Source organism: Streptomyces sp. NPDC028298, assembly GCF_055565895.1.
Genome location: NZ_JBVHTL010000004.1, coordinates 56,270 through 514,819, shown reverse-complemented (window position 1 = coordinate 514,819; position 458,550 = coordinate 56,270). Strand labels below are relative to the sequence as shown.

General features: G+C 71.2%; 404 protein-coding genes, 4 tRNA genes, 3 pseudogenes and 2 riboswitches (2 of these 413 only partly in view). Of the genes and pseudogenes, 139 read left to right on the top strand and 272 right to left on the bottom strand.

Annotation, left to right across the window (positions count from 1 at the left end; genetic code table 11):
- Positions 1–908: the 3' portion of a hypothetical protein gene (locus tag ACZ4TO_RS21280; protein ID WP_385045620.1), read on the top strand. Its footprint begins 313 nt before the window's first position; only the last 908 of its 1,221 coding nucleotides appear in the window; the start codon falls outside the window, past its left edge; it ends in the stop codon at positions 906–908.
- Between the two features lie 14 nt (positions 909–922).
- Here the strand turns inward: ACZ4TO_RS21280 and ACZ4TO_RS21275 are convergent, their stop codons facing one another.
- Together ACZ4TO_RS21275 and ACZ4TO_RS21270 are read right to left on the bottom strand one after the other, a co-directional pair.
- On the bottom strand, positions 923–1,585 hold the full coding sequence (locus ACZ4TO_RS21275) for a PH domain-containing protein (RefSeq protein WP_382793431.1): 663 nt from the start codon (positions 1,583–1,585) through the stop codon (positions 923–925).
- Between the two features lie 52 nt (positions 1,586–1,637).
- Entirely contained in the window at positions 1,638–2,075 is a 438-nt protein-coding gene (locus ACZ4TO_RS21270) for a helix-turn-helix domain-containing protein (protein ID WP_382793428.1), read from the bottom strand.
- Between the two features lie 73 nt (positions 2,076–2,148).
- On the opposite strand from ACZ4TO_RS21270, the gene ACZ4TO_RS21265 reads away from it, so the two are divergent.
- The 4 genes from ACZ4TO_RS21265 (at position 2,149) to ACZ4TO_RS21250 (ending at position 6,973) form a co-directional block, all read left to right on the top strand.
- The gene (locus ACZ4TO_RS21265) at positions 2,149–3,093 is read left to right on the top strand and encodes a class I SAM-dependent methyltransferase (RefSeq protein WP_468024970.1); all 945 of its coding nucleotides are present in this window, start codon (positions 2,149–2,151) and stop codon (positions 3,091–3,093) included.
- Positions 3,094–3,649: 556 nt separating this feature from the next.
- Complete coding sequence (gene deoC, locus ACZ4TO_RS21260) at positions 3,650–4,603, top strand: deoxyribose-phosphate aldolase (protein WP_382793536.1); 954 nt, start codon at positions 3,650–3,652, stop codon at positions 4,601–4,603.
- 6 nt (positions 4,604–4,609) lie between these two features.
- Entirely contained in the window at positions 4,610–6,067 is a 1,458-nt protein-coding gene (locus ACZ4TO_RS21255) for an aldehyde dehydrogenase family protein (protein ID WP_382793423.1), read from the top strand.
- On the top strand, positions 6,068–6,973 hold the full coding sequence (locus ACZ4TO_RS21250) for an aldehyde dehydrogenase family protein (RefSeq protein WP_385049712.1): 906 nt from the start codon (positions 6,068–6,070) through the stop codon (positions 6,971–6,973).
- Positions 6,974–7,123: 150 nt separating this feature from the next.
- Here ACZ4TO_RS21250 and ACZ4TO_RS21245 read toward each other — a convergent pair whose 3' ends face one another.
- Complete coding sequence (locus ACZ4TO_RS21245; RefSeq protein ID WP_382793417.1) at positions 7,124–7,531, bottom strand: hypothetical protein; 408 nt, start codon at positions 7,529–7,531, stop codon at positions 7,124–7,126.
- A 263-nt stretch (positions 7,532–7,794) separates the two neighbouring features.
- Here ACZ4TO_RS21245 and ACZ4TO_RS21240 point away from each other — a divergent pair, with 263 nt between their 5' ends.
- On the top strand, positions 7,795–8,442 hold the full coding sequence (locus tag ACZ4TO_RS21240) for a uridine kinase family protein (RefSeq protein WP_385049715.1): 648 nt from the start codon (positions 7,795–7,797) through the stop codon (positions 8,440–8,442).
- 197 nt (positions 8,443–8,639) lie between these two features.
- Here the strand turns inward: ACZ4TO_RS21240 and ACZ4TO_RS21235 are convergent, their stop codons facing one another.
- Positions 8,640–9,434, bottom strand: a complete 795-nt coding sequence (locus ACZ4TO_RS21235) for a SigE family RNA polymerase sigma factor (RefSeq protein WP_468024969.1) — start codon at positions 9,432–9,434, stop codon at positions 8,640–8,642.
- 296 nt (positions 9,435–9,730) lie between these two features.
- Here ACZ4TO_RS21235 and afsQ1 point away from each other — a divergent pair, with 296 nt between their 5' ends.
- From afsQ1 to ACZ4TO_RS21210, 5 genes are all read left to right on the top strand, one after another.
- On the top strand, positions 9,731–10,408 hold the full coding sequence (gene afsQ1 / locus ACZ4TO_RS21230) for a two-component system response regulator AfsQ1 (RefSeq protein WP_037625670.1): 678 nt from the start codon (positions 9,731–9,733) through the stop codon (positions 10,406–10,408).
- On the top strand, positions 10,405–11,988 hold the full coding sequence (locus tag ACZ4TO_RS21225; protein WP_382793407.1) for an ATP-binding protein: 1,584 nt from the start codon (positions 10,405–10,407) through the stop codon (positions 11,986–11,988). The genes afsQ1 and ACZ4TO_RS21225 overlap by 4 nt, the downstream gene beginning before the upstream one ends.
- Complete coding sequence (locus ACZ4TO_RS21220) at positions 11,985–12,635, top strand: hypothetical protein (RefSeq protein WP_385049722.1); 651 nt, start codon at positions 11,985–11,987, stop codon at positions 12,633–12,635. Before ACZ4TO_RS21225 ends, ACZ4TO_RS21220 begins: the two co-directional genes overlap by 4 nt.
- Before the next feature lie 63 nt (positions 12,636–12,698).
- Complete coding sequence (locus ACZ4TO_RS21215) at positions 12,699–13,280, top strand: VanZ family protein (protein WP_382793401.1); 582 nt, start codon at positions 12,699–12,701, stop codon at positions 13,278–13,280.
- Positions 13,281–13,364: 84 nt separating this feature from the next.
- Positions 13,365–13,568 (top strand): PspC domain-containing protein, encoded by a 204-nt coding sequence (locus ACZ4TO_RS21210; RefSeq protein WP_355773406.1) that lies wholly within the window; start codon positions 13,365–13,367, stop codon positions 13,566–13,568.
- A 212-nt stretch (positions 13,569–13,780) separates the two neighbouring features.
- Here the strand turns inward: ACZ4TO_RS21210 and ACZ4TO_RS21205 are convergent, their stop codons facing one another.
- Both ACZ4TO_RS21205 and ACZ4TO_RS21200 read right to left on the bottom strand, forming a co-directional pair.
- Positions 13,781–14,134 (bottom strand): ATP-binding protein, encoded by a 354-nt coding sequence (locus ACZ4TO_RS21205; RefSeq protein WP_382793398.1) that lies wholly within the window; start codon positions 14,132–14,134, stop codon positions 13,781–13,783.
- A gap of 142 nt (positions 14,135–14,276) precedes the next feature.
- On the bottom strand, positions 14,277–15,431 hold the full coding sequence (locus ACZ4TO_RS21200) for an adenosine deaminase (protein ID WP_382793396.1): 1,155 nt from the start codon (positions 15,429–15,431) through the stop codon (positions 14,277–14,279).
- Between the two features lie 113 nt (positions 15,432–15,544).
- Here ACZ4TO_RS21200 and ACZ4TO_RS21195 point away from each other — a divergent pair, with 113 nt between their 5' ends.
- Positions 15,545–16,306 carry an alpha/beta fold hydrolase gene (locus tag ACZ4TO_RS21195; protein WP_468024968.1) on the top strand — a complete coding sequence of 254 codons (762 nt, stop codon included), beginning with the start codon at positions 15,545–15,547 and terminating at the stop codon, positions 16,304–16,306.
- A gap of 267 nt (positions 16,307–16,573) precedes the next feature.
- Here ACZ4TO_RS21195 and ACZ4TO_RS21190 read toward each other — a convergent pair whose 3' ends face one another.
- Positions 16,574–17,536 (bottom strand): LysR family transcriptional regulator, encoded by a 963-nt coding sequence (locus tag ACZ4TO_RS21190; protein ID WP_382793390.1) that lies wholly within the window; start codon positions 17,534–17,536, stop codon positions 16,574–16,576.
- A 62-nt stretch (positions 17,537–17,598) separates the two neighbouring features.
- Between ACZ4TO_RS21190 and ACZ4TO_RS21185 the strand changes: the two genes are divergently transcribed.
- Positions 17,599–18,897: an MFS transporter gene (locus tag ACZ4TO_RS21185; RefSeq protein ID WP_382793387.1), complete on the top strand. Its 1,299-nt coding sequence runs from the start codon at positions 17,599–17,601 to the stop codon at positions 18,895–18,897.
- A 278-nt stretch (positions 18,898–19,175) separates the two neighbouring features.
- On the top strand, positions 19,176–20,243 hold the full coding sequence (locus ACZ4TO_RS21180; RefSeq protein WP_468024967.1) for a sigma-70 family RNA polymerase sigma factor: 1,068 nt from the start codon (positions 19,176–19,178) through the stop codon (positions 20,241–20,243).
- Between the two features lie 39 nt (positions 20,244–20,282).
- On the opposite strand, the pseudogene ACZ4TO_RS21175 reads toward ACZ4TO_RS21180, so the two are convergent.
- A pseudogene (locus ACZ4TO_RS21175) lies at positions 20,283–20,522 on the bottom strand (STAS domain-containing protein); the annotation flags it as partial.
- Positions 20,523–20,656: 134 nt separating this feature from the next.
- Between ACZ4TO_RS21175 and ACZ4TO_RS21170 the strand changes: the two are divergent.
- A complete protein-coding gene (locus ACZ4TO_RS21170; RefSeq protein ID WP_468024966.1) occupies positions 20,657–21,577 on the top strand; it encodes an AEC family transporter in 921 nt (306 codons plus the stop codon).
- Positions 21,578–21,634: 57 nt separating this feature from the next.
- On the opposite strand, the gene ACZ4TO_RS21165 is transcribed toward ACZ4TO_RS21170, so the two are convergent.
- The 19 genes from ACZ4TO_RS21165 to ACZ4TO_RS21075 form a co-directional block, all read right to left on the bottom strand.
- A complete protein-coding gene (locus ACZ4TO_RS21165) occupies positions 21,635–22,918 on the bottom strand; it encodes a thymidine phosphorylase (protein ID WP_468024965.1) in 1,284 nt (427 codons plus the stop codon).
- Between the two features lie 65 nt (positions 22,919–22,983).
- Entirely contained in the window at positions 22,984–23,397 is a 414-nt protein-coding gene (locus tag ACZ4TO_RS21160; RefSeq protein WP_382793376.1) for a cytidine deaminase, read from the bottom strand.
- Entirely contained in the window at positions 23,394–24,659 is a 1,266-nt protein-coding gene (locus tag ACZ4TO_RS21155) for an ABC transporter permease (protein ID WP_382793373.1), read from the bottom strand. The genes ACZ4TO_RS21160 and ACZ4TO_RS21155 overlap by 4 nt, the downstream gene beginning before the upstream one ends.
- Positions 24,656–25,780 (bottom strand): ABC transporter permease, encoded by a 1,125-nt coding sequence (locus ACZ4TO_RS21150; protein WP_382793371.1) that lies wholly within the window; start codon positions 25,778–25,780, stop codon positions 24,656–24,658. Before ACZ4TO_RS21150 ends, ACZ4TO_RS21155 begins: the two co-directional genes overlap by 4 nt.
- A complete protein-coding gene (locus tag ACZ4TO_RS21145; RefSeq protein WP_382793368.1) occupies positions 25,780–27,426 on the bottom strand; it encodes an ABC transporter ATP-binding protein in 1,647 nt (548 codons plus the stop codon). The genes ACZ4TO_RS21150 and ACZ4TO_RS21145 overlap by 1 nt, the downstream gene beginning before the upstream one ends.
- Positions 27,427–27,714: 288 nt before the next feature.
- Positions 27,715–28,767, bottom strand: a complete 1,053-nt coding sequence (locus tag ACZ4TO_RS21140) for a BMP family lipoprotein (protein WP_382793365.1) — start codon at positions 28,765–28,767, stop codon at positions 27,715–27,717.
- A 315-nt stretch (positions 28,768–29,082) separates the two neighbouring features.
- Positions 29,083–30,141: a BMP family lipoprotein gene (locus ACZ4TO_RS21135; protein ID WP_382793363.1), complete on the bottom strand. Its 1,059-nt coding sequence runs from the start codon at positions 30,139–30,141 to the stop codon at positions 29,083–29,085.
- Between the two features lie 418 nt (positions 30,142–30,559).
- Complete coding sequence (locus tag ACZ4TO_RS21130) at positions 30,560–31,777, bottom strand: M20 family metallopeptidase (RefSeq protein ID WP_385047554.1); 1,218 nt, start codon at positions 31,775–31,777, stop codon at positions 30,560–30,562.
- 1,079 nt (positions 31,778–32,856) lie between these two features.
- Positions 32,857–33,681, bottom strand: coding sequence for a phosphate ABC transporter ATP-binding protein PstB (pstB, locus tag ACZ4TO_RS21125; protein WP_382793533.1), 825 nt, complete (start codon positions 33,679–33,681; stop codon positions 32,857–32,859).
- A gap of 297 nt (positions 33,682–33,978) precedes the next feature.
- Entirely contained in the window at positions 33,979–34,887 is a 909-nt protein-coding gene (locus ACZ4TO_RS21120) for a sortase (RefSeq protein WP_468024964.1), read from the bottom strand.
- Between the two features lie 119 nt (positions 34,888–35,006).
- Positions 35,007–37,001, bottom strand: coding sequence for an Ig-like domain repeat protein (locus tag ACZ4TO_RS21115; protein WP_385047548.1), 1,995 nt, complete (start codon positions 36,999–37,001; stop codon positions 35,007–35,009).
- A 136-nt stretch (positions 37,002–37,137) separates the two neighbouring features.
- Positions 37,138–40,002, bottom strand: coding sequence for a hypothetical protein (locus ACZ4TO_RS21110; RefSeq protein ID WP_468024963.1), 2,865 nt, complete (start codon positions 40,000–40,002; stop codon positions 37,138–37,140).
- Positions 39,999–41,774 carry a substrate-binding domain-containing protein gene (locus tag ACZ4TO_RS21105; RefSeq protein ID WP_382793347.1) on the bottom strand — a complete coding sequence of 592 codons (1,776 nt, stop codon included), beginning with the start codon at positions 41,772–41,774 and terminating at the stop codon, positions 39,999–40,001. Before ACZ4TO_RS21105 ends, ACZ4TO_RS21110 begins: the two co-directional genes overlap by 4 nt.
- The gene (gene pstA / locus ACZ4TO_RS21100; RefSeq protein ID WP_382793345.1) at positions 41,774–43,057 is read right to left on the bottom strand and encodes a phosphate ABC transporter permease PstA; all 1,284 of its coding nucleotides are present in this window, start codon (positions 43,055–43,057) and stop codon (positions 41,774–41,776) included. The genes ACZ4TO_RS21105 and pstA overlap by 1 nt, the downstream gene beginning before the upstream one ends.
- Before the next feature lies 1 nt (position 43,058).
- Positions 43,059–44,036 (bottom strand): phosphate ABC transporter permease subunit PstC, encoded by a 978-nt coding sequence (gene pstC, locus ACZ4TO_RS21095; protein WP_385047541.1) that lies wholly within the window; start codon positions 44,034–44,036, stop codon positions 43,059–43,061.
- Positions 44,037–44,543: 507 nt separating this feature from the next.
- Positions 44,544–45,623: a hypothetical protein gene (locus ACZ4TO_RS21090; protein WP_382793339.1), complete on the bottom strand. Its 1,080-nt coding sequence runs from the start codon at positions 45,621–45,623 to the stop codon at positions 44,544–44,546.
- Between the two features lie 38 nt (positions 45,624–45,661).
- On the bottom strand, positions 45,662–46,600 hold the full coding sequence (locus ACZ4TO_RS21085; protein WP_382793335.1) for an N-acetylneuraminate synthase family protein: 939 nt from the start codon (positions 46,598–46,600) through the stop codon (positions 45,662–45,664).
- 14 nt (positions 46,601–46,614) lie between these two features.
- Positions 46,615–47,922 (bottom strand): cytidylyltransferase domain-containing protein, encoded by a 1,308-nt coding sequence (locus ACZ4TO_RS21080; RefSeq protein ID WP_468024962.1) that lies wholly within the window; start codon positions 47,920–47,922, stop codon positions 46,615–46,617.
- Positions 47,923–47,998: 76 nt separating this feature from the next.
- The gene (locus ACZ4TO_RS21075; protein ID WP_385047536.1) at positions 47,999–49,336 is read right to left on the bottom strand and encodes a DUF6716 putative glycosyltransferase; all 1,338 of its coding nucleotides are present in this window, start codon (positions 49,334–49,336) and stop codon (positions 47,999–48,001) included.
- 198 nt (positions 49,337–49,534) lie between these two features.
- Here ACZ4TO_RS21075 and ACZ4TO_RS21070 point away from each other — a divergent pair, with 198 nt between their 5' ends.
- From ACZ4TO_RS21070 to ACZ4TO_RS21055, 4 genes are all read left to right on the top strand, one after another.
- On the top strand, positions 49,535–50,515 hold the full coding sequence (locus tag ACZ4TO_RS21070) for a glycosyltransferase family 2 protein (RefSeq protein ID WP_382793326.1): 981 nt from the start codon (positions 49,535–49,537) through the stop codon (positions 50,513–50,515).
- The gene (locus ACZ4TO_RS21065; protein WP_468024961.1) at positions 50,512–51,846 is read left to right on the top strand and encodes an alpha-2,8-polysialyltransferase family protein; all 1,335 of its coding nucleotides are present in this window, start codon (positions 50,512–50,514) and stop codon (positions 51,844–51,846) included. The genes ACZ4TO_RS21070 and ACZ4TO_RS21065 overlap by 4 nt, the downstream gene beginning before the upstream one ends.
- A 407-nt stretch (positions 51,847–52,253) precedes the next feature.
- Positions 52,254–53,417 carry an acyltransferase family protein gene (locus ACZ4TO_RS21060; RefSeq protein ID WP_382793320.1) on the top strand — a complete coding sequence of 388 codons (1,164 nt, stop codon included), beginning with the start codon at positions 52,254–52,256 and terminating at the stop codon, positions 53,415–53,417.
- A 156-nt stretch (positions 53,418–53,573) separates the two neighbouring features.
- Complete coding sequence (locus tag ACZ4TO_RS21055; protein WP_468024960.1) at positions 53,574–54,503, top strand: class I SAM-dependent methyltransferase; 930 nt, start codon at positions 53,574–53,576, stop codon at positions 54,501–54,503.
- A 16-nt stretch (positions 54,504–54,519) separates the two neighbouring features.
- On the opposite strand, the gene ACZ4TO_RS21050 is transcribed toward ACZ4TO_RS21055, so the two are convergent.
- Complete coding sequence (locus ACZ4TO_RS21050; protein WP_468024959.1) at positions 54,520–55,179, bottom strand: TetR/AcrR family transcriptional regulator C-terminal domain-containing protein; 660 nt, start codon at positions 55,177–55,179, stop codon at positions 54,520–54,522.
- Between the two features lie 68 nt (positions 55,180–55,247).
- On the opposite strand from ACZ4TO_RS21050, the gene ACZ4TO_RS21045 reads away from it, so the two are divergent.
- Positions 55,248–56,723 carry an FAD-dependent monooxygenase gene (locus tag ACZ4TO_RS21045; protein WP_468024958.1) on the top strand — a complete coding sequence of 492 codons (1,476 nt, stop codon included), beginning with the start codon at positions 55,248–55,250 and terminating at the stop codon, positions 56,721–56,723.
- A gap of 3 nt (positions 56,724–56,726) precedes the next feature.
- On the opposite strand, the gene leuE is transcribed toward ACZ4TO_RS21045, so the two are convergent.
- The gene (gene leuE / locus ACZ4TO_RS21040; protein WP_468024957.1) at positions 56,727–57,377 is read right to left on the bottom strand and encodes a leucine efflux protein LeuE; all 651 of its coding nucleotides are present in this window, start codon (positions 57,375–57,377) and stop codon (positions 56,727–56,729) included.
- 103 nt (positions 57,378–57,480) lie between these two features.
- The gene (locus ACZ4TO_RS21035; protein ID WP_382793310.1) at positions 57,481–59,061 is read right to left on the bottom strand and encodes an acyl-CoA mutase large subunit family protein; all 1,581 of its coding nucleotides are present in this window, start codon (positions 59,059–59,061) and stop codon (positions 57,481–57,483) included.
- Between the two features lie 187 nt (positions 59,062–59,248).
- Here ACZ4TO_RS21035 and ACZ4TO_RS21030 point away from each other — a divergent pair, with 187 nt between their 5' ends.
- Positions 59,249–60,118 (top strand): L,D-transpeptidase family protein, encoded by an 870-nt coding sequence (locus ACZ4TO_RS21030; protein ID WP_382793307.1) that lies wholly within the window; start codon positions 59,249–59,251, stop codon positions 60,116–60,118.
- Positions 60,119–60,358: 240 nt separating this feature from the next.
- Here the strand turns inward: ACZ4TO_RS21030 and ACZ4TO_RS21025 are convergent, their stop codons facing one another.
- From ACZ4TO_RS21025 to ACZ4TO_RS20990, 8 genes are all read right to left on the bottom strand, one after another.
- The gene (locus tag ACZ4TO_RS21025; protein ID WP_385047524.1) at positions 60,359–61,453 is read right to left on the bottom strand and encodes a hypothetical protein; all 1,095 of its coding nucleotides are present in this window, start codon (positions 61,451–61,453) and stop codon (positions 60,359–60,361) included.
- Positions 61,453–62,115 (bottom strand): RNA polymerase sigma factor, encoded by a 663-nt coding sequence (locus ACZ4TO_RS21020; RefSeq protein ID WP_382793301.1) that lies wholly within the window; start codon positions 62,113–62,115, stop codon positions 61,453–61,455. Before ACZ4TO_RS21020 ends, ACZ4TO_RS21025 begins: the two co-directional genes overlap by 1 nt.
- A 711-nt stretch (positions 62,116–62,826) precedes the next feature.
- On the bottom strand, positions 62,827–63,603 hold the full coding sequence (locus ACZ4TO_RS21015) for a hypothetical protein (RefSeq protein WP_468024956.1): 777 nt from the start codon (positions 63,601–63,603) through the stop codon (positions 62,827–62,829).
- 330 nt (positions 63,604–63,933) lie between these two features.
- Complete coding sequence (locus ACZ4TO_RS21010; RefSeq protein ID WP_468024955.1) at positions 63,934–64,551, bottom strand: RNA polymerase sigma factor; 618 nt, start codon at positions 64,549–64,551, stop codon at positions 63,934–63,936.
- 219 nt (positions 64,552–64,770) lie between these two features.
- On the bottom strand, positions 64,771–65,151 hold the full coding sequence (locus tag ACZ4TO_RS21005; protein ID WP_382793292.1) for a hypothetical protein: 381 nt from the start codon (positions 65,149–65,151) through the stop codon (positions 64,771–64,773).
- Between the two features lie 179 nt (positions 65,152–65,330).
- Positions 65,331–65,903 (bottom strand): hypothetical protein, encoded by a 573-nt coding sequence (locus tag ACZ4TO_RS21000; protein WP_382793289.1) that lies wholly within the window; start codon positions 65,901–65,903, stop codon positions 65,331–65,333.
- A 179-nt stretch (positions 65,904–66,082) separates the two neighbouring features.
- Positions 66,083–66,829, bottom strand: a complete 747-nt coding sequence (locus tag ACZ4TO_RS20995) for a DUF4328 domain-containing protein (RefSeq protein ID WP_468024954.1) — start codon at positions 66,827–66,829, stop codon at positions 66,083–66,085.
- A 144-nt stretch (positions 66,830–66,973) separates the two neighbouring features.
- The gene (locus ACZ4TO_RS20990) at positions 66,974–68,608 is read right to left on the bottom strand and encodes a beta-N-acetylhexosaminidase (protein ID WP_468024953.1); all 1,635 of its coding nucleotides are present in this window, start codon (positions 68,606–68,608) and stop codon (positions 66,974–66,976) included.
- Between the two features lie 389 nt (positions 68,609–68,997).
- Between ACZ4TO_RS20990 and ACZ4TO_RS20985 the strand changes: the two genes are divergently transcribed.
- The 5 genes from ACZ4TO_RS20985 to ACZ4TO_RS20965 all read left to right on the top strand — a co-directional run bounded on the left by ACZ4TO_RS20985 (position 68,998) and on the right by ACZ4TO_RS20965 (position 73,169).
- Complete coding sequence (locus ACZ4TO_RS20985) at positions 68,998–69,567, top strand: 2-oxo-4-hydroxy-4-carboxy-5-ureidoimidazoline decarboxylase (RefSeq protein ID WP_468025058.1); 570 nt, start codon at positions 68,998–69,000, stop codon at positions 69,565–69,567.
- A 167-nt stretch (positions 69,568–69,734) separates the two neighbouring features.
- Positions 69,735–70,115, top strand: a complete 381-nt coding sequence (gene sdhC, locus ACZ4TO_RS20980) for a succinate dehydrogenase, cytochrome b556 subunit (protein WP_382793280.1) — start codon at positions 69,735–69,737, stop codon at positions 70,113–70,115.
- A gap of 5 nt (positions 70,116–70,120) precedes the next feature.
- On the top strand, positions 70,121–70,612 hold the full coding sequence (locus tag ACZ4TO_RS20975) for a succinate dehydrogenase hydrophobic membrane anchor subunit (protein ID WP_382793277.1): 492 nt from the start codon (positions 70,121–70,123) through the stop codon (positions 70,610–70,612).
- 23 nt (positions 70,613–70,635) lie between these two features.
- A complete protein-coding gene (gene sdhA, locus ACZ4TO_RS20970; RefSeq protein WP_382793274.1) occupies positions 70,636–72,390 on the top strand; it encodes a succinate dehydrogenase flavoprotein subunit in 1,755 nt (584 codons plus the stop codon).
- The gene (locus ACZ4TO_RS20965; protein ID WP_382793271.1) at positions 72,390–73,169 is read left to right on the top strand and encodes a succinate dehydrogenase iron-sulfur subunit; all 780 of its coding nucleotides are present in this window, start codon (positions 72,390–72,392) and stop codon (positions 73,167–73,169) included. Before sdhA ends, ACZ4TO_RS20965 begins: the two co-directional genes overlap by 1 nt.
- Before the next feature lie 89 nt (positions 73,170–73,258).
- On the opposite strand, the gene ACZ4TO_RS20960 is transcribed toward ACZ4TO_RS20965, so the two are convergent.
- Together ACZ4TO_RS20960 and ACZ4TO_RS20955 are read right to left on the bottom strand one after the other, a co-directional pair.
- A complete protein-coding gene (locus ACZ4TO_RS20960) occupies positions 73,259–75,724 on the bottom strand; it encodes a DUF4132 domain-containing protein (RefSeq protein ID WP_468024952.1) in 2,466 nt (821 codons plus the stop codon).
- The gene (locus tag ACZ4TO_RS20955; RefSeq protein WP_382793264.1) at positions 75,721–76,113 is read right to left on the bottom strand and encodes a hypothetical protein; all 393 of its coding nucleotides are present in this window, start codon (positions 76,111–76,113) and stop codon (positions 75,721–75,723) included. Before ACZ4TO_RS20955 ends, ACZ4TO_RS20960 begins: the two co-directional genes overlap by 4 nt.
- Positions 76,114–76,203: 90 nt before the next feature.
- Here ACZ4TO_RS20955 and ACZ4TO_RS20950 point away from each other — a divergent pair, with 90 nt between their 5' ends.
- The 4 genes from ACZ4TO_RS20950 to ACZ4TO_RS20935 all read left to right on the top strand — a co-directional run bounded on the left by ACZ4TO_RS20950 (position 76,204) and on the right by ACZ4TO_RS20935 (position 78,584).
- The gene (locus ACZ4TO_RS20950; protein ID WP_382793261.1) at positions 76,204–76,629 is read left to right on the top strand and encodes a VOC family protein; all 426 of its coding nucleotides are present in this window, start codon (positions 76,204–76,206) and stop codon (positions 76,627–76,629) included.
- Positions 76,630–76,788: 159 nt separating this feature from the next.
- Positions 76,789–77,196 carry a hypothetical protein gene (locus tag ACZ4TO_RS20945; protein ID WP_382793258.1) on the top strand — a complete coding sequence of 136 codons (408 nt, stop codon included), beginning with the start codon at positions 76,789–76,791 and terminating at the stop codon, positions 77,194–77,196.
- Between the two features lie 5 nt (positions 77,197–77,201).
- On the top strand, positions 77,202–77,717 hold the full coding sequence (locus ACZ4TO_RS20940; protein WP_468024951.1) for a thiol-disulfide oxidoreductase DCC family protein: 516 nt from the start codon (positions 77,202–77,204) through the stop codon (positions 77,715–77,717).
- A 150-nt stretch (positions 77,718–77,867) separates the two neighbouring features.
- Complete coding sequence (locus tag ACZ4TO_RS20935; RefSeq protein ID WP_468025057.1) at positions 77,868–78,584, top strand: TetR/AcrR family transcriptional regulator; 717 nt, start codon at positions 77,868–77,870, stop codon at positions 78,582–78,584.
- A 137-nt stretch (positions 78,585–78,721) separates the two neighbouring features.
- Here the strand turns inward: ACZ4TO_RS20935 and ACZ4TO_RS20930 are convergent, their stop codons facing one another.
- Complete coding sequence (locus tag ACZ4TO_RS20930) at positions 78,722–81,136, bottom strand: MMPL family transporter (RefSeq protein WP_468025056.1); 2,415 nt, start codon at positions 81,134–81,136, stop codon at positions 78,722–78,724.
- 160 nt (positions 81,137–81,296) lie between these two features.
- On the opposite strand from ACZ4TO_RS20930, the gene ACZ4TO_RS20925 reads away from it, so the two are divergent.
- From ACZ4TO_RS20925 to ACZ4TO_RS20915, 3 genes are all read left to right on the top strand, one after another.
- Positions 81,297–81,986, top strand: a complete 690-nt coding sequence (locus ACZ4TO_RS20925; RefSeq protein WP_382793252.1) for a response regulator transcription factor — start codon at positions 81,297–81,299, stop codon at positions 81,984–81,986.
- Entirely contained in the window at positions 81,983–83,443 is a 1,461-nt protein-coding gene (locus tag ACZ4TO_RS20920; RefSeq protein WP_382793249.1) for a sensor histidine kinase, read from the top strand. Before ACZ4TO_RS20925 ends, ACZ4TO_RS20920 begins: the two co-directional genes overlap by 4 nt.
- 400 nt (positions 83,444–83,843) lie before the next feature.
- Entirely contained in the window at positions 83,844–85,916 is a 2,073-nt protein-coding gene (locus tag ACZ4TO_RS20915; RefSeq protein WP_468025055.1) for a sulfatase-like hydrolase/transferase, read from the top strand.
- Between the two features lie 48 nt (positions 85,917–85,964).
- On the opposite strand, the gene ACZ4TO_RS20910 is transcribed toward ACZ4TO_RS20915, so the two are convergent.
- The 3 genes from ACZ4TO_RS20910 to ACZ4TO_RS20900 form a co-directional block, all read right to left on the bottom strand.
- Positions 85,965–87,521, bottom strand: a complete 1,557-nt coding sequence (locus ACZ4TO_RS20910) for an ABC transporter substrate-binding protein (RefSeq protein WP_382793244.1) — start codon at positions 87,519–87,521, stop codon at positions 85,965–85,967.
- Between the two features lie 145 nt (positions 87,522–87,666).
- Positions 87,667–88,986, bottom strand: coding sequence for a metallophosphoesterase (locus ACZ4TO_RS20905; protein ID WP_468024950.1), 1,320 nt, complete (start codon positions 88,984–88,986; stop codon positions 87,667–87,669).
- Positions 88,987–89,002: 16 nt separating this feature from the next.
- Complete coding sequence (locus ACZ4TO_RS20900) at positions 89,003–89,245, bottom strand: SCO4848 family membrane protein (RefSeq protein ID WP_361676383.1); 243 nt, start codon at positions 89,243–89,245, stop codon at positions 89,003–89,005.
- A 112-nt stretch (positions 89,246–89,357) separates the two neighbouring features.
- On the opposite strand from ACZ4TO_RS20900, the gene ACZ4TO_RS20895 reads away from it, so the two are divergent.
- The gene (locus tag ACZ4TO_RS20895) at positions 89,358–90,689 is read left to right on the top strand and encodes a D-alanyl-D-alanine carboxypeptidase family protein (RefSeq protein WP_468024949.1); all 1,332 of its coding nucleotides are present in this window, start codon (positions 89,358–89,360) and stop codon (positions 90,687–90,689) included.
- On the opposite strand, the gene ACZ4TO_RS20890 is transcribed toward ACZ4TO_RS20895, so the two are convergent.
- From ACZ4TO_RS20890 to ACZ4TO_RS20875, 4 genes are read right to left on the bottom strand one after another with little or no spacing between them, the layout of a single operon-like run.
- Complete coding sequence (locus ACZ4TO_RS20890; protein ID WP_468024948.1) at positions 90,643–91,695, bottom strand: YihY/virulence factor BrkB family protein; 1,053 nt, start codon at positions 91,693–91,695, stop codon at positions 90,643–90,645. The two genes, ACZ4TO_RS20895 and ACZ4TO_RS20890, sit on opposite strands and share 47 nt — an antisense overlap.
- Positions 91,683–92,135 (bottom strand): GtrA family protein, encoded by a 453-nt coding sequence (locus ACZ4TO_RS20885; RefSeq protein WP_382793518.1) that lies wholly within the window; start codon positions 92,133–92,135, stop codon positions 91,683–91,685. Before ACZ4TO_RS20885 ends, ACZ4TO_RS20890 begins: the two co-directional genes overlap by 13 nt.
- A gap of 59 nt (positions 92,136–92,194) precedes the next feature.
- Complete coding sequence (locus tag ACZ4TO_RS20880) at positions 92,195–93,139, bottom strand: decaprenyl-phosphate phosphoribosyltransferase (RefSeq protein WP_385047483.1); 945 nt, start codon at positions 93,137–93,139, stop codon at positions 92,195–92,197.
- Entirely contained in the window at positions 93,132–93,662 is a 531-nt protein-coding gene (locus tag ACZ4TO_RS20875) for a phosphatase PAP2 family protein (RefSeq protein WP_382793515.1), read from the bottom strand. Before ACZ4TO_RS20875 ends, ACZ4TO_RS20880 begins: the two co-directional genes overlap by 8 nt.
- A 169-nt stretch (positions 93,663–93,831) precedes the next feature.
- Here ACZ4TO_RS20875 and ACZ4TO_RS20870 point away from each other — a divergent pair, with 169 nt between their 5' ends.
- Both ACZ4TO_RS20870 and ACZ4TO_RS20865 read left to right on the top strand, forming a co-directional pair.
- Entirely contained in the window at positions 93,832–95,181 is a 1,350-nt protein-coding gene (locus ACZ4TO_RS20870) for an FAD-binding protein (RefSeq protein ID WP_468024947.1), read from the top strand.
- A 34-nt stretch (positions 95,182–95,215) separates the two neighbouring features.
- Positions 95,216–95,971 carry a decaprenylphospho-beta-D-erythro-pentofuranosid-2-ulose 2-reductase gene (locus ACZ4TO_RS20865; protein WP_468024946.1) on the top strand — a complete coding sequence of 252 codons (756 nt, stop codon included), beginning with the start codon at positions 95,216–95,218 and terminating at the stop codon, positions 95,969–95,971.
- A gap of 28 nt (positions 95,972–95,999) precedes the next feature.
- Here ACZ4TO_RS20865 and ACZ4TO_RS20860 read toward each other — a convergent pair whose 3' ends face one another.
- Positions 96,000–96,581, bottom strand: a complete 582-nt coding sequence (locus ACZ4TO_RS20860) for a 2'-5' RNA ligase family protein (RefSeq protein ID WP_382793227.1) — start codon at positions 96,579–96,581, stop codon at positions 96,000–96,002.
- Between the two features lie 226 nt (positions 96,582–96,807).
- Positions 96,808–97,821: a tryptophan--tRNA ligase gene (gene trpS, locus ACZ4TO_RS20855; RefSeq protein WP_382793225.1), complete on the bottom strand. Its 1,014-nt coding sequence runs from the start codon at positions 97,819–97,821 to the stop codon at positions 96,808–96,810.
- A gap of 389 nt (positions 97,822–98,210) precedes the next feature.
- Between trpS and ACZ4TO_RS20850 the strand changes: the two genes are divergently transcribed.
- Entirely contained in the window at positions 98,211–98,957 is a 747-nt protein-coding gene (locus ACZ4TO_RS20850; RefSeq protein ID WP_468024945.1) for a hypothetical protein, read from the top strand.
- 56 nt (positions 98,958–99,013) lie between these two features.
- Here ACZ4TO_RS20850 and ACZ4TO_RS20845 read toward each other — a convergent pair whose 3' ends face one another.
- A complete protein-coding gene (locus ACZ4TO_RS20845; protein ID WP_468024944.1) occupies positions 99,014–100,459 on the bottom strand; it encodes a glycine hydroxymethyltransferase in 1,446 nt (481 codons plus the stop codon).
- 320 nt (positions 100,460–100,779) lie between these two features.
- On the opposite strand from ACZ4TO_RS20845, the gene rocD reads away from it, so the two are divergent.
- On the top strand, positions 100,780–101,994 hold the full coding sequence (gene rocD / locus ACZ4TO_RS20840; RefSeq protein ID WP_382793512.1) for an ornithine--oxo-acid transaminase: 1,215 nt from the start codon (positions 100,780–100,782) through the stop codon (positions 101,992–101,994).
- A gap of 54 nt (positions 101,995–102,048) precedes the next feature.
- On the opposite strand, the gene ACZ4TO_RS20835 is transcribed toward rocD, so the two are convergent.
- Together ACZ4TO_RS20835 and ACZ4TO_RS20830 are read right to left on the bottom strand one after the other, a co-directional pair.
- Complete coding sequence (locus tag ACZ4TO_RS20835) at positions 102,049–103,233, bottom strand: glutathionylspermidine synthase family protein (protein WP_382793216.1); 1,185 nt, start codon at positions 103,231–103,233, stop codon at positions 102,049–102,051.
- Positions 103,234–103,305: 72 nt separating this feature from the next.
- Positions 103,306–103,647 carry a hypothetical protein gene (locus ACZ4TO_RS20830; protein ID WP_382793214.1) on the bottom strand — a complete coding sequence of 114 codons (342 nt, stop codon included), beginning with the start codon at positions 103,645–103,647 and terminating at the stop codon, positions 103,306–103,308.
- Positions 103,648–103,780: 133 nt separating this feature from the next.
- On the opposite strand from ACZ4TO_RS20830, the gene ACZ4TO_RS20825 reads away from it, so the two are divergent.
- A complete protein-coding gene (locus tag ACZ4TO_RS20825) occupies positions 103,781–104,647 on the top strand; it encodes a DMT family protein (RefSeq protein ID WP_468025054.1) in 867 nt (288 codons plus the stop codon).
- 199 nt (positions 104,648–104,846) lie between these two features.
- Here the strand turns inward: ACZ4TO_RS20825 and pdxR are convergent, their stop codons facing one another.
- On the bottom strand, positions 104,847–106,238 hold the full coding sequence (gene pdxR / locus ACZ4TO_RS20820; RefSeq protein ID WP_468024943.1) for a MocR-like pyridoxine biosynthesis transcription factor PdxR: 1,392 nt from the start codon (positions 106,236–106,238) through the stop codon (positions 104,847–104,849).
- Between the two features lie 47 nt (positions 106,239–106,285).
- Between pdxR and ACZ4TO_RS20815 the strand changes: the two genes are divergently transcribed.
- Positions 106,286–106,852, top strand: coding sequence for a carboxymuconolactone decarboxylase family protein (locus tag ACZ4TO_RS20815; RefSeq protein ID WP_382793208.1), 567 nt, complete (start codon positions 106,286–106,288; stop codon positions 106,850–106,852).
- On the top strand, positions 106,849–107,613 hold the full coding sequence (locus ACZ4TO_RS20810) for an isocitrate lyase/PEP mutase family protein (RefSeq protein ID WP_468024942.1): 765 nt from the start codon (positions 106,849–106,851) through the stop codon (positions 107,611–107,613). Before ACZ4TO_RS20815 ends, ACZ4TO_RS20810 begins: the two co-directional genes overlap by 4 nt.
- A gap of 200 nt (positions 107,614–107,813) precedes the next feature.
- Here ACZ4TO_RS20810 and ACZ4TO_RS20805 read toward each other — a convergent pair whose 3' ends face one another.
- From ACZ4TO_RS20805 to ACZ4TO_RS20785, 5 genes are all read right to left on the bottom strand, one after another.
- A complete protein-coding gene (locus ACZ4TO_RS20805) occupies positions 107,814–108,773 on the bottom strand; it encodes an ABC transporter substrate-binding protein (protein ID WP_468024941.1) in 960 nt (319 codons plus the stop codon).
- A 1-nt stretch (position 108,774) separates the two neighbouring features.
- Entirely contained in the window at positions 108,775–110,724 is a 1,950-nt protein-coding gene (locus ACZ4TO_RS20800; RefSeq protein ID WP_468024940.1) for an ABC transporter permease, read from the bottom strand.
- Positions 110,724–112,028: a quaternary amine ABC transporter ATP-binding protein gene (locus ACZ4TO_RS20795; protein WP_468024939.1), complete on the bottom strand. Its 1,305-nt coding sequence runs from the start codon at positions 112,026–112,028 to the stop codon at positions 110,724–110,726. The genes ACZ4TO_RS20800 and ACZ4TO_RS20795 overlap by 1 nt, the downstream gene beginning before the upstream one ends.
- Positions 112,025–113,557 carry a GMC family oxidoreductase gene (locus ACZ4TO_RS20790; RefSeq protein WP_468024938.1) on the bottom strand — a complete coding sequence of 511 codons (1,533 nt, stop codon included), beginning with the start codon at positions 113,555–113,557 and terminating at the stop codon, positions 112,025–112,027. Before ACZ4TO_RS20790 ends, ACZ4TO_RS20795 begins: the two co-directional genes overlap by 4 nt.
- 207 nt (positions 113,558–113,764) lie before the next feature.
- Positions 113,765–115,276 (bottom strand): aldehyde dehydrogenase family protein, encoded by a 1,512-nt coding sequence (locus ACZ4TO_RS20785; RefSeq protein WP_468024937.1) that lies wholly within the window; start codon positions 115,274–115,276, stop codon positions 113,765–113,767.
- A 382-nt stretch (positions 115,277–115,658) separates the two neighbouring features.
- Here ACZ4TO_RS20785 and ACZ4TO_RS20780 point away from each other — a divergent pair, with 382 nt between their 5' ends.
- Positions 115,659–116,627 (top strand): bifunctional helix-turn-helix transcriptional regulator/GNAT family N-acetyltransferase, encoded by a 969-nt coding sequence (locus ACZ4TO_RS20780; RefSeq protein WP_468024936.1) that lies wholly within the window; start codon positions 115,659–115,661, stop codon positions 116,625–116,627.
- Positions 116,628–116,641: 14 nt separating this feature from the next.
- Here ACZ4TO_RS20780 and ACZ4TO_RS20775 read toward each other — a convergent pair whose 3' ends face one another.
- From ACZ4TO_RS20775 to ACZ4TO_RS20760, 4 genes are all read right to left on the bottom strand, one after another.
- Positions 116,642–117,658 carry a hypothetical protein gene (locus ACZ4TO_RS20775; RefSeq protein WP_382793188.1) on the bottom strand — a complete coding sequence of 339 codons (1,017 nt, stop codon included), beginning with the start codon at positions 117,656–117,658 and terminating at the stop codon, positions 116,642–116,644.
- A gap of 259 nt (positions 117,659–117,917) precedes the next feature.
- Positions 117,918–118,907: a malate dehydrogenase gene (locus ACZ4TO_RS20770; RefSeq protein ID WP_385047448.1), complete on the bottom strand. Its 990-nt coding sequence runs from the start codon at positions 118,905–118,907 to the stop codon at positions 117,918–117,920.
- 928 nt (positions 118,908–119,835) lie between these two features.
- Positions 119,836–120,273, bottom strand: a complete 438-nt coding sequence (locus ACZ4TO_RS20765) for a DUF3017 domain-containing protein (RefSeq protein WP_382793183.1) — start codon at positions 120,271–120,273, stop codon at positions 119,836–119,838.
- 286 nt (positions 120,274–120,559) lie between these two features.
- A complete protein-coding gene (locus ACZ4TO_RS20760) occupies positions 120,560–121,414 on the bottom strand; it encodes a bifunctional methylenetetrahydrofolate dehydrogenase/methenyltetrahydrofolate cyclohydrolase (RefSeq protein WP_037626775.1) in 855 nt (284 codons plus the stop codon).
- A gap of 346 nt (positions 121,415–121,760) precedes the next feature.
- On the opposite strand from ACZ4TO_RS20760, the gene ACZ4TO_RS20755 reads away from it, so the two are divergent.
- On the top strand, positions 121,761–122,396 hold the full coding sequence (locus ACZ4TO_RS20755) for a hypothetical protein (RefSeq protein WP_382793180.1): 636 nt from the start codon (positions 121,761–121,763) through the stop codon (positions 122,394–122,396).
- Between the two features lie 126 nt (positions 122,397–122,522).
- On the opposite strand, the gene purH is transcribed toward ACZ4TO_RS20755, so the two are convergent.
- Complete coding sequence (purH, locus tag ACZ4TO_RS20750) at positions 122,523–124,112, bottom strand: bifunctional phosphoribosylaminoimidazolecarboxamide formyltransferase/IMP cyclohydrolase (RefSeq protein ID WP_382793177.1); 1,590 nt, start codon at positions 124,110–124,112, stop codon at positions 122,523–122,525.
- Positions 124,109–124,729, bottom strand: a complete 621-nt coding sequence (gene purN, locus ACZ4TO_RS20745) for a phosphoribosylglycinamide formyltransferase (RefSeq protein ID WP_382793174.1) — start codon at positions 124,727–124,729, stop codon at positions 124,109–124,111. The genes purH and purN overlap by 4 nt, the downstream gene beginning before the upstream one ends.
- Before the next feature lie 470 nt (positions 124,730–125,199).
- On the opposite strand from purN, the gene ACZ4TO_RS20740 reads away from it, so the two are divergent.
- On the top strand, positions 125,200–126,063 hold the full coding sequence (locus ACZ4TO_RS20740) for a hypothetical protein (protein ID WP_468024935.1): 864 nt from the start codon (positions 125,200–125,202) through the stop codon (positions 126,061–126,063).
- Positions 126,064–126,112: 49 nt separating this feature from the next.
- Here ACZ4TO_RS20740 and ACZ4TO_RS20735 read toward each other — a convergent pair whose 3' ends face one another.
- On the bottom strand, positions 126,113–127,984 hold the full coding sequence (locus ACZ4TO_RS20735) for a cell division protein PerM (RefSeq protein WP_468024934.1): 1,872 nt from the start codon (positions 127,982–127,984) through the stop codon (positions 126,113–126,115).
- Positions 127,985–128,092: 108 nt separating this feature from the next.
- On the opposite strand from ACZ4TO_RS20735, the gene ACZ4TO_RS20730 reads away from it, so the two are divergent.
- On the top strand, positions 128,093–129,313 hold the full coding sequence (locus ACZ4TO_RS20730) for a helix-turn-helix domain-containing protein (RefSeq protein ID WP_468024933.1): 1,221 nt from the start codon (positions 128,093–128,095) through the stop codon (positions 129,311–129,313).
- Positions 129,314–129,397: 84 nt separating this feature from the next.
- Here ACZ4TO_RS20730 and sucD read toward each other — a convergent pair whose 3' ends face one another.
- The 5 genes from sucD to ACZ4TO_RS20705 all read right to left on the bottom strand — a co-directional run bounded on the left by sucD (position 129,398) and on the right by ACZ4TO_RS20705 (position 136,885).
- Positions 129,398–130,282 (bottom strand): succinate--CoA ligase subunit alpha, encoded by an 885-nt coding sequence (gene sucD, locus ACZ4TO_RS20725; RefSeq protein ID WP_382793164.1) that lies wholly within the window; start codon positions 130,280–130,282, stop codon positions 129,398–129,400.
- A gap of 21 nt (positions 130,283–130,303) precedes the next feature.
- Positions 130,304–131,482, bottom strand: a complete 1,179-nt coding sequence (sucC, locus tag ACZ4TO_RS20720; protein ID WP_339131016.1) for an ADP-forming succinate--CoA ligase subunit beta — start codon at positions 131,480–131,482, stop codon at positions 130,304–130,306.
- Positions 131,483–131,889: 407 nt separating this feature from the next.
- Positions 131,890–133,053: a VWA domain-containing protein gene (locus ACZ4TO_RS20715; RefSeq protein ID WP_382793161.1), complete on the bottom strand. Its 1,164-nt coding sequence runs from the start codon at positions 133,051–133,053 to the stop codon at positions 131,890–131,892.
- On the bottom strand, positions 133,050–135,743 hold the full coding sequence (locus tag ACZ4TO_RS20710; RefSeq protein WP_468024932.1) for a DUF5682 family protein: 2,694 nt from the start codon (positions 135,741–135,743) through the stop codon (positions 133,050–133,052). The genes ACZ4TO_RS20715 and ACZ4TO_RS20710 overlap by 4 nt, the downstream gene beginning before the upstream one ends.
- The gene (locus ACZ4TO_RS20705; protein WP_382793157.1) at positions 135,740–136,885 is read right to left on the bottom strand and encodes an ATP-binding protein; all 1,146 of its coding nucleotides are present in this window, start codon (positions 136,883–136,885) and stop codon (positions 135,740–135,742) included. The genes ACZ4TO_RS20710 and ACZ4TO_RS20705 overlap by 4 nt, the downstream gene beginning before the upstream one ends.
- 133 nt (positions 136,886–137,018) lie before the next feature.
- Between ACZ4TO_RS20705 and ACZ4TO_RS20700 the strand changes: the two genes are divergently transcribed.
- The gene (locus ACZ4TO_RS20700; RefSeq protein WP_382793154.1) at positions 137,019–138,374 is read left to right on the top strand and encodes an SWIM zinc finger family protein; all 1,356 of its coding nucleotides are present in this window, start codon (positions 137,019–137,021) and stop codon (positions 138,372–138,374) included.
- Between the two features lie 22 nt (positions 138,375–138,396).
- Positions 138,397–140,013: a DUF5691 domain-containing protein gene (locus ACZ4TO_RS20695; RefSeq protein ID WP_468024931.1), complete on the top strand. Its 1,617-nt coding sequence runs from the start codon at positions 138,397–138,399 to the stop codon at positions 140,011–140,013.
- Positions 140,014–140,360: 347 nt separating this feature from the next.
- On the opposite strand, the gene ACZ4TO_RS20690 is transcribed toward ACZ4TO_RS20695, so the two are convergent.
- Entirely contained in the window at positions 140,361–140,777 is a 417-nt protein-coding gene (locus ACZ4TO_RS20690) for a cobalamin B12-binding domain-containing protein (RefSeq protein WP_037626795.1), read from the bottom strand.
- 819 nt (positions 140,778–141,596) lie between these two features.
- Between ACZ4TO_RS20690 and ACZ4TO_RS20685 the strand changes: the two genes are divergently transcribed.
- Together ACZ4TO_RS20685 and ACZ4TO_RS20680 are read left to right on the top strand one after the other, a co-directional pair.
- Complete coding sequence (locus tag ACZ4TO_RS20685; RefSeq protein WP_468024930.1) at positions 141,597–142,460, top strand: esterase/lipase family protein; 864 nt, start codon at positions 141,597–141,599, stop codon at positions 142,458–142,460.
- A 334-nt stretch (positions 142,461–142,794) separates the two neighbouring features.
- The gene (locus tag ACZ4TO_RS20680; protein WP_468024929.1) at positions 142,795–144,450 is read left to right on the top strand and encodes a M23 family metallopeptidase; all 1,656 of its coding nucleotides are present in this window, start codon (positions 142,795–142,797) and stop codon (positions 144,448–144,450) included.
- A gap of 132 nt (positions 144,451–144,582) precedes the next feature.
- Here ACZ4TO_RS20680 and pcrA read toward each other — a convergent pair whose 3' ends face one another.
- The gene (gene pcrA / locus ACZ4TO_RS20675; RefSeq protein ID WP_382793143.1) at positions 144,583–147,069 is read right to left on the bottom strand and encodes a DNA helicase PcrA; all 2,487 of its coding nucleotides are present in this window, start codon (positions 147,067–147,069) and stop codon (positions 144,583–144,585) included.
- 392 nt (positions 147,070–147,461) lie between these two features.
- A riboswitch (cyclic di-AMP (ydaO/yuaA leader) is annotated at positions 147,462–147,630 on the top strand.
- 8 nt (positions 147,631–147,638) lie between these two features.
- Between pcrA and ACZ4TO_RS20670 the strand changes: the two genes are divergently transcribed.
- Both ACZ4TO_RS20670 and ACZ4TO_RS20665 read left to right on the top strand, forming a co-directional pair.
- Positions 147,639–148,820, top strand: coding sequence for a C40 family peptidase (locus ACZ4TO_RS20670; RefSeq protein ID WP_468024928.1), 1,182 nt, complete (start codon positions 147,639–147,641; stop codon positions 148,818–148,820).
- Positions 148,821–148,953: 133 nt separating this feature from the next.
- Positions 148,954–149,946, top strand: coding sequence for a tellurite resistance/C4-dicarboxylate transporter family protein (locus ACZ4TO_RS20665; RefSeq protein WP_468024927.1), 993 nt, complete (start codon positions 148,954–148,956; stop codon positions 149,944–149,946).
- On the opposite strand, the gene ACZ4TO_RS20660 is transcribed toward ACZ4TO_RS20665, so the two are convergent.
- A complete protein-coding gene (locus ACZ4TO_RS20660; protein WP_382793136.1) occupies positions 149,924–150,277 on the bottom strand; it encodes a hypothetical protein in 354 nt (117 codons plus the stop codon). The genes ACZ4TO_RS20665 and ACZ4TO_RS20660 overlap by 23 nt on opposite strands.
- 443 nt (positions 150,278–150,720) lie before the next feature.
- Here ACZ4TO_RS20660 and ACZ4TO_RS20655 point away from each other — a divergent pair, with 443 nt between their 5' ends.
- On the top strand, positions 150,721–151,821 hold the full coding sequence (locus tag ACZ4TO_RS20655) for a C40 family peptidase (protein ID WP_468024926.1): 1,101 nt from the start codon (positions 150,721–150,723) through the stop codon (positions 151,819–151,821).
- A gap of 9 nt (positions 151,822–151,830) precedes the next feature.
- Here the strand turns inward: ACZ4TO_RS20655 and ACZ4TO_RS20650 are convergent, their stop codons facing one another.
- Both ACZ4TO_RS20650 and ACZ4TO_RS20645 read right to left on the bottom strand, forming a co-directional pair.
- Entirely contained in the window at positions 151,831–152,583 is a 753-nt protein-coding gene (locus ACZ4TO_RS20650; RefSeq protein WP_382793131.1) for a LuxR C-terminal-related transcriptional regulator, read from the bottom strand.
- A complete protein-coding gene (locus ACZ4TO_RS20645; protein ID WP_355766706.1) occupies positions 152,580–153,869 on the bottom strand; it encodes an ATP-binding protein in 1,290 nt (429 codons plus the stop codon). The genes ACZ4TO_RS20650 and ACZ4TO_RS20645 overlap by 4 nt, the downstream gene beginning before the upstream one ends.
- A 176-nt stretch (positions 153,870–154,045) precedes the next feature.
- Here ACZ4TO_RS20645 and ACZ4TO_RS20640 point away from each other — a divergent pair, with 176 nt between their 5' ends.
- Together ACZ4TO_RS20640 and ACZ4TO_RS20635 are read left to right on the top strand one after the other, a co-directional pair.
- The gene (locus tag ACZ4TO_RS20640; RefSeq protein WP_468024925.1) at positions 154,046–155,428 is read left to right on the top strand and encodes a PspC domain-containing protein; all 1,383 of its coding nucleotides are present in this window, start codon (positions 154,046–154,048) and stop codon (positions 155,426–155,428) included.
- Positions 155,415–155,627 (top strand): hypothetical protein, encoded by a 213-nt coding sequence (locus ACZ4TO_RS20635; protein ID WP_382793125.1) that lies wholly within the window; start codon positions 155,415–155,417, stop codon positions 155,625–155,627. The genes ACZ4TO_RS20640 and ACZ4TO_RS20635 overlap by 14 nt, the downstream gene beginning before the upstream one ends.
- A 55-nt stretch (positions 155,628–155,682) precedes the next feature.
- Here the strand turns inward: ACZ4TO_RS20635 and ACZ4TO_RS20630 are convergent, their stop codons facing one another.
- The 3 genes from ACZ4TO_RS20630 to ACZ4TO_RS20620 all read right to left on the bottom strand — a co-directional run bounded on the left by ACZ4TO_RS20630 (position 155,683) and on the right by ACZ4TO_RS20620 (position 159,192).
- On the bottom strand, positions 155,683–156,207 hold the full coding sequence (locus ACZ4TO_RS20630) for a DoxX family protein (protein WP_382793123.1): 525 nt from the start codon (positions 156,205–156,207) through the stop codon (positions 155,683–155,685).
- Between the two features lie 518 nt (positions 156,208–156,725).
- Positions 156,726–158,111 (bottom strand): hypothetical protein, encoded by a 1,386-nt coding sequence (locus ACZ4TO_RS20625; RefSeq protein ID WP_385048669.1) that lies wholly within the window; start codon positions 158,109–158,111, stop codon positions 156,726–156,728.
- Positions 158,112–158,397: 286 nt separating this feature from the next.
- Positions 158,398–159,192: a class II aldolase/adducin family protein gene (locus tag ACZ4TO_RS20620; RefSeq protein WP_382793117.1), complete on the bottom strand. Its 795-nt coding sequence runs from the start codon at positions 159,190–159,192 to the stop codon at positions 158,398–158,400.
- A 154-nt stretch (positions 159,193–159,346) separates the two neighbouring features.
- Between ACZ4TO_RS20620 and ACZ4TO_RS20615 the strand changes: the two genes are divergently transcribed.
- Complete coding sequence (locus ACZ4TO_RS20615) at positions 159,347–159,817, top strand: pyridoxamine 5'-phosphate oxidase family protein (protein ID WP_468024924.1); 471 nt, start codon at positions 159,347–159,349, stop codon at positions 159,815–159,817.
- 30 nt (positions 159,818–159,847) lie between these two features.
- On the opposite strand, the gene guaA is transcribed toward ACZ4TO_RS20615, so the two are convergent.
- Complete coding sequence (guaA, locus tag ACZ4TO_RS20610) at positions 159,848–161,428, bottom strand: glutamine-hydrolyzing GMP synthase (RefSeq protein ID WP_382793110.1); 1,581 nt, start codon at positions 161,426–161,428, stop codon at positions 159,848–159,850.
- 329 nt (positions 161,429–161,757) lie between these two features.
- On the opposite strand from guaA, the gene ACZ4TO_RS20605 reads away from it, so the two are divergent.
- On the top strand, positions 161,758–162,042 hold the full coding sequence (locus tag ACZ4TO_RS20605; protein ID WP_329301276.1) for a chorismate mutase: 285 nt from the start codon (positions 161,758–161,760) through the stop codon (positions 162,040–162,042).
- Positions 162,043–162,327: 285 nt separating this feature from the next.
- Here the strand turns inward: ACZ4TO_RS20605 and ACZ4TO_RS20600 are convergent, their stop codons facing one another.
- Entirely contained in the window at positions 162,328–163,530 is a 1,203-nt protein-coding gene (locus ACZ4TO_RS20600; protein ID WP_468024923.1) for a hypothetical protein, read from the bottom strand.
- Positions 163,531–163,643: 113 nt separating this feature from the next.
- Complete coding sequence (locus ACZ4TO_RS20595) at positions 163,644–164,099, bottom strand: hypothetical protein (protein WP_451074888.1); 456 nt, start codon at positions 164,097–164,099, stop codon at positions 163,644–163,646.
- Here ACZ4TO_RS20595 and ACZ4TO_RS20590 point away from each other — a divergent pair.
- Positions 164,092–164,730, top strand: coding sequence for an LAETG motif-containing sortase-dependent surface protein (locus tag ACZ4TO_RS20590; protein ID WP_451074889.1), 639 nt, complete (start codon positions 164,092–164,094; stop codon positions 164,728–164,730). The genes ACZ4TO_RS20595 and ACZ4TO_RS20590 overlap by 8 nt on opposite strands.
- A 94-nt stretch (positions 164,731–164,824) precedes the next feature.
- Here the strand turns inward: ACZ4TO_RS20590 and ACZ4TO_RS20585 are convergent, their stop codons facing one another.
- From ACZ4TO_RS20585 to ACZ4TO_RS20555, 7 genes are all read right to left on the bottom strand, one after another.
- Entirely contained in the window at positions 164,825–166,630 is a 1,806-nt protein-coding gene (locus tag ACZ4TO_RS20585) for a GMC family oxidoreductase N-terminal domain-containing protein (RefSeq protein ID WP_382793103.1), read from the bottom strand.
- Positions 166,631–166,717: 87 nt separating this feature from the next.
- A complete protein-coding gene (locus ACZ4TO_RS20580; RefSeq protein ID WP_468024922.1) occupies positions 166,718–168,637 on the bottom strand; it encodes a succinic semialdehyde dehydrogenase in 1,920 nt (639 codons plus the stop codon).
- Positions 168,638–168,782: 145 nt separating this feature from the next.
- Entirely contained in the window at positions 168,783–170,687 is a 1,905-nt protein-coding gene (locus ACZ4TO_RS20575) for a serine/threonine-protein kinase (protein WP_468024921.1), read from the bottom strand.
- A gap of 177 nt (positions 170,688–170,864) precedes the next feature.
- Entirely contained in the window at positions 170,865–172,520 is a 1,656-nt protein-coding gene (locus ACZ4TO_RS20570; RefSeq protein ID WP_468024920.1) for a serine/threonine-protein kinase, read from the bottom strand.
- A 107-nt stretch (positions 172,521–172,627) separates the two neighbouring features.
- The gene (locus ACZ4TO_RS20565) at positions 172,628–174,265 is read right to left on the bottom strand and encodes a serine/threonine-protein kinase (protein ID WP_468025053.1); all 1,638 of its coding nucleotides are present in this window, start codon (positions 174,263–174,265) and stop codon (positions 172,628–172,630) included.
- Positions 174,266–174,453: 188 nt separating this feature from the next.
- Positions 174,454–177,483: a protein kinase gene (locus ACZ4TO_RS20560; protein WP_468024919.1), complete on the bottom strand. Its 3,030-nt coding sequence runs from the start codon at positions 177,481–177,483 to the stop codon at positions 174,454–174,456.
- A 167-nt stretch (positions 177,484–177,650) separates the two neighbouring features.
- A complete protein-coding gene (locus tag ACZ4TO_RS20555; RefSeq protein ID WP_468025052.1) occupies positions 177,651–179,795 on the bottom strand; it encodes a serine/threonine-protein kinase in 2,145 nt (714 codons plus the stop codon).
- A 274-nt stretch (positions 179,796–180,069) separates the two neighbouring features.
- Between ACZ4TO_RS20555 and ACZ4TO_RS20550 the strand changes: the two genes are divergently transcribed.
- Positions 180,070–181,146, top strand: coding sequence for a serine hydrolase domain-containing protein (locus ACZ4TO_RS20550; protein WP_468024918.1), 1,077 nt, complete (start codon positions 180,070–180,072; stop codon positions 181,144–181,146).
- Between the two features lie 69 nt (positions 181,147–181,215).
- Here ACZ4TO_RS20550 and ACZ4TO_RS20545 read toward each other — a convergent pair whose 3' ends face one another.
- Positions 181,216–182,922, bottom strand: a complete 1,707-nt coding sequence (locus tag ACZ4TO_RS20545; protein ID WP_382793088.1) for a glycerol-3-phosphate dehydrogenase/oxidase — start codon at positions 182,920–182,922, stop codon at positions 181,216–181,218.
- Positions 182,923–183,193: 271 nt separating this feature from the next.
- On the opposite strand from ACZ4TO_RS20545, the gene ACZ4TO_RS20540 reads away from it, so the two are divergent.
- On the top strand, positions 183,194–184,402 hold the full coding sequence (locus ACZ4TO_RS20540) for a nucleotide sugar dehydrogenase (protein WP_382793086.1): 1,209 nt from the start codon (positions 183,194–183,196) through the stop codon (positions 184,400–184,402).
- Between the two features lie 149 nt (positions 184,403–184,551).
- Positions 184,552–185,133 (top strand): hypothetical protein, encoded by a 582-nt coding sequence (locus tag ACZ4TO_RS20535; RefSeq protein WP_385048702.1) that lies wholly within the window; start codon positions 184,552–184,554, stop codon positions 185,131–185,133.
- Positions 185,134–185,225: 92 nt separating this feature from the next.
- Here the strand turns inward: ACZ4TO_RS20535 and ACZ4TO_RS20530 are convergent, their stop codons facing one another.
- The 4 genes from ACZ4TO_RS20530 to ACZ4TO_RS20515 all read right to left on the bottom strand — a co-directional run bounded on the left by ACZ4TO_RS20530 (position 185,226) and on the right by ACZ4TO_RS20515 (position 190,284).
- Positions 185,226–186,350, bottom strand: coding sequence for a GuaB3 family IMP dehydrogenase-related protein (locus tag ACZ4TO_RS20530; RefSeq protein ID WP_339130981.1), 1,125 nt, complete (start codon positions 186,348–186,350; stop codon positions 185,226–185,228).
- A 138-nt stretch (positions 186,351–186,488) separates the two neighbouring features.
- Complete coding sequence (guaB, locus tag ACZ4TO_RS20525; protein ID WP_382793079.1) at positions 186,489–187,997, bottom strand: IMP dehydrogenase; 1,509 nt, start codon at positions 187,995–187,997, stop codon at positions 186,489–186,491.
- A 667-nt stretch (positions 187,998–188,664) separates the two neighbouring features.
- The gene (locus tag ACZ4TO_RS20520) at positions 188,665–189,240 is read right to left on the bottom strand and encodes a sigma-70 family RNA polymerase sigma factor (RefSeq protein ID WP_037626847.1); all 576 of its coding nucleotides are present in this window, start codon (positions 189,238–189,240) and stop codon (positions 188,665–188,667) included.
- A 432-nt stretch (positions 189,241–189,672) separates the two neighbouring features.
- On the bottom strand, positions 189,673–190,284 hold the full coding sequence (locus ACZ4TO_RS20515) for a response regulator transcription factor (protein WP_003948568.1): 612 nt from the start codon (positions 190,282–190,284) through the stop codon (positions 189,673–189,675).
- A gap of 389 nt (positions 190,285–190,673) precedes the next feature.
- On the opposite strand from ACZ4TO_RS20515, the gene ACZ4TO_RS20510 reads away from it, so the two are divergent.
- Positions 190,674–191,003: a WhiB family transcriptional regulator gene (locus tag ACZ4TO_RS20510; protein ID WP_328670972.1), complete on the top strand. Its 330-nt coding sequence runs from the start codon at positions 190,674–190,676 to the stop codon at positions 191,001–191,003.
- 208 nt (positions 191,004–191,211) lie between these two features.
- Here the strand turns inward: ACZ4TO_RS20510 and ACZ4TO_RS20505 are convergent, their stop codons facing one another.
- Positions 191,212–192,123 carry a LysR family transcriptional regulator gene (locus tag ACZ4TO_RS20505; protein ID WP_385048707.1) on the bottom strand — a complete coding sequence of 304 codons (912 nt, stop codon included), beginning with the start codon at positions 192,121–192,123 and terminating at the stop codon, positions 191,212–191,214.
- A gap of 79 nt (positions 192,124–192,202) precedes the next feature.
- On the opposite strand from ACZ4TO_RS20505, the gene ACZ4TO_RS20500 reads away from it, so the two are divergent.
- The 3 genes and pseudogenes from ACZ4TO_RS20500 to ACZ4TO_RS20490 form a co-directional block, all read left to right on the top strand.
- The gene (locus ACZ4TO_RS20500) at positions 192,203–192,871 is read left to right on the top strand and encodes an MOSC domain-containing protein (protein ID WP_385048710.1); all 669 of its coding nucleotides are present in this window, start codon (positions 192,203–192,205) and stop codon (positions 192,869–192,871) included.
- A 208-nt stretch (positions 192,872–193,079) separates the two neighbouring features.
- On the top strand, positions 193,080–193,853 hold the full coding sequence (locus tag ACZ4TO_RS20495; RefSeq protein WP_385048713.1) for an SDR family NAD(P)-dependent oxidoreductase: 774 nt from the start codon (positions 193,080–193,082) through the stop codon (positions 193,851–193,853).
- Between the two features lie 114 nt (positions 193,854–193,967).
- Positions 193,968–194,261, top strand: a pseudogene (locus tag ACZ4TO_RS20490) (ester cyclase); the annotation flags it as partial.
- 119 nt (positions 194,262–194,380) lie between these two features.
- Here the strand turns inward: ACZ4TO_RS20490 and groL are convergent.
- From groL to ACZ4TO_RS20470, 4 genes are all read right to left on the bottom strand, one after another.
- Positions 194,381–196,006: a chaperonin GroEL gene (gene groL, locus ACZ4TO_RS20485; RefSeq protein ID WP_382793066.1), complete on the bottom strand. Its 1,626-nt coding sequence runs from the start codon at positions 196,004–196,006 to the stop codon at positions 194,381–194,383.
- Positions 196,007–196,155: 149 nt separating this feature from the next.
- Positions 196,156–196,464 (bottom strand): co-chaperone GroES, encoded by a 309-nt coding sequence (gene groES / locus ACZ4TO_RS20480; protein ID WP_037626893.1) that lies wholly within the window; start codon positions 196,462–196,464, stop codon positions 196,156–196,158.
- Between the two features lie 194 nt (positions 196,465–196,658).
- Entirely contained in the window at positions 196,659–197,411 is a 753-nt protein-coding gene (locus ACZ4TO_RS20475) for a polysaccharide deacetylase family protein (protein WP_468024917.1), read from the bottom strand.
- Positions 197,408–198,391, bottom strand: coding sequence for a polysaccharide deacetylase family protein (locus ACZ4TO_RS20470; RefSeq protein WP_382793060.1), 984 nt, complete (start codon positions 198,389–198,391; stop codon positions 197,408–197,410). Before ACZ4TO_RS20470 ends, ACZ4TO_RS20475 begins: the two co-directional genes overlap by 4 nt.
- Before the next feature lie 91 nt (positions 198,392–198,482).
- Between ACZ4TO_RS20470 and ACZ4TO_RS20465 the strand changes: the two genes are divergently transcribed.
- Positions 198,483–199,676, top strand: coding sequence for a THUMP-like domain-containing protein (locus ACZ4TO_RS20465; RefSeq protein ID WP_468024916.1), 1,194 nt, complete (start codon positions 198,483–198,485; stop codon positions 199,674–199,676).
- 94 nt (positions 199,677–199,770) lie between these two features.
- Here ACZ4TO_RS20465 and ACZ4TO_RS20460 read toward each other — a convergent pair whose 3' ends face one another.
- The 5 genes from ACZ4TO_RS20460 to ACZ4TO_RS20440 form a co-directional block, all read right to left on the bottom strand.
- Positions 199,771–201,054 carry an RNA polymerase sigma factor gene (locus ACZ4TO_RS20460; protein ID WP_468024915.1) on the bottom strand — a complete coding sequence of 428 codons (1,284 nt, stop codon included), beginning with the start codon at positions 201,052–201,054 and terminating at the stop codon, positions 199,771–199,773.
- Positions 201,055–201,098: 44 nt separating this feature from the next.
- Positions 201,099–201,455: a YciI family protein gene (locus ACZ4TO_RS20455; protein ID WP_037626905.1), complete on the bottom strand. Its 357-nt coding sequence runs from the start codon at positions 201,453–201,455 to the stop codon at positions 201,099–201,101.
- Positions 201,456–201,652: 197 nt separating this feature from the next.
- Complete coding sequence (locus ACZ4TO_RS20450; protein ID WP_468024914.1) at positions 201,653–202,714, bottom strand: LCP family protein; 1,062 nt, start codon at positions 202,712–202,714, stop codon at positions 201,653–201,655.
- A 110-nt stretch (positions 202,715–202,824) separates the two neighbouring features.
- Complete coding sequence (locus ACZ4TO_RS20445) at positions 202,825–204,219, bottom strand: glycoside hydrolase family 10 protein (protein WP_468024913.1); 1,395 nt, start codon at positions 204,217–204,219, stop codon at positions 202,825–202,827.
- Positions 204,220–204,627: 408 nt separating this feature from the next.
- Positions 204,628–205,656, bottom strand: coding sequence for a LacI family DNA-binding transcriptional regulator (locus tag ACZ4TO_RS20440; RefSeq protein ID WP_355765732.1), 1,029 nt, complete (start codon positions 205,654–205,656; stop codon positions 204,628–204,630).
- Positions 205,657–205,794: 138 nt separating this feature from the next.
- Between ACZ4TO_RS20440 and ACZ4TO_RS20435 the strand changes: the two genes are divergently transcribed.
- The 4 genes from ACZ4TO_RS20435 to ACZ4TO_RS20420 are packed head-to-tail and all read left to right on the top strand — an operon-like array spanning position 205,795 to position 211,274.
- Complete coding sequence (locus tag ACZ4TO_RS20435) at positions 205,795–207,102, top strand: ABC transporter substrate-binding protein (protein WP_382793044.1); 1,308 nt, start codon at positions 205,795–205,797, stop codon at positions 207,100–207,102.
- Positions 207,099–208,013: a carbohydrate ABC transporter permease gene (locus ACZ4TO_RS20430; RefSeq protein ID WP_382793041.1), complete on the top strand. Its 915-nt coding sequence runs from the start codon at positions 207,099–207,101 to the stop codon at positions 208,011–208,013. The genes ACZ4TO_RS20435 and ACZ4TO_RS20430 overlap by 4 nt, the downstream gene beginning before the upstream one ends.
- 4 nt (positions 208,014–208,017) lie before the next feature.
- The gene (locus ACZ4TO_RS20425) at positions 208,018–208,917 is read left to right on the top strand and encodes a carbohydrate ABC transporter permease (protein WP_468024912.1); all 900 of its coding nucleotides are present in this window, start codon (positions 208,018–208,020) and stop codon (positions 208,915–208,917) included.
- A 50-nt stretch (positions 208,918–208,967) separates the two neighbouring features.
- Complete coding sequence (locus tag ACZ4TO_RS20420; RefSeq protein WP_468024911.1) at positions 208,968–211,274, top strand: beta-xylosidase/alpha-l-arabinosidase; 2,307 nt, start codon at positions 208,968–208,970, stop codon at positions 211,272–211,274.
- 61 nt (positions 211,275–211,335) lie between these two features.
- Here ACZ4TO_RS20420 and ACZ4TO_RS20415 read toward each other — a convergent pair whose 3' ends face one another.
- From ACZ4TO_RS20415 to tsaB, 4 genes are read right to left on the bottom strand one after another with little or no spacing between them, the layout of a single operon-like run.
- The gene (locus ACZ4TO_RS20415) at positions 211,336–211,587 is read right to left on the bottom strand and encodes a hypothetical protein (protein WP_468024910.1); all 252 of its coding nucleotides are present in this window, start codon (positions 211,585–211,587) and stop codon (positions 211,336–211,338) included.
- Positions 211,584–212,687, bottom strand: coding sequence for a tRNA (adenosine(37)-N6)-threonylcarbamoyltransferase complex transferase subunit TsaD (gene tsaD / locus ACZ4TO_RS20410; protein WP_382793030.1), 1,104 nt, complete (start codon positions 212,685–212,687; stop codon positions 211,584–211,586). The genes ACZ4TO_RS20415 and tsaD overlap by 4 nt, the downstream gene beginning before the upstream one ends.
- Positions 212,680–213,153, bottom strand: coding sequence for a ribosomal protein S18-alanine N-acetyltransferase (rimI, locus tag ACZ4TO_RS20405; RefSeq protein ID WP_382793503.1), 474 nt, complete (start codon positions 213,151–213,153; stop codon positions 212,680–212,682). Before rimI ends, tsaD begins: the two co-directional genes overlap by 8 nt.
- A gap of 17 nt (positions 213,154–213,170) precedes the next feature.
- Complete coding sequence (gene tsaB, locus ACZ4TO_RS20400) at positions 213,171–213,824, bottom strand: tRNA (adenosine(37)-N6)-threonylcarbamoyltransferase complex dimerization subunit type 1 TsaB (RefSeq protein ID WP_385049848.1); 654 nt, start codon at positions 213,822–213,824, stop codon at positions 213,171–213,173.
- Between the two features lie 110 nt (positions 213,825–213,934).
- Here tsaB and ACZ4TO_RS20395 point away from each other — a divergent pair, with 110 nt between their 5' ends.
- Complete coding sequence (locus tag ACZ4TO_RS20395; RefSeq protein WP_385049851.1) at positions 213,935–214,492, top strand: hypothetical protein; 558 nt, start codon at positions 213,935–213,937, stop codon at positions 214,490–214,492.
- A gap of 581 nt (positions 214,493–215,073) precedes the next feature.
- Here the strand turns inward: ACZ4TO_RS20395 and tsaE are convergent.
- From tsaE to glmS, 7 genes are all read right to left on the bottom strand, one after another.
- Positions 215,074–215,607, bottom strand: coding sequence for a tRNA (adenosine(37)-N6)-threonylcarbamoyltransferase complex ATPase subunit type 1 TsaE (gene tsaE / locus ACZ4TO_RS20390; RefSeq protein ID WP_355765753.1), 534 nt, complete (start codon positions 215,605–215,607; stop codon positions 215,074–215,076).
- Positions 215,573–216,808: an alpha/beta fold hydrolase gene (locus tag ACZ4TO_RS20385; protein WP_382793020.1), complete on the bottom strand. Its 1,236-nt coding sequence runs from the start codon at positions 216,806–216,808 to the stop codon at positions 215,573–215,575. The genes tsaE and ACZ4TO_RS20385 overlap by 35 nt, the downstream gene beginning before the upstream one ends.
- Positions 216,809–216,958: 150 nt before the next feature.
- Positions 216,959–218,131 (bottom strand): alanine racemase, encoded by a 1,173-nt coding sequence (gene alr, locus ACZ4TO_RS20380; protein WP_382793017.1) that lies wholly within the window; start codon positions 218,129–218,131, stop codon positions 216,959–216,961.
- 113 nt (positions 218,132–218,244) lie between these two features.
- Positions 218,245–219,297 (bottom strand): L,D-transpeptidase family protein, encoded by a 1,053-nt coding sequence (locus ACZ4TO_RS20375; RefSeq protein WP_468024909.1) that lies wholly within the window; start codon positions 219,295–219,297, stop codon positions 218,245–218,247.
- Between the two features lie 127 nt (positions 219,298–219,424).
- Positions 219,425–220,855, bottom strand: a complete 1,431-nt coding sequence (locus tag ACZ4TO_RS20370; protein WP_468024908.1) for an NAD(P)H-hydrate dehydratase — start codon at positions 220,853–220,855, stop codon at positions 219,425–219,427.
- Between the two features lie 115 nt (positions 220,856–220,970).
- A complete protein-coding gene (locus tag ACZ4TO_RS20365) occupies positions 220,971–221,342 on the bottom strand; it encodes a holo-ACP synthase (RefSeq protein ID WP_385049864.1) in 372 nt (123 codons plus the stop codon).
- Between the two features lie 35 nt (positions 221,343–221,377).
- Positions 221,378–223,225 (bottom strand): glutamine--fructose-6-phosphate transaminase (isomerizing), encoded by a 1,848-nt coding sequence (gene glmS / locus ACZ4TO_RS20360; protein WP_382793006.1) that lies wholly within the window; start codon positions 223,223–223,225, stop codon positions 221,378–221,380.
- Between the two features lie 222 nt (positions 223,226–223,447).
- Here glmS and coaA point away from each other — a divergent pair, with 222 nt between their 5' ends.
- Positions 223,448–224,437 carry a type I pantothenate kinase gene (gene coaA, locus ACZ4TO_RS20355; protein WP_382793004.1) on the top strand — a complete coding sequence of 330 codons (990 nt, stop codon included), beginning with the start codon at positions 223,448–223,450 and terminating at the stop codon, positions 224,435–224,437.
- Positions 224,438–224,497: 60 nt separating this feature from the next.
- Entirely contained in the window at positions 224,498–225,433 is a 936-nt protein-coding gene (locus ACZ4TO_RS20350) for a DUF389 domain-containing protein (protein WP_468024907.1), read from the top strand.
- An 88-nt stretch (positions 225,434–225,521) separates the two neighbouring features.
- Here the strand turns inward: ACZ4TO_RS20350 and glmM are convergent, their stop codons facing one another.
- The 4 genes from glmM to ACZ4TO_RS20330 form a co-directional block, all read right to left on the bottom strand.
- On the bottom strand, positions 225,522–226,880 hold the full coding sequence (gene glmM / locus ACZ4TO_RS20345) for a phosphoglucosamine mutase (protein WP_382792998.1): 1,359 nt from the start codon (positions 226,878–226,880) through the stop codon (positions 225,522–225,524).
- A 195-nt stretch (positions 226,881–227,075) separates the two neighbouring features.
- Positions 227,076–227,597: a 30S ribosomal protein S9 gene (rpsI, locus tag ACZ4TO_RS20340; protein WP_037626952.1), complete on the bottom strand. Its 522-nt coding sequence runs from the start codon at positions 227,595–227,597 to the stop codon at positions 227,076–227,078.
- Between the two features lie 42 nt (positions 227,598–227,639).
- Positions 227,640–228,083, bottom strand: a complete 444-nt coding sequence (rplM, locus tag ACZ4TO_RS20335) for a 50S ribosomal protein L13 (protein WP_037626954.1) — start codon at positions 228,081–228,083, stop codon at positions 227,640–227,642.
- A gap of 223 nt (positions 228,084–228,306) precedes the next feature.
- Positions 228,307–229,503: a glycosyltransferase family 87 protein gene (locus ACZ4TO_RS20330; protein WP_385047715.1), complete on the bottom strand. Its 1,197-nt coding sequence runs from the start codon at positions 229,501–229,503 to the stop codon at positions 228,307–228,309.
- Positions 229,504–229,577: 74 nt separating this feature from the next.
- On the opposite strand from ACZ4TO_RS20330, the gene ACZ4TO_RS20325 reads away from it, so the two are divergent.
- A complete protein-coding gene (locus ACZ4TO_RS20325) occupies positions 229,578–230,465 on the top strand; it encodes a hypothetical protein (RefSeq protein WP_382792992.1) in 888 nt (295 codons plus the stop codon).
- A 126-nt stretch (positions 230,466–230,591) separates the two neighbouring features.
- On the opposite strand, the gene truA is transcribed toward ACZ4TO_RS20325, so the two are convergent.
- From truA to ACZ4TO_RS20160, 33 genes are all read right to left on the bottom strand, one after another.
- Complete coding sequence (truA, locus tag ACZ4TO_RS20320) at positions 230,592–231,458, bottom strand: tRNA pseudouridine(38-40) synthase TruA (RefSeq protein WP_382792989.1); 867 nt, start codon at positions 231,456–231,458, stop codon at positions 230,592–230,594.
- A gap of 92 nt (positions 231,459–231,550) precedes the next feature.
- Positions 231,551–232,048, bottom strand: a complete 498-nt coding sequence (gene rplQ / locus ACZ4TO_RS20315; RefSeq protein WP_361676678.1) for a 50S ribosomal protein L17 — start codon at positions 232,046–232,048, stop codon at positions 231,551–231,553.
- Between the two features lie 240 nt (positions 232,049–232,288).
- The gene (locus ACZ4TO_RS20310) at positions 232,289–233,311 is read right to left on the bottom strand and encodes a DNA-directed RNA polymerase subunit alpha (protein ID WP_003966937.1); all 1,023 of its coding nucleotides are present in this window, start codon (positions 233,309–233,311) and stop codon (positions 232,289–232,291) included.
- 178 nt (positions 233,312–233,489) lie between these two features.
- Entirely contained in the window at positions 233,490–233,894 is a 405-nt protein-coding gene (gene rpsK, locus ACZ4TO_RS20305; protein ID WP_003956432.1) for a 30S ribosomal protein S11, read from the bottom strand.
- A gap of 69 nt (positions 233,895–233,963) precedes the next feature.
- The gene (gene rpsM / locus ACZ4TO_RS20300) at positions 233,964–234,344 is read right to left on the bottom strand and encodes a 30S ribosomal protein S13 (RefSeq protein WP_060901485.1); all 381 of its coding nucleotides are present in this window, start codon (positions 234,342–234,344) and stop codon (positions 233,964–233,966) included.
- A gap of 217 nt (positions 234,345–234,561) precedes the next feature.
- Complete coding sequence (gene rpmJ, locus ACZ4TO_RS20295; RefSeq protein WP_003998809.1) at positions 234,562–234,675, bottom strand: 50S ribosomal protein L36; 114 nt, start codon at positions 234,673–234,675, stop codon at positions 234,562–234,564.
- A gap of 68 nt (positions 234,676–234,743) precedes the next feature.
- Positions 234,744–234,965: a translation initiation factor IF-1 gene (gene infA, locus ACZ4TO_RS20290; RefSeq protein WP_003948620.1), complete on the bottom strand. Its 222-nt coding sequence runs from the start codon at positions 234,963–234,965 to the stop codon at positions 234,744–234,746.
- Between the two features lie 225 nt (positions 234,966–235,190).
- Positions 235,191–236,030, bottom strand: coding sequence for a type I methionyl aminopeptidase (gene map / locus ACZ4TO_RS20285; protein ID WP_388771997.1), 840 nt, complete (start codon positions 236,028–236,030; stop codon positions 235,191–235,193).
- Positions 236,031–236,247: 217 nt separating this feature from the next.
- Entirely contained in the window at positions 236,248–236,904 is a 657-nt protein-coding gene (locus ACZ4TO_RS20280; RefSeq protein ID WP_382792982.1) for an adenylate kinase, read from the bottom strand.
- Positions 236,904–238,217, bottom strand: a complete 1,314-nt coding sequence (gene secY / locus ACZ4TO_RS20275) for a preprotein translocase subunit SecY (RefSeq protein ID WP_468024906.1) — start codon at positions 238,215–238,217, stop codon at positions 236,904–236,906. Before secY ends, ACZ4TO_RS20280 begins: the two co-directional genes overlap by 1 nt.
- A 244-nt stretch (positions 238,218–238,461) precedes the next feature.
- Positions 238,462–238,917, bottom strand: coding sequence for a 50S ribosomal protein L15 (rplO, locus tag ACZ4TO_RS20270; RefSeq protein WP_003974249.1), 456 nt, complete (start codon positions 238,915–238,917; stop codon positions 238,462–238,464).
- Positions 238,918–238,920: 3 nt separating this feature from the next.
- Complete coding sequence (gene rpmD / locus ACZ4TO_RS20265; protein WP_055553514.1) at positions 238,921–239,103, bottom strand: 50S ribosomal protein L30; 183 nt, start codon at positions 239,101–239,103, stop codon at positions 238,921–238,923.
- Positions 239,103–239,708: a 30S ribosomal protein S5 gene (gene rpsE / locus ACZ4TO_RS20260; RefSeq protein ID WP_006376045.1), complete on the bottom strand. Its 606-nt coding sequence runs from the start codon at positions 239,706–239,708 to the stop codon at positions 239,103–239,105. Before rpsE ends, rpmD begins: the two co-directional genes overlap by 1 nt.
- A 38-nt stretch (positions 239,709–239,746) precedes the next feature.
- Positions 239,747–240,130 (bottom strand): 50S ribosomal protein L18, encoded by a 384-nt coding sequence (rplR, locus tag ACZ4TO_RS20255; protein ID WP_037626978.1) that lies wholly within the window; start codon positions 240,128–240,130, stop codon positions 239,747–239,749.
- 3 nt (positions 240,131–240,133) lie between these two features.
- Positions 240,134–240,673, bottom strand: coding sequence for a 50S ribosomal protein L6 (rplF, locus tag ACZ4TO_RS20250; RefSeq protein ID WP_361676696.1), 540 nt, complete (start codon positions 240,671–240,673; stop codon positions 240,134–240,136).
- A 24-nt stretch (positions 240,674–240,697) separates the two neighbouring features.
- Entirely contained in the window at positions 240,698–241,096 is a 399-nt protein-coding gene (gene rpsH, locus ACZ4TO_RS20245) for a 30S ribosomal protein S8 (protein WP_010986352.1), read from the bottom strand.
- Between the two features lie 211 nt (positions 241,097–241,307).
- Positions 241,308–241,493 carry a type Z 30S ribosomal protein S14 gene (locus tag ACZ4TO_RS20240; protein WP_003948630.1) on the bottom strand — a complete coding sequence of 62 codons (186 nt, stop codon included), beginning with the start codon at positions 241,491–241,493 and terminating at the stop codon, positions 241,308–241,310.
- 5 nt (positions 241,494–241,498) lie between these two features.
- Positions 241,499–242,056 (bottom strand): 50S ribosomal protein L5, encoded by a 558-nt coding sequence (gene rplE / locus ACZ4TO_RS20235; protein WP_037626984.1) that lies wholly within the window; start codon positions 242,054–242,056, stop codon positions 241,499–241,501.
- Complete coding sequence (gene rplX / locus ACZ4TO_RS20230) at positions 242,056–242,379, bottom strand: 50S ribosomal protein L24 (protein WP_328449240.1); 324 nt, start codon at positions 242,377–242,379, stop codon at positions 242,056–242,058. Before rplX ends, rplE begins: the two co-directional genes overlap by 1 nt.
- A gap of 2 nt (positions 242,380–242,381) precedes the next feature.
- On the bottom strand, positions 242,382–242,750 hold the full coding sequence (rplN, locus tag ACZ4TO_RS20225; RefSeq protein WP_003998823.1) for a 50S ribosomal protein L14: 369 nt from the start codon (positions 242,748–242,750) through the stop codon (positions 242,382–242,384).
- 100 nt (positions 242,751–242,850) lie between these two features.
- Positions 242,851–243,135 (bottom strand): 30S ribosomal protein S17, encoded by a 285-nt coding sequence (gene rpsQ, locus ACZ4TO_RS20220; RefSeq protein WP_037626988.1) that lies wholly within the window; start codon positions 243,133–243,135, stop codon positions 242,851–242,853.
- Positions 243,135–243,359 carry a 50S ribosomal protein L29 gene (gene rpmC / locus ACZ4TO_RS20215; RefSeq protein WP_003998824.1) on the bottom strand — a complete coding sequence of 75 codons (225 nt, stop codon included), beginning with the start codon at positions 243,357–243,359 and terminating at the stop codon, positions 243,135–243,137. Before rpmC ends, rpsQ begins: the two co-directional genes overlap by 1 nt.
- Positions 243,359–243,778, bottom strand: coding sequence for a 50S ribosomal protein L16 (rplP, locus tag ACZ4TO_RS20210; RefSeq protein ID WP_004927269.1), 420 nt, complete (start codon positions 243,776–243,778; stop codon positions 243,359–243,361). The genes rpmC and rplP overlap by 1 nt, the downstream gene beginning before the upstream one ends.
- Positions 243,779–243,783: 5 nt before the next feature.
- Complete coding sequence (gene rpsC / locus ACZ4TO_RS20205) at positions 243,784–244,614, bottom strand: 30S ribosomal protein S3 (RefSeq protein WP_037747976.1); 831 nt, start codon at positions 244,612–244,614, stop codon at positions 243,784–243,786.
- On the bottom strand, positions 244,614–244,961 hold the full coding sequence (gene rplV / locus ACZ4TO_RS20200) for a 50S ribosomal protein L22 (RefSeq protein WP_019329637.1): 348 nt from the start codon (positions 244,959–244,961) through the stop codon (positions 244,614–244,616). Before rplV ends, rpsC begins: the two co-directional genes overlap by 1 nt.
- Before the next feature lie 42 nt (positions 244,962–245,003).
- On the bottom strand, positions 245,004–245,285 hold the full coding sequence (rpsS, locus tag ACZ4TO_RS20195; RefSeq protein WP_015035577.1) for a 30S ribosomal protein S19: 282 nt from the start codon (positions 245,283–245,285) through the stop codon (positions 245,004–245,006).
- 12 nt (positions 245,286–245,297) lie between these two features.
- Entirely contained in the window at positions 245,298–246,134 is an 837-nt protein-coding gene (rplB, locus tag ACZ4TO_RS20190; RefSeq protein WP_020132633.1) for a 50S ribosomal protein L2, read from the bottom strand.
- A 39-nt stretch (positions 246,135–246,173) separates the two neighbouring features.
- Positions 246,174–246,590 carry a 50S ribosomal protein L23 gene (rplW, locus tag ACZ4TO_RS20185; RefSeq protein WP_103549184.1) on the bottom strand — a complete coding sequence of 139 codons (417 nt, stop codon included), beginning with the start codon at positions 246,588–246,590 and terminating at the stop codon, positions 246,174–246,176.
- Positions 246,590–247,246, bottom strand: coding sequence for a 50S ribosomal protein L4 (rplD, locus tag ACZ4TO_RS20180; RefSeq protein ID WP_103549183.1), 657 nt, complete (start codon positions 247,244–247,246; stop codon positions 246,590–246,592). The genes rplW and rplD overlap by 1 nt, the downstream gene beginning before the upstream one ends.
- Positions 247,247–247,251: 5 nt before the next feature.
- Positions 247,252–247,896, bottom strand: coding sequence for a 50S ribosomal protein L3 (gene rplC / locus ACZ4TO_RS20175; RefSeq protein ID WP_020135811.1), 645 nt, complete (start codon positions 247,894–247,896; stop codon positions 247,252–247,254).
- A gap of 18 nt (positions 247,897–247,914) precedes the next feature.
- A complete protein-coding gene (rpsJ, locus tag ACZ4TO_RS20170; RefSeq protein WP_003948644.1) occupies positions 247,915–248,223 on the bottom strand; it encodes a 30S ribosomal protein S10 in 309 nt (102 codons plus the stop codon).
- Positions 248,224–248,727: 504 nt separating this feature from the next.
- Positions 248,728–249,168 carry a hypothetical protein gene (locus ACZ4TO_RS20165; RefSeq protein WP_382792970.1) on the bottom strand — a complete coding sequence of 147 codons (441 nt, stop codon included), beginning with the start codon at positions 249,166–249,168 and terminating at the stop codon, positions 248,728–248,730.
- A gap of 107 nt (positions 249,169–249,275) precedes the next feature.
- The gene (locus tag ACZ4TO_RS20160) at positions 249,276–253,775 is read right to left on the bottom strand and encodes a DUF6531 domain-containing protein (RefSeq protein ID WP_468024905.1); all 4,500 of its coding nucleotides are present in this window, start codon (positions 253,773–253,775) and stop codon (positions 249,276–249,278) included.
- 141 nt (positions 253,776–253,916) lie between these two features.
- Between ACZ4TO_RS20160 and ACZ4TO_RS20155 the strand changes: the two genes are divergently transcribed.
- A complete protein-coding gene (locus ACZ4TO_RS20155; protein WP_468024904.1) occupies positions 253,917–254,933 on the top strand; it encodes a hypothetical protein in 1,017 nt (338 codons plus the stop codon).
- Between the two features lie 18 nt (positions 254,934–254,951).
- On the opposite strand, the gene ACZ4TO_RS20150 is transcribed toward ACZ4TO_RS20155, so the two are convergent.
- From ACZ4TO_RS20150 to ACZ4TO_RS20140, 3 genes are read right to left on the bottom strand one after another with little or no spacing between them, the layout of a single operon-like run.
- Positions 254,952–255,602, bottom strand: coding sequence for a hypothetical protein (locus tag ACZ4TO_RS20150; protein WP_468024903.1), 651 nt, complete (start codon positions 255,600–255,602; stop codon positions 254,952–254,954).
- Positions 255,599–255,808, bottom strand: coding sequence for a DUF397 domain-containing protein (locus ACZ4TO_RS20145; RefSeq protein ID WP_468024902.1), 210 nt, complete (start codon positions 255,806–255,808; stop codon positions 255,599–255,601). Before ACZ4TO_RS20145 ends, ACZ4TO_RS20150 begins: the two co-directional genes overlap by 4 nt.
- A complete protein-coding gene (locus ACZ4TO_RS20140) occupies positions 255,805–256,653 on the bottom strand; it encodes a helix-turn-helix domain-containing protein (RefSeq protein WP_468024901.1) in 849 nt (282 codons plus the stop codon). The genes ACZ4TO_RS20145 and ACZ4TO_RS20140 overlap by 4 nt, the downstream gene beginning before the upstream one ends.
- Before the next feature lie 139 nt (positions 256,654–256,792).
- Here ACZ4TO_RS20140 and ACZ4TO_RS20135 point away from each other — a divergent pair, with 139 nt between their 5' ends.
- Positions 256,793–257,293, top strand: coding sequence for an ATP-binding protein (locus ACZ4TO_RS20135; RefSeq protein ID WP_468024900.1), 501 nt, complete (start codon positions 256,793–256,795; stop codon positions 257,291–257,293).
- Between the two features lie 82 nt (positions 257,294–257,375).
- On the opposite strand, the gene gdhA is transcribed toward ACZ4TO_RS20135, so the two are convergent.
- The 5 genes from gdhA to rpsL form a co-directional block, all read right to left on the bottom strand.
- Entirely contained in the window at positions 257,376–258,731 is a 1,356-nt protein-coding gene (gdhA, locus tag ACZ4TO_RS20130) for an NADP-specific glutamate dehydrogenase (protein WP_468024899.1), read from the bottom strand.
- Positions 258,732–259,084: 353 nt separating this feature from the next.
- Entirely contained in the window at positions 259,085–260,278 is a 1,194-nt protein-coding gene (gene tuf / locus ACZ4TO_RS20125; protein ID WP_382792945.1) for an elongation factor Tu, read from the bottom strand.
- 143 nt (positions 260,279–260,421) lie between these two features.
- A complete protein-coding gene (fusA, locus tag ACZ4TO_RS20120; protein WP_382792943.1) occupies positions 260,422–262,548 on the bottom strand; it encodes an elongation factor G in 2,127 nt (708 codons plus the stop codon).
- A 39-nt stretch (positions 262,549–262,587) separates the two neighbouring features.
- Entirely contained in the window at positions 262,588–263,058 is a 471-nt protein-coding gene (rpsG, locus tag ACZ4TO_RS20115) for a 30S ribosomal protein S7 (protein ID WP_003992340.1), read from the bottom strand.
- Between the two features lie 2 nt (positions 263,059–263,060).
- Positions 263,061–263,432, bottom strand: coding sequence for a 30S ribosomal protein S12 (gene rpsL, locus ACZ4TO_RS20110; RefSeq protein WP_003948652.1), 372 nt, complete (start codon positions 263,430–263,432; stop codon positions 263,061–263,063).
- Between the two features lie 430 nt (positions 263,433–263,862).
- Between rpsL and ACZ4TO_RS20105 the strand changes: the two genes are divergently transcribed.
- From ACZ4TO_RS20105 to ACZ4TO_RS20085, 5 genes are all read left to right on the top strand, one after another.
- Positions 263,863–264,564 carry a Crp/Fnr family transcriptional regulator gene (locus tag ACZ4TO_RS20105; RefSeq protein ID WP_382792941.1) on the top strand — a complete coding sequence of 234 codons (702 nt, stop codon included), beginning with the start codon at positions 263,863–263,865 and terminating at the stop codon, positions 264,562–264,564.
- A 202-nt stretch (positions 264,565–264,766) separates the two neighbouring features.
- Positions 264,767–265,759 carry a hypothetical protein gene (locus ACZ4TO_RS20100; RefSeq protein ID WP_468024898.1) on the top strand — a complete coding sequence of 331 codons (993 nt, stop codon included), beginning with the start codon at positions 264,767–264,769 and terminating at the stop codon, positions 265,757–265,759.
- On the top strand, positions 265,756–267,942 hold the full coding sequence (locus ACZ4TO_RS20095) for a hypothetical protein (protein WP_468024897.1): 2,187 nt from the start codon (positions 265,756–265,758) through the stop codon (positions 267,940–267,942). The genes ACZ4TO_RS20100 and ACZ4TO_RS20095 overlap by 4 nt, the downstream gene beginning before the upstream one ends.
- A 3-nt stretch (positions 267,943–267,945) precedes the next feature.
- Positions 267,946–269,421 (top strand): PE-PGRS family protein, encoded by a 1,476-nt coding sequence (locus ACZ4TO_RS20090; RefSeq protein ID WP_468024896.1) that lies wholly within the window; start codon positions 267,946–267,948, stop codon positions 269,419–269,421.
- 514 nt (positions 269,422–269,935) lie between these two features.
- Entirely contained in the window at positions 269,936–270,913 is a 978-nt protein-coding gene (locus ACZ4TO_RS20085) for a M48 family metalloprotease (RefSeq protein ID WP_385047763.1), read from the top strand.
- Between the two features lie 81 nt (positions 270,914–270,994).
- On the opposite strand, the gene ACZ4TO_RS20080 is transcribed toward ACZ4TO_RS20085, so the two are convergent.
- The 11 genes from ACZ4TO_RS20080 to ACZ4TO_RS20030 form a co-directional block, all read right to left on the bottom strand.
- Positions 270,995–274,894: a DNA-directed RNA polymerase subunit beta' gene (locus tag ACZ4TO_RS20080; RefSeq protein ID WP_339130928.1), complete on the bottom strand. Its 3,900-nt coding sequence runs from the start codon at positions 274,892–274,894 to the stop codon at positions 270,995–270,997.
- A gap of 114 nt (positions 274,895–275,008) precedes the next feature.
- A complete protein-coding gene (gene rpoB, locus ACZ4TO_RS20075; protein WP_361676747.1) occupies positions 275,009–278,494 on the bottom strand; it encodes a DNA-directed RNA polymerase subunit beta in 3,486 nt (1,161 codons plus the stop codon).
- 634 nt (positions 278,495–279,128) lie between these two features.
- Positions 279,129–279,512 carry a 50S ribosomal protein L7/L12 gene (rplL, locus tag ACZ4TO_RS20070; RefSeq protein WP_361676750.1) on the bottom strand — a complete coding sequence of 128 codons (384 nt, stop codon included), beginning with the start codon at positions 279,510–279,512 and terminating at the stop codon, positions 279,129–279,131.
- 109 nt (positions 279,513–279,621) lie between these two features.
- The gene (gene rplJ, locus ACZ4TO_RS20065) at positions 279,622–280,152 is read right to left on the bottom strand and encodes a 50S ribosomal protein L10 (protein ID WP_037627039.1); all 531 of its coding nucleotides are present in this window, start codon (positions 280,150–280,152) and stop codon (positions 279,622–279,624) included.
- Between the two features lie 290 nt (positions 280,153–280,442).
- A complete protein-coding gene (locus tag ACZ4TO_RS20060) occupies positions 280,443–281,303 on the bottom strand; it encodes an SCO4651 family lipoprotein (protein WP_385047768.1) in 861 nt (286 codons plus the stop codon).
- A gap of 173 nt (positions 281,304–281,476) precedes the next feature.
- Positions 281,477–282,424, bottom strand: coding sequence for an SCO4651 family lipoprotein (locus tag ACZ4TO_RS20055; RefSeq protein WP_468024895.1), 948 nt, complete (start codon positions 282,422–282,424; stop codon positions 281,477–281,479).
- A gap of 202 nt (positions 282,425–282,626) precedes the next feature.
- Positions 282,627–283,352, bottom strand: a complete 726-nt coding sequence (gene rplA / locus ACZ4TO_RS20050; protein ID WP_328449291.1) for a 50S ribosomal protein L1 — start codon at positions 283,350–283,352, stop codon at positions 282,627–282,629.
- A 94-nt stretch (positions 283,353–283,446) separates the two neighbouring features.
- Positions 283,447–283,881: a 50S ribosomal protein L11 gene (rplK, locus tag ACZ4TO_RS20045; protein WP_037627044.1), complete on the bottom strand. Its 435-nt coding sequence runs from the start codon at positions 283,879–283,881 to the stop codon at positions 283,447–283,449.
- 193 nt (positions 283,882–284,074) lie between these two features.
- Positions 284,075–284,941: a transcription termination/antitermination protein NusG gene (gene nusG, locus ACZ4TO_RS20040; protein WP_382792919.1), complete on the bottom strand. Its 867-nt coding sequence runs from the start codon at positions 284,939–284,941 to the stop codon at positions 284,075–284,077.
- A gap of 77 nt (positions 284,942–285,018) precedes the next feature.
- Positions 285,019–285,300, bottom strand: coding sequence for a preprotein translocase subunit SecE (gene secE / locus ACZ4TO_RS20035; protein ID WP_153289137.1), 282 nt, complete (start codon positions 285,298–285,300; stop codon positions 285,019–285,021).
- A gap of 107 nt (positions 285,301–285,407) precedes the next feature.
- Positions 285,408–285,480 (bottom strand) — tRNA-Trp (locus ACZ4TO_RS20030).
- Between the two features lie 247 nt (positions 285,481–285,727).
- Between ACZ4TO_RS20030 and ACZ4TO_RS20025 the strand changes: the two genes are divergently transcribed.
- Both ACZ4TO_RS20025 and ACZ4TO_RS20020 read left to right on the top strand, forming a co-directional pair.
- Positions 285,728–286,954, top strand: coding sequence for a pyridoxal phosphate-dependent aminotransferase (locus ACZ4TO_RS20025; RefSeq protein ID WP_382792916.1), 1,227 nt, complete (start codon positions 285,728–285,730; stop codon positions 286,952–286,954).
- 173 nt (positions 286,955–287,127) lie between these two features.
- A complete protein-coding gene (locus ACZ4TO_RS20020) occupies positions 287,128–288,159 on the top strand; it encodes an adenosine deaminase (RefSeq protein WP_382792914.1) in 1,032 nt (343 codons plus the stop codon).
- 10 nt (positions 288,160–288,169) lie between these two features.
- Here ACZ4TO_RS20020 and ACZ4TO_RS20015 read toward each other — a convergent pair whose 3' ends face one another.
- Positions 288,170–288,826 carry a TetR/AcrR family transcriptional regulator gene (locus ACZ4TO_RS20015; protein WP_382792911.1) on the bottom strand — a complete coding sequence of 219 codons (657 nt, stop codon included), beginning with the start codon at positions 288,824–288,826 and terminating at the stop codon, positions 288,170–288,172.
- Positions 288,827–288,953: 127 nt separating this feature from the next.
- Between ACZ4TO_RS20015 and ACZ4TO_RS20010 the strand changes: the two genes are divergently transcribed.
- Positions 288,954–289,586: an NAD(P)-dependent oxidoreductase gene (locus tag ACZ4TO_RS20010; protein ID WP_468024894.1), complete on the top strand. Its 633-nt coding sequence runs from the start codon at positions 288,954–288,956 to the stop codon at positions 289,584–289,586.
- Between the two features lie 16 nt (positions 289,587–289,602).
- Here the strand turns inward: ACZ4TO_RS20010 and ACZ4TO_RS20005 are convergent, their stop codons facing one another.
- The 8 genes from ACZ4TO_RS20005 to ACZ4TO_RS19970 form a co-directional block, all read right to left on the bottom strand.
- A complete protein-coding gene (locus tag ACZ4TO_RS20005) occupies positions 289,603–290,658 on the bottom strand; it encodes a UDP-N-acetylmuramate dehydrogenase (protein ID WP_468024893.1) in 1,056 nt (351 codons plus the stop codon).
- Positions 290,659–290,810: 152 nt separating this feature from the next.
- A complete protein-coding gene (locus ACZ4TO_RS20000) occupies positions 290,811–292,307 on the bottom strand; it encodes a DHA2 family efflux MFS transporter permease subunit (RefSeq protein ID WP_468024892.1) in 1,497 nt (498 codons plus the stop codon).
- A gap of 100 nt (positions 292,308–292,407) precedes the next feature.
- A complete protein-coding gene (locus ACZ4TO_RS19995) occupies positions 292,408–292,977 on the bottom strand; it encodes a TetR/AcrR family transcriptional regulator (protein WP_387298199.1) in 570 nt (189 codons plus the stop codon).
- 282 nt (positions 292,978–293,259) lie between these two features.
- Positions 293,260–293,688 (bottom strand): MaoC family dehydratase, encoded by a 429-nt coding sequence (locus ACZ4TO_RS19990; protein ID WP_382794027.1) that lies wholly within the window; start codon positions 293,686–293,688, stop codon positions 293,260–293,262.
- Between the two features lies 1 nt (position 293,689).
- On the bottom strand, positions 293,690–294,142 hold the full coding sequence (locus ACZ4TO_RS19985; protein WP_261705289.1) for a MaoC family dehydratase N-terminal domain-containing protein: 453 nt from the start codon (positions 294,140–294,142) through the stop codon (positions 293,690–293,692).
- A gap of 383 nt (positions 294,143–294,525) precedes the next feature.
- Positions 294,526–294,690 carry a 50S ribosomal protein L33 gene (gene rpmG, locus ACZ4TO_RS19980; RefSeq protein WP_003948671.1) on the bottom strand — a complete coding sequence of 55 codons (165 nt, stop codon included), beginning with the start codon at positions 294,688–294,690 and terminating at the stop codon, positions 294,526–294,528.
- Positions 294,691–294,777: 87 nt separating this feature from the next.
- Positions 294,778–294,850 (bottom strand) — tRNA-Met (locus ACZ4TO_RS19975).
- A gap of 46 nt (positions 294,851–294,896) precedes the next feature.
- Positions 294,897–294,969 (bottom strand) — tRNA-Thr (locus ACZ4TO_RS19970).
- A gap of 820 nt (positions 294,970–295,789) precedes the next feature.
- On the opposite strand from ACZ4TO_RS19970, the gene ACZ4TO_RS19965 reads away from it, so the two are divergent.
- Positions 295,790–297,052: an amidohydrolase family protein gene (locus ACZ4TO_RS19965; RefSeq protein WP_468024891.1), complete on the top strand. Its 1,263-nt coding sequence runs from the start codon at positions 295,790–295,792 to the stop codon at positions 297,050–297,052.
- Between the two features lie 111 nt (positions 297,053–297,163).
- On the opposite strand, the gene ACZ4TO_RS19960 is transcribed toward ACZ4TO_RS19965, so the two are convergent.
- On the bottom strand, positions 297,164–298,237 hold the full coding sequence (locus tag ACZ4TO_RS19960; protein ID WP_468024890.1) for a hypothetical protein: 1,074 nt from the start codon (positions 298,235–298,237) through the stop codon (positions 297,164–297,166).
- A gap of 145 nt (positions 298,238–298,382) precedes the next feature.
- Between ACZ4TO_RS19960 and ACZ4TO_RS19955 the strand changes: the two genes are divergently transcribed.
- Positions 298,383–299,039, top strand: a complete 657-nt coding sequence (locus ACZ4TO_RS19955) for an SDR family oxidoreductase (protein WP_382794019.1) — start codon at positions 298,383–298,385, stop codon at positions 299,037–299,039.
- 39 nt (positions 299,040–299,078) lie between these two features.
- Here ACZ4TO_RS19955 and ACZ4TO_RS19950 read toward each other — a convergent pair whose 3' ends face one another.
- The 3 genes from ACZ4TO_RS19950 to ACZ4TO_RS19940 all read right to left on the bottom strand — a co-directional run bounded on the left by ACZ4TO_RS19950 (position 299,079) and on the right by ACZ4TO_RS19940 (position 300,466).
- Positions 299,079–299,291, bottom strand: a complete 213-nt coding sequence (locus ACZ4TO_RS19950; RefSeq protein WP_468024889.1) for a hypothetical protein — start codon at positions 299,289–299,291, stop codon at positions 299,079–299,081.
- A 358-nt stretch (positions 299,292–299,649) separates the two neighbouring features.
- Entirely contained in the window at positions 299,650–299,916 is a 267-nt protein-coding gene (locus ACZ4TO_RS19945; protein WP_468024888.1) for a hypothetical protein, read from the bottom strand.
- A 468-nt stretch (positions 299,917–300,384) separates the two neighbouring features.
- Positions 300,385–300,466, bottom strand: a tRNA-Tyr gene (locus tag ACZ4TO_RS19940).
- A 201-nt stretch (positions 300,467–300,667) separates the two neighbouring features.
- Here ACZ4TO_RS19940 and ACZ4TO_RS19935 point away from each other — a divergent pair.
- Positions 300,668–301,156 (top strand): YajQ family cyclic di-GMP-binding protein, encoded by a 489-nt coding sequence (locus tag ACZ4TO_RS19935; protein WP_037627493.1) that lies wholly within the window; start codon positions 300,668–300,670, stop codon positions 301,154–301,156.
- 116 nt (positions 301,157–301,272) lie between these two features.
- On the opposite strand, the gene ACZ4TO_RS19930 is transcribed toward ACZ4TO_RS19935, so the two are convergent.
- Complete coding sequence (locus ACZ4TO_RS19930) at positions 301,273–301,539, bottom strand: GlsB/YeaQ/YmgE family stress response membrane protein (RefSeq protein ID WP_103554853.1); 267 nt, start codon at positions 301,537–301,539, stop codon at positions 301,273–301,275.
- Between the two features lie 190 nt (positions 301,540–301,729).
- Here ACZ4TO_RS19930 and ACZ4TO_RS19925 point away from each other — a divergent pair, with 190 nt between their 5' ends.
- Positions 301,730–302,974, top strand: a complete 1,245-nt coding sequence (locus ACZ4TO_RS19925; RefSeq protein WP_468024887.1) for an APC family permease — start codon at positions 301,730–301,732, stop codon at positions 302,972–302,974.
- Between the two features lie 166 nt (positions 302,975–303,140).
- On the opposite strand, the gene ACZ4TO_RS19920 is transcribed toward ACZ4TO_RS19925, so the two are convergent.
- The 13 genes from ACZ4TO_RS19920 to ACZ4TO_RS19860 form a co-directional block, all read right to left on the bottom strand.
- The gene (locus ACZ4TO_RS19920; protein ID WP_468024886.1) at positions 303,141–303,707 is read right to left on the bottom strand and encodes an SMI1/KNR4 family protein; all 567 of its coding nucleotides are present in this window, start codon (positions 303,705–303,707) and stop codon (positions 303,141–303,143) included.
- Positions 303,708–303,819: 112 nt separating this feature from the next.
- Positions 303,820–304,212 carry a YccF domain-containing protein gene (locus ACZ4TO_RS19915; RefSeq protein WP_355760773.1) on the bottom strand — a complete coding sequence of 131 codons (393 nt, stop codon included), beginning with the start codon at positions 304,210–304,212 and terminating at the stop codon, positions 303,820–303,822.
- Entirely contained in the window at positions 304,209–305,072 is an 864-nt protein-coding gene (gene htpX, locus ACZ4TO_RS19910; protein WP_103548377.1) for a zinc metalloprotease HtpX, read from the bottom strand. The genes ACZ4TO_RS19915 and htpX overlap by 4 nt, the downstream gene beginning before the upstream one ends.
- A gap of 222 nt (positions 305,073–305,294) precedes the next feature.
- Entirely contained in the window at positions 305,295–306,794 is a 1,500-nt protein-coding gene (locus ACZ4TO_RS19905; protein ID WP_468024885.1) for an NADH-quinone oxidoreductase subunit N, read from the bottom strand.
- On the bottom strand, positions 306,791–308,365 hold the full coding sequence (locus tag ACZ4TO_RS19900) for a complex I subunit 4 family protein (RefSeq protein ID WP_468024884.1): 1,575 nt from the start codon (positions 308,363–308,365) through the stop codon (positions 306,791–306,793). The genes ACZ4TO_RS19905 and ACZ4TO_RS19900 overlap by 4 nt, the downstream gene beginning before the upstream one ends.
- Positions 308,366–308,371: 6 nt before the next feature.
- Positions 308,372–310,363, bottom strand: coding sequence for an NADH-quinone oxidoreductase subunit 5 family protein (locus ACZ4TO_RS19895; protein ID WP_385049304.1), 1,992 nt, complete (start codon positions 310,361–310,363; stop codon positions 308,372–308,374).
- Positions 310,360–310,734 carry an NADH-quinone oxidoreductase subunit NuoK gene (nuoK, locus tag ACZ4TO_RS19890; protein WP_266761664.1) on the bottom strand — a complete coding sequence of 125 codons (375 nt, stop codon included), beginning with the start codon at positions 310,732–310,734 and terminating at the stop codon, positions 310,360–310,362. The genes ACZ4TO_RS19895 and nuoK (ACZ4TO_RS19890) overlap by 4 nt, the downstream gene beginning before the upstream one ends.
- Positions 310,734–311,399 carry an NADH-quinone oxidoreductase subunit J family protein gene (locus ACZ4TO_RS19885; protein WP_382793994.1) on the bottom strand — a complete coding sequence of 222 codons (666 nt, stop codon included), beginning with the start codon at positions 311,397–311,399 and terminating at the stop codon, positions 310,734–310,736. The genes nuoK (ACZ4TO_RS19890) and ACZ4TO_RS19885 overlap by 1 nt, the downstream gene beginning before the upstream one ends.
- Positions 311,396–311,965 carry a NuoI/complex I 23 kDa subunit family protein gene (locus ACZ4TO_RS19880; protein WP_382793991.1) on the bottom strand — a complete coding sequence of 190 codons (570 nt, stop codon included), beginning with the start codon at positions 311,963–311,965 and terminating at the stop codon, positions 311,396–311,398. Before ACZ4TO_RS19880 ends, ACZ4TO_RS19885 begins: the two co-directional genes overlap by 4 nt.
- Before the next feature lie 2 nt (positions 311,966–311,967).
- Positions 311,968–312,936: a complex I subunit 1/NuoH family protein gene (locus ACZ4TO_RS19875; RefSeq protein ID WP_382793988.1), complete on the bottom strand. Its 969-nt coding sequence runs from the start codon at positions 312,934–312,936 to the stop codon at positions 311,968–311,970.
- On the bottom strand, positions 312,933–314,357 hold the full coding sequence (locus tag ACZ4TO_RS19870) for an NADH-quinone oxidoreductase subunit C (RefSeq protein WP_468024883.1): 1,425 nt from the start codon (positions 314,355–314,357) through the stop codon (positions 312,933–312,935). Before ACZ4TO_RS19870 ends, ACZ4TO_RS19875 begins: the two co-directional genes overlap by 4 nt.
- A complete protein-coding gene (locus tag ACZ4TO_RS19865; RefSeq protein WP_468024882.1) occupies positions 314,354–315,007 on the bottom strand; it encodes an NADH-quinone oxidoreductase subunit B in 654 nt (217 codons plus the stop codon). Before ACZ4TO_RS19865 ends, ACZ4TO_RS19870 begins: the two co-directional genes overlap by 4 nt.
- Positions 314,998–315,411, bottom strand: a complete 414-nt coding sequence (locus tag ACZ4TO_RS19860; RefSeq protein ID WP_095936005.1) for an NADH-quinone oxidoreductase subunit A — start codon at positions 315,409–315,411, stop codon at positions 314,998–315,000. The genes ACZ4TO_RS19865 and ACZ4TO_RS19860 overlap by 10 nt, the downstream gene beginning before the upstream one ends.
- Before the next feature lie 273 nt (positions 315,412–315,684).
- On the opposite strand from ACZ4TO_RS19860, the gene ACZ4TO_RS19855 reads away from it, so the two are divergent.
- From ACZ4TO_RS19855 to ACZ4TO_RS19835, 5 genes are all read left to right on the top strand, one after another.
- A complete protein-coding gene (locus tag ACZ4TO_RS19855) occupies positions 315,685–316,884 on the top strand; it encodes a sensor histidine kinase (RefSeq protein WP_468024881.1) in 1,200 nt (399 codons plus the stop codon).
- Positions 316,885–317,108: 224 nt separating this feature from the next.
- A complete protein-coding gene (locus tag ACZ4TO_RS19850; RefSeq protein ID WP_468024880.1) occupies positions 317,109–318,464 on the top strand; it encodes a sensor histidine kinase in 1,356 nt (451 codons plus the stop codon).
- Between the two features lie 405 nt (positions 318,465–318,869).
- Positions 318,870–319,529, top strand: a complete 660-nt coding sequence (locus tag ACZ4TO_RS19845) for a response regulator transcription factor (protein ID WP_351863173.1) — start codon at positions 318,870–318,872, stop codon at positions 319,527–319,529.
- 236 nt (positions 319,530–319,765) lie between these two features.
- Positions 319,766–321,709 (top strand): 2-oxoacid:acceptor oxidoreductase subunit alpha, encoded by a 1,944-nt coding sequence (locus tag ACZ4TO_RS19840; RefSeq protein WP_468024879.1) that lies wholly within the window; start codon positions 319,766–319,768, stop codon positions 321,707–321,709.
- Positions 321,702–322,781 carry a 2-oxoacid:ferredoxin oxidoreductase subunit beta gene (locus ACZ4TO_RS19835; RefSeq protein WP_382793968.1) on the top strand — a complete coding sequence of 360 codons (1,080 nt, stop codon included), beginning with the start codon at positions 321,702–321,704 and terminating at the stop codon, positions 322,779–322,781. Before ACZ4TO_RS19840 ends, ACZ4TO_RS19835 begins: the two co-directional genes overlap by 8 nt.
- An 18-nt stretch (positions 322,782–322,799) precedes the next feature.
- Here ACZ4TO_RS19835 and ACZ4TO_RS19830 read toward each other — a convergent pair whose 3' ends face one another.
- Positions 322,800–323,216 (bottom strand): winged helix-turn-helix transcriptional regulator, encoded by a 417-nt coding sequence (locus tag ACZ4TO_RS19830; protein ID WP_382793965.1) that lies wholly within the window; start codon positions 323,214–323,216, stop codon positions 322,800–322,802.
- A gap of 129 nt (positions 323,217–323,345) precedes the next feature.
- Here ACZ4TO_RS19830 and ACZ4TO_RS19825 point away from each other — a divergent pair, with 129 nt between their 5' ends.
- From ACZ4TO_RS19825 to ACZ4TO_RS19815, 3 genes are all read left to right on the top strand, one after another.
- On the top strand, positions 323,346–324,200 hold the full coding sequence (locus tag ACZ4TO_RS19825) for an SDR family oxidoreductase (protein WP_468024878.1): 855 nt from the start codon (positions 323,346–323,348) through the stop codon (positions 324,198–324,200).
- Between the two features lie 208 nt (positions 324,201–324,408).
- Entirely contained in the window at positions 324,409–325,500 is a 1,092-nt protein-coding gene (gene rarD / locus ACZ4TO_RS19820) for an EamA family transporter RarD (protein ID WP_468024877.1), read from the top strand.
- A 165-nt stretch (positions 325,501–325,665) separates the two neighbouring features.
- The gene (locus tag ACZ4TO_RS19815; protein WP_385049335.1) at positions 325,666–326,142 is read left to right on the top strand and encodes a VOC family protein; all 477 of its coding nucleotides are present in this window, start codon (positions 325,666–325,668) and stop codon (positions 326,140–326,142) included.
- A 137-nt stretch (positions 326,143–326,279) separates the two neighbouring features.
- On the opposite strand, the gene ACZ4TO_RS19810 is transcribed toward ACZ4TO_RS19815, so the two are convergent.
- Genes ACZ4TO_RS19810 through ACZ4TO_RS19800 form a run of 3 tightly spaced genes read right to left on the bottom strand, consistent with a single transcriptional unit; the run spans position 326,280 to position 330,456 of the window.
- Complete coding sequence (locus ACZ4TO_RS19810) at positions 326,280–328,640, bottom strand: DNA polymerase III subunit gamma/tau domain-containing protein (protein ID WP_468024876.1); 2,361 nt, start codon at positions 328,638–328,640, stop codon at positions 326,280–326,282.
- 8 nt (positions 328,641–328,648) lie between these two features.
- Positions 328,649–329,407: a hypothetical protein gene (locus tag ACZ4TO_RS19805; protein ID WP_385049341.1), complete on the bottom strand. Its 759-nt coding sequence runs from the start codon at positions 329,405–329,407 to the stop codon at positions 328,649–328,651.
- Positions 329,408–329,421: 14 nt separating this feature from the next.
- Positions 329,422–330,456, bottom strand: coding sequence for a peptidoglycan DD-metalloendopeptidase family protein (locus ACZ4TO_RS19800; protein WP_468024875.1), 1,035 nt, complete (start codon positions 330,454–330,456; stop codon positions 329,422–329,424).
- 173 nt (positions 330,457–330,629) lie between these two features.
- Between ACZ4TO_RS19800 and ACZ4TO_RS19795 the strand changes: the two genes are divergently transcribed.
- From ACZ4TO_RS19795 to ACZ4TO_RS19745, 11 genes are all read left to right on the top strand, one after another.
- Entirely contained in the window at positions 330,630–331,259 is a 630-nt protein-coding gene (locus ACZ4TO_RS19795) for a DUF6668 family protein (RefSeq protein ID WP_468024874.1), read from the top strand.
- Positions 331,256–331,513 (top strand): hypothetical protein, encoded by a 258-nt coding sequence (locus ACZ4TO_RS19790; RefSeq protein WP_467849245.1) that lies wholly within the window; start codon positions 331,256–331,258, stop codon positions 331,511–331,513. The genes ACZ4TO_RS19795 and ACZ4TO_RS19790 overlap by 4 nt, the downstream gene beginning before the upstream one ends.
- 482 nt (positions 331,514–331,995) lie before the next feature.
- Entirely contained in the window at positions 331,996–332,295 is a 300-nt protein-coding gene (locus ACZ4TO_RS19785) for a hypothetical protein (protein WP_386592954.1), read from the top strand.
- A 39-nt stretch (positions 332,296–332,334) separates the two neighbouring features.
- The gene (locus ACZ4TO_RS19780) at positions 332,335–333,105 is read left to right on the top strand and encodes a DUF8175 domain-containg protein (protein WP_385049352.1); all 771 of its coding nucleotides are present in this window, start codon (positions 332,335–332,337) and stop codon (positions 333,103–333,105) included.
- A 1-nt stretch (position 333,106) separates the two neighbouring features.
- Entirely contained in the window at positions 333,107–334,249 is a 1,143-nt protein-coding gene (locus ACZ4TO_RS19775) for a hypothetical protein (RefSeq protein WP_382793932.1), read from the top strand.
- A 154-nt stretch (positions 334,250–334,403) separates the two neighbouring features.
- The gene (locus tag ACZ4TO_RS19770; protein ID WP_385049355.1) at positions 334,404–335,897 is read left to right on the top strand and encodes an SCO6880 family protein; all 1,494 of its coding nucleotides are present in this window, start codon (positions 334,404–334,406) and stop codon (positions 335,895–335,897) included.
- Positions 335,894–337,408 carry an ATP/GTP-binding protein gene (locus ACZ4TO_RS19765; RefSeq protein WP_468024873.1) on the top strand — a complete coding sequence of 505 codons (1,515 nt, stop codon included), beginning with the start codon at positions 335,894–335,896 and terminating at the stop codon, positions 337,406–337,408. The genes ACZ4TO_RS19770 and ACZ4TO_RS19765 overlap by 4 nt, the downstream gene beginning before the upstream one ends.
- Positions 337,409–337,544: 136 nt before the next feature.
- Positions 337,545–339,302, top strand: a complete 1,758-nt coding sequence (locus tag ACZ4TO_RS19760) for a type IV secretory system conjugative DNA transfer family protein (protein WP_385049361.1) — start codon at positions 337,545–337,547, stop codon at positions 339,300–339,302.
- Between the two features lie 112 nt (positions 339,303–339,414).
- On the top strand, positions 339,415–339,867 hold the full coding sequence (locus tag ACZ4TO_RS19755) for a DUF4913 domain-containing protein (protein ID WP_468024872.1): 453 nt from the start codon (positions 339,415–339,417) through the stop codon (positions 339,865–339,867).
- A gap of 18 nt (positions 339,868–339,885) precedes the next feature.
- Positions 339,886–340,197: a hypothetical protein gene (locus ACZ4TO_RS19750; protein ID WP_382793917.1), complete on the top strand. Its 312-nt coding sequence runs from the start codon at positions 339,886–339,888 to the stop codon at positions 340,195–340,197.
- A complete protein-coding gene (locus ACZ4TO_RS19745) occupies positions 340,194–341,450 on the top strand; it encodes a zeta toxin family protein (protein ID WP_468024871.1) in 1,257 nt (418 codons plus the stop codon). Before ACZ4TO_RS19750 ends, ACZ4TO_RS19745 begins: the two co-directional genes overlap by 4 nt.
- Before the next feature lie 23 nt (positions 341,451–341,473).
- Here the strand turns inward: ACZ4TO_RS19745 and ACZ4TO_RS19740 are convergent, their stop codons facing one another.
- Entirely contained in the window at positions 341,474–342,031 is a 558-nt protein-coding gene (locus tag ACZ4TO_RS19740; RefSeq protein WP_468024870.1) for a hypothetical protein, read from the bottom strand.
- A 46-nt stretch (positions 342,032–342,077) separates the two neighbouring features.
- Here ACZ4TO_RS19740 and ACZ4TO_RS19735 point away from each other — a divergent pair, with 46 nt between their 5' ends.
- The gene (locus ACZ4TO_RS19735) at positions 342,078–344,744 is read left to right on the top strand and encodes a hypothetical protein (RefSeq protein WP_468024869.1); all 2,667 of its coding nucleotides are present in this window, start codon (positions 342,078–342,080) and stop codon (positions 344,742–344,744) included.
- A 429-nt stretch (positions 344,745–345,173) separates the two neighbouring features.
- The gene (locus tag ACZ4TO_RS19730; RefSeq protein ID WP_385046076.1) at positions 345,174–345,758 is read left to right on the top strand and encodes a flavodoxin family protein; all 585 of its coding nucleotides are present in this window, start codon (positions 345,174–345,176) and stop codon (positions 345,756–345,758) included.
- Positions 345,759–345,767: 9 nt separating this feature from the next.
- On the opposite strand, the gene ACZ4TO_RS19725 is transcribed toward ACZ4TO_RS19730, so the two are convergent.
- The 4 genes from ACZ4TO_RS19725 to ACZ4TO_RS19710 all read right to left on the bottom strand — a co-directional run bounded on the left by ACZ4TO_RS19725 (position 345,768) and on the right by ACZ4TO_RS19710 (position 350,406).
- Positions 345,768–346,811, bottom strand: a complete 1,044-nt coding sequence (locus ACZ4TO_RS19725) for an ABC transporter permease (protein WP_468024868.1) — start codon at positions 346,809–346,811, stop codon at positions 345,768–345,770.
- The gene (locus ACZ4TO_RS19720; RefSeq protein WP_468024867.1) at positions 346,798–347,787 is read right to left on the bottom strand and encodes an ABC transporter ATP-binding protein; all 990 of its coding nucleotides are present in this window, start codon (positions 347,785–347,787) and stop codon (positions 346,798–346,800) included. The genes ACZ4TO_RS19725 and ACZ4TO_RS19720 overlap by 14 nt, the downstream gene beginning before the upstream one ends.
- 31 nt (positions 347,788–347,818) lie before the next feature.
- Complete coding sequence (locus ACZ4TO_RS19715; RefSeq protein ID WP_382793896.1) at positions 347,819–349,078, bottom strand: LolA family protein; 1,260 nt, start codon at positions 349,076–349,078, stop codon at positions 347,819–347,821.
- A 290-nt stretch (positions 349,079–349,368) separates the two neighbouring features.
- Positions 349,369–350,406: a CHRD domain-containing protein gene (locus tag ACZ4TO_RS19710; RefSeq protein ID WP_468024866.1), complete on the bottom strand. Its 1,038-nt coding sequence runs from the start codon at positions 350,404–350,406 to the stop codon at positions 349,369–349,371.
- 251 nt (positions 350,407–350,657) lie between these two features.
- Here ACZ4TO_RS19710 and ACZ4TO_RS19705 point away from each other — a divergent pair, with 251 nt between their 5' ends.
- The gene (locus ACZ4TO_RS19705) at positions 350,658–351,233 is read left to right on the top strand and encodes a hypothetical protein (protein ID WP_468024865.1); all 576 of its coding nucleotides are present in this window, start codon (positions 350,658–350,660) and stop codon (positions 351,231–351,233) included.
- 109 nt (positions 351,234–351,342) lie between these two features.
- On the opposite strand, the gene ACZ4TO_RS19700 is transcribed toward ACZ4TO_RS19705, so the two are convergent.
- Positions 351,343–352,353 carry a polyprenyl synthetase family protein gene (locus tag ACZ4TO_RS19700; RefSeq protein WP_355761912.1) on the bottom strand — a complete coding sequence of 337 codons (1,011 nt, stop codon included), beginning with the start codon at positions 352,351–352,353 and terminating at the stop codon, positions 351,343–351,345.
- Positions 352,354–352,785: 432 nt separating this feature from the next.
- Between ACZ4TO_RS19700 and ACZ4TO_RS19695 the strand changes: the two genes are divergently transcribed.
- Together ACZ4TO_RS19695 and ACZ4TO_RS19690 are read left to right on the top strand one after the other, a co-directional pair.
- Positions 352,786–354,783, top strand: coding sequence for a CocE/NonD family hydrolase (locus tag ACZ4TO_RS19695; protein WP_468024864.1), 1,998 nt, complete (start codon positions 352,786–352,788; stop codon positions 354,781–354,783).
- A gap of 514 nt (positions 354,784–355,297) precedes the next feature.
- A riboswitch (cyclic di-AMP (ydaO/yuaA leader) is annotated at positions 355,298–355,459 on the top strand.
- A gap of 4 nt (positions 355,460–355,463) precedes the next feature.
- Entirely contained in the window at positions 355,464–356,234 is a 771-nt protein-coding gene (locus ACZ4TO_RS19690) for a transglycosylase SLT domain-containing protein (RefSeq protein WP_382793884.1), read from the top strand.
- Between the two features lie 75 nt (positions 356,235–356,309).
- On the opposite strand, the gene ACZ4TO_RS19685 is transcribed toward ACZ4TO_RS19690, so the two are convergent.
- Positions 356,310–357,119: an HAD family hydrolase gene (locus ACZ4TO_RS19685; protein ID WP_385046057.1), complete on the bottom strand. Its 810-nt coding sequence runs from the start codon at positions 357,117–357,119 to the stop codon at positions 356,310–356,312.
- A gap of 804 nt (positions 357,120–357,923) precedes the next feature.
- On the opposite strand from ACZ4TO_RS19685, the gene fahA reads away from it, so the two are divergent.
- Positions 357,924–359,153 carry a fumarylacetoacetase gene (fahA, locus tag ACZ4TO_RS19680; protein ID WP_468024863.1) on the top strand — a complete coding sequence of 410 codons (1,230 nt, stop codon included), beginning with the start codon at positions 357,924–357,926 and terminating at the stop codon, positions 359,151–359,153.
- A 493-nt stretch (positions 359,154–359,646) separates the two neighbouring features.
- On the opposite strand, the gene recQ is transcribed toward fahA, so the two are convergent.
- A complete protein-coding gene (gene recQ / locus ACZ4TO_RS19675) occupies positions 359,647–361,671 on the bottom strand; it encodes a DNA helicase RecQ (protein WP_468025051.1) in 2,025 nt (674 codons plus the stop codon).
- A 290-nt stretch (positions 361,672–361,961) separates the two neighbouring features.
- On the opposite strand from recQ, the gene ACZ4TO_RS19670 reads away from it, so the two are divergent.
- Positions 361,962–362,744: a hypothetical protein gene (locus tag ACZ4TO_RS19670; protein ID WP_468024862.1), complete on the top strand. Its 783-nt coding sequence runs from the start codon at positions 361,962–361,964 to the stop codon at positions 362,742–362,744.
- A 59-nt stretch (positions 362,745–362,803) separates the two neighbouring features.
- On the opposite strand, the gene nuoN is transcribed toward ACZ4TO_RS19670, so the two are convergent.
- Genes nuoN through ACZ4TO_RS19600 form a run of 14 tightly spaced genes read right to left on the bottom strand, consistent with a single transcriptional unit; the run spans position 362,804 to position 378,755 of the window.
- Complete coding sequence (nuoN, locus tag ACZ4TO_RS19665) at positions 362,804–364,462, bottom strand: NADH-quinone oxidoreductase subunit NuoN (RefSeq protein ID WP_382793873.1); 1,659 nt, start codon at positions 364,460–364,462, stop codon at positions 362,804–362,806.
- Positions 364,459–366,030 carry an NADH-quinone oxidoreductase subunit M gene (locus ACZ4TO_RS19660; protein ID WP_382793870.1) on the bottom strand — a complete coding sequence of 524 codons (1,572 nt, stop codon included), beginning with the start codon at positions 366,028–366,030 and terminating at the stop codon, positions 364,459–364,461. Before ACZ4TO_RS19660 ends, nuoN begins: the two co-directional genes overlap by 4 nt.
- 5 nt (positions 366,031–366,035) lie before the next feature.
- The gene (gene nuoL / locus ACZ4TO_RS19655; protein ID WP_382793867.1) at positions 366,036–367,949 is read right to left on the bottom strand and encodes an NADH-quinone oxidoreductase subunit L; all 1,914 of its coding nucleotides are present in this window, start codon (positions 367,947–367,949) and stop codon (positions 366,036–366,038) included.
- Positions 367,950–367,963: 14 nt separating this feature from the next.
- Entirely contained in the window at positions 367,964–368,263 is a 300-nt protein-coding gene (nuoK, locus tag ACZ4TO_RS19650; protein ID WP_103548331.1) for an NADH-quinone oxidoreductase subunit NuoK, read from the bottom strand.
- Entirely contained in the window at positions 368,260–369,078 is an 819-nt protein-coding gene (locus tag ACZ4TO_RS19645; protein ID WP_382793864.1) for an NADH-quinone oxidoreductase subunit J, read from the bottom strand. Before ACZ4TO_RS19645 ends, nuoK (ACZ4TO_RS19650) begins: the two co-directional genes overlap by 4 nt.
- Positions 369,075–369,704 (bottom strand): NADH-quinone oxidoreductase subunit NuoI, encoded by a 630-nt coding sequence (gene nuoI, locus ACZ4TO_RS19640; protein WP_468024861.1) that lies wholly within the window; start codon positions 369,702–369,704, stop codon positions 369,075–369,077. The genes ACZ4TO_RS19645 and nuoI overlap by 4 nt, the downstream gene beginning before the upstream one ends.
- Positions 369,697–371,067 carry an NADH-quinone oxidoreductase subunit NuoH gene (nuoH, locus tag ACZ4TO_RS19635; protein WP_385046040.1) on the bottom strand — a complete coding sequence of 457 codons (1,371 nt, stop codon included), beginning with the start codon at positions 371,065–371,067 and terminating at the stop codon, positions 369,697–369,699. Before nuoH ends, nuoI begins: the two co-directional genes overlap by 8 nt.
- On the bottom strand, positions 371,064–373,568 hold the full coding sequence (locus tag ACZ4TO_RS19630; protein WP_468024860.1) for an NADH-quinone oxidoreductase subunit G: 2,505 nt from the start codon (positions 373,566–373,568) through the stop codon (positions 371,064–371,066). The genes nuoH and ACZ4TO_RS19630 overlap by 4 nt, the downstream gene beginning before the upstream one ends.
- Positions 373,565–374,917: an NADH-quinone oxidoreductase subunit NuoF gene (gene nuoF, locus ACZ4TO_RS19625; protein WP_365493855.1), complete on the bottom strand. Its 1,353-nt coding sequence runs from the start codon at positions 374,915–374,917 to the stop codon at positions 373,565–373,567. Before nuoF ends, ACZ4TO_RS19630 begins: the two co-directional genes overlap by 4 nt.
- Entirely contained in the window at positions 374,914–375,756 is an 843-nt protein-coding gene (gene nuoE / locus ACZ4TO_RS19620) for an NADH-quinone oxidoreductase subunit NuoE (protein ID WP_382793854.1), read from the bottom strand. Before nuoE ends, nuoF begins: the two co-directional genes overlap by 4 nt.
- Positions 375,753–377,093: an NADH-quinone oxidoreductase subunit D gene (locus ACZ4TO_RS19615; RefSeq protein WP_382793851.1), complete on the bottom strand. Its 1,341-nt coding sequence runs from the start codon at positions 377,091–377,093 to the stop codon at positions 375,753–375,755. Before ACZ4TO_RS19615 ends, nuoE begins: the two co-directional genes overlap by 4 nt.
- Positions 377,090–377,830 carry an NADH-quinone oxidoreductase subunit C gene (locus ACZ4TO_RS19610; RefSeq protein WP_468024859.1) on the bottom strand — a complete coding sequence of 247 codons (741 nt, stop codon included), beginning with the start codon at positions 377,828–377,830 and terminating at the stop codon, positions 377,090–377,092. Before ACZ4TO_RS19610 ends, ACZ4TO_RS19615 begins: the two co-directional genes overlap by 4 nt.
- Positions 377,827–378,381 (bottom strand): NuoB/complex I 20 kDa subunit family protein, encoded by a 555-nt coding sequence (locus tag ACZ4TO_RS19605; protein ID WP_007383964.1) that lies wholly within the window; start codon positions 378,379–378,381, stop codon positions 377,827–377,829. Before ACZ4TO_RS19605 ends, ACZ4TO_RS19610 begins: the two co-directional genes overlap by 4 nt.
- Positions 378,382–378,395: 14 nt before the next feature.
- Positions 378,396–378,755 carry an NADH-quinone oxidoreductase subunit A gene (locus tag ACZ4TO_RS19600; protein WP_037627175.1) on the bottom strand — a complete coding sequence of 120 codons (360 nt, stop codon included), beginning with the start codon at positions 378,753–378,755 and terminating at the stop codon, positions 378,396–378,398.
- A gap of 725 nt (positions 378,756–379,480) precedes the next feature.
- Here ACZ4TO_RS19600 and ACZ4TO_RS19595 point away from each other — a divergent pair.
- Entirely contained in the window at positions 379,481–380,314 is an 834-nt protein-coding gene (locus ACZ4TO_RS19595) for a C40 family peptidase (protein ID WP_385046029.1), read from the top strand.
- Positions 380,315–380,442: 128 nt separating this feature from the next.
- On the opposite strand, the gene ACZ4TO_RS19590 is transcribed toward ACZ4TO_RS19595, so the two are convergent.
- Positions 380,443–381,795: a geranylgeranyl reductase family protein gene (locus tag ACZ4TO_RS19590; RefSeq protein ID WP_382793842.1), complete on the bottom strand. Its 1,353-nt coding sequence runs from the start codon at positions 381,793–381,795 to the stop codon at positions 380,443–380,445.
- Positions 381,796–381,842: 47 nt separating this feature from the next.
- On the opposite strand from ACZ4TO_RS19590, the gene ACZ4TO_RS19585 reads away from it, so the two are divergent.
- Both ACZ4TO_RS19585 and ACZ4TO_RS19580 read left to right on the top strand, forming a co-directional pair.
- A complete protein-coding gene (locus ACZ4TO_RS19585; RefSeq protein WP_382793839.1) occupies positions 381,843–382,349 on the top strand; it encodes a GNAT family N-acetyltransferase in 507 nt (168 codons plus the stop codon).
- A gap of 204 nt (positions 382,350–382,553) precedes the next feature.
- Positions 382,554–382,886 carry a PASTA domain-containing protein gene (locus ACZ4TO_RS19580; RefSeq protein ID WP_361676983.1) on the top strand — a complete coding sequence of 111 codons (333 nt, stop codon included), beginning with the start codon at positions 382,554–382,556 and terminating at the stop codon, positions 382,884–382,886.
- 34 nt (positions 382,887–382,920) lie between these two features.
- Here the strand turns inward: ACZ4TO_RS19580 and ACZ4TO_RS19575 are convergent, their stop codons facing one another.
- The 5 genes from ACZ4TO_RS19575 to ACZ4TO_RS19555 all read right to left on the bottom strand — a co-directional run bounded on the left by ACZ4TO_RS19575 (position 382,921) and on the right by ACZ4TO_RS19555 (position 389,637).
- On the bottom strand, positions 382,921–383,616 hold the full coding sequence (locus tag ACZ4TO_RS19575) for a demethylmenaquinone methyltransferase (RefSeq protein WP_382793835.1): 696 nt from the start codon (positions 383,614–383,616) through the stop codon (positions 382,921–382,923).
- Between the two features lie 227 nt (positions 383,617–383,843).
- Complete coding sequence (locus tag ACZ4TO_RS19570; RefSeq protein ID WP_382793833.1) at positions 383,844–385,367, bottom strand: M12 family metallo-peptidase; 1,524 nt, start codon at positions 385,365–385,367, stop codon at positions 383,844–383,846.
- Positions 385,368–385,483: 116 nt separating this feature from the next.
- Positions 385,484–386,896: an acyltransferase family protein gene (locus tag ACZ4TO_RS19565; RefSeq protein WP_468024858.1), complete on the bottom strand. Its 1,413-nt coding sequence runs from the start codon at positions 386,894–386,896 to the stop codon at positions 385,484–385,486.
- Complete coding sequence (locus ACZ4TO_RS19560; protein ID WP_468024857.1) at positions 386,897–389,248, bottom strand: bifunctional polysaccharide deacetylase/glycosyltransferase family 2 protein; 2,352 nt, start codon at positions 389,246–389,248, stop codon at positions 386,897–386,899.
- Positions 389,249–389,265: 17 nt separating this feature from the next.
- A complete protein-coding gene (locus ACZ4TO_RS19555; RefSeq protein ID WP_468024856.1) occupies positions 389,266–389,637 on the bottom strand; it encodes a hypothetical protein in 372 nt (123 codons plus the stop codon).
- Positions 389,638–390,001: 364 nt separating this feature from the next.
- Between ACZ4TO_RS19555 and ACZ4TO_RS19550 the strand changes: the two genes are divergently transcribed.
- The gene (locus ACZ4TO_RS19550) at positions 390,002–391,045 is read left to right on the top strand and encodes a chitinase (RefSeq protein WP_385046015.1); all 1,044 of its coding nucleotides are present in this window, start codon (positions 390,002–390,004) and stop codon (positions 391,043–391,045) included.
- A gap of 270 nt (positions 391,046–391,315) precedes the next feature.
- On the opposite strand, the gene ACZ4TO_RS19545 is transcribed toward ACZ4TO_RS19550, so the two are convergent.
- From ACZ4TO_RS19545 to ACZ4TO_RS19530, 4 genes are all read right to left on the bottom strand, one after another.
- Entirely contained in the window at positions 391,316–391,915 is a 600-nt protein-coding gene (locus ACZ4TO_RS19545; protein WP_468024855.1) for a hypothetical protein, read from the bottom strand.
- Positions 391,916–391,922: 7 nt separating this feature from the next.
- Positions 391,923–393,122 (bottom strand): cyclic dehypoxanthinyl futalosine synthase, encoded by a 1,200-nt coding sequence (mqnC, locus tag ACZ4TO_RS19540; RefSeq protein ID WP_351863092.1) that lies wholly within the window; start codon positions 393,120–393,122, stop codon positions 391,923–391,925.
- Between the two features lie 235 nt (positions 393,123–393,357).
- On the bottom strand, positions 393,358–394,095 hold the full coding sequence (locus ACZ4TO_RS19535) for a prepilin peptidase (RefSeq protein WP_468024854.1): 738 nt from the start codon (positions 394,093–394,095) through the stop codon (positions 393,358–393,360).
- 413 nt (positions 394,096–394,508) lie between these two features.
- A complete protein-coding gene (locus ACZ4TO_RS19530) occupies positions 394,509–397,535 on the bottom strand; it encodes a BTAD domain-containing putative transcriptional regulator (protein WP_468024853.1) in 3,027 nt (1,008 codons plus the stop codon).
- Between the two features lie 365 nt (positions 397,536–397,900).
- Here ACZ4TO_RS19530 and ACZ4TO_RS19525 point away from each other — a divergent pair, with 365 nt between their 5' ends.
- From ACZ4TO_RS19525 to ACZ4TO_RS19505, 5 genes and pseudogenes are all read left to right on the top strand, one after another.
- Complete coding sequence (locus tag ACZ4TO_RS19525; protein ID WP_468024852.1) at positions 397,901–398,752, top strand: helix-turn-helix domain-containing protein; 852 nt, start codon at positions 397,901–397,903, stop codon at positions 398,750–398,752.
- Positions 398,753–398,755: 3 nt separating this feature from the next.
- A complete protein-coding gene (locus ACZ4TO_RS19520) occupies positions 398,756–398,965 on the top strand; it encodes a DUF397 domain-containing protein (protein WP_382793806.1) in 210 nt (69 codons plus the stop codon).
- Between the two features lie 52 nt (positions 398,966–399,017).
- Positions 399,018–399,239, top strand: a pseudogene (locus ACZ4TO_RS19515) (hypothetical protein); the annotation flags it as partial.
- Positions 399,240–399,273: 34 nt separating this feature from the next.
- Positions 399,274–399,603 (top strand): hypothetical protein, encoded by a 330-nt coding sequence (locus ACZ4TO_RS19510; RefSeq protein WP_382793804.1) that lies wholly within the window; start codon positions 399,274–399,276, stop codon positions 399,601–399,603.
- A gap of 119 nt (positions 399,604–399,722) precedes the next feature.
- Positions 399,723–400,031, top strand: coding sequence for a hypothetical protein (locus ACZ4TO_RS19505; RefSeq protein ID WP_468024851.1), 309 nt, complete (start codon positions 399,723–399,725; stop codon positions 400,029–400,031).
- Positions 400,032–400,110: 79 nt separating this feature from the next.
- Here ACZ4TO_RS19505 and ACZ4TO_RS19500 read toward each other — a convergent pair whose 3' ends face one another.
- The 13 genes from ACZ4TO_RS19500 to ACZ4TO_RS19440 form a co-directional block, all read right to left on the bottom strand.
- A complete protein-coding gene (locus ACZ4TO_RS19500; protein ID WP_468024850.1) occupies positions 400,111–400,674 on the bottom strand; it encodes a Tad domain-containing protein in 564 nt (187 codons plus the stop codon).
- Positions 400,671–401,117 carry a TadE/TadG family type IV pilus assembly protein gene (locus tag ACZ4TO_RS19495; protein WP_382793797.1) on the bottom strand — a complete coding sequence of 149 codons (447 nt, stop codon included), beginning with the start codon at positions 401,115–401,117 and terminating at the stop codon, positions 400,671–400,673. Before ACZ4TO_RS19495 ends, ACZ4TO_RS19500 begins: the two co-directional genes overlap by 4 nt.
- Positions 401,114–401,575, bottom strand: coding sequence for a TadE family protein (locus tag ACZ4TO_RS19490; RefSeq protein WP_382793795.1), 462 nt, complete (start codon positions 401,573–401,575; stop codon positions 401,114–401,116). Before ACZ4TO_RS19490 ends, ACZ4TO_RS19495 begins: the two co-directional genes overlap by 4 nt.
- A gap of 9 nt (positions 401,576–401,584) precedes the next feature.
- On the bottom strand, positions 401,585–401,836 hold the full coding sequence (locus ACZ4TO_RS19485; protein ID WP_028805786.1) for a hypothetical protein: 252 nt from the start codon (positions 401,834–401,836) through the stop codon (positions 401,585–401,587).
- A gap of 63 nt (positions 401,837–401,899) precedes the next feature.
- Positions 401,900–402,823 carry a type II secretion system F family protein gene (locus tag ACZ4TO_RS19480; protein WP_382793792.1) on the bottom strand — a complete coding sequence of 308 codons (924 nt, stop codon included), beginning with the start codon at positions 402,821–402,823 and terminating at the stop codon, positions 401,900–401,902.
- Entirely contained in the window at positions 402,820–403,749 is a 930-nt protein-coding gene (locus ACZ4TO_RS19475; RefSeq protein WP_382794043.1) for a type II secretion system F family protein, read from the bottom strand. Before ACZ4TO_RS19475 ends, ACZ4TO_RS19480 begins: the two co-directional genes overlap by 4 nt.
- Before the next feature lie 155 nt (positions 403,750–403,904).
- Entirely contained in the window at positions 403,905–405,215 is a 1,311-nt protein-coding gene (locus tag ACZ4TO_RS19470; RefSeq protein WP_382793789.1) for a CpaF family protein, read from the bottom strand.
- Positions 405,212–406,072: a hypothetical protein gene (locus ACZ4TO_RS19465; RefSeq protein ID WP_385045986.1), complete on the bottom strand. Its 861-nt coding sequence runs from the start codon at positions 406,070–406,072 to the stop codon at positions 405,212–405,214. The genes ACZ4TO_RS19470 and ACZ4TO_RS19465 overlap by 4 nt, the downstream gene beginning before the upstream one ends.
- Before the next feature lie 20 nt (positions 406,073–406,092).
- Entirely contained in the window at positions 406,093–406,824 is a 732-nt protein-coding gene (locus tag ACZ4TO_RS19460; RefSeq protein WP_468024849.1) for an RcpC/CpaB family pilus assembly protein, read from the bottom strand.
- Between the two features lie 372 nt (positions 406,825–407,196).
- A complete protein-coding gene (locus ACZ4TO_RS19455; protein ID WP_468024848.1) occupies positions 407,197–407,823 on the bottom strand; it encodes a hypothetical protein in 627 nt (208 codons plus the stop codon).
- A gap of 45 nt (positions 407,824–407,868) precedes the next feature.
- Positions 407,869–408,453, bottom strand: a complete 585-nt coding sequence (locus ACZ4TO_RS19450; RefSeq protein WP_382793778.1) for a hypothetical protein — start codon at positions 408,451–408,453, stop codon at positions 407,869–407,871.
- Between the two features lie 11 nt (positions 408,454–408,464).
- Positions 408,465–413,045 carry a DUF6531 domain-containing protein gene (locus tag ACZ4TO_RS19445; protein ID WP_468024847.1) on the bottom strand — a complete coding sequence of 1,527 codons (4,581 nt, stop codon included), beginning with the start codon at positions 413,043–413,045 and terminating at the stop codon, positions 408,465–408,467.
- Between the two features lie 126 nt (positions 413,046–413,171).
- Positions 413,172–413,822: a hypothetical protein gene (locus ACZ4TO_RS19440; RefSeq protein ID WP_382793772.1), complete on the bottom strand. Its 651-nt coding sequence runs from the start codon at positions 413,820–413,822 to the stop codon at positions 413,172–413,174.
- Between the two features lie 424 nt (positions 413,823–414,246).
- Here ACZ4TO_RS19440 and ACZ4TO_RS19435 point away from each other — a divergent pair, with 424 nt between their 5' ends.
- The 3 genes from ACZ4TO_RS19435 (at position 414,247) to ACZ4TO_RS19425 (ending at position 416,639) form a co-directional block, all read left to right on the top strand.
- Positions 414,247–414,861, top strand: coding sequence for a hypothetical protein (locus tag ACZ4TO_RS19435; protein ID WP_468024846.1), 615 nt, complete (start codon positions 414,247–414,249; stop codon positions 414,859–414,861).
- A gap of 273 nt (positions 414,862–415,134) precedes the next feature.
- Positions 415,135–415,788, top strand: coding sequence for a hypothetical protein (locus ACZ4TO_RS19430; protein WP_468024845.1), 654 nt, complete (start codon positions 415,135–415,137; stop codon positions 415,786–415,788).
- 197 nt (positions 415,789–415,985) lie between these two features.
- Complete coding sequence (locus tag ACZ4TO_RS19425) at positions 415,986–416,639, top strand: hypothetical protein (protein WP_468024844.1); 654 nt, start codon at positions 415,986–415,988, stop codon at positions 416,637–416,639.
- A gap of 106 nt (positions 416,640–416,745) precedes the next feature.
- Here ACZ4TO_RS19425 and ACZ4TO_RS19420 read toward each other — a convergent pair whose 3' ends face one another.
- The 6 genes from ACZ4TO_RS19420 to ACZ4TO_RS19395 form a co-directional block, all read right to left on the bottom strand.
- Positions 416,746–417,291, bottom strand: coding sequence for a hypothetical protein (locus tag ACZ4TO_RS19420; protein ID WP_468024843.1), 546 nt, complete (start codon positions 417,289–417,291; stop codon positions 416,746–416,748).
- A complete protein-coding gene (locus tag ACZ4TO_RS19415; RefSeq protein ID WP_468024842.1) occupies positions 417,288–417,989 on the bottom strand; it encodes a hypothetical protein in 702 nt (233 codons plus the stop codon). Before ACZ4TO_RS19415 ends, ACZ4TO_RS19420 begins: the two co-directional genes overlap by 4 nt.
- Positions 417,986–418,558, bottom strand: coding sequence for a hypothetical protein (locus ACZ4TO_RS19410; protein WP_468024841.1), 573 nt, complete (start codon positions 418,556–418,558; stop codon positions 417,986–417,988). The genes ACZ4TO_RS19415 and ACZ4TO_RS19410 overlap by 4 nt, the downstream gene beginning before the upstream one ends.
- Before the next feature lie 11 nt (positions 418,559–418,569).
- Complete coding sequence (locus ACZ4TO_RS19405) at positions 418,570–419,823, bottom strand: putative T7SS-secreted protein (RefSeq protein ID WP_468024840.1); 1,254 nt, start codon at positions 419,821–419,823, stop codon at positions 418,570–418,572.
- 26 nt (positions 419,824–419,849) lie between these two features.
- Positions 419,850–420,164 carry a hypothetical protein gene (locus ACZ4TO_RS19400; protein WP_468024839.1) on the bottom strand — a complete coding sequence of 105 codons (315 nt, stop codon included), beginning with the start codon at positions 420,162–420,164 and terminating at the stop codon, positions 419,850–419,852.
- Positions 420,165–420,285: 121 nt separating this feature from the next.
- Positions 420,286–420,591, bottom strand: a complete 306-nt coding sequence (locus ACZ4TO_RS19395; RefSeq protein WP_078943692.1) for a WXG100 family type VII secretion target — start codon at positions 420,589–420,591, stop codon at positions 420,286–420,288.
- A 277-nt stretch (positions 420,592–420,868) separates the two neighbouring features.
- Here ACZ4TO_RS19395 and ACZ4TO_RS19390 point away from each other — a divergent pair, with 277 nt between their 5' ends.
- Positions 420,869–425,434 carry an FtsK/SpoIIIE domain-containing protein gene (locus tag ACZ4TO_RS19390; protein WP_468024838.1) on the top strand — a complete coding sequence of 1,522 codons (4,566 nt, stop codon included), beginning with the start codon at positions 420,869–420,871 and terminating at the stop codon, positions 425,432–425,434.
- Positions 425,435–425,484: 50 nt separating this feature from the next.
- A complete protein-coding gene (locus ACZ4TO_RS19385) occupies positions 425,485–426,087 on the top strand; it encodes a hypothetical protein (RefSeq protein ID WP_385045953.1) in 603 nt (200 codons plus the stop codon).
- Between the two features lie 12 nt (positions 426,088–426,099).
- On the opposite strand, the gene ACZ4TO_RS19380 is transcribed toward ACZ4TO_RS19385, so the two are convergent.
- Positions 426,100–428,031, bottom strand: a complete 1,932-nt coding sequence (locus ACZ4TO_RS19380; protein ID WP_468025050.1) for a serine/threonine-protein kinase — start codon at positions 428,029–428,031, stop codon at positions 426,100–426,102.
- A gap of 99 nt (positions 428,032–428,130) precedes the next feature.
- On the bottom strand, positions 428,131–428,979 hold the full coding sequence (locus ACZ4TO_RS19375) for a menaquinone biosynthetic enzyme MqnA/MqnD family protein (RefSeq protein ID WP_382793747.1): 849 nt from the start codon (positions 428,977–428,979) through the stop codon (positions 428,131–428,133).
- Between the two features lie 344 nt (positions 428,980–429,323).
- On the opposite strand from ACZ4TO_RS19375, the gene ACZ4TO_RS19370 reads away from it, so the two are divergent.
- The gene (locus tag ACZ4TO_RS19370) at positions 429,324–429,527 is read left to right on the top strand and encodes a cold-shock protein (protein WP_010986243.1); all 204 of its coding nucleotides are present in this window, start codon (positions 429,324–429,326) and stop codon (positions 429,525–429,527) included.
- A gap of 179 nt (positions 429,528–429,706) precedes the next feature.
- Here the strand turns inward: ACZ4TO_RS19370 and ACZ4TO_RS19365 are convergent, their stop codons facing one another.
- A complete protein-coding gene (locus ACZ4TO_RS19365; RefSeq protein ID WP_382793744.1) occupies positions 429,707–431,611 on the bottom strand; it encodes an AMP-dependent synthetase/ligase in 1,905 nt (634 codons plus the stop codon).
- Between the two features lie 594 nt (positions 431,612–432,205).
- On the opposite strand from ACZ4TO_RS19365, the gene ACZ4TO_RS19360 reads away from it, so the two are divergent.
- Entirely contained in the window at positions 432,206–433,138 is a 933-nt protein-coding gene (locus ACZ4TO_RS19360) for a MaoC family dehydratase (RefSeq protein WP_468024837.1), read from the top strand.
- Positions 433,139–433,342: 204 nt separating this feature from the next.
- Positions 433,343–434,635, top strand: a complete 1,293-nt coding sequence (locus ACZ4TO_RS19355; protein ID WP_468024836.1) for a DUF6716 putative glycosyltransferase — start codon at positions 433,343–433,345, stop codon at positions 434,633–434,635.
- A 79-nt stretch (positions 434,636–434,714) separates the two neighbouring features.
- Here the strand turns inward: ACZ4TO_RS19355 and ACZ4TO_RS19350 are convergent, their stop codons facing one another.
- The 8 genes from ACZ4TO_RS19350 to ACZ4TO_RS19315 all read right to left on the bottom strand — a co-directional run bounded on the left by ACZ4TO_RS19350 (position 434,715) and on the right by ACZ4TO_RS19315 (position 441,276).
- Complete coding sequence (locus ACZ4TO_RS19350; RefSeq protein ID WP_385045943.1) at positions 434,715–435,389, bottom strand: TetR/AcrR family transcriptional regulator; 675 nt, start codon at positions 435,387–435,389, stop codon at positions 434,715–434,717.
- A gap of 47 nt (positions 435,390–435,436) precedes the next feature.
- Positions 435,437–435,742 carry a DUF4229 domain-containing protein gene (locus tag ACZ4TO_RS19345; RefSeq protein ID WP_382793733.1) on the bottom strand — a complete coding sequence of 102 codons (306 nt, stop codon included), beginning with the start codon at positions 435,740–435,742 and terminating at the stop codon, positions 435,437–435,439.
- 121 nt (positions 435,743–435,863) lie between these two features.
- The gene (locus tag ACZ4TO_RS19340; protein ID WP_382793730.1) at positions 435,864–436,394 is read right to left on the bottom strand and encodes a GNAT family N-acetyltransferase; all 531 of its coding nucleotides are present in this window, start codon (positions 436,392–436,394) and stop codon (positions 435,864–435,866) included.
- Between the two features lies 1 nt (position 436,395).
- Positions 436,396–437,559, bottom strand: a complete 1,164-nt coding sequence (mqnE, locus tag ACZ4TO_RS19335; protein ID WP_382793727.1) for an aminofutalosine synthase MqnE — start codon at positions 437,557–437,559, stop codon at positions 436,396–436,398.
- Positions 437,560–437,686: 127 nt separating this feature from the next.
- On the bottom strand, positions 437,687–438,142 hold the full coding sequence (locus tag ACZ4TO_RS19330) for an Lrp/AsnC family transcriptional regulator (RefSeq protein WP_385045937.1): 456 nt from the start codon (positions 438,140–438,142) through the stop codon (positions 437,687–437,689).
- 62 nt (positions 438,143–438,204) lie between these two features.
- A complete protein-coding gene (locus tag ACZ4TO_RS19325; RefSeq protein ID WP_385045934.1) occupies positions 438,205–438,894 on the bottom strand; it encodes a UbiX family flavin prenyltransferase in 690 nt (229 codons plus the stop codon).
- Between the two features lie 31 nt (positions 438,895–438,925).
- Entirely contained in the window at positions 438,926–439,828 is a 903-nt protein-coding gene (gene mqnP / locus ACZ4TO_RS19320; RefSeq protein ID WP_382793719.1) for a menaquinone biosynthesis prenyltransferase MqnP, read from the bottom strand.
- The gene (locus ACZ4TO_RS19315; RefSeq protein WP_382793717.1) at positions 439,825–441,276 is read right to left on the bottom strand and encodes a menaquinone biosynthesis decarboxylase; all 1,452 of its coding nucleotides are present in this window, start codon (positions 441,274–441,276) and stop codon (positions 439,825–439,827) included. The genes mqnP and ACZ4TO_RS19315 overlap by 4 nt, the downstream gene beginning before the upstream one ends.
- Positions 441,277–441,365: 89 nt before the next feature.
- Between ACZ4TO_RS19315 and ACZ4TO_RS19310 the strand changes: the two genes are divergently transcribed.
- Together ACZ4TO_RS19310 and ACZ4TO_RS19305 are read left to right on the top strand one after the other, a co-directional pair.
- Positions 441,366–441,764, top strand: coding sequence for a PLD nuclease N-terminal domain-containing protein (locus ACZ4TO_RS19310; RefSeq protein WP_382793714.1), 399 nt, complete (start codon positions 441,366–441,368; stop codon positions 441,762–441,764).
- 1 nt (position 441,765) lies between these two features.
- Positions 441,766–442,671, top strand: coding sequence for a LysR family transcriptional regulator (locus ACZ4TO_RS19305; protein ID WP_382793711.1), 906 nt, complete (start codon positions 441,766–441,768; stop codon positions 442,669–442,671).
- Here the strand turns inward: ACZ4TO_RS19305 and ACZ4TO_RS19300 are convergent.
- Together ACZ4TO_RS19300 and ACZ4TO_RS19295 are read right to left on the bottom strand one after the other, a co-directional pair.
- Positions 442,556–443,650 carry a DMT family transporter gene (locus ACZ4TO_RS19300; protein ID WP_468024835.1) on the bottom strand — a complete coding sequence of 365 codons (1,095 nt, stop codon included), beginning with the start codon at positions 443,648–443,650 and terminating at the stop codon, positions 442,556–442,558. The genes ACZ4TO_RS19305 and ACZ4TO_RS19300 overlap by 116 nt on opposite strands.
- Before the next feature lie 100 nt (positions 443,651–443,750).
- The gene (locus ACZ4TO_RS19295; RefSeq protein WP_382794037.1) at positions 443,751–444,398 is read right to left on the bottom strand and encodes a TetR/AcrR family transcriptional regulator; all 648 of its coding nucleotides are present in this window, start codon (positions 444,396–444,398) and stop codon (positions 443,751–443,753) included.
- 179 nt (positions 444,399–444,577) lie between these two features.
- On the opposite strand from ACZ4TO_RS19295, the gene ACZ4TO_RS19290 reads away from it, so the two are divergent.
- The gene (locus tag ACZ4TO_RS19290; RefSeq protein WP_385045929.1) at positions 444,578–446,035 is read left to right on the top strand and encodes an MFS transporter; all 1,458 of its coding nucleotides are present in this window, start codon (positions 444,578–444,580) and stop codon (positions 446,033–446,035) included.
- Positions 446,036–446,098: 63 nt separating this feature from the next.
- Here the strand turns inward: ACZ4TO_RS19290 and ACZ4TO_RS19285 are convergent, their stop codons facing one another.
- The gene (locus ACZ4TO_RS19285) at positions 446,099–446,434 is read right to left on the bottom strand and encodes an ArsR/SmtB family transcription factor (protein WP_382793703.1); all 336 of its coding nucleotides are present in this window, start codon (positions 446,432–446,434) and stop codon (positions 446,099–446,101) included.
- Between the two features lie 109 nt (positions 446,435–446,543).
- Here ACZ4TO_RS19285 and ACZ4TO_RS19280 point away from each other — a divergent pair, with 109 nt between their 5' ends.
- From ACZ4TO_RS19280 to ACZ4TO_RS19255, 6 genes are all read left to right on the top strand, one after another.
- Positions 446,544–447,527 (top strand): quinone oxidoreductase family protein, encoded by a 984-nt coding sequence (locus ACZ4TO_RS19280; RefSeq protein ID WP_468024834.1) that lies wholly within the window; start codon positions 446,544–446,546, stop codon positions 447,525–447,527.
- A 40-nt stretch (positions 447,528–447,567) separates the two neighbouring features.
- Positions 447,568–448,236, top strand: a complete 669-nt coding sequence (locus tag ACZ4TO_RS19275) for a class I SAM-dependent DNA methyltransferase (RefSeq protein ID WP_468024833.1) — start codon at positions 447,568–447,570, stop codon at positions 448,234–448,236.
- A gap of 65 nt (positions 448,237–448,301) precedes the next feature.
- Positions 448,302–448,760, top strand: coding sequence for a nucleoside deaminase (locus ACZ4TO_RS19270; protein WP_468024832.1), 459 nt, complete (start codon positions 448,302–448,304; stop codon positions 448,758–448,760).
- Positions 448,753–449,739, top strand: coding sequence for an isopenicillin N synthase family dioxygenase (locus ACZ4TO_RS19265; protein ID WP_468024831.1), 987 nt, complete (start codon positions 448,753–448,755; stop codon positions 449,737–449,739). Before ACZ4TO_RS19270 ends, ACZ4TO_RS19265 begins: the two co-directional genes overlap by 8 nt.
- A 136-nt stretch (positions 449,740–449,875) precedes the next feature.
- The gene (locus tag ACZ4TO_RS19260; protein WP_468024830.1) at positions 449,876–451,996 is read left to right on the top strand and encodes a hypothetical protein; all 2,121 of its coding nucleotides are present in this window, start codon (positions 449,876–449,878) and stop codon (positions 451,994–451,996) included.
- Entirely contained in the window at positions 451,996–453,540 is a 1,545-nt protein-coding gene (locus ACZ4TO_RS19255; RefSeq protein WP_468024829.1) for an ABC transporter substrate-binding protein, read from the top strand. The genes ACZ4TO_RS19260 and ACZ4TO_RS19255 overlap by 1 nt, the downstream gene beginning before the upstream one ends.
- Before the next feature lie 20 nt (positions 453,541–453,560).
- Here ACZ4TO_RS19255 and ccsB read toward each other — a convergent pair whose 3' ends face one another.
- The 5 genes from ccsB to ACZ4TO_RS19230 all read right to left on the bottom strand — a co-directional run.
- Positions 453,561–454,682, bottom strand: a complete 1,122-nt coding sequence (gene ccsB, locus ACZ4TO_RS19250) for a c-type cytochrome biogenesis protein CcsB (protein WP_382793684.1) — start codon at positions 454,680–454,682, stop codon at positions 453,561–453,563.
- Positions 454,679–456,505 carry a cytochrome c biogenesis protein ResB gene (resB, locus tag ACZ4TO_RS19245; protein WP_382793681.1) on the bottom strand — a complete coding sequence of 609 codons (1,827 nt, stop codon included), beginning with the start codon at positions 456,503–456,505 and terminating at the stop codon, positions 454,679–454,681. Before resB ends, ccsB begins: the two co-directional genes overlap by 4 nt.
- Before the next feature lie 3 nt (positions 456,506–456,508).
- Positions 456,509–457,246 (bottom strand): cytochrome c biogenesis CcdA family protein, encoded by a 738-nt coding sequence (locus ACZ4TO_RS19240; RefSeq protein ID WP_382794035.1) that lies wholly within the window; start codon positions 457,244–457,246, stop codon positions 456,509–456,511.
- A gap of 50 nt (positions 457,247–457,296) precedes the next feature.
- Positions 457,297–457,914 (bottom strand): TlpA family protein disulfide reductase, encoded by a 618-nt coding sequence (locus ACZ4TO_RS19235; protein WP_382793678.1) that lies wholly within the window; start codon positions 457,912–457,914, stop codon positions 457,297–457,299.
- Positions 457,915–457,980: 66 nt separating this feature from the next.
- A protein-coding gene (locus ACZ4TO_RS19230) for a polysaccharide deacetylase family protein (protein ID WP_382793676.1) crosses the window boundary here: on the bottom strand, positions 457,981–458,550 show its 3' end. It continues 693 nt past the right edge of the window; the window shows 570 of its 1,263 coding nt (coding positions 694–1,263); its start codon lies off the right edge, out of view; it ends in the stop codon at positions 457,981–457,983.

The window sequence follows — 458,550 nt, the reverse complement described above, 5'->3', positions numbered from 1 at the left end:
TCGACGCGAACAACCTGGCGTTCTTCCCGCTCTATCCGGTCCTGGTCAAGGCCGTCGCGGCGGTGACCCCCGGTTCGCGCGCCTCGACCGGGCTCGCGATCGCGGTCGTGGGCTCCTTCGTCGCCGCGTGGGGCGTCCACGCGGTCGGCAGCCGTCTCCACGGCCGCCGCGTGGGGGTGCTGCTGACCGTGCTGTGGGCGGCCCTGCCGGTGGGGCTCGTCCAGTGGATGGGCTACACGGAGTCGCTGTTCACCGCCTTCGCCGCGTGGGCGCTCTACGCGGTCCTCAGCGGCCGGCTGCTGTGGGCCGCCTCGCTGGCGGCGCTCGCGGGGCTGACCCGGCCCACCGGTGTCGCGGTGGCCGCCGCCGTGGCCGTGGCCGCGCTGCTGTCGCTGCGCCGCGGCTTCTCGCTCCGGGCGCTCGGCGCGGTCGTCCTGGCCCCGGCCGGCTGGCTCGCGTACGTCGGCTGGGTGGGGCACAGGCTGGGCCGCTGGGACGGCTACTTCGCCGTGCAGCGGCTGTGGCACAACGAGTGGGACGGCGGCGCGGAGACCGCGCGCCGGCTGCGGGAGGTCCTCGCGCGGAACTCCTCGCCGGAGCTGTTCCTGGTGATGGTGACGGTGACCCTGCTGGCGGCCGTGGCGCTGTACGCGCTGTCGGTGGGCGACCGCCAGCCGCTCCCGCTCCTCGTCTACACCGGGATCCTGCTGCTGATCGTCCTCGGCAGCGGCGGTGTCTACTTCCCGCGGGCCCGCTTCCTGCTCCCCGGCTTCCCGCTGCTGCTGCCCCTGGCCCTGTACCTGGCCCGCGCCTCACGCCGCCTCAGGACGGGGTTCCTCACGGCCGCGGTCCTCGGTTCGGCGTACTGCGGCGCGTACATGGTCCTGGTGTGGCCGAGCGCGCCCTGAGGGTCCGGCGGACGTCAGCCCATGAGGAGCAGGATGACCAGGACCACGAGGCCGGCCAGCGCGGGGCCCATCACCTCGTACGCCCAGCGCACCGTGACCTCACCCTGCGCGCCCTCCGCGGCCGCCCGGTGCTCCGCCAGCTCGCGCAGATCGTCCATGATCCGGTCGGTCTCGGGGCGGACCGGCGTGTCGGTGGCGGCGGACCGGCCGAAGGCGGACGCGCGGGCCGGCGAGCCCCCGCGGCCGGGCGCGCCCTGAGCCGTCTGCCGGGCCGCCTTCTTGCGGGCCCGCAGCGACACCGGCACCGCCCAGAGCTGGTACTTCGTGCCCGAGGTGTCGATCACCTCGTTCGAGTAGTGCGACCGCAGCGAGGCGACCTTGCTCCAGGGGAGCACGATCACGCGCAGCGGGTTGCGGACGCGCAGGCGGTCCTCGTTGGCGTAGACGGCGGGGCGCAGGGTGAACGCGGTCACGACGGGGACGATCAGGATCAGTCCGGCGAGCGCCAGCCAAGGGGTGCGGCCGTGGCCGGAGACCAGCGCGTCGAAGCCGAGCCAGCCCACGATGAGGAGCAGGAGGACGCCGCCCGCGATACCGGCGGGGGACCGGTAGATCCGGTCCCTGGCCTCGGGTCGCGAGGCGTCCGGAAGGGGTGACTGGTGGTCGGGGGTCGTCATGGTCCCGATTGTGCCCGACGTGCGCCGCGTGCTTGAGCTCGGTCGGGTCTCGCTATGGTCGCGAAGGGCTCCGTGCCGCCCGTCTCCCCGGGACCACCGTGCCGGCCACGACCGCCCCGATGATCCGGCGGAAGGTCGGGCATTCCATGTGGCTGGGCGCGGGACAGGCGGCGGTGTGCCGCAGGGAGTCGCGCAGGACCTCCAGCTCGCGGATCGTCCGGTCCAGTTCGTCGGCCTTGTCGAGCAGGGTCCGGGGGTCGATGCGCGGGGGCCCTTCCGGCGTGAACATCCGGGCGATCTCGTCCAGCGAGAATCCGGCGGACCGGCCCATCGCGATCAGTGCCAGCCGTTCCAGGACTGCGGGGTCGTACTGGCGGCGCAGGCCGCGTCTGCCCGTCGGGGCGATGAGCCCCTTCTCCTCGTAGTACCGCAGGGTCGAAGCGGGTACTCCGGCGCGGCGTGCCACTTCGGCGATATCCAGATCCGGCATCGTCTTGACCTCAAGTCGGCTTGAAGTAGGACGGTGTCATCTCCAGGCCGTGAGGGCAACCACAGGAGGCGTGATGGGATCCGGTCGCGAGGCGGGTGACACGGTGGGGGACGCGGGCGGTGACGCCGTGGGTGACGAGCAGGCCGCTCGTTGGAACGGGCCGTCCGGGAATGCCTGGGTCGAGGCCCAGGACATGGTGGACGCGATGTTCGCGCCGCTGGAGAGGCTGCTCGTCGAGACGTTTCCGGCCGGGCAGGGGGGTCGGGTCCTCGACGTGGGCTGCGGTACGGGCGGCACGACGGTGGCGATCGCGCGGCGGCTCGGGGCCGGGGGGTCGTGTGTCGGGGTCGACATCTCGGAGCCGATGGTGGGGGCGGCTCGGGCTCGGGCGGAGCGGGTGGGTGCGGACCGGGCGGGTTCGGAGCGGGTCGGTTCGGAGGCGGTGGGTGCGGGCGTCGGAGCCGTCTCGTTCGTCCGCGCCGACGCGCAGGATCACGTCTTCGAGCCGCCCGCGGAGTTCGACGCGGTCGTCTCCCGCTTCGGGGTCATGTTCTTCTCCGATCCGGTGCGGGCCTTCGCGAATCTGCGGCGGGCCGCGAAGGACGGTGCCGTGCTGAGGTTCGTCGTCTGGCGGGACGTCGCGGAGAACCCGTTCATGACGACGGCCGAGCGGGCGGCGGCGCCGCTCATGCCGGATCTGCCCGCGCGGGATCCCGATGCGCCGGGGCAGTTCGCGCTGGCGGACGCGGACAAGGTGCGGCGGCTGCTGGAGGGGGCCGGGTGGACCGGGGTCGGTCTCCGGGCCGTCGACGTGGAGTGCGTCATGCCCGAGAAGGAGCTGGTCCCGTACTTCAGCCGGTTCGGGCCGGTCGGGATCGCGCTGCGCGACGCGGACGAGACGACGAGGTCGCGGGTCGTCTCGGCGGTCCGGCCCGCGTTCGATCCGTACGTCCACGAGGGGGAGGTCCGCTTCACGGCGGCGTGCTGGCAGATCGACGCGCGGGCGGGCCGGGGCTGACGTCGGCGGTGTCGCTCCGGTGGGCGGGTCGGGGCTGACGTCGACGGTGTCGCTCCGGTGGGCGGGCCGGGGCTGACGTCGGCGGTGTCGCTCCGGTGGGCGGGCCGGGGCTGACGTCGGCGGTGTCGCTCCGGTGGGTGGGTCGGGGCCGTGCCGGTGCATCAGCCCGTCGCCGTCGGGCGGAGATGTGGGCGTCGGTGGCGACGGCCATTGATGTACCGGCACGGCCCCTCACGCCGGATCCCGGCTGCGGGCGCGTGATCCAGACGGTTCCAGCAGGATTCCGCCCCGGCCGGCCAAAGTTTCAGCCCCTCCGGCGTTTGAGGAGCGGGGTCTGGGGCGGAGCCCCAGGTATGGGACGGGTAGGGGCGGAGGGGGCGAAGAAACGCTGGTCGCGGGCCGGGGCGGGGAGCGTATCCGGGGGCATCCCGCCCGGAGGGGCAGAGGCGCCTCTCGGCCGGCGGGCAAGGCGGCACACCGGGCGGTGGAAAAAATCCGCCCGGGACCCCGGGGCTGTACAAGCCGCTACGCGCGTAGATATGCTCGTCTGGTGACCATGCCCACCTCTGCACCAGCACACGCCCTCGGCGACGTGACGGCGTCCGACAGCACGCTGCGCCGCTTCCTCCACGGGCTGCCCGGCGTCGACACGGTCGGCCTGGAGGCGCGCGCCGCCTCGCTCGGCACCCGTTCCATCAAGACCACCGCGAAGGCGTACGCCATCGACCTCGCCATCTCGATGGTCGACCTGACGACGCTGGAAGGCGCGGACACCCCGGGCAAGGTCCGGGCGCTCGGCGCCAAGGCGGTCCTCCCGGACCCGACCGACCGGACGACGCCCACCACGGCCGCGGTCTGCGTCTATCCCGACATGGTGGCCGTCGCGAAGGAGGCCGTCGCCGGCTCCGGGGTGAAGGTCGCCTCGGTCGCGACCGCGTTCCCGGCCGGCCGCGCCGCGCTCCCCGTGAAGCTGGCCGACGTGCGTGACGCCGTTGCCGCGGGCGCCGACGAGATCGACATGGTCATCGACCGCGGGGCGTTCCTCGCGGGCAGATACTTGAAGGTGTACGACGAGATCGTCGCCGTGAAGGAGGCCTCGGGCGCCGCCCGCCTGAAGGTCATCTTCGAGACCGGCGAACTGTCGACGTACGACAACATCCGGCGCGCGAGCTGGCTCGGCATGCTGGCCGGTGCCGACTTCATCAAGACGTCCACCGGCAAGGTGGCCGTGAACGCGACGCCCGCGAACACGCTGCTGATGCTGGAGGCCGTCCGCGACTTCCGCGCCCAGACCGGCGTGCAGGTCGGCGTGAAGCCGGCCGGCGGCATCCGCACCACGAAGGACGCCGTCAAGTTCCTGGTCCTGGTGAACGAGACCGCGGGCGAGGACTGGCTGGACAACCACTGGTTCCGCTTCGGCGCGTCCTCGCTCCTGAACGACCTGCTGATGCAGCGTCAGAAGCTGGCCACCGGCCGCTACTCCGGCCCCGACTACGTGACGGTGGACTGATCCATCATGGCTTCCGCATTCGAATACGCACCGGCGCCCGAGTCCCGCTCCGTCGTCGACATCGCCCCCTCCTACGGCCTGTTCATCGACGGTGAGTTCACCGAGGCCGCCGAGGGCAAGGTCTTCAAGACCGTCTCCCCCTCCACCGAGGAGGTCCTCTCCGAGATCGCCCAGGCGGGCGAGGCGGACGTCGACCGCGCGGTGAAGGCGGCCCGCAAGGCCTTCGTGAAGTGGTCCGCGCTGCCCGGCTCCGAGCGCGCCAAGTACCTGTTCCGCATCGCGCGGATCATCCAGGAGCGCAGCCGTGAGCTCGCCGTCCTGGAGACGCTGGACAACGGCAAGCCGATCAAGGAGACCCGCGACGCCGACCTCCCCCTGGTCGCCGCGCACTTCTTCTACTACGCGGGCTGGGCCGACAAGCTCGACCACGCCGGTTTCGGCGCGAACCCGCGTCCGCTGGGCGTCGCGGGCCAGGTCATCCCCTGGAACTTCCCGCTGCTGATGCTGGCGTGGAAGATCGCGCCGGCCCTCGCGACCGGTAACACGGTCGTCCTCAAGCCCGCGGAGACCACGCCCCTGACGGCGCTGTTCTTCGCGGACATCTGCCGCCAGGCCGGCCTGCCCAAGGGTGTCGTCAACATCCTTCCCGGGTACGGCGACGCGGGCGCGGCGCTCGTCGAGCACCCGGACGTGGACAAGGTCGCCTTCACCGGCTCGACCGCCGTCGGCAAGGCGATCGCCCGCCAGATCGCGGGCACGCACAAGAAGGTCACGCTCGAACTGGGCGGCAAGGGCGCGAACATCGTCTTCGACGACGCCCCGATCGACCAGGCCGTCGAGGGCATCGTCAGCGGCATCTTCTTCAACCAGGGCCAGGTCTGCTGCGCGGGTTCCCGGCTGCTGGTCCAGGAGTCGATCCACGACGAGCTGCTCGACTCGCTCAAGCGCCGTCTGTCGACGCTGCGCCTCGGCGACCCGCTGGACAAGAACACGGACATCGGCGCGATCAACTCCGCCGAGCAGCTCTCCCGTATCACCACGCTCGTCGAGCAGGGTGAGGCGGAGGGCGCCGAGCGCTGGTCGCCGGCCTGTGAACTCCCGTCCTCCGGCTACTGGTTCGCCCCGACGCTGTTCACGAACGTCACCCAGGCGCACACCATCGCCCGCGACGAGATCTTCGGTCCGGTGCTGTCCGTCCTGACGTTCCGCACCCCGGACGAGGCGGTCGCCAAGGCCAACAACTCCGCGTACGGCCTCTCGGCGGGCATCTGGACCGAGAAGGGTTCCCGGATCCTCGCCGTGGCGAACAAGCTCCGCGCGGGCGTCGTCTGGTCCAACACGTTCAACAAGTTCGACCCGACCTCGCCGTTCGGCGGGTACAAGGAGTCGGGCTTCGGCCGCGAGGGCGGCCGGCACGGTCTGGAGGCGTACCTCGCCCCGTCTAGCCCGGAGGGCGAGCGATAAATGAGTGCAGCCGAGAAGTCCGAGCAGCAGCGCCTGAGCGTCTTCAAGACCTACAAGCTGTACGTGGGCGGCAAGTTCCCGCGTTCCGAGAGCGGCCGGGTGTACGAGGTGAGCGACTCCAAGGGCAAGTGGCTGGCGAACGCTCCGCAGTCGAGCCGCAAGGACGCCCGTGACGCGGTCGTCGCGGCGCGCAAGGCGTTCGGCGGCTGGGCCGGGGCGACGGCGTACAACCGCGGCCAGGTCCTGTACCGCGTCGCCGAGATGCTGGAGGGCCGCAAGGAGCAGTTCGTCCGCGAGGTGGCCGACGCGGAGGGTCTGTCGAAGGCGAAGGCGGCGGCCGTCGTCGACGCGGCGATCGACCGCTGGGTCTGGTACGCGGGCTGGACCGACAAGATCGCCCAGGTCGTGGGCGGCGGCAACCCGGTCGCGGGCCCGTACTTCAACCTCTCCTCCCCCGAGCCGACGGGCGTGGTGACGGTCCTGGCACCGCAGGAGTCGTCCTTCCTGGGCCTGGTGTCCGTCCTCGCCCCGGTGATCGCCACCGGCAACACGGCGATCGTGATCGCCAGCGAGAAGTCCCCGCTCCCGGCGCTGTCGCTGGGCGAGGTGCTGGCCACCTCCGACGTGCCCGGCGGTGTCGTGAACATCCTGTCCGGCCGGACCGCGGAGATCGCGGCCCCGCTGGCCTCGCACCAGGACGTCAACGCGATCGACCTGGCCGGCGCCGACGAGGTGCTGGCGAAGGAGCTGGAGATCGCGGCCGCGGACAACCTGAAGCGCGTCCTTCGTCCACAGCCTGTGGATTACGCGCGCACCCCCGGCACCGAGCGCCTGACGGCCTTCCTGGAGACGAAGACCGTCTGGCACCCGACGGGCTCCCTGGGCGCCTCGGGCTCGTCCTACTGAGTCCGGCCCGCCCCGCGGGCCGGCGCTGAGACGCCGGGGCCCCGATCCGTGTCCCCGGGGCCCCGCGACACGAGAGAGCCGCGCTTCCCCTCCGTCCAGGGGGAGCGCGGCTCTCTCATGCCCGGGGGCCGTCGGCCCGTGTGGGAGTGGTCAGTGGAGGAGTCCGGTCACCTGGCCGAGCACCGGGATGCCGCCGATCGACCGCGCCTGCGCCACCGGCCCGGTGAGCGCCTTGGAGGTCAGCGGCTTGAAGTCCGCGAGCTGGGTGCCCACGCCGTTGTCGAGCGGGTCGACGCCGGTGCCGGCCAGCGGGTTGGGCTTGAGGCCCTCGATCGGGCCCAGGACATAGCCCGTGGTCCCGTTCAGCGCCGCCAGTCCCGCCAGCGGGTCGAGGTTGCCGAGCGAGCCGGACCGGTGGTGCGGGGCGTCCACGGCGGGGGCCGCGGCCGCGAAGGCCGGGGTGACCGCGGCCGCGCCGGCGGCGGCCACGCCGGCCACCGCGGTGATCCGCGCCGTCGTACGGGCCAGGGTGTTCCGCTGGGCTGCGTGTCGCGCCATCAGGTGTTCCTCTTCGGCTAGCGGGGGTTCAGGGGTGACGGGTCGGAAGCTGAATGCGATTGATGCGATACGCAGAGTAGTTGACGGGATCGGGCGTCGAGCGGCCCGCGCGGCGGATTCGCTCCTGCGGGGCAACAGGCATATCAGCGCCACTCGTCACATCCGTCCGACATCCGTCCGCACATTCGGCAAAGCCGGGGATAATGGCGGGGAGCCGCGCCGACGCGCGGCGCCGCCGGACCTGTCACAGAAGGTACAGACCATTGGGTTCCCCTCTCCCGATACCCGCCCGCGTGGTGCTGCTGTGCGGCCCCTCCGGCTCCGGGAAGTCCCTTCTCTCCGCCGCTTCCGGGCTCCCCGTGCTGCGCCTCGACGACTTCTACAAAGAGGCCACGGATCCGACGCTGCCCCAGGTCGAGGGCAGCGAGGACATCGACTGGGACCACCCGCAGTCGTGGGACGCGGACACCGCCGTCGCCGCGATCGAGGAACTGTGCCGTACGGGACGTACGACCATCCCCGTCTACGACATCTCGCTGAGCGCCCGCACCGGGACCGAGGCCCTGGGCATCGACGGGGCGCCGCTGTTCATCGCGGAGGGCATCTTCGCCGCCGAGATCGTCGGGCGCTGCCGTGAACTCGGCGTCCTCGCCGACGCGTTGTGCCTGTCCCGGGGCGCGGTCACCACGTTCCGGCGCCGGTTCCTGCGGGATCTGAAGGAGGGCCGCAAGTCGGTGCCCTTCCTGCTGCGGCGCGGCTGGCGGCTGATGCGCACCGAGCGTTCCATCGTGGCCCGCCAGGCCGCCCTGGGCGCCCACCCCTGCGACCGGGACGAGGCACTCGGCCGACTGAAGGCCGCGTCGGCCTCCCCGGCCGCGCCGCGCGCGATCGCCCCCACGGCGACCGCGTAACGGCCCGCTTCCCGAAAACACGAAAGAAGGTCCAAGCGGACCCCCGACCGCCTGGACCTTCTTCCGTTTCCCCCGTGGTCCCCCGTGACACGGTCGATTCCCCGTGACCCGTTTCCCCGTGACCCCGTTCGGTGTCGGCTCCCCCCGGAACCGACTCCCCCGTCACCGGCTCCCCCCGGAGCCGGCCTCCGTGCCCCTCAGGCGACAAGCTCCCCGAAGGACTCCTCCTCGTCACGGCCGAAGCTGAGGACCTCGTCCTCGCGCATCCGGCGCAGCGAGCGCCAGATGCTGGACTTCACCGTGCCGACACTGATGCCGAGGATCTCCGCGATCTCCGGGTCGGTGCGGCCCTCGTAGTACCGCAGGACCAGCATCGTCCGCTGGAGTTCGGGCAGCCGGGCCAGCGCCTGCCACAGGACCGCGCGCAGCTCGGTGCCGCGCATCGCGTCCGTGTCGCCGGGCGTCTCCGGCAGCTCCTCGGTCGGGTACTCGTTCAGCTTGCGGCGGCGCCACGCGCTGATGTGCAGATTCGTCATGGTGCGGCGGAGGTAGCCCCCGACCGCGGCCTTGTCGCTGATCCGGTCCCAGGCCCGGTACGTCGAGAACAGCGCGCTCTGCAGCAGGTCCTCGGCCTCGAAGCGGTCACCGGTCAGGTGGTAGGCGGTTGCGTACAGGGAGGCGCGGCGCTCCTGGACGTAGGCGGTGAAGGCCGCTTCGGCCTCCACGCTCCCCGCCCCGGAACGACGCTCCCCCGAGCCCTCCCCGTACACGGCTCCCCCGTGAGCCTTCCCCCCCGTCGTGCCCACGGCGGCCTGCGCCGTGGTGTTCTCCCCCGTGTAACCGTCAACCACCGTCATGTACGCGGTGTGCTGACGCCCGGCACCGCGAGCGCACCCCCGTCCGCTCACGACCCCGGACTTCTCCGTGGCCCGGGTGACGTCGTGGAGCCGCGTGACAACTGCGCTAGTGCTGGTGCTGTGCAGCGTGTTCATCTCGCGCCCCCCGTCGTGGAGTCCCGGACCTTCGGTTCGTTCCGTCGTGCGTCCTGCCTTGTGTCGAAAAGCTTGCCGGGCCCACTTCATGGCCGTGTCCGCCGACTGTCACAGACCTGTCACAGGGCCCGCCCCGGGGCGCGGCACAGCGCGATCACAGAGAAGAGCGGTACGACTACACAGACGACCACTCGGGCCCCGGCGGCAGGCGACGGGACCCCTCGTTGGGTGCGGGAGTCGAGTGGGAGCGCTCCAACAGTCGATACACACGCATGACATGGGCCAGAATGACGTTCGTGCCTTCCCTGTTGCTGATCGAGGACGACGACGCCATCCGGACGGCCCTGGAGCTCTCACTGACGCGCCAGGGACACCGCGTGGCCACCGCTGCCACCGGCGAGGACGGTCTGAAGTTGCTGCGCGAGCAGCGACCGGATCTGATCGTGCTGGATGTGATGCTGCCCGGCATCGACGGATTCGAGGTGTGCCGGCGCATCCGGCGCACCGACCAGTTGCCGATCATCCTGCTGACCGCGCGCAGTGACGACATCGACGTCGTGGTCGGACTGGAGTCCGGCGCCGACGACTACGTCGTCAAGCCGGTGCAGGGCCGGGTGCTCGACGCCCGGATCCGTGCCGTGCTGCGCCGCGGCGAGCGGGAGGCGAACGACTCGGCCTCTTTCGGCTCGCTGGTCATCGACCGTGCCGCGATGACGGTCACGAAGAACGGTGAGGATCTGCAACTGACGCCCACCGAGCTGCGGTTGCTCCTGGAGCTGAGCCGCAGGCCCGGACAGGCCCTGTCCCGGCAGCAGTTGCTGCGTCTCGTATGGGAGCACGACTACCTGGGTGACTCGCGTCTGGTCGACGCCTGTGTGCAGCGGCTGCGCGCGAAGGTGGAGGACGTGCCGTCCTCGCCCACTCTGATCCGTACCGTGCGCGGCGTCGGCTATCGGCTGGACAACCCTCAGTGACCAAACCGCAGGACAAGCTCCGCGGCTGGGCCGCGGCGCGCAAGGCGTTGCTGTCCGGTCTGCGCTTCACCAGTCTTCGGCTGCGGCTGGTCGTGGTGTTCGGACTCGTCGCGCTCACCGCGGCGGTGTCCGCTTCGGGCATCGCGTACTGGCTCAACCGCGAGGCCGTGCTGACGCGCACCCAGGACGCGGTGCTGCGCGACTTCCAGCAGGAGATGCGCAACCACGCGAGCATGCTGCCCGTACACCCGGCGCAGGACGAACTCCAGCGCACGGCCGGGCAGATGGCGAACAGCAGCCAGCGTTTCAGTGTGCTGCTGACGGCCGAGGCCGCCGACGGCAAGATGATCACCGGCAACTCCGAGCTGGACACCTTCACGCTGGAGGACGTACCGAAGTCCCTCCAGAAGGCGGTGAACAAGCAGCAGCCGCTGACCTCGACCAACACGTCCGCGTACCACCTGTACTGGCAGCGGATCACCGAACACGACAAGTCGTACCTCGTGGGCGGTGCCCGGGTGATCGACGGCAGCACGACCGGTTACATGCTCAAGTCCCTGGAGCCGGAGGCCAAGGACCTCAACTCCCTGGCCTGGTCGCTGGGTATCGCGACGGGGCTCGCGCTGATCGGCTCGGCGCTGCTCGCCCAGGCCGCCGCGACCACGGTCCTCAAGCCGGTGCACCGGCTGGGCATCGCGGCGCGCCGGCTCGGCGAGGGCAAGCTGGACACCCGGCTGCGGGTCTCCGGCACGGACGAACTCGCGGATCTGTCACGGACGTTCAACCGCACGGCGGAGTCGCTGGAGAAACGGGTCGCGGACATGAGCGCGCGGGACGAGGCGTCCCGCCGGTTCGTCGCCGACATGTCGCACGAACTGCGCACGCCGCTCACCGCGATCACCGCCGTCACCGAGATCCTCGAAGAGGAGCTGGACGCGGAGACCGGCAGCGTCGACCCGATGATCGAGCCGGCCGTACGGCTGGTCGTCAGCGAGACCCGGCGCCTGGGCGACCTCGTCGAGAACCTGATGGAGGTGACCCGCTTCGACGCGGGCACCGCCCGGCTCATCCTCGACGACGTGGACATCGCCGACCAGATCACCGCCTGCATCGACGCGCGCGCCTGGCTGGACGCCGTCGAGCTGGACGCCGAGCGCGGCAAGATGGCGCGGCTCGACCCGCGCCGCCTCGACGTGATCCTGGCGAACCTGATCGGCAACGCGCTCAAGCACGGCGGCTCGCCGGTACGGGTGTCGGTGCGGATGGAGGGCGAGGAACTGGTCATCGAGGTGCAGGACCACGGTCCCGGCATTCCCGAGGACGTCCTGCCGCACGTCTTCGACCGGTTCTACAAGGCCAGCGCGTCCCGTCCGCGCTCCGAGGGCAGCGGTCTCGGCCTCTCCATCGCCCTGGAGAACGCGCACATCCACGGCGGCGAGATCACCGCGGCGAACGCGCCCGAGGGCGGGGCGGTCTTCACGTTGCGCCTCCCCCGGGACCCGTCGGAACTGCTCGCCGACCACCCGCGGGGCCGGGACGCCTCCGCGCACGGGAACGGCACGGAAGGCACCACCGGATGACCCCCGCACACCCCACCGGCCCACGGGCGCACACCACCTCCCGAAGGAGGGTGCTGCCCTGGCTGGCCGTTCCGTTGCTCGGCGTGCTGCTCACCGGATGCGGTATCCGTCCCACCCAGGTGCCCACCGACTTCGGTCCGGCGCCCTCGCGGGTTCCCTGCGCCCTCTCCGGCCCGGACATCACCACCCAGTCCTCGCACGGGGTGCCGGTCCAGGTCTTCCTGCTCTGCTCGGAACAACTGGTCACGGTCGACCGGTCGGTGCGCATCCCGGACGGTACGGCGGAGTCGGCACGCCGGGTCCTGGTGGCCCAGGCGCTGCTGGACGAGCTCGCCGAGGCGCCCTCGACGCCCGAGGAGCAGGCCGGGTACACGACGGACGTACGCGGCGGCATGACGGTCGGCGGGCCCCACGACGGGGATCCCGAGGACACGCTGCGGCTGAGCACCCCGCCGCAGAACCTCACGCGCACGGCCCTCGCCCAGATCGTGTGCACCTTCTCGGACTCGGCGGCCGCGCGGGACGACGGCAGTGTCGTCCTGGGCGGTCCCGCCCCCTCCGGCCTGCGCAGCTACGAGTGCACCCCGGAGATGCGCGCCGCGCCGGGCGACACGGCCCCGGCGTCGACGACTGTCCGGGGTTCGTAACGCCACGGGGCCGAAACGCTTCGCAGCGGAACCGATCGTGCCGGACCCCGCGTCTTGGGGGGCGTGCAGCGTCATGGTTCAGAGGACGGCAGCGCCGTCACCCGCGTCCGTGTGGCAGGAGGTGTCCTCCTCGTCGCACACCTGGCGCTCGTCGCCTGGATCACGCTGCGGCCGCTGGACGTCCCCTGGGTGAGCGCCGCCAACCTGCGGCCCTTCGCGGGTATCAGAGCCGACCTCGCACTGGGCCCGGCGGTGGCCGCCCGGCGCATCGCCGCGGGCCTCGGCCTGCTCGCCCCGCTGGGTGTGCTGCTCCCGATGGCGGGAGGCAGGCTCGCCGTCTCCCCGCTCGGGTCGCTCCTGCGGACCACCGCCGCCGGCGTGCTGCTGTCGCTGGGCATAGAACTGCTCCAGACCGGGGTGCCGGGCCAGGTCGTGGACATCGACTCGATCCTGCTGAACACCCTCGGCGTGGCGCTCGCGCATCTCGCGGTCGTACCCGCCCTCAGGGCCCGGTTCCGCCGCAGGGCCGAGAGGCGGCGCCGCGCGACCGTCCTCCCGGAGGACCAGGCTCAGGGTCGGACCCCGACGATTGCCAGGGTCGGGATCGCCCCCTGGAGCGAGGTGTCGCGCACGTCGTCCTCGTAGCGTTGAGGACATCGGTGAAGGCACCGATGAGAACGACGAAGCCGGCCCCGCCGGCACTCGACGACGGTTCGCGAAGGAGCCACCATGACCGCCCTTGCCCGCCCCACGAACGGCCGCATGATCGGCGGAGTCTGTGCTGCGCTGGCACGGCGCTTCGGCACCTCGGCGACGACGATGCGTGTCGTCTTCGTCCTGTCCTGCCTGCTCCCCGGCCCGCAGTTCCTGCTCTACATAGCGCTGTGGATCCTCTTCCCGTCCGAGGACAAGGTCTCGCGCACCGCCTGGTGAACCGGGCGGACGGTCCCCGGTGCCCCTGGCGGGCACCCGGTGGCGGCCCGCGGACCGACGGCGAACGCCGGTGGGGCACACCCGAACAGGGTGTGCCCCACCGGCGTTCGTGCGGCCGGGATCGGCACGGCCGCGACGCGTACGGCGCGTCCGCGTACGGACGCGAGGCCCCGGGCTCGGACAGGCGGGGGGCCTGCGTCCGGCCTCGGACGTCAGCCCAGCGGAATGCCGTTGACCGGCAGGCCGTGCGTGGGCAGCCCCTGCAGCGGCAGCCCTCCGAGCAGTCCGGCCACGGGCGCGGTCGGCCCGTCGGCGAGCAGACGCGAGGCGGCGGGCTGCGCGGCGGCCACACCCGTGCCGAGGGCGCTCTGGCCCTGGGCGAGCACCTGACCGGCACCCGGCAGCGCCGAGGCGACGTTCTCGGCGGGCAGCGTCTTGGTGACGGTGTCCAGCGCCGAGGAGGCCTCCGGCAGGGCCGGGGCGGCGTTCGCGGCGCCCGCGCCGACAGCGGCGAAAGCGGCGCCGAGAGCGGCGACGCCGAGGGTCTTGGCAGCAGACTGCTTCATCGTGAATGCGTCCTTGGGGTGGGTGAGACGGTGTGTGAGCGGTCCAGAACCGTAAACACGCCATCCCTCCCTCCGCAAACATCGAAAAGCGGCCGAGTCATGGAGAACAAGTGAAGACCCGGCCGCTTTCCCTTCGCCTCGATCAGGCTTGTTCTCCCGAAGAACCGCTGGTGGAAGCCGTCTGCTGGAACAGCCATTCGGACTTCAATTCTGCATATCCGGGCTTGATCACGTCATTGATCATGGCCAGTCGTTCATCGAAAGGAATGAACGCCGACTTCATAGCATTGACAGAAAACCATTGCATGTCGTCGAGCGAATAACCGAACGCCTCGACAAGGTGCTCGAATTCCCGGCTCATGCTCGTACCCGACATGAGACGGTTGTCGGTGTTGACCGTGGCGCGGAAGTGCAGCCGCCTCAGCAGGCCGATGGGGTGGGCCGCGTACGAGTCGGCGGCGCCGGTCTGGAGGTTGGAGCTGGGGCACAGCTCCAGCGGGATGCGCTTGTCCCGGACGTACGAGGCGAGCCGGCCGAGCTCCACCGAGCCGTCCTCGCGCACCTGGATGTCGTCGATGATGCGGACGCCGTGGCCGAGCCGGTCGGCGCCGCACCACTGGAGCGCCTGCCAGATGGACGGCAGGCCGAACGCCTCGCCGGCGTGGATCGTGAAGTGGTTGTTCTCGCGCTTGAGGTACTCGAAGGCGTCGAGGTGCCGGGTGGGCGGGAACCCGGCCTCGGCGCCCGCGATGTCGAAGCCGACGACGCCCGAGTCGCGGTAGCGGTTGGCGAGTTCGGCGATCTCCAGGGCGCGGGCCGCGTGCCGCATCGCGGTCAGCAGGGCGCCGACCCGGATGCGGTGGCCGTTCTCCCGAGCCAGCCGTTCCCCTTCCCGGAAGCCCTCGTTGACCGCCTCGACGACCTCTTCGAGGCTGAGCCCGCCCTCCAGGTGCTGCTCGGGCGCGTACCGCACCTCGGCGTAGACGACACCGTCCTCGGCGAGGTCCTCGGCGCACTCGGCGGCGACCCGCACCAGGGCCTCACGGGTCTGCATGACGGCGCAGGTGTGGGCGAAGGTCTCCAGGTAGCGCTCCAGCGAGCCGGAGTCGGCGGCCTCGCGGAACCAGATCCCGAGCTTGCCGGGATCGGTCTCGGGGAGGCCCGAGTAGCCGGTGTCGCGGGCGAGTTCGACGATCGTGCCGGGGCGCAGGCCCCCGTCGAGGTGATCGTGCAGCAGGACCTTGGGCGCCCGGCGGATCTGCTCCGAGCTCGGGGTGTTCCGGATCTGGCTCGTCATTTTCGCACTCTAGCCCCTACGCGCGTAGATCTCCTGTTGTACGAATCCGTCGATACGTAACGGTGACCGTGCGGACGGGTGGCGTACACCCTTGCTTCTGACACTGTTCTGTCATGGCACAGCAAGCGACGCCGGTTCGCAGGGCCCGGCTGGGGAGGGCGCTCGGCCCCGAGCCGACGGCGGTCAGCGGAGTTGTTCTGCTGCTGCCGGGCGGCGAGGAGACCTCGTCCCGAAGACCCTCCCCCATGATGGCGACCGCCTCCGTACGCGCGCTCGGGCGCCGACTGGCCCGCGCCGGACGCGAGGAAGGCCTGGTCGGCCATGTGGTGCACTACCGCGTCCGCGGCTGGAACGGCAGCGAGGCCCATCTCGCGGCCGACGCGTCCTGGGCCGCCGACGAGGTCGTCCGCCGCTACGGAGACGTGCCCGTGTGCCTGGCCGGCATCGACATGGGCGGCCGGGCGGCACTGCGCGCGGGCGGGCACCCGGCCGTCAACTCCGTGCTGGCGCTGGCACCCTGGCTGCCCGAGGACGACGTCGCGGCACCACCCGAACCGGTGAAACAGCTCGCGGGGCGGCGCGTGCTGATCGTGCACGGCACCAACGACGCCCGTACCGACCCGGAGTTGTCCTTCCGGCTCGCCGCGCGCGCGAAGAAGGCCAACCGCGGCATCTGCCGCTTCGAGGTCCACTCCGACGGGCACGCCCTGCACCAGCACCGGCACGAAGTCCTGGCCCTCGCCGAGGACTTCGTGATGGGCTCGCTGTTCGGCCGCTCCTACTCCCGCCCGGTCGAGGACGCCTTCGCCGCGCCGCCGCCGCTGGGCCTGCGGATGCCGCTGGCGGCGGGGTTCGGGCAGTCGTTGCGCCGCTAGGGCGTGTTGCGAAAGTCCCGTCGTTCGCCCGAAGGGCGGGCCGCGCGGCGCCAGGTGCGTGCTCTCGGCGTGCCGGGCGGAAGTCCTCGTACTGGATGTACTTGGGCTTTCGCCCGGTGCGGCGAGAGTGCGTACATGGCGTCGCGTGGCAGGCGGGACTTTCGCAACACGCCCTAGGGCGGCCACGCTCCAGGGCGTTCCGGCGATTCCCGCCCGGCGACGCGTTGCGCGCCTCCGGCCGCACCGGGCCGAGGGCCGCCCGGTGGCTCAGTCGGGCAGCAGGTGGCCGCGGCGGGAGAGCAGGAACTTCTTGAAGGCGGCCACCGGCGGGGTGTCGGGGTGGCCGTCCAGCCAGGCGACGCCGATCTCGCGCACCGCGCGCGGGGCGGTGACGGTCAGTTCGACGACTCCCGGACGGGGGACGGCCGGTGGCGGCAGCAGGGCGACGCCGAGGCCGGCGGCGACGAGGCCGCGGAGCGTCTCCGCCTCCTCCCCCTCGAAGGCGATGCGCGGCCGGAACCCCGCCTCCTGGCACAGGTCGTCGGCGATGCGGCGCATCCCGTAGCCGGGTTCCAGGGTCACGAACGTCTCGTCGGCCGCCTCGGCGAGCCGGATGCGCTTGCGCGAGGCGAGCGGGTGGTCGGCCGGCACGACCAGGCGGAGCTTCTGCTCGTCGAGCCGGCGGCCCACCAGATCGGGCGCGTCCGGCACGGGCGAGGTCAGACACAGGTCCAGTTCGCCCGACCGCAGCCGCTCCAGCATGGCCTCCCCGTAGTTCTGCACGAGGCTGAAGCGGACGCCCGGATGATCGGCGCGGAAGGCGCGGATCAGCCCCGGTACGGTCTCCGAGCCCATCGTGTGCAGAAAGCCGAAGGCGACCTTGCCGGTGGCCGGGTCGGCGTCCGCGCGCACCTCCTCGGCGGCGCGCCCGACCTCGGCGAGAGCCCGTTCCACGGAGGAGAGGAAGGTGCGGCCGGCCGGGGTCAGCGACACCGTGCGGCCGTGGCGGGCGAACAGGTCGACGCCCAGGTCCTGTTCGAGCCTGACCATCGCCCGGGACAGCGTCGACTGCGGGACCCGCATCTGTTCCGCGGCCCGGGTCACGTGCTCGGTGCGGGCCACACCGGCGAAGTACGCCAGGCGCGGGGCGAGCAGTCTCGCGAAGTGCGCACTGTCTTCTGTGTCACTGAACGGTGACAGGTGAGCCTGTGACCTCTGCTGATGCACCATGGGAACGATTATGGCGATTCCATGCATTGGACGGATGAAGAAGGGCTCCTTAGGTTCGGGGTATGCCTTCCGCCAGTACCGGGGCGCCCGTCACCACGGGCGCCGCCGCCTCCGCTCCCACCGCACCCTCCCTCCCCGCCGCCACCGACTCCCGCATGGCCCCCGGCGGGCCCGGCTACCGCCGGATGAGCTTCGCCCTCTTCCTCGCGGGCGTCGCGACCTTCGCGCTCCTCTACTCCACCCAGGCCCTGCTGCCGCTCGTCTCCTCGGACTTCGGGGTCAGCGCGAGCGAGGCGAGCTGGACGGTGTCGGCCGCGACGGGCGGGCTCGCGCTGTTCGTCCTGCCGATGAGCGCGCTCTCGGAGCGCTTCGGACGGCGTACGTTGATGACGGCGTCCCTGGCGGTGGCGGTCGCCGTGGGCCTCCTGGTCCCCTTCGCGCCGTCGATCGGCGCGCTGGTGGCCCTGCGGGCGGTCCAGGGCGCGGCCCTGGCGGGACTCCCGGCGTCGGCGACGGCGTATCTGGCGGAGGAGGTCCGCCCCAAGGCGCTGATCACCGCGATCGGTCTGTTCGTCGCGGGCAACAGCGTCGGCGGGATGAGCGGCCGGGTCATCACCGGCTGGGTGGCGCAGGAATGGGGCTGGCGGGTGGCCGTCGGCACGATCGGGCTGATCGCCGTGGTCTGCGCGGTGGCCTTCCGGCTGCTGCTTCCGGCGCCGCGGCACTTCACACGGGGTTCGCTGCGGCCCCGGGTGCTGGCCCGCACGGTGCGCGAGCACCTCGCGAACCCGCTGCTGTGCCGGCTGTACGCGATCGGCGCGCTGTTCATGATGGTGTTCGGCGGGGTCTACACGGTCATCGGCTACCGCCTCGGCGAGGCACCGTTCTCGCTCCCGCAGGGCATCGTCGGCTCGGTCTTCCTGGTCTACCTCGTCGGTACGGTGTCGGCGTCGACGGCGGGCCGGCTGGCCGGCCGCCTGGGCCGCCGCGGCTCCCTGTACGTGGCGGGCGCCACCACGACCGCGGGGCTGCTGCTGTCGCTGGCCGGCTCCCTGGTCATGGTGCTGCTCGGCCTGGTCCTGATCACCGCGGGCTTCTTCGTGGGCCACGCGGTGGCCTCGTCGTCGGTGAGCCACACCGCGAAGACGGGGCGGGCGCAGGCGTCGGCCCTCTACCAGTCCGCGTACTACATCGGCTCCAGCGCGGGCAGCACCCTGGGCGCGGTCGCCTTCCACGCGGGGGGCTGGTCGGGCACGGTGACCATGGGCCTGTTCGCGGTGCTGGGAGTCGTCACGATCACCCTGTTCGGCTCCCGCGCGGCGCGTACAGCCGCGCGCGGCGTGCCCGCTCCGGCCCACTGAGGCCCGGGGCCCGGAAGCCGGCGGGTCCCGCCCCGGACCCGCCCGCCCCGGGCCCGTCTTCCCCGGGCCCGCCCGCCGGGTCCCGGGGAACGCCGGGTCCCGCAGACTTCCGCCCGGGGCCCGCAGACTTCCGCCGGGCCCGGGTCCGCTCTCCGGAACACCCCCTGTGACCTGCCGTTCTCCCCACTCCGCACGCCATTGTCAGTGGGCTGCGGTAGCTTCCGAAGTGCCGGCGCGATGACGCGCGAAACGGAAGCAGCCACAGGGGTGGGTTGGCGATGAGCGAGGGTACGGCGACGACGGCGGACCTGGACGTCCGGCTGGAGCGGCACCGGGTCGAGCTGACCGGATACTGCTACCGCATGCTCGGTTCCTCCTTCGAGGCCGAGGACGCGGTGCAGGACACGATGGTCCGGGCCTGGCGCGGCTACGCCTCGTTCGAGGGCCGCTCCTCGATGCGGTCCTGGCTGTACCGGATCGCGACGAACGTGTGCCTGGACATGCTCAACGCGGGCAACAGGAGAGCCCGCCCGATGGATCTCACGGGCCCCTCGCCGCTGGCGCAGGCCGCGCTCACCCCCCGCCCGGACAACACCTGGCTGGAGCCGATGCCCGACGGCCGCGTGCTGCCGACGACCAGCGATCCGGCGGAGGCCGCGGTGGCCAAGGAATCCGTGCGGCTGGCCTTCATGGCGGCCCTCCAGCAGCTTCCGCCCAAGCAGCGCGCGGTGCTCATCCTGCGCGAGGTCCTGGCGTGGCGGGCGAGCGAGGTCGCCGAACTGCTCGGCACGACCGTCGCCTCGGTCAACAGCGCCCTCCAGCGGGCCCGCGCCACCCTCGCGGAGAGGGACGGGGCGGGCGCGGACGCCGCGACCTCCGACCCGCTGGACGAGGAGCAGCAAAAGCTCCTGGAGCGCTACGTGGCGGCCTTCGAGGGGTACGACATGACGGCGCTGACGGCCCTCCTGCACGAGGACGCGGTCATGACGATGCCGCCGTTCGACCTGTGGCTGCGGGGCACGGACGACATCACCGGCTTCATGACGACCCTGGGTGCCGCGTGCGCCGACTCGCGTCTGATCCCGGTGGAGGTCAACGGCCTGCCGGGGTTCGCCCAGTACAAGCCGGACGAGGAGGCGGGCGGCCACACCCCCTGGTCGGTGCAGGTGCTGGAGATCTCAAAGGGCCGCATCTCCGGGTTCCACTTCTTCCTGGACACGGCCCGCTGGTTCCCGCTCTTCGGACTGCCCCTCCACCTCGACGGTCCCGAGGCTCCCGGGCCCCGGGGCGAGGGCGGACCCGCGGCCGTCGGAGATCTCGAAACGGAGGCCGACGAGGTCGAGTAGGGCGCGCAGCGCCGGGTCCGCGCCGCGCAGGCGTATCCGGCCGCCCGCCCGGCGGGCCGCCAGTTCCATGCGGGCCAGCGCGTCGACGGTGGCGAGGCCGGGCGGTCCGAGGCCGGCGACGTCGCAGACCACGACCCCGCTGCCGCCCGCCGTGAGCAGCGCCCGGACAGCCTCGCAGAGCCCGGGTACCTCGTCCCGGGTGACGAGTCCTGGCAGCACGAGCACGGCCGGTTTCGCGGAGTCCACGGTCAGTAGACCGCCGGGGGGCCGCGAACTCATCGCGGGCGGCGCGGAAGATCACATTGACCCGCGTCGGCTCCGCCCCCTTGGGTTGAGTGCATGCCCCATGAATCGGTTCCGCCCGCGATACGTGACGGCCTGCCGGCCTGCTCCCCGCCCGCCGAGGAGGCCTCGTGCGCGGAGTGCTGACGGGCTTCGCGGTCATCGCCGTCGTCATCGGCGTCGGGTACGTCATCGGGCGGCGGGGCCACCTCGGGGACGACGGACGGGACGTGCTGACGAGGCTCGCCTTCCATGTGGCCTCGCCCGCGCTGCTGTTCACGACGCTCGCGGGGGCGGATCTGTCGGTCGTCTTCTCCAGCCGGCTCCTGGTCACGGCGATGAGCACGGCCGCGGCGGCCGGGGTGTTCGTCGCGGCGGGGGCCGTACGGCGCTGGGGCCCGGGCAGGACGACGATCGGCGCGCTCTGCTCCAGTTACGTCAACTCCGGCAACCTCGGCATCCCGATCGCCGTGTACGTACTGGGTGACGCCTCGCTGGTGGCGCCCGTCCTGCTGTTCCAGCAGATCATGGTCACGCCGATCGCCCTGACCGTTCTCGATCTGTCCGCGGCGGGCGAGAAGGGCCCCCTGTGGCGTCGTCTGCTCACACCGCTGCGCAATCCCATCGCGGTCGGTTCCCTGAGCGGGGTGGCGGTGTCGGCGGCGGGCCTGACCGTGCCGGGTCCGGTCCTGGAACCGCTGCGGCTGATCGGCGGCATGTCGGTGCCGGCGGTGCTGCTGGCCTTCGGGATCTCACTGTGCGGCAGCGCCCTGCCGGGCCGGGGCTCGGACCGGGGCCCGGTGCTGCTGTCGGTCGCGCTGAAGGCGGTGGGCCAGCCGCTGGCCGCCTGGGCGCTGGCCACCGGTGTGTTCGGCCTGCGCGGCGCGCCGCTGCTCGACGTGGTGGTGACCTCGGCCCTGCCGGCCGCGCAGAACCTCTTCACGTACGCCTCGCGCTACCGGGTCGGCGAGTCCCTGGCCCGTGAGTCGATCCTGCTCTCGACGATCCTGGCCGTACCGGTGCTCGTGGTGGTCGCGGCCCTGCTCGGCTGAGGGGCGAAAGCGCGGGGACCGGCGCGACGGCACCGGTCCCCGCCCTGGACGTGACGATCAGGCGATGCGGTCCAGCACGATCGGGGTGGCCTTGAAGTCCGTCCCGGCCGCGGCGACGTCGTAGGAGCCCTCGATGGACTGGAGCGCGTACTCGAAGCGGTCCGGGGTGTCCGTGTGGAGGGTCATGAGGGGCTGGCCCGCCGTGACGGTGTCGCCCGGCTTGGCGTGCAGCTCGACGCCGGCGCCGGCCTGCACCGGGTCCTCCTTGCGGGCGCGTCCGGCACCCAGGCGCCAGGCGGCGATCCCGATGTCGTACGCGTCGAGGCGGGTCAGCACGCCGGAGGCCGACGCCTTCACCACGTGCTGCTCGCGGGCGACGGGCAGCGCGGCGTCCGGGTCGCCGCCCTGCGCGGCGATCATGCGGCGCCACACGTCCATCGCGGAGCCGTCGGCGAGGGCCTTCGCCGGGTCGGCGTCCTTGATCCCGGCCGCGTCGAGCATCTCGCGCGCCAGGGCGACGGTGAGCTCGAAGACGTCGGCGGGGCCGCCGCCGGCGAGGACCTCGACGGACTCGCGGACCTCCAGGGCGTTGCCCGCGGTCAGACCGAGCGGCGTGGACATGTCGGTGAGGAGCGCGACCGTCTTCACACCGTGGTCGGTGCCGAGGCCCACCATCGTGGAGGCCAGCTCGCGGGCGTCCTCGATGGTCTTCATGAAGGCGCCGGTGCCGACCTTCACGTCGAGGACCAGCGAGCCGGTGCCCTCGGCGATCTTCTTGGACATGATGGAGGACGCGATGAGCGGGATGGCCTCGACGGTGCCGGTGACGTCGCGGAGCGCGTAGAGCTTCTTGTCGGCGGGGGCGAGTCCGTCGCCGGCCGCGCAGATGACCGCGCCCGTGGTGTCGAGGACGTGCAGCATCTCCTCGTTGGACAGCAGCGCGCGCCAGCCCGGGATCGACTCCAGCTTGTCGAGGGTGCCGCCGGTGTGGCCGAGGCCGCGCCCGGAGAGCTGGGGCACCGCGGCACCGCAGGCGGCGACGAGCGGGGCCAGCGGAAGGGTGATCTTGTCGCCGACACCGCCCGTGGAGTGCTTGTCGGCGGTCGGGCGGGACAGGGAGGAGAACTCCATGCGCTCGCCCGAGGCGATCATCGCGGCCGTCCAGCGGGCGATCTCACGGCGGTTCATGCCGTTGAGCAGGATCGCCATGTTGAGGGCGGCCATCTGGTAGTCGGCGACCTCGCCGCGGGTGTACGCGTCGATGACCCAGTCGATCTGCGCGTCGCTCAGCTCGGCACGGTCCCGCTTGGTGCGGATGACGGAGACGGCGTCCATGGCCATGGCGTTCCTTCCGAAAGATGAGCGGCCCCTCCCCGGCGTCAGCCGGTCGGAGGGGCCGCGGGGCATTACTTGGTGAGATGGCCCGGCCCGAAGGCCTGCGGGAGCATCTCGGAGAGGGGCACGAGCCCGCGCGGTGTCTCCAGGATCAGTTCCTCGCCGCCGAACTCGAACAGGAGCTGCCGGCAGCGTCCGCACGGGACGAGGATCTCGCCCCGCCCGTCGACACACGTGAAGTGCGTCAGCCGGCCGCCTCCGGTGGCCCGCAGTTCGGAGACCAGACCGCACTCGGCGCACAGGCCAAGGCCGTAGGAGGCGTTCTCGACGTTGCAGCCGGAGACGATCCGGCCGTCGTCGACGCGGGCGGCGGCGCCGACCGGGAAGTCCGAGTAGGGCGCGTACGCACGGGTCATCGCCGTACGGGCCACCTCCCGCAGCTCTTCCCAGTCGACGTCCGCGGAGTCCGCGCCGGCGGCCGTCACTTCCCCTGTCCCTTCCGGTACGGCAGGCCGTCCGCCTTCGGCATGCGCAGGCGCTGCGCCGACAGGGACAGGACGAGGAGGGTGATGACGTAGGGCGTGGCGGAGACGATCTGAGTGGGCACCTCGTTGGTCAGGGCGTACCAGAGGAAGACGAGGACGCCGATGACCAGGGTGATGACGGCGGAGACGTACTTCTTCTTGACCGCGAGCCAGATCGCGCCGATGGCGAGCAGGATGGCGCCGAGCAGCAGCAGGGCGTGGACGTTCTCGGAGCCGCCGCGCAGGTTGAGGCTGTCGGTGTAGCCGAACAGGCCGGCGCCGAGCGCGAGGCCGCCGGGCATCCAGTTGCCGAAGATCATCGCCGCGAGACCGATGTAGCCGCGGCCGGCGGTCTGGCCCTCCAGGTAGAAGGGGTTGGCGACGAGGGAGAGGAAGACTCCGCCGAGGCCGGCCAGTCCGCCGGAGATGATCACGGCGATGTACTTGTACTTGTAGACGTTCACGCCGAGCGACTCGGACGCGATCGGGTTCTCGCCGCAGGAGCGCAGACGCAGACCGAACGAGGTGCGCCACAGGACCCACCAGGTGCCGGGGATCAGCGCGACGGCGATCAGGGTGAGCCAGGAGACGTCGGTGACCAGACCGCCGAGCAGACCCGCGATGTCCGAGATGAAGAACCAGCCCTTGGAGTTCAGGGTGGTGAGCCAGTCGGAGAGCCCTGGCACGGTGAACTGGCCGAGCGAGTCGACCGGCGGGGACTGCTTGGCCGAGCCGCCCTGGTGGCCGACGAAGGCGATCGGGGAGAGATAGCGGGTGATGCCGAGCGCGAGGATGTTGATGGCCACACCGGAGACGATGTGGTTGACGTTGAAGGTGACCGTGATGATCGCGTGCAGCAGGCCGCCGAGGGCGCCGCCGATGATGCCGATCATGACACCGGTCCACGGGCCCCACTGGTAGCCGGCCCAGGCGCCGAACCAGGTGCCGAGGATCATCATGCCTTCGAGGCCGATGTTGACGACGCCCGAGCGCTCGGCCCAGAGACCGCCGAGACCCGCCAGGCCGATCGGGACGGCCAGTTCGAGCGCGGTCGACATCTGGCTGACGTTGGTGATGCCGTCGGCGCCGGTGATGATGCGGACGATCGAGGTCAGCGCCAGGGCGCCCGCGATCACCAGCAGGAGGACGGGGAGCGACATCCGGCGGCTCTTGGGAGCCGCGGGCTCCAGCGTGGGCTGGTTGACGTCGGTTGCGGTGGTCATCGGCCAGCCACCTCCTTCTCGGTGTTGTTCGGGCCGCCGAGGACGTTGCCCGCGGCGAGTTCGGCGCCGACGCGGCGCTGCTGGCGGCGCAGACCCCACTCGCGCACGGCCTCGTAGGAGACGACGACAGAGATCACGATCAGGCCCTGCATGATGACCGCGATCTCCTTGTCGTACCCGTGGAAGTCGAGCTCGGGCGAGGCCTTCTCCAGCCAGGCCCACAGCAGGGACGCGAAGGCGATGCCGACGGGGCTGTTGCGGCCGAGCAGCGCGATACCGATACCGAGGAAGCCGATGCCGGTCGGGAAGTTCAGGCTGTACGTGTGGGTGTCGCCGAGCAGGATCGGCAGACCCGCGAGGCCGGCGATGCCGCCGGAGAGGAGCATCGCGGTGAGCACCATGCGCTTGGGGTCGACACCGCTGGCCGCGGCGGCGGACTCGGAGGCGCCGGAGGCGCGCAGGTCGAAGCCGAAGCGGGTGCGGTTGAGGACGATCCAGTAGCCGATGCCGAGGACCACGGCGAGGATGACCAGGCCGTAGATCTCGCCCGCGTCACCCATGCTGAAGCCGGGGATCCAGCCGGACTTGTGCATCTCGCCGGTGGTGTTGTTGTTGCCGAGCTTGACGCCGAAGACGTCGGGCAGCCACAGGTAGGCGATGACGGAGGTCGCGATCGCGTTCAGCATGATCGTCGCGACGACCTCACTGACCCCGCGGGTGACCTTGAGGACACCGGCGATGCCGGCCCAGAACGCGCCGGTGCAGATCGCGGTCAGCATCAGCAGCGGGACCTGGAGCACGGCCGGCAGCGCGACGTGCGCGCCGACGATCGCGGCCATCATGGCGGCGAGCTGGTACTGGCCGTCGACACCGATGTTGAACAGGTTCATCCGGAAGCCGATGGCCACCGCCAGCGCCGCGATGTAGTACAGCGAGGCCTGGTTGATGATCAGGACCTGGATGTCGGAGTACGTCGCCTGCTGGAACATGATCGAGTACGGCTCGATCGGGCTCTTGCCCGAGGCGAGCAGCACGATCGACGTCAGTGCCACGGCGACGACGAGCGCGATGACCGGCCCGGCCACCCCGAGGAGGATGCGCTCCTTGTCGAACTTCTTCATCAGCGGGCCTCGTCTTCCGGGGCGTCCGCCGGGTTCTCGGCGGGCTCTTCGAGCTCGGCCGCTTCGGCGAGCTCCTCGTTCTCCAGGTGTCCGGAGGCGGCACCGGTCATGGCCGAGCCGAGTTCCTCCGGGGTGATGGTGGCCGGGTCCGCGTCCGCGACCAGCTTGCCGTTGTAGATCACCCGGAGCGTGTCGGACAGGCCGATGAGCTCGTCCAGGTCCGCGGAGATCAGCAGGACGGCGAGTCCTTCGCGGCGGGCCGCGCGGATCTGGTCCCAGATCTGGGCCTGCGCGCCGACGTCCACACCACGGGTGGGGTGGGCGGCGATCAGGAACTTCGGCTTGTGGCTCATCTCGCGGCCGACGATCAGCTTCTGTTGGTTGCCGCCGGACAGGGAGGCGGCCGTGACGTCGATGCCGGGGGTGCGCACGTCGTATTCCTCGACGATGCGGCGGGTGTCCTGCTGGGCGCCCTTGATGTCGATCCAGACACCCTTGGCGTTGGGCTTCTCGGTGACGTGGCCGAGGATGCGGTTCTCCCAGAGGGGGGCTTCCAGGAGGAGGCCGTGACGGTGCCGGTCCTCGGGGATGTAGCCGATGCCGTTCTCGCGGCGCTTGCGCGTGGACATCGCGGTGATGTCCTCGCCCGCGAAGCGGATGACACCGGAGTCGGCGCCCTTCAGGCCGATCAGCGCGTCGATGAGCTCGGTCTGGCCGTTGCCCTCGACACCCGCGATGCCCATGACCTCACCGGCGTGGATGGTGAAGGAGACGTGGTCGAGCACGAGGCGTACGGCGCCGCGCTCCACCTCGTCCATGAGCAGGGCGGCGGAGCCCTTGCCCATCGACACCGAGCCCTTGGCGAAGACGACCAGGTCGTCGACCTCGATCACGGCCTGGTCGGTGACGGTCGACTCGGAGGTCTCCGGAGTGGGCAGTTCGCTGCCGACCATCAGCTCGGCGAGCTGACGGGGGGTCGTCTCGGACGGCACGGCGGTGCCGACCGTCGTACCGCGCCGGATGACCGTGATGTCGTCGGCGACCGAGAGGACCTCGCCGAGCTTGTGCGAGATGAAGATGACCGACAGGCCCTCGGCCTTGAGTTCGCGCAGGTTGTCGAAGAGTGCGTCGACCTCCTGCGGCACGAGGACGGCGGTCGGCTCGTCGAGGATCAGGATGCGGGCGCCGCGGTAGAGGACCTTGAGGATCTCCACGCGCTGCCGTTCGGCGACGCCGAGCTCCTCGACCAGGACGTCGGGGCGGACCCCGAGGCCGTAGCGGTCGGAGATCTCCACGATCTTGCGGCGAGCCTTGGCGCCGATCCCGTACAGCTTCTCGCTGCCGAGGGTGACGTTCTCCAGGACGGTGAGGTTGTCGGCCAGCATGAAGTGCTGGTGGACCATGCCGATGCCGCGGGCGATGGCGTCGCCCGGCGACGAGAAGGTGACCTGTTCGCCGTCGACGGCGATGGTGCCCTCGTCCGGCTTCTGCATGCCGTAGAGGATCTTCATCAGCGTCGACTTGCCGGCGCCGTTCTCGCCGACGAGGGCGTGCACGGTGCCCTTGCGGACGCTGAGGTGGATGTCGTGGTTGGCCACGACGCCGGGGAATCGCTTCGTGATCCCGGCGAGTTCGACGGCGGTCACCTGACCGTTGACCGCGTCGGCCGGAGGGCTGCTGGACGCGTTGATGGCGCACTCTCCTGAGGGAAAGGGGGTCGTCTACGCGCGTAGCGCCCCTACGGCAACGAAAGGGGCCACAGGCCGCGAGAACGGGATACGTGGAGCAAGACTCCTCGTATCCCGTTGAGCGGACGTAACCCCGCGGTTACCAAGCGGCTCCGGGGCAGAACGGGCGCCTCCCCGTGCCGGCCGGCACGACGACTTGCCCGAACTTCCCCGGGACCGCATTGGCTGCTCCTGAGGTACTTCTCGTCAGCTGGTCTTGACCTTGATCGCACCGCTGATGATCTTCTCCTGGGCGGCCTTGACGGCGTCCTGGATCGCGGTGTTGTTCTTGAAGGCCGGGTTGGAGTCGGCCAGGCCGACCTCACCGGACTTCAGATCGCCCCGAACGATACCGCTCTCGGGCTTGCCATCCTCGACCGACTTCGCCAGGTTGAAGACCGCCTTGGAGACATCCTTGGTCGCGGAGGTCAGGATCGAGTCCTTGTACTGGGCCAGCGCCTCCTGGAGGTACTGGTCCGAGTCGACACCGATCGCCAGGACCTTCTTGGCGGAGGCGGCCTCGATGACACCCTGACCGGACAGACCGGCCGCGGCGTAGACGACGTCGGCCTTCTTCTCGATCTGGCCCTCGGCGGCCGTCTTGCCCTTGTCGGGGCTGGAGAAGCCACCCTCCTGGGCGGTCTGGGTCAGGTACTGCGAGAGGACCTTGACGCCCGGCTTGGTGTCCTTGACGCCCTGCTCGAAGCCCGCCTCGAACTTGTGGATCAGCGGAACGTCCACGCCGCCCACGAAGCCGACGGTGTTCGTCTTGGTCGCCTTGGCGGCGGCGACGCCGGCCAGGTAGGAGGCCTCCTGCTCGGAGAAGACCAGGTCCGCGACGTTCTTCGCCGTGACGGTGGAGTCGTCGACGATGCCGAACGTGGTGTTCGGGAACTTCTCCGCGGCGGCCTTGACGGCCGGGCCGTAGGCGTAACCGATGCCGATGACCGGGTTGAAGCCCTGCTTGGCCAGGGAGACCAGACGCTGGGTCTTGTCCGCGTCCGTCTCACCGTCGGTGGGCTCGACGTCGGCGGTCTCGTACTTGAACTCGCCCTTCGCCTTCTTCAGACCCTCGAACGCGGCGTCGTTGAAGGACTGGTCGCCCTTGCCGCCGACGTCGTACGCGATGGCGAGGCCCTTGTTGCCGCCCTTGGAGTCCGAGGAGTCCGAGGAGGTCGAGGTGCCGCCACAGGCGGACAGAGCGAGGGCGAGAGAGGCGGTCGCAGTGCCTGCGAGCGCGATGCGGGTAACCCGGCGCATTACATGTGCTCCTGTCGTTCAGCGCCTGACGGTTCAGCTTCGGCGCTGGCTTCGCCGCAGATTAACGCGCGTAGACCAACTAGAAAACCCCTTCTGTCCACCTTGTTATCCGGCTGTGCTCGACGCCACGTGTCCAGGGGCCCCGCACATGCCGATCGCAAAGGAAAAAGGACGCAGGGTGATCTTGAGGGCGGACAGCGGAACGGGGGGGGACCCGGGGTGCCCGCCCGTTCCGCGGTACTTCGATCGTGTTCGCCCGCCCGGTGGGGGCGGAGGCGGGCCGGAGCCCGTCGCGGTCACCCGCCGTTCACGCGACTACGAGGTCTTGACCTTGATGTCGCCGGCGATGATGGCGGCCTTCGCCTTGGCCACGGCGTCGTTCAGGCCGGCGATCTCGCCCATCTTCGGGTTGCTGTCGGCGAGGCCGACACCGTTGACCTTGAGGTCGAAGGTCTGCGTGCCCGTCAGCGGCTTGCCGTCGTGGACCGACTTCGACAGCGTGTAGACCGCGCCGCCGACGTCCTTGAGCGCGGAGGTCAGGATCTTGTCCTTGTACGCCGCCAGCGCTTCCTGCTTGTACTGGTCGGAGTCGACGCCGATCGCCCACACGCCCGCCTTGGAGGCGGCCTCGATGACACCCTGACCGGAGAGACCGGCGGCGGCGTACAGGACGTCGGCGCCCTTCTCGATCTGGCCCTCGGCGGCGGCCTTGCCCTTGTCGGGGCTGGAGAAGCCACCCTCGGCGGCGGTCTGCGTCAGGTACTGCGAGAGGACCTTCACGCCGGGCTTGGTGTCCTTGACGCCCTGCGTGTAGCCGGCCTCGAACTTGTGGATCAGCGGAACGTCCACACCGCCGATGAAGCCGACCGTGTTGCTCTTGGTGGCCTTGGCGGCGGCGACACCGGCGAGGTAGGAGGACTCCTGCTCGGCGAAGACCAGGGAGGCGACGTTCTTGCCGTTGACGACCGAGTCGACGATGCCGAAGGTCGTCTTCGGGAACTTCGCGGCGGCCTTCTCCAGCGCGGGGCCGTAGGCGAAGCCGATGCCGATGACCGGGTTGTAGCCCTGCTTGGCGAGGGACTCCAGGCGCTGCTGCTTGTCGGCGTCGGTCTCGTTGTCGGTGGGCTCGACGTCGGCCGTCTGGTAGCCGAACTCCTTCTTCGCCTTCTCCAGACCCGCGAACGCGGCGTCGTTGAACGACTGGTCGCCCTTGCCGCCGACGTCGTACGCGATGGCGAGGCCCTTGCCGCCACCGCTCTCGCTGCTGTTGCTGCTGCTGTTGCTGTCGCTGCTGGTACCGCCGCAGGCGGTGGCGGCGAGTGCGAGCGACGCGACCCCCACCGCGATGCGGGTCAGGCTGGCAATCCGACGCATCTGAAGCTCCCCATTCTCCAAAGCCCCGCAGTGGGTGCTGAGTTCGGCGCACATTAACGCGCGTAGACCGTCCAGGGAACGGGGTTCCGCCTGGCCGTTATCCATTCGTGCCGATGGCCGGTTACGTCCTTGTGAACCATGCGGCCGAAAGGTGTGTTCGGGGACGCAGTGACCATCACGGACCTCACGCGGCGAATCCGGGGAACGGGCCCCGCGTGACGGAGGGGGTGGTCGCTGCTCCACAAAGTGACTGTTGTCGTAGAACTGCGACCACGCTACTGCGGGGGCGTGGGGGGCGCGACCGGAGTTCACCCGGCCGTGTCCGTCGCCTGTTCGGGGCCCCGTGAGGGGTGCTCCGGCGGGCCCCGGGAGGGAGTTGGCCCGGGGCCCCGGGAGGGGCTGGGCCAGTGCGGTGGACCTAGGAAGCGTCCAGGAGGGCCGCGGCGGTGAACATCTCGACGCCGACCGTGATCGCGTGCTCGTCGGCGTCGAAGTCGCCCCGGTGCAGATCGCGGGTGGTGCGGTCGCCGGGGCGGCGCACCCCGAGCCGGGCCATCGCGCCGGGCACGTGCTCCAGGTACCAGGAGAAGTCCTCGCCGCCGAGGCTCTGCTCGGTGTCCTCGATGGACTGGGCGCCGCGCCGGGCGGTCATGGCCTCGCGGAGCAGTTCGGTGACGCCCGGGTCGTTGACGACCGGCGGGACGCCACGGATGTAGTTGATCTCGGACTTGGCGCGGTAGAGGTTCGCGATCTCGTCGATGGCCGCGTGGACGAGGTCGGGCGCGGCCCGCCAGGCGTCGAGGTCCAGGCAGCGGATCGTCCCCGACAGTTCGGCGTGCTGGGGGATCACGTTGCAGGCGTGACCCGACTCGATGCGTCCCCAGGTCACCGCGAGCCCGCTGCGGGCGTCCACGCGCCGGGCGACGAGGGCCGGCACGTCGGTGACGACCCGCGCGGCGGCCGTGACGAGGTCGGTGGTGAGGTGGGGGCGGGCGGTGTGGCCGCCCGCGCCGTCGAGCGCGACTTCGAGCCGGTCGCACGCCGAGGTGATGGCGCCGTGCCGCAGTCCGATGCGCCCCGCGTCGACCCTCGGGTCGCAGTGCACGCCGACGATCCGCCCGACGCCTTCGAGCACGCCCGACTCGATCGCGTCCGGGGCGCCGCCGGGCAGGACCTCCTCGGCGGGCTGGAAGATCAGCCGGACACGCCGGGGCAGCAGGCCCTTCGCGTGCAGGTCGGCGAGGACGAGACCGGCGCCGAGCACGACCGTGGTGTGGACGTCGTGGCCGCAGGCGTGGGCGCGGTCCGGCACCGTCGAGCGGTACGCGCAGTCACTCTTCGTGTCCGGGATCGGCAGCGCGTCGATGTCGGCGCGCAGGGCCAGCATGGGGCGTACGTCGTCGGCGTCCCCGATGTCACAGATGAGGCCGGTCCCGATGGACAGGACCCGCGGCTCGAGGCCCGCCTGCTCCAGGCGTGCCTTGATCGCCGCGGTGGTGCGGAACTCCTGGTTGCCGAGCTCCGGGTGCATGTGCAAGTCGCGGCGGAACGCGACGAGTTCGGCGCGCAGTGCCTCGGGCAGCGCGCCCGGGAGCAGCGGCTCCCCGGGGAGATCGGCCTCGGACTCTCGGGACATCAGTTGGTTCACCCTTTGAAGGGTAGGACGATCGGGCGGCCAACTAACCCACGATCAACAAAAGTTCAGCCCGTTAGGGGAAGAAAATCTGGCCGCGCGGCGCATGGTCGGCTACGAGGATGGGTAAACTCGCCCGGCTCTTCGGGCGTTTGGATCTTGAACGGGTGCGGTGACCGGCTGTGATCCGACTCGTCGGCGGCGTCCGCCGATGTGCACCGGAGAAGGCCCGGGGTTCCCGGGCTCGTTCCCCTTCATCGTCTCCACGGTCTCACACCGAAGCCCCCGGATCCCGGCGAGGCCACCGTCTCCGGCCCTTTTCGCGTCACGTTCCGTCATGAGGGTGCGCTCGGGGCGGGGGCGGGGGTGGGTGGGGGCCCGTTCGGCGCCGGGTGCTGCCCCGCGTCTGCGGGGGTGGGACCGACCCGCTCGGCGGACGTGGGCCGACCCGTCTCGGCGCGGGTGGTGCGACGCGGGCGCATGGGGGCGTGCGGGCCCGCACGGGTCCGGGCGGGGCGGGCGCGCACGCCAAGGCGCGGGCGGGGCAGGCGGACCGCCTGGTCCGGCGTGGCGCGGGAGGGGTCGGCGCGCAGAGCCCGGCGCGGCGCGGGCGACACCGGCACGGCGCCGGTCGGTCCGGGCGCCGCGATCTGGCCCGGGGTCGGTGCGGGCAACCCGGCCCGGCGCGGTGCAGGCGGGGTCGGTGCGGGCCGTCCGGCTCGGTGGCTCGGACGGCTCCGCACGGCACGGTCGGTGCTCGGTCCAGGGGGCCTGACGACGCAGGCGCGGCCAGCCTGGCGTGGCGCCGCGCGGTGCGGGCGCTCTGACCGGGCCCGCGGGCGGTGCGGGCGACACCGGCACGGCCCGGTGCGGCCCGGCCCGGTGCGGGCACGGCCAGCTCGGACGGCTCGGCACGGACGGCACGGGGCAGGCGACCCGACCCGACCCGGCCTGACGGTGCGGGGCGGACGCCCGGCGCGGACGGCGCCACGCTGACAGCTCGGGCAGCTCGGAGACCGGCGGCCCGGTGTGGCGTGGGGGCGGTGTGGGGGGCTCGGCGGCGGGGCGTGGGTGTCGGGGGCTCAGCCGAAGCGGCCCGCTACGTAGTCCGCCGTGCGCTGGTCCTTCGGGGTGCCGAAGATGTCGGTGGTGGGGCCGTGCTCGACGATGGCGCCCGGGGTGCCCTGCTCGGCGAGGAAGAACGCGCACTGGTGCGAGACGCGCGCCGCCTGCTGCATGTTGTGGGTGACGATGACGACGGTCACCTGTCCGGCGAGTTCGTGGATGGTCTCCTCGACACGCCGGGTCGAGGTCGGGTCGAGCGCCGAGCACGGCTCGTCCATGAGCAGGACCCGGGGCCGTACGGCCAGAGCGCGGGCGATGCACAGGCGCTGCTGCTGGCCTCCGGAGAGCGCGCCGCCGGGCTGCCGCAGCCGGTCCCGGACCTCCTTCCACAGGCCCGCCCGGGTCAGGCTCTCCTCGACCAGCTCGTCCTTCTCGCGGCGCCCCGCGCGGGTGCCGGTCAGGCGCAGGCCGGCGACCACGTTGTCGTAGATCGACATGGCCGGGAACGGGTTCGGCTTCTGGAAGACCATGCCGATCCGGCGCCGGGCCTCGGTCAGCCGCCGCTCGGGGGCGTAGATGTCCTCGCCGTCGAAGAGCACCTCGCCGGCCATCGCGGCGGAGGGGATCAGCTCGTGCATCCGGTTGAGGGTGCGCAGGAAGGTCGACTTGCCGCAGCCGGACGGGCCGATCAGGGCGGTGACCTGTCCGGCGGGCATGGTCAGGGAGACCCGCTCCAGCACCAGGTGGCTGCCGAACCAGGCCGACACCTCGCGCGCGTCGAGTTCGGCGGGGGCCGCGCCATGGCGGGTCCGGAGGGTCCCGTCCGACGGGACAGGCGGCAGGGCGACGGTGTCGACCACGGTGCCCGGGTCGATGACGGCGGTGGCGGCGGGCGCGGCACGGCCGGTACCGGCGGTGGCCGCCGGGACGCTGTCGGTCGGGGCGGTCTCGTTCGCGGCGCTGTCACGCGCGGCGGTCGCATCGGTCACGTCGGGCACCTCATGGCGAATTCGGGCCGGGCTCGGCTCGGCGGGGTGGGTCGGGGCCGGGGTGACCCGGTCGGGCGAGTCGGGCTCGGCCGGTCGGGCGGGTTCCGGTGGTCGGGGCGTCGGGGCGTGGGGCGTCGGGGCTGTGGACGGTCAGGTCAGGTTGGGGAGGAGTTCCGTGACCCGGGTCGCCACCTGGAGGCCGAGGACGGCGACGACCGGGGCGAACACGATCCAGGTCTGGTGTCGGCCCCAGCGGTGCCAGGCCCACACGGCGGCGACGGCCGCGAGGACCAGCGCCTGGAGCCACATCACCAGCGGCCACGGCACTCCCCCGGGCCGGGCCAGCGGCTGTTCGGCCTCGGGCAGCGTGCCGGAGCGGATGACGGCGGCCGGGGTCTGCGCCGGCGCGGAGACCAGCTCGGCGTCGACCCGCAGCACCCCGCCGGGCATGAAGTCCGCTCCGGTGGCCGTGAGGAGGACCATGCGGCCCTTGCCGGCGTCGAGCGGAGCGGGCGCGGGATCGCCGGCGCGCCGGACGCCGAAGACCCGGTACGTGGCCTTGCCCTGGCCGGTGGTCACGGTGAACGTGTCGCCGGCGGCGAGGTCGCCGAGGCGTCCGAAGGGACCCCCGTACGCGGCGGCGCGGCCCATCAGCACGCTGGTGCCGGCCTGCCCCGGCATCGGGGTGTCCCGGCGGTGGCCGGGTCCGTCCTTCATGACGCCGGAGTCGGTGCCCTCCAGGACCACCTGGCGCACGTGCAGGGCGGGGATGTCGACGATCGCGACCGGGGTGCCCGGGGCGAGCAGGGCGCCCTCCTGGTCGGTCTGGGCCACCGGGGCGGTCCCCAGGGCCAGTTGGGCGCGCAGCGAGTCGTACGCGGCGTGCTGCGCGGCGCGTTCCTGGAAGCCGCTGAGGAACAGCACCTGGGCGGTGAGGCCGAGCAGCAGGGCCGCGAGGGTGAGCAGACCGCCGCGGGCGAGATGCCGGACGGCGGTGACGCCTCGAACGCCCGGCCGCGGCAGGGGCGTTGCGAGCGTGGTCTGTACGGCGACCGTCACGGCGGCGCGTCTCCTTCACTCAACTCAGGGAACGGGTGGGGCGGGTGGGACGGGAGAGGCCCCGCCGGGAGCGTCCTGCTGGGCGCCCCCGGCGGGCGGGTGGTGCTACAGGCCGCGGATCAGGTGGACTTGATCCGGAAGTCGGCGCCGTTCTTCGAGTTCACCGTGGTGGAACCCACGTACCAGGCGTGCATGGTGTGGGTGCCGCGGGACAGCTTGGGCAGCTTGACGGTCACGGTGCCGCCGCTCAGGGTGCCGGTGGCGATGACGTGCGAGCCCTCGTAGATCCGGACCGTGCCGGTCGGCGTGGTGCCGGTCGCGGTGACCTTGATGGTGACCTTGGCCTGCGAGAGGTGGCTGATGGAGGCCGGAGCGGTGGTGGTGACGCTCGGGGCCGCCTTCGAGACGGTCAGCGAGGCGGTCCCGTTGGACGTCAGCAGCTTGCTGTTGCCGCCGTAGGACACCGTGAGGCTGTGCGTGGCGACCTTCAGGTGGCTGGACAGGCTGACGGAGACCTTGCCGGTGCTGTCCAGGGTGCCGGTGCCGAGGGTGGTGGTGCCCTCCTTGACGGTGACCGTGCCGGTCGGGACCACGCCGTGCGTGCCGGTGACCGTGACGGCGACCTTCGGGGTCTTGCCGTACGCGGTCGTCGCGGTGGTCGCCTTCAGGGTGGTCGTGTACTTGATGTCGCCGGTCCAGGAGGCGGCGGCGCCGCTGCCGTTGAGGTTGGCGGCGGAGACCGTGGCCGTGTAGTGACCGAGGGCCAGACCGCTGAAGGTGTACGACCTGGTGGTGGCCGGGACGTCCTTGACGGCCACGACGGCGCCGTCCGAACCGGTCAGGGTCACGCGGTAGTCGGTGACGGGGAGACCGGTGGCGGCCGGGGCGGTCCAGTTCAGCTTGACGCTGCCGTCGCCACGGGTGCCACTCACGGTCGGCGCGGCCGGCGTGGCGGCGTCGACGCCGGACTCCTCCAGGCCGCCGAGCTTGGCGTGCTTGGCGAGGTTGACCGAGCCGTTGTAGGACTCGTTCACGAAGCCGAACTTGGCGATGACGCCCTCGGCGGCATCGGAGGCGAGGCCCGCCTCGTGCGAGCCGCTGGTGACGAAGACGTCGTAGAGGTCCTTGTCGAAGAAGATGCTGGTCGGGTCGATGGCCCGGCTCGGCACGACGTTGTAGACGTCACGGCCGAAGGTGGCGTTCTCGTAGTAGGCGCCGACCGGGGCGAGCTTGCCGTTCACGGTGGCGATCGGGGTGGTGGCGCCGGTGTCGCCGGGAAGCTGCACGGCCGCCAGGTGGGCGCCGGCGGCGGCCGCGGTGGTGCTGAAGTCCGGCGAGATGCCGTTGTTCTGGGCGATCCAGCTGCCCACCGAGAACGGGACGAGCGCGCCGTCCGCGTCGAGGGCGCCGTTGGCCTGGTTCTCCTGGACGGTCGCGACGGTCGGGGAGAGCGTGGCGTCGGTGAGGCCGATGGCGCCGAGGAAGAACTTGCGGGTGCCGGAGCCGCTCTGCGGGATCTTCGGGTGCACGGTCTGGCCGTTGACCTCGGTCAGCGTGCCCGAGTAGATGTCGTGGAGCTGGTCGACGGTCAGCGTGTTGAGGGCCGAGCCGCGCACCGCGACGCCCACGGCGTCCCGCGCGAACGGGATGTAGGTGAAGGCGGTGCCGGAGGTGCTCGGGCCGCTGGAGGAGCGGGCGAAGTCGACCTGGCCCTTGATGGAGACGCCCGAGCTGTCGGGGAACTTGTCGCCGGTCAGCGACATGCTGAGGGCGAGGCGGCCCTTGCCGGAGCCGTTCGGGCGCTGGAAGGTCGGGCCGCCCGTGCGGGTCTGGATGTTCGAGGTGGTCGAGCCGGTGCCGGGCTCGATCGCGTCGTACGAGGCGATGCCCGCGCCGGTGGCCGACTTCACGGCGGTGGCCGTGTAGGAGTTGCCGTTGACGGTGTCGCCGGCCAGGGCGTTGAGCACGTCCTGGGTGGTGTCCGAGCCCACGCCGACCAGGGTGCGGAAGGTTCCGGCGGGAGTGGGGTCGGCGGACGCCGGGCTCGCCAGAGCCAGCGTGCCGGACACCACGGCGGCGGCGACCATGGCCGCCGAGAGGCGCGTCGTGCGCATTGAGAGTCTCCAGAGGGTGTGCGACGTGACGTCGGTCGGATCTGGCAGGGTGGTACGGGCCGTCCGCCCCGACTGCCTTTCGGGGCGGGCGGCCGTCTGTGGGGAGCGGGGCCCGGCGGGCCCGCGCTCCGGTGGTTCAGCTCCGGCCCGGGGGCAGCCGTCGGCGCAGCCACTCGGGCAGGGAGACCGCGGGGACGGTCACCGCCCGGCCGCCGGGCAGCGGGATGCGCAGCGGCAGGGTGAGCCTGCGGCCGCCGGCGAACGGCGCGCCGATGCCGGCGACGGCGCCGAGCGCGGCTCCGACCGGGACGGCGTACCGCAGGGAGTTGGCCGGGTCGTCGGGCGTGGTGCCCAGCGCGGTGGTCTGTACGGCCTTGCCGCCGTCGTAGGACGGTGCGGCGCTCGGCTTCGTACTCGCGCCGGCGCTCGGTGTGGCGCCGTTGCCGCCGCTGTCGCCGCCCGCGGCGCCGCCCGTGGAGCCGCCCGTGCCGGTGTCGTCGGTGCCGCCGCCGGCGCCGCCGGCCGCCGCGGAGTCGCTGCCGCCCGTGGAGCCGCCGCTCGAGCCGCCGGTGGAACCGGAGCCGCCGGAGTCGCCGGACGGTGTCGGGGAGGGGCCCTTGTAGTCGACGAGCGCGTCGGCGGCCGTGGTCGCCTTGGTGCGCAGGGCGGCGGAGAGCGGGGCGTAGCCGGCCGGGAGCAGGCCCGGGTCGGCGCCGCTGGTCTGTCCGTCACCGACCGCGTACCGCAGCAGGCGCGCGTAGTCCTTGCGGGCGGCCGCGTCGATCCCGGCCGGCCTGACCGCCGCGTAGACGAGCTGGGCGAGCGGGTAGGCGCCCTCGGCGTCGGCCGTGGCCGGGGTGATCTCGGGAGCTCCGGTGCCGGTCAGGCCGGCGGCCGCCGCGGTCAGGGACGAGGCCGAGGCGCCGACGAACGCGCCGGAGGTGTTGCGCAGCCGGGCAGTCTGGAGGCCGTAGCGGGCGGCGGAGGCCGCGTCGGTGACGGTGATGACGAACCGGGAGCCGACGGTCTGGGGGCCGGGACTCTTGAAGGCCGGCGGGTTGGCGAGCGCGTCCCAGCTCGACTTCCAGAGGGTGTCGGCGCGCCGGGTGTGCAGCGCGCCGGAGTGCATGTCCTCGACGTAGGGGTGGAAGTCGGTCATGCACTGCTTGACGGTGGCGTCGGTGCCCGGCGGGATCGTGCACCAGGGGTCGCTCTTGGGGTAGTCGTCCGCGCTCGCCGGGTCGAAGGCGACTCCGGTCGGGTTACGGGACGCGGTGGTGCTGTAGTACGGGTTGACCTTGGTGCCCCAGGAGTCGACGTCACCGGCCAGGAAGCCGCGGGCGTCCTTGTCGGCGAGGATCCACTGCCACAGGGCGCGGGCGGAGTCGCTGTGTCCGAGCGAGGTGATCAGGTCGGTGTCGGTGGACGGGGTCTCGGAGACCGACAGGTCCGCGAACTCGGGGTTCAGGGAGATGAACTCGGGGTCGCTCGCGAGGCCCGCGGGATTGTCCTTGGCCCAGTCGTAGCCGGTGGCCGACGCGTCGCCGAGGACGGCTCCCCAGGGCGAGTTGCGGTACGACTCGGTGAGCAGTTTGGCGACCAGCCGCGCGTTGAGGTCGATGGACTCGACCTTGGTTCCCGCGAGCTTGCGGACGGAGTCCGGCGCGCCCGCCTTGGGTCTGCGTTCGACGGTGAAGCCGATGACGGTTCCGGAGAGCGCGACGGGCGCGTACACGGTCGGGTCGGAGGGTGCCGTGGTCCCCGTGTCGGCTCCGAGGGCGCGGGTGGTGAAGGCGAGTCCGGAGGCGCCGTCGGCGGTGAGGCGGGCGCGGGTGTCCGGCTCGCCGAGCTCCGTGTAGCCGTAGACCGTGCCCGTCGGGCACAGCGCCGCCTGCCAGCTCGTCATGGCGTCGGCCGCGAGTTCGCTGCCGGTGGTGGCGCGCTCGTCGGCGCCGAGCGCGCAGTTGGTGCCGACGGAGTTGAAGCCGAGCGGGATCGCCACGCGGTTCCTCCAGTTGGTGGAGGAGACCGGGGAGCCGGCGTTGACCTGGCTGTGGTCGGCGTAGGGGCTGCCGTCCAGGTCGAGGTGGCCCTGCGGGACGATGACCAGCCAGCAGGAGCGGGGCCTGGTACCCCCGTTGACGGTGACCGGCACACCGCAGCCCAGGTGCGGGGCCTCGTTGGCGGTCTGGACCTCGAAGTACTCCTTGCCGGTGCCGTCGGCGCCGGTGCGGGCGAAGTCGACCTCGTTGGTGGTGTTGCGGTTGAAGAAGGCGTTGTTCTGGGTGCCGGAGGTGATCACCGTGCCGTCGACGGACTTGAAGGGCACCTCGCCCGGCGCGTTGGGGTTGGCGGCCCCGTACCGGTCGTCCTGGCCGTAGTTGGCGGGGTCGGCGCTGTAGAAGACCTTGCGGGTGTCGTCGTAGTCGTTGCCGGGCCAGCTCCCGCGGTCGGTTGTCGGCGAGGCGCCGTACTGGCACTGGGTGCGCGAGGGGCCGGGGTTGGACGGCACCGTGCCGTCGTCGTCGCCCCAGCACTGCATGATCTGCACGAAGTCGGTGTTGAACAACGTGCCGGCGAACGTGGTCGGGGTGCCGCCGGACCAGGAGACCGTGACCGCCTGACTGGTCAGGTGGGTGGTCTGGTCGACGGTGAACCTCATGTCCTTGAACTCGCCGCGGCCGGAGACCGTGACGGCCGAGGCGCCGGTCGCGGTGCCCGCCGCGGAAGCGGGTGCCGCGGCCTGGGCCACGCCGAGTCCGGCCAGGGCGCCGGCGGCCGCGCCCGCGACGACGCGCAGGAGCAGCCGGCGCACGCGGAGCATCGCGCTCCCGCGCGTCCGCGGGCCCGTGCCCGCCGCCCGCGCGCCGCCGGGCCCGGTGCCGTCCGCTCCGGGGGTACGCGAGTCGGTGGTCCGCGCTCCGGTGGTACGGGAGTCGGTGACGCGTGCTCCGGTGGTACGGGAGCCGGTGATGCGGGAGCCGGTGATGCGGCGTCTCATCGCTTCTGCTCCTCTCCGGAGTCCTTGCCGGCGCCGCGCGCGGCGATCGCCCGGGACACCACGGAGGGCAGCAGGACGAGGCCGAGGACGAGGAAGGCGGCGATCAGCATGAGCGTCTGGGTGCTGGACCAGCCCTGGCTGCCGGACACGGAGACCGGCTGGGCGAGCGCGATGGTGTCGGCCGCCGCTCCGTTCCCGCCACTGCCGCCCGAGGAGCCGTTCCCCGAACCGCCGCCCGAGCCGGGCGAGAGCGTCTGACCGGTGTCCGGGTCGACGACCGGTTCGGCGCTGCCGCCGGTCCCGCCTCCCGCGGCCGACCCGCCGCCGCCCGAACCCCCGTCGGCGCTGCCGCCGCCGGTGCTCCCCGCGGTGGAACCGCCCGAGCCGGAACCGCCCGAGGCCGAACCGCCGCTCGCGCTGCCGCCCGTGGAGCCCGAACCGCCCGAACCGCCGCCCGACTTGGCGCCACCGCTGCCGGTGGTGCAGGGCGCGGCGCCCTTCTTGTCGCAGGCGGCCGGGTAGGGGGCGGTGTCGGCGAGCTTGTTGTGCCCGTCGCTGGAGAAGGTCGGGTTGTTGCAGCCCTTGATGTTGATGCTCTGGGCCTGCACGCCCGGGATGCGGCGGATCTGGTCGAAGCCCGCCTTGACCAGGTTGATCGGCAGCGGCGAGTAGCCGAGCGAGGGCGCCTGTTGCTGGCCCTGGCACATGAAGTAGTACGAGAACGCGCCGAGCGTCTTGCCCTTGGCCTTGGTGAAGGTGCCCTGCACCTTCAGCGGCAGGATCATGTACGAGTAGCTGGACAGCGGGTAGTTGCGCCGGTCGGAGTCGTTGTAGACGCCTTCGAGCTTCTGGGTCAGGTAGTCCGCGGAGTTCCGGTCGGTGTTGATCTTCGCCTTGAGCAGCGAGACCGCGACGTTCTGCGGGGTCGGCTCGGTGTAGTAGCCGGAGTGGTTGAGGACCTTGGCGACCGGATAGTGCGCGTTCAGGGCGTACGAGTAGTTGACGTACCCGATCGCGCCCTCGCCGTAGTTCTGGGCGACGTAGCCCGCGACGCCGAGGTCGCCGGACTGGGCGATCATCCCGGAGACGGTCGGGTAGTACGAGGTCTGCCCGCAGGCCCCGGAGCGGCCGACCCTGCGGCAGTAGGCCTGCCACAGCGACTTGTGCTGGTTGGCCATCCACATCGTGAACTGGGCGGTGGAGCCCGAGCCGTCGGAGCGTACGACGGGGACGATGGTGCGGTGCGGGAGCTGGATCCCCGGGTTGTCGGCCTTGATGACCGGGTCGTCCCAGGTCTTGACCGCGCCGGTGAAGATCTTGGTGACCACGTCGCCGGACAGGCGCAGGTTGGTGACCCGCTTGCCGTTGACGGTCAGGTGGTACATGAAGACGGTGCCGCCGGCCACGATCGGCATGTAGGCGTACGACCCGGACGCGGGCCGCTCGGCGGCCGAACCGTCGGTCGGGTGCGTCTGGAACGGGATGTCCGAGACGGCGAAGTCGACGGTGCCGCTGAGGAACTGACGGCGGCCGTCGGAGGATCCGGTGCCGGCGTAGCTGATCCGCATGCCGTACTGGTTGACGGCGCGTCGCCATTCGTCGACGGCGTTCTCGGCCCAGGTGGAACCGGCGCCGGATATGGGCGTGTAGCTCTCCGCCGCGGCGGGGGCCGCCAGCGGACCGGCCAGCAGCGCGGCGATCACGCCGAGCAGCGCGCCGAGCGTCCCGAGTGCCCGAAGGCGCCCGAGGGCGGTGTGGAGGTGGCTGCGCATCAGTCGGTCTCTCCGGTGGCGGGTGCGGACGGGGCGGTGGCGGGGTGCGGTTCCCCGGGGGTCTCGAACAGGGACAGGCCGGGCGCGTGCAGGTCCTCGAACCGCTCGACGTCCTTGCGCGAGGCGCGTGCGGTGCGGCGGGCCTGCCGCTTGGTCTGGTGGCCGGGGCCGCGTCCGCCGATGACCCGGGCGATGACGAACAGCACCAGGACGAGGGCCATGAGGACGGCGGCGGCGCCGAAGCCGCGGGCGATGTAGGCGGGCTCGGGCGACTTGACGAAGTTGAAGACCGCGAGCGGGAGCGAGACCATCGGCCCGCTCGTCGCGTCCGCGTTGAGCGCGGTCGTGAAGCCGGCGGTGAGCAGGACAGGCGAGGTCTCGCCGATCCCTCGGGCGGTGCCGAGGATGACGGCGGTGGCGAGGCCGGAGCGGGCGGTGGGCAGTACGACGTGCCACACCGTGCGCCAGCGCGGCGCGCCGAGCGCCTCCGCGGCCTCGGTGAGGTTGCCGGGCACCAGGCGCAGCACCACGTCGGAGGCTCGGATCACGATCGGCAGCATCATCACGCTGATCGCGAAGCCGGCCGCGAGTCCCGACTTCTGCATGCCGAGGCCGAGGATCCAGGTGGCGTACACCATCAGGCCGGCGACGATCGAGGGCAGCGCGGTCATCGCCTCGACGATGGTGCGGACGAACCGGGAGAACCGGCCCGGGATCTGGTTCAGATAGACGGCGCAGGCGAGGCCCAGCGGCACGGTGATCACCAGCGCGATGGCGATCATGGTGAGGGTGCCGAGCATCGCGTGGGCGATGCCGCCGTGGGTGAGCGGGTCGAGGGGGCCCGCCGCCTGCATGTCCTGGGTGAAGAAGTTGGCGTGCGGCAGGGCCTCGCGGCCGCGCCAGGCGGTGAAGCCGACGACCATGAACAGGCCGGAGAAGAGCAGCGTGGCCGCCGTCCACAGCACGACCGTCATGACCCGGTCGCGTACGGCCTGGCCGTCCTCGTCGAGCCCGGTGAGCACCGCGTAGATCGCCAGGAAGACGAGGTAGGCGGTGACGGCGAAGCCGAGCGCGCCCGAGAACGGGGCGAGTTGGCCGAACAGCAGCACGGTGACGCAGAGTCCGGAGGCGGCGGCGCCGCACAGGGACAGCACTCCGGTGCGGGTGACGCCGCCGATGCGCCGCGGCCGCGGCGGCTGCGGCTCGTGCTCGACCACGGGGTCGGGGTCCGCGGGAACCGTGGCCCGCACGGGGGTCGGGGTGGTCTCTTGGATGACGGTCATCTCATGCCTCGCTCTGCGCGCCGGAGCGGCTGCGGGCCACCACGGTGGAGGCGGTGAAGTTGACCGCCAGGGTGAGCAGGAACAGCGCCAGGCCAGCCGCCATCAGCGCCGACATGCCGAAGTCGGAGGCGTCGCCGTAGTGCAGGGCGATCAGCGAGGACACCGAGTTGGAGCCGGTCTGCAGGATGTGCGGCTGGATGACGAAGACCGGCGAGATGATCAGGTAGACCGCGATGGTCTCGCCGAGCGCCCGGCCGAGCCCGAGCATGGTGCCGCCGATCATGCCGCCCTTGCCGTACGGCAGGACGACCGAGCGGATCATGCCCCAGCGGGTCGCGCCGAGCGCGTAGGCGCCCTCGCGTTCGCCGGCCGGGGCCTGCGAGAAGACCTCGCGCATCACGGAGCACTGGATGGGGGCGACCATCAGGGCGACGACGATCCCGGCGACGAAGGTGGACGCGGTGAACACGCTCTCGGTGGCGAGCGGTTCGCCCGGCTGGGTGCCGTCCACCTTGAACAGGGGGATCCAGCCCAGCCATTCGGACAGCCAGCGCGACAGGCCGATGACGTGCTGCTGGAGGAAGAACAGTCCCCACAGTCCGTAGACCACCGAGGGGACGGCCGCCATCAGGTCGACCATGGTCACCAGGGTGCGGCGCAGCTTGCGCGGGGCGATGTCGGAGATGAACAGCGCGGTCCCGACGGCCAGCGGTACGGAGATCACCACCGCGACGAGCGCGATGAGGACGGTGCCGGTGAGGACGGCCGCGATGCCGAAGTTGTGGACGTCCGGCTGCCATGCGGCGGTGGTGAGGAAGGCGAAACCCCGGGCGCGCAGCGCCTGACCGGCCCTCAGCAGGAGGAAGAGTCCGACCCCCGCCATGATGGCCAGGACGGCGATGCCGGTGGCGGTGAGCTGGTGGCGGAAGACGCGGTCACCGAGCCCGCGGGCCGCGTTGAGCCGCCGCGGAACGAGCACACGGCTCTCCGCCTCGGACCATGGTCCCCCCGACCTCGTTCCGCCCGACCCCGTTCCGGCCGCTTCCGGCCCGGCCGGCTTCTCGAACGACTCGGCTCCGAACGCAGCCGGTCCAGCCGGCTCCGGTCTGTCCGGCTCCGGTCTGTCGGACGTCGGTTCCTCGGACGTCGAGTCCTCGGACTCGGATCCCCCGGGCTCTGCTCTTCCGGACTCCGGTCTGTCGGACTCCTCTTGCGCGGACGCCACCTGCTGCCCCCCACTCCGGAAACGGAACCCCCGCGCGACCGACGGCCGGTACCGCGCGCTGCGATTCAATGGCCGGATCGTGTCGCCCCAACGCGCGCGTTGTGGAGGACTGGTGAACACCACACGACTGTTCGGTGCGTTCGCCGTGGAGGATGGACGGAGCGCGGTCCTGATGATCCGCGTAGATCGCGGTATGGACCAACGGAAGAGCCCGGCGCGGTACGCCGGGCTCTGGACGCCTGAAGTTGCTTGTGGCTTGAACTAGATGGTGGACACCGCCGAGAGACGGTGCACGTCCCGGGCGGTCCCGGTGACCCCGGACAGGAAGCCCTGGGCCCGTGGCGAGGCGTTCTCCGTCAGCCAGGCCGGGTCGATGTCGCAGACCGCGACCCGCACCTCGGTGCCGGCCAGGGCGAGCGGCAGCGTGTGGACGACCGTGGACGGGAAGCTCAGGATCGTGCGGCCTATGGGGCCGCGCCGGGCGATCAGTTCGAGCGGCAGGTCGGGACGGACGATCTCCAGGCCCGTCTCGACGGCCAGCCGGTGCAGTTTGTCCGCGCTTTCGCGGCGGTGCGCGAAGTAGCGGGTCGCGCCGTGCGCCTTGGCGAGCGAGCGGACCGCGTCCAGGTAGCGGTCCGGGTCGACCACGCCCGTCTCGACGAGCGAGGTGCCGACCAGGTCCGCGCCCTTGGTCAGGCGCGGCGGCCCGAACCGGGAGCGGGTCCAGGAGAAGTCGTTGGCGGTGATGGTGACACCGTCCGGTGCCGATTCGATCGGCATCGAGGAGAAGACCTCGACCGTACGGCGTTCGCTGGGCGTCAGCCGGCGGCGGGCCGAGGCGGACACGGGGGCGAAGAGCACGTCCCGCGGGCCGGGGCGGCCGCCGCGCCGGTGCCAGCGCACCAGGCGTTCACCGCGGGCGAGCTGGGCGACGAACTCCATCGTCGCCGTGCCGTCGTCGACCACGACCAGGTCACGCGCCCTGGTGATGGTCAGCAGAAGCTGCACGTAGCGGGAGAACGGGTCCCCCATGACGATCCGCCGGGCCCGGCGCAGCAGCGGCGCCAGTCCCCCGATGGTGTGGAAGGGGGCCGTGGTGCCGCCACGCGCCTCCTCCCAGCGGACCGCGTGACCCTCGTCGCGGGCCAGTTCCGCCATCCGGCGGAGCTGGCCGCGTGTCATCGGGTCGTTGGGAGACAGGACGACGAGGGTGAGCCCCGCGCCGGGCGCCGCGCCGTTGTGGGCATGCGCGTGCGCCCATTCCAGCACGTTCAGGAGCTGTACCGGACTCTCGACGAAGGCGAGAGTGGAGGAGCCGGCGGAACCGGCGCGGGGGCTCATCGACGTACGACCGTCCCGTCGTAAGGGATTCAGGGCGTTCAGACCGAGACGGGCTCGCCCGCGGCCGCGGCGATCTCGGCCTCGGCGACGACGCCCGTGACGCGGCGCAGCTTCTTCATCGGGCCGAGCTCGGAGTCGTAGACCTTCTTGACACCGTCGCCGAGGGAGGCCTCGATGGTGCGGATGTCGCGGACGAGGCGGGTCAGGCCCTGCGGCTCGACGGAGGCGGCCTGGTCGGAGCCCCACATCGCGCGGTCGAGGGTGATGTGACGCTCGACGAAGGTGGCGCCGAGGGCGACCGCGGCGAGCGTGGTCTGCAGGCCCGTCTCGTGACCGGAGTAGCCGATCGGCACGTTCGGGTACTCGGCCTGGAGGGTGTTGATGACGCGGAGGTTGAGCTCCTCGGCCTGCGCCGGGTAGGTCGACGTGGCGTGGCACATCAGGATGTTGTCGCTGCCGAGGACCTCGACCGCGTGACGGATCTGCTTCGGCGTCGACATGCCGGTGGAGAGGATGACCGTGCGGCCGGTGGCGCGCAGGGCGCGCAGCAACTCGTCGTCGGTCAGCGAGGCGGAGGCCACCTTGTGGGCCGGGACGTCGAACTTCTCCAGGAAGGCGACGGCCTCGGTGTCCCACGGGGAGGCGAACCAGTCGATGTTCTTGCTCTTGGCGTACTCGTCGATCTGGCGGTACTCGTCCTCACCGAACTCCACGCGGTGGCGGTAGTCGATGTAGGTCATGCGGCCCCAGGGGGTGTCGCGCTCGATGTCCCACTGGTCGCGCGGGGTGCAGATCTCCGGGGTGCGCTTCTGGAACTTGACGGCGTCGCAGCCGGCCTCGGCGGCCGCGTCGATGAGCTTGAAGGCGTTCTCCAGCTCACCGTTGTGGTTGATGCCGATCTCGCCGACGACGTAGACGGGGTGGCCGGGGCCGGCGGTCTTCGAACCGAACTGGCGCAGACGGGAGTTGGTGCTCATGGCGGGGAAGTTCCTTACTTGTCGAGGGAGTCGAGAGAAGGGCCGAGGATCCAGCTGGCGATCTCTCGGATCGCGCCGTCGCCACCGGGGACGGTGGTGACCGCGCGTGCGGCGCCGCGCACGACGTCGTGGGCGCTCGCGACCGCCACCGGCCAGCCCACGAGGGCGAAGCAGGGGAGGTCGTTGACGTCGTTGCCGACGTAGAGCACGCGCTCTGGCGCGATGCCCTGCTCCTCGCACCACTGCTTCAGTGCGAGGTCTTTCCGGTCGATGCCGTGGAGGACCGGGATCTTGAGCTTCCGGGCCCGGGCGGCGACGACCGGGTTCTGTTCCGTGGACAGGATCAGCATCGTCAGCCCGCTCTTGCGGAGGGCGGCGATACCGAGGCCGTCCCCGCGGTGCACGGAGACGAACTCCCGTCCGTCGGAGTCGATCAGCACCCTGTCGTCGGTCTGGGTGCCGTCGAAGTCGAGGACGACCGCGTCGATGTCGTCGGCGGTCGGCAGCGAACCGGGGCGGTTCGCGTCGAAGAGGGGGGCCAGCGCGCGGGCGCGGGCGAGGTCGTGCGGGTCGTCGATCTCCAGCACGCGGGCCGGGTCGGTGCGCACGAGTTCGGTGCGGCCGAAGAAGCGGTGCTTCGCCTCGCGGAAGCCGGTGGCCTCCATGGCGTAGACGGCTCCGGTCTCCAGGAGGTCCTGGGGGCGGTCCTGGCGGCGCGGCCGGAACGACTTGTCGTGGTTGACGCCGTAGCCGCCGCTGGTGGCGGTGTCGGCGACCAGGACGCCGGTGCGGCCGTCGACCGCCGCGTGCCCGGTCTCGGCGGCCACCGCGGCGGTGGGCTCGTCGTCGCCGTCGCGCCACACGAAGCCGTGGAAGGGGGCCACGGTCAGTGCCGTGTCCACGCCGTTGGTGACGATCGCGTCCACGACGCCGTCGACGTCCTCGCGGATGATGAACGGGCTGGTGCACTGCACGAGCAGCACCACGTCGACCGGGGAGCCGTGCAGCGCCTCGTGCGTGTCCATGGCGTGCAGGACGGCCGCCTCGGAGGTGGCGGTGTCCCCGGCGATGGCGGCGGGGCGCAGCACGACCTCGGCGCCGGCCTGACGGGCGGCCGCCGCGATGGCCTGGTCGTCGGTGGAGACGACGACGTCCGTCACGAGGCGGGCGGCGCGGCATTCGCGCACCGCGCGGGCCACCAGCGGCACACCGCCCACGGGCAGGAGGTTCTTCGCGGGGACGCCCTTGGAGCCGCCGCGCGCCGGGATCACCGCGAGTACGCGGCGCGCCGGGGCGGCCTTGCCCGCTTCCGAGTTGGTCATGCGCTGTTCTCCTTGACGAGGGAGGTGAGGGAGGCGTGGGGGGCGAGGGGCGGCGGGCCGCCCGCTGTCGGGGTACTCACAGTTCGCCCATCCGCCGGATCACCGGTGCCACGCGCTGGACGCCGTGGCGGTAGGCACCGCGGGCGGCCTTGCGCACGAACTGCCGTACGGGGCTGGGTTCCCGGTCCGCCGCCGGGGCGCCGGGCAGCGGGCTGCCGTCCGGGCCGAGGTGGTGGCGGGCGAGGATGCCGGGCAGGTAGCCGGGCGCGGTGACGGGGGTGTAGTAGGGAGCGAGCGGCGGCAGCTTGTCCGCCGCGAGCAGGTCGGTGATGCGCTGCCGTGCCGCGTCGAAGGCCGTCTCGTACGACCCGTCGGCGGCGACGCCCTGCCGGGCCACCCACTCCGGGTCCGGCACCGGCCGGTGTCCCGCGTCGAGCTGGTCCCAGGAGGCGAGGCAGCCGGAGCCCACGAAGTGGTGGTTGCCGAGCGCCTCGCGCACCCCGAGGTCGCTGAGGACGACGGTGGGGACGCGCCGGTGCAGGGATTCCAGGGCGGCGGTGGAGCTGATGGTGACGAGCAGGTCGGTGCGGTCGAGGACCTCACCCATGTGCCCGTACACGAGGCGGAAGTTGGCCGGCGGGTCGGCCTTCTGCACGAGTTTCTGGTACGGCAGTTCCTCGATGTGCGTGGTGTGCTCGCCCGGCTTGGAGCGCAGCTTGAGCAGGACCTCGCGGTCCGGGTGGAGCCGCGCGTGGCCGATGAGCCGGTCCAGCAGGTACGTACGGTCCTTGCGGCTCTCCGGTACGGAGGGCTGGGCGGCGAAGACGACCGTGTAGGGCCGGGACCCTTCCTTCGCGGACGGGTCGTTCTCGGTGTACGCGGCGCCGCCGAGGAAGGGCAGCGCGACCTCGGTCACCGATCCGGCGTCCGCGCCGACTCCTTCGTACACGGCCCGGAAGCGGTCCGCGTCCTGGCGGGAGTTGGCGAGGACGAGGTCCGCGCCGTGGCGCAGGAGCAGTCCGTCGGCGAGCTTCTCGTAGACGACGCCGACGTAGCCGGTGACGACCAGGGGCCGCTTCGCGCGTCCTTCCCAGGCGCGGGACAGGCCGTGCAGGACCGCCTGGACGGCGCCGCCGACCAGGGCGAGGACGACGACGTCGTAGACGTCGTCCTCCTTGCCGAGCTCGCGCAGGAACTCGAGGGCGGTGACCTCGCGGAGGGAGTCCGCTCGGACACCCACCTCTTCGAGCTGGCGGGCGGTCGGGGTGGCACGGCCGCGCAGGAGGAATCCGTCGAGGCGGATGTCCGATTCTGCCGGGGAGATGCGGTTCGCGGTGAGCGATCCCCATTTCCACCGGGTGTCGGAATCCGCGAGGACGGCCACCCGCAGCGACTTCGAGGTACTTGCTGGCACGTCCTAGACGCTAGGAAGCCATTTCGAGGAGCGGCCCAACCTGAATACAACAAACGGTTAACAGCGCGTCGACGAATGGGGGATCAGCCCAGGATCGACTGAGAAAACGACGCGGTTCACGGTACCGCCACGCGTCGTTCACCTTGCATCTCACCAACGGTAAAGACGAATGCCGGGCCGCCCCCTAACGTCACAGGGGTGGTCAAGCTCTCCGTCATCGTGCCGTTCTACAACGTGCAGCAATATGCGCCCGACACCCTGAAGAGCCTGCGTGCGAACGCACGGCAGGATTTCGAATTCATTCTCGTCGACGACTGCTCGCGCGACGAGACACCGGACATCCTCGCGCGCGCGGAGCGCGAGCTCCCGGGTGCGGTGTATGTCAGACACGAGAAGAACGGAGGACTGGCCACCGCCCGCAACACCGGGATCGACAAAGCGCGTGGCGAGTACCTCACGTTCCTCGACGGGGACGACTGGCTCGCCCCCGGATACTACGAACAACTCGTGTCCTCCATCGAGGATCTGGGCTGCGACTTCGTCCGTACGGACCATGTCCAGTGCACCGCGCGGTCCCGCTCCGTCCACCGTGTCCCGCACGGCCGGCGCGGGGTCGTCATGAATCCCCGTGACGCCATCCTCCCCTCCGACCGGTCCACCTCCGTCGACTACGCCTACGCCTGGGCGGGCATCTACCACCGCCGGCTGGTCGACCGGGGGCTGCTCCACTTCACCGACGGGCTGCGCACGGCCGAGGACCGGCCGTGGATCTGGAAGCTGCACCGGGAGGCCGAATCCTTCGCCACGGTGGGGCTGCTCGGTGTGTTCTACCGGCGTGGCGTCGCCTCCTCCCTCACCCAGATCGGGGACGTGCGCCAACTCGATTTCATTCGCGCGTTCGACCAGGTCGTGGCGGAAACCGCCGAGGACCGGGACGCCGAGAAACTCCTGCCCAAAGCCGTGCGCACGTATTGCGCGATTATTTCCCATCACCTGGGATCCATCGAAAGGTTCGAGCCAGCGGTGGCACGGAAACTGAAGTCCATGAGTGCCGTGGCACTGCGCCGAATGCCGCAGGGCGTGCTCGACGAGGCACTCGACTCCATGGACGTCCAGCGCGCGACCCGGCTGCGCCGGCTGCGCCGACGGCCCGCGCCCGCCGCGGGGGTGGCCGCGTGACCACCCAGATCTTCATGGCGTCCACGCTGTACGGCACGGCCACGCTCGCCGCGGCCCTCGACACCGACAGCTTCGGGCCCGCCGACCGGCGCATCCTGCTCGTCTCCAACAACGCGGCGACGCCGGAGACGACACCCGCCGTGGACGCGATGCCCGGCTTCGAGCGGCTGCGCGGCCGCTTCGACGACGTCATCTCGTGGAACGAGACCATCTCCCCGTTCCACCCGGGCGGCTGGGCCCCGCGCCCGGACGACGTCCCCCTGTGGGAGCGGCATCTGCGGCTCGCCTGGAACCTCGGCGACGACGACGTCGAACTGGCCGTGGAGTCGATCCAGGTCAACCCGGCGCTCGGCGTCTCCCAGATCTTCATGGGCGCGCCCGTCACGGTGTACGCCGACGGCCTGATGAGCTACGGCCCCACCCGCAACAAGATCGACCCGCTGGTGGGCACCCGGGTGACCCGGCTGCTCCATCTGGACCTGGTCCCCGGCCTGAAGCCGCTGCTGCTCACCGAGTTCGACGTCGAGCCGCAGATCGTGCCCACGGACGCGTTCGTGAAGGTGCTCGCGGAGCTCGTCGACACCGGCGACGAACTGCCGTCGGTCGACGAGCCGGCGCTGCTGCTCGGCCAGTACCTCTCGGCACTGGAGATCCTCACCGCCGAGGAGGAGGAGCAGCTCCACGTACGGATGCTGAAGGGAGCCCTCGCGCTCGGCCACACCCGCGTGGTGTTCAAGCCGCACCCCTCCGCCCCGGCCCGCTGGTCGCGGATGCTGGAGAAGGAGGCCGAGCGGCTGGGCGCGGACCTCACCGTCCTCGACACCCCGGTGCTCGCCGAGGTGCTCTACCAGCGGATGCGGCCCGCGCTGGTCGTCGGCTGCTTCTCCACGGCGCTGCTCACGGCCTCCGCGCTGTACGGCCTGCCGGTGGCCCGCGTCGGGACCGGCCCGCTGCTGGACCGGCTCACCCCGTACGAGAACAGCAACCGCGTCCCGGTGACCATCGTGGACGCGCTGCTGCCCGACCTGGCGGACGGCACCGCGGTCACCGAGCGGCGCCCCGGCATGGACGTGGCGGACCTGACGCGGCTCCTGAGAGCCGTCGGCTTCGCGATGCAGCCGAAGATCTACCCGGACCTGCGTCCGGCGGCCGAGAGCTATCTGACGCACCAGCTCACCGAGGACACCTGGCGCTACTTCAAGCGCAAGCGCCTGACCTCGCTGGCGCTGCCGGGTGCCGTGCCGGCCCAGCTCGCGTTCATCCCGCGCAACGCCACCGTGCGCCGGGTCGCCCGCAGGGCGCGCTCGCTGAAGCGTGCGGTGGGCCGCTGAGGCGGCGGGCGCGTCCGCGGGACACCAGGGGCGGGGGGGGGGGGGGGGGGGAAAGAACACCCCCCCCCCCCCCCCCCCCCCCCCCCCCCCCCCATCCCCCCCCAAGCGTGAAAGAAACGGGGGGGGGGAGAAGGGGGGGGGGGGGGGGGGGGGGGTGGGGGGGGGGGGGGGGTGGGGGGGGAGGGGGGGGGGGGGGGGGGGACAAACCCCCCCCCCCCCCCGCCCCTTTTGACACCCCAAAAGCCCGTGGGCGATTTGTCACGATTCGGAAGAGTTCTCAACGCGGGGGCATCACACAGATGAACTCCCGTGGGCGAGACGACGAACCGGCCTCGCGAGGCCGTAAGCATCCCCGACTATCGGACTAACGTGCTGTGGGCCAGCTGAGTCCCATTGAGGGGAACCTTGTGATCGACACGCCCGAGGAGGCCCGCGGGACGTCGACCGGCACCGTGGTCCGTACCGTCCTGCCACCTGCCGAGACGTCCGCCGCGCCCAAACCCGCGGCGCCCCGGGAGAACCGGCTGCGCGCCCTCGACGGGCTGCGGCTCGTCGCGGCCCTGATGGTGGCCTGTTACCACTACGGCGGCCGTGACGGCGAGGTGGTCCAGGCCTGGGGCACCTCGCCCAAGCACCAGTTCCCCACCCTGCACCATCTGTTCGCCTACGGCTGCCTGGGCGTGCAGGTCTTCTTCGTCATCAGCGGCTTCGTCATCTGCATGAGCGGCTGGGGCCGGCCGCTGCGCTCCTTCTTCGCCTCCCGCGCCTCCCGGCTCCTGCCCGCGTACTGGGCCGCGATCATCCTCGTGACGGCCGTGTTCGCGCTGCCCTTCGTCGCGTACAAGACGGTCTCCCCGAGCGACGTGCTGGTGAACCTCACCATGCTCCAGCAGCCGCTGGGCGTGGACCGGGTGCTCGGCGTGTGCTGGACCCTGTGGGCCGAGGTCCGCTTCTACGCCCTCTTCGCGCTGTGCATCGTGCTGCCGGGGGCGAACCGGCAGCGCGTGATCCTGTTCTGCGCCGCCTGGACCCTGGCCGCGGCCATCGCGCAGGGCGTGAACGAGCCCCTGCTCAACACGGTCCTGATGCCGGAGTACGCCCCGTACTTCATCGGCGGCGTCGGCCTCTACCTCGTCCACCGCGACCGCCGCGACGCCTACGCCTGGGGCATCGTCGGCGTGAGCTGGCTGATCGGCCAGCACTACGCGGTCCAGCGCCTGTGGCACGCGCCGAACCCGGAGTTCTTCTCCAACCGCTCGTCCTACGCCATCATCCTCGTCGTCACCTTCGGCTACGTCGCCGTCGCCGCGATCGCGCTGGGCTGGCTGCGCTGGGCGAACTGGCGCTGGCTGACGGTCGCGGGGGCCCTGACGTACCCGTTCTACCTCGTTCACGAGCACCTGGGCTGGGTCGTCATCAAGGCCTACCACCGGACCCTGCACCTCCCGTCGTACGGCGCGTTCCTCGCCACGGTCGCCACGATGCTGCTGCTCGCCTGGCTGCTCAACCGGTTCGTGGAGAACCGGCTCACCCCGAGGCTGCGCACGGCCCTGTCGAAGCCGCGCGCGTAGCGGGCCGGGGAATTGGCCTTCCCTTAACCTGCCCGCCCGATGGGGCGCGCGTCGCCGGGCAGACGCGGAGGAGTTCCGTAACGGCTCGTCCCCACACGAGCTCCTCCGCGCGGGCCCCTCCCGGGAGTCCGCGCCGACCCAGGGAGTGCTCCCCGCATGACGCTCGCACCCGGCACGCACCGACCGCCCCACCGGCTCGACGACGTCCCCGGCTGGTTCCCCGTTCTCGACCAGACGCTCTTCGAGTGGTTCCTGGACCGCCAGGAGTCGTCGGGCGTACGGGGTGATCTGCTGGAGGTCGGCGTCTACATGGGAAAGAGCGCGATCTTCCTCGGACGCCACCTCCAGGACACCGAGCGGTACACGGTGTGCGACCTGTTCGAGGGGTCCGCTCCCGACGACGCCAACAGGGCGGAGTCCACGAAGTCCTACGGGGCGCTCACCCGGCGGGCCTTCGAGGAGAACTACCTCTCCTTCCACGACGCGCTGCCCCGCGTCCTCCAGGGCCCCAGCAGCGTGGTCCCGGCGGAAGTGGCCGCCGGCTCCTGCCGGTTCGTCCACATCGACGCCTCGCACCTCTACGAGCACGTGTACGACGACATCGGCGCCGCCCGCGAGGCGCTGCTGCCCGGCGGGATCGTCGTCCTGGACGACTTCCGATCGGAGCACACGCCCGGCGTCTCCGTGGCCGTCTGGGAGGCGGTGCTCACCAGGGGCCTGCGCCCGCTCTGCCTCAGCACCCAGAAGCTGTACGGGACCTGGGGCGATCCCGAGCCCGCCCAGGAGGCACTGCTGGCGGCCGTGCGCGGACGCGAGGACTGCCATCTGAGCGTCCAGCAGGCCGCGGGACACCGCATCGTCCGCCTCAAGTCGACGAAGGGCATGCGGGGCCCGTCCTTCCCCCCGTCCCGGCACGCGGGCACGAGCGGTCCCGAGGCGGCCCCGGCCGCACAGGGCGCCTCCGCCCTCCCGCGGCCCGCCCGTACCCGTTCCCGTGCCCGGCGGGTGGCGGCCGACCTGCTGCCGCCCGTCCTGACCCGCGCGATCCGCGGCGCCCGCGCGGCCGGGCGTCCGGGACGGCACTGACCGGCGGCGGCCGGGTTCAGCCGATGCCGTAGCGCGCCTCGATGCCCGCGACGATCAGGGCGAGCCCGTCCTCGAAGTGCCGCTCGTAGTCGTCGAAGATCGCCGCGCCCGCCGCCGCCGACAGGGGGAAGTCGGCCATGCGGCGGGCGCGTTCGTCCGTGTCGTACCCCTCGCGGCGCTCGCCCGGCAGCGGCTGGACGCCCTGCTCCTCGCTGACGAAGCCGATGGTGAACAGGTACGAGGTGGAGGTCGCGTGGACCGCCTGCGTGAGCGTGAATCCCGCCTCGGTGAAGAGCGTCAGGGTCCGCTCCATCTCCACGGCGTGCAGGGTGCCCGTGAAGCGTGAACCGCTGAAGACCTTGGCGCCGTCGCGGTAGCTCAGCAGGGCGGCGCGCAGTCCGCGGTTCGCGGCGAGCAGCCGCTCCCGCCAGCCGTCGCCCCCGGCCGCGCCGGGGGTGTCCACCATCCGGCGGTACATCTCCGTGGCCATCTCGTCGAGCAGTTCCTGCTTGTTCTTGAAATGCCAGTAGAGCGCCGGCGCCTGGACGTTCAGCTCCTTGGCGATGGCCCGCAGGGTCAGGCCGTCGAGGCCCGTCTCGTTGAGCAGCCGCAGCGCGGTCTCGACGACCTGCCTCTTGTCCAGCCTGGGGGCGCGCTGGGGTCTCTGGGTAACCACGCTTGACAGTTTAACGCCGTTAAGGGCATGCTCGGCCCATCGAACTTAACAACGTTAAGGAAAGGGTCATGCGCATGACATCGCAGCAGCTCACGCACGTGGACGTGGACGTACTCGTCGTCGGAGCCGGTCCGACCGGCCTCGCGCTCGGCATCGATCTCGCACGCCAGGGGGTGGACGCGCTCGTCGTGGAGCGGGGCGAGGGCCTGGCGCCGGGATCGCGCGGCAAGGGGATCCAGCCGCGCACGATGGAGGTCTTCGAGGACCTCGGCGTCCTCGACGCGATCCGCGCGGCGGGCGGCGACTACCCGGTCGGGCTGATCTGGCAGGACGGGAAGCCGGCGGGCGAGCGCCCGATGTTCGACCCGGCCGAGGACGGCGAGGCGGGCTCCCCGTTCACCGCGCCGTGGATGGTGCCCCAGTGGCGCACGCAGGAGATCCTGCACGCGCGGCTGACCGGGCTGGGCGGCCGGGTCGTCCTCGGCCGGGAGGTGACCGCGCTCCACCAGGACGAGGACGGCGTGACCGCCCACGTCACCTCGGGCGAGGGAACGGGGACCGTCCGCGCGAGGTACGTGGTGGCCGCCGACGGGGGCCGCTCGGCCGTACGCCGGGCCATGGGCATCGGCATGACCGGTGCCGGGGCGGACGGTTCGGGTGTCGTCGCCCCGGACCCGATCCTGGTGGCGGACGCCCGGGTCGACGGCCTGGACCGCGACCACTGGCACGTCTTCCCGCCGGGCGGCGACACCGACGGCTTCATGGCGGTCTGCCCGCTCGCGGGCACGGACCTCTTCCAGATCGTCGCCGGGTTCCCGGCCGGAACGACGGTCGACAACTCCCCCGACGGCGTACGCAAGGTGTTCGCCGCCCGTTCGCACCTGTCCGCCGACGCGGTGACCGGGATCGACTGGGTCTCGGAGTTCCGGCCGCGCGCGGCCCTGGCCGACCGCTTCCGCTCGGGCCGGGTCTTCCTCGCCGGGGACGCGGCGCACATCCACTCCCCGGCCGGCGGCCAGGGGCTCAACACCAGCGTCCAGGACGCCTACAACCTGGGCTGGAAGCTCGGCGCGGTCCTGCGCGGCGAGGCTCCCGCCTCGCTCCTCGACACCTACGAGGAGGAACGCCGCCCCGTCGCCGCCGAGATGCTCGGTCTGTCCACCCGGATCCACCGCGGCGAGGCCCGCCGCGGCAGGGAGACCCGTCAGCTCGGCCTCGGCTACCGCGGCTCCTCCCTCGCGGTGGAGACCCGCACGGACCTGCCGGACGAGGCACTGCGCGCGGGTGACCGCGCCCCCGACGCGACCGTGGACGGCGTACGCCTCTTCGACGCGTTCCGAGGGCCGCGCTGGACGCTGCTCACCGTCGGCGCGGTCACGGAACCGGCGGAGCTGCCCGGCGTCCGCAGCGTGCGGATCGGATCGTACGAGCGCTACGGGACCGGGCTCTTCCTCGTCCGGCCCGACGGTCACGTGGGCTGGGCGGGCGCCGACACGACGGGCCTGCGGGAGTACGCGGCCCTGGTCGGCCTCGGCGCCGGCTGAGCGCTACGCGCTGGCGAGGGTGAGCTTGACCGCGAAGCCGAGGAAGAGGGCACCCGCGGCGGTCGTGGCCCCCGCGGAGAGGCGCTTGCGCCGGCGGAAGGCCGCCGCCAGGCGCGTACCGCTGAAGATCAGCGCGGTCAGGTACAGCACGCTCGCGAGCTGGGCGAAGGCCCCGAGCACGACGAACGACAGGGCCGGGTAGGCGTACGCGGGGTCGACGAACTGCACGAAGAAGGCGACGAAGAACAGGATCGCCTTCGGGTTGAACAGGCTGATCACCAGCGCCCGCCGGAACGGCCGCTCCTCCGCCACCGCCTCGGGCTCCGGGCTCTCGGCGACCGCCTCCCGGCGGGCCCGCCACATCGCCCGCGCGGCGCGCAGCATCCCGACCGCCAGCCAGGTCAGATATCCCGCGCCGGCGTACTTCACGATGCTGAACAGCACGGCGTTGGCCTGGAGCAGCGAGGCCACACCGGCCGCCGACAGAGTCATCAGGACCGTGTCCCCGCACCACACGCCCGCGGCGGCGGTGTACCCCGTACGGACGCCCCGGCGGGCGGCGACGGACAGCACGTACAGCGAGTTCGGTCCCGGCAGCAGGACGATCAGGACGAGACCCGCGAGATAGGTGGGGAGATCGATGACACCAAGCATGAAAGGGAGTGTCGCACGGGCCTACGACAACGCGTCCGGGCGTCTCATCAGGCCTGGAACGGGAAAATCTGCCCCCGCCCGTCATCAGCTCAAATCACACAGGTCAGAAGGTGTCCGAGGGCACGTAGGTCCCCCAGATCCCGCGCAGCGCGTCGCAGACCTCGCCGACGGTCGCCCGGGCGCGCAGGGCCTCCTTCATCGGGTACAGGACGTTGTCGGTGCCCTCGGCGGCCTTCTTCAGGGCGGCGAGGGCGGCGTCGACGGCTCCCTGGTCGCGCTCGGCGCGGAGCCGCGCGAGGCGTTCGGCCTGCCGGGCCTCGATGGCCGGGTCGACGCGCAGCGGCTCGTACGGCTCCTCCGTGTCGATCCGGAAGCGGTTGACGCCGACCACCACGCGCTCGCCGGAGTCGGTCTCCTGGGCGATCCGGTAGGCGGAGCGTTCGATCTCGCCCTTCTGGAAACCGTGCTCGATGGCTCCGACGGCGCCGCCGAGGTCCTCGACCCGGGTCATGAGGGCGACGGCCGCGGCCTCGACGTCGTCGGTCATGCTCTCGACGACGTACGAGCCGGCGAACGGGTCGACGGTCGCCGTCACGTCCGTCTCGTAGGCGAGGACCTGCTGGGTGCGCAGGGCGAGCCGCGCGGACTTGTCGGTGGGCAGCGCGATGGCCTCGTCGAAGGAGTTGGTGTGCAGCGACTGGGTGCCGCCGAGGACCGCGGCGAGGCCCTGGACGGCGACCCGGACGAGGTTCACCTCGGGCTGCTGCGCGGTGAGCTGGACGCCCGCGGTCTGGGTGTGGAAGCGCAGCATCAGCGACTTGGGGTTCTTCGCGCCGAACTCCTCACGCATCACGCGGGCCCAGATGCGCCTGGCCGCACGGAACTTGGCGACCTCCTCCAGGATCGTCGTCCGGGCGACGAAGAAGAAGGAGAGGCGCGGGGCGAAGTCGTCGACGTCCATGCCGGCGGCGACGGCGGTGCGCACGTACTCGATGCCGTCGGCGAGCGTGAACGCGATCTCCTGCGCGGGTGAGGCGCCCGCCTCGGCCATGTGGTAGCCGGAGATCGAGATCGTGTTCCACTTCGGGATCTCGGCCCCGCAGTACTTGAAGATGTCCGCGATCAGCCGCAGCGACGGCTTGGGCGGGAAGATGTACGTGCCGCGGGCGATGTACTCCTTGAGGACGTCGTTCTGGACGGTGCCCGTCAACCGGTCGGCGGGGACGCCCTGTTCCTCGCCGACGAGCTGGTACATCAGCAGCAGCAGCGCGGCGGGCGCGTTGATCGTCATCGAGGTGGAGACCTGGTCGAGCGGGATCCCGTCGAACAGGACGCGCATGTCGTCGACCGAGTCGACGGCCACTCCGACCTTGCCGACCTCGCCGTGGGCGAGCGGGGCGTCGGAGTCGTGGCCCATCTGGGTGGGCAGGTCGAAGGCGACGGACAGGCCCGTCGTGCCGTGGGCGATGAGCCGGCGGTAGCGGGCGTTGGACTCCACGGCCGTGCCGAACCCGGCGTACTGGCGCATGGTCCACGGGCGGCCCGTGTACATCGAGGGGTACACGCCGCGGGTGAAGGGGTACGCGCCGGGCGCGCCGAGTTTCTCGGCCGGGTCCCAGCCGGCCAGGGCCTCGGGGCCGTAGACCGGTTCGATGGGCAGTCCGGACTCGGATTCGCGCGTCATTGCTGTGCCTCCCGTGAAGCGGCCTGACGACAGGGACTCCGTTCCGCCGTGCGGCGGCTCGTTCCATGGTTCTCTTCCACCATGCCGCCCCGTTCGCAACCGGTCACCCGCGGGGAGCATCTCAGGTGACATGACGGCGGGACGGGGGCCTGATGTGCACGACAGGACGGGTGGAACAGGGGTCCGGATGCGTACGACTGGCTTGAAGAGATCGCTGGCCGCGCTCGCCGTGCTGGCCGTGGTGAGCGGCTGCACGGCGCACGCCGTGGACGCGCAGGGGAAGAAGGGGCCGGTCCGGATCGACGGTTCGCTCGCCCCGGCCCCCGGTGCGGCGAAGAAGGACGACGGCAAGCCCGCCTCCCCGTCGAAGGGGAAGGACGGCACATCCGGCGCGGCGGCCACGGGCAAGGACGACGAGCCGCCCGCCGAGGTCCTGTGGTCCCGGGGCGACAAGGGCGACGCCATCCGCAGGGCGCAGGCCCGGCTGCACCAGGTCGCCTGGCTGATCACCCCGCCGACGGGGACGTACGACGCCCGGACGGTCGCGGCCGTGAAGGGGTTCCAGGGCAAGCGCGGGCTTCCGCGCACCGGTGAACTGGACACCGTGACCTGGCAGCGGCTGCGGAGGATGACGCACGAACCGGCCGCCTGGGAGCTGTACCCCTACGGCGGGCAGCCGGCCGCGAAGCCCGACCCCCGCTGCATGAAGGGCCGCGTGCTGTGCGTCAGCAAGACGACCCGCACCCTGCGCTGGATGATCGACGGCAGGACGGTCTCGGAGATGGACGTCCGGTTCGGCTCGCAGTACACGCCCACCCGCGAAGGGGTGTTCACCGTGTACTTCAAGTCGCGCCACCACGTGTCGACGATCTACCACACGTCGATGCCGTACGCGATGTTCTTCAGCGGCGGCCAAGCGGTGCACTATTCCTCGGACTTCGCGGCGCGCGGCTACTACGGCGCCTCGCACGGCTGCGTGAACGTCCGGGACGAGAGCAAGGTGGCGGCGCTGTTCGCGCAGGTCCGCACGGGCGACAAGGTCGTCGTCTACTGGTGACGTGCCCGCGCGCGAAGGGCGGGGCGAGAGGGAGTGGGGCGCGGGCGGGACCGGGGGAACGTGTCCCACCCGCGCCAGTTGCACGAAGCCGTGAGTACGGGGGGAACCCCGGCTCCGTGCTACGGCCGATGACCAGTCGGCTCATCACGTACTGCGTCGCGGCGGCCGAAAACGTCACACCCAGGCGATAAAAATTTCAACGACCCGCGAAAGTGCTGGTCAGAGAGGTGTCGTGGCGCGTCACAGGAGCGTGCCGGCCGACCGGCCCGGCATCGTCCCGGGCGTCGCGCCCGACGGCGGGGACCACGTCGGCGCGACCGGCAGGAGCGAGGTCAGGCGCGGACGCAGCGCGGACGGGGTGCCGACACCGTTGTCCCGGTGGTCGTTGCCGCCCGGACCTAGGTGGTGGCCGTCGCCGTCACCGCCGCCCGAGTCGCCCTGATCCCCCTGGTCGCCCTGGCCGGAGCCCTGGTCCGTGCCCTGGCCGCCGGTGTCGCCCGAACCGTCACCGGCGCCCAGCCCGCGGCCGAGGACGCCCGAGCAGTACAGCCGCACCCGGGCACCGCCGCCCGCGACGTGCTCCAGCACGCGCCTGCGGTCCCCGTCGAGGTCCTTGCCGTCCAGGAGGTCACGGCAGTACGAACGTGTCTTCACCCACCACTCGCGGGTGCGGTCGGCGCTGCCGCCGGTGTCGGCACTCGGCGGACCGCTCGGCAGGTCGGCGCCGCCCGCGGACGTGGAGGTGTCCGCGGAGGGATCTCCCGACGGCCCGTCAGGCACCGGCACCACGGAGCCGTTGCCGCCGGAGACCCCGGGCGAGGGGGTGGGCGAGGCCGAGACGAGCGGACGGTCCGGGGTCCGGGCGGCCGTGGCCGTCGCGGCCGGGCCCGGGTGTTCGCGGGTGAACGGGGTCGGCAGGACTCCGGTTCCGGCCGCGACGGCGACACCGCCGACCATGCCGACCGCCAGCACCGCGGCGAGCCCGAAGCGGGTGGGCCGCCCCCAGCGCGTCCGGCGTCCGTGCGCGGCCGGGCGTCCGATCCGTACGAGACCGGCGTCCGCGGCGTGCGCTCCGGACCGCGCCCGACCGTGCCGGCCGGGCTGCGCGGCGAAGCCCTCCCCGCTCTCGCGTGCCTTGCGGAACGCGGCCAACGCGGCTGCCTCGCCCGGGAGTTCGTCGCCGGTCGGCTCGGGTTGCGCGGTCAGTGCGCCGAGGGCCGCGGTGAGGCGGTCCACCCGGTCACGTGTGCCGGGGTCGACGACTTCGAGCGGCTCCCCGTTCAGCAGCCGCTCCGCGGCGTCCCGGTCCAGCCACCTGTACTGCTCGTCGGCCATCACATGTCCTTCTGCGCCCGCGAACGCGTATGCGTCACACCGGCGGACGTCACCGCACGGGTACGGGAACCTCGTTGCGGGGGTACGGCGTCGAGCGCGCCGACGGATTCCGGATCGGTGCCGAGCAGTTCCGCGAGCCGTTTCAGGCCCCGGTGCGCGGCAGTCCGGACGGCGCCGGGGCGCTTGCCGAGGGTCTCGGCGGCCGTCTTGGCGTCGAGACCGACCACGACGCGCAGCACGACGGCCTCGGCCTGGTCCTGCGGGAGCTGGGCGATGAGCGAGAGGGTGCTGCCGGTGGACAGCGCCTCCATGGCCTCGGTCGCGGTGTCGGACTCGGCGGCCTTGCCGGTCAGCTCGGTCTCGTCGCCGCCTATCGCGGGACGGCGCCCGCGCATCCGTATGTGGTCCAGGGCGCGGTTGCGGGCGATCCTCGCCGCCCAGCCGCGGAAGCGGTCCGCGTCGCCGCTGAAGCGTTCCAGGTCACGGGCGATCTGGAGCCAGGCCTCGGACGTGACGTCCTCGGCGTCCGGCTCACCGACCAGCGTCCGGACGTATCCGAGCAGGCGTGGGTGCACGGCTCGGTACACAGTCCGGAACGCGGCCTCGTCCCCGTCCTGTGCGGCCAGTACCGCGGCGGTCAGCTCCGCGTCGTCCCCCAGCACCCCCGCGCCCCTCTTTGCGCCTCGACCGGCTCCGCTCTCGCGGACCGGGTTTCTCGCCGTCGTGCGTTCCTCGATGGACGGTTGTGGTCTCGGGTCCGCGTGGTCGTGGTCTGCCGCCCCACGCGGTTCCGGCCCCAGGCCCCACGTGGTCCAGGTCTCCGGATCCGCGCAGTCGTGGTCCCGGGTTCCTCGTGGTTGCGGTCGTCCTCTTTCCGCACCGGCGCGAAAGGCACGTTACGGCCTGAAACAGCTCCCCGTCCATGTTCGTACAACGTGCAACTACGCGGTGACCGTGCGAGGTGTGACACAAAACGCAGTCCCGGCGCTGTAGAGAGTACGGGTCGCCGCGCGGCCCGTGCCGCGCGACGGTCGGGGCCTCTCCTGTGGGGGGTGGCGGCCCCGGCCGTTGCCATCGGCGAGGACACCGGCCGACTGCCGGACGGGGACGGATCCCTGTCGCGGCGTCAGGTGACCACCGATGGCCGGGCCGGGCGCCCTGCTCCGCCCACGGCCGCACAGAGGCCGCCCCACTGTCGGCCGAAACCGGCGCCCCGCGCCGCGAGACACCCGCCGCACACCGTCACGGCATCACGCCGAAGACCTCCGCCGCCCTCGCGGCACACACCCGCCCGACCGCACCACCGGCCGGCCGTTCGGCGACGTCGCGGCGGGCATCGCGGTGACGTTCGTCCGTCGAGGACCTCGACCGGCTTAGGACTCATTCTTCGGTTTGGCCGGCTTCGGTGTCGCGGTCGGGGGCTTCTGAGCCGGTGTCCCGTCCGTCTTCCCGGACTTGCCCGTGCCTCCCGCGCCGTCCGTCCCCTTCGCGGACTTCGCACCCTTCGTCCCGGTGGGCGCGGCCAGTTGGCCCGCGCAGAACGCCTCCACCTTGTCCTCGCCGCCGGCGGCCGTGACGAGCCGCTGCCAGGCCCGCGAGTCCATCGCGTCGCCCCGACCCTTCACCGACGCGTACGCACGGCAGTGGGCCTCGGTGTCCTGGGCGCGCGGCGGGCGGCTCACGAGACCGCTCGGAGGCAAGGTGTCGGAAACACCGGGACCGACCGGCGCGGCGGTCTCGGGGAACCAGGGCGGGACACTGCCGGACGGACGGGCCGCGGCTGCGCCCCGGTGCCCGGCGTCCTCGTGCGTGACCGGTCCGATGGCCGCGACGGCGACGCCGCCCAGGGTCAGACCGGCCAGCAGGACGGCGAACACGGCCCGCAGCGAACGGCGCGGCCCCTGCCGCTCCTTGGGACGCCAGTCGTCCCTCCGCCGGGCGCGTGCGGAGTGCGCGCCGCTGTCCCGCGCGACCCGGAAGGCGGCCACGGCCCGCGTCTCCGCCGCCCTGTCACCCGCCCTGTCGCCACCGCGGCCGCGCATCGCCGCGGCGAGAAGCGCCTCCAGCGGGGTCCCCACGCCCACGGGGTCCGCCGCGGGAGCGGAGCCGGGGCCGGAGGCCGCGCCGTCGCCGGCCCGCCGTTCACCCATGCCGGGTCGCGCACCCGGTTCCCTGTGCGGTTCCACGTCCGGTTCCATCTCCGTCTGCCGCTCCGCCCTGCAACTCCTCGCCGTACCGGGACCGCGCCGCGCGCTCCGCGCCGTACAACGCGCCGGTTCCACGCGACGTCCCGCGCCCGCGGGGCGACACCCCGCCCCGGGCCGTCCCGGCCCCGGACGGCGGCCCGTCCACGCGGGGCAGCCGTCCTCCGCGTGACGGCCGTCCGCCGTGCACCATCCGTACACCGGTCGAGTTCCTTCCGCCGTACGACGACCCGGCTCCGGACGACGGCGCTCCGCCGGCCGTTCCGGACGTCCTACTCATCCCGACTCCCCCAGCGTCCGGGGCTCCTCATCCGTCACACCCGCGACACCGAGCTGGCGCGCGAGCCGCTTCAGGCCCCGGTGGGCGGAGGTCCGCACCGCGCCCGGCCGCTTGCCGAGCACACGGGCCGCGGCCGGTCCGTCGAGGCCGACGACCACCCGCAGGAGCACGGCCTCGGCCTGGTCGCGCGGCAGGCCGACGACCAGTTCCAGGGCGTACTCGGTGGACAGGCTCTCCAGTGCCTCGTCCTGTGTGCTGTGCCCGCCGGGCAGGTCCAGCGCGTCCTGCTCGATGGCGGTGCCCCGGGGTCTCACCCGAAGCCTCCGCAGATGGTCCAGCGCGCGGTGCCGGGCGATGGTCGCGGTCCAGCCGCGGAACCCGGCGCCGTCCCCCCGGAACCGCCCCAGGTCCCGGGCTATCTCCAGCCAGGCGTCGGACGCCACGTCCTCGGCGTCGTCGCCGACGATGCCGCGCAGATAGCCCAGCAGTCCGGGCTGCACGATCCGGTACGCGGCCGCGAAGGCGAGCTCGTCGCCCTCCTGCGCCCGCGCCACGGCCACGCCCAGTTCCGCGTCGTACGGCTGCGCGCGGCGGGGTTCCCCTCCCTGGCCCAACACTGTCCTCGTTCGCACCGAGTTCGCCCGAATGTGCCTGCCGGCGCGGCCGTCCGCGCCGACACCCTCATGGTCATCAGCGTCGGGCCCCACGGAAGTGTCACAGTGCGTCAGACACTCTGTCCGGGCACACTGCCGGGCACTCCGTCCAGGCCGGGCGGCCCCGGTCGCGGACGCCGGAGTCCCCCGCCGTCCGGCCGGCGGGACCCCGCGCGGACCTCAGCGGGCGGCCTCACGGCACAGCAGACGCAGGGAGCCGTCGCCCGCATAGCAGCGGCGGGCCTCCTCGATCGGGTCCCACAGCCGCCCGTCGGGGGTACGGAGCCAGTGCTCGCCGCCGGTCTCCCACCACTCGGCGCCGGTGTGACGGGCGACCACCTCGCCCGCGTACGCGCCGAATCCGCGCAGCACGCTCTCGACGGCGGCGTACGGGGCCCCGTCCCTGCGTATCTCCTCGATCACGCGGTCGACGCGCCACAGGCTCTGTGCCGAGTAGTCGAGGCGCAGCCTGGCGCCCTCCCGCATGGCCGCGACCGTGTCGGCCGCCCAGCGAACGGGCTTCGTCGCAGCCGAGGGCCGAGTTGCTTGAGTTGCGTTCACATTCGGTAGAGCGCGACGGCGGCCGGATTCGTCACCGCTCCGGGCCGGGGTTCGCGACACCGGCCCAGGACCGCCATGTCCGCCCCAGGACCCTCACAGGAACCCCTCGCGATCAAGGTTTCGGGTGCGCCGGAGCCGTGTCCCCTCCGGCGCACCCTCGCGGGCTCGTCCTCCTGGGACTAGGCCCGTCCCCGTGCTCTGCGGGAGACCACCGCTCGCAGGACGCGTCGCCCCTCCGTCGACGCGTCCAGCGCGAGGCGCAGTCCGCCCTTGCCGTGCTCGGCGAGCAGTTCCAGGACGGACACCTGGCGGCGCAGTTCGGCGGCGACGAGCGGGGACATGCCCTCCGTGCGCCCCTCGCGGCGTGCCGTCACGCACGCCTCCGCGTCGTCGGCGTGGTCGAGGAACCGGTGGACCTGCAGAGCCGCCACCGAGCAGGCGTCCGACCAGGCGCGGAGTTCCTCCTCGGAGGGCTTCGCGGGGACGGCGTCCAGCATGCTCCGGGCGAGCAGGGCGGCGTGATCCTCGTCGGTCACGGCCGGCTCGGGGTCCTCCGCGTCCATCTTGGCGCGCGCCTCTTCCAGGCGCGTTCCCCATTCGGCCCAGGTGTCCGCCTCCGCCAGGCTGGCCCACAGGGGCCGCAGGACGTCGTCGTCACCGCCGAGGAGCGGTACACACCGATCCAAACAAGCCAGACCACTCGCCGCCAGACCTCTCTCGTCGGCCCGAGCGATCAGTTCCACCAGACTCATCACGACTCCCTCGAAATGCCTCGACAGGGCGCCCTTGCCTTACGGAGCCCGCACTTCCCCTTACTGCGTGCAACGGACCCGGAGTGTCACAGTGCGAGCCCACCCTGCCGTTCGGGGAGCCGAATGAACAGGTTTTCGGCCAAAGACGCACTCCGGGACCGGCACGCATTCCGCGCCCGTCAGCCGCCGAGCACTCCCGGACCCGCCTGGGCCTTCCGGTCCTGCATCCGGGTCAGCTTGAGGACGACGACGATGGCGAGGACGGCGGCCACGATGTCGAGAGCGTGAGTGAGGGCCAGCCGGCCGGCGCCGTCCCGGACCTCCGCGAACGTATTGGACTCGAGGCTCGGGGTGGGGGCCGCCTGCCCGGCCGACGCGTCGATGACCGAGAGGGCCCACCAGGCATTGAGGAGCCCGTATCCGCTCCGGGCACCCTCCGGGCGGCTCGCGTCCCAGACGTCCTGCATGATCCGGCGGGGGAGCCACAGGTTGACCACCGGGACGAACCAGCCCCAGCGCGCCCAGGCACGGGACTTGCTCTGCCCGAAGGGGCTGAAGACGACGGAGTTGTCGCGCACCCGCAGGAACCAGTTCAGGTAGACGACGACGGCCGTGATCAACACCGCCCTGTGCGCGTGGCCGGCGGCCACGTAGAACGGCTCCGCCACTTCGATCCGATGCCAGACCTCATAGCCGGACGCGCCGTCGGCGGCCGCCCCGACGACGGTGCGCATCGTGAGGTCCGCCCAGATCGCGTAGAGGTCCACGGCGATCGTCAGACCGAGCACCCCGGCCGCCGCTCGGCCGAGGGCGACAGGCGAGCGCAACCGGCCGAACCCGTACGGCGCGAAGGAGCGCGGCGGCGCCGCGGGGTTCCGCGAGGTCGTCGCCCGGGCCCGGCGCTGCGGCGTTGACGGCATGGTCATGCGACCCCCGGAAGTACGGCACCGCGTGGCGGCGCGGAAAGCCGGGCGGCCCCTTCCCAGGGTCACGCCCGGCGTACGGACAGGGCCGGAAGATACGGTTCCGCAGGTCACGGCGTCCAGCCCGTATCGGGGACCGACGCCGCCTCAGCCCAACTGGCCCGCCAGGGACTTGAACTGGGTCCAGGAGAGGGACGGCTTGCGGGGGTCCCAGAGTTTTTGGGACAGGGCGCGCAGCGGCATGCGGATGCCCGCCGCGACCTGGTCCTGGGTCTGGGAGTTCGAGAGGTCGCACCAGACGGCGAAGGACCCGCCGAGGATCTGGGAGTCGTACTTCGCGGACACCGGCGTGGTTCCGCGCAGGACGAGCGGGGTCCACTGCTCGTAGATGCGCTCCCCGGTCGGGTAGACGAAGGTCTGGGGCTCGCCGAGGACGTAGTACAGGTACTCGTCGTTGTAGTTGACGACCTTGCGACCGGCGCTCAGGTACTCCACCGGCTGCCGGGCCCCGATCTCCTTGCCGGTCCAGTACGCCACCCGAAGGCTGCCGTCGGCCGGGACGGTGCTGCTGCGGAAGAAGCCGTCGTTCCAGGCCCGGGCCGTCCGGCCGTGCCCGTGGACCACCTTGGCGCGGTCGTTCAGCCAGCCGGTCGTGAGGTCGGCGACGCCCGCCCCCGCCCCGAACCTGCTCCTCGCCGCGGTGACGAGCTGCGGGAAGGACGCCGCGGGGTCGGCCACCGTCAGGGCCTGGTACTCGTCGCCGCCCAGATGCCAGTCGGTGCCGGGGAACAGACCCGCGTACTCGTTCAGCAGATCGTCGACGATCTTCGCCGAGGCGGGCTTGGAGATGTCCACGGCGCCGCGGACGGGGACGCCCGACACATTGCGGAGCTGGAGATCGGGGTGGGCCGCGATGACCGCGCCGAGGTGACCCGGCGAGTCGATCTCGGGCACGACGGTGATGTGCCGGCTCGCCGCGAGGGCGACGATCCGGCGGACCTCGTCCTTCGTCAGGTGCTGGGCCGACACGATCTCGGGGTGGCTGTCGGACTCGATGCGGAAGCCCTGGTCGTCGGAGAAGTGCAGTCCGAGCTGGTTGTACTTCAGATCCCCCAGCTCACGCACCCGGTCCTCGATCCAGGCCGCCGTGAAGTGCTTGCGCGCGATGTCGAGCATGAACCCGCGCACCGGCTTCGCGGGCCGGTCGCGCACGACGCCCTCCGGCGCCGTACCGCCGCCGCGCACCTCCTGCTTGAGCGTGCGCGTGCCGTAGAAGACGCCGGCCTCGGCGGGCCCGGTGACCGTGACCCGGCCGTTCGCGACGGTCAGGGTGTACGACTCCGGGCCCGCCTTGCCCTTGTCGAGGCCCAGTTCGACGTCGCCGGCCTTGGCGGCCCCCCGCCCCGCGTACGTCAGTCCGAGTTCGCCGGCGAGCAGCTTGCCCTCGTCGGCGAGGCCGTCGCCGTCGACGACGACCCGGGCGCCGCGGGCCGGGCGCCAGCCGGGACCGTGGGCCGCGGTGTGCTCGCGCACGGCGGGGATGGTGCGCGGCGCCTTGGAGAGGGGATAGCTCCGGGTCGGCGAGGGGCTGGGGACGGACACGGTCCCCGACCGGTCCGCGGACGGCACCCGCGCCCCGGCCGGCCCGCTGCCCCCGTCGGGCCAGACCGCCACGGCCACCACCACGACACCGGCGACCGCCAGACCGGCCGCGACGAGTTTGCCCCGCCCGTTCTGCCCCGACCGCCGCCGACGCGGCGCGCGCCGCCTGCCACTGCTCACTCCGCCACCCTCGTCCCACCGCGCCCGCCGCGCGGCGCTCACCTCAGGGCGCCGACCAGGCGGCGCCCGCTTCACCGTGCCGTCGCCGGGCCGGTCCTGTCCTACAGGTGTACTCCCTCGCCGAGGCGATCACCTCTTCGGAGCATCCCGGCGGACCGGTTCCCCACTCCCACCGCGAACTCTGCCCCGACCGTCACCCGATCCGTCCACCGCATGCTCCGAAACTCTCCCGTGCGGGTGAAATCCGGGCATCCGTCGGACAGGTCCTGACACACCTCGATAGCGTGAGCGGCACAACTTTCACTTCCGCCCCTGCCGAAACACACGTATCGCACGCACGTCATGCTCACCGGACGTCGCGCGTCCCACCCCCACGCCGAGGATCCACGCTGACGTCTCACCGTCTCCCACGCCTCCCCGGCCAGGTCGCCCTCCCCGAGCAGAGGACGGAACCGTCCCCGGTCCGCCTCGACGGGTTCAACTCCGCACCCACCGGAGAGGTCACCCGCGCCCTGCTCACCTGCTGCCGCAGCCTGCGCTGGGTCCACCGTCTGGCCGACCACCGCCCCTACCCGGATCTCGGCGCGCTGCTGGCCGCGGCCGACGAGGCGGCGTACGACCTGACCCCCGCCGACCTGGCCGAAGCCCTGGCCGGCGAGTCGCTCACGCCGCTCCCGGACGGCGCGTACTCCGCCGCCCACACCGCGCTGAGCGCCGCGCACGCCGCGTACGAGAGCAGATTCGGACATGTGTTCGTCATCAGTCTGGACGAATTCGCCCCCGGCGAGGCCCTCGACCAGGTCCTCGCCGGCATCCGGTCACGCCTGGCGAACGACCCGGAGGAGGAGCGGATCGTCACCGCGGACGAGCTGCGCAGACTGGCCCGCGGGCGGCTGACCCGACTCGTCCGTCAGTTCGCCCACGAGGCACGACCCGCCGACACGCCGCGCCCGGAATAGCCCGAACGTGCCTGATTGATTGCCAGTTTGATCACATTGATAGGGCCGCTGTAAGCGTTCCGACAACACGTCGCTACGATGGCCGGGGCCGGTGGACCGTACCCGGCCGGGCCCGACCGACAGAGAAGCCGGCGCGGCCCCAATCCCCGCTCCCGGAGGGTTCTTCCGTGCCGGCTGGAACGCTGTACCGCGGCCGGGAAGGAATGTGGTCCTGGGTGGCTCATCGAGTCACCGGCGTCCTCATCTTCTTCTTCCTGTTCGTACACGTGCTGGACACCGCTCTCGTCCGTGTCTCCCCCGAGGCCTACGACAAGGTCGTGGCCACGTACAAGACGCCGATCGTCGCGCTGCTGGAGTACGGCCTCGTGGCCGCCATTCTCTTCCACGCGCTCAACGGCCTGCGTGTCATCGCCGTCGACTTCTGGTCCAAGGGCCCGCGCTACCAGAAGCAGATGCTCTGGACCGTCGTCGGTATCTGGGTCGTGCTGATGTTCGGGGCCCTTTACCCCGTCCTCGGTCACGCATTCCGCGAAGTATTCGGGAGCTGACGCAGATGTCCACTACTGACACCGCCGCTTCCGGCATCGGCCCCGTGGAGGGCGCCGGAGACCACTCGGCCTACAGCGTCGACAACCCGGCCCCCTTCATCGAGGCCCCGCGCAAGCGCACCAACAAGACCCCGAAGTCGACCCGCGGCAACTTCGAGATGTACGGCTGGCTCTTCATGCGCCTGTCCGGCATCGTCCTGGTCGTCCTGGTCCTCGGTCACCTGCTGATCCAGCTCGTCCTCGACGGCGGCGTCTCCAAGATCGGCTTCGCCTTCGTGGCCGGCCGCTGGGCCAGCCCGTGGTGGCAGGCCTGGGACCTCGCGATGCTGTGGCTGGCCATGCTGCACGGCTCCAACGGCCTGCGTACCGTCATCAACGACTACGCGGAGCGCACGAACACGCGCCTGTGGCTGAAGGGCCTGCTGTACACCGCCACGGTGTTCACGATCCTGCTGGGCACGCTGGTGATCTTCACCTTCGACCCGAACATCCGCTAGGCACGGGGCTGAGGCAACCACTCATGAAGATCCACAAGTACGACACCGTCATCGTCGGCGCCGGCGGCGCCGGCATGCGCGCCGCCATCGAGGCGACGAAGCGCAGCCGCACCGCCGTGCTGACGAAGCTCTACCCCACCCGGTCCCACACGGGCGCGGCGCAGGGCGGCATGGCCGCCGCGCTCGCCAACGTGGAGGAGGACAACTGGGAGTGGCACACCTTCGACACGATCAAGGGCGGTGACTACCTGGTCGACCAGGACGCCGCCGAGATCCTGGCGAAGGAGGCCATCGACTCGGTCCTCGACCTGGAGAAGATGGGCCTGCCGTTCAACCGGACGCCCGACGGGACGATCGACCAGCGCCGCTTCGGCGGTCACTCCCGCAACCACGGCGAGGCCCCGGTCCGCCGGTCCTGCTACGCCGCGGACCGCACCGGTCACATGATCCTCCAGACGCTGTACCAGAACTGCGTCAAGGAGGGCGTGGAGTTCTTCAACGAGTTCTACGTCCTCGACCAGCTCATCACCGAGGTCGACGGCGTCAAGCACTCGGCGGGCGTCGTCGCCTACGAGCTGGCGACCGGCGAGATCCACGTCTTCCAGGCGAAGTCCGTGATCTACGCGTCCGGCGGCACCGGCAAGTTCTTCAAGGTGACCTCCAACGCGCACACCCTGACGGGTGACGGCCAGGCGGCCGTCTACCGTCGCGGGCTGCCGCTGGAGGACATGGAGTTCTTCCAGTTCCACCCGACCGGCATCTGGCGCATGGGCATCCTGCTGACGGAGGGCGCCCGCGGTGAGGGCGGCATCCTCCGCAACAAGGACGGCGAGCGCTTCATGGAGAAGTACGCGCCGGTCATGAAGGACCTCGCGTCCCGTGACGTCGTGTCCCGCTCCATCTACACCGAGATCCGTGAGGGCCGCGGCTGCGGTCCCGAGGGCGACCACGTCTACCTCGACCTCACGCACCTCCCGCCGGAGCAGCTCGACGCCAAGCTGCCCGACATCACCGAGTTCGCGCGGACCTACCTCGGCATCGAGCCCTACACGGACCCGATCCCGATCCAGCCCACCGCGCACTACGCCATGGGCGGCATCCCGACGAACGTCGAGGGTGAGGTCCTCTCGGACAACACCACCGTCGTCCCGGGCCTGTACGCCGCCGGTGAGGTCGCCTGTGTCTCCGTGCACGGCGCCAACCGCCTCGGCACGAACTCGCTGCTGGACATCAACGTCTTCGGGCGCCGGGCCGGCATCGCCGCCGCGGAGTACTCGGCGAAGGCCGGCTTCGTGGAGCTGCCCGAGAACCCGGCCGAGCAGGTCGTGTCCCAGGTCGAGCGGCTGCGCAACTCCACGGGCACCGAGCGGGTCGCCGCGATCCGCCTGGAGCTCCAGGAGTGCATGGACGCCAACGTGATGGTGTTCCGCACCGAGCAGACGATCAAGACGGCCGTGGAGAAGATCGCGGAGCTCCGCGAGCGCTACAAGAACGTCTCGGTCCAGGACAAGGGCAAGCGGTTCAACACGGACCTGCTGGAGGCCATCGAGCTGGGCAACCTGCTCGACCTGGCCGAGGTCATGGCCGTCTCCGCGCTCGCCCGCAAGGAGTCCCGCGGCGGTCACTACCGCGAGGACTACCCGAACCGCGACGACGTCAACTTCATGCGCCACACCATGGCGTACCGCGAGGTCGGCGACGACGGCACCGAGTCCATCCGTCTCGACTACAAGCCGGTCGTCCAGACCCGCTACCAGCCGATGGAGCGTAAGTACTGATGGCTACTCCCACTCTGGACAAGGCGGACGCGGCCGGCGCACCCGAGCCCGGTTTCGCCGACTCCCCCTACATCACCGCCACGTTCCGCATCCGCCGCTTCAACCCGGAGGTCTCGGCGGAGTCGGTCTGGGAAGACTTCCAGATCCTGATCGACCCCAAGGAGCGTGTCCTCGACGCGCTGCACAAGATCAAGTGGGACGAGGACGGCACACTCACGTTCCGCCGCTCCTGTGCCCACGGCATCTGCGGGTCGGACGCCATGCGGATCAACGGCAAGAACCGCCTGGCCTGCAAGACGCTGATCAAGGACCTGAACCCCGCGAAGCCGATCACGATCGAGGCCATCAAGGGCCTGACCGTGCTGAAGGACCTCGTGGTCGACATGGACCCGTTCTTCCAGGCGTACCGCGACGTGATGCCCTTCCTCATCTCGAAGGACACCAACGAGCCGACGCGTGAGCGTCTGCAGTCGGCCGAGGACCGGGAGCGGTTCGACGACACCACCAAGTGCATCCTGTGCGCGGCGTGCACGTCGTCCTGCCCGGTGTTCTGGAACGACGGCCAGTACTTCGGTCCGGCCGCCATCGTGAACGCCCACCGCTTCATCTTCGACTCGCGTGACGACGCCGGAGAGCAGCGACTGGAGATCCTCAACGACAAGGACGGTGTGTGGCGCTGCCGCACGACGTTCAACTGCACGGACGCCTGCCCGCGCGGTATCGAGGTCACCAAGGCGATCCAGGAAGTCAAGCGCGCGCTGATCACGCGCCGCATCTGAGGTCGGCCCGTACGTCGAGTGGGCCCCGCTTCCCTCCGGAAGCGGGGCCCACTCGCGTACGGGGCCATGAACGGGCGGAACGGACCCGATCAGAGCTGGCTCAGGATCGTCGGGTCCGTGATGGTCAGGTCGTCGGCCAGCAGCATCGCCTTGCTGAGGATCACCGCGAGCATCCCGTCGCCCTCGAAGGGCAGATAGCCGGTCCGGGGGCCGCCCGCCGCGGACTTCGCGACGATGCACAGGTACTGGTCGTTCGGGCTCATCAGGATGTTGCCCGAGCCCAGGTGGATCTTGTACGTGTGCCGCTCGCCCTTCACCGACAGGAAGCGGCCCTCCAGGGTGCAGCGGTCGGCTATCGCCAGCCGCGGGATCAGCCGGTCGAGCAGGGCGCGGCGGGTCTGCGCGGTCTCGTTCAGATCGCCGAAGCCGTACGACGTCCAGTACTCGCGGAAACGGCCGCCGGGGCCTCCGTCCTGCCAGGTCGGGTCGTTGCCTACGCTGGAGACGCCGACGAACAGGTCCACGTCGCGCAGGACTTCGGACAGGACGAGCGGCGGGATCTCCGTGAGCGGCAGGGGTTCGACGGGGTTCTCGTCCGGGCCGAGCCACATGCGGTACTCGCCGCCGTAGCAGTGCGCCGAGTTCTGCGGGGCGTCGATCGGATAGAAGCGCACCTGGTCGGTGCGCAGCCGCAGATAGCTGCCCGACTCGGTGGTGTCCTCGCCGTACTCGCCGTCACCGGTGATCCAGTACTCGGCGCGCAGCCCCCACCGCGGCAGCTCCCGGGTGGCCGGGGGCGCCTCGTCGTCGACGCAGAGCCGGAGCTTGTTGCGCCAGCCCCTGACGGCGGCCAGTGAGTTGAACTGGTGCTGGCGCACGACGTGGGCGGCGAAGCGGTTCGAGTACGTGCCCGTCGCGCGTTCGGCGTCGGTGAGGAGGTAGACCTCGCGGTGGGCCTGCTTGAAGGGCTGGGTGATCTCGTGGCGCTCCAGCCAGTCCCGCCAGGCGACGACCTCGGCGGGCTCCCGGCCGACCGGGTGCCAGAGGGTGACCTCCTCGCCCGAGGTCACCGGGTCGTCGGTGAGGGTGGACAGCACGCCGTTCGCGAAGCCGACCGGGGTGCCGTCGACCGTCCACAGGAGGCGGCGGGCGAGGGTGCCGACGAGCGGGTGGTCGAGGTAGCGCTCGCGCCAGGTGTCGTACGCCCAGGTGCGCCGGGCGAGGAACTGCCGGTCCAGGCGTTCGGTCTGCGCCGAGAGCATCTTGTCGATGTCCTTGACGGCCGCCTTGAGTTCCTTGAGCTCCTCGGCGTGGTCGCGCCGCACGGCGGCGGGCACGCTCTTGACGGCCTTGCCGCTCGCGTTGCGCCAGCTCAGCGCGGCGCGTGTGCCATGGACTTCGAGGAGGGCGGTGGTGTCGCCGAGTTCGTGCCGCACCTGCCCGACCACGGTGAGGCCGTACGCAGGGACGGCCAGCTCCTCGATCTCCTCCCGGGTGAGCCCGAGGGCGGTGGCCTTCGCGTCCAGGAAACCGTCGACGATCTTGGCGGTGGCCTTGTACGTCACCCGGGTGGCCAGCCTGGCCAGTTCGGCGAGGGCGGCCTCTCCGTCGACGCGGGACAGCGCGATCACACCGGCGTTGGCGACCTTCGGGTTGCGCGGGCCCAGTCCGGCGACCTTCTTCAGGGAGGTCTCGACGAGCGCGCCGAGGGCCCGCGCGGTGTCGGGGTGGGGCGGCAGCAGGGAGACCAGCCAGGCGAGGCCGCGCAGGGCGTCGGCGTTGTACGGGTCGTAGGCGTTGTTGATGTCGGCCTCGTACCCCCGGACCTCCAGCGGGTGGGTGCGGGGGCGGCCGACGAGGGCGAGCCAGGACAGCGCGGCGGCGCGGACCCGGTCGGCGCCGAGGGCCTCGACGAGGGCGCGGGCCCGCTGGTCCCACGCGGCGGAGGGCTTGGAGGCGGTGGCGGTCGTCAGATGGGTGAGCAGGGCCTGCTCGTCGGGTGTGGAGGAGTCGCTCATGGCCCGCTCGGCCCATTCCTCGCCGACGTTGAGGACGGGGTTCGTGAGCTTCTTCAGCAGAGCCGCGATGAACGTGCGGCGGTAGGTGTCCATGCCGGTGCGGCGGAGGACCGCGACGACGGTCGGGTCGAGGTCGCGGCCGGCCGCCAGTTCGGCCTCGGCCAGGAGGTCGATCCGTGTCGCCGACCAGAGGGTGTTCTGCCGGCCGAATTCCCTGAGCTGCCCGGCCCGTTCGCCGGCGAGCGGCTCCTCCGGGAGGCCGTGCGAGATCGCGGCGAGGACGGTCAGCACCTGGTTGCGGGGTTCCGATCTGCCGCCGACCGTGTGATAGCCCGCCGCGAGAGCGCCGGCCAGCCTTTCGCGCTGGTCGGCGGGGAGCGCGGCCAGCAGGTCGAGCATCTCGCCCCAGCCGGTGCCCCATTGGACGGTGTTGACCAGGGCGGCCCGCAGGAGGTCGGTGGCGAGCCCGCCCATGTTGCCCTGGGCCGCGTTCGAGCGGATCCATCCCAGTTGCTTCCTGGTGTCGGCCATCGTCATCCCCCCACCAGCGCGACGAGCTTGAGGAAGGTGACCTCGGTGCCCAGGACCAGCTCGATCTCCTCGTCGAGGTCGGTCACCTGACGCTCCCCCACGAGCACCAGGAAGCCGTTCCCCGCGAACGCCTCGAGCGCCAGCTCGCTCTGCGCCTCGGGGTCGATCCGGCGAGGCGTGCGCAGCGCGTAGCCGTTCAGCACGCGCTCGGTGTCCTCGGGCTGCACGAGCCCCTGGAACACCGCCGGCATGCTCGCGTTGTACTCGGCGACCTCCTGGAAGACCCGCCGCCGGATCAGCTCACGCACCGCGAGCCGCTCCTCGGCGATCTCGACGGCCCAGCCCGAGCCCCGCCCCCCACTGGTCGTCTCGTCGACGAACGTCACCATTCCCATGCCGCCGAGAGTACGAGCCCCCACTGACAACCGGTCCCCGGCCCCGGGTCGTTCCGGGGCGCCGCCCTTCCCCGCTCCTAACCTGATGGCATGTCAGATGACGTGTCACGCGAGTCGTGCGAGTTGCTCGGGATCGACAACGTGCTGTTGCCCGTCGGGGATCTCGGTGAGGGTGTGGGGTTCTACGAGCGGGCCGGGTTCGTGTCGGCGTTCCGGCTGGACGAGGCCGGGATCGCGGTGCTGAGGGTGGGCAAGGAGACGCCCGGGGTGCTGCTGCGGCTGGACCGGGAGCTGAGCCACCGGCCGCCCCCGTGGGCGTCGCCGCGGCTGTGGGTGGAGGTTCCGGACGCCCGCGCGGCGGCCCGCTCCCTGGCCGCCGCGGGCGTCGCCGTCCTCGACGCGCCCTTCTCCGGCGCCACCGGCTGGACCGTCGAGATCGCGGACCCCTGGGGCAACGTCATCGGATTCACCGACTACACCAAGCGGCCCGAACTGGCCCGCGGGGCGCGGGGATAGCCCGGGAGGCGCCGGCCTCGCGACGCCGGCGGCCGGGCGGGCACCCCGCGGTCCGGGCGGCGGCGCCCGCCCGCCCCGGATCCGACTTGAACATGTTCAAAAGGAGGTCTACATTCATCCCAGACAGCGTTTTGAACGCGTTCAAGAAGGGGTGGGGACATGGACCTCACAGTCGTCGCTTACGTCATCTACCTGCTGGTCAGCATCGCGCTGACGGTCTGGGTGGCGCGCACGCTGAGCCACAACGGACGGATCTTCCTGTCGGACGTCCTGCACGGCGACGAGAAGCTGGCCGACGCCGTCAACCACCTGCTGGTGGTGGGCTTCTACCTCGTCAACCTCGGCTTCGTCGCCCTCTATCTGCACCAGAGCGACGAGATCTCCGACGCCCGCGAGATCTTCGAGGCCCTGTCGACCAAGCTGGGCGTCGTCCTGCTGGTCCTCGGCGTCATGCACCTGGGCAACGTCTACGCCCTCAACAGGATCCGGCGGCGGGGTGTCATGGAGCGGGAGCAGACGCCGCCGGTGCGGCCGACCGACTGGGTCGCGCCCACGGCCGGGGCGTGAGACCGGTGACCGCCGCAGCGGCCACCCGGGACCGGGACGCGGCACGCGTCCCGGTCCTCGGGCTCACCGTCCTCTACGACGCGCGCTGCTCGCTGTGCGCGTTCCTGAAGAAGTGGCTCTCCGGGCAGGCGCAGCTCGTACCGCTGCGGTTCGTGCCGGCCGGTTCGGAGGAGGCCGCCCGGAGCTACCCCGGGCTCGACCATCGCGCCACCCTGGACGAGATCACCGTCGTGGGGGACGGCGGACAGGTCTACCAGGGAGCCGCCGCCTGGATCGTCACCCTCTGGGCACTGCGCGACTTCCGGCCGCTGGCCCACCGGCTGAGCACGCCCGCGGGCGCGCGGCTGGCCAGGGGCGCGACCCTCGCCGCCGCCAAGTGGCGCGAGGCGCAGGCGTCGCGGCGGTGGGGCGGCGGCGCGTACGAGTGGGGCGACGGCTGGAGCTACCACCCGACCGCCGGATGGACCTTCGAGCCGCCCGCCTGCGACAGCGGCGGATGTACGACGGTTCCCAGTCGTTAGGCTCGTCCCGTGCCAGCACCGAAAGACAGCCCCGGCCCCATCGGTTCCGCCGAGCCCAGCGCGGCCTCCGAGCCCGCCGAGTCCCCGGGCAAGGAGGCGAAGAGCCCGGCCAAGAGCGAACAGACCCGGGCCCTGATCCTGGAGACGGCGATGCGGCTGTTCCAGGAACGGGGGTACGACAAGACGACGATGCGAGCCATCGCCCAGGAGGCCGGGGTCTCCGTCGGCAACGCGTACTACTACTTCGCCGGCAAGGAACACCTGATCCAGGGCTTCTACGACCGGATCGCCGCCGAACACCAGGAGGCGGTCCGGGAGGTGCTGGACCGCGAGACGGACCTGGAGGCGCGGCTCGGCGGCGTCCTGAAGGTGTGGCTGGACATCGCCACGCCGTACCACGAGTTCGCCGTGCAGTTCTTCAAGAACGCCGCCGACCCGGACAGTCCGCTCAGTCCCTTCTCCCCCGAGTCGGAGCACGCGCGCCGCGAGGCGATCAGCGTCCACAAGGAAGTGCTGGCCGGCGCGAAGACCAAGGTGCCGGAGGAACTGCGGGAAGTGCTGCCCGAGCTGATGTGGCTCTCCCAGATGGGGCTCGTCCTGTACTGGGTCTTCGACCGCACCGAGGGCCGCGAACGCAGCTACCGGCTCGCCGAGCGCGGGGCGCGTCTGACGGCGCGCGGGGTCTCGCTGGCCCGCTTCCGGCTGCTGCGGCCCCTCGTCCACGAGGTGCACGAACTGTTCACGGACTTCCTGCCGGGCATGACGAAGGCCCTGCCCGACCCGGCGAAGAAGACGGACCGGGAGCCCGCGGATCCGGCGAGGAGGACGCGCCGAGGCACCGCCGGCCCGGCGGAGGACACCGACTGAGGTCCCGGCCGCCCCGGCGAGGAGACGGACCCCGCGCCCCGGCCAGGACGGCCGGACGGGGTACGGGGGCGCCCGACGAAGCGGGCGCCCCCGTACCCCGGGACCGTTCGACAACCGGAAACCGGCGACCGGCGGCCTCAGTTGACCGCGTCGGCGTCCACCTCTCCCTGGACCAGTTCCACGTCGTGCACCAGCGGCTCCTCGGTCACGACGACGTGCCGGGCCCGCGCCCCGTACGAACGGGCCGTCGCGGACAGCAGATACGTCCCCGGGGCCGGGACCGAGACGATGTAGGAACCGTCGGCCAGCGAGGTCACCCGGTCGAGCTGCCGGCCTCCCTTGGACAGCAGCGTGAGGACCGCCCCGTCGACGGGCTCGCCCTCCGCGTCACGGACGAAGCCGTGCACGGCCGAGGCACCGCCGCCGGCCGGCGCCGCGTCCTCGGCCGGCTCCTCCGCGGGCTCCACCGCCAGATGCGGCAGCCGCTTGTCCAGCCACGCCGGCAGCCACCAGTTGGAGTCGCCGAGCAGATGCATCGCGGCGGGCACCAGGGCCGTACGCAGGATGAAGGCGTCCAGGGCGACCGCGGCCGCGAGGCCGACCCCCGCCATCGCCGCTCCCGCGTCCCCGCTCAGGACGAAGGCGAGGAAGACGCACACCATGATCAGGGCGGCCGAGTTGATGACCCGGCCGGTCTCGGCCAGCCCGACCCGCACCGCGCGCGCGTTGTCCCTCGTGTGCACCCACTCCTCGTGCATACGGCTGACCAGGAACACCTGGTAGTCCATGGAGAGGCCGAACAGCAGCGAGAGCATGATGACCGGCAGGAAGGCGTTGATCGGACCCTCCTTGCCGAGGCCCAGCAGGTCCAGGCCCCAGCCCCACTGGAAGATCGCGACCAGGACGCCGAAGGACGCGGCGGCCGCGATCAGGTTCATCAGCGCGGCCGTCAGCGGGACCACCAGGGAGCGGAACGCGATCAGCAGGAGCAGGAAGCCGAGCCCGATGATCGTGGCGACGAACCACGGCAGGCGGTCGCCGGTGATCGTGGCGAAGTCCTTCGACACGGCGGTGACCCCGCCGACGTGGGCGGTCGCCCCGGTGTCCGGGATCACCCGGTCCCGCAGGGTGTCGATGAGCCGGTCGGTCTTCACCGACTGCGGTGACGTCGTCGGCACGACCTGGATCACCGTCACACCGTTGGCGGGCGGCAGCGCGGCGACCGCGGCGACCCCGGGCGTGCCGCCGATGCTCTTCGCCAGGGCCCCGGTGTCACCCGCGGTCACGACCACCTGGAGCGGACCGTTGAAGCCGGGTCCGAAGCCCTCGGCGAGCAGGTCGTAGGCCTGCCGGGTCGTCGTCGTGCCGTCGTCGTTGCCCTGGTCGGTGGCGCCGAGGTGCAGCGACAGCACGGGGAGCGCGAGGACCGCCATCACGGCGAGCGCGACGGCGGCGATCGTACGGGGACGACGCTGCACGGTCATCGACCAGCGGGCCGCGGCCCCGCTCGCCCGCTCCGGCTCCGGGCCCCGGTCCGCCAGTTTGCGCCGCTGGCGGCGGCTGAGCACCCGGGTGCCGAGGACGCCGAGGAGCGCGGGCAGCAGCGTGGTGGCGGCGAGCACGCTGAACACGACGGTCAGGGAGGTGCCGATGACCACGCCGTCCAGGAAGCGCAGGTTCGTCACGAGCATGCCCGCGAGCGCGATGCACACCGTTCCGCCCGCGAACAGCACCGCCCGACCGGAGGTGTTGAGGGCGACGACCGCCGACTCCTCGGGCGCCAGGCCTCGCAGGAGACCGCGCCGGTGCCGGGTGACGATGAACAGCGCGTAGTCGATGCCGACACCGAGGCCGATCAGGGTGGCCAGCAGCGGGGCCAGATCCGGGATGTCCGTGGTGTGACTGAGCAACTGCGTGGAGAACAGGCCCGTACCGACCCCGAAGACCGCGATACCGATCGGCAGCAGCATGGCGAAGAGCGAACCGAAGGCGAGGAAGAGGACGACCGCCGCGGCCAGGATGCCGACCATCTCGGCCAGCCCGGTGGGCGGCTCCTGCACCCGCTGGATCGCCTGACCGCCCAACTCCACCTGGAGTCCGGCCCGTTCGGCACCCTGCGCGGTGTCGACGACGTCCTGCACCAGTTCCTTGGGTACGGCGTTGGCCTGCTCGGTGAAGGTGATCTGGGCGTAGGCGATCGTGCCGTCACGGCTGATCTGCGCGGCCCCCTGCTCGCCCTGGTACGGACCCGCGACCCGGCCCACGCCCTTCATGCCCGCGATCTCGTCCAGCACCGGCTGGATCCGGTCGCGCACGGAGGCGTCCCGGACCGTTCCGTCCACGACCTTCCACACCACCGTGTCGGTGTCCCCCGCGCTGTCGGGGAAGGCCTTCTCCATCTGGTCGTACGCACGCTTGGAGTCCGTGTTCGGAAGGGAGAACACGTTCGCGTAGTCCGTGCCCGCGGTGGTCGCCGCGAACCCGAGACCGAACAGCGCACCCACCCACAGCAACAGGACCACCAGCCGGTGCCGATAGCACCACCGTGCCAATACCGCCACGTTCAACGCTCCTTAGTCGGTCGGTCCCCCAGGTCCTGGTCACCAGGATTCGTGTCCGGCCGCGCCGGTGGACACGACCCGCCCATGACTCTCAAGGAACTCCAAGGAGCGAACGGCCCAAGCCGTCGACGGCCCCGCCGATACTGGGGACATGACCGCTCACGAGGCAGCCACCGTGCTCGTCGTCGAGGACGAGCCGAGCATCGCGGACGTCCTGACCATCGCGCTGCGCTACCACGGCTTCGAGGTGATGGCCGCGGGATGCGTCCGCGAGGCCCTGGCGCTCGCCGAGCGCACCCGCCCCGACGCGGCCCTGCTCGACGTGATGCTCCCGGACGGCGACGGCCGGGCGCTGGGCCGTGAACTGCGCCTGCGGCAGCCGGACCTGGCCGTCGTCTTCCTCACCGCGCGGGACGCACCGGCCGAGATCGTCGGCGCGCTCGGTTTCGGCGACGACTACATCACCAAGCCGTTCAACATCGACGAGGTCGTCGCCCGCATCACCGCCGTCCTGCGCCGCACCCGGCCCGACGACGTCCTGCCGCAGCGCCCGCCCCTGCGCTACGGCGACCTGGAGCTGGACGAGACGACGTACCGCGTCCACCGCGCGGGCACCACGGTCGAACTCACCCCCACCGAGTACGCGCTGCTGCGCTTCCTCGTCCGCAACGGCGGCCGGATCGTGCCCAAGGAACAACTCCTGCGCCACGTCTGGCAGTACGAGCACCCCGCCGAGTCGACGGTCGTCGAGACGTACATCAGCTACCTGCGGCGCAAGCTCGAACCACTGGGGCCACCGGTGATCCAGACCCGCCGGGGCGTGGGATACGGGCTCGCGTGAAGGCGCCCGTCCTGCCCGGCTGCCGCCCCGCGCGCCGCAGGCACGGCATCCACTCGCTGCGCGGCCAGCTCACGATCGCCAACGTGGGACTGCTGGCCCTGGGCATCGTGGTGGCGACCGCCGTGAGCCTGATGGGCATGCGGCACTACCTGCTCGACCAGGTGGACGCCCAGCTCCTCAAGACCCGGGAATCCCTGGGCGGTTCGCAGCTCACCATGCGCCAGATCGACTCGCTGAGCGCCCTCGCGTTCGTGCACGAGCGGATCGGACCCGCCGCGGACGAGTCGTCGAAGCCGGAGTCGGTCTTCGCGGCCGTCGACCGCGGCGGTCAGGCCGTCGCGGTGGCCGGCTACCAACCCACCGACACCCAGCGCGCGTTCGCCTCGGCCGTGGGCGACCCCGGCGGCCTCGCCCGTGCCGTCGACCCGCGTGACATCACCATCGGCGGCGTCGACTACCGGGCGACCGCGACGCGGCTGGCCGACGGCACCTACGTCCTGTTCGGCAGCTCGACCGACGGACTGCACAAAGGCATCGCCAAGGCCCTCAAGCTCGATCTGGCCGTGGGAACCCTCCTGTTGGCGCTCCTCGCGTGTCTGACGATGTTCAGCGTGCGCCGCCGGATGAGGCCGCTGGAGGCCATGGTGGAGACCTCGTCCGCCATCGCCGAGGGAGATCTGACCCGGCGCGTCCCCTCCAGCCATCACCCGACCCAGGAGGTCGAACAGCTCCGCCTCGCGCTCAACTCCATGCTGCACCAGGTCGAGTCGGCCTACCGGACGCGCGAGGACAGCGCCGCCCAGCTCCGCCGGTTCGTCGGGGACGCCTCGCACGAGCTGCGCACCCCGCTGGCGGCCATCCGCGGCTACCTCCAGCTCTACGAGAAGGGGATGCTGACCGACCCCGTGGAGCGCAGGCGTGCCTGGGACCGGATGAACGGGGAGGCCGACCGCATGGGCCGGCTGGTCGACGAGCTGCTCACCCTGGCCCGCCTCGACCAGCGGCCCGAACTGCGCTTCAGGAACGTCGACCTGAGCCGGCTGGTGCGGGACGCCGCCGAGGATCTGCGGGCCCAGCAGCCCGGCCGCCCGGTGACCGTGGACGCCGACGGCACCCTGCTCGTCCAGGCCGACGAATCGGGGCTGCGGCAGGTCCTGGGCAACCTCGTCGGCAACGTACGCACCCACACGCCCGGCGACGTGCCCGTGCGGCTCACCCTGGAGCGCTCCGACGGTGTCCTGCGGCTGTGCGTCGCGGACAAGGGCCCCGGGCTCGCGGAGGAGGACGCGGCGCGGGTCTTCGACCGCTTCTTCCGGGCCGGCGGCGGCGCGGGCAGCGGGCTCGGGATGGCGATCGTGGAGGGTGTGGTGCGGGCCCACGGAGGGAGCGTCGCGGTCCGGACGGCCCCGGGCGAGGGACTGGCGGTGACGGTGACGCTGCCGGTGCGGGGCCGGTGACACCGCCCAGCCCCCGACGGTCGCCGCAGCACCCCTCACCCGTCGCTCTGACCTGCGCAAACGGACTTGGACAGAAGCTGACCGAGGCGGTTGAACACGGGCCGCCGCGGCCCCGTACACCACGACGAGGGCGCTTCGGTCGCTTCCGATCGGCCCGCCACGCCACCACCGCGCTTCGCACGGAAGGACCGCCGGGTTGTCGTTCAAAACGAGCTCTCGACAGCTACCGAACACGGACGAGACGCCTCCGGGGGACGAGCCGACGCCGGAGCCCCACGCGGACACCGACACCGACACGGACACCGGCACCGGCACGGACCAGGACGCCGCCGCCTCGGGTGAGGGAGAGGCAGCGGCCGGGGCGGCCCCCGAGGTCACCACGACCGAGGAGGCCGCCTCGATCGATTCCGACGCCCCGCAGGAGCCTCCGGCGGGGTCCGGCCCTGGTGACGAGGCGGACCCCGACGGGAGCGACGGCGAAGCCGCCACCGGCGCCCCCGGGACCGAGGTCCGGGCCGAAGGCCGGGCAGGGGACGCGGGTGCCCCGGAGGGCACGGTTCCCAGTGCCGTCGGCACGGCGCCCGAAACCGGCACCCGGGCGGGGACCGCGACCGGGACCGAGGCGCCCCGCGAGACCCGCGCGGACACGGACGTGGCCTCGCCCGGGGACGACACCGCCGGAACCCCCGACGCCCCCGGCACCCCTGGCACACCCGACGCCTCCGACACCTCCGACACACCGACCGCCCCGGACGCCGCCCCCGGGGACGGAGCCGGAGGCGGCGAGGAGCCTCCGGGGGGCGAGCCGTCCGGGTCCGGGCCGGGGAGCGGGTGGCGGGGCCGGTATCCGGTCGCCGCCCGTGCCCTCGCCTGGACGACCACCCTCGTCGCCGCCACGCTCGTCCTGTTCGCGCTGCTCATGCCGAGCCAGGCGGACAGCTTCCGCCCGGCGGAATTCCTGCGGCTCCCGGTGGAGGCGATCTTCGGTGGCGCGCTGCTGATCGTCCTGCCCCGCCGGCCGCGGATCGCGCTGTCGGTGGCCGCCGGGCTGGCCCTGGGCGTGCTGACCGTCCTGAACATCCTCGACATCGGATTCAACGAATACCTCGGACGCGGCTTCAACGTCGTCCTCGACTGGTCGCTGTTCGCCGACGCGCAGGCCTACCTCCAGGACACCTTCGGCCACGGCGGCGCGCTCGGCATCGTGGCGCTGGCCGTGGCGCTCGTGATCGCGATCCTGGCGCTCATGACGCTGTCGGTCGTCCGGCTGGGCAACCTGGCGGCCAGGAACACCGAGACGGCGACCCGCACGACCCTGGTCCTGGCCATGGCCTGGGTCACCTGCGCGGCGCTCGGCGTGCAGTACACCGGGGTGCCCATCGCCTCCGAGCACACCGCGCTGGTCGTCCAGGACCGGGCGGCGCGGGTGCGCAACACCCTGCGGGACGAGGCCGAGTTCGCCAGGATCGCCAAGAAGGACGCCTTCGCGAACACACCGCCCGACGAGATGCTCACCGATCTGCGCGGCAAGGACATGATCGTCACGTTCATCGAGAGCTACGGCCGCAGCGCCGTCGAGGACCCGGTCATCGCGCCGGACGTCGACGCGACCCTGACCGCGGAGAACGAGAAGCTGACCCAGGCCGGTTTCGCGGCGAAGAGCGGCTGGCTCACCTCGGCGACGTACGGCGGCAGCAGTTGGCTCGGCCACTCGACGTTCCTGTCGGGGCTGTGGATCAACAACCAGCAGCGCTACCGCACGGTGACCGCAGGCGACCACCTCTCCCTGATCAGCGCCTTCAAGAAGACCGGCGACTACGACACCGTGGGCGTCATGCCGGGCATCCAGAAGGGCTGGCCCGAGCAGAAGTTCTACGGCATCGACAAGCTCTACGACGCCTTCCACCTCGGCTACAAGGGCCCGAAGTTCAGTTGGTCGACCATGCCCGACCAGTACGCCCTGACCGCGTTCGAGCGTCTCGTGCACAGCAAGAAGCACGACAAGCCGCTGATGTCGACGATCATCCTGACCTCCAGCCACCAGCCCTGGGCCCCCATCCCGAAGACCGTCCCGCAGGACCAGGTCGGCGACGGTTCGGTCTACGACGCCATCCAGAAGGCCGGCAAGAAGCCCGGCGACATCATCACCAGCTCGCAGAAGTCCAAGGTGGAGTACGGCAAGGCGATCTCGTACTCGGTGACGAGCCTGATCGACTACCTGGTGAAGTACGGGAACAAGAACACCGTCCTGATCTTCCTCGGGGACCACCAGCCGATAGCGCGGGTCAGCGGCAACCACGCCAGCCGTGACGTGCCCGTCTCGATCGTCGCGAAGGACCCCAAGGTGCTCGACAAGATCGCCGACTGGGGCTGGACGGACGGACTCCAGCCCCGGCACGACGCCCCGGTGTGGAAGATGAGCTCGTTCCGCGACCGCTTCCTGACGGCGTACGGATCCACGCCCCACCCCTAGGACGCACCGGCCGTGACGGCGAGTGGCCCCGGCTCCCGGGGCCCCTCGTCACAGCCAGTTCAATCGCCAGAGGCGGAAGACCCCGGTCCCGTCGGACAGGTACTGGCCGCCGCTGATGTCCTCCGTGCTGATGACGTAGTCCTTGCGCTGCCACAGGGGGATCAGCGGGACGTCCTCGGCGACGCGCGTCTGGAGCCGGTGGAACGCGTCCGCCGTACGGCTCCGGTCGGCGTCCTCCTGCGTCTCCTTGATGAGACGGTCGACCTCGCTGTTGGTGTAGCCGTTCTTCATGCTGTTGCCGGTGCCCACGAGCTGCGCGCCGAAGGTGTCCGCGTCGGGATAGTCGGCGACCCAGCCGACCGCCCAGGCGTCCAGCCCGCCCTCCGCGTACTTCTTCTGGAACTCGGTCCACTCGAACCCCTCGGTCGTCACCTTGAAGAGTCCGTCCGCCTCCAGTTGCCGCTTGAGTTCGGCCGCCTCCTCGCCCGCGGCGCCCCGCCCCTCGGCGAACCCGTAGGTGAAGCGCACGGGCAGGGAGACCCCGGCCTCGGTCAGCAGGGCCCGCGCCTTCTTCGGGTCCGGTTTCGGATAGGCGTCGAAGAACGAGGTCGCGTGCCCGGTGATGCCCGCCGGGATCAGCCCGTACAGCGCGTCGGTCGTCCCGCGGTACGTCCGGTCGACCAGCTCCTGGCGGTCGACCAGCGAGGCGAGTGCCTGCCTGACCCGCCGGTCGTGCAGCGGCGAACTCTCGCGCACGTCGAGGACGAGGTTGCGGGTCTCGGCGCTGTCGGCCTCCGTGACGCGTTGCGCGGGGTCGCTCGGCGAGAGCGCGGCGAGCACGGCCGGCGGCAACTGACGGGCCACGACGTCGAGCTGCTTCGCCCGCCACGCCACCCGCAGCGCGTCCGAGTTGGCGTAGTAGCGCAGTACGACGGGGCTGCCGGGGCCGTCGACGGCGCCCTGGTAGCGGGGGTTGGGGGCCAGGACGGCCTTCGCGCCCTGCGTGTACGCCTTCAGGACGTAGGGCCCGGTGCCGTCGACGCCCGAGCCGGTGCGCAGGCTGCGCCGGGGGTAGCGGGTGCTGTCGACGATCGATCCGGCGCCGGTGGCCAGCTTGAACGGGAAGGTCGCGTCGGGCGAGGACAGATGGAAGACGACGGTCCGGCCGCTCGCGTCCACGCTGCCCAGGGTGGAGAGGAGCGAGGCCGGCCCGACCTCGTCGTTGATGCGCTTGACGCGGTCGAAGGAGAACTTCACGTCCTCGGCGGTCACCGCGCGCCCGCTCGGGAACGTGAGGTCGTCACGGAGCGTGCAGCGGTACGTGCGCAGTCCCGTGTCGGTGAACGCGCAGCTCTTGGCGGCGTCCGGGACGGGCTTGGCGCCGCCGGGCTCGAAGGTGAGCAGCGACTGGAAGACATTGCTGAACAGGGCCCAGGATCCGGCGTCGTAGGCGCCGGCCGGGTCGAGCGAGGTGACGGCGTCCGTGGTGCCCACGGTGATGGTGCGGTTGTCGTTCCCCTTCGCCGGCAGGAGCTGCCAGCCGGCCACACCGGCGCCCGCGACGACGAGCAGCGCCACCAGAATCCATAAGCGAACCGATCGCATCGGTGCCCTCCCCAGGCGCCCCGCACACCACTCCCTTAGTGGCGCGGATCACCTAATCACAGGAGTTTGGGCCGGGGAAGCGAATCGGGAAGAGTGCTCGGGGCAGACGAAAACGATCTTTTCCGCCCCTCTTCACAGCGGATTCTCAGGCTTCGAGTGAGGCCAGTTCGACCACCGTGATGTCCGAGGGAGCGCCGACGCGGGTGGGCGGCCCCCAGGCTCCGGCGCCCCGGGAGACGTAGAGCTGTGTGTCGCCGTAGCGGTCCAGGCCGGCGACCGTCGGATTGGCGGCGGCCGCTATGAGGTTGCCCGGCCAGAGCTGTCCGCCATGGGTGTGTCCGGACAACTGGAGGTCGACCCCGTGGCGTACCGCTTCATGGATCTGCACCGGCTGATGTGCGAGGAGCACACAGGCCCGTGTCGTGTCGCGGTCTCCGAGCGCCTTGCCGAAGTCGGGTCCCTGCCCCTCGCTCTCGCCCTGGAGGTCGTTGACCCCGGCGAGGTCGAATCCGGCCAGCTCGGTCCGCGCGTTCTCCAGGGGGTGGATCCCCAGTTCCCGCACCTCCTGGATCCACTGTTCGGCCCCGGAGAAGTACTCGTGGTTCCCGGTGACGAAGTAGGACCCGTGGCGGGCGCGCAGCCCGGCGAGCGGCGCGGCGGCGGGGCCGAGGTTCTTCACGCTGCCGTCGACCAGGTCACCGACGACGGCGATGAGGTCGGGCTGCGTGGAGTTGATCGTGTCGACGACCTGCTGCGCGAATCCGCGTCCGAGCACCGGTCCGAGGTGGATGTCGCTCACGACGGCGATCCGGTAGCCGTGGGCGGACCGGGGCAGCTTGGCGAGCGGCACGGTGATCCGCTTCACCCTGGGCCCGCGCAGCACGCCGTACGTCCCGTACCCCACGGTCCCGACGGCGACGGCGGCGGCCGTGCCACCCACGACGCGTGAGACGAACAGCCGCCGCGAGGGCGCGAGCACGGCGTCCGCCGGTTCGGCGGGCCCCGCCTCGTCCGCCGGTTCGGAGGACCCCGCCTCGTCCGCCGACTCCGCCTCATCCGACGGCCCTTCCGGGGCCGCTGCCCGCGCCTGACCCGCCGGGCCGTCCGAGACCGCCGCCCCGGCGGTCTCGCGCCGCCGGGCCGTCCGGCGCGCGTCGGCGCGGAGCAGGAGCGGTCGTACGAGCTCCCCGGCCAGCAGGGCCAGTACGAGGTAGAGGCCCAGTGGCATCCACAGGAAGCCGGGCCAGGCAAGCGTCCGCTGGAGCACGAAGGGAGCACCCGCGCGCTCGGCCACGAGGGCGCCGACCATCAGCAGCGGCGCGGCGACGAAGAGGACCGTGCCCAGCCGGCGGGCCGGTCCCGGCCCGCTCGTCGTGTCCCGCACCAGTCGGCGCCACGCGTACCAGTGCAGCCCGACGAGCACGGCCAGCACGGCCAGGCCCACCGACACGAACAAGATGACCATGACGCCGTATCCCCCGTTATGACGTCTGGCGCAAAGCGCGTACGCCGCGCAACCCGATGACCCCGACGACCGTCCCAAGGACAAACGACACGACGGCGAGCGTCAGATGCACCCAGAAGTAGGCGGTCGGATCGCCCGCGTCGTCGAACGCGAGCCCACTGGCGTCCTGCCAGAGATTCTTAGCGAAAGTGACCCAAATGACCCAACTCCACACCCCGAAGGCGAGCAGGAACCAGGACACGGGGCGGCTGAGCTTCATGCGTTCAGTATCGCCGTCGGCCACCGTGATCCGGCGCCGGGGTGGAGAGGACGAGGCGGCGCCCCCGATCGGTGACGGGAATTCCGGTCACAACCCCTGTACTTTCTCGATCGTGCCCGCCTCGAAAAAGACCATTCGACGATCCTTGTTGATCACTTCCGCCACCCTGCTGACCGTTTCCCTCAGCGCGCCCGCGTTCGCCGACACGGTCGACACCGCCGACGCGAGCCCGACGGCGAGCCCCGGCTCCTCCCCGTCGGCCACGCCCCCGGCGACCATGTCGAGCCTCGGCGGCGAGCGGCTCGGCCGGCCCGGCAACCAGGTGGACCTCGGGGCCGGCGCCCCCGTCCTGCCCCCGGACATCACCGCCCGTTCCTGGATCGTCGCCGACGCGGAGTCCGGCGACGTCCTGGCCGCGCACAACGCGCACTGGCGGCTGCCGCCGGCGAGCACGCTGAAGATGCTGTTCGCCGACACGGTGCTGCCCAAGTTCCCGAGGAGCACCTCGCACAAGGTGGCCCCCTCCGAGCTGGCGGGCATCGGCGAGGGCTCCAGCGTGGTGGGCATAAAGGAGAACCAGACGTACACCGTCCACGACCTGTGGCTCGGTGTCTTCCTGAAGTCCGGCAACGACGCCGTGCACGTGCTGTCGGCGATGAACGGCGGCGTCGCCCGGACGGTCAAGGACATGCAGGCGCACGCGGACGACCTCCAGGCGCTCGACACGCACGTGGTGAGCCCCGACGGCTACGACGCCAGGGGCCAGGTGTCGTCCGCCTACGACCTGACGCTCTTCGCCCGTTCGGGGCTGCAGAAGAAGGACTTCCGGGAGTACTGCTCGACGGTGCGGGCCACCTTCCCCGGCACGACCACCGGCACGACGACCGGCGGCAAGAAGGGCACGTCCGCCCGCACGTCCTCGGAGATCCGGAACACCAACCGGCTGCTGTCCGGCGACAGCGACATCACCCCGTACCAGGGCATCGCGGGCGTGAAGAACGGCAACACCACCAACGCGGGCGCCACCTTCACGGGTGTCGCCGAGCGCGGCGGCAAGGTCCTGCTCGTCACGGTCATGAACCCGGAGAAGAAGGAGCACAACGAGGTCTACAAGGAGGCCGCGCAACTGCTCGACTGGGGATTCCAGGCTGCGGACAAGGTCCAGCCGGTGGGCGAACTCGTCGCGCCCAAGGGCGTGGACACCACGGCTCAGCCGGGCGCGAACGCCTCGGGCGGGTCGAGCCCCGGCACGGGTTCCGGTACGGGCACCGCGCACGCCTCCACGAAGCCGGTGGCGGCCTCCACCACCGCGGCGAGGGGCGGTTCGAGCGGCATCGGCATCGCGCTCGGCCTGGCGGGCGGTTTCGTCGCCCTGCTCGCGGCGGGCGTCTTCCTCGTCAACCGCCGCTGGCCGCTGCCGGACCTGATGCGCCGCCGCCGCTGACCGCCCGGGACTCGGGCGGCTTCGTCCCACGCTTCGGAGCCCCCGAGCCGCCGCGGTCCCCCGGGCCGGCCGGTCCGCCGTCACCGGCCCGTTCGCGGTCGCCGGCCGGTTCGCCACCGTCGGCCGGTTCACCGTCGCCGGCCGCCTCCGGGTCCTGGCCCTCGCTGGGTGTCGCCGTCCAGGCGGCGGAGTACAGGAGCAGTTTCGAGGTGAAGTTGATCCACAGGAGCAGCGCGATCGGCACGCCGAAGGCGCCGTACATGCTCTTCGAGGCCACACCCCGCATGTAGCCGCTGAGCAGCAGCTTGAGCAGCTCGAAGCCGACGGCGCCGATCAGCGCGGCGACGATCAGCCGGCGGCGCGGCGGCTCCACACCGGGCAGCAGGGTCAGGACGTACAGCAGGACCAGGAAGTCGGCGAGCACCGCCACCGCGAAGGCGACGAGCTGGAGCAGAGTGGTCCCCCAGCCGTTCTCGTCGAGGCCCGCGTGCCGCGCGGACCAGCCCATCGCCGTGGACGCCAGCGTGGAGACGGCGATGGTGAGCAGCACGGCGCCGCCGAGGCCGACGAGGACTCCCCCGTCCTTGATCTTGCGCAGAAGCGGGTTCCCCTCGCTGTCGGGCAGCTCCCAGACCGCGCGCAGGCACTCGCGCATGGAGCCGACCCAGCCGATGCCGGTGACCAGCAGCAGCGCACCGGCGACGAGCCCGATCGTGCCGGCGTTCTGGACGAGGCCGTTGATGTCGAGCTGGTCGGAGATGCCCGGCACCTGCTCGGCCAGCTTGTCCTGGAGGTCCTTCTGCTGCTGTGTGCTCAGCGTGGCGGCCCCGATCGCCGCGGCCACCGTCAGCAGCGGGAACAGCGCCACGAAGCTGATGAAGGTCATCGCCGCGGCGAGCCGCGTCCACTTCACTCGGTCCAGCCGCTCGTACGACCGCCACGCGTGCGTCGCCATCAGGCGTACGACCCAAGGTCCCACGCCGGGAATCTTTTTCAGCCAGTCCATGATCCGACTCTGCCCTCGCCTCGGAAAACCAGTGACCGGGTACCCCAAAATCGCAGAACAGTGGCGAGCACCATGCCGACCCCCGCGCCGGAGACCGTGTCCGCGCGCGGTGAGGTGTATCCGAGCCCGTAGTGGCTGACGGCGAGGCACAGCAACTGCACCAGCGCGCCCGCGACGTTCACCCCGAAGAAGATCAGGTACTGCCGCGGGCCCCGCGCCGCCGCGTGCCGGTAGGTCCCGAGCGCGTTCCCGGCGTACGCCACCGAGCAGCCGGCGAGGAAGGACAGCGCCTTGGCCGTCAGGGGGTCGAGACCCACCGGGCCGCGGAGCCGGACGAACACGCCGAGGTCGGCCGCGTAGGCCAGCACCCCGACCGCGGCGAACCCGAGGAGCTCCCGCAGGAACCGCTCCCGGGGGCGGGCCTCCCGGCCTGGCGCCACCGGTTCCGCGAGACCGGGGCCGTCGAGGAGCCCGGGGCCCGGCCGGTCCTCGGTGACGCTCACCAGTTGGCCACGGCGAGCCCGTACATCGCCAGCCACACCAGACCGATGAGGGCGAGCGGACGGTCGCGCAGGACCACGTCCTCCGGCTCGCCCGCCGTGCCCCGGTCGGCGAAGACCGCGTAGCGCAGGACGGCCAGGATGAAGGCGACCATGGAGAGCTGACGCCACGGCAGCAGCCCGGTGCTCGGCACGCCGCCCTCCTCCAGGGCCCACAGGCAGTAGCCGAGGACGGACACCCCGGCGGCGAGCTGCCAGACGAACCGCAGATAGCCGGTCGTGTACTCGGTGAGCAGCGCGCGCGTGGCACCCGCCGTGCCCGCCATCTGCACGGCTTCGGAGTAGCGCTTCGCCGAGACCATGAACAGCGCCCCGAAGCCGGTGGTGATGAGGAACCAGCGCGAGAGCGGGATGCCGAGGGCCAGGCCGCCGATCATGGCCCGCATCAGGAACCCGGTCGTGACGACGACGAGGTCGACGACGAGCACGTGCTTGAGGCTCACGCAGTACGCGAGCTGCATGCCGATGTACGCGGTCAGCAGCGCGCAGACGGCCGCCGAGCAGAACCAGGCGGCGGCCGCGGGCGCGAGGACCGCGAGGGTGCCGCCGACCGCGTACGCGACCGGGCGCGGGACCTGGCCCGCGGCGACCGGGCGGTGGCGCTTCACGGGATGGGCGCGGTCGGCGACGGCGTCCCGGGCGTCGTTGATGAGATAGACGGCGGCGGCGCAGGCCGTGAACAGCACGAAGACCAGGACGAGTTGAGCGGCCGCGTGCGGCGAGAAGAGCCGGCCGGCGGCGGCCGGGGCGGCCACGACGAGCACGTTCTTCACCCACTGGCGGGGACGCGCGGTCCTGACGAGGCCCCGCAGCAGCCCGCTCAGGGACCGCGGCGGCGGGGCGAGGGCCGGGGCGCGCTCCAGCAGCGCCGTGCGCTCACCCATGGCGGGCCCCGATCCAGCCGGCGCCCAGTCCGGCCGCCGCGGCGCCGAGGGCCGCGCCCGCGGCGACGTCCGTGGGGTAGTGGACGCCGACGACGAGGCGCGAGAGGCACATCGCGGCGGCGAGCGGCGGGACGGCGTACGCGCCAAGCGTTCCGTAGGCCACCGCCGCGGCGGTGGCGGAGGCCGCGTGGGAGCTGGGGAAGGAGTGCCGTCCGGCCGTGCGCACCCGGGGCGTCACGTGCGTGGGACGCGGGCGGCGCACGATCCGTTTCACGCCCATGCTCGCGAGGTGCGCTCCGGCGGTGAGCGCCGTCGCGCGCAGCCACGCGCCGCGCCGCGCGCGGTCGGCGGCCGCCCCGGCGAGCCCTGCGGCAAGCCACAGGGCGCCGTGCTCCCCGCTCCAGGACAGGGTGCGCGCGACGGCCGCGACGCGGGGATTCCCGCCGTACGCGTGGAGCACGGACAGCAGTCGGCGGTCCATGTCGCCAGGTGGACGGTCCACGCCGTCAAGCCGCCGATCCATCTCGTCACGGTCGTCAAGGTCGTCCATGTGAGGCCACTCTTCTAGGGAGCGGTCGTAGAACTACGGCAATCTAGGACGACATCCCATTAATCACCCATTTCGGTGAGGAGCCGGAAGCTCCGGGTAGATTGCCCCGTTGTGCACCCCCGGCGGCGCTACGGTCACGGTCATGCCCGCCGACTCCGTCTCCGTCTCGGGTTGGGGCCGCACCGCCCCGACCACCGCCCGCCTGGTCCGTCCGCGCACCTACGGGGAGGCGGCGGCCGCCGTCCGTGAATGCGGGGCGCGGGGAGGGATCGCCCGGGGGCTCGGACGGGCCTACGGCGACGCCGCGCAGAACGCGGGCGGGGCGGTGCTCGACATGACGGGCCTGGACCGGATCCACGCCATCGACGCGGGCGGCGGCACGGTCCTGTGCGACGCCGGGGTGTCCCTGCACCGGCTCATGGAGGTCCTGCTCCCCCTCGGCTGGTTCGTGCCGGTGACACCGGGGACCCGTTATGTGACCGTGGGCGGCGCGATCGGCGCGGACATCCACGGCAAGAACCACCACGTGTCCGGCTCCTTCGCCCGTCACGTCCTGTCCTTCGAACTGCTGACGGCGGACGGCGAGATCAGGACGGTAGGGCCCGGCACCCCCCTGTTCGACGCGACGGCGGGCGGCATGGGGCTGACCGGGGTGATCCTGACGGCCACCGTGCGCCTCCAGCCGGTGGAGAGCGGCCTGATGTCCGTCGACACCGAACGCGCGGCGGACCTGGACGACCTGATGGCCCGCCTAACCGCCACCGACCACCGGTACCGCTACTCGGTGGCCTGGATCGACCTCCTCGCGCGCGGGGCCGGGACCGGGCGCTCGGTGCTGACCCGCGGCGACCACGCGCCGCTGGACGCGCTGCCCCCGCGGGCCCGCAGACACCCGCTGGCGTTCCGCCCCTCGCGCCTGCCGGCCGCCCCCGCGTTCGTGCCGGAAGGGCTCCTCGGGCGGACGACGGTGGGCCTGTTCAACGAACTCTGGTACCGCAAGGCGCCCCGCGCGCGGACCGGCGAACTCCAGCCGATCCCGGCCTTCTTCCACCCCCTCGACGGGGTGCCGCACTGGAACCGCGTCTACGGGCGCGGCGGCTTCGTGCAGTACCAGTTCGTCGTCGGACACGGCCGGGAGGAGACCCTGCGCCGGATCGTGCGGCGCATCTCCCGGCGCCGCTGCCCGTCCTTCCTCGCCGTCCTGAAGCGCTTCGGCGAGGGTGACCCGGGCTGGCTGTCCTTCCCCGTGCCCGGCTGGACCCTGGCCCTGGACATCCCCGCGGGCCTGCCGGGCCTCGGCGCCTTCCTCGACGAGCTGGACGAGGAGGTGGCGGAGGCCGGGGGGCGCGTGTACCTCGCCAAGGACGCGCGGCTGCGGCCCGAGCTGCTCGCGGCCATGTATCCGCGGCTCGACGCGTTCCGCTCGCTGCGCCGGGAGCTGGACCCACGCGGGGTCTTCACCTCGGACCTGTCCCGCCGCCTCGGCCTGTAGCGCCCGACCTCCCCGTCTCTAGGAGCTAGCTGTCATGAAGGACGCCTTCGGATTCCCCCAGTCCCTGCTGGTGCTCGGCGGCACGTCCGAGATCGCGCTGGCCACCGCGCGCCGGATGATCACCCGGCGCACCCGCACGGTGTGGCTCGCCGGACGGGCGACGCCCGCGCTGGAGGAGGCGGCCGGGCGGCTGCGCGGACTCGGCGCGGACGTCCGCACCCTCGCCTTCGACGCCCTCGATCCCGAGTCCCACGAGGCGGTGCTCGGCAAGGTGTTCGCCGAGGGCGACATCGACATGGTGCTGATGGCGTTCGGGGTGCTCGGCGACCAGGCCCTGGACGAGAAGGAGCCGGTCGCGGCCGTCCGCGTCGCGCAGACGAACTACACGGGCGCGGTGTCCTCGGGTCTGGTGTGCGCGCGGGCGCTGCAGACGCAGGGGCACGGTTCGCTGGTGGTGCTGTCCTCCGTCGCGGGCGAACGCGCCCGCCGCTCGAACTTCATCTACGGCTCCAGCAAGGCGGGGCTCGACGCCTTCGCGCAGGGCCTGGGGGACGCGCTGCACGGCACCGGCGCGCACGTGATGGTGGTCCGCCCCGGATTCGTCCGTACGCGGATGACGGCCCATCTGCCCGAGGTCCCGCTGTCGACCACTCCGGAGGCGGTGGCCGCGGCGATCGAGCTGGGGCTGCGGCGCCGCTCCGAGACGGTGTGGGTGCCGGGGGCGCTCCGGATGGTCATGTCGGCACTGCGGCACACCCCGCGGGCGGTGTTCAGGCGGCTGCCGGTCTAGGACGTGTCCGACCCGCCCGTGGAGCGGGTCAGAGCGCGGGGAGCGTGGTGTCCCGCTCGGGCGAGGTGGCCTGCGGGGGCACCACGGAGCTGCCGAAGGCGAACTCGCGGAGCTTGCGCCACACGCCGTCGGCGCCCTGCTCGTAGAGCGCGAACCCGGTGCAGGGCCACGCGGCCTCGTAGTCGGAGAGCGCCTCGAAGGCGTGGTCCATGGCGGCCTCGTCGATGCCGTGCGCCACGGTGACATGCGGGTGGTACGGGAACTGCAGCTCCCGGGCGACGGGGCCCGAGGCGTCCCTGACCCGGCCCTGGAGCCAGGTGCAGGCCTCGGCACCCTCGGCGACGCGGACGAACACGACCGGTGACAGGGGGCGGAAGGTGCCCGTGCCGGACAGCCGCATCGGGAACGGGCGGCCGGCGGCCGCGACCTCGACGAGGTGCGTCTCGATCGCGGGCAGCGCGGACTCCTCGACCTCGGTCGGCGGCAGCAGGGTGACGTGCGTGGGAATGCAGCAAGCCGCGGGGTCGCCGAAGCCCGCGCGCCGCTCCTGGAGCAGGCTGCCGTGAGGCTCCGGGACCGCGATCGACACGCCGATCGTTACGGTCCCCACGTCGTCTCCTGTCGTTGTCGATGGTCAGGGCTGTTCGGTGGTACTGCGCGCGGGAGGGGGCGATCGCTCCGCCCCGCCCCGCTCTCGACTGTACGGCGGTATGACCCGCAATCGGCCGTCGCAGGAGTGTCGCGCTCGTCTCGTACTGACTGCCGAAGGTGGTGTGGTAGAGGCCGGGCCGCCGCGGGGACGGGGCACGGCCCCCTCACGGCGGCAGCCCGGGCCGTCAGTGCTTGGCGGGCAGGAACCCGACCCGCTCGTACGCCTGGGACAGCGTCTCCGCGGCGACGGCGCGCGCCTTCTCGGCACCCTTGGCCAGGATCGAGTCGAGCGTCTCGGGGTCGTCCAGATACTGCTGGGTGCGCTCCCGGAACGGCGTCACGAAGTCGACCATGACCTCGGCGAGGTCCGTCTTCAGCGCGCCGTACATCTTGCCCTCGTACTCCTGCTCCAGCGCGGCGATCGACGTGCCGGTGAGGGTGGAGTAGATGGTGAGGAGGTTGCTGACGCCCGGCTTGTCCACCGCGTCGTAGCGGATGACGGTGTCCGTGTCCGTGACGGCGCTCTTGACCTTCTTGGCGGTCACCTTCGGGTCGTCGAGCAGATTGATGAGCCCCTTCGGCGTCGACGCCGACTTGCTCATCTTGATCGACGGGTCCTGGAGATCGAAGATCTTCGCCGTCTCCTTGAGGATGTACGGCTTCGGGATCCGGAACGTGTCGCCGAAGCGGCCGTTGAAGCGCTCCGCGAGGTCGCGGGTCAGCTCGATGTGCTGGCGCTGGTCCTCGCCGACCGGGACCTCGTGGGCCTGGTACAGCAGGATGTCCGCCACCTGGAGGACCGGGTACGTGAACAGGCCGACGCTCGCGCGGTCGGCGCCCTGCTTGGCGGACTTGTCCTTGAACTGGGTCATCCGGGAGGCCTCGCCGAAGCCGGTGAGGCAGTTCATGACCCAGGCGAGCTGCGCGTGCTCGGGGACGTGGCTCTGGACGAAGAGCGTGCAGCGCTCGGGGTCGAGACCGGCGGCCAGGAGCTGCGCCGCGGCGAGCCGGGTGTTGGCGCGCAGGTCCGCGGGGTCCTGCGGAATCGTGATCGCGTGCAGGTCGACGACCATGTAGAACGCGTCGTGGGACTCCTGGAGCGCCACCCACTGGCGGACGGCGCCCAGGTAGTTGCCGAGGTGGAACGAGCCTGCCGTGGGCTGGATTCCGGAGAGCACGCGAGGACTGTCAGAGGCCATGTTCACCATTCTCTCAGGTACCGGGGCCCGCTCCGGAACTGGCCGGAAAGAGTCGGGGGCACGGGTCGTCCGGTGGCGCGGTTCCGGGATGCGCGCGCTCCGGCCCTCCGGCCCGTCGGCACAGACGGTGACCGTTTCGCTCACCTGAGCGGGATTCGAACACGCGCTGTCATGCAAGTGCAACGGTGAGGTGACGTTCCGCCTGGAGGGGGTGCTTTCGGCGTCACGGGCGCTTAACAATGCCGGTCCGCCCATGTAGCCGGTTTCGGCAGGGCGGAGCGCCGCTCGGACGTCGCCGTCGTGGGGAACCCCCGGCGGGTCCGTGGGCGCACCCGGAAATCGGCACAACGGTGTGCGGGCCGGCTCAGCGCCGGCCGGTTGGGGGTTCCATGCGCGGGCTGCGTGAAGTGGTCACGGTGGTGGGGGCGTTGGGGGCGACCGCCGCGGTGGTCGTGTCGGCGGCACCGGCCGCCCTGGCCGGCCCCCCGGCGAACACGCCGATGGTCGCGTCGGCGGTCCGGCAGAGCGCGGAGTACGCCACGCAGGGCACCGTGGGCGACAGCCCGGACATCGTCCTGACCGTCGCCGGTGACACGGGACGGACGACCACCCTGCACAGCGGCGATCCGGATTTCGGACGGCTGTGGCGGCTGCTGTCCCCCCGGTACGAGGGGCCGAAGAAGACGCCCGCCGAGTGGGCGGACGGCCGCCTTCCCGTTCCTGAGGTCACAGTGATCTGGGGCGTCACGGGTGCCGGAGGTGACGTCGCCATCGAGCGCCAGGACCAGGTGTTCCTCACCGCGGACGGCGAGCCGTGGGTGCGGTCGGATCTGGCTCCCGACCTGGTGGGCGGCGACTTCCGCTGGCACCGGGCGCCGCTGTCGGTGCTCGGCCAGCTCACGCAGGAGGGAAGACTGTTCGGCTCCGGGTCCGGGGCCGTCGCGTCCAGCGCGCGGGTGGAGCCGGACCCGGCCGCCTGGGCGCTGCCCGGACTCGTGGCAGGCCTGGCCATCGGCGCCGGCGCCACGTGGTTCGTCCGCCGTGCGAAGGTCCGGCAGGTGAGCGCCGGGAGCGCCGCGGACACCGCGAACGCCGAGCCGCTGCCGGAACCGCGCCAGGAGCTGGTCAAGGTCTGAGCCGTGTCGCCCGCGTACCGGGGCCGGAGGTTCCGGCCCCGGTACGGCGCGGTGCGTCAGCCGAGGTCGATCTCCGGGTAGAGCGGGAAGCCGGTGAGCAGGTCGCTCGCCCGGTGGGCGATCTCGTTGGAGATCTTCGCGTCCAGCACGTGCTGGGCCTTGGAGGGCGCGCCCTTGGCGGTGGTGCCCGCCTCGGCGGCGGTCAGGACCCGGTCGATCAGACCGGCGATCTCGTCCATCTCGGTGGCGCCGAGCCCACGGGTGGTCAGGGCGGGGGTGCCGATGCGGATACCGGAGGTGTACCAGGCGCCGTTCGGGTCGGCGGGGATGGCGTTGCGGTTGGTGACGATGCCCGAGTCGAGCAGCGCGGACTCCGCCTGGCGGCCCGTCAGGCCGTAGGAGGAGGCGACGTCGATGAGGTTCAGGTGGTTGTCGGTGCCGCCGGTGACCAGGGTGGCGCCGCGGCGCATCAGGCCCTCGGCCAGGGCGCGGGAGTTGTCGACGACGGCCTGGGCGTAGTCGCGGAACTCGGGGCGGCGGGCCTCGGCGAGCGCGACGGCCTTGGCGGCCATGACGTGGGGCAGCGGACCGCCGAGCACCATCGGGCAGCCGCGGTCGACCTGCTCGGCGAGGGTCTCGTCGCACAGGACCATGCCGCCGCGCGGGCCGCGGAGCGACTTGTGCGTGGTGGTGGTGACGATCTGGGCGTGCGGGACCGGGTCGAAGTCGCCGGTGAGGACCTTGCCCGCGACGAGGCCGGCGAAGTGCGCCATGTCGACCATGAGCGTGGCGCCGACCTCGTCGGCGATCTCCCGCATGATCCGGAAGTTCACCAGGCGGGGGTAGGCGGAGTAGCCGGCGACGATGATGAGCGGCTTGAACTCGCGGGCGGAGACGCGCAGGGCCTCGTAGTCGATGAGGCCGGTGGCGGGGTCGGTGCCGTACGAGCGCTGGTCGAACATCTTGCCGCTGATGTTGGGCCTGAAGCCGTGCGTGAGGTGGCCGCCGGCGTCCAGGGACATGCCGAGCATGCGCTGATTGCCGAAGGCCTGGCGCAGTTCGGCCCAGTCGGCCTCGGAGAGGTCGTTGACGTTGCGGACGCCGGCCTTGGCGAGCGCCGGGGCCTCCACGCGGGCGGCGAGGACGGCCCAGAAGGCGACGAGGTTCGCGTCGATGCCGGAGTGCGGCTGGGCGTAGGCGTGCTCGGCGCCGAACAGTTCGCGCGCGTGCTCGGCGGCGAGGGCCTCGACGGTGTCGACGTTGCGGCAGCCGGCGTAGAAGCGGCGGCCGACGGTGCCCTCGGCGTACTTGTCGCTGAACCAGTTGCCCATGGCCAGCAGCGTGGCCGGGGAGGCGTAGTTCTCGGACGCGATCAGCTTCAGCATGTCGCGCTGGTCGGCGACCTCCTGGCAGATGGCGTCGGCGACGCGGGGCTCCACGGCCCGGATCACGTCGAGGGCGCTGCGGAAGGCGGTGGACTCGGTGGAAAGGGGCTCTGGCATGACGGCCTCCGGACGTTGCTTTCAGCGTTCACGGGTCGGCCCAGGCGCACGGCACTCGGTTGCCGCGACTCCTCGCCCGGAGATTCCGGGCCCCTCGGGACGGCCTGCCGCTCCGTCCGGAGGTCCGGGATCGCCCCGGGAAAGCCTCAGCGCGGGTGCCGCTCCCCGATGGTCGGTCCCATCCCAGCGCGCCAGTCACGGCCCCGTCCGTCAGCCTACCGGGCGCGCCGGATCACCGGGGTCCCTCGTCCACCATGCGAGCGACGATAGGAAAGAGGCCACAAGCCCGCCCTCGCGCGAACGGAGATCCCGTGACCACCATGGATGCCAGGGAGACGACGGAGGCGTTCATCGCCTCGGCCGACGCGCACAGCGCGCACAACTACCACCCGCTGCCGGTCGTCGTGGCGACGGCGGACGGGGCCTGGATGACGGACGTCGAGGGGCGCCGCTTCCTCGACATGCTGGCCGGATACTCGGCGCTGAACTTCGGCCACGGCAACCGGCGGCTGATCGAGGCGGCCAAGGCGCAACTGGACCGGGTGACGCTGACGTCGCGGGCCTTCCACCACGACCGGTTCGCGGACTTCTGCCGGGAACTGGCCGCGCTGTGCGGCATGGAGATGGTGCTGCCGATGAACACCGGTGCGGAGGCGGTGGAGACGGCGGTGAAGACGGCCCGGAAGTGGGGGTACCGGGTCAAGGGCGTCCCGGCCGAGATGGCGAAGATCGTGGTCGCGGGCAACAACTTCCACGGGCGTACGACGACGGTCATCAGCTTCTCCACGGACCCGGAGGCGCGCGCGGACTTCGGCCCGTACACACCGGGCTTCGAGATCGTGCCGTACGGGGACCTGACGGCCCTGCGGGCGGCGGTCACGGAGAACACGGTGGCGGTGCTGCTGGAGCCGATCCAGGGCGAGGCGGGGGTGCTGGTGCCGCCGGCCGGATATCTGCCGGCCGTGCGGGAGCTGACCCGGGAGCGGAACGTGCTGTTCGTCGCGGACGAGATCCAGTCGGGCCTCGGGCGGACCGGCCGTACGTTCGCGTGCGAGCACGAGGGCGTGGTGCCGGACATGTATGTCCTCGGGAAGGCGCTCGGCGGCGGGGTGGTGCCGGTGTCGGCGGTGGTGTCGAGCGCGGAGGTGCTGGGGGTGTTCCGGCCCGGGGAGCACGGGTCGACCTTCGGCGGCAATCCGCTGGCGTGCGCCGTCGCGCTGGAGGTGATCGCGATGCTGCGGTCGGGCGAGTACCAGGAGCGGGCGGCCCGGCTCGGCGAGCGACTGCACCGTGAACTGGGCCTGCTGAAGGACTCCGGTCAGGTCACGGCGGTGCGCGGGCGCGGTCTGTGGGCGGGCGTCGACATCGCCCCCGCGTACGGCACGGGCCGGGAGATCTCCGAGAAGCTGATGGAGCGGGGTGTCCTCGTCAAGGACACCCACGGGGTCACCGTCCGGATCGCCCCGCCGCTGGTCATCACGGAGGAGGACCTGGACTGGGGCCTGGCCCAGCTCAGGGCCGTGCTCGGCGCGTAGGGCCCGGGCCCGGGAGGACCGATGGGGCCCCGGACCCGGACGCCCGTGCGCGGCCTAGAGGATCACGTGCGGCAGGAAGCGGGCGTACTCGTCGGTGATCAGGCCGGAGGACTCCCGGATGCCGAGGCCCGCCGACTCGTCCTCGACGACCCAGGCGCCGAGGACGACACGGTTGCCGTCGAAGGACGGGAGCGGCGCCAGTTCCTGGTAGCAGCAGGCCTCTTCGCGTACGACGGGAGCGGCGCCGGGCTCGTGGACCGTCACCCCGGCGCCCTCGCGGCCGAGCAGGGGCTTGGCGACGTAGCCGTTCGTGCGGGCGAGCTCGCGGGGGCCGTCGAGGTAGGCGGGGAGCAGGTTCGGGTGGTCCGGGTAGAGCTCCCAGAGGACGGCGAGGAGCGCCTTGTTGGACAGGAGCATCTTCCAGGCGGGCTCGATCCACAGGGTCGTGCCGGTGCCGCCGCCGTTGTCGAGGGTGTCCAGGACGTGGCCGGCGAACGCGTCGGTGGTCAGCCACTCCCAGGGGTAGAGCTTGAAGCAGCTCCGGATGAACGCGAGCCGGTTGTCGACGAAGCGGCCGGACAGGGGGTCCCAGCCGATCTCCTCCATGGAGATCCAGTCCGTGGCGAGTCCCGCCTGCTCGGCGGTCTCCTTCAGGTAGGCGACCGTCATCAGGTCCTCGCCGAGTTCGTCCTCGGCGGAGTGCGCGAAGTAGAGCGGGCCGCCCGGCGGCAGGAGGGCGCCCTGCTTCTTCCAGGCCGCGACGAGGCGTTCGTGGAGGGAGTTCCACTGGTCGGCGCCGGGGAAGCGGTCCTCCATCCAGAACCACTGCGGGCTCGCGGCCTCCACCAGCGAGGTCGGCGTGTCGGCGTTGTACTCCAGGAGCTTCGCCGGGCCCGTTCCGTCGTAGCGCAGGTCGAAGCGGCCGTAGACCGAGGGGAGTTCGCCGCGCCGGTGCCAGGCCTCGGCGACGGCCGCCACGACGCGGGGGTCGTCGATGCCGAGGTCGGCGAACCGTCCGTGCTCGACGATGTGCCCGGCCGCCGTCAGGCACATGGCGTGCAGTTCCTCGACGACCTCCTCCAGCGCCTCCACCTCGGGCAGCGAGAAGACGTAGTGGGCGCTCTCGTCCCAGTAGGGGCGCAGGGAGTCGTCGGGGTGACGGGTGAGCGGGTAGATCAGCCCCTGCCGCTCGACGGTCTGCTGCCAGCCGGGGCGGGGGGTGATGGTGCGGCGTTCCATGGGGTGCGTGCGTTCTCCGGCTCGGCGGGTGGGTCGGGTCCCGGAGGTCTCGCTCCGGCGGGCGGGCGCGGATCAGCCGCCGGAGCCGCCCTTGCCGCCGCCGAAACCGCCGCGGTGGACGCCGCTGCCGCCCGAACCCCCGGAACCGCCGCCGCTGGGCTTGACGAAGGAGCCGCCCTCGACCCGACCGCTCTTCTTGCTGCCGCCGTAGTACCAGCCGGTGTGGTACGAACCCGAGGACGACTTGCAGTACTTGTCCGCGACGACCTCGTAGCCCTTGGCCGCGTTGTAGCTGTCGCGGTCGACGCAGCGCTTGTCGGGGTCCGAGGAGCAGGCGGTGAGGGTCGCCGCCAGAAGTCCCATGCCGCCGAGGACGACCGTGCCCGAGCGCAGTTGACGCCGTACGTCTGCCATGTTCGTTCCCCCGTTTGTTCTCTGTGGTTCGTCTTTTGATCGAAGAGGACAGATTAGAGATCCCACGCCCGGCGAGTCCACGACGGCCCCCGGGTAACGCGCCGTCCCCTACAGTCGCTTCGTGCTCTTTGGAATGATCTGCGCCCTCGGCGCCTCGGTCTGCTTCGGTACGGCGACGGTTCTGCAGGCCATGGCCGCGCGGGCCGCGGGCGAGGGCGGGACGGGCGGCGGAGCCGGCGGCGCGGCCGTCCTGCTGCTGCGGGCGCTGCGCCAGTGGCGCTACCTGGCGGGACTGGGCCTCGACGGGGTCGGGTTCGTGCTCCAGATCCTCGCCCTGCGCTCGCTTCCGATCTACGCGGTCGGCGCGGCCCTCGCGGCGAGCCTGGCCGTCACCGCCGTGGTCGCCTCACGGCTGCTCCATGTGCGGCTGAGCCGGGTCGAGTGGGCCGCGGTGGCGGTGGTGTGCGGCGGACTCGCGATGCTCGGGCTGGCCTCCGGACCGGAGGGGGACCGGACCGGGTCCCTGGCACTGAAGTACGCGATGCTCGGGACGTCCGTGGCCGTCCTGGTGCTGGCGCTCGTCGGCGGACGGCTGCCCGACCGGGGGCGGGCGCTCGCGCTGGGCCTCGGGTCGGGATTCGGGTTCGGGGTGGTCGAGGTGGCGGTGCGGCTGATCGCCGACCTCGATCCGGGGACCCTGCTGGCCAATCCGGCGACGTACGCGCTGCTGATCGGTGGCGGCGCCGCGTTCCTGCTGCTCACCACGGCCCTGGAACGGGGCTCGGTGACCACGGCCACCGCCGGTCTGGTCATCGGCGAGACCATCGGGCCCGCGCTGGTCGGGGTGGTGTGGCTGGGCGACCGCACCCGCGAGGGGCTGACCTGGCTGGCGGTGCTCGGCTTCGCGGTGGCGGTGGCGGGCGCTCTGGCGCTGGCGCGGTTCGGTGAAGCACCGGCCACGGACCCGTCCACGCCGACACCGACGCCAACGCCTCACTGAACCTCGCCGGCGCCGCGGTGAACCGAGCGGGAGCCGCGGTGAACCGCGCGGGGGCCGCAGCGAACCGCCCGGAAGCCGCAGCGAACCGCGCAGGAACCGCGATGAACCTCGCGGAAGCCGCCGTGAACCGCCCGGAAGCCGCGGTGAACCGCGCGGGCTCCCGTGCCCGCCGGTGAACCCGTCCGGGCACGCGGCCCCTTCAGGGAAGCGCCCGGCACAGTGCCTCCAGCGCGCCCGACCAGGCGTGGTCCGGCGGGGTGCCGTACCCCACGACCAGCGCGTCCTGGTGCGGGACGAGCGCGTCCGGATGGCGGTGGCGGGAGAGGCCGTGCACGGCCAGGCCCTGGAAGGCGGCGGCCTGGACCACGGACCCCTCGGTGCCGGGCGGGAGCCGGAGCACGGCGTGCAGCCCGGCCGCGATGCCGGTGGCGCGCACGTCGGGAGCCCGGGTGGCGAGCGCCGCGACGAGGGCGTCCCGGCGGCGCCGGTAGCGCAGCCGGGCCGAGCGGACGTGCCGGTCGTAGGCCCCGGAGGTGATGAACTCCGCCAGGGTGAGCTGGTCGAGCGCCCCGGTGGACCAGCCGCCCTCCCCCTTCAGGGAGACGACCTCGTCCACGAGCGAGGGCGGCAGTACGAGCCAGCCGAGGCGCAGCGCGGGCGCCAGGGACTTGCTGGCGGTGCCCAGATGGACCACGTGCTCGGGGTCGAGTCCCTGGAGCGCGCCGACGGGCTGCCGGTCGTAGCGGAACTCGCCGTCGTAGTCGTCGTCCAGGACCAGCCCTCCGGTGCGGCGCGCCCAGGCGACGACGGCGGCCCGGCGCTCCGGGTGCAGCGGCACGCCCATCGGGAACTGGTGGGCGGGGGTGAGGAGTACGGCTCGCACCCCCGTCATGTCGCGGGTGTCGGTGCCGAGTTCGTCGAACGGCAGCGCGGTCGTGCGCAGACCCGACCGGTGCAGGAGATTCCAGTGCACGTCCAGCCCGTACGACTCCACGGCGACCGAGCGGAGCCCCCGCCGGCGCAGGATCACGCCGAGCAGCGTGAGGCCGTCCGAGAAGCCGGAGCAGATCACGATGCGCTCCGGGTCGGCGCGCACCCCCCGGGCGCGGGAGAGATAGCCCGCGAGGGCGGCGCGCAGTTCGGGGCGGCCGCGCGGATCGCCGTAGCCGAAGGCCTCGTGCGGGGCGCGGGCCAGGGCGCGGCGGGCCGCCTTGAGCCAGGCGGCACGCGGGAAGGACGCGAGGTCGGGGCGGCCGGGGACGAGGTCGTAGGCGGGGCGGGCCTGTTCGCGGCGGCGCGGCGTCGCCTGCGGCCCGGGTCGTACGACGCTCCGCTCGGCGACGTGCGTGCCGGAGCCCTGGCGTGCGGTGAGCCAGCCCTCGGCGACGAGGTCGGCGTAGGACTCGGCGACCGTGTTGCGGGCGATGCCGAGGTCGGCGGCGAGGGAGCGGGAGGACGGGAGCCGGGTCCCGGGGGCCAGCCGGCCGCCGCGGACGGCCTCGCGCAGCGCCTCCGTGAGCCCCTTGCGGATGCCGGACCCGGTCGGCTCGACATGGAGGTCGACGCCCAGATTGGCCCATGTTTTCCCCATGGGAATGGACCATACTCCTGGGCTACTCCCCTCGTAGGGTCGATCGCATGACGACGCAGGACACGACCACGCAGCCCCTCACGACCCCCGCCGGCTCCCCCTCCCCGGCGTCCGCCCCGCCCGCCGACGGCACCGCGCGGTACGCGCCCGAGCACACACCCCGGCTGCACTGGGCCGAGCTCGCCCCCGACGTCTACAAGGCGATGGTCCGGCTCGACGCGGCGGCCCGGCGCGGGGTGGACCCCACGCTCCTCGAACTGGTGAAGATCCGCGCCTCGCAGCTCAACCACTGCGCGTTCTGCCTGGACATGCACACCAAGGACGCGCTCGCGGCGGGCGAGAGCGTCGAGCGGATCGTGCAGCTCGCCGCGTGGGAGGAGTCGCGGCACTTCTACACGGAGAAGGAGATCGCGGCGATCGAACTGACCGAGGCCGTCACGGTGATCACCGACGGGTTCGTGCCGGACGAGGTGTACGAGCGCGCGGCCCGGCACTTCGAGGACGCCGACCTGGTCCAGCTCATCGCCTCGATCACGATGATCAACGCCTGGAACCGGTTCGCCGTGACCTGCCGCATGGTGCCCGGCCACTACCGGCCGGGCGGGCACAAGTGACGATCGGGGCGGCCACGGGCGGGGAGCACGCGGCGCCCGGCGGGGCCGAGCGGTTCCGGGCACTGCACCACGGGCGGATGCCGGGCGATCCGCTGGTGCTGCCCGGGCCCTGGGACGCGGCGAGCGCCAGGGTGTTCGCCGACGAGGGGTTCCCGGCGCTCGCCACGCCCAGCGCCGGGGTGGCCGCTTCGCTGGGGTACGCGGACGGGGAGACACCGGCCGCGGAGATGTTCGCCGCCGTCGCCCGGATCGCCCGCGCGGTCGAGGTGCCGGTGTCGGCCGACGTCGAGGGCGGCTACGGGCTGGCGCCACGGGAGCTGGTGGAGCGGCTGCTGGAGGCGGGGGCGGTGGGCTGCAACCTCGAGGACTCCGAGGGCGGGGTCCTCAAGGACGCGGCCCGGCACGCCGACTGGCTGGCCGAGGTGTGCGGCGCGGCGGCCGGCCGGCTCTTCGTGAACGCCCGGGTCGACGTCTTCGCGTACGGCGACGGCGACCCCGGACAGGCCGTCGAGCGGGCCGCGCTCTACGTCGCGGCGGGAGCGGACTGCGTGTATCCGATCGGCGCCCCGACGCCGGTGCTGCCGCTGCTGCGGTCCGGGATCCAGGGGCCGCTGAACGTGTTCGCCCGGCTCGACGGGGCGTCCCCCGCCGAACTGGGTGAACTGGGCGCCACACGCGTCACGTTCGGCCCCGGGCTGCAACGCCGGGCGACGGAGACGCTGGCCGCCATCGCGGCGAAGCTGCGCCAGGCGGTGGCGTAGGGGGCGGTCCGGGTCAGGCCCCGAACGGCTCGCCGAGCCGCCGATCACGCGGACGGTGTCCCGGGGCCCGGTCCCGGGCCACCTCCGACGACAGGGGACCGGCGACGCCGGGGCCCCGATCGGTCGCGCAGGACCTCGCCCGCGCGGCCGGGCGAGGCCTCGCCCGGCCGCGCGGGGGCTCACTCAGCCGGCTGACCGGGTCACGACGCCAGCCACGCCCTCCAGGTCGACCGATGGCGGTCCACCCACTTCTTCGCCGCCTCCTGGGGCGTCAGCTTGTCGTCGGCGATCATCAGGGAGACCTCGTTCTGGTCCGCGGTGGTCCACTTGAACTTCTTCAGGAAGGCGGCGGCCTTCCCGCCGGTCTTCGCGAACTCGGTGTTCAGGTACTTCTTCAGCGGGGTGTGCGGGTAGGCGCAGGCGACCTTCGCCGCGTCGGCGTCACAGCCCTCCTTGTAGGCGGGCAGCTTCACCTCGGTCAGCGGGACCTTCTCGAACAGCCACTGCGGGGAGTACCAGTACGTGAGGAACGGCTTCCGCTCCTTCGCGAACTGCTTCATCTGCGTGATCTGCGCGGCCTCCGAACCGGCGAACACGACCTGGTAGTTCAGCTTCAGGTTGGTCACCAGCGCCTTGTCGTTGGTGACGTACGACGGGGAGCCGTCCAGGAGCTGCCCCTTGCCGCCGCTCTCGGGCGTGCGCAGCAGGCCGGCGTACTTGTCGAGGTTCCTCCAGTCCGTGACGTCCGGGTGCTGTTTCGCGAAGTACGTCGGGACGTACCAGCCGATGTGCCCGGTCACGCCCAGGTCCCCGCCGGGCTTGATCGTCTTCTTGTCCTGGACGTACCGCTTCTCCTGGTCGGGGTGGCCCCAGTCCTCCAGGATCGCGTCGACGCGGCCCTGGCTGAGCGCGTCCCAGGCGGGCACCTCGTCGACCTGGACGGTGTCGACGCGGTAGCCCAGCTCGTGTTCGAGGAGGTACTGCGCCACGGCCACGTTGGACTGGGCGCCGACCCACGACTGCACGGACAGGGTCACCGAGTTCGCGCCCCGGGCGCCCGCGAAGGGCGAGGTCTGCTTGGTCATGTCGGCGGCGCCGCAGCCGGTGAGCAGCAGCAGGGCAGAGGCCCCGGCCACCGCGGATGTCGTACGAACACGCATGTCAGGCTCCCTTCTTCGCGCGGCGCCCGGTCGGCTGGGTCACCCGGTCGAGCATCAGTCCGAGGCAGACGATCGCCGCGCCCGCGACCAGGCCGGTGGCCAGGTCGCCCTGGGCGAGGCCGAACACGACGTCGTAGCCGAGCGCGCCGCCGCCGACCAGACCGCCGATGATGACCACGGCGAGGACCAGGACGACCCCCTGGTTGACGGCGAGCAGCAGCGCGGGCCGCGCCAGCGGAAGCTGGACCTGGCGCAGTTGCTGCCCGGCGGTGGCGCCGAGGGAGCGGGCCGACTCCAGCGCGGCCGGGTCGACGCCACGCAGCCCCTGGGTGGTGATGCGGACGACGGCGGGCAGCGCGTAGACGACCGCGGCGGCGACGGCGGGGGCGCGGCCCACGCCGAACAACGCGACGACGGGGATGAGGTAGACGAACTGCGGCATGGTCTGGAAGACGTCCAGGACCGGCCGGAGCAGGCGCTCGAACCGTTCGCTGCGGGCGGCAGCGATGCCGGTGGCGAAGCCGATCACGAGGGTGACGGCGACCGCCGCGAGCACCTGGGAGAGCGTGTCCAGGGCCGGCTTCCACTCGCCGAGCACGCCGATCGCGGCCATCGCGAGGACGGCGGTCAGCGCGGTGCGCCAGGTGCCGATCAGCCAGGCCAGGGCGGCGACGGTCAGCAGCACGGCCCACCAGGGCAGCCACTGGAGTCCGTCCCGGAGCGGGTCGAGGACCCAGGTGGTGAAGTGGCCCGCCCAGTCGGCGGTGCCGCCGATGTACGGGACGCCGGAGTAGAGGTGGCCGGTCATCCAGTCGACGGCGCTGTTCACCGGCTCGGCGAGGTTCACGGACCACGCGCCGGGCCATTCCGCGCGGCCCGTGAGACGGCCGGCGAGCGCGACGACGAGGACGGCGACGACGCCGAGCGCCACGTACAGCCGAGGGCTGTTCGACCGGGGCGCGCCGAGCCGCTCGCCCGCCGCGGCCGTGACCCGGTCGAGGACGACCGCGAGGAGCACGATCGGGATGCCGGCGGCGAGTGCGGCGCCCACGTCCACCGAAGCGAGGGCCTGGTAGACGCGGTCACCGAGACCGCCGCCACCGATCACGGAGGCGATGACGGCCATGGACAGCGCCATCATGATCGTCTGGTTGAGGCCAAGGAGGAGTTCCTTGCGGGCCAGCGGAAGGCGGGCGGTGAACAGGCGCTGGCGGGCCGTGGCGCCGAGCGAGGCGACGGCCTCCATGACGCCCTCGTCCGCGTCGCGCAGCCCGAGCGCGGTGAGGCGGGCCATGGGCGGGGCGGCGTAGACGACGGTGGCGAGGACGGCCGCGGGGACACCGATCCCGAAGACCAGCACGACGGGCAGCAGATACGCGAACGCCGGAAGCACCTGCATGGTGTCGAGGACGGGGCGCAGGGCGCGGTGGGTGCGGTCGGAGAGCCCGGCGGCGAGGCCGAGCAGCAGGCCCAGGACGACGGAGGCGAACACGGCGACCGCCATGACCGCCAGCGTCTGCATGGTGGGCACCCACATGCCGAGCAGTCCGCAGACGAGGAGGGCCACGCCGGTGCCGACGGCCTGCCGCACTCCGGCCGCCCGCCAGGCCACCAGGGCGGCCAGCGCGGTCACTCCGGCCCAGCCGGCCGCGAGGAGCAGCAGATAGACGGCGCGTACGGACAGGACGACGGCGTTGCTGACGTAGCCGAAGAAGTACAGGAACAGCGGGTGGCTGTCCCGGTTGTCGATGATCCAGTCGCCTACCCTGCCGAGCGGTCCGGTCAGGTCGACGGTCAGGGCGTGCGGCCAACTGCCGCCGGACCAGCGGGCGACGGCGAGCGGCACGAGCACCGCCGCGAGGGCGGCGAGCAGCACCAGTTTGCCGACGGCGGGGTGCCGCAGCCGGGCGGGCAGGACGGTACGGGGAGCGGACGCGGTGACTGCGGCCATCACACCGCCTCCTTCCGCGGGCCCGCACCGGCACGTGGGTCCGATCCGGCGCTCCGGTCCGATCCCGTGCCCAGGTCCGTTCCGGCGACGACGGCGAGCAGCCGCTCGTGGTCGACGACGCCGAGGCAGCGGCCGTCGTGGACGACACAGGCGGCGCGGCCGGTGCGGGCGACGGCCTTGATCGCGTCGGCGACCACGGTGTTCGGGGCGAGCGCGCCGGGGTGGTCCGGGCCGCCGCAGTCCCCGGCCCGCATGGCCGTGCGGACCGTCATGACCTGCTCGCGGGGCACGTCCCGGACGAACTCGCGGACGTAGGCGTCGGCCGGGGAGCCGACGATCTCCTCGGGGGTGCCGAGCTGGACGATCCGCCCGTCGCGCATCAGGGCGATGCGGTCGCCGAGGCGCAGGGCCTCGGTCAGGTCGTGGGTGATGAAGACCATCGTGCGGCCCTCCTCGCGGTGCAGCCGGACGACCTCCTCCTGCATGTCGCGCCGGATCATCGGATCGAGCGCGCTGAACGGCTCGTCGAAGAGCAGGACCTCGGGGTCGACGGCGAGCGCGCGGGCCAGCCCGACACGCTGCTGCTGACCGCCGGACAGCTCGCCCGGCCTGCGCTGCTCCAGACCTTCCAGACCGACCTTGGCGACGACCTCGGCGGCCTTCGCCCGGCGTTCCTCGCGCGGGACGCCCTGGATCTCCAGGCCGTAGGCGACGTTGTCGAGGACCGTGCGGTGCGGCAGCAGGCCGAAGTGCTGGAAGACCATGGCGGCGCGGTGGCGGCGCAGTTCGCGCAGCCGGCCCTTGTCCATGGCGAGGACGTCCTCGCCGTCGATCGCGAGGCTGCCCGAGGTGGGTTCGATCAGCCGGGTGAGACAGCGCACCAGGGTGGACTTGCCCGAGCCGGACAGGCCCATGACGACGAAGACCTCGCCCTTGCGCACGTCGAAGCCGACGTCCCGGACGGCGGCGGTGCAGCCGGTGGCGGCGGCCAGCTCGGCGGCGTCGAGGGAGGCGAGCTCGGGGTCACCGGGGACGCGGTCGGCCTTCGGCCCGAAGACCTTCCACAGGCCGCGTACGGAGAAGACGGGCTCGGCGGCGGCCGTGGCGCCGTCGGCGCGGGCGGTCGTGTCGCTCTCGACGCGGGTGGTCGTGTCGCTCTCGGCGCGGGTGGTCGTGGCGGCGGGGGCGGTCGGGCCGCCCCCGGCGCTCTCGGCCTGGACGGCCGCGTCGCTCTCGACGCGGGCCGGGGCGGCGCTCTCGGCGCTCGTCGGTATGGCGCTCTCGGCGCCGGTCGGGGTGTTCATCGCGCGTCATCTCCGATCAGGTCGGCGGCCTTCTCGCCCACCATGAGCACTCCGACCATCGGGTTCACGGCGGGCATGGCCGGGAACACGGAGGCGTCGGCGATGCGGATGCCGTCGAGGCCGCGGACGCGCAGGTCGGGGTCCACCACGGCGAGTTCGTCCAGGAGGCCGCCCATCCGGCAGGTGCCCGCCGGGTGGTACACGGTGTGCGCGACCTGGCGCGCGTACGCGCTCAGCTCCTCGTCACCCGTGACATCGGGTCCCGGGCACACCTCGCGCTTGAGCCAGCCGGCGAGCGGTTCGGCCGCGGCGATCTCACGCGCGATCCGGATGCCGTCGACGAGGGTGCGGCCGTCGTAGTCGTCCTCGTCCGTGAAGTACCGGAAGTCGAGGGCCGGTTTGACCGTCGGGTCGGCGCTGGTGAGGTAAAGGCGGCCGCGGCTGCGGGGCTTGGGGATGTTGGGGGTCATCGAGACGCCGTGCGCGGGCCGTTCGTAGCCGATGCGCTCCGGGTTGTCCGTGAAGGGGATCTGGTAGAAGTGGAACATCAGGTCGGGGCCCGGCTGTTCGGGGTCGCGGCGCACGAACAGGCCCGCGTCGGAGTCCATCGCCGAGTTCTCCGGGATCGGTCCGTTCGTCTCCCAGACGATCACCGACTCGGGGTGGTCGAGCAGGTTCTCGCCGACGCCCGGCAGATCGTGCACGACGGGGATGTCGAGCTCCTCCAGGTCACCGGCGGGCCCGATGCCCGAGTGCAGCAGCAGCCGCGGCGAGTCGACGGCACCCGCGCACAGCAGGACCTCGTGGCGCGCGCGGACGAGCACCTCCTCGTCGTCCTTGGTCCGCACGTGCACGCCCGTGACGCGCTTCCCCTCCAGCTCCAGCTTGTACGCCCACGTCTCCAGCAGGAGCGTCAGGTTGGGCCGCTCGTCCATCACCGGGTGCAGGTAGGCCACCGAGGCACTCGACCGCTTGTTGTCCTCGGGGTGGTACGCGAGGTCGAAGAAGCCGACGCCCTCGGTGAACGGCTGCCGGTTGAAGCCCTCGACCAGCGGCACGTCGAGCGCGGAGCGGGCGGCGTCCACGAAGTCGCGCGCGATGGCGTTCCGGTCCTTCGCGTCGACCGGGACGATGTTGTTCAGGAGCCGCGCCCAGTACGCCTCCATCGGCACCGCGCCCCAGCCCTTGGCGCCGGCCGCCTCCCACTCGTCCCAGTCGGACGGCAGCGGCTTGAACGCGATCAGCGTGTTGTGCGACGAACATCCGCCGAGCACGCGGGCGCGGCTGTGCCGGATGTGCGAGTTGCCCCGTGGCTGTTCGGTGGTCGGGTAGTCGTAGTCGAGTTCCCCGCCGAGCAGGCCCATCCAGCGGCGCAGGGTGAGGACGTCGTCGCGTCCCACGTCGCTGGGGCCGCCCTCGATGACGGCGACGCTGACATCCGGGTTCTCGGTGAGGCGGGACGCGATCACGGAGCCCGCCGTGCCGCCGCCGATGACGACGTAGTCGTACGTGTTCTCGTGCTGGGACATGAAGGGGTGCTCCAAGGTGCTGTGAAAGGTGAGGGGTTACGGCGCCGGAGCCCGGCGCGCGAAGCGAAGGACCGGGCAACCGGCCGATGACCGCCGACCGGTGGCCGCCGGTTGCCGACGGCTGACCACCGAGGGCTGCCTGCCGACCAGGGCCTGCTGACGGCCGACCACTTGCCTGCTACCTGATGCCTGATGCCCGCTGCCGGGTCAGCCGGCGAACCACCGGACGGGCGCCGGCGCGAGGTTCTGGTAGACGTGCTTGGTCTCGCGGTACTCGGCGAGCCCGGCGGGACCGAGCTCGCGCCCGACGCCGCTGCGTCCGAAGCCGCCCCACTCCGCCTGCGGGAGGTAGGGGTGGAAGTCGTTGATCCAGACGGTGCCGTGGCGCAGCCGCCCCGCGACACGGCGGGCGCGGCCGGCGTCGGCGGTCCAGACGGCGCCCGCGAGGCCGTACTCGGTGTCGTTGGCGAGCGCGACGGCCTCGTCCTCGGTGGTGAACGTCTCCACGGTCAGGACGGGACCGAAGACCTCCTCGCGGACGACCCGCATCCCGCGGTGGCACTGGTCGAGCACGGTCGGCTCGTAGAAGTAGCCGGTGGCGGGCCGGACTCCCGACGGCTCGGGCCGCTTGCCGCCGGCCCGCAGCACCGCGCCCTCGGCCAGCGCGGAGGCGACGTACGCCTCGGTCTTCTCGCGCTGCTGCCCGGAGACGAGAGGGCCGCACTCGACGCCGTCCTCGGTGCCGCGCCCGAGCCGGATCGCACCTGCCCTGCGGGCGAGTTCGGCGACGAAGCGCTCCCGCAGCGACTCCTCGACGATGAGCCGGGAGCCGGCCGAGCACACCTGACCGCTGTGGATGAAGGCGGCGTTGAGGGCCTGGTCGACAGCGGTGTCGAAGCCCTCCTCGGTGGCGCAGGCGTCGGCGAAGACGACGTTGGGGTTCTTGCCGCCGAGTTCGAGCGCGACCTTCTTGACCGTGTCGGCGGCGGCGCGCGCCACCTTCGTACCACTGACCAGACCGCCGGTGAACGAGACGAGGTCGACGTCGGGGTGCTCGGCGAGGCGGGCGCCGACGGTGTGTCCGGGGCCGGTGACGAGTCCCGCGACACCGTCGGGGAGGCCCGCCTCGGCCAGCAGCCGGAGCAGGGCGACCGTCGTCAGCGGGGTGATCTCGCTCGGCTTGACCACGAAGGTGTCACCGGCGGCGAGAGCCGGAGCGATCTTCCAACTGGCCTGCAGCAGCGGATAGTTCCAGGGCGTGATGAGCGCGCACACGCCGACCGGCTCATGCACGACGACACTGTGGACGTCGGCCGACCCGGCGTCCACCACCCGCCCGCCGCCCTCCCCCACCACGAGGTCGGCGAAGTAGCGGAAGGCGTCGGCGACACAGTCGATGTCGACGCGCCCTTCCTCCAGCGTCTTGCCCGCGTCCCGGCTTTCGAGCAGGCCGAGTTCCTCGCGGTCGCGGACGAGGAGGTCGGCGACGCGGCGCAGCAGGGCCGCGCGCTCGGCGACCGGGGTGTGCGGCCAGGGTCCCTCGTCGAAGGCGCGGCGGGCCGCGGCGACCGCGAGGTCCGCGTCCTTCTCGTCACCTTCCGCGACCACGGCGAACGGCACGGCATCGGCGGGGTCGAGGATCTCGCGCGTCGCGCCGGAGAGCGCCGGGCGCCACTCGCCGCCCACGTGGATGGTCTGTTCTGCCTGCTGTCCTGCCATGGTCGGTGTTGCCTTCCGTTCCTGTTCGATCCCCCTGTGTCACGCGGGTGTCGCCCCCGTGAGCTGTGAGCACCTGCCCCTCGCCCCCGACCACATGCGCGATCCGGCACCGGAAGTGCGCCGCGTCACGGAAAAACCCACCGAAAGACGGACAAACCATCCGGCGAACACCGATGGACACCCGCTACACCTTTGACTAAAGTCAAATAAAAAGGGACCCCGACGAAGCCGTCAGCCGAGAGCGGTCACCGGTCAGCGGTCAGCGCCCCAGGAACCCGGCAGCCGGGACGGAGGGCCGAAGGACCGGGACAGCGAGCCGAAGGAACCGGAGCGCGGCCGAAGGAGGATGAAGCCAGTGCCAGCGGACGAGGAACAGCCGCCAATGCCGGCGGACGAGGAACCGACGGCCCCCGCGCCGACGGTCCCCACCCCGGCGCCCCCCGTGCCGGCGGAGCAGGTGAAGACGCTGCGGCGGTTCAACCGCTACTTCACGCGGCGCATCGGAGCCCTCGACGACCACTACCTCGGCCAGGACCGCCCGCTCGGAGAGGCCCGGCTGCTGTTCGAGATCGGCGGGACGGGAGCCTCCCTGCGCGAACTGCGGGCCCGACTCGGCCTGGACGCAGGGTACTTGAGCCGGATGGTGCGGGCCCTGGAGCGTCAGGGCCTCGTCCGGGTGAGCGTCCATCCCGGTGACAGCAGGCTGCGGATCGCCGAGCTCACGGCCGCCGGGCAGGCGGAGATCAAGGAGCAGAACCGGCTGGCCGACGCGCTCGCCGCTGGACTGCTCGGCGGCCTGGACGCCCGGCGGCGGACGGAACTGACCAGGGCCCTGGGCACCGCGCACCGGCTGCTCCGGCTCGCCGCGATCACCGTCGAGACGGTCGACGGCGCCTCCCCCGACGCCCGCGCCTGCCTCGACGCGTACGCGGCCGACATCGACGCGCGGTTCCCCGAGGGCTTCGACCCCGCGACGCTCGTCCGCCCCGACGAGGTGTCGGGCGAGGCGGGCGCCTTCCTCGTGGCCTACGAGGAGGGCCGCCCCGTGGGCTGCGGCGCCCTGCGCCGCCTCGGCCCCGGGGCGGGCGAGATCCGCCATGTGTGGGTGGACCCCGGGGCCCGCAGGCTCGGTCTCGGACGCCGCCTCCTCGACGGGCTCGAACAGCGGGCCGCGGAGCGCGGGTTCACCGTCGTACGACTCGACACGCACGCCGCGCTCGTCGAGGCCCAGGAGATGTACCGGGCGTGCGGGTACATCGAGATCCCGCGCTACGACGACAACGTGTACGCGGCGCACTGGTTCGAGAAGCGACTGCGCGGCGCGAGGGCGGCGCAACCACCCCCGCGCTAGCGACGGTCACGCCCTCAGGTGCCGTTCGCGCAGGAGAACCCGGTGGGACAGAAGGAGTTCACGGCCGTCGTGAGCTGCTCGGACATGTCCGTGCCCGGCGGCGAGTACACGATGATGGCGTACGGCGTGCCGTCGGCGGCCTGGAAACGGTGATCGACGGTCTGCGTCGCCCCGTACTGCTTGCTGTCGTAGCGGTAGCTGAACTCCGTCCAGTCGGCGCCGGACCGCCGGTCCAGGTACTGGTAGCCCCGGAACCCCTCCGCGATGGACTGGGCCTGCGCCGAGGAGTCCGTCACGGTGGCCTCCTTGACCTGGAACACCATGAGCCGTCGATCGCCTCCGGGTGCCGTGTAGGTCACGACGGGCGCCAGCTTGCCCTGCGTCTCCTCGCGGGCCCAGCCGGCCGGCACGTCCACGGTGTAGCCGAGCGGATCGACCGAACGGCTGTACCCGGGTGCGGGCGCCGGGGCGGTGGTCACGGCCGGGGCGGTGTACGTGCCCTCCCCGCCCGAGCCGTTCGAGGTGCCCGGGGTCACGCCGGGCTGGGACGGCGTGACCGAGACCGAGGGCCCGGACGAGTGCGCCTCCGGATGCTTCGCCGAGTCGCCCCGGGTCACCGCCCACAGCCCGCCGCCCACACCCCCCGCAAGGACGGCCACGGCCACGATCACCAGCAGGAGCCGCCGCGCGTCACCGGACCCGCCGGGACGGCCACCACCCGGAGGCGGCACGACACCGCCCGGCCAGGTCTGCGGCTGCGACTGCTGGTGCGACCAGGCCGCCTGGGCCTGCTGCTGGGAGTGGGCCCATTGCTGCTGATGCGGCGGCTGGGGCGGCTGCGGTGGCGCGGAGCCCGCGGGCGGATAGGAATCCGGCCGCAGCGGACCCGCCTGAGTGGCCGCCGCCCACCACTGCTGATCCCCGGCCGGCGGCACCCCGCCGGCGTCCACACCGTCCTGAACCCCACCGTCCGTCGGCCCCGTACCGTCCTCGACCCACTGCCGACGCTCCGCGTCCCATCGCTGTGCCATCCCGCCACCCCCCGCTCCGTAACGACGATAGTGAGGATTCCGCCATCGGCACCCACTTTTATGGCGACAAAGCACATACGTTCGCTACGTACTTTCCGTACGCTCAACGCCCTCCGCACAAGGACGGGCATCGCACGAAGCCCCACGCCCCGAACACAGCGATGCCCGGGTGGTGATGACCACCCGGGCGAAGCCGCGCACTACGTCGGATCAGGTCGGCCGGATCAGATCGCTCGCGATCGGATCAGACCGATCGGGATCAGATCAGGCCGAGGGAACGAACCGCCTCGCGCTCCTCCTCGAGCTCCTTGACGGAGGCCTCGATGCGGGTGCGGGAGAACTCGTTGATGTCCAGGCCCTGGACGATCTCGTACCGGCCGTCCTTGGTGGTGACGGGGAAGGAGGAGATGAGGCCCTCCGGCACACCGTAGGAACCGTCGGACGGGATACCCATGGAGGTCCAGTCGCCCTCGGCGGTGCCGTTGACCCACGTGTGGACGTGGTCGATGGCGGCGTTGGCGGCCGAGGCGGCCGAGGACGCGCCACGGGCCTCGATGATCGCCGCACCACGCTTGGCGACGGTCGGGATGAACTCCTCCGCCAGCCACTTCTCGTCGTTGACGACCTCGGCGGCGTTCTTGCCGGCGACCGAGGCGTGGAAGATGTCCGGGTACTGGGTGGCGGAGTGGTTGCCCCAGATGGTCAGACGCTTGATGTCGGCGACCGTGGTGCCCGTCTTCTTCGCGAGCTGGGTCAGCGCGCGGTTGTGGTCCAGCCGGGTCATGGCGGTGAAGCGCTCGGCGGGTACGTCCGGAGCGGCGGCCTGGGCGATCAGCGCGTTGGTGTTCGCGGGGTTGCCGACGACCAGGATCTTGACGTCGTCCGCGGCGTTGTCGTTGATGGCCTTGCCCTGCGGCTTGAAGATGCCGCCGTTGGCCTCGAGCAGGTCGCCGCGCTCCATGCCCTTGGTACGGGGGCGGGCGCCGACGAGCAGACCGACGTTGGTGCCGTCGAAGGCGACGTTCGGGTCGTCCGTGATGTCGATGCCCTGAAGAAGCGGGAAGGCGCAGTCGTCGAGCTCCATCGCGGTGCCCTCGGCGGCCTTCAGCGCCGGCGTGATCTCCAGGAGGCGCAGCTTGACCGGAACGTCCGCGCCGAGCAACTGGCCGGAGGCGATGCGGAAGAGCAGGGCGTAACCGATCTGGCCGGCCGCGCCGGTGACGGTGACGTTCACGGGAGTGCGAGTCATGGCGTTCTCCGTATGACAGCAGGCGGTGGGGCGTCCCTGCCCCGGGTGCAGGATCGTCCCCTGCAACCACCGCAATGATCGATCAAGGGTTCCGATGATCGATCTCTCGGCGTCAAGAGAGATCCGCCGTCAGGCTATCGCGCATCCGGGACGCCGGACGTCAGGGTGCGTGTGGCCCACCCCACAGATGCGTCGTGGATCCCCCGGGCAGGCGGTCGCCGGGTCCGGGAGAGGGTGAACTCGGCGACCGCCAAAGGGGGTACCAGGTGCTCCGGGAAGGGATCTCCCCCCTTCCCGACAGCGCCGGATCCCGTGGGGGTAGGGATCGCCTGCCCCCTCGGAACCAACTCAATCCCCCCATCCCAAAGTTTTCTCCGCCCCAGCCCAAAGCCGTCTTTCGCCCCCTCCGCCCCTACTCGTCCCACCCCTGGGGCTCCGCCCCAGACCCCGCTCCTCAATCGCCGGAGGGGCTGAAAATTTCGCCGGCCGGAGCTGAAAGCTTCGGCGGGCCGGGGTTGGAACCGTCTGGACCCTGGACCCGCAGCCGGGATCCGGCGCGAGGGGCCGTGCCGGTACATCAATGGCCGTCGCCACCGACGGTCACTCCTCACCCGACGGCGATGGGCTGATGCACCGGCACGGCCCCGACCCACCCACCGGACAGAACCCGCCCCCACCCACCGGCCGCGGCAAGCAAGTTGAACGACCGCCGTCATACGGCACGCACACCGTGCCGGAATGGTCACTTCCGTGCCACAGGCGGCCGAGAGCTGTTGAACAGCGCGTTCTCGTGCACAAGGGTTGACCCCGGGCGGAACAACCGCCCGAGCGCGGCCCGTCCTTGACTCGGGGGAGAGGACGGGCCGTCGTCATTCCCGGGAACGACAGAGCCCGCCCTCCCCGAAGGAGAGGACGGGCCGACCGCGGTTCAGCGAACCGTGAAGTGCAGGGTGTCGTCCAGGAACGGGATCTCCAGCACCGGGTTGGGCTGCGCCATCAACGCGAGCACCACGATGGCCACGCCCAGGACGCTGTAGGTGACCATGTCCGTGAAGCGGGAGCGGACCGCGAGCATGCCGACGCTGGGCAGCATCCATCGCATCACGGCACCCGCGAGCAGCGCGGCACCGATCAGGATCGTGCCGACGCGGAACACGTCGAGCGCGGTGAGCAGCAGACCGAGCGCGACGGCGGACAGCACGGTGAGGATGGGCCACTGACGCGCGGGCGCCGGGGCGTCTCCGGGCGCGGCCCGGCCACCGCCCTCGGGCCGAGCCGTGTCCCGGGTGAAAAGCGGGAAGCGCCGCGTGGTGCGCCGCGGCTCGCCCTGGGCGTCGGGAGCGCTGATGGCGTCGCGGACGCTCATCTCATCGGAACCCCCGGCCCCACCCTCAGCCGCAGCCTCGGCATCGGCCTCGGTCTCGGTCTCGGTCTCGGTCTCGACATCGTGCCGAACCTCGGCCTCGACCTCAGCGCCGCCCTCAGACCGGGCCTCAGCGACAGCCCCGGCCCCGGCCCCGGCCCCGGCCCCGGCCCCGGCGTCAGTCTTCGACACGGCGTCGACCTCGGTCTCCTTCTCGGCCCCGGACCGCACGGCGGCGACCCCCCGGCCACCGCGCCCCGCGCCGGCCCCGGACTCGTGGGTGTTGCCGTCAGCCGACACTGCGCTCTGCCGCTTCCACCACGTTGACGAGGAGCTGGGCCCGCGTCATCGGCCCGACACCGCCCGGGTTGGGAGAGATCCAGGCGGCGACCTCGGCGACGTCCGGGTGGACGTCTCCGACGATCTTGCCCTCGGCGCTGCGCGAGACACCGACGTCGAGGACGGCGGCGCCGGGCTTCACGTCCTCGGCGCGGACGAGGTGCGCGGAGCCGGCGGCCGCGATGATGATGTCGGCGCGCTTGAGGTGCGCGGAGAGGTCACGGGTGCCGGTGTGGCACTGGGTGACGGTGGCGTTCTCGCTGCGCCGCGTCAGCAGCAGCGGCATCGGACGCCCGATGGTCACACCGCGACCGACGACCACGACCTCGGCACCCTTGATCTCCACGCCGTAGCGGCGCAGGAGGGTGAGAACGCCGTTGGGGGTGCAGGGCAGCGGGGCGGGCTCGTTGAGGACGAGACGCCCGAGGTTCATCGGGTGCAGGCCGTCCGCGTCCTTGTCCGGGTCCATGAGTTCCAGGATGCGGTTCTCGTCGATGCCCTTGGGGAGCGGCAGTTGGACGATGTAGCCGGTGCAGGCGGGGTCCTCGTTCAGCTCGCGGACCACCGCCTCGATCTCTTCCTGCGTGGCGGTGGCGGGCAGTTCGCGCTGGATGGAGGCGATGCCGACCTGGGCGCAGTCGCGGTGCTTGCCGGCGACGTACTTCTGGCTTCCGGGGTCGTCCCCGACCAGGACAGTCCCGAGGCCGGGCGTGACGCCCTTCTCCTTCAGGGCCGCCACGCGGACGGTCAGGTCGGACTTGATCGCGGCTGCGGTGGCCTTGCCATCGAGAATCTGGGCGGTCATGGCCCCCATCCTCCCGGATGACGCGGTCCAGGTTCCAATCAGGGGCCGCACCGGCCCCCGAGACGCCCCCGCACCAGCCTTTCCGCGGCCCCCCACCGCTTCCCCACGCCGTCTCGGCCACCCCCCGACGACCCCAGACCACCCGATTCCCCCGATTCCGGCCATGATCACCGATGTTGCACTTGCACAACACATAGGGAAGTTCGCTGGACAAGTAAGAGTCTGCTAAAGAACGATGAGCACACACAGTGTCGCGGGCAGTACCGGGGGGACGGACCGCTCTGTAGAAATTCCTCCGAACCGTGCCGCGCGTAGTCCCCGCAAGAGGCAACGGAGGAACCCCGCCATGAGTTTCGGCGACCCGAACAACCCCTACGGCCCGCCGCCGCAGCAGCCTCCCGCCGCCCCGCCGGGTGCCCCCGGATACGGGTACCCGCAGGCCCCGCCGAGCGTCCCCCCGCAGGGCTACGGCTACCCGCAGCAGCCCGCGTACCCCGGCTACCCGGGCGGCAACATGATGCCGCAGACCATGCCGGGCCTGATGGTCACCGCGCGCGTACTGCTCTACATCGTGGCGGGCGTGCAGATCCTGATCGGCATCTTCGCCATCTTCGGCGCCGCGACGATCAACGACGCGTCCAACGCGGGCGAGGACACCTTCGGCAACAACGGCCTGTCCGACATCGGCCACGCCTCCGCCGGCATCATCTTCGTGTTCGCGCTGATCTTCCTGGGCCTCGCGGGCCTGTCGATCACGCTGGGGGTCAAGTTCACCAGAGGCGGCCAGGGCATCCGGATCACCACCATGGTGTACGGCATCCTGGGCTCCCTGCTGGGCTTCCTCGGCCTGATCAACGCGGCGGACGTCGGCTCCTCCGCGTCGCTGGTGTTCGCGCTGCTGTGGATCGGCTTCGGCGGTGTGATGGCGGCGGCGATGATCGCGCCGTCGGGCGCCGCGTGGTTCAACCGCCCCCGCTACTGAGCGGTCCGGTACGCACCGAGGGCCGTGTCCCACCCTTGTCAGGGGGGACACGGCCCTCGCGTCATCCACGGAACCGAACCCGACCGCCAGGACGAACCCGACGCCGGGCCGACCCGACCGCGGCGATCAGTGGAAGAAGTGCCGCGTCCCGGTGAAGTACATCGTGATGCCGGCCTTCTTCGCGGCCTCCACGACCAGCTCGTCACGGACGGAGCCGCCGGGCTGGACCACGGCCTTGACGCCCGCGTCGGCGAGGATCTCCAGGCCGTCGGGGAACGGGAAGAACGCGTCCGAGGCGGCGTAGGAGCCGCGAGCGCGCTCGGCGCCGGCCCGCTCGACCGCGAGCTTCGCGGAGTCGACACGGTTGACCTGGCCCATGCCGACGCCGACCGAGGCGCCGTCCTTGGCGAGCAGGATCGCGTTGGACTTCACGGCGCGGCAGGCACGCCACGCGAAGGCCAGCTCGTCGAGCTCGCCCTCGCTCAGGGCGTCGCCGGTCGCCAGCGTCCAGCTCGCCGGGTTGTCGCCGGCGGCCTGGAGCCGGTCGGTGACCTGGAGCAGCGCGCCGCCGTCGACGGGCTTGATCTCGACGGGGGCGGCAGGGGCCTGGTGGGCCCGCAGCACGCGGATGTTCTTCTTCTTGGTGAGGGCTTCGAGGGCGCCGTCCTCGTACTCGGGCGCGACGATGACCTCGGTGAAGATCTCCGCGACCTGCTCGGCCATCTCCTTGGTGACCGGGCGGTTGACCGCGATCACACCGCCGAACGCGGACAGCGGGTCACAGGCGTGCGCCTTGCGGTGCGCCTCGGCGACGTTCGACGCGACGGCGATCCCGCACGGGTTGGCGTGCTTGATGATCGCGACGCAGGGGTCCTCGTGGTCGTACGCGGCACGGCGCGCGGCGTCCGTGTCCGTGTAGTTGTTGTACGACATCTCCTTGCCGTGGAGCTGCTCGGCCTCGGCGAGGCCACCCGTGCCGGAGGTGTAGAGGGCGGCGGGCTGGTGCGGGTTCTCGCCGTAGCGCAGGGTGTGCGAGCGCTCCCAGGTGGCACCCAGGAAGTCGGGGAACTGCGAGTCGTCGACGGGCGCGTACGAGGAGGCGAACCAGGAGGCGACGGCGACGTCGTACGCGGCCGTGTGCTGGAAGGCCTCGGCGGCGAGCCGCTTGCGGGTGCGCAGGTCGAAGCCGCCGCTCCGGACGGCGTCGAGGACGTCGTCGTAGCGGCCGGGGCTGGTGACGACGGCGACGGAGGGGTGGTTCTTGGCCGCCGCGCGGACCATCGAGGGACCGCCGATGTCGATCTGCTCGACGCACTCGTCGGGGGTGGCCCCGGACGCGACGGTCTCCTTGAACGGGTAGAGGTTCACGACGACGAGGTCGAACGGCTCGACGCCGAGCTCGGCGAGCTGCTGCCGGTGGCTCTCCAGGCGCAGGTCGGCGAGGATCCCGGCGTGGACCTTGGGGTGCAGGGTCTTGACCCGGCCGTCCAGGCACTCGGGGAAGCCGGTCAGCTCCTCCACCTTGGTGACGGGCACACCGGCCGCGGCGATCTTCGCGGCGGTGGAGCCGGTGGAGACGAGCTCGACGCCGGCGGCGTGCAGCCCACGGGCCAGCTCTTCGAGACCGGTCTTGTCGTACACGCTGACGAGCGCGCGCCGGATGACCCGCTTGGTGCCCTCGGTGCTCTCGGCCGTGACTGTGCTGTCGGCGGTCACTGGATAACTACCTTTCGTCCCTCAATGCGATAGCCGTTGCGGGCGAGCCGCCCCACGACATCGACGAGCAGTCTTCGCTCGACTTCCTTGATGCGCTCGTGCAGAGCGCTCTCGTCGTCCTCGTTGCGGACCTCGACCACGCCCTGGGCGATGATCGGTCCGGTGTCGACGCCGTCGTCGACGAAGTGGACGGTGCAGCCGGTGACCCGGGCTCCGTACGCGAGCGCGTCACGGACGCCGTGGGCTCCGGGAAAACTGGGCAGCAGCGCGGGGTGGGTGTTGACGAACCGTCCGCCGAAGCGGGCGAGGAATTCCTTCCCCACGATCTTCATGAACCCGGCGGACACGACGAGATCGGGCTCGTACGCGGCGGTCGCCTCCGCGAGCGCCCGGTCCCAGTCGTCCCGGCCGGCGTGGTCCTTGACCTTGCACACGAAGGTCGGGAGCCCGGCACGCTCGGCCCGCGCGAGCCCCTCGATGCCGTCCCGGTCGGCACCGACGGCCACGATCTCGGCCCCGTAGGCCGCCGCGCCCGCTTCCGCGACGGCGTCGAGCAGTGCCTGCAGATTCGTACCTGATCCGGAGACCAGCACGACGAGGCGCTTGGTCTTGGCCACGAGGGGGCCCTTTCTCGGGGGAGCGTTTGTACGGTCGTACGAATGCTTCGCGCCCCGGGATACGGGGAAGTCTACGAAGCGGCCGACCGTCAGCAACGATACCGGCACACCGGGCGGCCCCCACGGGACGGGGGCGAGGCCGGAAGGTAGCGTCTGGGGAGGATCCACCCGGGAACGCCTCCGGCACGGGGAACGCCCTGTGCGCGCGGGACGTTGACCTGGGACGAGAACGAACGTCCGGGGCATGACCCCGGCACCACCTGCGGCACGGGTTCCGGCGATGTCCGGAACACGCGTCCGGGGCACGAAACTCGGGGCGCGAGCCCGGAGTGCGAAGCTCGGGGCGTGGGTCCGGGGCGGACCGGCCCGAGGCGTCAGCCCGGGAGGAACGGCCCGGGGCGCACGTCGCGAGCGCGATGATGTGTGGACCCACCGCCTGCCCGAACCACCAAGGGGAAGACGCTCACCTGATGCCGGACCGCAGTCTCCGACTCCCTCCGCTCCTGCTGCGCGAGCGGCGCTCTTCGTCCACCCCGCCGAGGCCGGGCGAGGACGGCTCCACCGGCGGGCCCGGCTCCGCGGACGAGAACGGCGGCGGCTCGGGCGGAAGTGGCGGCCCCTCGGGCGAGCGCGAACCCGACGAGCCCGGCACTCCCCCGTCCGGCCAGACCTCGGGCCAGGAGGACAACCCGTTCGCGCCGCCGCCGGAGGGGACACCCGACCGGCCCTGGCAGCCGCGCCGGCATGGTCAGGGCTCCGGCGAGAACGACGGGGACGGCCGGCAGGGCTCCGGGCACTCGCCCTGGGGCAGCCAGTGGAGCGACCGGCAGCCCGGTCCCTCCAGCGGCGGCGGCTTCGGCGACCGGCCGGGCGCCCCGCAGGGCCAGGGCGGCCCCGAAGGCGGTCCCGGCGGGACCCCCGGCGGAGGCATGCGCTGGGACCCCACGGACCCGGCCCAGCGCCGCGCCCGTTACGCACTGCTCTCCGGCATGTGGGCGTTCTTCTTCGTCCTCTTCGGCTGGCCGTACGTGGCACTGCTGCTCGGCGCGCTCGCCCTGTACTGGGGCGGCAGCGCGCTGCGGTCCAGGTCGCGTACGCCGGACCCCGACGCCCCGGCCCCCGATCCGAACGCCCGCCCGCAGATGACCGCCGCGGTGAGCGGCATCGTGACCGCGTCGCTGGCCATCGTGCTGGTCGCCGGGGTCTTCACCGCCCACCTCGTCTACAGCGACTACTACTCCTGCACGAACGACGCCCTGACGACCGCCGCGAAGAAGTCGTGCAACGACCTCCTCCCGAAGGACCTGCGCGGCATCCTGGGCACCCACGACTGACGCCGGTCCCGCTGCCCGGGCCGCCCCCGGGCAGCGGTGCCGTCCCGGTTCAGCGGGCCGAGCCGTTCCCCGGGGTGTCCGAGGCGGGGTCCTGCGAGTCTGCACTCCCGTCGTCCGCCAAGTCCCCCAGGCCTCCAAGGCCTTCCGGTCGGTCTCCGGGGCTTTCCGGGTCCTCCGGCCGGTCCCGGCGGTCCGCGCCACCGTCCTCCGGTCCCTGCTCCGGAGACCCGACGGGAGCCTCACCCGCCTTCTTCAGCGCCTCCCATCGGGCCTCCCTCGACGCGTCCGCGTGCCGGCCGCCTCCCGTGGGCTCCCCAGGCAGCGGGTCGTACGGCTCGAAGGGGTCGTAGGAGTCGTACGGGTCGTACGCCTCGTACGGATCGAAGCTGTCCACGACCGACGGCACCGCGGGGTCGGCCTGACCGGACATGGACACCATCCCCTGGTGCGGAACCGGCGTCGGCAGCGGCAGGGCCGAGGTGCCCCGGCGCCCCGGCATCCAGGCACGCAGCCGCGACAGCGACCACGAAGTCCGCCCGGTCCCCCGCGCGCCCCGGCGGACACTCACGCTCCCGGCGGCCGCGCGTCCCCGGGCCCGCCATCCGGCCGCGCCCGCCGCGACGGGAATCCCGACGACCGCCGTCCACACCGCCGTCGCGGGCCCCACCTGCCACCACACCGGCCCGAAGTGGGCCAGGGCGCGGACCCCGAGCGGTCCCCCGGCCAGCCCGGCGAGCAGGCCGAGCGCGACGCCGCACCATCCGGCGGCGATCGCCACGGCGGTCACCGTCCGCCCGAGCGGCCAGGGTTCCTCCCGGCCCGGAGTTCCCTGCGCGGCCCCCGCCTTCACCACGAACCACGCCACGGTCACCCCGGCGGCCAGCGGCACCAGCACGCTCGGCCAGGGCGACGGCTCCCCCGACCCCGGTTGCGGCAGTGCCGCGAGCAGCGGAAACGCGGGCAGCAGCTCGGTCGGCGCGTGCGCCCCCGAGACGGCCGCGGTCAGCGGACCGGCGACATGACCCGCACTCAGGACGACTCCCGGACCGAGCCCGTAGGCCGCCCCCCACACGGCCGCGTTCGGCACCAGGACCAGACAGAGCAGCAGGACGGCGAACCGACCCGACCACCCGCCGGTGAGCTGCACGAACGAGGCGCGGGCCGTGTCCCCGTGCCACACGAGCGACGCCGTCACGAGCAGGGCCCCACCCGCGACGAGGACCGCGATCCCGGCCGCGGCGGCCCGCGCGGCGCCGCCGAGCACCCGGTCGTCGGCGGTGACGAGACGGCGTACGGCCGAATCCGGGCGCCCCGCTGTCCGCGGACGCGCCTTCGCGGCCCGCCTTCCCCTGAACGGGCCCGGTCCCCACGGCCGTCCGTGCGCCGTCCAGACGCCCGCCCCCGCGGCGATCACCGCGAGGAGCGGCAGGCAGATCGCCGTCCAGGCCCAGGCCGGACGCAGCGTCCCGCCCGCGGCGTACGCCGCGGCGGCCCAGCCGACGGAGAGATAGCCGGCCACGACCCCGGCCCACGCCGTGTGCGGCGAGGACTCCGAGGTGACGTCGGCCGCCTCGCGTGCGGCCCGGTGCAGCAGCCACACCGGGAGGGCCAGCAGGAGCAGCGGTGTCACCCCCACCGGCATCGGCAGTCCGGAGAGTGTGTCGGTGCGGATCAGCTCCACGCCGTGCGCGAGCAGCCAGAGCCCGGCGGCGACGTGCAGCGCCCCGTCCGGCCCGCTGTCCGGATAGGGCGAGCTGATCCACAGCACCATGACGAGGATGGCGAACCAGGCGAGCCCGAGCCCCGCGGCGAAGACGCCTCCCAGGAGGCTCGTGGCCAGTCCGGGTGAACGGTCGCGCATTCGGGTGAGCAGGTGCGACAACGAGAGCCTGCGGTCGGTGATTTGGGTCACGGCTCTCATGCTCCCAACGACACGCGCTTTCTCGTCGTAACAGGCGAACCCTGGATGTGTCGCTCAATATGCAGTTATGTACTTTTTCGTACGAAGGGGCTTTCTGTGGAACCTGAGATGACACAGAGCCCCGCCACCCCGCTGCCGGCGCCCAAGGAGCGCCGCCGTCTGCGCGAGGGCCGGTCGCTGACCCAGGCCGATGTGGCCGGCCGACTGGGCGTCAGCCGGTCGACGGTGCGCTCGTGGGAGACCGGCCGTTCGGCCCCGCGCGGCCGTATGCGGGAGGAGTACACGAGGCTGCTCACGGCCGATCAGCCCGCCGCCCGGCCGGAGGTGACCGTCCCTCAGGAGGACCTCGCCGCGGAGCTGGTGAGCGCGGGGACAGGCGGCGAAGCCGGGGCCGGAGCCGGAGCCGCAAAGAAACGTTCCGCCCGTGTCGGGGAGCGGCCCGGGCGCAAGCGGGCCGAGGGGCGGCTCACCGAGGGGCTGCCCACCGAGGAGTGGCTCGCCGAGGACGCGCACGCCGGACTCTCGGAGCCTTCCCTGACACCCGCTCAGGCCTTCGACGCGCTCTACGCGTTCTGCGCCCCCGCCCTCGTACGGCAGACCTATCTGCTGACCGGGCGGCGCGAACTGGCCCGCGAGTCCGTGGAACGGGCGTTCCAGCAGGCCTGGTACCGCTGGCCCGAGGTGGCCGTGGACCGGGATCCGGCCGGATGGGTGCGCGCCACGGCGTACGAGTACGCGCTCTCCCCCTGGCACCGGCTGCGCCCCCGCTACCGTCACCCCGAGGCGCCGCCCGCCGGCGCCGCCGACCGCGCCCTGCTCGACGTACTCCTGGAACTGCCGCCGGTGTACCGGCGCACCCTGCTGCTGTACGACGGCGTGGGGCTGGGGCTGCCGGAGACCGCGGCCGAGACGGAGGCGAGCACGCCCGCGGCGGCCAACCGGGTGCTGCACGCGCGCGAGGCCGTCGCCGAACGGCTGCCGGAGCTGGCGTCGCCGGAGGAACTGCACCGGCGGCTCACCGAACTCGCGAGCGCGGAGCGGCTGCGGGCGGCGAAGCCCCGCACGGTCCGCTGGTACGGCGAGCGCCGGGCCCAGCAGTGGACCCGGGCGGCCATCGCCTTCACGGCCCTGCTGATCGGGGTGACCGCCCTGACGCTCGGCACCGCTCCGGACCACTACGAGGAGCCTCTCGCGCCGCCGGAGACCATCCACGGCCTGCCGCCCCGGGCCGCCCCCGGGCCGCTGTCCGCGGCGGAGCTGAAGCTGCGGGCCCGGCTGAGGTCCCAGCAGATGAACGGCCCCGAACGGCTGATCCCGGAGAACCGCTGACGCCGGTGGCCCGGGACGTGGAACGCCGGTGGGCCCGCACCCCCGAAAGGGTGCGGGCCCACCGGCGTTCGGTCGGGCGTCGGCTCAGCCGGCGAGGATCTCGCGGGCGAGCTTGGCCGTCTCGGTCGGCGTCTTGCCGACCTTGACACCGGCGGCCTCGAGGGCCTCCTTCTTCGCGGCGGCCGTACCGGAGGAGCCGGAGACGATGGCGCCGGCGTGGCCCATGGTCTTGCCCTCGGGCGCGGTGAAGCCGGCGACGTAGCCGACGACCGGCTTCGTCACGTTGGCCTTGATGAAGTCGGCCGCGCGCTCCTCGGCGTCGCCGCCGATCTCGCCGATCATGACGATCAGGTCGGTGTCGGGGTCGGCCTCGAACGCGGCGAGCGCGTCGATGTGCGTCGTGCCGATGACCGGGTCGCCACCGATGCCGACGGCGGAGGAGAAGCCGATGTCACGGAGCTCGTACATCATCTGGTACGTCAGCGTGCCGGACTTCGAGACCAGGCCGATGCGGCCCGGCTTCGTGATGTCGCCCGGGATGATGCCGGCGTTGGACTGGCCCGGGGTGATGAGACCGGGGCAGTTCGGGCCGATGATGCGGGTCTTGTTGCCCTTGGCCTTCGCGTACGCCCAGAAGGCGGCGGAGTCGTGGACGGCGATGCCCTCGGTGATGACGACCGCGAGGGGGATCTCCGCGTCGATCGCCTCGACCACGGCGGCCTTGGCGAAGGCCGGCGGCACGAAGAGGACGGACACGTTGGCGCCGGTCTTCTCCATGGCCTCGGCGACCGTGCCGAAAACGGGGATCTCGTTGCCGTCGATGTCGACGGACGTGCCCGCCTTGCGCGGGTTCACGCCACCGACGATGTTCGTCCCGTCCGCGAGCATGAGCTTGGTGTGCTTCATGCCCGTGGCACCGGTCATGCCCTGGACGATGACCTTGCTGTCCTTGTTGAGGAAGATAGCCATGGCTGTTTAGTCCCTCGTCCCTTACTTCGCAGCCGCGAGCTCGGCGGCCTTGTCGGCCGCGCCGTCCATGGTGTCCACGCGCTGGACCAGCGGGTGGTTGGCGTCCGACAGGATCTTGCGACCCAGCTCGGCGTTGTTGCCGTCGAGACGCACGACCAGCGGCTTGGTGACGGCCTCGCCCTTGTCGGCGAGGAGCTGGAGCGCCTGGACGATGCCGTTGGCGACCTCGTCACAGGCGGTGATGCCACCGAAGACGTTGACGAAGACGGACTTGACGTCCGGGTCGCCGAGGATGATCTCCAGGCCGTTCGCCATGACCGCGGCGGAGGCGCCGCCGCCGATGTCGAGGAAGTTGGCGGGCTTGACGCCGCCGTGGTTCTCACCGGCGTACGCGACGACGTCGAGGGTGCTCATGACGAGACCCGCGCCGTTGCCGATGATGCCGACCTCACCGTCGAGCTTGACGTAGTTGAGGTTCTTGGCCTTGGCGGCGGCCTCGAGGGGGTTGGCGGCCGCGTGGTCGACGAGCGCCTCGTGGTCGGGCTGACGGAACTCGGCGTTCTCGTCCAGCGACACCTTGCCGTCAAGGGCGATGACCTTGCCGGAGGCGACCTTGGCGAGCGGGTTCACCTCGACGAGGAGGGCGTCCTCCTTGATGAAGGTGTCCCACAGCGTCACCAGGATCTCGGCCACCTGCTCGGCGACCTCGGCCGGGAACTTCGCCTGGGCGACGATCTCGCGGGCCTTCTCGATCGACACGCCTTCGTTGGCGTCGACCGGCACCTTCGCGAGGGCGTCGGGGTTCTCCTCCGCGACGACCTCGATCTCCACGCCGCCCTGGACGGACGCCATGGCGAGGAAGGTGCGGTTGGTGCGGTCGAGGAGGTACGAGACGTAGTACTCCTCGACGATCTCGGGCGCGGTCTCGGCGATCATCACCTTGTGGACCGTGTGGCCCTTGATGTCCATGCCGAGGATGTCCGTCGCGCGGGCGACGGCCTCGTCCGGGGTGGCGGCGAGCTTGACGCCGCCGGCCTTGCCGCGGCCACCGACCTTCACCTGGGCCTTGACGACGGACTTGCCGCCAAGACGCTCGGTCGCCTCGCGGGCTGCCTCAGGCGTGTCAATGACTTCACCGGCCAGCACCGGTACACCGTGCTTGGCGAAGAGGTCCCTCGCCTGGTACTCGAACAGGTCCACGCGCGTCCGTCCCTATCAGTGATCTCGCGGTTCGTTGGATGCGTGGGCGTGCCGCGAAGGGCAACGTGACGTCCGCTGTCACAAGGGTGGCGCACACGATGTCCGAGCGCGCGGCATGTCCGTCTCGCAGGTTATCGCCGTGGGGCACGGGACCCTAAATCGCAGCTCACACCACAGCGGTGATACCTGTCACAGAACGGGCCCCGGACCGGCCCTCACCTGGCCGGGGATCACCCCGTGAGGCCCCTGTGAGCAGCCGCTGAGCGCCCCGGACGCACCGCCGCACCCGGGAGTCCGGCCGGTCGGCGAGGCCCCGGGAGCCCGGTCGGGTGGATCCGCCGGCCTTCCGCCGTCCGGGTCCCCCGAACCACCCGGAACCGGTCATCCGTGGTCAGGACGGATCACTCTCATCTGGTGTCCGGGACCGGCAGCGGCCGCTTCTCGATCGCCGCCGCCATCACCTCGGGGAACAGATCGGGTGTGCAGGCGAACGCCGGAGCACCGAGCGCCGCGAGCGCCGCCGCGTGCTCACGGTCGTACGCGGGCGCCCCCTCGTCGGACAGCGCGAGCAGTGTCACGAACTGGACCCCCGACGACTTCATCGCCGCGACCCGCTTCAGCATCTCGTTGCGGATCCCCCCTTCGTAGAGGTCGCTGATGAGGACGACGACCGTGTCGGCCGGTCTGGTGATCTGCGACTGGCAGTAGGCGAGTGCCCGGTTGATGTCGGTGCCGCCGCCGAGCTGGGTGCCGAAGAGGACGTCGACCGGGTCGTCGAGCTGGTCGGTGAGGTCGACGACGGCCGTGTCGAAGACGACGAGCCGGGTGGCGATGGACCGCATCGACGCCAGCACCGCCCCGAACACGGAGGCGTAGACGACCGACGCCGCCATCGACCCCGACTGGTCGATGCAGAGGACGACCTCCTTCTTCACGGACTGCGAGGCACGCCCGTAGCCGATCAGCCGCTCGGGCACGACCGTGCGGTACTCGGGCAGGTAGTGCTTCAGGTTGGCCGCGATCGTGCGGTTCCAGTCGATGTCGTGGTGGCGCGGTCGGCTGATCCGGGCGCTGCGGTCGAGGGCGCCGGTGAGCGTGGCCCGGGTGCGGGTGGCGAGCCGCTTCTCCAGGTCCTCCACGACCTTGCGCACCACGGCCCGCGCGGTCTCCTTGGTCGTCTCCGGCATGGCCTTGTTCAGGGAGAGGAGGGTGCCCACCAGGTGCACGTCGGCCTCCACCGCCTCCAGCATCTCGGGCTCCAGGAGCAGGGTGGAGAGCCCGAGCCGGTCGATGGCGTCCCGTTGCATCACCTGGACGACGGAGGAGGGGAAGTAGGTCCGGATGTCGCCGAGCCAGCGCGCGACCGACGGCGCCGAGGCCCCGAGCCCCGCCGAACGGTCCCGCCCCGGCCGTCCCCCGCTCCCCTTTCCGTAGAGCGCGCCCAGCGCCCCGTCCATGGCGGCGTCCCGGCCGGAGAGCACGCATCCGGTGCCGTCCGCCTCGTCGCCGCCGAGCACCAGCCGCCAGCGCCGCAGCCGCTCGTCCCCGGCACTCAAGGCCGCCTCGCTCATGGAGCCACCCTCACAAGATCGTCGTCGATGTCTTCGCCGGTACTGATGCCGGTGCCGGTGTCTTGGCCGGTGCCGCCGGTGTCTCTTCCCTCGCCGGTGTGCGCACCGGTGTCCGCGTCCGGACCGGCGAGTCCCAGCAGCAGGCTCAGCAGCGGCAGGACGGCGTCGGCGCGCGCGGTGTCGAGGTCGGGGGCGAACCCGGGTATGCCGGAGCCGGAGCCGGTGGCCTCCGCGTGTGCCCGGGGCGCCGGGCCGCGCCGGACGAGCTCGCCCAGGGTCCGGCGCACTCCCGTCTCGTACGCCGAGAACGTCCGGCGCAGCAGCGGCAGCACATCGGTGAACGCGTCGGCCGGCACCCCGGTCAGCCAGGTGTCCACCAGCCCGAGCAGCCGCTCGTCGTGCACGAGGAGCATGCCGCCGGAGCCGCCCCCGACGAATCCCTCGATCCACGCGGCCCCGTCCGCGGGTTCCGTGCCCGGCGACAGCACGAGACCCATGAGCCGGGCGGCCTCCTCCTGCGCCAGCTCTCCTTCGTCCAGGAGCAGCCGGACCGCCCGGCCTCTGACCACCCCGGGCACGGTGTCCCGCGCGGCGAGCACCCGCAGCACGGAGTGCCAGCGTCCGCGGATCCCCGAGGGCCCGTCGCTCCCCGAGGTCGCCTCCCCCAGCAGTCCCACCGCCCCGTGCACGGCGTCGAGGTGGCGTCGCATCTCCTCGGCGGCGTCGCCGTCGAGGGAGGCGCAGGCCGGCGGGAGGCCGACGAAGACGCGTTCGGCGAGACCGGCCGCGACCTCGGAGAGGGCGTGGGTGTCCGTGCCGCGCACGTCGCCGTAGCGCAGGGAGCGGACGAGTGCGGGAAGGGCCTGGGCGAGGTGGCCCACGTCCGTGTCGAGGGCGGCGCGGTCGGCGAGCACCCGCATCACCACGGGCAGCGCGTCCGCGAGCTCGGCGAGGAGGCAGCGTTCGGCCAGGGCCGTGACGTCCGCCAGTGACGGCGCGCCGACGGCGTCCGCCTCGGCCTTGGCCGTCGCCGCGGACACGACGGTCGTGCCCCACACACCGGCCTCGGCGACCCGCACCGACAGCTCCGGCTCCCAGCGGAGCCGCCAGGTCTCCCGGAAGGTGCCCGTGCTGCCGCGGGACGCCACGGGCTCGCCCCACCCGACGCCCAGGAGCCGCAGCCGGTGCAACAGGGTGCTGCGCCCGGCGTCGGTCTCCTTGCGCAGGTCGAGCTCCACCTCCCGTTCCAGGGCCTCGGGCTTGAGCCGCAGCCGCCGCTGGGTCTGGGTGAGGTCCCGCTGCAACGGCACCGCCGGGGCGGATTCCGGCACCTCGCCGAGCACCTCGCCGACCACGAGCCGGTCGCGGACCAGGTCCAGGGGGACGTCCGAGCCCTCGCACATCACGGCACGGACGGCGTCGGTCGTCTCGCTCAGTCCGGGCAGCGGGCGGCCGCGCATCGCCGCGAGGGTGCCGGCCAGGCGCACGGCCTCGATGACGTGGGCCGACGACACTCCCCGGTCCTCGTCGCGCAGCAGCCTGGCCACCTTGGTCATCCACCGCTCGATCGGGCGGTCGGGGGCGCTGAAGAGATGTCCGTACCAGCCCGGCGAGTCGATGCCCGCTCCGTACCCGCTGGCGCGGGACAGCCGGCGGTGTGTCCAGGGCACCCAGGTGAGCTGGACCTTGGCCTTGGGCAGCCCCTTGAGGAGTGCCCGGTCGGCGCCGACCGTGGCCCGCTGCCGCAGGGCGGGCACGTGCCAGGCTCCGCACACGACGGCCACGTCGTCCCCGAACTCCCGCTGTGCCGCCCGGATCTGGAGCCGCATGTACGCCTCGCGCACGAGATCCCGGTCGTGTCCGCCGACCCCGAACGCCTCGCGCAGCGACCCCATGGCCTCCTCCAGCACGGTGAACGGGGCGAACGGGTCGTCCGCCGCACCGGCCCGGTGCTCGACCACGTCCTCCCACCAGCGCTCCGGGTCGTCGTAGCCGGCGGTCTCGGCGAGGACGGCGAGGGGGTCGATCCGCACGGCGGACGCGTCGGCCGACCGGCCGGAATCACCGGCCGGACCGGGCTGCCCGGGGTCACCCGTGGACTCGGGGGCCGGTGCGGTGCCGGGGCCGTCCGGGGCACCGGGAACTCCGGCCGCGCCGGGGTCCACCGCGGTCCCGTGGTCCGCGGGCGCCGCCGGGTCTCCTCCGGGGCCGGGGGCTCCGGGGCTCCCGGCCGCAGGCGGGGTGGTGTCGGAGGGCGCGCTCACCGGCCCGTCCCGGTCGGGGGCCGTCCCTTTCCCCTCTTCCTCTTTCTCCCAGGCCAGGGTGTGCGAGGCCGGGAGGTCGATGAAGCGCGCCTCGACCCCGTGTTCCAGCGCCCACCGGATCGCCACCCACTCCGGTGAGAACTCGGCCAGCGGCCAGAAGGCCGAGTGACCGGGCTCGTCCACGACATGGGCGAGCAGCGCCACCGGGGGCCGCATGTCCTTCTCGGCGGCCAGCGGGACGAGTGCGTCCGCCTCGGGCGGGCCCTCGATCAGCACGACCCGGGGTGCCGCCGCGTCCAGCGCCGACCGCACAGCCCGCGCCGACCCGGGTCCGTGGTGCCGCACACCGAGCAGCAACGGCCCCGGCCCCCGCACGACCGCCCCGCCCCCCGGAGCGGGCGGCCCGGCCTCCCGCTCGGCACTCATGCGCTCACCTCGCGGCAGGCGCGGTAGAAGTCCTTCCAGCCGTCCCGCTCGCGGACGACCGCTTCCAGATACTCCTGCCAGATCACGCGGTCGGCGGCCGGGTCGCGCACGACGGCCCCGAGGATGCCGGCGGCGACGTCGCTCGCGCGCAGCACGCCGTCGCCGAAGTGGGCCGCCAGAGCGAGGCCGTTGGTGACGACGGAGATCGCCTCGGCGGTGGACAGCGTGCCGCTGGGCGACTTCAGCTTCGTCCGGCCGTCGGCCGTGATCCCGTCGCGCAGCTCCCGGAAGACGGTGACGACACGGCGGATCTCGTCGACGCCGTCGGGCACGGCGGGCAGGTCGAGGGAGCGGCCGATCTGGTCGACCCGGCGCGAGACGATGTCGACCTCGGCGTCGGCGCTCTCCGGCAACGGCAGCACGACCGTGTTGAAGCGGCGGCGCAGGGCGCTGGAGAGTTCGTTGACCCCGCGGTCGCGGTCGTTGGCCGTGGCGATCAGGTTGAACCCGCGGACGGCCTGCACCTCCTGGCCCAGTTCCGGTATCGGCAGCGTCTTCTCGGACAGGATCGTGATCAGGCTGTCCTGCACGTCGGCGGGCACACGCGTCAGTTCCTCGACCCGGGCGGTCATGCCCTCGGCCATGGCCCGCATGACGGGGCTCGGCACGAGCGCGTCCCGGCTGGGCCCGTGCGCGAGCAACTGCGCGTAGTTCCAGCCGTACCGGATGGCCTCCTCGGGGGTGCCGGCCGTGCCCTGCACGAGCAGGGTCGAGTCGCCGCTGACGGCGGCCGCCAGGTGCTCGGACACCCACGTCTTGGCGGTGCCGGGCACACCGAGCAGGAGCAGGGCCCGGTCGGTGGCGAGCGTCGTGACGGCGACCTCGACGATGCGGCGCGGCCCCACGTATTTGGGAGTGATCACCGTGCCGTCCGGCAGGGTGCCGCCCAGCAGATAGGTGGCCACGGCCCAGGGTGAGAGCAGCCAGCGCTCGGGGCGGGGCCGGTCGTCCTGCGCGGCGAGCGCGGCGAGTTCGGCGGCGAAGGCGTGCTCGGCGTGCGGTCGCAGCGCCTCGCTCGGCCGGCTCGCCTCCCTCTCTCCCGCGGGTGCGTCGACGGACGTCGGTTCAACGGACACGGACATGCCTGGGTCCCCCTCCAGCTCGGCCGGTTCGGATCTGGTTCCACCGTGCACCACGCCACTGACAATGCGCTCTGACCTGCACGAATGTGCTCGCGAGGGTCGATTGTCAGTGGCGGGTCCTACCTTCGATCGCATGACACAGCAGGCGGTGCGCTGGACGGCGGATCAGGTGCTGGCACTGGCGCCTGACGCCGCGTCACGCAAGGCGGGGAGCAAACTCGGCGCGGCCGGACCGTGGTCCGAGGCGGGCAGCACGGAGGAGGGGACGGTATGGGGACTGTGCAGGGGAAGCGGCAGCAAGCCGTATCAGACGGTCGTGGACATCGCGGACTCGGCGGGTCCGGCTTACAAGTGCAGTTGTCCGAGCCGGAAGTTCCCGTGCAAGCACGCGCTGGGGCTGCTGCTGCTCTGGGCGGGCGCGGACGGAGCGGTGCCGTCCGCGCAGGCGCCGGACTGGGCCGCCCAGTGGCTGGAGGGCAGACGCAGGCGCGCGGAGAGCAGGAGCTCGCCGGGCGGGGGATCTGGAGCCGCCTCGCCGGGTGATCCCGAGGCGGCCCGGCGCAGGGCCGAACGCCGGGCCGAGCGGATCACCGCGGGGGCGGCCGAGCTGGAGCAGCGGCTGGCGGACCTGCTGCGCGGCGGACTGGCCTCCGCCGAGCGTGCGGGGTACGGGATGTGGGAGGAGACGGCCGCCCGGATGGTCGACGCGCAGGCTCCCGGTCTGGCGGCGCGCGTGCGGGAGTTGGGGGCGATCCCGTCGTCGGGGCCGGGCTGGCCCGTGCGGCTCCTCGAGGAGTGCGCGCTGCTGCATCTGCTCGACCAGGGCTGGCTGCGGCGCGAGCGGCTGCCGGACGACCTGGCCGCGACGGTCCGCTCCCGCGTCGGGCTGCCCGGCTCCGCGGACGGCCCGCCGGTGCGTGACCGCTGGCTGGTCCTCGCGCAGTACGACACGGCGGACGCCCGGCTCACGACCCGCAGGATCTGGCTGTACGGCGCCGAGTCCGGCCGGACGGCCCTGCTCCTGTCCTACGGCGCGGCGGGCCGGGCACCCGAACTGGCGCTTCCGGTGGGGCTGGCGTTCGAGGCGGAGCTGTCCGCGTACCCGGGCGCCGGCCAAGCGCGGGCGGCGCTGGGCGAGCGGTTCACCGCCCCGGCACCCGAGGCGATACGGCCGAAGGGCCTGACGACGTCTCAGGCCGCCGCCCGCTACGGAGAGGCGCTTCGAGCCGACCCGTGGCTGGACTCCTGCCCCGTCACCCTGGAGCGGGTGATCCCGGCCCCGGACGGCGACTCGTGGCAACTCGCCGACGCCGACGGCGAGTCGGCCCTCCCGCTCAGCCCCTCCTCGCGGGCCCGGCCCGAACTGTGGCGCCTGGTCGCCCTGTCCGGCGGCGCGCCGGTCACGGTCTTCGGCGAGTGCGGCCACCGCGGCTTCACTCCGCTGACGGCATGGCCGCAGGGCGAGGGCGAGGCGATTTCGCTGTGCTGACCTCCGTACGGAAAGGACGCTCATGACCACCACACCGGCTTCGGCGGGCGCAGCCGTCGGCGGCTCCTGGGAGGAGCTCGTCACCGTGGCGCTGCTCGGCACGGAGCGGCGCGCGCTTCCCGGACAACAGCCCGGGCGGCAGGCTCCGGTGGCGCTGCTGGACGCGGCGGCCGTGGAGACCGTGCGGCGGCGGGCCGGAGTGCGGCCGGCACCGGCGGCGGCCCTTCCGGAACCCGCGGCACCGGACCCGCGGACCCCGCTGCCCCCCGCCGCTGCCCGCAGGCTCTCCACCCTGCTGGCGGACCGCCCCGGAACGGGCGGCGGTGGCCGCAGGGGCGCGGCGCCCGACCTCGTCGAGCTGCTGCCCCAGTGGCTGGCCCTCGCCAACGCACGCGGTTTCGCCGCGCCCCCGCAGGCACTTCCGGCGCTCCTCGACGCGGCCCGCGGGCGCACCGACCTGCGGCCCGCCGCCCTCGCCTTCGCCGGGCCGCGGGCCCTGTGGCTGGCCGGGCTGAACCCGGAGTGGCGGTTCGCGCTGCGCACCTCCTCGGGCGGCGCCACGGCACTGCCGGAGGCGCCCGAGGACATACAACGGCTGTGGCAGGAAGGGCTGTTCGCGGAGCGGGTCGCTCTGCTGGCGGCGGTACGGGCCGAAGACCCGGCCGCCGGACGGGCCCTGCTCGTCACGACCTGGTCGACCGAGCGTGCCGAGGACCGGCTGATGTTCCTCGACTCCCTCCGCTCCGGGCTGTCCGCCGAGGACGAGACGTTCCTCGAAGGCGCCCTGGCGGACCGCAGCCGCAACGTGCGGGCGACGGCGGCCGAGCTGCTGTCCGCGCTGCCGGGGTCCGCGCTCGCCGCGCGGATGGCGGACCGGGCCGCCTCCTGTGTTGCCGTCGATCACACGCGGGAGGCCCCGGTGATCACGGTCGAGGCGCCGCACGAGTGCGACGCCGCGATGGAGCGGGACGGGGTGGTGGCGAAACCCCCGGCCCGCCGGGGCGAACGGTCCTGGTGGCTGGGCCAGCTCGTCGAGGCGGCACCGCTCGCGACCTGGGGCGAGCGGCTCGGGGGCCGTTCGCCGGAAGAGGTGGTGGCCCTGCCCGTGGCGGACGGCTGGCAGGGGGAACTGCACGCGGCCTGGTGCCGGGCGGCGGTGCGGCAGCGCGATCCCGCGTGGTCGAGGGCACTCCTCGGGCCGCCCTCCGCTCCGGAGGCCGGGGGGCCGGGAGCGGTGTCACTGGCCGAGCGGGCCAAGCTGCTCGCCACCCTGAGTGCCGGGGAGCGGGCCGACTGGGTGGCCGGTTTCATCGGTACGCACGGACTGTCCGAGGCGTTCCAACTGCTCGGGGTGTGCGCGGTGCCCTGGGCGGGCGGACTGGGGCGGGCGGTGGTGGACGCGCTCGACATCGCGCGGGACGCGGGGAGCTTCCCGTGGAGCTTCAGCGGGGTGATGGGGCTGGCCGAGCGCTGCCTGGACCCGGCGGAGGCGGGGCGGCTCGAAGGTCTCACCTCGGTCCCCGACGAGTCGGAGCACGCGGCACCGGGGTCCGGGGACTACTGGGCCGAGGCCTTCCAGCGGCTCGTGACGACCCTGCGCCTGAGAGCGACCATGTCCGCCGAGCTCACGTCCCCCTGACCGCCCCGGCATCGCCGCCGGTCGGCCGATCGCCGACGGGCCCGACGCCCGAACCCGCCGGGGTTCCGCCCAGCCCTTCACGCGGGCAGGCGCAAGCCCAGATCCCGGCGGCCATGCGGGCGCGCCACGTCGGCGCAGCAGTCATGCGGGCAGGCGCGGGCACCCGGCGGTCACGCGGGCAGGCGCGAGCCCGGACTCCGGCGGCCATGCCGGCGCGGCACGATCGGCGCAGCAGTCACGCGGGCAGGCGCAAGCCCGCCCGGTGGCCGTGCGGGCAGAGGTGCAGGACCCTGCGCCCCGCCGGCACCCGGGCAGGCGTGGGCATCCGGGAAGGCGCAGGCGCCCGGTCACGCTCCGGCGGGCTGCCTGACGTTCGCCCGGACCCAGTCCACGATGGACACCGTCGTCGCGCCCGGGGTGAAGATCTCCGCGACGCCCTTCTCCTTGAGGGGAGCGATGTCCGCCTCGGGGATGATGCCGCCGCCGAAGACCTTGATGTCCTCGGCCTCGCGCTCCTTCAGGAGGGCGATGACGGCCGCGAAGAGCGTGTTGTGGGCGCCGGACAGGATGGACAGGCCGATCGCGTCGGCGTCCTCCTGGATCGCGGTGTCGACGATCTGCTCCGGGGTCTGATGAAGCCCGGTGTAGATGACCTCCATACCGGCGTCGCGCAACGCCCGCGCGATCACCTTGGCCCCACGATCGTGGCCGTCGAGCCCCGGCTTGGCCACCACCACGCGGATCGGACCGGCTGCCACACCCATCACTGCCTCCATGAACGGACTACTTCAAACCTGCACCGACAAGGACTGCCGACACATGCCTGCGACGACCGCCGCCGGACCACGACCGACGACTGGCCGAAATCCACCGATTGATCCACCGATTGCTTCATCGATTGATTCACCGATTGACCAGTATTGACTACCCGTTGTCACCAACAGGCGTCCGTCGACCGCGCCGACTACTGACCATCGACACATATCGCTCAGTTTTCCGCTCGCCACACCGGATCACTCCGGAACACCGATCGCGCCAAGCGGCACAGGCGTCCCGGGCCCTTTCGGCCCGGGAAGTGAACGAACGTTATCGCCAGCATCCCGCAACCGGCAGTTTCGCGGTGGAGACCGAGGGGGAAATCACACACTGGGACAAGTTCGCCGCGCACGGTTCCGTACGGCGGCACTGGCGCCGCAGGGATCTGCGGCGTACGGGCCTCGGCCGGAGCGGGCGCAAGAAGAGCCGCGACCAGGTGGCCGCACATCGCGTCGTCAGCGGGACGGCGTGGTGCTGGGGCACATCGGCGACGGCACGACAGCGGGGAGCGAGGCCGGGCAGCAGGACAGCGGAACACGAAGGCGACTCCACGCCACGACACGCAGCCGTCGCATCCAGCGCGGCCGACGGTCGGGGAGCCGGGGTCGGCGTCGTATACCGCGCCCTTTCGCCGAGCGCTCCGCAGCGTCACCGGTCTCACACGCCGGGGACGTGTCGTGGACCGCCGCCGTCGCCGACCTCACGGCTTTCCACTAGGGCACACGGGGGACGGAGTGGTCCTCCCGCGTGCCGACTGGAGGTCGGCCATGAAGGTGACCGAGGCTGCGTCGCCCTTTCTCCCCCTGTGCCAGCGCCTGTTTCCGACGAAACTGGCCGGGCTCTCGGTGGCCCTGCTGAAGGCCACGGCACTGGAGCTCGCGATCCTCGCCGGGCACCTCCTCCTCTATCCCTCCGGCATCACGCAGGAGCGCCGCACCGGACGTCCGCTCCCCCCACCCGACGTGACGGCCACGCTCCCCACCGAGTCCAAGCCCCCGGTCGTCCTGCTGCACGGCTTCATCGACAACCGCTCCGTCTTCGTCCTGCTGCGCCGCAATCTCGCCCAGCACGGCAGGCAGCACATCGAGTCCCTGAACTACTCGCCGCTGACGTGCGACATCCGTACGGCGGCGGAACTGCTCGGCCGGCACATCGAGGAGATCTGCGAGCGCACGGGCCATGACCGCGTGGACATCGTCGGGCACAGCCTCGGCGGACTGATCGCGCGCTACTACGTCCAGTGCCTCGGCGGCGACACCCACGTCCGCACCCTCGTCACGCTCGGCACCCCGCACTCGGGCACCCGGGTCGCGCCGCTGATGAACGCGCACCCGATCGTCCGGCAGATGCGCCCCGGTTCCCCCGTGATCGAGGAACTGACCGGCCCCGCTCCGGGCTGCCGTACGCAGTTCGTCAGCTTCTGGAGCGATCTCGACCACCTGATGGACCCGCTGGAGACGGCCTGCGTCGAGCACCCCGACCTGCTCGCCCAGAACGTCCGCGTGAGCGGTGTCGGCCATCTCGCGCTGCCCGTGCATCCGGCCGTCGCGACCGGCATCCGGCAGGCACTCGACATCGAGATGTCCGGAGCTCGCGCCGTGGCCCGCAGCGGCGGACTCACGGTGGCGTGACGGTGGCGATGGTGTGAGAGCCGGCCCCATGGTGGCGTGAGGTGCCACGGAAGCACGAGGGAAGCACCGCGGAAGCGGTCCGAGGGGGCACGAAACGGTCCGAGGGCGGCCGTCGGGAGGGCTGACGGCCGCCCAACGGCCTTCCCACGGAAGCAAATTCTCGAACACTTATCGAACGCCAGGCCAAGGCCTTGCCCGCCCTCCCCCGAAACACGGCCGAATGCCCGTTTCCTGCGAAGGGGAAACCTGCCGAAGATTGTCGCGCCCGCATACCGCCGGGTACAGTCGCCGCACTGCTCTGCCAGCCCCTGTTGTCGAGGCGAAAGAGAAGTTGGTGAACGACCGTCACCCGTCGGGGATCGCGACTCCCCCGGCCCCGGCTTCCGACGCCGCCTCGGCGTCCTACGCGTCCTACGGCGCGCAAGAAGCCCAGTACGGCGACTTCACCGCGTACGCCGACCACTCCGCCACCGCCTTCGACCCGGGCGCGGCCACCATGGGCGCCTACGCCGGCTCGGACTTCGCCGGAGACCCGCTCTTCGGCACCATGCCGAACGGGGCCGGCACCGGCTCGTACGACGCCACGCAGTGGAACGCGGGGATCCAGCAGCCGATGGGCTACGACCCGTACGCCGCGCAGCACACCGCCTACGACACCGGCGCCCACGACTCGACGGCCTGGACGAACGGCTACCAGCAGCTCACCGACATCCCCGCGCAGCATCCCGGCCCCGACGCCTCGGGCCAGTGGGACGCGAACGCCTGGATCCAGCCCGAGCAGCCCCTCGACGGCACCCAGCAGTGGACGGTGCCGACGCAGGAGACCGGCGCGTACGACGCCACGCAGTGGAACAGCGCCGGCGGCCAGGGCATGTACGAGGCCTACGAGCACCCGCGGACGGAGACGTACGAGCACGCCGGAACGGACCCGTACGACCAGCCGCAGCCGGAGTCCGCGTCGTACGACCACGCACTGACGCAGCTCGACATGACGTACGAGGGGACGCCTGACGCGGCGGACGCGGTGCCCTTCGACCAGCAGGCGACCACGACCTTCGACCACGCGGTCCACGGTCGGCCCGACACCGGCGGGAGCGAGGCCGACTTCGACCCGGCCGAGGACTTCGCGGACACGGACGGCCCCGACGACCACGACCCGTACGACGAGGACCGCGAGCGGCCGCTGCTGGAGGACCAGGAGGAGATCACCCCGGTCCGCCACCCCGCGCCCCGCGGTGGCTCCCGCGCCCGGCGCCGCAGCCCCGCGAAACGTTCCGCTCTGCTGACCGTCGCGGTGCCCTCGGCCTGTGTCATGGGGGTCGCGGGGATCGCCGCCGCCTCCGTAGGCGGTGTCGGCGGCCTCGGCGGGAACGACTCGAAGGACACCACGGCCAGCGCCTCCGACACGACCCCGGTGAAGCCGTCGGCCGCCAACGTCAAGCTGGACACCCAGCTCCAGAGTCTGTCCGCCGGAGCGGACGACTTCGCCGACCGGGCGAGCCGCACGCAGGAACGTATCGACCTCAAGGCGCAGCAGGCGACGGAGAAGAAGAAGGCGGCGGAGGAGGCGGCCCGCAAGGAGCGGCTGCGTCCGAAGTTCGCCCTTCCCGTCGGGCAGCACGGCCTCAGCGCCTACTTCGGCCAGGCAGGCGTCAACTGGATGTCCGTGCACACGGGCATCGACTTCCCCGTCTCCTACGGGACGCCGGTGATGGCCGCGACGGACGGGACCGTCCGGACGCAGTGGAACAGCGCGTACGGCAACATGATGATCGTGACCGCGATGGACGGCACGGAGACGTGGTACTGCCACCTCTCCACGTACAAGGTCGCCTCGGGCACCACCATCAAGGCCGGCGAGCAGATCGCCTTCTCGGGGAACTCCGGCAACTCGACCGGCCCGCACCTGCACTTCGAGGTCCGCCCGGCCGGCGGCGCGGCGATCGACCCGCTGCCGTGGCTGCGCAGCCACGGCCTGGACCCCACGTAACGACCCCGATCGCGGGCGGGAACCCGGCCGCCGCGTGCCCCCGGGCAGAAACCCGGCGCCCGTGGCCCTCGGCCGCCCGTCTCCGGACGGCCGACGGCCCCGCGCACGGTCTCGCGGACCGTCGCTCGCGGACTACAGCTTCTCCACCGGCGCGTACCGCAGCAGCAGCCGCTTCGGCTTGGGCTCTCCGAAGTCGACCGTCGCCTCCGCGTTCGCGCCCGTCCCCTTCACGCCGACGACGGTGCCGAGGCCGAACTGGTCGTGCGTGACCCGGTCCCCGACGGCCAGCGAGACCACCGGCTTCTCGGTGGCACCGCGGCGGGTGGCGAACCCGGAGGCACCCGAGGCCGCGGACCGCGAACGCGAGGACGAGAGCGAGGCGGCGACACCGGAGACGGGACCTGCGGGCCGGGACGCCGTCGCTCCCGTGCGCTTCCAGTCCAGATGGGTCGCCGGGATCTCCTCCAGGAAGCGGGAGGGCGGGTTGTACGAGGGCTGCCCCCACGCACTGCGCATGGAGGACCGGGTGAGGTAGAGCCGCTCACGGGCGCGGGTGATGCCGACGTACGCCAGGCGCCGCTCCTCCTCCAGCTCCTTGACCTGTCCGAGCGCGCGCATGTGCGGGAAGACGCCGTCCTCCATGCCGGTCAGGAAGACCACGGGGAACTCGAGGCCCTTGGCGGTGTGCAGGGTCATCAGGGTGATGACGCCGTTGCCGTCCTCCTCGTCCGGGATCTGGTCGGAGTCGGCGACGAGCGCGACCCGCTCCAGGAACGCGGAGAGTCCGGCCGGGGTCTCGTCCTCGCCGGTCTCCTGCTCGAACTCCAGGGCCACGGCGGCGAGTTCCTGGAGGTTCTCGATCCGGGTCTCGTCCTGCGGGTCGGTCGAAGCCTGCAACTCGGCGAGATAGCCGGTGCGTTCGAGGACGGCCTCCAGGATGGTCGCCGGGCCCGCGCCGGACTCGACGATCGTACGGAGGTCCTCCATGAGCGTGTTGAACCGCTTGACCGCGTTGGTGGAGCGCGCGGCCATGCCGTAGGCCTCGTCGACGCGGCGCAGCGCCTGCGGGAAGCTGATCTTCTCGCGCTGCGCCAGGGCGTCGATCATCGCTTCGGCGCGGTCGCCGATCCCGCGCTTGGGCACGTTCAGGATGCGGCGCATGGGGACCGAGTCCTCGGGGTTGGCCAGCACCCTGAGGTAGGCGAGGACGTCCCGGACCTCCTTGCGCTCGTAGAAGCGGACACCGCCGACGACCTTGTACGGCAGGCCGACGCGGATGAAGATCTCTTCGAAGACACGGGACTGCGCGTTCGTGCGGTAGAAGACCGCGACGTCGCCGGCCCTGGCGTCGCCCGCGTCGGTGAGGCGGTCTATCTCTTCGGCGACGAACTGGGCCTCGTCGTGCTCGGTGTCCGCGACGTAGCCCGTGATGTTCGAGCCGGCGCCCGCGTTGGTCCACAGGTTCTTGGGGCGGCGGGACTCGTTGCGCTCGATGACCGCGTTGGCGGCGGACAGGATCGTCTGGGTGGAGCGGTAGTTCTGCTCCAGGAGGATCGTCGTCGCGTTCGGGTAGTCCTCCTCGAACTGGAGGATGTTGCGGATGGTCGCGCCGCGGAAGGCGTAGATCGACTGGTCCGCGTCACCCACGACGCACAGCTCGGCCGGAGGCAGGTCGTACTCGCTGGGCGGTACGTCCACGGGGTGCTCGGAGGTCCCCACGAGTTCGCGGACGAGGGCGTACTGGGCGTGGTTGGTGTCCTGGTACTCGTCGACGAGGACGTGCCGGAAGCGGCGGCGGTAGTGCTCGGCGACGTCCGGGAAGGCGCGCAGCAGGTTGACCGTGGTCATGATCAGGTCGTCGAAGTCGAGCGCGTTGGCCTCGCGCAGCCTCGACTGGTACATCGCGTACGCCTGGGCGAGGGTCTTCTCGAAACCGTCGGCGGCCTGGGCGGCGAAGTCCTCCTCGTCGATCAGCTCGTTCTTCAGGTTCGAGATCTTGGCGCTGAACGACTTCGGCGGGAACCGCTTGGGGTCGAGGTCGAGATCACGGCAGACGAGGGCCATCAGGCGCTTGGAGTCGGCGGCGTCGTAGATCGAGAAGGACGAGGTGAAGCCGAGGGTCTTGCTCTCGCGGCGGAGGATGCGGACGCAGGCGCTGTGGAAGGTCATCACCCACATCGCGTTGGCGCGCGGGCCGACGAGCGCCTCGACACGCTCCTTCATCTCACCGGCGGCCTTGTTGGTGAACGTGATCGCGAGGATCTGGCCGGGGTGGACGTCGCGCTCGCCCAGCAGGTGCGCGATGCGGTGGGTGAGCACACGCGTCTTGCCCGAGCCGGCGCCGGCCACGATGAGCAGCGGGGAGCCGGAGTGCACCACGGCCGCGCGCTGGTTCTCGTTCAGTCCGTCCAGCAGGGCCGCGGGGTCCACGGCGGGCCTGGGCGCGCCGTCGCGGTAGTACGCGTCCCGGCTCGGCGGCAGGTCGAACTTCCCGCCGAACAGATCGTCCGGAACCGGCTCCGGTACGTGATCGTCCTCGGGCGGCGGCGGGTGTTCGTCCTCGTGGCCCGCGGAGGGCTTGAGGTTCGCCAGGAAGCTGTCGTCAAAGAGGCTGCTCATCGCTCTCCGAGTCTAGGCCGCCCCACTGACAGCCCGCCGCCACCCCGAGAACTCGGCCCGAAGTCGTGACGAGGCGCCCGGCGGACACCAAGTAAGCCCCCTGCCCTCGCCGAGACCCCACTCCGCGACCGTGCGCGACCGTACGGGCACCTGGCGTGAAGGGTCGCCCCGGACCGTGGTCGAGGCATGCGCTCGTCGCCGCCCGCGCCGCACCCGCGTCACCTGTGGCGTCTGCCGCACCTGGCGCACTGCCGCACTGCCGCTCTGCCACACCTGGCGAATGGTCACGAAAATGTATCGGACGTATCGGGCATCAACCTTCACACGGGCCACACCCGTTGGCTAGCGTGCTCGAAGGCCGCTCGACCGCATCCGGCGAACTCCGCCGGGCCGGGCGGCCTCCGCCGAATCCGGTGTGCCGCGAGGCCCCGGAGCCGGGGACCCACCGACTTTGGGGTGAATCGGTCCAACCGCCCCGTGGGGCACGGACCGTAGGGCAGCCTTCCGGAACCACCCGCCCGAACCCGACAGCTAACTCGGCAGGCGGATGACGGAAGGAGTCGCCTCTCTTGGCGTCACACCGCAAGGCGCGTCCCACCGGCACGCGCATCGGGGGCATACGGACCCCCTTCCTCGCCACAGCGGCACTCACCTCCGTGGCCCTGCTCTCCCAGACCGCCGACGCCACCCCCTCGGCCGAGCCCCGGCCCAGCATCGAAGAGGTCTCCAAGAAGGTCGACGACCTCTACCACCAGGCCGAGACCGCCACCGACAAGTACAACGCGACCCGGGAGAAGACCGCCGAGCAGCGCAAGCGCGTCGACACCCTGCTCGACGACGTCGCCCAGCGCACCGAGAAGCTCAACAGCGCGCGCGAGGAACTGGGAACGTTCGCCGCTGCGCAGTACCGCACGGGGGCCGCCGCGCCCTCCACCGCGACCCTGCTGCTCGCCGACAACCCCCAGGACTACTTCGACCAGACCCAGTTGATGAGCCGCCTGACGACCCGCCAGAAGGCGGCCGTCGACGACTACATCACGGAGCAGGCGGCCACCACCAAGAAGCGGACGGAGGCCACCGAGAGCCTGGAGTCGCTGACCGCCTCACAGAAGGCGCTCAAGACGTCCAAGGCCGACGTGCAGCGCAAGCTCTCCGAGGCCCGGGATCTGCTCTCGAAGCTGAACTCCGAGGAAAAGGCGCGGCTGGCGGCGATCGAGAAGAAGAAGCGGGAACAGGCCGCGGCCAAGGCGGCGGAGCTGGCGAAGCAGCAGGCCGCCGCAGAGAAGGCCGCCCAGTCGCAGTCCTCGTCGGACGGCACGGCCGACCCGGCCACCGGCTCGGCCGCCGGCTCGACGGCCGGGTCGTCGTCGGGATCGACGACCACGGGCTCCTCGTCGAAGGCGGCGGAGGCGCTCGCGTTCGCCCGCGCGCAGATCGGCAAGCCGTACGTCTGGGGCGCCACCGGCCCGGACTCCTACGACTGCTCGGGCCTGACCCAGGCCGCCTGGAAGGCCGCGGGCGTCAGCCTCCCGCGCGTCACCTACGACCAGGTGAACGCCGGCACGACGGTCTCCCTCGCCGACGCCCGGCCCGGCGACCTGGTCTTCTTCTACGACGACATCAGCCACGTCGGCATCTACATCGGCGACGGCATGATGATCCACGCGCCGAAGCCGGGAGCGTACGTCCGCGAGGAGTCGATCTACTACGACGGCACCTCGGCGATCCACAGCGTGGTGCGCCCGGCGTAGCCCGGACGCGGAAGCCCGTGCCGCGGGGCACGCGCGCCGGGGTCTGCCGATCCCCGCGCGCGTGCCCCGCGTTTTCGTCGCCGCCCGCGCGTGGCCCGCCCGCAACCGCTCGACGGGTCCCTAGCATCGACGCATGCCAGACACACCGGACATGACGGACACCATTCCGCTCCGCGCCTGGTGGGCGGGGTGGGCCCCCGCCGCCGGCGCCGCCGTCATGGCCACCGGCATCCTCTCGACCGGGCTGTACCTGACCGGCTACGAGGTCCTGTCGCGGATCGCGCTGGTCCTCGCGTCGCTCGCCTGGGTCGGGCTCGCCTCGGACTTCCTCGCCCGACTGGTGGGCGACCGGGCGCAATGGGTGCGACGGGCCGCCGCCCCCGCGGGGCTCGACGCGGTCGCGGCGACCACCGTGCTCGGCACCCGGTTCGCGACCCTTGGATGGCGGACGCTCGCCGAGGTCCTGCTCGCGCTGTCGGCCGTGCTCTGGCCGGTCCTGCTGCTGACCGTGCTGCGGCACTGGCGGCGCCGCATGGCGGGAGAGGTGTTCCTCGTCTGCGTCGCCACGCAGGGGCTCTCGGTCCTCGGCTCGACGATCGCCGCCGAGGTGGGCTCGGACTGGCTGGCGCACGCCGCGATGACGCTGTTCTGGGTGGGGGTCGCGCTCTACGTCGTATCGTTCGCGAACTTCGACCCGCGGGAGGTGCGGAAGGGCGCCGGGGACCACTGGATCGCGGCCGGCGCGCTGGGCATCTCGGCGCTGGCCGGGGCCGGGCTCGTCGTGGCGCACGACGTGAATCCGTATCTGTGGAACAACGACGACCAGGGCGTCCTGCGCGCCACGACCGGCGCGCTGCTCGTGCTGGACCTCGTCTGCTACTTCCTGCTGGCCGTCGCGGAGGTGGTGTGGCCGCGCCCGCGGTACGACGTACGGCGCTGGTCGTCCGTCTTCCCGATGGGGATGTCGGCGGTGGCCACGCTCGCGGTCTCGGCCGCCCTCGACGTCTTCTGGCTCAAGGGGACCGGGCAGGTGCTGCTGTGGATCGCGGTGGCGGCCTGGCTCCTGGCGGTCGTGGGTACCGCTCTCGCCTTCGGATCCGAGGTCAGGTCCACAGGACGGCGATGAAGATGTTCGTGACGGTCAGCAGTCCGACCAGGCCGAAGAGGCGCTTGTCGACCGTCTCGTCGTCCCGCTTCACGTAGACGAGCCCGAGGATCACGATCAGCAGGGCCAGCTTCACACCGATCTTGACGGTGTTCACCGTGCCGCCGTCGGCCTGGTTGAGCCCGACCAGGGCGACTCCGGTCACCAGCATGGTCAGCGCGCCGTGCAGCATCGCCGGGACGAAGCGGGCGGTGCCCTTGCCCATCGCCTTCATCTGCGTGAGGAAGCCGCCGAGGAGCGCGGCGATGCCGATGATGTGCAGGCCGACGAAGAGGTGGATGAGTACGCCCATGGGGCCGGAGCCTAACCGCACCCCCTGACGCCCCCGCCGACCGGGCCCCTCCCGACCGGGGCGCCCCAACCTCCACTCTCCCTCCACCCGACCGTCGCGCGTCACCCATAGCACCGGCACCACGCGAACTGTCCGGGATTCGCCGCTTCGGTCATGACCCTGCGTGAAGTCGATGACGTACAGACAGGATCTTGGCCACATTTGGTCACCCGCCGATCCAATCGCGATAGTTCCGTACATAGCGTTACCAACGGCGCACTCTCAGGTTTAGCGTCCTCCACCAGGTGACCGGCTCCCCACCACCGTCCGGGCCAGGGACGGCAGTCGGACACCACCGCCGAGAAGGTCCGGCGGCGGCCCGCTCCCCCTGTGTGCGCCGCCGCCGGACGTGTCACCGCTTGACCGCACCTCAAGGGCGGTCGCACGGAAGGATGTGGGCCCTCGTGGCAGCGCACCGCAAGGCCAGACAGCGCTCGGTCGGCGGAAACACGGCCCGCACGGCGGTCACCATCGCCCTCGCGGGCGCGGCGACGGCCACCGCCTTCGACGGGGTCGGACACGCCGACCCCCAGCTCTCCCCGGCACAGGTGAAGGCCCGGGTCGACAAGCTGTACGAGGAGGCGGAGGCCGCCACCCAGAAGTACGACGGCGCCAAGGAGAAGGCCGGCCAGGCGGAGGCGAAGCTGAGCAAGCTCCGCGACGAGGCGGCCCGCCGGGAGGACCGGCTCAACTCGGCCAGGGACGCGCTGGGTTCGATGGCGGCGGCGCAGTACCGCAGCGGCGGGCTCGACCCCGTGGTGCAGCTCGCGCTCTCCGACCACCCCGATCAGTACCTGGACGGGGCCGCGCTCGCCGAGCGGGTCGGCACCCGGCAGTCGGCCGAGATCGCCGGGGTACGCAAACAGCTCCGCGAGCTGGAGCAGCTACGCGGGTCGGCGAACATCGAACTGGCCGAGCTCAAGTCGCGGCAGACCGAGCTGAAGCAGCACAAGAAGACGGTCAACGAGAAGCTCGAAGCGGCCCGCCGGCTGCTCGACCGCCTCACTCCGCAGCAGCGCACGCAGTACGCGGAGCGAGGCGGCGTGGACGACCGGCAGCACGTCTCGCGCGACGCCTCGCGCGACCCCGCACCGGTCGCGTCGTCCGGCGCCTCCGGCTCGTCCGGTACCACCGCTGCGGGCACCGCGGCGCCCAACTCCCGGGCGGCGGCCGCCGTCGCCTACGCCTACTCGAAGCTCGGCAGCCCCTACGTGTGGGGCGCCACCGGACCCAACGCCTTCGACTGTTCCGGGCTCGCCCAGGCCGCGTACCGATCCGCGGGCGTCTCCCTGCCCCGCACGACCTACTCCCAGATCAACGCCGGCCGACGGGTCACCCTGTCCGAACTCCAGCCCGGCGACCTGGTGTTCTTCTACGCGGGCATCACCCACGTGGGCATCTACATCGGCAACGGCCAGATGATCCACGCCCCGAATCCGTCGGCGCCCGTGCGGGTGGCCCCGATCAGCGAGATGCCCTTCGCCGGGGCCACCCGGGTCGCCTGAGCGCCGGGGTCAGACCAGGCGCCGGGCCGTCGCCCAGCGGGTCAGCTCGTGGCGGTTCGAGAGCTGGAGCTTGCGCAGGACCGCCGAGACGTGCGACTCGACCGTCTTGACGGAGATGAAGAGCTGCTTGGCGATCTCCTTGTACGCGTACCCCCGGGCGATGAGGCGCAGGACCTCGCGTTCGCGCTGGGTGAGGCGGTCCATGTCCTCGTCGACGGGCGGGGCGTCGGTGGAGGCGAAGGCGTCGAGGACGAATCCGGCGAGGCGCGGGGAGAAGACCGCGTCGCCGTCCTGGACGCGGAACACGGAGTCCACGAGATCCGTGCCGGTGATCGTCTTCGTCACATAGCCCCGGGCGCCGCCGCGGATCACACCGATCACGTCCTCGGCGGCGTCCGACACGGACAACGCGAGGAAGCGGACCGGCTGCTCGGCGTCGGCCATCAACGGAGCGCAGCGGCGCAGCACTTCGACACCGCCGCCGCCGGGAAGATGGACGTCCAGGAGGACGACCTCGGGGCGGGTGGCCGTGATGACCGTGACCGCCTGGTCGACGTCCGCGGCCTCGCCGACCACCTCGACACCGGTCCGCGCGGTCTCCCCGATCTCGGCCTGGACCCCCGTACGGAACATGCGGTGGTCGTCCACGAGCACCACGCGCACCCGGCGCCCGCCCTCGGCGCCGGCTCCCGCGGACGCGGTGGCACCGGAGGTCTCCGCGGCCGAACCGCCGGACTCCACAGGCTCGTTCGTGTCGCTCATGACGTTTTCTCCGCCCTCTCCATCTCCAGCTCGACCTCCGTGCCACCGTCCGGCACCGCGCGCAGCCGCGCCGTGCCGCCGTTGCGTTCCATGCGGCCGATGATCGATTCTCTGACGCCCATGCGGTCGGCGGGTATCGCGTCGAGGTCGAAGCCGGGGCCGCGGTCGCGGACGGACACGAAGACCGTCCTGCCCTCGACTTCGGCGTAGACCTGTACCGCGCCGCCCTCGCCACCGTACTTGGCGGCGTTCACCATCGCTTCCCTCGCCGCCTGCATCTGCGCGGTCAGCCGGTCGTCGAGGGGGCAGTCGCCCACGACGACGACCTCGATGGGGACGCCGTGCTTGTCCTCCACCTCGGCGGCGTGGCCGCGGACCGCCTCGGCGAGGGTGGCGGGCTCCTCGTCCTCGTCCTTGCCGCTGCCGTCCGGCTTGTACAGCCAGGCGCGCAGATCGCGTTCCTGGGCGCGGGCCAGGCGGCGCACCTCGTTCGCGTTCTCCGCGTTGCGCTGGATCAGGGTCAGGGTGTGCAGCACGGAGTCGTGGACGTGGGCGGCGACCTCCGCCCGTTCCTGCGCGCGGATGCGCATCAGGCGCTCCTCGGACAGGTCCTGGGTCATCCGGATCAGATAGGGGCCCGCGAGCAGGGCGATACCGACGAGGACCGCGAGCGCCGCCTGGAGCACCGAGCCGAGGTGGGCCGCGGAGCCCTGGAGGACGAAGATCCCGGAGACGCCGGCCGTGACGAGCAGCACGCCCGCCGCGGAGCGCAGCAGCGTGAGCGTACGGCGGCGGCGGCCGACCTCCGCCCAGCGGGCCCGCCGCGCGTTGTCCGCCTGGCGCCAGACCAGGGCGACGCCCGCGCCGACGAGGACCGTGGGCCACAGATACGCCTTCGTGCCGCCGCCGAGATTCACGTTGCCGACGAAGACCATGGCCACGACGACCATGAGGAGCAGGGCGACGATCTGGCCCTTGTCCGGCTTGCGGGCCACCAGTCTGCGCCGGCCGTCGGGCGAGGTCTCGGTGGTGAACGCCGGGGTGCGGCCGGAGCCGACGCCGCCGACGCCGAGCGGTACGAAGAACCAGAACGCGGCGTACAGCAGCGCGCCCAGCCCGTCCGCCATGAACAGTCCGACGAACACCAGCCGCACCCAGACCACGGGCAGCCCGAGATGCCCGGCGAGCCCTCGCGCCACTCCCCCGAGCCAGCGTCCGTCGCTGCTTCGGTAGAGCTTGCGCGGGGGCCGCGGGTCGTCGGTGGGCAGGACTGCGGCTTCCGGCATGCCACCGATGTTCACACGCCCGGCCCACCGGAGCATCAGGGTCGGCCCCGGATACTCCCCTGATCTTCGAGAACCGGCGTTCGAACGCCCCCCGCCCTCCCCTCCGGGCGGATATCAGGGTTCGGCCAGGGTCATCCCGACTGCCGCCGTGCCGTCCCGCCCGTCACCATGGACGCATGACAGATCAGCAGCACGCGGCGGCGGAGCCGGAGCCCGGCGCCGCTCCGGGTGACGAGCCGCGTGCTCACGGGGAAGCGGCCGCGGCCCGGCCGGCCGGCGCAGCCGCCGACGCCTCCTCCGAGGTGCCGCGCAGGTTCCGGCGCGACCGCCGGCAGAAGACGCTCGGCGGGGTGTGCGCCGGGCTCGGCCGGCAGTGCGACATGGACCCGGTGATCTTCCGGATCGTGCTCGCGGTGCTCGCCGCGACCGGCGGCATCGGCCTCATCTTCTACGGCTTCGCGTGGCTCTTCGTCCCGTACGACGACGAGGAGGAGAACGAGGTCCGCAAGCTGCTCACCGGCCGGGTCGACGGTCCCGCGCTGACCGCCGTGCTCTTCGCGCTGGTCGGCTGCGGGGTGTTCCTGTCCATGCTCAAGAACGGCAGCGTGCTGACGTTCGCCGTCGTCCTGTCCCTGCTGCTGGCGGGCGCGGGCTACTGGTCGCAGAACCGCGGCGCCGCCGACCCGGACCCGCTGGCCGCGCAGGCCGCCGCCGACGCGCCTCCGGAGGCGAAGGCCCCGCCCGCCCCCGACTCCTATCCCTCGTGGTGGCGCGACCCGATCGTGAAGGACGGTTCGCACGTCGGCGGCACCGGCTACATGTGGGGTCCCGTGGAGACCCGGGACCGCGACGTCGCGGCCGCGCTCAACATCGCCCGCGGCACCTCGCGCCCCGTCCAGCGGGCGGAACGGGAGCGCGGACCGCGCGGCCCCCGTCCGATAGGCGGCCGCGTCTTCCTGCTCGCGCTGCTCGCCGGCGGCCTCACCACCAGCCTGAACTGGCACGACCACGCGCTCGGCACCAGCCTCCAGGCCGGACTGGCCGCCGCGCTCATCGTGTTCGGCCTGGGCATCGCCGTGAGCTCGTTCCGCGGTCGCACGGGCGCGGGAACGGTCTTCCTCGCGGTGATCACGGCCGGTCTCCTGGCGGCCTCGGCGGCCCTGCCGAAGGACATCGGCACCCACTGGGTACGGACGGACTGGACCCCGGCGACCGCGGCCGACGTACGGCCGGGCTACGACCTGGGCACGGGAGTGGGCACCCTCGACCTGAGCGGTGTCGACCTCGCCAAGGGGCAGACCGTGAAGACGAAGGCCGAGGTGGGCGCGGGCCATCTGAAGGTGATCGTCCCCAAGGACGCGACCGTGCGGCTGTCCGTCGAGGTGGGCGTGGGCGACATCCAGCTTCCGGGTGACGACAAGAAGGACGTGGACGTGGAACCGGGCAAGCACAAGCGGGTGACCCTGCCGCCGGCGACGGGCGCCAAGGACGGCGGCATCTTCGACCTCGACCTCCAGGTCGGCGTCGGCCAGGCGGAGGTGGCCCGTGCCTCGTCATGAGTTCCAGCCCGGAAAGCTGGTGGCGGGCCTGTTCCTCACCGCCGGGGGCATCGCCTACGCCGGAGACGCGGGGGGCTGGTGGGACACCGAGTGGTTCGCCATCATCCCCGTCGTCGTGGTCGGGCTCTGCCTGGCGGGCGCCGTGGCCTCGGTGAACCACGCCGTCCGCAGACGCCGCGCGGGGCGGAGCCGCACCTGAACTCCCGCTCCGCCCGCACGGCTTCATGCGGGCCCGGCGATCGAACCCGTCGGGCTCAGTAGCCGGTCCGCTGCTGACGGCGTCGTTTGATCACGGCGTCCAACGACCAGTAGGACGCGCCGGCCAGCAGCAGGGGCGTCCAGCAGAACAGGTACGGGAGGTCGTTGCCGTAGTAGTACGGGTCGGAGGCCCAGCTCACCGTCAGCCACAGGCTGAGCGAGATGAGGGCGCCGCCGAGCGCGGCAAGGCGGGCCAGCAGGCCTATCAGGGTGCCGATCCCGACGGCCAGTTCGCCGAACGCGATGGCGTAGCCGAAGCCGACGGGGTTCTTCAGGGACAGGTCGACGAGGGCCGGTATCGCGGAGGAATCACGCACCGTGCGCATCATGTCGCCGATCGAGCCGGAGCCGGAGGCCTTCAGGAAGGCGCTGTCCGTGAGTTTGTCGAGGCCGGCGTAGATGAAGGTGACGCCCAGGAAGATCCGTAGTGGCAACAGGGCGTAGTGGGTCGCGGTCTCCCGCCAGTCCCGTCGTTCTCCCAGATACTGGGTGTGAGTATCCGTCCGCATACCGTGAGTCATCGCTCTCCGCCACCTCTCACCCGCGTGCCGTTGACCACTCAACAGACCATACGTACGAATCGGTTCCCCGACTCAGCCGAGGGAACCTTTTTCCGGGCCTCACCTCCCGGAACACCCCCCGGCCCCACCTCTCCCACCCACCCAAAAACCTTCCTTCGCCCCCTCCGCCCCTACCCGTCCCACCCCTGGGGCTCCGCCCCAGACCCCGCTCCTCAAACGCCGGAGGGGCTGAAACTGGCCCCGCACCGAAGGGGACCGCGGGCTGGAAATTTCGCCGGCCGGGGTTGGAAGGTGAACAGGCGTCGCCAGCCGGGGTTGGTATGTGGGATGTCGACCGCGCACCCGCAGCCGGGATCCGGCGGGAGGGGACGTGCCGGTACATCACATGCCCGTCGCTTCCCACGGTCACCACTCACCCAACGGCGACGGGCGGATGTACCGGCGCGGCCCCGACCCACCCACCGGCCGGACCCGGGCCACCACCGGCCGGACCCGGCACCGCGACGGCCGCCGCGGCCTCAGTCCGTCACATCGATCTCGTACCGGTTCGTCTCCACGCCCGCGGCCGTCACCACCTGCACCTCCACCCGCCCCGGCTCCACGTCCACCGGCACCGGCACGGTCAGCACCGCGTCCGTGGGATTGCTGAACCCCCCGGACACCGGCACCAACGGCACATGCACATGCACCGCCCCGATCCGCACGACCATCCGCGACAAGCGGTCCGCGCCCTGCGCCCCGGGCGGCACGAACCCGGCCCCCCGGATCTCGATGTCGTCCCCGGTCCGGATCGGCGCGTCCAGATCACCCGCCTCTCGGGACCGGACCACGGAAAGGATCACCGGCCGCCCGCCCTCGGCGTACTTCCCGGCGAGATAGGTCGCGGCCGACACCAGCACCAACAGGGCCAGCCCCCACGGCAGATCGGGCAACTGCGACGGCCGCCGAGCCAGCCGCACCGCGGCGAAGACGAGAGCGACCCCGCTGATCACGACGTACTGGATGTCGGCGAAGCCACCCCGCCCCGAGTCGTCGGTGAGCAGATCCGCCGCCCGCGGCCGGTCGGCGCGGACCTTCTGGAGCCGCTGCCCCAGCACCCGCAGCCCGACCACGCGCCGCACCAGCACGGCGACCCCGCAGACCACGGCGACGACGGTCACGACCCCGGCCGCCCGGGCGAGTTCGAACCCGGCGATGAGTTCGTCCCGGAGCCCGTGCGAGGACGCCGCGGCGAGCCGGCCCACCAGCACGAGCACCGCGTACACCACGAACAGCACCCAGCCGGCGGCCACCGCACGGGAGGTGGAGAGCCGGTTGTCCTCGCCGATGACCGGCGCCAGGGCCCCGCCCCGCGTCCGGTGCAGCCAGGCCGCCCCGGTCAGAAGCCCGGCCAGCACGACCGCGGCGACCAGCCCCGCCGTCCGCGCCGCCGTCCAGCCGGCCCCGATCGCGGTGAGCGCCTGCACGAGCAGGAGGACGACGACGGCGGCCCACACGGTGAACGCGGTGTACCGCCACAGCCGGCCCAGCCACGCCTCGCCCTCGAGCCGGCCGCGTTCGGCCACGAGGTCGGCGGACTGGGTGAGTTCGTCGGACACCCACTGCCGGGACGCGGAGGCGGAGTGGGCGACCCCCGCGGGCAGCCCCTGCCCGGACGCCAGCGCGTCGCGCTTGGCGAGGAACGCGGCGACGGCCCGCCGGTGCCCCGTACGCGCCCCGTGTGGACAGTCCCCGCACGTACAGCCGCCCTCGTGTCCGCCGGGCCCCCCGCCCGACCGACCGACCGGCCCACCGCCGGGCCCGCCACCCGGACCGCCGCCAGAGCCACCGCTCCGCCCGGTGCCCGACCCGGACCCCGGCCCGGCACCGTGCCCCGCACCGTGTCTCGCCTCCTGCACCGCCACGCCCACTGCCGCCTTCCCGCGCCAGAACACACTCCGTAGAGCCGGAATGTCACGAACATCCGGCTGCCGCGCCCCCACCCGACAACTCTCCTGTGACGAAAGCGAATTGTGCCGTACTCGGCACCCCGCGCACGCGTCAGGTCGGGTCGGCGGGGGTGAAGCGAGCCACCGCTTGTTGACCCGACGCCCCGCTGTTCCGGCGGCCGCGAGGGCGGTTCCGGCGGACGTGGGGGAAGGCCGACCAGGTCCGACCAGGTCCGTCCGTCGCCCTGGCCGAGCAGATGTCCTAGCTGAGCAGATCGGGTTCGCTGCGGCTGATGTCCTGCCACAGGGGCTGGTAGTTGATCCACGCCACCAGGTCGCCGCCGAGCTGTTCACGGGTGGCGACCGCCTGCTTGTGGTCGATGACGAGGGGCCGGCCCGCGGCCTTCGCGGTGAGCTGGACCTGGCTCGACCGTTCCATGGACAGGAACCACCAGGCCGCCGCGTCCACCGAGTCCCCGACGGTCAGCAGCCCGTGGTTGCGCAGCACGAGCGCCTTGCGGCTGCCCAGCGCGGACGCGATCCTGCGGCCCTCCTCGGCGTCGACGGCGACCCCGCTGTAGGCGTCGTACAGCGCGTGATCCTCGTAGAAGGCGCAGCTCTCCTGGGTGATCGGGTCGAGCAGGTCGCCGAGGGCGGCCAGGGCGCGGCCGTGCACGGAGTGGCAGTGGGCGACGGCGACGACGTCGGGGCGGGCCGCGTGGACCTGGGAGTGCACGGTGAACGCGGCCTGGTTCACGTGGTAGCGGCCCTCGATCACCTGGCCCTCCTGGTTGGCCATGACCAGGTCGCCGACGGTGACGTGTTTGAACGGCATTCCGAACGGGTTCACCCAGAAACAGTCGCTGTACTCGGGGTCGCGCGCCGTGATGTGTCCGGAGACGCCGTCCTCGAAGCCGAGCCGTCCGAACAGCCGCAGCGCGCCGGCCAGCCGCTCCTTGCGGTGCCGCCGTTCGTCGTCCAGCGATTCGTGCATCGGCGGCATGGCGAAGCGGAGCTGGTCGGTGGGGCGGGGCAGCGGCGGAGTGGGCCCGTGCATCTGTCCTCCAGCACTGGCGTGTTCGGTACGAGCGGAAGTTACCCGGGGTCAGCGCAGGAGAACAGGGGTGTTCCATGAGAGAAAAGTGTGGGATGCCCAGGGACACGGGCGATACCCGACAGAAGATGTCGGGTATGCGCGTCAGACTCGCGGCATGAACTGGGCAGCACTCTCCACCGCCGAGCCGGCCTTCGCCGACACCGTCGAGCGGCGCTTCGGCGCCTTCACCCACCACGTCCTCGCGACCCTCCGCAAGGACGGCTCGCCCCGCACCTCGGGCATCGAGGTGCGCTTCCTCGACGGCGAGCTGTGGCTCGGCATGATGCCGGACTCCCTCAAGGCGCTCGACCTGCGCCGCGACCCGCGCTTCGCGCTCCAGGCGAACCCGGGGGCCGGTACGGACATGGGCGGCGGCGACGTACGGATCAGCGGGCGGGCGGTCGAGGTGGGCGACGGCGTTCCCGCCAAGGCGGCGTACGTGAAAGAGGTGGAACCGCCGGAGCCGTTCCACCTCTTCCGCACCGAGCTGACGGAGGTCACGCGGACCTTCGTCGAGGACGAGACGTATCTCGTCGTCCAGGTCTGGAAGCCCGGCGCGCCGGTGCGCACGCTCAAGCGGACCTGAGGCGGGAGTTCCCTCCCGCCCGCGGGAGGACTACTCCCACTCGATGGTGCCCGGGGGCTTGCTCGTCACGTCGAGCACGACGCGGTTGACGTCCGCGACCTCGTTCGTGATCCGCGTCGAGATCTTCGCCAGCACGTCGTACGGAAGCCGCGACCAGTCCGCCGTCATGGCGTCCTCGCTGGACACCGGACGCAGGACGATCGGATGGCCGTAGGTCCGGCCGTCGCCCTGGACGCCCACGCTGCGCACGTCGGCGAGCAGGACGACCGGGCACTGCCAGATGTCGCGGTCGAGACCGGCGGCGGTCAGCTCCTCGCGGGCGATGGCGTCGGCGGCACGGAGCAGGTCGAGACGCTCCTTGGTCACCTCGCCGACGATGCGGATGCCGAGACCGGGGCCGGGGAACGGCTGGCGCTGGACGATCTCCTCGGGCAGGCCGAGCTCCTGGCCCACCATCCGGACCTCGTCCTTGAACAGCTTGCGCAGCGGCTCGACGAGCTGGAACTCCAGGTCCTCGGGGAGGCCGCCCACGTTGTGGTGGGACTTGATGTTGGCGGTGCCGGTGCCGCCGCCGGACTCGACGACGTCCGGGTAGAGCGTGCCCTGGACCAGGAACGCGACGTCCTCGCCCTCGGCGGCCTCGGCGATGATCTCCGCCTGGGCCTGCTCGAAGACGCGGATGAACTCGCGCCCGATGATCTTCCGCTTCTCCTCGGGGTCGGAGACGCCCTTGAGCGCGGTGAGGAAGCGCTCCTCCGCGTCCACGACCTTGAGCTGCACGCCGGTCGCGGCGACGAAGTCCTTCTCGACCTGCTCGGTCTCGCCCTGGCGCATCAGACCGTGGTCGACGTACACACAGGTGAGCTGGGAGCCGATGGCCTTCTGGACGAGGGCCGCAGCGACCGCGGAGTCCACGCCGCCGGACAGACCGCAGATGGCGCGCTTGGTGCCGACCTGCTCGCGGATCAGGGCGACCTGCTCGTCGATGACGTTGCCGGTGGTCCAGGACGGGGTGAGACCCGCGCCGCGGTACAGGAAGTGCTCCAGGACCTGCTGGCCGTGCGTGGAGTGCATGACCTCGGGGTGGTACTGGACGCCGTAGAGCTTCTTCTCGTCGTTCTCGAACGCGGCGACCGGGACGACGTCCGTGGAGGCCGTGACGGTGAAGCCCTCGGGGGCGGCGGAGCAGGCGTCGCCGTGCGACATCCACACCGGCTGCTCGTCCGGGGTGCCCTCGAACAGGGTGGAGCCGGACTTCGAGACGTGCAGCGGCGTACGGCCGTACTCGCGGGCGCCGGTGTTGTCGACCGTGCCGCCGAGGGTCGTGGCCATGAGCTGGAAGCCGTAGCACATGCCGAAGACGGGGACGCCCGCCTCGAAGATCTCGCGGTCCAGGCGCGGGGCGCCCTCCGCGTAGACCGACGAGGGACCGCCGGAGAGGATGATCGCGGCCGGGTTCTTGGCGAGCATCTCCTGGACCGGCATGGTGCTCGGCACGATCTCGCTGTAGACCCGGGCCTCACGGACTCGACGGGCGATGAGCTGGGCGTACTGCGCACCGAAGTCGACGACCAGGACGGTGTCGGGGGCGGCGGGGGACGCTTCTGGCACGGTCTGCCTTCCGGCGGTGAGCAAAAGGGTGTGTACGGCCGATTCTACCGGGGGCCGCGGGGGGCCTGGCGCCCCCGGGGTTTCGGACACCGGGTCTCACCATCCGAACCGTCTTGGCCGGCGCCGTCGCGGGCGTGCATACTTCCCTCATGCTCACGCACACGACCTTCCTGTTTACCTATGGCAACCGGCCCACCGGCTGCCATGGTCGTGCTGCTTGAGCAACTGACAAGCGACTTCCCAGGCGCCCCGGGCCGACAAGGCCCGGGGCGTCTGCCGTTTCCGGGCCGGTTCGCTCCGGGGCACCCCTTCCACCGAGGAGCCCCACCATGGCCGACGTACTCGACAAGACCGGCGCCCGTACCGACGAGGCCGCCGACGTGATCACCGGTGCCCGTGAACGCATCGACGCCCTGGACGACCGGATCATCGGGCTCGTGCAGGAACGGATGGCCGTCTCGGCCGTGATCCAGGAGGCGCGGATCACGTCCGGCGGCCGCCGGGTGAACCTCTCCCGCGAGATGGAGATCCTCGGCCACTACCGGGACGCGCTCGGCAAGCCGGGCACCTCGCTGGCGATGACGCTGCTCGAACTGTGCCGCGGCCGGATCTGAGAGCCGCACCCGGCGTACGCACGTACGCATTCCCTCTCACCCGTACGGCGCGTATCCGGGGTGCCGCGGACTTCGTTTCTTCTGGTGTCCGTGTCAGCCAGGGGCGGGCCCGAAAGAACCACGCGTGGCTTCACTGGAGCGATGAGACGTACGGATCGTGCCGTGCGTCGTGGGACCTCGCTCCAGGTCGTGTGACCGGACGGCAGGGGACAGCAGCCCGGTCACTCAAGAGAACGGCCGGCCCCGGGGACGCCCGGGGCCGTCCGACGGACCCTGTTCGAGCCGTCAGGTACGGGACACCGTGCCGCATCCGGCCGTGCGGGAGGTCTCCAGGGCGTGGCTGCGGTCGTACGGGTCGGTGGCCGGGCCGGTCGGCGTCGCGCCGGTGGGTGCCGCCGAGTGGAACTGCGGGTGCAGGAAGCCGTCGTAGACGTCGCAGGCGGAGTTGCCGATGCTCTCGTCGTAGTGATTGATCGTCAATCTGCCCGATGTGACCTGGTACTTCCTCGGGTCGAGGAACCCGGCGTCGAGGACGCGGCGCACGATGGTGCGGGTCACCTCGTCCTTGTTCCCGTCGGCCGGGGACACCGGGTAGACGAAGGTGTAGTCGGCGTGGACGGCGACGGACCCGTCCTTGCCCGCCTTGAACGTGATCCGGCCGCGCACCTTGACCACCTGGCCGACCAGGCGCACCTCGTCGGGGTCGAAGCGGCTGAACAGGGTCAGCGGATCGTGCTTCTCGTCCGGCGCGCTCAGCCGGCGGTCGATGTCGGCGATCATGCCGGGCTGCTTGGGATCGAGGACGGCTATGGCCGCCTTCGGACGCTCGCCGCGCAGGGTCGCCGGATCGAGGTTGGCCCCGACGAGCAGGTTCTTGGTCTGCCGCAGCGCCGCGGCCACCTGCGCCTTCGTGAACGAGCCGACCGGCTCGGCCTCCGGGAGGACGACGGCGTCGGCACCGTCGGCCCAGCGCTCGGCCGGCGATCCGGCGAACGGCCGTTGCCTGGTGGGTGTCAGCGAGGCCGCGGCGGAGGGCGGCGCGGTCGGGGCGGCGGTCTCGGCGGGCAGCTCGGGTCCGGCCGAAGCGGACCCCGACGCGGACGAGGACGCGGCGCCGAAGAGGTCGCCCGGCAGCAGGGACGGCTTCATCGCGACGACGGCCACGGCGACGGCGAGCGGAACCCCGAGGATCGCCCACAGTCTGCGCCGCCGGGAGGCACGCCGGTCCATCTCGCGCCAGGCGGGGCCCGTCCGCCAGCCCTCGGGCTGCGCGGCCGGACGCGACTCCTTGCGGGCGGTCCGGCGGGTGGCCCGCGCGGCCTCCCGCTCGTCCTGGAGGCGCAGCCGCTCCGTCACCATGCGCGCCCGGGCGGACGGCTCCTTGGGTGCCGAGGCGCGGATGTCGCGCTCGCTGTCGCGCGCGAAGCGTTCCCACACGTCGTCAGGAACCGTCGGCTCACCGGATTCCCCGGGCTGTTGATCAGACACGAAGCTCTTTCTAAGTGTCTCGAACGGGCGTGCGCAAGCCGCACATCGATGTGACCCAGCACACATAAGAATCTCGTCAGATCCAGGACAACCATTCTCAGACCTCGCCGGTCTCACCTGCAGAACCAACGGTCACATCCGCGCCCACACGCGGTGGGCCGCCCACAAACTCCATAATCGCGCCGCGAGTTCACGGCGCACTGGATCACCGAGGTCTTCATGAAGCTTCGCCGTGCCATGGCCACTGCGGCCGCGACGGCTGTCATAGCACCGCTCGCGTTGCTGTCGGTCGCGCCGGCCGCGTTCGCGGAAGAAAGCCCGTCCCCGAGTGCGAGCGTGTCCGAGTCCGCGACCGAGTCGGCGTCGCCTAGCCCGAGCGTGTCGGCTCCCGAGCCGACCGACGCGGCGTCGGCCTCCGCCTCGGCCTCCGCCTCCACCTCCGCGTCGGCTCCGGCCCCGAGCGACTCCGCGTCGGCGTCCGCGCCCGCGCCGAGCGCCTCCGCCTCGGAGTCGGAGTCCCCCGAGCCCGAGCCCTCCGAGTGCTCGGACTCCAAGGTCGACGTGTCCATCACCGGACTGCCCGGCAAGATCGCGGCGGGCAGCGGCTGGCACAAGTTCTCCCTGAACGTCCTGAACAACTCGGACTCCACCCTGAGTGACCTCGGCTTCTTCGCGGGCGCTTCGCCCGACAAGAACGGCGAGGACATGTTCAAGAGCAAGCAGGTCCAGCTCCAGGCGTACAACCCGGACGACAAGGTCTGGGAGAACGTCGACGAGGACGGGTACGCGGTCGGCTTCGTCGGCTACACCGACGAGCTCAAGCCCGACTACGAGGTCGACATCCCGCTCCGTATCAACGTGAAGTCCAGCGCCCCGGTCGGCGCCGGCTTCTCCCTCGGCGCCAGCATCTACGGCGACGCCGACGCGGAGTGCACCGGCTACGGCGAGGTCGCCTACAAGTTCCAGATCGTCGCGGCCGGCACGGACACCGACGGCACCAAGCCGCAGGGCGGCGGCAAGGTCCCGGTCTCGGACAAGCCCGCCGACAAGAGCAACACGCCTTCGGTCGACGGCAGCCTCGCCGAGACGGGCTCCAGCTCCGCGCTGCCGATGATCGGCCTCGCCGGCGGTATCGCCGTCGTCGCCGGCGCCGGTGCGCTGGTCGTCGTCCGTCGCCGCAAGGCCGGCACGAACGCGTAACACCGCAGCCGACACCACCGACGCGCGCGTCGGTCACGTACGAAGAGAAGGACCTGCGCTCGGAGGGGGGCGCAGGTCCTTCTTTTCGTTGGGCTTACGGCTTCGGCGGCATCGTCGGCATGCCCAGGAAGGGCAGCCGCAGCGCTCCGAAGGCGTCCGCGGGGACGACAGGACGGTTCGGCTCCACCGCCTTGAGACGCTCGTACGCGGCTCCCGGCGCCGGACGCGGATCGGCCTCGCCCTTGTTGGGCCAGAACGACATGGCCCGCTCGGCCTGCGCGGTGATGGTGAGCGACGGGTTGACGCCGAGGTTCGCGGAGACGGCGGCACCGTCGACGACGGAGATCCCCGGGTGCCCGTGGAGCCGGTGGTAGGGGTCGATGACGCCCTCCTCCGCGCCGGCGCCGATCGGGCAGCCGCCGAGGAAGTGCGCGGTGAGCGGGGTGCCCATCAGCTCGCCGACATTGCTGCCCGGGAAACCGTTGATCTCCTCGGCGAGCACGGAAGCGGCCCGCGAAGCGGCCTTGATCTGCTTGGGGTTGGGGGCACCGTGCCCCTGGCGTGCCGTCAGCAGGCCCTTGCCCGCGCCCTTCGGCTTGAGATACGTCGTCAGGGAGTTGTCGAGGGACTGCATCACCAGGCCGATGATGGTCCGTTCGGACCAGCGGCGGTTGGAGAGCGAGCGCATCACCAGCAGCGGGTGCCGGACCGCGTTGACGAACCAGCCCGCCACCCTCGACGAGCCCTCGGCGTAGGGGACCTGGAGGATGGACATGCCGCCCATCGCGTTGGAGCCCTTGCCGTAGCGGACGGGTTCGATGTGGGTGTCCGCGTCCGGGTGGATCGAGGACGTGATGGCCACGCCCCGGGTGAAGTCGGCCTTCGTCCCGTGCGCCTTGCGGTAGCGGCGGTCGTCGGTCTGCGCGCCCACCAGGGCCTCGGAGTTGGTGCGGGTCAGCTCGCCGAGCCGCTTCGACAGGTGAGGGAGCTGACCGCCGGCCTTCATGCGGTGGAGCAGCGTCTGGGTGCCGTAGGTGCCGGCCGCGAGGACGACCCGGCGCGCGGTGAAGGTCCGCCCTTGGCCCTTGCGCCGGTTGTCGGTCGGGAGGGTCTGGACGGCGTAGCCGCCGCGCGAGTCGTCGGTGACGGACACGACGGTCGTCATGGGATGGACGACGGCGCCCGCCTTCTCGGCGAGGTGGAGGTAGTTCTCGTTGAGGGTGTTCTTGGCGCCGTGGCGGCAGCCGGTCATGCACTCGCCGCACTCGGTGCAGGCCTTGCGCGCGGGCCCGACACCGCCGAAGTACGGGTCGGCGACCTCCTCACCGGGCTTCGCCCCGGCCGAGCCGTCCGCGTCCTGCCCGTCGCCGAAGAAGACACCGACCGGCGCCATGTGGAAGGTGTCGCCGACCCCCATGCGCTCCGCGGCGGCCTTGAGGTGGACGTCCGACGGGGTCGTGGTCGGGTTGAGCCGCACGCCCAGCATGCGCCGGGCCTGGTCGTAGTACGGCTTCAGCTCCTCCTCCCAGTCGGTGATGTCCTTCCACTGAGGGTCCTCGAAGAACGGCTTCGGCGGCACGTAGAGGGTGTTGGCGTAGTTGAGCGAACCGCCGCCCACACCCGCGCCGGCGAGCACCATCACGTTGCCCAGCAGATGGATGCGCTGGATGCCGTACATGCCCAGCCGCGGGGCCCAGAGGTAGTTCTTGACGTCCCAGGAGTTCTTGGGGAGCGTGTCGCGGGTGAAGCGCCGGCCGGCTTCGAGGACACCGACGCGGTACCCCTTCTCCGTCAGCCGCAGTGCGGTGACGGAGCCGCCGAACCCGGAACCCACGACGACGACGTCGTAGTCGTACGTCTCCTCGTCCGGCTGTTCCTGGACAGAGCTCTCCTGTGACACGTGCCGCTCTCCTCATCGAGACCGTCGAGACGTTCGGAACCGTTTCAGAACCGCTGAGGACCTTGGGGGATCCTTTCGAGAACGGGGCTACCGCAGCCGGAGCGCCTTCATGACCTTCAGGCTCCGGCTCATGAACGCCGCGTACTTCTCGTCGTCCATGCCGAGGGACGGGGCCATCGGCAGCAGCCGCTGCTGCGCGACGGTCTGCGCCTCGGTGTACTTGAGGATGCCCTCGGAGCCGTGCCGGCGGCCGAGGCCGGAGTCCTTCATGCCGCCCATCGGCGACTGGACGCTGCCGTACGCGGGCGCGTAGCCCTCGTTGACGTTCACCGTGCCGGTCCGCAGCCGGGCCGCGAGCGCGCGGCCGCGCCGGCCGTCCTTCGTCCAGACGGAGGAGTTGAGGCCGTACGCGGTGGAGTTGGCGCGCTCGACGACCTCGTCCTCGGTCGTGAAGCGGTAGAGGGAGACGACGGGGCCGAAGGTCTCCTCGGCGCAGACGGCCATCGGGGCCTCGACTCCGTCGAGGATGGTGGGCTCGTAGAAGTACGGGCCCACGTCGGGCCGGGCGACACCGCCGGCGACGACCCTGGCCCCCTTGGCCACGGCTTCCTCGACGTGCCGCGTCACCGTCTCGAGCTGGCGTTCGCCGACCAGCGAGCCCATGTCCGCCCCGTACGCGAGGGATGTGCCGAGCCGCATGGCGCGGGTCCGGGCGGCGAACCGCTCCGTGAACGCGTCGGCTATGGACTCGTGGACGTACAGCCGCTCGATGGAGATGCAGAGCTGTCCGGCGGAGGAGAAGCAGGCCCGGACGGCGCCGGCGGCGGCCTTGTCGAGGTCGGCGTCCTCCAGGACCACCATGGCGTTCTTGCCGCCGAGTTCGAGGGAGACGCCGACGAGACGGGCGGCCGCGCCCTGGGCGACCTCACGGCCGGTGCGGGTGGACCCGGTGAAGGAGACGTAGTCGGCGTGCCGGACGACCTCGGGTCCGACGACCGGTCCGTCGCCGATGACGACCTGGAAGATCTCGGCGGGCAGCCCGGCCTCGACGAGCAGGTCGCGCGCCCACAGGGCGGTGAGGCAGGTCTCGGTGTCGGGCTTCATGACGACCGCGTTGCCCGCGACGAACGCCGGCAGCGCGTCGCCGACCGACAGCTCCAGCGGGTAGTTCCAGGGCGCGATCTGCCCGACGACACCGCGCGGGTGACGCAGTTCGGTGACCTTGGTGAGGGTCGGCATCGCGCCCGCGTGGCGCTTGGGCCGCAGATAGGAGGGCGCCTTGAGTCCGTAGTGCCGTGCGGCGACCAGGACGGCCTGGACCTCCTCGTGGGCGTGCAGCCGGGCCTTGCCGGTCTCCAGCTGGATGAGGTCCAGGACCTCGGCCTGCCGGGCGAGCACGAGGTCGTGGAAGCGGAGCAGGACGGCGGCGCGGCGGCGGACCGGAGTGGCCGCCCAGGCGCCCTGCGCGGCACGGGCCCGCTCGAAGGCCTTCTCGACGTCCGCGGGGGTGGACTCGGGCAGGTCGGCGAGCTTCTCGCCGGTGAACGGCGTGTGGTTGGCGGTCCGCCCGGACCCGGTCACTCCCTTGGCGAGCTGCGCGACGAGCTCGGGGGTGACCACGTCGGCGGCGGTGCGGGCGCCGGCCGGGGCGGGGGCGAGGGGGTTGGTGCCGAGAGCGGCGGGGGCCGCCGTCGCGTCCTCGCCGGCTCCGGCCTGGTCCCCGGCGGCCGTGGCCTCGTCCGCGGCGGTGACCTCCGTGGCGTCGGCCTCGTCCGCGGCGGTGACCTCCGTGGCGTCGGCCTCGTCCGCGGCAGCGGCGACCGCCGTCCCGTCCGCGCGCACCGCGTCGGCCGCGGCGGTCGCGGACGTCAGGTCCGCCTCGCTCGTGGTGGCGGACGTCAGGTCCGCGTCGGTCGCGGCGGCCACGCCGACCGCTGCGTCGGTACCGGCCGCCTCATCGGCGCCGGTGCTTTCCGTGGCCTGCTCCGCGGCCTGCGAGTCCGTCATGAGCCGCAGGGTATGCCCACGCGCTCCCTTTGGGTACCCGTCGGTAATGGCCTTTCACGGAGCGCTCACACACTGCCAGTGATCACTGGCAGCAAATGCGCTGATCAGGGCGTTGTCGGTCCGACGATCACCCGTCGATCGGTTTTCACGGTTTGTCGACGTCCAGGTTCGCGATCGCCGCCTCGGCGACCTCGCGGCCTCGCGCGGTGAAGTCGCCGCCGCCCGGATAGCTGATCGTGAGCTTGTACATGTCCCCGGCCTTCGACTTGTAGTAGAAGAGCCGCACCTCGCGCGGGCGGGGGTTCTGGCTGTCGTCGGTCTTGTAGGTCACCGTGTTCTCGGCGGACTCCCGGCCCCGGTACGTCGCCCTCGCGTCCGGCTTCGTCCGCGGCCCCGCCGGCATGTTCAGCTCGTAGGCACCGCTCGCCTTGAACGCACCGTCGTCCGCGTACATCTCGGCCCGGGCGGAGTCCTTGATCACCTTGCTGGTGTCCTCGGACTTCAGGTCGAGTCTCAGCCCGATCCAGATGCTCCCGCTCCAGTCGGTGTACGTGACCCAGTGGGTCTTGTCCGTCTTCCGGTCCGGGGTCCCCTCCTGGTAGTCCGCGGGCACCGCCAGTGTCGCGGCGACGTCGGCCACGTGCCGCGTCTTCCAGCCGTCCGGCAGCGGACCGGCGAACGGGTCCGCGATCACCACGTACGCCGTCACCGCGGCCGCCGCGACCGCCGTGGCGACCGCCGCCGCGAGGCCGATCAGGGTCCTGCGGCCGATACGGACGCCCCCGCCGCCGGACGCCGGGGTGCCGTCGCCACCGGCGACGCCCTCCGTCCGGCTGACCTGCGTCGGGGCGAGGACGGGCGGCCGTGCGGCCTCCTCCAGGAGGCGCCGGACCTCGGCCGCCGCGGGACGGTGGGACGGTTCCTTGGCGAGCAGGCCGTTGATGGCCTCCGTGAGCGGGCCGCCCGCGGAGGCGGGCGCGGCCGGTGTCGCGTTGAGGACCGACTGGAGGGTGGCGGGCGTGTTGCTGCGCCGGAACGGCGAGACGCCCTCGGTGGCCGCGTAGAGCACCACGCCGAGCGACCAGAGGTCGGAGGCGGGACCCGGGCGCACGCCGAGGACCCGCTCCGGGGCGATGTACTCGGGTGAGCCGACGAAGCCGCCGGTGTCCGTCAGGTTGGTCTCGCCCTCGATGCTGGCGATGCCGAAGTCGGTGAGCACGACACGGTCGTGCGGGCCGAGGAGCACGTTGTCGGGCTTGACATCACGGTGCAGGACGCCCGCCACGTGCGCCGCCTCCAGGGCGCCGAGGACCTCCAGGCCGATGCGCGCGGTCTCTCGGCTGCCGAGGGTGCCCTCCCTGAGGGCGTCGCCGAGCGAACGGCCCCGCACCAGCTCCATGACGATCCAGGGCCGCCCGTCCACGACGGCGACGTCGTGGACGTTCACCACGGCGGGATGGTCGAGCCGGGCCGCCGCGCGGGCCTCGCGCCGCATCCGCTCGTACGCGGTGGCCCGTTCGCGCTCGGGAAGGTGGTCCGGGACGCGCGGTTCCTTGACGGCTACCTCGCGCTCCACGGTCTCGTCCCTGGCCCGCCACACCGTGCCCATGCCGCCGTGCCCCAGCTTGGCGAGCAGGCGATAGCGCCCGGCGATGAGCCGGCCGGCTCCCGGTTCGTCCGAGGGGCCCGGCGCGGTGTTCTCCGGCGGGCCCGCGACAGTCCGGGCGGGCGTGGCATACGGATTGCCCGGGTACGGCACGGCGACCGGGCCCTCCGCCCGCCGCTCCGGCACCGTGACGCCCGGCCTCGGGTCCGGCGCGGCGCGCCTGGGGTCCGGAACCCCGGCCGCCTGTGGCACGTCCGGTGCCGGGGCCGCGTGCGGCACGTCCGGTGCCGGGGCACCTTGGTGCGGGTGCGGTGCCGGGGCACCCTGGTGCGGGTCCGGGATCACGGCGCGCGGCTGCCCGCCCCGTACCGCCCGTCCAGGTGGTTGCAGACCGAAACTCGTCGGCTCGTCGCCCCGGTGAGGGACTCCCCCGTCGTCGCTCATGCCCTCATCTGTATCGCGGCGGACGCCCGGCCTTCCAGACCCTTCGCCCACCGGTCACAGACCCGTGACGCACCCCATCCCTTATCTCCCCTTTACGGGGTTACGCGTCACGGCGGTACGGGTGACCGGGCCACGCGTCACGGGGGTTGCGCGTCACACGGCGCGTCACCGGGCGCGTCACGAGGCCGCGAACGTGTCCACGGCCACGTCGAAGTACTCCTTCGCCTCCGTCACCCGGCCCACCGGCGCGGAGACCCAGACGTCGTACATCCGGCCGCCCTCCTCCCAGCACAGGTCGTAGGTGTGCCGCGGGCCCTCCGCCGTGGTGAAGCCGTTCCAGGTGAACTCCCAGAGGGCGGCGGTGTTTCCGTCGTGCACGGTCCGCGTGACCCTGCCGTCGCGGTAACCGGGGTTGCTCGAGGGGCCGTCGGCGTCCGCCCTGCGCATCACGCCGAGCGGACCGCCCGTCGCGGGATCGGCCACCTTGATGCCGATGCGGAAGGTGTCCCCCGACGACATGTAGAAGATCCGCTCGCCCTGCGGGTCGCGGGTGAACCCCTCGGGCACGGCGAGCGAGAAGCCGTTCGGATCCGAGGCGACGCGGTAGCCCGAGGGCGCGGTGCGGGCGGAGGCGGACGGAGTCCGGTGGCCGGTCACCGTGACGGTGGGGCCGGCGCCGGTGGGCGGGGCCGACGACGTGCCGGACGCCGAGGTCGCGCCGGAGGAGGTGCCCGGTGCGCTGGGCGTGCCCGGCGTGCTCGACGAGGCCGGTTTCCCGTCACCGCCCCCGCCCACCAGCAGCGCGGCCGCCGACACGCCCGCTCCGGCCATCGCGGCGACCAGCGCGGCGGCGACGAGGAGGCTGCGCGTGGACTGCCGGGGCGGCGGGTCGGAGACGGTGCCGCCGGAGGACGGCGACGGATCGGGCGCGGGTCTGCGCAGCGACACGTGGGGCACGTCCCGCCGCGTCGGCGTGTACGGGACCAGCAGCCGCGGCGTACGGCCCGTGTCCCGGTAGGCGCGCAGCATCCGCTCCGCCTCCGCCGCGTCGAGCCGCCGCTCCGGATCGCGCTCCAGCAGTCCTCGTACGACGGGCAGCAGCGGAGCGGCCTGGGCGGGGGGACGGATCTCGTCGACGACGACGGCGTGCAGGATGCCGCCGAGCGAGTCGCGGCGAAAGGGTGAGGCGCCGCTCAGCACGGCGCACAGCAGCACGCCGAGCGACCACAGGTCGGACTCGGGGCCGGTGCGCGCCCCGGCCATGCGTTCGGGCGCGGTGTATTCGGGCGAGCCGACGAACGCGCCGGTCTCGGTGAGCGTCGTCGCGCCCGCGACCTGGGCGATCCCGAAGTCGGTGAGGACGACGCGGTCGGTGCCCGCCTCGACGAGGACGTTGGCGGGCTTGAGGTCGCGGTGCAGGACGCCCGCGTCGTGCGCGCGGCGCAGCGCGCCGAGCAGGTCGACGCCGATGCGGGCGGCCTCGCGGGCGTCGACCGGCCCGTTCGCGGAGATCCGTTCGGCGAGCGAGCCGCCGTCGATCAGCTCCATGACGATGTACGGGCGTTCGTCGTCCTCGACGACGTCGTGGACGACGATGATGTGCGGGTGGTGGAGCTGGGCGACGGCCCGCGCCTCGCGCAGGGTGCGGTCACGCTGGAGCCGGGACTCCTCCGCCGAGAGCGAGTCGTCGAGGGCCAGTTCCTTCACGGCGACCCGCCGGCCGAGCAGTTGGTCGGTGGCCCGCCAGACGACGCCCATGCCGCCCCGGCCGATTCTGGTCTCCAGCCGATAACGCCCCGCGATCACACGGGCGTTCTCCCCCTCGGTCCCCATGGGTCTCATCATGCCCCACCGGACGGACCCCCTCCGTGGCACCGACCGGCCAAGTATGCCGCCGCCCCGGGACAGCCGACGGCACGCGCCCGGGCCCCGGGCGCGGATCAGCCCTCCTGGAAGCTCCGCAGGATCACGCCGAACTGCTTCTCGGTGGCGGTCCACTCGCCGGCGGGCGAGGACTCGTAGACGGCGTACTCGGTGCCGTCACTGTTCATGTACCCGACGTCGATCGCGTGGTAGGGGCCCGGGAAGTAGTGCGGCGGGTCCTTGGCCAGGGCGTCCCACGTGTACTCCCAGCGGGCGCCCGGCCGGTCCCGGAAGAGCTCCTCCTTGAGGAGCAGTTGGCTGTAGTTCCGCAGCCGACTCGAGAGGTTCTCGTCCAGGTCGCTCATGTGCTCGTACGAGGAGCTGAAGTCCGGATCGGTGTCGACGGCGACCCGTACGAGGTGCTTGCCCTGGTCGGGCGTGAAGTCGACCTGCTGGAGGCCGTCCTTGTCGATGGAGACGGAGCGCGTCCACCCCTTGGGCAGGGAGATGCTGAAGCCCACCGGGTCATCGCGCCGCTCCCAGCCCGCGGGGAGCGACCCCTGACCGCCCTTGTCGCTCGGCTTGGAACTCGGCTTGTCGCTCGGCTTGTCGTCGGCGCTTCCCGTCGACGACGCGGAGGCGGAGCCGCCGGGGCCGCCGCCCGTGCCGAAGTGCTGCAACGTGACCGCGACGCCCCCGCCGACGACCCCTGCCAGGGCCATGACCAGGGCGAACGTGCGCAGGCGGTGCCGCTTCGGCGGCGCGGGCACCTGCCCGATCGTCACCGGCCGGTACGGCGTGGTGGCGGCCGTGTGCGCGCGGGTACCGGTGCCGGTCCGCGTCTCCGTGGTGTCGTACGCGGGCCGCCCCGTCGGCGCGTGCGACGGCGCCCCTTCCGGCAGTCGTCCCTCCGCCGCCTCGGCGAGCATCTGCTCGACCTGCTCGGAGCCGGGCCGCTCGGCCGGATCCTTGCGCAGCAGCGCGGCGAGGACGGGCCCCAGCACTCCCGCGTTGACCGGTTCGGCGGGTTCCTCCTCGACGACGGCCTGCATGGTGCCGATGGGCGAGGTGCGGCGGAACGGCGACCGGCCCTCGACCGCCGTGTACAGCGTGGCGCCGAGCGCCCACAGGTCGGACGCCGGGCCCGGGTCGTGGCCGCGCACCCGCTCCGGGGCGAGGTAGTCGACGGAGCCGACGACCTCTCCGGTGCGGGTGATGGTGGTGTCGCCCTCGATCTGGGCGATGCCGAAGTCGGTGAGCAGCACCCGGTTGTCGCGGCCGAGCAGGACGTTGCCGGGCTTGATGTCGCGGTGCAGGACGCCCGCCGCGTGCGCGGCGCGCAGGGCCCGCAGGACCCACAGGCCGATGCGCGCGGCCTCGCGCGGCTCGATGCGGCCGCGCTCCTTCACCGCGTCGGCCAGCGACTCGCCCTCGACCAGCTCCATCACGATCCAGGGGCGGCCGTCGTGATCGAGGACGTCGTGCACGGTGACGACGGCGGAGTGGTTGATGCGCGCGGCGGCGCGGGCCTCGGCACGGGTGCGGGCCAGCAGGACGCTCTGCTCACTGTCGGAGACGTAGAGCGCGGCGGTCAGCTCCTTGACCGCGACGGCGCGGTGCAGCACCTCGTCGTGGGCGCGCCAAACACGGCCCATGCCACCGCTGCCGATGGATTCGACAAGCCGGTAGCGGCCCGCGAGGAGCAGGCCCTGCATCTGATTCACGTTTCCCCGCAATGGTCTTGACAGGGTCAGACTAAGGAGCGGTGCCCACCCTGGGAACAAGCGGGGTCGTACGGAGACCTCACTGTGACGGTTGTCCCATCCCTGTACGGAAGGGAACCGTTCGGTGTTCACCGGCCCCCGCCTGGCCAAACAGGGCGTGCGGTGGGCAAAAGGGTTGCTCAGTGGCCGACTTGGTACGTCGACGACGCCTGCTCGTACAGCCGCGAGACCTCGTCGCGTTCGGCGTCCGGGCCGCGGACCTGCACCACGTGGTAGTGCCCCGCGATCAGGATGGCGAGGTTGCGCACGTAGAGCGAGTGCCCCGCGGAGTCCTGCCAGGTGAACTGGCCCTCGGCCATCGCCTTGCCGCCCACGTCGATCCGCCGCATCCCGCTGGAGGTCGCCCAGGTCGAGTCCCGGAAGGGCTGCAACTCCTTCTCGCTCTCCCGCTGATACGTCATGGGGTCGCTGCCGTACGTGGCGGTGCCGTCCCGCCCGGGGACGACGATGAGCTCGAAGTCCCCCTGGGAGTAGACGATCTGGCCCCTGCCGTTCTTCGGCGAACGCGTCCAGCCGCTCGCCACGGCGATCCGGAATCCCTCGGGATCCTTGCGCAGGGTGAACCCGTCGGCGACACCGGGATCGGCGGTGGTGTGCGAGGAGGTCGAACTGGACTTCCCCGAGGGGCTCTTGTCGGGGTCGGGCGAGGTCTGGTCGGAGCCGGGGGCGTTGCTCGCGGTCGGATCGCCACCGGGCTGTGTGGCGGGGCCCGCCTGTCCGGCGGCGCCGGTCCGCCCGTCGTCGGTGCCGCTCCGGTCCGCCTTGGGCATGAAGACGACCGCGTACGTGACCGCGGCGGCCAGCAGGAGCAGGATCAGCAGGAGGAGGTTCCGGCCCAGCCGGCGCGGACCTGCGGCGTTCTCCTGCCTGGCCCGCTTGTGGCGGGCGTGCGCGCTGGTCGCGGGCAGCCCGGCACGGCGCCTGCGGACGAGTTCGCCCCGGCGCCGTACGATCGGCAGCCGACTCGGGTCGGCCGGCGGTACGGACACGACGTGCGCCCCGGCCTCGGGCTCCGGCGCGGAGCGCACCAGCGACCGCAGCCAGCCGCGCAGTTCCTCGAAGTCGAGCCGTTCGGTGGGGTCCTGGCGCAGCAGCGACTCGACGACGGGCCGCAGCGGCCCGCACTCCTCGGCGAAGGCGGGCGGTTCCGCGCACACCAACTGGACCAGTTCGGCGGTGTTCTCCTCCGGGTAGGGGGCGTGCCCCTGCACGGCGCGGAAGAGCAGTGCGCCGAGCGCCCACAGGTCGGTCGCCGGTCCGATCGGAGCCGCCAACTGCCAGTTCTCGTGCACCGGTCCGGCCTGCTCGGGCGCCCAGCGTTCGGTGACCGGCCCGACGACGGCCATCCGCGCCTGCCGGGCCCGCTCGGCCGCGAGCGCGGTGGCGGGCCCCCGGCGCGGCGGGGCCCCGGCGACCAGGTCGCCCCAGCCCCCGCCGGGCCTGCCGGAGGGGTGCGGGGCGGGAGCGAGTCCCTGCGGAGCACCGGGCGCCCGCGTGTGGTCGGGGGCCGGGGAGACGCCGGGCACACGGGCGTGCCCCGTGCCGGTGAAGCCGCCGGGCGGTACGGGCACTTGGCCGCCGCCGGACGCCGGGAAGCCGCCGGTGGACCGGCCGTCGTCCGGGGTCCGCCCGCCGCCGAGGGGCCCTCCGGGGGCCGGGACGCCGGGACGGCCGCCCTGTCCCGTGCCGTAGGGGGCCTGTCCGGGCGCGAGCGCGGAACGGCCGTACGCCGTGTCACCCCCGGCCGGCCCCGCGCCGGGGCGTGCCTGGACTCCGTACCTCCCGGTGCCGCCGACGCCGTACGGGTCGGCTATCTGCCCCGGCGGCACCCCGTGCGCCGACGAACCACCGGCCTGGCCGGGAAGCCGCGGCGGGGTGCCGGCCTGGGACCCGGACGGGTGCGTAGAGGTGCTGTACCGGCCGTCCTGGCCGGGAAGGTGCGGCGTGGGGGCCTGGGCCTGCGGGGAGGCGTCGTAGCGGCCGTTCTGGCCGGTCCGGTCGCCGGGGGCTGAAGGACGCGGGGACGGAAGGGCGAGCGGGTCGCCCCGGCGCTCTCCCTGTACGCGGGCGGCGGCACGCGCTCCGGCGCGGTACGCGGCGATGGCCCCGGCACGCGCGGCACGGATGTCGTCCTCGCCGCCCTCGGCCTGCCCGCCGGTCTCCGGTCCGCCGTCCGGACCGGCGCCTCCCGCCGGACGGCCCGGTCCCGCCGGACCGCCGGCTTCGAGGGCACGCGGTCCCCGGCCGGCCACGGGCGCACCGGGGACCGGGCTGCCCGGAACCGGCGTTCCCTGCTCGGCGCGGGCCTCGATCGCGGCCCGCCGGGCCGCTTCGGCGTCGGCGCCACTCGTGGCCGCGACGGCGACACCGCGCGGGGCACCGCCGAATCCGGCACCGGCGACGGGCCCCCGCCCGCCCGCGGCGCCCTGCCCGCCTCCCGGGCCGCCCTGGGGAACTCCCGGCCCGGCCGGACCGGCGTCACCGGGCTGCCCGGCGCCCGGGAAGGCTCCGTGACCGGCCGTCAGGTCGTCCTCCGGCGCGGGCACCGGGTCGTACCCGCACAGCGCCTCTTCGGCGGCCCCGGCCGCCAGCCCGGTGAGGAGGACGCGGCCGTCGTCGCAGACGAGCACCGTACGCACGGTGATGTTCCGGTGCACCCAGCCGTGCGCGTGCAGGACCCGCAGCGCGGTGAGGACGTCGGCGGCGACCTCCGCGGCGCGGTAGGGGCTGAGCGGCTTCTCGGCGAGCAGCGCGGCCAGCGGCCTCGCGGGCACCAGCTCGCTGACGATCCACAGCGAGCCGCCCTCGGCGAACACGTCGAAGACCTGGTCGAGCCGGGGGTGGTCGGGGATGCGGGCGGCCGCCTGCGCCGCGTCGATCGCGCGCAGGACCGCCGGTTCGGTGGGCCGCCGGGTGGAGCGGGCCGACGCCCGCCGCACGCCGCCGTCCCGGGCCACGAACCCGTCGGGCAGCCCGTCCGCGTCGAGCACCTCGGCCTCGACGACCTCCGGCAACGGCACCTGCCGTACCAGGACTTCCTGCCCGCTGTAGGTGTCGAAGGCCCGGCTCTCGGCGAGTTCGTACTCGTCGGACGGCGGCAGGGGCAGGCGGTAGCGGTCGGCGAGTACCCGTCCCGCGTAGTCGTCCACGATGCTCCCCCAGCCGACCGGTTGGTCAATTCCGTTCGCCGTGCGTCCCGTTGTGGCTTCGTTCGGTCCGCAACCACTCACGATACGTGCCCGAGGCAACCCGCAGAGCGGTGATGCGAGATCTCGGGCATCGCTCGTAGCGGAACGTCACCGTTGCGAGCGGTACGTCACGACTTCGGCTGGAAGGTCGCGGCCAGCGTGGCCCACGTGCTCTTGCGCAGCGCGCCGTCCCACGCGGCGTCCTTGGCCGTGTACATGAGCGCGTAGCCCTGGTGCGCGTTCACCACGAAACCCCGGTCGATCGAGTGGAACTTCGTGCCGCCGTCCACGTAGGTGAACTCCCAGTCGGCCGTGTTCCAACTGCGGTAGCTCACGCTCTCTATGTGGATCTTCTTGTACTGGGAGCGCACCATGTAGCGCTCCTGGTTCTCCCAGTCCGCGACCGGGTCGTCCTTGGGCGTCGACGTCCAGCCGACGAGGAGCTTCTGCCCGTCGGGGCCGGTGAACCGGGCTCCCGCGGCGTCCTGGGACTCGTACTTCCATCCCTTCGGCAGCCCGATCGAGAAGCCCTGCCCGCTCTTGTACGTCGTCACGGCGGTGGAACCCGAACCCGATTCCTTGCCGTCGCCGCCCGAGCCGTTCGAGCCGTCCGCGTCGCCGGTGCTCGTGCCCGTCCCCGTGTCCGAGGAGGCGTCGTCCGAGCCGGAGCCGGACTTGTCGCCGCTGTCGGTGTGGGCGGCGTCGTCCTTGCTCTTGTCGCCGCCCTTGCTCTTGCTGTCGTCGCCGTTCTTCCCGCTGCCGGCGGCCGCTCCGCTGGAGGCGGTCGCCTTGGCGCCGCCACCGCCCTTGGCGCCGTTGTCGTCGCCTCCGCCGAGCGTGATGGCCAGCACGGTGCCGACCACGACCAGCGCCACGACGACCGCGAGGATCACCAGCGTCCGCAGCGGCACGACATCGGTGAGTGAGGCCTTGGGCGCCGGACGCGCCGGGCGCTCGGGCGCCACCGGCCACCCGGATCCCGAACCGCCGCGCCTGCCGCCCGCGGTGGTGGAGGCGGAGTTCCCCGCCTTGCCGTCGGAACCGCCCGTCCCTCCCGGCACGGACGCGTTCACGGCGGTGGCCGCCACGGAGGTGCCGCCGGTCTGGCCGGCCTCCGCTCCGGACCCCGAACCCGCCTGCGGGGAGGCCGTCTTGGCGGCCCCGGCCGCCTGCGCGGTGTCCGGGCTGCCGGCCGCCTTGGCACGGGCCGTCGCCGCCGACGTGGCCGCCGCCGTGGCGGCACCGGCCGCGGTCGCGGCCTTGCGCACCGAACGCAGGGCCCCGCGCAGCCGCTCCGAGGGCTCCTCGCCCTTCTTGGCACCGGCCGAGCCGCCCCGCCGACCCGGTTCGTCCGGCAGCGGCGGCATGGCCACGACCTTCGTCGCGTCCGGCGGCTCCGGCACGTTCCGCTCGGGGTCGGGCGCGCGCAGCACCTCGTTGAGCATGGCCCGGGCGCCCGCGTCGTCGAGCCGCTGCTCGGGATCCTTGGCGAGCAGGCCGTAGATCACCTTCTCCAGCGGGCCCGCGTTCTTGGGCTGTTCGACCGGCTCGGTCATGACCGCGGTGAGCGTCGCGATCGCGGAGCCCTTGTCGTACGGCGGCACGCCCTCGACCGACGCGTACAGCAGACCGCCCAGCGACCACAGGTCGGCCGCGGGTCCGGGCTTGTGGCCGCGCGCCCGCTCCGGCGAGATGTACGAGGGCGCGCCGACGAGCATGCCGGTCGAGGTGATGGACGGGTCGCCCTCCACCTGGGCGATGCCGAAGTCGGTGAGCACGACCCGGCCGTCGTCGCCGGAGATCAGCACGTTCGACGGCTTCACGTCGCGGTGCAGGATGCCCTCGCGGTGCGCCGCCTGGAGCACGTCGAGGATCGCGAGCCCCACCTCGGCCGCGCGCCTCGGCGTGAGCAGCCCGTCCTCACGGATGGCCTCGGCGAGGGACTTGCCCTCGATGAGTTCCATGACGATCCAGGGCCGGTTGTCCTCGTCGACCACGTCGAAGACCGTCACCGCGCCGCTGTTGCGGATCCGCGCGATGGCCTTGGCCTCCCGCAGCGTGCGCGTGATCAGCCGGCGCTTCTCGTCCTCGTCGATGGCCGAGGGGAACCGCAGTTCCTTCACGGCGACCGTTCGGCCCAGGGTCTCGTCCTCGGCGCGCCACACGGTGCCCATGCCGCCGCGGCCGAGAACATCCCCCAGCCGGTACCGCCCGGCGAGGAGACGTTCGCTCTTGTCCTGACGGGATGCTCCCGCCCGCTCCGCCTCCGACATGCGTCCCCTCATGCAACCCGCCCTGACAGAGCCTCCATTGTCCCCCACCCGACAAGTGCCCAGCGCCCTGGGGGCCCCTGGAACCGCAACAGCTCGGCCACTGAGACGCCCGGACCCCGTCGGCGGCTCGCCCGCGACGGCGCCCCGCAGCGCACGAGTGCCCCGCAACCACGGCCTTACGGGTCCGCAGCGCCCGTTTCCCGGACCGGCCCCCGCGCCGGCCGCGAACACAGCGACATGCCTCATGATGGCCGCGACAAGGAAGGACCCCGCGATGCCAGCGCCCCGGACACCTCGGACACTTGTGGCCATACCCCTGTCCCTGGCGCTGCTCGTCGCGGTCGGGGCCGACCTGCCGGGGCAGACTCCGGCCGCCGCGCGAACGGCTGTCACCCGGGCCTCGGACGCCGCGCTGGCCCGCCTGGTGACCCGTGGCGGCGCCCCCGCCGCCGCTCTGCTCGCCGACGACGTGACCGGTTCACGTTTCGCGAGCGACGGAAACGGAATTGCCCGCTCCGACCATTTCCGTGCCGGAAGCATCACCAAGTCGTTCATCGCGACGGTCGTCCTGCAACTCGCCGCCGAGCAACGGCTGTCCCTGTCCGACTCCGTCGAGGAGCATCTGCCCGGCCTGGTGCGCGGCGCGGGCAACGACGGCCGCCGCATCACCCTGCGCGCCCTGCTCCGGCACACCAGCGGCCTCTACGACTTCACCGCGACGACCCGGGGCGCCGTCCCCGTGACCGCTCCTCAGGCCTTGCGCATCGCACTCACCCATCCCCCGGCCGACCCCGGCCGCTTCGCCTACTCGAACACGAACTATGTGGTGCTCGGCATGATCGTCGAGCAGGTCACCGGACACTCGTACGCCACCGAGGCCGAGCGGCGCATCATCAACCCCCTTCACCTGACCGGCACTTCGTTTCCCGGCCACCGTGTGTCGCTTCCCGCGCCGCACGGCCGCGCCTACGCCGCCGACGGCTCCGACGTCACCGAACTCGACCCGCGCGTGGCCGGCGCGGCGGGTGAGCTCGTGAGCACGCTGGCCGATCTGAACCGCTTCTACGCGGCCCTGCTCGACGGCACGCTGCTGCCCTCGCACTGGCTGCGCGAGATGCTCGACACCCGCGCCGCACATGGCTCGTACGGCATGGGCCTGTTCCCGGTGAAGCTGCCGTGCGGGACCACGGTGTGGGGACACAACGGCCGGATCTCCGGCAGCTACGTGCGCAGCGCGGCCACCGCCGACGGCCGCCGCGTCCTCACCTTCCGGGTGAACACGGACGGGGTCACGGACCCGGCACTCGAACCGGCCCTGCTCGCCGCCGAGTTCTGTCCCCGCACCTCGTAGAACGGCCGGGCCGCGAACAGAGATCCCGGCTCACCACACCCGTTCGAGTGACATCCACGGGAGGGCCGGTCAGAACTGCACGATGTCCGGCGCCCCCAGCCGGGCCGCGTCCGCCGTCAGGTCGTCCGGCTGGCGCTGGGACTCCCGCTCGGCCTCGACCCGCTTCTCGTAGTGCTCCACCTCGCGCTCGATCTGCTCCTTGTCCCAGCCGAGGACCGGCGCCATCAGCTCGGCGGCCTCCAGGGCGCTGCGGGTGCCCCGGTCGAAGGTCTCGATGGAGATGCGCGTACGCCGGGTCAGGACGTCGTCCAGGTGGCGGGCGCCCTCGTGCGAGGCGGCGTAGACGATCTCGGCCCGGAGGTAGTCCTCGGCGGCCGGCAGCGGCTCGCCGAGGGAGGGGTCCGCCGCGATGAGGGCGAGGAGTTCCTCGGCCAGCGACCCGTACCGGTTCAGCAGGTGCTCCACACGCACCACGTGGATGCCGGTGCGCGCCGCGATCCGCGCCCGCGCGTTCCACAGCGCGCGGTACCCCTCGGCGCCGAGCAGCGGGATGTCCTCCGTGACGCATTCGGCGACCCGCTGGTCGAGGCCGTGCACCGCCTCGTCCACCGCGTCCTTGGCCATGACCCGGTAGGTCGTGTACTTGCCGCCGGCCACGACCACGAGTCCGGGCACCGGGTGGGCCACGGTGTGCTCGCGCGACAGCTTGCTGGTGGCGTCCGACTCGCCGGCCAGCAGCGGCCGCAGCCCCGCGTACACCCCTTCGACGTCGTCGCGGGTGAGCGGCACGGAGAGCACCGAGTTCACATGCTCCAGCAGATAGTCGATGTCCGCGCTGGAGGCGGCCGGGTGGGCCTTGTCGAGGTCCCAGTCGGTGTCGGTGGTGCCGATGATCCAGTGGCGGCCCCACGGGATCACGAACAGCACGGACTTCTCGGTGCGCAGGATCAGGCCCGTCGTGGAGTGGATGCGGTCCTTCGGCACGACCAGGTGGATGCCCTTGGAGGCGCGGACGTGGAACTGGCCCCGCTCCCCGACCATGGCCTGGGTGTCGTCGGTCCACACGCCCGTGGCGTTGACGATCTGCCGGGCGCGGACCTCGTACTCGCCGCCGCCCTCGACGTCGCGCACCCGGGCCCCGACCACCCGCTCGCCCTCGCGCAGGAAACCGGTGACCCGCGCGCGGTTGGCGACCTTCGCCCCGTACGAAGCCGCCGTGCGCACCAGGGTCGCCACATAGCGGGCGTCGTCCATCTGGGCGTCGTAGTACTGCAGGGCGCCGATCAGCGCGTCCTTCTTGAGGGCCGGCGCGACGCGCAGGGCGTGCCGGCGGCTGAGGTGGCGGTGGCCGGGCAGGCCGCGGCCGTGCCCGCGGGCCATCGACATCGCGTCGTACAGCGCGACGCCGGACCCTGCATACAGCCGCTCCCAGCCCTTGTGCTGGAGCGGGTAGAGGAACGGGACGGGCTTCACCAGGTGCGGCGCCAGCCGTTCGAGCAGCAGGCCGCGTTCCTTCAGCGCCTCGCGGACGAGCGCGAAGTCGAGCATCTCCAGATAGCGCAGGCCGCCGTGGATCAGTTTGCTGGATCTGCTCGACGTGCCCGACGCCCAGTCACGCGCCTCGACCAGTCCGGTGGACAGGCCGCGTGTCGCGGAGTCCAGCGCGGTGCCCGCGCCGACCACGCCCGCGCCCACGACCAGCACGTCCAGCTCGCCCTCGGCCATTCCCGCCAGTGACTCGGCACGCTCCGCCGGCCCCAGTGTCGCTGTCCTCACCGCTGCCTCCCGCTGTAGGTCGCGCTGGCCGCACCCGTCCGGCGACGCCCGGCTCACATCCCCCCTGCCCAAAGTCTGACCGTCTCTCCCCTCATCGGCCACCGTCCGTCCTCAGCCTGTGGACAACTCTGGGCGACGCGCAAGGAATCTTGATCGATCAATCCCGCAAATCGGTCATATTTACTCCTAGTCTGACATTGCTCTCGCCCATCCTGTCCACAGGGCTTGCGCACCTGTCCCGCATCGGTTACTGGGAAGGACGGCCCACTCCATGCCCGCAGACCTCGCCGTCATCGGACTCGGTCACCTCGGCCTGCCCCTGGCCCAGGCCGCCGTCGCCGCCGGCATCCCCACCCTCGGCTACAGAACCGGCCCGGAAGGCGGCTCCCTCACCGCCGCGGAACTGCGCCGGATGCTCGCGGGCGGCTTCCGCCCGGCCACCAACCCGGCCGAGCTGGGCCGCGTCCGCACCGCCGTCATCTGCGCGCCGACCCCGCGGGGCGCGGACGGCGCCCTGGACCTCGGCCAGGTCGAGGCGGCGGCCCGCACCCTGGCCGCACGGCTGCGCCCGCACACCACGGTCATCCTGGAATCGCCGGTGCACCCCGGCACCACCGAGGCGTTCCTGCGCCCGCTCCTCGAAACCGGCTCGGGACTGCGCGCGGGACGCGATTTCCACCTCGCCTACTCGCCCAGCCGGGTCGACCCCGGCAACCGGGACTTCACGCCCGCCGGGACACCGAAGGTCATCGGCGGCCTCACCCCCGCGTGCACCGAGTCGGCCGCCGCCTTCTACGGACGGCTCACCGACAAGGTCGTCCGCGCGCGCGGGCCCCGCGAGGCGGAGACGGTGCAGGTCCTGGAGACCAATTTCCGGCACGTCAACATCGCCCTCGTCAACGAGATGGCCGTGCTCTGCCACGACCTGGGCGTCGACCTGTGGGACGTCATCCGCTGCGCGGAGACCAAGCCGTTCGGGTTCCAGGCGTTCCGGCCCGGCCCGGGAGTCGGCGGCCACGGGATCGCCCAGGACCTCGGCGGCCCCTCCGGACGCCCGCTGCGGATGGTCGAACTGGCCCGGCAGGTCAACAACCACATGCCCCAGTACGTCATCCAGCGCGCCGCCGCGCTGCTCAACGAGCACGGCAAGTCCGCCCGGGCCGCGCGGGTGCTCCTCCTGGGCATCACCTACAAGGCCGACATCGCCGACCAACAGGGCTCCCCCGCCCACGAGATCGCCGTACGCCTCATGGAACTCGGCGCCTCCGTCAGCTACCACGACCCGCACGTACCGGCCTGGAGCGTCCTCGGGCGGCCCGTCCCGCGCGCGGACTCCCTCTACGAGGCCGCGGCCGACGCCGACCTGACGATCCTGCTCCAGCAGCACCGCACCTACGACCTGCAAGGACTGTCCGTGAAGGCCCAACTCCTCCTGGACACAAGGGGGGCGACCCCGACCGGGGCGGCACACCGGCTCTGAGCCGGGGAAATCGCCTCACGGATTGTCACTCCCCCCTGCTAATCTGCGGCAGCTCTCGCACACACGTGCGCCCCTGCCCCGGGCGCCGACAGGTGTGCGCGGCATCCCAAGCGCACACCTCGTGCGCCCGCATCCCTGGGGGGAACCACATGACTCAGTCGACGCCGCCGTCCGGTCCACCGGTCGACGCCAACCCGTACGCGGACGCGCCCGCCGCACCCGCCGACCAGCCGCCCGTCCTGGAGAAGGCCGCCGCGCCGCAGGGTGCTCCGCAGGGCGCGCCCCAGCCGGGCTTCCCGGTCGCGCCCGTCGCCCCGGCCGCCCCGGTGCGCAACAACTTCCCGCTCGGCCTCGTCGCCTCCATCGGCGCCGGCGTGGTCTCCGCGATCCTGTACGGCCTGGTCATCGGCCTCACCAAGCACGAGATCGGCTACGCCGCCGTCGGTGTCGGCTTCCTCGTCGGCATCGCCGCCGGCCGCGTCGGCGGTCGCAGCCAGACCCTCCCGGTCGTCAGCGTGATCGTCTCCGTGGCCGCGATCTACCTCGGCCAGCTCATCGGCGAGGCCATGATCGGCGCCGACGAGACCGGTCTCAGCTTCAGCACGATCTTCTTCGACCACTTCAGCGTGGTCCAGCAGGCGTGGAAGGACAACGCCGACCCGCTGACCTTCGTCTTCTTCGCGGTCGCGGCCTACGTGGCCTTCCAGAGCGCCCGCAAGACCGGGGACTGAGACACCGACTTCCGGGCCGACAGGCCCGGACACGTAGGAGGGGCCCCCACCGATTCGGTGGGGGCCCCTCCTACGTGCAGGCTTCGTACGAACTACCGCTTGTGCTGGGCGTCCGCCACCGTCACCTCGACGCGCTGGAACTCCTTCAGCTCGCTGTAGCCGGTGGTGGCCATCGCGCGGCGCAGGGCGCCGAAGATGTTCATCGAGCCGTCCGGGATGTGCGACGGGCCGGTGAGGATCTCCTCGATGGTGCCGACGGTGCCGAGGTCGACCTTCTTGCCGCGCGGCAGCTCCTCGTTCACCGCCTCCATGCCCCAGTGGTGGCCGCGGCCCGGCGCGTCGGTGGCGCGCGCGAGCGGGGAGCCCATCATCACGGAGTCGGCGCCGCAGGCGATGGCCTTGGGGAGGTCGCCGGACCAGCCGACACCGCCGTCGGCGATGACGTGCACGTACCGGCCGCCGGACTCGTCCATGTAGTCGCGGCGGGCCGCGGCGACGTCCGCGACGGCGGTGGCCATCGGGACCTGGATGCCCAGGACGTTGCGGGTGGTGTGCGCGGCGCCGCCGCCGAAGCCGACGAGGACACCGGCCGCGCCCGTACGCATCAGGTGCAGCGCCGCGGTGTAGGTGGCGCAGCCGCCGACGATCACCGGGACGTCGAGCTCGTAGATGAACTGCTTCAGGTTCAGCGGTTCGGCGGCACCCGAGACGTGCTCGGCCGACACCGTCGTACCGCGGATGACGAAGATGTCCACGCCCGCGTCGACGACGGCCTTGGAGAACTGCGCCGTGCGCTGCGGGGAGAGCGCGGCGGCGGTGACGACACCGGAGTCACGCACCTCCTTGATGCGCTGCCCGATCAGCTCTTCCTTGATGGGAGCCGCGTAGATCTCCTGGAGCCGGCGCGTCGCGCTCTCCGAGTCCAGTCCGGCGATCTCGTCGAGCAGCGGCTGCGGGTCGTCGTACCGCGTCCAGAGGCCTTCCAGGTTCAGGACGCCCAGGCCGCCCAGCTCACCGATACGGATCGCGGTGGCCGGGGAGACGACCGAGTCCATGGGGGCGGCCAGGAAGGGCAGCTCGAAGCGGTAGGCGTCGATCTGCCAGGCGATCGAGACCTCCTTCGGGTCCCGCGTACGGCGGCTCGGGACGACGGCGATGTCGTCGAAGGCGTACGCCCGGCGGCCGCGCTTGCCGCGCCCGATCTCGATCTCAGTCACGTTGTGGCCTTTCCCTCTTCGCTTCTGCGCCTCCCAGTATCCCCGACGCCCACGACAAGGGCGGCCCCGGAACCTCCGGGGCCGCCCTCGTGGCGGGTCTTCACGCGCGCGGGGAAGACCGATCAGGTGTACGGATGACTACTTGAGGCGGCTGTAGTTCGGCGCCTCGACCGTCATCTGGATGTCGTGCGGGTGGCTCTCCTTGAGGCCCGCCGAGGTGATGCGCACGAACCGGCCGCGCTCCTGGAGCTCGGGAACCGTACGGCCGCCGACGTAGAACATCGACTGCCGCAGACCGCCGACCAGTTGGTGGACGACCGCGGAGAGCGGGCCGCGGTAGGGCACCTGGCCCTCGATGCCCTCGGGGACGAGCTTCTCGTCGGAGGCGACGCCCTCCTGGAAGTAGCGGTCCTTGGAGAAGGAGCGCTGCTCGCCACGGGACTGCATGGCACCCAGGGAGCCCATGCCGCGGTACGACTTGAACTGCTTGCCGTTGATGAAGAGCAGCTCGCCCGGGGACTCCTCGCAGCCCGCGAGCAGCGAACCGAGCATCACCGTGTCGGCGCCCGCGACCAGGGCCTTGGCGATGTCGCCCGAGTACTGGAGGCCGCCGTCGCCGATGACCGGGACGCCGGCCGCCTTGGCGGCGAGCGAGGCCTCGTAGATGGCCGTGACCTGGGGGACGCCGATGCCGGCGACGACACGCGTGGTGCAGATGGAACCGGGGCCGACACCGACCTTGATGCCGTCGACGCCGGCGTCGATCAGCGCCTGCGCGCCCTCGCGGGTGGCGATGTTGCCGCCGATGACGTCCACGCCCGAGGAGTTCGACTTGATCTTGGCGACCATGTCGCCGACCAGCCGGGAGTGACCGTGCGCCGTGTCGACGACGATGAAGTCGACGCCGGCCTCGATCAGCGCCTGGGCCCGCTCGAAGGCGTCGCCCGCGACACCGACGGCCGCGCCGACCAGCAGGCGGCCCTCGCCGTCCTTGGCGGCGTTGGGGTACTTCTCGGCCTTGACGAAGTCCTTGACCGTGATGAGGCCCTTGAGGACGCCCGCGTCGTCGACCAGCGGAAGCTTCTCGATCTTGTGGCGGCGCAGGAGCTGCATCGCGTCGTGACCGGAGATGCCGACCTTGCCGGTGACCAGCGGCATCGGCGTCATGACGTCGCGCACCTGCTGCGAACGGTCGGTCTCGAAGGCCATGTCGCGGTTGGTGACGATGCCGAGCAGCTTGCCGCCGCCGTCGGTGACCGGCACACCGGAGATGCGGAACTTGGCGCAGATCGCGTCGGCCTCGACGAGCGTGGCGTCCGGGTGCACGGTGATCGGGTCGGTGACCATGCCGGACTCGGAGCGCTTCACCAGGTCGACCTGGTTGGCCTGGTCCTCGATGGACAGGTTGCGGTGCAGAACACCGACGCCGCCCTGACGGGCCATCGCGATCGCCATGCGCGACTCGGTGACCTTGTCCATGGCGGCGGAGAGCAGCGGGATGTTGACCCGGACGTTCTTCGAGATGTGCGAGGCGGTGTCGATCTGGTCGGGCGCCATGTCCGACGAGCCCGGCAGCAGCAGCACGTCGTCGTAGGTCAGCCCGAGTGTCGCGAATTTGGCGGGCACTCCGTCGACGTTGGCAGTCATGACACCTTCCCCAAATGGCCTTGATCGGTGCGGATGTCCATGCTAACGGGAAGCATGGCTCTCTCATTCCACGGTTGCGGGTGGGCTTCGGCTTCGTATGTTCGTACGGGATGACGGTCTTTCCCGTTCAGACCCCGCCCGGAGAAGGGCATCGCAGTCCGCCCGGGCCGCCCTGCGCGGGTGGGCGAGCGCCCTCCGGCCCCGCCTGTTCCCGCCCGGAGCGGCGCCGTGCCGTCCCGGCCGGACCGGATCGACACCACCGGGGCCCGTCACCTTTTGCCTGCAATTTGCGGAGGGAAACGGTTCCCGCACGCGGGACGCCCCCGACCGCAGTGACCGGCATCACCGGCCCGACATCACCGGAACGTGTCACGCCGCGCGGAACGCGACCAGTGCGACGGGACCCGCGCGGGCCGGACGCGCCGCCAACCGTGCACACGGACGAACGGCCGGTCACCCGGAGGTGCCATCCGTCGCGCCATCCGGCCGCGTCGCCGCGACCGGATCCGAAGGTCCACAGGATCCGGACGTCCACCGGGTCCGAACGTTCACCAGATCCGAATGTCCGCGGGATCCAGATGCCCAACGGGTCCGAACGTCCGCGGGATCCAGATGTCCACGGAATCCGGATGTCCACCGGATCCGGGCGTTCACCGGATCCAAATTCCTACTGCTCCGCCAGCGCCCGCAGCCTGCTCAGCGCGCGGTGCTGGGCGACCCGGACCGCACCCGGCGACATGCCCAGCATCTGGCCCGTCTCCTCCGCCGTGAGGCCCACCGCGATCCGCAGAAGGAGCAGCTCGCGCTGGTTCTCGGGGAGGTTGGCCATGAGCTTCTTGGCCCACTCGGCGTCACTGCTGAGCAGCGCGCGCTCCTCGGGGCCGAGGGAGTCGTCGGGCCGCTCCGGCATCTCGTCCGACGGGACGGCCGTGGACCCCGGATGACGCATCGCGGCACGCTGGAGGTCGGCGACCTTGTGCGCGGCGATAGCGAAGACAAACGCCTCGAAGGGGCGCCCGGTGTCCTTGTAGCGCGGCAGCGCGAGGAGCACCGCGACACAGACCTCCTGTGCCAGGTCCTCCACGAAGTGCCGCGCGTCCCCCGGGAGCCGGGACAGCCGGGCGCGGCAGTACCGCAGCGCGAGCGGATGTACGTGGGCGAGCAGGTCGTGCGTGGCCTGTTCGTCGCCGTCGACCGCGCGAAGGACGAGCGCACCGATCCCCGTCGTCTCGTCTTCACGCATCGGTCCATGGTGCCTTGACGTCGTTCTGTCCGTGGCACCGCGTCCATAGTTGTGCACCGAAGCGTTATGAGCAGGTGCGCCGGAACTCATCTCCTGCGCCCTCCCCTTCCGCTCGACCGACTTGTCCCCAAGGAACTCCACACCTCAAGGATGCGGCATCCGCCGGGAAACGGAGTCCGGACATCGAGGAGGCACTCTCCGGGGGCCCGGCCCCACCCGCCGGCCGGCGGGCAGGGACCACCCTCGTCATACCCGCGAGGCTGTTCGCCCAAGGGCTGTCCCATGGTCTCCGGTGCTCGCCCGACGACGGCTACGGCGACTCGCCGCGTCGCCGGACCGCCCGGACACACCTCGTACGAGGACGGCCCTCCGCGTTGCGACGCACCGCGTCCGACGCCGCGCGCTGATCCACAGGGGACCACGGGACACCCCTCAGCGGACCAGGCCCCACCGGAATCCGAGCGCGACCGCGTGCGCCCGGTCCGAGGCGCCGAGCTTCTTGAAGAGCCGCCGGGCGTGGGTCTTGACCGTGTCCTCGGAGAGGAACAGCTCACGGCCGATCTCCGCGTTCGAGCGTCCGTGGCTCATTCCCTCGAGCACCTGGATCTCACGCGCGGTGAGCGTGGGCGCGGCGCCCATCTCCGCCGAACGCAGTCTGCGCGGCGCGAGCCGCCAGGTCGGGTCGGCGAGCGCCTGGGTCACGGTGGCGCGCAGCTCCGCCCGCGAGGCGTCCTTGTGGAGATAGCCGCGGGCACCGGCGGCGACGGCGAGCGCCACACCGTCCAGGTCCTCGGCGACGGTGAGCATGATGATGCGCGCACCGGGGTCGGCGGACAGCAGCCGCCGGACCGTCTCCACGCCGCCCAGTCCGGGCATACGTACGTCCATCAGAATCAAATCCGAACGGTCGGCTCCCCAGCGGCGGAGGACTTCCTCGCCGTTGGCCGCCGTCGTCACACGCTCGACACCGGGCACGGTCGCGACCGCGCGGCGGAGCGCCTCTCGGGCAAGCGGGGAGTCGTCGCAGACGAGGACGGATGTCATGACCGTCCTCCGCAGCTGATGCGCGTCACCTTGAGCCTCCAGGCTGTTACGAATCGTCACCTGTGCGGTCGACACTCGCAGGCGGATGTGTCCACCTACCCGAGCGCTTGTTCCTTCAACCGCCTCAGCCATCTCAACGATGGTCACTCGAAAGAGTTACGGGGCAGCCGGTCGTCATCGGCACTGTACGTGAGGGCGCGGACACGGTGCAGACATGCGCGCCGACCCTCAACGTTTCATCACAACCCATGCCCCATTTAGCCTGTTTTCTTCCCATTTGCTGGTGTCTGAGGCTAGATTCGCAATGAGTCATATTTTCATCTCCTTAGATCGTAGATGTACGGTCGGTGGGCACAGAGCAGCCCAGAACGGCAACAAGGGGACACGCAATGGCAGATTTCTCCCGCCTTCCCGGTCCGAACGCGGACCTCTGGGACTGGCAGCTCCTCGCGGCCTGCCGAGGGGTCGACAGCTCACTCTTCTTCCACCCGGAGGGTGAGCGTGGTGCGGCACGGAGCGCTCGTGAGAACTCGGCCAAAGAGGTCTGCATGAGATGCCCGGTACGCGCGGAGTGCGCGGCACACGCGCTCGCGGTGCGCGAACCGTACGGCGTGTGGGGCGGACTGACCGAGGACGAGCGCGAAGAGCTCATGGGACGGGCACGCAACCGACTGGTCTCGGCGGCGGCCACGGGAAACGCTTCCGCTTCGAACACCTGAAGGAACGTTTCTGCCCTGAAGGCGCGTACAGCTTCGGTACGCACAGGTGAGTGCGCACGGGCTGGAGGTGCGTACGAGGAAGCACGTACGGCGTGTGAACGGAGCACGAGGACGCGCACGGAAGGTGCGCGCAGCGCAGGAGGAGTCGAGCCCGGCCGCGACGGCCCGGCTCCCTCATGGACCGACGCCCGGCGCCGGGGGCGAGGCGCTAGCCGGCGGAGTGCTGGCGGGCCGCCGCTCGCGCCAGCCGGTCGAGCGTCGCGGCCACGGCCGGCACCTCGGCGAGGTCGGGAAGGGTGAGGGCGACGATCTCGCGGCGCACCGCGGGTTCCACCGTCACGGTCCGGGCCCCCTTCGGCCGTACGGACTCGATCGCGAGCTCCGGCAGGACGGCGACACCCAGTCCCGCGCCCACGAGTCCGACCACCGCGGGATAGTCGTCGGTGGCGAAGTCGATGCGGGGCTCGAAACCCGCTTCCCGGCAGACCTCGACGAGCTGGCCGCGGCAGCGCGGGCAGCCCGCGATCCACGACTCGCCGGCGAACTCGCCAATCGCGACGGACTCCGCGCGCGCGAGCCGGTGCCGCTCGGGGACCAGGCCGACGAGACGGTCCATCAGCAGGGGCCGTACGACGAGGTCGTCCCACTCCTCGACGCCCGGAGCGCCCTCGTAGCGGAAGGCGAGCGCGATGTCGCAGTCGCCGGCCCGGAGCTTCTCCACGGACTCGGGCGGTTCGGCCTCCTCCAGGGAGACACGCGTGCCGGGGTGGGCCTCGCGCAGCGCGGCGAGGGCGGTGGGGACGAGGGTGGAGCTGCCGCTCGGGAAGGAGACGAGGCGGACGCGGCCCGCGCGCAGGCCGGCGATCGCGGCGACCTCCTCCTCCGCGGCCGTGAGGCCCGCCAGGATGCTCGCCGCGTGCTTGACCAGGGCCTCACCGGCCTGGGTGAGCCGCATCTCGCGGCCCGTCCTGACGAGCAGCGGGGTGCCCACGGACGACTCCAGCGCCTTCATCTGCTGGCTCACGGCGGGCTGGGTGCAACCCAGTTCGCGGCCCGCCGCCGAGAAGGATCCGGTGGTGGCGACGGCGCGCAGGACGCGGAGATGACGAGCCTCGATCACCCTTCGAGCATAAGCGCATCTTGGGTGCGGCGCCGAATATCACGTCGACGCTTTGGGGCGGATCGCCTAGCTTGGTCGCATGAAGCTTCTGTCACTGAACCTGGGCCGGGCGCGGACCGTCCCGTACACGGACCAGCCGGAGGGCGTGACCGGCATCGACAAGCGGCCGGTCGAGGGTCCGGTCCGCGTGACGGCGCCGGGGCCCAAGGGCGCCGGCGGGAGCGGGCTGGCCGGGGACACCGTGTGCGACCTGCGGCATCACGGGGGCGACGACCAGGCGGTGTACGCGATGGCGCGCGAGGACCTGGACGGCTGGGAGCGCGAGCTCGGCCGGACGCTGCCGAACGGCGTGTTCGGCGAGAACCTCACGACGCTGGGTCTTGACGTGTCCGGCGCGCTGATCGGTGAACGCTGGCGGATCGGCTCGGGCGTGGTCCTGGAGGTCACCTGCGGGCGCATCCCGTGCCGCACCTTCCAGGAGCACCTCGGCGAGAAGCGCTGGGTCAGGCGTTTCACGCTCCAGGGTGCGCCGGGCGCGTATCTGCGGGTGATCGAACCCGGCGAGATCCGTACCGGCGACCCGGTCGAGATCGTGCACCGGCCCGCGCACGATGTCACCGTCGCCGTCCAGTTCCGCGCCGCGACGACCGAACGGGAGCTGCTGCCGCGGCTGTTGGCGGCGGGTACGGCCCTGCATCCGGAGTCGCTGGCGGCGGCGCGGGAGTACGTGGCGAAGTACGGCGGGTAGGTCCGGCCGAGCCGGCGGCCCCGGGATGCCGGCGGGCGCGGCTCCTGCCCTCCGAGGCCGGCGGCCCGGGCTCCGGAAGCCGAACGGCCCCGGCCCGGAAGCCGGCCGGCCCCGGTTGCGGAGACCGGGCGTGAAGGACCCGTGGAGCGGGGCGGGAGGCCGACGCCGTGGGGCGGCGGGGGCCTTCGCCGGTCGGTAACGTTGCGCCATGACAACGGCTCTGATTACGGGATCGACCGCGGGGATCGGTGCCGCCTTCGCGCGGCGGCTCGCGGCGGACGGGCACAACCTCGTGCTGGTGGCGCGGGACACGAAGCGGCTGCGCGAGCAGGCGACCGAGCTGCACGACCGGCACGGCATCGAGGCGGAGGTGCTGACCGCGGACCTGGCGACGGACGCGGGCATCGAGGAGGTCGCCGCCCGGCTGTCCGACCGCAGGAGCCCGATCGACCTGCTGGTCAACAACGCCGGTTTCGGCAACAAGGGCCGCTATCTGGACGTGTCGATGGCGGACGAGCTGAAGATGCTCAAGGTGCACTGCGAGGCGGTGCTCCGGCTGACGTCGGCGGCGGCCGAGGCGATGCGGGAGCGCGGCCGGGGCGGGGTCGTCAACGTGGCGTCGGTGGCCGCGTTCGTGCCGCGGGGTACGTACGGGGCGTCGAAGGCGTGGGTCGTGCAGTTCACGCAGGGCGCGGCGAAGGATCTCGCGGGCAGCGGGGTGCGGCTGATGGCGCTGGCTCCGGGCTTCGTGCGCACCGAGTTCCACGAGCGGGCGGGGATGGGCACGGACAACATCCCGAACTGGATGTGGCTGGACGCCGACAAGCTGGTCGCTGCGGCGCTCGCCGATCTGGCCCGCGGCAGAACCCTGTCGGTCCCGGACCCGCGCTACAAGGTGCTGATGGGCGTGGTGAAGGTGACCCCGCGCGCGCTGCTGGGCGGGATCTCGTCGAAGACGGGACGCAAGTACGGGCCCCAGTGAACCGGGGCGCGCCGCCAATCCCCGGGCTCGCGATGATCGTGCGGTGGGTGGTGCCGCCCCTCCGGTGGGAGGATTGAGGGTGTTTCGACCGGAGCGAGAGCCGGAGGCGGCGCCATGACTTTCGTACAGCTCATTGACGGCAGGACCAGTCGGTTCGACGAGATGAACCGGCTGATGGACACCTGGGTCGAGAAGACCAACGGCAAGCGGACCGCCACGCGCGGCGTCGTGGGCATGGACCGCTCCGACGCCAACCACTTCGTGGAGATCGTGGAGTTCCCGTCGTACGAAGAGGCGATGAAGAACTCGAAGATGCCGGAGACCGAGCAGATCTTCCAGGAGATGGTGGCGCTCTGCGACGGGATGCCGACCTTCACGGACCTGGACGTGGTGCGCGACGACAAGCTCTGAGAGCGGAGAACCGCGTGGAGCCCGTGGAACGCGGGAGGTCCCCGTTCCGACCGGAACGGGGACCTCTTCACGCTGTCACACCCCGAAGGGCGTGGCCTCGCTCATGACGTCGGACGTCAGTGGGAGTGACCGTGGCCGCCGTGGCCGGCGTCGCCCTCGTCCTCGGCCGGCTTCTCGACGACCAGGGTCTCGGTCGTCAGGAGCAGGGAGGCGATGGAGGCGGCGTTCTCCAGGGCGGAGCGGGTGACCTTGACCGGGTCGATGACGCCGGCCTTGACCAGGTCGCCGTACTCGCCGGTGGCGGCGTTGAAGCCCTGGCCCTTGTCGAGCTCGGCGACCTTCGAGGTGATGACGTAACCCTCGAGGCCGGAGTTCTCGGCGATCCAGCGCAGCGGCTCGACGGCGGCGCGGCGGACGACCGCGACACCCGTGGCCTCGTCGCCGGTCTTGCCGAGGTTGCCCTCGAGGACCTTGACGGCGTGGACGAGCGCGGAGCCACCACCGGAGACGATGCCCTCCTCGACCGCGGCGCGGGTCGCGGAGATGGCGTCCTCCAGACGGTGCTTCTTCTCCTTCAGCTCCACCTCGGTGGCGGCGCCGACCTTGATCACGCACACGCCGCCGGCCAGCTTCGCGAGGCGCTCCTGGAGCTTCTCGCGGTCCCAGTCGGAGTCGGTGTTCTCGATCTCGGCCTTGATCTGGTTGACGCGGCCGACGACCTCGTCGCTGCTGCCGGCACCGTCGACGATCGTGGTGTCGTCCTTGGTGACGGTCACGCGGCGGGCGCTGCCGAGCACGTCCAGGCCGACCTGGTCGAGCTTGAGGCCGACCTCCTCGGCGATGACCTGACCACCGGTGAGGGTGGCGATGTCGCCGAGCATGGCCTTGCGGCGGTCACCGAAGCCGGGGGCCTTCACGGCGACGGCGTTGAACGTGCCGCGGATCTTGTTCACGACCAGGGTCGACAGGGCCTCGCCCTCGACGTCCTCGGCGATGATCAGCAGCGGCTTGGAGGCGTTCGACTGGATGACCTTCTCCAGCAGCGGCAGCAGGTCCTGGATGGAGCTGATCTTGCCCTGGTGGATGAGGATGTACGGGTCGTCGAGGACGGCCTCCATACGCTCCTGGTCGGACACCATGTACGGGGACAGGTAGCCCTTGTCGAAGGCCATGCCCTCGGTGAAGTCGAGCTCCAGACCGAAGGTGTTGGACTCCTCGACGGTGATGACACCGTCCTTGCCGACCTTGTCCATCGCCTCGGCGATGAGCTCGCCGACCTGCGGGTCCTGGGCGGACAGACCGGCGACGGCGGCGATGTCGGACTTCTCGTCGATGGGGCGCGCGGTGGCGAGGAGCTCGTCGGAGACCGCCTTGACGGCCGCGTCGATGCCCTTCTTCAGCAGCGCCGGGGAAGCACCGGCGGCGACGTTGCGCAGGCCCTCGCGCACGAGCGCCTGGGCGAGCACGGTGGCGGTGGTCGTACCGTCACCCGCGATGTCGTTGGTCTTGGTCGCCACCTCCTTCACGAGCTGCGCGCCGAGGTTCTCGAACGGGTCCTCGACCTCGACCTCACGGGCGATGGTCACACCGTCGTTGGTGATGGTGGGAGCGCCGAACTTCTTGTCGATGACGACGTTGCGGCCCTTGGGGCCGATCGTCACCTTCACCGTGTCGGCAAGCTTGTTGACGCCGCGCTCAAGGGCGCGACGGGCGTCCTCGTCGAACTTCAGGATCTTCGCCATAGGAGCGGTTCAGCCCTCTCGAAAATATGGAGAACGAACCGCGCCCCCGGCGCCCGGCTGGATGGTCGCGGGTGCCAGGGGCGTGGTTCACTGCAATGCTTGGTGCGGGGTCGTCCGGGGAAAAGTCCCGAACTCCCTTACCAGGTGAATTACTTCTCGATGATCGCGAGCACGTCGCGAGCCGAGAGGACGAGGTACTCCTCGCCGTTGTACTTCACCTCGGTGCCGCCGTACTTGCTGTAGAGAACGATGTCGCCGACGGCGACGTCGAGCTCGACACGCTTGCCGTCCTCGATGCGGCCCGGGCCCACGGCCAGGACGACGCCCTCCTGGGGCTTCTCCTTCGCCGTGTCGGGAATGACCAGGCCGGAGGCCGTGGTCTGCTCGGCGTCGAGCGGCTGGACCACGATGCGGTCCTCGAGCGGCTTGATGGCAACCTTGGAGCTGGCGGTCGTCACGATCCGACCTCCCCCTTCGGAGATCTCACGGGGTTAACTGTCTGAGGTGGCGACCAGGTCGATCCGTCGTCGCGGGTGCCGGACCTGCCCGTCGCTGTTGGCACTCTCCAGGGGGGAGTGCCAGACCTGAGACTATGACTGTGATTAGCACTCGGTCAAGCGGAGTGCCAAAGGCGTCGGCGTGGCGTAGCCGACTAGAGGTAGTTCTCCAGGCGCGCCAGGGTGAAGCCCTCGCGCTGGATGCGGCGGAGCAGGCGGAGCGTGGCGCCCGTCAGATCGGGTTCGGCCGGGCCCGAGAGGATGTCGCCGGGCCGGAGCGGTCGGGTGTCGGCCGTCCTGCCGAGGACGATGGCGGCGACCCCGCAGTCGGCGGCGGCGCGCAGGGTGGTGTCGTCGTACCTGCCGTACGGGGGCCGCAGCAGCCGGGGCCGGACGCCGAAGCGCCGCGCGAGCTTGTCCTGTTGCCCGCAGATCTCGGCGCGCTGGCCGGCGTAGGGCAGGCCGCGCAGGGTGGCGTGGTCGACGGTGTGGTTCTGCAGGCTCGCGCCGACCGAGCGCAGCCGGGCGAGCCGCCCGTACCCGGGTCCGGCGACCCGGTCCGTGAGGAACATGCTGACCGGCAGGCGCAGTTCGCGGACCATGTCGGCGAACCGCGGGTCGCGCTCGGCCCCGTCGTCGTACGTCAGGAAGACCACCTTGTCGCGGGTGCGCACCTGGTTCACGACGGGCGGCAGGCCCGTGTCCGCGGTGCGCGCGGTGGTCCGGGCGGTCACGGCCGGCGCGGGGGCGAGCGGACTGGCCAGGCCCCAGCGGTGGTACGCCGACTCCGTCGGGTGCACGCGCTGGGCGGCCTTCTTGCCGAGCCTCTCGATGGGGTCGACGGACTGCGCGCACCCGCTGAGCAGCGCCGCCACGAGCAGCCCGGCGGCCGGCGCCCGCAGCCTCACAGGTAGTCCTCCAGGCGTGCGACCGCGTACCCCTTGGCGGTGACCGTCCTCAGGAAGCGGCGGACCATGTCGGGCATGGTGCCCTTCCATTCCCCGCGGCCCTGGAAGTGGGTGAGGACGATGTCGCCGGGGTGCAGGTCCTGGTCCTCCTCGCGGTACTCCCAGTGGTCGGCGAAGACCTCCTCGTTCCAGATGGGCGCGTACCTGATGCCGCAGGACCTGGCGGCGCGCAGGGTGTCCTGGTCGTAGTTGCCGTAGGGCGGGCGGAAGACGGTCGGCCGTCTGCCGAACTGCTTCTCCATCACGTCCTGCATGCCGCAGATCTCGTGCTTCTGCCGGGCGTAGGACAGCGCGGGCAGATAGGGGTGGTGCAGCGTGTGGTTGTTGAGCGTGACGCCCCGGTCGCGCATCTTCCGGAAGTAGCCGTAGTCGTCCTTGACGAGGAAGTCGCTGAGGAAGGCGGTGTACGGGATCTTCAGGTCGCTCATCATCCGCAGGAACGCGGGGTCCTTCTCGGCGCCGTCGTCGACGGTGAGGAAGACGACCTTGTCCTTGGTGGGGACGGTGGTGAAGACCGGCGGCAGCCCCAGTTCCCGCTGGTCGTCCACCTCGAACCCCTTGCGGGCCTCGATGACCGGCTTCCTGGCGGGCGGTGCCGGGGGCGTCAGCGGCACCGCCTTCAGGCCCCAGCGCCGGGCGACGGCGGCGCGCCGGGCCTGCGCCGCGCCGAGCCGGGAGGCGTACGCGGCGAGGGCGGCCGCGGGGCCTTCAGGGAGCACGGCCCGCGGGGCGTGGGCCGGTTCGGCGCTTCCGCGCCCGGCCCGACCTCCGCCCCCGGCCCCTTCCCCGGACCGCGTGGCCGGGACGGCGCCGGTCCCGGCGCAGCCGGAGGCGAGGAGGACGAGGGCGAGCACGCCGACTCCCCAGCGCGCACCAGCCCCGTTTGCGCCGGTTTTATCATTTTGTCGTACGGGTCGCATGGAGCCGGATCCTCCCAGCTCACCCCTCCCGCGAGGGCCCCGACACCGCCGCCGGAAGCACACCGTCCACCGACTGGCCCACAATGGCCGGGTGAACGACGTCTCCTTCGCCCCCCTCCTCACCCCCGAGGGCCGCGCCCTGCTCGACGAGGTCCGCGCCACGGAACCGGCACAGGAACTGGCCGTCGCCACCCGGCTGCGCCGCGAACACCCGGCCGACCTGGTCTCGGCGGCCCTCGGCCAGGCACGGCTGCGGCAGCGGGCGGTGGCGAAGTTCGGCGCCGAGGACGCCGGACGGATGTTCTTCACCCCGAACGGGGTCGAGCAGTCCACCCGGACGAGCGTGGCCGTGCACCGCGCCGAGCGGCTGCGCGTGCTGGGGGTCCGCTCCGTCGCCGACCTGTGCTGCGGCATCGGCGGCGACGCCATCGCGCTGGCCCGCGCCGGGATCCGCGTGCTGGCCGTCGACCGCGATCCGCTGACGGCCGCCGCCGCCCGTGCGAACGCCGACGCGCTGGGGCTCGCGGACCTGATCGAGGTGCGCGAGAGCGACGTCACCGAGGTGGACACCACGTCGTACGACGCCGTCTTCGTGGACCCGGCGCGCCGGGGCGGCCGGGGCCGGATCTTCGACCCGGAGGCGTACTCGCCGCCGCTGTCCTGGGCGGTCGGAGCGGCCCTGGGCGCACGGGTCGCCGCGCTGAAGATCGCCCCCGGCATCCCGCACGAGGCGGTCCCCGCCGAGGCGGAGGCCGAGTGGATCTCGGACGGCGGGGACGTGAAGGAGGCGGTGCTCTGGTTCGGCACGGAGCCCGGCCTGGTGCGCGCCACCCTGCTGCCGGGCCCGCGCGACCTGCGCGGACGCGGCCTGCCGGATCCCGGGGTCAGGGCGGTCGGGCGCTATCTGTACGAGCCGGACGGCGCCGTCATCCGCGCGCACCTGGTCGCCGAGGTGGCCGAGGAACTGGACGGCGGACTGATCGACGAGACGATCGCCTACGTCACGGCGGACACCCTGCGCCCGACGCCGTACGCCTCCGCGTACGAGATCACCGATCAACTCCCGTTCAACGTGAAGAAGTTGAAGGCACTGCTCCGGGAGCGGGAGGTCGGTGTCCTGACGGTGAAGAAGCGCGGCTCGGCCGTCGAGCCGGAGGAACTGCGCCGCAAGGTGAAGCCGCAGGGCCCGCACTCCGCGACGGTGTTCCTGACCCGGGTGGCGGGCGCCCCGACCATGCTGGTGGGGGCACCCGCCAGGCCGCCCGCCGCCGACGGCGGGCACTGAGCGGACCGAGGTCCGGCCCGGCGAGGTGGACGAACCCGCTCGGCGTGCGCATCCGTGCCGATCACCAGGAGAACGGGGTCACCGCACGGGAACCTCACGACTCCCGCAGCCCGCGCGCCCGCGCCTCCAGCATCGTGCGTTCCCGCTCGTTGCGCGCCAGCGCGGCCGCCCGCTCGAACTCCGCGCGGGCCTCCCGCGTCCGTCCGAGGCGGGCGAGCAGGTCGCCGCGCACGCTCGGCAGCAAGTGGTAGTCGCGCAGGGCCGGTTCGCCGGCCAGGCCCTCGACGATGACGAGCGCGGGCCCGGGGCCCTCGGCCATCGAGACGGCCACCGCGCGGTTCAGCTCGACCACGGGGGACGGGGAGCGGGCCGCCAGCAGGCCGTACAGGGTGGCGATCTGCCGCCAGTCCGTGTCCTCGTAGGTGTAGGCCTGCGCGTGGCAGGCGGCGATGGCGGCCTGGAGCGCGTACGGCCCGGGGCTGCCGGTGGCGACGGCGTTCGCCCGGCCCAGGGCGGCGAAACCGCGGTGGATCAGCATGCGGTTCCAGCGGCGGCGCCGCTGGTCCTTGAGCAGGACGGGCTCGCCGCCGGGCCCGGTGCGGGCGGCCGCCCGGGACTCCTGGAGTTCCAGCAGGGCGGCGAGGCCGTGCACCTCGCTCTCCTTGGGCATCAGCTCGGCGAGCACGCGGGCCAGCCGCAGCGCGTCCTCGCACAGCGCGGGGCGGAGCAGGTCGTCGCCCGCCGTGGCCGCGTACCCCTCGTTGAAGACGAGGTAGATGACCTCCAGCACGGACCCGAGCCGCGCCTCGCGCTCGGGCCCGTACGGGACTTCGAAGGCCACCCCCTTCGCCGCCAGCGTGCGCTTGGCCCGCACGATGCGCTGGGCGACCGTCGCCTCCGGGACGAGGAAGGCGCGGGCGATCTCGGACGTCGTCAGGCCGCCCAGGAGCCGCAGGGTGAGCGCGATGCGGGCCTCGGCGGACAGGACGGGATGGCAGGCGGTGAAGACCAGGCGCAGCAGGTCGTCGTCGATGTCGTCCGGGTCGGAGGGTTCGTCGAGGTGGTGCGGCGCGGACAGCGAGAGGTCCCGTCCGACCTCCTCCAGCTTGCGCGCGTACCGCTCCCGGCGGCGTACGAGGTCGATCGCCCGGTGCTTGGCGGTGGCCGTCAGCCAGGCGCCCGGGTTGTCCGGCACCCCGTCGCGCGGCCACTGCTCCAGTGCCGCGACCAGGGCGTCCTGCGCGAGTTCCTCGGCGATGCCGACGTCACGGACGATCCGGGCCACGCTCGCGATGATGCGGGGGGACTCGATGCGGTAGATGGTCTCGACGGCGGTGTCGACACCGCCGTCGGGTGCTCGGGTGGGCTGCTGTTCCACAACTCCCCATGAGACACCCACGGCGGCGCCGGGCCAAGGAGCGCTCAGCCCTCGGCGATCTCCCGCACCTCACAGGTGACCGTCCAGTGCTCCTCGTGCACCTTCAGGAAGCGCTTGGTCCACTCCAGGGCCTCGGCCATGTCCTTGCACTGCATGATCGCGTAGCCGCCGACGACCTCCTTGGACTCGGTGAAGGGCCCGTCGGTCACGGACAGCTCGCCGCCCGAGTAGTGCACGCGCTTGCCCTGCGCGCTGGGCGTCAGGCCCTCGGTCTGGAGCATGACGCCGGCCTTGGTGATCTCCTCGATGAGCTCGCCCATCCGCTGCATCAGTTCGGGGCTGGGGCCTTCGGCGGGCGCGGTGCGCTCGTCGATCTGGACCAGGGAAAGGTAGCGGGGCATGGTGACTCCTCGTATCGGTGCTACGCGGAGGCGGGGCTTCTCCCTGCCTCTCACCTGTGCGTCGAACGGGCGGAACCCGGATCGACACACGCCCCGAGAATTCTCCGGAACTATTTTCCGGGGCCCCGCTCATCCACGTCTCCGCAGGTCGTACGGCGGTTGCGCGCCTCGTGACGCCGCCCCTGGCGCCGGGCCGGTCAGCGCAGCGACGTCCACAGCTCCTCGGCGGCCGGTTCGCGGGCCACCACCCGGTTGGGGTCGGACGGAGCCGTCGCGACCGGCATCATCACCGTCTTCACGTCGTCCGCGGACAGGCCCTTCAGGCTCTGGCCCAGGTTCGTCAGTTCCTTGAGGGAGTCGAGGCCGGTGTCCGTGGTCAGGCTGGAGGTGACGGCGTCGGCGACCTGGTAGAGCTTCGCGGGGTCGGTGAGCAGGTCGGTGCCGGCCATCTGCTCCAGCAGGGCCTTGACCAGCTTCTGCTGGAGGCCTATCCGGCCGAGGTCGCTGCCGTCGCCTATGCCGTGCCGGGTGCGGGCCAGGGCGAGGGCCTGCTTGCCGTTCAGGTGGTGGGTTCCGGCGTCGAGGTGCAGATGGCTCTTGTCGTCGTCGATGTCCTGGTCGGTGGTGACGGTGACCCCGCCGAGGGCGTCCACCAGCTTCGCGAAACCGGCGAAGTCGATCTCGATGTAGTGGTCCATCCGGACGTTCGTGATCGACTCGACCGTCTTCACGGCGCACACCGGACCGCCCACCGCGTAGGCGCTGTTGAACATCGCGCCGTACGCCACCGCCGTCGATCCCCCGGACGGCAGCGGGCAGGACGGGCGGGTGACCAGCGTGTCCCGGGGGATGCTGACGACCGTGGCCGTGGTGCGGCCCGCGTCGATGTGCACGACCATCGCGGTGTCGGAGCGCGCGCCGGAGCTGTTCCCCCCGCCGAGCCTCGCGTTCGCCTTGCCGCTGCGCGAGTCCGAGCCGAGGACCAGGATGTTGAGGGCCTCGGTCGGCAGCGGCGACGGGGACGCCGAGGCGGAGGCCGTGGCCGAGGGCGTCACCACCGCCTTGGCCGGGCGGTCGTCACCGAGCGCGCTGTTGATGTCGACGCTGGTGATGTTGTGGTTCAGATGCCAGTACGCCCAGCCCGCGGTGCCGGCGCCCACCACCAGCAGTCCCGCCAGGGTGAGGCCGGCGGCCTTCAGCACCCGCGACCGCCGGCCCCGCCGTCTGATCCCGTCGCCGCTCTCGTCATGTCCCGTCACGGACAGGAACGTAAGTCCGAATTATTAGGGGATTGTTAGGGACGGTGACACACGACGGTTTTCTTCGAAGAATCTCATCCTTCTTACCCTCCTCAGCCTCCTCAGCCTCCTCAGCCGAGCGTCACCGTGGGCGGCGGATTGCTCCCGCTCCAGGACGCGTTGAACCCGAAGGTCACCGAACCGCCGTCCGGGACGGTCCCGTTGTAGGAGGCGTTGGCACAGCTCACGGCCGCGCCGCTCTGGGTGCAGGTGGCGTTCCAGGCCTGCGTGATCCGCTGGCCCGCGCCGTACGTCCAGTTCACCTTCCACGAGGACAGCGCGGCCCCGGAGCACGCGATGCGCACCTGCCCGGTGAATCCGGTGTTCCACTGGCTCTGGACGCTGTACGTCGCCGTGCACGCGCCCGTGGGCGGCGGGGTCGTGGTGCCTCCGCCGAGCGAGGCCGCGATGGCGTCGTACGCCGGTTTCGGCACGTAGTTCTCGTCGTACGGGGTCGCCGCGCCGTAGCCCGAGAAGACGTCCGGGATCCAGGAGTCGGAGTCGGTGAAGCCCCAGACGGTCACGCCGTAGCAGCGGGTCACGGCGACGCAGGCGTCGAGGACCGCCTTGTAGTCGGCGGCCTGCTGGGTCAGCTTGGCGCTGTCGGAGGGCAGTTGCATCCGGATGTCCAGCTCCGTGACCGCGACGTCGACGCCGAGGTCGGCGAAGCGCTGGATGTTCTGCTGGAGGGTGCCGGGGACCTGGCCGACGATGAGATGGGCCTGGAGACCGACGCCGTCGATCGGGACGCCGCGCGCCTTCAGGGACTTGACCAGGTTGTACAGGGCGGTGCTCTTGGCGTTGACGCCCTCGACGTTGTAGTCGTTGATGTAGAGCTTGGCGCTCGGGTCGGCGGCGTGCGCCCAGGTCAGCGCCTGGGCGATGTAGTCGGCGCCGAGGCCGTTGTACCAAAGGGTCGAGCGGTAGGTGCCGTCCTCGTTGAAGGGCTCGTTGACGACGTCCCAGGCGGCCAGCTTGCCCTTGTAGCGGGTGACTTCGGTGGTGATGTGGTCCTGGAGCAGACCGCTCAGCTCGGCGGTGGTCCAGGTGCCGTTGGTCAGCCAGTTCGGGTTCTGGCTGTGCCAGACCAGGGTGTGACCCCTCACCTGCTGGTTGTGGGCCTGCGCGAACGCGACGATCTGGTCGGCCTCGGCCCAGTTGAAGCTGCCCCGGGTGGGCTCGACGGTGCCCCATTTCATCGCGTTGCCCGGGGTCAGCGAGTTGAACTGGCCGCCGGCGATGTCCCCGTACGTCCCGGTCAGCTTGGAGCCGGTGACGGCGGTGCCGATGACCTTGCCCTTGGCGGCGGCGAGGTCGCGCAGCGGGGTGCCGGCGGCGTGCGCCGTGGTGCCGGCCGCGAGCAGGGCGGCCACCGTCAGGGCCCCGGTGAACAGGGCGGCGACGCGGCGGTGCAGGGGGCCGCGTAAGAGGTGGGTTCGGGAGGGGCGGGTTCGGGAGGTTCTCATGGCGGGTGCCTCCGAAAGTTTCGGTCGTCCAACCGATTGACTTCGCAGGAGTGTGGAGCCGGATGCCCCACCCGTCAATACGGCCTCCCGGCCCCGCAGGAACGACCTGCCCCCCGGGGAACCCCAACCGCTACCTTCGCCCCCTCCGCCCCTACCCGACCCAAACCTGGGGCTCCGCCCCAGACCCCGCTCCTCAAACGCCGGAGGGGCTGAAACTTTCGCCGGCCGGGGCTGAATCCTGCCGGAACCGTCCGGATCACGCACCCGCAGCCGGGATCCGGCGCGAGGGGACGTGCCGGTACATCAATGGCCGTCGCCACCGACGGTCACTCCTCACCCAACGGCGACGGGCTGATGCACCGGCACGGCCCCGACCCACCCACCGGACGGGAACCGCGCCCACCGGCATCACGCCGGAGGCGCCCCCGTGCTGCTGCGGACCACCAGGCTCGTCGCCAGTTCCATCCGCGTCCCCGCCGAGGGCCGCTCCTGGCGGCTCAGGTCGAGCACCAGCTTCGCCGCCGCCTCGGCCATCTCCGTCAGCGGCTGCCGCACGGTCGTCAGCGGCGGCCCCACCCAGCGCGCCACCGGCAGATCGTCGAAGCCGACGACACTGAGGTCCTCGGGGATGCGCAGCCCCAGCTCGCGGGCCGCCTCGTAGAGGCCGAGCGCCTGGAGGTCGTTGCCGGCGAAGACCGCGGTGGGCCGGTCGGGGCGGCGCAGCAGTTCGAGGCCGATCCGGTGACCGGCCTCGTGGTGGAAGTCCCCGGCGACGATCAGCGAGGGGTCGACGGGCAGCCCGGCCGTCTCCAGCGCCGCACGGTAGCCGTCGACCCGCGCCCGGCTGCACATCATCCGGGACGGCCCGCTGATGGCGCCGATCCGGGTGTGGCCGAGTTCGACGAGGTGACGGGTGGCGGCGAGGCCGCCCTGCCAGTTGGTGGCGCCGATCGAGGGCACGTCGACACCGGGGTCGCCGGCCGGGTCCATCACCACGAACGGGATGGACCTGCTGTTCAGCAGGGCGCGCTGGGAGTCGTCGAGCCCCGAGAGGACGAGGACCACGCCGTGCGGGCGGCGGGCGGCGACCTGGTCCGCCCAGGTGCGGCCGGGGGTGAGCCGCCCGGCGGACTCGGAGAGCACCACGCTGAGGCCGGCGTCGCGGGCGACGTTCTCCACGCCCCGGATGACCTCCATCGCCCAGGCGCTCTCCAGCTCGTGGAAGACCAGGTCGATCAGCGGTGAGCGGGAAGCCTCGGCGCGGCGGCGCCGGTAGCCGTAGGCGTGCAGCAGCTCCTCGACGCGGGAGCGGGTCGCGGGGGCGACATCGGCTCGGCCGTTGAGGACTTTCGAAACAGTCGGAGCCGAGACCCCGGCCTCCCGGGCGATCTCGGCCAGCGTCGCCGTCTGTGCTTCTGCGGACTTCCCAGGCTTCATGGCGGCGATCGTATCTCTGCGCGACCCCTTGACGGGCCCATCGGATCGTCTTACCTTCCCGGAACATTCGAAAAATAACTCGAAACATTCGCGATGGATCATCGGCGATCCTTCGCGCCTACCGAGAGGTGCCGTCCTATGGAGTCCTACAGCAGACGTTGGTTCCTCGGCGCGGGCACGGCTGCCCTGGCCTCCGTCGGCGGGCTCACCGCCTGCGGCTCCAGCGGCGGCTCCGGCGCCGACGGGACGCTCACCGCGTTCGTCTACGGTGACGACGCGGCGAAGATCCAGGTCAAGTCCGTCAACCGGTTCAACGCCTCGGCCGCCGCGAAGAAGGCCAAGGGCACCATCAAGCTGCAGAAGGTGCCCGCGACCGACTACCCGGCCAAGCTGCGCACGGCGATGGGCTCGCCCAACGCCCCCGACGTGTTCTTCAACTGGGGCGGCGGCTCCATCAAGGCCTACCGGGAGGCCGGCCAGCTCGTCGACCTGACCGACGTCATCACGTCCGACGCGGTCCTCAAGAGCGGCTTCCTGCCGTCGGTGCTGGCCTCGGGCGGACTGGACGGCAAGAACTACGGCGTGCCGATGCGCGGCATGCAGCCCGTGATCCTCTTCTACAACAAGACCGTCTTCGAGGAGCAGAAGCTCCAGCCGCCCACCACCTGGGACCAGTTGCTGGACATCAACACCAAGCTCAAGAAGGCGAACATCACCCCGTTCGCGCTGGGCGGGGCGGACATCTGGCCCGAACTGATGTGGCTGGAGTACCTCGTCGACCGGATCGGCGGCCCCCAGGTCTTCGAGAAGATCAAGAACGGTGACGCCTCCGCCTGGGGCGACCCGGCCGTCCTCAAGGCCGCCCAGACGGTCAAGGAACTGATCGACGACGGCGCCTTCGGCAAGGGCTACAGCTCGGTGGGCTACGGCAACGGCGGAGCGCCCGCGGTCTTCGCCAAGGGCAAGGCGGCGATGCACCTGATGGGCTCGTGGGAGTACTCCACGCAGCTCGGCAAGTTCCCCGACTTCGCCAAGAAGAACCTGGGCTGGTGCGCCTTCCCGAAGTTCGAGGGCGGCGCCGGCGACATCCGCAACGTGGTCGGCAACCCGACCAACTACTGGTCGGTGAACGCTCACACCTCCAACAAGGACGCGGCGATCGCCTTCCTGCGGGACTCGGCCTCCCTGGCCTACACCAAGGAGCTGATCGCCAACGGTGACGTGCCGGCCACCTCGAACGCGGCGGACCTCCTGGACGCCTCGCCGAACCCGGAGTTCGCCAAGTTCCAGTACCAGATGGTGCAGCAGGCCCCGGCGTTCACGCTGAGCTGGGACCAGGCGGTCGACCCCGACGTGTCGACGCCGATGCTCACCGAGGTCAACAAGCTGTTCGTGGGCAAGTCCTCGCCGACGCAGTTCGTGTCGGCGCTCAAGGAGCTGAAGTGAGCCTCACGCAGGTCAAGGGCGGCCCGCGGAACGACGCGGGCCGCCCCCGCTCCGCCCGGCGCAACAGGGCCGGCCGCCCGAGCGCGGCACTGGCCGTTCCCGGCGTCCTGTTCTTCGCGTTCTTCGCCCTCGCCCCGATGGTCCTGGCCTTCTACCTGTCGTTCACCAAATGGAACGGCCTGGGCGACCCGGAGCCCGTCGGTCTGGCCAACTGGCGCAAGCTGCTGAGCGACGACCGGCTGGGCCAGTCGCTCACGGTCACCGTCGCGCTGACCGTGGTGAGCTGGGCGTTCCAGACGGTGATCTCGCTGCTGCTGGGGGTCTGGGCGGCGGGCCGGCAGCGCAATCGCGCGGTGCTCTCGGCGATCTTCTTCGTGCCGTTCCTGCTGTCGTCGACGGCGATCTCGCTGCTGTTCTACGCCCTGCTCGACCCGAACTTCGGCATCATCCACAAGGACACCCTCGGCACGACCAGCGGCGCGTTCCTCGCGATCGTGTTCGTCGGCGGCTGGCAGTTCATCCCCTTCCACACCCTGATCTACCAGGGCGGGGCACGGCAGATCCCCGAGGTGCTCTACCAGGCCGCGGCGATCGACGGGGCCGGACGCCTGCGGCAGTTCTTCTCCATCACCCTGCCGCAGCTCCGCAACACCGCGACGACGTCGAGCGTGCTGATGATCGTCGGTTCGCTGACGTACTTCGAGACGGTCCTGATCCTCACCCAGGGCGGTCCGGGCACCGACACGGCGATCCTGCCGTACCTGATGTACGAGGCCGGCTTCAAGAGCTACGACTTCGGCTACGCGAGCGCCGTCGCCTCCTTCCTGGTGCTCGCGGCGACCGCGTTGTCCCTGCTGATGGTGAAGCTGTCCGGCTTCGGCGCGATGCGCAGTACCCGGGAAGGGATGTGACGCCATGTCGCACGACACTCTGCCCCGTCCCGTGAAGACGGACTCCGCCCCGGCCGCCGGGCGGCCCGCGCCCCGCCGCAGGCACTGGACCCGGCGCGCCAACCCGCTCGCCGGGGCCGGAGCGCTGATCTGGCTGGCCGTCGTGATCGTCCCGATCTACGCGATGATCTCGGCCTCGCTCACCCACCAGGACGAGGCGCTGGGCCACAACGCCCTGAAGCCGCCGTCCCGTCCGACCCTGGACAACTACAACACCGTCCTGCACAACGGCTTCGGCCACCTGCTGTGGAACACGGTGCTGGCGGCCGCCGGGGTCGTCCTGATCGTCCTCGTGCTGTGCGTCCCGCTGTCCTACGTGGCCGTACGGACCCGCAGTGTCTGGTCGGGGGCCGCGTTCCGGCTGTTCCTGCTGGGCGTGGCGATCCCGGCGCAGGCCGTCGTGGTGCCGCTCTACCTGATGATCGCCAAGCTGAACCTCTACGACAGCCTGCTCGCGATCGTCCTGCCGACCGCCGCGTTCGCCATGCCGGTGTCGGTGCTGATCCTCACCGGCACGCTGCGGGACATCTCGGAGGAGATGTACGAGGCGATGGCGCTGGACGGCGCGTCCACCACCCGGATGCTGTTCCAGCTCGTCATCCCGATGGCCAAGGGCGGCATCAGCACCGTCGTCATCTTCTCGGCGCTCCAGGCCTGGAACGGCTTCCTCTTCCCGCTGATCTTCACCCAGTCCGACGGGCCACGGGTGCTGACCCTCGGTCTGTTCAACTACGTGAGCGAGTTCGGCGTGAACATTCCCGCGATCCTCGCCTCCGTCGTCCTCTCCGGTGTCCCGATCTTCATCGTGTACCTGGTGGCCCGCCGCGCGCTGGTCGGCGGCCTCATGGGTGTGGGCGGCAAGTGAACGTGTACGACCAGGGGCGCACGAACCCCCCTTTCCCCGACAGGAGTTCCATGACCACCGCTCCCTGGCGCGACCCCGCCCTGCCCGCCGCGACCCGCGTCGACGACCTGCTCTCCAGGATGACCCTGGAGGAGAAGACCGCCCAGCTGTACGGCGTGTGGGTGGGCGCCGCCACGGACGGCGGCGGAGTCGCCCCGCTGCAGAGCGAGATGGCCTCCTCGTACGACTGGGACGAGCTGATCACCCGCGGGCTCGGCCAGCTCACCCGCTCCTTCGGCACCGCCCCCGTGGACCCGGCGCTGGGCGCGCAGGCCCTTGCCCGCGCCCAGCGCCGGATCGCCGAGGCCGGCCGCTTCGGCATCCCCGCGGTCGCCCACGAGGAGTGCCTGGCGGGCTTCACCGCCTGGCGGGCGACGGCGTACCCGGTCCCGCTGTCCTGGGGCGCCACCTTCGACCCGGCGCTGGTGGAGGAACTGGGCCGGCGCATCGGCGACGACCTGCGCTCGGTCGGCGTCCACCAGGGCCTCGCCCCGGTCCTGGACGTGGTCCGCGACCTGCGCTGGGGGCGGGTGGAGGAGACGATCGGCGAGGACCCGTACCTCGTCGCCACCGTCGCCACCGCCTATGTCCGCGGCCTGGAGTCGGCCGGGATCGTGGCCACGCTCAAGCACTTCGCCGGGTACGCGGCCTCGGCCGGCGCCCGCAACCTGGCGCCGGTGCGGGCGGGGGTGCGCGAGCTCTCCGACATCACGCTGCCGCCGTTCGAGATGGCGCTGCGCGAGGGCGGCGCCCGGTCGGTGATGGCCGCCTACAACGACACGGACGGCGTCCCGGCGTCGGCCGACCCGTATCTGCTGACCGAGCTGCTGCGCGAGGAGTGGGGCTTCACCGGCACGGTGGTCTCGGACTACTTCGGTGTCGGCTTCCTCCAGAGCCTGCACCGGGTGGCCGGCAGCGAGGCGGAGGCGGCGCACAAGGCGCTGGAGGCCGGCATCGACGTCGAGCTGCCGACGCTGAAGTGCTACGGCGAGCCGCTGGTGGCCGCCGTCCGCGCCGGCACCGTCCCCGAGGCGCTGATCGACCGGGCGGCCCGCCGGGTGCTGCTCCAGAAGTGCGAACTCGGCCTGCTGGACGAGGACTGGAGGCCGGAGACCGGCCTCCCCGTCGACCTGGACTCCGCGGGCAACCGGGCGCTCGCCCGCAGACTCGCCGAGGAGTCGGTGGTCCTGCTGGACAACGCGGACGGCGTGCTGCCGCTGGCCCCGGACACCCGCATCGCGGTGATCGGCCCGCGCGCGGACGACCCGCTGGCCATGCTCGGCTGCTACTCGTTCCCCTCGCACGTGCTCGCGCACCACCCCGAGGTGCCCACCGGTGTGGACATCCCGACCGTGCTCGGCGCGCTGCGCGCCGAACTGCCGGACGCCAAGGTGACGTTCGCGCAGGGCTGCGGGGTCTCCGAGCCGGACCGGTCCGGTTTCGAGGAGGCCGTGGCGCGGGCCGCCGAGGCCGACGTGTGCGTGGCGGTGCTCGGCGACCGCGCCGGGCTGTTCGGCCGGGGCACCTCGGGCGAGGGCTGTGACGTGGCCGACCTCGGCCTGCCGGGCGTGCAGGGCGAGCTCCTGGACGCCCTGGTCGCCACGGGGGTCCCGGTGGTCCTGGTGCTGCTCACCGGCCGCCCCTACGCGCTGGGCCGCTGGCAGGAGCGTCTCGGCGGCGTCGTCCAGGCGTTCTTCCCCGGCGAGGAGGGCGGCCCCGCGCTGGCGGGCGTGCTGTCCGGCCGGGTCGGCCCGTCGGGCCGGCTGCCGGTGAGCGTGCCGCGCGACCCGGGCGGCCAGCCGTGGACGTATCTCCAGCCGCCGCTGGGCCTGAAGGGCGAGGTCAGCAACCTGGACCCGACACCGCTGTACCCGTTCGGCCACGGCCGCTCGTACACGTCGTTCGCCTGGGAGGCGGCCGAGGTCCCCGAGGCGGAGATCGGCACCGACGGCTCGTACGACGTGTCGGTGACCGTCCGCAACACCGGTGAGCGCGCGGGTGCCGAGGTCGTCCAGCTCTATCTGCACGACCCGGTGGCCTCGGTGACCCGGCCTGACGTGCGGCTGATCGGCTACCGGCGGCTGGAGCTGGCACCGGGCGAGGCCCGCCGGGTGACCTTCCGCTTCCACGCGGACCTCTCGGCCTTCACCGACCGCGCCGGCACCCGGATCGTCGAACCGGGCGCCCTGGAGCTGCGGCTCGCCGCCTCCAGCGCGGACGTGCGCCACACGGCCCGGCTGCGTCTGACGGGTCCGGTACGGCGGTTGGGCACGGAACGGCGTCTGCGCTGCGAGACCGAGGTCGCCGAGGTGTCCTGACCCGGCGGCCGGCCGGTGTGTCCCGTGCCCGCACGGGGCGCACCGGCCGTTCGGCCGTTCGTCAGCCCACCGACTCGAAGCGCCACCTGTGGACGGCCCGGGAGACCAGCTCGTCGTCGGGATCCGGCAGTTCGGGAAGCTCGGCGTGGTACTCCGCTTCCCACCAGGTGATGACGAGGACCCGGTCCTGCGGGGCCCGGAGGATCTCCTGGCGCGTCGGGCTCCCGGGGATCTTGTGCCCCCGCACCCAGGCGAGCAGGTCCTCGCCCCGGCCGGCGGCGGCCCGGGCCTCCCACATCACGGCGACGGTCACGGGTACAGGTTCTCCTTGGCGACCTCGTGCACGTGATCGTGCGTGTGCGCGTGCCCGCGCCCCGGCACGTGCGGATCCGTCACCGGCAGCGAGGAGTCCGCCGACAGGTCCCAGTCGGACGCGGCCCGGTTGCGGGCGACCATCTCGGCACCCAGCGCGGCGACCATCGCGCCGTTGTCCGTGCACAGCTTGGGGCGCGGCACCCGCAGCCTGATCCCGGCGGCCTCGCAGCGCTCCTGGGCGAGCACCCGCAGCCGCGAGTTCGCGGCCACGCCGCCACCGATCATGAGGTGGTCGACGCCCTCGTCCTTGCACGCGCGGACGGCCTTGCGGGTGAGCACGTCCACGACGGCCTCCTGGAAGGACGCGGCCACGTCGCGCACCGGGACCTCCTCCCCCGCCGCCCGCTTGGCCTCGATCCAGCGGGCCACGGCGGTCTTGAGACCGGAGAAGGAGAAGTCGTAGGCGGGATCGCGCGGCCCGGTGAGACCGCGCGGGAACGTGATGGCGTTCGGGTCGCCCTCCTTGGCGTACCGGTCGATGACCGGGCCGCCCGGGAAGCCGAGGTTCAGCACGCGCGCGATCTTGTCGAACGCCTCGCCGGCCGCGTCGTCGATGGTCGCGCCCATCGGGCGTACGTCGGAGGTGATGTCGGTGGACAGCAGCAGCGAGGAGTGACCGCCGGACACCAGCAGGGCCATCGTCGGCTCGGGCAGCGCGCCGTGTTCGAGCTGGTCCACGCAGATGTGGGAGGCGAGGTGGTTCACGCCGTACAGCGGCTTGCCCAGCGCGTACGCGTACGCCTTCGCGGCGGAGACCCCGACGAGCAGGGCCCCGGCGAGCCCGGGTCCGGCGGTGACCGCGATGCCGTCCAGGTCCCTGGCCGACACCCCCGCCTCCTTCAGCGCCCGCTCGATGGTCGGGACCATCGCCTCCAGGTGCGCGCGGGACGCGACCTCCGGGACGACGCCGCCGAAGCGCGCGTGCTCGTCGACGCTCGACGCGATGGCGTCGGCGAGCAGGGTCGTGCCGCGGACGATGCCGACGCCGGTCTCGTCGCAGGAGGTCTCGATGCCGAGGACGAGGGGTTCGTCAGCCATGGGTCTCTGTTCCTTGTACGGAGGTCGATGGGTCGTGCAGCCGCATCACCAGGGCGTCGATGTTCCCCGGCTGGTAGTAGCCGCGCCGGAAGCCGATGGGCTCGAAGCCGAAGCGCTCGTACAGCTTCTGCGCACGGACGTTGTCCACGCGGCACTCGAGCATCACCTCGGCGCAGTCGAAGTCGCTCGCGGCCCGCAGCAGTTCGGTGAGCAGCCGGCCGCCGAGGCCCGTGCCCCACTGGTCCTGCCGCACCGCGATCGTCTGCACGTCGCCCAGGTCTCCCGAGGCGGCGAGCCCGGCGTAGCCGACGAGCGCGTCACCGTCGCAGGCGACCAGATAGCGCCGGGTCGCCTCCGCCCCTCGGGCGTGGGCGAGTTCGGACCAGAACATGCCCCGGGACCAGGCGTCGACGGGGAAGAGTTCCTTCTCCAGCTCCAGTACGGGATCGATGTCCCACCAGCGCATCTCGCGCAGCACGGCGGTCACTTGGGGGTGACCACCTTGTAGTTCTTGGGCACCTGGGCGTCCGGGCGGCGCAGATACAGCGGCCTGGGTGGCTCCAGTTCCTCGCCCGCGGCCAGCTTCTCGGCGGCCAGGGAGGCGAGGGCCGCGGCCGAGACGTTCTCGGGGGCGCGGGCGTCCGGGAAGGTGTCGGGGTACAGGAGGGCGCCGGCGCCGACGGCGGGCAGCGCGGTGACCGTCCCGTCGATCTCGGCGGGGCGGTCCACGGCGGGCTCCGACAGCCGCGTACGGCGGTCGGCGTACCGCGCCCAGTAGACCTCCTTGCGCCGGGCGTCCGTGGCGACGACGAACGGCCCCTCCACGTCGGCGGCGTAGGCGAGCCCGTCGAGGGTGCAGACACCGTGCACGGGCACGCCGAGGGCGACTCCGAAGGTGTCGGCGGTCATGAGGCCGACGCGCAGCCCCGTGTAGGGGCCGGGGCCGACGCCCACGACGATGCCGGTGACGGCGTCCAGCCTGAGGCCTGCCTCGGCGAGCACCCGGTCGACGGCCGGCAGCAGCAGCTCTCCGTGCCGGCGCGCGTCCACCTGGCTCGACGAGGCGATGACGGACGTGCCGTCGTGCAGGGCGACGGTCACTGCGGGGGTGGCGGTATCCAGAGCGAGCAAGAGCACGCAAACAGCGTACGGCGCCGGAGCCCGACGCAAGGCCGCCCGGGACTCCCGTCCCTCGGCTGCTACCGTCAGCGCAAGGACGTACGAAGGTCGAGAGGTGGGCACACAAGGTGGCTAGGAGCAGCTCGGGAATCGTGGCCGGGCTCACCGTGGCGGCGCTCGCGGCAGTCGGCTTCCTCGCCTTCCAGGCATCCGCGAACGTACCGGACACCCTGGGCAAGCCGGCCGCGAGCGTGTCGGCCGAGCCCTCCGCCTCCAAGGCCGCGCCCAAGGCCAAGAAGGACCCCGCCGCGCTGCCGGCCGCGTCCGGCTCCGGTGTGCGGGTCGTCTACTCGACCGGCGCGGACCGGGTCTGGCTCGTCGGCGCGGGCAACAAGGTGAAGCGCACCTTCGAGGTCACCCCGGGCACGGTCGACCCGGCCGTCGGCACGTACGCCGTCACGTCGCGGACGGGAGCGACCCCCGGGTCCGACGGGACGCAGATCGAGCACGTCGTGCGGTTCACGGAGGTCGACAGCGTCTCGGTGGGCTTCAGCGCCGCGGTGAGCGGCTCCACGGAAGCCCCCGACCCCGAGAAGAAGGTCGGCGGCATCCGCGCCTCGCGCGCGAACGGCGACGCGATGTGGGCGTTCGCGACCGTCGGCGCGAAGGTCGTCGTCGTCAAGTGACGAGCGACGACGGCGCCCGGCTCCGCGCGAGCGTGAGGGGCGCCGCGTCCGGCTCGCTGCGGCCCCGCGCGAGCGCCTGAGGCGCCGCGTCCGACTCGTGGGGCCCGCTCGAACCGTCGGGGCGGCCGACCGGGCGGCGGCGTCGAACGCCCCGTGTACGCGTCAGGCAGCCCTGCGCGGGCTCTGCGCGTCGGGGTCGCCCAGAGGGGCCCGGGGCGGCCTGGAGACCGCCTCCGCCGCGGCGCACGCCGCCAGCAGATCCCTCATCGACACCCCGGCCACCGCGCGCGGCGCGGCCGGCACGTCACGTTCTGAAGCAGGCACTGCGGCCGACTCCGATGCCGACATGGACGCCTCCTCGGGCTCCGGGGGCAAGCGTGGTTAGGTAGACCTAACCACGTACTGATGTCCATGTGACCACGGCCGGGACACCGAACGCAACGTTTTGCCGACGTCCTGTCGGAAACGTTGGCCGAATGTACGAGCGAGCGCCGCCCGGACCGCGCACGCGGGCGGGTCGGGCGGTGGACGAACGCGGGTCGGGCGGCGGACGAACGCGGGTCGCGCGCCGGTGGAAGGGGTCAGGCGGCGAGGACCGTCAGGTCGGCGGCGGCCCAGCGCCGTCCGAGTCCCGTGACCGTCACGTGCCGCACCTCGTCGGTGGTGTCCCCGACGGCCCGGTGGATGACGACGTGCAGCCGGTCGTCGGTCAGCTCCTCGACCTTGCCCTCGCCCCACTCCACGACGATCACGGAGTCGGAGAGCGAGACGTCGAGGTCGAGGTCCTCCATCTCGTCGAGCCCGCCGCCGAGGCGGTACGCGTCCACGTGCACGAGCGGCGGCCCGTCACCGAGGGAGGGGTGCACACGGGCGATGACGAAGGTCGGTGAGGTGACCGCGCCGCGGACGCCGAGCCCCTCGCCGAGTCCGCGGGTCAGCGTGGTCTTGCCCGCGCCGAGCTCGCCGTTCAGCATCACGAGGTCGCCCGCGCGCAGCAGTTTGGCCAGTCTGCGGCCCAACTCCTTCATCTGCTCGGGAGAGTTGACGGTGATCTGCACGCCGACGCCGTCCTGGGCGGGCTCAGCCGGGTTGTGCGCTGCTGCTGGTGCTTCCATAGCCACCCACGGTAGCCCCTGCCGGCACGGCTCCGGCCCGCACGAGGAGGTCGGCGAGGCGGTCTATGACGACCTCGGGGTGCTCCAGCATGACGAGGTGTCCGGCGTCCGGGACGAGCACCAGCTCGGCGTCCGGCAGCAGGTCGGCGATCGCCTCGCTGTGCTCGCTCGGTGTCACCAGGTCCTTGACCCCGGCGAGGACGAGGACGGGCATCTCGGCGAAACGGGCCAGCGCGGCGGCCTTGTCGTGCTCGGTGAACGCCGGGTAGAACTCGGCGACCACGTCGATCGGCGTGCCCTCGATCATCCGCTCGGCGAACCGCTCGACCGCCGGATCGACGTCCCGGCCCGCGAACGAGTACCGCTTGATCACCCCGGCGAACAGGTCGGCCGTGGCCCGCCGCCCCCGCTCCACCAGGGCCGCCTGCTGCCCCAGCGCCTTCAGCACACCGGGGAGCACGCGCCGCACGGCGGCGACGCCCGCGACGGGCAGCCCGAAGTTGACCTCGCCGAGCCGCCCCGAGGACGTACCGACCAGGGCGACGGCGACGACCCGGTCGCGGATCAGCTCGGGGAACTGCTCGGCCAGGGCCATGACGGTCATGCCGCCCATGGAGTGCCCGACGAGCACGATCGGGCCCTCGGGCACCGCCGCCTCGATGACGGCCAGCAGATCGCGGCCGAGCTGGTCGATCGTGACCGGCTTGCGGTCCTCCAACTGGGCGACCCCCCGCCCGGACCGGCCGTGGCTGCGCTGGTCCCAGTGCACGGTGCGCACGACACCGCGCAGGGCGGCTCGCTGGAAGTGCCAGGAGTCCTGGTTGAGGCAGTAGCCGTGGCTGAAGACGACGGTGACGGGGGCGGGTGCCTTGCGGCCGAAGAGCCGGCGCCGGCGCGGGGCGAGCGAGGCCTCCGGCTCGGCCTCGTCGACCTCGTAGTACAGCTCGGTGCCGTCGTCCGCGTAGGCCTTGCCCGGCGTGCCGCGCAGGGAGCCGTACGGGCCGGTGGAGTCGAGGGCGAGGCGGGCCTTCTTGCGCATGCCGCGTCCGACCGTGAGCCGCTCGATCGCCACTCCGGCCGCGGCGCCCGCCGCGACCACGCCTATCGCGGCGCCGGCGACACCGGCCCGTCGCCAGTTCCCGGCGGAGGCTACGGCCGTCGAGGCCGCGCTCACGACAGCCTCCGCACTGGTCTCGCTCACGTCCCGCTCCTCTTCGCTCCGGCTCTCGGCTGTCCGCTGGGTTCGCTGTCGGCTCTGGGCTGCACGCGCGCCGACCGGGCTCCCGCCCGCCGTGTGCCGCCCACCGATCCTCGCTCGCCGGGCTCCGCGCGCCTGTTCGACTACAGGGTGCTACCCGTCTTGTTCCTCTTTCACCTTCACGTAGACGCGCGGAACGCGGGTTCCGATGCGGGTGACGATCTCGTACGCGATCGTGCCCGCCGCGCGCGCCCAGTCCTCGGCGGTGGGCTCGCCGTCGTCGCCGGGACCGAACAGGACGGCCCGGGCGCCGGGCTCCGGCTCGTCGCCGCCGAGGTCGACGACGAACTGGTCCATCGCGACCCGGCCCGCGACCGTACGCCACTTGCCGCCGACCAGGACGGGGCCGGTGCCCGAGGCGTGCCGCGGGACGCCGTCCGCGTAGCCGACCGGGACGAGGCCGAGGGTCGTCTCGCCCGGGGTGACGTAGTGATGGCCGTAGCTCACGCCGTGCCCTGCCGGTACGTGCTTGACCAGCGCGAGCGACGCGCTCAGCGTCATCACCGGACGCAGCCCGAAGTCGGCGGGGGTGCCGAGCTCGGGGCTCGGCGAGATCCCGTAGACCGCGATCCCGGTCCGTACGAGGTCGAAGTGGCTCTCGGGGAGGGTGAGGGTCGCCGGCGAGTTGGCGATGTGCCGCACCTCGGGGCGTACGCCCTGCTCCTCGGCGTACGACACCATCTCGCGGAAGAGCGCGAGCTGGGCCTGGATCGAGGGGTGGCCCGGTTCGTCGGCGCAGGCGAAGTGGGACCAGAGTCCGGTGACGGTGATCAGTCCGCGTGCCTCGGCGGCCAGGGCCTCGGTGACGAGCTCGGCCCAGTCGGCGGGCTGGCAGCCGGCGCGGCCGAGGCCGGTGTCGGCCTTGAGCTGCACCCGGGCCCGCAGCCCGACGGACTCGGCGGCCGCCACGACCTCCCGCAGCGCCCACATCCCGCTGACCGACACGTCGATGTCGGCCTCGATCGCCTCGGCCCAGGGGCCGCCCGGGGTCCAGAGCCAGCACATGACGCGTCCCGGCAGGCCGGCCGCCCGCAGGGCGAGCGCCTCCTCCGGGGTGGCCGTGCCGAGCCAGGTGGCGCCCGCCTCGCGCGCGGCGCGGGCGCACTGGACCGCGCCGTGGCCGTACGCGTCGGACTTGACCACGGCCATCAGGGCCGCGGTCGGCGCGTGGGCACGCAGGGCCCGCACGTTGGCTCGCAGGGCGGCCAGATCGATCTCCGCGCGGGCGCGCAGGGGCGCCGTCCGCGGGTGTGCTGTCTCTGTCATCGCGCCCCAGTCTCTCAGAGGCGTACGGCGGCCTCCCGGCACCGGTCCCCGGGAGCGGCCGGTGCGCGGCCCGGGACCGGCCGGATGCCCGGGGAGAACTCCCTCCCGGGCGCTCAGCGGCTGAAGTGGCGGGGCCGTCGGCCCCACACGTAGACGCGGTCGCCCTTCCTGAGGGCCTTCCAGAGTCCGCGGGCGTCGGCGGGCCGCAGATTCACGCAGCCCATCGAGCCGCCGACCGTGCGGATGCTGCCGCGCACGGCGTGGAAGGCCTGTCCGCCGCTGAAGAACTGGGCGTAGGGCATGGGGCTGTTGTAGAGGGTCGACCGGTGGTGCCGGTGCCGCCAGTAGATCGTGAACCAGCCGGTGCGGGTGGGGTGCCGGACGCTGCCGCTGCGCATCGGCACCGGGCCGTACAGGATCCGGCCCCGCTGCTGCACCCAGGTGCGCTGGTGGGTGAGGTCGACGCAGGCGACCCGGTAGGAGCGGGCCGGGCAGCCGCGGGGAGCACGCCGGTGCGGGGCCTCGCGGGCCGACAGCGCCCGCACGCGGGCCCAGGTCGCCCGTCCGGCGGTCCCGTCGGCGGGCTTCACGCCGTGCTTGCGCTGGAAGGCGCGGATGGCCCGGCAGTCCCTCGCCGACTGCACCCCGTCCACCCGCAGCCTCAACCCCCGCTCGACCTCCCGCTGGTACGTCCCGGGCCCCCCGGCACACCGCCCGGCCCCTCGCCCACCCGAGGCACCCGCCCCCGACTTGCCCGAGCCCGCGCCGGCCCCGACCGACGCGGACCCGCGGGTCGCGGAGGTGAGCGGCTCGGACCCGCGGGTCGCGGAGGTGAGGGGCGCCGACCCGCGAGTCGCGGACGTGAGCGGCTCGGAGCCGAGCGGCGTGGTCGTGAACGGTGTCCCCCAGCCTCCGGGTGTGCCCCGCAGGCCGCGCTCCGCGGCGGGCGGGGCCACGGGGGCCGGGAGGGCCGGTGGCATCAGGTCGCCCCGGTGCCGGTCCGGCCAGGACGGGTGCGGGCCTCTCACCGCGCCGGGCCACGGCTCGGCGGTCCGTCCGGAGACGGCCGACAGCGGAGCGGACGCGGCCGCCACCGCCCCCACGGGCACGGCCGTCGCGACCGCCAGCAGCACCGCGATCCCCCGCCAGGCACTTCGTCTGCTCATCACGCGAACAGACATACGCAAAACCCCGGGCCCCCCGGAGACGCCACACGCAAAGGGTCCCCCGATCTGGGCAACGCCCACGGCATGCGGAGGCCGAAGGCAGGCCGGGCCCGAGCGTGGGTCGGGGTCAGTCGAGGGTGTCTCGCCAGGCCTTGGGGAGGGCCGCGGCCACGTCGTGGGCGCCGGCGGGGGCGCCGTCGGCAGCGAAACGGCCGGCGAGTCCGTGCAGGTAGGCGGCGACGCTGCCCGCGTCGAGCGCGGAGAGCCCCGAGGCCAGCAGCGACCCCGCGAGCCCCGACAGCACGTCCCCGCTCCCCGCGGTGGCCAGCCACGCCGTCCCGGTGGCGTTCACCCGCACCGCGCCGCCCGTGGGATCGGCGACCAGGGTCGTCGCCCCCTTGAGGAGGACCGTCGCCCCGTACAGCCCCGCCAGTTCCCGTACGGAGGCCAGCCGGGCCTCCTCCACCGCCTCGCGGGCGACCCCGAGGAGCGCGGCGGCCTCCCCGGCGTGCGGAGTCATCAGCGTCGGCGCGGTGCGGGCCCGTACGGCCCCCCGGTCTGCCAGCCGCAGCCCGTCCGCGTCCACCAGCACCGGCACGTCGGCTTCCAGCACCTCCGCGACCGCCGAGGCGTCGTCCCCGGCCCCGGGACCCGTCACCCAGGCCTGCACCCGCCCCGCCTTCGACGGCCCCGTGTCGGACACCAGCGTCTCGGGGAAACGCGCGATCACCGCGTCCGCGGCGGGCCCCACGTACCGCACCGCCCCGGCACCGCCGCGCAGCGCCCCGGCCACGGCGAGCACCGCGGCCCCGGGATAGCGGGCGGACCCGGCGGCGATCCCGACGACACCGCGCCGGTACTTGTCGCTCTCGGCGCCCGGAAAGGGCAGCCGGGCCGCGACGTCGGCGTGCTGGAGCGCCTCCACGTCGGCCGGCTCCGGCAGGTCGAGCCCGATGTCGACGAGGCGTACGGAACCGGCGTACCCACGCGCCGGTTCGATGAGCAGCCCCGGCTTGTGGGTGCCGAAGGTGACGGTGAGATCGGCGCGGACGGCGGCGCCCAGCACCTCCCCGGTGTCCGCCTCGACCCCGCTCGGCAGGTCGACGGCGACGACGGCGGCCCGTGAGGCGTGCGCGAGCTCGGCGAGGCGCGCCGCGTCCGGCCGCAGTCCGCCCTTGCCGCCGATCCCGACGATGCCGTCGACCACGAGATCGGCCCGCCGCAGCAGCGGTTCGGCGTCCGCGGGCGGGGCCGAGGTGCCCCCGGCGCGCAGCAGCGCCGCGAGTCCGCCCGGGTGGGTCCTCCCGGGAGCGAGCAGCACCGCGGTGACACCGGCCCCGCGCCGGGCCAGCCGCGCCCCGGCGTACAGGGCGTCGCCGCCGTTGTCCCCGCTGCCCACCAGCAGCACCACCCGGCGGCCGTACACCCGGCCCAGCAGATCCGCGCAGGCGGCGGCGAGCCCGGCGGCCGCCCGCTGCATCAACGCCCCTTCGGGGAGCCGTTCCATCAGCTCCCGCTCGGCGGTCCTCACGGTCTCCACGCTGTACGCAGTACGCATGCCGCCGAGTCTCCCGCACCGGCACGCCCCGCGCGCGCTCCCCGCACCGGATGGAGCGACGCCCCCGAGCCGCGCGGACCGGCGGGCCCGTCCACGGCAGAGGCGGGCGGCGGCCCTAGCCCTCCGCCACCACCACCGCCGAGGCCACCCCGGCGTCATGACTGAGCGACACGTGCCAAGAGGACACGCCCAGTTCGGCCGCGCGGGCCGCCACCGTGCCCTTCACCCGCAGCCTCGGCTGTCCGCTGTCCTCCACGTAGACCTCGGCGTCCGTCCAGTGCAGTCCCGCCGGGGCCCCCAGCGCCTTGGCGAGCGCCTCCTTGGCGGCGAACCGGGCCGCGAGGGAGGCGATGCCCCGCCGTTCGCCGCTGGGCAGCAGCAACTCGCTGTCCACGAAGAGACGTTCGGCCAGCCCGGGCGTCCGCTCCAGCGACGCCCGGAACCGGTCGATCTCGGCCACGTCGATACCGACCCCGATGATGCTCATGTCCGCACCCTAGAGGGCGCGCACGGCGGCCGCGCTCACTCCACCGTCACGGACTTCGCCAGGTTGCGCGGCTGGTCCACCTCGTTGCCCCGGGCCGTCGCCAGTTCGCAGGCGAACACCTGGAGCGGGACCGTCGACACCAGCGGCTGGAGCAGGGTGGGTGTGGCCGGGATGCGGATGAGGTGGTCGGCGTACGGGACGACGGCCTCGTCGCCCTCCTCCGCGATGACGATCGTGCGGGCGCCCCTGGCCCGGATCTCCTGGATGTTGGAGACGATCTTGTCGTGCAGGACCGAGCGGCCACGCGGCGAGGGGGCCACGACCACCACCGGCATGTCCTCCTCGATCAGCGCGATCGGCCCGTGCTTGAGCTCGCCCGCCGCGAAGCCCTCGGCGTGCATGTACGCCAGTTCCTTGAGCTTCAGGGCACCTTCGAGCGCGACCGGATAGCCCACGTGCCGGCCGAGGAACAGCACGGTGTCCTTGTCGGCGAGGGAGCGCGCGAGCTCCCGTACGGGCTCCATGGTCTCCAGCACCCGCTCGACCTCGCGGGAGATGCGCGACAGTTCGCGGATGACGGCCTGGATCTCGTCGCCCCACTTGGTGCCGCGGACCTGGCCCAGGTACAGCGCCACCAGGTAGCAGGCCACGAGCTGGGTGAGGAACGCCTTGGTGGAGGCGACGGCGACCTCGGGGCCCGCGTGCGTGTACAGCACGGCGTCGGACTCGCGCGGGATGGTCGAGCCGTTGGTGTTGCAGATCGCCAGCACCCGGGCGCCCTGCTCGCGGGCGTGCCGCAGCGCCATCAGCGTGTCCATGGTCTCGCCGGACTGCGAGATGGCGATGACGAGCGTCTGCCGGTCCAGGATCGGGTCGCGGTAGCGGAACTCGCTGGCCAGCTCCACCTCGCACGGGATGCGCGTCCAGTGCTCGATGGCGTACTTGGCGATCAGGCCGGCGTGGAAGGCGGTCCCGCAGGCGACGATGACGACCTTGTCGGCCTCGCGCAGCGCCCGCACCGGGATGCGCACCTCGTCGAGCCGCAGCGAACCGGCCGCGTCGATCCGCCCCAGCAGGGTGTCGGCGACCGCCTTGGGCTGCTCGGCGATCTCCTTGAGCATGAAGTAGTCGTAGCCGCCCTTCTCCGCCGCCGACGCGTCCCAGTCGACGTGGTACGAACGGACGTCCGCGGGGCTGCCGTCGAACCCGGTGACGGTCACTCCGTCGCGGCGCAGTTCGACCACCTGGTCCTGGCCCAGCTCGATCGCCGACCGGGTGTGGGCGATGAACGCGGCGACGTCCGAGGCGAGAAAGGCCTCGCCCTCGCCGACACCGACGACCAGCGGCGAGTTCCGGCGGGCCCCGACGACCACGTCCGGCTCGTCCGCGTCCACGGCGACGAGCGTGAACGCGCCCTCCAGACGCCGGCACACCAGCCGCATCGCCTCCGCCAGGTCCGCGCACGAGGAGTACTCCTCGGCGAGCAGATGGGCGACCACCTCGGTGTCCGTCTCGGAGGCCAGGTCGTGCCCCCGCTCGGTCAGTTCGTCGCGGAGCACGGCGAAGTTCTCGATGATGCCGTTGTGGACGACGGCGACCCGGCCCGCGTTGTCGAGATGCGGATGGGCGTTGGCGTCGGTGGGGCCGCCGTGGGTGGCCCAGCGGGTGTGCCCGATCCCCGTCGTGCCGGACGGCAGCGGTCTGCTGCCCAGTTCCTTCTCCAGGTTGACCAGTTTCCCGGCCTTCTTCGCGACGGCGAGTCCCCCGTCCGCGAGGACGGCGACACCGGCCGAGTCGTATCCCCTGTATTCGAGCCTCTTCAGTCCGGCCATCACCACGTCGAGCGCCGGCTGCGACCCCACATATCCCACGATTCCGCACATGGCGGCAGCGTACGATCATCCGCCCGCCGAAATCAGGCTCACCGTGCCCGATATCGGAAGTTCCGGCCGCCTTTCGGAGGCTCCCGTGGGCTCCTCGGCCCCCGACCGGCCCCGACGGGCCGACTTGGGCCTGTGCCCCGACCGGCCCCGGTCGGCCCCCGCTGTCACCTGGCGTGACGGACCCCACCCTCCATCCTGTCCATACTCCCGTAACAATGGACTGTGATCTCTCCGGTCTCCTCGTTGCCGCGGAGCGCCCACCGGTCCAAGCCGGAGGCGACTCCCTACGTCGACCTCACCCGTGCCGAGTGGAGCGCGCTGCGCGAAAAGACGCCGCTCCCGCTGAACGCCGAGGAGGTCGAGAAGCTGCGCGGTCTGGGCGATGTCATCGACCTCGACGAGGTGCGGGACATCTATCTGCCGCTGTCCCGGCTGCTGAACCTGTACGTCGGCGCGACGGACGGGCTCAGAGGCGCGCTGAACACCTTCCTCGGCGAGAAGGGCTCGCAGTCCGGCACCCCGTTCGTCATAGGCGTCGCCGGTTCCGTGGCCGTCGGCAAGTCCACCGTGGCCCGACTGCTCCAGGCGCTGCTCTCCCGCTGGCCCGAGCACCCCCGCGTCGAGCTGGTCACCACGGACGGCTTCCTGCTCCCGACGAAGGACCTCGAAGCGCGCGGGCTGATGTCGCGCAAGGGTTTCCCCGAGTCGTACGACCGCCGCGCCCTGACCAGGTTCGTCGCGGACATCAAGGCGGGCAAGGACGAGGTGACCGCGCCCGTCTACTCGCACCTGATCTACGACATCGTCCCCGGCGAGCGGCTCACCGTGCGCCGCCCCGACATCCTCATCGTCGAGGGCCTGAACGTGCTCCAGCCGGCCCTGCCCGGCAAGGACGGCCGCACGCGGGTCGGCCTCGCCGACTACTTCGACTTCAGCGTGTACGTCGACGCCCGCCCCGAGGACATCGAGCGCTGGTACCTGAACCGCTTCCGCAAGCTGCGCGCGACGGCCTTCCAGAAGCCCGACTCGTACTTCCGGAAGTACACCCAGGTCTCCGAGGAGGAGGCCCTCGACTACGCCCGGACGACCTGGCGCACCATCAACAAGCCGAACCTGCTGGAGAACGTGGCCCCCACCCGCGGCCGGGCGACGCTCGTCGTCCGCAAGGGACCGGACCACAAGGTCCAGCGCCTGAGCCTGCGCAAGCTGTAGCCCCCGCGGTCGAGCCGTAGCCCCTGCGGGCCCTCCGTCGGCGGCGGCTAGTCTGCGGCCATGCTGCACCTGCGCCTGATCACTCCCGCGGACCGGACCGACGACGTCGTGCGCCTGATCGACGAGACCGTCGGCACCACGCACCTCGTCGTCCTTCCCGGCGCCGCCCGCAACCCGGCGGGCGACGTCGTCATGTGCGACGTCGCCCGGGAGGCGGGTGACGAACTCATCGGCGGCCTGCGCGACCTGGGCATCGACCGTACGGGCTCGATCGCGGTCGAGGACATCGACCTGTCACTGTCGCGGCGCGCCGCCGAGGCGGAGGACGAGGCCCCGGGCGAGGGCGTCGACGCGGTGCTGTGGGAGCACCTGGAGGAGGCGACGCACGAGGAGTCGACGCTGTCGGTCACCTACGTCGCGTTCATCACGATCGCCACGATGATCGCGGCGTGCGGTGTGGTGCTCGACAACGCGGTGCTGATCGTGGGCGCCATGGCCGTGGGGCCGGAGTTCGGCCCGCTGGCCGGGCTGTGCACGGCGATCGTGCAGCGCGGCGGACGCCTCGCGCTGCGTTCGCTGACGGCGCTGCTGGCCGGCTTCGCGATCGCGATGGCGGTGACGGTGCTCTTCAGCCTGTTCATGGACGCGGTGGGCCTGTTCAGCGAGGCGAAGCTGGAGGGCGCGCGTCCCAACACCGGGTTCGTCTACGCCCCGGACTGGTTCTCCTTCGTCGTCGCGGTGCTCGCGGGCGCTGCCGGCATGCTGTCGCTGACCTCGGCGAAGTCCGGGGCCCTGGTCGGTGTAGCGATCTCCGTGACGACGGTCCCGGCCGCCGCGAACGCCGCGGTGGCCCTGAGCTACGGCGACATGGGCCAGACCTGGGGCTCCACCAAGCAGTTGCTGTTCAACCTGCTCGGCATCGTGGTCGCCGGCACGCTCACGCTCATGGCCCAGAAGTGGTTCTGGGCGGCGCAGCGCAAGCGGCAGCCCGCGTAGCGGGAGTCACCCCGGGCGGGTGGCCTCGGACGTTCGTGAGGCCCGGCACCCCGAGGGGTGCCGGGCCTCACGGCTTCGTACGGGGGTGCTAGCCGAGCGCCGACTTCACGGCGTCGGCGAGGCGGGCGGCCACCGAGCGGGCGTGGTCGATGTCGGCGGCCTCGACCATGACGCGGACGAGCGGCTCGGTGCCGGAGGGGCGCAGCAGCACGCGTCCGGTGCTGCCGAGCTCCTGCTCCGCGTCGGCCACGGCGGCGGCCAGTTCGGCGGAGGTGTTCACCCGCGTCCGGTCGACGTCCGGCACGTTGATGAGGACCTGCGGCAGCCGCTCCATGACCGAGGCGAGGTCCTTGAGCGTCCGGCCGGTCTGCGCGACCCGGGCGGCGAGGAACAGGCCGGTGAGGGTGCCGTCGCCGGTGGTGGCGTGGTCGAGGACGATGACGTGCCCGGACTGCTCGCCGCCGAGCGCGTAGCCGTGCTGCTTCATCTCCTCCAGGACGTAACGGTCGCCGACCGCCGTCTGGACCAGGGAGACGCCCTCGCGCTCCATGGCGAGCTTGAAGCCCAGGTTGGACATGACCGTCGCGACAACGGTGTCGGAGCGCAGTGCGGAACGCTCCCGCATCGCCAGCGCGAGAACGGCCAGGATCTGGTCGCCGTCGATCTCCTCGCCCGTGTGGTCCACGGCCAGGCAGCGGTCGGCGTCGCCGTCGTGCGCGATGCCGAGGTCGGCGCCGTGCTCGACGACGGCGGCCTTGAGGAGGTCCAGGTGGGTGGAGCCGCAGCCGTCGTTGATGTTGAGCCCGTCGGGCGTGGCGCCGATCGTGACGATCTCGGCACCGGCCCGCGCGAAGGCCTCGGGGGAAACCCGGGCGGCCGCGCCGTGCGCCTCGTCGAGGACGACCTTCAGACCGTCGAGGCGGTTGGGGAGCACACCGATGAGATGGGCGACGTACTGGTCGAAGCCCTGGTGGTAGGAGTTCACCCGGCCGACGCCGGATCCGGTCGGACGGTCCCAGGGAGCGCCGGTGCGGTGCTCGTCGTAGACGCCCTCGATCCGGCCCTCCAGCTCGTCGGCGAGCTTGTGCCCGCCGCGGGCGAAGAACTTGATGCCGTTGTCGGGCATGGCGTTGTGGCTGGCGGAGAGCATGACGCCGAGGTCGGCGCCGAGCACACCGGTGAGGTACGCCACCGCCGGGGTGGGCAGCACGCCGACCCGCAGGACGTCCACACCGGCGCTGGCGAGGCCGGCGACCACTGCGGCCTCCAGGAACTCCCCGGACGCGCGCGGATCCCGCCCGACCACCGCCACGGGCCGGTGGCCTTCGAACGTGCCCGCCTCGGCGAGTACGTGCGCCGCCGCAACGGACAGCCCGAGCGCGAGCTCGGCCGTCAGATCCGCGTTGGCGACACCACGCACGCCGTCCGTGCCGAAGAGTCGTCCCACTTGTCCTCCTGAGAAAGCTGCAGAGTACGGAAGTCCCCCGCAGGATACGGAGTCATCCGATCACATGAGCCTTTGAGCACCTTGTGCCGTTATACGCCCAAGTACTGTGATAAACGAACGCCCCGGCAGCACGGTGACGTGCCGCCGGGGCGTTCGGAGCTACGCGTGGTGACGCGCAGAAGCAAGCAGCGGAGATTAACGCTTGCTGTACTGCGGGGCCTTGCGGGCCTTCTTGAGACCGGCCTTCTTGCGCTCGACCGCACGGTCGTCGCGCTTGAGGAAGCCGGCCTTCTTGAGGGCGCCGCGGTTGTTGTCCACGTCGGCCTCGTTCAGCGCACGGGCCACGCCGAGGCGCAGGGCACCGGCCTGACCGGAGACACCGCCACCCGAGATGCGGGCGATGACGTCGTAGCGGTTGTCGAGCTCGAGCACCTTGAAGGGCTCGTTGACTTCCTGCTGGTGCACCTTGTTGGGGAAGTAGTCCTCAAGGGTGCGGCCGTTGATCTTCCACTTGCCGGTGCCCGGGACGATCCGGACGCGGGCGATGGCGTTCTTGCGACGGCCAAGGCCGGCCGCGGGCTGCGGGTCGCCGAAGCGGCCCGCGAGCGACTCCGAGGTGTACTCGCCCTCGACGGGGACCTCGGACTCGGTGGTGTAGTTCTCGATGTCGACGAGCTCAGTCTCTTCGACCGGCTGCTCAACGGTGGTCTCGGCCACGATTCTCCTCAGATTCTTTTTCGTCTTAGGGGGTGGCCGGAACTACTGCGCGACCTGGGTGATCTCGAACGGGACCGGCTGCTGAGCAGCGTGCGGGTGGTTCTCGCCCGCGTAGACCTTCAGCTTCGAGAGCACCTGACGGCCCAGGGTGTTCTTGGGGACCATGCCCCGGATGGCCTTCTCGACGGCCTTCTCGGGGTTCTTCGCCAGCAGCTCGTCGTAACGGACGGAGCGCAGACCACCCGGGTAACCGGAGTGGCGGTACGCCAGCTTCTGGGTCTTCTTGTTGCCGGAGAGGTGCACCTTGTCCGCGTTGATGATGATGACGAAGTCACCAGCGTCGACGTGGGGGGCGTAGATCGGCTTGTGCTTGCCCCGCAGGATGTTCGCGGCAGTGGTCGCCAGACGGCCCAGGACGACATCCTGGGCGTCGATGACGTACCACTGGCGAGTGATGTCGCCGGGCTTGGGGCTGTACGTACGCACGGTCGTAGCCTTCGCTTCTTCAGTGAGTGGGTCCTGACATGGCCACCACGGACGATCACGACAGCCCTGACCGCACTGCGGTGACGCATACCGCGTGCTGGTCGCTGGTCATCGGCCCCGGTGGACCGGTGTAAGGGCCCCTCACGTGAGAATGAGCAAGCCAATACACATAACGAACTGCAAGCTTACCCGCGGTGGCCCGGAAGGGTCAAAACGCGGGTACTCACACCCTCGTGGCCCGTCGTCCTCGTCGCTGGGCGACGAAGTGGTCCGGACCGGCGAGCGGCAGGTGACGGCGGCGCGGGAGCGCCACCGATGCAGTCATCACACACAGGGTAAAGCAGTCCCGGAAGGAACGCCGGGTCACCGCTTCCAGCCAGGGCCAGTCCGCGCCGGGCACCTGCGGCACCAGCGCCAGCCAGAACCAGGGCTCACGGGCCGCCGCGCCGGGGTACGGCAGCCCCGCGAGCAGCGACGGCACCACGACCAGCAGATAGTGGTCGTAGGAGGGCCGGGACACCAGGAACGCCGAGAGCATCAGCAGCACCGCGGTCTCCGTGAGCCGCAGGGGCCCCGGGACACCGCGCGACCAGCGGCGGTACGCGGCCAGGACGCCGGCGCCCGCCGCCGCGCAGGCGAGCGCGACCGCCACCGGGGAGGGCACCCCCAGCCGCGGCAGCACGGCCGCCGGAGAGGCCTCGTAGAGGCGGACGAAGTCGTCGTGGCCGCTCAGCAGGAACGGCAGGGTCCGTGTGACGAACGCCGCAGGATCGGGCATCAGCAGCGCCGCCCCGCCGGACGCGAGGGCGGGGACCAGAACCGTCGCGGCCAGCCCCCTCCAGCGGCGCGCGAAGAGGAACAGGAGCGCCAGGGGCGCGAGCAGCGGCTTGAGGGCGAGGCTCGCGCCGATGACCACTCCGGCCCACCCCCACCGCTCCCGCGCCGCAAGGAGCAGGGCGAGCGGCAGCGCCGCCGCGGCGATCACGGTCCAGTTGCCGAGCGCGACCAGGTGCCCGAAGGGCGCGAACCCCAGCGCGAGCCCGGCCGGTCCGAGGACCCCGAGGCGGCTGCGCCAGGGGACGCCGTGGACGCGCAGCGCGCACGCCCAGCCCGTCAGCAGCAGAGCCGTCACCGTGAGCGGGACCAGCAGCCGCGTCGCGGCCGCCGGGAGCAGCGTCTGCGGCACCGCCGCGAGCACCGCGCCCGGGAGATAGAGGAAGTGCCGGTCGGCGTACGGCGAACCGCCGTCCAGCCAGGTCCGCGCCGCCCGGACGACGATGGCGTTGTCCATCCCGCCGTCGGAGGTGTGCAGCGCGACGGCCACGACGTGCGCGCACAGCACCGCTCCCGAGGCCGCCCACGCGTGCCAGGAGGCCCTACGCACCAACCACCCGGAGATGTCACTTTTGCCCTTGCGCATTCAGATCACGCTAGGGGCTCAAGTGCCCGGTGGAGCTGACCGGCACCCCCCAACCCCCGTCTAAGATGCGGCGCATGAGTTATGGGCAAGGTGGGCAGGGGCAGCCCCCGTGGGACCCCTGGAAGCCGGGTTCTCAGCAGGCGCCCCAGTGGAACAACCAGCGTTCCGGCGGGAATCCCGACTGGGCCGCCATGGCGGAGGCTTCCGAAACGCGCAACAAGCGCCGCAAAGTGCTGTTCATCGTGGGCGGGGCGCTGGCCACCGTCGCGGTCGGAGCTGCCGTGGCCATGGCCGTCGCCAACGCGAACGGCGACAACGCGGCCGCCAACCAGCCGTCCAAACTGCCCGCCACCGCGGACATCCCCGGCGCCACGACACCGCAGCCGTCCTTCGAACCGACCTCGGCTCCGCCGCCGCTGGATCCGAAGGAGTTCATATCCAGCGCGAAGAAGGACACCGCGCCGCTGAGCCCGGACATCCTCTTCCCCGGCACGCAGCTCACCATGGGCAACCGCGTGTACCGCAAGGGTCCGACGGCCGACACGAAGAACTGCGTCTCGGCCGCGAAGGGCACCCTGCCGCCGGTCCTGACCAAGGACGGCTGCACCCGCTTCATGCGGGTCAGCTACGTCAAGGACGGCGTGGCGGTCACCGTCGGCGTCGCGGTCTTCGACACCGAGGCCCAGGCGACCAAGGCGAAGGCCGACGCGGACAGCAAGAGCATCATCGCCTCGCTGCCCGGCAACGGCATCAAGGCGTTCTGTGACGCGGCCGTCTGCCGTTCGACCACCAACGCCTACGGGCGTTACGCCTACTTCACCCTCGCCGGCTTCACCGACGGCAAGGACGTGACGACGAAGGACACCGCGGTGTTCACGACCGGCGACGACCTCGCCGAGTTCGCGTTCCGTCAGATCAGCCGCCGGGGCCAGGCCCAGGCGTCGGCCGCGGCCGCGCGGTAGCGGTTCCGGACGCGGCGGCCGCCGGACAGCGGCCGCCGCCCCACCCTCCCCCGGGCTTCCGCCCACTACGGTTGACGCGCGGTCAGGCGCGCAGGCCCCGTGCGGACCCGCGCCGGTGACCGGGCGTCAGCAGGACTCGCATCCCGCCGCACCGGGCAACGTCCGCTTGTTGCGGGCCTCCTTGTTCCGCGCGGCCAGCAACTCGTCTGCGGGGTAACCGACTTCCTCCAGCGTCAGCCCGTGGGGCCGTACGACGTGAACGGCCGAGTCCCGTACACCGGCGGCGAGGACCTTGCCCGGCCAGTCCGGCCCGCGGTGCCCGTCCCCCACGAACAGCAGGGCCCCGATCAGCGACCGCACCATGTTGTGGCAGAAGGCGTCGGCCCGCACGGTGGCGGTGATGACCCCGTCCTCACCGCGTACCAGGCTCAGTTGCTGGAGGGTGCGGATGGTCGTCGCGCCCTCGCGCTTCTTGCAGTACGCGGCGAAGTCGTGCTCCCCCAGCAACCGTTCGGCGGCCTGGTTCATGGCCTGGACGTCCAACGGCCAGTCGTGCCACAGGACATGACTACGCAACAGCGGGTCGACACCGCCGGGTTCGTCGGTCACGCGGTAGGCGTAGCGCCGCCAGATCGCCGAGAAACGCGCGTTGAAGCCGGGGGGCGCCTCGGTGAGCGACCACACCCGCACGTCCTTGGGCAGCCGTCCTGCGAGCCGCTTCAGCAGCTTCTCCCGGTGCTCGGCCCACAGTTCCCCGGGCAGGTCGACATGGGCCACCTGGCCGCGCGCGTGCACCCCGGCGTCCGTCCGTCCGGCCACCGTCAGCTCGTACGTGGTGTCCTTCGTCCGCGTCACCGTCCGCAGCGCGTCCTCGATCTCGCCCTGCACGGTCCTGCGTCCCCCGGCCTGCTTGGCCCACCCGGAGAACTCGGTCCCGTCGTACGACAGATCCAACCGCACCCGGACGAACCCGGGCTCCGCTTCGTCACTCACACCTAGATCCTCTCAAGCCCGGGTTCCTCCCCGGGAACGCGAAAGCGGGCCCGCCCCGAAAGGGACGGACCCGCTCACAGCAAGGCAGTGCCTCAGGCGTCCTTCGACTCCTCGGCGGGAGCCTCGACGGCGTCCTCGGCCTTGGTGTCCTCGACCTTGGCCGGGGCCTCGGTCTCCTTGGCGGCACGCTTGGTCGCAGCCTCGGCCTCACCGGTGGCCTGCTGGGCCACGGTCAGGGCCTCCACCAGCTCGATGACAGCCATGGGCGCGTTGTCGCCACGGCGGTTACCGATCTTGGTGATACGGGTGTAGCCACCCGGGCGGTTCTCGTAGCGCGGGCCGATCTCGGTGAAGAGCGTGTGCACGATGCTCTTGTCCGTGATCACCGAGAGCACCTGACGGCGGTTGTGAAGGTCACCCTTCTTCGCCTTGGTGACCAGACGCTCCGCGTAGGGACGCAGGCGACGGGCCTTGGCCTCGGTGGTGGTGATGCGGCCGTGCTCGAAGAGCGACTTCGCGAGGTTCGCGAGGAGCAGCTTCTCGTGCGCGGCGCTGCCGCCCAGACGGGCACCCTTGGTGGGCTTCGGCATGGTGTTTCTCCTAGGTGTCTGCCCCGGCCGTATCAGGTACCGAGGTCAGTGTCCGAGCGGGCGATTACCCGTCGAAGATCCGGCACTTTTCAGCGCCGGAGGTACCGAGCCCCGTAAGGGGCGCGGGACGGAGTCGACATGCGACTCCGTCGCGGGTGCGCGACCAGCCACAGCCGGCCGGCAGCCGGGATCAAACCCGGCGGGACCGCCGCCCGAAGACGGCTGCCCCGCGCGAGGCGATCAGTACTGCTCGGTCTCGACGAAGCCGGCGTCCGCGTCGTCGTCGGCGCCGAAGGCGTCGGCGGCGGCGGTCGGGTCGAATCCGGGCGGGCTGTCCTTGAGGGCCAGGCCCATGCCGGCCAGCTTCGCCTTGACCTCGTCGATGGACTTCGCACCGAAGTTGCGGATGTCCAGGAGGTCGGCCTCGGAGCGGGCGACGAGCTCACCCACGGAGTGGATGCCCTCACGCTTGAGGCAGTTGTACGAGCGGACCGTGAGCTCCAGCTCCTCGATCGGCAGCGCGAGATCGGCGGCGAGGGCGGCGTCCGTGGGGGACGGGCCCATGTCGATGCCCTCGGCGTCGATGTTGAGCTCGCGGGCCAGACCGAACAGCTCGACCAGGGTCTTACCGGCCGACGCCATGGCGTCACGGGGACGCATGGCCTGCTTGGTCTCGACGTCGACGATCAGCTTGTCGAAGTCGGTGCGCTGCTCGACACGGGTCGCCTCGACCTTGTACGTGACCTTCAGCACCGGCGAGTAGATCGAGTCGACCGGGATGCGCCCGATCTCCTGACCGACCTGCTTGTTCTGAACGGCGGAGACGTAGCCGCGACCGCGCTCGACGGTCAGCTCCATCTCCAGCTTGCCCTTGCCGTTGAGCGTGGCGAGGACGAGGTCGGGGTTGTGGACCTCGACACCGGCCGGGGGCGCGATGTCGGCGGCGGTGACCAGACCCGGGCCCTGCTTGCGCAGGTACATCACGACGGGCTCGTCGTGCTCCGAGGAGACGACGAGCTGCTTGATGTTGAGGATCAGGTCGGTGACGTCCTCCTTGACGCCCGGCACGGTGGTGAACTCGTGCAGGACACCATCGATGCGGATGCTGGTGACAGCAGCGCCGGGGATCGACGAGAGGAGGGTGCGGCGCAGGGAGTTGCCGAGGGTGTAGCCGAAGCCCGGCTCCAGCGGCTCGATCACGAACCGGGAGCGGAATTCGTCGACGACCTCTTCGGTCAACGAGGGGCGCTGAGCGATCAGCATGTGGTGATCAGATCCTTCATTCGTGGACGCCCGCTATTTGACGTCCGCCAAAACCGAGCCTCCGAAGAGACCGGGTACAGCAAGGGTACGGGCGATACGGCCCTTTTACGGAGCCGTACCGCCCGAAAACCTCTAACCAGCACAGGGCCGTCGAGATCGACGACCGAGCGGCCGTGCGTCAGACGCGGCGGCGCTTCGGCGGACGGCAGCCGTTGTGCGGGGTGGGGGTGACGTCCTGGATCGAGCCGACCTCGAGGCCAGTGGCCTGGAGGGAGCGGATCGCGGTCTCGCGACCGGAGCCCGGGCCCTTCACGAAGACGTCAACCTTGCGCATGCCGTGCTCCTGCGCGCGACGGGCGGCCGACTCGGCGGCCATCTGCGCGGCGAAGGGGGTGGACTTGCGCGAGCCCTTGAAGCCGACGTGGCCGGCGGAGGCCCAGGAGATCACGTTGCCCGAGGGGTCCGTGATCGAGACGATCGTGTTGTTGAACGTGCTCTTGATGTGAGCGTGCCCGTGAGCGACGTTCTTCTTTTCCTTGCGGCGCACCTTCTTGGCGGCGCCCTGACGACCCTTGGGGGGCATCTGTTTCTCCTACGGGGAGGTGGTCGGTCCTACAGCGAAGACCGCTGATGAAGCGTTGTCCGCTGAGGACTACTTCTTGCCCGGCTTCTTCTTGCCGGCGATGGCGCGACGCGGGCCCTTGCGGGTACGAGCGTTCGTGCTGGTGCGCTGACCGTGGACGGGCAGGCCACGACGGTGGCGCAGACCCTGGTAGCAACCGATCTCCACCTTGCGGCGGATGTCGGCCTGAATCTCGCGACGGAGGTCACCCTCGGTCTTGATGTTGGCGTCCACGTACTCGCGGATCTTGACCAGCTCCTCCTCGGAGAGGTCACGAACGCGCGTGTTGGGGTTCACGCCAGTCTCGGCCAGCGTCTGCTGGGAAAGGGTCCGGCCGATGCCGAACACGTAGGTGAGGGCGACCTCCACACGCTTTTCGCGCGGGATGTCAACACCGGAAACGCGTGCCATTCAATGGCTCCAGTTGTCGTTCGGAGGTCTTCCGCAGAACCGGATCCCGCCCGCCGTCGTCCTCTGATCCAGGGATCGAGGAGTCGGTACGAACCGGGTCCCCGGCCTCCGACCGGGGGTGTCAGGCCTGATGAGACTCAGCCCTGGATCCTGCGTATGAACATGTACTGCTTGCGTCGCGCGAAGTATCTGCGGGTGCAGAAGGTGCGGTCGTGCGTCAGCCCTGGCGCTGCTTGTGGCGCGGGTTTTCGCAGATGACCATGACCCGACCGTGACGGCGGATCACCCTGCACTTGTCGCAGATCTTCTTGACGCTCGGCTTGACCTTCATTAGGTGAGGTTCTCCGGGTCAGTGCCACCCCCCGTGCCCCGGAACGGGAACACGGAGCAAGGCAAGATCTACTTGTAGCGGTAGACGATCCGGCCGCGCGTCAGGTCGTACGGAGACAACTCCACCACGACCCGGTCGTCAGGGAGGATGCGGATGTAGTGCATGCGCATCTTGCCGCTGATGTGCGCCAGGACCTGGTGGCCGTTCTGGAGCTCCACCTTGAACATCGCGTTCGGAAGAGACTCAACGACAGTGCCCTCGATCTCGATGGCACCTTGCTTCTTGGCCACGCTTTGCCCTTCGAATCGACTACCTTGATCGACTTCGTGCGAGCGCATGGAGACATGCGGGTGCACGAGAGCCGACGAGTCAGTCTACGTCAGGGCTCCCGGAAAGACGAATTCGTCGCTGTCCTCCCCGCCACTCATGACGATGCCCCACCCTTCAGCGCGATATGCGCCAAGGGGCGGGGCTGACCGATTCACGGTCGGCGAAGTAGGAGAGCGCCCGGCGTTTCAGCCCGCGAGGGGATCGGGCGCCGCCGTGATCCCGTACTCGGCGAGCTTCGCCCGGCCGCAGTCGGGAGCCGTGAGGACGAGCGGTCCGTCCTCCGTGAGCGCCACGGAGTGCTCCCAGTGCGAGGACCAGGTCCCGTCCGTGGTGATCACGGTCCAGTCGTCCTCCAGCACCTCGGTCCGCGGGGTGCCGAGCGACACCATCGGCTCGATCGCCAGGCACAGACCGGGCACCAGCTTCGGACCCTTGCCGCGCTTGCGCTCGACGTAGTTCAGCAGGTGCGGGTCCATGTGCATCTCGGTGCCGATGCCGTGGCCGCCGTAGTCCTCGACGATGCCGTACTTGCCGCCGCCCGGCTTGGGCTGGCGGCGGATGTAGGTCTCGATCGCCCGGGAGATGTCGACCAGGCGGTTGCCCACCTTCATCGCCGCGATGCCCGCCCACATCGACTCCTCGGTCACCCGGGAGAGCTCGATGAGCTCCGGGGCGTGACCGGTGCCCACGAAGGCCGTGAACGCGGCGTCGCCGTGCCAGCCGTCGACGATCGCGCCGGCGTCGATGGAGATGATGTCGCCGTCCTTCAGGACGGTCTTGTCGTCCGGGATGCCGTGGACGACGACCTCGTTGGCCGAGGTGCAGATCGTCGCCGGGAAGCCGCCGTATCCGAGGAAGTTCGACTTGGCGCCGTGCTCGTCCAGCACCTTGCGCGCGACCTCGTCCAGGTCACGCGTGGTCGCGCCGGGAACCGCCGCCTCACGCGTGGCCGCATGGATGGCCGCGACGACCAGCCCCGCCTCACGCATCTTGGCGATCTGCTCGGGGGTCTTGATCTGCACCATGGTGGCTGCGGCCTTTCTGGACCGGAAAACGGACTACTCCAACGATACGGGGGACTCGACCCACCCCGCCCGGGGTCCAGGGACCCCGACCCGCGCAGGACCTTCGCCCCGCCCGCCTCGCACGTCGGCCGCGGCACCCGGTGAGGGTGCCGCGGCCGATGCGACGTACATCTTCATGCTCCCCGCGGCACGCGCACCGCGGAGCGGACCGCGGGGACTAGGCGTCCTCGCGGGCCAGCGCCTCCATGGAACGCGCCGTGACGTCCTCCACCTTGCCGAGCGCCGGGATCGTGACGACCAGGCCCTGGGCCATGTAGTAGTCGATGATCGGCTCGGTCTGCGTGTGGTAGACCTCCAGCCGCGTACGGACGGTCTCCTCGGAGTCGTCGTCACGCTGGTACAGCTCGCCGCCGCAGACGTCACAGACGCCTTCCTGCTTCGGCGCCTTGTACGACACGTGGAAGACGTGCGAGGAGTCGTTGCGGCAGATGCGACGGCCCGCGATACGGCGGACCACCTCGTCCTCGGGGACCTCCAGGTCCAGCACCGCGTCCAGCTTCATGCCCTCGGTGTCCAGCATCTCGTCCAGCGCCTCGGCCTGCGAGACGTTGCGCGGGAAGCCGTCGAGAAGGAAGCCGCTCTCGGCGTCCGGCTGCTCCATGCGGTCCTTGGCCATGGCGATGGTGACCTCGTCCGGTACCAGTTCGCCCTTGTCCATGTAGGACTTCGCCAGCTTGCCGAGCTCCGTCTGCTGAGAGATGTTGGCGCGGAACAGGTCGCCCGTTGAGATGTGCGGGATCGCCAGATTCTTGGCGAGGAACGCGGCCTGCGTTCCCTTCCCGGCACCGGGCGGCCCGACGAGGACGATTCGCATCAGCGGAGGAACCCTTCGTAATTGCGCTGCTGAAGCTGACTCTCGATCTGCTTCACCGTCTCCAGGCCCACACCCACGATGATGAGGATGCTGGTGCCACCGAACGGGAAGTTCTGGTTTGCCCCGAAACCAACCAACGCCACCGTCGGCACGAGAGCGATCAGCCCCAGATACAGCGAACCCGGCCAGGTGATCCGGTTGAGTACGTAGCTCAGGTACTCAGCGGTCGGCCGGCCAGCCCGGATGCCCGGGATGAAGCCACCATACTTCTTCATGTTGTCGGCGACTTCCTCGGGGTTGAACGAGATCGCCACGTAGAAGAACGCGAAGAACACGATCAGAAGGAAGTACAAGGTGATGTAAATCGGGTGGTCACCCTTGGTCAGGTTGTTCGTGACCCAGGTTTTCCACTCCGAGTTCCCCTTGGAGAACTGCGCGATCAGGCTCGGAATGTAGAGCAGCGACGACGCGAAGATGACAGGAATCACACCTGCCTGGTTGACCTTCAGTGGAATGTAGGTCGAGGTGCCGCCGTAGGAACGGCGACCGATCATGCGCTTCGCGTACTGGACGGGAATCCTGCGCTGAGCCTGCTCGACGAAGACCACCAGACCGACCATGCACAGACCCACGGCGATGACGGTGCCGAACTCGATCCAGCCGTCCGCCAGCTTGCCCTGGATCTTGACGGTCCACAGCGCGCTCGGGAAGGTCGCGGCGATCGAGATGAACATCAGGATCGACATGCCGTTACCGATGCCGCGGTCGGTGATGAGCTCACCGAGCCACATGACGACGCAGGTACCGGCGGTCATCGTGACGACCATCGTGATCGTGGTGAAGATCGACTGGTCGGGCACGATCTGGTTGGCCACGGGGCAGCCGGAGAACAGCGCGCCGCTGCGGGCGGTCGCCACCAGGCCCGTGCCCTGGAGGATGGCGAGCGCGACCGTCAGATAGCGGGTGTACTGCGTGATCTTCGCCGTGCCGGCCGAGCCCTCCTTCTTGAGGGCTTCGAGTCGCGGGATCACCACGGTGAGCAGCTGGAGAATGATGCTCGCCGTGATGTACGGCATGATGCCGAGCGCGAAGATCGTGATCTGGAGCAGCGCGCCGCCGCTGAACATGTTGATCAGGCTGAACAGCCCGCGGTTCGAGTCGGCCATGTTCATGCACGACTGGACATTCTTGTAGTCCACGCCGGGGATCGGGATGTGGGTACCGACCCGGTAGACCACGATGATGCCGAGCGTGAAGAGCAGCTTCTTGCGCAGGTCGGGCGTCCTGAACGCCCGGGCGAACGCGGTGAGCACGGTGCCTCCTGCGACCCCCGCGCTACTGCGGCAGAGGGTGACGGTCTTGAGGTTCGACGGATGACTGACAGCTAACCAACAGTCAAAGACCGCCCGGAGTTCCCGTGAGGCACGCCGGACGAAAATTAACAGTGCAGGCCACCTTACCGGCGACACTGCCCCCCTTGGAACGACCAACCGGGGATGCCCCTTTTGTGGGCATCCCCGGTCGGGATCGTTCAGGTCATCGAGACGCCTGTTGAAATCAGACGAGCTCGGTGACGGTACCGCCGGCGGCGGTGATCTTCTCCTTGGCGGAGCCGGAGACGGCGTCGACCGTCACCTGCAGCGCCACGGAGATCTCGCCCTGGCCGAGGACCTTGACGAGGCTGTTCTTGCGAACGGCACCCTTGGCGACGAGACCCTCGACGGTGACCTCGCCACCCTCCGGGTACAGCGCGGCCAGCTTGTCGAGGTTCACGACCTGGAACTCGGTCTTGAACGGGTTCTTGAAGCCCTTCAGCTTCGGGAGACGCATGTGGAGGGGCATCTGCCCGCCCTCGAAGCGCTCCGGAACCTGGTAGCGGGCCTTCGTGCCCTTGGTACCACGACCGGCCGTCTTACCCTTCGACGCCTCACCACGACCGACACGGGTCTTGGCGGTCTTGGCGCCCGGGGCGGGACGGAGGTTGTGGATCTTGAGCGGGTTGTTCTCCGCCATGATCTAGTCGACCTCCTCGACCGTCACGAGGTGGCGGACGGTGTGAACCATTCCGCGGAACTCGGGGCGGTCCTCCTTGACGACCTGCGTGTTGATCCCCTTGAGACCAAGGGAGCGCAGGGTGTCGCGGTGGTTCTGCTTGCTGCCGATGTACGACTTCGTCTGCGTGACCTTGAGGCGAGCCATTACGCACCCGCCCCTGCACGCGCACGAAGGAGAGCCGCGGGGGCGACGTCCTCGAGGGGCAGACCACGGCGAGCCGCGATCTCCTCGGGACGCTGCAGGCCCTTGAGGGCCGCCACGGTCGCGTGCACGATGTTGATCGCGTTCGAAGAACCGAGCGACTTCGACAGGATGTCGTGAACGCCGGCGCACTCGAGCACTGCACGCACGGGACCACCGGCGATAACGCCGGTACCGGGGGAAGCAGGCTTGAGCAGGACGACGCCCGCGGCCTTCTCGCCCGTGATCGGGTGCGGGATGGTGCCCTGGATGCGGGGGACCTTGAAGAAGTGCTTCTTGGCCTCTTCAACACCCTTGGCGATCGCGGCCGGCACCTCCTTGGCCTTGCCGTAACCGACACCGACGGTGCCGTCACCATCGCCTACCACGACGAGCGCGGTGAAGCTGAAGCGACGACCACCCTTCACAACCTTGGCGACGCGGTTGATCGCGACAACGCGCTCAACGTACGCGGTCTTCTCGGCGGCAGCAGCGCCGCCGTCACGGCCCTTCCGGTCCCGCCGCTCGCCGCCACCGGCACCGCTTCCACGGCGCTGGGGTCCAGCCATTGGATTACCTCTCTCTTTCCGCTAGCTACGGAAGCGGCTCAGAACTTGAGCCCGGCTTCGCGGGCGGCGTCCGCCAGGGCGGCGATGCGCCCGGCGTACTGGTTTCCACCACGGTCGAACACGACAGCCTCGACACCGGCGGCCTTGGCGCGCTCGGCGACCAGGGCGCCGACCGACTTGGCCTGCGTGGACTTGTCGCCCTCGCCACCACGGATCGTGGTGTCCAGGGTCGACGCCGACGCGAGGGTGTGACCCTTAACGTCGTCGATGACCTGGGCCACGATGTGGCGGTTGGAGCGCGTCACGACCAGGCGCGGACGCTCAGCCGTACCCGAGATGTGCTTACGGATGCGGATGTGACGACGCTTGATGGCAGCACGCTTGTAAGCGTCGCCCTTAGCAATCTTGACACCGTATGCCATGGCTTACTTACCCGCCTTTCCGACCTTGCGGCGGATGACTTCGCCTTCGTACTTGACGCCCTTGGCCTTGTACGGGTCGGGCTTGCGCAGCTTGCGGATGTTGGCCGCAACCTCGCCGACCTTCTGCTTGTCGATGCCCTCGACCGAGAAACGGGTGGGGGCTTCCACCTTGAAGGTGATGCCCTCGGGGGCCTCGACAGTGATCGAGTGGCTGTAACCGAGCGAGAACTCCAGGTTGGAGCCCTTCGCCAGGACGCGGTAACCGACACCGCTGATCTCGAGCTTCTTCACGTAACCCTCGGTCACGCCGGTGATCATGTTCGCCACCAGCGTGCGGGACAGGCCGTGGAGGGCCTTGTTCTGACGCTCGTCGTTGGGGCGGGTGACGTTCAGAACGCCGTCCTCACCCTTGGCGATCTCGATCGGCGCCACGACAGTGTGGGTCAGCGAGCCCTTGGGGCCCTTGACCGAGACCGTCTGGCCGTCGATGGTGACGTCCACGCCGGCGGGAACCGTGATGGGGAGCTTGCCAATACGCGACATAGCTGTTTCCTCCGTTCCCTTCCGCTACCAGACGTAGGCGAGGACTTCTCCGCCTACGCCCTTCTTGCCGGCCTGCTTGTCGGTCAGGAGCCCGTGCGACGTGGAGATGATCGCCACGCCGAGGCCGCCCAGAACCTTGGGCAGGTTGGTGGACTTCGCGTAAACCCGGAGACCGGGCTTGGAGATCCGCTTGATGCCCGCGATGGAGCGCTCACGGTTCGGGCCGAACTTCAGCTCGAGAACGAGGTTCTTGCCGACCTCGGCGTCCTCGACCTTCCAGCCCGTGATGAAGCCCTCCTGCTGGAGGATCTCCGCGATGTGCGACTTGATCTTGCTGTGCGGCATACCCACGGTGTCGTGGTACGCCGAGTTCGCGTTACGCAGACGCGTAAGCATGTCTGCGATCGGATCAGTCATGGTCATGAATTGGCCTTCGGCCTCTCTCGCCGGGGTTTCCTGTATGCGCCATCCCTCTCCCCACTCATGGGCGGGACGGGTGCGGTGCGGGGACCTACGGCGTAGTAAGTCGTGTGGGCGTCAGGCGCCCAACCCTCCTAGCCTAAGCCATGGAGAGCTGGGCACCCGACAGAGCCCATTGCTTACCGAGAGCCCTGGAATCCCAGAATTGCGGGGATTACCAGGAGCTCTTGGTCACGCCCGGCAGCTCGCCACGGTGAGCCATCTCACGAAGGCAGACGCGGCACAGGCCGAACTTGCGGTACACGGAGTGCGGACGACCGCAGCGCTGGCAGCGCGTGTAGCCACGCACACCGAACTTGGGCTTACGAGCAGCCTTGGCAATCAGAGCCTTCTTCGCCATCTCGCTTACGCCTCCTTGAAGGGGAAGCCGAGGTGACGGAGAAGGGCGCGGCCCTCAGCGTCGTTGGTCGCCGTGGTCACCACGGTGATGTCCATGCCCCGGGTACGGTCGATCTTGTCCTGGTCGATCTCGTGGAACATGACCTGCTCCGTGAGACCGAAGGTGTAGTTGCCACGGCCGTCGAACTGCTTGGGGGACAGACCACGGAAGTCGCGGATGCGCGGGAGCGCGAGCGACAGGGTGCGGTCCAGGAACTCCCACATGCGGTCGCCACGGAGCGTGACGTGGGCACCGATCGGCTGACCCTCACGCAGCTTGAACTGCGCGATGGACTTGCGGGCCTTGGTGATGGCCGGCTTCTGACCGGTGATCGTGGTGAGGTCACGGACGGCACCGTCCATGAGCTTCGAGTCACGGGCGGCGTCGCCGACACCCATGTTGACCACGATCTTGACGAGGCCCGGCGTCTGCATGACGTTCTCGTAGGAGAACTCTTCCTGCAGCTTCGCCGCGATCTCCTCGCGGTACTTCGTCTTGAGACGCGGAGTGGTGGTGGTAGCCATCAGATGTCCTCACCCGTCCGCTTGGCAACGCGGATCTTGTTGCCCTCTTCGTCGAAGCGGTAACCGACGCGCGTGACGACCTTGTTGCCGTCCTTCTCAACGACCAGCTGGACGTTGGAGACGTGGACGGGCGCCTCGGTCGTGACGATGCCACCGGCCTGCGAGCCCTTGGCGGTCGGACCGGCCTTCGTGTGCTTCTTGACCCGGTTGACACCCTCGACCAGGACGCGCTCGTCGCGCGGGTAAGCGGCAATGACCTTGCCCTGCTTGCCCTTGTCCTTACCGGTGATGACCTGAACCAGGTCGCCCTTCTTGATCTTCATGCTTACAGCACCTCCGGCGCGAGCGAGATGATCTTCATGAACTTCTTCTCGCGCAGCTCACGGCCGACGGGGCCGAAGATACGGGTGCCGCGAGGGTCGCCGTCGTTCTTCAGAATGACGGCGGCGTTCTCGTCGAAGCGGATGTACGAGCCGTCCGGACGGCGGCGCTCCTTGACGGTGCGAACGATGACGGCCTTGACGACGTCACCCTTCTTCACGTTGCCGCCGGGGATCGCGTCCTTGACGGTGGCGACGATCACGTCACCGATGCCCGCGTAGCGGCGACCGGAGCCACCGAGCACACGGATGCAAAGGATTTCCTTCGCACCAGTGTTGTCGGCGACACGCAGTCGCGACTCCTGCTGGATCACGTCTATCTCCTGATTGTCTGCCGGTTCCCGGGGCGGGGCCGTCTAGGACGGTCCCGCCCCGAGCCTGGCGGAACGAACCTGAGGGAAACCCCTCAGGTAATTACTTGGCCTTCTCGAGGATCTCGACGATGCGCCAGCGCTTCGTCGAGGACAGCGGCCGGGTCTCCATGAGGAGGACGCGGTCGCCGACGCCGGCGGCGTTCTGCTCGTCGTGGGCCTTGAGCTTGCTCGTACGGCGGATGACCTTGCCGTACAGGGCGTGCTTCACACGGTCCTCGACAGCGACGACGACGGTCTTGTCCATCTTGTCGCTGACGACCAGACCCTCACGGGTCTTGCGGAAGCCGCGGTCGGTCTTCTGCTCAGTCACGTTGCTCTCGCTCATCAGGCGCTCTCCACCGTCTCGATGCCCAGCTCGCGCTCACGCATCAGGGTGTAGATCCGCGCGATGTCCTTGCGGACGGCCTTGAGCCGACCGTGGTTCTCGAGCTGACCGGTCGCCGCCTGGAAGCGGAGGTTGAACAGCTCTTCCTTGGCTTCGCGGAGCTTCGCGAGAAGCTCCTCGTCACCCAGTTCGCGCAGCTCGGACGCCTTGGTACCGGCCGACATCACGCTTCACCTGCCTCGCGCTTGACGATCCGGCACTTCATCGGCAGCTTGTGGGCTGCGCGAGTGAGGGCCTCACGGGCGATCTTCTCGTTGGGGTAGGACAGTTCGAACATGACCCGGCCCGGGTGCACGTTCGCGATCCACCACTCCGGCGAACCCTTACCGGAACCCATGCGGGTCTCGGCAGGCTTCTTCGTGAGCGGGCGGTCCGGGTAGATGTTGATCCAGACCTTGCCGCCACGCTTGATGTGGCGGGTCATCGCGATACGCGCGGCCTCGATCTGGCGGTTCGTGACGTACGCCGGCGTGAGGGCCTGAATGCCGTACTCGCCGAACGCAACAGTCGTGCCGCCCTTGGCCTGACCACGGCGCTTCGGGTGGTGCTGCTTGCGGTGCTTGACCCTACGGGGGATCAGCATGTCGGTCAGGCCTCCGTTCCGGTGCTCTCAGCCGGAGCGGCAGCCGGAGCCTCGGCCTTGGGGGCCTCGGCAGCGGGAGCCTGCTGCGGCTTACGACCGCGACCGCCACGCTCGCCACCGCGGCCACCACGGCCGGCCGGGCGGTCAGCGCCGCCACGGGCCGGGCGGTTGCCGGCGCGGGCAGCGGCGTTCTCGGCGCGAACCTCGGCGATGTTCTTGACGTCGCCCTTGTAGATCCAGACCTTCACACCGATGCGGCCGAAGGTCGTCTTGGCCTCGAAGAAGCCGTAGTCCACGTTCGCGCGGAGCGTGTGCAGGGGCACACGGCCCTCGCGGTAGAACTCCGAGCGGGACATCTCGGCGCCGCCGAGGCGGCCACCGCACTGGATCTTGATGCCCTTGGCGCCGGCCTTCATCGCCGACTGCATGCTCTTACGCATGGCGCGACGGAAGGAGACGCGGGAGGAGAGCTGCTCGGCAACGGCCTGGGCAACGAGCTGAGCGTCGGTCTCGGGGTTCTTGACCTCGAGGATGTTCAGCTGGACCTGCTTGCCCGTGAGCTTCTCGAGGTCACCGCGGATGCGGTCGGCCTCGGCGCCACGGCGGCCGATGACGATGCCGGGACGCGCGGTGTGGATGTCCACACGCACACGGTCACGGGTGCGCTCGATCTCAACCTTCGAGATGCCGGCGCGCTCCATGCCGGACGTCATCATCCGACGGATGGCGACGTCTTCCTTGACGTAGTCCTTGTACAGCTTGTCGGCGTACCAGCGGGACTTGAAGTCCGTGGTGATGCCGAGCCGGAACCCATGCGGGTTAACCTTCTGGCCCATTACCGGGTTCCTTCCTTGCTGCTGACGACCACGGTGATGTGGCTGGTCCGCTTGCGGATCCGGTAGGCACGGCCCTGGGCGCGCGGACGGAACCGCTTCAGGGTCGGACCCTCGTCGACGTACGCCTCGGAGATGTAGAGGCTGTCGGCGTCGGTGTGGTCGTAGTTGTGCGCGGCGTTGGCAATGGCGCTGTCAAGCACCTTGCCGACCGGCACGCTCGCGGCCTGCGGGGCGAAACGCAGGACCGCCTGAGCCTCCGTGGCATCCATGCCACGGATAAGGTCCACCACGCGGCGGGCCTTCATGGGCGTGACGCGGATGTACCGCGCCTGGGCCCTGGCTTCCATGGTTGTCCTTCCAGTGTCTGTCATGGTCATTCCACCCCGCTACTAGCGGCGCTTCGACTTCCGGTCGTCCTTCACGTGACCCCGGAAGGTGCGCGTCGGCGAGAACTCGCCGAGCTTGTGGCCGACCATCGACTCGGTGACAAACACCGGAATGTGGGTCTTGCCGTTGTGCACCGCGATCGTGTGGCCGAGCATGGCCGGGATGATCATCGAGCGACGGGACCAGGTCTTGATGACGTTCTTGGTACCGGCTTCGTTCTGAGCGTCCACCTTCTTTACAAGGTGTCCGTCGACGAAGGGTCCCTTCTTGAGACTGCGCGGCATCTAAACCCGCTCCTAGCGCTTCTTGTTCGTCTTGCGGCGGCGGACGATGTACTTGTTCGAAGCCTTCTTCGGCGAACGAGTACGACCCTCCTTCTGACCCCACGGCGAGACCGGGTGGCGACCACCGGAGGTCTTGCCCTCACCACCACCGTGCGGGTGGTCAACCGGGTTCATCGCCACACCGCGGACGGTCGGGCGAACGCCCAGCCAGCGCTTACGGCCGGCCTTACCCCAGTTGATGTTGCTCTGCTCGGCGTTGCCGACCTCGCCGACCGTGGCGCGGCAGCGCTGGTCGACCAGGCGGATCTCACCGGAGGGCATGCGGAGGTGGGCCATGGTGCCCTCCTTCGCGAGCAGCTGCACCGAGGCACCGGCGGAGCGGGCGAACTTGGCACCGCCACCGGGACGGATCTCGATCGCGTGGATCGTGGTACCGACCGGGATGTTGCGGAGCGCCAGGTTGTTGCCCGGCTTGATGTCGGCCCCGGGACCGTTCTCGACGCGGTCACCCTGCGACAGGTTGCGGGGGGCGAGGATGTAGCGCTTCTCGCCGTCCGCGTAGTGCAGCAGCGCGATGCGCGCGGTGCGGTTGGGGTCGTACTCGATGTGCGCGACCTTCGCCGGCACGCCGTCCTTGTCGTGACGACGGAAGTCGATCACTCGGTAGGCGCGCTTGTGTCCGCCACCCTGGTGGCGAACGGTCACACGACCGGCGTTGTTACGGCCGCCCTTGCTGTGCAGCGGGCGGACCAGCGACTTCTCCGGCGTGGACCGCGTGACCTCGACGAAGTCGGCGACGCTGGAGCCACGACGGCCCGGCGTAGTCGGCTTGTACTTGCGGATTCCCATTTCTCAGTCCTCGTCCGATATTCGGACCAGGGCGCTCCGTTAGGAGGCCTGGCCGAAGATGTCGATACGGTCGCCCTCAGCGAGGGTCACGATCGCGCGCTTGCTGTCAGCACGCTTGCCGAAGCCCGTCTTGGTCCGCTTGCGCTTGCCCTGACGGTTGATCGTGTTGACCCCGGTGACCTTGACCGAGAAGACCGCCTGGACGGCCTGCTTGATCTGGGTCTTGTTGGCCCGCGGGTCCACGACGAAGGTGTACTTGCCCTCGTCGAGCAGCGCGTAGCTCTTCTCCGAGACGACCGGCTTGAGGAGGACGTCACGGGGGTCCGTGAAGCTCTTGCTCAGCGGGGTCTCGACGGTGTTCTTGCCTTCGGCCTCGTGGCGCTTCGCCTTGGCGATGCGCGCGACCTTCTTGGCCTTGGCGGCCTTCGAGGCGATGCTCGGGTGACGCGTAGCCATCAGGCTTCGCTCCCTTCGGTGTCAGCGGCCTGGGGGCCAGACACGAAGGACTCGAAAGCGGCCTGGGTGAAGACCACGTCGTCCGAGACGAGAACGTCGTACGTGTTGAGCTGGCCCGGCTCCAGGATGTGGACCTGGGGCAGGTTGCGCGCGGAGAGCAGCGCGGCCTCGTCGGAGCGCTCGATGACCAGGAGCACGTTCTTGCGCTCGCTGACCTTGCCGAGGAAGCTCTTCGCGGCCTTGGTGGAGGGGGTCTCGCCCTCGATCACGCCGGTGATGACGTGGATGCGAGCGTTGCGGGCCCGGTCGGTGAGGGCGTGGCGCAGGGCCGCGGCCTTCATCTTCTTCGGGGTCCGCTGCGAGTAGTCACGCGGGGTGGGGCCGTGGACGACGCCACCGCCGGCGAACTGCGGCGCACGGGTCGAACCCTGGCGCGCGCGGCCGGTGCCCTTCTGGCGGTAAGGCTTCTTACCGCCACCGCGGACCTCGCCACGACGCTTGACCTTGTGCGTGCCCTGACGGGCGGCGGCAAGCTGCGCGACGACGACCTGGTGAAGCAGCGGAATGCTGATCTTCTCGACGTCGAAGATCTCGGCCGGGAGCTCGACGGTCCCGGCGTTGTCGCCGGAGGGCGACAGAATGTCAATGGTGGTCATAGTCCTCAGGCCCCCTTGGCCGCGGTGCGGACCAGGACGAGGCCGCCGTTCGGACCAGGAACCGCGCCCTTGATGAGGAGCAGGCCCTTCTCCGCGTCAACGGCGTGAACGGTCAGGTTCTGGGTGGTGACCCGCTCGTTGCCCATGCGACCCGCCATGCGGAGGCCCTTGAACACACGACCCGGGGTGGCGCAGCCACCGATGGAGCCGGGGGAGCGGTGCTTGCGCTGGGTGCCGTGTCCGGCGCCGAGGCCCTTGAAGTTGTGACGCTTCATGACACCGGCGAAGCCCTTGCCCTTGCTCTTGCCGGTCACGTCCACCTTGATGCCGGCCTCGAACACCTCAGCGGTGATCTCCTGGCCGAGGGTGTACTCGCTGGCGTCAGCGGTACGGATCTCGACGAGGTGGCGGCGGGGAGTGACGTCGGCCTTCGCGAAGTGGCCCTTGAGGGGCTTGTTCACCTTGCGCGGGTCGATCTCGCCGAACGCGATCTGGACGGACTCGTAGCCGTCGACGTCGTTCGTACGAACCTGGGTCACGACGTTCGGGCCGGCCTTGACGACGGTGACGGGAACAACACGGTTGTTCTCGTCCCACACCTGCGTCATGCCGAGCTTCTCGCCGAGGATGCCCTTGATCTGCTTAGCCATTCTCTGACTCACCGATCCCTAGAGCTTGATCTCGATGTCGACACCGGCCGGAAGGTCGAGTCGCATCAGAGAGTCAACGGTCTTGGGCGTGGGGTCGAGGATGTCGATGAGGCGCTTGTGGGTGCGCATCTCGAAGTGCTCGCGAGAGTCCTTGTACTTGTGCGGCGACTTGATGACGCAGTACACGTTCTTCTCAGTGGGCAGCGGCACCGGGCCCGCGACCGACGCACCAGTGCGGGTCACCGTCTCGACGATCTTCTTCGCCGAGGAGTCGATGACCTCGTGGTCGTAGGCCTTGAGCCGGATGCGGATCTTCTGTCCCGCCATGGCTACTCAGTAGTCCTTTGTCTCGATTTAAACGCTCTGGCACTCGGGGGTTCGCGTCCTGGTCTCCGACCCACGCGGTCGGGTGTGTCGCGCTCCCGGCGACAGAGATATCCATGACGGATTTCCCTGCCAGGGACGCGGCTCCGCCCGAAAGCAACCGCAGGACCGGGGGTGAGAACACCCACCGGGTGCCTGGCCTGCACCCCGCTGACACTTCCCGGAAGATTCCCGTACGTCCGCCCCAGTGCTGCCTGACGACAGATTGGGCGACGAGTACTGTGGGACTCGCTTCCAGTCCTCCCGACGGGAGGCGCGCAGCATCGGCACTCGACCGAGCAACCCCGTTAGTCTGCCATACAGGACACCCCCCTGGCCAATCGAGCCAGGGATCGTACCCCTAAGGTGACGCAGATCAAACCCGGCTCGGCCGGAACGTCGGGGCCCGCCCGAAGAAGGCCGTCGAACGCCGCGTCCACCTCGGCGGGGTCGCCGGTACGGATCAGGTCAGTCCCACGGATCACGCAGTGGCCTGCGCGTCCACCACTGCGCGAGTTCCGCCTCGGGACGCTCCTTCGTCGGACGCACCCAGGCGCGCAGGGATCGTTCCGGATCCGGGACGCTCGCGGCGGCGAAGCGTTCGTCCAACCGCGCCAGCAGTTGCCCCAGCGCACCCTCCCGGGCCTCCGCGGGCAGCCCGAGCATCAACTGCTCGAGCGAGTCACGGGAGTCGAGGTCGTTCTCGTAGGCGCTGATGGGATAGAAGTCGTCGCTCGACCAACCGGGCTCCATCCGGCGCACCACACGCTCCCAGGAAGCGAACCGATCGGCGACCGAGTAGACGGGAGCCGTGATCCTCTCCCGCAGCGCCGGTGCGACCCGGGACCGCTCCACCTCCAGACGCTCCGCGTCGCACCGGGCGACGGCTTCCAGGACCTCTGCCGGCAATCCCGCCCACACGGCCCTCGTGTCCGGCGCGGATCGGAACACGTCCCGCGGTTCGCGTTTCCTGCCCCGTCGCGGCGGGGTGGGCCCCTCTGTCCGCGTCAACGCCATCACTCCTTCAGTTGCTTCAGGAAGTACTCATAGCCGTCGTCGGGCTGCATGAAGGTCCCGTTGTCGCCTTCCCGGATCAGCATCGTTCCCGTCGCATCGTCCCACCAGGCGAAACGAGGATTGCCCGACGTCGTGCTCCGCATACGGATACCTGGGGAGTTGGTCATCAGATCCTCCAAGTGCTCCGGCACGTCCAGGTCGTCGACGCCCGGGATCCCTCGGTTCTTGATGTCTCCGTGCGCCGCGATCTTGTCGGCGAGCATCGGCAGATTCCCTGCCTGACTCGCGGGGTCCGGCTTGCCGATCTCGTAGAGCCCGAGCGGGTCGGCCATGAGAAGTGGATCGAGGACGTAGAGGAAGGGATGCGGAGCGGGCCCCAGACCGAGCGGATCGGGGCTGACGTAGCCCGCCGTCTCCGGGTCGTAGTAGCGGTGCACGTTGTAGTGCAGACCGGTCTCGGAGTCGTAGTACTGCCCAGGGGATCGAAGCGGTGTGTAGGCGCGGCCTCCGCTCTTCCAGGCGGTGACCCCCCACAGCGTGCTCCGCGCCTGCCAGGCGACGCTGCCGTCCTCACCGACGAGTTCGGTGGGAGCACCCGCCAGATCGGCGACGATGGCGAAGAAGCGTGAGTCGATCTCTTCGTGCGAGGCGGTGAGGATGCGTTCGGTCTGGGCGATGGGGCGCAGCCCGTCGTACTCCCAGGACAGGGCCACGGGTCGGGTGCCTTCGGCGTCGGTCGTGACCTGCTCACAGAGAGTGGCTCCGTCCCAGGTGAAACGGGTCTCCTCCACCACGGTGGTTCCCCCGACGGCCAGACGCTGCTTGGCGATGCGGCGTCCCATCGGGTCGTAGCTGTAGCGCCAGCACGTCCCGTCGGGGGTGTGCACGGAGGTGAGCCGGTCTTCCGCGTCCCACGTGTAGGCCCAGGTCTCCGGCTTCCGTGAGAGGCGCGTGCGGTGCCGACGGATCAACCGCCCTTGGTCGTCGTACCGATAACGGGTGGCTCCCGCCCTGACGATCCGGCCGCCCCCGTGGGCGCGAGGGCCCACCGCCGCCTGGCCGGGGTGCCGACTCGGCCAGGCGGCATCCGTCTGGGCTCCGTTCTCGTCGTACGCGTAGGTCTCCAGCCAGTCTTCGGCCCGTACGGCAGTGGTACGGCCGGCGGCATCCAGCTCGAAGCCCCGGCTCTCCCCGTCGAGGCCGTCGATGCCGATCAGATGCCCGTCGGCGCGGTAGTGGTAGGAGCGGTCGCTCACGGTGCGCCCGTCGCCGGTGGCAACGGCCTGCGTCGTGACTCTGCCGAGTCGGTCGTACCCGCGGCTCAGCGACAGAGCGTCGTCCACGCCGACGGAAAGCAGTCGCCGTGCGTCGTCGTAGCGGAAGTCGAGAGTGCGTCCCGCGGTACTGACCTGGGCGACCTCGCCACGGCCGTCGTACGTCTTCGTGCTGGTCACACCTGTGGGGGTGGTGCGGCTCAGCGACCGCCCCGCTGCATCGTGCGTGAAGGTGGTGGTCCGACCGTCGACGGTCTCCGAGAGGAGGCGTCCCTCGGGGTCTCGCTGGAGGACCACCGTGGCGTCCCGGCCCACGGCCTCGCAGAGCCGGCCGTTGAGGTCGTAGGTGTACGTACTCACCGCACCGTCCACGTCCTTGACGGTCATGCGGCCGAAGGTGTCCCTGGTGATGCGGACCGTCTGCCCGAGCCCGTTCGTGCGCGAGACGACCTGGCCCTTGGCATCCCGGCGGTAGCGCCTGGACCGCCCGTCGAAATCCGTCTCCGAGGCGAGCCGCCCCGCGACGTCGTACTCGTACGTCCAGTGACGGCCGTCAGGGCGGCCCACCTTGGTCAGCCGCAGGGAGGGGTCGTACGCGAAGGTGTGGCGGACGCCGTCGGGCCCGGTCCGTGCCGCGAGCAGGTTGAAGTGGCCGTACTCGAAGCGTGTGACAGCTCCCATGGCGTCGGTGTGGCCGACCCGGTTCCCCTCGGCGTCGTACGTCCACACCTCCGTCTGCCCGTCCGCGTCGGTGCGCCGCGTCAGTTCGCCGTCCGCGCCCCACTCCATGGAGGTCATGTGGCTCAGAGGGTCGGTGACCGTCGCCACGCGGCCGAAGGCGTCGTGTGCGTAGCGCGTGACACCGCCCAGGGGATCGGTGACGTGTTCGGCCAGGCCCGCCGGGTTGCACCGCACCCGGGTGAGGCCCCCTGCCGGATCAGTCACCGAGGACAGGTGTCCGGCGTCGTCGTAGGTGTAACGCGTGGTCGCTCCACCGGGCTTGACGACCGTGACGCAGTTGCCGCGGGCGTCATACTCCCGGCGCAGCACCTGGCCGTCCGGGCGGACGGTGGTGACAAGGCAGCCCCGGGTGTCGTACGCGAGACGCACGGGTCCACCGTCCGGGCGCCTGACCTCAACGAGTCGACCGAGGTCGTCGTAGCTCCTGGTCGTGGTGTGGCCCAGCTCGTCCGTCCAGGAGGTCGGCCGGTGGTGTTCGTCCCATGACGTGCGGGTCGTGCCGCCCAGCGGATCGATCTCGGCGACGACCTGGCACCTGTCGTTGACGACGAACCGGCTGACAGCGCCCTCCGCCGTGGTGACGGTGGTGATCTTGGCTTCGGGCCAAGCGGCGTCGGTGCCGTCGTAGTCCAGGCTGAGGCTGAGGTGCCCCGCCTCCCCTCCTTCCGCTACGCATCGGTCCGCCGTGTCGTACGCGTAGGAGTAGCCACGGCCGTTGCGATCGGTCCACGACGTGATGCGGTGCCGCTCGTCATAGGTGAACCGCATCGGATGGCCCGTGGCGTTGACGACGGTGGTGAGGCAGCCGTCGGTGTAGCCGTAGGAGCGCAGGAGGAGGTTCGAACCGTCCTCGCCCGCGCCCGCGAGGTGAAGCGCCGTGACCCGGCCGTCAGTGACGGTGACCTCGATCCGGTAGCCACCGGAGTGCCGGATCGCGAGCGGGGTTCCGTCGGGGGCGTGATCGAAATCGATCGTTTCACCGTTGCGGTTGGACATGCGCTTGAGGAGAGCGATGCCGTCGACGGGAACGTCGAACTCACGAGTGATGCCGGTGAGCGGGTCGTCCACGTGGTAGCGGCCATCACCGAGACGGGTCAGGGGGAAACGCGGGCCTGCCTCGGGAAGGACCGATCGCTGCGGCTCTGCGGGATGGGCATAGCTGAGGAGCAGTCCGTCCTCGGTGACGAGTACGACGCCGGCTCCGTCGACTTCCAGGCGCTGGTCGACCGTGGAGGCCCAGGTGCTACCGAACCACCAGCCCGTCCGGTAGTCGGACGCGGCCCTGCGCGTGAAGACGAGGGGCAAGCTGCCGGGCAGACTGACGTCGGTCTCCGGGAAGTACATGGCCCCGGTGGCCATGTCCACGGGGTCGCTGCCCTTGGAGCGGACCGCGTTCTTGAGCCGGTTGTACGCGCCCTTCGCACCGTCCGCGAGCATGCCGCGGGCGTTCTTGCCCAGCCCCCGCGCCGCCAGGCTCATCCCCTTCAGTCCGCCCTTGAGCCCCTTCATCGCGGCCAGGCCGCCCTTGAGTCCCTTGGCCAGGCCGCCGAGGGTCGTGATCCCCTTCATTCCGGGGATGCAGTCCAGCGCCGCCAAGCCCACGTCCCAGAGGGACGCTTGGCCTTTCGCGTATTTGTTGAGGGTGTCGGCGAGGACGACCAGCGCGGCGATCAGCACGATCGCGCCGAGGATCGGCCCCCCGATGATCATCGCGATGATCCCCACCACCGCCACCACGACCTTGCACACCGCGACGATGGTGTCCCAGTTGTCGGAGAACCAGTCCCCGACCTCCTCCCACCACTTCCGATTGTGAATCCCCGCGTCCGACGCCTCATCGATCTTCGACTTCGCGTCCCGCGCCGCCTCCTCCCGCATCCTGCGGGCATCCGCCGCCATCTTCTTCGCCGCGTCCAACGCACCGTTCGCGTTGGTCACGTCCGACTGGGCGCTGCTCTGAGCCGACTGGGCGTGCTGCGCGTCCCTGGTGGCGGCACGGACCTTCGCCTCGTCCGGCTTCTCCGCGTCCTTGCTACCGGTCGGATCGTCCTTGTACTTGTCCGCTTCCCTGGTGGCCCGCGTCACCCACGAATCAGCCGACGACAGACGAGACTTCGCGGACGTCAGGTCGGCCTGCGCCTCCCGCCCCTTGGCGAGTGCCTTGTCCGCCAGCGCCTGCGCCCGCTCCAGCTTCGGCCAGTAGTCCCCGAGCGCGTCCCCCGCCATCTCGTACGACTTCTTCAGCTTCTTCAACTGCTTGGGCACACCCGAGAACTCGGACTGAAACGCCTCCGCCGACTTCCCAGCCCACTGCAAAACGGCGTCCTCGTCCGCCATCCCCTTGATCAACCGCAACGCATCCGACACGTCATCCGCGAAACCGAGCAGATCCTTCGACAGCTTCCGCACCCGGTCCGGATCACCCGGCGTCGGATCCCGCTCCAGATCCAGCACATGCCAGTCACCCGGCCGATTCCCCGCCATGCCGCAACCCCCGTCACGCCCACATCAACAACACCCGTACACACAAGCGAACTTACAGGGAACACCGGTTCGGCAGCGTCACCGAGGCCGATGCCCACATCCCTTGATCGCAGCGCCGGTTGGGGCCGTAACCTCGTCCTCATGTCTCGCACCACTCCCCCGCGGCCCCTCGACGTCACCGCGCCGTTCCCCGAACTCGCGCCGCTGGCGCGTTCCGCCGTGCGGTTGCATCCGCGTCCGGGCGCGCCGACGGTCGCGGACAGTTCGATCGGCGGCCCCCTGTTGTGGCCCGCCGACGAGCCGTGGCCCACCTGCGCGGACCACGACGCGCCCACGCACTACGGCCTCGCCCCCGGGGACGTACGGCTGGGGCGGCGCATCCTCGCCGACGCGTGGACCCGGCCGGGCGCCGAGGGCGCCGACCTCCTCACCCCCGAGGAGCGCGAGATCGTCGACCGTGCCGCCTCCGAGACGGACATACCCCAGGACGGCCCGGTCCCGCTCATCCCCGTGGCCCAGCTCTACGCCGCCGACATCCCTTCGCTGCCCCGCCCGGCCGGCACCGACCTGCTCCAGGTGCTGTGGTGCCCGTTCGACCACGACGAGGACTACCTCCCCGCCGCGGCGCTGTACTGGCGGGCCTCCGCGGACATCACCGACCCGCTCCCCGCACCGCCCGAGCCCTCGGTGATCGGCACCGACGACTACCTGGCCGAGCCGTGCCTCCTGCACCCCGAGACGGTCACCGAGTACCCGGCCCCGCACGAGCTCCCCGAAGAACTGGCGGACCGGATCCACGGCTGGGAGGCGGAACAGAACCCCGACGACGAGGACGGCATCGAGGTCGTCGACTACCAGTACGACCTCAGCGTCGCCCCCGGCTGCAAGCTCGGCGGATACGGTCCCTGGAGCTTCAGCGACCCGTTCCCGATGTCCTGCCCCGAGTGCGGCTCGGACGTCCGCCCGCTGCTCACCGTCGACGGCGCCGAATGGGACGGCAACAAGAGCTGGCGCCCCCTGGAGGACGCCGACTACGACGGTCTGCACTTCCTCGGCCCGGCGTGCTCCACCCGGCTCACCATCGGCCGCAGCTACAACATGCAGCTCTACGTGTGCGTGGCCTCGTACGACCATCCGCACGTGCAGAACATGCAGTAGCCGGTCTCCGGGCGAACCTCAGACCGGCGCGAGCAACCGCTCCAGTTCCGCGTCGTACGCCCTGTATCCCGCCTTGCCGGACTCCGGAGCACCGGAGTCCGGGCGCAGGGTGTCCGGCAGACGGGCCACCCGCCACATACGGAACACGCCGTCCGGGGCACAGCTCCCGGCGTCGCCCACGAGCTCACAGGCGATACGGACGACCCCGGCGGCCAGGTCCCCGCCCTCCTCGGCGTCCACTCCGGCCGCGATCCCGGCGGTCACCAAGGCGTCCAGCAGGTTGACCAGTTGGAGGTCCGCGCCCATCCGGCACATCCGGCGCACCACCGACGGATCCGCCAGATACGCGAGGTCGTCCGCCGACTCCGGGTCCCAGGCGATGCCCGCCGACCAGAGCAGCATGAACGGCGCCTCGACCGGGTGCTCGCGCAGGTACCCCAGCTCGTCCGAGATGGCCATGACGGGGTCCTCGAACCGGCCGATCGTCCGGACCGCCGCCATGATCCGTGCGATGTCCTCGCCCCTGGGCGTCAGGAAGTCCTCGACCGAGGCCTCCGCCAGGTCCCAGGTCCCGGTGTCGTTCACCGCGCCGATCTCGACGACTCCGCCCAGGGCGGCGAACACGGTACGGGCGTAGCTCTGCGGGTGGATCTCCGCTCCCCCCGTCACCTCTGAGCGGCGTACCCGACGAACGCCGTCCAGGCCGCGGGGGTCATCGCCAGACGGGCGCCGCCCGGGTTCTTGGAGTCGCGGATGTGGATCACGGTGGGGGTGGGGGCGATTTCGACGCAGTCGTTTCCGTTGCTGCTGCTGCTGTACGTGCTCTTGGCCCACCGCAGTCCGGAATCAAGGTGGGCCGTGGTCTCACGGATCATGTCTCCCCCAGCATCTGCTCGACGAAGGCCAGGGACTCCTCGGGCGAAAGGGCCTGGGCCCGGATGATGCCATAGCGCAGTTCGAGAACCCTTAGTTGCCTCGGTTCAGATACCGGGCGGCCGCTGAAGTCACCGTCGGTACGCCCTACTCCCGAACCGTCATGGAACTTCAGCACCTCGACCAACCCGCCCGTTCCCGGATGGCCCGCATGCGCCGTCGGCATCACCTGAAGCTCCACATACGGCAACCGGGCCACCTCCAGCATGTGTTCGAGCTGGCGGCGCAGCACCATTGTGCCTCCGACCGGGCGGCGCAGGGTCACCTCTTCCTGGACGAAGCTGAGTTCAGGAGCCGGAGACCGCTCGAAGACGGACTTACGGGCCACCCTCGCGGCGACCATTCGCTCCAGCTCGTCCAGCGAGTAGGCCGGCCGCCAGGTGCCGAGCAACGCGCGGGCGTACTCAGGCGTCTGCAACAACCCATGGATGTTGTGGTTGCTGTACAGCAGCAACTCCACCGCCCGCTCCTCCAGCATCTTCAGTTCGCGGACCTTCTTCGGGTACCGGGCCTTCTCCATGTCCTCCTTGAAGGCGCGGAGATGGCCGCCGGCCTTCAGGACGTCGTCCGCGCGGTCCAGGAAGTCCGCCCGGGGGATCCGCGCGCCCCGTTCCACCTTCCGGACCAGGTCCTCCCCGTAGCCGATCGCCCGTCCGAAGTCGACCGCCCGCATGCCGGCCGCTTCCCGCCAGAGCCTGACCTGGCGGCCGGTCGCCTCGACGACCGGGGCGATCTCGTCCTCAGGGCTCACGTCCCACCCCGGTTCGTCCGCACTCCCGCTGCTCACACCCACCCACCTCCAACGCCCAGGGTTCCCGGACGACACCCGGGACAGCCGGGACAGATCGGGACAACGACTGGACAGTCCCGATACGTACCGACGTCATCGCTGCTCAGGGTAGGCAGCGTCGGACACGCTGAGTGACGTGAATCAGGAAACCGCCGGGCCGGAGGCCCAACGCGTCGAACCCGTCCGCAACTTCAGTGTGCTGCTGTCCCCCACGTCACGGGGCGCCCGTCTGGCGAGGCTGCTCGCGACCGAACAACTCCGTTCCTGGGCCATGCCGTTGAGCCCGGCCGACCAGATCGTCGCGGAGCTCGCGTCGAACGCGGTGACGCACGGACGGGTCCCCGGCCGTGACTTCAGGCTGACGCTGTACGTCGTCGGCGACACCCTCCGCGTCGAGGTGACCGACACCGTGGGTGACCGGCTTCCCCGACTCGGGACGGCGGGGGCCGGCGCGGGCTCGGGCCGCGGACTGCTCCTCGTGGACGCGTTCGCGGACCGCTGGGGCGTGACACCGGGTCCCGCCCCGCGCAAGACCGTCTGGGCCGAACTGTCCTGCGCGTCGGAGGGATCCGCTTCCCCCGCACGTCAAGGGGTTGCTCCGCTCCCGGGACCGCCGAGACCGCGTGAGACCGCGTGAACCCGGCCACGGGGAAGGGCCCGTCCGACCGACGTCGTACGGGCCCTTCCCGATGTCCGGTGCGGCGGATGCCGCGGCCGGGTCAGATCACGCCCTGCTCCAGCATCGCGGAGGCGACCCGCTCGAAGCCCGCGATGTTCGCGCCGCTGACGTAGTCGCCGGGGACGCCGTAGCGCTCGGCGGTCTCGTGGCAGAGGGCGTGGATGTTGTTCATGATGCCGGTCAGCTCGTCCTCGACCCGCTCCCGCGACCAGGAGGTGCGGGCGTGGTTCTGGCTCATCTCCAGGGCGCTGACCGCGACGCCGCCCGCGTTGGCCGCCTTGCCGGGACCGAAGGCGACGCCCGCCTTCTGGAAGAGCTGGACCGCCTCGGGGGTGGTGGGCATGTTGGCGCCCTCGGAGACCGCCTTGACGCCGTTGCCGATCAGCGTGGCCGCCGCGGCCGCGTCCAGCTCGTTCTGGGTGGCCGAGGGCAGCGCGACGTCGCCCGGCACGTCCCAGACGCTGCCGTTCGCCACGAACCGTGCCGACGCGCCGCGCCGTGCCGCGTAGTCGGCGACCCGGCCGCGCTCGACCTCCTTGATCTGCTTGAGCAGCTCGACGTCGATGCCCTTGTCGTCGACGACGTAGCCGCTGGAGTCGGAGCAGGTCACGGCGTTCGCGCCGAGGGCGGCGAGCTTCTCGATCGTGTAGGTCGCGACGTTGCCGGAGCCGGAGACGACCACGGTCTGGCCCTCCAGGTCCTCGCCGCGCTCCCGCAGCATGGCGGCGGCGAACAGGACGTTGCCGTAGCCGGTCGCCTCGGGCCGGATCAGCGAACCGCCCCAGTGTGTGCCCTTGCCGGTCAGGACGCCGGCCTCCCAGCGGTTGGTGATGCGCCGGTACTGGCCGAACAGGTAGCCGATCTCACGGCCGCCCACGCCGATGTCGCCGGCCGGCACGTCCGTGTGCTCGCCGATGTGCCGGTACAGCTCGGTCATGAACGACTGGCAGAACCGCATGACCTCGGCGTCCGACCGGCCGCGCGGGTCGAAGTCGCTGCCGCCCTTGCCGCCGCCGATCCCGAGACCGGTCAGGGCGTTCTTGAAGATCTGCTCGAAGCCGAGGAACTTCACGATGCCGAGGTTGACCGACGGGTGGAAACGCAGACCGCCCTTGTACGGGCCGAGCGCGCTGTTGAACTCCACGCGGTAGCCGCGGTTGACGTGGACCTTGCCGTGGTCGTCCTGCCACGGGACGCGGAAGATGATCTGCCGCTCCGGCTCCACCACGCGTTCGACGAGAGCCGCTTCCCCGTACTCCGGGCGCTGCGAGAGGACCGGAGCCAGCGTTTCGAGGACCTCGTGCGCGGCCTGGAGGAACTCGGGCTGCGCCGGATTGCGCCGCTCGATGTCGGCCAGCAAGGAGGCGATACGGCTCTTCGTGTCGGGGCGGGTCACCTGGGGGTCCCTTCAGACGGGGCCGCCGGAACGGCTGACCGGGGTCGGTTCGACCGGTCGGTTCCGGCGGCAGCGGTGCACAGAGCAGTCGGCCCCCCGCCCGGAAGCGGGAGACCGTCCCTACAGTCTTCCCCCTGAATTACGGACGCGTTGCGTGATTCTTTCGAGACGCGCCAAGATTCGTTTCACCTGCACGGACCACCACGAGATGCCGAAGACGTTCGAATTTCGTATACGAATTCGACCGGATCGGCAGACGGGCACGACGGGCCGGGCATGCGAAAGGGCCCGTACGACCGAAGTCGTACGGGCCCTCTCAAGGAGCTCGTGAAAGAGCTACCAGGTCAGATCACTTACTTCGTGATCTTGGTGACCTGGCCGGCGCCCACGGTCCGGCCACCCTCACGGATGGCGAACTTCAGGCCCTCTTCCATGGCGACGGGCTGGATGAGCTCGACCTTCATCTCAGTGTTGTCGCCCGGCATGACCATCTCCGTGCCCTCGGGGAGGGTCACAACACCGGTCACGTCAGTCGTACGGAAGTAGAACTGCGGACGGTAGTTGTTGAAGAACGGCGTGTGGCGGCCACCCTCGTCCTTGGACAGGATGTAGGCCTGCGCCTCGAACTCGGTGTGCGGGGTGACCGAGCCCGGCTTGATGATGACCTGGCCGCGCTCGACGTCCTCGCGCTTGATGCCACGGAGGAGCAGACCGACGTTCTCACCGGCCTGGCCCTCGTCGAGCAGCTTGCGGAACATCTCGATGCCCGTGACCGTGGTCGTGGTCTTGTCCTGCTTGATGCCGATGATGTCAACGGTCTCGTTGACCTTCAGGACACCACGCTCGATACGGCCGGTGACGACCGTACCGCGACCGGTGATCGTGAAGACGTCCTCGACGGGCATGAGGAACGGCTTGTCGACGTCACGAGCCGGGGTGGGGATGGACTCGTCGACGGCGGCCATGAGGTCCAGAACGGTCTGGCCCCACTCCTTGTCGCCCTCGAGCGCCTTGAGCGCCGAGACCTTGACGACCGGAAGGTCGTCGCCCGGGAACTCGTACTCGGAGAGGAGCTCACGGACCTCGAGCTCGACGAGCTCCAGGATCTCCTCGTCGTCCACCATGTCGGCCTTGTTCAGGGCGACGACGATGTACGGAACGCCGACCTGGCGGGCCAGGAGCACGTGCTCCTTGGTCTGCGGCATCGGGCCGTCGGTGGCGGCGACGACGAGGATGGCGCCGTCCATCTGCGCCGCACCCGTGATCATGTTCTTGATGTAGTCCGCGTGACCGGGGCAGTCGACGTGGGCGTAGTGACGGCCCTCCGTCTGGTACTCGACGTGCGCGATCGAGATCGTGATACCGCGCTGGCGCTCCTCAGGAGCCTTGTCGATCTGGTCGAAGGCCGAGGCCTCGTTCAGGTCCGGGTACGCGTCGTGCAGCACCTTGGTAATGGCGGCCGTGAGGGTCGTCTTACCGTGGTCGATGTGACCGATGGTGCCGATGTTGACGTGCGGCTTAGTCCGCTCGAACTTTGCCTTCGCCACTGGGGTCCTCCTGCGGAGTGGTTCTGGTACGCCTTACTCATCGGCGCCAGGTGATCTTTGCTGGGATGCCGCCCGCCGGGGTTTTCCCCTCCGGGTCGGCCCCGGCGGTCGGTGTCAAGCCTAAAGCGTGTAAACGGGGTGTGTTACTCGCCCTTGGCCTTCGCGATGATCTCCTCGGCGACGTTCCTGGGAACCTCGGCGTAGGAGTCGAACTGCATCGAGTAGCTTGCGCGACCCGAGGTCTTGCTGCGGAGGTCTCCGACGTAGCCGAACATCTCCGAGAGAGGCACCAGACCCTTGACGATCCGGGCGCCCATGCGCTCCTCCATGGCCTGGATCTGGCCACGGCGGGAGTTGATGTCGCCGATGACCTCACCCATGTAGTCCTCGGGCGTGGTGACCTCGACGGCCATCATCGGCTCGAGGAGCACGGGCTTGGCCTTGCGCGCGGCCTCCTTGAAGGCCTGCGAACCGGCGATCTTGAAGGCGAGCTCCGAGGAGTCGACCTCGTGGTAGCCACCGTCGAGAAGAATGACGCGGACGCCCGTCATCTCGTAGCCGGCGAGGATGCCGAACTGCATGGCTTCCTGCGCACCCGCGTCGACCGAAGGGATGTACTCCTTCGGGATGCGGCCACCGGTGACCTTGTTCACGAACTCGTACGAGGCGTCGCCGCCCTCGATCGGCTCGATCGCGATCTGCACCTTGGCGAACTGACCGGTACCACCGGTCTGCTTCTTGTGCGTGTAGTCGAGACGCTCGACGGCCTGACGGATCGTCTCGCGGTACGCGACCTGCGGCTTGCCGACGTTGGCCTCGACCTTGAACTCACGGCGCATACGGTCGACCAGCACCTCGAGGTGCAGCTCGCCCATACCACCGATGATGGTCTGGCCGGTCTCCTCGTCCGAGTGGACCTGGAAGGAGGGGTCCTCCTCCGCGAGACGCTGGATGGCGACACCCAGCTTCTCCTGGTCACCCTTGGACTTGGGCTCGATGGCGACCTGAATGACCGGCGCCGGGAAGTCCATGGACTCCAGGATCACCGGGTTCTTGTCGTCGGCCAGCGTCTCACCCGTGGTGGTCTGCTTCAGGCCCATGACGGCGACGATGTCGCCGGCGCCCACCGACTCGATCTCCTCACGCTTGTTCGCGTGCATGCGGTAGATCTTGCCGATGCGCTCCTTCTTGCCCTTGACGGAGTTCAGCACAGCGCTGCCCGCCTCGAGACGGCCCGAGTAGACCCGGACGAAGGTGAGCTTGCCCAGGTGCGGGTCGCTCATGATCTTGAACGCGAGGGCGGAGAGCGGCTCGTCGTCGGACGGCTTGCGCTTGACCACGACCTCGGGGTCCTTCACGTCGTGGCCCTCGATGGCCTCGACGTCAAGCGGGGTCGGGAGGTAGCGCACGACCGCGTCGAGCAGGGGCTGAACGCCCTTGTTCTTGAACGCGGTGCCACAGAACACCGGGGTGACGGTGACATCGGTGGACTTGCCGGACGCGATGGTGACGCGACGGATCGCGGCGTACAGCTGCTCCTCGGTGGGCTCCTGGCCCTCCAGGAACAGCTCCATGATCTCGTCGTCGTGCTCGGCGACGGTCTCGACCAGCTTGCCGCGGTACTCCTCGGCAGCCTCGGCGTGCGTGGCCGGGATGTCGACGACGTCGTACATCTCGCCCTTGGCCGCCTCGGCGGACCACACGAGCGCCTTCATGCGGACCAGGTCCACAACGCCCTTGAAGTCCATCTCGGCACCGATCGGGAGCTGCATGACGATCGGGACCGCGCCGAGGCGGTTCTCGATCATGTCCACGCAGCGGTGGAACTCGGCGCCGGTGCGGTCCAGCTTGTTCACGAAGCAGATGCGCGGCACGCCGTAACGGTCGGCCTGACGCCACACCGTCTCGGACTGCGGCTCGACACCGGCGACACCGTCGAACACCGTGACGGCACCGTCGAGGACGCGGAGCGAACGCTCCACCTCGACCGTGAAGTCGACGTGCCCGGGGGTGTCGATGATGTTGATCGTGTAGTCGTCGTCCTCGAGCGGCCAGTGACAGGTGGTGGCAGCAGAGGTGATCGTGATGCCACGCTCCTGCTCCTGCTCCATCCAGTCCATGGTGGCAGCGCCGTCGTGGACCTCACCGATCTTGTAGCTGACGCCGGTGTAGAAGAGGATCCGCTCGGTGGTGGTCGTCTTGCCCGCGTCGATGTGGGCCATGATCCCGATGTTGCGGACCCTGGCCAGGTCAAGTGAAGTGGTAGCCATAAGGCTTCAGTCTTCTCTCGGTCTCGATGTGGGTAGCGACTACCAGCGGTAGTGCGCGAAGGCCTTGTTGGACTCGGCCATCTTGTGGGTGTCCTCGCGCTTCTTCACAGCGGCACCAAGGCCGTTGGAGGCGTCGAGAAGTTCGTTGAGCAGACGCTCGGTCATGGTCTTCTCGCGACGGGCGCGGGAGTAACCGACCAGCCAGCGCAGCGCGAGCGTGTTGGCACGACCGGGCTTGACCTCGATCGGAACCTGGTACGTCGCACCACCGACACGGCGGGACTTGACCTCGAGGGTCGGCTTGATGTTCTCAAGCGCGCGCTTCAGCGTGATGATCGGGTCGTTGCCCGTCTTCTCACGCAGACCCTCCATGGCGCCGTAGACGATGCGCTCGGCGGTGGAGCGCTTGCCGTTCAGCAGCACCTTGTTGATGAGGGAGGTCACCAGAGGGGAACCGTAGACCGGGTCGATGATGACCGGGCGCTTCGGGGCGGGGCCCTTACGAGGCATTTCTACTTCTCCTTCTTGGCGCCGTAGCGGCTGCGGGCCTGCTTGCGGTTCTTGACACCCTGGGTGTCGAGGGAACCGCGGATGATCTTGTAACGAACACCAGGCAGGTCCTTCACACGGCCGCCGCGCACGAGCACGATGGAGTGCTCCTGCAGGTTGTGTCCCTCACCCGGAATGTAAGCCGTGACCTCGATCCCGCTGGTCAGACGCACACGCGCGACCTTACGCAGGGCCGAGTTCGGCTTCTTCGGGGTGGTCGTGAACACACGCGTGCAGACGCCGCGACGCTGGGGCGAACCCTCGAGTGCGGGCGTCTTGTTCTTCTCGACCTTGTCCTGCCGGCCCTTCCGGACCAGCTGCTGGATCGTAGGCACTACTTCTCCGGTTTCTGTGTGCCGAATGGTGAAGCTAACCTGGAACGCCACCGACCCACGCGGTCGGGTGTGTCGAATACTGCAGACCCTCGCCGCGAGGCGAGAAGGGCGCAGATTGCGGTGGTCGCTTACGGCTCCCCTTGCGGTCTGAAGGCACGCACGAGAGCCAGGGCACACCCCAGGCACAAGGTATGAGCGTACCTACCTCACGGACTTCGGTCAAAACAAATGCCGTGGTGCCCGACACGCCGGACTGCTCCCGATCCATTCTCGGGGCACTTCACACTTGGCGCAGCTTGTCACCGGTTCCGCGATGAAAGTCCCCGATTCGGTTCGCGCCGCACACACTGGGTGATTACGTTGACGCGTTGCCGCGCACCGGTCACTGTGCGTCGGCCGCGGGGCCGATCGGGGGACGGGGGATGGACTCATGGCGGCTGCACCCTTGGCCGGGGACGAGAGCCTGGACGACCGGGTGCCGTTCCTGGCACGCCTGGAGAGCGAGGACCGCTCCGCGCTGCTGTCTCTCGGACACGAACTGTCCTTCATGCCCCGGACGGTGCTCCTGCGCCAGAGCGAGCCCTCCTCGCACGTGCTGATCGTCACGCACGGCTGGACGAAGGTGACGGCCGCCGCCGCCAACGGCTACGAGGCGCTGCTCGCGCTCCGCGGCCCCGGCGATATCGTCGGGGAGTCCGCCGCGCTCACCGGCCGGCCGCGCTCCGCGACGGTGACCGCCCTGGAACCGGTCCGCACGGTCGCGCTCGTACGCGAACAGTTCCGGGACTTCCTCGCCCGCTCCCCCGCGGTCTCCTTCGCCCTCCTCGGCCTCACCTCCGACCGCACCCGCGCCGCCGACCGCCGCCGTCTGGAGTTCGCCTCCATGAGCGTCCGCGAGCGCTTCGCGGCGCTCCTGCTCGACCTGGCCCGCACGAACGGCCACCGCACCGAGGAGGGCATCGAACTCTCCGTCCCGCTGAGCAAACAGGAGCTCGCGGGATCGGTGGGGGCCTCCCGGGAGATGGTCCAGCGCCTGCTGAAGGAACTCCGGGAGCGGGAGGCGGTGCTGACGGGCCGGCGGACGCTGGTGATCCTGCGCATGGACGTCCTGCGGAGGATCGCCCGGCGATGAACCGTCCGACCCTGCCCGGACCCGCCGCGGGCCCCTCCCCCGGCGAACGGCCCGGCGCCTTGCTCCCGGAAGCCGGGACCGCCGTGACCACGGATCACTTCTGTGCACACGGTCACACTTCGAGTGGGACATCCGTCCTCACACCCGTCCCACCGGTGACGCCACGCTGCTTGCCAGGCGAGGCCCCCACCGAAAGGCGACCATGACCGACCCCGTGAGCCGGACGATCCTCCTGCTGGACATCGAGAAGTACAGCGACCGGGACGACGTGGAGCAGGCCTATCTGCGGCGGATGCTGTACGACATCACGGACCGCGCGCTGGAGAGCGCCGGCATCGACGAGCGGCTGCGCCTGCGGGCGGACCGCGGCGACTCGGTGATGGAACTGATCGACGCCAACGCCTCCGTCACGGCGCTGCTGCGCGCCCTGCTCACCGAGGTGCCCGACCTGCTCCGCGCGGTCAACCGGACGGCGTCCAGCTCGGCCCAGATCCGGCTGCGCGGTGTCGTGGCCACGGGATACGTCGCCGTCGACGAGCACGACGGCTGGGTCGGCTCCGACCTCAACCACGCCTGCCGGCTCCTCGACGCCGGGCTGCTGCGCGCCGCTCTGCGCGAGCGGCCGGACGACTTCGCGCTGTGCGTCTCCGAGGGCGTGCACGCCGGGATCGTGCGGCACGACCACCCGGGCATCCCGGCGCAGGACTTCCGCGCGGTGACGGTGGACAGCAAGAACGGACCCCTGCGGGCCTGGCTGCACGGCCCGGTCCCGTACGGGGCGGACGACCGCAGTGAAACAGGGGGAGCCCCGGCGCCGGACTGCTCGGGGGAGAGCCCGGCGCCGGGGGCGGCCACCTCCGCGGCCCGGACGGAACCGGCGGCGACGGAGGGGACGAAAGCTGCGGAACCGGCGGCGACGGAGGGGGTGAAGGCGGCGACGGCGACGGAGCGGACGCAGGCGGAGGTGACGGCGGAGGCTGCGGCGACAGCGGCGGCGGTCGAGCCCACCCGGCCCGAGCAGCCCCCGCAGCCGCCCGCCCAGCCCGCCGCGCCCCCCGGCAACGTCGTCTTCAACTTCGGCGGCGGCTCCCCCAGTTTCGGCGGAAGCCTCGTCGCGGGGGACCAGCACGGGGTGTCCGGCGGACAGGTCACCGGGGACGTCCACCTGGGCCGCAGCGGGGGTGAGCCCGCGTGACCGTGCCCCCGCCCGCGAACCGGGGCGGCCTCGACGACGAACCACCGCGGGACCCGCCCTGGACACCGGGGGCCCACCCCGACCCCGAGACCGGCACCGACGCGGACGAGCCCGAGGAGGACACCCGGGAGGCCCGCGCCGCACAGCGCGAACTCGTCGCGCACACGCCCGGGTTCATCTTCAGCGAGGCCGCGTCCTTCGGCGGCAGCCTGGTCGCCGGAGCCCAGCACGGGGTGTCGGCGGGCGGCTCGGCCCGTGACGTGTTCCTGGGCGGCAAGACGGAGATCCACCACCACGGGACGGCCTCCGCGTCGGCCGCGTACGTCTCCGGCGAGATCCCCCGGCAGCGGCTCGACGCGCTCGCCTCGGTCTTCGCCGAGGGTCCCGCCTTCGCCGCCGCCCTGGCCCGGCTGCGCGAGGAACGCGTCCTCGTCCTCGCCGGCGCCCACTCCACCGGCCGCTACGCCGCCGCGCTCATGCTCCTGCACCACCTCGGCGTGCCCGCCGTGCACGCGCTGTCCGCCGAGACCGGCCCGGCGACCCTGGCCGGCCGGCTCACCGCGCCCGGCGGCCACGTCCTGCGCGACCTGCCGCTGAGCCGCAACCGCCCGCTGCGCGACACCCACCTGTACGCGGCCCGCGACCGGCTCGCGAAGACCGGCGGATATCTGGTCCTGACCCTGGAGAACTCCCCGTTCCTGCTGGGCGTCACCCCGTCCGTCTGGGAACCGCCCGAGGCGGCCGCCGTCCTGCGCGCCCACCTGGCCGACCTGCGGAAGGATCCCGGCGACGGCGCCGGTCTGCTCGGCCTCGGCCCGGTCCGCGACTTCCTCGCGCGCGGCGCCCACCGGCCCGCCGAGGTGGCCCGGTTCGCCGTCGAGGTCGCCCGCTACGACGGCGGCGAGGAGGCGGCCGCCCGCCTCGCCGACTTCGGGCACGCGGCCGTCGAGCAGCAGTGCCGGGAATGGCTCGGCGACCCCGAGACCACCCTGCGCGACAAGGCCTTCCTCATCTCGCTCGCCGTCTTCGACCAGGCGCCCTACGTGCTCTCCGCCGAACTCGCCGACAAGCTGTACGTGCACTTCCAGCGGCTCCAGCATCCCGAGCAGCCCCCGGAGATCCCGGTGTTCGGACTCGATGCCGAGACCCGCCTGGAGCGGGCACGGGCCGAGGGCGAGTTACGCGACGAGGAGACCGACTGGGGTCCGGTGCCGCAGTTCACGGCCCGCTTCAAGAGGGAGAACACCCCGCGGGTGCTGCTCGGCGAGGTCTGGACGGGCCATCCGTCGGCCCGGCCCGCGCTGGTCGCCTGGCTCAAGGAGCTGGCCCGTGACCGGCGTCCGGTCGTCCGGACCCGGGCCGCCGCGGCCACCGCGCTGCTGGCCCGCGCCGACCTGCCCTCGGCGATGGCGCTGCTGATCGACGGCTGGGCGGTGTCCAAGGCCTTCGGCCCCCGCGTCACCGCCGCGAACACCCTCACGCTCGCCCAGCTCCTCGACGCGCCCGTCGTCCTGCGCCTGCTCACCCAGTGGTGCACGGACCCCCACTGGGCCCGCCGCTGGACCGCGATCCGCGCCTTCGGCCTGCTCACCCCGCTGCGCCCCGACCTCGCCGGCCCGGCGCTCAGCGCCCTCGCCGCCCGCGCCCGTGCCGGAGGCAGCAGCAGGACCGAGTCGAACAACCTGGTCGAGTCGACGGCCCTGCTCCTGTCGGTGGGCGGGCGCCGCGGCGAGATGCTCTCCGAACTCGTGCGCCTGCTCCACCACGACACGGCCTCGGTCCGTGCGCTCGCGCTGGCCGCGTTCGTGCGCTCCTGCGACAACGCGGAGGAGGGCGCGCTCGTCGAGTGGTACGCCGACACCGGCATGTACGAGACGGACTCGGCCCGCGACCTCGCCACCCTGTGGCGGACCGCGCTCGGCGACCGGGGGCACACCCGTGGCGCCCTGGCCGCGCTGCGCACCTGGGTACGGCTGGCCGAGCGCCGCGCGGACGTCGCGCAGGCCCTGGAGCTGCTGCTGCCCGCGCTGATCGCCACCGCGGACGACCGCAAGCGGCTGTGCCACGAACTGGCCGGCCTGCCCGCCCAGGACGGCGGCGCGCGCTCCCCGGTGGCCGACCGGCTGCTCGCCCTTCTGATCCCCTCCACCCCAGATCCGTCGAGAGATCCATCGAGGAGTTGAACCATGGCGGAGTTCCGCCGTCAGCCGGAGTGGCAGCAGGACGCCAACCGGCACACCACGCTCATCGACCCGGTGCTCACCGTCCGGCCCATCGCGCGCTTCGACTACACCGTCCGCCGCGCGGTCACCGCGATCGACCACGCGCTGGTGTTCGTCACCGCCAAGGGCACGTACGACGTCTACACACCGCCGCACCGGCCGAGCCGCTCGGACGCGGCCACCCGCCGCTACACCTCCGTCTACGAGGTGGACATGGGCAGCCACCCCGTCCAGCTCACCCTGGAGATGCCGAGCGACGACGACGCCTTCTCCTTCGGCGCCACGGCCGACCTGACCTGGCGCGTCGCGGACCCGATCGCGTACGTGGCGAGCGGTGAGCGTGACGTGCCGACGCGGCTCACGCGCGAACTGCACCAGCTCGCGCGGCCGGTGAGCCGGGCCTACTCCATCGAGGACAGCCCGGCCGCCGAGCGCGCGGTCCAGCGGGCCGTGGAGGACGGCGGTTTCGCCGCGGGCATCGGGCTGTCCGTGACCTGCGCGGTACGGCTGCGGCTGGACGACGAGGCCATCGCGCACCGGCGACGGCAGCGGAGCCTGCGCTACGAGTCCGACATGCTCGACCCCGAGCACGAGTACCGGCTCCGGGCGATCCGGCAGCAGCACGAGCTGGAGTTGCTGCGCCAGCAGCAGGACCACCATCTGATCGCCGAGAAGATCAACTTCTACCAGTACCACCTCCAGCACGGAGGCGTCGCGGCCTGGGCCCTGCATCTGTCCCAGCACCCCGAGGACACCAAGATGGTCATCGGGTCCATCCAGAAGGACCAGCTGTCCATCATCAGGGGCCAGCTCCAGGTCCTCGCCGGGGACAGCCTGGAGGACTTCCAGAAGGCGGAGTCGGCGCGCTCGACCCTGCGGGCCGTCGACGAGCTGATCCAGCAGCAGGCGCCTCCGGCGCCGCGGGACGGCCAGGGGGCACTGCCCGCCGGGGCGATGCCGGGACAGCCTCAGACACCGCCCCAGCCGCCGTATCCGGGGCAGTCCCCGCACCCCGGCCCGTCCCCCCAGGCGCCGTACGCCGGAGCGCCGCCGTACGGCGAGCACTCTCCGTACGCCGGCGGCCCGGCCCCGATCACCGGGCAGCCCCCGACCCCGTACACCGGGCAGCCCCAGACCCCGTACGCGGGCGGCCCGCCGCCCTACGCCGGACAGCCGCCGTACACCGCCGACCCGGCCGGACGGCCGCCGTACAGCGGCGACCCGGCCGGTCAGCCGCCGTACGCGGCGCAGCCTCCGTACGCGGGCGGCCCGCCGCCCTACGCCGGGCAGCCTGACGGCCCGGCCGCGTACGAGCCGCCCGGAGCGACGCCCTACGCCACCGCGGGACCGGCTCCGGCCGTGCCTCCCCTGCCCGGCCGCCCCGACGGCCCGCGAGCCGCCGTGCCGCCCGACGCCGCTCCGGAGGACGGGACCGTCTGACCACACCCGCCGAGGCGGACGTCGGCCGCCACCCACCGGCCGACGTCCCCGCACAGCCACCTGCCGCACAGAAGGAGCCGACATGTCCCAGCCTCCAGGCCCGGCCCACGAGCCCCCGTATCCGGGAACCCCGTACCCAGGACCGCCGTATCCAGGAGCGACGACGCCGCCACCGGAGTACCCCGCGGCCTCCGCTCCCGCGCCGCAGTACCCGGGAGGACCCGCACCGCACTACCCGGGCGCCGCGGCCGGAAGCCCGGCACCACCGCAGTACCCGGGAGCAGGAGCCGGGGGCCCGGCACCCCGGTACCCCGGAGGCTCGGGCGCCGCACCCCAGTACCCCGGAACAGGGGGCCCCGGGCCCCAGTACCCCGGCAGTCCCCACCCGGGAGCCCCCGGCCCCGGCGGACCGGGACCGCAGTACCCGGCGGCGGCCGGGAGCCCGTTACCGCCCCAGTACCCCGGGGGCCCCGACCCGCGGTTCGCGGGGGAGCAGCCGCAGCCGAAGCCGTTCGTGCCGCGGCAGGCCGTCGCGCCCGACGATCTCGACTACCGCCACCAGGGCTCACGCGTCCACCTGGCGAGCCACCAGCGCGGCGCCGACGCCACCGCCATCGGACAGCTCGCCACCCAGATCCCGGGCGCGCTGGTGAGCCTCGCCGTCGTGTCGGCTCTCGCGCTGGGGCTGTTCGGCACGGTCGTCGGCTGGCTGGTCGTCGTGGCCTGGGTGGCCTCGGGAGCCCTCGTCTTCCACCGGCCCACCGAACTCCGCTTCGCCCGGCACGTGCTCAAACTGCGGACGCCGCTGGCCGAGGAACGGGCCCGGCTGGAGCCGATCTGGCGCGAGGTCACCGCCCGGGCCGGCATCGAGGCGAACACCTATGAGCTGATGGTGGAGAACAGCGACGACCTGAACGCGGTCGCGGTCGCCGGCCACGTCGTCGGCGTCACCACCTACTCCCTCAACAAGATCCCCAGCAGCAACCTCGCCGCCGTACTCGCCCATGAACTCGGCCACCACACCGGCGGTCACGCCTGGGCCGGGCTCCTCGGTTACTGGTACTCGTTGCCCGGCCGGCTCGCCTGGGCCTTCACCCGCGGGATGGCCCGTGTCGCGCTCGCCGTCGCCGGAGTCTTCTCCGCGGCCGCGACCGGGCTGCTGATCCTCTTCATGGGGATGTTCGTCGTCGCCGGGTTCCTCGTCGCCTGGTACATCACCATCCCCCTCGTCGTCGCCCCCTACCTCCTCGCCTGGGTCGGCCGCCTCGGCGAACTGCGCGCCGACCAGCAGGCCGCGGCCCTCGGCTTCGCCCCCGAGATGGCCGAGGTCCTGCACCACTTCCAGGCCGAGGAGGACGCCGCGAAGGCCGTCGCCGCCGGCCAGGGCAAGAAGCTCCAGGAGCCCACCGGCCTGGCCCGCCTGCTGTCCACCCACCCCGACAACTACACCCGCCTGCGCGCGCTGGAGCCCTACCTCCAGCTCCCGCGCTGAGACCGGGAACGCCGAAGGGCGGTCAGGAACGCCGAAGGGCGGTCACCCCCTGGTGGGGGTGACCGCCCTTCGTACTACCGCTTACTGGTTGTACGGACCGTAGTCGTAGTCCTCCAGCGGGACGGCCTGGCCGGAGCCGGTGCCGAACGGCGAGTAGTCGATGTCGTCGTAGCCGACGGCCGAGTACATCGCGGCCTTGGCCTCCTCGGTCGGCTCCACCCGGATGTTGCGGTAGCGGGACAGACCCGTACCGGCCGGGATGAGCTTACCGATGATGACGTTCTCCTTGAGGCCGATGAGACTGTCGGACTTGGCGTTGATCGCCGCGTCCGTCAGAACTCGGGTCGTCTCCTGGAAGGAGGCGGCCGACAGCCAGGACTCCGTCGCCAGCGAGGCCTTGGTGATACCCATCAGCTGCGGACGGCCGGAGGCGGGGTGACCGCCCTCGGTGACCACACGACGGTTCTCGGTCTCGAACTTCGAACGCTCGACCAGCTCGCCGGGCAGCAGCTCCGCGTCGCCCGACTCGATGATCGTCACACGGCGCAGCATCTGCCGGATGATGATCTCGATGTGCTTGTCGTGGATCGACACACCCTGCGAGTTGTAGACCTTCTGGACCTCGCCGACCAGGTGGACCTGGACGGCACGCTGACCCAGGATGCGCAGCACGTCGTGCGGGTTGGTGGCACCCACGGTGAGCTTCTGGCCCACCTCGACGTGCTCGCCCTCCGACACCAGGAGACGGGCGCGCTTCGAGATCGGGAACGCCGTCTCGTCGCTGCCGTCGTCCGGGGTGACGACGAGCTTCTTGGTCTTCTCGGTCTCCTCGATCCGCACGCGGCCGGAGGCCTCGGAGATCGGGGCGACACCCTTCGGCGTACGGGCCTCGAAGAGCTCGACGACACGGGGCAGACCCTGGGTGATGTCGTCACCGGCCACACCACCGGTGTGGAAGGTACGCATCGTCAGCTGGGTACCGGGCTCACCGATGGACTGGGCGGCGATGATGCCGACCGCCTCACCGATGTCGACCAGCTTGCCGGTGGCCAGCGAGCGGCCGTAGCACATGGCGCAGGTGCCGACGGCGGACTCACAGGTCAGGACCGAACGGGTCTTGACCTCCTCGATGCCGTGCTTGACGAGCTCGTCGATGAGGACGTCGCCGAGGTCGGTGTTGGCCGGGGCCAGCACCTTGCCGTCGACGGTGATGTCCTCGGCCAGCGCACGTGCGTACACGCTGGTCTCGACGTTCTCCGTCTTGCGCAGCACGCCGTCCTCGCCGCGCTCGGCGATGGCCAGACGCAGACCACGGTCGGTGCCGCAGTCCTCCTCGCGGATGATGACGTCCTGCGAGACGTCCACCAGACGACGGGTGAGGTAACCCGAGTCGGCGGTACGCAGGGCGGTGTCCGCCAGACCCTTACGGGCACCGTGCGTGGAGATGAAGTACTCCAGCACGGACAGGCCCTCACGGAACGAGGCCTTGATCGGACGCGGGATGGTCTCGTTCTTGGCGTTCGACACCAGACCACGCATACCGGCGATCTGACGCATCTGCATCATGTTGCCTCGGGCGCCCGAGTTCACCATCATCGAGACCGGGTTGGTCTTCGGGAAGTTCGCGTTCATCGCCTCGGCGACCTCGTTGGTCGCCTTGGTCCAGATCGCGATGAGCTCCTGCGTGCGCTCTTCCTTGGTGATCAGACCACGCTCGTACTGCTTCTGGACCTTCTCGTCCAGGTCCTCGTAGCCCTTGACGATCGCGCGCTTCGCATCCGGAACGACGATGTCGGAGATGGCCACGGTGACGCCGGAACGGGTCGCCCAGAAGAAGCCCGCGGACTTCAGGTTGTCGAGCGTCGCCGCGACGATGACCTTGGGGTAGCGCTCGGCCAGGTCGTTGACGATCTCGGAGAGCTGCTTCTTGCCCACCTCGTAGTCGACGAACGGGTAGTCCTCGGGCAGCAGCTCGTTGAAGAGCGCGCGGCCCAGGGTCGTCCGCAGGCGGAAGGTGTCACCCTGCTGCCACTCCGGGTCGCCCTCCTCCTGCGCCGGCGGGGTCCAGCCGCGCGGCGGGATGGTGCCCACCGGGAAGCGGATGTCCACGCGGGACTGGAGGGAGAGCTCGCCGGCGTCGAACGCCATGATCGCCTCGGCGACGGACGCGAAGGAGCGCTCCTCGCCCTTGACGTTGCGCAGGTCGCCGTCGGTGGTCAGGAAGAACAGACCGAGGACCATGTCCTGGGTCGGCATCGTGACCGGGCGGCCGTCGGCCGGCTTGAGGATGTTGTTCGAGGACAGCATCAGGATGCGGGCCTCGGCCTGCGCCTCCGCGGAGAGCGGCAGGTGCACGGCCATCTGGTCACCGTCGAAGTCCGCGTTGAACGCGGTGCAGACGAGCGGGTGGATCTGGATGGCCTTGCCCTCGACGAGCTGCGGCTCGAAGGCCTGGATGCCGAGGCGGTGCAGCGTGGGCGCACGGTTCAGCAGAACCGGGTGCTCGGCGATGACCTCTTCGAGGACGTCGTACACGACCGTGCGGCCGCGCTCGACCATCCGCTTGGCGCTCTTGATGTTCTGCGCGTGGTTCAGGTCGACCAGGCGCTTCATCACGAACGGCTTGAAGAGCTCCAGCGCCATGGCCTTCGGCAGACCGCACTGGTGCAGCTTGAGCTGCGGACCGACGACGATCACGGAACGCGCGGAGTAGTCCACACGCTTGCCGAGGAGGTTCTGACGGAAGCGGCCCTGCTTGCCCTTGAGCATGTCGGACAGCGACTTCAGCGGACGGTTGCCGGGGCCCGTGACCGGGCGACCACGACGGCCGTTGTCGAAGAGCGCGTCGACGGCCTCCTGGAGCATGCGCTTCTCGTTGTTCACGATGATCTCGGGGGCACCGAGGTCGAGAAGGCGCTTCAGGCGGTTGTTGCGGTTGATCACACGGCGGTACAGGTCGTTCAGGTCGGAGGTCGCGAAGCGGCCACCGTCCAGCTGCACCATCGGGCGAAGGTCCGGCGGGATGACCGGCACGCAGTCGAGCACCATGCCCTTGGGGCTGTTGCTGGTCTGCAGGAACGCGGAGACGACCTTGAGGCGCTTGAGCGCGCGGGTCTTCTTCTGGCCCTTGCCGGTGCGGATGATCTCGCGGAGGCGCTCGGCCTCCTCGTCCAGGTCGAAGGACTCCAGGCGCTTCTGCAGCGCCGCGGCACCCATCGAACCGTCGAAGTACGTGCCGAAGCGGTCACGCAGCTCGCGGTAGAGGAGCTCGTCGCCCTCCAGGTCCTGGACCTTGAGGTTCTTGAAGCGGGTCCACACCTCGTCGAGGCGGTCGATCTCGCGCTGCGCGCGGTCGCGGAGCTGCTTCATCTCGCGCTCGGCGCCCTCGCGCACCTTGCGTCGCACGTCGGCCTTGGCGCCCTCGGCCTCGAGCTCGGCCAGGTCGGTCTCGAGCTTCTTGGCGCGGGCTTCCAGGTCGGCGTCGCGACGGTTCTCGACCTGCTGGCGCTCGACGGAGACGTGGGCCTCCAGCGAGGGCAGGTCGCGGGTGCGACGCTCCTCGTCGACGTACGTGATCATGTACGCGGCGAAGTAGATGACCTTCTCGAGGTCCTTCGGGGCGAGGTCGAGCAGGTAGCCCAGCCGCGACGGAACGCCCTTGAAGTACCAGATGTGGGTGACGGGAGCGGCCAGCTCGATGTGGCCCATCCGCTCACGGCGCACCTTGGCGCGAGTGACCTCGACGCCACAGCGCTCACAGATGATGCCCTTGAAGCGGACACGCTTGTACTTGCCGCAGTAGCACTCCCAGTCCCGGGTCGGACCGAAGATCTTCTCGCAGAAGAGTCCGTCCTTTTCGGGCTTGAGGGTGCGGTAGTTGATGGTCTCGGGCTTCTTGACCTCGCCGTGGCTCCACTGACGGATGTCGTCAGCGGTGGCCAGACCGATCCGGAGCTCATCGAAGAAGTTGACGTCGAGCACTATGCGTCAATCCCTCTCAGGGTTGTAAGTCTTAGGGGTCTGATACGGGGGTCCTGGGGCCGGCGGGCCTTGATCACCTTTTCCACAGGTGGCCAAGGCCCGGCCGGACTCCCGTCAGACCTCTTCGACGCTGCTCGGCTCGCGCCGGGACAGGTCGATGCCGAGCTCCTCCGCCGCGCGGAAGACGTCCTCGTCGGTGTCACGCATTTCGATGGACATACCGTCGCTGGACAGCACCTCCACGTTGAGGCAGAGAGACTGCATCTCCTTGATGAGCACCTTGAAGGACTCGGGGATGCCGGGCTCGGGGATGTTCTCGCCCTTGACGATGGCCTCGTAGACCTTCACGCGGCCGGTGACGTCGTCGGACTTGATCGTCAGCAGCTCCTGGAGGGCGTAAGCGGCGCCGTACGCCTCCAGCGCCCACACCTCCATCTCACCGAAGCGCTGGCCACCGAACTGAGCCTTACCACCCAGCGGCTGCTGGGTGATCATCGAGTACGGACCGGTCGAGCGGGCGTGCAGCTTGTCGTCGACCAGGTGGTGCAGCTTGAGGATGTACATGTACCCGACCGAGATCGGGTCCGGGAACGGCTCGCCGGAGCGGCCGTCGAACAGCCTCGCCTTGCCGGACGGGAGGACCAGACGGTCACCGTCGCGGTTGGGCAGGGTGTGCTCGAACAGACCCGCGAGCTCGTCCTCACGCGCACCGTCGAACACCGGGGTGGCGACGTTGGTCCGCGGCGGGACCTGGTCGGCACCGATGGCCTGCAGGCGCTGCGCCCAGTCGTCGGCCAGACCGGAGACGTCCCAGCCGCGGCTGGCGAGCCAGCCGAGGTGGATCTCCAGCACCTGTCCCGGGTTCATTCGGGACGGGACACCGAGCGGGTTGAGGATGATGTCGACCGGGGTGCCGTCCTCCAGGAACGGCATGTCCTCGATCGGCAGGATCTTCGAGATGACACCCTTGTTGCCGTGGCGGCCGGCGAGCTTGTCACCGTCCGTGATCTTGCGCTTCTGCGCCACGTAGACGCGAACGAGCTGGTTCACGCCCGGCGGCAGCTCGTCGCCCTCTTCGCGGTCGAAGACGCGGACACCGATGACCTTGCCGATCTCGCCGTGCGGGACCTTCAGGGAGGTGTCGCGGACCTCACGGGCCTTCTCACCGAAGATCGCGCGCAGCAGGCGCTCCTCCGGCGTCAGCTCGGTCTCACCCTTGGGCGTGACCTTGCCGACGAGGATGTCGCCGGCGACGACCTCGGCACCGATACGGATGATGCCGCGCTCGTCGAGGTCGGCGAGGACCTCTTCGGAGACGTTCGGGATGTCCCGGGTGATCTCCTCCGGGCCGAGCTTGGTGTCACGGGCGTCGACCTCGTGCTCCTCGATGTGGATCGAGGAGAGGACGTCGTCCTGCACGAGGCGCTGCGACAGGATGATCGCGTCCTCGTAGTTGTGACCCTCCCACGGCATGAACGCCACGAGCAGGTTCTTGCCGAGGGCCATCTCGCCGTCCTCGGTCGCGGGACCGTCGGCCAGGACCTGGCCCTCGATCACGCGGGCGCCCTCGTCCACGACAACCTTCTGGTTGACGGAGGTGCCCTGGTTCGACCGGGAGAACTTGTGCAGGCGGTACGTGGTGTACGTGCCGTCGTCGTTGGCGGTGGTGATGTAGTCCGCGGAGACCTCCTGGACCACACCGTCCTTCTCCGACTTCAGGACGTCACCGGCGTCGACCGCACAGCGGTACTCCATGCCGGTGCCGACCAGCGGCGCCTCGGACTTGATGAGCGGAACGGCCTGGCGCATCATGTTCGCGCCCATGAGGGCACGGTTGGCGTCGTCGTGCTCCAGGAACGGGATCATCGCGGTCGCGACCGACACCATCTGGCGCGGGGAGACGTCCATGTAGTCGACGTCGTCACCGGGGACGTAGTCGACCTCTCCGCCACGACGGCGGACCAGGACGCGGGACTCCTCGAAGCGGAGCTCGTCCGTCAGCGGCGCGTTGGCCTGCGCGATGACGAACCGGTCCTCTTCGTCGGCCGTGAGGTAGTCGACCTCGTCGGTGACGACACCGTCGGTGACCCGGCGGTAGGGCGTCTCGACGAAACCGAACGCGTTCACGCGGCCGTAGGAGGCGAGCGAGCCGATCAGACCGATGTTCGGGCCTTCAGGGGTCTCGATCGGGCACATGCGGCCGTAGTGCGACGGGTGCACGTCACGGACCTCGAAGCCGGCCCGCTCACGGGAGAGACCACCCGGGCCAAGAGCCGACAGACGGCGCTTGTGGGTGAGACCCGACAGCGGGTTGTTCTGGTCCATGAACTGCGAGAGCTGGCTGGTGCCGAAGAACTCCTTGATGGAGGCGACGACCGGCCGGATGTTGATCAGGGTCTGCGGCGTGATCGCCTCGACGTCCTGGGTCGTCATGCGCTCGCGGACGACGCGCTCCATACGAGCCAGACCCGTGCGGACCTGGTTCTGGATGAGCTCGCCGACGTTGCGCAGACGACGGTTGCCGAAGTGGTCGATGTCGTCGGTCTCGACGACGATCGAGGTGCCGTTGTCACCAACGGTCTCGGTCTCACCGGCGTGCAGCTTCACCAGGTACTTGATCGACGAGATGATGTCCTCGACGGTCAGGATCCCGGCGTCGAGCGGGGCGTCGCCGCCCAGCTTCTTGTTGACCTTGTACCGGCCGACCTTGGCGAGGTCGTAGCGCTTCGGGTTGAAGTAGAGGTTCTCCAGAAGCGTCTGCGCGGCCTCACGGGTCGGCGGCTCGCCCGGACGCAGCTTGCGGTAGATGTCCAGCAGCGCGTCGTCCTGGCCCTGGGTGTGGTCCTTCTCCAGGGTGGCGCGCATGGACTCGTACTCGCCGAACTCCTCGAGGATCTGCTCGGTGGTCCAGCCGAGAGCCTTCAGGAGAACGGTGACGGACTGCTTGCGCTTGCGGTCGATGCGGACACCGACCATGTCGCGCTTGTCGATCTCCATCTCCAGCCAGGCACCCCGGGAGGGGATGACCTTGGCCGAGAAGATGTCCTTGTCGGACGTCTTGTCGATGGAGGAGTCGAAGTAGACACCCGGCGAGCGGACAAGCTGCGACACGACGACACGCTCGGTGCCGTTGATGACGAAGGTGCCCTTGTTGGTCATGAGCGGGAAGTCGCCCATGAAGACCGTCTGGGACTTGATCTCGCCGGTCTCGTTGTTGGTGAACTCGGCGGTGACGAAGAGCGGGGCCGCGTACGTGAAGTCGCGGTCCTTGCACTCGTCGATGGAGTTCTTCGGGGGCTCGAAGCGGTGGTCGCGGAACGTCAGCGACATCGACCCACTGAAGTCCTCGATCGGGGAGATCTCCTCGAAGATCTCCTCCAGACCGGACTTGGTGGGGACGTCCTGTCCGCTGTCCAGAGCCGCCTCGACACGAGCCTTCCACGCGTCGTTGCCGAGCAGCCAGTCGAAGCTCTCGGTTTGCAGCGCAAGAAGGTTCGGAACCTCGAGGGGCTCCTTGATCTTTGCAAAGGAGATGCGCAGCGGGGCGGTGCTGGCGCCGTTGTTCGTATTCGCGGTCGAGGCAGTGCGCGAGGCGGCCAAGAGGGGGTCCTTCCGAGGGCTCGGACTCACTACGCGCGTACCGGTCCCATGTCGGACAAAGCCTCGGACCGTTCCCGATCCGGCCGTATGAAGGCCAGGTCAGAGATGGTCCAGCAGTCGATGTACAAACACGGGCATGCCCCTGGTGACGGGCAGGAGGCAGCTAACAGGCAGCGCAAAGGGTCAGTGTAGCCACTAGGCCCACTGATGTCCAGTCCCGGTTTCTTGAGACCACTGTTCTCAACACCTGGAGCAAGCCACGCCCTCAATGCACATCGATACTGCCCTCTTCGTCAGCGATCCATGCCTCGGATCCGGATCGTTGTGACGACGCGTCCTGAGAATTGCGCGCTGCGTGCGGTTCGTCAAGGCCCCCCATGCCCAAAGCAAGTGCCGCGATCGTCACGTGCGGCCCGTCTTGCAACCCGTCCCTCTGCCTGTCAGGGCGGCCGGAGGCACAACGAAGATCACCATACTCGTCGCGGCCCGCAGCGCAAGGCTGCCGCTTCAGGGACCCCCTGGAACGCCGAAGAGCGACCACCCAGTTGGGTGATCGCTCTTCAGTGCGTCAGCGTTACAGCGCTACGAGAGCGGCTGTGACAGCTTCACAGGAGTCCTCGGGGGACTCGTCGAGTTACTTGACCTCGACGGAGGCGCCGGCGCCCTTGAGGGACTCGGCAGCCTTCTCGGCGGCCTCCTTGGCGACCTTCTCGAGGACGGGCTTCGGAGCGCCGTCGACGAGGTCCTTGGCCTCCTTCAGGCCCAGGGAGGTCAGCTCACGCACGACCTTGATGACCTGGATCTTCTTCTCGCCGGCACCCGTGAGGATGACGTCGAACTCGTCCTGCTCCTCAGCGGCCTCGGCGGGGGCACCGGCGACGGCGGGGCCGGCAACGGCGACGGCCGCGGCGGCGGTGACGTCGAACTTCTCCTCGAAGGCCTTCACGAACTCGGCGAGCTCGATGAGGGTGAGGTTCTCGAACTGCTCGAGCAGCTCTTCCTGGGACAGCTTCGCCATGATGGCGTCCTTCCACTAATTCGGCAGGTGCCGGATGTACTGGTGAGGCGGGCGTACGTTCGGCCCGCTACGACCGTCGCCTCAGGCGGCGGTCAATGCGCGAGCCGAATTACTCGGCACCGCCCTGCTCGGCCTGCTTGACCCGAAGCGCCTCCGCGGTGCGGACGAACTTCGAGGGCAGGGCCTGGAAGAGGCGAGCAGTCTGCGTCTGCTTGCCCTTGAAGGCACCCGCCAGCTTGGCGAGCAGAACCTCGCGGGACTCGAGGTCCGCAAGCTTCTTGATCTCGTCGGCGGACAGCGCCTTGCCGTCAAGGACACCGCCCTTGATGACGAGGTTCGGGTTGTCCTTGGCGAAGTCACGAAGACCCTTCGCCGACGTCACCGGGTCACCGGAGATGAAGGCGACCGCCGTCGGACCGTTGAACAGGTCGTCGAGCGTCGAGATCCCGGCCTCGTTGGCCGCGATCTTGGTCAGCGTGTTCTTCACCACGGCGTACTGGGCGTCTTCACCGAGCGAACGGCGCAGCGTCTTGAGCTGCGCCACGGTGAGACCCCGGTACTCGGTCAGCACGGCGGCGTTCGAGCTGCGGAACTGGTCCGCGAGCTCGGCTACCGCGGCAGCCTTGTCGGGCCTTGCCATAAGCGTGGCCTCCTTCCGGGTGATGAGGACCGCTCAGAAGGGGCCACAACAAAAACGCCCCGGCGCAGGCGCACGGGGCGTAGCTCGACCGGATTCCTCCGCACGCTGGGCGTACGAACACCGGGAACACATCCACGATCACCTGCGCGGGTCGTCCGCAGTGCGGATCCTTCGGTCACCCCGTCCTCTTGCGAGCACGTGGCAACGACCAGCGGTCTTTGGCTTCTCGAGGAGAGTACGTGAAGGGGACGCCGTCAAGCAAATCCGGCCGAACGGCCCGGCGGCGCGGGTCAGCCCTGCTGGGCGCCCTTCATCATCTCGGCGAGGTCGACCGTGTCCTTGGCCGGCGGAGCGGTCACGGTCACGGGCTTGTTGTAGTCCAGGAACGTGATGGTCATGTCGAGCGGACCCTTGTCGGCGGTGCCCCGCATGCGGAACTGCTTGGTGTGGTCGTCGCCGTCGATCCACATGTCCATCGTGATCGCGTCGATGCCCATCTTCGTGTACTGCTCGAGGGCCTTCTCGCGCTGCTCACGGGTGGTCTTGTCCTGGCTCTTGAGCGACTTGCGCAGCGCGTCCAGGGGGACCGTCCCCTTGTAGTGCGTGGTCTTCACGCCCTCGACCGTCTCGGTGCCGACCTTCTTCACGTCCTTGGAGCCGGTGAGGAAGGTGGACTCGGTGGCGGGGTTCTTGTCGGCCTGTCCGCCGCCGAACTGGTCCGCGTTCAGCTCCTTGTCCGCGCCCAGGGCGGACATGTCGAACTTGATCCAGCTCTTGCCGTCCATCTCCTTGGCGGCCTGGGCGCCCGCACCGATGTACATGGCGTTGTTCACGAGCCGGATCTCGACCGGACCGTCGGTTGCCTGGTCCTCGGCGGTCATCTTCATGCTCATGGCCAGCGGCTTCATGCTCATCGCCGCCTCACCGCTGACGCGTCCCTCTCCGGGAACCTTGCCGGTCATCCGGTAGCGGAGCGAGGTGATGTCCTGGGTCTTCTTCGCCGCCTTCGCCACGGCCGCGGCGGGCGTCAGCGCGGGCGACTCCTCCGCGCCGCCCTTCGAACAGCCCACCGCTCCCCCGCCGAGGACCAGCGCCGCGAGGGCCACGCCGGTCACTCGGCGCCCTGCCGGAGTGCTCACAGAAAGCTTCAAGGTTCCCCCCAAGGAACAGATGCACGATTCACATATTCGGCGCGAGCGTAGCCCAGGCGGGTCGGATGATCACCTGAGTTTCGGACCGCTCCGGGGCCGGGGAATTCCGGACCGCTCCGGGGCCGGGAGTTCCGGACCGCTCCGGGGCCGGGAGTTCCGGACCGCTCCGGGGCTCAGGAGGGGGACGCGGTACCCGAGCCGCTCGCGGTGTCGCCGCTGCCGGGCGTCAGGCCCTGCTTCGTCAGGATGTCCTTGAAGTCCATGGTGTCGCCGGCCGGGGGCGCGGTGGCGGAGACCTTCACGCCGTAGTCGGTGTAGTACGTCGTGGACGACATCGTGCCGGTCGCCATCGCGGCCTTGGAGACGGCCTTGACGAGCAGGTCCTCGGAGTCGACCCAGATGTCGACGTCCTCGGTGCTGATGCCGGTCTGGTCGAACTGCTTCTTCATGTCGGAGAGCTGGCTCGTGGTGAGGTGGGAGCCGCGGGCCGCGAGGTCGCCGACGTCCACCGTGCCCGCGTAGTGCGTGGTCCGCTTGCCCCGGACCGTCTCCTCGCCGACCTTCTTCACGTCGCCGGACGCCAGCAGGAGCTTGACCGACTGGTTCGGCGAGCTGTTCTGCATCTGGTCCTTCAGGAGCGCGCCCGAGCCGCCCCCGAACTTCGCCAGGTCGTCGTACCCGTACCGGATCCAGTGCTTGCCGCCCACCTGCCGGGCGTAGGCGTCGCCCATCTTCGCGTAGTAGGCGTCGGACAGATAGCGGGCCTCCATGGAGTCGCTGCCCATCTGGCGCATGGTGTCGGCCATCGTGCCACCGGTGTACGTGATCGTCATGTCGCCGGTGAAGCCGTCACCCCAGGCCATGACGCCGCCCGACTTCATGGACATCAGCGTGCCCAGGGTCGTCGTGGACTCGATCCTCGCGGAGTCCGCGCCGTCGGTGGACTTCTCGGCGGAGCGCAGGGCCGCGATGGGGCTGACCCGGGTGGCGCTCTTGTGGCCGGCCTTGTCGCCCTTGCCCGAACTCCCGCCGGAGTCCGAGGAGTTGCAGGCGGCCACCCCTGCCAGCGCCGTCGTCAGCGCGATCGAGACACTCACACGGCGGACCATGGTGCTCTTCATTCGTCCCCACCCCTATGCGAACTCTGTGAGCCGCACGCTAGCGCAGCCCACCGACACTCGTGTCCGGATCACGCCAGGGGCGGTTCGCCCCGCGACGGCCGGAAAAGACTTCCGGACATGAGGACGGGCCCCGCACCTCGAAAGGTTGCGGGGCCCGTTCAGATACGCGTGCGCGACGCGGTCACCGGGGTGAGCGAAGGGCTCAGACGGCGGCCGGGTCCTCCTCGACGAGGAGGTTGCGGGTGCGGTTGGGGTCGACGGGAACGCCGGGGCCGATCGTCGAGCTGATCGCGGCCTTCTTGATGTAGCGACCCTTGGCGGCCGACGGCTTCAGACGAAGGATCTCGTCGAGCGCGGCGCCGTAGTTCTCCACCAGCTTGGTGTCGTCGAAGGACACCTTGCCGATGATGAAGTGCAGGTTCGAGTGCTTGTCGACGCGGAACTCGATCTTGCCACCCTTGATCTCGGTGACAGCCTTGGCGACGTCGGGGGTCACGGTGCCGGTCTTGGGGTTCGGCATGAGACCACGGGGACCGAGCACGCGGCCGAGACGGCCGACCTTGCCCATGAGGTCCGGGGTGGCGACGACGGCGTCGAAGTCCAGACGGCCCTTCGCGACCTCGTCGATCAGTTCGTCGGAGCCGACGATGTCGGCGCCCGCGGCCTCCGCGGCCGCAGCACGGTCACCGGTCGCGAAGACCAGGACCCGGGCGGTCTTGCCGGTGCCGTGCGGCAGGTTCACGGTGCCACGGACCATCTGGTCGGCCTTGCGCGGGTCGACACCCAGGCGGAAGGCGACCTCGACGGTGCCGTCGAACTTGCTGGTGGAGGTCTCCTTGGCGAGACGGACGGCCTCGAGCGGGGCGTAGAGCTTGTCCCGGTCGACCTTGGCGTCCGCAGCCCGGAGAGACTTGCTGCGCTTGCTCACTACTGCTCCTGATGTGTTCTGAGGAGTCGTGGTGCGGGCCGAGCAGGCCCTGCCACGTGCGGCCGAGGCCGCATGGTTCCTACGAAGGTGGGTGTCAGCCCTCGACCGTGATGCCCATGGAACGGGCGGTGCCGGCGATGATCTTCGCGGCGGCGTCCAGGTCGTTGGCGTTGAGGTCGGGCATCTTGGTCGTGGCGATCTCGCGGACCTGCGCCTCGGTGATCTTGGCGACCTTGGTCTTGTGCGGCTCGCCGGAGCCCTTCTCGACACCCGCGGCCTTGAGGATCATCTTGGCGGCCGGCGGAGTCTTGGTCACGAAGGTGAAGGAGCGGTCTTCGTAGACCGTGATCTCCACCGGGATGACCCAGCCACGCTGCGACTCGGTCGCGGCGTTGTAGGCCTTGCAGAACTCCATGATGTTGACGCCGTGCTGACCGAGCGCGGGGCCGACCGGCGGGGCCGGGTTCGCCGCACCGGCGTTGATCTGGAGCTTGATAAGCCCCGTGACCTTCTTCTTCTTGGGAGGCATTCCGGGTCCTCTTTCGTTTTCGCCTTCCTACGTCCGAGTCGCCCCGGACGGCTGCCTTCAACCGAGCAAATGATCCGGATGAAGGCATACCGCACAACGATAACGGGTATCTGTGTGCGGCTAAAAACCGAGCAGGTCAGACCGGCTGTGACAGCCCGTCTGACCTGATCGGAAGACGTACGTCCAGAAGGTCTCAGTTCTTCTGGATCTGGTCGAAGGACAGCTCGACCGGGGTCTCGCGGCCGAAGATCTCGACGAGGCCCTTGACCTTCTTCGAGTCGGCGTTGATCTCGTTGATCGTGGCCTGCAGCGTGGCGAAGGGACCGTCGGTGACGGTGACCGAGTCGCCGACCTCGAAGTCCAGCACCTGGACCTCGACCTTGCGCTGCGGAGCGGGCTTGCCCTCGGCCTCGGCGGCCTCGCGGGCGGCCTTCTCCTCGGCCTCCGGGGCGAGCATCTTGACGATCTCGTCCAGGGTCAGCGGGTACGGGTCGTAGGCGTTGCCCACGAAGCCGGTGACACCGGGAGTGTTGCGGACGACACCCCAGGACTCGTTCGTCAGGTCCATGCGGACCAGGACGTAGCCCGGGAGCTTGTTCTGCTTGATCGTCTTGCGCTCGCCGTTCTTGATCTGCGCGACCTCTTCCTGCGGCACCTCGGCCTGGAAGATGAAGTCCTCGACGTTCAGCGAGACGGCACGCTGCTCGAGGTTGGTCTTCACGCGGTTCTCGTAACCGGCGTACGTGTGGATGACGTACCACTCGCCGGGGAGCAGGCGCAGTTCTTCGCGCAGGGCGGTCACGGGGTCGACGGGCTCGGCCTCGATCTCGGGCTCGGCCTCGTCGGAGGCGTCCTCGTCCTCGACGGACTCGTCCGTGGCGTCCTCGACGTCCTCACCGGACTCGTCCTCGACGTGCAGGGCCGCGTCTTCGGCGTTCTCGCCGGCGGCGGCATCGGCAGCCTCGAACTCGTCCACGACGTCCGCTCCCTCGACGATCTCGAGCTCGTCGTCTACGGACTCGACCGACTCGGAGGAATCGTTCAGGTTCGGGTCAGACACGGTGGCTGCTTCTTCCTGGTTACATGGGGGTGGAACGCGCGAAAGGGGCGCCGGTGACGGCGCCCTTCGCTCTCGGCTCAGCCGAAGACGTACTTGGCGGCGTGGTTGAGCCCATAGTCAATCACGGTGACCAGGCCGATCATGATGACGACGAACACAATCACCACAGTGGTGTAAGTCGTCAGCTGATTGCGAGTCGGCCAGACAACCTTCCGGAGTTCCGCGACGATCTGGCGGTAGAAGGTGGCGAGGCGCTTCAGCGGGCCCTTCTTGGCACGCTTACCGCCCTTGCGGGCCTTCTTCTTGGACTCCGGCGCCTCGGCATCAGGCATGTCGATGGAGCCCACGGCGTCCGTCACTCGTCCTCACCTGATTCCCGGGTCGTGACCGTGCCGCGCCCGGTTGAGCCGCACGGCGATGCATTGCAGTACGTACATGCGCACACATCCGCGAGAGGTGTGTGTAGCAGGGCCGGAGGGACTTGAACCCCCAACCGCTGGTTTTGGAGACCAGTGCTCTACCAATTGAGCTACGACCCTTTGATTTCCCCCAACGTACCGCATCCGACCGGGTGCTCGGTGTGCACCGGTTGAGCGCGGCCGGTGAAGGCCAACGAGGTGAGAGTGTACGTGGTCCGAAGCCGGGCGTCGAACAGAAAGTGTCGGTACGGGTCTGCCGCGTTGAAGATCCACTGGTGGGGCGCGCGGATCCGGACGGATGTTCTGCCCGTGTTCAGTCCGTGAAACCCGTGTGCCGGGGGCGTTTCCGGTCTGAAACGATGGGGTCATGAGCCCTGCAACCCCTCCCACCGAGCGCCGGGTCTCCGCCCGAGTCGGCGCGATCTCCGAATCCGCCACCCTCGCCGTGGACGCCAAGGCCAAGGCACTCAAGGCCGCCGGACGTCCGGTGATCGGCTTCGGCGCCGGTGAGCCCGACTTCCCGACCCCGGACTACATCGTCCAGGCCGCCATCGAGGCCTGCTCGAACCCCAAGTACCACCGCTACACGCCGGCAGGCGGGCTTCCCGAGCTGAAGGCCGCGATCGCCGCGAAGACGCTGCGCGACTCCGGCTTCGAGGTGGAGGCCGCCCAGGTCCTGGTCACCAACGGCGGCAAGCAGGCCATCTACGAGGCCTTCGCCGCGATCCTCGACCCGGGCGACGAGGTCATCGTCCCCGCGCCGTACTGGACCACCTACCCCGAGTCCATCCGTCTCGCCGGCGGTGTCCCGGTCGAGGTCGTCGCCGACGAGACCACCGGCTACCGCGTCTCGGTCGAGCAGCTCGAGGCCGCCCGCACCGAGAACACCAAGGTGCTGCTCTTCGTCTCCCCGTCCAACCCCACGGGCGCGGTCTACACCCGCGAGCAGATCGAGGAGATCGGCCGCTGGGCCGCCGAGAAGGGCCTGTGGGTCCTGACCGACGAGATCTACGAGCACCTGGTCTACGGCGACGCCGAGTTCCACTCGCTGCCCGTGGTGGTGCCCGAGCTGCGCGACAAGTGCATCGTCGTCAACGGCGTCGCCAAGACGTACGCCATGACCGGCTGGCGCGTGGGCTGGGTCATCGGCCCGAAGGACGTCGTCAAGGCCGCGACCAACCTCCAGTCGCACGCCACCTCGAACGTCTCGAACGTGGCCCAGGTCGCCGCGCTCGCCGCCGTCTCCGGCGACCTCGCGGCCGTCGCGAAGATGCGCGAGGCCTTCGACCGCCGCCGCAAGACCATCGTGCGCATGCTGAACGAGATCGACGGCGTGCTCTGCCCCGAGCCCGAGGGCGCCTTCTACGCGTACCCCTCGGTGAAGGGCCTCCTCGGCAAGGAGATCCGCGGCAAGCGTCCCGCGGACACCGTCGAGCTGGCCGCGCTCATCCTGGAGGAGGCCGAGGTCGCGGTCGTCCCGGGCGAGGCCTTCGGCACGCCGGGCTACCTGCGGCTGTCGTACGCGCTCGGCGACGAGGACCTCGTCGAGGGCGTCAGCCGGATCCAGAAGCTGCTGGCCGAGGCGACGGACTGATCTCCCTCGCCTGACGCGCCCCCGGGCGCACCGGTGACGTCACCGCGCTCCACGCGCGCGTACGGGGGCCGGCCACTCTCACGGAGCGGCCGGCCCCCGTTCGTCTGTTCGAGCAAGCGCCCGATCAGGGAAAGCCCTACCGGCGCGTGCCGCGCGTGGGGCAGGATCTTTGGATGGAGCGCGTACGTGATGTCAGTCAACTTCCGAAGGCCCATCTGCACCTGCACTTCACCGGTTCGATGCGGCCCGGCACCGTGCTGGAGCTCGCCGACAAGTACGGCGTGCGGCTGCCCGAGACGCTGACCGAGGCGCTGACCAGCGGGGAACCGCCGAAGCTGCGGGCGACCGACGAACGCGGCTGGTTCCGCTTCCAGCGCCTGTACGACGCCGCGCGGTCCTGCCTGAGAGAGCCCGAGGACATCCAGCGCCTGGTGCGCGAGGCCGCCGAGGAGGACCTCAGGGACGGCTCCGGCTGGCTGGAGATCCAGGTCGACCCGACGTCGTACGCCCCGCGCCTGGGCGGTCTGATCCCGGCCCTGGAGGTCATCCTGGACGCGGTCGACTCGGCCGTGCGGGACACCGGGCTCGGGATGCGCGTCCTGGTCGCCGCCAACCGGATGAAGCACCCCTTGGACGCCCGCACGCTGGCCCGGCTCGCCGTGCGCTACGCGGACCGGGGGATCGTCGGTTTCGGGCTCTCCAACGACGAGCGCCGGGGCATGGCGCGGGACTTCGACCGGGCCTTCTCCATCGCCCGCGAGGGCGGACTGCTGTCCGCGCCGCACGGCGGCGAACTGACCGGCCCCGCCTCGGTCCGCGACTGCCTGGACGACCTGCACGCCTCCCGGATCGGCCACGGGGTGCGGGCCGCCGAGGACCCGCGGCTGCTGAAGCGCCTCGCGGACCGCGGGGTGACCTGTGAGGTCTGCCCCGCCTCGAACGTCGCCCTCGGCGTCTACGAGAAGCACGCCGATGTCCCCCTGCGCACTCTGTTCGAAGCCGGGGTGCCGATGGCGCTCGGAGCCGACGACCCGCTGCTCTTCGGCTCCCGTCTCGCCGCCCAGTACGAGATCGCCCGCCGCCACCACGCCTTCACGGACCAGGAACTGGCCGAGCTGGCCCGCCAGTCGATCCGCGCCTCGGCCGCGCCCGAGGACGTCCGCGCGAAACTGCTGGCCGGCGTCGACGACTGGGTGGCCGGGTAGCGGACGTGCCCTAGGGCGTGTCCGTCCCGCCTCTGGGCGCGATCCCGGCCAGCAGGGTGCGGGCGAGCGCCGGGGCGAAGGTGTCCAGGGACGGCGGCGTGCCCTCCTCGGTGGCGTCGTAGGCGAACGCCCGCTGCGCGCAGGCTCCCAGGAGCAGGGACGCGGCCGCGTAGGTGTCGGTGTCCGGCTGGACCCGCCCGGCCCGCTGCTCCGCCAGCAGGTAGGCGGCGACGCCCCGGATGGGCATGTGCGGGCCCGCGCCCATGGCCCGCATGGCGTCGTCGTGACGGCGCTTGAGCTGCGTCTCCGCGTACAGGGAGGCGGCGATCGGGAAACTCTGCTCGTAGAAGAGGGCCGCCTGACGGGCGATCTCCGTGAGGTTCTCCTCCAGGGAGTGCTCCCGAGGCTCGGCCGTCAGCCGCTCCAGGAGGGGACCGAGCTGGGGCAGCCGCTCGTGCAGGACCCGGATGAACAGCTCTTCCTTGCTCGCGAAGTACTTGTAGAGCGCCGCCTCGGAGCAGCCGGCCGCCCTGGCGATCTCCTTGGTGGTGGCACGGGAGAGGCCGAGCGTGAGCATCAGCTCGTGCGCCGCGTCGAGGATGCGGATCCTGGCCGGCCTCGACGGGGTGCCCGACGGCGTGGCGTCCGTGGCGGATTTCTGCTGCATGGGGCCCAAGGATTCCATGACACGCCCTGCCGGGCTTGACGGGTGGGTGAGTACTTACTCACTCTAGAGGAAGCAAGGGTGAGTGAACACTCACCCACCTCATCTCCGTCTCATACGGGAGCAGGTCATGGAACTCACCGTTTTCGGTGCCACCGGAGGCATCGGCCAGGAGATCGTCCGTCAGGCCCTCGACGCGGGCCACCAGGTCACGGCGGTCGTACGGGATCCCGCGCGGCTCACCGTCACGGGAGCGCGTCTGGAGGTCTTCCGCGCGGACCTCACCGACCCAAAGTCGCTGCGCCCGGCCGTCGCGGGCCGGCACGCGGTCCTGTCCGGCCTCGGCGCACGCGCCCGGAAGGACGCCGGGGTCGCGGCCCGGCTCACCCGCACGGTGCTCGGCGCCATGGAGGCCGAGCAGGTGCGACGGCTGCTCGTGGTCAGCGCGGCCCCGGTCGGGCCCGGCCCCGAGGAGGACACACTCCTGGACCGGACGATGCTGCGTATGATCTCCGCCCTTCTGAAGGACGTCTACGCCGACCTGCGGGAGATGGAGGACGAGCTCGCGGGCAGCGCCACGGACTGGACCGCCGTCCGGCCGCCCCGCCTCCAGAACAAGCCCCTGACCGGCTCCTACCGCACGGCCGTGGGCGGCTTCCCGCCCAGGGGCCGCTTCATCGCGCGCGCCGACGTGGCCCACGCGATGCTGGCGATGATCGACGCCCCGGAGACCGTGAAGCAGGGGGTGGGCATCGCGTACTAGGTTCCGATCCCGGGCCTCAGAGGCTCGCGTTCACCGTCACCGGCTCGTTGACGAGCGTGATCCCGAAGGCCTCGTGGACTCCCGCGACGACTTCCCGGGCCAGCGCGAGCAGGTCCTCGGTGGTCGCCCCGCCCCGGTTGGTCAGCGCGAGGGTGTGCTTGGTGGAGATACGGGCGGGCCCGGTCCCGTAGCCCTTGGTGAAGCCCGACTTGTCGATCAGCCAGGCCGCCGAGGTCTTGGTGTGGCCGTCCCCGGCCGCGTACGCCGGCGGTACGACACCGGCGCCGAGCCGTTCCTCCACGCGCGCGTGGAACGCGGCGAACGCCTCGTCCGTGAGGATCGGGTTGGTGAAGAAGGATCCGGCGGACCAGGTGTCGTGGTCCTCGGGGTCGAGCACCATGCCTTTGCCCGCACGCAGCTTCAGGACGGTCTCGCGGGCGGCGTCGAGGGGAACACGGTCACCGGGCTCCACACCGAGCGCACGGGCCGTCTCGGCGTACTTGACCGGCGCCGACAGGCCTTGCGCGTCCTCGAGACCGAACCGCACCCGCAGCACGACATGCCGCTCGGGGTCCGCCTTGAAGCGGCTGTGGCGGTACGAGAAGGCGCACTCGGCGTTGGTCAGCGTGACCGTCTCGCGCGTCTTCCGGTCGTAGGCGACCACCTCGGTGATCGTCGACGACACCTCCTGGCCGTACGCGCCCACGTTCTGGATCGGTGTCGCACCGGCCGACCCGGGGATGCCCGCGAGGCACTCGATCCCGGCGAGCCCGGCCTCCACGGAGCGGGCGACCGCGTCGGTCCACACCTCGCCGGCGGCCAGCTCCAGGTTCGTACCGTCGAGGGAGAAGCCCTTCGTGGCGATCCGCAGGGCGGTCCCGGCGAACCCCTTGTCACCGATGACCAGGTTCGATCCGCCGCCGATGAGCAGCAGCGGCGTACCGGCGTCGTCGGCCTCGCGCACGGCGGCGACGACCTCGGCGTCGGTCGTGGCGGTGATCAGCCGGGCGGCCGGGCCGCCGAGCCGGAAGGTGGTCAGCGGGGCGAGCGGGGCATCGTGGAGTTCCTGCACGGGCCCAAGACTACGAGACGGCACCGACTGCTCCGGGCGCACGGGGTCAAGCGGGTGCCGGGGTCGCCGGGAGGCGGGGGTTGCCGGTCGCCGGGCGCGCACGCGTACGGCCCCGCCCGGGCGGGCGGGGCCGTACGCGTGCGTGCCCGTGCTCAGCGGCCGGCGGTCTCCAGCACCGGGGCCGAGTCGGCCGAGCCGGCCTGGGCGGCGTCCGTCGCGTCCGCCGCGTTCCCTGCGGCGCGGCGTCCGGCCGGGATCACCAGGGCGGCGATTCCGGCGAGGGCCACGACCGCCGAGCCGGTGACCAGCGCGGGCCGCAGTCCGTCCACGAAGGCCTGGCCGGACTCGTATCCGCCCTGGGCGGCGAAGATCGACGACATGATGGCGACACCGAGCGCGCCGCCCACCTCGCGCAGCGCGTTGTTGGCGCCCGAGGCGATGCCCTGCTCCTGCGGCCGGACGCTGGACATGACCAGGTTGGCGGCCGGGGCGAAGTACAGCGCCATGCCGACACCGCTGATGATCAGAGCGGGCAGCTGCGCACTGTACGAGGCGTGGGCGGTGGCCACGACGGCCATGTAGCCGAGGCCGACGGCCTGGAGGAAGAGGCCCGCCGCGACGACCGGGCGGCCGCCGATGCGATCGGACAGGATGCCGGCGATCGGCGCGACCAGCATCGGCATACCGGTCCAGGGGAGCATCCGCAGCCCCGCCTCGGTCGGCGAGTAGCCGAGCACTCCCTGCATGTACTGGCTGAGCAGGAAGATCGAGCCGAACATCCCGAGGAACATCAGCAGGCTGGCCGCGTTGATGCCGGCGAAGGCACGGGAGCGGAAGAGCCGCATCGGGAGCATCGGGTTCTTCGCCCGGGTGCCGTGGACGACGAAGCCGACGAGCAGGGCGCCGCCCGCGATCAGCCCGGTCAGGACGAACCCGCTGGTCCAGCCGTCGGCGGGCCCGCGGACGAGGCCGTAGACGATCCCGAAGAGGCCGCCGCTGGCCAGCAGGGTGCCGGGGAAGTCCAGCCGGGATCCGGCGCCGAACGACTCGGCCAGACGCAGCCGGGCGAGCGGGAGCACCGCGAGACCCAGCGGAACGTTCAGCCAGAAGATCCAGTGCCAGGAGACGTGCTCGGTGAGGCTGCCGCCGATGAGGGGCCCCGAGGCGACCGCGAGACCGTTGACGGCGCCCCAGATCCCGTACGCCATCCCGCGCCTGGCCGCGGGGACCGCGGCGGTCAGCAGGGTCAGGGTCAGGGGCATCATGATCGCCGCGCCGACGCCCTGGACCGCGCGGGCGGCGATCAGCGAGTCGATGCCGGGGGCCATGGCCGCGGCGGCCGAGGCACCGGTGAAGATGCTCAGGCCGACCAGGAAGAGCCTGCGGCGGCCGAACCGGTCACCGAGCGCCGCGCCGAACATGAGCAGGACGGCGAAGGTGAGCGTGTAGGCGCTCACGGTCCATTCCAGGTCGCCGAGCGCTCCCCCGAGGTCCTTGCGGATGGACGGCAGGGCGGTGGTGACGACGAGGTTGTCGAGAGCCGCCATGAACCCGGCGACGCTCGTGATGAGAAGGGCCCACCCGGCGCCACCGCGACGCGCGGCCGGTTCCGCTGCCGGTGCTGCTTTCTTTGCCGTCTGCTGAGACATCGCTCCCCCAGAGCATGATGTGATCGCCATTGACGATTAGTTATTGATGACTAACTTTTGTGGGCATGAAGAGGCGCCGAACTCCGCCTTCTCCCTCGCGCTACTTCTCCAGCCGGCCCGTGGCCCGCGCCGACGGGTAGAGCCCTTCCCAGACCCGGTGCTCGGGCGGGAAACCCATCGCCACCAGGCAGTTGACGAGCATTCCGTACGCCATGAAGGTCGTCGTCTCGCTGGTCTCGGCCCCGAGCGGCACGTGCACGGCGTCCCACAGCCGCATCCAGCCGGCCCGCACCGCCTCGCCGAACTCGTGATCGCCGGCCTCCTCGGCCGCCGCCACCGCTACGTACGTCTGCATCTGCATGAGCAGCCGCTCCGGGTGCTCCGCGATCACCTTGACGTAGGCGTTGGCCATGGCGTGCAGGGCTTCCTCGCCCTCCAGCCCTTCGGCGGCCTCCACCATGGTCTGCCGGGCGAGCTCCATGCAGCGCTCGGTGGCCGCCAGGAAGATCGCCTTCTTGCCCGGGAAGAGCCTGAAGAGATACGGCTGCGAGACGCCGACGCGGCGGGCGATCGCCTCGGTGGACGTGCCGTGGTAGCCACCGCGGGCGAACTCGCTCATCGCCGCGCGGATGACGCTCTCGCGCCTCTCCTCTGCGCTCATCCTGACCATGTAGCTAAGTTAGTACTCAATCACTAACTGCGTCAAGGGTGGGTGTGCGGGTGTGGGCGGGCGTCGGCCCTGGGGGCGATCCACGGCAGGCGTCGGCCCTGGGGCGATCCGGGGTGGGCGCCAGCCGTGGGGACGATCCAGAGTGACCGCCGGTCCTGGAGGTCGGTCCAGGGCGGGCGCCGATGCGTAAGGGGCGCCCGCCATGGACGGACGCCCCTTACGAGACTTGCGTGGGTCACGGGGCATGGATGCCCGTGCCCCGGTGAATCCCGCCGATCCGGGTCAGGCCAGCCGTACGACCGCGCGGGACATCCCCAGGACCTTCTGGCCGCCGCTGGTCGCCGTGAGGTCGACGCGGACGGTGTTGTCGTCGAGCTTGGCGGCGACCTTGCCGCCGACCTCGATCGTGGCGCCCTTGTCGTCGTTCGGGACGACGACGGGCTTGGTGAAGCGGACCCCGTACTCGACGACGGCGGCCGGGTCGCCGACCCAGTCGGTCACCACGCGGATCGCCTCGGCCATGGTGAACATGCCGTGCGCGATGACGTCCGGAAGGCCCACCTCGACCGCGAACTTCTCGTTCCAGTGGATCGGGTTGAAGTCGCCGGAGGCCCCCGCGTACTGAACGAGCGTGGCCCGCGTCACGGAGAACGTCTGGGGCGGCAGTTCGGTGCCGACCTCGACGTCCGCGTAAGAGATCTTCGCCGCCATGTCAGCCCACCTCCGCCGCGCGGGACACGAGCTTCGTGACAGCCGTCACGACGTGCTCGCCCGCCTCGTCGTGGACCTCGCCACGGACGTCCAGGATGTCGTTGCCCGCGAGGGACTTGATCGACTCGATGGTCGAGGTGACCGTGAGCCGGTCGCCCGCGCGCACCGGGCGCGTGTAGGCGAACTTCTGGTCGCCGTGCACCACCCGGCTGTAGTCGAGACCCAGTTGCGGGTCCTGCACGACCTGGCCCGCGGCCTTGAACGTGATGGCGAACACAAAAGTGGGCGGGGCGATCACATCGGGGTGACCGAGAGCACGTGCGGCCTCGGGGTCCGTGTACGCAGGGTTGCTGTCCCCCACGGCCTCCGCGAACTCGCGGATCTTCTCCCGACCGACCTCATAGGGGTCGGTGGGCGGGTAGGACCGCCCTACGAAGGACTGGTCGAGCGCCATGGGCTCGGCACCTCCTGGTTGTGTTCGCTGCGCTGATGGTCTTCGCTGCGCGCCTGATGTCTTCGCCGCGACGGCCGCCTTCGCGCCGCCGGCCGCCTTCGCCACCACGTCGCACGCCTTCGGTACGCCGGGTGCCTTCGGCACACCGGACGTCTTCGGCGGACGGACGGCTCGGCCGCGACGGCTGTCCTCGGTGCGCCGAGTGCCCTCGGTGCGCCAGGTGTCGCGGTTGCCGCGGCGGGACCGGCCGTTTTGGCCGGACGGCCCATCTTCGCTCGAAAACGCCCGTACGCCTATGACGCCCCGGTCCGCGCCGGACATCGGTTGCACAACGACGCGAGGCCGCCCCCCGTGAAGGGGACGGCCTCGTGTACGAGCCTGAATTATCGCGTTTCGCGGTGCGCGGTGTGCGCGTTGCAACGCGGGCAGTGCTTCTTCATCTCCAGTCGGTCCGGGTTGTTACGCCGGTTCTTCTTGGTGATGTAGTTCCGCTCCTTGCACTCCACGCAGGCCAGCGTGATCTTCGGGCGGACGTCGGTGGCAGCCACAGGAGTGCTCCTTGACGAACGGATGGGACATTAACGCATAGAAGAGTAGCCGATCGAAGGACCGACCCCACAATCGGCTACTGTCAGTAGCGGTGACCGGACTTGAACCGGTGACACAGCGATTATGAGCCGCTTGCTCTACCGACTGAGCTACACCGCTTTGATGGGTTCGGTCCCCGCCTCGCGACGGGAACCTCCCTCACCAGAGCCCCAATACGGAATCGAACCGTAGACCTTCTCCTTACCATGGAGACGCTCTACCGACTGAGCTATTGGGGCGAGCGATGAAGACATTACACGGTCCTCCGCCGATCGCCCAAATCCGTTTCGCGGCACCTGCCCGGGCCTGATCACGAGCGGTTTCCCGGCCGTTCCCACAAGCCTTCGGACGCCTCTCCGGACTCCTGGATCACAGGTGGTGACGGCTTTCGGGCCGCCCAGGGGGCACGGATCTGCGCCGGGCCGGGTGGTGCGCCGGGGCGGCCGCGTGCCGGGCCGGGTGGCGCCTGCGCCGGACCAGGTGATGCGCTGCGGCGGGCAACCCCGCACGGAGCCGCCTGGCGGCCCTCGCCAGGCCGGGTGATCTGCTGAGGCCGGAGTGCTCGCCGCTGGCCAGGTGGCGGGCACGCACCGGAGCAGCCCACGTACGAGCCAAGTGTCGGCCCGCACCGGGCCAGGCGAGGGCACGCGCCGGATCGTCCGGGCGACGGCACGCGCGGGAGCGGCCACGCACGGGAGCGGGTGACGGCACGCACGGGAGCGGCCACTCACGGGGGCGGGTAGCGGCCCGCGGCGGAGCGGCCACGCACGGGGCCGGGCATCGGCACGCGCGGGAGCGGCCACTCACGGGGGCGGGTGACGGTCCGCGGCGGAGCGGCCGCACCCCCGGCCGGTCGGAACCCGGTCAGCAAGCGGCCCGTTGTGGAACCCTCCCGAAGGGGGCCGGTCTCGGCCGGTCAGCGGACCACGCCGGTACGACTATTGCGCTCCTCCCTGACGTCGACGGGTCGCCGCCCTAGGCTCGACCCACGCTGCGTGATCTTGTGTCCCCACGCCCGCAGTCGTCCCTCCGCAGCCGCCCCCGAGCCACAGGAGCGCGATGCCCGACAGTCAGCAGCAGCCGCCCCACTCCCCCTCGGGACAGACCGACCTGGCCGCGCTCCTGCTGTGCGGGGCGCGGCTCACCGACGGCCGGACCGTGGACGTACGGCTCGGCGGCGGCCGTATCGAGGCGGTCGGCACCGCGGGAAGCCTGGCGGCGGGTGCCTCGGGGGCTCGCGCCGCACGGGTGGACCTCAGTGGCTACCTCCTCCTGCCGGCCCCCGCCGAGGCCCACGCGCACAGCGACACCGCCCTGACGGCCGACGGCGACGGGCCTCTCGCGTACGACGACCTGGCGGTCCGGCGCCGCGCCACCGAGGCGGCCCTGCTGCAACTCGGGCACGGGGCCACGGCGTTGCGGTCCCATGTTCGCGTCGGTGACGTCCAAGGGCTGGACGCGCTGGCGGCGGTGCTCGAGGTACGGCGGTCGTTGCGGGGGCTCGCCGAACTGACGACGGCGGCGATGCCGCGGGTGCTGACCGGGGCGGCCGGCGCCGACGGGCTCGCGATGCTCCGGGACGCCCTGAAGATGGGCGCTTCCGTGGTGGGCGGCTGCCCGGACGCCGACCCCGATCCGACGGGCTACGTCGAGGCCGTCCTGGAACTCGCCTCCGAGCACGGCTGTCCGGTGGATCTGCACACGGACGCCGCCGATCCCGCCCGGCTGGCCCGGCTCGCCGCGATGGCGGGCGGGCTGCGGCCCGGGGTGACCCTCGGCCCGTGCGGAGGCCTCGACCGGCTGCCCTCCGAGGTGGCCGCCCGCGCCGCGGACCAACTCGCCGCCGCCGGGGTGACGGTGGTGTGTCTGCCGCAGGGCGGCTGCGGCTCGGCCGACGGGCGCGACACGGCTCCCGTACGGCTCCTGCGCGCGGCCGGGGTGCGGGTCGCCGCGGGCGGCGGCGCCCTGCGTGACGTGTCCAACCCGGTGGGACGCGGAGACCCGCTGGAGGCCGCGTACTTGCTCGCCTCCCGGTACGGACTGCACCCCGAGGAGGCCTACGACACCGTGAGTTGTGCCGCCAGAGCCGTCCTCGGGCTGCCCGAGGTCCGTGTGGAGGCGGGGTTCCCGGCCGAGTTGCTCGCCGTCCGCGGGGACGGTCTGGCGGGGGCGCTGTCCCTCTCGTACAGCCGCATCGTGATCCACCGGGGGCGCGTGGTGGCGCGTACGAGCGCGGTACGGGAGTACTGCGACTCATCGGCCGACACCGGTCTCGAACTGCCCCGGCAAGGACGGGAAGAGCCGTCCTGGCCGGGGTTCTGAACACACTTCCGGCGCCCGGGAACCCACCTCGGGTGCCGGGCTTCGCCCACTACTCCCGGTGCGCCTGCTAGGCCTGCCGGGCCTGCTGCGCCTGCTGCGCCTGCTGCGGTACTAGAACCCACCGCCCATGAAGGCGGTTCCCAGCGGGCTGGAGCCGGGGACCTTGTCGGCGGGGATCTCGGTGGCCCCGGCCGGCGCGCTGACGTCACCCGCCGCGGAGAACTTCAGGACGAGGGGCAGCTTGGCCTTCTGCGGGCTGTCGGCGAGGACGGCCAGGTCGACCCTGATCTGCCTGAGGTCGCCGTTCTTCAGGGTGAAGTCGACGGCGGCCTTCCTGTTCGGCGCGTCCTTGAGGTCCTTGGCGGAGGGGAGTTCCGCTCCCGCCGGCAGGTCGCCCTGCAGCGGGCGGAGCTTGTCGAAGACGCCGGTGAGCAGGTCGCGGACGTTGCCCGTGGCGACGACGTGCTCGACCCCGTCGGCGCCGGCCTTGGTCCGGAACGTGACCTTGTGGCCGATGACACCGCGTACGGCGTCGAGAACCTTCTTCTGGGTCTTCGCGTCGATCTCCCCGTCGCCGGCGGCCCCCTTCGAGCCACCCCCGGCGGCCTTCCCCGCCCGCTCCAGCTCCTTGGTGTTCACCTTCACCCAGTCGCCTTCGAGGACCTTCTTGAACTCCTTCTGGCTCGGCGGGAGCTCGTCGGGCGACGGCATGGGAACGCCCATCGCCCGGCCGATGGCCTTCATGTCGGTGCGGTAGTACATGAAGTCGCCGATGATCCGGTACTCGACCAGGACGCCGTCGGTGCCCGTGATCCGCATGCTCGTACCGACGAGGTCCTTCTCGCCCGAATCGGCCAGTGCCTTCCTGGACTTGACGGAGACGTCGACGCGCAGGCCGCTGACGAACTTGGCGAACTCCGGCGGAAGGGACTCGTCGGAACCGTCCTCGCCCGCGACGGCGTCGATCGCGGCCGCGTCGGCGTCCAGGTCCAACTGGAAGGCGATCGACTTCTGTTCGCCCAGCCGGGAGACGGCGTGGTCCACCTTCTGCCCGGCCGTGAGGTTCTGGACCGTGCCGCAGGCGGCCGCCGCGGTGAGAAGGACAGCGGTGCAGCCGACAGCCGTGGCGGTCTTGCGTATGGCGGTGATGATGGTCTCCTCTTGCAACGCCGTACAGGTCCGCACGGCGTTCCCTCGTTTCGCGTGTTCACTCGTTCCGACGCGTTCTCGCGGTGATCACCCACGCGTTCACAGTGATCACCCATGTGACTCATGAGTTGTCCACAGGGTTGTGCGGCGAACGCGGTCATCCGGGCGTACGGTCGGAAACATGCGCATTGTCATCGCTGGTGGTCATGGTCAGATCGCGCTGCGGCTGGAGCGGCTGCTCTCCGCGCGCGGGGACGAGGTCGCGGGGATCATCCGCCGTGCCGAGCAGGGGGACGATCTACGGGCGGCCGGCGCCGAGCCCGTCCTGTGCGATCTGGAATCGGCATCGGTGGAGGAGGTCGCCGCGCATCTGCAGGGCGCGGACGCGGCCGTCTTCGCGGCGGGCGCCGGACCCGGCAGCGGCGCGGACCGCAAGCAGACGGTGGACAAGGGCGCGGCGATCCTGTTCGCCGACGCCGCCGAGCGCGCGGGCGTACGCCGGCACGTGGTCGTCTCCTCCATGGGCGCGGACCCGGCCCACACGGGTGACGACATCTTCGACGCGTACCTGCGTGCCAAGGGCGAGGCCGACGAATACGTACGCGGCCGTACGGGCCTGGACTGGACGATCCTGCGCCCCGGCGGCCTGATCGACGACGCCGGAACGGGCCTCGTACGCCTGGAGGCCTCGACCGGCCGCGGCATGATCCCCCGCGACGACGTCGCCGCGGTCCTCGCCGAACTGGTCGACACCCCGGCCACCACCGGCCTGATCCTGGAAGCCGTCAGCGGCTCGACCCCGATCTCGGTGGCGGTGAAGGCGGTGGCGGGCAACTAGCCTCGGGGCTGCCGTGGTGGAGGTCTCTTCGGGGTCTGCTCAGAAGAGGGGGAGCTGGCCGAGGAAGTCGGGAAGGGCGTACCCGTCCAGCGTGGGCTGCGCCGCCCCGATGAACGCCTCCCGGCGCGAACCGGCGCACGAGACCAGCTCCCCGGTCCCCCGCGCGCCGGGCGGATCATGCCGGGCGAACCGCCCCGCGACGACGGCGATCTCCCGACGGCACTCGGGGCAGTTTCTGCGACGCGATGACATGTGATCAGTGTGCCCCGCGACCGCGATTCCGCCCCCACCGGCCACCGACCGAGGCCGGACCTTCCACCACAAGCCCTAAATTTCCCCCTGCACCGGCGGAGGAAAGGTCACCAACGAGAAATTCGCCGCACGAACCCGAACGGGGAGCAGACCGAACAGGAAATTCCGGGGTAGAGGGATAGGGGTAGGGATAGATGAATGGGTGGGGAAATAGAGCGGACCGAAACGATCGCACCGGAGATGCAGTAGCGCCATCGCACCCCGCGAAATCAAGGCGCCGGTATCACGCGACGGCGGACCCCCGATGGGCTCCTAGGCCACTAGGCCTCGCCCGCGCCCTCCCCGCAACTCCCCGCCCTCACGCGGGCAGTTCATCCACGTACCGCTTGGCCAACACGAGCGAGACGTCGGGATACTCCTCGCGGACCGCCTTGATGGCAGCGACATCGCCCTTGGCCCTGCGGACCCCCAGGATGCGCTCCGCGTCGACCTGGTCACGGAACCCTTCGAAGGATCCGTAACGGTCCCAGAAAGCCTTCTCGCGCTTCTTCGCGGCCCTGTTCCCGGCGACACCGACGGCAACCGCGATACCCATCACGATGAAACCCACTATTCCCCCGAGCATGACTCTCCTTCGTCGTTCCTACGTACGTCACTGAGTACGCCGCCCAATTTACCCACCCACGGACGGGAGCCACGCAGGAGCAGGCACCCCTTTCCGGCCCACGATTTCCGGCCGGCGCATTCACGGCACCCCGGCCGACCCGACGGGAGGCCCCCGAGAACAAGTACGCCCGCAAGCCCACCGAATGACGCCGGGTCACACCCCACGCCCCTACCTGCGAGGCGGGGGCTCCCCCGGAGGCCGGACCTCAGGCACAGGCACCCCCTGAACCCCTGGCAACCCCCTGGACCCCAGCTACCGGGACGCCCTCATCGGGGGACGCCGGCGCATTTCAGCCCCCGCATCAGGCGCCATGGACAACCACCCAGGCCAAGGGCGACACCGCCGCGGCCACCGGGCCGCACGCCCAACAAAAAGAAACCCCCTCCGATCCACGTTTCCGCAGATCGGAGGGGGTTCACCTTCATGTGGCGGCGCCAGGATTCGAACCTGGGAAGGCGAAGCCGGCAGATTTACAGTCTGCTCCCTTTGGCCGCTCGGGCACACCGCCGGGGTTGCTGCCCCTGAGCCTCGCTTGCGCGGTGCTCCCTGGCAACGACGTAAACGATACCTGATGCTCGGGGATGCTTCGCCACCCAATTGATCGACGCTTGGGGGGAGGGGGGTGGCTAGGCTTATGCGGATGCGGCCGGTGGCCTACGCCGGGCTCGACGGCCGCCCCTACGCACCCCGATACAAGGAGCCACAGGACATGGCCGACTCCAGTTTCGACATCGTCTCGAAGGTCGAGCGGCAGGAGGTCGACAACGCCCTCAACCAGGCCGCCAAGGAGATCTCGCAGCGCTACGACTTCAAGAACGTCGGCGCCTCCATCTCCTGGTCCGGCGAGAAGATCCTCATGGAGGCGAACTCCGAGGAGCGGGTGAAGGCCATCCTCGATGTGTTCGAGACCAAGCTGATCAAGCGCGGCATCTCACTGAAGTCGCTGGACGCCGGTGAGCCCCAGCTCTCCGGCAAGGAGTACAAGATCTTCGCGACCATCGAGGAGGGCATCTCCCAGGAGAACGCCAAGAAGGTGGCGAAGATCATCCGCGACGAGGGCCCCAAGGGCGTGAAGGCCCAGGTGCAGGGCGACGAGCTGCGCGTCAGCTCGAAGAGCCGCGACGACCTGCAGGCCGTTCAGGCCCTCCTCAAGGGCAAGGACTTCGACTTCGCCCTGCAGTTCGTGAACTACCGCTAGAACGCCCGGCAGGCGCCATGCGCCGGTGGCCGGCACGGTCGCTGGTACGAGGAAGGGTGGGCACCCGGGGTGTCCACCCTTCTCGTCGTGCCGGCCACGGTCCCGGCCACGCGGGCTCAGCGGCGCGAGTCGCCGAACAGGATGCGGTAGAGGATCAGCAGGACGAGCGAGCCGCCGATGGCCGCGACCCACGTGGCCCCGTCGTAGAAGTGCTTGCTGACGGGGTGGTCCAGCCAGCGGGCCGATATCCAGCCGCCGACGAACGCGCCCACGACACCGATCACGGTGGTGCCGACGAAGCCTCCCGGGTCACGCCCCGGCAGCAGGAACTTGGCGATGGCGCCTGCCAGCAGCCCCAGAATGATCCAGCTGATGATGCCCATGTTCTGAGCCTGCCCTTCCGTCCTGTACTCACGCTGTCGCGGCCCTGTGAATCCGCTCCGCGCGGGTCCTGTCCGCGCTGTCCGTATGCGGTGCGGATCACGTGCACCGAAACGCCGTCTCGGTGCCGTGCCGATGAACAGGACGTCGCTGCGGCTCCCGCCGGTTGCGTCGATCAGTAAGGTGCGGCGCATGACGACGACCGGTCCCGAACTGCGCCGCACGCTGGGCGTCGGAGACGCCGTGGTCATCGGGCTCGGCTCGATGATCGGTGCCGGCATCTTCGCCGCGCTCGGCCCCGCCGCGCGGGCGGCCGGATCCGGGCTCCTGCTCGGCCTCGCCGTCGCCGCGGTCGTCGCCTACTGCAACGCGATGTCGTCGGCCCGGCTGGCCGCCCTGTACCCCGCTTCCGGCGGCACGTACGTCTACGGGCGCGAGCGGCTCGGGGTCTTCTGGGGTTGCCTGGCGGGCTGGTCGTTCATCGTCGGCAAGACGGCCTCCTGCGCGGCGATGGCACTCACCGTGGGCGCGTACGTCTGGCCCTCGCAGGCCCACGCGGTGGCGGTCGCCGCGGTGGTGGCGCTGACCGCCGTGAACTACGGCGGCATGCAGAAGTCGGCCCGGCTGACGCGGGTGATCGTGGCGGTGGTCCTGGCGGTCCTCGCTTCCGTGGTGGTGGGGTGTCTCGGTTCGGACGCCTCCGACGCCGGGCGGCTGGGCATCGGTCTGTCGGACGGCGCGGGCGGGGTGCTTCAGGCCGCCGGGCTGCTCTTCTTCGCGTTCGCCGGGTACGCGCGGATCGCCACGCTCGGCGAGGAGGTCCGCGATCCGGCGCGCACCATTCCCCGCGCGATCCCGCTGGCTCTGGGCATCGCGCTCGCGGTCTACGCGGTGGTCGCTGTCGCTGTCCTTTCGGTGCTCGGAACGGAGGGGCTGGGGCTTGCTCCGGCGCCGCTGGCGGACGCCGTACGAGCGGCGGGGCTGCCGGGGCTCGTGCCGATCGTGCGGGTGGGGGCCGCCGTGGCGGCGCTCGGCTCTCTGCTCGCTCTGATCCTGGGTGTCTCACGGACCACGCTGGCCATGGCCCGCGACCGTCATCTGCCGCACGCACTGGCCGCCGTCCATCCGCGCTTCCAGGTCCCGCACCGGGCGGAACTGGCCGTCGGCGCGGTCGTCGCCGTGCTGGCCGCGACGCTGGACGTGCGCGGCGCGATCGGTTTCTCCTCCTTCGGCGTGCTGGCCTACTACGCGATCGCCAACGCCTCCGCCTGGACGCTGAGTCCGTCACCGGCATCGCGTGCCGTGCCGGCGCTGGGCCTCCTCGGCTGCGTGACGCTGGCGTTCGCCCTACCGGGGGTATCGGTGGTCGTCGGAGCGGCCGTCCTGGCGGTGGGAGCGGCCGTGTACGGCGTACGGCTGTGGGCGGCTTCGCGCTGAGCGCTGTCCTGCGACAGTCCTGCGACAGCGGGGATCAGCTTTTGGTGCGTGTTTCTTGCGTGGCCGGTCGACGGAGGGCGTCCGTGGGCGCTCTGGCGATCGGAAGGTCGGAAGGTCGGGCGGTCGGGCGGTCGGGCGGAGCAGGAAGCCCGGGTCGCCGGGCGGGTCAGGAAGCCCGAGTCGCCGTCGCGCGTATGGAGAAGTCGGGCCAGGGAGGGAGGTCCGCGCCGTCGTTGGACTCCTCGTACCAGCCCGTTCCCTCCAGCCACGCGAGCAGCCAGGTCGCGAGGTCGGGCGCGTCCACGTACCAGGCGTGGTCGGCGCGGTGGGCGTTCGGCTCGAAGAGCAGGACCTTGCCGTCGGGGCTCTGGCAGTCCACGCACGCGTACATTCCGCAGCCCCAGTGGGATATGGGCAGGACGCCCTCGGGCCATGGCCATTCGGGGTCCTTGCGGCCGCTCTCGCGGCTGGCGAGGTACTGCGGAACGGCCGCCGGTTCGCCCGACGGCGGACCGTCGAGCAGGGGCAACAGGCCGTACTCCGGACCGAATCCGCCGTCCCCTATCCGGAGGTAGAGGGCGGCGAGCAGCGCGGGCAGGGGGAAGCCGAGGACGGCCTCGGCGCGGGCGACCTCGGCCGGGCCCACGGGCGCGGGAAGCGAAGGCCAGCCCCACGGGCGGGTGTTACGGGCCTCCGTAGCGACCCGTGCCAGCAACTGCTCGATTTCGGTCATGGATTCATGATGCAGCGCACCACCGACAATCGGGCAGCCTGTGGAAAACCCTCACGCGAGACGGAGTCGGCCCTGTCTCGCGTGAGGAATGCGGGGAAGTGGTCCGGCTCGGCTAACGCCCGGCGAACGGCTCGTCCGTGCGCACGATTTCGCGTCCCAGCGGGAACAGCGAGATCGGGATGAGCTTGAAGTTGGCGATGCCGAAGGGAATGCCGATGATCGTGATGCACATGGCGATGCCCGTGACGATGTGGGCCAGCGCGAGCCACCAGCCCGCGAGGACGAGCCACAGGACGTTGCCGATGCACGACGGGGCGCCCGCGTCGTGGCGCTCCACGGTCGTATAGCCGAAGGGCCACAGCGCGTAGATGCCGATGCGGAACGCCGCGATGCCGAACGGAATTCCGATGATCGTGATGCACAGGATGAGGCCTGCGGCGAGGTACCCGAGGAACAGCCAGAAGCCGCTCAGGATGAGCCAAATGACGTTCAGAATTGTCTTCACTGCTGACGACCTGCCATCTGCTCGAGCCGGGCGATGCGCTCCGCCATCGGCGGATGCGTAGAGAACATCTTCGACATTCCCTGTCCCGGGCGGAAGGGGTTAGCGATCATCATGTGGCTCGCGGTCTCGATGCGCGGCTCGGGAGGCAGCGGGAGCTGCTTCGTGCCCGCGTCGAGCTTGCGCAGCGCGCTCGCGAGGGCGAGGGGGTCGCCGGTGAGCTGGGCACCGGAGGCGTCCGCCTCGTACTCTCTGGAGCGGCTGATGGCGAGCTGGATGAGGGAAGCGGCGATCGGGCCCAGGATCATGACCAGGAGCAGTCCGAGGATGCCGGGACCGTCGTCGTCGTTGGACCGGCCGACGGGGATCAGCCAGGCGAAATTGACCAGGAACATGATCACGGAGGCCAGGGCGCCGGCCACGGACGAGATCAGGATGTCGCGGTTGTAGACGTGACTGAGCTCGTGGCCGATGACACCGCGCAGCTCGCGCTCGTCCAGGATGCGCAGGATCCCCTCGGTGCAGCAGACGGCCGCGTTGCGCGGGTTGCGGCCCGTGGCGAAGGCGTTCGGCGCCTCCGTCGGCGAGATGTACAGGCGCGGCATGGGCTGCCGGGCCTGCGTCGAGAGATCGCGGACCATGCGGTACAGGGCCGGGGCCTCGAACTCGCTCACCGGGCGGGCGCGCATCGCGCGTAGAGCCAGCTTGTCGCTGTTCCAGTACGCGTACGCGTTCGTGCCGATCGCGATGAACAGCGCGACGATCAGGCCGGTGCGCCCGAAGAAGCTGCCGATGACGATGATGAGTGCGGACAGTCCCCCGAGAAGTACGGCTGTCCTGAGCCCGTTGTGCCGGCGGTGCACGGTAGCCCTCCAAGTCGTGCGGCGGGGGAACCCTTTGCTTGCTGATGCTCTGCTTCCACTCTTCAGTGGACCCTCCCGTACTGGTCAACGCCAGACGGGAAGCACTAGTTCCCTTGTGCGCACTGCCTGGCGCGTGGGCCGTCCGGGTGATTCGGACGGCCGTTCACACGCGCGCGTGCCCCTCGAAGAGGCCCTCGGGGAGTGGTGCTTCGCAGGAGTGCTTCAGAAGAGCGCGGTCTCCGAGAAGCGGAGGATGATCTGGGGCGCCCCGGACAGGACTACGCCGAGGACGGCGGTCAGGGCGATGGCCGCGGTGAGCGGGACCGGAGCGCGGTGCGTGCCCGGCTCGCCTTCGGGAGCGCGGAAGAGCAGCGCCGTCCACTGGAGGTAGTAGAAGAGCGCGATCACGACGTTCACGGCCATGACGACGGCCAGCCAGCCGAGCCCCGCGTCGACGGCGGCCGAGAAGACGGTCACCTTGGCGAAGAGGCCGATGATGCCCGGCGGCAGGCCGGCGAGGCAGAGCAGGAAGAAGCCGAGGACCAGTGCGGTGAGCGGGCTCTCGGCGTACAGGCCCCGGTAGTCGCTGATGCGGTTCAGGGGGCTTCGGCGGGCCACCAGGGCGGCCACGGCGAAGGCGCCGAGGTTCACGGCGGCGTACATGAGGGCGTACGCGACCGTGGAGCCGATGGCCCGCTGGGCGTCCTTGGAGTAGGCGGCGGCCGCGATCGGGACCAGGAGGTAGCCGGCCTGGCCGACGGACGACCAGGCGAGCAGCCGTACCGCGCTGTACGCGCGCGTGGACCGCTGCCGCAGGGCGCCGACGTTGCCCACCGTCATGGTGAGGGCCGCGAGGGCCGCCAGGGCCGGGCCCCAGACGTCGGCGTACGAGGGGAAGGCGACGACGGTGACGAGGATGAGCCCGGAGAAGCCGACCGCCTTCCCGACGACCGACAGGTACGCGGCGATCGGCAGGGGCGCCCCGACGTAGGTGTCGGGCACCCAGAAGTGGAAGGGCACGGCGGCCGTCTTGAAGGCGAAGCCGACGAGGGTGAGGACGACGCCTGTCTGGGCGAGGGTGTGGAACTGCCCGTCGACGTGCTGGATCCGGTCCGCGATCCGGGTGAGGTAGAGGGTGCCTGTCGTCGCGTAGACGAAGCTGACGCCCATCAGGCTGACCGCGGTCGCGGTGACGGAGGACAGGAAGAACTTGAGGGCCGCTTCCGAGGACTTCTTGTCGCCGCGCTTGATGCCGACGAGCGCGAAGGCGGGCAGCGAGGCGACCTCCAGGGCGACGATGAGGGTCGCGAGGTCGCGGGAGGCGGGCAGCAGGGCGGCGCCGGCGGCCGAGGAGAGCAGCAGGAACCAGTACTCCCCCTCGGGGAGTTCCCGGTCGGCGTCCTTCAGCGCGGTGACCGACAGCAGGGCGACGAGGAGCGCGCCGCCGAGAACCAGGAGCTGGATCACCAGGGTGAAGCGGTCGGCCACGTAGCTGCAGGTGTCGGTGGCGCCGGTCAGGCAGAACGTGGCCCGGTCGCCGTCGCGCAGGGGCAGCAGCAACAGCGCCGACGCGGCGAGGCCCGCCACGGACGTCCAGCCGAGGACGGCCTTGCGCGCTTCGCCGATGAAGAGGTCGGCGACGAGGACGACGAGTCCGACGACCGCCGCGAGGGTGGGCGGCGCGATGGCGAGCCAGTCGACGGACTGGACCAGGGAACTCATCGGGTGCCTCCTGCGAGGAGCTGCTGGACGGCCGGGTCGGTCAGACCGAGCAGGGCCCGGGGCCACAGACCGGCGGCGACGGTGAGGGCGACGAGCGGCGTCCAGGCGGCGAACTCGTAGGTCTGGACGTCGGCGAGCTTCGGCGCCTCCCGCGGTGTCGCGCCCATGCAGACACGGCGTACGACGATGAGCATGTACGCGGCGGTGAGCAGCGTGCCGAACGCGGCGATCGTCATGAACGTCAGATAGGCGCCACGGCTGAGGCCGGCCGCGGGTTCGAAAGCGCCGAACATCGCCAGCATCTCGCCCCAGAACCCGGCGAGGCCCGGCAGTCCGAGCGAGGCCACGGCGGCGAAGGCCAGGAGGCCGCCGAGGCGCGGTGCCTTGCCGTAGAGAGCGGCGCCGGACTCCTCGGCGAGGCTGTCGAGGTCGGTGGTGCCCGTGCGGTCCTTCAGCGCTCCGACGAGGAAGAAGAGGAGGCCGGTGATGAGGCCGTGCGCGATGTTGGCGAACAGCGCGCCGTTCACGCCGGTCGGGGTCATGGTCGAGATGCCGAGCAGGACGAAGCCCATGTGGCCGACGGAGGAGTAGGCGATGAGCCGTTTGAGGTCGCCCTTGGCGCCCTGCTTGGCGAGGGCCAGGCAGGCCAGGGAACCGTAGATGATCCCGACCACGGCGAACGCGGCGAGGTAGGGGGCGAAGGTCCGGAATCCGTCGGGTGTGATGGGCAGCAGGATCCGGACGAACCCGTACGTGCCCATCTTCAGCATGACGCCGGCCAGCAGGACCGAGCCGACGGTCGGGGCGGCGGTGTGGGCGTCGGGCAGCCAACTGTGCAGCGGCCACATCGGCGTCTTCACCGCGAGCCCGAGGCCGATCGCCAGAACGGCGGTGACCTGCACGGATGTGCTCAAGCCGCGGCCGTTGTCAGTGGCGAGTGCCACCATGTCGAATGTGCCCGCCTTGATTCCGATCAGGAGCAGGCCCAGCAGCATGACGACCGAACCGAGCAGGGTGAAGAGGATGAACTTCCAGGCCGCGGCCTGGCGCTGGGCGCCTCCCCACCGTGCGATGAGGAAGTACATCGGGATGAGCACCGTCTCGAACGCGAGGAAGAACAGCAGCAGATCGAGGACGGCGAAGGTCGCGAGTGTGCCGGACTCGAGGACGAGCAGCAGGGCGACGAACGCCTTCGGGGTCGGTCCCGCGGGCATCTTGAAGTAGGAGTACAGCGCGCAGAGGAAGGTCAGCAGCGCGGTCAGGACCAGAAGGGGGAGGGAAATGCCGTCGACGCCGAGGTGGATCCGCACGTCGAGTGCGGGGATCCAGCTGATGTCCGTCGTGGCCTGCATCTTCGACGGGTGGTCGTGGTCGAAGCCGAACGCGAGGACGATCGCGGCGATGAGGACGACGCCCGTGACGATCACACCGTGCCGCAGCACCGCCTGCTCGGGCGACTTCCCCTTCAGTCCGGGCGGGGCCGGGAGGAGGGCGGCGGCGGCGCCGATGAGCGGGCCGACCACGATCAACGCGAGAAGAATCTGCATCACGGATTCACTGATATCGATCACGCCTGCTCACGCTCCCGTGGCGACGAGGACGGCGGCGACCACCAGGACGACGGTGCCGGCGAGCAGCGCGCTCACATAGGTCTGCACATTGCCGGTCTGCGCACGCCGTACGGCGGTGCCGAGCCAGCGGGGTAGGGCGCCCGCGCCGCGTACGTAGGTGTCGACGACCTCTCGGTCGAGGAACCGGACGAGTGTGGCTCCGGCCTGGACCGGGCGGACGAACAGCACGGAGTACACGGTGTCGAGGTGGAACCCGACGGCCGCGTGCCGGTGCAGCGGGCCGAGCAGCAGCCGGCCCGGGTCCGCCGGGTCGGGGGCCTGGGCGACGTCTCCGTAGGCGGGTTCGTGGGAGGCGATGGCCTCGGCCTCGACCCGTCCGGCGTCGGCGTCCGGGTGAGCCGCGACCGCGCCCAGGGGGACGCGGGACGCCAGGGCCGTGGTGTGCCGCCAGGCTCCGTAGGTGACGATCCCGCCGACCAGGGCCAGTCCCGTGCCGAGCACCGAGGTGGCGAGGACCGGCGTCAGGTCACGTCCGTCGAACCAGTCGGGCAGCGGGCCGAAGGCCAGGCCGAACGCGAGCGAGGGGATGGCGAGCACCCACAGGACGGCCGTCATGGTGACCGGCTGCCTGCCGTGGTCGGGGGCCTCGGCTCCGTGGCCGCGGAAGGCCAGCAGCCACAGCCGGGTCGCGTACGCGGCGGTGAGGACGGCGGTGACCAGACCGGTGACCAGGACGATCCAGCCCGAGGCACCGGGGGCCTGCTCGGTGTGACCGGTGGCGACGTGCTCGGCGGCGCCGAGGACGGCCTCCTTGGAGAAGAAGCCGCTGAAGGGCGGGATCGCGGCGAGCGCGAGCAGCGCCACGGTCATCGTCCAGAAGGCGTCGGGGACGCGCAGGCGCAGGTCCTTCATACGGGACATGGCTGCCAGCGAGTTGGTGCCGGAGGCGTGGATGATCACGCCGGCGGCGAGGAACAGCAGCGCCTTGAAGGCGCCGTGCGCGAGGAGGTGGAAGACGGCGGCACCGCGGTCGCCGACGGCGAGGGCACCGGCCATGTAGCCGAGCTGACCGATCGTCGAGTAGGCGAGGACCCGCTTGATGTCGTCCTGGGCGAGTGCCGCGAGCCCCGAACCGACCATCGTGACGCCGGCCATGACGGCGAGGACGACCATCGCGGCCGCGGAGGCCTGGAAGACGGGAAGGAGACGGGCGACGAAGTAGATACCCGCGGCGACCATCGTCGCGGCGTGGATCAGCGCGGAGACGGGTGTGGGGCCCGCCATCGCGTCGGGCAGCCAGGTGTGGAGCGGGAACAGCGCCGACTTGCCCGCCACGCCCGCGAGGAGCAGGAGGGCGACGACGGTCGGGTGGTGCAGTCCGCCGCTCGCCACGGTGCCGAGGACCGCGGTGATCCGGAACGAGCCGGCGTCGGTGGCCAGCGCGAACAGACCGATGAGGAAGGGGACGTCTCCGAGCTTGGTGACCAGGAAGGCCTTGAGCGAGGCGGCGCGGGCTTCCGGGGTCTCCCAGTAGTGGCCGACCAGGAAGTACGAGCAGATGCCCATGATCTCCCAGCCGACCAGCAGCACCATCAGGTCGCCGGAGTAGACGACGAGCAGCATGGCGGAGGTGAACAGGGAGACGAGGGCGGCGTACGAGGGGTAGCGCGGGTCGTCGCGCAGGTAGCCCGTCGAGTAGATCTGCACGCAGGTGGCGACGACGCCGACGAGTACGGCGACGAGGGCGGCGAAGCCGTCGATGTGCAGGCCCAGTTCGATGGGGACCGAGCCGGTCGGGGTGAGTTCGGTGTGCGAGTTGATGGCCAGGCCGCCGCCCTGGTCGACCGCGACCGTCACGGCGAGGGCGAGCGAGGCGAGGACGGGCAGGACGGCGAGCGGGCGCACGAAGCCCGGGGCCGTGCGGCCGAGGAGGAGTCCGGCGACGGCACCGAGGAACGGAAGGAGGGGGACGAGGACGGCGAGGGTGGTCGTGGTCACGCGGTGGCCTCAGCCTTCTCGGCCGCGGGGGCGTCGGGGTCGTCGGGGCCGTGGCCCTCGGCGGTGTCGCGGAGCTTGTCGATGTCCGAGGTGCCGCGGTTGCGGTACACGGCGAGGACGATCGCCAGGCCGATGCCGATCTCGGCGGCGGCGATGGCGATGGTGAACAGGGTCAGGGCCTGGCCGGAGTGCAGGGTGTCGCGGGCGGCCTTGGAGAGCCAGACGTCGAAGGCGACGAGGTTCAGGTTGACGGCGTTGAGCATCAGCTCGACCGACATGAGGACCAGGATCGCGTTGCGGCGCGCCAGGACTCCGTACAGGCCCGTGCAGAACAGGAGGGCCGCGAGCACGGCGGGATAGGCGAGGTGCATCAGCGGACACCTTCCTTGTCCTGCTTGCCGTCGCGGCTTCCGGGGACGCGCGGGCCGGCGGCCGACGTGGTCGCCGCGGCGGTGTCCGCCTTCGCCTTGCGGGAGAGGACGATCGCGCCGACCAGGGCGGCGAGGAGGAGGACGGACAGCGCTTCGAAGGGGAGGACCCAGTTCTGGAAGAGGCTGGCGCCGGTCACCTCGGTGGAACCGGCGGCGGCGCCGTCGAGATCGACCCAGGTCGTGCGGAACGCGTCGACGACGACCCAGACCAGGGTGCCGGCCGAGGCGACGGCGACGGCCAGGGCCGCCCAGCGGTTGCCGGAGTCGGCGTCCGGGGAACGGCCGATCGGGGCCCTGGTGAGCATCAGACCGAACAGAAGGAGAACGACGACGGAGCCGACGTAGATGAGGACCTGTACCCAGGCGATGAACTCGGCCGTCAGCAGGAGGTATTCGACGGCGAGGCCGCCGAGGGCGACCACCAGCCACAGTGCGGCGTGCACGAGCTGCTTGGTGGTGACGGTGACGATCGCGGCGCCGAAGGTGAGCAGGCCGACGAGGAGGAAGGCGATCTCGACACCGGTCGGGGAGAGGAAGCCGTGGTGCTCGGCGGCGACGGTGGTGGCCGTGCGGGCCGCCGTGGCCGTGGCTGCTGCGAGGGTCACGACTGTCCCTCCTGCGGGCCGGACGCCTCGGCCTGGGCCGCCTGTTCGGCCGCGAGTTTGTCGGCGGTCTTGCGGGCGGCGGCGATCTCCTTGGGCTCCTCGGCACCGGGGTCGAGGGCGGGCGGGGCCGGGACGGTCCACATCCACTCGCGGAGCTTGTCGCGTTCGTGGGTGAGTTCGTGGATGTCCGTCTCCGCGTACTCGAACTCCGGAGTCCAGAACAGCGCGTCGAAAGGACAGACCTCGATGCAGATACCGCAGTACATGCACAGGGAGAAGTCGATGGCGAAGCGGTCGAGGACGTTACGGCTGCGCTCACGGCCGCCCGGGGCGGCGGGCGGGACCGTCTCCTTGTGGGAGTCGATGTAGATGCACCAGTCCGGGCACTCGCGGGCGCACAGCATGCAGACGGTGCAGTTCTCCTCGAAGAGGGCGATGACACCACGGGTGCGGGGCGGGAGTGCGGGCTGGACGTCCGGGTACTGCGCGGTGACGGTCTTCTTCGTCATCGTGCGGAGGGTGACGGCCAGGCCCTTGGCGAGGCCGGAGCCAGGAATGGGGGCCATGGTTACGCGATCACCACCTTGACGATGCCGGTGAGGGCGATCTGGGCGAGGGACAGGGGGACGAGGAGGGTCCAGGAGAGTTTCTGGAGCTGGTCCTCGCGCAGGCGGGGGTAGGTGACGCGGAGCCAGATGACGACGAAGGCGAGGATCGCGGCCTTCAGCAGGGTCCAGACCCAGCCGAGGCCGTCGGCGCCCCAGGGTCCGTGCCAGCCGCCGAGGAAGAGGACGGTGGTCAGACCGCACAGGACGACGATCCCGGCGTACTCGGCGAGCAGGAACAGGGCGAAACGCAGGCCCGTGTACTCGGTGTACGCGCCGAAGATGATCTCGGAGTCGGCCACGGGCATGTCGAAGGGGGGCCGTTGGAGTTCGGCGAGGCCGGCGACGAAGAACACGATCGCGCCGACGATCTGCCAGGGCAGCCACCACCACTGGAAGGCGTCCACGATGCCGGGGAGCGAGACCGTGCCCGCGGCCATCGCGACCGAGGCCGCGGTCAGGAGCATCGGGAGCTCGTACGCGAGGAGCTGGGCGGCGGTGCGCAGGCCGCCGAGGAGGGAGAACTTGTTGGCCGACGCCCAGCCGGCCATGAGCGAGCCGAGGACGCCCACGCCCATGACGGCGAGGACGAAGAAGATTCCCGCGTCGACGACCTCGCCGACCGCGCCCTCGCCCGGGCCGATCGGGATGGCGAGGAGGACCAGGAGGTACGGGAGCAGGGCCACCGCGGGGGCGAGCTGGAAGATACGCCGGTCCGCGCCCGCGGGGACGATGTCCTCCTTCTGCGCGAACTTCACGCCGTCCGCGACGAGCTGGGCCCAGCCGTGGAAGCCGCCCGCGTACATCGGGCCGAGGCGGCCCTGCATGTGGGCCATCACCTTGTGCTCGGTCTGGCCGACGATCAGGGGGAACGTCAGGAACACGACGAAGACGACGAGGAGGCGTAGGGCGACGTCGAGAGCGTCGTTCACTGCGTACCTCCGGAGGTGTCGTCGGGGCTGGGGGCGGGCTTCGCTCCCGGTTCGGGCTTCGGCTCGGGGGCTGGAGCGGTCGCGGCCTCGGGCTCGGACTCAGGCGACGGTTCCGGCTTCGGCCTCGGCTCGGGGGCCGGAGCGGTCCCAGCCTCCGGCTCAGACTCGGACGCCGGTTCGGTCTTCGCCTCGGGCGCCGGAGCGGTCCCAGCCTCCGGCTCGGACTCAGGCGACGGTTCCGGCTTCGGCTTCGCCTCGGGGGCCGGAGCGGTCCCAGCCTCCGGCTCAGACTCGGACGCCGGTTCGGTCTTCGCCTCGGGCGCCGGAGCGGTCCCCGCCTCCGGCTCGGACTCAGGCGACGGTTCCGGCTTCGGCTCGGGCTTCGCCTTCTGCTGGGGCTCCGGCCGGTCCGGTTTGGGTTCCGAGTCGTCGAACGCGGGCTTCGGCTGGTGCCACGGCGCGTCCGAGCTGCGCGGTGCGGCGGACCTTCCGACGGGCGGTGTGGCCGGAGCGGTCGGCTCGCCCTCGGTCGCCGGCGAGGTCGGAGCCGGGGTCGGGGTCGGAGCAGGGGTCGGAGACGGCTGCTGCTCGGTGCGCTGGCTGGCCGAGCCCTGGCTCACGCTGCGGGACCGGCGTGCGGGTCGACCGGTCTCGGCACCGGAGGCCGCACCCGCCGCGACGGGCCCCGCGGCCGCTCCCGTGGCGCCCGCGCCGGCACCTGCGGCCGTTGGCGCATCGGCCGGAGCGGCGGGCGTCTGGCTCGCCGAGCCCTCCCCCGCCGTGCGGGTCCTGCGGACCGGGCGGTCGCCGGCGGGGCGGGCGGCGCCACGGGCCGGGCGGGACGGAGCCGGGGGGAGCTGGCCCTTGAGAGGGCCCCACTCGTTGGGGTCGGGGACGCCGGGCGGCAGCATCTGGCGGCGCTTCGGGCCACCGTGCTCGGACTCGCCGGGCTCCTTCGCGCCGGGCCAGGCCTTGGCGACACGGGCGGCCAGGACGAAGTCCTTGCGGAGGGGGTGGCCCTCGAAGCCCTCCGGCAGGAGCAGGGGGTCGAGGCCGGGGTGGCCCTCGAACGTCACGCCGAACATCTCGTGGGTCTCGCGCTCGTGCCAGGCGGCACCCGCGTAGACGGAGACCGCCGACGGGAGCGCCGGGGCGGTGTGCGGGACGGTCGTGCGGACGAGGAGGCGGTGGAGCGGGGACAGGGCCACGACGTGGGCCGAGACGCGGAAGCCCGTGCCGGGTTCGTCGACGGCGCTCAGCCAGTCGAAGTAGGTGCAGCCCAGGGTGTCGCGGGCCGTCTCCAGGGCCGCGATCCAGGAGGCCGGCGGCACGTCGACGGTCAGGACCTCGTACGACTCCTCGGCGGTGGCGTCGGGGCCGAAGAGGTCCTCGGCGGGGCCGGGAAGCCAGCCGACGGTCATCGGTCCTCCTCGCCGGGGGCGGCCGGATCCGTGGCCGGGACGTTCCTCGCGGAGGGGGCCGGCGGTTTCACCAGGCCGCTCTGGAGCGCGGCGGTGGAGGGGCGCGCGGAGTCGGTGCCGTAGCGCTCCCCCAGCGATTCCCGGGCGATCTTCTCCTGGAGCTTGAGGATGCCCTGGAGCAGGGCCTCGGGGCGGGGCGGGCACCCGGGGACGTAGACGTCGACGGGGATGATCTGGTCGACGCCCTTGGTGACGGAGTAGGAGTCCCAGTACGGGCCGCCGCAGTTGGAGCAGGCGCCGAAGGAGATGACGTACTTCGGCTCGGGCATCTGCTCGTACAGGCGCTTGACGGCGGGCGCCATCTTGTCGGTGACCGTGCCGGAGACGACCATCAGGTCGGCCTGGCGGGGGCCCGGCGCGAACGGGATCACGCCGAGGCGGATGAAGTCGTGGCGGGCCATCGACGCGGCGATGAACTCGATCGCGCAGCAGGCGAGGCCGAAGTTGAAGACCCAGAGCGAGTAGCGGCGGCCCCAGTTCAGGACGACCTTCATGGGCTCGGGCGCGAGGCGGGCGAGCGCGCCGAGCCGCTTGGGTTCGGGCAGCGGCACCGGGGCCGGCTGCCCCGGGGCGGTGGGGGTCACGTCCATGTCAGGACGCCCTTCTTGTATGCGTACAGCAGGCCCACGGCCAGGAAGCCGAGGAAGATGAACATCTCGACGAGCGTCGCGGCACCGTAGCCGGGAGCGGCGAAGACCGTGGCCCAGGGGAAGAGGAAGATCGAGTCGACGGCGAAGATGACGTAGAGGAAGGCGTACACGTAGTAGCGGACCTGGGTGTGGGCCCAGCCCTCGCCGACGGGGTCGACGCCGCACTCGTACGTCAGGAGTTTCTCGGGGGTCGGGACGACGGGGCGCAGCAGGCGGCCCGCTCCGAAGGCGACGGCGACGAACAGCACGCCGACGACGGCGAGCAGTCCGACGACCGAGTAGGACTGGAAGTAGTCCGCCGCGACGACGGCCCCGGTCGCCGTGACAACGGTCGGTTCCGGCACGTCAGCCCCTCACTCCCTGACCTCGTTGCGCCCCGTCGTGCGCCGTCGCGCACTCTGTGATGCGCCATGTTCGACGATCTGTACGGACGGGAGTCTAGGGCCTGCTAAAGAGAGCGTAAGCAGCCCGTCACGCCTCGACCATCCCTCGGCCGTCGGTGACGTGTTCACGTCTCACGGTGTGAACACGTTCCTCCTGGGGGTGGGGTTATCCCCAGTGCATCGCGGCGGCCCACCTCATGGCGCGGCGGCGCGCCGCCGGGCAGGCTAGCGGATATGACCGAACGCATCCCGCCCGCCGCTCCGCCGGACGCCCCGTCCGACGGTGACCGGCCGCCCGCCGTACGTCCCGCCCTGGATCCGGGGACGTGGAGGGAGATCGCCCATCTCCTGGCGAATCTGCCGGCCTCGATCATCGGGTTCGTGTACGTGGTGACGATGCTCGCCACGGGCGCGGGGCTCGCCGTGACCGTCGTGGGACTGCCGCTGCTGGCGGCGGGACTGCGGGGTTCGCGGCAACTGGGCAAGCTGGAGCGGGGGCGGGCGCGGCGGCTGCTGGGGCTGCGGATCGAGGAGCCGAGCCCGTTGCCGGTGCGCCGGACCGGCTTCTTCGGCTGGCTGTGGTCGAGCCTGAAGGACCCGGTGGGCTGGCGGGCGGTGCTGTACGACCTGATACGGCTGCCCTGGGGCATCGCCACCTTCACGGTGACGCTCGTGTCGCTGTTCGTGCTGTGGCCGGTGCTGCCGTTCATCGCGCGCGGGCTGACGAACGTGGACCGGGCGATGGTGCGCGGACTGCTGTCGCCCTCCGACGAGTTGGAGCGGCGTATCGCCGAACTGGAGTCGGACCGCGGGGTGGTGGTCGACACGGCGGCCGCCGATCTGCGCCGTATCGAGCGCGATCTGCACGACGGGGCGCAGGCCCGGCTCGTCAATCTCGCGATGGGGCTCGGCCTGGCGAAGGAGAAGCTCCTGGAGGACCCGGACGCCGCGGCGTCGATGGTGGACGAGGCGCACGGCGAGGTGAAGCTCGCCCTCCAGGAACTGCGCGATCTGGCCCGCGGCATCCACCCGGCGGTCCTCACCGACCGGGGTCTGGACGCCGCCCTGTCCGCGATCGCCTCGCGGTGCACCGTGCCCGTGAAGGTGACCACCGAACTGGAGTCGCGGCCGGCCGCCGCCATCGAGGGCATCGCGTACTTCACGGTCTCCGAGCTGCTCCAGAACGTCAGCAAGCACAGCGGGGCGAGATCGGCCTCGGTGGACGTCTGGCGGACGGACGAGCGCCTGCTCATCCAGGTGCGGGACGACGGCCGCGGCGGGGCCGGTGTCGACGGCGGTACGGGCATGGCGGGGCTCGCGGACCGGCTCGGCGCGGTGGACGGGCTGTTCGTCGTCGATTCGCCGGTGGGCGGCCCGACGGTCATCACGGCCGAACTGCCGTGGCGGGACCGCCAGAACGAGGCCGTCCGGTGAGCGTCCGTACGAGGCGAGGTTCACTCGATGGAGATCCTCGGCCGCCGGGGTTGCCGGGGTCGCCGGGGTCGCCGGGGTCGCCGGGGTAGGGAAAACCCCCCGTTCAAGACGCCGATCCGCCGCATGTCCCCCGGGCCTGCCGAACGGCACGCTGGAAGAAGAGGAAGCAGCCGGCTCGCGGAGCAGGTCGAGGCGCAGGACGAGACGAGAGAACGGACGGACCGATGGCCACGGAGTACGGACACGGATACGGGCACCGCGGCGGGTCCCGGTTCGACGAGGCGGGCGCCGCCGGGCCGCGGCACCGCCTCCCGGCCCCGCTGCGGGCGCCGTTCGAGGCCCGCACGTGGCGCGAGTTCGGCTACGTGCTGCTGGGGCTGCCGCTCGGGATCCTCCTGTTCACGTTCGCCGTGACGATGGTCTCGCTCGGCGCGGGCCTGCTGATCACCTTCCTGGGCGTTCCGGTGCTCGCCGCCGCGCTGGCCGGCTGCCGCGGTCTCGGCTCGCTGGAGCGGGCGCGGGCGCGCGGCCTGCTCGGGGTCGAGGTGGCCGAGCCCGAGCCGCTGCGGGTGCAGAAGCACGGGGCGATGGCGTGGATGGGCGCGGTGCTCAAGAGCGGCACGTCGTGGCGGCATCTGCTGTACGCGGTGGTGCAGTTCCCGTGGTCGGTGTTCTCCTTCGTCGTCGCGGTGAACTTCTGGGTGTACGGCTGGGCGCTGCTGACGTATCCGCTGTGGTTCTGGGTCTTCCCGATGTACGGCGGCCAGGACGGGCTCCAGTTGTACGGCGACAGCACGCACTCGATCTATCTGGACAACCCGTTCGAGATCACGGTGACCGCGCTGGTGGGGCTGCTCTTCACGATGGCGACGCCGTGGATCGTGCGGGCGCTGACGACCGTGGACCGGGTGATGGTGACCGGGCTGCTCGGCCCCTCGCGGCTGGCCACGCGCGTGGTGGAGCTGGAGTCCGACCGCGGGGTCGTGGTCGACACGGCGGCCGCCGATCTGCGCCGTATCGAGCGCGATCTGCACGACGGGGCGCAGGCCCGGCTCGTCGCCCTGGCGATGGATCTGGGGCTCGCGAAGGAGAAGCTGGCCGAGGACCCCGAGGCGGCGGCACGGATGGTGGACGAGGCGCACGGCGAGGTCAAGACGGCGTTGCAGGAGCTGCGGGATCTCGCGCGGGGGATCCATCCGGCGGTGCTGACCGACCGCGGGCTCGACGCCGCGCTGTCCGCGGTGGCCTCGCGGTGCACGGTTCCGGTGCAGGTGGAAGTGGATCTGGCGGTGCGGCCGGCGCCGGCGATCGAGGGGATCGCCTACTTCACCGTCTCCGAGCTGCTGCAGAACATCAGCAAGCACTCCCGTGCGACGCGGGCGACCGTGGATGTGTGGCGGGTGGAGAACCGGCTGATGATCCAGGTCGGCGACAACGGGGTCGGCGGGGCGGACGTCACCGAGGGGTCGGGCCTGGCCGGGCTCACGGAACGGCTCGACGCGGTGGACGGGATCCTGGTGGTGGACTCGCCGCCGGCCGGTCCCACCCGGATCACGGCGGAGCTGCCCTGGCGGGGCTGAGACTCCACGGCACGCGCGCGGGGACCCCGGTGCACTCCACCGGGGTCCCCGCGCGCCGCGAGGTCCGTGCCGGCCCGGGCAACCCCACGGGGGCCGCCGGGCGTCCGCACGCACGCCACCGGGGCAAAGCCGGACCGCCCCAGTTCCGCTCCGGGGCGAGGGGGGATCGCCCCATGTACCCCACTGGGGTGAAGAAGTCGGATCGCCTCGCGTACCCCACCGGGGTGCAGCGGGATCGTCGCCTACCCCACCGGGGTAGGCGACGTGCCTCTTCCCGTCGCCCGGGCGCATCCGGATCCGAATGCTGGAATGCTGGGGGCTGTCGTACGAACGGGCACGAACCCGGTGGAGCCGGGGGCGGCCGGGGGCGGGCTCTGGGGGGACCGAGAAATCGTGGAGGACAGGGTGCGGGTGGTCATCGCCGAGGATTCAGTGCTGCTCAGGGAGGGCCTGACCCGGTTGCTGACCGACCGCGGGCATGATGTCGTGGCAGGGGTCGGGGACGGCGACGCGCTGATCAAGACCATCACCGACCTCGCGGCGCAGGACGCGCTGCCGGACGTCGTCGTTGCGGACGTACGGATGCCGCCGACGCACACCGACGAAGGCGTGCGGGCGGCCGTGCAGCTTCGCAAGGCCCATCCGGGACTCGGTGTGCTCGTGCTGTCGCAGTACGTCGAGGAGCGGTACGCCACCGAACTGCTGGCCGGATCGAGCCGTGGCGTCGGCTATCTGCTCAAGGACCGGGTCGCCGAGGTCCGCGAGTTCGTGGACGCGGTGGTGCGGGTGGCCCAGGGAGGCACCGCGCTCGACCCGGAGGTCGTGGCGCAGCTGCTGGGCCGCAGCCGCAAACAGGACGTGCTGGCCGGGCTGACGCCCAGGGAGCGGGAGGTCCTCGGGCTCATGGCCGAGGGCCGGACGAACTCCGCCGTCGCCCGCCAGCTCGTGGTCAGCGACGGAGCCGTGGAGAAGCACGTCAGCAACATCTTCCAGAAGCTGGGCTTGTCACAAAGTGACGGGGATCATCGGCGTGTTCTGGCCGTCCTCACATACCTGAACTCATGACGACCTGACAGTCTGTCAGTTGTCGAGCAGAACCAAAGGGTGAGCGGGGAACGTCTTTCGAGGAAGGGGCCAGGGGCGGGAAAAATCGTGACACATCAGTATGTCAGGACGTCTCACCACAGCGTCCATCATGCGAATGGCCTAAGGAAGGCGACCCTTACCGACGTAGGGTTGAAAAAGGAAGGGTCTGCGGGAAGGCCACTCCCGGACAGCCGCCTCAAAGGAGGTCCAGTTCAGTGACGAGCAAGGTCAGCAGCCCAACGGAACAGGCCGACGAAGCCGTCGTAGGAGAACAGCGCAAACCGCCGGGGGCGAAGGACGTCCGCCGGCTCGACCGGGTCATCATCCGGTTCGCGGGGGACTCCGGTGACGGTATGCAGCTCACCGGCGATCGCTTCACCTCGGAGACTGCCTCCTTCGGCAACGACCTCTCGACCCTGCCGAACTTCCCCGCCGAGATCCGCGCGCCCGCAGGCACACTGCCGGGCGTTTCGTCGTTTCAACTGCATTTCGCCGACCACGACATCCTGACGCCGGGCGACGCGCCCAACGTCCTCGTGGCCATGAACCCGGCGGCCCTGAAGGCGAACATCGCCGACGTGCCGCGCGGGGCCGAGATCATCGTCAACACGGACGAGTTCACCAAGCGGGCGATGCAGAAGGTCGGCTACGCGACCAGCCCGCTGGAGGACGGCTCGCTGGACGGCTACAACGTCCACCCCGTCCCGCTCACGACGATGACCGTCGAGGCGCTGAAGGACTTCGAGCTCTCCCGCAAGGAGGCCGAGCGCTCCAAGAACATGTTCGCGCTGGGTCTGTTGTCGTGGATGTACCACCGGCCGACCGAGGGCACCGAGAAGTTCCTGCGGACCAAGTTCGCCAAGAAGCCCGACATCGCGGCCGCCAACCTCGCCGCGTTCCGGGCGGGCTGGAACTTCGGCGAGACGACCGAGGACTTCGCCGTCTCCTACGAGGTCGCGCCCGCGTCGACGGCCTTCCCGACCGGCACCTACCGCAACATCTCCGGGAACCTCGCCCTGTCGTACGGCCTCATCGCCGCCTCCCGGCAGGCCGATCTGCCGCTGTACCTGGGCTCCTATCCCATCACCCCGGCCTCCGACATCCTGCACGAGCTGAGCAAACACAAGAACTTCGGGGTGCGCACCTTCCAGGCCGAGGACGAGATCGCGGGCATCGGCGCGGCGCTGGGCGCGGCGTTCGGCGGCTCGCTCGCCGTGACGACGACGTCCGGTCCCGGTGTGGCGCTGAAGTCGGAGACGATCGGGCTCGCCGTCTCCCTCGAACTGCCCCTGCTCGTCATCGACATCCAGCGCGGCGGCCCCTCGACCGGCCTGCCGACCAAGACCGAGCAGGCCGACCTGCTCCAGGCGATGTACGGGCGCAACGGCGAGGCCCCGGTGCCGATCGTCGCGCCACGCACCCCGGCCGACTGCTTCGACGCGGCGATGGAGGCGGCCCGGATCGCGCTGACGTACCGGACGCCCGTCCTGCTGCTGTCGGACGGCTACCTGGCCAACGGCTCCGAGCCGTGGCGCATCCCCGAGACCGACGAACTCCCGGATCTGCGCGTGCAGTTCGCCCAGGGACCGAACCACACGCTGGACGACGGCACCGAGGTCTTCTGGCCCTACAAGCGCGATCCGCAGACCCTCGCCCGCCCCTGGGCCGTCCCCGGAACTCCCGGTCTCGAGCACCGTATCGGCGGCATCGAGAAGCAGGACGGCAGCGGCAACATCTCGTACGACCCCGCCAACCACGACTTCATGGTCCGCACCCGGCAGGCCAAGATCGACGGCATCGACGTCCCGGACCTGGAGGTCGACGACCCGACCGCGGGCACCGAGGCGGCGGCCGACACCCTTGTCCTCGGGTGGGGTTCGACGTACGGGCCGATCACCGCCGCGGTCCGCCGGCTGCGTACCGCCGGGGAGCACATCGCGCAGGCGCACCTGCGCCACCTCAACCCCTTCCCGCGGAATCTGGGCGCGGTGCTCGGGCGTTACGACAAGGTGGTGATCCCCGAGATGAACCTCGGCCAGCTCGCCACCCTCGTGCGGGCCAGGTATCTGGTGGACGCGCACTCGTACAACCAGGTCAACGGCATGCCCTTCAAGGCTGAGCAGCTCGCCACAGCTCTCAAGGAGGCCATCGATGGCTGACACGTCAACGGAAGGCCCGGGCACGATCGAGGCGCTTTCCCTGGTCCCCAAGGCCGACGCCAGGCAGTCCATGAAGGACTTCAAGTCCGATCAGGAAGTGCGCTGGTGCCCCGGCTGCGGTGACTACGCGATCCTCGCCGCCGTCCAGGGCTTCATGCCCGAACTCGGCCTGGCGAAGGAGAACATCGTCTTCGTCTCGGGCATCGGCTGCTCGTCCCGCTTCCCGTACTACATGAACACCTACGGGATGCACTCCATCCACGGCCGCGCGCCCGCCATCGCGACCGGCCTCGCCTCCTCGCGCCGCGATCTGTCCGTATGGGTCGTCACCGGCGACGGCGACGCCCTGTCCATCGGCGGCAACCACCTCATCCACGCGCTGCGCCGCAACGTGAACCTGAAGATCCTGCTCTTCAACAACCGGATCTACGGTCTCACCAAGGGCCAGTACTCCCCGACCTCCGAGGTCGGCAAGATCACCAAGTCGACGCCGATGGGCTCCCTGGACGCCCCCTTCAACCCGGTGTCGCTGGCGATCGGCGCGGAGGCCTCGTTCGTGGCCCGGACCGTGGACTCCGACCGCAAGCACCTGACCGACGTGCTGCGCCAGGCAGCCGCCCACCCCGGCACCGCCCTGGTGGAGATCTACCAGAACTGCAACATCTTCAACGACGGCGCCTTCGAGGTCCTCAAGGACAGACAGTCCGCGGAGGAGGCGGTGATCCGCCTGGAGCACGGACAGCCCATCCGCTTCGGCGCCGACGGCTCCCGCGGCGTGGTCCGCGACCCGCGCACCGGCGACCTCCAGGTCGTCACCGTGACCCCGGAGAACGAGGCCGACGTCCTGGTCCACGACGCGCACACCGCGTCGCCGACCACCGCGTTCGCGCTGTCCCGGCTCGCCGACCCCGACACCCTGCACCACACCCCCATCGGGGTGTTCCGCGCGGTCGACCGGCCGGTCTACGACACACAGATGGCCGACCAGCTCGACGCCGCCATCGAACAGAACGGCAAGGGCGACCTCGCCGCGCTCCTCGCCGGCGGCGACACCTGGACGGTCGTCGGCTGACCCCGTCCGCGGACGGTTCTACGAGGCCCGGGGCGCGCGTCCCCGGGCTTCGTCGTACGCGCCGCGGGCCCGCTCGACGTCGGCCATGCGCTCGCTGGTCCACAGCGCCAGCGACCGCACCTGCTCGGCGGCCTCGCGGCCCAGGTCGGTCAGGGAGTAGTCGACGCGCGGCGGGATGACCGGCTTGGCGTCGCGGTGGACGAGCCCGTCGCGCTCCAGGGTCTGGAGGGTCTGGGTGAGCATCTTCTCGCTGACGCCCTTCCCGACCCTGCCGATCGCGCGGCGCAGCTCGCTGAAGCGGTACGAACGCTCCAGGAGCTCGATCAGGACGAGGACGCCCCAGCGGCTGGTGACGTGTTCCAGGACCAGGCGGTAGGGGCACATCGCCTCGTCGGCGTCGTACCCGTCCGTTGCCTTCACGCTGCTTACGGCCATGCCGACACCTTACTCGAAAGTGGGTACCTTACGTCGAGGTGGGCACCTTACTTCAAGGTGGGTACTTTCCAACAGTTAGTGCAGCTCCTAGGGTGAGTGACATCCGCACCCCACAAGGAGATGTACGCCATGAGCATCGTCGTCACCGGAGCCACCGGACACCTCGGCCGTCACGTGGTCGAGCAGTTGCTGGAGAAGGTCCCCGCCGAGGAGATCACCGCCGTCGTGCGGGACGAGTCCAGGGCCGCCGACCTCGCGGCCCACGGCGTACGGCTCGCGGTCGCCGACTACAACACCCCCGAGACCTTCGACGGCCTCTTCGCGGCCGGTGACAAGGTCCTGCTGATCTCGGGCAACGAGTTCGACAAGGGCCGCGTGGGACAGCACCGCGTCGTCATCGACGCGGCCGGGGCCGCCGGGGTCGCGCTGCTCGCCTACACCAGCGCCCCCGGGAGCCTGACGGCCGCGCTCGTCGACGACCACCGCGCCACCGAGGAGGTCCTGCTCGCCTCCGGAGTGCCCTACACGCTGCTGCGCAACGGCTGGTACCACGAGAACTACACCGAGAACCTCGCCCCGGCGCTCGCGCACGACGCCGTCGTCCAGGCCGCGGGCGAGGGCCGGGTCGCCTCCGCCGCGCGCGCCGACTACGCCGCCGCCGCGGTCGCGGTCCTGACCGGCGAGGGGCACGAGAACAAGACGTACGAGCTGAGCGGCGACGAGGCGTGGGGCTTCGCCGAGTACGCCGCCGAGCTGAGCCGCCAGACCGGCAAGGAGATCGTCTACAACCCCGTCTCCCCCGAGGCCTTCGCCTCCATCCTGACCGGCGCCGGGCTGCCCGAGGCCTTCGCCGGGATCCTCGCGGGCGTCGACGCCTCCATCGAGAAGGGCGAGCTCGCCGGCACCCCCGGCGACCTGTCCCGGCTCACGGGCCGTCCCACCACGCCGATCGCCGAGGCGGTCGCGGCGGCGCTGAAGGGCTGAGACCTGGGCGACGCCCGGCGCCCTCCCCGGTGCCGGGTTCCCGGAACGGGCACCCCTGCCTGTCATGACCGTATGGCGATACGGGCATGACAGGCAGGGGTGTGCGGCGCTACCTTCTTTCATGCTGCACGGAAGTTCCCCGACCGCACGGGAGCTCCGGGCCGCGGGACGCGGCAGACGTCCGAGACCGTGGGAGAAGGAGACGCCGGTGGCCGGGAAGTCGAGAGGCGAGCAGCACATAGGACTGCTGAACGGCTTCGCGGCATACGGGATGTGGGGGCTCGTCCCCCTGTTCTGGCCGCTGCTGAAGCCCGCCGGAGCCATCGAGATCCTCGCCCACCGGATGGTCTGGTCCCTCGCGGTGGTCGGGGTCCTGCTGCTGGTGATGCGGCGCTGGGCCTGGGCGGGCGAACTGCTGCGGCAGCCGCGCAAGCTCGCGCTGATCACGGTGGCGGCGGCGGTCATCACCGTCAACTGGGGCGTCTACATCTGGGCGGTCAACTCCGGGCACGTCGTCGAGGCCTCGCTCGGCTACTTCATCAATCCCCTGGTCACCATCGCGATGGGCGTGCTGCTCCTCAAGGAGCGGCTGCGGCCGGTGCAGTGGGCCGCCGTGGGTGTCGGCGCCGCGGCCGTCCTGGTCCTGACGATCGGCTACGGCCGCCCGCCGTGGATCTCCCTCTGTCTCGCCTTCTCCTTCGCCACGTACGGCTTGGTGAAGAAGAAGGTCAACCTCGGCGGCCTCGAATCGCTCGCCGCCGAGAGCACGATCCAGTTCCTGCCCGCGCTGGCGTATCTGGTGTGGCTGGGCTCGCGGGGCGACGCGACGTTCGCCGCGCAGGGACCGGGGCACGGCGCGCTGCTCGCGGCGACCGGTGTGGTCACCGCGATCCCGCTGATCTGCTTCGGCGCCGCCGCGATCCGCGTGCCGCTGTCCACCCTGGGCCTGCTCCAGTACATGGCGCCCGTGTTCCAGTTCCTGCTCGGCATCTTCTACTTCCACGAGGCCATGCCGGCCGAGCGGTGGGCCGGGTTCGCGCTGGTGTGGCTCGCGCTGTCGCTCCTGACGTTCGACGCGCTGCGGAACGCGCGCCGGGGCGCGCGGGCCCTGCGGGAGTCGGCCCTCGCGGCGAAGACCCAGGGACTCTCCGAGGTCCAGGGACTTCCCGAGGTCCAGGGGCCTGCCGCCGAGGTCACGGAGATCGCCGCCGTCGCCGCGGGTACCGCGACCGAGGCCGCGGGGATCGCCGCCGGCACCGTCGGCTCCGCCGGCCGGACGGGTGCACACGGCACCTCGTGAGGAACGGACGGCCGCGCCGGGGCTGAGCCGGAGGGCTCGCCCCGGTGCGCGGTGAGGGCCGGCCCGGCTCGTACGAGCGGTGAGGGCCGGGCCGGCTCGTACGACACGAGGGTGGTCCGGCGAGTGACCTTGCCCCTGTGGCCGGGCAGCCACTATGAGTGGGTCATGACGCCGAATCCCGTGCCCGCACCCGCACCCGTCCACTGGAAACTCGTCATCGACGCCGCCGATCCGCACGCGCAGGCCGACTTCTGGTCCGCCGCGCTCGGCTACACGGTCGAGGACAACAGCGCCTTCATCGAGGGGCTGCTGGGCCTCGGCGCCCTGCCGGCCGACGCCACCGTCGACTTCCACGGCCGCCCGGCCTTCCGGGACCTGATCGCCGTACGGCATCCCGAGGACCCGTACGACAAGGAACGCGGCACCGGCCTCGGGCGGCGCCTGCTCTTCCAGCGCGTGCCCGAGCCCAAGACGCAGAAGAACCGGCTCCACCTCGACCTGCACCCCGGCGAGGGGCGCCGCGCCGACGAGGTCGAGCGCCTCAAGTCACTGGGTGCCGGAGTACTGCGCGAGGTGAAGGAACCGGCGGGCGAGTGGGTCGTGATGACGGACCCCGAGGGGAACGAGTTCTGCGTCCACTGAGGCGGGTGGCCTGGCCGGCCGGGCGATCGGGCGAGTGGCCCGGGCGGGCGTGCGGCTGAAGCCGGGCGGACGGCCGCACGCCCGGACGACCACCAGGCGGCCGGGACCCGTGTACGGGGGCCCGACCGCCACTCTCCTCACTCGCCGTGTGCCCGGGGCGTCCGGGTGTACGGGTTGTCCGCCGCGAGACGGGCGCGTTCCGCGAGGCGGACCATGCGGGTGCGGGCCGATTCGAGTTGTTCGAGGTCGTCGGCGGCGGGACCGTCGTCGGCCGCGAGCTCGGTCCACAGTCCGATCAGGTCCCGCCCGAGGTGCAGGCCCTGGAGGGGATCCCGGACGGCGCGCCACGCGGCGGCCGCGCTCTGGACGTTGCCGTAGGCGGCCCCCGCGTCCCGGTGGCGCCGGCGGACCCTCGCGAGATCCAGCGACAGATGGAACGACCTGAGCGCGTCACCGGCCAGGTAGGCGATGTACGCGGTCAGCTCGCGCAGCTTCAGCACCTCGGGGTGTTCCTGGCCCAGCGACTGCGCCGCCTCCGCGACGGCACGCTCCGCCATCCCCGCGGCGGCCTCGATACGGCCCATCTTCACGGCCTCGTTGATCCGCGCGACGGGCTCGGCGAGGAACGCCGACGCGGCGTCCCGTTCCGCGGCCGGCCCCTGAGGACTCGGGGCGAGCACCGCCTCGGCCACGGCGTCGAAGCCGCGGGCGGGAGTGGGCTTGGGGTCCGGGTCCGGTTCCGGGCCCAGCAGCGACAGGGCCTCCGCCGCGGAGGCCCGCTTCCGTTCCGGGGCGACCGCCTCGGGTTCGGGGGCACGCTCCGGCTCCGGCGCGGAACCGGTCACCGGGGCCGGGCCGAACTCCCCCGTCGGGGCGGGCACATCGGCGGCCGCCGATTCCGGCACCGCCCGCAGAACCCGCGTCGACGCGGCCCCGGGCAACGGCCTCGGTTCCGGTACGGCCCGCAGGACGAAGGTGGACGGCGTGGGAGCACCGGGCTCGGCGGCCTCGGCCGGGGGCACCGGAGCGGGGCCGACGGCGGGGCCGGCCGCGAGGGCGACAGCACCGCCGCTCACCGGACCGGTCCCGGCGCCCGTGCCCGAATCCGCAGGGGCGGGGGCAGGAGCGGCCTGCGGCACGCCGGGCGCGGACGCCGGGGGCGCCTGCGGCACGGACCCGGGCTGGCTCTGGGACTGCGGCTGCGGCTGCGGCTGCGGCACGACGAACTCGGCGGTCACCGCCGGTTCCGGCCTGCGCACGGGCGCGGGCCGCGACTCCGGGGCGAAGTCCGGGCGTACCGCCGGCTCGTGCTTCCACGCCGGTGCGGGCTGCGAGTCCGGGCGAGCCTGCGGCGCGGGCGCGGACTGAGGTACGGGCGCGGGCTGCGACTCCGGGCGGGTCTGGGACTCGGGCGCGGGCTGGGGTACGAACTCCGCCGTCACCGCCGGTTCCGGCCTGCGCACGGGCGCGGGCCGCGACTCCGGAGCGAACTCCGGGCGGGCCTGCGGCGCGGGGGGTGCCGTTGGCGGGTACGCCGGTGCGGGCGCGGGTGCCGCCTCGGACGTCGTCGCCGGGGTCTCGCCCTCCGATCCCGGGATCGGTCGCGCTTCCGGGTCCGGCACCGCACGCAGAACGTACGTCGCCTTGTCCCGGCGCGGAGCGACCGGCGCCTCGGTGGACACCGGGGCGGACGGAACCGGCGGAGCCGGCACCTCCGGACGCCGCGGAGCCGGAGGCTGCGACGCTCCCTGGACCGGCGCCCGCGGAACATCGGCGACCGGATGTCCCGGGCGCTCCTGAGCCGGCGGTTGCGGACGCTGTTCCGAGGTCGGCGCCTGCGGGCGCTGCCCCTGGACCGGCGGCTGGGACTGCGGGTGCTGCTCCGGAGTCCGGGGCTCCGGGCGGTACTCCGAGACCGGAGACTGCGGGTGCCGCGCCGGTGCCGGAGGCTGCGGGCGGCGCTCCTGGGCCGGGGCCTGGAAACGCCCCTCCGGAGCCTGGGGCTGGGAGCGCTGGTCAGGAGCCTGGGGCTGGGAGTGCTGGGCCGGAGCCGGGGGTTGCGGGGGGCGGCTCTGGGTCGGGAGGCTCGGGCGCCCCTCGGGGTGGGCCGGGGGTGCCACGCGGACCGGCTCCGCCGTGTAGCGGCTGGAGCCGTCGACGTGGACCTGGAGCGGTACGACGAAGCCGATGCGTTCGTCGTGGATGCTGGCCAGCACCGGGTGGCCGGTGGCCAGGGCGAGGCGGTGGAGGTAGTTCAGGATCGCGCCCTGGACCGTCTCGCCGGGCGCGGCCACGACCGGCATCCCGCCGACCGTGGCGCAACCCTGCATCCCCGCCACCCCCGCGGTGCCCGGGGTGCCCGGCGCCGCCCCGGCGTCCGCGGACGCCGGCACGTGTACCTCGATCGGCGTCATCCCCGCGGCCGGCTGCCCCCCGGCACCGGCCGTCGAGCGCTGCCGCTTGAGTTCCCGCTTCTGTTCGCGGCTGAGTCGAGACATCGGTTCCCTCACGAAGGGGTGGTCGAGGACGGGTTGGAGGACATCATCGAGGCCGAGTCCGAAGGCGACATCGGCGTCGAGGGCGAGACCGACGGCAGCGGAGGCGGATCGGCCGCTTCCACGGTCGTCACTTCGGCGACGCGCCAGGGACGGCCGCCACTCGCCCGGGTGAGCTTGAGGTAGACGTTCGCGCGCGGCCCCGTACCGGTCCAGCCGTCGCGGCCCTGAGCCGTGCCCTCCACGTAGAGGGCACGGTAGGCCAGGACGGCCGTGTCGGCGGGCCCGTCGGCGTCGTCGTCCGGGGTCACCTTCACCGTGGTCCAGGCCCGGTGACCGGCCCAGGTGTTCCACTCGGCGCCCGCCCCGCTCGCCGGGTGGTACGACCGCTCGGCCGCGGCCTTGGCCGGGGTGAACCAGCGGGCGGACCGCAGTATGGCGTCGTGGGGACCGTAGTCGTACTTCGTGTCATAGCCGTACGCCACCTCCGCCCACGCCTCCGATACTTCCGTCGCGTCCGTCCCGTCGACACCCGACGGGCTCGGCACATGTGCGTCCGTGCCCAGCGGCCTGCCCGGCGGGAGCGAAGCCTTCGGTGCCACGGACGGCACCGAGGAGGGCGACGAACCCGGCGCGCCCACGTCTTCACGATGGTCCCGCAGGCCACAGCCCGTCAACGCCAGGATCCCGGCCACGGACACGACCGTCAGCGCGGTGAAGTTCCCGCGCGTCGCGGTGCGGACCGGTGTACCCGTCCGTGTCGTCCTCATCCTCGCCTCCCTCCTCACTTCAGTCCCAGCCAGGGTGCCGGATCCACGTACGTGCCGTTCCGCTGGACCTCGAAGTGCGCGTGCGGTCCTGTCGAGTAGCCGGTGGAGCCCACCTCGCCGACCTTCTGGCCGACCTGCACGTGCTGGCCGACGTGCACGCTGAGGCTCCGCATGTGGTTGTAGGTCGTCGAGATGCGGGCGCCGTCGATGGTCCCGTGCGAGATGACCACGCGGTTGCCGTACCCGTTGGACCAGCCCACGAACGTGACCGTGCCGTCCCGGGCCGCCTTGAACGGCGTACCGGCCGCGGCGCCGAAGTCGATCCCGGTGTGCAGCTTGTAGACGTGCAGGATCGGATGCATGCGCATGCCGAACGGCGAGGTCACCCGCGGGTTGCCGGAGAGCGGCATCGCCATCTGCTGCCCGGCGGGGATCGTGCCCGGCGGATCGTCCACCGATTCGTACTTGGGTATCAGGGACTTGATGCGGGCGACGTAGTTCCGGGTCTCGGTGTACGGGGGCATGCCGTGGTACTGGTGCACCGCGCCCGGTCCCGCGTTGTACGCCGCGAGCGCGAGGTCGAGGGTCTCGCCGCTCGCCTCGCCACGGTTCTTGTATCCCTCGACCGTCTTGGCGAGGGCGCAGTCGTAGCGGCCCTGCGCCATGATCGCGTCACCGGGATCGAACGGCGAGGCCCGGCCGTTGCCGTCGTCGTCCTTGCCCCAGTTCGGCCAGGTCCCCGGCATGAACTGCGACAGACCCTCGGCACCCACCGGAGAGCGGGCGTTGGGGTTCCAGCCCGACTCGGCCTCGATCTGCGCCGCGATGACCGCCGGCTTGATGACGTCGCACATGGCGCCCGCCTTGAGCACCCACGGAACGTAACTCGCGGGCACGGCACCGTCCTTCAGTCCCCCGCCCGCGCCCGACCCCGGATCCTCCTCGCTCGACGCCCCACTCACCGCGACCATCATGACCACCGGCAGGATCACGGCGGCCAGGCAGCCACCGACCACCCAGGTCGTGGTGGATCCGCCCCCGTTGGACATCGGCCCCCCTCAGCCTCATGTTCCGGTCGTGTACATGCAGTCGAGTCTCTCGGTTCCCACCCGATTCCCGCGTCACCACGGCGTCACAGGCTCGTCCCAGGAACTCACGCCCCGTTACCCAACCCGCCCGGACGCCGGGAGGATCGGTGCACCGACGAGGAGAGAGAGCACCCATGCAGGGGATCGAGGGGGTGGCGATGCGGGCGGACGAGAGCCAGGCCGTGCGCGGGAGCGCGGGAGCACCGCAGCATGGAAGCGGAGGCAGGGTGCCGCACACGAACGGGTCACGCGGCCCGGCCGGGCCCGAGATATGGATACGCGGGGCGGTCGGGGAACCGGAGGGGTCGTCGCGGGGGTACGAGGAGGAGCACCAACCCGTCGTACAGGCACGGCGGTTCTCCTGGATCGCCACGCACGGCGGAGCCGGTTCCTCGACGCTCGCCACCGTCTTCGGCGGCCACGACGCGGGCCGCGACTGGCCCCGCCCCGACCGGGGCGAGCCGGCCTCGGTCCTGCTCGTCGGGCGTACGCACGCGGCCGGCCTGGACGCCGTGTCGCACACCCTCGACATCTTCCGCCGGGGCGACGCGCCGCCGGGACTCGAGCTCGACGCCATCGTCCTGGTCGCGGACGCGCCCGGCCGGCTGCCGCGCCAACTCGCCCAGCGCATCAAGGTGATCAACTCGGTCGTCGACGTCTACCGGGTGCCGTGGATGCCGGCATGGCGCACCGGCGACCTCGCCGGGCCACTGCCGCGCGAGGCCGCCTCCCTGGCCCGCCTGACGGGAAGGACCGCGCCGTGACCGCCCTGCACACGCTCGCCGCGACCCCGCTGGCCGTGGACGCGAAGGTCACCGACCAGCTCGACTACGTCCTCGGCATCATCGCCTGGCTCGTCACCGCCGCCGGCGTGGCGGGCCTGATGATGGTGGGTTCCCGGATGGCCCTGGCCGTCAAGTCCGGTGAGTTCGAGGAACACTTGAGCCAGTTCCTGATGGTGCTGGGCGCCTGCGTGATCGGCGCCACGGCGGGACCCATCGTGGGCTTCGTGCTCTGAGCCGCCCACCGCCCGTCACTTATCAACTGGCCACTCGCGACTCGCGACTCGCGACTCGCGACTGCGTCATCCGCCAACCACCGACTGCCGACCGCGCATCCGTCATCCGGCATCCGTCACCCGCCGGACATCGTCCGCCGCCCGCGCGGTGCGGCGATCCTTCGAGGCACCATCACATCTGATGGTGCCTCAGCTCTTTCCCGCGCCTCCCACCTCGTCTTTCATGACGGTCTCTTCCCGTCTGTCACGGACACGTCACCGACAGGTGCTGGTCTCCTACATCGCTTGGCCCCGGCCCACAGGAGTCGCCAAGCTCACTGTGCACCGGGAACACGGGGCGTCCCACGGATCTTCATCGCCCCCAAGTACCGCTCTCGGCAAGCACGTACCGCTCGTACCGAGCAAGTGCCGCTCAGACCCGGCGAGTTCCGCATCCGTCCCGGACGGGGCGCGCGAGCCGCCGGCCATATCGGGGAGAAACCATGTTCAAGGCGATAGCAGCCCAGGCCCACCAGTACGTCTACCTGGCGGACGGCAAGATCCCCAACCCCGACCGTGACGCGCCGGGTGCGCTGACCGGCAAGGTCGACACCGTCCTCGGCATCCTCGCCTGGGCCGGCACCGCGGCCGGCGTCGCGGGTGTGCTCATCACCGGCGCCATGATGGCGATCTCGATGCGCCGCGGCGAGGGCTCGGAGCACATGGGCCGCCTCGGCATGGTGCTCGGCGGCTGTGTCCTGGTGGCCACCGCGGGCCCCGTCGTCACGTTCGTCTTCGCCTGACCGACGCTCCGTCCGAGCCTGAGCGAAGGGAGCGCAACCATGCTGAACTCCGGTCGGCCCCAAGGGGGCAGCGGAGAGTGGGAACAGCCGTTCTGGCAGCAGCGAAGCTGGATTCTGTCGGCCGGGTTCCTGCTGGTGCTGCTCGTGCTCGCCGTCTTCACGATGATCGGCGGGGGCAAGGGGACGCCGACGACCGCGTCGGGCGGTGACGGGCCCACCCCGTCCGCCGATCCGGGCCGGGACCGCGGCGGCCGGCCGGACAGCCGTCCCGCCGGCTGCCGCACCGACGACAGCGACCAGGCCAAGCCCGCCCGGGCCCCCAAGGACTTCACGTGGAAGGCCGACGGGACCGGCCTGGTCCCGGTCTCGCGAACGGCCGGCCCGCTCGCGTTCGACGGACCGGTCTGGTCCTGCTTCGCCCACACGCCGACGGGCTCCGTCATGGCCGCCCACGCCATCACCGACCACCTGAGCTACCCGGGCTGGCGGAAGGTCGTCGACCGGCAGGTCGTCCCCGGCGCGGGCCGCGACGCACTCGTCGCGAGCCGTGCCGCGGCGGGCGACAAGCCGACCTCGGGAGCGCCCGACGGGGGCGGCTACGCCGGCTTCACCGTCCTGTCGTACGACAAGGAGAAGTCGACCGTGATGTTCGTCGTGCGGGTCCCCGGCAAGAACGCCTACGGCACCGCCTCGGTGACCCTGCGCTGGCTGGACGGCGACTGGAAACTCGCGCCCGACGCCGACGGGACCGTCTATTCGGGCATGTCGCAGATCAGCGGCACCAAGGGCTTCGTCACCTGGGAGGTGTGAGATGTCGTGTTCCTGGCGGGTGTACGACTGTGTGATCGACGAGGTCGGCACGCAGCTCACCGACAGTGCCGTGGTGGCCTTCGCCAAGGCGATCGGCGACGCGACCGCGGCCGTGCTCAAGGCGCTCAACGGCGTGTGGATGCACGTGGACGTGGGAGACGCCTCCGGGCCCATCGCCAAGATCGACGCCGAGGTCGACTGGCTCGTCGGCTACGTGGCGGTGGCCTCGCTGCTGATCGCGGCGATCCACATGGCGCTGGAGCGCAAGGGCCAGCCCATGAAGCAGGCGTTCATGGGGATGTGGAAGGTCATCCTCGTCGGCGCGGTCGCCGTCCCGGTGGTCCAGGCGCTCACCAGGGCCTCCGACCTGTACGCGCAGGACGTGTACGCGAAGTCCGACCTCGGCGACCAGGCGTCGACGATGCTCGGTGTGCTGACCCTCGACCAGCCGGGCCTCATCCTCATCTTCGGCCTGCTGGTGATGCTGTCGAGCTTCGTGCAGATCTGTCTGATGTACATCCGCATCGGCGTCCTGATCATGCTGGTCGGCACCCTGCCGCTGGCCGCCGTCTCCTCGATGACCGGGTGGGGAGAGGGCTGGTGGAAGAAGCACGTCGGCTGGCTCGCCGCCTGGCTGCTGTACAAACCGGCGGCCGCGCTCATCATCTACTCGGCCACCTCGATGACCAAGGACACCAAGAACCTCGACCAGACCATCGCCGGTCTGGGCATGCTGATCATGGCGGTGTTCGCCCTGCCCGCCCTGCTCAAGCTGATCGTCCCGGCGACGGCGGCCCTGGGCGGCACCTCCGGCGGCACGGTCACCCTGAACGCGGTCAACAACGTCGCCACCGGAGCCGTCAGCATCGCCGCGGGCGGTGCCGGAGGCGGCGGGGGCGCCGCCGGTCCGCAGGGCTCGCCGTCCGCGGGCGCCGGAGCTCCGGCGAGCGGTGGCGCGGGCGGCGCGGGTGCGGCCGGAGGCGCCGCTGCGGCGGGCGGCGCGGCCGCCGCGGGCGCGGCCACCGGCGGCGCGACCCTCGCCGTGCAGGCCGCCGCGGTCGCCGTGCAGACCGGTGTCGCCGCGGCGAGCGAGGTGGCCAACTCCCTGAACGACAACGACGGGATGAAGGGCCACAACCAATAGCGGCCCCGCGGCCGAGGAGCCACAGAAGCCTCAGGAGCCACAGCGCTCAGCGAGTTCCGGGGCGGCGCGCGGGCCGCCGTCACCGGGCCGGCAACCGCCCCGGAACTCCACCCCCGTCACGTATCCAGCGCTTCGAGCCGGAAGAAGGAACCCCATGTCCACCGACGCCATGACGCGTCCCACGTACGGGAACTGGCGCAGGCCCCGCCGTCCCGGACTCGGTCCGCTGGGTCTGCTCGGCACCGTCGTCGCCTTCGGCGGACTGCTGGTGGCGCTACTGGCTTCCCTGGTCTCGCTGGCCGCCGCGGTCGTCGTCCTCGTACCGGTGAGCCTCTTCCTCGCCCCGCTGGCGCTGCGCACGGTCGACGGCCGCAACGTCTACCAGGTCCTCGCCATCCGCGTCGGCTGGGCGCGGCGCAAGTCGACCGGCTCGCACACCTACCTCTCCGGACCGCTGTCCAAGCGCCCCGGCGGCCGCTACCAGCCGCCCGGACTGCTCGCGCGCACCCGCATGCACGAGGGCCGCGACGCCTACAACCGTCCCTTCGGCGTGCTGCACCACCCGGGCCGCGGCCTGTACACGGTGGTGCTGGCCTGCGAACCGGACGGCGGCTCGCTCGTCGACCCCTCCCAGGTCGACATCTGGGTGGCCTCCTGGGGCGACTGGCTCGCACGGCTCTCGCACGAGCCCGGCCTGCGCGGCGCCCAGGTGGTCGTGGAGACCGCCCCGGACACCGGGACCCGGCTCGCGGCCGAGGTGCTCCCCCGGATCTCCCCCGACGCGCCCGCCGCCGCGCGCGCCGTGATGGAGGAGGTCGTCGAGCGCTATCCGTCGGCGTCCTCCGAGATGCACACGTACATCGCCCTGACCTACGGCCCGACGGGCGGCCCCAAGCGCGGCACGGACGACATCGTCACCGATCTGTCGATGCGGCTGCCCGGACTGCTGTCCGGGCTGGTCGCGGCGGGCGGCGGCAGCGCCTACCCGCTGCCGGCCGACCGGCTCGCCGAGATCGTCCGGGTGGCGTACGACCCCGCCATCGCCCCCGATGTGCTCAGCGCCCGCGCCGAGCACGCCACGACGGGGGTCGAATGGGGCGACGCCGGCCCGGCCGCGGCCGTGGAGACCGTCACCTCGTACAAGCACGACTCGGGCGTCTCGCGCACCTGGATGCTGACGCTCGCGCCGCGCGGCACGGTCCGTTCCAGCGTGCTGCGCGGGCTCCTCGAACCGGCTCCCGGCACCCGCCGCAAGCGGGTCTCCCTGATCTACCGGCCCATCGACCCGGCGACCTCGGCCCGCATCGTCGAGTCCGACCGGCGCACCGCGCACTTCATGGCGGGCTCGAAGCGCGGTCTCGTCCAGGCGCGGGCCAGTTCGGAGATGCAGGCCGCCGAGCAGACCGCGGCCGAGGAGGCGGCGGGCGCGGGACTCGTGGAGTTCTCGCTGATGGTGACGGTCACCGTGGACGACGAGGAGCAGTTGCAGGACGCGGGCATCACCGTGCGCAACCTCCAGGCGTCCTCGCGCATCCTGATGCGCCCGGCGGACCGGATGCAGGCCGCGGCCTTCACCTGCACGCTGCCGGTCGGCCTGCTCCCGTGGGAGCACACCCTCGTCCCGTACCAGATCAGGGAGGCACTGTGAACGCCCGGCAGCCGCAGGGGAACCAGTTCACCGCACCGCCGCGCGGCTGGTACGGCCCCGCGGGCGGCCAGGTCGGGCACGTCGACCCGCCCGCGCTGTGGCGCGCGACCACCGTGCAGGCGTGCGGGCTGTGGCCGTTCGCGGCCGGCTCCGGCGCGCCGATGACCGGGGTCCCGCTCGGACAGCATCTGCACACCGGGGCGACGGTGTGCGGAGACCCCATCTCCTGGTTCACCCGGGCCCGTTACATCTCCAACCCGTCGCTCTTCATGCTCGGCATGCCGGGCCTCGGCAAGTCCACCCTGGTCAACCGCATGCTCATCGGCATGTCCGCGACGGGCATCACGCCCCTGGTCCTCGGCGACCTGAAGCCCGACTACGCCGACACCGTACGGGCGCTCGGCGGCCAGGTCATCTCCATCGGGCGCGGGGTCGGCGGCATCAACGTCCTCGACCCGGGCGCGATGGGCGAGGCGGCGGCCCGCATCGGCGGCGAGCGCGGCCAGATCCTGGCCGCGGAGGCCCACGGCCGGGTGCTGAACATGGTCGCGGCGCTGATCACCATCGTGCGCGGACGTCCGATGGACGACCACGAGCAGTCGGTGCTGTCCGCCTGTCTGCACCATCTCGCCGAGCGTACGAAGCCGGGGCGGGCGCCGCTCCTGCCGGATCTGCTGAAGGTGCTGGACGAGGGTCCCGACCGGGTCCGGGCGGTGACGCTGGACCGCGGGAACGTGGCCCGCTACCAGGAGGCCGTGGACCCGCTGCACCGCTCGCTGCTCGGCGTGCTCGACGGCCCGCTCGGCGACACCTTCGCGACCGAGACGTCCACCCGGATCAACCCGGCGTCGCCCGCCGTCTGCGTGGACATCTCCCGCATCGGCGAGGCGGACACCCAGCTCACGGCCGCGGCGATGCTGGCGGCCTGGTCGGACGGGCTCGGCACGGTCGCCGCCGCGCACGCCCTCGCGGACGCCGGACTCGCCCCGCAGCGCTGGTTCTTCACCGTCCTGGACGAGCTGTGGCGGCCGCTGCGGGCCGCCTCCGGCATCGTGGAGCGGATCGACGCGCTGACCCGGCTGAACCGCTCGCTCGGCCTCGGCGACGCGAAGATCACCCACACGCTCAAGGACGCCGAGGCCCTCGGCAGCGAGGCCGACCGCGCGAAGGCCCGCGGGTTCGTGGAGCGGGCGGGCATGGTCGTGTGCGCCGGGCTGCCGCGGTCGGAGATGCGGGAACTGGGCGAGATCGTCGGCATGTCCGAGCGCGAGATCGAGCTCGTGTCGTCCTGGTCGTCGCCGCCCGGCTGGGCGAGCACCGGCGGCAACGAGGAGCCGCCGGGCCGCGGACGGTTCCTGATCAAGGTGGGCGGCCGTCCCGGCATCCCGATCAAGGTCTCCATCACCGACACCGAACGGGCCCTGCACAACACGAACACCCGCTGGTCGGAGGCCGGCAAACCGTCCCTGCACAAGAATCCCGGCGCGGGCTTCAGCCCGTCCGGCGTTTGAGGACAACAGGGCAACACCAGCCCGTCCGGCGTTTGAGGACCCGCGCGGAGCGCGGCCGGGGGGTCCGGGGGCACCACCCCGGGACGGGACGGGCAGGGGCGGCGGGGGCGAGAAACATCCAACGGGGGGAGCAGAGTTGAGCAGCACACGCAAGACGGGACCCGGAGCCGGGGAGGACCTCCTCCCCTGGATCGTGCCGGGAGCCGCGTTCCTCATCGGCATCGCGTTCTTCGGCGCCTGGCTGGGCGGCACCCTGGGCGCGGCGGCGACCGGCGCCGGCTGGCACCCGCCCCCCTTCGCCCTGTCCACCCTCTCGACCCTGGTCAAGGAGGGCCCAGGACCGCTGTGGCCGACGGCCTCCCCGACCGCGCTCACCGCCGGCATGGCCACCGTCCTCGGCACGGTCGTGGCGGCGATCACCGTCCTGATCGCCCTCGTACGACGCCGGCTCACCGCGCCCACCGGCCTCGCCGGCCGCAAGGAGCTGGCCGCCCTCCTGCCCAAGGGCGCCGCCCGCCGCGCCCGCGAACTCCGCCCGGCCCTGGCCAAGCTCGGCAAGGTCACCCCGGACGACACCGGGAACCTGCTCGGGAACCTCGAACCCCGCGGCCCGGAACTGCGCTCCAGCTACGAGGACGTCGAGCTCGACCTGATGGCACCCCGCGCGGGCAAGTCCACCGGCATCGCGGTCCCGCGCGTCCTGCGCGCCCGCGGCAGCGTGCTGCTGACGTCCAACAAGGCGGACGTGTACAGCGTGACGCGGGCGGAACGCGAACGGGTGGGCCGGGTCTGGACGTTCGACCCCCAGGGCATCGCCCACACCCCGCGCGGCCTGTGGTGGGACATGCTCGCCGAAGCGGCCACGATCGAGGGCGCCCGCCGGCTGGCCGGGCACTTCGTCGGCGCCGTCAACGACGACGCGTCCCGCCGCGACTTCTGGATCTCGGCCGCCCAGAACACCCTCACCGCCCTCTTCCACGCGGCCCAGCGCGGCGGTCGGCCGATCGGCGAGGTCCTCGCCTGGCTGGCCGACCCGGCCGACCGCACCCCCGTCGACCTGCTGCGCGACGCCGGGATGACCGCGCTCGCCGACCAGTTGCAGGGCACCGTGCAGGGCGCGGTGGAGACCCGGGACGGCATCTACGAGACCAGCCGCCAGTGCGTGGCCTGTCTGCTCGACCCCGCGATCGCCGCATGGGTGACCCCGGATCCCGCGCTGCCGCAGTTCTTCCCCGACCGCCATGTGCTGTCCGCCGACACGCTCTACCTGCTCTCCAAGGACGGCGGCGGTTCGGCGGCCGGTGTCGTCGCCGCGGCCGCCGACGCCGTCCTGCGCGCGGGAGTCGTCGCCGCCGAGCGGATGGGCGGACGCCTCGAACCGCCGATGACGGCGGTCCTGGACGAGGCCGCCAACGTCTGCCGGATCTCCGATCTCCCCGACCTGTACTCCCACTTCGGCTCCCGGGGCATCAACATCGTGACCCTGCTCCAGAGTTACCGGCAGGGCGCACGGGTCTGGGGCGAGGCGGGCATGGACGCGCTCTGGTCGGCCGCGACCATCAAGCTGCTCGGCGCGGGACTGGACGACGCCGACTTCGTGGAGAAGGTCTCCCGGCTGGTCGGCGAGCACGACGTGTCGACGGTGAGCTGGTCCAGGAGCAGGGACGGACGGTCCCGGTCGACGTCGTACCGCCTGGAACGCATCCTGCCCGCCGACCGCATCCGCGCGCTGCCCAAGGGCACCGCCCTGCTCCTGGCCACCGGCATCCGCCCCGCCCTGGTCCGGCTCCGCCCCTGGTACGCGGAACCCGGCGCCGACCGCATCGCGACGGCGGCCCAGGCCGAGGTGAAGGCCATCACCGCCCGCGCGACCGAGAGGATCACGTACCGATGACATCCGCGCCCACGGCCGGTCGGGGAAGCCGAGGTCGGGTGAAGTCCGCCCCCGAAACGGCCCGACGCGGCCGACGTCCTGTGCCGTCCGTCGCTGAAAGGAAGCCTTCTCGATGACGATCGACGCGGCCGAGCAACAGCCCGCCGGTGCACCGCCGTTCATCCTCTTCCTCGACGGCCCCGAGTACGCCGGGGAGATGAGCCGGCTGGCCGCCTGGGTGAGCGACCTGCTCCTTCCCGTCTACGGCCGCGAGGTCACCTCGCAACAGCCCTGGTGCCCCCGCTGGTGGGAACACCCGGAGGCCGTCGCCCGGCTGCACGGGCTGTGGCTGGCCTGGCAGGAGCACACCGACCCGGCGGCCGGGGCGTCCGGCCCCGCCGTCTGGCACCGGGACCACCTCGGCGCCGTACTGTCCGAACTGCGTTCCCCCAGCGGCCCCTTCGCGGGTTGCAAGGGCGGAAGCCACCGCCCGAAGACGCCACCCGCGGTCGAGCCGTACGAGGACGCCGCCGCCGCGTCCGCCCACCGGCCCGACCCGGATCCGTACGAGACCAGTCTCTGGTAAGCGAGGAATACTCCGCCCATGAACGACACCCCCGCACCCGACGCGTCCGCGGCCGACTCGGCCCCTTCCCTGCGTGCCTATCTGGGGCTCTACGCCGCCGGCTTCGTGGAACGCGAGCAGATGATCGCGACCGTCGCCGGCTGGCCCTTCGAGGACGAGGAGGGGCAGGACGAGGGACATCCCGAGCCGACCCATCAGGACAACACCCTGTCCGTGCTCGCCGCGGCACGGCTGCTCGGGCAGGTGACCCGCGAGGACGTGGCCGAGATCCAGCGCAGGATCGACAGCCGGTCCGACGGCCCGGCCGACGGCCCCGAGCACCGGCCATGACCGCGGGCGAGCGGCCGGAGGCGGGGCTCAGACCCGAATACCGCGCGTTGTACCGGGAGTTGCAGAACCGGATGTCACCGGGCGGCGATCTCGCGCCGGGCGACGGGGACACGTTCGCCCGCTTCCGGCACGGCGCCCTGTGGACGCCGGACCGCGAGCGGATGCACTCCGCGATCCTTGAGGAGTTCGCCGCGCGCTGCACCGGCCTGCCGCGCGACGGCCATGCCGCTCTGCTCACCGCCGGGGCTCCCGGCGCCGGGAAGGGCGGCGCGCTGCGCGGGCTCGGCGAGTGGCAGGGGCGCGACGACGAGCTGGGGCACGCGCTGAGGCGGGTGCACGGCATCGACGTACGCGACTACGTGGTCCTGGATCCGGACCAGTTCAAGGTGGCGATCTTCGAGCACGGTGGATCGCCCCATCTTCCGTACCCCGCCCGCGTGTTGTCCGACGGGCGACCGGTCGCGCCGTCCGAGACGGCCTCGCTCACGCACCGGGAGTCGGCCTTCCTCCAGGAGGTCTTCGAGCAGTGGGCGCGCTCCGAGGGCTACAACCTCCTCTACGACGCCACGCTGCGCGACCAGCGCTGGAACGAGAAGCTCCTCGGCGATCTGCGCCGCGACGGCTACGACCGGCGCGTCCTGCTGTCGGTCGAGGTCCCCGTCGAGCAGTGCCTCGCCCAGAACGCCGGCCGCTGGCAGGACGGCCGCGCCGCGTTCGACGCGGGCCGCGACCCGTACGGCGGGCGCATGGCCCCCGAGGTCATGATCGAGGACCTGTACGCGCGGGCCACCTCGGGGCGCGGGTTCTCCGTCGGCCGGGAGAACGCGGAGAAACTGGTCGAGGGAGGGCTGGCCACCGCGTTGATCACCTCGGATCGGGGGGTGTTCCCCGCCGTGCGGGGGGCGGGGGCGGCCCCGGTGAAGGGGCTCGGCGTCTCGGAGGGGGCGGTGTCGGGGCCGGGGGTTTCGGCTGGTTCTGTGCCAGGGCCGGGGGTTTCAGCCGGTTCTGTGCCGGGGCCGGGGGGTGCGGCCAGTGCCGTGTCGGGGGCCGGGGTCTCGGCGGGTGCAGTGTCGGGGGCGGGCGTCTCGGCCGGATTCCGGCAGGGGGATGCCACGGTCCGGGTCGCCTCGGCGGCACGTCTGCGGTCCGGGGGCGGGAGTGCCTCCCCGGCTGCCGGACGGACGACGGCCGTTCCGGGCGGTGGCTCTCCGGCCGCCGCGGCCGTCCCGCGTCCGGCACCCCGGACGCCGTGAGCGCCGGGAGCGCCGTGCAGGGCCTACGTGTTCTGGTGCGGGCCCACGGGGGCGATGCTCTCCAGGATGCGGCGCTTGCGGGCGACGTTCTCCTCGAGCGCGGCGCGCACGAAGCGGTGCGGGGTCCTGTCGTACACCTCGCGGCCGCGCTCCGAGGTGAACAGCTCCTCGGGGACGCTGTCGACGCCCCGCGGAAGGAACTTGAGGACTTCCTCGACCGCCGCCAGCGCGAACGCGGAACCCTCGCGGTGCGCATGCCCCTCGGCGTACGGGGTGTGCAGCAGCCTCAGCCCCGTGTCCGTGGCGATCTGGTCACTGACCCACAGGAACTCCCCCGGGTCGATGATCCGCGAGGGCTCGGACCCGCCGAACGCCGGTGGTGCGGGCGGGAGTTCGTCGGCGAGCCGGAACGCGAAGGAACGGGCGCGGCCGCACTGGGGGCAGACGCCCTCGTACACCGCGACCAGGACACCGTCGCGCTCGTCGAGACGGTGCTCGCGCTTGAAGCTCTCCGCCCCGCACGCGCACGCGTGCAGGTCCATGTAGAGGTGTGCTTCCTGCGTCGAACGGGCGATCAGCATGCCGAGATCTTACGTGCCACGAGGCCGTTCAAGGGGGAAAGTGCCAGTGGAGCAGGAACCGCTCGACCGCGGGAACGGGGGCCGTTCCGACCGGGCGGACGCCCGGCGCGACGCCCGGGAGAACGGCCGGGAGAACGCCGAGCCCGTCGTCATCACCGCGACCGACGTCGCGGGCAGCCGCTTCGTCTCGGGCACCGGCGCCGCGCCCGACCCCGGACGGCAGGCGGCCCTCGTCGCACAGGCGGAGAGCACCCTGCCGATGGTGGTGCGGAGCCTGTACGCGCCGCGGCTGACCTCCGTCGAGCTGCGGTCCGGCGCCGCCGGCGACCGCTTCTTCGCGCTCACCGACGACCGGGGCCGCGACCTCACCCTGCGTCTGGACGCCGTACCCCTCCCCTCCGGCACCGTCGCGCGGACCCACGTCAACACCACCTCCGACCAGCACGTCGTCCAGCTCTCCGACCGGATGGACCCGCGCCAGGTGGGCCGGGCCCTGAGTCACGAGGTCGGCGAACTGATCGCGGTGCGCGACCGGGCGACCCGTGCCGCCGCCGGTGACCCCGAGGTCGCGGGCGTCGCCCCGAACCGCCAGGACCTGCTGGCCCGCGGCGGGCTCGGCGGCGCGGACCGGCGGCTGAGCCTCACCGAGGAGGACCTCGGCCGGGTCGGCGAACTGAACCACCTGGCCGCCCGCATGAACGACGTCGCCCTCGACGCCGCCCAACGCGCCGAGTCCCGCAGCGAGTTGTCGGCCCTCATCGACCACGTCGGGCTGCGGCCGCAGGCCCCCGCCGACTCCGACCGCTTCACCCCCGAGCTCCGGGCCGCCGACATCCGCCGCGATGTCATCGACCCGCACCTGACCCCGACGGCGGCCGACGCCCTGCGCGAACTGGCCGTTCCCGTCGAGCGGTTGAGCGCAGCCGACGCCGGCGAACTGTGGGAGTTCCGGTCCCGGGCCGAGCACGCCCGGCCCCTCGGGGCCACCGTCGAGGCCCCTCCCCTGCCGGGGTTCCGGCCCGACGGCTCGCCGGTCCCCCGCGAGGAGCTCGCCGCGGCGGCGGCCCAGGCGGCCGACCGGCGCACCCGGGCCGGTGCCGCCACCCTGGAGCAGCTCCGCGCGGAGATCGCCGCGACCGGTGAGTGGCCCACCCGCCAGGTCGTCGTCGGCGGTGGCGCCAGCCTCGTCGGACGCGACCCCGGGGCCCTGCTCGTCGACGCCCGCGGCCGCTGGCACCTGGACCCCGGCCAGGGCATCGTCCAGTCCCCCGACCAGACGCGGGACATGCGCGCCAACGGGATGGGTGACGCCCACCAGTTCGCCGACCCGACCGCGCGGGTTCCGCGTGACGCCGTGCGCCTGTGGGAGGACCAGCTCGCCGTGCGCGGTCCGGTCGTCGACGGCACCGCGACCCTGGTCCCAGGCCAAGACGGCCATCTCTACGCGCACATCCGGCCCGGTGACGGGTCCCCCGACCTCTACGTGAAGGTCGAGGGAACGCCGACCGTGGCCACCGGGCTGCCGCCGGAGATGGTGCCGGGCGTCGACCGCCGGGACGCGGTGAATCTGCCGGAGGCCCTCGACGCCGTACGCGGACAACTGCCCGCCGGCTCGCCCGCGCACGCCCGGCTGACCGGGGAGGTCACCGCGGAGCGGGCGCTTCAGGTGCTGCGGGAGGAAGGGGTGCTGGACGGGCTGCGGTCGGGCGGCGGGGCGCGGGCCGCGCTCCAGACACTGGACGCGACCGCCCAGTGGGAGCGGGCGCGGGCCGCCGCGCCCGGACGCGTCTTCATCGGGGACGAGATCGCCGAGGGCAGGTTCGACGCGCGCGCCGCCGCGGCGGAGGGGGCCCCGAAGACGTGGCTCGTCGCGGGCGCCGGCGGCACCGGGGTCGCCAACGCCGAGATCATCCTGGAGGCCGACCCCGAGGCGCGGGTCACCATCTACGGGCCGAACCTTCCGCCGGCGCTGGAGAACCAGGTGCAGTTCACCGCGTTGCGGGAGCGGTTCGTGCGCGAGTACGGCGGGGACGGGCGGCTCACCATCGACATCCACCCCGACAACCGGGTCGGTGCCGTGCAGATGCACCTCGGGTCGGACGGGAGGCCGCGGTTCCGGGAGGGGCGGGTGGAGGCGGACGCGTATGTGGCGAGTCTCGGGCGGACGGCGCCGATGCCGGAGGCTCTTCGGGAGCTGGGTGAGCGGACGCGGGAGGGGGGTGGGCGGGTGCGGGGGGATTTGATGTTCGACCGTGACCGGCAGTACCTCGGGTACGGCGTCACCTTCGAGTCCGGGGGCGGGCAGCACCGGGTCGAGGTGACCGGTGCGGCCTCGCAGTTGCTGCCCCGGGACGTGTTCCCCCGTGACACCCAGGCCGCTCTGGGGGCCATGGCTGTCCGGCAGGTGCCTTCGCAGAGCGGCAACGCGGCGCCGGGGTTCGCTCCCGTGGCCGAGCAGGCGGCTCGGCTGGCGGAGGCGCGGGCGCGGGGTTCCGTGGAGCGGCACGCCTCGGTTCCGGAGAGCTGGCGCCGGCCGGCGGTGGCGGGCGCGACGGCCTCCGGCGGACCCGTGAACCCCGTCGCGAACGCGGCGCGGCTTCAGTCCGGCGGCGGGCGGTCCGCCTCCCCGGGCGGAGCCGTTCCCGGCGCGGGCATGCCCGGGCAGGTGCCTCGGGTCCAGCGGCCGCCGCAGCCGCCGCGGGCGGCCCGGTGACACCGGTGGGTGGGTCGGGGCCGTGCCGGTGCATCAGCCCGTCGCCGTCGGGTGAGGAGTGACCGTCGGTGGCGACGGCCATTGATGTACCGGCACGGCCCCTCGCGCCGGATCCCGGCTGCGGGTCCGCGTTCGCTGGGGTTCGGGCGTGTGTTTCAGCCCCGCCCGGCGAAAGTTCAGCCCCTCACGCCTGATCCCGTCTGCGGGTCCAGGGTCCAGACAGCCGCAGCCCCGTTCGGCGAAAGTTCAGCCCCTCCGGCGTTTGAGGAGCGGGGTCTGGGGCGGAGCCCCAGGTACGGGACGGGTAGGGGCGGAGGGGGCGAGACAAGCTTGGGGCGGGCCCGGTCATGGGGGGCGATGTGGACAGGTAGATGCGTGTGCATATATTGTTCGTGCAAGTGATAGAGGCGTCGCATCTCAGGGGGACCCATGAACCGCCGATTCCTGTTCGTGCTCGGCAGCAGCCGGGCCGACGGCAACACCGAGACCCTGGCCCGCAGGGCAGCCGACCAACTCCCCGCGGGCGTGGAGCAACACTGGCTGTCGCTCGCGGAGCACCCCCTCCCCGACTTCACGGACCTCCGCCGGGACGGCGACCACGTACGCCCACCCGCCGCCGGAACGGAGGGCACCCTGCTGGACGCCACCCTCGCCGCCACGGACATCGTGATCGCCTCCCCCCTGTACTGGTACTCGGTGTCAGCCCTGACCAAGCGCTACCTGGACCACTGGTCCGGCTGGCTCCGGACCCCCGGCGTCGACTTCAAGGCCACCCTGGCCGGCCGCACCCTCTGGGGCGTCACCGCGCTCGCGCACGAGGAGCCGGAGGTCGCCGACCCGCTGATCGGCACGCTGAACCACACGGCGGCGTACATGGGAATGCGCTTCGGCGGCGTCCTGCTCGGCAACGGCAGCCGACCGGGCGACGTACTGAACGACACCGCGGCACTGACCCGCGCGAAGACCTTCTTCGCCCAGGAGGCACCGCTCGCGCGCTTCCCCTACGAGGGGTGACGCGCCCGCTCAGGCGGTGATGTCCTTCGTCGTGAACCGCGCCCACGCGGCCGACCCGAACACGGCGACGTACAGGCCCTGGAGGCCGAGGTCGCGGACGAGGTCGTCCCAGTACACGGGGTCGCGCATGAGGTCGGCGAAGGACAGCCAGTAGTGGGAGAAGAAGTACGGCTGGAGTGCGTGGAGCTGGGGGATCTGGTCGAGGATCTGGACGGTGATCAGGAGGCCGACCGTTGTCGCCATGGCCGCGATGCCGCTGTTGGTGAGGGTGGAGACGAACAGGCCGAGCGCGGCCACCCCCGTCAATGACGCCGCCACGACCAGCGCGATGAGGAGCGCTCTGCCGAGCCCCTCGGCGAATCCGATGCGGGTCCCGGAGATCGTGGTCAGGTCGCCCAGCGGGAACAGCAGGGCACCCACCGCGAACGCCGAGACCGCCACCACCAGGGTCGCCACCAGGCAGAACGTCATCGTCGTCGCGTACTTCGTGAGCAGCAGCCGCGTACGGCCCGCGGGCGCGACCAGGAGATAGCGCAGGGTTCCGGCGTTGGCCTCGCCCGCGATCCCGTCGCCCGCGATGACACCGATCGCCATCGGCAGGAAGAACGGCAGGGTCGCGGCGAGCCCGGTGAACACCAGGAACAATCCGTTGTTGGTGATCTGCGCGATGAAGGCGGGGCCCTCGCCGCCACCACCGCCCGCGGCCGAGCCGCCCTTCGTCTCGATCCTGACGGCCACGCCGATGAGGATCGGCACCGCCGCGAGCACGCCGAGCAGCGCGATCGTGCGCCAGCGGCGGAAGGTGGTGACGAGTTCGTCGCGGAAGAGTCCGAGTGTCCACAGGGGGCGCAGGGGGCTGGGGTGGCGGATGGTCTCCCGTTCGGCTGTCGCTCCCCCGCGTGGCGTTGTACGGGGCGTCGGCGCCGTCGTGTCGTCGTCCGGCTTCGTCGGTGCCACTTCGTCGGCCTCCCGCTTCGCCTGGGGGGCAGTGGTTTCTTCCGTGTGCGCCTCCGGCGCGCCTTCCCGCTTCGGCAGACTCTCAGCCCGCGACATCGAAACCCTCCCCGGTCAGCGCCACGAACGCGTCCTCCAGCGAGGCCCGTTCCACTCCGAAGCCGCGGACCCGGACGCCCGCCATGACCAACGCCGCGTTCAGCTCGGCCGGTTCACCGGTGGGTGGTTCCGCGCTCACCCCCGTCTCGGTCACGACGAGATCCGTGACGCCCCGCTCCTTGAGGATCCGTGCCGCGTCCCCGGTGTCCGGTGTGGTCACCACCAGGCGGCCCCGGGCACCGGCCGCGAGGTCGGCCACCGGGCCCTGGACGAGGAGCCGTCCCTGGGCCATCACTGCCGCGTGGGTGCAGACCTGCTCGATCTCGTCGAGGAGGTGCGAGGAGAGGAAGACGGTCGTGCCGTCGGAGGCCAGCTCCCGGACCAGTGCCCGGATCTCGCGCATGCCCTGGGGGTCGAGACCGTTGGTCGGCTCGTCCAGGACGAGCAGCCGGCGGGGCTGGAGCAGCGCGGCCGCGAGTCCGAGCCGCTGTTTCATCCCCAGGGAGTAGGCCCTCGCCTTCCTCCCCGCCGCGCCGGTCAGTCCGACCCGGTCCAGCGCGGTCCCGACACGGGTCCGCCGGGTGCGGGGATCGGCGGTCGGGTCCGCGGCGTCGTACCGGAGGAGGTTGTCCCGCCCGGAGAGGAAGCCGTACAGGGCGGGGCCCTCGATCAAGGCCCCGACGTGCGGGAGCACGGCGCGCGCGGACCGGGGCATGGGCCGCCCCAGCACGCTCGCCGTGCCCGAGGTCGGCTCGATCAGGCCCATCAGCATGCGGATGGTGGTGGTCTTGCCCGAGCCGTTCGGGCCGAGGAAGCCGAAGACGCTGCCCGCCGGGACGGTCAGGTCCAGGCCGTCGACGGCGAGCTGTCCGCCGCGGTACCGCTTGCTCAGCGCGCGGGTCGCGATCACCGCGTCCTCGGCGGACGCGGCGACGGCGCGCGTCGGATCGGGCTCGTCGGCGGACAGCTCCTGCATGGGCTCCCTCGGTTCGGTTCGCCTGGTCGCTCTACTGGGCCGCGTCGGCCGCCTTCACCAGCGCGGCCTTGGTGACGGCACCGGCGTACACCTTGCCGTCGTCCGTGATCAGCGCGTTGACCAGGCGGGTCGAGAAGACCGTGCCCGAGCCGAACGTGCCCTTGACGTGGTCGCCGAGGGAGTTCAGGAAACCGTCGACGTCACTGTTGCCGGTCGAGCCGGACCCGCCGGACGGCATGCCCTTGCCACCGGTGTCGAGGACGAGGATCGCGTTCCAGCCCTCGCCGATGGTCTTCGAGCCGCCGAGGCCGTCGGGCGTGCCCTCGTGGCCCTTCGGCAGCGCCTTCTCGAAGTCCTTCGGCTCGCCGCCCTTCGCGCCCTTCGCGCCCTTCACGTCGTCGCCCTCGGTGACCTTCGCACCCTTCGGCGGGGTGAAGGCGAACGTCGAGGCGGCCGGCCGGGAGAAGTCGACCTGGGTGAAGCCCGCGTCGACGACGGCCGCGCCGCCGCTCGCCGGGGTCAGGGTGAACTTCAGCGGCAGCCCCGTCTTCGCGTCCACCGCGATGCTGATCGCGCCGACCGTGGTGCCGGACTGCCTCGGCTTGATCACCAGCTTGTAGGCGTCGCGGCCGGCGACGTGGGCGGTGCCGTCGACGGTCACGGAGGTCGTGTCGTCCACGGACTTGAGAACCTCGTCGGCGAAGTCCTTCGGGGTGGCCGGGACATCCCGCGGCGCCTTGCCCTTGGCACCCTCTCCGGCGTGCCCGGACTCGGCGGACGTCGAGTGGAAGACCTCGTTCGACTTGCTGTCGTACCCCCACACGTCCTTGCCGTTGTGGATGACGCTGTACTCGGCGGCGTTGTCCAGCAGGGAGACCTTGCCCCTGTCCGGGCCGTCGGCCGCGACCCGCAGGGTGTGCGTGCCCGAGGCCAGTTCGAGGAGCTTGGACTGCGGGTCGGCGGAGGAACCGTCGTGTCCCCCGGCCGCGCCGGACAGCAGGCCGCTCTCCAGACCGCCCAGGTCGGGCAGCCCCAGATCGGTGCTGATCTTGACGGTGCCGGACAGTCGCTGGACGTCCGACTGGGCGATCTTCTCGATGAGTTGCTGTGCGGTGACCTTCGGCAGGTCGGGGTCTCCGGAGTCGGCCAGCGCCGGGACGAGACCGATCGTCGCGGCCGCCACCCCCACCACCGCGACCGGAACGACGTACCGAGCGGCCTTGCGTCGCCCGGCGAGACTGTCGTCGGCCTCCTGGGCCCTCGCGCTGTCGTCGGATTCGTACGGTGCCATGTGTGCCTTACCTCCGTCGTCGGCGGCGGCCCTGCCCTCGTTTCCGCTCCACTCCTAAGCCGCCATTCTCACCCGGACCGGTGAGGAGTGGTGTTCTCCATCTGACCAAATACGCCGGATGCACGCGTCAACCCGGGGGCTCAACTCCGCGTAGTCCTGCGGTATGACGTGAGAGGGCGGTGCCTCCCCCGGACCCGTAGGGGTCGCTCGCGGGGGGAGGCACCGCCCTGGCGGCGTGTCGGCCGGTGCCCCGCCGGACCGGCCGGAGACCGGCCGGACCGGCGTTCGGCTCAGCTCTGCACGAACACGTAGTCCGCGTGGTAGGGAACGCCCACCACCGCGCCCGGCGCGCACGGGCCCGACGGGGCCACGCCGCCCACCGTGTTCAGGCGCAGGATCTCCTGCGTGCCCGCCAGCAGACCGTGCTCCCTGCCCGACTGCGTGGCCCTGAGGTCGAGCTCGGGGATGTTCGCCGCGCCGTTCGGGGTCTTCGCGATCAGTGCGCCGGTGACGGCGCTGCGGTCGGGCGCGATCCACTGCGGCGTACCGGAGTTGGGCTTCACGAACGAGTGAGCGATGTGGCCGCCGAGCCGTGCGGAGACATCACGCTGGGCGAAGGCGTAGCCACCGCCGCCGTCCGGCTTGCACTCGTAGATCTGCTCGCCCTCGACCACGGACGCCTGGAAGTTGTGCAGGGCGTCGCGGAAGTCGAAGGTGCCCGTCACCTTGTGGAGCTGTCCGCGGACCGCTCCGCCGGGGAACCTCGTGGTGTGCAGGTTGGCGTAGAACGAACCGGGGTCGGTCTTCAGCGTGTCGAGCAGGTCCGGATCCTCGACCTTCACGGTTCCGACGGCGCTGTGGCCCTTGATCCGGCCGAGCAGTCCACTGAAGTCGATCTTCACGCCGCCGTTCGCCCCCTTCGCGCCCTGGTGGATGTGGAGCTGGGTGGGCCGGCCGGTACCGCGCCATTTCACGGCGACGGACACCTTGTCGCCCTCGACCTTGATGAACTCCAGCGCCGCGCCGTCCGGGTCGCCGACGGCGGGGCCGCCCTCGACGGGCACCTCGGCGGCACCGCGCAGGCTCGCGGCGAGGACGGTGCCTCCGCTGCCGCCCATGACCGCGTGACTGGTCACCGCCGTCCCCGCGTCGCTCCCGGAGTGGTGCGCCCCGCCGCTCCGGCTTCCGCTCGTGCTCCCGGAGTGCGCGCCGTGGTCGGCGGCGGCCGCCGGGACGACGGCGGCGGCGACTCCGGCCGCGGCGGCCATCGCGACGCCGCTCAGGATCAGGCTCTGGCGACGCGTCGTGCGCATGGCGTTCGATCCCATGATTCCGTTTTCTCCCCGTAACCCGGCCGACGCCCCCTGCGTCAGCTTCCGCGTGGAATTACGGACCCGGTCCGGCCCGGACTCACCCTCGCCCTGTGGCGCCGGTCACATCACTCCGAATCGCTCAGAAGCGGTCAAATATGGCGAGAAATATGGCGACTATTCGAGCAGAAATCGGCTCGAATCCGTACCTACGGGTGGCAGCGACCGGAGCGTCCAGTACTCCGGGATCACAGGATCGAGGGATCGCCATGGTTGCCATCAGGCATGTCACGGGATACGCCGCCACGGGCGCCGCCGTCCTGGCGCTCACGCTCGCCGGATGCGGAGGGGGAGGCGGTGGCAGCGGCGGCAGCGGGACCAGCACCCCGCAGAAGAGCGACTCCGCGCAGAGCGGCGGCTCGACGCCCAGCGCCGCCAAGGGGTCCGCGACGTCGACGCTGACCACCGCCAAGGTCGCGAAACTGGGCACGGTCGTGACCGACGACAAGGGGTACGTCCTCTACCGCTTCGACACGGACTCGGCGAACCCGACCAGGGTCAGTTGCTACGACACCTGCGCCGCTCTCTGGCCCGCGGCCACGACCACCGCCAAGAGCGCGGTGACCACGAAGGGCATCGACAAGAGCCTGGTCTCCACGGTGAAGCGCAACGACGGCACCACCCAGATCACCCTCGCGGGCTGGCCCCTGTACCGGTACGCCAAGGACGACGAGCCGAAAGAGCCGTACGGCCAGGGAGTGGACGGAACGTGGTGGGCCGTCACGCCGAGCGGAGCGAAGATCACCACACCGGTCGCGACGAACACCGGCGGCGGAGGCTACTGACGACCACCCCACGCACGGGCCGGTCCACGACCGGGCCCCCACGCCTCGGTCTCCCGGCCGGCCCGTGACCCGTAGCCCTGGCAGCGGCGACCGGTGACCCCGGGTCGGCTCAGCCGGCCCGGTGCACCACCGCGTCCACCAGCTCGACCAGCGCGGCCTTCGCGTCGCACTCGCGCAGCGGGGCCAGCGCGGCGCGCGCCTCCTCCGCGTAGCGCACGGTGTCCCGGCGCGCCTGCTCCAGCGCGGGGTGCTCCCGCAGCCGGGCCAGCGCCTCCGCGTGCCGCGCGTCGTCCGTCAGGTCGGATTCGAGCAGCTCGCACAGCGCGATGTCCTCGGCGAGGCCCAGCCGCTCGGCGCGCTCGCGCAGCCGCAGCACCGGCAGCGTGGCGATGCCCTCGCGCAGATCGGTCCCCGGCGTCTTGCCGGACTCGTGCGAGTCGGACGCGATGTCGAGGACGTCGTCCGCGAGCTGGAAGGCGACACCGAGGCGCTCGCCGTACTGCGTGAGCACGTCCACGACGGTCTCGTCGGCGCCCGACATCATCGCGCCGAACCGGCACGCGACCGCGACCAGCGAGCCGGTCTTGCCGCCGAGCACGTCGAGGTAGTGGTCGACCGGGTCGCGGCCGTCGCGCGGCCCCGCGGTCTCCAGGATCTGCCCGGTCACCAGCCGCTCGAACGCCTCGGCCTGGATCCGGACGGCCTCGGGCCCGAGGTCCGCCAGGATGTACGAGGCGCGGGCGAAGAGGAAGTCACCCGTGAGGACGGCCAGCGAGTTGCCCCAGCGCACGTTGGCGCTGTCCACGCCGCGCCGGACCTCGGCCTCGTCCATCACGTCGTCGTGGTACAGCGTGGCGAGGTGCGTCAGCTCGACGACCACGGCCGAGGGCACGACACCCGGCGCGTAGGGGTCGCCGAACTGGGCGGCGAGCATCACGAGCAGCGGCCTGAACCGCTTCCCGCCGGCCCGCACGAGGTGCTGGGCGGCTTCCGTGATGAACGGGACCTCGCTCTTGGTGGCTTCGAGCAAACCCTCCTCGACAGCCGCCAATCCGGCCTGGACATCGGCTTCGAGAGCCTGGTCCCGCACGCTCAGCCCGAACGGCCCGACGACGGTCACGAGAGGTTCTCCTGTCTGCTGACGATCACATGGCGAACTCGGTCGATCATTCGGTCGATGACACGGTTTGTCGATGTGTCGCTGCCATCACTCAAGTCAGCGTATCCGGTCACGTTTCGATCACCGCGAGCGCCCACCGTCCCCCGGCCCACTTCGCTCCGCCAGGAGGTATGCGGGAGTACACCCGGAAGGCACACGGGAAGCACCTGCGTGCCCCAACGACGGGTACCCCCGCTCACGGGCGCCACCCGATCACCGGCGGTATGTTCATGATCAGACGATGTGACCCGACTTGCGACGACATGCGGCGAAGCACCCGGAAGAGGCCACCGTGTCCCACAGCCGTGCCCGACCCGCGTACGGCCGGGACCCGACGGTCCCCGCCCTTCCGGCCGTGCCGCACGACGCGTTCCGTCCACCGAGGTGACACACATGCGCATCCGTACGTCCTTTCCCTACGAGACCACTCACGAGGACGTCCTCGTCCCTCTCTCGGACGGCACCCGTCTGTACGCCCGCATCTGGCGGCCGGTGACCGAGGAGCCCGTACCGGCGCTCCTGGAGTACGTCCCGTACCGCCTGACCGACTGGACGGCCCCGCGCGATCAGCAGCGCCACCCCTGGTACGCCGGGCACGGCTACGCCTCCGTCCGAGTGGACGTGCGCGGGCACGGCAATTCGGAGGGCGTGCCGGGCGACGAGGGGGCCCGGACCGAGACGGACGACGGGGTGGAGGTGGTCTCCTGGCTGGCCGGCCGGCCCTGGTGCAGCGGCCGGGTCGGCATGTTCGGGATCTCGTGGGGCGGCTTCAGCTCCCTCCGTGTCGCGGCCCGCGCGCCCGAGCCGCTCAAGGCTGTCGTCACGGTCTGCTCGACCGACGACCTCTATGACAACGAGACACACCACGCGGGAGGTTCCGTCCTCGCCGTCGACACGCACGCCCGGTCGGCCCGTCTGCTCGCCTTCGCCGCCCGTCCGCCGGACCCAGCGCACGTGGGCGAGGGGATGTGGCGGGACATGTGGGAGAAACGGCTGGAGGCGGTCAGCCCCCGCGCGCACACCTGGCTGGCCCACCAGACCCGGGACGCGTACTGGCGCGAGGGCGGCGTCCGCGAGGAGTACGGAGCCGTCCGCGCGGCGGTCCTCGCGGTCGGCGGCTGGCACGACCCGCACCGCGACACGGTGCTGCGCCTGGTGGAGAACCTGCCGCCGGATCGCGTACGAGGCATCATCGGCCCCTGGTCCCGCCAGTACCCGGACCGGGGCCTGCCGCCGGGACCGGCGATCGGCTTCCTCCAGGAGACGCTGCGCTGGTGGGACCACTGGCTCCGGGACGAGGACACGGACGCGCTCTCCGTCCCCCTTCTGCGCTCGTACGTGATGGACGCGCACCCTCCGGCGACCGTGTACGAGCGGATCCCGGGCCGATGGGTGGGCGACCCCGCCTGGCCCTCACCCTCGGTGACCCCGGTCGCGTACGCGCTCCAGGGCGCCCCGCTGCCGGTGCGCTCCCCGCAGCACACAGGGGTCGACGCGGGCCGGCTCTTCCCCTCGGGCGACGACGCCGACCTGCCGCCGGACCAGCGGGAGGAGGACGCCCGGTCGGCCTGCTTCGAGTTCGAGGTGACGGAGGAGATCTGGGTCCTGGGCCGCCCCCGGGTCACTCTGCGGCTGACGTCCGCGTCGCCCCGGGGCCAGGTGATCGCCCGGCTGTGCGACGTGGCCCCGGACGGGGCGTCCACGCTCGTCACCCGGGGCGTCCTGAACCTGTCGGCGCGCCGGGGCCCCGACCAGGCGGTTCCCTGGCGGCCGGGCGACACGGAGCACGTGGTCCTCGACCTGAACGCCATCGGCTACGCGTTCCCGGCGGGCCACCGCATCCGGCTGGGCGTCTCCTCCGCCTACTGGCCCTGGATCTGGCCGCAGCCGGGCTCGGAGGCCGGCTTCACCCTGGAGCCGGTCGGCAGCGTCCTCGAACTCCCGGTGCGGGCGAGGGAGTCGGACCCCTCGGTCGCCTTCGGAGAACCGGAGGAGGCCGAACCCCTCGGCGTGACCGTCTCGGCGCCCCTGGACGAGCCCCGCCCGCCCCGCCTGGTCCTGCGCGACGTGGCCGCCGGGACCTGGAGCGTGGAGGTGGACCCGGGGCGCGGCGGGACCCGGGTGTTCCCCGACGGCCTCGAATGCACGGAGGAGGCCCGGGAGACGTACACGATCGGCACGTCGGACCCGCTGTCCGCCCGCGCCCGTTCGGTGTGGTCGATCCGGCTCCACCGGCCCGAGCTGCCGTGGGACGCCCGCGTCGAGACGGTCTCCGCCATCGCCTGCGACGCCGAGGACTTCATCACGACCGACGAGCTCGTCTGCAGGAACGGCGACGAGGTCGTCTTCCACCGGACCTGGGAGAAGCGGATCCCGCGCACGGCCGGCTGACCGGGCCCGCCGGGACGGGAGTTGGCCGTCGACGGGGCGAACCCGGTTGGTATTGAGTCCACTTGACTGCGGGCGCCCGCCCCGGTCCGGCGTGCCGGCCTCCACCTGGGACCTGTCGCGTCGACCCGACGCGGCCCGCCGCCCCGCCGCTCCCTACTGTGTCCCGCGCCACAAATCCCGCCGCGCCAGGGGCCGCTCGACGCCTTTCGAGGGTCCCGGGAGCGCCCGCCGACGCAGGCACAATGTCCGAATTGGCCCCTCATGGAGCCTTGGTGCTCTTTGGTCTCGTGAGTTGGGTCACCGGCCAGACACCCCTCCGCCGGGCGCCCCTTATGGATCAACCCGTTTGCGAAAGGCAAGTTGAGGATCCAATTCCGACACAATCGGACTTTTTACCCTCGCCTTAACCAGGCCAAAGCGATCTTCGCGGTCAAATCTCGTCTTGTTTCGGACATGTGCTCTCGCATACGTTCTGGTCGACCCCGGGCGGATCGCCGAATCCTGCCGCCGCCCGGCAACCCATCGACCCACGCACGGCAGGAGCGGGGGAACCACAGGTAAGCCGCCGGTCCGGACACATCCGGAACGGCTTGGGGTGAAGCCGCGCCCAGAGCGCGGCCGGGCATCTCCCGCCCGAACCCGACAGCTCACCTCGCAGGCGTCGGAGAGGACATTTCGCCATGCCCGTACGAGCCAAGCACCGCCGTATGAAGACCAACGTCATCACCCGGGGCATGATCGCCGCCGGAACGGGTGGCATCGCCCTCGCCCTCCCCCTCGTGAGCGCGACCGGCGCCAGCGCCGCCACCCCGGCGCAGGCCCCCCAGGTGGCCAAGACCGCCCACACCGCGGTCGTCCCCAACGTGCAGCTCGTCACCTACAAGGTGGTCGCCGGCGACACCCTGTCCAAGGTGGCGAAGAAGTACCCCAAGAGCGGTGGCTGGAAGAAGCTGTACGCGGCGAACCGCGCGATCATCGGCGACAACCCCGCGATGATCCGTCCGGGCATGAAGCTCACCGTGGGCACGAAGACGCTGAAGTCGACGACCGTCCGCACCACGGCGAACGCGACCGCCGCCGTCGCCAAGTCCAAGACGACCACCGTCACCCAGGCCGTCGCCAAGACGTACACCAACAACCTCGACGGCTGGATCAAGGAATCCCTGGACGTCATGGCCAAGGCCGGCATCCCGGGCAGCTACGACGGCATCTACCGCAACGTGATGCGCGAGTCCTCCGGCAACCCCAACGCCATCAACAACTGGGACTCCAACGCCGCCGCGGGCATCCCCTCCAAGGGCCTGCTCCAGGTGATCGACCCCACGTTCCAGGCGTACCACGTCGCCGGCACGTCGTCGAACATCTACGACCCGGTCGCCAACATCACCGCGGCCTGCAACTACGCGGCCGACAAGTACGGCTCCATCGACAACGTCAACGGCGCCTACTGATCCACCCCGCACCACCCGCTTCACCCGCACCCGCCGACGGCGCCCTCCGGCCCGTCGGCGGGTGCGTCGGTGTCGCTAGAAGCCGAAGAGGCGCTCCAGGACGACCGCGATCCCGTCGTCCTCGTTCGACAAGGTGACCTCGTCGGCCACCGCCTTCAGTTCCGGGTGGGCGTTGGCCATCGCCACCCCCCGGGCCGCCCAGTCGAACATCGGGATGTCGTTGGGCATGTCACCGAAGGCGAGCGTCGCACCCGGCGTGAGCCCGAGATGCGCCGCGGCCAGAGCGAGGCCCGTCGCCTTGGTCACCCCGCATGGCTGGAGTTCGACGGTGCCCGGCCCGGACATGGTGACCGTCGCCAGCGAACCGACCACTCCCCGTGCCGCCGAGGCCAACTCGTCGTCCGACAAAGACGGGTGACGGAGCAACACCTTGCTGATCGGCTCCGCCCAGAGGTCGTCCCGACGCGGCACCCGCACGGCCGGCAGCGTCGGATGCGGCATGACGTACCCCGGCTCGATGAGCGTCAGCCCGTCCACGCCGTCCTGGTCGACCGCCGCGTACAGCAGCCCGACCTCCGCCTCGATCTTGCCGAGCGCCGTCTCCGCCAACTCCCTGTCCAGGGTCACCGACCACAGCATGCGGTCCGTGCCCGCGTCGTAGAGCTGCGCCCCCTGACCGCACACCGCCAGTCCCTCGCCGCCGAGTTCGTCGAGAAGTGGTCGCACGCGCGGTGCCGGTCGGCCCGTGACCACGAGATGCCGGGCACCTGCCCGGGTCACTTTCGCCAACGCGGCGCGTGTCCGGTCGGAGAGTGTGTCGTCGCCGCGCAGCAGCGTTCCGTCCAGGTCAGTGGCGATGAGTGAATATGCAGTCGGAGCGGCCATGATCCGAAGAATACGGATCGAACGACTCAACGGCCCGGCCTGAACCGGACGACGTCCGGTATCCCGTCAGCAACGCCGTTCACCGCACGGTGGTAAGCGCGTTGCGACCGCTTCGGATCACCGAGGCTCCGCTTCCGCCCACACTCACTTTCCCGCACAGGACCACCCACAACTCCCCAACACCCCTTCCATCAAGGCCCACTGGGACCGGCATGAGAGTCGCGTGTCACCAAGTCCGTTACGTGTCAGGTCTGTTGAGGAGAGGCACGACGAACTTCCTCATCCATGGATACGCACTCCAGGACCGTGCGCGGCATCCGCTCGACGTCACGGACAGCCGCCACGGGGCGCGGACCAGCGGGCGGGAGCGCGGGGCAGCGGACAGTCGCGGGCGGGGGCGCGGGCCGGGCGGACAAGAGCGGGCAGGGTCAGGCGCGAACGGGGCACGAGCGCACGCGAGCGGGACGAAGGCGCGGAGTGCGGCGAAAGGAGCGGTGGGGGGAGTGCGCGGCGCGAAGGGAAGGGGTGCAACGAGAGCGGGATGAGGGCGCGGTGCGAGGGGAAGGCGCGACGAGAGCGCGACGAGCACGGTCCAAAGCCCGGTGATGCGGCGCCTGTCGACCCGCTTCCGCCCACCGCGGCTCGCAGCCGCCAGCTCCACACCAGGCCAATTCGGACATTGCAACCCCTTTAGGCCCTGCCGTAGTGGGGACACTCCCCCGTAACGTGTGCTCCGACCACATCAAACGCGTGGAACGCATGGCTCACATGGCGAGTACGAATCCGAAAGCGAGGCACCTACCGATGCCCCCCTTCGATGTCCCCGAGGGCGATCCCTTCGGCCCGCACAACCTGCCGTACGGCGTGTTCTCCCTGACCGACCCGGCCGGCGACTCCGAACGACGCGTCGGCGTACGGCTCGGCGACCACGTGCTCGACGCCGGTGCCGCGGCCCGCTCACTCGGCTCCCCCTACGCCGGGCTGCTCGCACAGCCGACCCTCGACCCGCTGCTCGCCGCGGGCCGCACCGCCTGGTCCGACGTCCGGCGCGCGCTGACGGCCTGGGTGACCGTCCCGGCCCACCGGGAAACCCTCGCTCCCCATTTCCACCCTCTCTCCGACGTGACGCTGCACCTCCCGTTCACCGTCGCGGACTACGTGGACTTCTACGCCTCCGAGAACCACGCCCGGAACGTCGGCCAGATCTTCCGCCCCGACGCCGCCGACTCCCTCACGCCGAACTGGAAGCACCTGCCGATCGGCTATCACGGCCGCTCCGGCACGGTCGTGGTCTCCGGCACGGATGTCGTCCGCCCGTCGGGCCAGCGCAAGGCCCCCGCGGACACCGCCCCGGTCTTCGGCCCCTCGGTCCGCCTGGACATCGAGGCGGAGGTCGGCTTCGTGGTCGGCGCTCCCTCGGAACAGGGCCGGCCGGTGCCCCTGGGCGACTACCGCGACCACGTCTTCGGCCTCTGCCTGCTCAACGACTGGTCGGCGCGCGACGTCCAGGCCTGGGAGTACGTCCCGCTCGGCCCCTTCCTAGGCAAGTCCTTCGCCACGTCCGTGTCGGCGTGGATCACCCCGCTGGACGCCCTCGACGACGCCCTGGTGGCCCCGCCCGAGCGCACGCACCCCCTCCTCCCCTACCTCGACGACGCCTCCGAGGAACCGGGCGGCTACGACCTCCGGATCTCCGTGGCTATCAACGGCCACGTCGTCTCCGAACCCCCCTTCTCCACCATGTACTGGACGGCCGCCCAGCAACTGGCCCACATGACGGTCAACGGCGCCTCCCTGCGCACCGGTGACCTCTACGGCTCCGGAACGGTCAGCGGCCCCACCGAGGGCGAGCGCGGCTCGCTGCTCGAACTCACCTGGAACGGCCGCGACGCCCTCGAACTCCCCGACGGCAAGCGAACGTTCCTCGAGGACGGCGACGAGGTCACCCTGACGGCCTGGGCCCCGGGCCCGGGCGGAACCCGCGTCGGCCTCGGCGAGGTCCGGGGCCGCATCACGCCGGCTGTTTCCCTGTAGAGGTCGCTGAGAGAGCTCTGGGGAGAGGCCCCGGGAGGCCTCCTGAGGAGACGCCCGGGAGACGTCCGGGAGACGGCTTCGGGAGGCCTCTCCCGGAAGGAACCTCCGGCGGGAACGGGGTCCGTGTCACGGTGACCGGCGGCCTGGCCAGCGGCCCGGCTCGCATCCCGGTCGGCGTCCCGGTCGGCGGCCCGGCTGGCGTCCCGGCCGCGTCCGACCACCGTGCCCGGCGCAGGCCGGCTCGGCCCGGCACCGCCGGTGGAGACCACGGAGCCCGGCGGGCCCCAGCCGGAGTCGGCGGCCCGGCGGGGCCGAGCCGGGATCCGCGGCCCGGCGGCGGCCCAGCCGGGATCGGCGGCCCGGCGGAGTCAGCGGCACCCGGCAGGGTCGGCGGCACCCGGCAGTGGCAGCGACACCTGACGGAGTCTGCATTGCCCGGCCGGGCGTCTCCCCGCGTCCCCCGTCTCCCCGGTATCGGGCCCGCTAGGGCTCGCTACATCCAGTCCTCGGGCTCCGGCTCCTGGTCCAGCTCCGGCCAGTCCGGGTCCGGTCCCGGCGCTGCCGCCGGAGCCGCCGAGGCCAGGGCCGGGTCCGCCTCGGGTCTGGTGCCGGGCCCCGGAGCCGCGGGCGCACCGCCGGTCAGCGAGGCGAGCACCCCGATGACGCCCTCGCCGTACGTCGCCAGCTTCTTCTCGCCCACCCCGCTGATACCGCCCAGGTCCTTCACGGAGGTGGGCCACACCGTGGCGATCTCCCGCAGCGTGGCGTCATGGAAGATGACGTACGCCGGGACGCCCTGCTCACGCGCCTGCTCACCGCGCCAGGCACGCAGCGCCTCGAACGCGGGCACGAGCTCGGCGGGCAGTTCGGCCGCCGCCGCCTTGGCCTTGCGGTCTCCCTTGGGTGCCGACGACCGGGACACGGCCGGCTTCGGCGCCTCCTTGCGCAGCGGCACGTCCCGCTCGCGCCGCAGCACGGTCCCGCTCGCCTCGGTCAGCACCAGCGTGCCGTACTCGCCCTCGACCGCGATCAGCCCCTGGGAGAGCAACTGTCTTACGACGCCGCGCCATTCGGACTCGGCCAGTTCCTCGCCGATGCCGAAGACGGACAGTTGGTCGTGGTCGAACTGGATCACCTTGGCGGTCTTCCGCCCGAGCAGGATGTCGACGATCTGACCGGCGCCGAACTTCTGTCCCCGCTCGCGCTGGAGGCGCACCACCGTGGACAGCAGCTTCTGCGCCGCGACCGTGCCGTCCCAGGTCTCCGGGGGCGTCAGACAGGTGTCGCAGTTGCCGCAGGCCGGGGTGTCGGGGTCCTGGCCGAAGTAGGCGAGGAGCTGGGACCGCCGGCACTGGGCCGTCTCGCACAGGGCGAGCATCGCGTCCAGATGGGCAGCCGCCCGGCGTCTGAACGCCTCGTCGCCCTCCGATCCCTGGATCATCTTGCGCTGCTGGACAACGTCCTGAAGGCCGTAGGCCATCCAGGCCGTGGAGGGCAGTCCGTCACGGCCGGCGCGGCCCGTCTCCTGGTAGTAGCCCTCGACGGACTTCGGCAGGTCGAGGTGGGCGACGAACCGGACGTCCGGCTTGTCGATGCCCATGCCGAAGGCGATCGTGGCGACGACCACGAGGCCCTCCTCCCGCAGGAAGCGGGACTGGTGCGCGGCACGGGTGCCCGAGTCCAGGCCCGCGTGGTACGGCACGGCCTCGATGCCGTTGCGGGAGAGGAACTCGGCGGTCTTCTCGACCGAGTTGCGTGAGAGGCAGTACACGATGCCCGCGTCGCCCGCGTGCTCCTCGCGCAGGAAGGACAGCAACTGCTTCTTCGGATCCGCCTTGGGAACGATCCGGTACTGGATGTTGGGCCGGTCGAAGCTCGCCTCGAAGTGGCGGGCCGTGGGCATGCCCAGCCGCTGAGTGATCTCCTTGTGCGTCGCACGGGTGGCGGTGGCCGTCAGCGCGATGCGCGGGACGTCCGGCCAGCGTTCGCCGAGCAGCGAGAGCGCCAGATAGTCGGGACGGAAGTCGTGGCCCCACTGGGCGACACAGTGCGCCTCGTCGATCGCGAAAACGGAGATCTTCCCGCGGGACAGCAGATCCAGCGTGCTGTCGAGACGCAGTCGCTCGGGGGCCAGGTAGAGAAGGTCGAGCTCGCCGGCCAGGAACTCCGCCTCGACCACGCGCCGCTCGTCGAAGTCCTGCGTCGAGTTCATGAACCCGGCCCGCACGCCCAGCGCCCGCAGCGCGTCCACCTGGTCCTGCATGAGCGCGATGAGCGGGGAGACCACAACGCCCGTACCCGGTCTGACCAGGGAGGGGATTTGGTAGCAGAGGGACTTTCCGCCGCCGGTCGGCATCAGGACGACGGCGTCACCGCCCGCCACCACATGCTCGATGATCGCCTGCTGCTCGCCACGGAAGGCGTCGTACCCGAAGACCCTATGGAGGGCGGCCAGCGCCTCGCTCCCGCCCAGTGTCTCCGTCGCGTCCGCTTCGGTCATCACACCCGTCCCGCCCATCGTTCCGTCCCCCGTACGTCGCGCCTCGACCACTGCGTCCACGATAGGGGTCCGCGCCGACAGTCCGAGAGTTGTCCACAGGCTGCGAGGGGCCGGCTTCCCTACGTATCGGCGCCTGTCCCGTCTCACCCTGCTGCACGGCGCGCCCCGGCGGGGTTCAACCCGTTGGCCCCGCTTGCATGGCGGCGCTTCGGGGCCGAGGGCCATGCTGCTCGGGCGGGAGGAGGGGGCCCGCAGCCGACGGACCCGTGCAGTCCGTACGCCTCTCTCGTGTCTCTAGGAGCCTTCGCATGCCCCAGCGTCCCCTCAGGACCGTCATCACCCTCGTGACAGCCGCCACCGCGTCGCTCGCCCTGTCCGCCGGCCCCGCCCCGGCGGCGGAGGGCCCGATCGACCCGAAGGCCTTGCGCGATCTGGTCAAGGCATACCTCGCCAGCGTCAAGTACCTCGACGAGAAGGTCGCCCTCGCCGACGGATACGTGCCCCGCCAGTGCTCCTCGGACCCCGCGGGGCACGGCAGCATGGGCTACCACTACTTCAACGAGTCCCGCTACGGCTCGCTCGATCCGAGGAAGCCCTCGGCCCTGCTGTTCGAGGACGGCAAGGACGGAAAGCGCAGGCTCGCCGGGGTCGAGTGGATCGTGCTGGACTCCGACCAGAACATGAAGACCAGCAAGGACCGGCCGTCGATGTTCGGCGGGCAGAAGTTCGACGGTCCGATGCCGGGCCACTACCCGGGTATGCCGATCCACTACGACCTGCACGTCTGGCTGTGGAAGCAGAATCCCAACGGGCTGTTCGACCGCTGGAACCCCAGGGTGAAGTGCCCGCCCGCCCCTGCCCACACCGGCAAGACGGACACCGGCAAGACGGACACCGGCCACACGGGCATGACGGGCTCGGGCATGACGGGCACGGGCATGACGGGCACGGGCACGGGCAAAACGAGTACGGGGAAGACGAGCACGGGGAAGACGAGCACGGGCCACAGCGGCAAGACGCCCGGCGCCCACCACGGCTCGTCCGGCACGGCACACACCGGGTCCGCGGGCGCGGGCCGCACCGCCCACTGAGAACGGCTCGGGCCCCGCTCCCTCGAAGGGAGCGGGGCCCGAGCCGCGTGCGGAACCTCTCAGCGCACGAAGACCCCGGCCTGGCCGGCCAGGTTCAGGAAGTACTGCGGCGCCACACCGAGCACCAGCGTGACGACCACACCGGCGGCGATCGCCGTCATGGTCAGCGGCGACGGCACGGCGACCGTCGGTCCCTCGGGCTTGGGCTCGCTGAAGAACATCAGCACGATCACGCGGATGTAGAAGAACGCCGCGATCGCCGACGAGATCACACCGACCACGACGAGCGCGCCCGCGCCGCCCTCGGCCGCCGCCTTGAACACGGCGAACTTTCCGGCGAATCCCGAGGTGAGCGGGATGCCCGCGAAGGCCAGCAGGAAGACCGCGAACACCGCGGCCACCAGCGGCGACCTGCGTCCGAGACCGGCCCACTTGGACAGGTGCGTGGCCTCTCCGCCCGCGTCCCGTACGAGCGTGACGACGGCGAAGGCGCCGATCGTCACGAAGGAGTACGCGCCCAGGTAGAAGAGGACCGACGAGACGCCGTCCGGCGAGGTCGCGATGACACCCGCGAGGATGAACCCGGCGTGCGCGATCGACGAGTACGCCAGGAGCCGCTTGATGTCGGTCTGGGTGATCGCCACGATCGCGCCGCCCAGCATGGTGACGATCGCCACGGCCCACATGACCGGCCGCCAGTCCCAGCGCATGCCCGGCAGGACGACGTAGAGCAGGCGCAGCAGCGCGCCGAACGCCGCCACCTTCGTCGCCGCCGCCATGAAGCCGGTGACCGGGGTCGGCGCGCCCTGGTAGACGTCGGGCGTCCACATGTGGAAGGGCACCGCGCCGACCTTGAAGAGCAGGCCCATGACGACCAGGGCCATGCCCATGAGCAGCAGCACGTCGTTGCCCATGGTGCCGGCGAGGGCCGGGTCGACGTTCGTGACCGTGCCGTCGACGACGTGCGCGATCGTCGCGTACGACACCGATCCCGCGTAGCCGTAGAGCAGGGCGATGCCGAAGAGCGTGAACGCGGAGGCGAAGGCGCCGAGCAGGAAGTACTTGACCGCCGCCTCCTGCGACATGAGCCGCTTGCGGCGGGCCACGGCGCACAGGAGGTAGAGCGGCAGGGAGAAGACCTCGAGGGCGACGAACAGCGTCAGCAGGTCGTTGGCCGCGGGGAAGACGAGCATGCCGCTGATCGCGAAGAGCAGCAGCGGGAACACCTCGGTGGTGGTGAACCCGGCCTTCACGGCGGCCTTCTCGCTGTCGCTGCCGGGCACCGAGGAGGCCTGCGCGGCGAACGCGTCGACCCGGTTGCCGTGCGCCAAGGGGTCGAGGCGCCGCTCGGCGAAGGTGAAGACGCCGAGGATCCCGGCGAGCAGGATCGTGCCCTGGAGGAACAGGGCCGGTCCGTCGACCGCGACCGCGCCCATCGCCGCGATGTGCGCCTTGGTGGTGCCGTATCCGCCCGCCGCGAGCGCGACGACCGCGGAGAAGGCCGCGGCCAGCGCCACGACGGCGACGAAGACCTGTGCGTAGTAACGGGACTTGCGCGGCACGAAGGCCTCGACCAGCACCCCGATGACCGCCGCACCGAGAACGATCAACGTGGGCGACAATTGCCCATATTCGATCTTAGGTGCATCGATCTTGGAGATCGGCTCGGCGGCTGTCGCCGCGGTTGTCCACAGGCTGTGGACGGCTGATGCGCTCACTTGGCCGCCTCCACCTCGGGCTTGGGGTCCGTCTTGTGTACATCTGACATGGTCTGCTTGACCGCCGGGTTGACGATGTCGGTGAGCGGCTTCGGGTAGACGCCCAGGAAGATCAGCAGAGCGATCAGCGGGGCGACGACCAGGAGCTCGCGCACCCTGAGGTCCGGCATCTCGGCGACCTCGGCCTTGACCGGGCCCGTCATCGTCCGCTGGTAGAGGACGAGGGTGTAGAGCGCGGCAAGGACGATGCCGAAGGTGGCGATGATGCCGACCACCGGGTAGCGCGTGAACGTGCCGACCAGGACCAGGAATTCACTCACGAAGGGCGCGAGCCCCGGGAGCGAGAGCGTCGCGAGGCCGCCGATCAGGAAGGTGCCCGCGAGCACCGGGGCGACCTTCTGCACCCCTCCGTAGTCGGCGATGAGACGCGAGCCGCGGCGCGAGATCAGGAAGCCGGCCACCAGCATCAGGGCGGCGGTCGAGATCCCGTGGTTGACCATGTAGAGCGTCGCGCCCGACTGCCCCTGGCTGGTCATCGCGAAGATGCCCAGGATGATGAACCCGAAGTGGGAGATCGAGGCGTAGGCGACCAGCCGCTTGATGTCCCGCTGCCCGACCGCGAGCAGCGCTCCGTAGACGATGCTGATCAGCGCCAGGACGAGGATCGCGGGCGTCGCCCACTTGCTCGCCTCGGGGAAGAGCTGGAGGCAGAAGCGGAGCATCGCGAAGGTGCCGACCTTGTCGACGACCGCGGTGATCAGCACGGCGACCGGGGCGGTCGCCTCGCCCATGGCGTTGGGCAGCCAGGTGTGCAGCGGCCACAGGGGCGCCTTCACCGCGAAGGCGAAGAAGAAGCCGAGGAACAGCCACCGCTCGGTGCTGGTCGCCATGTGCAGGGAGCCGTCGGCCCGCGCGTGGACGATCTCCTGGAGCGAGAAGCTCCCGGCGACCACGTACAGACCGATCACGGCGGCCAGCATGATCAGACCGCCGACCAGGTTGTAGAGGAGGAACTTGACCGCGGCGTACGAGCGCTGCGTCGCCGCCGCCTCGTCGCCGTGCTCGTGGGCCCGGTCCCCGAAGCCGCCGATGAGGAAGTACATCGGGATCAGCATGGCTTCGAAGAAGACGTAGAAGAGGAAGACGTCGGTGGCCTCGAAGGAGATGATCACCATCGCCTCGACGGCCAGGATCAGGGCGAAGAACCCCTGGGTCGGACGCCAGCGCCTGCTTCCGGTCTCCATCGGGTCGGCGTCGTGCCAGCCCGCCAGGATCACGAACGGCATCAGCAGCGCGGTGAGCGCGACGAGCGCCACCCCGATGCCGTCCACGCCCAGTTGGTAGCTGACCCCGAAGTCCGGGATCCAGGCGTGGGATTCGGTGAGCTGGTAGCGGGCGCCGCCGGGGTCGAAACGCACCAGGGTGACCACGGCGAGCGCCAGCGTGCCCAGGGAGACGAGCAGCGCCAGCCATTTCGCGGCGACGCGCCGCGCGGCCGGCACGGCGGCCGTGGCGATCGCCCCGAGGGCCGGGAGCGCCGCCGTCGCTGTCAGCAGAGGAAAGGACATCGGTATCAGACCGCCCTCATCAGCAGGGTCGCGGCGACGAGGATCGCCGCACCGCCGAACATCGAGACCGCGTAACTGCGCGCATAGCCGTTCTGGAGCTTGCGCAGCCGCCCGGAGAGGCCGCCCACCGAGGCGGCCGTCCCGTTGACGACTCCGTCGACCAGCGTGTGGTCGACGTACACCAGGGAGCGGGTGAGGTGCTCACCGCCACGTACCAGCACGACGTGGTTGAAGTCGTCCTGGTACAGGTCGCGCCGGGCGGCGCGGGTGAGCAGGGAGCCGCGCGGGGCGACGACCGGGACGGAGCTGCGTCCGTACTGGAGGTAGGCGATGCCGGCGCCGACGACGAGCAGCACCATGGTGGCCAGGGTGACGGTCAGGGCGCTCACGGGCGAGTCGCCCTCGGAGTGTCCGGTGACCGGCTCCAGCCAGTGCAGGAAGCGGTCGCCGACGCTGAAGAAGCCACCCGCGAACACCGAGCCGAAGGCCAGCACGATCATCGGGATCGTCATGGACCTGGGCGACTCGTGCGGGTGCGGTTCGTGGCCCTCCGCGTCCGGCTGCCAGCGCTTCTCGCCGAAGAAGGTCATGATCATCACGCGCGTCATGTAGTACGCGGTGATCGCGGCGCCCAGCAGGGCCACGCCGCCGAGGATCCAGCCCTCGGTGCCTCCCTTGGCGAAGGCCGCCTCGATGATCTTGTCCTTGGAGAAGAAGCCGGACAGGAAGGGGAAGCCGATGATCGCGAGATAGCCGAGGCCGAAGGTCACGAACGTGATCGGCATGTACTTCCTGAGGCCGCCGAACTTCCTCATGTCGACCTCGTCGTTCATGCCGTGCATGACCGAACCGGCGCCGAGGAAGAGCCCCGCCTTGAAGAAGCCGTGCGTCACCAGGTGCATGATCGCCCAGACGTAGCCGATGGGGCCGAGGCCCGCGGCCAGCACCATGTAGCCGATCTGCGACATCGTCGAGCCGGCGAGCGCCTTCTTGATGTCGTCCTTCGCGCAACCGACGATCGCACCGAACAGGAGCGTGACCCCGCCCACGACGGTGACGACGAGCTGGGCGTCGGGCGCCGCGTTGAAGACGGCGGCCGAGCGCACGATCAGATACACGCCCGCGGTCACCATGGTGGCGGCGTGGATGAGGGCCGAGACCGGGGTCGGGCCCTCCATCGCGTCCCCGAGCCAGGACTGCAGCGGCACCTGGGCCGACTTGCCGCAGGCCGCGAGCAGCAGCATCAGCCCGATGGCCGTGAGCTTGCCCTCGGTGGCGTCCCCGGCGATCCCGGAGTGCCCCTCGGTGCCGAGCAGCGGCCCGAAGGCGAAGGTCCCGAAGGTCGTGAACATCAGCATGATGGCGATGGACAGGCCCATGTCGCCGACACGGTTGACCAGGAAGGCCTTCTTGGCGGCGGTGGCCGCGCTGGGCTTGTGCTGCCAGAAGCCGATCAGCAGGTACGAGGCGAGACCGACGCCTTCCCAGCCGACGTACAGCAGAAGGTAGTTGTCGGCGAGGACGAGCAGGAGCATCGCCGCCAGGAACAGGTTCAGATAGCCGAAGAAGCGGCGGCGGCGCTCGTCGTGCTCCATGTACCCGATCGAGTACAGGTGGATCAGCGAGCCGACGCCGGTGATCAGCAGGACGAACGTCATCGACAACTGGTCGAGCTGGAAGCCGACGTCCGCCCGGAAGTCTCCGACGGCGATCCAGCTGAACAGGTGCTGGGTGAAGGTCCGGTCCTCAGGACCCTTCCCCAGCATGTCGGCGAAGAGCACGACGGCGACCACGAAGGAGGCCGCCGCGAGCACCGTGCCGATCCATTGGCCGACGGCGTCCAGCCGGCGTCCGCCGCACAGCAGTACGGCCGCTCCGAGCAGAGGCGCCGCGATGAGCAGCGCAATCAGGTTCTCCACGATTCAGCGACCCCTTACAGCTTCATCAGGCTGGCGTCGTCGACCGAGGCCGAGTGGCGGGAACGGAACAGCGACACGATGATCGCGAGCCCGACCACGACCTCCGCGGCGGCGACGACCATCGTGAAGAACGCGATGATCTGGCCGTCGAGATTGCCGTGCATGCGGGAGAAGACGACGAAGGCGAGGTTGCAGGCGTTGAGCATGAGCTCGATGCACATGAACACCACGATCGCGTTCCGTCTGATCAGGACACCGGTGGCGCCGATCGTGAACAACAGAGCGGAGAGGTAGAGGTAGTTGACCGGATTCACTTGGACGCCTCCTCCGGCTTCGTGCGCTCCAGGCGCTCCTCGGCACGCTGCTCCAGCGCCTTCAGGTCGTTCAGCGCGTCGGCCGACACGTCACGGATCTGCCCGCGGTCGCGCAGCGTCTTGCTGACGGTCAGCTCGGACGGAGTGCCGTCCGGGAGCAGGCCCGCGATGTCCACCGCGTTGTGCCGGGCGTAGACACCCGGCGCCGGCAGCGGCGGGATGTGCTTGCCCTCGCGCACCCGCTGCTCGGACAGCTCGCGCTGGGTCCTGGCACGCTCGGTGCGCTCGCGGTGCGTCAGCACCATGGCGCCGACGGTGGCCGTGATGAGCAGGGCGCCGGTGATCTCGAAGGCGAACACGTACTTCGTGAAGATGAGGGCGGCGAGGCCCTCCACGTTGCCGTTGGCGTTCGCCTTCGCCAGACCGTCGAAGTCCTGGATGGACGCGTTGCCGATGCCGGCGAACAGCAGGATGCCGAAACCGGCTCCGCACAGCAGGGCCAGCCAGCGCTGGCCCTTGATGGTCTCCTTCAACGAGTCCGCCGCGGTGACACCGACGAGCATGACGACGAAGAGGAAGAGCATCATGATCGCGCCGGTGTAGACGACGACCTGGACGATGCCCAGGAAGTAGGCGCCGTTGGCGAGGTAGAACACCGCCAGGACGATCATGGTCCCGGCGAGGCACAGCGCGCTGTGCACGGCCTTGCGCATGAACACGGTGCACAGGGCGCCGATCACCGCGACGGTGCCGAGAACCCAGAACTGGACGGCCTCTCCGGTGGAGGTGGAGTACGCGGCCAGGTTGGCGGTCATGCCTCCGTCCCCTCTCCGGCGGACGTGCCCGACGGACTCGCCGAGGGGTGCAACTCGCCCTTGGAGACGGCCACCTGGCGCTCGGTGCCGGGTGCCGCCTCGGTCACCAGACCTCGGTAGTAGTCCTGCTCGTCGGTGCCCGGGAAGATCGAGTGCGGTGTCTCGACCATGCCTTCCTGGAGTCCGGCGAGCAGTTGCTCCTTGGTGTAGATGAGGTTGGCGCGGCTGCTGTCCGCGAGCTCGAACTCGTTCGTCATCGTCAGCGCGCGCGTGGGGCACGCCTCGATGCACAGCCCGCACAGGATGCAGCGGGCGTAGTTGATCTGATAGACGCGGCCGTAGCGCTCACCCGGGGAGTAGCGCTCCTCCTCGGTGTTGTCCGCGCCCTCCACATAGATGGCGTCCGCGGGACAGGCCCAGGCGCAGAGTTCACAGCCGACGCACTTCTCCAGGCCGTCCGGGTGGCGGTTGAGCTGGTGCCGGCCGTGGAACCGCGGTGCGGTGGTCTTCTGCTGTTCCGGGTACTGCTCGGTCAGCCGCTTCTTGAACATGGCCTTGAAGGTCACGCCGAAACCGGCGACGGGGTTCTGGAAACCGGGCTTGGTCTCCTTCGGCTCCTCAGCCATCGGACCCCTCCTTTCCGTCACGAGATCCGGTAACCGGTCCATCACTCGCAGTATCGGACCCGCCACTGACAATCAGCTCCCGCTCACGGCGCGGACGGCGCCGCGGTACCGGCGGCAGCTCCTGTCCGGGCAGCGGGGGCACGGGGAATCCGCCGGCCATCGGGTCGAAGGCGGCGGGCTCGGCGGGCGTCTCCTGGCCCTTCTTGTCGCGGAAGATGTCCGCCACGAACGACAGCAGCAGGAGGACGAGGACGCCTCCGCCGACGTACAGGGCGATGTCCGCGAAGTCGTAGTTCTCGTTGCGCAGCGTCCGCACCGTCGCGACGAGCATCAGCCAGGCCACGGAGACCGGGATGAGCACCTTCCAGCCGAGCTTCATGAGCTGGTCGTAGCGGACGCGCGGGAGCGTGCCGCGCAGCCAGATGAAGAAGAACAGCAGGAGCTGCACCTTCACCACGAACCAGAGCATGGGCCACCAGCCGTGGTTGGCGCCCTCCCAGAAGCTGCTGATCGGCCAGGGAGCACGCCAGCCGCCCAGGAAGAGCGTGGTGGACACGGCCGAGACCGTCACCATGTTCACGTACTCGGCGAGCATGAACAGCGCGAACTTGATCGACGAGTACTCGGTGTTGAAGCCGCCGACCAGATCGCCCTCGGACTCCGGCATGTCGAACGGGGCCCGGTTGGTCTCACCGATCATCGTCACGATGTAGATCAGGAACGAGACCGGCAGCAGGAGGATGTACCAGCGGTCCTGCTGCTGCTCGACGATCGTCGAGGTCGACATCGACCCGGAGTAGAGGAACACCGAGGCGAACGCGGCACCCATGGCGATCTCGTACGAGATCATCTGCGCGCAGGAGCGCAGACCGCCGAGGAGCGGATAGGTGGATCCGGAGCTCCAGCCCGCGAGCACGATCCCGTAGATGCCCACCGAGGCCACCGCGAGGATGTAGAGCATCGCGATCGGCAGGTCGGTGAGCTGCATCGTGGTGCGCTGACCGAAGATCGAGATCTCGTTGTCCGCGGGTCCGAAGGGGATCACCGCGATCGCCATGAAGGCCGGGATGGCCGCGACGATCGGCGCGAGGACGTAGACGACCTTGTCCGCGCGCTTGACGACGAGGTCCTCCTTGAGCATCAGCTTCACGCCGTCGGCGAGCGACTGGAGCATGCCCCAGGGCCCGTGCCGGTTGGGGCCGATGCGGAGCTGCATCCAGGCGACGACCTTGCGCTCCCACACGATGGAGAAGAGCACGGTCACCATCAGGAAGGCGAAGCAGAACACCGCCTTGATGACGACCAGCCACCAGGGGTCGTGGCCGAACATCGAGAGGTCTTCAGCGGCGAGGTACGGCGTCATGCCTCCACCTCCTTGGGGGCCTCGGCGGCGATCGTCGCCGGGCCGATGCGGACGAGTGCGCCGGGCAGCGCCCCGGTGTCGGAGGCGACGCCCCCTCCGGTCGAGTTCAGCGGGAGCCAGACCACGCGGTCGGGCATCTCGGTGATCTGCAGCGGGAGTTCGACCGCCCCGGCGGGACCGGTCACGGCGATGAGGTCGCCGTCCTTGACCCCGGCCTCGGCGGCGGTGGCGGCCGACACACGCGCGCGTGCCGCGTGCCGGGTCCCGGCGAGCGCGGTGTCGCCCTCCTGGAGACGCCCCTGGTCGAGCAGCAGCCGGTGTCCGGCCAGGACGGCCTCACCGGCGGCCGGACGGGGCATCTGCACCCCGGTCTCGCCGGGTTCGCCGGCCCGCTGTCCGTCCCAGGCGCCGAGCCGGTCGATCTCCCCGCGCGTGGTGCGCAGGTCCGGCAGCCCGAGGTGGACGTCCATCGCGTCGGCCAGCATCTGCAGGACCCGCGCGTCGGCGGGCGCGAGGCGCCGGGTCATCTGGTCGGGCTTGAGCGCCGCCTCGAAGGAGCGGACCCTGCCTTCCCAGTTGACGAAGCTTCCGGCCTTCTCCGCGACCGCGGCGACCGGCAGGACGACGTCCGCGTGCTCGGTGACCTCGCTGGGCCGCATTTCGAGCGACACCAGGAAGCCGACCTCGGACAGGGCCTCACGCGCGCGTGCCGGGTCGGGGAGGTCGGCGACCTCCACGCCCGCCACCACCAGGGCGCGCAGCTCGCCGCCGGCGGCGGCCTCCACGATCTGGCCGGTGTCCCGGCCGTAGCGGTGCGGGAGTTCGGAGACGCCCCACGCGGCCGCGACCTCGTCCCGCGCGCGCGGATCGGTGGCCGGGCGGCCGCCGGGCAGCAGCGACGGAAGCGCGCCGGCCTCGATCGCACCGCGTTCCCCGGCCCGGCGCGGGATCCACACCAGGCGGGCACCGGTGGCGGTGGCGGTCCGCACGGCGGCGGTCAGTCCTCCGGCCACGGAGGCCAGCCGCTCACCGACGACGATCACGGCTCCCTCGGCCCGCAGCGCCTCGGCGGCCTTCGCTCCGTCGCCCTCCAGGCCGACGCCGCTCGCGAGCGCGTCCAGCCACTCGGTCTCGGTGCCGGGGGCGGCCGGCAGCAGCGTGCCGCCCGCCTTCGTCAGACCGCGCGTGGCATGCGTGGCGAGGGAGAAGGTCTTCTGACCGTGCCCGCGCCAGGCCTTGCGCAGCCGCAGGAAGACGCCGGGCGCCTCCTCCTCGGACTCGAAGCCCGCCAGCAGGACGGCGGGCGCCTTCTCCAGAGAGGTGTACGTGATGCCGGTGCCGTCGAGGTCCCGGCCGCGTCCGGCGACCCGGGCGGCCAGGAAGTCGGCCTCCTCGGAGCTGTGCACGCGCGCGCGGAAGTCGATGTCGTTCGTGTCGAGGGCCACGCGCGCGAACTTGCTGTACGCGTAGGCGTCCTCGACGGTGAGCCGGCCGCCGGTGAGGACACCGGCCCGGCCGCGGGCGGCGGCCAGTCCCTGGGCGGCCGCCTCCAGGGCCTCCGGCCAGGACGCGGGTTCGAGGACGCCGTCGGCGTTGCGCACCAGGGGGGTGTCGAGGCGGTCGCGCTGCTGCGCGTACCGGAACCCGAACCGGCCCTTGTCGCAGACCCATTCCTCGTTGACCTCGGGGTCCGGCGCCGCGAGACGCCGCATCACCTTGCCGCGCCGGTGGTCGGTGCGCGTCGCGCAGCCGCCGGAGCAGTGCTCGCACACGGAGTGCGAGGAGATGAGGTCGAAGGGACGTGAGCGGAACCGGTAGGCCGCCGAGGTGAGCGCGCCGACCGGGCAGATCTGGATCGTGTTGCCGGAGAAGTACGACTCGAAGGGGTCGCCGTCACCGGTGCCGACCTGCTGGAGCGCGCCCCGCTCGACCAGCTCGATCATGGGGTCGCCCGCGATCTGGTTCGAGAAGCGGGTGCAGCGGGCGCACAGCACGCACCGCTCGCGGTCCAGGAGCACCTGGGTGGAGATGGGGACCGGCTTCTCGTACGTCCGCTTCTTGCCCTCGAAGCGGGATTCGGCGTTGCCGTGCGACATCGCCTGGTTCTGCAGGGGGCACTCGCCGCCCTTGTCGCAGACCGGGCAGTCCAGCGGGTGGTTGATGAGCAGCAGCTCCATCACACCGTGCTGAGCCTTCTCGGCGACCTGGGAGGTGAGTTGAGTCTTGACGACCATCCCGTCCGTACAGGTGATCGTGCAGGACGCCATGGGCTTGCGCTGGCCCTCGACCTCGACGATGCACTGGCGGCAGGCGCCGGCCGGGTCGAGGAGCGGGTGGTCGCAGAACCGGGGGATCTCGATGCCGAGTTGTTCGGCGGCCCGGATGACCAGGGTGCCCTTGGGCACGCTCATCTCGACGCCGTCGATCGTCAGCGAGACGAGGTCCTCCGGCGGGACCGCCGCTTCCCCGCCTCCGGAGGGAGCGCTGGTGGTCACTGTCATGCGTTCACCTCCGTGTGCTTGTCCGCCCAGACCGTGGACCTGGCGGGGTCGAAGGGGCAGCCGCGGCCCGTGATGTGCTGCTCGTACTCCTCGCGGAAGTACTTGAGCGAGGAGAAGATCGGCGAGGCGGCACCGTCGCCGAGGGCGCAGAAGGACTTGCCGTTGATGTTGTCGGCGATGTCGTTGAGCTTGTCGAGGTCGGACATGACGCCCTTGCCGGCCTCGATGTCGCGGAGCAATTGGACGAGCCAGTACGTTCCCTCACGGCAGGGCGTGCACTTGCCGCAGGACTCATGGGCGTAGAACTCGGTCCAGCGGGTGACGGCGCGGACGACGCAGGTCGTCTCGTCGAAGCACTGGAGTGCTTTCGTGCCGAGCATGGAACCCGCGGCGCCCACTCCTTCGTAATCAAGAGGGACGTCGAGATGCTCGTCGGTGAACATCGGGGTCGAGGAGCCGCCCGGCGTCCAGAACTTCAGCCGGTGGCCGGGGCGCATCCCGCCACTCATGTCGAGGAGTTGACGCAGGGTGATGCCGAGGGGTGCCTCGTACTGGCCGGGGCTGGCGACATGGCCGCTGAGCGAGTAGAGCGTGAAGCCCGGAGACTTCTCGCTGCCCATCGACCTGAACCATTCCTTGCCTTTTTGGAGAATTGCGGGAACTGAGGCGATGGATTCGACGTTGTTCACAACAGTTGGACACGCATAAAGGCCCGCGACAGCAGGGAAAGGGGGGCGGAGCCGCGGTTGACCACGGCGGCCTTCGAGCGAGTCGAGCAGCGCGGTCTCCTCACCGCAGATGTACGCGCCCGCGCCCGCGTGCACGGTGAGCTGGAGGTCGAGTCCGCTGCCCAGGATGTTCTCGCCGAGGTAGCCCGCCGCGTAGGCCTCTCGTACGGCCTCGTGCAACCGCCGCAATACGGGGACGACTTCACCGCGGAGATAGATGAAGGCATGCGAAGACCGGATGGCATAGCACGCGATCACGATGCCCTCGATGAGGCTGTGCGGGTTCGCGAAGAGGAGCGGGATGTCCTTGCAGGTTCCCGGCTCCGATTCGTCGGCGTTGACAACTAGATAGTGAGGTTTGCCGTCTCCCTGGGGAATGAACTGCCATTTCATTCCGGTCGGGAAGCCGGCGCCGCCACGGCCCCGCAGCCCGGAGTCCTTGACGTACGCGATCAGGTCGTCCGGTGACATGGCGAGTGCCTTGCGCAGGCCCTCGTACCCCTCGTGCCTTCGGTAGACGTCCAGCGACCAGGACCTGTCCTCGTCCCAGAAGGCCGACAGCACGGGTGCGAGCAGCTTTTCCGGACTTGTCTCGTTGATCTCGGCTGCCAAGGTCATCACTCCCCCTCCTCTGCCACGGGACCCGCCGGGTGGGACGGGTCGGAGGCCGACGTGTCCTGCGGCGCGTCGTGCGAGCTCGGGTGCTCGGCGGGCCGCTGGTTCTGAGGTGCTCCTCCGCCGCGCGGATGCACCACGCGCGCGGGGGCGCTCTCCCCCTTGGCCAGGCGCAGGCCCACGAGGGACGCGTGGCCCGCGCTGCCGCCGGCCTCCACCGCGCCCTCGCGCTCGTCGGGGAAGCCCGCCAGGATCCGGGCGGTCTCCTTGAACGTGCACAGCCGGGCGCCGCGGGTCGGCTCGACGTCGGCGCCCGCGCGCAGGTCGTCGACGAGGCGCTTGGCGGAATCCACGGTCTGGTTGTCGAAGAACTCCCAGTTGACCATCACGACCGGCGCGAAGTCGCAGGCCGCGTTGCACTCGATGTGCTCCAGGGTGACCTTGCCGTCACCGGTGGTCTCCCCGTTGCCGACGCCCAGGTGGTCCTGGAGAGCCTCGAAGATGGCGTCGCCGCCCATGACGGCACACAGGGTGTTGGTGCAGACACCCACCTGGTAGTCGCCGCTCGGCTTGCGCCGGTACATCGAGTAGAAGGTCGCGACGGCGGCGACCTCGGCCGTCGTCAGGCCCAGTACCTCCGCGCAGAACCGCTGTCCCGTGCGCGTGACGTGGCCCTCCTGCGACTGCACGAGATGCAGCAACGGAAGGAGAGCCGAGCGGGAGTCGGGGTAGCGGGCGATGATCTCGCGCGCGTCCGCCTCCAGCCGGGCCCGGACGTCGGCCGGGTAGTCGGGCGCGGGCAGTTGGGGCATGCCCAGGCTGACGCCCTCGGGGGTGGTGGTCACCGGTCGACGCCTCCCATCACGGGGTCGATGGACGCGACGGCGACGATGACGTCGGCGACCTGGCCGCCTTCGCACATCGCCGCCATGGCCTGCAGGTTGGTGAAGGACGGGTCGCGGAAGTGGACCCGGTAGGGGCGGGTGCCTCCGTCGGAGACGACGTGCACCCCGAGTTCGCCCTTGGGCGACTCGACCGCCGTGTACGCCTGTCCCGGCGGCACGCGGAAGCCCTCGGTCACCAGCTTGAAGTGGTGGATCAGGGCCTCCATGGAGGTGCCCATGATCTTCTTGATGTGGTCGAGGGAGTTGCCGAGACCGTCGGGGCCGAGCGCGAGCTGGGCGGGCCAGGCGATCTTCTTGTCGGCGACCATGACCGGGCCGGGCTGGAGCCGGTCCAGGCACTGCTCGATGATCCGCAGCGACTGGCGCATCTCCTCCAGGCGGATCAGGAAGCGCCCGTAGGAGTCGCAGGTGTCGGCGGTCGGGACCTCGAAGTCGTAGTTCTCGTAGCCGCAGTACGGCTGGGACTTGCGCAGGTCGTGCGGCAGGCCGGCCGAGCGCAGGATCGGGCCGGTGGCGCCGAGGGCCATGCAGCCGGCCAGGTCGAGGTAGCCGACGTCCTGCATGCGGGCCTTGAAGATGGGGTTCCCGGTGGCGAGCTTGTCGTACTCGGGAAGGTTCTTCGTCATCTTCTTCACGAACTCGCGGATCTGGTCCACCGCGCCCGGGGGCAGGTCCTGGGCGAGTCCGCCGGGGCGGATGAACGCGTGGTTCATCCGCAGGCCCGTGATCAGCTCGTAGATGTCGAGGATGAGCTCACGGTCACGGAAGCCGTAGATCATGATCGTGGTGGCGCCCAGCTCCATGCCTCCGGTGGCGATGCACACCAGATGGGAGGAGAGTCGGTTCAGCTCCATCAGGAGCACCCGGATGATGGAGGCGCGGTCGGGGATCTGGTCGGTGATCCCGAGGAGTTTCTCGACCCCGAGACAGTAGGCCGTCTCGTTGAAGAACGGCGTCAGGTAGTCCATGCGCGTCACGAACGTGGTGCCCTGGGTCCACGTGCGGAACTCGAGGTTCTTCTCGATGCCGGTGTGGAGGTAGCCGATGCCGCAGCGGGCCTCGGTGACGGTCTCGCCGTCGATCTCCAGGATGAGCCGGAGCACGCCGTGGGTGGACGGGTGCTGCGGGCCCATGTTGACGATGATGCGCTCGTCGTCGGACTTGGCCGCGGACTGGGCGATCTCGTCCCAGTCGCCGCCGGTGACCGTATATACGGTGCCCTCGGTCGTCTCGCGGGGCGAGGCGGCCGATGCCCCGGAAGGGGTCTGCGTGCTCATGAGTACGACCTCCGCTGGTCCGGAGCCGGGATCTGGGCGCCCTTGTACTCGACGGGGATGCCGCCGAGGGGATAGTCCTTGCGCTGCGGGAAGCCCTGCCAGTCGTCCGGCATCATGATCCGCGTCAGCGCGGGGTGGCCGTCGAAGATCAGGCCGAAGAAGTCGTACGTCTCGCGCTCGTGCCAGTCGTTCGTCGGGTACACGGTGACGAGCGAGGGGACGTGCGGATCCGCGTCCGGGGCGCTGACCTCCAGCCGGATCAGCCGGTTGTGGGTGATCGAGCGCAGGTGGTAGACGGCGTGCAGCTCGCGGCCCTTGTCCTGCGGGTGGTGGACGCCGGAGACGCCGGTGCACAGTTCGAACCGCAGGGCCGGGTCGTCGCGCAGGGTCTGGGCGACGGGGAGCAGGTACTCGCGTTCGACGTGGAACGTGATCTCGTCGCGGTCGACGACCGTCTTGTCGATGACGTTCTCGGGGACGAGTCCCTGTTCCTCGAGAGCCCCCTCCAGTTCGTCGGCCACCTCGTCGAACCAGCCGCCGTAGGGGCGGGAGGCCGCGCCGGGCAGCCGGATCGAGCGGACCAGGCCGCCGTAGCCGGAGGTGTCGCCACCGTTGTTGGCGCCGAACATGCCGCGCTGGACGCGGATCTCCTCGCCCTTGTCGCCTCGCTGGCCGGGAAGGTTGGAGGCGCTCAGGTCCTTCTCGGGGTTGGCCCCGTTGCCGTTCGCGTCGCTCACCGCAGCAGGCCCTTCATCTCGATGGTGGGAAGCGCCTTGAGCGCCGCTTCCTCCGCCTCGCGGGCCGCTTCCTCGGCGTTCACACCGAGCTTGGAGCTCTGGATCTTCTGGTGGAGCTTGAGAATCGCGTCCATCAGCATCTCGGGCCGCGGCGGACATCCGGGCAAATAGATGTCGACCGGGACGATGTGGTCGACTCCTTGCACAATGGCGTAGTTGTTGAACATTCCGCCCGATGACGCACAAACCCCCATGGAAATGACCCACTTGGGGTTGGGCATCTGGTCGTAGACCTGCCGCAGCACCGGCGCCATCTTCTGGCTCACCCGGCCGGCCACGATCATCAGGTCGGCCTGGCGAGGCGATCCGCGGAACACCTCCATACCGAAGCGGGCCAGGTCGTAGCGCCCGGCGCCGGTCGTCATCATCTCGATGGCACAGCAGGCGAGTCCGAATGTCGCGGGGAAGACGGACGCCTTGCGCACCCAGCCCGCGGCCTGCTCGACGGTCGTCAGCAGGAATCCGCTCGGCAGCTTTTCTTCGAGTCCCATGTCTTAAAGGCCCCTCAGTCCCATTCCAGGCCGCCGCGCCGCCATACGTACGCGTAGGCGACGAAGACGGTGAGCACGAAGAGCAGCATCTCCACGAGCCCGAAAACACCCAGGGCGTCGAAGGTGACGGCCCAGGGGTAGAGGAAGACGATCTCGATGTCGAAGACGATGAAGAGCATCGCCGTCAGGTAGTACTTGATGGGAAAACGCCCGCCGCCGACCGGCGTGGGGGTCGGCTCGATGCCACACTCGTAGGCGTCGAGTTTGGCGCGGTTGTACCGCTTCGGACCGATCAGCGTGGCCATGACCACGGAGAAGATCGCAAAGCCTGCCCCGAGGGCTCCCAGTACGAGGATCGGCGCATACGCGTTCACGCTCCTCGCTCCTCTCAGTCGGCACTGACTGGTGGCGGTTTTCGGCGGGCCCGCACCCCTGCCTCGTCAGCACCGCGAACCCCACCCGTCCCGGCGAAGATCGCGGACATGTGAAGCAGGTCACAAGCCCAACTGCCTCGCATCTTATGCCCGGCGGTCTGTGATCTGCGACACGGGGTATTGCCTTAGCTTTGTGATCTCCACCACCTGACGAACGATCATGAAGTCGGATGAGCAGTGATCTTCACACGCGAAGCGTCAGGTCGATCACCAGACGTGACATTTTCGCTCATCACCGCAGGCCCAGGGGGTCGTCTCCATATCAAGAGACTTCCGCCGCATGCAAATTCGCGCTGGACGCACCCCCTTGATAGAGGACCGCGTTCACACGTCGGGGGGATCAACGGGACCGATGTGGACACGTGCACGCGTTCACGAGCGGGCGCGACGACGGGGCGACGAGGGTTCACGCGCGGGACGCGGGCGCCCGGGTGACCGTTCCGTGACCTGCGCCACATCTACCTATGGGTCAGATAAACCGGGCTTGGCCATCCGCTTCAACCGGTGGTAGGTGGCGGGCAATTCGGACGTAATACTGAAAGGCCATGATCACGGGCCTGGTGGACAGTGTCCGCAATGCCCGTTACGGCGTCAATAAAGAGTGACGCGCGACGAATTCGGCGGCCGATTGAACAACTGTGGCGCACCACACGTTTCTTGAAGGTATGGAGGAGCCCCTGGTACCGCTAGTACCCATGTCCCACACCGCACACATACGAAGCCACCGGAAGCCCCGTCGCAACGCTCCGTCGCTCGCGATGCGCGCCGGAGTTGCCGGTGGCGTCCTCAGCACCCTCGCCGTGGCCGCGGCCGCGGGTTCGGCGAGCGCCGCCGAGCCCGTCACGCAGACCATGGAGCTGCCGACCCTGACGGCCGACCTGGCCAACCAGGTCGCCCAGTCCGCGGACGCCACCCAGCAGGCGGCGGCCGACTACCAGCTCCAGGCGGAGCGCGACGCGGCGGCCGCCAAGGCCGCCAAGCAGGCCAAGGCCGACCTGGCGGACGCCAAGAAGAAGGCAGAGGCCAAGAAGAAGGCCGAGGCCGCGCGCAAGGCCGCGGCGGCCGACGCCGTCTCGCGTTCCTCGGCGCGGACCACCCTGTCGGCGAGCGCGTCCACGTCCACGAACGTCGCGGCCCCGGCCAGCGGCAGTGTCGCGACCGTCATCGCCTTCCTCAAGGCGCAGGTCGGCGACGCGTACGTCATGGGCGGCACCGGACCCAACGCGTGGGACTGCTCGGGTCTGGTGCAGGCGGCGTTCAAGCAGGTCGGCGTCGACCTGCCGCGTGTCTCGCAGGACCAGTCGGTGTCCGGTACGCCGGTTTCCCTGTCCAATGTCCAGGTCGGCGACATTCTGTACTGGGGCTCGGCGGGTTCGGCCTACCACGTCGGTGTGTACATCGGTAACGGCCAGTACCTCGACGCGGCCAACCCCTCCAAGGGCGTCGTGATCCAGGACCTCTCGGGCTACCCGGCCACGGGCGCGGTGCGCGTGCTCTGACCCCCGGGTGAACAGCCGAAAGGACCGCTTCCTGTGCGGGGAGCGGTCCTTCGGGCTGTTCCGGACCCGGCGGCGGTGCCGAGGGCGTCAGGAGCCGCCCCGGTGAGCACCGGGGCGGCGCGTGCGGGTCAGGCCTTCGGGGCGACCTTCGAGAGGCCGTTGATGATGCGGTCCATCGCGTCGCCGCCCGTGGGGTCGGTGAGGTTCGCGAGCATCTTGAGGGTGAACTTCATCAGCATCGGGTGGGTCAGACCGCGCTGCGTGGCGATCTTCATGACCTTCGGGTTGCCGATGAGCTTCACGAAGGCGCGGCCCAGCGTGTAGTAGCCGCCGTAGGTGTCCTTCAGGACGCGCGGGTAGCGGTGGAGGGCCAGTTCGCGCTGGCCGGGGGTGGCGCGGGCGTGGGCCTGGACGATGACGTCGGCCACGATCTGGCCGGACTCCATGGCGTAGGCGATGCCCTCGCCGTTGAAGGGGTTCACCAGGCCGCCGGCGTCACCCACGAGCAGCAGGCCCTTGGTGTAGTGAGGTTGACGGTTGAAGGCCATCGGGAGGGCCGCGCCGCGGATCGGGCCGGTCATGTTCTCGGGGGTGTAGCCCCAGTCCTCCGGCATCGAGGCGCACCAGGCCTTCAGGACCTCGCGCCAGTCGAGCTCCTTGAAGGAGTCGGAGGTGTTGAGGACACCGAGGCCGACGTTCGAGGTGCCGTCGCCCATGCCGAAGATCCACCCGTAGCCGGGCAGCAGCCGGTCCTCGGCGCCCCGGCGGTCCCACAGCTCCAGCCACGACTCCAGGTAGTCGTCGTCGTGGCGCGGCGAGGTGAAGTACGTACGGACGGCGACGCCCATCGGGCGGTCCTCGCGGCGGTGCAGGCCCATCGCGAGCGAGAGGCGGCTGGAGTTGCCGTCCGCCGCCACCACCAGCGGGGCGTGGAAGGTCACCTCCCGCTTCTCCTTGGAGTCGGCGTCGCCCAGCTTGGCGTGCACGCCGATGATCCGGCCGGTGCGCTCGTCGAGGATCGGGGCGCCGACGTTGCAGCGCTCGTACAGCCGCGCGCCCGCCTTCTGCGCCTGGCGTGCGAGCTGCTCGTCGAAGTCGTCCCGCTTGCGCACGAGTCCGTAGTCGGGGAAGGAGGCGAGATCCGGCCAGTCGAGCTGGAGGCGCACGCCGCCGCCGATGATGCGCAGGCCCTTGTTGCGCAGCCAGCCGGCTTCCTCGGAGATGTCGATGCCCATCGACACGAGCTGCTTGGTCGCGCGCGGCGTCAGTCCGTCACCGCAGACCTTCTCGCGCGGGAAGGCCGTCTTCTCCAGGAGCAGGACGTCGAGCCCCGCCTTCGCCAGGTAGTAGGCGGTGGTGGAGCCGGCTGGCCCGGCCCCGACGACGATGACGTCGGCGGTGTTCTCGGAGAGTGGCTGGGACTCGGTCACGGCGGGGTCTCCCCAAGACTCGAAATCAACGTGCCGACGGGCACTGGACATGGGCAGTCTATGCAGCGGTACCGATCACCCGGCTGAAGGGCTGCCCCGTGAACCGAGCTCTCCCCGATGTACGCCTGCGTGTCCCCACCGACGAGGACGCTCTCGAGTGGCACCGGGTCTTCGACGACCCCGAGGTCATGGAGTTCCACGGGGGCCGGGCGGCCGAGCGGTCCGTCTACGAGGAACTCACGGCGCGCCAGCGGCGGCACGACGCGGAGTACGGGTTCTGTCTGTGGACGATGGTCGGTCCCGGGGACGAGGTGCTGGGCTTCACGGGCGCGCAGCCCTGGCCGCACGCCTGGGGCCCGGCCGGGAAGATCGAGATCGGCTGGCGGCTGGGGCGGGCGCACTGGGGCAAGGGGTACGTCACGGCGGCGGCGCGGACCACCCTGGAGCGGGTCCGCGCGGCGGGCGTCACGGACGTCGTCGCCATGGTCAACGCGGGCAACACCCGGTCCATCGCGGTGACGAGACGGCTCGGCATGGAGCTCGCGGAGCGGTTCACGCTGCCCTCGTCGCGGCAGGAGGGCCACCGATACCGGCTGGCCCTGTGACCCCTGCCGGGACCGGCCCCGCACCAGAACCCCGAGCGTCTCCTCATGGCCTCCGGACGGAGTCCCCCGGGTCTCCTCAAGGCCTCCGGACGGAGTCCCCGGCGTCTCCTCAAGGCCTCCGGACGGAGTCCCCTACGTCTTCTCATGGCTTCCGGAAGGGCACGGGCGAGGCTTACCCTTCCGGTACCGCTGGGGGTGACGTCTGTGCGCATAACACCCAAGACACCCGAAGTGCGCGTGCCGCGGCTCGTCGGTCTGATGGCCGTGGACGCGCGTGAGACGGCTGAGGCTCGCGGTGTTCTGCTCGCCGCGCCCGACCGGCCCGATTTCCATCGGACGGTCGTCGACTACGTCGTACGGCAATTTCCGCAGCCCGGGGCCGAGGTGCCGCGCGGAGCCGTCGTGACGGTGTGGTTCGACCTGGGGGACGCGGAGGGCGGCGCCGGGGTGCGTGAGCCCCGTCCGCCCCGCCCGCCGTCGGGCGGGCTGCGGCGCGAACTCGACCTGCCCGGCGACCCGTTCGTGGTCCTCAGGTAGCCGGCTCCGGAGGGCCCCCGGGCGCCGAGCGGGGTCAGGCCGTCTTGTAACCCCGGTGGAGGGCCACGATGCCGCCGGTCAGGTTGCGCCACGCCACCTTCGACCAGCCGGCGCCGATCAGCCGCTGGGCCAGTTCCGGCTGGGTGGGCCAGGCGCGGATGGACTCGGCGAGGTAGACGTACGCGTCGGGGTTGGAGGAGGCGGCGCGGGCGACCGGGGGCAGCGCGCGCATCAGGTACTCGGTGTAGACCGTGCGGAACGGCGCCCAGGTCGGGTGCGAGAACTCGCAGATCACGACGCGTCCGCCCGGCTTGGTCACGCGGTACAGCTCGCGCAGCGCGGCGTCGGTGTCCTGGACGTTGCGCAGCCCGAAGGAGATCGTGACGGCGTCGAACGTGTCGTCCTTGAACGGCAGCTTCGTCGCGTCACCGGCGGTCAGCGGCAGCCAGGGGTGGTTCCGCTTGCCGACGCGGAGCATCCCGAGGGAGAAGTCGCAGGGGACGACGTACGCGCCGGTGCGGGCGAAGGGGAGCGAGGAGGTCGCGGTGCCGGCCGCGAGGTCCAGGATCTTCTGCGCGGGGCGCGCGTCGACCGCCTTCGCGACCTCTCTGCGCCACGCCCGGTCCTGTCCGAGCGACAGCAGGTCGTTCGTCAGGTCGTACCGTTCCGCCACGTCGTCGAACATCGAGGCGACTTCGTGCGGCTGCTTGTCCAGGGATGCGCGGATCACGGTCCCCATTGTGGCAGTACGGGCCCGACGGCTCTCCGGCGCCCGGCCGGGAACCGGTCGCCGATCCCGCGCACGGGAAGGCGCCGCGCCCGCCCCCGTGAACCGGGGAGGGTGCGGCGCCGTTCCGAGGCCGACGTGTTCCGAGGCCGACGTGTTCCGGCGCGCGCCGGGTGCCGCGTGTCGGGTGCCGCGCGCCGGGTGCCGGGTGCCGGGTACTACCGCGCGGGCTAGGGGACCTCCGCGAACACCGCGTTGATGGTGTGGTTGGCGTTCATGGTGATCGTGTAGTTCGGCGTGGTGTCCGTCTGGCGCACACCGTCGACGTCCCAGCCGACGAGCTGGAAGCCCGGGCTCACATCGGCGGTGACGGTGACCTGCGTGCCGGGGTCGTACGGTCCGTACTCGCTCGGGCTGAGGCTGCCCCCGGCGGGCGGGGACGAGGTCATGGTGAGGGAGACCCGGTTGGTGACCTGGGAGGCCCGGTAGCCCGCCAGGAACTCGGCGGCCCGCGTCGCGTTGGCGGCGTTGTTGTTGTTCTCGTCGCCGAGGGCCTGGCCGCCCAGCAGGTTCACGGTGTTGGAGTACTGGTTGACGACCGCGCACGGCTGGGTGCAGGCGCTGGAGTAGGCCATGATCGTGTGGTGCCGCTGGTCGGCGGTGACCCACCCGTAGTTGTCGGTGCCCACGGGAGTCGTACCGCCCTGGGACACCACCGTCTTGCGGTCGTGCTTGAGACCGAAGTTGTGCCCGATCTCGTGCGCGAGGTTCTCCCACGCGGTGATGGAGAAGGCGCTGGTGACCGAGAACGCGTTGTTGCTGGTCCCCGGGCCCGCCGGGGTGGGCAGGTTGGCCTGTCCGGAACTGTCCTCCGCCGGGATGGAGGCGATGAGCGCCACCAGGTCCGCGCTGTACGCGAGCCGCTGGGCGGCGGCCGGGGCTCCGAGCGTCACGTTCAGGGGGTTGCTGATCATGCTCAGCAGGGTTCCGGCGTTCTCGCGGGCGACGCCGGTCGCCGCGGTCTCGTATGTGTTCACGACGTGCACGCTGGCGGGCACCTGGCTGGTCGCGAGGGCCCTGTTGAGCTGGTTCACGCCGTACCGGATCCGGCTCTGGACGGCGGCGGTGGAGCCGAGTTCGGTGACGGTGGCCGGGGTGTAGGCGACGACGATGTCGATGGCCGCGGGATTGTCGGGGGTGGCGATCCGCCGCCCCGGCTCGTGCGGCCTGACCGACCTGGTCGGCGGCACGGTCACCGTGTCGACGCCCTGGCCGCTCGGCGGCAGTTTCAGCGCGTCGATCTCCTGCAGCAGGTACCTGCCCGGCCGCTTGGCCACCGGCTTGTACAGGTACTGGCGGAAGCCGGCCTCGATCTCGCCGGACAGCGTGACCGGTCCGGCCGTGCACGCTCCGATGATGGACACGGAGATCGTGTTGTCCGGGTTCTTCGGGTCGTGGCCGGACCAGAACACCGTGCCGTCCGGGTCCTGGCGCTTGAAGTCCTCGATCGCCGTGAAGCCCTTCTGGTGCTCGAAGAGCGGGAAGGTGCGGCGCTCGGGCACGCCGTCGCGCTGTCTGCGGCACAGTGAATGGAAGTCCTTGGGATTCGCGCGCATCACCGCGCTGCGCTTCACCCAGGGCTCGGGGTCGTGGCTGGGCCCGGGTCCGGCGGCGGCGGGTGTGTTCACGGCCAGCGACAGCGCGGCGGCGAGTGCGGTCGCCGCGGTGGACGCGGCGATCAGGGAACGACGCATGAGGAACGTCAGCCTCTCTGTGGGGGTTTCTCCCATGCTCCGTAACCAAGATCGCGCCCGGCTCGTTGTACACGTCCACGCACGGCCAACCGGGGTGAGGTTCACCCTTCAAGCCGCTACGGCAGCAGCCGGGGCCTCTTCCGGGCGGCCACGTCCTCGACCCAGCCGAACAGCGGGATCGCGATCCAGATCAGCACCCAGCCGACGGCGAACATGAACCACTGGCTCTCCAGGGGCAGCCATTTCTCGAAGGCCGGCACGTTCCAGAACCGGTCGATCAGCGGGACGGCCAGGATCAGTGCCACCTCGTGCCAGAGGTAGATCGTCACCGCCCGCCCGTTGAAGATCGTCACCGTGCGGTCGAGCCTCCTGAAGCGGGCCAGCCAGGCGAAGTCGACGTCGTGGCGGGCCTTGAAGTACATCAGCGCCGTCACGAAGCCCGCCGACCAGAAGGCCTGTGCGAGGGGGATGTCGTCCAGGTCGTAGGTGCCGTACTCCGCCTGGTGCGCGAGGGCGTACCAGGCGCCGTAGGCGAGGGCGGCCGCCGAGGCGAGGACCACCGCGGCCGGCTTCAGGCGCCGGAGGGTCCCCTCCCGGTGGGCGAAGCCGAGGAGCCAACAGAAGAGGTAGGTGGCGAGGTCCGTGAGGGCGCTGCCGAGGCGGCCGTCCGGCGGCTGCCATCCGTACTGGAACACCACGATCGGGACGAGGGAGAGGAGCAGCACCGGTATCGGGGCCCGGCGGAAGACGTTCAGTAGCAGCGGGGAGAGCAGCACGAACCACAGGTACGTCCGCAGATACCAGAGGATCTCCCAGGCCTGTGCGCCCCACCGACTGCCCGGAGGGTCGCCGACCGGGACGATCCAGAACACGATCTGCCATCCCGGCATCCAGCCGTGGATCAGCATCGCCATCACGACGAAGAGGCCCCAGAACCAGAACGGCGGCAGCAGTCGCCGCAGCCGGCCGCGGACCACCGCGAGCGCGGGGCGCTCCAGGGACTTGGCCATCAGCGTGCCGGCGAGCGCGAACATCACGCCCATCGACGGGAAGACCAGCCCGGCCCAGGCCCAGCCGAAGGTGTGGTACGTGACGACACGGACCAGGGCGACGGCCCTGAGCGCGTCGAAGTACCGGTCGCGGCCGCCCGATCTCCCTCGCGGGGCCGGAGGGGCCGCCACGGCCTCCTCCCCGTCACCGGCCGGCGGCACCTCCGTCGCGACCGTCCCCGGCTCCTCGGGGACGTACGGGCTCGGCTCCTCAGGGATGTACGGCCACTGCTCCTCGTACGGGATCGCCTCCACGTACGGGGTCGCCTCCACGTACGGCACCGGCTGCTCGTACGGCGACTGCTCCGCGTACGGCACCTGCTCCGCGTACGGCACCGACTGCTCGTACGGCGGCTGCTCGTACTGCTGCCGGTATCCGGGGTCCACCTGGTGCCCGTATTGCCCGTACTGCCAGTGCTGCCCGCCCTGCCCGTACTGCCCGTCCTGCCTTTGCTGTTCGTGTTCCGGCGTCCAGCTCATCTAGCTCACTCCTGCCGGGGTTCCGACCTCGCCCGTGCGTTTGAGCTTCTGCCAGCGGAGGCGGCCGCCGGTCAGGGCCGTGACGCAGGAGTGGATCAGGACCAGGTACATCATCTGGCGGTAGGCGAGTTGCTGCAGCGGCAACATCGCGAGGTAGCGGTACCTCTCCCGGTCGAGCCGGAACGCGTAGGCGGCGCAGATCAGTTGGACCGTGAGGACGGCCAGCCAGGCGAGCAGCGCGGCCCGGAAGTCCACGAAGATCATCGAGTAGGCGGTGAACACGTCGATGAGCGGCGCGAAGACCGGCGTGACGATCTGGAAGAGCACCACCAGCGGCATGCCCACGCGCCCGAAGCGGCCCGAAGGTCCCTTGTCCGTGAGGGACTTGCGGTGCTTCCACAGCGCCTGCATGGTGCCGTACGACCAGCGGTAGCGCTGCGACCAGAGCTGTTTGAGCGAACCGGGCGCCTCCGTCCAGGCCTTGGCGTGCTCCTGGTAGACGACCCGCCATCCCGCGCGGTGCATGGCGATGGTGATGTCGGTGTCCTCGGCGAGCGTGTCCTCGCTCATGCCGCCGACCTCCAGCACCGCGTCCCGGCGGAAGGCGCCGATCGCCCCGGGGATGGTGGGCATGCAGCGCAGCAGGTCGTACATGCGGCGGTCGAGGTTGAAGCCCATCACGTACTCGATGTGCTGCCAGGCGCCGATCACGGTGTCGCGGTTGCCGACCTTGGCGTTGCCCGCGACGGCTCCGATCTCCGGGTCGGCGAAGGGCTGGACGAGCTGGTGCACGGCGTCCGGCTCGAAGACGGTGTCGCCGTCCATCATCACGACGATGTCGTGACGGGCGTGCCGGACACCGTTGTTGAGCGCGGCGGGTTTGCCGGCGTTCTCCTGCCGGATGACGCGGACGTTCGGCATGCCGAGCGATGCGGCGATCTCGGACGTGTCGTCCTCGGAACCGTCGTCGACCACGATGATCTCGATCGGATGGGTGCTCTTCGCCAGTGACCGCAGGGTGTTGGCGATGCATTCCTTCTCGTTGTACGCGGGCACGACGACCGTCACCGGCCGGGTGACCGCGGGTCCCCAGCTGAACCTCCCGCCCCGGCCGCGCCGGCGGTTGCGCTGCCGGTGGTGCCGTCGGGCGAGGACCAGCATCATCGCGAACCGGCCCATGACGGCGACGCCGACGACCACGAGGAACCAGGAGAGGGCCGGTACGACCCATTCGGCGACCGCCACGGCGTAGACGAGCGCCTTGCCCTCGTAGAGGGTCGCGCCGGTCGCCCTGCGCTGGCCCGCCTGCGCCTCGGCGCTCGCGACGGCACCCGCCGAGGGTCCGCCGGCCGTCGCCGCGGCCCCGGACCCGGCGCCGCCGCGGCTCGCCGCCGGTCCCGACCCGGCCTGGTCCGCCGCCGCCCCGGATCCGGCGGATCCGCCGGATCCGCCCCTGCCGGCCGCGGCCCGGTTCAGTTCGGCCTGGGCGCCGCTGACCGTGGTGAAGGTGTAGCCCTTCGCCTTCATCTTCTTGATGTACGCGTCGAGCGCCCGGACCGTCTGCGAGCGGTCTCCGCCCGCGTCGTGCATGAGGACGATGGCGCCCTTGTTCTTCTTCGGTGTCGCCCACCGGACGATCTTCGAGACGCCCGGCTTCTTCCAGTCGTCGCTGTCGGTGTCGACGAAGACGCTGGTGTAGCCGAGGCCGCCGAGTTCCTTGTAGACGGGCCAGCTGTAGTTGTCGACGGCGCTGATCTCCGACGAGTACGGGGCACGGAACAGCGTGGTCTGGACGCCGGCCGCGCCGGCCAGGGCCAACTGAGTCTGTTTCAGCTCACGTTGGAGCCGCGCGGTGCTCTGGTAGGAGAGATCGACGTGGGTGAAGGTGTGGATGCCGACCTCGTTGCCCTGGTTCACCAGCTTCTTCACCACGTCCGGGTAGCGGGAGACCATCGAACCGACCACGAAGAAGGTGGCGTCGACGTCGTTCTTCTCCAGGACCTCCAGGATTTCGGGCGTCCAGGTGGGGGTCGGCCCGTCGTCGAAGGTGAGCACGATGGTCTTGTCCGGCACGGACTGCGTCGTCGCGGTGCCGCCGGTGAACGTCAGGATGGGCCCGCCGTCGAGGATCTTCTGGGGGACCTTGTCGTAGGCCGCGCCGTCGCGCACCCGGGCGTCGTTGCCGATCTCCGAGCGCAGGTAGCCGTCGAGCAGCATGACGCTGACGAGGGCGAGCAGGAGCGTCAGGGCGAGGATGACACGGGGTTTCTGCAGGGCCGCGGCCTTCCCGGCGGCCCGCTCCAGCTTGGAGGGGGCCCGCCGACGGCCGCGCGTGGGTGTCGTCGTGGTCATGGAGTGGGCGCGCCCCGTCACTCGGCGCCGGTGGACGCGGAGGCCCCGGCGGTGGTCGTGGGGGGCGCGGCGGGCGCGGACCCGGTGAGCGGGCCCGACGGCGGGGCGCCGGTGGGCGCTCCGCTCGGCGCGGTGCCGGCGCCGGGCCCGCCGTAGGCCCCGCCGGGTGCGGCGCCGGAGCGGCCGCCGCCGAAGGGGAGGAGCGAGGACGGCGTCAGCGAGGTGCCCCAGCCCATGAAGGCCATGCCGAGCACGACGGCGTAGCCGAGGCAGACGACGCCGACGAGCATCCCGACTCTGCTCAGCAGCCGGGCACGGCGCCCGGAACTGTCGACGAACACGGGGCCGGCCTCGGCCCTCCTGCCGCGTTTGCGGCTACGGCCACGCACCTGGACATGGTTTTCGACGGCGGACTCGGATTGCATTCCCCAGACGGTAGGACGCGTTTATGTGTCGGAAACTCCGAGTTCCGTATGAACGGCCCATGAGAGATGCCCGAGCCTGTACTTTCCCTATGAGAATCGAGAAATGCCCGCGCGCCCCGGACCCGATGGATACGGGAGATATGCACCGCTGTAAAGCCCGACTCGTCCCGTTTGCCTGCACTCTTGCCCAGGATTCCCCCGTGCGCTGCCCATTCGGTATTCGGCTCCGGATGTGACACATTTCCAGTCGGGGAACGGCTGTTTGTTTTCGATCCGAGACAGACATCACACGAGATCACGAATGATCACGAGAGTGGGTGCGTGCGGAATGCGGAGTTTCCTGAGGCCGGCCGTGGGGGTCGTCTGCCTGGTGGCCCTGGCCTGTACGGGGTGCTCCTCCGGCGGCGGTGACGCCTCGGACCGGACGTCCGCGGGGGCCGGCCGGACGACGGCCGCGGCGGCGTCACCGGAGGCGGGTGCGGCGAAGGCGTCGGCCACCTCGTACGCGCCGTACGTGAGCGCGACGACCGCCGCGGACACCGACTCGGCGGGGTCGCCGACCACGTACAACCTGGCCTTCGTGATCTCGGACGGCAGCGGCTGCACACCGACGTGGGACGGGGCGTACGCCATCGGCGACACGGCGGTGAAGTCCCGCGTCTCGGCGCTCAAGGCGTCCGGCGCGCGGGTGCGGGTGTCGTTCGGGGGCGCCTCGGGCAAGGAGCTGGCGTCGACGTGCGACAGCGCGAGCGACCTCGCCGCGGCCTACGGGGCGGCACTGGACGCGGCCGGGTCCACGCAGGCCGACTTCGACGTCGAGGGCGCCCAGTTGAGCGACTCCGACGCGGTCGCGCTGCGCTCCGAGGCCATCGCGCTGCTCCAGAAGAAGCGTCCGGGTCTGACGGTGTCCTTCACCCTGCCCGTGATGCCGTCCGGGCTCGACGCCGACGGCCTGGCCCTGCTGGAGTCCGCCAACGACCACTCCGTGGACGTCTCCACGGTCAACATCATGACGATGAACTACGGCAGTTCGTACGCCGGCGACATGGGCGACTACGCGATCACGTCCGCCGAGGCGGCCCACACCCAGTTGAAGAAGGTGTTCGGACTGTCCGGCGCCGACGCCTGGAAGGGGCTCGCGCTCACCTCGATGATCGGCGTCAACGACGTGGACAACGAGACGTTCGGGCTCGCGGACGCCGCGCAGGTACGGGAGTTCGCCGAGAAGAAGAAGGTGGCCTGGGTGTCGATGTGGTCGACGTTCCGCGACAGGCAGTGCGAGAAGGGCAGCGCCACGGCGGACGACGCGGCGACCGACTGCAGCGGCGTGCAGCAGACCGCGGGGGCGTTCGCGAAGGCCCTCGCGGGCTGATCCGGCGTCACGGGGCCGGGAGCCGTACCAGGACCCTCCGCGGGCCGAGCAGGTGCCACGTGCCGTGGCGCGGGCCCGGGAGCGCCCGTGAGGCCGGGTCGGCATCAGGTGCCAGAGTCAGCGGGCCCGGGAGCACCCGTGAGGCCGGGCCGGCATCAGGTGCCAGAGTCAACGGGCCCGGGAGCGCCCGCGAGGCCGGGCCAGCGTCAGGTGCCAGAGTCAACGGGCCCGGGAGCGCCCGTGAGGCCGGGCCGGCGTCAGGTGCCCGGGTCAGCGGGCGCGGTACACCAGTCGGCCGCCGATCACGGTCGCGACGCAGGTGCCCGCGCCGCGGTGGACCAGTTCGGCGCGGTCCGCGACGTCGAACACGGCGAACCGGGCGGGCCCGCCCGGCACCAGTCCGGGCAGCAGGATCAGCGGGGCCGGGGACAGCGCAGGCGGACCGGGGAGCCGGTCCGGCCGCCGTCCCACGGCGAGGCCGGCCCTGCGCACCGCGTCGAGCACGGCTCGCGAGCGCAACTCGCCCGCCACCGCCACCGTGCCGTGCGCCAGCATCCGCTGGACCCCGCGCCGCGCGCTCGCGCCGAGGCGTGCGGGGTCGGCGCGGAAGATCCGCTTGGCCCGCTCCCCGCCGATGGGCTCGGTGCCGAAGCCTTCGGCCTCGCGCGGGTCCGGGTGGTAGGTGGCTTCCAGAAGCTCCGGGCCGTACGGGTTCAGCAGTCCCGGCGTCAGGATGCCGGGCCAGCGCCGCACCTTGGCGTCCGGACGGACCTCTGCCAGTTCCTCGTAGGGGCCGATGGCGGCGACGGCCGCCCCGTCGACCAGGACCGCGGTCCCGGCCGACTCCTCGGCCACGTGGATCGTCAGCACGGGGGCGTCAGTTGGACGCGAGCAGCTTGAGCTCGGGGTGTGCCGTGCCGCCCTCGATCGCCGTCGAGGAGATGTGGGACATGACGCGCTCGTCCACCGGGTCGTTCGCCGGGTCGTCGTGGACGACGATGTGCTCGTACGTCGTGGTCCGCTGGGCGGGGACCCGGTCCGCCTTGCGGATCAGGTCGATGATCTCCATGCGGTTGGAGCGGTGCTTGGCGCCGGCGGAGGAGACGACGTTCTCCTCCAGCATGATCGAGCCGAGGTCGTCCGCGCCGTAGTGCAGGGAGAGCTGGCCGACCTCCTTGCCGGTGGTCAGCCAGGAGCCCTGGATGTGGGCGACGTTGTCCAGGAACAGACGGGCGATCGCGATCATCCGCAGGTACTCGAAGAGCGTCGCCTGCGTACGGCCCTTCAGGTGGTTGTTCTCGGGCTGGTAGGTGTACGGGATGAACGCGCGGAAGCCGCCGGTCCGGTCCTGTACGTCGCGGATCATCCGCAGGTGCTCGATGCGCTCGGCGTTGGTCTCGCCGGTGCCCATCAGCATGGTGGAAGTCGACTCGACGCCCAGGCCGTGCGCGATCTCCATGATCTCCAGCCACCGCTCGCCGCTCTCCTTGAGCGGCGCGATCGCCTTGCGCGGGCGGGCGGGGAGCAGTTCGGCGCCGGCGCCCGCGAACGAGTCGAGACCGGCCGCGTGGATCCGCTGGACGGCCTCCTCGACGCTCACCTTGGAGATGCGGGCCATGTGCTCGACCTCGGACGCGCCGAGGGAGTGGATGACCAGCTCGGGGTAGGCGCCCTTGATCGCGGCGAAGTGCTTCTCGTAGTACTCGACGCCGTAGTCTGGGTGGTGTCCGCCCTGGAACATGATCTGCGTCCCGCCGAGCTCGACGGTCTCCGCGCAGCGGCGCAGGATGTCGTCGAGGTCGCGCGTCCAGCCCTTGGCGGTGTCCTTGGGGGCCGCGTAGAACGCGCAGAACTTGCACGCCGTGACGCACACGTTCGTGTAGTTGATGTTGCGCTCGATGATGTACGTCGCGATGTGCTCGGTACCCGCGTACCTGCGGCGGCGTACGGCGTCGGCGGCGGCGCCGAGCGCGTGCAGCGGGGCGTCGCGGTAGAGGACGAGCGCCTCTTCCGGAGTGATCCGCCCACCCTCGGCGGCGCGGTCCAGCACGGACTGAAGGTCGGCCTTCTCGGTCACCGGGAGCGTCCCTTTCGTAAGGGTTGTGGACAGACTCAACCACCCTACGCCAGGCCGCCCCACCGGCCGACGCCAGGCCCACCGGCCGACCGGAGTCAGGTCTCCTGGCCGACCGGCGTCGGACGCCCCGGCCGGCCGACATCCGGCGCTCCGCCGGCCGGCTCACGGCGCACTGCCCGACCTCCGCCGCGCCCCGGGTCGGACACCGTCCGTCCTCCACCGCCCCTGGCCGGGGTCAGGCCGCGTAGGCACCGATCAGCAGCCCCACGTACGCCCCCGCGATCAGGAACGGGCCGAACGGGATCGACGTCTTGCGCCCCGCGCGCCGGGCGATCACCAGCACCATCCCGTACAGCCCGCCGAACAGGAACCCGGCGAAGGTGCCGAGGACGACCACGCTCCACCCGTACCAGCCAAGCACCGCGCCGAGGCCGAGGGCGAGTTTCACATCGCCGAAGCCCATGCCGTTCGGGTTGACGAGGAAGAGCACGAAGTACCCGCCGCCGAGCGCCAGGGCCCCGAACAGGGCCGTCGTCCACTCCCCCGCGTGCTCGGGCAACGCGGCGGCCACCCCGAGCAGGACGAGCGCCGCCGCCGCGAGCGGCAGGGTCAGCGCGTCCGGGAGCCGCTGCACCCGGAAGTCGACCACGGCGAGCAGGACGCCGAGCGGCGCGAGCAGCAGCCAGACGCCGAGCTCCGGACGCGTACCGGTCGCGAGGGCGATTCCGGCGCAGAGAAGGGCGGTGACCGGCGCGACGAAAAGGACGCTGGGGCCGTAGCGGGTGCCGCCCGGGGAACGGGCGAGTCCCAGCCATCCGCGCGCGAGCCCGGTGATGGGCCGCCCTTCCGGGCAGCGGTCCCGCCACGGCTCGTCGGGGTCGACGGCGAAGCGGTACGCGGGCCTGGGCACCAGAAGCCCCGCCGCCGCGCCCCAGAGCGCGGCGGCGACGACGAGCCAGAGATCGAGATCCACGCGTTCCCCCAAGAGTGCGGTGTACCGGCCGGGCCGACCGGCGGCCCGGTGACGAGCGCCCCGGCCGTCTGTCACGGGCACCGACGTCCGCTCCCGGTCGGCGACCGGAGCGACCGGAGCGACGGGCGAGGCCAAGCGGTGGGCGAGGCCGGGTGGTGCGCGAGGCCGGGTGGTGCGCGAGGCCGGGCGGTGGCCGCGCCGCCCGGCCGGAAGCGGTCGGTGTGCGGGCCGGACCCGAGGCCCGACCTGCCGTCGTGCGGGCCGGACCCGAGCTCCGACCTGTCGTTGTGCGGGCCGGACCCGAGGCCCGACCGGTCGTTGTGCGGGCCGGACCCGAGGCCCGACCGGTCGTCGTACGGGCCCGACCCGAGGCCCGACCGCCCGTCGTGCGGGCCGGGTCGAGGCCCGGCCTCTCAGCCCACCGCCGCCGTGCCGCTGCGCCAGGTCGGGAGGAGTTCGTCGAGCAGCGCCTCCGTCCGGGGCGGCAGCCCCCGCGCCCCGCTGCGGGACACCAGGTCCGCGGCGAGTCGCTTCAGCTTCTCCTCGTCGCCCGTCGCGTGCGTCGCGCGCAGCAGCTCGTTCCACAGCCGCTCGTCAGCCGGCGCCGAGTTCATCGACGCGTTCAGCGCCTCGATCGCCTTCTCGGCCCGGTCCTTCTCCAGGTGGAACGCGGAGAGCGCCAGACCGATGTCCGCCACGAGCAGCGGCAGTTGGGCGTCGATGATCTCGTGGGTGAGCCAGCCGTAACGCCCCTCGGGACGGTCGGCGAGCAACGGACCGCGGACGAGGACGAGCGCGTCGGTGAGCAGCCGCCCGCGCACCACCCGGCTGTCGACCCCCTTGCCCTGCGTCGCCTCGTGGTAGAGGGAGCGCAGCACGTCCAGGTCGGAGACGACGGACTTGGCGAGCGTGAGCCGCCCGGTCGCGTCGGAGCCGAGGCGGGGGGTGCCGTCGGAGTCGTCGCCGAGCCAGCCGCGCAGCCGCTCGACGAGCGCGTCCCGCACGTCGTCGGTGACGCCGCGCGGCCACAGCGCGGAGGACAGCACGCGCGGGTGCACCCCTTCGCGGTGCAGCAGGAGCAGCGCCAGCGCCTCGTGCAGCAGCGGACTGCGTTCGCCCTCGGGCGTCTCCAGACCGATGATCTCGTACGGGCCCACGAGCCGCGCGTACACGGCGGGCCGCCCCTGCTCGCTGATGTCGACGAGGAAGGGCGGGGAGTCGGTCGGACCGTCGGGCCCGCCCTCCGGGTCCGCCTCGACGAAGAGTTCCACGACCGCCCGCTGCTGGGCGACCGGCAGCAGCTGCGCGTCGAGTTCGAGGCCGAGGAGCGGCGCGAGCAGCTTGCCCTCGCGGGTGACCTCCATCTCCCAGGCGGCGCCCGGCAGTTCACCGCTCTCGGTGCCGACGAGGTAGCCGATCCCCAACCGGCCCGCGTCGGCCGCGAGTTCGGCGAGCTTGAGGGCGTCCACGGGGGACGGTTCGGCGGCCAGGAGGACGAGGTGCGGGGCCCAACGGGTGTGCTGGGCGGGCCCGGTACGGCCGGTGAGCACCGAGTCGTGCCCGGCGGCTCCCAGCGCGCCGCGCCGCTGCCGCGTCTCGGCCTCCATGGTCTCGACGAGGGCCTCGATGTCGTCGAGGTGGCGCAGCCGGTTGGGCGCGAGCGGCGTCAGGTCCTCGCCGAAGCCGACGAGGGTGATCGTCATGCGGTCCGACCAGCCGTTGGTGGCCAGTTCGGCGGCGACGGAGGCGAAGACGCCCGCGCGGTCGGCCGCGCTGCCGCTCAGGGAGACGATGCCGGGCACGGCCTCCAGGTTGAGCAGCAGCCGGGAGTCGTCCATGGTGCCGAGGCTGACGAGGCCCGGGTAGGGGGCGGCGGTGTCGACCTCCTCGTACCGCTCGGCGTCCGCCCGTGCCAGCATCCAGAACGTCTGGTCCTGGCCGAGCTGCCACGGCGTGGGCGGTTTCCCGGCCGGCTGGGCGAGCTGGAGGTGCAGATCGCCGTTGCCGCCGAGCCAGGCCGCGTAGACGGTCGGCAGCGGGCGGGACTCGGCGGCGAGCGCGGCCGAGAGCCCGCGCAGCGACAGGTCGAGGAGGCGTACGCCCTCGGGGTCGGCGCCGACGAGCAGCGCGTCCTGGGCGTCCGCGGCGGATCCGGTGGGAACCGGCGGCTCCATGCCCCGGCGTCCGCCGACCGCGCCGAGCGCCGACTGCCACAGGGCCTGGCGGCGGCGCCGGCCGAGCGCGCCGAGGAGACCGGCGGCGAGGAGGGGCGCGCCGACGAGGGCCTCGGGCAGCCCGAAGGAGGACCCGCCGTCCTCGGAGGCCGAGGGTGCGCCCTTTCCGTCACGGGAGTCCGGGGCGGCCTCGCCGGAGGAGACGCGGTCGCCGTCCTGGCCCTGGTCGCCGCCGGCCCGCTGCTGGGGGACGCGGAAGTGGGTGGTGTCGCGGTCACCCTGCTCGCCCTGCCGGCCGGTGGCGCCCCGCTGTCCGGCGGCCTGCTGGTGGTCGCCGGTCTTCGCGTAGTCGTGGATCTGCTGCTGGACCTGCTCCGGGATACCGGGCTTGGCCTCGGGCATCTCGACGAGCTCGCCGCCGTGCGCGTCGCCGGGCATCTCCATGATCCAGCCGGGCCGGATGAGGCTGGCCTCGGACAGCTTGGACCCGTCGGGCTGCGTACGGTCCTTGTTGAGCTCGTAGATCTCCTTGTACCGGCGCCCGTCGCCGAGGTGGCGCTGGGCGATCTCCCAGAGGGAGTCGTGGTGGCGGCCCTCGGGGGGCTGGATCCGGTAGTACTTCGTGTCGCCGTGCCGGGCGGTGGAGCCGCCGTCCGGCTGGGCGGCGGCCCGGGCCGCGGCGTCGGCGGCCTGTTCGGCGACGGCGGCGGCTCCCGCGGCCGTCTGCTCCCGCTGCTGCCCGAACAGCGTGCCCGGGGTCTGCTGAGCGGTGGCGACGGAGCCGTGCTGGTTGCCTTCCGGGCTCTGGCCGAGCTGGGAGAGGCCCGGGGTGAAGCTCGCGGCGGCGGCGCCGACGAGCAGGAGCGCCGCGACGAGCTGACGGGCCAGCAACTGGCTGGCCCCGGCGCCCGGTACGCGGTTGGGCAGCCCGACGCCCGACAGCGCGGCCTTCATCTCGACGAGGACGCACGCGGTGAACTGCGCCCACGCGAGCCACACGATGACCGTCAGCACGTGGATGAACGTGCCGACGGTGATCTCCTGCTGGAGCCAGTCCAGCGAGGGCGTCCCGTGCGGCAGCGGCCAGCCCACGGCGACCACCAGCGCGCCGGGCACGCCGACGAGCAGGACCAGCAGGGCGACGAACGCCCCGAACGCCTTCACGAAGTCCCCGAACGTCCGACGACGCCGGGGCAGGGGCTGCGGCGTCCGATTCCTCGGACCCGGCGAGCCGCCCGTCGAACTGGAGGTGGTGCGTCGCGCCATGGCGGGTGTCCTGGGGTCGTTTGGGGAGGGTGTGAGTCGGGGGTGCCCCGAGCCTACTGAGAGTCTAAGGAGCCTGTCGAAGGCCGAGCGGAGGGCATTGACGCCACCCCGCCCGATTCGTCACCAACCGCCCGGGACAACCGAGTTGGCACCCACCCCGGAGCCCGTCGGCCGTCCTCCGTCTCCGCGGCCCTTCACACCACTCGCGGGACGGTCCTCACGAACCCCGCACAATCACCCTCCGGGACGTCGGAGAGTGCCTTTCGCGCCACCGGACGTGAATCCGGTCATTCAGGTCTCACCAGGCGGTCGCATAATCTGCCCCGGACGGGTCAAGTTCACCGGCACGCCGAGAGGGGAACCCGATGGCACTGAGGCGTGACGCGACGGCACGTCAGACGCGTCTGGCGGTGGAATTGCGCCGACTCCGCGGAGCGGCCGGACTTTCGTCCCGCGAAGCGGCCACACTGCTCGGAGTGAGTCCCGCACAGATCAGTCAGATCGAGGCCGGCCTCGCGGGCGTGAGCGAGAAGCGGTTACGCCGGCTCGCGACGCAGTACGTCTGCACGGACGAGGGGTTCGTGGAGGCCCTGGTCGCCATGGCCACCGACCGGACGCGCGGGTGGTGGGAGCCCTACCGCGGCCTGCTGCCCACGCCCTTCCTCGACCTCGCCGAGCTGGAGCACTACGCCACCTTCCTGCGGGACGTCCAGTTCCTCCACGTCCCCGGCCTGCTCCAGACGGAGGAGTACGCCCGCGCCGTGTTCTCCTACCGCGTACCGGAACTTCCGGCCGAGGAGGTCGAGTTGCGTGTACGGCACCGCTTGCAGCGACAGGAACTCCTCGAAGGCCCCGCCCCCAAACGGTACGACGGCCTCGTCCACGAGGCCGCGCTGCGCATCATGGTCGGCGACCGCGCCGCTTCGAGGTCCCAACTCGCCCACGTGCTGGAGCTGTCCGAGGCCGAGCACATCACCGTACGGGTCATCCCCTTCGACCTGGAGGGGTTCGGTGGCGCCGCGAGTGCCATGACCTACGCGGGCGGCCCCGTCCCCCGGCTCGACACCGTCGTACGTGACGCTCCCCAGGGCGCCGCGTTCATCGACTCCGAGGCCCAGCTCAACGCCTATCGCACGCTGTTCCACAAGGTCGAGGCGGTGTCGCTGGACGCCGGCCGGTCCCGCGACTTCATCCACAGATTGACGAAGGAGCTGTGAGAGTTGCCCACGAGCACCCCTGACAACTGGCAGAAGTCGTCCTACTCGGGGCCCGGTGACGGCGACTCCTGCGTCGAGCTCGCCTCCACCCCCGCCCTGCTCCACCTCCGCGAGTCCGACGACCCGGACACCGTCCTCACCACCACCCCACCCCCCGTCGGCCACCTGCTCCAGGCCATACGCACCGGCTCGTTCGACACCCCCGGCTCGTAACAGCCTCTCTACGAAGCCCGGTTCGGCATGACGCCACCCTCCGCGGGCCCGACCCGACGTCGGGTCGGCGGCCCGGACGTTCGGTGTGGAGGACGTGCCCGTCGCGCAAGGCGACACCCGTACCCTTCGTATGGTGCTGACCCAGACGTACATCCCGGTCCCGGGAACCGCCGGCCAGGTCGTCCTCGTCTCCGGAGCCAGCCCCGTGCTGGACCTGGCCGAGGCGTTCCACGACATCTTCGACGCGGTGACCGGTACGTTCCGGTTCGTCTGACCGGGACTTCGCGACGCGACAAGGGGGATCGGACATGAGTGGTGGCGGCAAGAGCGACCTCGCGCTCCCGCTGAGCGAGCTGGAGGACTACGGCGGGCGGTTGCGGGACATCAAGACCCGACTGAACCACACCAAGAAGCTCTTCGAGTCGTACAAGGACGACCTGGGCGACCACACCGTCTACGACGCCCTGGACGACTTCGAGTCCGGCTGGGAGGACGGCCGCGAGGACATCGGCCAGGCCCTGGACGCCCTCGCGAAGATGTCCGACGCCGTGGTCCGCGAGTTCAAGAAGCTCGACGACGACCTGGCCAAGAACGTCTCCGAGGGAGTGAAGACGGAGAAGAAGGACGGGGCGAAGTAGTGCGAGAACGGAACCAGGACGGAGGACCGGTACCGGTCCGGCCCGTCGGGTTCTTTTCCGAGCTTCGAGGCGGGTGGAGGTTTGCCGGCGGCGGGCTTCTGCGGGATGCCGTCAACGCCGTGGGCGAGCCGGACGAGGGCGCCGTCCTCGGGTATCTCCGAGGCGGGGCCGGGATCTGGTCCGAGACGAGTGCCGGGGCCGATGTCCTGGACCCCGGTGGCCCCGTCATGACCGGGATCGGGTCCCTGTACACGGACGGGAGCTGGGTGTGGCGGCAGGATCTCGCGTACTACCTCGGCACGTACCACGTCTCGCTCCCCCCGGACTTCCTCGCACACGTCCGGGACTCCCACCACCGGGTTCCACCCGTGCCGGAGGCACGGCTCACGGAAATCCTGACGCGGGATCTCGGCATCTCCATGGGCTGAGCGGCCCCCGGCCCGGGTGGGCCGGGACTCCGGGCGGAGCCTGGACCGAGGGAACCCCGACCCAGGAGGAACCCGGGGCTCAGCCCACCTCGTTCTCCGCCACCGCCCGGCCGTGGACGGTCACGTCTCCGCCGTAGAACATGCCCGTGAAGACCGGCGAATAGGTCAACTGGACCTCCACCTCTACCTGTTCGGCGTCCGCGGTCACGCAGTGGGTCGCCGCGATGTCCGCGCCGGACATGCCCATCTCCCGGGCGAAGGCCTTCACCCGGGCGCCGCAGTTCTCGAAGTTGATGGGCGCCGGGCCGTTCTCGTTCTCGTAGAGGGATTCGAGGTCGATGTCCTGGGCCGCGTACCGGGCCGCCTGCTCGGCGATGTCGGCGGCCCTCTCCCGCTTGGAGATGGACATCCCGCCATCGATCACGAACGCCGAGAGGGAGAGGAAGACCAGCGCGAAGATGATGACCGCGCCGGCCCCCGAGCCCCGGTCGTCGAGCCGCTCCCGGCGCGCGGCGGCCCAGCCCCGGACCGCCGAACCCGGCCGCGGGCCCCGGGGCGCGGGGCTCGGTGTGCCGTTCCGCCGGGCGGAAGTCGGCCTCGGGCGCCCCCGCCAGGAGCGCCTTACAGCGGAGTTCAGCTTCATGCCGTCCTCCGGAACGGGTCGAGCGGTGAACTGAAGGACGCGTCCAGGGTGGTGGGCACATCGAGGCCGATCATCGCCAGGCCCCGCACCTCGCAGCTCACCTCGACGGTGAACAGCGTGTCCGGCTCGAAGCCCGTACTGGTCTGGGTGACGGTCACCGGACCCGAGCACACGTCCGACAGATCCGCCTCGGCCGCCTTCCTCGCCTCGGCCATCGCGGTCGCGTGGTCCTTCTGGATCGAACCGGCCCGCGCCGCGTCCCGGGCCGCGCCGTCCAGCGCGCCCCGGCCGTCGACCAGTTGCCCGAAGGCCACCAGCACCAGAATGAAGAGGATCATCACCGGCGCGAGGATGACCACCTCGATGGTCGACAGCCCCCGGTCGCGCCGGAGCCCGGACACGCGGTCCAGGAGGGCGGCGAGCCGGACCCCCGGTCCCGTCACGGCGCCTCCTCCTTCACGAATCGCTCCACCGGCCCGGACGACTGCGCGTGCACCGTCAGGTCCAGGCCCGGGAAGACCGAGGGGACCCTCGCCCTGATCTCGACCCCGACGGTGTCCGGCTCCGGCTGGAGCATCGTCACGTCCGGGGACAGCACCAGCTTCGGACCGAGCTGGCTGATGTAGCTGTCGACGACGTCCCCCGCCTCGCCGCGCCAGGCGCCCGGCTGCGCGTCCGCCGTGGCACGGGCCTTGCGGGCGCCCGCCTGGGCCGCCGCCTGGGCGACATGGTCCGCGAAGAAGTACAGCGCGAACTGCACCGTCGCGAAGATCATGAAGAACAGCACCGGAGTGAGCAGCACGAACTCGATCGCGGTCATGCCGGAGTCACCGCGGGCGGAGGCTGCCTCCACCCTGCGGCGCACCCAGCGTCGTACCCCTCGGCGTTCGCGCACTGGCATCCCCGCCGCTCAGCAGGTCTTGCCGGCGTCGGCGCCCTTGATGCAGTCGCCGACCTTGTTGGCGCCGTCGCTCAGCGCCGCGTTGATGATCGCCGCGACCACGCCGACGATGGCGACGACGACGGCGGAGATGATGACCCACTCGACCGCGGACGCGCCCCGGTCGAGCTCCCCGGAGCGGGCACGCTGCACCCGGCCCTGGAGGAAGGTGATCAGGAAGTCCACCCCCGGGATCCCGGTGCTGAAGTTCCGTCCGTTCATGGTGAGTTGTCCTCTCGAAGGAAAGTGTCGGCCGACTGGCGCCCCCGCGGGCACCGTGGAAGATCAGACCTGGAACACACGCATCGCCGCCGGGAAGATCAGGAAGACCAGGAACCCGGCGCACAGCAGGAGTTGGGCGACGAGCATCGACTGCGACTTCTCGCCCGCGCTGCCCTCGATCTCGGAGAGCTCGCGGTGGCGCATCGTCTCGGCACGCGAGGCGAGCGACTCCCGCACCTTGGCCCCGTCGTCCGCGACCAGCGCCAGGGACGCCGACAGGTCCTTCAGCTCCTCGACGCCGAGCTCCTCGCCGAGCGAGCCGAGCGCCTGCCACTGGCTGATGCCCGTGATCCGGGCGTCGGCGAGCGCGTTGCGGATGCGCTGCGTGGCCCAGCCGTCGGAGATCTCGGCGGCGGCCATCAGCGCCTCCGGCAGACCGCGGCCGCCGGCCAGGCTCATCGACACCAGGTCCAGATAGGCACCGATCACCCGCCGCAGGTCGCGCCGCTTGTCGACCGCGTCGCGCCGCACCTCCAGGTCGGGCAGGAAGAAGAAGACGACCGCGAAGAGCAGCGCGAGCCAGACCGGGATGATCGGGCTGGTGCCGGCCCCGAGCGTCCAGACGACGGCGAAGAGGAACGGACCGAAGAAGACACCGGCCGCGGCCAGCAGCACCTTCGTCGCCAGGAACCTCTCCCAACTCCGGTCCAGGACCGCCAGATCGGCGCGGAGCGAGCGCTGTTCCCAGCCCTGCTGGAGGTACAGCTCGGCGACGCGCCGGCCGACCTCCGCGCGCAGACTGCCGAGGCGTCCGCTGTCCCGCTGCCCGTGGTGCGCGGACTCGTACGCCGCCCCGCGGGCCCGCATGGCGTCGATACGGGCGACCTGCGCGACCGCGCTGCGCCTCGACGGCATGAGGGCGCGGACGGCGACGTAGACGCCCAGGCCCAGGACGGCGCCGATCAGGATCGGCATGGTCAGGTTCATCGGCGTACCGCCTCATCCCCGGAAACCGGTGTACGGGGCCGCACGAACCGCACGGACGACTCGTCCCGTACCAGGAACCGCTCCGGCGTCTCGATCGTGGACAGCTTGCGCAGCCACCAGAAGCCGAGGCCGAACAGCCCGCAGACGCAGGCCAGTACGAGCTGGCCGACGGCCGTCCCGTACGGCTCGACGAACTCACGGTTGAAGATCGACAGACCGAGCACGAAGGCGATGGACACCGCGACGACGATCTGCACGGAGCGCCGCGTCGAGGCGCGCTGGGCCATCACGCGCTGCCGCATGTCGACCTCCTCGCGCGCCGACTTGGCGAGCGCGCCCAGCACTTGGCGCAGACCGGGGCCGCGCAGCCGCGCGTTGAGGATGAGCGCGGCCACGATGATGTCGGCGGACGCGTCGTCGATCTCGTCGGCCAGTTGCTGCAGGGCCTCGGGCAGCGGTGTCCGGGACCGCAGCCGGTCCACCAGCGCGTCCAGATGCGGCCGCAGCACGGGGGCGGAGGCGCGCGCCGAGGCCGGGATGGCCTGCTCCAGACCGACCGCGCCCGCGATGGTGTCGCGCAGCGACTCGGTCCAGGACGCCAGTGCCTCCACGCGGCGCATCGCGGCCTTCTCCTCGGAGGCGCCGCCGAAGAGCTTGTCCCAGAAGAAGACGAGGATGCCGGCCGCGAGACCGGCGACGGCCCAGCGGGTGAGGAGCAGGACGACCAGTCCGGCGATGGCGGCGATCGAACCGCGCTGTCCGGCGAACCGGATCAGCTCGGCCGCGCGCTCGCTCGCCCGCTGCTTCTCGTGTTCGGGCTTGGCGGGCAGTCCGCGTACGGCGACGGCGAACAGCGCGAGGCCGCCGCCGACGGCGATCCCGCAGGCGAGGGCGTACAGGACGGGCAGGGAGAACAGCCCGCCCATGGAGCCGAGCGAGTCGAGGGCCGCGAGCGAGGTCGTGCCGGAGGTCCCGGCCTGCGCCTCGGCCGGTGCCCCGGCCGCGCTCAGGTGCGACACGGCCGTGCCGAGGTGCGGCGCGGCCGGGGCCATGGCCGTCGTCATGTCCTGGATCATCGTCGTCACCAATTCCCGCTGCCGGGCAGCCGGTAGCCCTGCGCGACGAGGTCGTCGAGGCAGGAGATGGGCGCGTGCGGGACGATCCGGCCGTCCGGGGCCTCGGCGAACACCTCGCTGGACAGCACCCGTCCGTCGACGCCGTTGACCTCGCGCACGGAGGTCACCATGCGCTGGAGGCGGCCGCCGGTCTCGTAGTCGTTGCGTCGCTGGATGAAGACCACGAAGTTCACCGCGCCCGCGATGAGCATCTGACTGGCCTCGATGGGCAGTCGCTCGGACGCCTGGAGCGCGTACGTGGAGATGCGGTTGAAGACCTCGCTGGAGCTGTTCGCGTGGATCGTGGAGAGCGAGCCGTCGTTGCCCTGCGACATGGCGTTGAGCATCGTCACGATCTCGTCGCCGAGGACCTCGCCGACGATGACCCGCGAGGGGTTCATGCGCAGCGAGCGGCGGACCAGTTCGGCCATGGTGATGGCGCCCTGGCCCTCGGAGTTGGGCAGCCGCTCCTCGAACGCCACGACGTTCGGGTGCAGTTCGGCGAAGGTGTCGAGGCCGAGCTCCAGGGCGCGCTCGACGGTGATGAGCCGCTCGTGCGGCGGGATCTCGTTGGCCAGTGCGCGCAGCAGCGTCGTCTTGCCGGCGTTGGTGGCCCCGGCGATCATGATGTTCTTGCGGGCCCGGACGGCGCAGGCGAGGAAGTGGGCGACCTCGGGGGCCAGGGTGCCGTTGCCCACGAGGTCGGACATGAAGACCTTGCCCAGGCGCGCGCGGCGGATCGACAGGGCGGGCCTGCGGGTCACGTCCATGACGGCGGAGAGGCGGGAGCCGTCCGGCAGCCGCAGGTCGAGCTGCGGGTTCGCGGAGTCGAAGGGCCGGGACGACAGGCCCGAGTACGCACCGAGGACCTGGATCAGCTCGATGAGCTCCTCGTCGGTCTCGGCGACGGGGTCCCCCTTGGTCTCCCGGCCGTCGGCGTAGCCGATGAAGACCTCGTCGTACCCGTTGATGTCGATGTTCTCGACTTCCGGGTCGTCCAGGAGCGGCTGGAGGCGGCCCACGCCGAAGAGCGCGGCGTGGACGGCGGCCGCGTACTGCTCCTCGGTCTCCGCGTCGAGCGGGGTCCGGCCGAGGTTGATCTCGGTACGGGCGTGGTCCTCGAGTATCTGGGCGATGACGGCGCGGGCGTAGTGCCGTTCGTCCTCGCTGGACATCGGGGTGACGCCGCGGACCTGGTCCTCGCGGCGCTGTTCGGAGATGCGGTCGCCGGCGTCCTGCCGGAACCGCTTGACGAGCTGGTGGTCGACGGCGGTCATCGGCCGGCTCCGGCGGCGGGCCGGGGCTGCCCGGCGTTCGGCCCGTCGGCGGGTACGGACCAGGCGGCACCGTACTGCTGGTACAGGTCCGCGGTCACCTTGCGTGCCGAGCGGATGAGCAGCGACTTGTCGAGGCGCCCGCGGCGGCGGCCGGCCAACTGGGCGGCACCCGCGGGGTCGTCGGCGATGGTGCCCACGACCCGGGCTCCGGTCTGGGCCGCCACCAGCATGTCGTTGACCTGGTGGACGAGCTTGGCGGAGTCGCCCGGGTCGGCGACGAGGACGACGCCGATGAACGGGGTGGCGAGTCCGCCGGCGCCGCGCGGTCCGCCGTGCAGCTTGGCGGAGAGGGCGGCGGCCCGGTCGCGGACGCGGGCGATGGCCTCGGGCTCGGTGCGGGAGAGCAGGAGCACCAGGGACGCGTGCGGGAACAGTTCGGCCGCCGGGGTGTCCCCGCTGATGCGGCCGCAGTCGGCGATGACGTCGGCGGGCGCGTTCGGGGAGTCGGCGAGCTGCGCGAACGCCCGGCCCAGGGTGGGCCAGAGTCCGGCGAGACCGGCGGCCTGCTCGGCGATCCCGAGTCCGACGAGGACGTCGAGTCCGCCGCTGAGCGGCTGTACGTGGTCCCAGAGCTGGTCGGGGACGAGACCGCGCCGGGCGGTCGCCGCGATCGACAGCATGCCGGTGTTCGGGTTCAGCGGGCCGCCGTGGGCCGCCGCGCTGCGGTACACGAGGTCGCCGCCGGCCGGGTCGGTCTCGGCGAGCAGGACCCGGCGGGGCCAGACCGCCGCGAGCGCCACCGCTGCGGTGGTGACTCCCGGGGAACCCTTGTCTGCGGCGAGGGCGATGAGCGCCATGTCTGTCTACTCACTCGCCTCTAGTTGCCGGGGACGATGACGAGGGCGACCTGGCCCGCCGAGGCCGCGGCGGCGACGGCGGCCGCCTGGCCGCTGTCCACCATCAGGGTGACGGGCAGGTTGGTGCTGCTGATCGTGCTGTCCGAGTCGCTCTTGACCGAAATGACCTTCGCCTGCTCGACGATGGGCGCGGCGTCCGCGCTCGACGAGCCGGAGCCGGAGGAGTTGGACGAGCCCGACGAGCGGCTGCCGCCGGTCGTGGTGTCGCCGACGCGGTAGACGGCCACCGTGTCACCGGACTTGATGCCCGAGGGGTACTGGCCCTCCTTGAGGGAGACACCCACGGAGGCCTTGCCGGCCGGAAGCTCGGCACCCTCGGCGAACATGTCGCCGATGACCACGGTCCCCTTGTAGATCGGGGACTTGGCCTTGAGCTTCTTGAGCGCGGCGAGCTGGTTCCACTTGACGTAGTTGATGGAGGTGTCGTCCGCGACCAGCACGGAGGTCACGTGGCCACCCACGGACTCACCGGCCTGGATGTCGCTCGTCACCTTCACGACCTCGACACGGTCGCCGGCGCGCAGCACCAGCATGGTGGCGCCGAGCGCGCCGACGAGGACGAGGAGCACCGCGAGCGCGGCCAGCGCCGGTTTGCGCTCGCGAGGCGGGGTGGGAAGCCGCTCGCCCATCGCCGGCTGGGCCGACGTGGCGGAACGGTTGTTGCCCGCCCCCGTACGCTCTTGGATCCTCACGCGACCGCTCCCCGTACACCCAAGAAAATGTCTGTCAATTCACGAGCCAAGTAGGACACTTCACCCCCGAGACCCTTTACGGGACGGACCGTGCGACCTGGTCGAACTCCGGCGCCGGGGCGAGTGTCAAGCCATGGCACCGTATCAGCCGCACATAAGCCCCTCAAGGAGCGTCAAGACCCCTGAAGCGCACCCGACTCGACGTTGTCGACGCGCAACGACGCCTGTTCGGTTCCGTGTTGAGCGCGGCGGTACGCCCTGTCCGTCACCTGTGCGCCAGCGAATCGCCTCCGCCCGCCGGAACGGCCGTCACGGGCCGTGCACGAGGCCTGCACGAGGTGCTCACGGACGGAGGCGGCCGGAGCACCGGCCTCAGAACCCCCACGGGTTGGGATGAGGCCTGACGGCCGGGTCCTCCGACCAGACCGGGCGGGCCTCCAGGTCGTCCCCCAGGAGCTCGGTCAGGAGGTCGACGGCCCAGGCGTTCCAGTAGACGCCGCCGCGGAACTCGGGAACCCGGAAGGAGGCGAGCCCCACGGGCAGGGCCTCCGGGCGGAAGACGGCTTTGGTGATCTCGCCCGTGGTCTTCTTCGGCTTGGACGACCGGCGTGCGTCCAGGCAGTCGACGGTCTGCTTCACGAGGTGGAGGACGTAGTCGTCCGAGCCACCGGCGTCCGCGTCGGCGGGGAAGGCCGGATCGGCTGCTTCGATGACGACCGGTACGAAGGGTCCCGATTCCGACAGGTCCGCGGCGAGCAGGTCCGCCACGCGTCTGCTCAGGACCGGAGCGCCCGGATAACCGCTCGGGAACTCGCCCTTGCGCCAGGCGGGATCGCCGTCCCACGACGCGCTGAACCAGGTCGGCAGATCCGTCGCGGATCCGGTGATCTGCCAGCGGATGAGTCGTCTGAGGGAACCGCCGAGGAGCAGGGTCCGGAACTCACCCCTGCGCGGAAGCAGGCGGTAGACGGCGAGGGGGTGCGAGGTGCTGTCGGTCATTCACGGTCCCGGGCAGACTGCGGTCGGGGAGGGCACGCCGGTCGCTCAGAACCCCCACGGGTTGGGATGAGGCCTGACGGCCGGGTCCTCCGACCAGACCGGGCGGGCCTCCAGATCGTCCCCCAGGAGCTCGGTGAGGAGGTCGACGGCCCAGGCGTTCCAGTAGACGCCCACGGGGAACTGCGGGACGCGGAAGGAGGGCAGGGCCAGAGGGAGGGCGTCCGGGCGGAAGACGGTCTTCTGCATCTCGCCGGTCGCCTTCTTCGGCTGCGACGAGGCGCGGGTGTCCACGCAGTCGACGACCTGGTCCACGAGGTGGAGCAGGTAGGCGTCCGCGGGCGCCCCCTCGACGCGGACCGGAAGCAGGCTGCCGGACTTCTCCAGGTCGTCCCGCAGCCGGTCCGCGAGCGGGCCGGCGAGGATCGGAGCGCCGGGATAGTCGGACGCGAACTCGGCCTTGCGGGCCTTCGGATCACCCGTCCACTCCGCCGCGAACGCGGTGGGCCGCGGCGCCCGTTCGCCCTGGAACTGCCAGCGCTTGAGATCGACGAGCGAGTCGTCCAGACGGAGGGTGCGCAGATTCCGGGTGCTCGGCATCAGCCGGTAGACGGCCAGGGGTTTCGAGTTCATGAAGGACATCATCACGCCGTCCAGTAGGCGGTGCTCGGCACCGCGGTGGTGACGCCGGACAGCTCGGACTCGATCTGCCGGCCGATACTGCGCAGTTCCCTCCGAAGCGTCGTGCGGATGGCACGGTCCCCGAAGCCCCGGGCGACACGGTCCGCGACGACGTTGTGCAGATGGGCGTCGAGACGGCCGAGGAACCGGTTGCTGTGCGTGAAGTTGTGCGGTCGCGGATGCCCCAGCGGGATGCCGTTCGCCGCGTCGTTGATGTCGACCTTGTACTTGGCCAGGAGTGACCGCATCCGCGGGCCGCCGCCGCGCGAGAACCCGGAGGGGACGATGTGGGCGGCCGCCTGGCCGGGTCCCACCGCGCGGCCCTCCTTCGCCATGTTCTCGCCGAGGATCTTGGAGCACTGCTTCAGGCCGAGATAGTCGGACCACAGCAGCGGGTTGACGACGTAGCGGCGCGGGTTGGGCCCGGCGTCCATGCCCAGCGGATCGGGGCTGAGGTAGACGGCGGAAGCCGGGTCGTAGTACCGGAAGCAGTTGTGGTGCAGCCCCGTCTCGGCGTCCTGGTACTGGCCGGGGAAGCGCAGTGGGGTGGACGCGCCGGATCCCGGCGCTGTGTCCGCCCCCGGGTCGGGGAAGGTGCCCAGGCCCCACAGCGTGGTGTCGCCGCGCCAGACGATCACGCCGGTTTCGTCGACGAGTTCGGTCGGGGTGCCGACCAGGTCCGTGACGATGGCGAAGAACCGTTCGTCGACGACGTCCTGGGACGCGCCGGACAAGGTCGTGCGCTCCGTCTGGGTCAAGGGCCGGGTGTCGTCGCGTTCCCAGGTGAGCGTCGTCTCGCGGTCGGCTCCCCCGTCCGTGCCGTTCACCCAGCCGGTCTGCTCGACGAGGTGCGGGCCGTCCCACACGAAGCGCGTCTCCTCGGCGACCGTGACCCCGTCCGCCGCGAGCCGCCGCTTGGCCACCCGGCGGCCGAGCGCGTCGTGGAGGTAGCGCCAGCGCGTGCCGTCCGGGGTGATGACGCCGACGAGCCGGTCCTCGGCGTCCCAGGAGTAGCGCCAGATGTCCGGCTTGCGCGACAGCCTGGTGCGGCGGCGCAGGATCACGCGGCCGGCGTCGTCGTACTCGTAGCGGACGGAACCGGCACCGACGAGGCGGTTGCCCGTGTAGGCGCGCGCCCCCCGCGCCTCGGGCTGGTCGCGGTACCCGGGCCAGTCCGCGCTCGTCACGTTGCCCGTCCCGTCGTAGGCGTACGACTCGCTCCAGTCGGCGGCGCGCACGGCGGTGACCTGGCCCAGGACGTCGAGGTCGAAGGTGCGCCGGCCGGCGGCCGGGTCGTCGACCCCGGTCAGGTTCCCGTCCGCGCGGTAGGTGTACGTCCGGCGGGCCAACCGACGGGAGGAGCGGGTGTCCTCCAGTGTCTGGGAGCCGAGGCGGTCCCCGGCGTCCCATGCGAAACCGAGGGTGAGTCCCTGCCCGAACGCCCGCGCCGTCTCGCGTCCCGCGGCGTCGTACGAGGAGGTGAGGACGTGACCCGTGGCGCTGAGCGCCGTACGGTTCCCCGCGGCGTCGTAGGTGTACGTCGTCGTGGCACCGGCCGGTGTGACGCGGCGGACCGGCCGCCCCGCGGCGTCGTACGACGTGGCGAGCTCCCGTCCGTCCACCGCCTCTCCGGCGATGCGCCCGGCCTCGTCGTAGCGGAGCGTCAGGGTGGCGTCGGGGCTCACGGCGCGCAGCAGACGGCCGCCGGGCGCGTGCGTGAACACCGTGATCCGGCCGTCCACGGTCTTCTCGACCTGGTTGCCCACCGCGTCGTAGGCGAAGGCGGTGCTCTGCCCCAGCGGGTTCGTCCGGCCGGTGAGCCGGCGGGCGGCGTCGTAGGCGTAGCGGACGGTCCGCCCGTCGAAGTCGGTCTCGGACGTCGGGCTGCCCACCGCGTCGTAGGTGTAGTCCCAGGTCAGCCCCCGCGGATCGGTGACCTGGCAGAGGCGCAGCTCGCTGTCGTGACGGAACGAGTACCGCGCGCCGTCGGGGGTCGTGCGCGCCGTCAGCAGATCGAAGGCGCCGTACTCGAACCGGGTGACCCGGCCCAGCGCGTCGGTGTGCGTGAGCCGGTTCCCCTCGCCGTCGTACGTCCACGCCTCGGTCGCCCCGTCCGGGCCCGTCCGGGCGGCGAGGTGCCCCTCCACGGTCCATTCCTGGCGGGTCACCTCCCCGAGGGGGTCGACGACGGCGGTGACCCGCCCGAGGGCGTCGTACCCGAACCGGGTCTCCGCCCCGAGGGCGTCGGTCGCGGAGACGATCTGGCCCGCGGGGTTGTTGACGAACCGCTGGACGGCCCCGAGCGGATCGGTCACGGAGATGACGGCGCCGGTGCGGTCCCGGGTGAACTCCGTTGTGGTCCCGTCGGTGTCGGTGAGCGACGTGCAGTTGCCCCGATCGTCCCACTCCTGTCGTACGACCGTGCCGTCGTATCCCGTGAGCTCGACGGTCAGGCCCAGCGCGTTGTAACGGGCCGCGGAGACCGTCCCGTCGGGCAGCCTGACCTCGGAGAGACGGCCGAGGTCGTCCCACTCCATACGCGTGACCTGCCCCAACTGGTCCGTCCGCGAGGTCGGTTGGTCGCGTCGGTTCCATTCATGGCACACGGTGTGGCCCAGCGCGTCGGTCTCGGCGACCAGTTGGTAGGCGTCGTTGAACTGATAGGTGGTGGTGTGCCCGAGGGAGCTGAGGGCGTGGGTCAGGTGCCTCTCGTCGTCGTAGTCGAAGGTGTAGTCGAGGATTCCGTGCACACCGTTGACGGCGACACAGCGGCCCGCCTCGTCGTACGTGTACCGGTACCAGGCTCCGTTGCGGTCCTCCCAGCCGGTGAGACGGCCGCGGTCGTCGTAGGCCAGCTTCAGGGGCCGGCCCGAGGAATTGCGGACCTCGGTGAGACGGCCGTGCGTGTCGTAGCCGTACGTCATCAGGGTCGGCCGCGCGGGGTCGCTGAGCAGGGTGAGGCTCACGATCCGCCCCGACGCGCAGGTCACGCCGACGCGATAGCCGCCCTGGTGGACGATCTCGGCCGGGCTGCCGTCGGGGAAGTACTCGACGGTGATCGTGTTGTCGTTCCGGTCGCTGATCACCGCGAGCGGCAGTTCCTGCGACGGGCGGCCCCGCAGGGGCCGGAAGCTCAGCGTGCGGCCCGTCTCCGGCAGGCTCACCGTGAGGGTTCCTCCGGGCCCGCCGTCCCAGCTCAGCGGCCAGTGCGGACCCTCCACGGGCAGGACGGGCACGTCCGGTTCGGGCACGGGGTAGGTGAGGATCATGCCGTCGGCGGCGAAGAACCGCACGCCCGTGGCGTCGAGGACCAGTCGCTGGTCGATCGTGGAGGTCCAGGCCCGCCCGAAGCGACGGCCGGCGTTCAGGCCGGTGCGGTGATGGCGTTCCAGCACCAGGGGCAGTACGCCGTCCAGCGCCACGTCCGTCTCGGACATCACCATCTGGCCCGTCGCCATGTCGATGGGGTCGCCGCAGGTGAAGAGCTTCTTCATCGGACGGCCCAGGGAGCGTGCGCTCTTGCCGAACCCCTTGGCCCCCAAGGCCAGGCCCTTGAGCCCGGTCTTGCCGAGGCCCTTCAGACCCTTGAGGCCCTTGGCGAGCTTGCCCAGGCTGGTGAGGCCCTTGCCGCCGGGTATGCAGTCCAGGGCGGCGAAGGCCACGTCCCAGAGGGACGCCTGGCCTTTCGCGTATTTGTTGAGGGTGTCGGCGAGGACGACGAGTGCGGCGATCAGCACGATCGCGCCGAGGATCGGCCCCCCGATGATCATCGCGATGATCCCCACCACCGCCACCACGACCTTGCACACCGCGACGATGGTGTCCCAGTTGTCGGAGAACCAGTCCCCGACCTCCTCCCACCACTTCCGATTGTGAATCCCCGCGTCCGACGCCTCATCGATCTTCGACTTCGCGTCCCGCGCCGCCTCCTCCCGCATCCTGCGCGCATCCGCGGCCATCTTCTTCGCCGCGTCCAACGCACCATTCGCATCCGTCACGTCCGACTGCGCACTCGTCCGCGCCGACTGGGCGTGCTGCGCGTCCCTGGTGGCGGCACGGACCTTCGCCTCGTCCGGCTTCTCCGCGTCCTTGCTACCGGTCGGATCGTCCTTGTACTTGTCCGCTTCCCTGGTGGCCCGCGTCACCCACGAATCAGCCGACGACAGACGAGACTTCGCGGACGTCAGATCGGCCTGCGCCTCCCGCCCCTTCGCCAGCGCCTTGTCCGCCAGCGCCTGCGCCCGCTCCAGCTTCGGCCAGTAGTCCCCGAGCGCGTCCCCCGCCATCTCGTACGACTTCTTCAGCTTCTTCAACTGCTTGGGCACACCCGAGAACTCGGACTGAAACGCCTCCGCCGACTTCCCAGCCCACTGCAAAACGGCGTCCTCGTCCGCCATCCCCTTGATCAGCCGCAACGCATCCGACACGTCATCCGCGAAACCGAGCAGATCCTTCGACAGCTTCCGCACCCGGTCCGGATCACCCGGCGTCGGATCCCGCTCCAGATCCAGCACATGCCAGTCACCTGGCCGATTCCCCGCCATGCCGCAACCCCCGTCACGCCCACATCAACAACACCCGTACACACAAGCGAAGTTACTGGAGACGTCAGGGGATGAGAAAGGGAAGCGGTCGCGGGAAGCCGCCCGGGACGCGAAGTTCCCGTCCGTTCACCGGTCCGCGAAGCGGAACGTGGAGGTGACGGCGTCGAAGACGTCGAAGAAGGAGTCGGCGAGGTCGAGGACCTGGCTGCTGCCGGCCACCAGGGCGACCTTGCCGGCCTGGCCGGGCACCGGGATGAACGTCTGCATGAGCACGGCCCGGATCGTGCGCTGGAGGCTGTCGTCCGGGACGACGATGTCCTCGATGCCGTACGTCCGCGCGGCGGGACCGACGCCGGGTATCTCGACGGTGGTCACCTTGCGCCAGGCGTCGCCCTCCTTCTTCGCCTCCCGCACGGCGAGTTGTGCCGCGATGGCCTGCGGGTCCGTGGGAAGGGGCTCACCGTTCTGCGCCCGGCCGCCGACGATCGAGACGGTGACCGAGCCGGTGATCGGGGTGTCCCCGCCGAACGACTCCGCCATGCAGCCGCAGTAGAGGGCACCGGACTTCCAGGCGTCGGCGCTGGCCTTGCGCAGGAAGCCGATATAGGTGTCGCGGTACCGCGCCAGCTCCGGCTGCGCGTCGATCCGCTCGCTCACCATCCGCCGGATCGAGTCGTCCCGCGACTCCGGCCGCACGTCGAACTCCCACCACGATTCCGGCACCTTGATCCGGAAGCCGCCGCGCTCGACGGTGAGAGTCTCGATGTAGCGGTCCATGGCGCCCCCGGGTGCGTCGTTCGTCTTCTGCCTTCTCTGCGCGAACCGGCCTGTGTGTTCGACCTGTTCGACTCGGGTCAGCGTACGAGGTGCGGTGGAGGCGGGGACAACACCCAGGGACGAAGGGGCCGCCCCCTCACGGGGCGCCTCATGTGAAGGTGTCGAACGCAAACCCTGGGTGGGATGTGGAAGCGGGTCCGTCTCCGCTCGGACGGATGTGTCCCGGACCACGATCAGGCCACCACGGACCGCCACTTCACCCCGGAACGCCCCCGTATGCCCGCGTCCAGCTCGGGGTTTCCGCCTGGCGAAACCAAGAGCCCCATGGATACCGTCATTGCCCTTGACCGACTTCGCTCGACCGATGTCCTACGGGGAGTTCACCGTGAAGCGCCGCACTTTGCCCGTTGCTACCGCGTCGGCCGTGACAACAGCCCTGCTGCTGACGGCCTGCGGCGGCGGGGGCGACTCCCCGAAGGCGACGGAGAAGACCGCGGAATCGGACCGCGCCAACACGGCTTCGGCCTCCCCGCCCGCGAGCGCACCGACCGACGCCGACCGACCGGACATCACCCTCCCGAGCGACGTGAAGGACGAGTTCGAGGGCTGGAAGACAGGGGACGCGACGAAGAACGCGATCCTGGCGGACGCGGGGCGCGCGCAGACGGCCACCAACCACGCCATCATCAAATCGAATCCCGATGACCCGGCCCTCGCCTTCTACCGGCAGGGCGACGCCCTCGTCGGCGGCGCTCGGTGGGTCAAGTCCTTCGTGGACGCCGGAATCACGTACACCGGCACCGTTCGGTACTTCCGTCCCAGCGTGACGCTCCACGGAACGACATCCGCGGGGGTCACGTTCTGCACGGACGAGAGCAAGGCGTTCAACAAGGACGTGAAGACGAAGAAGGTCGACAGAACTCCGGCGACCAAGAACTCCTTCGTCTACTACAACACTCACCTGAAGAAGGCCGAGAACGGCGTCTGGCAGACGACGCAGCTCGTCTCCGAACGGGGCAGCGCCAAGTGCACGCGCTGAGGCCTAAGAGCCGGGCACTCACCGTCGGTGCCCTGGCGACGACCTGCGTGCGGTCGCCCGGCCCGCCATACGCCGCTCGCGGCACCGTCAAGAAGCTCCAGGCCGTCAAGCGGTGGCCTGTCGAAAGCACCCTCGCGAGATAGCCGGCGAAGACGCGCCGCGTCGGCCGAAGGCCCGGTCGACCGCCCCCTGACGCACTCCCAACGTGCACCGCACGATGCCGCCATTCCCCCTGCTCGAGTTCACTCAACCGATGTCCCACGGGAGCCCACTGTGAAGCGCCGCACTTTGCCCGTCGCCACCGCGTTCGCCGCGACAACAGTCCTGTTCCTGACGGGCTGTGGCGGCGGAGGCGACTCGTCGAAGGCAACTGACAAGATCGCGGGCGCGGGTCAAGGAAGCACGCGTACGGCATCCCCCAGCGCGAGCGCCTCGGACAACACGGACCGGCCCGACATCACCCTTCCGAAGGATCTCAGCGACAAGTTCGAGAACTGGAGTACCGGCGACGCCGCCAAGGACGCGGTTCTCGCGGATGTCGGGCGCAGGGTCGATGCGACCAACCACGCCATCGCCGCAGGCGACGCCGAACTGCCGGCTCTCGGCTTCTACTACAGCGGCACCGCCCTGGCCGATGCCCGGGACTGGGTCACGTCCATCGCGAAGGACGGCTACTCGATCACCGGCGTGAACCGTTACTACAACGCCAAGATCGACCTCATCGGCTCCGCCTCGGCGGGGGTCGTGTACTGCGAGGACCAGTCCAAGGCCTTCGCCAAGGACAGAAAGACGGGCAAGGTCATCAAGACGGCCGTCACCTCCAAGTCCTACGTCCTCTACACGACGCGACTCGAGAAGAACGGCAAGGGCGTCTGGCAGACGACGAAGCTCACCTCGCAGAGGGCCGACAAGTCGTGCACTCCTTAGCCACGCCGGGCCGACTTCTTGTCACCGGAGCCATGGTCGACCGCCCGGAAACCGCCCTCGATCGGCAACTCGCGACGACGCACCGCCTCGGCTGAACGCCCAGGCGAGCAACCGGACCCGCACTCCGCATGCACCACACCAACGCCGTCATTTTCCTTGATGGAGTTCACTCAACCGATGCCCCACGGGAGCCCACTGTGAAGCGCCGCACCTTGGCCGTTGCCACCGCGTTCGCCGCGACAGCAGCCCTGCTGCTGACGGCCTGCGGCGGCGGGGACGACTCCCCGAAGGCAAACGACAAGATCGCGGGCGCGGATCAGGAAAGCACGCGCTCGACCGCCCCCAGCGCGAGTCCTTCCGGCAACGCCGACCGACCGGACATCACCCTCCCGAGCGACGTGACGGACGAGTTCGACGGGTGGAAGACGGGCGACTCGACGAAGGACGCCGTCCTGGCGGACGCGGGGCGGGCCCAGACGGCGATGAACGACGCCGTCATCAAGGGCACCTCGGACACCCCTGGCCTGGCCTTCTACTACAAGGGCAAGGCTCTGACGTCCTCCGTCAAGTGGGTCCAGAAGTGGCTGGACATCGGAGTCACGTACACGGGAACCACGCGGTACTACAGCCCCAAGGTCGAGATCTTCGACAGCAAGTCCGCCGGTGTCTCGTACTGCGCCGATGAGACCAAGGCGTACAACAAGGACCGGAAGACCAAGAAGGTCGACAGGACACCCGCCGGGAACGACGCCTACGTTCTGTACAACACGCGCCTGGAGAAGACCGCCGAGGGCGTGTGGCAGACCTCCGACGGCACGTCCGTACGAGGGAGCAAGACGTGCGTACGGTGACAGGGCACCGCACAGCCGTCACGGGCGGAGCGCTCGTGATCCCCTGCACGCTGGCCTGGTCGGCAACGGCCTTCGCGAGGGCTCTCGACAGCGCCCGAGCCCGGCCTCAGATCCAGCGCAAAGAGTGAGCCATGGCATCGCACAAGTCCCCCATCGGGCTTTCGGTGCCGCTCAGTGGCATGGAGAACGCCAGGTGCAGGTAGCCGACACCGCCGGGCATGCACACGTGGTAGTCCATGGCCGTCCGCGTGATCGCTCGGACCGTCCCGCCCGCAGGCAGTACCCGGACATCCACCTCGGCATCGGAATCCATCCGTCGGGTCAGCTCCGAGGCGAAGTCGTCCGGCGTCGGCGCCAGTCCGCGAGGCGTCATGACCAACGAGATCAGGAGCGAGGCGGGGAGTGCCGAACCGGGCGACTCGGTCTTCAGGAAGAACTCCAGACCGCCCTGAGCAAGGCTGCCCTCGGCGGTGTTGCGGAGCGTTGCCCACACGTTTCGGGCAACCTCCGCGGGGACTCGGCTTCCCTCCGACTCCTTGTCCACGAAGGTCTTCAACTGGCGACGCCAACGCTCGTGCGTGAGATCGACACGGAACCAGTCCCGGGGTACGAGGAGCCGGTAGTCCGAAGGCGCCTGATCGGTGACGCTCACCGACCGGTCCCCGCGGTGATCAGCGGCGAGCCGTCAGCCGTGAAGAGGCGGATGCTGCTGACCGTGTTGCCGAACATGGTGGAGAACAGGTCCCAGCCCTCCATCGTGGGGGTGGACATCTCCATGGCGACCGTCGTGCCGTTCGGGAGGGGCACGTAGACACGGATGTATCCGGTCGGAAAGGCAAGGCTGTGACCCGACTCGGTCAGCTCACCTGTGAGTTTCGATTCCCGCGTTCCGATGCACACCGCGGCGGGTCCACAGGGGAGTTCCACCTCGGACACGTCCGCTCCGTCGAGCCGGCGGAACGTGGACGCGATCTCCCTCACCACAGCCTGGACACCCCCGTCGACCTCCGGGCTGTCCATCAGGGACGCGAATACCGTCGCGCTGCAGGGGGTCTCGTCGACGGCCGTCACGCAGATCCCTGCGTACTCGACGCCTGCGGCCAGCAGGTCGTCGAATCCGAGTGCGCAGATGACCGCGAACCTCGTCCTGTCGTCGTCCGCCGCGTCCGGGAGCGCCTTGTCGGCGAGTTCCTCCAAAAGTCGTACGGCCTCGTCGTCGTCCGTCTCATGGACCGGGATGTCATGGAAGATCTCCGGCATCACCCAACGGACGTGGATGTCGTCGGCACGCAGCGCGGGCGGCGCGGGGTGCGTCGGTATGAACGCCGACAACTCGATGTCGGTGGTCATGGAGCCTGTTCCTTCTCCGGGACGGGACGCTCAGGGGCATCGGGGTAGAACGTTCGCGACGTCGCGTACATCCCGTAGTACGGGTACAGGCGCGGAACGTCGGCACCGCCCTGGCGCGCGATCGCGGCGATCTTGCGATACAGGCGGGCCCTGCACCGTACGTTCCTGTCGGTCGGGTCAAGCAGGCTCCGGCGCCGCACCAGATAGGTCCCCACCAGCGACGAGCAGACGATCAGCGCGTCGACCACGATGAACGCGATCTGGAACTGGCGGGACTTGCCGGAGGCGACCAAGTCCCAGAAGGGCCAGGCCCCGAGTCCGAATACGAAGAGCGGAATCGCGGCGAGACAGCCTAGAACACTGGCTTTCTCCGTGTCCTGGCGTCGCTGGAACAGCATCCAGTGGACGGCCCGGTCATCGAGAAAATCGAAGCGCACCTCTCGTCCGAACCGCTCGGCCGCAGCCTTGGCAGCGGGCACGGCGGCGATGACCTCCGAAGGGACCATCTCATGCACGGTCCCCCGGTCGTCGACGAATTGCCCGGGGCTGAGGGCGTGATAGTCACCCACGTGAATTCTCCCTATCCAGTAGGCGCCAGTGCAGCATGAAACGAAGTCGGGGAAGGGCTGGGCTGCGGAGTCGGCGACGGAGTTCCGGACGGGCCCGAAGGTCTGCGGCTCAGGTCCGGTGCGGGGGTGGGCCGCGTGTCACCTGGCGGCGGGCTGACAGGGTGCGTCGTGTCGTCCGCCCCGAACCTGCCGCGGAGCCGAATCAAACTCTGCACATACGCGTTGCCGAACGCGGCGCCCTTGATGAAGCGAGTGACGCCCTCGGGATCGAACCCGTTCGCGGGCAGCTTCACCTTGGTGATGCCCTTCTTGGCCAGGTATTTGGAAGCGAGGCCGACCCCCCGGTTGATGCTCTTCACGGCGAAGCCGTTGGTGAAGCCCGCCCAGACGGCCTCCTGAGCGACAAGGAGCCGCGAGCCCTTGGCCGCCGCCGACAATCCCTTCACCGCGCCAAGGCCCGGGATGATCCCGAGGACATCAAACGTGATCTTCAGCCAGTCGAACTTCCCGCCCCGGGCGAAGACGTCGTACAACCGGCCCGACAGAGCCGTGGCGCTGGCCGCGGAAGCCAGTGCGACAAGGACGATGGCGAGCGTGCCGCCGGACAGGACGACTGCCGCGATCAGCGCCGCCACCGCCAGAACCGTGGCGGCGGTCGAGATCCAGTCCGCGTGGTCCGCGATCCAGTTCATGATGCCGCCAGGGTCATGCACCCCATCGTGATGAATCACGTTCTTGATCCGGTGGGCGGCCCGCTTCGCCGCATCGTCACGGATCTCCTTGGCGGACTCGATCTTGCTACGCGCCACCGCCATGAGATGTGCGGCGTCGTCCCGCTTCTTCTCCTGCTTCGTGCGCTCGACATGGTCTTCCTGGGACGGAACGGTGCCGGTGTACGGCTCCAGCACCTTGAGGGCCGCCTTGTGATCGACCTCCGCGGCACGGAAATCGTCCAGGGCCCCGTCCGCCATGCGCTGGGCGCGGTGCAGTTCGCCGGCGTACTCGTCCGACTCACCGTCCCTGACCTGGGTTCCAAGTGCTTTCGAAGCCTCGTCGTAGCGGTCGTACGCCTGCTTCAGCCGCCCCGCCGTGTCGCCCGCGGTCTCGTGGAAGGCTCGGCCCGCGTCACTGTCCCAGCCGTCGACGGAAGCCAGCGCCCGAATGTTCCGGGCCTGCTTGTCGATCTCCTCGGCCATGCCGCGCAGCTTCTTGCCGAGCCGTGCCACCTCGTGCGGATCACCCGGCACGGGATCGGAGTCGTACATCGGCGTCCAGTCCCTGGGACGGGCTGTCACGGCTTCCCCTTCTGATCGCTCTTCTTGGCGTTCCTGAGCGCCTCCGCGAGCTGATGATCGATGTCCTCGTACGCCTTGGCCGCCTCGGCGGTGTACTTGGCCAGGTTCTCGATGTCCTTCATCAGCTTCTTGCGGTTCTTCTTCCAGGTGTCCGAGAAGTCGTCGAACACGTCCCGGAGCCTGTCGCTGCCCAGGTCGTCGCCATAGCCGTCGGCGGGATTGCCGTGTTGGTCGAACTCACGGTGAATACGGTAGAGCGAGTCCGAGCAATCCTTGATCAGATCGAGGTCGTATCGGGTCCTGTCCGCCACGGTTTTCAGACTTCCTGCTCAGCAGTCGCTCGGTCTCCATCACTGCGAAGCGGACCGGACACGGGCGCGACCGGGCGCTGGCGCGCCCCGTCGCCCCGGTGCGGTCCGCGAGGTCCGGCTGTCAGCCCTTGACACCCTTCGCCAGCTGATCATCCAGGTCCTCATACGCCTTCGCCGCGTCCTCGAGGAACTTGGCCATCCCCTTGAGGCCCTCAAGGGTGTCCTTCATTCCCTTGGTGAACTCCTTGAAGGAGTCGTCGAAGGCCTGGGAGCCCTTGGACGTCGTGTAGCCGTCCGCGACGAGGCCGTCGATGTAGCTGTCGAGGCCGTGGAGCTTGTCCTCCATCTTCTCCTTCTCGTGGCCGAGTCGCTTCGCAGCGTGCCGCATCTTCTCGTAAGTGATGTCCGCGTCTTTGCCGCCGGCCATGTGGCGTCCTCCATGCTTCAACTCGCCCCAGGGCCAACCCCCGTGGCTCCCGATGCGGATGGTGCGATCGTCCGCATTGAGCATGCAGCTTACTTACGGCGCTTGCAGGCGCACACCCCGGTTGTGTCACGAGCGCGCACCAAGGGCCGTTCGCGGCCCGGGTCTTCGTCGTTCTCTCACAAGGGCCGTTGCCTGCGGGAAGCGGTGAGCGGATAGGCTCGAGAGCACTGTGGCCCGCGTTCCGGAAGCGGCCTTCGGTGTCTGGGGGAGGACGAGCGTGCGGCTGACTCTGACCGTCGTCGACCCGCTCGGCGGGGCCACCGCCGATGTGGTTCTCGACGCGGATCCCGAGTCCTCGGTGGGGGACATCGCCAAAGAGCTCGCGGCACACGTCGGTCACGGCGGCGGTGCGCAGATCATCCCCATCGGCCATCACCAGGGGGCCGCGGGCGGCGGCGCGCCGGTCGCGTACGTGGACGGACATCCCGTCGATCCGGCCGCGACCATCGCCACCTCGCCACTGCGCGAGGGCGCGGTCGTGAGCCTGCACGACCCGGCCGGCTGTCTGCCCGGCGAGCCCACCGGGCTGGTCGAACTGCGGGTGGCGGGCGGTCCGTCGGCGGGTGCCGTGCACCGGCTCGGGATCGGCCGGTACGACATCGGCGCCGGGGCGGCCTCGTACATCCGGATCGACGATCCCGAACTTCCGCAAAGGGCGCTGACGTTGTCAGTCGCAACGGACGGAACCTGCGGCGTCACCGTGCACGGGGAGAAGAAGGGCGTCACCCTCGACGGCGAGCCCGTCGAGGAGCGCGAGGACGACGGCTGGCCCCTCGGCGGCCAGGTCGCGGTCGGCAACACCCTTCTCCAGCTCGACCGTTACACCCAGCCGGACGCCGCCCTGAAGTGGTCCGACGACGGCGCCGGCCTCGACTACAACCGGCCCCCGCGGCTGCACCCGCCCGAGCGGGAGACGAAGTTCCGGCTGCCGAACCCGGTACGGGACTACGAGGCCCGGCCGCTGCCCTGGCTGATGGCGCTGACACCGCTGGTCAGTGCCGTCGTCATGGTGCTGGTCTTCGGGCGCTGGTACTACATGATCATGGCCCTGCTGAGCCCGCTGATCATGCTCGGCAACTACTTCATGGACAAGAAGCAGGGCCGCAAGTCCCACGCCAAGCAGGTCAAGGAGTACAACGAGCACAAGGCGCGGATCGAGAAGGACGCCCAGGAGGCGCTGCTCGCCGAACGGCTCGACCGGCGCCGCGCGATCCCCGATCCGGCGACCGTGCTGTCGCTGGGCACCGGCCCGCGCACCCGGCTGTGGGAGCGGCGCCGCACCGACGCCGACCATCTGCTGCTGCGCGTCGGCACCGGCCAACTCCCCTCCGAGGTCGTGCTCGACGACCCCGAGCAGGACGACCACAAGCGCCAGGTCACCTGGACCATCGAGGACGCGCCGGTCTCCCTCCCGCTCGCGGAACGCGGTGTCGTCGGCATCGCCGGACCCGGTGACTCGGCCCAGGCGCTGGGCCGTTGGGCCGTCGCGCAGACCGCGGTGCTGCACAGCCCGCTGGACGTCCAGTTCTACGTCCTGACGGAGAGCAGCGGCCAGGAGAGCTGGGACTGGGTGCGCTGGCTCCCGCACAGCAGGCCCGCCGGCGCCCAGGACGCCAACGTGCTCATCGGCACGGACGCCGAGACGGTCGGCGCCCGGATCGGCGAGCTGACCCAGCTCCTCGACGCCCGCCAGAAGGCCGCCAAGCAGAACGGCAACAAGGCCTCGTTCAGCGATCCGGACATCGTCGTCGTGTGGGACGGCTCCCGCCGGCTGCGGTCCATGCCGGGCGTGGTGCGGCTGCTCCGCGAGGGCCCGGCCATGTCCATGTACGCGATCTGCCTGGACGCCGAGGAGCGGTTCCTGCCCGGCGAGTGCCAGGCCATCGTCATCGCGGAGCCGAGGCCCGAGGAGCACACGGACGCGCAGGCGCCCGTGCGGACCGCGCCGGCCGCGCCCGGCGGCTTCCCCTCCTTCCACGCCTGGCACGCCACCGCGACCGACGACTCCGCCACCGGCACCTCGAAGGCCCTCGAACTGCGGCTGCGGGTGCAGCAGACGGGCGTCGCCCGCGTACGGGACGTACGGCCCGACTTCGTGTCGGCCGCCTGGTGCTCCCGGCTCGCCCGCGCCCTGTCCGCCCTGCGCGACATCAGCGGCGAGACCGAGGACTCGGCCCTGCCCGGCGCCAGCCGGCTGCTCGACGTCCTCCAACTGGAGCCCCCGACCGGGGCCGCGATCAGCGCGCGCTGGCGGATGGGCGGGCAGTCGACGACGGCGGTCATCGGTGAGTCGTACGACGGTCCGTTCGGCATCGACATGCGGCGCGACGGCCCGCACGGTCTGATCGCCGGCACGACGGGCTCCGGAAAGTCGGAGTTGCTCCAGACGATCGTGGCGTCGCTGGCCGTGGCCAACACCCCCGAGAACATGACGTTCGTCCTCGTCGACTACAAGGGCGGCTCGGCGTTCAAGGACTGCGTCCAGCTCCCGCACACCGTCGGCATGGTGACCGACCTCGACGCCCATCTCGTCGAGCGGGCACTGGAATCGCTCGGTGCGGAGCTCAAGCGGCGCGAGCACATCCTGGCCGCCGCCGACGCCAAGGACATCGAGGACTACCAGGACCTCGTACGCCGTGACCCCTCGCACGCGCCCGTGCCCCGGCTCCTCATCGTCATCGACGAGTTCGCCTCCATGGTGCGCGACCTGCCCGACTTCGTGACGGGCCTGGTCAACATCGCCCAGCGAGGACGCTCGCTCGGCATCCACCTGCTGCTGGCCACCCAGCGGCCGAGCGGTGTCGTGTCCCCCGAGATCCGCGCCAACACCAACCTGCGGATAGCGCTGCGCGTCACCGACGGAGGCGAGTCGAGCGACGTCATCGACTCCCCCGAGGCTGGGCACATCTCCAAGAGCACACCGGGACGCGCGTACGTCCGTCTCGGGCACGCCTCGCTCGTACCGTTCCAGTCGGGCCGCGTCGGTGGCCGCCGGCCCGGTGCCGCCGATCCGGCGGCGCTCGCGCCCTGGGCGGGCCCCCTCGACTGGTCGGACCTCGGCCGGGCCGCGCTGGTCAAGCCGAGGGCCGAGCAGCGCGAGGAGGGGGAGATCACCGACCTCAAGGTGCTGGTCGACGCGGTCCGCGAGGCCAACAGCGCCCTCGGCATCCCGCCCCAGCACAGCCCCTGGCTGCCCGCCCTCGCCGAGACGCTGCTGCTCGACGAGATCGCCGCGCCCGCGTTCTCCGGCGGTCCGGGCAGACTGCCGCCCGCCCCGTACGGCGTCGAGGACCTGCCCGCCGACCAGGCCCGCCGGCCCGTCGTGGTGGACTTCGCCTCCTTCGGGCATCTGCTCATCGGCGGCGCGCCCCGCAGCGGACGGTCGCAGATCCTGCGGACGATCGCGGGTTCGCTGGCCCGCACCCACTCGGCGGCCGACGTCCATCTGTACGGCATCGACTGCGGCAACGGCGCCCTCAACGCGCTGTCCCGGCTGCCGCACTGCGGCGCCGTCGTCGGCCGCAACCAGACCGAACGCGTGGTCCGCCTCATCTCCCGCCTCAAGGGTGAACTGACCCGCAGGCAGGACCTGTTGGCGGACAAGGGCTTCGCGGACATCGGCGAGCAGCGGGCCGCGTCCGGGGAGGACGAACGGCTCCCGCACATCGTGGTGCTGCTCGACCGGTGGGAGGGCTGGCTGCCGACGCTCGGCGAGTACGACCACGGCGATCTGACCGACCAGCTCACCGCGATGATGCGCGAGGGCGCGAGCGTCGGACTGCACCTGGTGATGACGGGCGACCGCCAGATCCTCTCCACCCGGATCGGCTCGCTCACCGAGGACAAGTACGCCCTGCGGCTCGCCGACCGCTCCGACTTCTCGCTGATCGGCGTCAACGCGCGCAAGATCCCCGAGGAGATCCCGCCCGGCCGCGGCTACCGCAACGAGCACGGCACCGAGACCCAGTTCGCCCTGCTCACGGAGGACTCCACCGGTCAGGGCCAGGCCGCGGCGCTCACCGCGATCGGCGAGGCGGCCGCGGCGCGGGACGCCGCACTGCCGCGCGCCCGGCGCCCGTTCCGGGTCGACGTGCTGCCCACCCGGATCGGTTTCGCCGACGCCTGGGAGATGCGCGACCCGGAGGCCTCCCGCTCCCGGCTGTGGAGCCTGGTGGGCATCGGCGGCGACGACGTCCAGGGCTTCGGCCCGGACCTCTCCCAGGGCGTGCCGACGTTCGTCGTCGCGGGCCCCGCCAAATCCGGCCGCAGTACGACGCTGATGAACATGGCCCGCTCGTACCTGGCCCAGGGCGTGCGTCTGGTCGTCGCGGCGCCCCGCCCTTCCCCGCTGCGCGAACTGGACGGCCAGGAGGGCGTGTTGAAGGTCTTCGACGAGGACGACATCGAGAGCGACGATCTGCGCGAGGCCATCGACTCGGCGACGCCCGAGGAACCGATCGTGGTGCTGGTCGACGACGGTGAGGTCCTGGAGGACTGTGACGCCGAGACCGTCTTCAAGCGGATCGTGCAGCGCGGCGGCGAACGCGGTCTCGGCCTGGTCATCGCCGGTGACGAGGAGGACGTGTGCAGCGGGTTCTCCGGCTGGCAGGTCGAGATGAAGAAGGGCCGCCGCGGGATCCTGCTGTCCCCGCAGGACTCCTCGGCGGGTGAGCTGATCGGCATCCGTACGAACCGCAGCATGGTCGGCGGTCCGGTCGCCCCCGGCAAGGGTCTGCTGCACCTGGGCGACGGGGAGCCGATGACGGTGACGACGCCGTTGTAGGCCGTCGGCCCGTCCGGGCAGGGCGGCGGGAGCGAGAGAGAGGGGGGCCGGTGGGCGGATCGGCGAGACCGAAGCGGCGGAGGGCCACGAAGGGCGCGCTGGGCCACGAGCACGTCCGGCGGCGGCCGTCCGCCGGACAGCAGGCACGGGAGAAGGCGTCCTGGAAGGACGCGGGCGGGGGCTGTCTGATCCTGCTGGCCGCCCTGGCCGTGATCGTCCCGTTCGCGATGGCCGCGGAGACCTGGGGGCCGGACCTCTGGGGTGCTGCCGCTCCCGCCTCGCCCGGCGGCGGGTACGGCTTCGCGGCCGTGGTCGGTGCCGTACTGCCGCTCGGGCTCGGCGCCCTGATCGGGCCGCTTTCACGGATGAAGTGGAAGGAGAGGCCCCTGAGTTCGCTCGGCTGGGCGGTCGCCTCCCTGCCCGGTCTCGCCGCCTGTTCCTTCTGCGCGCTCGTGGTGTTCACGACCACGCGCCCGAGGTACCGCCGCGACTGGGACTCCGGGTGCTACAGCCGGGGCAACCCCTGCTGGGTGCACGTCGAGTACCCCTGGGTCTGGGCCGTCGGACTGCTCTCGACGGTGCTCGTCGCCGTCGGGCTGATCGTCGTGCTCGGCAAGAGGTCGGACTCCTCCGAGGACGGGGCCACCGGCTGAACGGCCCGCCGATCAGCCCACCTTGGTCATCCGGGCCACCGGGTCCCCCGCCTCGGCGTTGTCGGTCTCGTAGGTGAGGTCGCTGCCGACGGGCGTGAGGCGGACTTCGTGCCGGCCCTTCGTGCAGACGTCCCGGTTGGACTCCGAGGCCACGCTCGTGGCGACGAGCTGTTTCTTCGTGACCTTCTTCAGGACGAGGACGTCGTCGCAGATGCCGCCGATCTGGTCGGTCTGCCGGAACGTGCCCAACTCCTGCCCCACGGAAGCCTGGTGGACGGTGACGCGGAAGGTCCCCATGGGGAGGGTGCCGCTGAGTCCGAGGCCCTCGCCCTCCCAGGTGCCGACGTAGGAGGCGGGGACCGTGGACTGTCCGCCGCCCGGGTCGGACGCGCTGTTCGTCGGGGCCGGTTCCGGGGCGCTCGCCGTGGAGCCCGGCCGCGTGGCGCTCGCCGACGGATCCGACCCGCCGACGCTCCGGCTCGCCGTGGCCGACGGACGCCCGCCCGCGACGTCGCTCCCCTCGTCGTCGGCGCCGCCGCCCGGCAGCAGGTCGAAGAGGAACGCGGACCCCACGGTCACCGCCGCCAGCGCTCCCGCGACGGCGAGGGCGACCGTGCAGCTCATCCTGCGGCCCTGTCCGCCGGCCCCGGGCGCCGAGGTGGCGGCCACGCTGACCGAGAGCTTGCCGGGCCGGCCGGCCGTGCGCGGGTCCGGCGTCCCCTCACGGTGTACGGCGTCCTGGGGCCCGGTGGAGACGGCGTCGCCCTGGCGCGGGACGTAGGGAGGCATCGTGGGCGGCGGCCCGAAGCCCGGCGGAGGCGGCCCGAAGCCCCCGCCCGGACCGGGCAGCCCGCCGAACCCGGCTCCCGTCCCGGCACCCGCACCCGTCCCGGCAGCAGCGCCGGCCCCCGTCCCCGTCCCGGCACCGACACCGGAACCAGCACCAGCACCGGTCCCCGTCCCGGCACCGGCCTCCACCCCTTGCCCCGCCCCGACCGACGGGCTGCTGAAGCCCAACGGCCCGGAGGGCGTGGCCTGCGCGGCCCCCGTCGCCTCGAGGTTCAGCAGTTGTACGGCACTTCGGCTCACCCGCTCGACCAGGGCGCCCGGCAGCCAGCCCGCCGACACCAGCCGGGCGGCGCCCTGCGGTGCGAGCCGGACGGCGACCTCGCCCGGGGTGGGCCGCGCCGTGGGCTCCTTGGCCAGGCAGGCCGCCACCAGCTCGCGCAACTCGCCTTCCAGGGAGTCGAGCCGAGGCTCCTCGTGCACCACTTTGTAGAGGAGGGAGGCGGAGGAGTCACCCGGGAAGGGCGGCTCGCCGGTGGCGGCGTACGCCAGGACCGCGCCGAGCGAGAACACGTCCGCGGCCCCCGTGACGCCCTTGCCGAGGATCTGCTCGGGCGACATGTAGCCCGGGGAGCCGACCGAGACGCCGGTCGAGGTCAGCGAGGCGGTGCCGTCCGTGGCCCGCGCGATGCCGAAGTCGATCAGGAGCGGGCCGTCGAGGGTGAGCAGCACGTTGGAGGGTTTGACGTCACGGTGGACGAGGCCCAGCGCGTGGACCGCGGTGAGCGCCTCGGCCAGACCCGCGCCGAGGACCCGCGCGGAATGGGCCGGGAGCGGTCCGCCGTCGGCGATCGCCTGCGTCAGGGAGGGGCCGGCCGCGTAGCCGGTGGCGACCCAGGGGACCGGCGCCTCCGGGTCCGCGTCCAGGACGGGCGCCGTCCAGGCGCCGCCCACCCGCCGCGCCGCCTCGACCTCGCGGCGGAAGCGGGCGCGGAACTCCTCGTCGAGCGCGAAGTGCGGATGCACGATCTTGACCGCGACCGTACGTCCGCCCGCGCTGCGTCCCAGATACACGCGCCCCATGCCGCCGGACCCCAGCCGGCCGAGCAGCCGGTAGGGCCCCACGGCCGTGGGTTCGTCGGCTCCGAGCGGCTGCATGGCACTCACGGTTCCCCCTCCCCCGTACACACTGCCCAGCAGCGTAGTGCCGTGCGCGCCCCCGGCCCCGAAACTACCGGGACCGGGTCGGCCGGCGTCTCACGGCTGGAGGAGCCGCACGTTCACATCCGCCGGGAACCCGGTGGTCGAACCGACCCGGCGCGCGAACTCCCGTACGGCCTCGAGCTGCGGGCCGCCGAAGCGGAAGTCGAGCGTCGTGAAGTACTGCTCCAGGACGGACTCGTCGAACTCCTCCCACCGGGCCGCCTGCTCGGCGACCTTGGAGACCTCGTCGAGGGAGAGGTCCCGGGAGGAGAGGAAGGCCTGGTGCACCTTGCGGGTGACGAGCGGCTCGCGCTCCAGGTAGTCGCGCCGGGCCGCCCACACGGCGAAGACGAACGGCAGGCCCGTCCACTCCTTCCACAGCGCGCCGAGGTCGTGCACCTGGAGTCCGTACTTCGGTCCGTCGAGCAGGTTGGCGCGCAGCGCCGCGTCACCGATGAGGACGGCGGCGTCGGCCTCCTGCATCATCAGGCTCAGATCGGGCGGGCACGTGTAGTACGAGGGGGTCACCCCGACCTTCTCGGCCAGCAGGAGCTGGGCGAGCCGCACGGAGGTGCGCGAGGTGGAGCCGAGGGCTACCCGGGCGCCGTCCAACTGGTCGAGGGGGACCTGCGAGACGATCACGCAGGACATCACGGGGCCGTCGCAGCCGACGGCGATGTCCGGAAAGGCGACGAGGTCGTCGGCGTGCTTGAGGAACTCGACGAGCGTGATGGGCCCGATGTCGAGATCACCTCGCACCAACTGCTCGCTGAGCTTCTCGGGGGTGTCCTTGGTGAGCTCGAAGTCGAGGAGCGTGCCCGTTCTCGCGAGCCCCCAGTACAGGGGCAGGCAGTTCAGGAACTGGATGTGGCCGACGCGCGGCCGGGTGCGAGAATTGTCCACATCGTGAGGCTAGACCCCGAGCGGTGGCATGCGGGCTCCAGGGTCGGCGTGTGCGGGTGGAAACCGTCGCGACGCCTCGTGTCAACGGTTGTGACACCTCGAAGTCGACGCACGTCAGACCCCTGACCCCCGCCGGACCACCCGTCCGGATGACGTGATCTTCGCCTCTATTGCTTTCGGCTGCCTGCGTGCTAGGCTCGCCGCAAGTTGCAGTTTGGTTTCCCTTGCAGTACAGAGCCTGCGGAGCATGTGACCGCGGGCTCTCGTCGTTTTCAGACGTATGCAGTTGTTTACACAATCGCAGGTTCTGGAGCAGGGCAACCCTTTGGGCCCAAGGAGGGCTTATGGCTACCGGAACCGTGAAGTGGTTCAACGCCGAAAAGGGCTTTGGTTTCATTGCCCAGGAAGGCGGCGGCCCGGACGTCTTCGTCCACTACTCCGCGATCAACGCGAGCGGTTTCCGCTCTCTCGAAGAGAACCAGTCGGTTTCCTTCGACGTCACGCAGGGTCCGAAGGGCCCGCAGGCGGAGAACGTCACTCCGCTCTAAGCCTTCGGCTCCATGAGCCCAATGCTTTGATCCGGAACGGATAGCAGTACCCAAGGAGCCCCGCGCCAGTCGGCCGCGGGGCTCCTGCCTTTGTGCGCCCACCCGGCCCGGAGCGCGCACAGGGGCTATACGCCGTACAGGGGCTATACGTCGTACAAGGGCAATACGTCACACACGGGCTATACGTCGTACAGGGCCTCTATCTCCCTGCTGAAGTCCTTCTCGATCGCCGCGCGCCGCAGCTTCATGGACGGGGTGAGGTGGCCGGCCGCCTCGGTGAAGTCGACGGGCAGGACCGTGAAGCGGCGGATGGACTCGGGGCGCGAGACGAGCCGGTTGGCCTCGTTCACGGCGCGTTGCAGGATGCCCAGCAACTCCGGGTCGTCCATGACGAGTTCCGGGGGGACCGGGTGCTTGCCGTTCATCCGGCGCCAGTGGGCGATGCCCTCGGGGTCGAGGGTGATGAGGGCGGAGACGAAGGGGCGGCGGTCGCCCAGGACCATGCACTGGGCGATCAGCGGATGGGAGCGCAGCCAGTCCTGGAGGGGCGCCGGGGCGACGTTCTTGCCGCCCGCGGTGATCAGGATCTCCTTCTTGCGGCCGGTGATCGCGAGATAGCCGCCGTCGTCCAGCTCCCCGATGTCGCCGGTGGCGAACCATCCGTCCGGGGCGGCGTCGACGACACCGCCCGCGTGCGGGTCCCAGTAGCCGCGGAAGACCTGCGCCCCGCACAGCAGCACCTCCCCGTCGGCGGCGATCCGCACCCGGGTGCCCGGCAGGGGCCGGCCGACCGTGCCGAGGCGCGGCTTCTGCGGGGGCGTGACCGTCGCGGCGGCCGTGGTCTCCGTGAGCCCGTACCCCTCGAAGATCTCGATGCCGGCTCCCGCGTAGAAGGCGGCGAGCCGGCGGCCGAGCGGGGACCCGCCGCAGATGGCGTGCCGGACCCGGCCGCCGAGGGCGTTGCGGATACGGCGGTAGACCAGGGGGTCGTAGAGGGCGCGGGCGGTACGCAGGGAGCGGCTCGGACCGGGACCGGTGCCGTGCTGCCTGGCCTCGACGGCCTCGCCGTACTTCTGGGCGATCCGGGCCGCCCGGTCGAAGGACGAACCGCGGCCCATGCGTTCGGCGGTGGCGCGCCCGGTGTTGAAGACCTTCTCCAGGACGTACGGGATGGCGAGCAGGAAGGTCGGCTTGAACGAGGCCAGGTCCGCGAGGAGGTCCTCGGTCTGGAGGCTGGGCGCGTGGCCGAGCTTCACCCGCGCGCGCAGACAGGCCACGGCGACCATGCGGCCGAAGACGTGCGAGAGGGGGAGGAAGAGGAGGGTGGAGGCGGGGTCCTGGGAGCGGGCCTTGAAGATCGGGTAGAGCAGTTCGACGGCGTTGTCGACCTCGGCGAAGAAGTTGCCGTGGGTGAGGGCGCAGCCCTTCGGGCGGCCGGTGGTGCCCGAGGTGTAGATGAGGGTGGCGAGGGTGTCCGGGCCCAGCACCCCGCGCCGTACGGTCACTTCCTGGTCCGGGACGTCGCGGCCGAGTTCCGCGAGGCGCTCCACATGGCCCTTCTCGAAGACCCACATGTGCCGCAGGTCGGGGATGTGCTCGCGCTCGGGGCCGAGGGCGGCGGCCTGCGCCACGGACTCCACGGCGAGCGCGACGGCACCCGAGTCCTGGAGGATCCAGCGGGTCTGGAAGGCCGAGGAGGTCGGGTAGACCGGCACGGTGACCAGGCCGGCGGCCCAGGCGGCGAAGTCGAGGAGGGTCCATTCGTACGTCGTCCGGGCCATGATGGCGATCCGGTCGCCCGGCACCAGCCCCTCCGCGATCAGCCCCTTGGCCACCGCGTGGACCTCCTCGGCGAACCGGGCGGCGCTCACGTCGAGCCAGCCGTCGCCGTCCGGGGTCTTCCGGCTGAGGACCGGCTCCAGCGGGGCGGCGGCCGCGTTGTCGAACGGGATGTCGGCGAGGGAGCCGTGGGTGACCCGGCCCACGATCGGGGGCATCGCGACCTCGCGCACGACACCGTCCAGCCGCTTGATCTCGGGCTCCGGCAGAGGAGGGGCGGAGTCGGACGAGTAGGGGCTGGACACGGGGCGGCTCCTTGTCGGCCGGAAGGCCGGGGCGGGTGCAAGGCGTGTTCGGGCTCGGCGGAGCGCGCGGCGGCGCGAAATCTCATACGGCCCTGGGGAGTGGGGGGTTCAGGGGTCTCGGCAACCCGGTGAGACGGGGATCCTACGGCGCCGAGGTGTGGGGTTTGTGACGCTTTGCCGCAGGCGGAGTGCGGGTTACCCGGGGTAGCTGTGCCCTTGCCCGAGACCCGACTCCGCGCGTCCACAGCCCAGCCGACCCTCAGATCCGGAACGCCGCTCCAGGTGTCCACAGCCCCGCCGACCCCCGAACCCGGAACGCGGCTCCGGGCATCGGCAGCCCTGGCGAACCCCGGGTCCAGGGCGCCCGGCTCCGGCGCTCCGAAGACTCCGGGCCTCACCCCCGGGCAGCCCGCCCCCGGGAGATCGCCGTACGCCATCTCGACCCCCGCCCTCCCCCTGACGTAGCCTTACCCCCGGTAACTTACTCCAGAGTCACCTCATGCCCACCCGGAAGCCGGCCAATCCCGCAGCCGCGTGAACCGCACCGCCCCGTCCGCCGGGAGCCGCGCCTTCCCCGTCCGCCTGGAGACTCCGATGCGTACTCAGCCGCCCGTCCGCCCCGAGCCGCGGACGCACACCCTCGACGCCGCCCCCTCGCTCGTCCCGCTGCTGGCCCGCGGCGCCCTGCTCTCCCCCTTCAAGCGGCCCCGCCCGGACGCCCGCGTCCCCGCCACCCGGCTCCTCCACTCCGGTGTGCGGATCGACCTCGCCCATCTCGCCGCGTACGAGCGGGTGTGCGGGTTCGCGACCGGAGCGGACGCCCTGCCGGTCACGTATCCGCACGTGCTCGCCTTTCCGCTGGCCATGCGGATCCTGGCGGGGCGCGCGTTCCCGCTTCCGCTGCTCGGGCTGGTGCACACCTCGATCGAGATCACCCGGCACCGGGAGTGCGCCGCGAACGCGGAGTACGAACTCGCGGTGCTGGTGGAAAAGTTGGCGCCGCACCGGCGGGGCACGGAGGCGACCGTGCTGACCGAGGCGCGGGTCCACGGCACGCCCGTATGGGAGTCGAGGAGCACCTACCTGGCCCGCCACAGCCCCCGGAACCCGGGCAAGGAACCCACCCGGGACCCCACCCCGGGGAACCCCGACCCCCAGGTCCCGGCCCCGGCCCCCCGGCAGGACTCCCGGACGCTGCCCGCCCTCGCCGAGTGGCGGCTCGGGCCGGACGTCGGACGTCGCTACGGTGCCGTCTCGGGGGACCGCAACCCCATCCATCTGCACCCCCTCACCGCCCGCCTCTTCGGCTTCCCGCGCGCCATCGCGCACGGGATGTGGACCGTCGCCCGCTGCCTGGCCGAGTACGGCCCGGAACAAGCGGTCGAGGTGCGGGCCGAGTTCAGGGCGCCGGTGCCGCTGCCGGGGACGGTGACGTACGCCGCGCGGGGGCCGGAGTTCGAGCTGCGCTCGGGCGGACGGATCCATCTGACCGGCGACGTACGCCCGACGCGAACGCGAGACGCGTGAACTTCGGGCGAACAGCGCATGGCGAAAGCCCCGGGCGCGACTTCTCGCGTTCGTCAACTCGCAGGTGAGGGAGCGTCGTTGAGAAAGCTCTCACAGTTCACACCCAGTGCACCAAGGTGGCTTCAAGCAGCCCCTCATCCCACCCTCAGACACCGTTCCTAGCCTCGGTCCACCCCCGGCCGCCGCCAGGAAAGGCACCGAAGCATGCCCCCCAGACGAATCGCCGTCATCGCCGACTCCGACACCCGTTGGAAGTGGGGAGCGTCCGTCGCCCGGCAGATCGCTCCCGCGTACGCACTCGACGCGATGTTCCTGCGCACCCGGGCCACCCCGACGGAACGCCAACTGGCGGAGATAGGCGTCGTACCGGACACCCGGCGCGACGTCACCGTGGCGGAACTGGTCGACGACGAGGAACTCGCCGCCGCCGACGTGCTCGTCCTGGCCACCGCGGGAGGCACGACCCTCGCGCTCACCCACGGCCTCGGCCTCGCGTGGGAGGGGCGGCAGCGGCGGCCGGTCACCGTCACCGGATACGTCGGGGTCGTGTACGAGAAGATGGTCGACGGGCTGATGACCCGGGCCGGCACCGACCTCGTCCTCGCCAACAGCGCCTACGACGCGGACCGTTTCCGCGAGGCGTTCGCGAGCGTCGGCGTCGACCCCGACTCGGTGGTGGAGTGCGCCCTGCCCTTCCTCGGCGGGGAGCCGTACGCGCCGTCCTCGGAGCGGCCCTTCACGCTCACCTTCGCCGTCCAGCCGTCGGTGCCCAAGGGCCGGGTGTCCCGGCTCGGGCTGCTGGAGCGGGCGGCGGCCCACGCGCGACGGCACCCCGACCGGCTGGTGCTGATGAAACTGCGCAGCCTCCCCGGCGAGCACACCACGCACGTCGAGGCCGATCCGTACCAGCTCCTCATCGAGAGGATGACCGAGCCGGCCCCGGACAACCTGCGCCTCGTCTACGGCAACATGGGCGAAGTCCTGGACCGTACCGACCTGTTGGTGACGGTCAGCTCGACGGCCGCCCTGGAGTCGATGCACCGCGGCATCCCGACCGCGATCCTCACGGACTTCGGGGTCCGCGAGGCGCACGGCAACCACTACTTCGTGCACTCGGGCTGCCTCGCCTCCTGGGACGACCTGGACGCCGGCGCGACGCCGCGCGTCGACCCGGCCTGGGCGGCCCGCCAGGGCGTCGGCAAGAGCGATCCGTACGCCGCCGCCCGCGCCCGGCTCTCCGCGCTCGGCTCGGCCGGCCGGCTGCCCGTGCTGCGGCCGTACTACTCGCCGCAGCGGGCGGGGGCCTATCTCGCCGGCATCCTGGAGCGCAACGGCCTCGACGAGAAGGGCAGGCCCCTGACGCCCGCGGCGGGCGCGAGCGGCGCGGGCCCGGTGCGCACGGTGATCCGCCGGGCCGCGCGCAGCGGCGCCAAGTCCCTCTACCGGGTGGGCCGTGAGCGGGTCGCCCCCGCACTGCGCCGCTGGGGCCAGGCCTGACCCCGCCCGGCCCGCGGCCACCGCCCGGCACGCACGGGCTGCCCTGCCCGGCACGCACGGGCCCCGTGGGCCGCAGGTGTCAGATCTCGGTGGTGCTCTGGGTGGGGATCGCCGCGGCCGGCGGGGACCAGGGGCGGCCCTGCATGAGCGTGCCGAGTCCCGTCCAGGCGAAGTTCATCAGGGTGGCGGCGGCCTGCCGGGCCGAGACGCCGGGGGTGGCGTTGGCCCACGCGGCCATCGACTCGGCGGCACCGACCAGCGCCTCCGCGAGACCGGCGACCTCCCGCGCGGGCAGCGACGGGTCGCGGTGTGCCTCACGCGCGGCGACGACGATCAACTGCGTGACGAAGTGGACCAGTTCCTCGCGCATCGCGAAGACCTCGGCGGCGAAGGGCTCGCCGTGCGTACGGGCCTGGAGGTGCAGGACGGCCCAGCCGTCCGGGTTCTCGGCGGTGTGGGTGAAGAACGCCCGCAGCCCTTCCCAGAGCTGACGGTCGGCGGGCAGGTCGGGGCGGACGCCGGCGCGGACCGCGTCGGTGAGCGCCTTGGCCTCACGCCGGATGCACGCGGTGAACAGGTCTTCCTTCGAGTTCAGGTACAGGTACACCAACGGCTTGGACACACCCGCCAGTTCGGCGATCTCGTCCATCGACGCGGCCCGGTACCCGCGCTGCCCGAAGGTCCGTACGGCCGCGTCCAGCATCTGCTGCTCGCGTACCGCGCGGGGCATCCGCTTGTTCTTCACAGCACCCATGCGCCAAGCCTACGAGGGCTCCGGGCCCGGCCGGGCGCGCGGCGGTGTCAGGAGGCCTGGTGCGGGGTGCCCTGGGCGGGCTCGTCCAGGAGGGCGTCCTCCTGGTTGCGGTTGCGCTCCAGGTTGGCCTTGGCGCGGTCGACGCGGGCGACGACCTGCTCCGAGGCGCGGTCGCGCGCTCCGCGCAGGACGACGAAGCTGATCGGCGCGGAGATCACCAGGGCCAGCAGGACGACCCACATGTAGTTGGAGTCGCCGAGGCCGCGGGGGGCGACGCCCGAGTAGACGAGGCCCCAGACGACCACGAGGCAGCCCACGAAGATCCCAAGGCGCATCAGTGTGTAGCGGAGCATCTCAATCCACTCTTCCGTTCCGAACGGTCCCAAAGAACTCCGTCCAGTGAAGCACGCCCGGACAGCGATCTTGCAGCGGGTCCTCGGCCACGGCCGGGCGGGGCCTGGCGGGCGGGAACGGTCAGACCGGGCCGAGGGACAGCAGCATCGTGATGTCGTCCCGTTCCTCGCCGGGCGCGACCCGGATCGCGCCCGGTACCCGCCCGACCTCCTTGTAGCCGCAGGAGGTGTAGAAGCGCTCGAGGCCCTCGCCGCCCCGGCAGGTCAGCCGTATCGCCTCGATGCCGTCGAGACGGCCGGCGGCCTCCTCGACGGCGGCGAGCAGGTCCCGGCCGTACCCCTTGCCCTGGTGCCGCGGGTGCACCATCACGGTGTACAGCCAGACCCAGTGCCGCATCAGCCGGTGGGTGTTGTGCGTGAGGAAGGCGGTCGCGGCGACGCCGCCCTCCTCGTCCCGGCCGACCAGCAGCCGGGTGCGGCCCTCCGCCATGGCGACGAGGTGCTTCACGAGTTCGGGGCGGACGTCGTCGGCGGTCACCGGCGGCACGAAGCCGACGGAGCCGCCCGCGTTCGAGACGTCCGCCCACAGGGCGAGGACGCCGTCCCGGAGCGCGGGGGTGACCGCCGGGTCCAGTTCGAAGTCCAGTGCCACGTCAGACCCGCATGGCCTGCGGGGTCTCGCGGCGCGCCGCGTCCGGTCCGTCGTACTCGCGGATGATCTCGTACCGCGTGTTGCGCTCGACCGGGCGGAAGCCGGCGTCCCGGATGAGGTCCAGCAGGTCCTCGCGGGTGAGCTTGTTCGGCGTGCCGTAGTTGTCCGCGTCGTGCGTGATCTTGTACTCGACGACCGAGCCGTCCATGTCGTCGGCGCCGTGCTGGAGCGCGAGCTGGGCGGTCTGGACGCCGTGCATGACCCAGAAGACCTTGACGTGCGGGACGTTGTCGAAGAGCAGCCGGGAGACCGCGAAGGTCTTCAGCGCCTCGGCGCCGGTCGCCATCTGGGTGCGCGCCTGGAGGCGGTTCCTGACCTTGCCGTCCTTCATGTCCACGAAGTCGTGCTGGTAGCGCAGCGGGATGAAGACCTGGAAGCCGCCGGTCTCGTCCTGGAGCTCACGCAGCCTGAGCACGTGGTCGACCCGGTGCCGGGGCTCCTCGATGTGCCCGTACAGCATCGTGCACGGGGTCTTGAGACCCTTCTCGTGCGCGAGGCGGTGGATGCGCGACCAGTCCTCCCAGTGGGTGCGGTGGTCGACGATGTGCTGCCGCACCTCCCAGTCGAAGATCTCCGCGCCGCCGCCGGTCAGCGACTCCAGACCGGCCTCGATCAGCTCGTCGAGGATCTCCGAGGCCGACAGGCCCGAGATGGTCTCGAAGTGGTGGATCTCGGTGGCGGTGAACGCCTTCAGCGAGACGTCCGGCAGGGCCTTCTTCAGCTCGCTCAGCGAGCGCGGGTAGTAGCGCCAGGGCAGGCTGGGGTGCAGGCCGTTGACGATGTGCAGCTCGGTGAGGTTCTCGCCCTCCATCGCCTTGGCGAGGCGGACGGCCTCCTCGATGCGCATCGTGTACGCGTCCTTCTCGCCCGGCTTGCGCTGGAACGAGCAGTACGCGCAGGACGCGGTGCACACGTTCGTCATGTTGAGGTGACGGTTGACGTTGAAGTGGACGACGTCGCCGTTCTTGCGCGTGCGCACCTCGTGCGCGAGGCCACCGAGCCAGGCCAGGTCGTCCGACTCGTACAGCGCGATGCCGTCCTCGCGGCTGAGCCGCTCACCGGCCCGGACCTTGTCCTCCAGCTCGCGCTTGAGCCCGACATCCATGCGATTACCTCTCCCTGTGACGAACGCTGCCAACCGTACTCCCCGCCCTGTCGGCGAAAGGCCCCCACCTGGGCCGTTCGCCCCCGGGTGTCCCCGGGTGTCCCCGGGTGTCCCCGGTGCCGGGGTTCTAGCCCTCCTCGGGCAGCTCGCCCACCCGGTTCTCCCACTTCGTGGAGAGCACGATCGTCGTACGGGTGCGGGAGACGCCCTTGGTCCCGGACAGCCGCCGGATGGTCTTCTCCAGTCCGTCGACGTCGCTGGAGCGCACCTTGAGCATGAACGAGTCGTCGCCCGCGATGAACCAGCAGTCCTCGATCTCGCTGAGGTCGCGCAGCCGCCGGGCCACGTCCTCGTGGTCGGCCGCGTCGGACAGCGAGATGCCGATCAGGGCGGTGACGCCCAGACCGAGCGAGGCCGAGTCGACCGTCGCGCGGTACCCGGTGATGACACCGGCCGCCTCCAGCCGGTTGATGCGGTCGGTGACACTGGGTCCCGACAGACCGACGAGGCGCCCCAGTTCCGCGTAGGAGGCCCGGCCGTTCTCCCTCAGGGCCTGGATGAGCTGCCTGTCCACCGCGTCCATGCGATCGAGCCTTCCGCTGAAAAGGTCTGAGAAGTGGTGAGAGTTCGAGAGGTCGTGAGAGGTCAGGTGGTGGCGTCCCGGGAGCCGCTCCCGAGTTCGCCCTTCCACCGGCGGTACAGGCCGTGTTCGACGCCCGCCGCGTCGAGGGCCCGTCCGGCGACGAAGTCCACCAGGTCCTGGATGTGCGTGGCTCCCGCGTAGAACGCCGGCGAGGCGGGCAGCACGACCGCGCCCGCGTCGTCCAGGGAGACCAGGTGACGCAGTGTCTGCCCGTTCAGCGGGGTCTCCCGCACGGCGACGACCAGCGTGCGTCCCTCCTTGAGGGTGACGCTCGCGGCCCGCTGCAGCAGGTCCTTGGAGAGGCCGAGGGCGACTCCGGCGACACAGGCGGTGGACGCGGGCACGATCAGCATGCCCTTGGCCGGATACGAGCCCGAGGAGGGGCCCGCCGCCAGGTCGCCCGCGCTCCAGTGCCGTACGCGGTCGAGATGGTCCCCGGGGACGTCGAAGGTGCCGGGTTTGCCGTCGGCGCCCCGCTCCAGCCACGCGCGCAGATCGTCCCGCCAGTGGGCGTCGCGGAACGGGAGGCCGGTCTCGTCGAGCAGCGTGAGCCGTGAGGCCCTGCTGACGACCAGGTCGACGCTCTCCCCCGCTTCCAGCAGCGAACGCAGCACCGCGGCCGCGTACGGCGTACCGGACGCGCCGGAGACCCCCACGATCCAAGGCCGGCGCTGCGTCTGTCCTGGCTTCATGATGTCGAGCCTATCCGGCCACCGGCCATGGTCAGACCGTCAGCCCGCGCACCAGCAGATCGAGCAGGGCGCATACGAACAGGGCGATCCCGATGAAGCCGTTGACCTGGAAGAACGCCCGGTTCAGCCGGCTCAGGTCGTGCGGCTTCACGATGGAGTGCTCGTAGAGGAACGCGCCCGCGACGATCACGAGGCCCAGCCAGAAGAAGGCGCCGGCGCCGGTGGCCACTCCGTACCAGACGAAGAGGCCCGTCGTCACGGCGTGGCAGACGCGCGCGCCCCGGATCGCGGCCGGAATGCCGAACCGGGCCGGCACGGACATCACACCGATCTCGCGGTCGGTCTCGACGTCCTGGCAGGCGTAGATCAGGTCGAAGCCGCCGATCCACACGCCGACGGCGAGGCCGAGGACGACCGCGTCCCAGGACCAGGTGCCGGTGACGGCGATCCAGGCGCCGACCGGGCCCATCGCCTGGGCGAGACCCAGGATGGCCTGCGGGAAGTTCGTGAACCGCTTGCCGTACGGGTACACGACCATCGGGATGACCGCGATGGGCGCCAGCGCCAGGCACAGCGGGTTGAGCAGGGCGGCGGCGGCGAGGAAGACGACCAGCGCGACCAGCGCGCCCGTCCAGGCGTGCTTCACGCTCATCGCGCCGGTGACCAGTTCACGATGGGCCGTACGGGGATTGCGGGCGTCGATCTCGCGGTCGATGATCCGGTTCGCGGCCATGGCGAACGTGCGCAGGCCCACCATCGCGACGGTGACCAGGAGCAGCTTTCCCCAGTGGATGTTCTTGTCGACCTCGAACATCGCGGTCAGCGCCGCGATGTAGGCGAAGGGCAGCGCGAACACCGAGTGCTCGATCATGACGAGGCGCAGGAAGGCCTTGGTGCGGCCCGGCTGCGGAAGCGCCGCGGAAGCTGAACTCACAGCCCGTACTCCTTCCAACGGCGGTCGACCTTCGCCGCCGTCTGCGGGTCGGACAGCACCATCTCGGGCCAGCCGCCGTCCCGCGTGTAGCCCTCCTCGGGCCACTTCTTCGTCGCGTCGATGCCCGCCTTGCCGCCCCAGAACTGCTGGTAGGAGGCGTGGTCGAGGTGGTCGACCGGGCCTTCGACGACGGTGAGGTCACGTCCGTAGTCCGTGTTGCCGAGCGCGCGCCAGGCCACCTCGTGCAGATCGTGGACGTCGCAGTCCGCGTCGACGACCACGATGAGCTTCGTCAGGGACATCATGTGCGCCCCCCAGACGGCGTGCATCACCTTCTGGGCGTGCTTCGGGTACTTCTTGTCGATCGAGACGATCGCGCAGTTGTGGAAGCCGCCCGCCTCCGGCAGGTGGTAGTCCACGATGTCCGGGACGATGATCTTCAGCAGCGGAAGGAAGAACCGCTCCGTCGCCCGGCCGAGAGGCCCGTCCTCCGTCGGGGGCCGGCCCACGACGATCGACTGGAGCAGCGGCCGCTTCCGCATGGTGACGCAGTCGATGGTCAACGCCGGGAACGGCTCCTGCGGGGTGTAGAAGCCGGTGTGGTCGCCGAACGGCCCCTCGGGCAGCATCTCGCCCGGCTCCAGCCAGCCCTCCAGGACGACCTCGGCGTTCGCGGGCACCTGGAGCGGGACGGTCTTGCAGTCCACCATCTCGATCCGCTTGCCCTGGAGGAACCCGGCGAAGAGGTACTCGTCGATGTCGCCGGGCAGCGGGGCGGTGGAGGCGTAGGTGACGGCGGGCGGGCAGCCGAAGGCGATCGCCACCGGAAGCCGCTCGCCCTTGCGGGCCGCGACCTGGTAGTGGTTCCGGCTGTCCTTGTGGATCTGCCAGTGCATGCCGATGGTGCGCTTGTCGTGCCGCTGGAGCCGGTACAGGCCGAGGTTGCGGACGCCGGACTCGGGGTCCTTGGTGTGGGTGAGCCCGAGGTTGAAGAAGGAGCCGCCGTCCTCGGGCCAGGTGAACAGCGCGGGCAGCGCGTCGAGGTCGACGTCGTCGCCGCGCAGCACCACTTCCTGCACCGGCGCGTCCTTGACCTTCTTCGGCGGTACGTGCGTCATCGCGCCGAGCTTCCCGAAGGCCTCGCGCACGCCCACGAAGCCCTGCGGCAGCTCCGGCCTGAGCAGTCCGCCGATCTTCTCGGAGATCTCGCCGTACGACTTCAGCCCGAGGGCTTTCAGCAGACGGCGGTCGGTGCCGAAGACGTTCATCGCGAGCGGCATCGCCGACCCGCGCACGTTCTCGAAGAGGAGCGCGGGTCCGCCGGACTTCTGCACCCGGTCGACGATCTCCCCGACCTCCAGGTACGGATCCACCTCGGCCTTGATGCGCTTGAGGTCTCCCTCGCGCTCCAGCGCCCTGAGCAGGGAGCGAAGATCGTCGTAAGCCATGTGTCCAAGTATCGGCCACCCGCTAATCTGTGCCCGTCACCGGGGGGCCCGTGCCGCCCCGCCGTCGCTCACTGGGGGATCGTTCGGCCATGCTCAGGTATCTGCCCTTCCTGCTGGTCCTGGCGCTGTGGATCTACGCCTTCATCGACTGCCTGAACACGCCGGAGGAGGAGGTCAAGGGCCTGCCCAAGGTGGTGTGGGTGATCATCATCCTGCTCTTCGGCGAGGTGCTGGTCGGTCCGGTCGCCTGGCTGGTGGCGGGCCGCAACCGCCGTGGTCCCGCGGGCGGCTCGACGCCGTCCGAGTGGCACCGCAACCACCGCACGGAGTTCGTCGCGCCCGACGACAACCCCGAGTTCCTGAAGTCCCTCAAGGCCGAGAACCGCAAGGACGAGGCGCTGCTGAAGGACTGGGAGGCGGACCTGCGCCGCCGCGAGGAGGAACTGAGGCGGCGCGAGGAGCAGAGCAGGTCCGACGAGGAGTCGTGACGTGGAGCTGCGCCTGCTGGTGACCTTCGAGAAGGTCGCGACCGTCCTGAGCTTCACCCGGGCGGCGGCCGAGCTGACGTACGCGCAGTCCAGCGTGACCGGTCAGATCCGGGCCCTGGAGTCCTCGCTCGGCACGGAGCTCTTCGACCGGCTGGGCAGCAGGATCCGGCTGACCGAGGCGGGTGAGCGGCTGCTGCCCTACGCCCGGCAGATCATCGAGCTGACGGAGGAGGCGCGGGCCGCGGTCGTCGGCGCCGAGGAGCCCTCCGGGGCGCTCACCATCGGCACGATGGAGTCCCTGACCTCGTACCGGCTGCTGCCGCTCCTGGAGTTCTTCCATCACCGCCACCCCCGGGTGCGGCTGTCGCTGCGCACGACCATCGGCGACGAGACCCGCCAGGCCCTGCGCCAGGGCACCTACGACGTCGGCTTCCTGATGGAGGAGGACACCGAGCACCCCGGACTGGACGTGGTGGTGCTCGCGCGCGAACCCCTCGCGCTGGTCGCCGCTCCCGGCGATCCGCTCGCCGGCACGGCACCGGACACGGCCGACCTCCCGGACCGCCCGCTGCTGGCCACGGAACCCGGCTGCGCCTACCGGGACCTGTTCGAGCGGGAGCTCAACTCCCGTCTGCCGGAGGGTTCCTCGGTCGACTTCACGGAGTTCGGCACGATCGAGGCGACCAAGCGCGCCGCGGCGGCCGGCCTCGGGATCGCGCTGCTTCCCGAGGTGACGGTCGCCGCCGAACTGGAGCGGGGCGAGCTCGTACGGCTCGACTGGGAACCGCCGTTCACGCTTTCGACGCAACTGGCCTGGCGGGCCGGGAAGCGTCTGCCGTCCCATGCGCGGCTGTTCGTGGAGCGGGCCCGGCGACTGGTGTCCGAGGAGTCCGGTCCGCGGGCGTGACCGGAGCGGCCCCGGCGACGCGAGGGGCCATGACGTTCCCGGCGCTCCCGGTGTTCCGGGTGCTCCCGGCCTTCCCGGTCTTCCCGGTCTTCCCGGTGTTCCCGGTGTTCCGGGGAAGCGTCACCTTCAGACTGGCGGTCACGATCAGCGGCACGCCGAGCGCCTGGACGAGCCCGATGTGATGGCCGTACACCGCCCAGTCCATGACCATCGCGACGGCCGGGTAGGTGAAGGCGAGCACGGCGATCTTCGCGGTCGGGAGCTTGGCGTACGCGGCGTACATCAGGACGTACATCAGTCCGGTGTGGACGACTCCGAGCCCGATCAGCCAGCCCCAGTCCGCGCCGGTCCCCCGCATCGCGCCGAAGTCGGCGAAGGGGAGCAGCAGCGGGATGCCGACGAGGACCTGGACGAGCGCGATGAGATGCGGGCGCACGCCGGTGATGCGCTTGGTGACCAGGGTGGACAGACCGTAGAGGAGCGCGGCGAGGAGTGCCTGTCCGACGCCGGTGAGATACGGGCCTCCGTGCGCGAAGTCGGCCGGGGAGACGCCCGAGACGAGGACCAGACCGGCGAAGGCCAGCCCGATCCAGCCGGCCTTGGCGGCGGTGAGCCGTTCCCGGAAGAGCAGGGCGCCCAGCAGCACCACGTAGAAAGGCTGGGTGTGGTAGACGACGGTGGCGACGGAGATCGAGGTGTTCTCGTACGACTGGAAGAGCAGGGCCCAGTTGAAGACGATGAACACCCCGCCGAGGGCGGCGAGTCCGAGCGTGCGCGGGGTGAAGCCGTGGCCCCGGAAGTAGCCCCGGGCCAGCGCGTAGCCGCCGAGGGCGAGCGCCCCGAACAGGACACGGAAGAAGACGACGTCGAACGGTGAGGCTCCGGACTCGACGACGAAGACGCCGAGGGTCCCGGAGAGCATCATGGCGGCGGTGAGCTGGGCGGCGCCCTTGTTCTCGACCGCGGTGGTGGAGGTCATGCCCCGAAGGTAGGAGCGCCACCGCCCCGCGGGCCACGGCCCACCGGGGCGTCCTGCCGATGCCCCCATCGGCACCGTCGATGGGTACGGGCGGGAGGCGTCAGACTCCGGCCTGGAGGCGGAGGCCCGCCAGGGTCAGGTCCAGCGCGGCGAGGAACTGCTCCTTGTCGTCGTGCCCGTCGAACTCCTCGACGATCTCGTGCACGAACGGGAACTCCTTCGCGTCGAGCGCACGCCAGGTCTCGGTGTAGCGGCCGAGGAACTCGTCGCGGTCCATGACGCCGTCGAGCACCTCCGGGGGCGGCTCCTGCCCCATCTCGGCGGCGTTGCCGACGACGACGCCGACGATCGCCGACACGGCGTGGAACCGCTGGAGCGGCGTGAGGTCGAGCCGCAGGGTCTGCTGCCCCAGCTTCTCGTAGAGCCGCAGCGAATTGCCCTGGACGTCGGTGCGGCGCATGAAGTGCGCGCCCAGCCACGGCCGGTCCACGATCGCGTCGAACAGCGTCACGGCCATCACGCGCACGTCGTCGATCGGGTCGTCGCCGGCGGTCTGCCCTTCGATGGCGGTCAGCACCCCGCCGAGCACGTGGTCGATGGCGCGTTCGAGCAGGTCGTCCTTGCCCGAGACGTACCAGTAGATGCTGCCGACGCCGGTGCCGAGCCGGGTCGCGAGGGCGCGCAGTGTCAGCGCCGGCTCGCCCGCCTCGTCGAGCAGGGCCACGGCCGCGCCCAGAACGGCCTCGATGGAGTGCGAGGCCCGCTGACGTCCTCGGGAAGGGCGATCGGCGGGTCGTGGTCGCGGGCCTGTCATGACGTCCATCCAATCACAGCTTGCGCCATCATCGAACCTCGTTCTATTCTCGAACATCGTTCCATTGTCGAACGTCGTTCCATAACGGACGGCGTTCCGAGAGGAGGCCCGCCATGACCACGACAGCCATAGCGCCCGCCGCGTCGCGCACCTATCCGTCCCTGCGCGCGGCGTGGATTCCCCTGGCCGCGCTCTGCCTGGCCTTCTTCGTCGAGATGGTCGACAACACCCTGCTCTCGATCGCGCTGCCCACGATCGGACGGGACCTCGACAGCAGCACGACCGCGCTGCAGTGGGTCACCGGCGGATACGCGCTGACGTTCGGCGGCCTGCTGCTGACGGCGGGATCGATGGCCGACCGGCTCGGACGGCGGCGTGTGCTGCTGGTCGGGCTGGCGGTGTTCGGCCTGCTGAGCCTGGCCGTCGTCGCGGTCACCACCGCCGGCCAGCTCATCGCCCTGCGGGCCGGCCTCGGCATCGCCGCGGCGGCGATGGCCCCCATCACCAACTCGCTGGTCTTCCGGCTCTTCGACGACAAGGCGCTGCGCATGCGCGCGATGACCTTGATGATCGTCGTCGGCATGTCCGGCTTCGTCCTCGGCCCGCTGCTGGGCGGCACCGCCCTGGCGCACTTCCGGTGGCAGTGGCTCCTGGTCGTCAACGCCCCGATCGCGTTGATCGCGGCCATCGGCGTCCGCCTCGGCGTCCCGGCCGACCGGCCGCAGGACCTGACCAAGGACAAGCTCGATCTGCCCGGCGCGGCCCTGAGCGTCACCACCATCGGCCTCGCCTGCTACTCGCTGACCAGCGGCGTCGAGCACGGCTGGCTCTCCACGACCACACTCGTGTCGGTCCTCGGCGCCGTCGCCGCGGGGATCGCGTTCGTGTGGCACGAGCGCCGCAGCGCATCGCCGATGCTCGACCTCCGCCTCTTCTCCGACGGCACCGTCCGCGGCGCCGCCATCGCGCAGATCGGCACGGCCATCGCGATGGCCGCCGTGATGTTCGGGCTGATCCTCCACTTCCAGTACGCCTACGGGTGGAGCCCCGTGCGGGCCGGCCTGGCGAACCTGCCGATGATCGTGACCATGGTCCTCGCGACCCCTCTGTCCGAGTGGCTCGCGGGACGGTTCGGCCACCGCGTCGCCTGCCTGGTCGGCGCGGCCTGCCTGGCCGTCTCACTGGCCGGCCTGTCCTGGGGCGTCGACCACGGCTACGGCGCGATCGCGGCCTGCATGGTCGTGATGACCGTCGGACTGCGCACCGTCATGACGATCTGCGCCATCGCGCTCGTCGACGCGATGCCGGGCAACCGCACGTCGATCGGCACGGCGCTCAACGACACCGCCCAGGAGGTCGGGAGCAGCATCGGCACCGCCGTGGTCGGCACCCTCATCGCCGCGCTGGTCACCACCCATCTGCCCGCGGGCACGTGGAGCGACTCCCTGGTGGCGTCGTTCTTCCACGGCGAGCGGATCACCTACGGCGTGCTGGCGGTCGTCGTCGGCCTGATCGCGGCCGGCGGCGCACTCACGCTCACCGACTCCCACGCCACCGAAGAGCCCGCCTGAGACGTCCGCGCCGGGGTCGCCGGATGCCTCCGCGGCACGGCTGAGGCCCTTGGCCGAGACCGCTCAGCGGGGCGGCTCCTCGCGCAGGACGAGCGCGAGGAGACCGGGGAAGCGGGCGTCGAACTCGTCCCGGCGCAGCCGGTTGACGCGCCGGGGCCCCTCGTCGCGCTGCTCGACGAGACCGGCGCCGCGCAGCACGGCGAAGTGATGACTGAGAGCCGCCTTGCCGACGGGCACGTCGAAACTGCCGCAACTGCGGCTCCACTCCGCGGACCCGGCCAGCTCCCTGACGAGCCGGATGCGTACGGGATCGGCGAGGGCGGCGAGCGCCGCCGGCACGGGGACCTCGTCCGGGTGGGTGTGCTCGGGCGCCGCCCGGTGACTGCTGCGCTCCGCCACGCCGGCCTCCCCGGGTTTCCTGATCCGCTTGCCGAGTGTTCGATCAAAACCATACACTCCCGAGTGTTCGCTTTTCGTTGAACAGTCGAGCGCCGACCAGGAGTGTGCCATGCGTACGGTCGAATTCCAGGAGTACGGCGGACCCGAGGTCCTGCGGGTCGCCGAGGCCAAGGTCCCCGACCCGGGTCCGGGGCAGGTGAGCATCGACGTGGTCTACGCGGGCGTGAACTTCGCCGACCTCAAGGCCAGGTCGGAGGGCTACCGCGTCCCCGGCCTCCCCTTCGTGCCCGGGCTCGAGGTCTCCGGCCGCGTCCGGGCCCTCGGTCCGGACGTCACGGGACTGCGGGTGGGCCAGGAGGTCGCGGCGCTGACGGAGGGCGGGGCGTACGCGGAGGTGGCCGTGGCCGACGCCGTGACGGTCTTCCCGCTGCCCGACGGAGTCGGCCTGCGCACCGGGGCCACGCTCCCCACCGTCCTGCCCACGGCGTACGCGCTGCTGCACACGGTGGGGCGGCTCCAGCCCGGCGAGACCGTGCTCGTGCAGGGCGCGGCGGGCGGGGTGGGCACGGTGCTCGGCCAGCTCGCGCGGGCGGCCGAGGCCGGCGCGGTGTACGGCGTGGTGTCCGGCGCGCCGAAGGCCCGATACGCCCTCGGCAACGGCTACGACGAGGTGTTCGTGGGGTCCTTCCGGGACGAGGTGCGCGCGGCGACCTCCGGCCGCGGGGTGGACCTGGTCCTGGATCCGGTGGGCGGCGAGACCCTCCGCGGCGGCCTCGCCTCCCTCGCCCCCTTCGGCCGGCTGGTCTCCTTCGGCAACGCGAGCTCGGCGGAGCCCTGGACCGTGGGCCAGCCGGAGCTCTACCCGACCGGCCTGTCGGTGTCCGGGTTCTCGATCCTCGGCCTGGCCGCGACGGACCCGGCCGCCCTCCGCGCCATCGCCTCCCGCGCTTTCGGGACGGTCGCCGACGGCACGGTGACCCTGCCGGTGACGGCGGAGTTCACCCTGGAGTCGGCCGCGGAGGCGCACGCCCTGATGGGTTCACGGACGAGCACGGGAAAGCTGCTCCTGCGGGTGGCCGCTTCCGGGCTGTAGGCGTCCCCGCTGTCGGACCCCTGCCCTACCCTGCACCGCCATGACGTCTCGCCTCCACGCCACCCGCGCCTCCTACGACACCGTCGCCGCCGACTACGCGGAACTGCTCAGGGACGAACTGGACCGGAAGCCGCTGGACAGGGCGATGCTGTCGGCGTTCGCCGAACGGGTGCGGGCCGGCGGGGGCGGGCCGGTGGCGGACCTCGGCTGCGGTCCCGGGCGGGTGACCGTCCGTCTGGAGCGGCTCGGGCTCGACGCGTTCGGGATCGACCTGTCGCCGGGGATGGTGGAGGTGGCCCGCGGGGCGTATCCCCGGCTGCGGTTCGAGGTGGGGACGATGACGGCCCTGGACCTCCCGGACGCCGGTCTCGGCGGAGCCCTGGTCTGGTACTCCACCGTGCACACACCGGTCGGCGAACTGCCGGGGATGTTCGCCGAGTTCCACCGGGTCCTCGCTCCCGGCGGCCATCTGCTCATCGCCTTCAAGGCGGGCGACGAACAGGTGCGTCTGGAGCGCGCGTACGGCCACGACGTGGACCTCGACGTCCACCGCTTCCCCCCGGAGCGGATCGCCGGACTCCTGCGGGCGGCCGGTCTGTCCGAGGTCGCCCGTCTCGTGCGCGAGCCCGAGCCCGACGAGGCCACCCCGCAGGCCTTCGTCCTGGCCCGCAGGACCGGGGATCCCCAGCCCTCCGCGACACCCCGGTGAGCACTTCCTCGCGCCGCCCTCGTGTTCCGGCGACGCGAGAGGGGGCTCCGGGGGACAGTGGAGTCATGGAGCGCATCGATCAGGCACAGGCCCGCGCGTGGCTCGCGACGGCCCTGGAGGAGGCACGCGCCGGGCTCGCCGAGGGCGGCATCCCCATCGGGGCCGCGCTGTACGGGGCGGACGGCACCCTGCTCGGCCGCGGCCACAACCGCCGCGTCCAGGACGGCGACCCCTCGGCGCACGGCGAGACGGCCGCCTTCCGCGACGCGGGACGGCAGCGGACGTACCGCGGCACGACCATGGTGACCACGCTGTCGCCGTGCTGGTACTGCAGCGGGCTCGTCCGGCAGTTCGGGATCTCCCGGGTGGTCGTCGGCGAGGCGGCCACCTTCCACGGGGGACACGACTGGCTCGCCGAGCACGGTGTGCGGATCGTGCTGCTCGACGACCCCGAGTGCACCGCGCTGATGCGCGACTTCATCGAGAAGAACCCGGCCCTGTGGAACGAGGACATCGGTGAGTGACGCGACGGCACGTCCGGCGGGGTCCGGGGTCCCCACCGTGGATCTGGGCCCCTGGCTCTCCGGGGACCGTGACGCCCGTGCCTCGCTCGCCCGTACCGTCGACGGCGCCCTGCGGACGGCCGGCTTCCTGCTCGTCACCGGGCACGGCGTGGACCCGGAACTGCGCCGCCGCGTACGGGACGCGGCCCGCGCCTTCTTCGTCCTGCCCGCCGCGGTCAAGCAGCCGTACGCGGCCCGGGTCGGCGGGCGCGGCTGGCTCGGGCCCGGCGCCGAGGCCAACGGCTACGCGGAGGGCACCGAGACCCCGCCGGACCTCAAGGAGTCGCTGACGTTCGCGACGCACGAGCCGTTCGAGGACCCGGTGGTCGACGCGCAGTGGTACGCGCCGAACGTCTGGCCCGCCGAGGCCCCGGAGCTGCGGGCGCTCTGCGAGGAGTACCTGGCGGAGATGGCACGGCTGGAGAACCTGCTCCTGGAACTGCTCGGACGGGCGCTCGGCCTCGAACCGGACTTCTTCACCCGCCACATGGACCATCCGACGTACGGCTTCAACATCAACTGGTATCCGGGCACGGAGGTCGTCGGGGAGCCGCGGCCGGGCCAGTTCCGCATCGGGCCGCACACCGACTTCGGCACGGTCACCATCCTCGACCGGCAGGCGGGCAAGGGCGGGCTCCAGGTGTTCACGGACGCGGACGGCTGGACGGACGCGCCGTTCGACCCGGCGGCGCTCACGGTCAACATCGGTGATCTCATGGCCCGTTGGACCGGAGACCGGTGGCGTTCGGGACGGCACCGGGTGCTGCCGCCGCCGGCCGACGCCCCCGCCGAGGAGCTGATCTCGCTCGTGTACTTCGGCGAGTGCACACCGGGGACGCTGGTCGAGTCGGTGCCCGCCCCCGTCGGCCGCGTCGTGTACGAACCGGTGGATTCCCACGTCTATCTGCGCCGGAAACTCGATTCGATCACTGTCGGTTGAACGGTTGAACGTTTTCGTAACTGAACGGACACCGGACGCTCTATCCCGAACCAACCCCCCCTTCTTAAACTGTTGTTGATACACCTCACAGCAGCACATATGGAATGGACCGGACCGCGGACCAGGGGGAGATGCGGTGCACACAGGGCTGCACGGCCGGGGGGCGCTCTTCGACACCGATCCGCCCGGACTCGCGTCACGACTGGTCGGCCTGCGCCCGTACCAGCTCCGCGCCACACCCTACGAACACCCCCACGAACCGCCCTTCGTGGTCTTCACCGGCGGCCGGGGACTGGGCAAGACCGCCGTGCTCCTCGCCCTGCGCGAGGCCTACCGCGGACACACGCCGGTCGCCCTGATCGACGGCGAGGAACGGCAGTTCGGCGCACCGCCCCCGGACCGCCCGCCCGAGTCCTGGTCCCCGGTCGGGCAGGCGCTCACCACGGCCGCCGAACAGCTCGCCGAACCGGTCAAGGGCGCCGGACGGATCGGCTTCCCACGGCTGTCGTCCGGGCTGCTGGCCGTGGCGGCGGGCGGCTGGAGCGACCGCGACGTGCCCCGCATCCGGCAGGAGGCGGAGCGCATCCTGCTGCTGAGCGAGACGGAGTCCTGGCTGTCGGGATTCGCCGGGCGCTGGGTGAGCAAGGTGATCTCCAAGCTCGTCGCGTCGATGAGCGGCACCGGCCCGGTCGTCGAACCCATCATCGAGGCCACCCTGGAGGCCTTCACGGAGGGCGTCTCCCCGGCCCACCGCCGGCTGCGCAGGGCCGCGACCTGGTACCGCGACTACCCGAACGCGGGCGGCAGCCCCAAGCTCGCACTGATCCTGCTCTCCCGCCACTTCCGGGCGGGCGGCGACTCCCGCAGACACGCCGAACGCCATCTCGTACGGGCCCTGCTGGCCGACCTGGACGACGCCTACGCGGGCGTCGTCCAGCGCTCCCACCGGCGCGGACGCCCCATCCTGCTGATCGACAACGTCCAGGAGCCCGCGGGCCTCGGCCTGCTGGAGCCGGTCCTGCGCGACCGCGCCGACGGCATCAAGGACCAGGCCGTGTTCTTCACCGCGCTACGGGGCTACGCGCATCCGGCGCTGCGCAACGCGGGCCGCCTCGCGCTGCCCGAGACGGCCCGCGGCACCGACTGGCGGCCCGGCGCCTCCCCGTCCTCGCGGGCCCTGCTCGTCCCGCTGCCGCCGCTGACCCCCGACGACACCCTGCACATCATGGACACCGCCTCGGGCGGCCCCGGCGCCGGACCCGCCGCCCCGGCCGTCGTGCCGCCCCAACTCCCGCACGCCACGCACAGGCTGACCGGAGGCAGTCCGCTCGGCATCACCCTGCTGGCCGCCTCGGTCCGGCAGAACCTGCCCCAGGGCGCCGACTCGCTCGGCACGCTGCTGACCGCCGACATCGCCCCGCACGAGGACCAGGCGGGCCGCCCCGCCTACCAGGAGCTCCTCGGCCGGCTCGTCCCCGGCGGCCGGCTGGACGAACTGACCGTGCTGGCCGCGGCCCACGACCGCGACTCCGCCTGCTCGCTCGCCCAGTCGCGGCTGCCGGAGGACTTCGGCGCCTCCGGCGTCCTGGACCTGGAGGAACGCCTCGCGTCGGAGGGCTGGGCGACCGCGGCCGGGCAGTTCGTCGGCGACCCGTTCCTGCGCGCGCTCCTCCTGCTCAGGCTCCACCACCACGACTCCGGCCACGAACGGTGGCGGGCGGTGCACCGCACCCTCGTCGACCACTACCAGGACCTGGGCGACACCGCCCCGGCCGACGGCGACCGCTACCGGCTGCACCACGAACTCGCCCTCGGGAAAGCGGACTTCGCCGTGGCGCGACTGCGCGACACCTTCCCCGGCTCCGACACCCGCGCATGGCTCTCCGCGCTGCTCTTCATCGCCTCCGCGCCCTACTACCACGCCCACGATCCGGACGGCCGCGACTTCGAGGGCCCCGACCACCGTGCCTCCGTCGCGCTCGGCGGCACGGACGCCACGCACCGGCCGCCGGACGGCGTGGACGCCGTCCTGCACCTGCGGGTGAGGCGGTTGCTGCACGCGGTGTGGCAGCTCACCGACCCCCTCGTGCTGCCGGACCCGAGGGTGGCCGAGCGGCTGCGCTTCGAACTGGAACAGCTCTCGAACCTGCGGCCCGCGGGCAACGCCCTGCTGTGGCGGGCCTCGCGGGACTGGCCCTCGGACGCCCTGGCCGGCCGGCCGCTGCGCGTCCCGGACGACGAGGACGGAGGACGGTGATGGCGCGCTTATGGCTCTGGCTGCGCGAGGACATCTGGGAGATTCGTTTCCGCAGGTATGTCGCGCTCACCCTCGCCGCCGCCCTCGTGGGCCTCGGCGTCTGGGGCGGCATGACGGCCGCCAAGGTGGACCGCTCGTGCGCGCCGGGCGTCGTCCAGCCGAAGGACGGCGACGAGTGCGTGGGCGTCTCCTCGACGGCGTACGCCTTCGGACGGGCCAGGTTCGCCGAGACCGTACGGGCCATCAACCGGGAGAACCACCGTCTGACCCCCGGCAGTTACGTCACGGTCGCCCTGCTCGAACCCTTCACCGCCACCGACGCCGACAACCTCGCCGACGTCCTCCACGAACTCCAGGGCGCCTATCTGGCGCAGTACCAGGCCAACCACGACACGACCGGGCTGAAGCCGAAGATCCGGCTCGTGCTCGCCAACCCCGGCGCCACCGGGGCCTCCTGGCGTCACACCGTCGACCAGCTCGACCGGATGACCGCGGCCCCGGACCGGCTGCGCGCGGTGACCGGGGTCGGGGTGAGCACCGACAACAACAAGAAGGCGGTCGCGGAGCTCACCAGGCGCGGCATCCCGGTGATAGGGAGTTCGATCACCGCCGACAGCCTCGCCAACGGACAGGACGGCAAGGACCCCTTCCCCGGCCTCGCCCGCGTCTCCCCCACCAACACCGACGAGGCACGCGCCCTCGCCTCCTTCGCCAAGGTGTCGGCGGCCGACGCCTTCCTGGTCTACGACCGGACCGGCGACCCCTACACCCGCACGCTCCAGGCGTCCTTCGAGAAGATGCTGAAAGGCGCGCGCTACGAGGCCCAGCCGTTCACCCCGCCCGCCGACCGCAGCAAGGAGGGAAGCACCGCCAACGTCTTCGCGCAGATCGCCAACATCCTGTGCAACACCCCGAAGACCACGAACACCGTCCTGTTCGCCGGCCGGCACACCCAGTTGCGGCAGTCCATCAACGCGCTGGGCGCCCGGGGCTGCTCCGACCGCCGCTTCACCGTGCTCACCGGCGACGAGGGCTCGTACCTCGCCGGCGACAAGGACCTCGACCCGGCCGCCCTGAAGGACCCGCTGCTGACCGTGCGCTACACCTCCCTCGCGCACCCCGACGCCTGGGTGAAGGACGGCGCGCGGACCGGCGGCAGCGCGGCCGACGCGAAGGTGCTCCGGCGGCTGCTGGCCGACGCCGCGCGCGAGCCGGCCGGGCCCATCGGCCGGGTCTCCCTCGACGACGGCCAGTTGATCATCGCGTACGACGCCATGCGGCTGGCCGTGCGCGGCATCCGCGGGGCCTCACCGACCGGGCGCGTCCCCGCGCTCGCGGACGTCGGCCTGCAGTGGCCCCAGGTGAAGGGCGCGCAGCTCCGGGTGAACGGGGCGAGCGGGTGGATCTGCCTGGACGCCCACGGGAACCCGTACGACAAGGCCGTACCGATCGTGGAACTGACCCACGACAGCCGCGCCCGCTTCGTGCGGATCGCCTGGCCGGACGGCAGGCCACCGGCCGCCCAGTGCCTGCCGCCGTCCTAGGTCGTGGTGTTCCGGGCCGGTCAGACGCCCGCGTAGGAGTGCTTGCCGCCGACGAAGATGTTGACGCCGTAGTAGTTGAACAGCCAGCAGCCGAACGCGATCAGGGCGATGTAGGCGGCCTTGCGGCCCTTCCAGCCGGCCGTGGCCCGCGCGTGCAGGTGGCACGCGTAGGCGACCCAGGTGATGAACGCCCAGGTCTCCTTCGGGTCCCAGCCCCAGTAGCGGCCCCAGGCGTCGCCCGCCCAGATCGCGCCCGCGATGATCGTGAAGGTCCACAGCGGGAAGACGGCCGCGTTCACGCGGTAGGAGAACTTGTCGAGCGAGGCCGAGGCGGGCAGCCGCTCCATGACGGAGGTGGCGAACCGGCCGGGCTTCCCGCCCTTCTCCAGCTTGTTCTCGTACGAGTCCTTGAAGAGGTACAGCACCGTGCCGACGGCGCCCACGTAGAAGACGGCGCCGCACAGGATCGCGGTCGAGACGTGGATGTACAGCCAGTACGAGTGCAGCGCCGGGACGAGCTGGTCGCTCGCGGTGTACAGGACGGTGACCGCGAGACCGAGGTCGAGCAGGACCGTGGTGATCAGCGGCAGGCCGAGCCAGCGCACGTTCTTCTTCAGCGCGAGCAGGACGAGGAAGACCCCGACGGCCACGGTGGAGAAGGTGATGTTGAACTCGTACATGTTGCCCCAGGGGGCCCGCCGCACCGACATGGCGCGGGCGAGCACACCGGCCGCCTCGACGCCCCAGGCCAGCACGCTGAGGGACACGGCGATCCGCCCGTAGAGGTCGCCCTGTTCGTCCCCGCCGTGCGCGCCGGGGCCGTCGGGCACGTCCCGCGCTCCGGCTGCGGACCGGGTGACGACCTTCGGCCGCTCCAGCACGGTGGTCCCGCCGGCCTTGCGGACGGTGACCTCGGGGGCCGCCGCGGCCGCCTGCGCGCCGGTCGCGGTGAGCGCGCTGGCGGTACGGGCGACCTTGCTGCGGCTGCCGAAGAGCCACTCGGCGATGAAGGCGAAGAAGGCCAGGGTGTAGACGGCCATCGCGGAGTAGATCAGCGTGTTGCTGATGTTGGCGAGGTGTTCGTTGGTCGCGGTGGCCAGTTCGGTCACGGCGCCCAGGTCGTGTGCGGTGGCGAGCGTCACTGCTTCTTGGACCCTTCAGCGGCGGGTACGGGGGGTTCGGCGTCGGCGTCGGTGGGTGCCGCGTCTTCGTCGGGCTTGGTGGGGGCCTGTTCGTGCACGAGCGCGGCCAGGTCGCCGAGCTCCTCGGGCAGCTTCGCGGACTCGCTGCGGCCGAGCCCGGCCATCTCGACGACGGTGACCCCGTCGTCGCCGGTGGTCGCCCGCACCCAGACACGGCGGCGCTGGATGAACAGCGAACCGGCGAGTCCGAAGATCGCGGCGAACGCCCCGGCCAGCGCCCAGTCACTGCCGGGCTGCTGGGTGACCTGGAAGTTCGCCCACTCCTTGATGTCCTTGTCGAAGGTGATCGAACCGGCGCCGTCCGGCAGCGCCATCGTCTCGCCGGGCCGCAGCCGCGCCTTGACGATCTCGCCCTTGGCGTCCTTGAACTGCTTCATGTGGGCCGTGTCGAGCTGGTACACGTTCTGCGGGAGGCCCGCGTCGACCCCGAGGCTGCCGTGGAAACCGCTCAGCGCGAGCACGGGATAGTCGAGCGCGGGGAACTGGGAGAACATGTCGCCCTTGCCGGCCCCGGCGAAGGTCGGCACGAAGAACGCGGAGAAGCCGAGCTGTTCGCTCTTGCCCTGCGCGTTCTTGTAGCCGTCCATGACCTTGATGGCGCCCTGCGAGGTGACGTTCGAGTCGAGCGGCAGCAGCGGCACGGCGTCGTGGAAGACGACCTTGCCCTTGCCGTCGCGGACGGTCACGGTGGGCGCGTAGCCGTGGGCGGTCAGATAGACCTTCGTGTCGCCGATCTCGAGCGGTTCGTTGACCTTGACGAGCGTCTTGCGCTGCTTGCCGTAGGCGCCCTCGCTGTAGGTGATCGCCGCCTGGTAGGTGCGGGCGGTGCCCTTGTTGGGGCCGGTGCGCTCGTAGGTGCCGGTGAAGTTCTTCAGGTCGAAGCTGAACGGTGTCAGGTCGTCGGTGCTGAAGAGGTTGCCGGACTTGAAGTCGTCGTAGGACAGCAGTGTGTTGGAGAAGCCGTCGCCCTCGACGATCAGCTTGTCGCCCTCGGACTTGAAGAGCTGGCCCCAGGCGAAGGCGACGAGCATCACGATCAGCGCGATGTGGAAGAGCAGGTTGCCGGTCTCGCGGAGGTAGCCCTTCTCGGCGGCGACGGCGTCCTTGTCGACGTGCGCCCGGAACCGCTTCCGCCTGAGCACCTCCAGCGCGATCTCACGGACCTGCTCGGGCTCGGCCGCGGTGCGCCAGGTCGTGTACGCGGGCAGCCGGGTCAGCCGCCGGGGGGCGCCCGGCGGACGGCCGCGGAGCTGTCCGACGAACTGCCAGGTGCGGGGCACGATGCAGCCGATGAGCGAGACGAACAGCAGGATGTAGATCGAGGAGAACCACACCGAGCTGTACACGTGGAACAGGCCGAGCCGGTCGTAGAGCGGGCCGAGCACGCTGTGCGCGTCCTTGAACGCCTGCACCTTCGCGGCGTCGGTGCCGGACTGCGGGATCAGCGATCCGGGGATGGCGCCGAGCGACAGCAGGAAGAGCAGGATCAGCGCGACCCGCATCGAGGTGAGCTGGCGCCAGATCCAGCGGACCCAGCCGGTGACCTCACGGCCGGTCCAGGCGATCCATCCCAGGGCGCCGGGGGTGCGCGTGCCGCCGAAGGAGCCGGGCATCGCCGTCTCCACGGGCGCGGTGGAGAGCTGCGACCCGGCCTCGCCGATCTCGCGGGCGTCCCGTGTCTCCCGGGAGGCCTTCGTCTCCTCGTCGGCCGGCTCCCCGGCGCCGGCCGGGCCGTTCGTCCTGCCGGTGTCAGTGCTGCTCATGGATCAGATCCCTACCGTGAAGCCGTCGGACCAGGTCTGCATCTGCTGCACGATGCCGTCCCAGGCACCGGTCAGCAGGAGAAGGCCGGTCACGATCATCATTCCGCCGCCGATCCGCATCACCCAGGTGTAGTGACGCTTCACCCAGCCGAACGCGCCGAGCGCCTTGCGGAAGGCGACCGCGGCGAGCACGAAGGGCACCCCCAGACCGAGGCAGTAGGCGACCGTCAGTATGGCCCCGCGCCCGGCGCTCGCCTGGTCCATGGAGAGCATGTTGACGGAGGTGAGCGTCGGGCCCAGGCACGGCGTCCAGCCGATGCCGAAGAGCGCGCCCAGTATCGGCGCCCCCGCGAGCCCGGTCACCGGCCGCTTGTGGAAGCGGAACTCGCGCTGGGTGAGCCAGGGCATCAGCCCCATGAAGAACACGCCGAGGGCGATCATCAGCGCGCCGAGGACCTTGCTGAGCGTGCCGTTGTACTCGTGCAGCGTCGAGCCGAAGTAGCCGAACAGCGCGCCGCCGGAGACGAACACGGCGGTGAAGCCGAGCACGAACAGACTGGCGCCCGCGACCATCCGTCCCCGTCTGGCCTCCGCCAGGTCGGTGCCGCTGACTCCGGTGACGTACGACAGGTAGCCGGGAACCAGCGGCAGGACGCACGGCGAGAAGAAGGACACGAGGCCGCCGAGCACGGCGATGGGCAGCGCGAGCAGCAGCGCGCCGCTGTAGACCGTGGTGTTCATGTCGGTCGAGGCGGCGAGCTGCGTGGACGTCTGGAGAAGGGACACGTCGGTCACTTCTCCGCGAGGACGGGGTCGAGCATCTCGCGCAGTTTGTCCTCGCTGAGCGCCTGCAGCGTACGGGCCGCGATCTTCCCGTCCCGGTCGATGATGATCGTGGAGGGGATCGTCTGCGGGTTGAGCGTGCCCTTCTTGAAGCGGAGCATCAGCTTGCCCGTCGGGTCGTACAGGCTGGGGTACGGGACGCCCTGCTGCTCCTCGAAGGCCTTGGCCGGGGAGGTGCTGGGGTCACGGGTGTTGATGCCGACGAACTGCACGCCCTGCGCGGCGGTGTCCTTGGCGACCTTGACGAGGTTCGGCGTCTCGGCGCGGCACGGCGGGCACCAGGATCCCCACACGTTGAGGACGACGACCTTGCCCTTGTAGTCGGCGACGTCGAGCTGCTTGCCGTCGACGGTCTTGCCGGAGAGGTCGGGGGCGGCGTCCCTCGACCCCTTCGCGACGGTGGAGATGCCGTCCTTGCCGCGGACGAAGTTGCTGTTGTCCGAGCCGCCGGAGGTGCCGCCGGAGGTGCACGCGGACAGCAGGAGCGCGGCGACGGCGGCCCCCGCGGTGTACAGGGCGGCGCGGGGGCGGTTCGGGCGCTGGTCTGCGCGGCAGGCGGCACTCATGTGAAAAGTTTCGCATGCCCGTTTCGGGGATCTTCCGCACCCCCCTTGCGGGTGGAAACCCGCATTTCAGGCGGCCTGTCCCCGAAGGTAGCGGTGCCAGCCGCCGGCGGGCTCCTCGGCCACGTCCATCGCCTGGAGTTTCGCCAGCACCTCGGGCCGCTGGACGTCGAGCCAGTCCACGAACTGCCGGAAGGAGACCATGCGCACGTCGGCGCCGCTCTGCTTCTGCTGGGCGATGTGCGTGAAGACGTGCTCGACGGCGTCCATGTAGATGCCGCCGTTCCACTCCTCGAAGTGGTTGCCGATGAAGAAGGGTGCCCGGTTCGTCTCGTAGGCCCGCTTGAATCCGGCGACGTACGACGCGGACGCCTGGGTGCGCCAGCCCGGGTAGTTGTACGAGGGGGCCCGGGTGGTGGCGATCGACTGGTTGGCGAGGATGTTGTAGTCCATCGAGAGGACCTCGAAGCGGTGCCCGGGGAAGGGCATCGCCTGCAGGGGCAGGTCCCAGAGCCCTTCCTTCTTCTGCGGCCAGCGCTGGACGCCGCCGGGCGAGGAGGCGTCGTAGCGCCAGCCGAGCTCCTTCACCGCGGGCAGCAGGTTGTTCTGCCCGAGCAGGCACGGGGTGCGGGCGCCGAT

Bases quoted from the DNA above. Each gene is read 5' to 3' on its own strand.
- ACZ4TO_RS20710 (WP_468024932.1), bottom strand. From the start codon at position 135,743: ATGAGTGCCGAGCGGGAGGCCGGGCCGCCCGCTCCGGGGGGCGGGGCG.
- ACZ4TO_RS19920 (WP_468024886.1), bottom strand. From the start codon at position 303,707: ATGACCGAAATCGAGCAGTTGCTGGCACGGGTCGCTACGGAGGCCCGT.
- ACZ4TO_RS20055 (WP_468024895.1), bottom strand. From the start codon at position 282,424: ATGAAGAGCACCATGGTCCGCCGTGTGAGTGTCTCGATCGCGCTGACG.
- ACZ4TO_RS20965 (WP_382793271.1), top strand. From the start codon at position 72,390: ATGGCTACTCCCACTCTGGACAAGGCGGACGCGGCCGGCGCACCCGAG.
- ACZ4TO_RS20925 (WP_382793252.1), top strand. From the start codon at position 81,297: ATGACCGCTCACGAGGCAGCCACCGTGCTCGTCGTCGAGGACGAGCCG.
- ACZ4TO_RS20865 (WP_468024946.1), top strand. From the start codon at position 95,216: ATGAAGGACGCCTTCGGATTCCCCCAGTCCCTGCTGGTGCTCGGCGGC.
- ACZ4TO_RS19815 (WP_385049335.1), top strand. From the start codon at position 325,666: ATGACGCCGAATCCCGTGCCCGCACCCGCACCCGTCCACTGGAAACTC.
- ACZ4TO_RS20570 (WP_468024920.1), bottom strand. From the start codon at position 172,520: ATGGGGACCGAGGGGGAGAACGCCCGTGTGATCGCGGGGCGTTATCGG.
- ACZ4TO_RS19465 (WP_385045986.1), bottom strand. From the start codon at position 406,072: ATGGCGCTCATCGCCCTCGCCGCAGACAAGGGTTCCCCGGGAGTCACC.
- ACZ4TO_RS20755 (WP_382793180.1), top strand. From the start codon at position 121,761: ATGAGTTTCGGCGACCCGAACAACCCCTACGGCCCGCCGCCGCAGCAG.
- ACZ4TO_RS20805 (WP_468024941.1), bottom strand. From the start codon at position 108,773: ATGCGTGTTCGTACGACATCCGCGGTGGCCGGGGCCTCTGCCCTGCTG.
- ACZ4TO_RS21085 (WP_382793335.1), bottom strand. From the start codon at position 46,600: ATGAGCACCAACTCCCGTCTGCGCCAGTTCGGTTCGAAGACCGCCGGC.
- ACZ4TO_RS20705 (WP_382793157.1), bottom strand. From the start codon at position 136,885: ATGTCCGTGTCCGTTGAACCGACGTCCGTCGACGCACCCGCGGGAGAG.
- pdxR (WP_468024943.1), bottom strand. From the start codon at position 106,238: ATGGGGAAAACATGGGCCAATCTGGGCGTCGACCTCCATGTCGAGCCG.
- ACZ4TO_RS20905 (WP_468024950.1), bottom strand. From the start codon at position 88,986: ATGGTCATCTTGTTCGTGTCGGTGGGCCTGGCCGTGCTGGCCGTGCTC.
- trpS (WP_382793225.1), bottom strand. From the start codon at position 97,821: ATGGCCTCTGACAGTCCTCGCGTGCTCTCCGGAATCCAGCCCACGGCA.
- ACZ4TO_RS20100 (WP_468024898.1), top strand. From the start codon at position 264,767: ATGACCGACCCCGTGAGCCGGACGATCCTCCTGCTGGACATCGAGAAG.
- ACZ4TO_RS20870 (WP_468024947.1), top strand. From the start codon at position 93,832: ATGCCCGCCGACTCCGTCTCCGTCTCGGGTTGGGGCCGCACCGCCCCG.
- ACZ4TO_RS20660 (WP_382793136.1), bottom strand. From the start codon at position 150,277: ATGGGCGTACTCATCCACCTCTTCGTCGGCCTGCACATCATCGGCATC.
- ACZ4TO_RS19660 (WP_382793870.1), bottom strand. From the start codon at position 366,030: ATGTCCTTTCCTCTGCTGACAGCGACGGCGGCGCTCCCGGCCCTCGGG.
- ACZ4TO_RS20730 (WP_468024933.1), top strand. From the start codon at position 128,093: ATGACACAGAGCCCCGCCACCCCGCTGCCGGCGCCCAAGGAGCGCCGC.
- deoC (WP_382793536.1), top strand. From the start codon at position 3,650: ATGCCCACCTCTGCACCAGCACACGCCCTCGGCGACGTGACGGCGTCC.
- ACZ4TO_RS19270 (WP_468024832.1), top strand. From the start codon at position 448,302: ATGGAGCGCATCGATCAGGCACAGGCCCGCGCGTGGCTCGCGACGGCC.
- ACZ4TO_RS21235 (WP_468024969.1), bottom strand. From the start codon at position 9,434: ATGAACACGCTGCACAGCACCAGCACTAGCGCAGTTGTCACGCGGCTC.
- rplW (WP_103549184.1), bottom strand. From the start codon at position 246,590: ATGGCTACGCGTCACCCGAGCATCGCCTCGAAGGCCGCCAAGGCCAAG.
- ACZ4TO_RS20455 (WP_037626905.1), bottom strand. From the start codon at position 201,455: ATGCCCCGCTACCTTTCCCTGGTCCAGATCGACGAGCGCACCGCGCCC.
- rplJ (WP_037627039.1), bottom strand. From the start codon at position 280,152: ATGGCAAGGCCCGACAAGGCTGCCGCGGTAGCCGAGCTCGCGGACCAG.
- ACZ4TO_RS20000 (WP_468024892.1), bottom strand. From the start codon at position 292,307: ATGTCTCAGCAGACGGCAAAGAAAGCAGCACCGGCAGCGGAACCGGCC.
- ACZ4TO_RS19240 (WP_382794035.1), bottom strand. From the start codon at position 457,246: ATGAACACCACGGTCTACAGCGGCGCGCTGCTGCTCGCGCTGCCCATC.
- ACZ4TO_RS20780 (WP_468024936.1), top strand. From the start codon at position 115,659: ATGCCGGCGGACGAGGAACCGACGGCCCCCGCGCCGACGGTCCCCACC.
- rpsH (WP_010986352.1), bottom strand. From the start codon at position 241,096: ATGACCATGACTGATCCGATCGCAGACATGCTTACGCGTCTGCGTAAC.
- ACZ4TO_RS20700 (WP_382793154.1), top strand. From the start codon at position 137,019: ATGACACAGCAGGCGGTGCGCTGGACGGCGGATCAGGTGCTGGCACTG.
- recQ (WP_468025051.1), bottom strand. From the start codon at position 361,671: ATGGGCGGGACGGGTGTGATGACCGAAGCGGACGCGACGGAGACACTG.
- ACZ4TO_RS19930 (WP_103554853.1), bottom strand. From the start codon at position 301,539: ATGGGCATCATCAGCTGGATCATTCTGGGGCTGCTGGCAGGCGCCATC.
- rpsS (WP_015035577.1), bottom strand. From the start codon at position 245,285: ATGCCGCGCAGTCTCAAGAAGGGACCCTTCGTCGACGGACACCTTGTA.
- ACZ4TO_RS20665 (WP_468024927.1), top strand. From the start codon at position 148,954: ATGCCAGACACACCGGACATGACGGACACCATTCCGCTCCGCGCCTGG.
- ACZ4TO_RS19280 (WP_468024834.1), top strand. From the start codon at position 446,544: ATGCGTACGGTCGAATTCCAGGAGTACGGCGGACCCGAGGTCCTGCGG.
- ACZ4TO_RS19730 (WP_385046076.1), top strand. From the start codon at position 345,174: ATGAACCGCCGATTCCTGTTCGTGCTCGGCAGCAGCCGGGCCGACGGC.
- ACZ4TO_RS20020 (WP_382792914.1), top strand. From the start codon at position 287,128: ATGGAGCGCGTACGTGATGTCAGTCAACTTCCGAAGGCCCATCTGCAC.
- rplO (WP_003974249.1), bottom strand. From the start codon at position 238,917: ATGGCGGAGAACAACCCGCTCAAGATCCACAACCTCCGTCCCGCCCCG.
- ACZ4TO_RS20685 (WP_468024930.1), top strand. From the start codon at position 141,597: ATGAAGGTGACCGAGGCTGCGTCGCCCTTTCTCCCCCTGTGCCAGCGC.
- ACZ4TO_RS21130 (WP_385047554.1), bottom strand. From the start codon at position 31,777: ATGTCCCGAGAGTCCGAGGCCGATCTCCCCGGGGAGCCGCTGCTCCCG.
- ACZ4TO_RS20440 (WP_355765732.1), bottom strand. From the start codon at position 205,656: ATGAAGCCTGGGAAGTCCGCAGAAGCACAGACGGCGACGCTGGCCGAG.
- ACZ4TO_RS19345 (WP_382793733.1), bottom strand. From the start codon at position 435,742: ATGCTCCGCTACACACTGATGCGCCTTGGGATCTTCGTGGGCTGCCTC.
- ACZ4TO_RS19440 (WP_382793772.1), bottom strand. From the start codon at position 413,822: ATGGACCGCTACATCGAGACTCTCACCGTCGAGCGCGGCGGCTTCCGG.
- ACZ4TO_RS20935 (WP_468025057.1), top strand. From the start codon at position 77,868: ATGCGGCTGTTCCAGGAACGGGGGTACGACAAGACGACGATGCGAGCC.
- map (WP_388771997.1), bottom strand. From the start codon at position 236,030: ATGGTGCAGATCAAGACCCCCGAGCAGATCGCCAAGATGCGTGAGGCG.
- ACZ4TO_RS19525 (WP_468024852.1), top strand. From the start codon at position 397,901: ATGGCACTGAGGCGTGACGCGACGGCACGTCAGACGCGTCTGGCGGTG.
- pstA (WP_382793345.1), bottom strand. From the start codon at position 43,057: ATGACCGTCATCCAAGAGACCACCCCGACCCCCGTGCGGGCCACGGTT.
- ACZ4TO_RS20735 (WP_468024934.1), bottom strand. From the start codon at position 127,984: ATGAGAGCCGTGACCCAAATCACCGACCGCAGGCTCTCGTTGTCGCAC.
- ACZ4TO_RS20825 (WP_468025054.1), top strand. From the start codon at position 103,781: ATGATCTGCGCCCTCGGCGCCTCGGTCTGCTTCGGTACGGCGACGGTT.
- ACZ4TO_RS21195 (WP_468024968.1), top strand. From the start codon at position 15,545: ATGGCACAGCAAGCGACGCCGGTTCGCAGGGCCCGGCTGGGGAGGGCG.
- ACZ4TO_RS20435 (WP_382793044.1), top strand. From the start codon at position 205,795: ATGGAGTCCTACAGCAGACGTTGGTTCCTCGGCGCGGGCACGGCTGCC.
- ACZ4TO_RS20500 (WP_385048710.1), top strand. From the start codon at position 192,203: ATGAAGCTTCTGTCACTGAACCTGGGCCGGGCGCGGACCGTCCCGTAC.
- pcrA (WP_382793143.1), bottom strand. From the start codon at position 147,069: ATGAGCAGCCTCTTTGACGACAGCTTCCTGGCGAACCTCAAGCCCTCC.
- ACZ4TO_RS20495 (WP_385048713.1), top strand. From the start codon at position 193,080: ATGACAACGGCTCTGATTACGGGATCGACCGCGGGGATCGGTGCCGCC.
- ACZ4TO_RS19590 (WP_382793842.1), bottom strand. From the start codon at position 381,795: ATGTCCAGTGCCCGTCGGCACGTTGATTTCGAGTCTTGGGGAGACCCC.
- ACZ4TO_RS20695 (WP_468024931.1), top strand. From the start codon at position 138,397: ATGACCACCACACCGGCTTCGGCGGGCGCAGCCGTCGGCGGCTCCTGG.
- ACZ4TO_RS21025 (WP_385047524.1), bottom strand. From the start codon at position 61,453: ATGGCCGACGAGCAGTACAGGTGGCTGGACCGGGACGCCGCGGAGCGG.
- ACZ4TO_RS19560 (WP_468024857.1), bottom strand. From the start codon at position 389,248: ATGACCACGACGACACCCACGCGCGGCCGTCGGCGGGCCCCCTCCAAG.
- ACZ4TO_RS20615 (WP_468024924.1), top strand. From the start codon at position 159,347: ATGAACTGGGCAGCACTCTCCACCGCCGAGCCGGCCTTCGCCGACACC.
- rpmD (WP_055553514.1), bottom strand. From the start codon at position 239,103: ATGGCTCGCCTCAAGGTCACGCAGACGAAGTCGTACATCGGCAGCAAG.
- ACZ4TO_RS20775 (WP_382793188.1), bottom strand. From the start codon at position 117,658: ATGGCACAGCGATGGGACGCGGAGCGTCGGCAGTGGGTCGAGGACGGT.
- rpsK (WP_003956432.1), bottom strand. From the start codon at position 233,894: ATGCCCCCCAAGGGTCGTCAGGGCGCCGCCAAGAAGGTGCGCCGCAAG.
- ACZ4TO_RS20375 (WP_468024909.1), bottom strand. From the start codon at position 219,297: ATGAGCAGACGAAGTGCCTGGCGGGGGATCGCGGTGCTGCTGGCGGTC.
- ACZ4TO_RS19565 (WP_468024858.1), bottom strand. From the start codon at position 386,896: ATGAGCTGGACGCCGGAACACGAACAGCAAAGGCAGGACGGGCAGTAC.
- ACZ4TO_RS19310 (WP_382793714.1), top strand. From the start codon at position 441,366: ATGCTCAGGTATCTGCCCTTCCTGCTGGTCCTGGCGCTGTGGATCTAC.
- ACZ4TO_RS19750 (WP_382793917.1), top strand. From the start codon at position 339,886: ATGAACGACACCCCCGCACCCGACGCGTCCGCGGCCGACTCGGCCCCT.
- ACZ4TO_RS21030 (WP_382793307.1), top strand. From the start codon at position 59,249: ATGCGTACGACTGGCTTGAAGAGATCGCTGGCCGCGCTCGCCGTGCTG.
- ACZ4TO_RS20535 (WP_385048702.1), top strand. From the start codon at position 184,552: ATGACTCAGTCGACGCCGCCGTCCGGTCCACCGGTCGACGCCAACCCG.
- rpmC (WP_003998824.1), bottom strand. From the start codon at position 243,359: ATGTCGGCCGGTACCAAGGCGTCCGAGCTGCGCGAACTGGGTGACGAG.
- guaB (WP_382793079.1), bottom strand. From the start codon at position 187,997: ATGACTGCCAACGTCGACGGAGTGCCCGCCAAATTCGCGACACTCGGG.
- ACZ4TO_RS21180 (WP_468024967.1), top strand. From the start codon at position 19,176: ATGAGCGAGGGTACGGCGACGACGGCGGACCTGGACGTCCGGCTGGAG.
- ACZ4TO_RS20310 (WP_003966937.1), bottom strand. From the start codon at position 233,311: ATGCTGATCGCTCAGCGCCCCTCGTTGACCGAAGAGGTCGTCGACGAA.
- ACZ4TO_RS19695 (WP_468024864.1), top strand. From the start codon at position 352,786: ATGCGCATCCGTACGTCCTTTCCCTACGAGACCACTCACGAGGACGTC.
- ACZ4TO_RS19550 (WP_385046015.1), top strand. From the start codon at position 390,002: ATGCGGAGTTTCCTGAGGCCGGCCGTGGGGGTCGTCTGCCTGGTGGCC.
- ACZ4TO_RS20425 (WP_468024912.1), top strand. From the start codon at position 208,018: ATGTCGCACGACACTCTGCCCCGTCCCGTGAAGACGGACTCCGCCCCG.
- ACZ4TO_RS19290 (WP_385045929.1), top strand. From the start codon at position 444,578: ATGACCACGACAGCCATAGCGCCCGCCGCGTCGCGCACCTATCCGTCC.
- rplE (WP_037626984.1), bottom strand. From the start codon at position 242,056: ATGGCTACCACCACCACTCCGCGTCTCAAGACGAAGTACCGCGAGGAG.
- ACZ4TO_RS20760 (WP_037626775.1), bottom strand. From the start codon at position 121,414: ATGACCGCCCAGATTCTCGATGGCAAGGCCACCGCAGCCGCGATCAAG.
- ACZ4TO_RS21000 (WP_382793289.1), bottom strand. From the start codon at position 65,903: ATGAGTCTGGTGGAACTGATCGCTCGGGCCGACGAGAGAGGTCTGGCG.
- ACZ4TO_RS19755 (WP_468024872.1), top strand. From the start codon at position 339,415: ATGACGATCGACGCGGCCGAGCAACAGCCCGCCGGTGCACCGCCGTTC.
- rocD (WP_382793512.1), top strand. From the start codon at position 100,780: ATGGATGCCAGGGAGACGACGGAGGCGTTCATCGCCTCGGCCGACGCG.
- ACZ4TO_RS19945 (WP_468024888.1), bottom strand. From the start codon at position 299,916: ATGCTCGGGGGAATAGTGGGTTTCATCGTGATGGGTATCGCGGTTGCC.
- ACZ4TO_RS20960 (WP_468024952.1), bottom strand. From the start codon at position 75,724: ATGACGATGGCCGACACCAGGAAGCAACTGGGATGGATCCGCTCGAAC.
- ACZ4TO_RS20800 (WP_468024940.1), bottom strand. From the start codon at position 110,724: ATGGCCGCAGTCACCGCGTCCGCTCCCCGTACCGTCCTGCCCGCCCGG.
- ACZ4TO_RS21255 (WP_382793423.1), top strand. From the start codon at position 4,610: ATGGCTTCCGCATTCGAATACGCACCGGCGCCCGAGTCCCGCTCCGTC.
- ACZ4TO_RS20330 (WP_385047715.1), bottom strand. From the start codon at position 229,503: ATGCGCAAGGGCAAAAGTGACATCTCCGGGTGGTTGGTGCGTAGGGCC.
- groL (WP_382793066.1), bottom strand. From the start codon at position 196,006: ATGGCGAAGATCCTGAAGTTCGACGAGGACGCCCGTCGCGCCCTTGAG.
- ACZ4TO_RS21055 (WP_468024960.1), top strand. From the start codon at position 53,574: ATGACGCTCGCACCCGGCACGCACCGACCGCCCCACCGGCTCGACGAC.
- ACZ4TO_RS21210 (WP_355773406.1), top strand. From the start codon at position 13,365: ATGACCGCCCTTGCCCGCCCCACGAACGGCCGCATGATCGGCGGAGTC.
- ACZ4TO_RS20520 (WP_037626847.1), bottom strand. From the start codon at position 189,240: ATGCGTGAAGACGAGACGACGGGGATCGGTGCGCTCGTCCTTCGCGCG.
- ACZ4TO_RS20540 (WP_382793086.1), top strand. From the start codon at position 183,194: ATGCCCGCAGACCTCGCCGTCATCGGACTCGGTCACCTCGGCCTGCCC.
- glmS (WP_382793006.1), bottom strand. From the start codon at position 223,225: ATGTGCGGAATCGTGGGATATGTGGGGTCGCAGCCGGCGCTCGACGTG.
- ACZ4TO_RS19360 (WP_468024837.1), top strand. From the start codon at position 432,206: ATGCGTACTCAGCCGCCCGTCCGCCCCGAGCCGCGGACGCACACCCTC.
- ACZ4TO_RS19325 (WP_385045934.1), bottom strand. From the start codon at position 438,894: ATGAAGCCAGGACAGACGCAGCGCCGGCCTTGGATCGTGGGGGTCTCC.
- rplF (WP_361676696.1), bottom strand. From the start codon at position 240,673: ATGTCGCGTATTGGCAAGCTCCCCATCACGGTTCCCGCCGGCGTGGAC.
- ACZ4TO_RS20955 (WP_382793264.1), bottom strand. From the start codon at position 76,113: ATGGGAATGGTGACGTTCGTCGACGAGACGACCAGTGGGGGGCGGGGC.
- ACZ4TO_RS20580 (WP_468024922.1), bottom strand. From the start codon at position 168,637: ATGACGGACTCGCAGGCCGCGGAGCAGGCCACGGAAAGCACCGGCGCC.
- ACZ4TO_RS19955 (WP_382794019.1), top strand. From the start codon at position 298,383: ATGCGCATTGTCATCGCTGGTGGTCATGGTCAGATCGCGCTGCGGCTG.
- ACZ4TO_RS20550 (WP_468024918.1), top strand. From the start codon at position 180,070: ATGCCAGCGCCCCGGACACCTCGGACACTTGTGGCCATACCCCTGTCC.
- rpsG (WP_003992340.1), bottom strand. From the start codon at position 263,058: ATGCCTCGTAAGGGCCCCGCCCCGAAGCGCCCGGTCATCATCGACCCG.
- ACZ4TO_RS21275 (WP_382793431.1), bottom strand. From the start codon at position 1,585: ATGACGACCCCCGACCACCAGTCACCCCTTCCGGACGCCTCGCGACCC.
- leuE (WP_468024957.1), bottom strand. From the start codon at position 57,377: ATGCTTGGTGTCATCGATCTCCCCACCTATCTCGCGGGTCTCGTCCTG.
- rpsC (WP_037747976.1), bottom strand. From the start codon at position 244,614: ATGGGCCAGAAGGTTAACCCGCATGGGTTCCGGCTCGGCATCACCACG.
- ACZ4TO_RS20025 (WP_382792916.1), top strand. From the start codon at position 285,728: ATGAGCCCTGCAACCCCTCCCACCGAGCGCCGGGTCTCCGCCCGAGTC.
- rpsE (WP_006376045.1), bottom strand. From the start codon at position 239,708: ATGGCTGGACCCCAGCGCCGTGGAAGCGGTGCCGGTGGCGGCGAGCGG.
- ACZ4TO_RS19905 (WP_468024885.1), bottom strand. From the start codon at position 306,794: ATGAGTTCCCTGGTCCAGTCCGTCGACTGGCTCGCCATCGCGCCGCCC.
- ACZ4TO_RS19740 (WP_468024870.1), bottom strand. From the start codon at position 342,031: ATGCTGATCGCCCGTTCGACGCAGGAAGCACACCTCTACATGGACCTG.
- ACZ4TO_RS19500 (WP_468024850.1), bottom strand. From the start codon at position 400,674: ATGAAGCTGAACTCCGCTGTAAGGCGCTCCTGGCGGGGGCGCCCGAGG.
- ACZ4TO_RS20145 (WP_468024902.1), bottom strand. From the start codon at position 255,808: ATGATCCGTGAGACCACGGCCCACCTTGATTCCGGACTGCGGTGGGCC.
- ACZ4TO_RS19835 (WP_382793968.1), top strand. From the start codon at position 321,702: ATGGCTGACACGTCAACGGAAGGCCCGGGCACGATCGAGGCGCTTTCC.
- rpsM (WP_060901485.1), bottom strand. From the start codon at position 234,344: ATGGCACGCGTTTCCGGTGTTGACATCCCGCGCGAAAAGCGTGTGGAG.
- ACZ4TO_RS20845 (WP_468024944.1), bottom strand. From the start codon at position 100,459: ATGCCAGAGCCCCTTTCCACCGAGTCCACCGCCTTCCGCAGCGCCCTC.
- ACZ4TO_RS20090 (WP_468024896.1), top strand. From the start codon at position 267,946: ATGGCGGAGTTCCGCCGTCAGCCGGAGTGGCAGCAGGACGCCAACCGG.
- ACZ4TO_RS21165 (WP_468024965.1), bottom strand. From the start codon at position 22,918: ATGGCCATGGACGCCGTCTCCGTCATCCGCACCAAGCGGGACCGTGCC.
- ACZ4TO_RS19645 (WP_382793864.1), bottom strand. From the start codon at position 369,078: ATGACCGCCAACCTGGCCGCGTACTCCACCTCCACCGGAGAGGCCGTC.
- ACZ4TO_RS20240 (WP_003948630.1), bottom strand. From the start codon at position 241,493: ATGGCGAAGAAGGCTCTGATTGCCAAGGCTGCTCGTAAGCCCAAGTTC.
- ACZ4TO_RS21115 (WP_385047548.1), bottom strand. From the start codon at position 37,001: ATGCGCACGACGCGCCTCTCGGCGGCCATGGTCGCCGCCGCCGTGGTG.
- ACZ4TO_RS19235 (WP_382793678.1), bottom strand. From the start codon at position 457,914: ATGAGTGCCGCCTGCCGCGCAGACCAGCGCCCGAACCGCCCCCGCGCC.
- ACZ4TO_RS20445 (WP_468024913.1), bottom strand. From the start codon at position 204,219: ATGAGAACCTCCCGAACCCGCCCCTCCCGAACCCACCTCTTACGCGGC.
- nuoK (WP_266761664.1), bottom strand. From the start codon at position 310,734: ATGCACCTCGCCTATCCCGCCGTGCTCGCGGCCCTCCTGTTCTGCACG.
- ACZ4TO_RS19510 (WP_382793804.1), top strand. From the start codon at position 399,274: ATGAGTGGTGGCGGCAAGAGCGACCTCGCGCTCCCGCTGAGCGAGCTG.
- ACZ4TO_RS19935 (WP_037627493.1), top strand. From the start codon at position 300,668: ATGGCCGACTCCAGTTTCGACATCGTCTCGAAGGTCGAGCGGCAGGAG.
- ACZ4TO_RS20995 (WP_468024954.1), bottom strand. From the start codon at position 66,829: ATGACCATGCCGTCAACGCCGCAGCGCCGGGCCCGGGCGACGACCTCG.
- ACZ4TO_RS19995 (WP_387298199.1), bottom strand. From the start codon at position 292,977: ATGGTCAGGATGAGCGCAGAGGAGAGGCGCGAGAGCGTCATCCGCGCG.
- rplD (WP_103549183.1), bottom strand. From the start codon at position 247,246: ATGACCACCATTGACATTCTGTCGCCCTCCGGCGACAACGCCGGGACC.
- ACZ4TO_RS19725 (WP_468024868.1), bottom strand. From the start codon at position 346,811: ATGTCGCGGGCTGAGAGTCTGCCGAAGCGGGAAGGCGCGCCGGAGGCG.
- ACZ4TO_RS20645 (WP_355766706.1), bottom strand. From the start codon at position 153,869: ATGCCGGAAGCCGCAGTCCTGCCCACCGACGACCCGCGGCCCCCGCGC.
- ACZ4TO_RS19690 (WP_382793884.1), top strand. From the start codon at position 355,464: ATGCCCGTACGAGCCAAGCACCGCCGTATGAAGACCAACGTCATCACC.
- ACZ4TO_RS19490 (WP_382793795.1), bottom strand. From the start codon at position 401,575: ATGCCAGTGCGCGAACGCCGAGGGGTACGACGCTGGGTGCGCCGCAGG.
- ACZ4TO_RS20515 (WP_003948568.1), bottom strand. From the start codon at position 190,284: ATGACATCCGTCCTCGTCTGCGACGACTCCCCGCTTGCCCGAGAGGCG.
- rplR (WP_037626978.1), bottom strand. From the start codon at position 240,130: ATGGCATACGGTGTCAAGATTGCTAAGGGCGACGCTTACAAGCGTGCT.
- ACZ4TO_RS20420 (WP_468024911.1), top strand. From the start codon at position 208,968: ATGACCACCGCTCCCTGGCGCGACCCCGCCCTGCCCGCCGCGACCCGC.
- ACZ4TO_RS21135 (WP_382793363.1), bottom strand. From the start codon at position 30,141: ATGCGTCGGATTGCCAGCCTGACCCGCATCGCGGTGGGGGTCGCGTCG.
- ACZ4TO_RS21250 (WP_385049712.1), top strand. From the start codon at position 6,068: ATGAGTGCAGCCGAGAAGTCCGAGCAGCAGCGCCTGAGCGTCTTCAAG.
- rpsQ (WP_037626988.1), bottom strand. From the start codon at position 243,135: ATGAGCGAGAGCAACGTGACTGAGCAGAAGACCGACCGCGGCTTCCGC.
- rplK (WP_037627044.1), bottom strand. From the start codon at position 283,881: ATGCCTCCCAAGAAGAAGAAGGTCACGGGGCTTATCAAGCTCCAGATC.
- rimI (WP_382793503.1), bottom strand. From the start codon at position 213,153: ATGCGCTGGTGGGACATCGATCCCGTACTGGAGCTGGAGAAGGAACTC.
- ACZ4TO_RS21090 (WP_382793339.1), bottom strand. From the start codon at position 45,623: ATGAGCCCCCGCGCCGGTTCCGCCGGCTCCTCCACTCTCGCCTTCGTC.
- ACZ4TO_RS20280 (WP_382792982.1), bottom strand. From the start codon at position 236,904: ATGCGAATCGTCCTCGTCGGGCCGCCCGGTGCCGGGAAGGGAACGCAG.
- rplL (WP_361676750.1), bottom strand. From the start codon at position 279,512: ATGGCGAAGCTGTCCCAGGAAGAGCTGCTCGAGCAGTTCGAGAACCTC.
- ACZ4TO_RS20575 (WP_468024921.1), bottom strand. From the start codon at position 170,687: ATGAGCGACGACGGGGGAGTCCCTCACCGGGGCGACGAGCCGACGAGT.
- ACZ4TO_RS21270 (WP_382793428.1), bottom strand. From the start codon at position 2,075: ATGCCGGATCTGGATATCGCCGAAGTGGCACGCCGCGCCGGAGTACCC.
- fusA (WP_382792943.1), bottom strand. From the start codon at position 262,548: ATGGCTACCACTTCACTTGACCTGGCCAGGGTCCGCAACATCGGGATC.
- nuoH (WP_385046040.1), bottom strand. From the start codon at position 371,067: ATGACGCCGTACCTCGCCGCTGAAGACCTCTCGATGTTCGGCCACGAC.
- ACZ4TO_RS21045 (WP_468024958.1), top strand. From the start codon at position 55,248: ATGCGCATGACATCGCAGCAGCTCACGCACGTGGACGTGGACGTACTC.
- ACZ4TO_RS19570 (WP_382793833.1), bottom strand. From the start codon at position 385,367: ATGCGTCGTTCCCTGATCGCCGCGTCCACCGCGGCGACCGCACTCGCC.
- ACZ4TO_RS19715 (WP_382793896.1), bottom strand. From the start codon at position 349,078: ATGGCACCGTACGAATCCGACGACAGCGCGAGGGCCCAGGAGGCCGAC.
- ACZ4TO_RS19985 (WP_261705289.1), bottom strand. From the start codon at position 294,142: ATGGCGCTCGACCAGTCCTTCGTAGGGCGGTCCTACCCGCCCACCGAC.
- ACZ4TO_RS19745 (WP_468024871.1), top strand. From the start codon at position 340,194: ATGACCGCGGGCGAGCGGCCGGAGGCGGGGCTCAGACCCGAATACCGC.
- ACZ4TO_RS20945 (WP_382793258.1), top strand. From the start codon at position 76,789: ATGGACCTCACAGTCGTCGCTTACGTCATCTACCTGCTGGTCAGCATC.
- ACZ4TO_RS20015 (WP_382792911.1), bottom strand. From the start codon at position 288,826: ATGCAGCAGAAATCCGCCACGGACGCCACGCCGTCGGGCACCCCGTCG.
- ACZ4TO_RS20350 (WP_468024907.1), top strand. From the start codon at position 224,498: ATGCTGCACCTGCGCCTGATCACTCCCGCGGACCGGACCGACGACGTC.
- ACZ4TO_RS20510 (WP_328670972.1), top strand. From the start codon at position 190,674: ATGGCAGATTTCTCCCGCCTTCCCGGTCCGAACGCGGACCTCTGGGAC.
- ACZ4TO_RS19880 (WP_382793991.1), bottom strand. From the start codon at position 311,965: ATGGCCCCCATTCCTGGCTCCGGCCTCGCCAAGGGCCTGGCCGTCACC.
- ACZ4TO_RS21015 (WP_468024956.1), bottom strand. From the start codon at position 63,603: ATGGGTGAACGGCGGGCCGGCGACGGCGCGGCCTCCGGCCCCGGCTCC.
- rplC (WP_020135811.1), bottom strand. From the start codon at position 247,896: ATGGCTAAGCAGATCAAGGGCATCCTCGGCGAGAAGCTCGGCATGACG.
- ACZ4TO_RS21080 (WP_468024962.1), bottom strand. From the start codon at position 47,922: ATGACCAACTCGGAAGCGGGCAAGGCCGCCCCGGCGCGCCGCGTACTC.
- ACZ4TO_RS20630 (WP_382793123.1), bottom strand. From the start codon at position 156,207: ATGACTCACGGTATGCGGACGGATACTCACACCCAGTATCTGGGAGAA.
- ACZ4TO_RS20470 (WP_382793060.1), bottom strand. From the start codon at position 198,391: ATGCGACCCGTACGACAAAATGATAAAACCGGCGCAAACGGGGCTGGT.
- ACZ4TO_RS20365 (WP_385049864.1), bottom strand. From the start codon at position 221,342: ATGAGCATCATCGGGGTCGGTATCGACGTGGCCGAGATCGACCGGTTC.
- ACZ4TO_RS19950 (WP_468024889.1), bottom strand. From the start codon at position 299,291: ATGTCATCGCGTCGCAGAAACTGCCCCGAGTGCCGTCGGGAGATCGCC.
- tsaE (WP_355765753.1), bottom strand. From the start codon at position 215,607: ATGGAAGCACCAGCAGCAGCGCACAACCCGGCTGAGCCCGCCCAGGAC.
- nuoI (WP_468024861.1), bottom strand. From the start codon at position 369,704: ATGGCTGAGGAGCCGAAGGAGACCAAGCCCGGTTTCCAGAACCCCGTC.
- ACZ4TO_RS19595 (WP_385046029.1), top strand. From the start codon at position 379,481: ATGGAGGAGCCCCTGGTACCGCTAGTACCCATGTCCCACACCGCACAC.
- ACZ4TO_RS21245 (WP_382793417.1), bottom strand. From the start codon at position 7,531: ATGGCGCGACACGCAGCCCAGCGGAACACCCTGGCCCGTACGACGGCG.
- ACZ4TO_RS20690 (WP_037626795.1), bottom strand. From the start codon at position 140,777: ATGGGTGTGGCAGCCGGTCCGATCCGCGTGGTGGTGGCCAAGCCGGGG.
- ACZ4TO_RS20875 (WP_382793515.1), bottom strand. From the start codon at position 93,662: ATGGATCGGCGGCTTGACGGCGTGGACCGTCCACCTGGCGACATGGAC.
- ACZ4TO_RS20975 (WP_382793277.1), top strand. From the start codon at position 70,121: ATGTCCACTACTGACACCGCCGCTTCCGGCATCGGCCCCGTGGAGGGC.
- ACZ4TO_RS19300 (WP_468024835.1), bottom strand. From the start codon at position 443,650: ATGACCTCCACCACCGCGGTCGAGAACAAGGGCGCCGCCCAGCTCACC.
- ACZ4TO_RS19455 (WP_468024848.1), bottom strand. From the start codon at position 407,823: ATGACCGACAGCACCTCGCACCCCCTCGCCGTCTACCGCCTGCTTCCG.
- ACZ4TO_RS19530 (WP_468024853.1), bottom strand. From the start codon at position 397,535: ATGGCGCGACGCACCACCTCCAGTTCGACGGGCGGCTCGCCGGGTCCG.
- fahA (WP_468024863.1), top strand. From the start codon at position 357,924: ATGCCCCCCTTCGATGTCCCCGAGGGCGATCCCTTCGGCCCGCACAAC.
- ACZ4TO_RS19870 (WP_468024883.1), bottom strand. From the start codon at position 314,357: ATGACCGTCGGCTGGCTTCCCGGCCCCGCCGAGGACCTCTTCGGCCCC.
- ACZ4TO_RS19445 (WP_468024847.1), bottom strand. From the start codon at position 413,045: ATGGCGGGGAATCGGCCAGGTGACTGGCATGTGCTGGATCTGGAGCGG.
- ACZ4TO_RS19315 (WP_382793717.1), bottom strand. From the start codon at position 441,276: ATGGCTTACGACGATCTTCGCTCCCTGCTCAGGGCGCTGGAGCGCGAG.
- ACZ4TO_RS19785 (WP_386592954.1), top strand. From the start codon at position 331,996: ATGTTCAAGGCGATAGCAGCCCAGGCCCACCAGTACGTCTACCTGGCG.
- tsaD (WP_382793030.1), bottom strand. From the start codon at position 212,687: ATGGCTGACGAACCCCTCGTCCTCGGCATCGAGACCTCCTGCGACGAG.
- ACZ4TO_RS21035 (WP_382793310.1), bottom strand. From the start codon at position 59,061: ATGACGCGCGAATCCGAGTCCGGACTGCCCATCGAACCGGTCTACGGC.
- ACZ4TO_RS20650 (WP_382793131.1), bottom strand. From the start codon at position 152,583: ATGAGCGACACGAACGAGCCTGTGGAGTCCGGCGGTTCGGCCGCGGAG.
- ACZ4TO_RS19965 (WP_468024891.1), top strand. From the start codon at position 295,790: ATGCCCGACAGTCAGCAGCAGCCGCCCCACTCCCCCTCGGGACAGACC.
- ACZ4TO_RS20620 (WP_382793117.1), bottom strand. From the start codon at position 159,192: ATGCACGGGCCCACTCCGCCGCTGCCCCGCCCCACCGACCAGCTCCGC.
- rplB (WP_020132633.1), bottom strand. From the start codon at position 246,134: ATGGGAATCCGCAAGTACAAGCCGACTACGCCGGGCCGTCGTGGCTCC.
- rplV (WP_019329637.1), bottom strand. From the start codon at position 244,961: ATGGAAGCCAGGGCCCAGGCGCGGTACATCCGCGTCACGCCCATGAAG.
- ACZ4TO_RS19825 (WP_468024878.1), top strand. From the start codon at position 323,346: ATGAGCATCGTCGTCACCGGAGCCACCGGACACCTCGGCCGTCACGTG.
- ACZ4TO_RS20770 (WP_385047448.1), bottom strand. From the start codon at position 118,907: ATGACTCGCACTCCCGTGAACGTCACCGTCACCGGCGCGGCCGGCCAG.
- ACZ4TO_RS19795 (WP_468024874.1), top strand. From the start codon at position 330,630: ATGCAGGGGATCGAGGGGGTGGCGATGCGGGCGGACGAGAGCCAGGCC.
- ACZ4TO_RS19830 (WP_382793965.1), bottom strand. From the start codon at position 323,216: ATGGCCGTAAGCAGCGTGAAGGCAACGGACGGGTACGACGCCGACGAG.
- ACZ4TO_RS19990 (WP_382794027.1), bottom strand. From the start codon at position 293,688: ATGGCGGCGAAGATCTCTTACGCGGACGTCGAGGTCGGCACCGAACTG.
- mqnE (WP_382793727.1), bottom strand. From the start codon at position 437,559: ATGGATGTCGGGCTCAAGCGCGAGCTGGAGGACAAGGTCCGGGCCGGT.
- ACZ4TO_RS19615 (WP_382793851.1), bottom strand. From the start codon at position 377,093: ATGAGCACGCAGACCCCTTCCGGGGCATCGGCCGCCTCGCCCCGCGAG.
- ACZ4TO_RS19405 (WP_468024840.1), bottom strand. From the start codon at position 419,823: ATGTACGACTCCGATCCCGTGCCGGGTGATCCGCACGAGGTGGCACGG.
- ACZ4TO_RS20370 (WP_468024908.1), bottom strand. From the start codon at position 220,855: ATGCGTACTGCGTACAGCGTGGAGACCGTGAGGACCGCCGAGCGGGAG.
- ACZ4TO_RS19630 (WP_468024860.1), bottom strand. From the start codon at position 373,568: ATGACAGTGACCACCAGCGCTCCCTCCGGAGGCGGGGAAGCGGCGGTC.
- ACZ4TO_RS19720 (WP_468024867.1), bottom strand. From the start codon at position 347,787: ATGCAGGAGCTGTCCGCCGACGAGCCCGATCCGACGCGCGCCGTCGCC.
- resB (WP_382793681.1), bottom strand. From the start codon at position 456,505: ATGAGCAGCACTGACACCGGCAGGACGAACGGCCCGGCCGGCGCCGGG.
- ACZ4TO_RS20785 (WP_468024937.1), bottom strand. From the start codon at position 115,276: ATGGCAGGACAGCAGGCAGAACAGACCATCCACGTGGGCGGCGAGTGG.
- ACZ4TO_RS20715 (WP_382793161.1), bottom strand. From the start codon at position 133,053: ATGAGCGAGGCGGCCTTGAGTGCCGGGGACGAGCGGCTGCGGCGCTGG.
- ACZ4TO_RS19780 (WP_385049352.1), top strand. From the start codon at position 332,335: ATGCTGAACTCCGGTCGGCCCCAAGGGGGCAGCGGAGAGTGGGAACAG.
- ACZ4TO_RS20740 (WP_468024935.1), top strand. From the start codon at position 125,200: ATGCCGGACCGCAGTCTCCGACTCCCTCCGCTCCTGCTGCGCGAGCGG.
- ACZ4TO_RS20790 (WP_468024938.1), bottom strand. From the start codon at position 113,557: ATGTCCCAGCACGAGAACACGTACGACTACGTCGTCATCGGCGGCGGC.
- ACZ4TO_RS20900 (WP_361676383.1), bottom strand. From the start codon at position 89,245: ATGAAGCTCAGCCGCCCCGTGTCCTGGTTCCTGCTCGCCTTCGGGGTG.
- ACZ4TO_RS21200 (WP_382793396.1), bottom strand. From the start codon at position 15,431: ATGACGAGCCAGATCCGGAACACCCCGAGCTCGGAGCAGATCCGCCGG.
- ACZ4TO_RS21205 (WP_382793398.1), bottom strand. From the start codon at position 14,134: ATGAAGCAGTCTGCTGCCAAGACCCTCGGCGTCGCCGCTCTCGGCGCC.
- ACZ4TO_RS20850 (WP_468024945.1), top strand. From the start codon at position 98,211: ATGCGCGGGCTGCGTGAAGTGGTCACGGTGGTGGGGGCGTTGGGGGCG.
- ACZ4TO_RS20890 (WP_468024948.1), bottom strand. From the start codon at position 91,695: ATGGACTGGCTGAAAAAGATTCCCGGCGTGGGACCTTGGGTCGTACGC.
- ACZ4TO_RS19475 (WP_382794043.1), bottom strand. From the start codon at position 403,749: ATGGGCGGGCTGTTCTCCCTGCCCGTCCTGTACGCCCTCGCCTGCGGG.
- ACZ4TO_RS20815 (WP_382793208.1), top strand. From the start codon at position 106,286: ATGACGACGCAGGACACGACCACGCAGCCCCTCACGACCCCCGCCGGC.
- ACZ4TO_RS21110 (WP_468024963.1), bottom strand. From the start codon at position 40,002: ATGAGACGCCGCATCACCGGCTCCCGCATCACCGGCTCCCGTACCACC.
- ACZ4TO_RS19705 (WP_468024865.1), top strand. From the start codon at position 350,658: ATGGTTGCCATCAGGCATGTCACGGGATACGCCGCCACGGGCGCCGCC.
- ACZ4TO_RS20155 (WP_468024904.1), top strand. From the start codon at position 253,917: ATGTCTCGCACCACTCCCCCGCGGCCCCTCGACGTCACCGCGCCGTTC.
- ACZ4TO_RS19605 (WP_007383964.1), bottom strand. From the start codon at position 378,381: ATGGGACTCGAAGAAAAGCTGCCGAGCGGATTCCTGCTGACGACCGTC.
- ACZ4TO_RS19850 (WP_468024880.1), top strand. From the start codon at position 317,109: ATGGCCACGGAGTACGGACACGGATACGGGCACCGCGGCGGGTCCCGG.
- ACZ4TO_RS20880 (WP_385047483.1), bottom strand. From the start codon at position 93,139: ATGGGTGAGCGCACGGCGCTGCTGGAGCGCGCCCCGGCCCTCGCCCCG.
- ACZ4TO_RS20765 (WP_382793183.1), bottom strand. From the start codon at position 120,273: ATGAGCGTCCGCGACGCCATCAGCGCTCCCGACGCCCAGGGCGAGCCG.
- sucD (WP_382793164.1), bottom strand. From the start codon at position 130,282: ATGGCTATCTTCCTCAACAAGGACAGCAAGGTCATCGTCCAGGGCATG.
- ACZ4TO_RS19370 (WP_010986243.1), top strand. From the start codon at position 429,324: ATGGCTACCGGAACCGTGAAGTGGTTCAACGCCGAAAAGGGCTTTGGT.
- ACZ4TO_RS19670 (WP_468024862.1), top strand. From the start codon at position 361,962: ATGCCCCAGCGTCCCCTCAGGACCGTCATCACCCTCGTGACAGCCGCC.
- ACZ4TO_RS21155 (WP_382793373.1), bottom strand. From the start codon at position 24,659: ATGACCACCGCAACCGACGTCAACCAGCCCACGCTGGAGCCCGCGGCT.
- ACZ4TO_RS20795 (WP_468024939.1), bottom strand. From the start codon at position 112,028: ATGAACACCCCGACCGGCGCCGAGAGCGCCATACCGACGAGCGCCGAG.
- ACZ4TO_RS19770 (WP_385049355.1), top strand. From the start codon at position 334,404: ATGTCCACCGACGCCATGACGCGTCCCACGTACGGGAACTGGCGCAGG.
- ACZ4TO_RS20910 (WP_382793244.1), bottom strand. From the start codon at position 87,521: ATGCGATCGGTTCGCTTATGGATTCTGGTGGCGCTGCTCGTCGTCGCG.
- ACZ4TO_RS21185 (WP_382793387.1), top strand. From the start codon at position 17,599: ATGCCTTCCGCCAGTACCGGGGCGCCCGTCACCACGGGCGCCGCCGCC.
- ACZ4TO_RS19710 (WP_468024866.1), bottom strand. From the start codon at position 350,406: ATGGGATCGAACGCCATGCGCACGACGCGTCGCCAGAGCCTGATCCTG.
- ACZ4TO_RS19800 (WP_468024875.1), bottom strand. From the start codon at position 330,456: ATGTCCAACGGGGGCGGATCCACCACGACCTGGGTGGTCGGTGGCTGC.
- sdhA (WP_382793274.1), top strand. From the start codon at position 70,636: ATGAAGATCCACAAGTACGACACCGTCATCGTCGGCGCCGGCGGCGCC.
- alr (WP_382793017.1), bottom strand. From the start codon at position 218,131: ATGACAGAGACAGCACACCCGCGGACGGCGCCCCTGCGCGCCCGCGCG.
- ACZ4TO_RS21150 (WP_382793371.1), bottom strand. From the start codon at position 25,780: ATGAAGAAGTTCGACAAGGAGCGCATCCTCCTCGGGGTGGCCGGGCCG.
- rpmJ (WP_003998809.1), bottom strand. From the start codon at position 234,675: ATGAAGGTCAAGCCGAGCGTCAAGAAGATCTGCGACAAGTGCAGGGTG.
- ACZ4TO_RS19415 (WP_468024842.1), bottom strand. From the start codon at position 417,989: ATGACCACCGACATCGAGTTGTCGGCGTTCATACCGACGCACCCCGCG.
- ACZ4TO_RS19275 (WP_468024833.1), top strand. From the start codon at position 447,568: ATGACGTCTCGCCTCCACGCCACCCGCGCCTCCTACGACACCGTCGCC.
- ACZ4TO_RS19255 (WP_468024829.1), top strand. From the start codon at position 451,996: ATGGCGCGCTTATGGCTCTGGCTGCGCGAGGACATCTGGGAGATTCGT.
- ACZ4TO_RS19380 (WP_468025050.1), bottom strand. From the start codon at position 428,031: ATGCAGCCGCTCGGAGCCGACGAACCCACGGCCGTGGGGCCCTACCGG.
- ACZ4TO_RS19805 (WP_385049341.1), bottom strand. From the start codon at position 329,407: ATGAGGACGACACGGACGGGTACACCGGTCCGCACCGCGACGCGCGGG.
- ACZ4TO_RS20830 (WP_382793214.1), bottom strand. From the start codon at position 103,647: ATGGCAGACGTACGGCGTCAACTGCGCTCGGGCACGGTCGTCCTCGGC.
- ACZ4TO_RS19865 (WP_468024882.1), bottom strand. From the start codon at position 315,007: ATGGACGTGACCCCCACCGCCCCGGGGCAGCCGGCCCCGGTGCCGCTG.
- ACZ4TO_RS20565 (WP_468025053.1), bottom strand. From the start codon at position 174,265: ATGCAGGGCCTGCTCCTCGCGGGCCGCTACCGGCTTGTCGAATCCATC.
- ACZ4TO_RS19485 (WP_028805786.1), bottom strand. From the start codon at position 401,836: ATGAACGGACGGAACTTCAGCACCGGGATCCCGGGGGTGGACTTCCTG.
- ACZ4TO_RS20105 (WP_382792941.1), top strand. From the start codon at position 263,863: ATGGCGGCTGCACCCTTGGCCGGGGACGAGAGCCTGGACGACCGGGTG.
- ACZ4TO_RS20605 (WP_329301276.1), top strand. From the start codon at position 161,758: ATGGCCGACGTACTCGACAAGACCGGCGCCCGTACCGACGAGGCCGCC.
- rplQ (WP_361676678.1), bottom strand. From the start codon at position 232,048: ATGCCGAAGCCCACCAAGGGTGCCCGTCTGGGCGGCAGCGCCGCGCAC.
- ACZ4TO_RS20325 (WP_382792992.1), top strand. From the start codon at position 229,578: ATGAGTTATGGGCAAGGTGGGCAGGGGCAGCCCCCGTGGGACCCCTGG.
- ACZ4TO_RS21190 (WP_382793390.1), bottom strand. From the start codon at position 17,536: ATGGTGCATCAGCAGAGGTCACAGGCTCACCTGTCACCGTTCAGTGAC.
- ACZ4TO_RS20010 (WP_468024894.1), top strand. From the start codon at position 288,954: ATGGAACTCACCGTTTTCGGTGCCACCGGAGGCATCGGCCAGGAGATC.
- rplP (WP_004927269.1), bottom strand. From the start codon at position 243,778: ATGCTGATCCCCCGTAGGGTCAAGCACCGCAAGCAGCACCACCCGAAG.
- ACZ4TO_RS20835 (WP_382793216.1), bottom strand. From the start codon at position 103,233: ATGGAACGCCGCACCATCACCCCCCGCCCCGGCTGGCAGCAGACCGTC.
- ACZ4TO_RS20595 (WP_451074888.1), bottom strand. From the start codon at position 164,099: ATGGACACGTCGACCTTGGAGTCCGAGCACTCGGAGGGCTCGGGCTCG.
- ACZ4TO_RS21105 (WP_382793347.1), bottom strand. From the start codon at position 41,774: ATGCGCAGCCACCTCCACACCGCCCTCGGGCGCCTTCGGGCACTCGGG.
- ACZ4TO_RS19855 (WP_468024881.1), top strand. From the start codon at position 315,685: ATGACCGAACGCATCCCGCCCGCCGCTCCGCCGGACGCCCCGTCCGAC.
- ACZ4TO_RS19925 (WP_468024887.1), top strand. From the start codon at position 301,730: ATGACGACGACCGGTCCCGAACTGCGCCGCACGCTGGGCGTCGGAGAC.
- ACZ4TO_RS20640 (WP_468024925.1), top strand. From the start codon at position 154,046: ATGACAGATCAGCAGCACGCGGCGGCGGAGCCGGAGCCCGGCGCCGCT.
- ACZ4TO_RS19470 (WP_382793789.1), bottom strand. From the start codon at position 405,215: ATGACCGCCGTCGACCACCAGCTCGTCAAGCGGTTCCGGCAGGACGCC.
- ACZ4TO_RS20555 (WP_468025052.1), bottom strand. From the start codon at position 179,795: ATGTCGGAGGCGGAGCGGGCGGGAGCATCCCGTCAGGACAAGAGCGAA.
- ACZ4TO_RS20160 (WP_468024905.1), bottom strand. From the start codon at position 253,775: ATGGCGGGGAATCGGCCGGGTGACTGGCATGTGCTGGATCTGGAGCGG.
- ACZ4TO_RS19685 (WP_385046057.1), bottom strand. From the start codon at position 357,119: ATGGCCGCTCCGACTGCATATTCACTCATCGCCACTGACCTGGACGGA.
- rplX (WP_328449240.1), bottom strand. From the start codon at position 242,379: ATGAAGATCAAGAAGGGCGACCTGGTTCAGGTCATCACCGGTAAGGAC.
- ACZ4TO_RS21220 (WP_385049722.1), top strand. From the start codon at position 11,985: ATGACCCCCGCACACCCCACCGGCCCACGGGCGCACACCACCTCCCGA.
- ACZ4TO_RS19810 (WP_468024876.1), bottom strand. From the start codon at position 328,640: ATGTCTCGACTCAGCCGCGAACAGAAGCGGGAACTCAAGCGGCAGCGC.
- ACZ4TO_RS19355 (WP_468024836.1), top strand. From the start codon at position 433,343: ATGCCCCCCAGACGAATCGCCGTCATCGCCGACTCCGACACCCGTTGG.
- ACZ4TO_RS19480 (WP_382793792.1), bottom strand. From the start codon at position 402,823: ATGAACCTGACCATGCCGATCCTGATCGGCGCCGTCCTGGGCCTGGGC.
- ACZ4TO_RS19395 (WP_078943692.1), bottom strand. From the start codon at position 420,591: ATGGCCGGCGGCAAAGACGCGGACATCACTTACGAGAAGATGCGGCAC.
- ACZ4TO_RS21265 (WP_468024970.1), top strand. From the start codon at position 2,149: ATGGGATCCGGTCGCGAGGCGGGTGACACGGTGGGGGACGCGGGCGGT.
- ACZ4TO_RS21140 (WP_382793365.1), bottom strand. From the start codon at position 28,767: ATGCGCCGGGTTACCCGCATCGCGCTCGCAGGCACTGCGACCGCCTCT.
- ACZ4TO_RS20950 (WP_382793261.1), top strand. From the start codon at position 76,204: ATGTCAGATGACGTGTCACGCGAGTCGTGCGAGTTGCTCGGGATCGAC.
- ACZ4TO_RS19330 (WP_385045937.1), bottom strand. From the start codon at position 438,142: ATGGACGCGGTGGACAGGCAGCTCATCCAGGCCCTGAGGGAGAACGGC.
- ACZ4TO_RS19775 (WP_382793932.1), top strand. From the start codon at position 333,107: ATGTCGTGTTCCTGGCGGGTGTACGACTGTGTGATCGACGAGGTCGGC.
- rpsJ (WP_003948644.1), bottom strand. From the start codon at position 248,223: ATGGCGGGACAGAAGATCCGCATCCGGCTCAAGGCCTACGACCACGAG.
- ACZ4TO_RS19450 (WP_382793778.1), bottom strand. From the start codon at position 408,453: ATGAACTCGAAACCCCTGGCCGTCTACCGGCTGATGCCGAGCACCCGG.
- ACZ4TO_RS19350 (WP_385045943.1), bottom strand. From the start codon at position 435,389: ATGGGTGCTGTGAAGAACAAGCGGATGCCCCGCGCGGTACGCGAGCAG.